This window comes from Chitinophaga filiformis (assembly GCF_900102545.1).
In the GTDB taxonomy this organism is placed as follows: Bacteria; Bacteroidota; Bacteroidia; order Chitinophagales; family Chitinophagaceae; genus Chitinophaga; species Chitinophaga filiformis.
On record NZ_FNBN01000002.1, the window covers coordinates 976321 to 1437693 of the forward strand.

Genomic DNA, 461373 nt, shown 5'->3' on the forward strand with positions numbered 1-461373 from the left:
TAATATTCTATATCCTTTCATATTGCTGTTAGTTTATCTGGTAATGCAAAGACATTGCGGTATTGAATCTGCCATAATAATAGTTGGCAGTGGTGTTCCTCAGGTTCTGCCGGCCATCGGCGGAAATACTCAGGCTCCAGCGTTTGAAAAGCTGTGCCGCTACTTGCTGACGGAGACCGATCTGTGTTACTACATCCTTACTATCCATATAGATGAGTGAACTGCTACAGGATAATTTCCACAGGAGGTACTGATAACCCGCCTCTGTGTTCAACATGTTATTATATACAGCAGCGTTGTTTACATCGCGACTGTATAAGGCGCTGATCATAACCATACCTGGTCCTGCCATCCATGTTTGCATGGATGTAGCATTGATGAACAGGCTCTTCACCGGGGCATCAGGCTGCATATAATTCAGCTGTTGTAATCCCAGGCTGCTGTTATTACTGAAAGATTTACCGGCTATTTTTCCATTCGCCTGGCTGATAAAGGATATCTTCCGGTTCAGGAAAGCAGTATACTTCCCGGCATCAGTGTTCTCTTTCAAGGAATTCTGCAATACGTTCATACTAAGGGTAAAGCGGCGTGTGAACCGGTAACGGGCATCCAAAGCATATTGCAAGCTTTTACGCTTATTGTCTGTGAGTGGTGATACTGCGAGATCACGGATATCCGTCCTTAAGCTGACAGCAGCCTTGTTACGCAACCAGCTGCGTTTCACCAGAAAACCATACTGTAATGTTCCCCTGCTGGCAAATGGTGCACCCGGATTCACATATCCCAGACCTGCGTAGTTGAAGTATACCTTATGGGTCAGCCCTATTTTCTTTACATCTCCATTATATGCCATCCCAATAGAGGCTGTAGCCCATATATCATCCAAAAACTGGCCAGCTGCGGATTTAGAAACAGCTGCTGCGTCCTGACCTCCACTACCAAACTGGCTGGACGACTTAGAAAGTTCAAAATCCAGTGTCCCCAATTCTCCCAGACTCAATTGCTGGGAAACGGAACCTACAAATACATTTCTCCGGATCGCCGCCGTATTGAATCCATACTGCTGTTGTGATTTGGAATTGGCATTTAACACCGAAACATGGCTTTGTTTGTTACCAATATCTCCGCGACCAAGGCGCAAAAACTGCATGCCATAACTACCGTGACCTGTAGCCGATTGTAAACCAACATCCTGCACTCCCAATTCATTACTCTTGCCAGCTGCCAGCATGATAAACTTGTTGCCTTTTAGAAAGGTCCCGGCCGCACCGGTCATAAAGAGATCAGATAAGGAACCTTTACTGGCATTAGCGCCGATACTACCTACCTTCAAATCCTTCATGTTCATCATTAGCCTTTGCAGTGGGCTCATATGCAACAGGTTCCCAGCTATGCGGGAGGTATTCTCAGGCTTTTGCAGCCATCCTTGAATGTTTCCATTTACCCGCTGTTGGCCACCGAGCATCTGGTTCATCTCTTTCACTCCTCCCAGCTGCCTTTTCAGCGCCATCACCTTATTATAATATCCGGCAGAAGTATCCCGGTTCCGGATAAGGACGTTCCTCAACTGGGCGCTGTCCAGGTACATAAGCTGATCTGCAGACAACTTCCCTCCCACACTATCTTTACTACCTTTGATGAGTACCAACTGATCCGCAGCATACTTTTTCATACTGCTTTTCACATCCAGGTCTTCGAGGAAATATTTTTTCAGATCATACTTCTTCTGCAACTGCTGATTGATCTTTTCCAGGTATGCTTCACGATCAAAGGATATCTTCATAAAATGAGCATCCTGTAAGGACGTATTTGTATAGTCATATCCCGACAAAGTGGAATAGTTAAGTTGAAAGGGAATGCTACTGATAGAGAAGACATCCTGTATGGTACCTTCATTCCACCAGCCAGACATCATTGCAGTGGAGTCACTATAAGTTGACGTCCAGGAGATACCTTTCACCTTGTTCTCAGGCTTACCGGGCAATGTAAAATTCCCTGGAAGCTGCTGTTCCCTTAAAGCATAGAATCCACGTAATTTATTGTCGATATATCGTGTCTGTTTCGTGCTATCTTTCATCCCATCGAATAGCCGCTGCATTTTCGCGATAGCCGTAGCCGTATTGCCAGCCTTCATGTACTGCACGAACTGTGCTCTGGCTCCCTGGTGCAAACCGGATAATCCCAGCCTTTCAAAAGGAAGCGCAGGTGGTGTTGTATCCAGCGAATGGAGATCCACTACCTTACTATTAATGGCATTTACGAGCGCCGATTTTAGCACCGGTTGATTGATCAGGTTTCTTGCCGCCAGATCACCGGGTAAAGTATCCTGTAAAACCTGGGGTATTAAGGGGTTAGCAAAAGCGACAGGCCTTAGCCATGCCAGCAGGCACACCATCACAGGCAATGCCCTTTTGTATATTTTATACATAATGATAAAGTTCAAAACAGGTATAGAAAACGCACATAGGTATATGAGAGAATGTCTTCTCTCTTACTTGCTTCCGACTTTGGCTTCCAGCTCAGACAAGCGCCTTTCGCGTTCATTCAGCAATTGCTGCCTTTCTGCTATTCTTTGTTCACGCTCCTTCAGCGCCTTCTCCTGCGCGATCAGGTATAAAGTCATTTCCTCGATCTTCTGCAACAACTTCGCCTGGTTCTCACCCAGTTCCAGATCGTTCTCACTTATCTCTTTTGCGGAAGGAATATCAGGAAGATGTTTATGCATGGCTATATAATGCTCCACCTGTTGCAATGAAGGCAATTGGTAAGAAGGCTCAAACACAAAATCAGACCAGTTATTAGGGGTAACCCGCACTTTTTTTGCCAGCATTTCTCCATTCACAGCCAATCTTGCTTTAGGATCAGCGGTGCCTATACCAACATTACCTGTAGCCTGCCTCACATACAACAATGTCCTACCCGAATCTGAATTATAAAACTCCCAGCCTGCACTTGCCGCAGAAGAAGTACACTCAAAACGTACTACCCCTGGATCAGCCGGAGAACCTTTCAGATAATGCGACTTAAGGGTCCGATTCAATGGATCTGACACAAAGGCAAATCCATTCGGTCCTCTGACCGAAATTTTATTGGTCGTAGTATTACCCTGTGTAGTAACTGCCTCCAGATTGGGTATCTGAGCGTATGCCCCCGACGCTAATCCTACCAAAACAAATATGAAAAGTAACTTGCGATACATAACAAATCTTTCTACCTGGCCTATTTATGATCAATTCTTTTCTCCAGTTCCTTCAGTCGCTCGTCCTGTACAGCGAACATCTCGTCCTGCGCCTTCATCACCTGTTCCTGAGCAGCAACTCTTTTGTTCTGCTCAATCAGGTATAAAGTCATTTCCTCTATCTTCTGCAGCAATTTTGCCTGGTTCTGACCAAGGTCCACTCCCTGCTCACCAACTTCTTTCGCAGAAGGAATGCCCGGAAGATGTTTATGTTCCGCAATAAAAAGCTCCAGATCCTGTAATGAAGGCAGTTCGTAGGCAGATTCGAAGACAAAGTCAGGCCAGTCATCAGGTGTTACCCTCACTTTCTTCGCATAGATATCCCCATTCACTGCGAGCCTTGCTTTAGGATCTGTGGTGCCGATACCCACATAACCGCTGCTTTGCTTAATAAACATAATAGACCTGGCCTGGGCGCCATTGTAGAATTCCCAGCCGCCCGTTGTTGTACTTGAAGTACAATCAAATCGCATGGTTCTTGTTTCGGTTGGTGATGGTCTGAGATAATGCGACTTAGTAGTGTAACCTGTACTCACATCCACACCAATATTCAACCCGTCTTTGTTCCAGATACATATACTTTTGTTAGTCGAATCACCCGCGTTTGTGACTGCCTGAAGATTTGGGGTCTGGGCACGGACAGTCAACGCAAATACTCCGTATATAAAAAAAATAAACGCCGATTTACTATTCATAATCATCACTGTTATAAAATCAAAAGAATTGTCTTATCAAAATATATAGTCCCAATTGTATGTTCTTTATCGTATAAGCAGCTGACATTACCGTGCCCGCAGGACAGGCCAGTACAGGCGATGTCCTTTGCACATTGTACATCAGATTGACAAAGTAAAAAGTTGCGGGAAACGCACATAGGTATATAAGAGAAACATTCTTCCTCTTGATTAGATATAGAGCTTCCCCATTAAATAAATGTAAATCAGCTTATAAGGTTGTAATCCAGGACCTTTAATCCTGTCGCATTTGAAGTACCCGAAAATTTACAAGCATGCACACACTCATACAGATGCCTGGTAGTTAACAACACTTGATAGATACGAACATTATGACTTAACCCATAGGTATATACTGACTAACTTAATTGCAAAGAAATAAAATATTCCTAATATCAGGAAATTTCCAAGCAAATTATCGAGATATTTTTTTCAACATTGGTTTGATTTTCATGATGATGAGTTGTGGTGGATGATAAAGGTAGGTGAAGGGAGCGCATTGAATGTGCGTACTACTGTCATTGCTCACTCTCCTGAGAACTGACCAAAGTAATTTTGCCATTCTTAGTAATTACCCAACTCTTTTTGTAGACTACGTTTGCCTTTTTACCATTACTAAGTAGCTTTCCCTTCCCGTAGAGCATATCTTCTGTTTCGAACGTAGAATCACTTGTAAACCTGTTTTCGACTGTATGATCAGTCAATATCTGATCAGAATCACAAAATGTTGCTATTAATAGTTTATCAATCTCTTTCAATTTGGAACTATCCAATGTAATCAAATATCGTTCACCACATGACGACTTAATAAAATCAATATAGACAAGGAGCAAACTATCGCTATATCGATCTGCTGAAAAACCGTATACATAGTCCTTGGTTGACAGAAATGTAGAATCAAAGTAAAAATGCTTCTCCAGCATTTCATTCGGGATCTCCTTTCTCGCTGTAATTAATGCAATAAGGTCTTTATTCTGGAGATTACTGGAATCATCCGGTGAGTTTGACTCCTTATTGACTATTATTGAATCTTCACTCTTTGATACATCTAAACTTTTAGGATTAGTCTGTTTACAAGAACAAAATATAATAATAGTAAAGATTAGGTATAGACTGTAGTTACAGAGTTCTCTAAGTGATAGCAATTTTGTAATCATGTCACCATTTTTTTGGTTTTAGGGATCGGAACTTTTAATTTATGATAACAAGTACGGCATCCAAAACATATCCCTCAAGATCTTCGGCCAGGTATTCTTCATATTCCCTGCATTTATGAAAGCAAATTGTGCAGGTTTCGCCATCGTATGAAAGAATCACATTAAATCTTCCCTCATTTAATTTCGTCAGCTTTTCTGCTAAATGCTTAGCATATGATATTCCACAATCAAATATTTTGTCTGGATCGTCTTCATCCAAATAGTCTCCTATGTGTATTTTATTATAAAAACATTCATTTCCAGTTGAATTTATGAAATCGCTTGAATATCGAATATCTTTTATCAACGACTCATAGAAATAGCAATTATCAAAAAAAACTATTCGTTGATCTAAAAGGGAGGCTGGCAACTCGCATTCGTTTTCTCGTTCCAGGTGATAGTTTCCGCCAAATTCAGCAAACTTTCTATTAAATCTATACTGCATTTAATTATCGAATTGAGTTCTTTCTCCCGCAAAAAAATATACTGTAATTTTCATAATTGTATTTCAGAATTTATGCAGACAATAGGGCGTTTAACAGCGTCTCATAGATCCGAATATTATAACTTAACCCATAGGTATATACTCACTCTGTCAACACAAAGAAATAAAATATTCCTAATATTAGGAAACCTGCAAACAAATTGTCAGGGCATTCACTTACTTCCATAACGCCATCTGACTCCCCTCCCCTTACTCATTCAAATAACATTTCCTTTACGCAAACTTAATACTCCGCTAAAACTCCCATAATATTCGCTTCCAACCTTTGCAGCTTTACATTCACCCAAATCCATTAAAATGTCAAATTGTCCAAAGCGGATGTTCGTCACCTTTATTCTGTGCTTAGCATCTATTTTCACATTTGCACAAGCCAACCTGGCCGGTATTTCCGGTAAGGTACGCGGAGCTGATGGCACTCCTCTGCCAGGAGCAATGATCCTGGTAAAGAATGAATCCACCGGCTTCCAAACCAGGGCCGTATCAAACGACAAAGGAGAATTCCTTTTGAAAGAGCTGCCCTTAGGTACTCCTTATTCTGTTACTGTGGAAGCCATGGGAATGGTGTCTCAAAAGCAGACAGGCTATTCGTTGAACCAGGGCGATCTCCTGGCAGTATCTTTTAAAATGGAAGAAAAAACAACCGAGCTACAGGCCGTTGTTGTTACTGCAGGTTCCAACAAAAACAAAGTAGAGAACATCGGTGCAGCTACAGCTGTAACGGCAAAGGACATTGCGAAACTGCCGGTGAACGGACGTAACTTTACTTCATTGATGGACCTCTCTCCTTTGAGCAGTGGAACAAACCTTTCCGGCCAGCTGGCTTCTGCTACTAACTTTACCATTGATGGTATGGCAGCAAGAGGTACTATCTCCGGCGGACAACCAACCGGCGCCTATTCCATCTCCATGGAGGCTGTAAGGGAATTCCAGGTAGTGACTAACCAATATGATGTTACCTATGGTAACGCAGGTGGAGGTACTGTGAGCACTGTAACGAAATCGGGTACTAATACCCTGACAGGAAGTGCCTTTACATTCCTCAGAACCGATTGGCTGTCCAGTAAATATGGACTTAACGGACAGAAACGTAACCAGCCTTTCTCAACTTATCAATACGGGTTCTCTATCGGCGGACCAATCATCAAAGACAAAGCCCATTTCTTCCTTGCATGGGATCACCAGGAAGACTCCCGCCCATTGAGTATCGCTTATATTCAGTCGCCCGATGATGAAAAAAGATACAATGTAACACAGGCAACACTGGATCAATTCCTGACTATCGCCAGAAATAAATATGGCGTAGCCAACACTCCGCAGTTCGGTCAGTTTGACAAAAAGAAAAATACACATGCCGTCTTCGGAAGAATAGACTGGCAGCTGAATGCAAAGAACCTGTTGACCATCAGGGATAACTTCATCTATGACATGGATAACCAGTCTGACGGAGACAATACTTCTATCAATATCTATGAAGTATACAGCAGCCGTAAAAGCATCAACAACAGTATTATGGCATCCTTGCGTACTTCTATCAGTCCTCGTGTAACAAACGAATTAAAACTACAGCATTACTGGGAGTACAATAAGCTGTTTGCCAACTCACAGTTGCCGGCTGATAATATCCCGAGAGCGATCGTACAGAATGTGAAATCTTCCACTACTGAAGGTTCTTCACTCACCACTGCAATACAATTGGGCGGACAACGTTATGGCGGCGACTACTTTAATAACCACCAGGTACAACTGATAGATAACCTCTACTGGAACGTTGGAAAATCACACTTTACCTTTGGTGGAGGTGTTACATTTACCAATCAGAATTCCATATATGGTAGCGAGACCAACGGACGTTTTTACTTCACCGGTCTTACTAACTTCGACAACCTGACTCCTTACCGTTATGCGCGGGATGTGTATTTAACCGATGATCACAACATCAAATTCAATATACTTGTTCCTAATGTATACGCACAGGTACAAACAACTGTAGCACCGGGACTCGACATCACCGGCGGTGTACGTGTAGATTATACGGCTTACCTTGACAGAGCGAATTACAATGAAACTGTAGACAGAACACTTGGTCTGAATACTTCTAATAAGCTGAGAACATTACAGGTACAGCCACGCGTTCAGGCAACCTGGGACATCGGACAGAACAAACGCGATATCATCCGCGTCGGCGCAGGTATCCTGGGTTCTGCACTCAACCCGTATTCTATGATCAACAATATGCTGTTCGATGGTTCACATATTGTTGGCGTGGACCTGACAGGAAGCCAGGCACCTACACCTGATTTCGTTTCTTACAGGAAAAACCCAGCTACCGCTCCGGGTATGGACCTGATAAAGGATCCGAATATTCCGAAGCTGGCCACCATTAACATGAATGGAAAGAATGCTAAAGTACCAACTGTTTATAAAGCCAATGCATCTTATTCCCACTTCTTTACAGAGAACTTCAGGGTAAGCATCAACGGCTATCTGACACTGGGACGGAATAACTATACATATGTTGACCGCAACATGGTGGATCAGCCTTATTTCCGCATTGCCCAGGAAGATAATCGTGGTGTATATGTTCCTGCAAATACTATCACTACTTCCAATGGTGCTGCCGACTGGACAAAGAGCCGTAAGACCACAGAGGTAGGACGCGTACTGGAATTACAAAGCACCGGAAAAGTGAATCAGATGGCGTTTGTACTGGATGGTGCATACCGTTACTTCAGAGACGGAGAAATTGCATTCTCTTACACATGGAACAGCACTAAAGACAATACCTCTTACAACGGTAACGTAGCAAATACAGCCACACTGGTACAGTACATAAAAGATGATCCGCGCGACCTGAGTAAGATGTCTTATTCTGATAACCAGTTCAGGAACAAGGTAGTTGTTTACGGTACTGCTCCTACGTTCTGGGGTATCAGCGTAGGTGTTCGTTTCTCTGGTATCGGAGGCACCCGTTATTCACTGACTGTTAATGGTAATGTGAACGGCGACTTCGTTGCGAGCAACGACCTGGCTTATATCTATGATCCTAAAGCAGCGAGCACTCCTCAGTACATAAAAGATGGTATTACTGCTTTGCTGAATAATCCGAAAGTAGAAGAAAGCACCAAGAAATATATCACCAATAGCTTCGGAAAAATAGCTGAAAGGAATGGTGGTGAAAATCCATTCTATGGCGTATTCGACATCAGGGTGAGCAAGAAGGTAAAGACGTTTAAGAAACAGTTCGTAGAAATATCTGCAGATATGTTCAACGTTGCGAATTCATTGAATAAGTCATGGGGTGTGAATCATAACGTAGGTACAACAAGCCTGTACACCATCAACGGTTTTGATCCGAATACCAATACTTACAACTATGCGGTGAATACCAATGCAGGGGTTTCCGCATTAAGCGGCAATCCTTTCCAGGTACAGATCGGGTTAAGGTATGGATTTTGATTTCAAAAAGAATATAGCAATAAAAGACGGCCTTGCTTGAGCGGGCCGTTTTTTATTGCTTGTTTTTGCCGTCTAATTACCGCTTTGATACCGCTCATCTTACGTTGATCTTACGTTCATGAACGTAGGATCAACGTAAGATGAGCGGTATCAAAGCGGTATCAAAGCGGACACTGATCCTGATTTCGTACCAAATACATACTATACAGAAACCCGGAGTGTTGATTCGTATGATCTTCGATACAGATTCGCTCGAGTTAGCCTCATCCTCCCTTAATCTTCCGTTCAGAAAGGGAAGATTAAGGGAGGATGAGGCTAACTCGAGCGAATCTCCACCGAACGTCGAGCTTATATTGCCCCGGAAAAAACCAGATTGTCTTATTGAACGCCTTCGATCTAAAAACACCACAATAATGTGAAAATCAATCATTTAAATAACATCAAGTAAAGGTAAAAATGCGTATTTTCCGCATGACTTTTCTACTTAGCTTTGTGATGTATTCATAATCATTCCTGCCAATCTTCCTGAGTTAGTTTAGCATTATTTCGAATAATCCGCGTTATCAACGCGTCCGGATAAACATTGTATTTCCTTATTGGGTAAGGCGCCTGGCAGCTTCCACATTACTAAGCGCAATGACCGAAGGGAGATCATAATAAATTCAACTGGCTGTTGAATGCAGCACGATAAGCATCTGCAAACAGGAAACGTTCTTTGACATATTGTATCTTGTAAACAATAAAAAACCGCCTCACTTTTCAATGAGACGGTTCTAATTCTTTTTGCATTCAATTGCTTATTTCCGTTGGAACCAGGCATCAGGAACCTGCTGGATCTTACCTCCATTCACCCTGTATTCCAGCTTCAGCGTATAACCGCCACCACCTTCAACAAACAGCAGTTCGAACGGATGCAGGCCTTTCTGCAAAGCTACCTGTCCGCTCTTCTGTACAGGCGCATGCCAGCCGTCATTATCGACGACCTTATCCCCTTCTATATTGAGAATAGCGCCATCATCCGCTGTCAGGAAGAAGCTATAGATAGCTGTTTCAGGAACGTCGATATAACCGGTCAGCTTAGCACCAAAGGCTTTACCGCCTTTACCCATTCCTTCAGGAATGATCGCGTTATTGACGTTTACAATGCTATCTGCTGTTGCCGGCAGTTTAGCTGCACTCTTATAGGAGCCGTTGAAATACTGCAGCTGCAAACCACTCTGTAAGCCGCTTACAGTCACCGGTTGGAAGAATGACTGCTGACGGTAATTCAGCGTATAAATATCGCTCATGCTACCGGAAGGACTGAAAGAAGCTAGCTTGATCGTACCTGGACCCGGAATAATGTAAGCCTCCGGCAATGCAGGAGATTTCATTGTAGGTGCAGTACCATCAGTAGTATATCGGATAGTGATATCCGGAGCTGGTTTCTCCAGTTTCAATACGGTTTTACCTACCAGTACGTTATCGTCAGTAAAACCATCCAGATCAGGCATACGATAATGTACTTTCAGGCGGTCCAGTCGTTTATACTGACTGTTTAATCTTTTCAGGTAGTTGTCGTAATCCTGGCGGTTTGTCCACAGTACTTCAGCAAGCGCTGTCATACGTGGCATGAACATGAAGTCAGCACGTTTCTCAGAAGGGATCCATTCTGTCCAGATGTTTGCCTGTGCACCAATGATCACCTTTGCTTCTTCCGGTGTCAGCCCTTTAGGGATTGGGTTGAAATGATAGACATTGGAGACTGAATTACGGTCAGGGATACCATCGAAGTATAGCGGATTACCCGGTGTCATGATCACGGTATTGCCGTTCTTCGCTGCTTTCACAGGAGCATCAGGTACCCAGCTGCGCCAATACATCAGGACTGCAGTAGGGCTGATACCGCCTTCCAGAATCTCATCCCAGCCAATCAGCTTTTTGCCTTTGGAATTAAAGAACTTCTCCATTCTCTTTACGAAGTAGCTTTGCAGCTCTTCAACGGTAGAGAGATTGTTGGCTTTCATCACCGCTTCACATGCGGGCGATTTTGCCCAGGTGCTTTTTTCTACTTCATCAGCGCCCAGGTGAACATATTCTGAAGGGAAGAGAGCGAAGATCTCTGAGTATACATTCTCTGCAAATTCAAAGGTTGATTCATTACATGGGCAGATCGGTGTGGTAAACAGCGGGCCCCAGGTAGAACCACCTACACAGCTCAGATAGGGATAAGACTTGATAGCTGCCATCATGTGACCAGGCATATCTATCTCAGGAATGACATCTATGTGACGGGCTGCCGCATAGGCAATCACATCTTTCATCTGCGCCTGTGTATAGAAACCCCCATAGAGGGTTTTGCCATTCTTCTGGATGATATGGGATTTATCGATCTCCATATCAGGATTGGTTTTCGCCTTCTGCATACATACGGAGTCCTGGTTGTTGAATTCTCTCCAGGCGCCCTGTTCTGTCAGCAGCGGATATTTCTTGATCTCAATACGCCAGCCCTGATCGTCTGTCAGGTGGATATGAAACTTGTTCATTTTATACAATGCAAGCAGGTCGATGAACTTCTTCAGGTAATCAACGGAGAAGAAGTGCCTGGATACATCCAGGTGCATACCACGCCAGGTATAAGCAGGATGATCGGTGATCTGTACCGCCGGCACAGTGATCTTAGCCAGTTTTCCGGCTTTCACACCTTCAATGATAGACGGCATCAGCTGGCGGACAGTCTGCACAGCACGGAACATGCCGGTCGGCGTCTTTGCAGCAATCACCAGTTGCTGTGGCGTTACGTCCAGGGTATAATCTTCTTCACCTGTCAGCTGATCATTTTGCTTCAGGACGATAGTACCTGTACCTGCTTTAGCGGCAACAGGCAAAGTCTTTCCCAGTCCCTGTTTTACCAGCGCCTGCAATTGCGCAGCTTCATTACTGAAAAACGTCTTGTTGGCTGGTAATACCAGTTTGGTATTCGCAGTGATCACAAATTCACCCTGACGGGGCACCAGTTCCTGCGGATAAGGGACTAAAGCATAACGTGCAGGGTTTGCCTCCTGCGCCCGTGCACCAGATGCACTAAATAGTGCGCAAAGTACCACAACGCCTGTAAGCCTGAATGGTTTGAACATAATAGATTCTTTAAGCATGATAATGGAAGCCAGCAAAATAGCAAGAATCTCAACAGTAAACTGATGCCATATTGCTCATTACTGCGGTAATATTGACGCCTCGGGCTGCCAGTTTTCGATCTTCAACAGGCGGAAAAATTCCGCTTCTTCCATTTCCTTTACGCCTCCCGGTGGCAGATCGCCCAGCTCCAGGTCCTCTATGGATACACGTATGAGGCGGTCGCAGTGGTGCCTGATGGCTGACGTCATCTTACGTACCTGGTGATATTTACCTTCGGTAAGTGTGATCAGCAGCCAGGAATGTGGCAGGAATTCTTTCAGTGGATACTGCTCTCTTGGTTTAATATAAGGTGGTTTTTCCACGATCTCCACCTGACAGGGAGTGGTTACCCAGTCTACACCGCCTTTGATACGGATGGTGACACCCTGCTGTAATTGTTCAACTGTCTCCTGGCTCACAATATTTTTCACCATGACCAGGTAAGTCCTTTTATGCGGCTGCTCACTTTCAAATAACAGGCGGGTTACCTTTTTGTTGGTAGTGAGGATGAGTAATCCTTCGGAATGATTGTCAAGTCGTCCGACGGCATGTGTACCTTCGGGGAAGTCAAAGTCAAGGTCTCCCAGCAGCCTGACCTTGTCGGGGCTGATAAACTGGGAGACCATGTTGTATGGTTTATTGATGATAAAATACCGGTGACCGCTGTTGCTCATTTTTAATTTATTTCAGATAAAATCTGACCAATTCTGATTAATATATTTCCATCATGCTCTGATAACTATCAATAATTTTAGCCATTGCCAAAATCGTCTTCATTGTATGAAATTATTTGCTATCATTTTCGCACCACTGGCTGGTATCAGCATATTGGCACAGGCCCAGTTGAAAAAAGACTATCCCATACAGCCTGTTGCTTTTACCCAGGTGCATGTGACCGATAACTTCTGGGCGCCAAAAATACGTGTTAATGCCGACGTCACAATACCCTATACGTTGGAACAATGTAAGCGCACCGGCAGGATCGATAATTTCAAACGGGCTGCCCACGTCTTACCGGCCGATACAATGACGGAATATACCTTCGACGATACTGACCTCTACAAAGTGATAGAAGGCGCCTCCTACGGTCTGCAAATGAAGAAAAACCCGGAACTGGAACGGTACCTGGATACCCTGATCGCTATCATCGGCGCAGCCCAGGAAAAAGACGGGTACTTATACACCTTCCGCACCATGAATGCGCCGAAACCACACCCGTGGATCGGTACTAAAAGATGGGAAGAAGAGGAAGACCTCAGCCATGAATTATACAACTCCGGTCATCTGTTCGAAGCGGCGGTGGCTCACTATCAGGCCACCGGCAAAAGGAACCTGCTGGACATTGCGATAAAAAATGCAGACCTGCTGGTAAAGACATTCGGCTTCGGAAAAGAGGAACGTTTCCCGGGTCACCAGATAGTGGAAACAGGATTGACAAAAATGTACCGGGTAACCGGCAATAAATCCTACCTGGACCTGGCGAAGTTCTTCCTGGATGTGCGCGGACCAGGCAAAAAATACAGCGGTGAATATAACCAGTCATACAAAAAAGTGGTTGATCAGCATGAAGCTGTAGGCCATGCCGTACGGGCTACTTATATGTACACCGGTATGGCCGATGTAGCGGCATTGACGGGCGATCAACAATACCTGCACGCCATCGACGACATCTGGCATGACGTAGTGGAAAGGAAACTGTACATCACTGGAGGCATTGGGGCTACCGGTAATGGCGAGGCATTTGGCAAACCCTATGAGTTGCCGAACATGTCTGCCTATGCGGAGACCTGCGCTGCCATTGCCAATGTTTACTGGAACAGCAGGATGTTCCTGTTGCACGGCGATGCGAAATATATCGACATCCTGGAGCGTACGTTGTACAATGGACTATTGTCAGGCGTATCCCTGAGTGGGGACCGGTTTTTCTACCCTAATCCCCTGGCCTCTATGGGACAACACCAGCGTAGTGCCTGGTTCGGATGCGCCTGTTGTATCTCCAATATGACACGCTTTCTGCCCTCTATGCCGGGATATATCTATGCACAGAATAAGAATGATCTGTACGTGAACCTGTTCGTGGGAAATACCGCCGACATCCAGTTGCCAGCGGGAAAAGTCAGCATCACGCAGCAGACGAACTATCCCTGGGATGGAAAAGTAAACATCAGCGTTAAACCAGCCCGCACGGAAGCTTTTGCGCTGCATGTGCGCATTCCGGAATGGGCACAAGGGAAACCCGTACCCGGCAATCTTTATTTCGATACAGACAGCACAGCTAAAAAAATGGAGATCCTGCTGAATGGTAAGTCCGTGAAATATGATTTGGTAAAAGGTTATGCTGTTATACAGCGTACCTGGAAAGTGGGCGATAATATCAGCCTGGAATTCCCTATGCAGGTACAGAAAGTGCTTGCGAACAGCGCTGTAAAAAGCGATACCAACCGCTTTGCGCTGGAACGTGGTCCGCTGATGTATTGCCTGGAAGGTCCGGACAATAAAGACGCTACCGTACAGAATATCGTGGTAGACAAAAATGCGGTAGTCAATGCAGTATATAAGCCCAATTTGCTCAACGGTGTAACCGTACTGGAAATGCAGGGTACCTCCACCAGCAGGCAATTAAACTCCGACCAGCTGGTTAGTTCAACGCAGGAAGTCACTGCCATCCCCTATTATTCCTGGGCCAACCGCGGTCCTTCGGAAATGACGGTATGGATACCTTATGAGGCATCTGCAGCACGGCCCAAACCAGCGCCGACCATTGCCTCAAAAAGTAAAGTCAGCGCATCTGTGGCGAATAAACGCATGTTAATTGCCCTGAACGATCAGTATCAGCCATCAGACTCCCACGATAATAATTCTATGTACCTCCACTGGTGGCCTAAACACAATACACTGGAATGGGTACAGTATGATTTTGACCAGGAATATACCGTATCGGAGTCACAGGTATACTGGTACGACGACAGTCCGTTTGGAGATTGCCGTATACCTGCCTCCTGGCGTATACTGTATAAACAGGGTGACCAATGGGTTCCGGTAAAGAACGTCACTCCCTATACGGTTACAAAAGATAAATACGACAGCGTGCGCTTTGAACCGGTGAAAACCACAGCACTAAAGCTCGAAGTACAATTACCTGCAGAAAATGCGTCAGGCATTCATGAATGGATTGTGAAATGACTAAAATTTTTAGCTAATATTGCAGTGCTATGTCACTGCAAATTACGTCACTCAATTCGGGCAGCAACGGAAACTGTTATTATGTCGGGAATGCAAAGGAAGCTGTCCTGATAGATGCAGGTATATCCTGCAGGGAAACGGAAAGACGGATGAAACGCCTGGGATTACGGATGGATAGTGTCAAAGCGATCTTCATTTCACATGAACATTCTGATCATATCCGGGGACTGGAAGTCTTATCAAGGAAATACAGTCTGCCGGTATATATTACGGAAAACACCATGCATCATGGTAACCTGAACCTCGATGCGCTTTATGTACGGAGATTCGACGAATATGCGCCTATCTCCGTAGGTGATCTGAGCGTTACTGCCTTCCCGAAATTTCATGACGCCATAGAGCCTCGTAGTTTCATGATCAGCTGCCAGGATATCCGGATAGGTGTATTTACAGATATCGGCGCTCCCTGCGATCATCTGATCCGACACTTCCAGCAATGCCACGCCGCTTTCCTGGAAGCCAACTACGATGAGCAGATGCTGGAGAAAGGCAGATACCCTTTTTATCTGAAAAAACGTATCCGCGGGGGGAAAGGCCACCTGTCCAATACACAGGCGCTGGAACTGTTCAAAGCTCATAAGCCTCCTTTTATGAGTCACCTCCTGTTATCTCACCTTTCCCGGGATAACAATAACCCTGAGCTGGTACTCGAACTCTTCCGTCCGCATGCAGGACGAACACAGGTCATCGTCGCTTCCCGCGACGTAGAAACAGCTGTTTATCATATCAGCAGCAATTATCAGCCACCAGCTCCTAAAGTAGAATACGTACAGGGCCAACTCGCTTTCTAACATATATCATATCTTCAACTAACGATTGTCATATTTCATTTCCGCTCCCGCGGATAATTTTGTAGTATCAATTAAACATTATACTATGATTAATATGCCATATATCACAGCAGCAGAAGCCGTAAAATGTGTTCAATCCGGTAACCGGGTGTTCATTCATGGTAGCGCCGCTACGCCGGTGCACGTGCTCAGGGCTTTACAGAACAGGCATGCTGAACTGGAAAACGTAGAGATTGTTAGCATTACTACATTAGGAGATGTAGATTTTGATAATCCTTTATACAGGGGAAGCTTTTTCATCAATTCATTGTTTGTTTCTGCTGCCAACCGGTCTGTCGTGAATAGTGACGACGGTGATTACGTGCCTGTCTTCCTCAGCCAGATTCCGCAATTGTTCAAGAGAAATATACTACCGCTGGATGTGGCTATTGTAACGGTATCTCCGCCTGATGATCACGGTTACTGTTCCCTTGGTACTTCTGTTGATATTGCCCGTGCTGCGGTCGATACAGCTAAATATGTGATCGCACAGGTCAATCCGCTGATGCCGCGTACACACGGACAAGGATTTATTCATATGTCTAAATTCCATGCTGCGGTATGGCAGAAGGCAATGCTTCCTGAGATAGATTATTCCGTGCAATCAAGCGCGATTACAGAACAAATAGGCCGCAACATCGCAGAGCTGGTCGAAGATGGCGCTACCTTGCAACTGGGCATTGGCGGTATTCCAGACCAGGTGCTGAAGAATCTTGTGAATCATAAAAACCTTGGTTTACATACGGAAATGCTGTCTGATGGCGTAATACCGCTGATTGAAAAAGGAGTGATCAATAACAGTCTGAAGAAACTGAATATTGGTAAATCAGTAACCTCCTTTATGGTAGGGACCCGCAAGCTGTATGATTTTGTGAACGATAACCCGGCTTTGCGCGTAATGGATATCAGTTATGTGAATGATACTTCCATCATAAGGCAGAATCCTAAAGTTACTGCTATCAACAGTGCGATTGAGATAGATCTGACCGGCCAGGTATGTGCGGACTCTATTGGCACATATCAGTATTCCGGTATCGGCGGACAAATGGACTTTATCCGGGGTGCGTCCCTGTCAGAGGGAGGTAAACCGATCATTGCCCTTCCTTCTGTTACCAATAAAGGCATTTCCCGTATCGTACCTTTTCTGAAAGAAGGCGCAGGCGTGGTAACCACAAGAGGCCACGTGCATTGGGTGATCACCGAGTATGGTACGACCGATCTGTTCGGAAAAAGCCTGAAACAACGTGCGAAGGCGCTGATAGAGATCGCCCATCCAGACCATAGAGAAGAACTGGACCGGGCTTATTTCGAGCGCTTTGTCAAAAAAGTAGTCCCAGCATTGATATAACAGGTTAAAGATGGCTCAGTGCATCCTGTAGGTCTAACTGATTTACGGGATGCATGATCCTTTTACGGTGGGCGCGTCCCCAGTTGGCCATCTCATCGATGATGGTTTCAAGCGTCTTGCCATATGGTGTTAACTCATATTCAACAGTCACCGGTTTGGTATCGTACACCGTCCTTTTCACCAACTCGTTCATTTCCAGCTCCCGCAGCTCCTTCGAGAGCATTTTGGAACCTACACCCTCCACTTCACGCTGTAACTCCATAAAACGCTTTTTGCCAAAACGCAGAGAGCCGATAATGGAGATCTTCCATTTCCCATTCAACACGTCCAAGGTGTCATGGATGGCACGGAGGTGCTCCGTACACACTTCAGATTTTTCTGATGTTCCTGGTTTCTTGTTCATAGTCACTTACTTTCCCCTGAGAAACTACTTTCTTTCGGGACACCACTTTCGAAAGTAAAGTATCTTTCGGAACTTTACAAATCAAAAGAGGACTATTATGAGTAATACTAAGATGAAGGTGGAGATCTGGTCGGATATTATGTGTCCATGGTGTTACATCGGCAAGCGGAGGTTTGAGGCTGCCATGGCCCAATTCCCCGATGCCGGCGCTGTGGAGATAGAGTGGCACAGTTTTCAGCTGGACCCAACTATACAGAACGGTCACGGGGATAACCTGTATACCTACCTGTCTAAAAGGAAGGGTATTCCGTACGAACAGGCAGAACAAATGAATAACCAGGTGACGGCACTGGCCAGTACCCTGGGATTAACCTATAACCTGGACGAGGCTGTGGTGGCCAATTCTTTTGACGCCCACCGCCTGATCCAGCTGGCTAAAAAGCACCAGCTGGGGGATGCCGCTGAAGAACGTCTTTTCAGGGCTTATTTTACCGAAGGAAAGGATTTTAGCGATCCGGTTGTCCTTCAGGCCCTTGGTAAGGAAATAGGTCTGGAAGAAGGCGTTTTACAGGAACTGGTTAGCGGACAGGCATATGCCAACGAAGTGCGTAAGGACATTGCTGAAGCAGAAACCCTGGGTATCAGGGGTGTTCCTTTCTTTGTTTTTGACCGTAAATATGGCGTTTCCGGCGCCCAGGCGTCTGAGACCTTCCTGGAAGTGCTCAATAAGTCTGTGGGGGAATGGAAACAAACGCAGCCTGCCAGACTGGATATCATAGAAGGACAATCTTGTGGTCCTGACGGAAACTGCTGACATACTGTTGTCATCTTCGTATCTTTCCTTTGTACTGTTAACTTAAACAGCACTACGAATGACAGCAAAAATCCTTCTACAGCAAAGACTGGCAAACCAGCAATTGATACGCCCTACCTTTGGTTCCGCACCCGAACTCGTACGCTGGTGCGGAGCCATACAGGCGCAGGACTATGAAATGTCTAAATGGGCAGTGGGCATGCGCCTGCCGGCTGCTACTACTGAACAGATAGAAGCCTCCATCAGTAAGGGAGAACTTGTTCGTACTCACGTTTTACGACCTACCTGGCATCTCGTGCATCCGGAAGATATACGCTGGATGATGACGCTGACAGGACCCGGTATAGAACAGTCTATGGGTACTTATAACCGGAAACTGGAACTCGACAGTACCGTATTCCGGAAAAGTAATAAAGTGTTCGAAAAAGCCCTGCGAGACGGTAAACAACTAACCCGGCCGGAACTGGCAGATATACTGGAGAAAGCAAAGATCCCCACCAATGATCTCCGGATGAACTTCCTGCTCATAAAAGCGGAACTGGATATGGTGATCTGTAACGGGGGTAAACGGGATAAGCAAATCACCTATGCCCTGTTTGAGGAACGCGTACCCGCTTCGAAGCTCTTGACAAAAGAAGAGTCCCTTGCCGCATTGGCGCTTCGCTATTTTAACAGCCATGGCCCTGCTACCCTCAAAGATTTTACGGGCTGGAGCGGCTTGTCGATTACAGCCGCAAGACAGGGACTCAATCTTGTTAAAGATCAATTGAATAAGGAAACTGTTTACGACCTGGAATATTGGGGACCAGCCCATGCCTCAGGCGTTAAAAGTACTGACAACCCCGTGCTGCTGATACCGAATTATGATGAATACCTCGTTGCCTATAAGGACAGGGAGGTTATCTACGATGGGCAACATGACGATCATTTGAGCAGGGAAGGCAATCCGCTGTTTAACAATATCATACTCATCAAGGGGCAGATTGCCGGCGTATGGAGGCGTACTATCAAGAAGAAGGAGGTGGTGATGGATTTACAGACATTTGCCCCGCTCAGTAAAACGGACCAGGCTAAACTGGATAAGGAAGTTGCAAGATATAAGCAATTCATCCACTTACAATAATATGCATTAAATTGGGTACATGTTTACCCGGTTAATCAAACTACTGCCTGCCATTATTTTCATTTGCTGTGCCCATCTTGCATCAGCACAACGTGGTAATTCACTGAAAGCAGATCTGCAGTTGCTGAAAACGAAACTGGAAACGATCCATCCGGCCTTGTATGAGTATACGGCCCAAGCCCGGATGGAGCAATTGTTTGACAGTTGTTATCAGCAATTGAACGATGACACGGACGACAGGCAGTTCTATGGTATCGTCAAAGTATTGCTAAGTGCGGTGAAAGATGGTCATCTGTCAACAGGCGCATCACCACGTTTTTCGCAGACCATTCATACTGAAAACAGCTATCTGCCGCTGATCACTTATTTTAAAAGTGATAGCATCTTTATCGTTAACAGTATCGATAATAAGATACCAGCCGGTAGTCGCCTGATAAGCGTCAACTCACATCCTGCAGATGCTATGCGGCAAAAGATGTACGACTACCTGATGTCAGACGGTTACAGTACAAGTAAGAAAGCACTGATCCTTAACCAGATCTTCTATTTCTATTATTATCTCTCTTATGGCTATTCGGCGGGATTTACCGTGGAGTATATTTCTTCCTCCGGGGAGCCTTCAACTGTCTCGCTGCCTGCTGTGGAAGAAAAAGTCATCAATACACTGAAGATCTCTGAAGAAGAAAAACCTCTGTTATCTGCTACTTTTACGGAAGACAATATCTGTATCCTTAATATCAGGACCTTCGGTGCGGATGATCTTCAGCAGGCGAAGCTGGATTATCCTGCTTTTCTGGAAAAAACTTTCAGGAGAATAAAACAGGACAAGGTACAAAAACTCATTATCGACCTGCGGGACAATGGTGGTGGCAGGGACGCATATGGTGTGATGTTGTATTCCTATCTCACTAAACAGGCATTCCGTTATTATAGCTATCTGGAGAAAGATAAAAAGAAACTGTCAGGCAAACCCGGGCTGGGCATACAACGCCCTGCTGCCTTACCGTACAGCGGTGCTGTCTGGATATTGACAGGTGGCAATACTTTCTCTGCAGCGGCTGAATTCTGTGCGGTTGCGTATAGTAATCACAGGGCTACTTTTATCGGCGAAGAAACCGGCGGAGGGTATGAAGGGAATCACTCCGGACAAATGATACAGGTTGAATTGCCATCCAGTAAAGTAACTGTCTGGATACCTACTATCAAATATGTCATGGATGTGATTCCCGCAAAATATCCTGGTCACGGCATTATTCCGCATCTGCAGGTACAGCCTTCTGCAATGGAATATCTCCAACATGAAGACAGGGTGTTAAAGGAAGCTTTGTCAGAGGCCCGTTCCCGTTGATCGTCACTAATGCTCGTCTTCTTCTCCTGTGTTTTTAAGTTTAGAGAATAATGCAAAGGCGCCTTTTACAACAACATCTGCGCCTTTGATATCAAAGCCAGGTGGCATAATCACTTCTGTATAGCCTAATTCGCTGTTACCCTTTTCTATAGGCAGCATCTCGTAAAGATAATTCCCTTCGGCTCCTGCTTCACGCCCCTTAGCGATAAAGATACAGGGCTTGCCTTCAAACTGAATGATCGCCTCATCCGGCAAAGCATTTACCATGGCATTGCCTATTTCGATCCAGGCAGTGAGGTACATACCGGGCAACAGTTCGCGGTCTTCATTGTCCAGGTGACAGTGTACCTGTACCGTACGTTCATTGCTGATCTCACGACCTATGAGATGTACCCGGGCGCTACGTTGTGTAGTCTCATTCGCCAGGGTGAAACGAACTCGCTGGTCCAGCTTTAGTTTAGGAATATCTTTTTCAAACACGGTGAGTTCCGCATGCAGGTGCTCTGTATTGACGATTTCAAACAGTTTATCAGATGGATTTACATAAGCGCCGATGTTAGTATTCACGACAGTCACGTACCCGGTAATCGGGCTATAAAGCTGAATAGTGCTCTGGATATTTCCTGCGTCCAGAGCTGTCAGATTGATGTTGAGCAGTTTCAGTTTCTCCTGTAATCCTTTGATACGGGCAGCATTGGAGAGATAGTTAGCCTTTGCCTGTTGAAATACTTTCTGCGCATTCACATTCTCTTTGGCCAGTGCTTCCTGTCGCTGGTATTCTGCCAGCAGGTATTCCTGCTGTCCTTTATTCTCCAGGTAATCCTGCTGCAATTGAATCAGATCGGGATGCTGCAAAGAAACTACCACTTCGCCCTTATGGATCAGGGTACCCTGTAATAAGGCTGTGTTCTTTACGAAAGCGCCGAAGGGTGCAGAGATAGTGATCATGCTCTGCGGAGGTACATCCAGTTTACCATTGGCACGGATATTACTACTGATTTGTTTTTGTTCGATCTTACCAGTCTTTATACCAACGGTGGTATACTGTACCGGTGTTAATTCTGCTACCATTCCTTCAGCCGCGGCATGTTGTTCTTCCGGTGCTTCTTTTTCTGTTTTATTGCCACAGGCAGCTAAGGAAATGATCAGGGCACTATATATGAGATACTTCATGATTTTCTGTTGATTATTGTTGTGCGTTCAGCATTTGTAAGGACAATACCGCATTGTTATAGCCACGGATGGTTTGCAGCCAGGCTTCGCGGATGTTGAATACTTCCTGCAGGCTTAAGAGATAGGTAGTATATCCTACATCTCCTTTCTCATATCCCAGCAATGCATGTTTCTCTATGAGCATCGCATTAGGTATGGCAGTTTCCCGGTAATAATCCAGGCTGCTTTTATAACGGGAGTACTCTGCCACTGCTTGTTGCCATCTGCTTTTCAACTCAACATTCATTTGCTGATAGTGAAAGTCTGCCTGTATTCTGCGCTGTTCCGCAGCCTTTACTCTTGCACGGAAGGGGCCTAGCCATAAAGGAATGGAAACGCCGGCATGCCAACCCTGGAAACGGTCGCCGCCTTTGGCGATTGCGGTACCTCCACTGTTGAGTGAAGTGCCTATCAGGGATTGATTAAAATAACCGATTGATAGATCAGGCAATAGTGCATTTGCTTCGAGCTTCTTCTCTTTTTCCTGGATAACTACCTGCTGCTGTTGCCACTGTAATGCAGGATAATGCTGCAGTTGAGCGGAATCGCCAACAATACCGGCAGATAAAGGTTCCAGTGTTTGTTTGGCGATAAGCAGCGGCGTAGTACTGCCTGACAAACCTTGTAATCCCGCCAGCAGTACCTGTTCTTCTGCAAGACTTTGCTTATTGAGATGGCGTATCTCTGCCAGTCGTGTTTCGGCGGAGGTCTTCTCCAATAGTCCTGTTTCGCCTGTTCTGAACTTCAGGTCTGCCGCTTTTACAAAGCGTTGGTAAATACTATCCTGTTGCGCCAGCAGTTGCCTGTATGCATAGAGGTACTGCAGCTGGTACCAGCCTTGCCTGACCTGGAATACCAGTTCATGTTTAGTGACAGCCTGTTGCAGCTTACTGCCCTGCATTTGTGCATCGTACAGAGATGCCTTTGCACCGAATACAGAGGGGAAAGGGATCTTCTGGGTGACAGTGATATTATTATCGTTTTTGACATAGCTATTGTATTGCCCATATTGCAGACCGATGTCTGTTTTGGGTAATTCTCCTGCTGTCCGTTTTAATTGTTTATAGTAGTCTACACCGGCTCCTGCCGCCTGCAGCCCTTTATTCTGCTGCAGTGTAAGCTGTATAAGGCCATCGAGTGTAAGTGGCTGTTGTGCATGTGAGAGCATGGGAGCACCTGTCAGCAGCAACAGGATCATGACTGTTTTATGCATGTTTCCGGCGCTTTTTATTTTTTCAGATAAGATGTACAGACAGGGCAATACAAACAAGGTAAGCAGGGTTGCGGTTATCAGTCCGCCGATAACTACTGTAGCCAGCGGCTTCTGTACTTCTGCTCCACTGCCATGCGACAAAGCCATGGGCAGGAAACCCAATGAAGCAACGGTGGCCGTCATGATCACAGGACGTAAGCGGGTACCTGTACCCCGCATGACAATCTCCCGCAGGTCAGTTATTCCTTCTTTACGCAGGCGGTTAAATTCGGCAATGAGCACAATGCCATTGAGTACGGCCACACCAAAGAGCGCGATAAAACCGACAGCAGCTGAGATACTGAAAGCCATCCCCCGCAACCATAAAGCTACAATACCACCTACGGCGGATAAAGGAATGGCAGTATAAATGAGTAAGCCCTGTTTTACAGAACCAAAAGAGAAATACAGTAAAATGAATATCAGCAGCAATGCTACCGGTACTGCTATCTTGAGTCGCGATCTGGCCTGCTGCAGATTTTCGAAGGAGCCGCCATAGGTGATGTAATAACCGGGAGACATTTTCACTTTCTGACTTATCTTCTGTTGTAACTCCTCCACAATACTTTCCACATCTCTGCCACGTACATTAAATCCTATGGTGATACGCCGTTTGGCATCATCACGCTGTATCTGGTTAGGTCCTACTTTCAGGCTGATATCCGCCACCTGGTTCAAAGGTACCTGGTTACCATTGGGAGCTGTAACGTATAATGCGGATACATCTTCCAGGCCAGCCCGGCTCTCTTTATCCAGTCTGACCACCAGGTCGTACCTCTTCTCTCCTTCATAGATGACACCTGCACGCTGGCCTGCGAAAGCAGTATTGATCACGGTGTTGATGTCTTCTATATTCAGACCGAAGCGGGCAATCTGGTCACGGTGGTATTGTACTACGATCTGCGGCAAACCGGAAGACTGCTCCACGTACAGGTCGGCCGCGCCGCGTATGCCGCTTACCACACTTCCTACTTTATGCGCATAGGCAGCAAGTCTGTCAAGATCTTCGCCATAGATCTTTACCACTACATCCTGCCGGGCGCCGGTCATCAGTTCATTGAAACGCATTTGTATGGGCTGCTGGAAGCCAAAGCTAACACCGGGTATCGCCTCGAGGGCTTCCGTCATTTTATCTGCCAGTTCATCTCTGTTTTTTGCCTTTGTCCATTCAGAACGGTCTTTCAGGGCAATGATCAGGTCACATGCTTCCACCGGCATGGGGTCAGTAGGGATTTCGCTGCTACCGATCTTGCCGACTACCTCCTTTACCTCATCGGGGAACTGCTTCAGCAAGATATCAGCCGCCTTACCGGCAACGTCTATCGTTTCATACAGGCTGCTGCCTGTCAGCAATCTTGTCTCTACGGCGAAGTCGCCTTCATCCAGGGATGGAATAAATTCTGCACCCAGCCGGGTGAATAGTAACAGGCTTGCACCAAACAAGCCGATGGATATTACGATGACAGCACGTTTGAAGCGTAATACAAAGGTTAAAGCCTTAGTATAAACGCGATGCAGATAGTCCATGATCCTGTCAGACAGGGTGCGTTTATGCACTGCCTTTTTACTCAGGAACAATGCACTAGCCATTGGCACATAGGTCAACGAGAGAATAAAGGCCCCTAAGATGGCAAATGAGACTGTCTGCGCCATTGGCCGGAACATCTTTCCTTCTACACCGGAAAGCGCCAGAATAGGCAGATAAACGATTAATATGATGATCTCGCCAAAGGCAGCGGAGGTTCTGATACGGCTGGCGGCAGTGTATACTTCGTCGTCCATTTCCGACTGTGTAAATGCGACGCCTGTTTTCCGTAATCCCAGGTGATGCATGGTCGCTTCTACGATGATGACCGCTCCATCTACGATCAGGCCGAAGTCGATCGCTCCGAGGCTCATCAGGTTACCGGAAACATTGAAGAGCTGCATCATACAGATGGCAAACAGCATAGCGAGGGGAATGACGGATGCTACGATCAGGCCGGCTCTGAGATTGCCCAGCAGGAGTACCAGTACGAAGATGACGATCAGGGCTCCTTCGGCGAGGTTACGTACGACAGTTTCCACGGCATTGTTCACCAGTTTAGTTCTGTCCAGGAAAGGTTCTATCAATATACCTTCCGGCAGGGTCTTTTCTATCTGCCTGATCCTCTCCTTAACATTTTTGATCACGGCAGAAGAGTTGGCGCCTTTCAGCATCAGCACGATGGCCCCTACCCTTTCGCCTTCCACGTTGCGTGTCATGGCGCCATAACGGATAGCGTGGCCGTAACCTACTTTTCCGACGTTGTCTATCAGCACCGGGATGCCACTGCTGTGTGTTTTTACGACTACATTCCCGATATCTTCCAGACTACCTATCAATCCTTCGCTACGGATGAACCAGGCGTTGGGTCTTTTATCAATATAAGCACCGCCGGTGTTCTGGTTGTTCTTAGCCAGGGCATTGAACACATCAGTAATACTGAGGTCCATGCTACGCAGCTTTTCAGGATCAAGCGCGATCTCATATTGTTTGAGAAAACCACCAAAGCTGCTTACATCTGCTACGCCGGGTACGCCCAGCAATTGTCTGCGGATGATCCAGTCCTGTATACTCCGCAGCTCCATGGCATTATATCGCTTTTCATAGCCCGGCTTCGTGTGCACAACATACTGGTATATTTCTCCCAATCCGGTGGTAACGGGCGCCAGTTCCGGACTTCCTACACCGGGAGGGATCTGGTCTTTGACAGTTGTCAGTCTTTCACTGACCTGTTGCCGGGCCCAGTAGACGTCTATATGCTCCTGGAAAACTACGGTTACTACGCTCAGGCCAAAGCGGGAAAACGAGCGGACTTCAGTAATACCGGGGATGGAAGCAACAGATTGTTCCACCGGGAAAGTGACAAGCCGTTCTATGTCCTGTGCAGCCTGTGAAGGCGCAGTTGTGATGATCTGCACCTGATTGTTGGTAATGTCGGGCAATGCGTCTATAGGCAATCTCGTGAGGGCGTAAATACCCCACGCGATCAGCCCGACGATAAAGAGTATAATGATCAGTTTATTCCGTACGGAGAAACCGATGATCTTATCGAGCATGGATTTAGTTTAAATGATGAATAAAGGGATAATATGGACGTATTATGCCCTTGGAGGGTTCCAGCATTTCGCTGTATAACCGGGAAGAGAGATGGCCCGGTATTCTGTATAATGGGTGTAAATAATGTTCGTAACGGGTTCTATCTGTACTGTCTTTTCCAATACTACGGGAACAGAGCAGTTATGGCAATTGAAGAAAGGGGAACATATTCCTTGCGGCACATCATGCCTGTCGCCTTCGCAATTATCAAAATTGCAACAGGGGATGACTGCCATCAGCAGTACATAGACCGATATGATCAATGTAATTACTTTCATAATGCCGGGTCAAATATAGGTCAATCATCAGATTAATTTATAATGAAAGATTGCAACACTGTTGTCAGTCGCCAGAACGGGCATGCAGATGTTCCTGTCTGACAGCCATCTATGGCCTTTCTCGCTATTTTGCCAGTTGTAGTACTGCCCACAAGGCTGCCCCGGAAATGATGACCCATAAAAGCACACCTTGTATCATTGGTTTTATGCCTACTCCTTTCAATACCGCGCCTGATAATCCTGCGCCAATCAGGAACAGGGTAACGGTGAGACCCGTTTTTGCTACCTTGACGATCACTTCACTGGCTGACGGCATAGGGATGTAGGTATGTATGATCATGGCAAGGATAAACAGCCCTATGAAGTACGGTATCTTCATCTTCTGTTTACCTGTTTTGAAACAGAAGGCAGTCAGCAGTACAACAGGGATGATCCAGAGTGCGCGGGCCAGCTTAACGGTGGTTGCTATTTCGAGTGCCTGAGGACCATATTTGCTGGCAGCTCCTACGACAGAGCTGGTGTCATGAATAGCGATAGCGCTCCAGAGGCCAAACTGTGTCTGGGTCATATGCAGGAGATGACCAATAAAGGGAAATAGGAATAGCGCGGCGGAGTTCAGGATGAAAACCGTGCCCAGTGCTACAGACAATTGTTTTTCTTCGGCTCTGATGACTGGTGAAATTGCAGCGATGGCGCTTCCTCCACAGATGGCAGTACCGCAGGAGATCAGGTGGGATGTTTTGGTATCAATCTTTAATAATTTCCCAGCGATGTAGCCAATTACGAGGGTGCCGGTAATAGAGGCTACCGTAAATAAAAAGCCTTCACTACCGGCTTTTACGGCACTATGGATATTCATACCGAAGCCGAGTCCTACAACAGAGACCTGCAACAATACATGTGTGGCTTTGTGATTGAGATAAAGGAAGGGATGACCTATAAACTGTGCGATGATCAAACCTATTACCAGCGCTACGGGAGGAGATACCCAGGGTGTCAGGCAGGCGGTGAGCGCTAATATAAATATCACTTCCCGGGTAGTGATGCTTCTGTCCAGAAAATTCTTCTTCACTATGCCTTCTGTCTTTTCATTATGCGCTATTGTAGTCATATACTGATCTTTTGATGACACAAAGTTGCGCTACATCTACTGTTAAAGGAAATCACGATTGGTAATATTCGATAACCTAAGGTTATTACCTGTATGCCATGTAAGTTATCTATCGACCAAATAGAAAAGATTTATTTGGCAAATAATACCGATTGGTATAATTTTACATCGTCTTAATGAAAGCGATATGAGTAAGGCAGAAAGAACGAAGGAGTTTATAGTAGAGAAAACGGCGCCTATCTTTAATAAGAAGGGATTTGCCGGTACTTCTCTCTCTGATATGACGGAGGCGACTGGTCTTACGAAAGGTAGCATTTACGGCAATTTTGCCAATAAAGATGAAGTGGCACTGGCATCATTTGATTACAATCTCCGCAAGCTGAGAACATATGTCCGCGCAGAGGAGGAAAAAGCGAAAACCATCAAGGAAAAATTGATGGTGCGCACTTTTCTCTTTGAAAAGGAGCGTTTGGTGGCTTATCCGGAAGGTGGTTGTCCACTGATAAATACCGGTCCTGAAGCAGACGATACACATCCGGCTCTGAAGGAAAGGGTGGCAAATGCGATTGAAAGCTGGAAGGAAAGAACCATCAGCATGATAGAAGAAGGGATCAGGAATAAAGAGATCTCTCCGGATGCAAACCCTGAGCAGGCGGCACTGACGCTGATCTCGATGATCCAGGGGGCTATATTCGTAGCCAGGACAACCAGCAAGCCAGAATATGGCAGAAGTGTCATGGAGGTGGCCAGAAAATATATAACATCACTCTGACTATTTTTTTAACTATAAATATACCAATCGGTATTATTTTTCAAAGCGTAAAAAGAACATCATGAAAACGATTAACAACACTGTCCTGATAACCGGCGGCGGAGCAGGTATTGGCTTTCAGACAGCTAAACTGTTATCTGAAAAAGGCAATCATGTCATCATTACCGGCAGAAATGCAGGCACCTTAGAAAAAGCAGCAGTACAGCTGAAAAACGTCACACCAATAGTATCTGACGTATCAAAAGAAGAAGATGTATTGGCACTTGTAGAAAGGTTGAAAAAAGAATTTCCAACCCTGAACGTTGTGATCAACAACGCAGCAGCAGCGGAAGTATACAGACTGGAGGCAGGTGTAAATGCTTACGATAAAGCATCTAAGGAGATCCATACCAATTTCCTCTCCGTGATCAGGCTGAATGAATTGTTACTGCCATTGCTGGAAAAACAACCGGAAGCAGCTATTGTAAACGTGACTTCTATCGTGGCCTTCGCTCCAGGTGTGAGACTCCCGGGTTATGCTGCCAGTAAAGCTGCTTTACACTCCTATACACAGGTACTGAGACATGCATTATCTGCAACCAGTGTGAAAGTATTTGAACTGATGCCGCCATTAGTGAATACGGAATTCTCAAAGGAGATCGGTGGTGAGAACGGTATGCCCCCTGCTGCAGTAGCACAAGCCTTAATAGACGCACTGGCTACAGATCATTATGAAATACATGTAGGCAATACTGCCGATTTCTATAAATTGTTCCTTTCTTCTCCTACAGAGGCTTTCGCAGTACTGAACACCGCAAGATAAATCCTGCTTTTACTTTGACAGTAATTATACCGACTGGTATAATTACTGTCTCTACATAATTCTCTCGCATGAAAAGGACTATACTGCTTATCACCGTTATTGCTGCTGCGGTAATGGAGCTGATAGACACATCCATCGTCAACGTAGCATTATCGCACATGAGCGGCAACCTGGGCGCAACACTGGAAGATACTTCCTGGGTGATCACGGCATATGCTATTGCCAACGTGATCATTATTCCTATCACCAGTTTCCTTTCGAATAAACTCGGCCGGCGAAATTACTATATCGGTTCTATCATCGCTTTTACCTTCTTTTCATTCATGTGTGGCCAGGCATCCAACATCTGGGTGCTGGTTATCTTCCGCTTCTTACAGGGTATGGGTGGAGGCGCGCTGTTATCCGTTTCACAGGTGATTGTATTCGAACTTTTCCCGAAAGAAAAACAGAATGTGGCAAGTGCCTTATTTGGCATCGGCGTATTCGTTGGTCCTACCATTGGCCCTACCCTGGGTGGTTACATTACAGAATTCTACGACTGGCCATGGATATTCTACATTAATGTTCCTATAGGTATTGTTGCAGCCGCTATCTGTTATGCTTTACTGACAGAACCAAAGGTAAAAGAAACAGCGGGTAGTGTCGATTGGGCAGGTATCATCCTGCTGGCTATTGGCATCGGATCTCTGCAAACAGTATTGGAACGGGGGGAGACTGACGACTGGTTTGAGGCAGGATACATTGTTTTCCTCAGTGTTACGGCCTTCTTTGGATTATTATTATTCATATGGTGGGAACTCACCACAAAAACACCCGTGGTCAACCTGCGGGTACTTAAAAGCAGGAACCTGAGCCTGGCGGCTGTGCTCACCTTTGTATCGGGTGTGGGCCTGTTCAGTTCTGTATTTCTGACGCCTGTATTCGCACAGAGACTGCTCAATTTTACACCGACACAAACAGGTTTGCTATTACTGCCCGGCGCTATACTCGCTATAGGAGGATTGGTTGTCTCGGCCAGGTTGCTGCAGAGAGGTGTCTCCCCTCTTGTTATGATCACCACCGGTATGCTGATGTTTGTCGTCTTTAGCTGGCAGATGTCGCGTTATAACCTTGACGCCAGTGCCTTTGGTCTGACCACGACACTGATCTGGCGAGGTGTGGGACTGGCCATCATCACCGTACCATTATCCGTATTAGCAGTGTCGTCACTTCCTCCGGCCGACCTTGCACAGGGAGCTGCTTTGAATAATATGATGCGGCAACTGGGAGGTTCTTTTGGCCTGGCGATGGTAAACACTTACCTGGCCAACCGTAATGCAGTACACAGATCCGACCTTGTATCCAATATCACGGCAGACAATCCGATTGCGGTAAAACGGCTGGCTGACTATACACAATTCTTTATATCAAAGGGCGCAGGTCTGGCGGAGTCTAAGGCCAAGGCATTGCGACTTATAGATGCCGGTATTACCCGGCAGACTTCGATGCTGAGCTTCGATGATGCCTATCTGTTAATAGGGGTGGTATTCCTGTGTTCACTGCCTTTATTACTTATGGCATCAAAAAGGAAGAAAGGCGCGAAAGTACAGGTGGTACTGGCAGATCATTAGCATGTTCTCGCTTTGTCAAGTATACCAGGGCTGGGGAAGCATTTGGCTCCCTGGCCCTTTTCGGCTAATTTGCAGCCCATACCTGCCGGTGAATGAAGAACAACTACGACAATATTGCCAGATACTATGATTTCCTCAGCCGTATCGTATTTCGTACTGCACAGCAGGATGCGCAGACAGCCCTTCTGCCGTATATCGAAATAAACAGCAAAGTGCTGATAGCGGGTGGAGGAACAGGCTGGATACTGGAAGAAATAGCAAAAAGATGCCCGCCCGGTTTACACATTTATTATGTGGAGATCTCTGCGAATATGATCGCACTCGCAAAGGAGCAAAAATATCAGCATGAGGTAACGTTTATCAATATGGCCATAGAAGATTTCAACAGGGATCGTTCTCTTATCTTCGACGTTGTCATGACGCCCTTCTTGTTTGATAACTTCTCCCAGGAAAGGATAAAACCCATTTTCCTTCATCTTCATAGCATGCTCAGGCCAGGAGGGAGATGGCTGTTTACCGATTTTCACTACCAGAAAGTAGCCCCGTTATGGCAGCGGATATTACTACAAAGTATGTACGTGTTCTTCCGGATATTATGTCATGTGGAAGCAAGTGCGCTGGCTGATATTGAGCCTTTATTCAAAACGCATCACTATACAAGTCTTTTCGAGGTATTCTATTTCAAAAAGTTTATCAGGTCGGCCGTTTACTATAAAGAGGGGCTTGTTAATAATTGTTAATTTACCCATACTGCGAAATCGTTTCATGGATGATTCATGAGATTTAGTAAGAATTTCATGCATTCTATCCTGAACAACCACTAATAAAAAAGAGGGATAGGCTTGTGCCTATCTCTCTTTCAAATCTCCAGACTCCCTGCCGATAGACTCACGTTCCTTGCGGGAAGCGCTATGGCTGGAAGCCGTTCTCCCATCTTCTTTCTCTGACGGCTCCATCAGTTTTCGCATGTTGACGGCATTTGTTTCATCACTCAGTAAGTTCGCCATATAGACATGCATCTTTGTTTTACCGCCGGATATTACACGGCTTTCACCACTCATGAGTGCTTCATAACCATCCTGGGCTACTTCTTCCGGTGTTTGTAATGATTCTTCACGATACGTCTTGGTGTATTCCATATTGGCCTTATGGAAAAAGTCAGTATCGGACGCACCGGGCACTAACACCGTAATATTTACACCAGTGCCGACCAGTTCATTACTGATAGCGGCGCTAAATGAGAGCACAAAGGCTTTTGTAGCTGCATATACTGACAATAATGGCATGGGCGCTTTACCCGCCTCAGAACCCAATTGCAGTATATGTCCTTCTCCTCTCGCCACCATATCGGTAACAAAATATTTAGTCAGCGCTACCAGTGAACAGATGTTCAACTGGATAATGTCAAGATTACGCTGCAGGTCAACATCTACGAAGCGGCCCCATTCTCCCTGTCCTGCGTCATTCACCAGATAATTCACTACAATACCTCTGGCCTGTATTTCATCATATATTTCCTTTGCTGCGGCTGGTCGGAAGAGATCACTTGAAATAGGTGTTACCTCGATATTATATTGTTGCTTCAACTCATCTGTCACTTCCTGCAATCTTTCTTTCGATCTTGCTACAAGCACGAGGCTGAAACCATCCTTAGCAAACAATTTTGCCAACTCATATCCGAAGCCGCTGGTGGCGCCGGTAATCAGTGCATACTGATTACGGTTGTTCAGGTTAATTACTGGCATACATTTCAGTTTAAATATCAACGGGAATTTTTAAGACTCTCAGGCGCTTCTTTCAGTTCATCCTTCTGTTTATTTGCTTCCGGAGTTATTTCTTTTGCGCCTTTGTTATCACGTTCCCGTTCTGTCTGCTCAACAGATGATGCAGAAGATTCAGCTGCTTCTGACTGTTCAGCTTTACCAGTAAGGTCTTCTTTTGTCATCTTTGGTTTATCCTGTCCCATAATATAAAAATTTAAGCTTGAAAGAATAATCTATCAGGATCAAACAACAAGCCATGTATGCTATTATATAGGACGAGGCGGAGTCAACCGGCATATTTGTACATATGCTGGTACAGTAGTGTGGAATAAATTACTGGGTAACAAACTACGACTGCAATCTCTTCAATCGGCAGACTGGACAGGCGCTTCTTTTGCTGTTCCGGCAATGAGGCCTTCTTTCCCCATACGGTTTTGCTCTCCGAGCGACAGACCGTCTGTACGTGTGGTTTGCAACCAGCCATTTCTGAAGCGTCTGAATATCTGTATAGCCAAGCCCATATCCCGGTAAAAATCTCTTTCTACTTCTGCTACCGTGCGGTGCTCACTAATATCTATCCAGCCAAAGCTATGGATCAGACGGATCTCCTCAATAGGAGTATCTCCGGGGAGCTTTTTATTGTTTGCAGAGCCTTCTCCCTGGTCATGCGGACAGAGATAGCATTCCAGTTTCAGGTAAGGATATACCTCATGGAATTTATTCTGGATGTTACGTAAAACATCTTCTTCGCTGATATATATTTCCATCGTGTTGCGTTTTAATGAGTTAATGATACACCCGTCATTCTTTCCCATGCATTCCCTTTTTTGTAAAACAAACAGGTGAATTATTAGTTGCAGGAATGACAAGATGTTTCAAAGTTAGCACTCCGGGGAAGGGAGGGCAATGATGGAGGTTATGAGGAAAGCTGTTTATGATCAGGAGCGATCATTCTCCCGGCAACAGGGGGAGAATGCAATCCTGCAGGTAAGAACCTCTCAGCTGGCTATAAAGGATGCCCCGGGTAATACCAGTGGCCGCCCTGGAAACAGCTTGTCCTATATCGGCGGGAATCAGGTATTCCCCGTTCGTCTGCCGCGTCAGTGTTTCTTCAAACATGGGAATACCAAAGCCACATGCCACTGTTGCGCTGGCAAGCGGCAGGGTGTTGCCGGATTGTATCAGGGTTACGGTGGTGAACACGATGACCATTTGTTTGTCAACGTTTGTCTTTTGTTCCTGCTGAACATTGAACTCATAACTCGCCTGTCTTTCCTTGCTGCCGGTTGAAGGTTCTGGTGAAAGAGAAAAGGAAAGCAGTTCGATACCGTGTAAATTAGGGGAGGTTTCCAATTTGTGATGATTATAGTAAAGAAAAAACAACCTGTGTTCAGGCATTAAAAGGGGGACTTGTTAAACCGCCGCTTTGACCGGCTATTTTATACAATGGTCCCTGAATAGCTCCTTTTAAGGATGAAGGGACTACCGGAACCGTAACATTGACGTTCAGCGGTGGCTGGGTAGCAGTCATATCCGCATCCAGCAACCTGATGCCCAATACCCGTTGAATATCTACTAATGTATCCATGGTAAAATTGTGGGTGCCGCTTAACCATTTAGATACCAGGGATGGACTTTTTAAGTGGAGCTCCCTGGCGAGATCAAGGCTTTTCCAGCCTTTGGCTTTGAGGCCTGCATGAATCTTGGCGGCCATTTTCATTTTATGGTCTATCTGGTCTTGCTCAGCGGGGCTGATGTGACTCAGTAAATTGTTTACCAGATCACTGGTGTAGTTGGTGTTGGTTGCTTCGAAGTTTTCCATCATTCTTTTTTTAACGTGTAAGTAATAAATCTCCTTCCAGTTTTAACCGGTTGAGAGATATTCTTAAATTATTATCCTTTAGCTGGGTACGGATAATTTTCGAGTAGTGCATCATTTCATTTACTTCGCGGGTGAGTTTGGGATCATCCTGCCAGGCCCGGACATTTTTGGGCCCTCCCCCGCCTACAATAACCATCTGCTCACTCAAACGTATGCAGTACAAGCGCAGATGCTTATCAGGAATATCATAAAGAGCACATACCTGATCATCCCATTCCAGCCCTTCATCCAGCTTAAAATAAGTACTGACCGCCCCTGTTACGTTCCCGATACTCCTGAGCCGCCCCATAATACTTAGCAGATCCTGAAAGAACTCTTTTTGGTATTCCATTACAAACCGGTCTAAAAAAGCATACTGACTTTCTTCAGTAATGATACTGTAGACCGAGGCCTTTTTACCTGAGAGATTAGTCAGGTAAACTAATTTTGATTTCACCTAAAACTAAACTTTTACGAAGTTAACAATATTAAATCACTTCTAAGTGATTTTTTTACTCTTTTTTTTCACCTAAAAGTAAATTAATACATATTTAGCTAATTTATCGCAACAACGGACAGACTATTTTTCTTTCGCCCCCCTTTTCTTAAGGTAGGTTAATGGATTACTTCTCTTTTCCGGCGTATATTTGTTGCAACATATAAATACACTGATCATGGCAAAAGCAGTATTACATAAGGCAGCAACACGTGGACATGCAGACCACGGATGGTTAAACAGCCATCATACTTTCAGTTTTGCCAACTACTATAATCCGGAAAGGATGCAGTTTGGCGCCCTGCGGGTGTTGAACGATGACATAGTAGCTGGTGGAAGAGGTTTTGATGCTCACCCTCATGATAACATGGAAATCATCAGTATTCCACTGCAAGGCGCCCTTGAGCATAAAGACAACCTTGGAAATACCGTCATCACAAAAGCGGGCGAAATACAGGTAATGAGCACAGGAACCGGCGTTTTCCACAGTGAGTACAATGCCAATACCGATATACCTGCTCATTTCCTGCAGATCTGGTTATTTCCTAACCAGTTGAATGTTGCTCCCAGATATGACCAGGTAACAATAGATACTGAAAGCAAGCCTAACCACCTGCAACAGCTGATCTCCCCTGATCCCAGTGGTGCGGGTACCTGGTTGTACCAGGACGCCTGGTTCCACATGGGCAGGTTTGACAAAAACAGCGAGACCTCCTATGAGGTCAAAAAACAGGGAAACGGCGTGTACTTCTTTGTCATTAAGGGAAAATTCGTCATCAACGGACAGGAACTGGATAACAGTGATGGCTATGGTGTGAAAGACACCAATCACTTCACCATCGTTTCACAGGAAGAAGATGCTCAGTTGCTGGTGATAGATGTACCATTATTCAGTTGATTTAGACAACTCATTGCTGAAAAAGCATCTGTTGTAACATATACCTTTGCTTAACGTAAACATAAAATATAAATTAGAATCATATGTCTCCTATTAAGATTGCCAACACACAGAATGAAGTATTAGAACTGATCAGGAACAGGTGGAGTCCACGCTCTTTTTCGACCAAAGACCTGAATACGGCAACAGTTGAGACCATCCTCGAAGCAGGATCATGGGCGCCCAGCGCGAACAATTCTCAGCCCTGGCGCTTTATATATGCTTTACGTGGTACACCGGGGTTTGACAAACTGCTTTCAACGCTGGCTCCCGGTAATGTACCCTGGGCAAAAAATGCTGCTGCACTGGTGGCTTCTATAGGCATCCGTGAGCTGCCTGATACCCAGCAGAAAAATCATTATTACATGCATGATGTTGGCATGGCTACCTCTTTTATGCTGTTACAGGCACTAAATATGGATGTATACGGACATGTGATGGCAGGATTCAACAAACAACACGCCGCTGAACTACTGGGTCTACCAGCCAATGAGGAACCAGTATCTATGCTGGCACTGGGTTATATAGACAGCGCGGAAAAGCTGGATGAGCCTTACAAAACAAGGGAATTAACTCCCAGAAGCCGCAATCCGATATCTGCGATTGCAGCCCACCTGGACTAAACCATACGATATGGCACCAACGCAACTACATATACTCGCTATAGGGAGAAATGCTGAAATTATGACGGTGATGCAAAGATTACTCAATGCTCCCGACAACTGGACAGGTGTAACTGCTACGACAGACGAAGCTGCCAAAGCAGCCTTTGAAAAAGAAGCGTTTGATATTGTGCTGCTCTGCGCCGGCATCAGTCCTGAAGAAGAGGCAACACTTACTGCCTACTTCAAACAGCATTCGCCGGCCATCATTGTCAAAAGACACTATGGCGGAGGAAGCGGCTTACTGAAAAATGAAATATTATACGCCCTGGAGAACAGATAACACTCCGGTATCATAAAACACCTGGTATGAAAAAAAACATTGCACACATCCTGGCGGGAAGAGCAAAAAATATCACTCCTACCCAGACGGTATTACAACCCTTGCCTCATGCAGACTTCCGCTTCGCCAATCCGTTCATTGTTCTCCATCATGGAGGACCGGATATTGTGCCGGCGGGATCGGATGACAGGATACATCCTCATCCGCACAGGGGTTTTGCTCCCGTTACATTCCAGTTACAGGGACAGGCGCATCATAAAGACACTACCGGTAACGATCAGTTACTGAATCCTGGTGATGCACAATGGATGTTTGCAGGAAAAGCCATTCTCCACAGCGAGGGGCCTTCAGCACAGATGCATAAAGATGGCGGCGTATCAGAAATATTACAGTTATGGGTAAACGTACCTGCAGCACATAAATGGGATGATCCCCGTTACCAGTTTGTACGGAAAGAGGACATGCCTGGAATACTTGAACAGGATGGTGTCAACCTCCGCCTCGTAAGCGGACAATTCGACGGTAAAACAGGACCGGTGAACATTTCCTTTACCCCTGTGATTTCCGCGGTGGGCGAAATTGCAGGTGGTAAGGAAGTGGAGTTCAATGTGACGGAAGACTACTGGACTTTACTGTATGTTGCACACGGCAGGGTAACTATCGACGACATCACACCAGTGCCGGAACATTCCCTGATCGTTTTCAAAAGAGAAGGCACTATGTTCTCTGTAGCTGCCAATGAAGACAGTCAGGTACTTTTCCTCTCAGCAGAAGTCATTGACGAACCGGTAGCAGCCAAAGACAATTTCGTTATGAACACCATGGCGGAAGTAGACCAGGCCATTGAGGATTATAAGAATGGCCGTTTTGGGACGCTAGCTTACTAAACATTAAAAACTATTTTATGGACGATAGAATCTTAGGCCTTCACCACATTACGGCCATTGCAGACAATGCTAAAAGAAACCTTCAGTTTTATACAGAAACCTTAGGTCTTCGCTTCGTGAAGAAGACTGTAAATTTTGACGATCCAGGTACTTATCATTTCTACTTTGGAGATGAGCATGGTACACCGGGCTCCATTCTGACCTTCTTTCCATGGGAAGGCATAGGTCGCGGTCACACCGGAACAGGTATGGCAACAGAGATCGGATATTCCGTACCCGCAGGCAGCCTTGATTTCTGGACAGAACGCTTCAAAGCGCATAATGTAACGCATGGTCCCATAGCCGAAAGATTTGGAGAACAGTATCTTCCTTTCGAAGATCCGGATGGCCTGAAACTGAACCTGATCGTGTCTAAAACTACCGACAACCGCCAGGCATGGGAAACGGCAGAAGTCAAAGCTGCCCACGCTACCAAAGGGTTCCACAACGTTGTGCTGACCCTGAGAAGCATAGGTCCTACTGCCAGCATTCTGACAGATGTATTTGGGTATAAATTCCTGGAACAGGAAGGAAACCGTCACCGCTTTGTGACTGACGCTATTCCTGAAGCGTCTATCGTAGACCTGGTAGAATCAAAGGAACCTGCCGGCAAAGGAGGCGGAGGTACCAACCACCACGTAGCTTTCCGTGTGGCAAACGATGAAGTACTGATGCATTTCAGGGAAAAGGTGGTAAAGAAAGGACTGAATATCACGCAGAAGATCAACCGTGACTACTTCTTCTCCCTTTATTTCAGGGAACCAGGAGGTGTACTGTTTGAAATCGCTACCAACAATCCCGGCTTTACTGTAGATGAACCGCTGGAGCAGCTGGGACAACATCTTAAACTGCCGGTACAGTATGAATCTATGCGTGCCGACATCGAAAAAGTATTACCTGCACTCTAATAACCACCTATACAATGGATGAAGTAGTAATCAGGCTCAATGCCAAAAACCACGGTGCTTTCTACCTGATGCATGAAGGAGAACAAACTGGAGAAATGATCATCAGCATTGCTGATAATGTGCTGACAGTTTATCACACGGAAATAGATCCGAAGTTTGAAGGCAAAGGCCTTGCAAGAGTACTCCTGAATGGCATGGTAGCTTATGCCCGTGAACATCAGCTGAAGGTAAAACCCTTGTGTGCTTATGTGCATGCACAGTTTAAGAGGCATCCGGAGGAGTTTGCCGACATCTGGCTGAAACAGGAGGCGGAGCAATAACCACAAACACAATTTATGCATAGCAAGAAGATAATAACAGCAGGGAAAAAGACGACAGAAGCAAAGAAGGCGCTGATTATGATCCATGGACGCGGAGGGAGTGCGGAAGATATCCTCACCCTCTCCAACTACCTGGAGGTCAGGGATTATGCACTGATAGCCCCGCAGGCTACAGGAGGTACCTGGTACCCTTACTCTTTCCTGATGCCTCCTGCACAGAATGAGCCCTGGCTCTCGTCTGCCCTCTCTGTGCTGAAAGAAATAGTTGCGGATGTAGTAGCAGATGGCATCCCGCATGACAATATCTATTTCCTCGGATTCTCTCAGGGCGCCTGTCTTACCCTGGAATTCGTAACCCGTAATGCGGATCAATACGGCGGAGTAGTTGCCTTTACCGGTGGCCTGATCGGCGATAAGATCTATCCGGAGAACTATACAGGCAATTTTAAAAATACGCCCGTATTCATCGGCTCCAGTAATCCTGATCCGCATGTACCCGTTGAACGTGTAAAGGCGAGCGAAAAGATCCTGCAGGAAATGGGCGCTGATATTAAGGTGAACATTTACAATAATATGGGCCATACCATCAGCCAGGATGAGATTGATCTTGCCAATGAACTGGTATTCCGTAAGTAATATCCAGGAAAGCTATTGACTAATCCACCAACTCCAGGGAGAGGCGTACCTGGCGGTTTGGTGATATAGAAAGGACGGTTTAAGATCCGGTTAGAAGAATCAAGTTCACTTCTAATCCGATACCAAACCGTCCTTTCTTCGTTAATATGAAGTGCTTACGCGCCTAATGCTTTCTGTACATGGTGCTTCTCACCTTGCTCAGGAATTCCGGAGAGACCCCGATATACCTGGCTATATGGTGCTGGGGGATGCGCTGCACGATGGCCGGATACTTCTCGATAAAGGCCAGGTACCTCTCCTCTGCCGTCTGAGAAATAGAGGCATATATTCTTTGCTGCAGCACACCTGCTGTGCGCTGTAGTAAGATACGGAACAGCTTCTCGAACTTTGGCACCTTCTGGTACAGGATATTCTTATCTTCATAAGAGATCGTCAGCAACTCACAGTCCTCCAGTGTCTCTATATTCTGCCGGGAAGGCTGCTGCTCCGTAAAGCTGGATATATCCGCCACCCACCAATCCTCCACTGCAAAGGTCAGGTTTGTTTCCGCTCCCTGCTTGTCGACATAGAAGGTACGCACGCAACCTTTGAGTATATATGCCTCATAATCACATATTTCTCCTTCTTTCAGGAGAAAACTCTTTTTCTTTACTTTCCTGAATTGCAGGAGTGAATGGAAGATCTCCAGTTCCTCCGGGGTAAGCTGTATATATCTTGCAACGAATTGGTCAATTGAGCCGAACATAGTAAATTGATGGGCGGTTGTCTTAAATTTTGCTTAAAAGCTTACTTTCAACCGCAATAATAAGCAAAGCACGTATCTTTTGACAGTAAATTAGATAAGTATTACATAAATCGTCCCGCATGGAATTTTCATCACTAAAAAAGTATTCCCGGCTGAAATGGCTCATCCCTGTCCTCTCAGCAGGCATACTTACAGCATTCTCTCTTGTGCCAGCCGACGACTGGCAGGATAAGATTACAAACGCCCTGGCTCTTTTTAACAAACGTTATCCGCAGGAAAAGGTATACCTGCATTTTGACAAAGACTTCTATGCCTCCGGTGAAACCATCTGGTTCAAGGCATATATCATGATACAGAACCAGCCCTCTCTGACAGCCTCCAACATATATGTAGAGCTACTGGACAAAGATGGCAACGTTGTAATGAAGAAACGCCTGCCTGCAGCCGGTGCTGCCGCAGCCGGGGATTTTGAACTGCCTGAAACATTGAAAACCGGCCAGTACCAGGTAAGGGCTTATACCGCCTGGATGCTTAACTATGACCCGGAATTCCTGTTCTATAAGAATATAGAGATCTTCGACCCGGCTAAAAAGAGTACCCTCCCTTCAAGAGATACTGCCATTGCACGCGACTTTGCCGTGCAGTTTTTCCCTGAGGGCGGCAATATGCTGCAGAATGCCTCCGGTCTGATAGCCTTCAAAGCCATAGATCAGAACGGTTATCCTATCGCTATTGCAGGTACCGTGCAAAACAGTAAGAAACAAACTGTTGCCGAGATCAAGACAGTGCATGATGGTATGGGTTCTTTTGAACTGACACCCGCCGCCGGAGAAAGCTACAAGGCTATTGTAAAAATAGCTACCGGACAGCAGAAGGAAATAGCACTCCCTGCCACACAAACTGAAGGTGCAGCGCTTAAACTCTATAACCGGGGCAGCCGTATCTTCTACCAGGCCAGCCTTGCCAATCCTGATGATTCCGCCTATTATCGCATGATGGTGATTGCCCAGCTGCAGAACCAGCTGATATATAAGGCCGTACTGGATGCCAGCGAAGGCAGGATCAGCGGCTTCATTCCCACACAGTCACTTCCCTCCGGTATCATACAGGTAACCCTGTTCAGCGATAAAGGTCAGCCGCTTTCTGAAAGGCTTGCGTTCGTCAGGAAGAGCGACCAGATTGACATTAGCTTCATGAATGCGGAACTCAGCAAGGACCCGAGAGGCAAAAGCTCTATTGAGCTGTTTGCGCCTGACAGTGTGCAGACCAGCATGTCTATCTCTATTACCGATGCCGACCAGGTACTGAAAGATCCGGATGAGCACAATATTATTTCCAATATGCTGCTCACATCTGACCTGAAAGGATATATCTACAACCCTGCCTGGTATTTCCAGGATACTACCAAAGAAAGGATCCAGGGACTTGACCTTGTGATGCTGACCAATGGATGGAGAAGATTCAGCTGGCAGAAGATCCTCAACAATGACATGCCGAAGATCAGGTTCCCTTATGAACAGGGTATGTCGCTGAAAGGAACTGCAGTGACCAATACCGGCCGTTATCCACTGGTAGGTGGTAAAGTGGATTTCATCTTCAAACAACCCCTGGACAGCAGCACCTCTTTTGCGTCTGTCCCTACCAACGATAAAGGTGAATTTGAAGTACCGAATCTTCAGTTCATGGATACTGTACTGGTATTCTACCAGGGCAACGATAAACAAAAAAGGTGGAAAGATGTACAGGTTACCTTCGAGCCACACTTCTTTGATAAATCGCCCCAGGTTACCTTACCTTACCCTATGCGGGTACCGGAAGGCCTGGACATCGCAGCGATGAGCCGCTTCCTGAACACCGCCAGTGAAAGTAATAAGGTCAACCGGTCTATGAGCAACAAGACGGTTTATCTGAAAGAGGTGAACATCCGCGATAAAAAGGTCACTCCTCAACAAACTACAGAACAACGTTACACTTCCGGTATGTTCTCTTCAGGCGATGGTTACACTTTTGACCTGACGAAAGAAACACCTTACCAGACGAATGTGTTCCAGTACCTGCAGTCTAAAGTTGCAGGTTTGAACATCACTGGGGATCTCAATAATCCAAGCATGTCGTGGCGCGGGGCCAAACCATCCCTGTACCTGAACGAAATGCCGGCTGATGTCAGCATGCTGGCTAATGTGAACGTGAACGATATCGCCCTGGTGAAAGTATTCCGTCCTCCATTCATGGGAGGCTTTGGCGGCGGCGCTGGTGGCGCTATTGCGGTGTATACCAAGAAAGGTGGCGATAATAAAGGAGATGAAACGATCCGTGGCTTTGAGCGTATGAAGAAAGCGGGATACAGTCTTGTGAAGGAATTCTATTCTCCTGATTATGCGGTAAAGAAAGAAGTACATGCTTTGCCTGACAAACGCCTTACACTCTTCTGGAGCCCTTATATCACAGTAGATTCCATCACCCACGCTACTACGATCCGTTTCTATAACAATGACTTCTCCAAACATTTCCGTATTGTGGTAGAGGGCATTGCAGCCGATGGCCGTGTAGGACGGGTAGAACAGGTGTACTAAGCGCTTATTTCAGCTAAACGATATTGCTAAAAATAATTAGGAATTGGGCATAGAATTGGGAAGTACTCTCTTTCTGATTCTTCACACTCAATTCCTAATTATTTTTAGCTTTGTTGTCTTATGAGCACACCCAGATCTGCGCGTATAGCAACAGCAGTATTCTTTTTTATCTCCGGCTTTAGTTTTTCCAGCTGGGCGTCCAGAATTCCGGATATCCAGCGCCGGCTGGCATTAAATAAGGCCGAGCTGGGCTTCTTTCTCCTGGCCTTACCAACAGGACTGGTACTCACTCTTCCTGTTACCGGTTACCTGCTACAGCGGTATAGCAGCCGGAATATTATGATGATAGGGGTATTGGTATTCAACCTGATGCTTGCGCTTATCGGTGTCGTTGATCTCCCCTGGCAACTGGGTCTTGTACTTTTTTGCTTTGGTTCTTCCCGGAACCTGATGAATATTTCCGTAAATGCCCAATCTGTTGCTGTTCAGGCATTGTATAAACGATCAATAATTACTACTTTTCATGGCGTATGGAGCATGGCTGGTTTTGCAGCGGCAGCACTCGGAGCTATTATGGTGGATTTCAGGATGGCGCCTTCCCGGCATTTTCTTTTTGTATCTCTTGCCATGACTATTATGGCGTTCCTTGCCTTTCGCGACAGCCCCCATGAGCCACCATCACCGGATGCCAATACCAAACGCTTTATATGGCCAGACAGGCATCTGATGAAGTACGGGCTGATATCATTTGCTGTAATGGCTTGTGAAGGGACAATGTACGACTGGAGCAATATTTATTTTCAGGAAGCGGTGCATCCACCTGAAAAACTGATCGCGGCAGGATATGTTATCTATATGATCGCTATGACTACAGGACGCTTTACCGGCGATAGTTTAGTAAACAGACTAGGTGTTCCGACGATGATCAGGTACAGCGGTCTGCTGGTGCTTTGCGGATTTATGGTATCTGCCCTGATGCCCTATACAATATCCACCAGTTTTGGTTTTCTGATGATCGGGTTTGGCGTATCCTGCGTAGTGCCACTGGTACTACGTATGGCAACACAGACAACCAGCATGGGTAGCGGACCTGCCATAGCAGCTGTGTCTACCGTAGGGTATATGGGCTTCCTTATAGTACCACCATTAATAGGCTTTATAGCAGAAGCGGCGGGATTACGCTGGGCATTTGCTCTGATGGCCATGTTCGGCTTGCTGATCACCGTTTTGATCCTACAGATAAAGGAAACAGCACAAACAACTACATTAAAAGAAAGCATAAAAGCATAAGTATGAAAAAGCCCGGATGCATCATATTTGACTGTGATGGAGTATTGGTAGACAGTGAAGTGATAGGTGTAAAAGTATTGCTCGATATGGCATCTCAGTATGGCGTTACCATGGACCTTCAGGAAGCTGTGGAGGAATTCAGCGGCATCCGTTTAAAGGAGGGTATCAAGATGCTGCAGCAGAAGGCCAGCAGTCCTTTTCCGGAAGACTTTGAACAGGCCTTCCGTGCCCGCTCCTATGAGATCTTTAAAACAGAGATGCGCGCGGTAAACGGCATTAAAGAAGTCCTCGATAGCCTGGCGATTCCATTTTGTGTAGCGTCCAGCGGACCAATAGAAAAAATGAAACTGAACCTGACCATTACAGGGCTGATATCTTACTTTGAAAAAGGCAACCGGATGTTCAGTGGTTACGAGATCAACAGCTGGAAACCTGACCCCGGTATTTTCCTGCATGCAGCCGAAGTAATGGGCTTTTCTCCTGCTGAATGCGTCGTGATCGAAGACAGCAAAGCGGGAGTTATTGCCGCACATAGAGGAGGCTTCCGGGTATTGGGATATGCAAAACCTTTCAACGGTGACGAGCTCAGAAAGGAAGGCGCCACTGTTTTCTATGCGATGAAAGAACTGCCCTCCCTTCTTTCGCTTAATGATACTGAACATCTTTAACGCTTCATTATCCTTCCTGTTTTTTACCCACCAGCTTACAGGCATATGGATTGATATACTGACCAGAAGATTTCTCTTTTAGTCAAAATGACCGTATGTATAGCTAGAAAACGTCGATGGCGTTTCCGGAAAACCCCGTACTACCCGGCAATCCGTAAAACGCCTGCAGTAACAGACATACCGTTGTGGAATAGTCTTTGGATCTGTTTAACTCAATACAGCAATATGGGAAGATCAGACAGACTGGAGGAAATATCATGGGATGAATTCTTCGCAAAATTTGAAGAGAGCGAACTGGCTTTTCTCTATCAGGATAAAAAAACAGACGGTGAAACCAGTTACTTTAATAAACTTGTAAGCAGGCACGAGAAACAATAATTACAATTTCTGCTGTGTATCGTTGTGGAATGCTCCCGCTCTATTGCGGGAGCTTTTTATGGTTAAAAAAATCGGGGCTGTTATGGATGCACAATCAATACATTTTAACGACTGGCAAAGAATACTCTTTGGGAATGCACCTGCAATTTTCCTTGTTGAAGTATTGATCAGGGCAATATGTACCTATGCCGTATTGCTGATTGTTATCAGATTGCTGGGGAAACGAATGAGTGGTCAGCTTACTATTACTGAAATGGCCGTTATGCTGACACTTGGTGCAATCATCTCTGTACCGATGCAAATGCCTGAACGGGGCATATTACATGGCGTTGTGATGTTGTTCTTTGTACTTGCGTTTCAACGGGGACTCACCTGGTTCATTTTCAAAAGTCAGAAAGTAGAAGCATTAACGCAGGGACATATTATCCTGCTTGTAAAAGATGGCGTTCTTCAATTGCGTGAACTCGGAAAGGTGAATATGTCGAGGGAGCAACTTTTTGCCATACTACGAAGCGAAGGCATTTACCAACTGGGGGAGGTGAAACGTGTATACCAGGAAGCCAATGGCAGCTTTAGTATCTACGTAAACCAACCAGCCCGTCCTGGTTACAGTATTGTTCCGCAGATGGACCATCAGCTGCAGCATGATATCCAACAGCCTGTGGGCGATGATCTGTTTGCATGCAGGAATTGCGGTAATGTGGCGAAAAAGAGTACACAGGAAGCCTGCTCACAATGCGGGCACCTGGATTGGGAAAATGCGGTTCAACAAAAGTAAAAATGGAAAAGTCAGAGATTCACATCAGTGATATAGGTCGTATTCTGGCAGGCGACACACCTGCTGAATTCTTTATTGAGATTATCATCAGGGGGATTATTGTCTATCTTATTCTCATGGGCGCTTTACGGCTGATGGGAAAACGTATGGCAACAAGGCTTAACAGAAATGAGCTGGCTGCGATATCCACGCTGGCTGCTGCAATTGGTATTCCTTTATTTACGCCTGACAGAGGCGTGCTACCCGGGTTTATTATAGGTGGCATTGTTGTACTGGTACAGCGTATGGTTGCTTATCTCGGGAGAAAGAATGAACGCATTGAACGGCTTACGCAGGGCAAGATCAGTACATTGATCCACGACGGTTGCTTACAGATGAAAGAAATGAAGAAAACACGCATTACAAGGGAACAACTGTTCGCACAACTCCGGGTCCAGAAGATCATACATCTGGGAGAAGTAAAGCGCGTTTTCATGGAGGCAAATGGTGCATTTACCATTATCAGGAATCCGAAGAAACAACCCGGTCTGAGTGTGCTTCCTTCATTTGATAATGAATTCCTCGAAGAGCAGGATGCTGCGGGAGAAATCACCCTTTGCAGTTATTGCGGAGATGATGCATCGCCCGGTCAGGCCAGCTGCAGCAACTGCGGACGAAGTGAGACAACCCACGCGGTCAGGTAATTCGTGTACACAAGGAAACACTTCTATGTAAATACTTCCCCCTGACGCACATAAAAATGTCTGAATACACCGGTGCATAAGCTCCTCGTATTCAGACATTTCTTTTTCTCCACGGCTTATCAATCATGCCCTTCCACCTTAACAATTTTGTTGTAGATACCCATCAGCAGGAATGGAGCAGCCCATTGCCCGATAAATAAACTGATATGTTTCTGTCTCAGGCACTGCAAAGCCAGGGAAACTCCCATAGCGCCTACCGCTGCCCATAAATAAGTGTCCGAAGGCAGTTTTGCCGTCTGTTTTTCTATTGCCCTTGCAACTGGTCCTTCTTCATGGCCCTGGTTGAGTATAGAATTCATAACACATGTTTTTAAGTGATACAATATGATTCATTACGTTATTAAGGCTATAAAACTATGCCAGTGGCAGGTGGTACCTTTTTTGTCGCTCAATTAGCATAAATCGTCTCATATGAAAAACATCAGCTTAACATTGATCATATCCGCCATACTCATCTATGGCTGTAAGGATAATAACACGAAAAGCCAGCAGGAAGCCAGCAAAGACAGCGCTAATGCCATGACCGAGAGCATGGATGATATCAGTAATGCCTCTGTCGATTTTGCTACTGCTGCTGCCAGCAGTAACCTGAAAGAGATAGCACTAGGGAAATTAGCGCTTAAAAAAGCCAATTACGGCCGCTTAAAGGAATTTGCGCAGAAGATGATAGATACACATACAAAGGCAAACCAGGACCTCCAAACGGCCTGTTATACAGCGGGCGTTACACTACCCGCCAGTCTTTCAAAATCAGACCAGGAAGAAGTAGATAAAATGGCAGGCAAAGACGAAAAAGCTTTTGACCGGGCCTATATCAAAAAGATGGTTGGCGAACAGCAGAAAGCTATGGAAAGGATGGATAATGCCGCAGCTACTATGAAAGATACTTCCCTGCGGAATTATGCGAAGAAAACACTGCCTGCAATAAAAGCAAACCTCGAGGATGCAAGAACCGTCCTCGAAGATGTGCGTAAACGATACGATCCCACTCAGTGGGATGACGTGGATTCTTACCAATGATCATTTTTCAGGGTATTTCTCCTTCCATTGCGCTAACAGCTGCTCCGCATGATCGGGATCAAGCTTACGGATAATAAAATCGAGTTTTTCCTCTTTCCGGTCATCGCCTTCCTTCGACTGTGGAGATCCGCAGTACCATAGGAATGCGAGGCCAGCCACCTGCCATATCAGTTGCAGGAATTCTGATTGCCAGTTCTCCATAGTATCCCTCATCATTTCCTTTATGTAGTCACTCGTAATAATTGGCTGTCCATGCTGTATTTGTTCCTGTACAAATACCTCCCAGCCAAAATACCAGTGCAGCACTACTGAAATGGTGAAGAATAACAATGTGACCCATACATAGCCTTTTCTTTTGAAAGTCGAATACTTGTTTGTACCTGTAGTCATAACGCACTTTTTTAGGGTTACTGAATATGAGGCAATACCTTCTCACCAAAATCCTTGATAAAAATCTCCTGCTGACGATTGACATTATGGAGAATAATACGGTCAATTCCCATTTGAACATACTGCCTGATCATCGCAATACACTTCTCAGGATCGGCGGTGATCAGCATTTTACCTGCAACGTCTTCCCGTCTCACATAGGCGGCAGCGCTATCAAACTGTGCAGGTCTGCTTAGTTCATTCAGCACTTCAGGAGCAAATAAATTTGTGCGCCACTGGTCGAAAGCTGCATCCGTGGCTTCAGCCTCTGACCTCGCATATGAGAATGCGACCTGTACACAGACCGGCTTTCCTACTCCCCCGCCTTCCCGAAAAACATCAATGATCCGTTGTAACTGCTCTGTTGTTGTAGCCACGGTGATCAATCCATCAGCCCATGCCCCCGCCCACCCTGCTGTTGCTTCGGAAAGAGCAGCAGCCATTATTGACGGTATGGCTGCAGGCAGGGAATATAATTTTGCTTCCTTTACCCTGACAAGGCCATTATGTGTAACGGTTTCACCATGTAAAAGGCGACGTATCACCTCTACACTTTCCCGCAGGCGTGCATTCCTCTCCTCCTTCTGTGGCCAGACATCGCCGGTAATATTCTCGTTAAGTGCCTCACCACTGCCCAGCTCTATGGAGAACCTGCGGGGAAACATCTCGGCGAGGGTTGCCACCGCCTGTGCAACGATCGCAGGATGATATCTTTGCCCAGGTGCACACACCATACTAAAAGGCAAAGTGGTAGCCTGCATAGCAGCGCCTATCCATGAAAAGGAGAAGCCACTCTGTCCCTGCCTTTCACTCCATGGATGAAAATGATCTGAAGAGTGAATGGCTTGAAATCCTGCCTGCTCTGCCGCTATGGCATACCTTAGCAATGCAGAGGGAGGATGTTGTTCGTGCGACGCATGATAGGCGATAACTGACATGTAAAGACTAATACCATCTCCGTACCAAACTCACCCTATACTTCATGTAGCTTTACCTTTCAGCTCCCAATGATCTTTAATGCGGTTACCTTCCCGATCATATTTCAGGGTCCGTGCATAACGTTCTCCCCGCACGTTACCATTATCGGTCCTTTTTCCTATAAACAATAGTATCGGATTCCCTGCCTCATCTGTTTTAAAAGAGAGATCATATCCTTTGAACTCCATATCTACCATTGTGGAAGGGGCATATTGCTGGGATAGTTTTTTTACAAGTGGTTCACTGAGCTTCATACGTTAAACCTTTACATTATTCAGCTCAAAAACTACACCTTTAAAGGATCGCTTTCTTTTGTACCCATCCTACGTACTTACCATGATGACTAATAGAAACAGGGACAGGGGAATAAGTGCAACAATTCACGAGGTAGGGTATGCCATCCTGGTTTTTGATCAGGCTTTTATCTGAAAAGAGATGTACGGGTAAACTGCTTCCTGTATAGATATCAAGATGATCGAGGAAAATGTTGTGAGAGACTGCGACGGTGTGAATACAGCTGTCATTACGATGACTGATAAAGGAATAGGTACGGGCTTCATATGATATACTGCCACAGGCAGCGCCTTCCTTATCACCTGACAATGTACAGCTGAACTTTGCGGGGTTATATATTCTGACGTTCGTAATGCGGTTAACGATTTTGTAAGCAGCTTCTTTACAGCTCCAGAGCAGCCATACCATATCTGATGGTATGGGCGCCTGACAGATCATCTCCTGCTCGGTAGCTGTAAAGATCTTGCTGAGGTATCCTTTTCTCTGCCAGTTACTTTCCCGGCATGCAAGGTGGAGATCTATGATATCGTTGCCGATCATTGCGCGCCTAATTTGGCTTCTATGATCTCTATTGCTGATTTTACATTCAGCATACGCTCCATTGATTCATTGTCGATCACAATATTGAATTGTTCCTCAACGTCCAGAACCACGTCTACAAGGTTGGCGGAGTTGATCTTAAGATCATTGACGAAATCGGTGTTTTCGTTAATGTTCAACAACGCCTCCTCATTCTTCGCATAGGGTTTTACGATCTCTTTTAATTGTGTTATCAGCGTTTCTTTATCCATTGGTTTTATTTATACTTCTTTAATATCACGCAGGCATTTACGTCTCCAAAGCCGAAACTGGCTTTCGCGATCAAATTTAATTCTTTATAAACCAACTGTTGAGGTATTTTTTCAGGATCAATGATGGCTGCTATGTCGGGGTGCAGGTCTTCACAATTGATGTTAGGGAACAGGAATCCTTCGTATAGTTGTAGTACGGCAGCTACCAGTTCTATACTGCCGGAAGCACTGAGGCAGTGCCCGATCATACATTTCAGGGCGTTCATATAGGGAAAGTCCTTTCCTCTTCTTCCCAGTGCTGTGCTCCAGTTCCCGATTTCCAGTGCATCCTTCCCCGTAGCTGTCAGGTGTCCGTTAATAGCGTCTATCTCCTGTGGCTCTACGCCGGCGGCTTTAATAGCCTCGCGGATACAGCGCTGTACGGCTATACTATTGGGTGCAGTCATGGACCCGTCGCCTCTTTGTGCACCGGAGTTGACATGTCCGCCGAGAACCTCCGCATAAATGGGCGCCCCACGTTCCAGTGCACTGTCCAGCGATTCCAGCACCAATGCTCCGGCGCCGCTGCCTGGCACAAAGCCACTGGCGGAAGCGCTCATAGGACGGGAACCCGCTGCAGGATGATCGTTGTGTTTAAAAGTGCAGACCCTTAATGCATCGAAACCACCCCATATATAAGGGCCGGCATCGCTGGTACTACCTGCCAGCATTCGTTTTGCATGGCCGTTACGGATACGTTCATAAGCCATCAGCACACTTTCCGCCCCGGTCGCGCAGGCAGATGAATTGGTGGTCACCTGGTTGGCCAGGGCCAGCTTGCCTCCCAGCCAGGCACTGATACCGCTGGCCATGGTTTGTGGTACTACGGTGCTACCCAGCCGGCGTACCTGCAAATCATCCACTTTATAGATCGCTTCTCTTAATTTATCCAATCCTGAAGACCCAGCACCGAAGATGGTACCGCTATCCCAGTCAGGCTCCAGGTCAGCGCCTACAGGGAGTTGTGCGTCCTTCCATGCATCTATGCCGGCAATCAGTCCGTAAAGGATACCGCTGCTATTAAAATTCCTCAGTTCGAGGGCATCCAGGTATTGTAGCTGCAATATTTCCGATACTTCAGGCTTCCCTGCTATCTGGCAGGAAAACTGCAGTGATGCCAGTTCCGGATCATACCGGATACCGGAGGTACCTGCTTTGATTGCATCTGTAAAAGCGGGAATGCCAACGCCATTTGGAGCGGCTACTCCCAGACCTGTCACAACAACTCTTTTATTCATGTGGTTTGCTAATGATCATTCCGGCAATAGTGCCACTGCACACGTCCTGCTGTGCTTCGTTTTTCAGTGTGACCCTGCACTTTAACTTTCCGAAACGGAAATATACCTTTTCTGCATAGACAGTTACTTTCTCTCCGGGAAAAACCGGGCGTAGAAATTCTATTTCTGTGGATGTCAGCCCGAAGGTCATATTTTCCGCCAACACTTCATCGCCCAGCAGATAGATGCCCAGGCAGACCAGGCCTGTCTGTGCCATTACTTCCGTCAGCAGTACCCCGGGCGTAACAGGATATCCTTTGAAATGGCCCTTGTAACAGTCCATATCTTCCCTGAAGGTAAAGTGTCCCTGTACTTTGTCACTGTCAATGTGGTCCAGTCCATCTACAAAGAGAAAGGGTGGCGCAAAGGGTAATTTCTGCAGAATGTCTTGTGTTGTCATGCCTGACTGATGTGTTCACCTCCATTCACCGGGATCACGGCCCCATTGATCCATGCAGCTTCGTCTTTGCATAAAAGATAAACGACATTAGCTACATCTTCAGGGGTGGTGAGGCGTTGAAAAGGGTTACGCTGTTTTGTATATGTGATAATGTCTTCACTGCCGGGAATCAGTTGCATGGAACGGGTTGCTGTTACACCGGCCTGTATACAGTTAGCCCTGATACCCAGTGGTGCAAATTCCAGGGCTATATGGCGACTAATCGATTCCAGGGCGGCTTTGGCTGCTGCTACGGCGCCATAGTGTTTCCATGCCTTGCTACTGCCTTCGCTGGTAAAAGAGAGCACTCTGGCGTCGGGTGCAAAGAGTTGTTGCTGTACCATGTCCTGTGTCCAGTCGTACAGACTAATGGCCATATTGTCAAGGGTCATGCGGAAGTCGTCGGTACTCAGCCTGGCCTTGTCACTGTTCATTGCTTTGAGGTTACCTTTGGCAATGCTATGTATGAGCGTTCTGACGCGGCCCTTCTCCCCCATGGCTAATTTTAAGGCCGCCAGTACTTCCCCGCGTTTAGCTGCATTGATGGCATCTGCATTGAATGTGAGCACCTGTACACCGGAGGCCCTGATAGCATCAAAATCGTTGTTGATACGCTCGATGTCTACCCGCGTGTCCCTGTGTATGATACAGCTATTCATGCCATGCATTGCAAGCTTACGGGCGGCTGCAAGTCCTAAGCCACTGCTGCCGCCAAGTATCACTGCCCAGTAATGATGTGATGCAAATTCTTTTACCATTGTAACAATATTCGCTGTGCGGAGAAGCCGGGCCCAAAGCTCAGCATCAGTCCCCTCTCACCTGCCGGCACTCCTCTATCCATAAAACGCTCTAATACATACAGCACGGTAGCGCTGGACATATTACCATATAAACGCAGTACTTCTTTCGTATCGTCAATATTCTTTCCCATTGCTCCAAACAGCTCTTCCACGGTCTGGATGATCTTCTTTCCCCCGGGATGGAAGATCAGGTGGTCAATGTCTTCTATACGGTAACCGTATTTGTCCAGGAAAGGGTGTATAATAGCCGGAAAATGGGCTGCAATCGTATTGGGCACCTCTACATCCAGTACCATCTGCAAACCGGTATTAGTGAGCTTAAAACCCATTAAATGTTCGGCTTCATAGAAGTGGTACATCCCGTCGCCCAATATCTGCGGACCGTTATCATCTTCATGGGAAGAGAGGATCGCACAGGCGGCGCCGTCACCGAAAATAGCTGCGCTGACGATATTGGGCATAGAGTAGTCGTCCAGCTGGAAGGTAGCGGTAGGCGATTCGATGGCTATCACCGCCGCCCTTTTACCCGGATTGGCCTCCAGGAACTTCTTGGCGTAGATCATCCCGGAGATCCCTGCTGCACATCCCATCTCTGTTACAGGTAAGCGGACAATATCCTGGCGTAGTTGCAGGAGATTGATCAGGTATGCGTCCAGTGAGGGGATCATAATGCCGGTACAGCTGACGGTAATGATGTAATCCAGGGCATCTGCTTCAAGACCTGCCTTTTCCAATGCGTTCACCAGACATTGGCTACCCAGCTTAATCACTTCTCTTACATAAATGTCGTTCTTTTCTTCAAACGAAGTGTTGGTAAACACTTCTTCAGGGCTCATAATAGAATAGCGTCTGTCAACAGCTGCATTCTCAAAGATCTTTTTAACTTTTCTGGCGAAGCGGTCTTCCTGGCCGGACAACCAGATATCAAGAAAGGGCATGATCTCTTCCGTGCTTCTGGTATAAGGAGGTAAGGCTTTCGATACTGCTGTTATTTTAACGCTCATACATTAGTAATTATCCACTGATAACGGAAAGCCCATTTCCATCTGAGTGTATATTGCTTGAAATTTAGTTTTCGTGACAGTTCCTCGATTTCTTTTCTTTTGAATCCCCGCAGGATGGATACCAGTCCATCTTCCTTTGCCATCTTCCCCATGCCTGCCAACCGGCTGAAAAGCTGGAACAAACGGTATGACAGTGCGCTTCTGTGCAGGTCATTGATAACAATCCCGATTGTGGCATTCCTGCGGAAGAGAGACATCAGTTTTGTGATCTGCCGGTCTTCAAAGTGGTGCAACGTAAGTGTACATAATACGATATCATATTGCATTTCCCTGAACTTTTCGCCCAGAATATCCATACAATAGTAAGTGATTTCCGGATATTGTGCGGATAAAGTAGCCGCATAATTAATCGTATACTGATTGGCATCAATACCAATGAGCTTTAGCCGCCAGCCTCTTTTAACGGCCATTCTGGCTACTGTACGCAGCATGTCGCCATTTCCGCAGCCGATATCTGCTATCGTCACTTCCTTTCCCGGCGGCACGTCTTCCATCAGCATGCTCACTCCTTCCAGCGTGATGCTGTTGCCACCCAGCAACTGGTTAATCTGTGCGATCTGATCCAGCGTACTCCTGAGCGCCTCTCCCTCCATTTGCAGGTCATCCATGATCTCGGGTGCAAGGATTCTCTGACTGGTATTAACGAACATACGTAGTTACATTTTAAAAGGTTTTCCATGTGTCTGCCTGACAATGACAGGCAGCAGCGCCGGAAAGAGCATCAGGCCATTCATAACGCCTGCAGCCAGTTCCTGTTTCCGGAAAACGGCAGACAGTAGCTTACCTGCCTGCATCCGTTTACTAAATTCTCTCTTCCAGGCCCTGGTATAATTCATTTCGAGTTCCTGCCGGGAAGAGAGGTGACCTGCCAGGAAAGCGAGTATGTGTTCTGCGGCAATCTTTCCACTATGAATAGCCATTGCCATGCCGTTTCCACAAAGCGGATGAATAAGGCCGGCTGTATCTCCCGTCATCAGTATATGTCCGTCTACTTTCTGCTTTTCCGCGAAAGATACCTGGCTGATAGTCAGCGGACGCTCAAACAGCGGCCGGCTATGTTCCAGTACTTCTTTCAGATGCGGATTGCGGCAGAGTACTTCCTGCTGATGCACACTTATATTTTTAAAGCGCCTGAAGGTATCATAACTGACGAGATAGCAGATATTGATGATATTATTCTCCACTTTGGATACGCCGCAATATCCCCCCATGAAATTGTGTAATGCTACCAGTCCGTCGGGGAAATCGCCTTCATAATGACTTTTGACCGCCAGCCATGGAGACTTCCCACTGGAAAAATCACGAAGCAACTGCTGATCCAGCGCAGACCGTTTTCCATAAGCCCCAATCACAAAACGGGCAGTCAACTGGCGTCCGAGGGCTGTACTAACGGTAAACTGTTCATTTTCAAAAGAGATGTTGTTCACTGTGTCTTCTTCCAATATGCCTCCGGCTGCCACCATTTGTTCCATCAGGAACTGATCCAGCGCATAACGGCTAATGCCGAAGCCGCCTAAAGGCAGTACTGTCTCTACGCTTTTACCGGAAACTGCCGAGATCTTCACACGGTTGATCCTGGAAGGCTGCAATACTGCAGGATCCGCTCCCAGCCATTGCAGGTAAGGCAATACCTCGTTGGAAATATATTCACCACATACTTTATGTCTTGGATATGGATATTTTTCAATAACAATAACCCGCAGCCCTGCACGTAGCAGGTGCAAGGCGCCGGTTAAACCGGCTAATCCCCCTCCTACAATTATGACATCAGCCTCCGGCATTTATTAACTGATTGATTTTAAGCACCCGAACATTCAAAGTCAAACTATATGTTGCAACAAGTGTACGTTATTTTCCTGACATGAGGAACGGGGCTTAAGAAATATCCGTCTGGGGCTTCCGGATTATCTGGTGTGTTACAAATCCGCTTGGAAGATTGCCTGTACTGGGGTTAATCTTGCTACAGACGATATAATCAGGCTGCGGCTGTTTTACTATCTTTTTCAGTAGTATGAACCGGGATAACAAGAAGGGCCGGCTTTCGCCGACCCCACTTCACCCTTATCTGATAAAACCATTGCCATTGTCTTCGTAAGTACTCCATTGTGCTTCACCCGGTGCGGCTGCTGCATTGATCTCTGTACTTCTTAATTCACTCATACTCTGGTCAAGCTCTTTCACCCCCTCCATCGTCCGCGGAGTACCTTCCGGGTTGATCCCTGAGAGTCCCTGTGTTTCATGTACATAGCCCAGAGGATTCTCAATATATTGCCAATCTTCTCCCAATTGCGTACTTTGACCTTTATTCCAGGGCCCTCTTACAGTATTGGTGTCTGACATATTGAAATACTTGTTACTGTACCTTGGATCTCCCTGCAATACTCCCGGAGGGAAATTAGGTTTGATTGTATCCAGGGCGGCTTCAAACATCTGGAAATGCGCTATCTCCCTGGTCATGAGGAAGGTCAGCGTCTCTTTCACATATGGATCGTCTGTAAACTTCATCAGGTATTCATAAGTGATCTTGGCGCGTGATTCTGCAGCCATATCAGACCGCAGATCGACAGTAAGATCATTATTGGCATTTACATAAGCGCCCGTCCATGGCACGCCCTGGCAATTAGTCAACATAGGGCCACCACCACTATGCACCAGGAACTCCGGATGCATCATCGCATGATGAATGTATTCTTCTTTTCTTGCCGAACCCTGCATCGTCTCCATGAGTTCAGAATTATCTGCAGCGTTCTTTAGTTCGCCATTAATACCCTGCAGTAATAGTTGGATTGTCGCGCCTACGATTTCAAGATGACTGAATTCTTCCGTCGCGATATCCATCAGCATATCGTATTTATCAGGATATGGTCTCCTGGCGCCGAAAGCCTGCACAAAATATTGCATAGCGGCCTTCAGTTCGCCGTTGCCACCTCCAAACTGTTCAAGCAAGAGAGACGCAAAACGGGGATCAGGTTTAGATACACGCACATTGAATTGTAAATCCTTTACATGATGGAACATGGTTAAATCATTTTAATGGTAAACAAATCTCCAGACGAGCGTCTGTTTTCTTTGGGCTATAAACATGCCATACATTGCGTTGCCCGCCGGGGTTGCATGCTCGCAGGGGTTGGATGTTTCCGGGATTGCATCACGCGTTATAAAAACATTCCCGGGCTGTTATTCGGGGCTACAAAACCACGCCGGGTTGTCGCCCAACGATCCCCCGGGGGTTGTCCCCCCGGGCTACAAACACTAAGACTCCTTACGGGGAGTCTATTGACGCGAATAAAATATCTCTATCCCCTTAGCACATTAATTAATTGTTTCTCTTTTTACATACATGTGTAGATAAGCTTTCCCCTCAACCGGAGCTGGCAATATATTCTTTGCCGATAAACGTCATGGCGTAATCTTTGAGCACTTTTAGAAGTACCCTTGATTTATCACTTCACTAAACAGATCCGTATGCAAAGCAATATCAAACAAAGACCAGCTGATGAAAAAGAACCATTGAATGCCAGGCTGGCGGAAGATCAGGAAAAGGATGAAATAAATGATGCAGATCAGGACGCTGATCTGGCCGGCGATGAGGAAGAAGAGTTAGATGATACTCCTGAGCTGGATGAGGAAGACCTGGAAGAAAACGACATTTCAGAAGAAGATGCAGACAAAATTCAATGGGATCCTCAAAAGGGACAGTCATAAGTAGTGTTACAGGGTGGTTCGTAACGCTACGACAAACGGGGGCAATAAGCGAAGAGATCGTTTGTTGCCCTTCTTACTGACATTCACCATACTGAAAAACCATTTCTTATGAACATACCTGGTGTAAGCACGGCTCTGCCTGCTCAGCAACATGTGTTTGTTAAGACGATTTATCCAGTAACCCGACGACGATGCCGACAAGCATTTAAAAGATAAATATTCCACTACAGCAATCATTACAACTTGTGCCGTAAAAGCAGGTATCTCCCGGATGCTGCTTTTCTTTCCCTGAATTGCTGTATAAAAAACATGTTTCTCTCATTCAAAAATGACCCGTCAATGGAGAAGAAAATCACTGTGGTAGTACCCACCTACAAACGTCCGGAATTACTGTCCCGCTGCCTGAAGGCATTGGAGGAACAGGAGTTTGATAAGAGCACTTTTGATGTAATTGTGGTCAGCGATGGTCCGGATAAATATACCCGGCAGCTGGCCTGCAGCTGGAAATATGCGGGCCTGATAGACGTAAAATACCTGCTGATGCCTGTAAAAAAAGGTCCTGCTGCCGCAAGGAATGCAGGATGGCGCGCTTCAGATGCGCCACTGATTGCGTTTACTGATGATGATACTATTCCTGATCCATACTGGCTGCAAAGCATATGGCAGGCATGGAAGGGAGAACCAACAGTAGTTTATACAGGGCGTGTCGTTGTACCTATAAAGGGCCGTCCCACAGATTATGAGTGGAATACAGCCCAACTGGAGAAGGCAGACTTCGTGACGGCCAATTGTGCCTGCACAAGGCTGGCGCTGGAATTAGTAAACGGTTTCGATGAATCATTTGAGACGGCCTGGCGCGAAGACAGTGATCTTGAGTTCAGGCTGTTACAACAAAACATTCCCATTTATCATCTCCATGACGCTATTGTACTACATCCGGCACGGAAAGCCAGTTGGGGAGTAAGTATACGTGAACAGCGGAAGAACATTTTCAATGCATTGTTATATAAAAAATTCCCCAGACTGTACAGAGAAAGGATCCAGCGCACACCTGCATGGAACTATTACCTGATGATCTGTTGTTTCCTGCTGGGCGCCATTTTCGCATTGTATGGAGCATACACTGCATCAGTTGTTTTATTTGGTGCATGGTTATTGATGATTGGTCTCTTTGCAGGTAAGCGGCTGAAACATACTTCGCGTACTGCGTCACATATTCTTGAAATGATCGTTACATCTGCTGCCATTCCGTTTGCGGCTACCTACTGGAGCCTTTACGGGGCATGGCGCTACAAAGTACTTTACCTATAAATGATGCCTGAATCAATTCATAAGATCGCGGTCTTCCGCGCGTTACAATTAGGGGATATGCTGTGTACCGTACCTGCATTGCGGGCTTTGCGTACAGCATTTCCCGAAGCACATATTACCCTGCTGGGATTGCCCTGGGCGGCTTCATTCGTAGAAAGGTTTTCTAAATACCTGGACGCCTTCGTACATTTTCCCGGTTATCCGGGATTACCCGAACAGCCTGTAGTGCCTGAGCAGTTCCCACCATTCCTGACGGCCATGCAGGAACAAAGGTTCGACCTGGTGCTGCAGATGCAGGGTAATGGTTCTATTGTTAACCCTATGATCGCACTGATGGGTGGACGATATACGGCCGGCTACTGGCGGCAGGAAGATGGCTGCCCTGATGCCGGCCTTTTCATGGAGTATCCTGAAGATGTATCAGAAATAGAACGCCACCTGCTGCTGATGGAATACCTTGATATTCCCAGACAGGGCACTTACCTGGAGTTTCCTGTTACGGCGAAGGACATGGAGGACTTTAATCGGCTCGATCTTCCACTGGAAGCACAGGAGTACCTGTGTGTGCATCCAGGATCAAGAGGGAGCTGGCGTCAATGGCCGCCTCATATGTTTGCTTCTATGGCAGATGAATTTGCAGAAAAGGGATGGAAGATAGTACTGACCGGTACAATGGATGAGCGTCCTCTTACTGAGGCTGTGGCAGGGCTGATGAAACATAAATCCATTAATACCGCGGGACTGACCACGCTGGGTAGCCTGGGAGTACTTATCAAAAATGCACGTGCCCTCCTGTCTAATTGTACAGGGGTTTCACACATGGCTGCTGCATTTGAAACACCCAGTGTTATTATCAGCATGGATGGGGAACCCGTGCGTTGGGCGCCGTTGAATAAACAACTGCATTATACGATTGACTGGACAACTGAACCGGATTATGAGATCGTTTTAAGAAAGGGCATGCGGCTCCTCGAAGCTACCTGAGGAAGCGGCAGTAAGCTCTAACATTGCCTGGGTCATTTTCGCAATGTTATCAGGCGTGGCCGATGGCAATTTTTCTGCGCAGAAAGAACGGTATACATATTTCACTACCTCGTTCTTACTCTGCAGCGCCACTGGCACATCGAAGTAAAGTACCTTACTGGTAACACGCCACGGTGTGTGCTGTGGGTTTGTCAAGGCGTATAATACCAATACAGGTGTGCGTACCGCGGCAGCAATATGTATAGTGCCGGTATTGACGGAGAGTAATAGGGGTGCATGTTTTATCAATACGATCAACTCTGGCAGGTCAAACAATCCGGCAGCAGAAAACGCGCGACTGCCTATTCCTGCTGCTATTTCCTGCGCTTCGGCAGTATTGTTCTTTCCTGTGATCAATATCTGGCAACTAGTGGCGGCTCTTATTTTTCTTCCTGCAGCGATCCAGTCCCGCACCGGATACCTGCGCTTCTGCTCTGAGACTTCAGGATGCAGGATCATCCATGGCTTCTGCGGATCAAGTCCCAGTAGTAACAGTTTCTCACATACCACCGGCCATAGTATTTCCCTTGTCCGTATACTCAGGTGTTGCTCTCCTGTAACTGCTCCTACTCTCGCTACCAGATCAAGGTCGCGCACTACCTGGTGCCTGATATGTGTATACGGTTCATCATCTGGTATCCAATGGGTCAGCAACTGGTAGGGATTCTCGCGACAATAAGCCAGTCTGAGAGGGATTTCAGCCAGGTAGGCCAGCATAATAGATGGCATGGGGTTTTGGCTGTATACTGTGAAGATAACAGCGGCATCAAACCTGCCTTCTCTCAGCTGCTTCACCAGTTGATAGAATTGAGCCGGATCAGGTGTGCCTGTGGTCTGTACCCAGGGCACATCAAATATAATCGCTTCATCTATTTCAGGGATTTCCGGCACTGCTGCCGCACCCAGCGATGAAACGAGTACTGTGATGTGGCAGTTAAATGTTTGCTTTAAGGCCCTGATAGCCGGTGTGCTCATCAACAGGTCTCCTATATTATCCGGCCGTATGCATAGTATACGACGACATTTCTTCCATTCATTTTTCATTATCCTTCCGCTACTTTTAGAGCAGGTGTTGTATAAATTCGTTTGATGATAAGCGTGGTAGAACGGTCAGGCACCAGTGGCAGTAATACCACTTCCCCTCCGAACTCCTCTACCGCTGCTGCTTCCGGCAGAGACTCCCTGCTATAATCACCACCTTTGGCAAATACGGATGGTTTAATGATACGGATCAGGGACTCCGGTGTATCATCCTGTTCACTTCCGAATGCAATGACATGGCCCACGGCTCCCAGGCCGGCCAGCACCTGCACACGGTCGTTCAGGTGATTAATAGGTCGTTCCGGTCCCTTTAACCGCTTAATACTCTCGTCTGTATTGACGCCTACGATCAGTATATCTCCCAGTGAAGCCGCCCTTTCCAGGTAGCTGACATGCCCGCTGTGCAGAATATCAAAACATCCATTGGTAAATACGATCTTCTTTCCCTGTGCCTTATACATTTCGCAAAGCGCTTCCAGCTCTTCCACATCACGGATGTATTTATCCTTCATGGAGAAGTAAGCAATCAACTCAGACTGTTTACAATGTGCTGTGTTATTTTTCCGGATTGCCACGCTTGCGGCTGCGCCGGCTATTTCGGCTGCAGTCAACGCACTGGCGCCTGCAAGGCTCGCCAATGTAAAGGCACTGATGTAAGTATCTCCTGCACCTGATACGTTTGGATTGCTGACCGGGCGCGCTGCGGTATGACAAAGCAGTTTATCTTCCAGGAAGATCAATGCACCTTCCTCATCCAGCGTCACTGCTGTAACAGCTGCTCCTGTTGCTGCATATATAGCCTCGCCCATCTCTTCCAGCTGCTGTGCTTTGGAACATGGTTGCTCTGGTAATTCGAGCATCGTCATCATTTCCCGGAAGTTAGGCTTTGCCAATGCGGGTTGCAAACCTTTATACTGTTGCAGTCTTTTGGCATCCACCGCAACAAACTTCGGATACTGCTGATTTAGCCGTTCCAATGCAGCAATGATACCTGGCGTGAGTAATCCCTTATTATAATCAGCAATCACAATGGCATCATGCAATGGAAACTCTCTTTCCAGTACGGCAATGAGCTGTGCTTCACAATCACTGTCCAGGGGTACCTCCGTTCCCTCGTCATAGCGGGTCAGTAGTTGCTGTCCGGCAATCACACGTGTCTTTATCATGGTGGTCCGCGTGTCACAACGGATCACCTCATCCCTGATACCTTCATTTTGCAACAGGTCGCCGGCCAGTTCTGCACCATAGTCGTTTCCTATAAGACTGACGAAAGTGACGGATGCTCCCAGATGGCGTAGGTTTGCTGCCGTATTCGCTCCCCCCCCGAGCACTGATGTATGTGAACTGATATCCACTACAGGCACGGGTGCTTCGGGCGATAAACGCGTGCTGGCGCCTCTGAGGTAAGTATCGATCATCAGATCGCCCAGTACCAGTACAGCAGGCTGCATAAAAGCCCTGATCAACGTTTGATAAATGAGTTCCATGTTTCTAATTTTGCTGTAGAGTGTTTCACAATAAGCCGGGCAGCCTCCAGCATGTTATCTGCTATATGTTCGGGTTTATTATAATCATTCATTTCCCAGACCGTCTCGTTTCCCTTGTTGAGCAGTATTGACCGGCAACCGGCACGATTGCCTGCTTCCACATCATGCAGTATGTCTCCTATCATCCAGGATTCGGGAAGGAAGATATCCATTTCTTCAGCCGCCTGCAATAACATGCCGGGCAATGGTTTCCGGCACATACAGCTGATAGCATACTGCGTTACTTTTCCTGCGGGATGATGAGGGCAGTAATAAAACCCATCCAATACAATTCCGCCTTCACGCAGTAGTTGCCTTACCCTGTCAATTACAGGCAGCATCTCTTCTTCCCTGAAATATCCGTGTGCAATCCCCGCCTGATTAGAAACAACGATCAACGCGTAACCTTTCTCCTGCAGCAGGCGCAGTGCTTCGATGGCGCCGTATTCCAGCACTATCTTATCCGGATCTGCATTGTAGGGCACGTTACTGATCAAAGTACCATCTTTGTCGATAAACACCGCTCTTCTCATAAGGAAATACTTTCTTCGGCTCTAAAGTTCCTTGGGGATGATGTGTCATTGTTCCCGATAATTCCTTCATACACCGCCTGCATATCCCGGGCCACCAGTTCCCAGGTGAACAGTTTATTCACCCTTCTGAGTGCATTATTTCCCATTTCCCTCAACAGGGCCGGAGCCTGTAGCAGCGTCGTGATCTTGTGTGCAAGCGCATCAGGATCTTTTGGCGGCACCAGCGCACCGCTATGTCCGTCTGCTACACTGTATTTAATTCCCCCTACCTTACTGCCGATCACGGGCGTACCACATGCCATGGCCTCCAGCGGCGTGATGCCGAACGGTTCGTACCAGGGCGTTGTGATAAAGAGATCAGCTGCGGTATAATAGTATTTCAGATCTTCCCTCGACTTCTGTCCAAGGAAATATACCTTGTCGCTGACCCTCAATTCGGCTGCCAGTAGTTTCAAACGTGTGAGCTCTTTTGCGGTATCCACATCTCCTCCTACTATAAGTAGTCTCACTTTCGAGTGTTTGCATTTTACCTTTGCCAATGCCATGATCACATTATCCACGCCTTTCCTTGGCACCATACGCCCAAGCTGCAAGAGCACCTTTTCGTCATAAGGCAATCCCAGTAAAGAACGCGCAATTGATTTATTCACCGGATAAAGTTCCTCCACATTCACGCCGCAGGGGATAACAGTGATCTTCTCTGCGGATGCCTTATAATAGGTCATCAGGTCTTCCCTGTCCTGCGGGCATTCAGCAATGATCATACTTGCTTCCTTCACAGCATTCTCCTCAATAGTGATCCGTTCTTTCGGGAACTGGTCATTATCTCCCTGGTGAATGCGACGGATGTGTCCCAGTGCATGGAAAGTAACCACGAAAGGTATCCCAAGTTCTTTCTTTAATTCCATCGCTACCAGTGCAGACATAAAGAAGTTGGCATGTATCAGTTCGTAGGTGATCTGTTCTTCCTTCATGAACCGCAGCATATCTTCCTTAAAAGCAGGCATGTATTGCAACAGCGTCTCTTTGGGTATATCTTCCGCGGGTCCGGCATTCACATGAATGATCCTGATTTTATCACCGAAGGGCACCACCTTCGGCAATTTCTTTTCTTCGCGTCTTGTAAAGATGTCGATCTGGTAATCCATCATGGCCAGTTGCCTTGCCACTTCTCCCACATATACATTCTGGCCTCCGGCATCTGCGCCTCCCAAAGCGGCCAGTGGTGAAGCATGTTCACTAATGAACGCAATTCTCTTTCCCATATGCTAATTTTTAGGTCAGTTATCACTGGTAATAGTGCTGTGATCAGACTCTATTGCCTGCTTTCCGAATAGTTGGTCTGTGTATATAATTTCATTCATGTTTCCACTGCACACTGTATGAAATAGTCGCTCCCAGTCGGCTGTAAAGCGCTCTATGTTGAACCGCTTCATTGCGGTAGCCCTTGCTGCTTCTCCCATCTTGGCTGCCAGTTCCGGCTCGTTCAGCAACAGCTTCATCTTTTTGATCAGGTAATTGATATCTGTATGAATGAATCCGTTCTTACCATTTTCAATCACCGTTACCAGTTCTGTAGTGGCCAGCCCTACAACAGGCATGCCCTGCATCATCGCTTCACAAACTGCCAGTGCCAGGCTGGTATGTCTTACGGGATGAAAATAGAACCGGTATTTACTTCTGAATGATGGCAGCTGCGGATGTAATACTTCTCCGAGGCCATCTTCTCCGTTACCCATGCCTACGAGGTCAACAGGTAATATATTGCGGACATGCTGAAAGATGTCCCAACCCAGTCCTCTGCCGCGCTGGGGCAAATGATTGATCGTAACCAGGCCTTTCGCCAGTTCTCCTGTGTATGCTACATCAGGCGCTGTCACGCCATGTTCAATCACAGTAGCGGGTGTACGGTTATTATCCCACATCAGCCGGTTATAGTGCGTTACATGTACGAGGCAGATACGGCGGTCGTTTACAACATGTCTTGTAGTAACGGGATTCTTGGCGGGCGTGTTATGTTCCAGGTATACCCTTGGTAATCTGCGCTGGGCGGGAGATAAAATATCATATTGATCTACCAGGTAATCTTTTGTGGACTGATAAAGGATGACGTCGAAGTCTAAATCTTTCACCATTCTTACCGGGACCTCATGTACATTATCACCGAATGGAAATGTTTTTCCTTTGCCATAGTACCCGGGGGTACGTTGCTCGTTGACAGGAATATAGATGTCATAGTTGCCTTGCGACAGGTAATACAGGTAGCTTCCATGGATATGCCAAGTAAAAATCTTCAGCCTCGGCTTTTGCTGCGTAGTCGTCATATATGTCATTAAATAGAATTGACTGTGTAACAATATTGCTTATGACCTCCCGATGTGTCTTAATCTTTCACTTTTACTCTACAATGGTTCGAAAAGCAGGATCAATAAACAAACCAAAGATGTGATACCGGAAATAATTGATTTTTAGACAATTATTTTCTCCTATCGTCAATTCTGTGTAAGCGCTGTATGGCAGCGCTTCCCCGGCGAACGCTGCCGAAATCCAAAGAAGAAATTGCTATCGAAACCATGGTGCAACACTTCCATGGTACAATTGACGCAAGAGTTCTACACTTAAGGTAACCTGTTCACGTTTTAAAGAATATGCATATATAGCAGCGGGCCGAAAATAGCCATGGCATGATTTTACACCAATTCTCTTACTACTAAATCTAATTTCATGAAGGCAGCTGTTTTCCATAAAATCGGAGACATTCGTGTTGAGAATGTCGAGGATCCACGCATAGAACAATCCGAAGACATCATTGTGAAAGTCACATCTACCGCCATATGCGGCTCTGACCTGCATATTTATGACGGATTCTTTCCACAATTGAAAGACCAGGTAATGGGACATGAGTTCATGGGGATTGTTGAAGAAACAGGCCCTGGTGTATCAAAGCTGAAACGCGGCGATCGTGTGGTGGTGCCCTTTCCCATTGCCTGCGGACATTGTTATTTCTGCAATCTTGATTTACCTGTTCACTGTGAGCATAGTAACATTGAGCATTATGGTCCGCAGGGGGATATGACTTCCGGCAAAGGCGGTGGCTTGTTTGGCTATACCGATCTGTATGGCGCATATGCTGGCGGACAGGCCGAGTATGCGCGTGTACCGTTTGCTAACTTTGGTCCGCGGGTAGTGCCGGATAGTCTGACAGACGATCAGTCCTTGTTCCTGACTGATATCTTTCCTACTGGCTGGGCTGCTATAGATTGGGCGCAGCTGAGAGGTGGTGAGACGGTTGTTATCTTCGGCTCCGGTCCTGTCGGGTTAATGGCACAGAAGGCTGCGTGGCTGCAGGGTGCGGGCAGAGTCGTAGCGGTCGATCCGCTGGCTTACCGGCTGGATATGGCGAGGAATGTGAATCGTGTAGAGACGATTAATTCGTCTGAAGTTGATGCTGTGCAGACGATCTATGATATGACACATGGCCGTGGCGCAGATGTCTGTGTTGATGCTGTGGGTATGGAAGCTGATCGTAGTTTCTTAGAGAAAGTAAAGGCGACGGTCAACTTAGAGAAAGGGACTTCCAAAGTGATAGAGGATTGTTTTAAGGCGGTGCGCAGAGGCGGGACAGTCACGATTGTTGGAGTGTATGGGAGTATGTATGACAACTTCCCTGTGCATCGCATTTTTGATAAGGGTCTTACGATTAAGACGGGACAGGCGCCGGTGCAGAAGTATATTGATCTGCTTATATCTCTTGTTTCTTCAGGGCGGGTAACTTTGAATGATATTATTACGCATAATCTGCCGCTCTCTGCGGCGAGTGATGCGTATGATATGTTTAAGAAGAAGGAGGATGGGTGTGTGAAGGTCGTGTTGAAGCCATGAGCGCTTTCTTCTTCAGGCATTCTACGCAGAGATAGAAGCGGAGCAGCGGGTTTTCAGATGGGACCTCTGGCTGAGTTCTTTGAAGTTTTCTTGCTATGGGGCGAAAAAGGTCGTATTGGGCTGCTGGATAATTATTAAACCCCTGGTACAACGCGTCAGCTTAACTTCAAAGAACTTAGGCCAGAGGTCTCCATCTGAACCCGCTGCTGCGTTTAAAGAGATCCGATTGTAGCAAGGATTCCTCATATTAAATGCGTAGCGTAACTAGCTAATATCGCCTGCACATCCAGGTGCCAGGCTTATACTTTTGCAAGTAGCGTTGTTAACGTAGCACCACTTTCATTTTCAAGGTTGTGTATTACCCTGATAATTTCACTTTGTAATCGCTGATCAATGATGCCTTCTGACAGGTGACTGAACTTTTTAATGACGTCATCCCAGGTGAGTGGACGTGTGAAGAATCCTTTAAAGTCATCACATTTCTGTTCAAGCTCTTCTCCGTTGTCTAGTTTGATAGTTACCTTCACCGGCATCCTGTCGGGGTATACCGATGTGTAAGGATCAAGATAATCTACTACTTTACGGGGCGTTTTTAGAGGGAAGTTGGTGTGTGTACTTACTTTCCTTAGTAGTTCCTGTACGTCCGGACGACGGATGCGCTCTTTCAGGAACTGGTCCGGTGTTACTTCTCCATCAATTAATGCGACGGCAATTACGTAGGGCATACTGTGGTCTGCCTGTTCTTTGGTTTGTACCAGGTGACGATCTCCGTAGTGGCCTCCACCGACGATGTCGTAGGCCGTTTCGAAGGTGGTGACCTTTATTTCCTTTATCTCTCCCGGTACGAGGTTGTATTGCTGCCTTAACATCAGGGCGGCTTCGATGGCGGATTGTGTGTGGACTTCGGCGTTGTAACTTTTGAGTATACATTTCGGGATTAGTGAGAAGTCGCCTTTTTCCTGCCGGAAGTGAGGCTTCATGCCCGTCAGGTGTTCAAAACCTACTGACCCCTCAAAATAACTTACTGGTCCGGTAATGCCTTCCTTGGCCAGCAGCACGATCTGCATACAGGCGCTGGCTACCAGTGAAGAGGCCAGTCCTTTCCACTCGTAGGTGTACGATTGTCTGCTGCCTACTGCAGGATTAAAACTACAGGCTGCTGTTCCAATGGCATGTGCCGCCTGCTCTTCGTCCAGGGAAAACAATCTGCATAATGTAGCGGTAATAGAACAGGCCAGTAACATCGTGTGATCTATTCCTTTCATCATCACCGGTATCTCGTCTACCAGCTTGCATTGTACCTGGTAAGCAATAGCCATGGCCGTTAGTATATCCCTGCCACTTGCGTTTACCAGCTGTGAGGCGGCCAGGATAGCGCCTATATTGTCGCTCGGATGACAGGTGGCATCCTTGCCTAAGTAGTTGTCCATAAAATCCGGATAGCGGATCAGTTGTGTATACCATTGGGCCGCTCTGTCAACACCGGTAGTGCCCAATAAGGGTACGCTGCAATCTCCACTTTGTTGTAATACCTTTAGTTCTCTCAGACATTTCTGTATTGTGTCCTGCCGGGAGGCGTATATCATGGAGCCTATGGCATCCAATAAATGCCGTTTTAGCTGATCAGTAATATCGGTATCTAACTGACTGAAGGTTGACAGGTTTGCAAACCTGGCCATAGATGTAGTCAATGCCGAAGATGTAGTACCGGGCGCTGCACTGTTTGTTGCTGTAGTCATACTTGTAAGCTTAATTGTCTTATAGGCTTGATTGTAGTCACTCGAACCTGATTGTAATCACTTAATCTTAAGTACAATCACTGATCAGTTGAACAAGTTACGTACCACTTCGCTGTGCCATCTTTATCTCAGGTGTGGCAACAGGCATGTTAATTGATTTATTTACAGCGAACCAAACTGCAATATCATGATACAAAGAGATGGCGCACTCACCAGCTTGTGGCAGGGGAATACTGCTTCTTACATTGTTTCTAACAGGCCTGATAAAAATGTTGTGTACGATGTGATTATCGTGGGGGGCGGTATTACTGGTATCAGTACGGCATTGCTCCTGCAGGAGGCCGGTAAACAATGCCTGGTGCTGGAAGCGGTTGAGATAGGTTATGGTACTACGGGCGGCACAACAGCGCATCTGAATACCTTGCTGGACATCCCTTATTATGTTATTGCACAGAATTTTGGTGAAGAGAATGCAGCACATGTGGCAAGCGCAACTGCTGCAGCTATTGGGCTGATAAGGAATAATGTGCAACGTTTCGGGATAGATTGTGGATTTAAAGAGGCAGATGCTTATCTGTTTGCGCAGGATGCTGACCAGGAGAAAGAACTTGAAAAGATCCGGGAGACGTCTGCAAAAGCAGGACTGGATATTTCCTATGTACAGCAGATACCTGTCAGTATTCCCTTTACAAAAGCGGTAAGGACCAGGGGACAGGCTAAGTTTAGTCCGCTGGAATATGTGCATGGCATTGCAAAAGCATTTGAGGCTGCAGGTGGCGTTATCATGCAGGATTGTAAAGTGATCAATGTTGATAAGGAAAGTACAGTCAAAGTGCACACCAATGCAGGCGTGTTCTCTTCTGTGGATCTTATCTATGCAACACATATTCCTCCGGGTATTAATTTGCTGCATTTACGCTGTGCTCCTTACAGGAGTTATGCGATGGCGGTGACGCTGGAAGATGATGTGTACCCGGAGGATCTGAGTTATGACATGTACGATCCTTATCATTACTACCGTACACAGGCTGTTAAAGGAGAGACATACCTTATTGTCGGAGGCGAAGATCATAAGACGGGGCTCGAAACGAATACTGAAAAGTGTCTGCTGACGCTGGAGAGCCACGTCAGGAAATATTTCAAGGTGAAGGAAGTGGCTTACAAGTGGTCGTCTCAATATTTTGAACCCGCGGATGGCTTACCATATATTGGTTATCTGCCGGGCTCCGAAGATCATATTTATGTGGCTACAGGTTATGGTGGTAATGGAATGACTTATAGTTCTGTTGCGGCCTTACTGCTCAGGCAAATCATCCTTAAAGAGAAACCAGCACTCGAAAAACTGTTTGATCCTAACAGGATAAAACCGGTAGCGGGATTCAGCAACTTCGTCATGCACAACACGGATGTTATCAAGCAATTCTTTGGTAAACTGTTCTCCGCTGAAGAGATCAGTCAGTTGACAGAGCTGGCTCCGGGAGAAGGAAAGCTGGTGGAATATCATGATCGTAAAATTGCTTTATATAAGAGTGAGGAAGGACGGTTGTATGCGCTTAATCCGAACTGCACGCATATGAAGTGTGACGTAAAATGGAATCAGGCGGAGAAGTCGTGGGATTGCCCTTGTCATGGTACACGATACAATTATGATGGTAAAGTGATGACTGGTCCGGCGGATACTGACCTGGAAGGTATTGCGTTGACGTGAGTGTAAAGGAGATCAACGCCTATCGCTAATAGATAGTTTTCAATAACGGTGCTGGTGACATCTAAAGAATATTTGATCTTGACTTTAGTTTAATTTAATAATGAACATAATGCAATGACAAGGTATGATTGATTATGGTTATGATCTTGACACAATAAATAACATTTCTGATATACTGAAGCATAAGGGCGAAACACTGGCAGTAGCGGAAAGTGTGACCGCCGGTCAGTTACAGGTTGCGTTTTCTCTAGCGGAAGGCGCTACGCAGATCTTCCAGGGTGGTATTACGGCTTATAATATCGGACAGAAATCCAGGCATCTGCTGATAGATCCCATTCATGGGGCTAATTGCAATTGTGTATCTGAAAAAGTAGCTGATCAGATGGCGGCGCAGGTTGTATCACTTTTTGCAGCAGACTGGGGCATTGCTATTACCGGCTATGCTTCTCCTGTACCTGAACAGAACATACATGATTTGTTTGCCTATTATACAATTTATTACAGGAATAAATGCATCAAACATGAACGCATTACTGCCCCGCACAATGATATATTGACGGTCAGACTGCATTTTACGAATGCTGTATTGCGGAAATTTTATGATGCCTGCCGCACTATTAACATCTGACCCCGGATGTGGAATAATCTTTGTCGCTTTCTTCTCTAAAAACGCGTCTTATGGAAAGATTGTCCCTTGAGAAAGAAACCGTACATGTTGACTATACCGGGGAAGGTGTTCCCGAGTCAGTAAAAAATTTCCGTCCTAATGTATTCAGAGATGGAGACATGTACCATTGCATCCTGGGCTGTGATCAGGAGACGGCCGTATTTGGAAGTGGTCATTCAGTAGAAGAGGCTTTGCTCGAATGGGATCATGCTTACCAGGATAAAACGAAGAAACCAAACCATGGATGAACATGGGATTAAAAAAGGCCATTCATATAAACAGAATGGCCTTTTTTATCTACTGAAATTATTGAGATTATCAGGGAGTTCCTTCTGTCATATTATCGTTATTATCACTACCCCTGCTGTACGTATTATTCTCCTCGTCTTCTGCGCCAATGTCTTCATTGTCGTCATCCAGTTCTGCACCGGGCACATCGAGATCGGCACCGGATGTTTCTTCTCCAAAGCTGGCTTCATTTAACGGATCACCTTCATCGTCGGTACTATCCAGGGAGGCTCTTCTTAGTCCGTCGGCATCTTCTTCTCCCGGCGTGATATTGGCACTGTCTTCCAGATCCCGTCGTTCCTCATCAGTAACATCAGATTCATTGTCTATGTCATCTTCATCATCCAGGATGCCTTTTCCTTCCTCATCATCGGAAGATATGGTGGTATCAGCCAATTCACCGAGAGGTGGTACATGTATATGTTCCTGTCCGGGGATATCTGATACATCGGGTAGCTCCATGTCTATCTCTTCACGTTGCATCTTCTTTTCGTCCTGCGGACTATCCTGTAGATCCTGTTTTTCTTCAGTGCTTTTTATACGTGTGAATGCTTTTTCCATATTCATTACTTTTTAGTTTTTATTGCCCTGGTCCCTGGTTTTGCGATTGGCCTGCATGACCAGATAAACCACGACGATAATAACAACCACTATCAGCGCAATCAATAATGTCATATATTGTTTACTGAGAAGTAATACAAATAATCTGCCATGCCGGCAGCGCTCAGTTTGCTGTCTGACTGGTTTACTTCATTCTGTTTTTATGATACCGGGGAATACCTGCTTAATGAGGTGATGGCAGCTATATCATCTTTTCCTACCCCGCAAGCGGAGCGGATAAACGTGGATGAAAAGCCTCTTATGGAGAATAGCTGGGAATATTTATGCACAAAGCCGGGGACCCGATATAAGCCGGCAACCTTATGAGTGTTTTGTCTCATAATGGCTGGCATTATGCCTGTCGATATATGGGGCATATGTTTATACCTGGGTAAAAAGCTTTTTCAGCTCTTTTACCAGGTCGTATATGGAGGTTGGCTTCTGTATACAACGGAAGGCACCTTTATTGATAGCTTCCTGTTGAAGGCTGTAATCTATGCAGGTGGAATAAAGGATGATAGGGATGTGCCGTAGCTCTTTCTTCTTTTTGATCTCTTCCAGACAGGCCAGACCATTATATCCTGGCATGTTATAGTCGAGCAGAATAAGATCTGGTTTTGTAACCCGTAATACGCCGTAAGCCATCTCGGCTCCTTCGGCCCAGTTACAGGTACTATCATTTCCTGCCATTTCTACCGCCTCGTTTAAAATCTCTATTTCATCGGCATCGTCATCGATCAGAAGTATGGACCTTACCATATGGAAAATATTAAAGCAGTGAGACAATTGCATTCAAGGGATAATCGCTATCCGTCGTGTGTCAATAGTTATTTTTCGTAAAAGGGTATCAGCGTTCCTGTTGGATGAAAGGAAAAACAATGCAAAAGCATTATCTTTTTTAAGACCTGATAACAAGATCAAACGGTTAATGGCCCAAACCGTTGCGCAATTAAATTTAAGGTATTTTTACTGATACCCCAAAAGAAACATGATGTAGATCATACTTTTATGATGTATGGAGTTCAAAATTTCAAAATGTATAATTCAAAAATCCAATGTACCTTCCTTGCAGACAGAAAACCAGGTAAGCAAATGATGTTGATCCATCGAGGTAAATTCACGTTAAAGCGGGAGAACAGTATACATGCTGCCGCATTCTGTATCCTGCATGCCGCGGCGGAGCAGCTTACCCAACATCTCCACCTCTTACATCCCGAAGAACTATCTTATTACGAAACATTAAAATTTGACAAACGCCGGGAGAGTTATCTTTTAGGCAGGATCTCTGCCAAAAAAGCTATCGGTGCATTATCCCTTTTTGAAGATCTGGGTAAGATTGCCATCGAATCCGGCATCTTTCAGTTCCCGGTAGTAAAGTATGCCATTACCCGCAACCTGCAGGTCAGTATTACCCATTGCGAAGGCTTAGGGATCGCTCTTTCTTACCCGGAAGTACATCCACTGGGTATTGACCTGGAACGGACAGATAAGGCCAATACAGAGGCAATTAAGGAACAGCTGACTCCTGCCGAGCTGGCGCTGACAAGAACATCTCAGCTACCCGAGGACGTAGCCTGCACGATGGTATGGACGATGAAAGAAGCGCTTTCTAAGGTGCTCCGGACCGGATTGACGGTGGATCTGAAACTACTGGAGATCCAGTCGCTGGCGAAGGAAGGGGACGTTTATACCAGTCATTTCCGGCATCTCATTCAATACCGGGCGATTTCCTGTTATGCCGGGGCATATGTCTGTTCAATAGTAGTGCCTGGTAAGACGACACCCGAGCTGGAAGAATTCTGGCGGTTTTTCAGGGAAACGGTGTCGTAATGATTTAAAATCTTTGTGGTGCACCGTACCCGTTCCGGGGTTAAAACCGATCCCGGATTGCATCCAACCCGGGGTTGAAACCGATTCGGGATTGCACCCAACCCGGGGTTGAAAACCCCGGGCTACAAACAATGAGACCCCTACCGGGGTCTATCGCGCGAGTGATTCCGTTATGTAGTACGCTTTAACCATGACGTATACATGCCGTATACCCGACGCATCCATGCCTTTGGGTTGGACCTGGGAGGAGTATTATCAGGCATCCATTGCACCGATAGCGTCCGACTATACTACGATCCTTAACCTATAGGCGCTATAGTCCTACATTAGGCCTGCCGTTCTATAGCGATGGCTATAGAACAGTGCCTATAATGCCATAGTATAGAGCCTATAGGTTATAGGTCGCACCCTTATGGTAAACTTATAGTACGCTAATAGCATACTTATGTACAATATGGTAACCAGCTTACAACAATAAAGTATCTATTCTGTGGGCCTGAACCAGCTGGACCTGTTCTGACCAGGAGAAGACGGTAAAATAACCATCCTGGGAGGCAACCAATGCAAGTGCATCCCGTTGATCATGAACGAATTGTGCTGCGGAAAGGTGGCGGGTACCTCCTATTGCGGACGGATGCATCAGCTCGGGAGTTCCCCCTATTACGGGTTCAATCATCACCACCCTGTCTACGCCCCTTGAAGACCAGGCCGCCCGGGTGATCTTTGCCCCGAAGGTCAGCAGTTCGTGGCGGTCGTTGATGAGGGTAGCGCCGTCTACGGCGGTCAAGCCGGTGATATTGTCTACTTCCCGGCGCATGGCGTTCTGCCAGTATATTTCAGTCACTTTACTTCCGTCCTGGTGGAGGAGGTCCGCTACGCCCGTAAAAGCGGGAGAAACGGGATATGTGAGAGGATGTACGATGGACTCTTTCCATTTATCGCTGTCTGAGGGTACCAGCAGCAGGATGCCGCCCCTTTTATGCGCCCGCATGGAGACAGCGATCTGGATCAGGACGTTTACCGGGTCATTCCATACGGCGGAAGAGGTAAGTCCCAGCAGTGAGGTCAGGATATCAGGACTATCCGGCAGTAATCCGCAGGATTCATCCACGATCTTTACCTGGTCGCCTTTTAGCACCGCTACGTTGGCAAATTTACCCAGTCCGACGCTGCGGCGGTGTTTAACCACGAGCAAGCCGGGTTCGGATACGTCCAGCACAAAGCAGAAATTAGGCAGTTTAAGGGTGGTGCCCCATATATACAGGTGATCTCCTTCATACCAGATACCTACATGTACGCCGGCCCTTTCTACACCGGGAGCCAGTTTAGTGAGCACACGTACGTCAAAAGGTAGCTTTTGTGCAAATTTCAATGGTTTCCCTGCCTGACAGGGGTTCAGGAATGCCAGGGAGATACGGGTAGGGTTACCTTCTTCCCTACGCAGACTGGCCCAGAAGGCCACGTCGAGCATTTTCTCAATAAATTTGGCCTGTGGAACCGTGGCAAGGTCTTCTTCCCCACTCACAGCGGCAATGGCCAGGTGTTTGGAAAAATGAGTTTCTATCTGGTCGGCTACCTTCACGGCAGCCTGATAAGTTGAGTCAAGAGTCAAATCCATAGCTATACAATACAATTAGCGCCAACATCAAAATTAACCTTTTATTCTATGCCCCAAAATATACCACTTATTCCCTTCATATGCCTTCTTATGACATTTCGGCTAAAATGCGCAGGGATTATGATGATCTTAGTGTCTCCTCTTTAAGCCAGGATATGGTTATGGTCATGAGAAGGAATGTCATCCCCAGGCATTCCTTTCTCTTTTTATTTGAAGATCTTAAAGGCTTGCAAAAATTCGTCGATATAACGGCGGCTGAAAAAGAGGGTCTCCCCATCTCTGAAGAAGATCTCGTTATTGATTACGTTGATCTTGGTGACTTCTTTCACGTTCACAATATAATTCCTGTGTACGCGGCAGAACTGGAGAGCAGGCAACTGTATCTGTAGATCCTTGAGCGACTGCTGGATCACGAATTTCTCGGTATGGCAGACCACCTTACTGTACTTTCCGTCCACTTCTATGTACCGGATGTCATCAATGGCGATCCTTTGCAGGAGGTTACCCTTTTTGATGAACAGGGTCTCAGAAGCGGGAGGCAATGCCTGCGCAGGGGGTGCCGCAGCCTCCTGTTTGAACTTTGAGAGGGCCAGTTCTATGGCATATTGCAGTTCCAGCGGGTTATATGGCTTAAGCAGGTAATTGTAGGGCGATGTGAACTTGGCGAGCCGGAAGGTAGTATTATCGTTTGCGCTGGTCAGGAAGATAAAGGGGCGCTTTTGCTCCCGGTGTTCGTTGATAGTTTCGGCAAAGAGGATCCCATCCGGTTTATCACCCAGGTAAATGTCAATCAGGCAGATGTCAGGGAGCTCCTCGTCATAAGCAGCCACCGCATCTTTCAACATGGTGGTGATCCTTATGTCAGTACAGCCCAGTTTACGTAAAAAACTCTCCAGGAAATCCGCTTCGGCCGGACTATCTTCCAGGATGAGTACTTTCAGTTCCTTCATAATGTTCATTGACAGGCAGGCAGACTACAATACGGGTGCCGGCGCCCACGCTGCCGGTAATGCGTAATGTACCACCGTTCTTTTCCGTCATGGCCTTTACCAGCCATAGTCCAAGTCCGGTACTCCTGCTGCCCGCGGTATCTTGTTGTATACGTTTTGTATCCCGTTTGTAAATAGCCTGTATGATCTTTTCGTCCATTCCAATACCCGTATCCTGCACGGTTACTTCACAGCTATTCCCGATGGTTTCTGCGGAGATAGTGATGGTACCGCTGGCATGCGTGTATTTGATCGCGTTATCGATAATATTTCTGAAGATGATCTTGACCGTATTCAGGTCTGCATAAAAGTTCATTCCCTCAGGTACCTCATTGATGATACTGATCCTTTTCAGGGCAGCGCCTGCATTGAAATCGTAGGCTACCTGTGCGATGATCCTGTTGGCATCATGCTGTTCCCTTTGCAGGCTTAGCTGGCCAGTCTGGCCTAATGACCAATACAGCAGGTTGTTTAAGAGTGCATAGGTATTGTCGGAGATCTTTTCAATATTCTCTGACAATGCCGTTGCTTCCCTGATCTTGTTACGGGCAAGGGTATCTTTCAGATAGGACAGGTTGATCTTGAGGTGATTTACGGGAGAACGCAGGTCGTGCGCCACAATAGAGAACAACTGGTCTTTCGTTTCATTGAGCAGCTCCAGCTTATCGTTCTGTTCTGCAATAATGCGGTTTCGTTTACTCGTTTGCCGGTAGGCATAATAGATCAGTCCAGCGCAGGACAGGAAGAATAATGAGAGGATAAAGAAGGTATTCCGCTGCCATCTTCTTCTTGTCAGTTCTGCTTCACGCAGCTTATTTTCCTGCCGCAGTATCTGTAATTTATATTCCTGCTGCTGGATAGCGATCTTCTTTTCCTGTTCTGCCAGTTCCCATATCTTATCGCGGTTGGCGATCTCCGCTTCCAGCTGTTCATATTCCTTTCTGTAGCCCAGTGCGGCCTCAAAATGCCCGGTGCGTTCTTCCACGATGGCTAAGTTAAGGTATACCTTACTGCGGATCTTCGGATCACTGGCCTTTTTAGCCAGGTTAAGCGCCCGTTGCAGGTAGCTCCAGGCCTCCTTCTGACGCACCTGCTGATCGTACAGCAGAGCGGTGTTCAGGAATGAATTCACCAGCGCAGTGGTGTCTTTCAGGTTTTCGGCAACGGCTATACTTTTTTCGAACTGTTCCTGTGCTTCGTCGAAGCGTCTCAGGTGGAGCAGGCATACGCCCGTATTGTTCAGGATCTTCCTGGCCACTACCGGCTCATAGAGATGGAAGTAGCGCTTTTTCACGAGATCGAGATATTCCAGGGACTTGTTGAAGTCCTTCTGTTCAAGGTAGATCTCTCCTACGTTGGGATAGATGTTTGCCTGGATATTGATATCAAGTGCGGGAACGGCTGTCAGTTTCAGGTATTCCGACAGCGCTTCCTTATAGAAGTCCTTATAGTAGAGGATCTTGGCCTTCAGGAACCTTACCGTGAGTGTGCGCGGTGCGAGGGAATTGCTATCGGTGATAGCGGTAATGGTAGACGCGTATTTAAATCCATCGTCCAGGTTACCGCTATCGAGGGCGGCATGGCATTGATGGAAATAGCGGGACACCATACTATCCTGCCCCGGCGGCAGCTGACTACACACATTACATTGCTGTGTGATCAGCTGCCGGATTGCGGCAGGCAGATTAATTTTCTGTGCAGACACCCTGTTGAGGGTACTACAGCATAACAATAAAATAAGCAGCTGGTAACACAGGAATCTTAGCATGCGGATCAGGTCTTCTCAACGCTGGTAACAGTACCATTGGTTGTTTCAGGATCACCAATAACATAACGTACACGGATAGCCGGCATTTCGCGACCTTCCACGCAGTAACGGAATTTGATCTCCCATAATGAATAGGCATAAATTTCAGGATGGCCTGCCGGATTGTCATAGATAATATTGACATCCCTTACTTCGATAGGGCCATTCCAGATCTCGATTACTCCACAGTCAGAAATGTTTTCATCCAGATGTACGTTCCTGGCATGGTCTGGCAGGTACATATGGAGGTTCACATCATAACAATTCTGAAAATCACCGGATTTACGTAGTGAAACCAGTGGTTCCTTAGATGATAATTGTCCCATCAAACCTGATGCAAGTAACCTGATGCTTTGTGTTTTGATCTTTGCTTTAGACGGCTCTGTAGCCTGAAACGTGCCGGTAGCACTTCCGGCAAGTGGTTGTTGTGTGTCCAAGGGATAAGGGTTTAAGTACCAAATATAAATAAATTATTATAATGAGAGATGGCAAAGATTTTGTGCTGTAAGCCACATATACACTATACATATGGCTTTTATAGATTATTACAAGGTACTTGGAGTAGATAAAAAAGCCTCCCAGGACGAGATAAAGAAAGCATACAGGAAGCTTGCCAGGAAACATCATCCCGACATCAACCCAAACGATAAGGAGGCGCAGATTAAGTTTCAGCAGATCAACGAGGCCAACGAGGTATTGAGCGACCCCGAGAAACGTAAAAAATACGATGCTTACGGAGAGCACTGGCAGCATGCAGACCAGTATGAGAAGGCCAGACAGCAACAGGGCAGCAGCGGTTTTGGTGAACAACAGGGTTATGGTGGTTTCGGCGGACAGGACTTCGGAGATTTTTCCGAGGGACAGTTTTCCGACTTTTTCGAATCCCTCTTTGGAAGCCGTACCGGTGGAGGCCGACGTAAGTTCCGTGGCCAAGACTACAATGCAGAGTTACATATCAGCCTGCGGGATGCTTATATTACTCATCAGCATACGCTTAGCGTCAATGATAAACAACTGAGGATCACCATACCGGCAGGTATTGCCAACGGACAGGTAATCAAACTAAAAGGACACGGTGCACCGGGCGGGAACGGAGGACCAAACGGAGATCTCTATATTACTTTCGTGATAGCTGAAGATCCTGTATTCAAAAGAGTAGACAACGATCTCTACATGAATGTGGATCTGGATCTTTATACGGCCATACTGGGAGGAGATGTCACTATCGATACATTGAGTGGAAAAGTGAAACTGAAAGTGAAGCCGGAAACACAGAATGGTACCAAGGCCAGGCTGAAAGGCAAAGGGTTTCCGGTGTATAAACAGGAAAATGTGTTCGGAGACCTGATCATCACTTATTCTATATTGCTTCCGACCAATCTGACAGAGGCGCAGAAAGAACTATTCAGGCAACTGGCCGCATCATCACATTAAACTATCCGTTATGCAAACAGCACTGATAGCCATCACCCAATATTGCAGTATACATGAAATTGAAGCTGACTTTATTAACTCACTGGCAGATGAAGGACTAATAGCCATTACCGTTGTAGAAGGCGACCGTTTCATTTCCGAGGAGCAGCTGCAGGACCTGGAGCTGTATACCCGCTGGTATAGTGAGATGGGGATCAATACGGCCGGCATTGAAGTGATCAAACACCTGCTGGATAAGATCCATCATATGCAGATGGAGATAACGGGACTGAGGGAACGACTGCATTTGTATGAAGCGTTTTGAGATGATTTTAACAGGCATGGGTATGCCTGATTATTATTGATAAATTATCAACCATGAATAAATTTTTCAGAGCAATTATTGCATTTTGGGGCGCGAAGAAATTCGGGGGAGGTTGTTTGGGAAGCATTGTGTTGTTTATTATTATTTATTGGGCGCTGGGGCATTGTAATTGATTTCATAGGGAATTGTGATTATCATCCGTGATGGATTTCATAGAGTTGTTAGGCGTGATGTTTCCCCGAGAGGTGTTACCAATTCGGGGTTATGAACCCAATATGGCGGTGAAAACGATACGCGGGTTATGAATCAACCCGTGGTTGAACATGCGGGGGGTTATGAACCAATATGGTTATCATGCAAACCGGGGGTTGAAAACACACGCGGAGGTACGAAACCGATGGGGATCATGCATACCCGGGGTTATCACCCCGCGCTACAAACACGAGACTCCTACGGAGTCTTATTATGTTTTGTTAATGACGTAATAGTTATTTCCCAATGTTTTCCGGTTTTCGCGCGCCGTAGCTGATCTTCCAGATACGGTTTGTTTTATCGTCTGTGATGAATAATGCGCCGGTACTGGAAACGATGATACCTACAGGTCTGCCACGCACCTCGCCTGCTACGCTGTCTTTCATAAAACCTGTCAGGAAATCTTCAGCCTCTCCGGCAGGCTTACCGTTCTTAAAGGGAACGAATAACACTTTATAGCCTGACAGCGGTTTGCGGTTCCAGGAACCATGCTGGGTAATAAACGCCCCATTTCTGTATTTTTCCGGGAAATTGTCTTTTGTATAAAAAGCCAGTCCTAAAGACGCGGTGTGGGATTTCAGGGGATAGTCTGGTACGACTGTTTTTTCTACCAGCCCTGCAGGAGCGTTGGGTACTCTGGGGTCTATGTGCTGGCCCCAATAGCTGTATGGCCATCCGTAGAAAGCGCCTTCTTTTACGCCTGTCAGGTAATCGGGTACCAGATCGTTACCCAGTTCATCACGTTCATTCACGACTGTCCAGAGGGTATTGGTGCCCGGCGCCCAACCCATACCAACGGGATTTCTTAATCCGGATGCATATACACGCATACCGCTGCCGTCAGGATTCATTTCGAGGATATTCGCCCTTAGTACCTCCTTGTCCATACCTTTTTCACCATGGTCTGTACCACAGCCTACAGCTACATACAACTTTGTTTTATCCTTATTGGCGATGATATTACGCGTCCAGTGCCGGTTGACCTTACCCGCAGTAAAACTCGCTAATTTCTCTCCTTTTGCATTAATACTGGTAGCCCCTTCAGTATATGGAAAACGGAGTAAACCGTCTGTATTAGCTACATAAAATTGATTACCTACCAGCAGCATTCCGAAAGGCTGATGCAGGTCTTTAAGGAATACTGTCCTGGTTTCAGGAATGCCATCATGATCAGCATCTCTGAGCAGGGTAATACGATCAGCGCTATTCTTTGTACTATTGGATTTGCTGGCGCCTATCAGGGCAGCACCTATCTTTTTAAAGAATCCAAAATGAGAGTTCGATTCTGCTACTAACAGATCGCCGTTCGGCAATTCATACAGCCATCGGGGATTCTGAAAACCATCTGCATAAAGGCTTACTACGAAGCCCGGAGGGGCGATGGGTTTAGTACCATCATCCCAACCATCAACATCACTATAGTTCGTGTAGGATTTTGTTGCATGCGGAGGTGGTAATTCCGGTTGCTGCCCATATAACACACATGAATAAGCAAGCAGCAATAACAACGCAGGCATCTTTTTCATAACAGTAGGTTTGTTACGAAAAAGATGTTGCAAAACACATGCCCCCGGAAGTGAAATGATCGATAAAGCCCAGGCGGCTATGATATGAAAGATCCTGTGGCTTCGGTATACTGGCTGAGGCTGGACCTTATTGATGTAACAACAGCGGTCCTACAGCTTTCTTCCAGATGGCGTAACCCTGCGCATTCATATGCAGCATATCTTCCACAAATAGTTCTTTTCTGGGTTGACCGTTTTTATCGAGCATCAGCTGAAATACATCTACAAAAGTGATATTAGACAGTTTAGCGATATAGCTGCGAATGAGGTTATTTGCCTGTTTAGCAACCGGCAGAAATTGTACCCTGCTTGGGCTCGGTTTTATGGAGATATATACGATGGGCGTATTGGGTAGTTTACTTCTGATAGTTGCGTACAGATTTTTAAACCTGTTAAGGATAGTATCTGCTGTTACTCCTTTTTCTGTCAGGTCATTCTCTCCAACATAAAGCACTATCTGGCGCGGATGATAAGGGAAGATGATCTGATTAGCATAGTAGATGATATCGTTCGTTACTGCACCACCTACTCCCCTGTTCATTACCGCATAACTGGCGAAAGTCCTTTCCAGGTCATCCCATTTGCGGATAGAGGAGCTTCCCGTAAACAGTATCGGGTTCGCCGGCGGCGCATACATCTTATCCCATTTCTGGATGGTGTTGATATCGTCCTGGTATCGCTGGGCTTTAACGCAGGAACTACAAACGATCAGGACCAGTACTAAAAAGCTTAACAGTTTTTTCATAAACATGGTATAATGATTATTATTTAATTGCACGAAAAGTAAGACTCATTCTTCCATTGTTCGTATCTGATGCCGGAATTGCATGCAGCCATTCATCCTGTACCTCCTGTGTCATATAGATCAGGGAACCTGCAGGCAAGGGAAAATCAGTCAGTACTGCCGGATCTTTGATGTTTTTGAACCGGAGTGTTCTTGTTTCGCCAACAGAAACAATGGCAATGCCTGTTCCCTGTTCAAGAATGTCTGTCTGATCTGAATGAAAGCCCATCCTGGATTTTCCGTCGAGGTAATAGTTTATGAGGCAGTTATTGGGGGTAAAGCCGAGCGTAGTGCTTATCCGAGCAACGATAGCTTCCAGTTCCGGGGTGAAGGCCTGAAAAGGGTAACTCATCTGCGAATAATTGTAAGCAACGCCGAAACTGGCAGTTTTACGGGCAAGCATGCTTTCATCCCATAAAACATTATCTCTCAATGAACTAAACAAGCGTTCAGGATCGGGCACAAATTCCGGTATAAAAGTGATTCCGTTCATAGTTGCGGCAAAAATAGAAAATCTCTTACGATAATGCCGCTAAGATCGTGTGTGGTAGGGATGATTATATCATGTAAGCCGGATTGACTATATTTACATACCAGATTTACACACCAGGAAATAAGTTTACAATGGAAAGCTCAGAAACAAAAGAACAAGCAATCAGGGTAGTAATCATCGGCGGAGGATTTGCAGGCATTAATCTGGCCCAACGGCTGCAGCACGACAAGCGTTACCAGATCACATTGGTAGATAAAAACAACTATAACTTCTTCCCCCCACTCATCTATCAGCTGGCGACGGGATACCTGGAGACATCAAGCATCTGTTACCCTTTTCGTAAATTATTCCGGGATAGACCCAATCTCCGCTTCCATATGGGAGAGTTCCAACGGGTGGACCCGGCAGCACATATCTGTTACCTGAACGATGGCGAAATAGCGTATGATTACCTTGTTTTTGCCACAGGTACTGAAACCAACTATTTCGGCAACGAAAACATCAGGAAGAATGCTATTCCGATGAAGAATGTGAATGATGCACTGGAGATGCGGAATACACTGTTAAAAAGGCTGGAAATAGCCTGTATCACCAAAGACCCTGCAGAGCGGAAAAAGCTGACCACTATTGTCATTGCAGGTGGTGGCCCCACCGGTGTGGAAGTATCCGGCATGCTGGCGGAATTACGCCAGTTTGTAGTCAGAAAAGACTATCCCGAACTGCATGGACATGGTGGGGAGATCTACCTGGTAAGCGGCGGTGAAAGCTTGCTGGAACCGATGACTAAAAAGTCGCAGCAACACACCTTCAATGCCTTACGCAGGCTGGGTGTAAAGATCAAACTGAAAACAAGGGTAAAAGACTTCGTGGATGACCAGGTGATCCTCAACAATGGCGACGTCATTCATACAAAAACCCTGATCTGGGCTGCCGGTGTAACGGCACGGCTCATGGATGGTATTCCAGTGGCCAGTACCGGAGCAGGCAGGAGAATGATGACGGATGCCTACAACAGGGTGATCGGTGTAGACGATATCTTTGCCATCGGCGATACCTGCATACAGACCACAGATAAGAACTTCCCCGATGGGCATCCCCAGTTGGCACAGGTGGCCTTACAACAAGGCCGGCTCCTGGCGAAGAACTTCTCTGCAATGGCGGATGATAAGCCCTTAACAGCATTCAGCTATGTAGATAAAGGCACGATGGCTATTATCGGGCGTAATAATGCCGTGGCAGACATCCCTAAACCGAAACTGCACTTCAATGGATTTATTGCCTGGGCCATGTGGCTGTTCATTCACGTCATGGCGCTCATCAATTACCGTAATAAGCTGAAGACCATGTACAACTGGACTGTGGCCTACTTCACAAGAGACCAGGCCCTGCGTATGATCATCAAACCGATCCCACCTCAGCCTGAGGTTAAGCAGGCTGAAATGGTGGCAGCGGTTAAATCTTCAGTCTGATCCGTTTCTTTTCCATCCAACCCACCAGGAGAATTACCAAAAAGGCAATCGCGATCGAGCGAAGTATCCCTCCTATCCCTTCACTCAGCACTGTGGGGTACCTGAATCCTATCAGTGTCAGTAAGGCGTAGAGCAGGTAAGGGATCAGGTAACAGGTTAAGGTACTGGTACCTGCCGGACGGATCCATTTGAACCAATCCATTTTCCCTTTTACGTCTACCAGCCAGATCATGGCGGTAAACAGTAATATGCTGATACCGGAACAGATTAACACCCAGGCAGGGGTAGCCCGGATCTTGGAAATACCGGCGGTATAAGGACGTAATACAAAACCAGCCACTATCGCCAGCACACCCAGGCCAATGAATACGGCCCAGAGGGAACTTAATTTCCCTTTTTTATCCAGTAATGTATACAGGGAAGAGATCACGGCTCCTGCCATGATCAGGGATACTGAAGAAGCATTGTTTATCACCGGAATCTCAAAGTGTAATAGTCCGGCGTGGGTAAGTATGTTTATCAGCAGGAAAACGCCTAAAATGGCCGTTATAGCCCCAAAGTTACCTTTCACCAGCAGGTACAGGGTAGCACAGACCAGGTATGCCCACCCAATGATACCCAATATACCCCACCAGGAAGGCATCATCCAGTGTGGCGCATCAGCAGGGCCACCTTTATACAAGGCCGCCATAGCCGCTAGTAAAATAATACCCGCGCCTACCAGTGTGTATCGTTTTCTTTTCTCCATATCAGCAGGATAGTCCAGCCATACCAGGAAAAAGCCAATGGTGATCAGCAGTTCCCATATTGGGTAAGGCAGATATGCCGCCGGACTGTAATTTTCCAGGTTGACATGGAAAAAGCCCATGACGATCAGTGCCAGTGAGCGGATCAGGATATGCATCTCTGTGCTGATGAAGGATTTCTGCTGGCTAATGCGTTTGCCGATGGCAAAGGGAATGGACAGGCCGACGATAAACAGAAAGGCCGGGAAGACCGTATCTGCGAATCCCAGCCCATCTTCCTGGGCTTGTACGTGTTCAATCCAGGCAGGGATATTTTTCACACCGCTGACATCATTTACGAAGATCATGGTCAGCATGGTAAGGGCGCGAAAGGCATCAATAGATAACAGGCGTTGGGATGGTTTAAGCATGCTATAAGGTATCAATATTTTTTACATTATTCAATACCCCTTCCTGTTGCAGGTGTAATATTTTCAGGAGTACTCCGTTTGTCCATCCAAAACCGTCCTGGTTGGGGTATTCTCCTCCCCCTCCCTGCAACGATGTGTCTTTCACGTTATACTTCTCCAATAACTTGCCTGTTTGTTTAAACACCCGGATATTCTGGTGGGCCCAGCGACCGGCTATCTCAGAGGCGAGGGAATCATTCTTATAGGTGAGCAGGCCGGAGATCGTCATCCAGTGCAGGGGCGCCCAGCCATTAGGGGCATCCCATTGTTCTCCGGTTTCTATAGGCGTGGATACCAGTCCGCCGGGATACAGGAACTGCCGCTGTAACACGATGGCCACACTATCAGCCTGTCCCTGACGGGCTATCCCGAAAAATAAAGGGTACATCCCGCCCAGGTGCAGCACGGGCGTTCTGGCTTTCTTTTTAAAGTCATAGTCCCTGAAAAAGCCGGTCTTCGGATCCCAGCAATAGCGCAGGATAGCTTCCCGTCGCGCAGCTGCGGCGGATTCATATTGAAGCGCCTTTGCGGTATTGCCTTTCATGCGGTAAGCATCTCCCAGGGTCATTTCCAGGTTGTATAACAGGCAGTTAAGATCTACAGGAATAATATCTGTGATGTGGATAGAACCCAGTGTTTTCCCATCTGCCAGCCAGCGACTGCTGAAGTCCCAGCCGGATTCCGCGCAGGTACGCAGTTCGCGGTAGACTGTCTCTACCGGCTGCCGCCGGGAATTTTTAGCGGTATTGATATCTTCTGTCCAGGCTTCTTCCCTTGGCCAGTTTCCCCGGTCATAATAGCGATTAAGGACAACGCTATCGGGCAGCACTACCAGGTGTTCGGCGGTCTGGCCATCCATTGGCTTTTTCATCCAGAAATGGTGCTCTTTTTCCAGTGCGTCCAGGTAGGTGGTGAGCAGTTCCTGTTTGCGTTCTTCCTTTGCGGAGATCAGCAATTGCAGCATCAGGGCGAAATAAGGCGGTTGTGAGCGGGTCAGGTAATAAGTGCGGTTGCCGTTAGGGATAAAGCCATAGGTGCGGATGAGGAAGGCGAAGTTCTTTATCATACTCTCGATCAGGTCTGTACGACCGCTTTCCTTCAATCCCAGCATAGTGAAATAGCTGTCCCAGTAATATACCTCACGGAAACGGCCCCCCGGTACAACATATGGCGCCGGCAAACTGATAAGGGAACCCCATGTATTGGCGCTGTCGGGCTCCCGTTTTAAGACCTTCCAGAGCGATTCGATATGTGTAACAACGTCCTGACTGGTATCGCTGATATAATGTGAAGTGGCGGCTGCGGGTACCAGGAAATATTTGTGAATGAAAGCGGCCAGGTTAAAGCCTTCCGCGCCCTGCTCCTTTGCATAATACTGAAGAACCATTGCAGGCGCTGCCAGGGGTCTGCAGTCTGCGAAAGTTTTGCTGTCGGGGAAGATGTGGGCCGATTGGACGGCTTCAAACAATCCTGGGAATTCCTGCCGGGGAGAGCGTTCTTTAACCTGCGGTGGCTGTTGCTGTTTACAGGCAATTCCGCATGCCATGATAATGGCAATGGACAAGCGTTTTCCATTCATACGTTACGTGGTTTCTATATTTTATAAAGGCTATCCCTGCTTACCGGTTAATGCGGTTCAGCAGGATGGCGAAAGATCGCATATTTTCGCGGGTTGCGGTAGCATCATTTTCAGATTGCTCAAATAATTGCCTGAGATCTTCCATCTGGCTCATCAACGAAGGCGATACAAAACTGTATTTTCTCAGGATGTTTATGGCTTCATCTACCTGTGGCTTCGCGTAACTATAAATCCTAAAGGTGTAAGGCGGGTCAAGGAAATAGGATTTGATCTCTGCAAGGCGGATGATATCCGGATTACTTATTTTCATAATTACACTTTTCAGACGAAACAAAGTACAAAGTTACGCTATTAACGGGGGATTAATCACTATCCCTCTTCGGCCGGCAATGGAGCTCAATTTGTCTCAATTCCCCCCTTATTATGGCAATAATGCCCTGCCATTTTCTGGTTAGACAATCGGACATTTGTAGTACACTAAACCTCAAAGACATGAAAGAATATATTGCTGATCAAGCCGCTACACTTGACCACCCGGTAGTGTCCCAGCAGGAATGGACCGAAGCCCGTAAGAAACTGATGCAAAAGGAGAAAGAACTGACTCACCTCAAGGATGAAATGGCCCGCCTGCGTCAGCAGCTGCCCTGGGTAAAAGTGGATAAGGAATACGTTTTTCAGGGCCTGGACCGGGAATACACTTTGTCTGATCTTTTTGATGGCCGCAGCCAGCTGATCGTACAGCATTTCATGCTGGGACCGGACTGGAAAGAAGGATGTCCCGGCTGCTCTTTTATGGCCGACCATGTAGACGGCGCATTGGTCCATCTCCTGCATCACGACGTATCTTATGTGGCTATTTCGCGCGGTACCATGGAAGATATCGAGCCTTTTCGTAGGCGGATGGGATGGGGTTTTAAATGGGTATCTTCCAACAGGAACGACTTCAACTACGATTTCCACGTTTCTGCTACACCTGAAGACATCGCTAACAACGAGATGTACTACAATTATGAAACGATCCCTGTAACAGAAGAAGAATTGCCGGGGCTCAGTGTATTCTATAAAGATCAGAACGGAGATATATTTCATACCTATTCCACCTTTGCCAGAGGCGTGGATTTCATGCTCACCACGTATAATTTACTTGAGATAACACCGAAAGGACGTAACGAAGACGGCGCTATGGATTGGGTAAAACATCATGATAAATATGAAACCAGGGCTCCGGAAGCAAGCAGCTGCTGTAGCCATTAATCAGTTGATATCATGCGTACATTTAATTGTTGCAGGGGACGTGCTGAAAAGACGGTTCCCTGCAATGTTCCTGCACAATCATCTGCTCCGGCAGAAGAAGGAGCGCCGGTAACAAATGTATCTGCCGGTAAGCCTGCCGGCTTTTTCAAACGGGTTATCCGCTTTATTAAACCGGTACTACCGGCCTTTCTACTGGCGCTTGTACCCAAATGTCCTTTCTGTCTGGCAGCTTATGTTGCTTTAGGGACCGGCATTGGCCTGTCTGTGGCAAGCGCGAAGCTGCTCCATATATCTCTGTTGTGCGCAGCCGTGATCCCATTGTCATTGTTTGCGGCAAAACATATCGGGGCGTATTTCTTTCCGGTTACCATTACCGGATGGAGGCCACGACAACAATTGTTTATCGGGATAATGGGAATACTGATCGGGAGTAGTATTTTGTTACTGTTTTGAATTGATACCCCCGAAACCAATGCACGGATATCCGTGTACGTTAACAACAAAATCCTATTATATAAAAAAAGCCTTCCTGCATCAAACAGGAAGGCTTTTCATTTACAGATACGTTTATTATATCTCTCCTTTCTTCAGCTGAGACACCGCATAATCCACTGCCCTGGCAGTTAATGCCATATAAGTCAGGGATGGGTTCTGTGTTGAAGTGGAAGTCATACATGCACCATCTGTCACAAATACGTTATTCACGGCATGCATCTGATTCCATTTATTGAGGATAGATGTTTTAGGATCTTTACCCATACGTGCACCGCCCATTTCATGGATATCCAGACCAGGCGCCTGTTTGGAGTCTTCTGTACGTATGTTGGTGAAACCGGCTTTGGTATACATTTCGGTCATCTGCTCGTAGAAGTCTTTCAACATCTTCTCATCATTATCATCATAACCGATGTTGATATGCACAACAGGTACTCCCCACTCGTCTTTCTTCGTTTTATCGAGTGTGAGCTGGCTGATCTCTTTAGGAATGGTTTCTCCCATCATATGAGATCCTACCCACCAGTTACCCATCTCCTCGTTGAAGAGGTGATCTTTCAGTGTCTGTCCGAAACCATCATGGCTGTTCCAGCTACGTCTGCCGGTGCTGAAACCTGCAGCATAACCACGCAGGAAGTCTGTTTCCTGTTTAGCTACGTTACGGAACCTTGGGATGTACGCGCTGGTAGGGCTACGTCCTTCCGTGGTTTTATCAAGCATACCGTTGTAGTCGGCAGAGATGCGGCCGCGATAGTTATGGAAAGCGAAGTATTTACCCAGTACACCACTGTCATTACCCAAGCCATTCGGGAAACGGTTGGAAGTAGAGTTCAGCAGGATCAGGTTTGTATTGATAGCAGCGGCGTTGACAAAGATGACTTTTGCATAGTATTCTGTCGTTTCTTTGGTCTGCGTGTCTACAACACGTACGCCTGTTGCCTTTCCTTTCTGGTCATCGTAGATGATAGATTCAACCACAGAGAACGGACGCAGGGTCAGGTTACCTGTCTTTTCTGCCCAGGGCAGTGTAGAGGCATTACTACTGAAATAACCGCCAAACGGACATCCACGCTGACAGAGGTTTCTTTTCTGGCATTGTACCCTACCCTGTTGGATATGAATAGGCTGCGGCTCAGTGAGGTGAGCACAACGACCATATATGACGTGGCGATCTTTATAGTTCTTTGCTACAAAACCTTTGAAGTATTCTTCAACGGCAGTCATCTCCAGTGGTGGCAGGAACTCGCCATCGGGGAGGTTAGGAATGCCGTCTTTATTTCCGGAGATACCTACAAATTTCTCTACATAGCTGTACCAGGGAGCGATGTCGGCATACCGGATAGGCCAGTCTACCGCGAAGCCATCCCTTGCAGGACCTTCGAAATCGAAGTCGCTCCAGCGTTGGGTCTGTCTTGCCCAGAGGAGGGATTTACCGCCTACCTGGTATCCACGGATCCAGTCGAAAGGTTTATCCTGTTCATAGGGATGTTCCTTATCCTTTACAAAGAAGTGCATCGCATCTTCTTTAAAAGCATAACAACGGCTTACTACAGGCGCTTCTTCCTGGATAGCCTGCGGAACCTGTCCTCTGTGAGGAAATTCCCAGGGATATTTATTTGTAGTGGGATAATCTTTAAGATGTTTTACGTCGCGTCCCCTTTCCAGCACCAGTGTCTTTAGTCCCTTTTCTGTGAATTCCTTTGCTGCCCATCCTCCACTGATACCTGACCCGATCACAATTGCATCGAATGTGTGGTCCTGAGCCCCCTTATTAATATTCGCCATACTGATTTATAAAATTAAGCAGTCCTTTTGCTGGCTGGTTTAACAGGCACGCTTCCATGGAAACGTCCGGGTACCAGCTCGTACACCTGTACTTTAGTGAGATAATATTCGGAAGTCGTATATCCGTAAATGGTAAGTTCTTTTGCAGTGCGATAAAATGCGGCGGCGGCATCTTTGTTGGCATCGGCAGCTTCCAGTTCTTTGAGGAGCGCTTCTCTTTCGGCGGGGCTGCTCTTCTCAAAAGAATGACCGTTCTTTTTCTGACACAGGTCAGAGAATGCTTTCATACCGGTAAGGAATTTCTGCTGATCCTCTTTCTTCATACAATCGTCCACCATGGTGAGGGCGAATAAATGCGCTTTTACGTCTTTTGCACCTGGTGTGGCCGTAGCAGGGATCAATGTATCTGCCAGCGCTGCCAGCATATTTTCTCCTTCAGCATCTACTGCTATATTTTTCAATGAGATAGAAGCGGGAGACGGTTTCCGCAAACAGGAAGGCAACAATGCCAGACCTGCGGATACTACTAAGACCTGTTTTAACGCGGTACGTCTGTTTACTAGCATGGATAGGTGTTTACTGAAACAAGCCAAAAAGGTATAGGTTATATTTAATATTTCCAAGCCAATTGGCTGATAATTTTCGTTGTAGTAACTTCAGGGCATCTCCTTTATGTCAATACGCATGTTATGAAATTATACTGTTTGTCGCTCATCCTGTTCAGTCAGCTGAACTGGCTGCCGGGCAATGCTCAACTAAAAACCGGTTCAGCCGCCCCTATTGTCAACACTGAAAGTGGCCGTGTACAAGGCACTACCAGTAATCCCGCGGGACTTTCTGTATATAAGGGCATCCCTTATGCGCAGCCGCCGGTAGGACCATTCCGGTGGAAGGCTCCCCAACCTTTGCAAGCCTGGGACACCGTTCTGAAAGCCAATCGTTTCGGTCCCAGGGCTATGCAGGCCAATGTGTTCGGAGACATGAATTTCCGTTCCAATGGTATGAGTGAGGATTGCTTATACCTGAATATCTGGGCGCCTGCCCAGCCGTCCAAATTAAAGCGGCCGGTACTGGTCTATTACTACGGTGGAGGCATGGTAGCGGGAGATGGCTCTGAGGGCCGTTATGACGGCGAGAGTATGGCCCGCAAAGGCATCATATCCGTGACGGTGAATTACCGCCTGGGGGTATTCGGCTTGCTGGCCCATCCGGAGCTGTCGAAAGAAGCGCCTTATCATGCCTCGGGCAACTATACCCTGCTGGACCAACAGGCAGCGCTGGCCTGGGTAAAAAAGAATATTGCCGCCTTTGGCGGAGATCCTGACAGGATCACTATTGCCGGAGAATCAGCGGGCTCTATTTCTGTATCTGCCCTGATGGCATCCCCCCTGTCTAAAGACCTGATCAATGGCGCTATCGGTGAAAGCGGTGCGATGATATTCCCCACTATGCCACCCGCCAGTAAGGAAGATGCTGAAAAGAACGGTGTGGCCTTCGCCACCGCCATTGGCGCCAGCTCCCTGGAGGCACTGAGGGCTATTCCGGCAGAAGAACTGTTGAGAAGAGCTTCCGGTCCCGGCATGCCACCGCTATCAACCAATGTGGATGGTTATGTACTGCCTAAAAAGCCGGCAGAGATCTTCGCAGCAGGAGAACAGGCGCATGTGCCACTGCTGGTAGGCTGGAACTCAGCAGAACTACCCTACAGGGCCTTACTCTGGAAAGATGATCCTACCCCCGAGAACTATGCCAGAAAGATCAAAGAGTTATATCCGCAAGATGCGGAAGAAGTGCTCCGTTTGTATCCGGGTCATACCAAAGAGGAAGTCATTGCTTCTGCTACTGACCTGGCCAGCGACCGGTTCATTGTATACAGCACCTGGAAATGGGCGGCATTGCAGCTCAGCACCAGTCAGCAGCCGGTATACCGTTATATCTTCTCCCGTAGCCGCCCGCCGATGGTGCCCAAAATGGGGAATGCCCAGCCAGGACTGGCGGGAGGTGTGATCAAAACAAGCGCTTCGCAGTCAGCTAAACCTAAGCCGGCTGAAACATTTAAAGGAGCGCCTCATGCGGCAGAGATAGAGTATGCGTTGGGTAACCTGCGTCTCAATGAGGTATACGCCTGGACTAAAGATGATTACGTGGTATCTAATACCATGTTGAATTACTTTGCCAATTTTATCAAAACCGGCAATCCGAATGGTGGTTCTCTCCCCAAATGGGAAGCAGATGCCGTTGGCCGCTCCCGGTATATGAATATTGACCTGCGGTCTTCTCTCCAGCAGGAAAAACATGGAGAAAGATACCAGTTCCTGGACAAGGCATTTAAACAATAAGGCATCTCCGGGTCCCTTCACAGCAATGGCTGGAATGGGACCCGGAGTATCCTTTTTACTATGCCAATGGCCTGGTTATTGTATCCATATTTAAAACAATGTTTTATGATGACCCAGCAAATAACAATTGCGCACAATGACCAGCACCAGATGTACGATGTTTCATTTGAAAGGAAGGAAAATGCTACCATTTACCATATCGCGCCGAATGTAAATTCCAATGCACCCTTTCCCAGACAGTTTGATATCGTAAAAGCTGACGACAGTGATCAACCCCAATACGAAACGAAAGACCTGAACGATGAAGGTAAAGAGATCGCGGATGCTTTATGGAAACAGATCAGTTTATTGCCACCACAATTCAGCGGAGGCAAGGCATAAGCATAAGAGGATCCGGCTAACAGTAGGACATATTCTTTTATAAACTGTTCGAAGGAACCTGATTCCTTTTATCCCTATACTATCATTAATCATCACATCTGGTGTGAGCATCAGTCCCTCTCTGCAAATAATATTTCTTGTCAGCGCAGTACCAATGTGCCGGTAGCACCGGTAAGCATCAAAATTAGCCTCCCCCAATATTCCCGGTTGTAAGAAAACGAAAACCAGCTATTTATCGGATATGCGATCCTGTCAGTCAACAGGAATAAAAAAAATTCATACCCTCAGGCAACCTTTCCAATTTATGTCTCGTATCAAGTAGATGACACAAGTGCTCACAATTTGCTTATTTAAAAATTTCTAACACCATGCATTTATTAAAATCTGCAGTGGCAATGCTATTCGTTGCCTCCGTGATAACATCATGTTCAAAAGATGACAACGATGGCGGCGGTACACCTCCACCCACTCCTAAGAAAACTGTATTAGTAGCCAACAACACAACGTTTGGTAAAGTATTGACAGACAGCACCGGTAAAGCACTGTACTTCTTCTCCAATGATGCACAGGGTACGCCTACCTGTAAAGATGGTTGTGTAGCTGCATGGCCTGTATTCTATGTAGAGGCTGATAAACTGACCATAGATACATCACTGGATAAAGCTGATTTCACTACTGTTACACGTCCTGATGGTACCAAGCAGACTGCTTATAAAGGATGGCCTTTATATTACTATGCCAGCGATGCTGCTGCAGGTGATGTGAAAGGTGATAACGTTGGTAAGATCTGGTTTGTAGCTAAACCTGACTATACTGTGATGGTAGCTAACTTCCAGTTACATGGCAACGATGGTAAAGATTATGTACTCGACGCTACCGGCGCTATTGCCCTGGGTACCGGCGCATCCAAATACCTGGTAGATGACCGCGGTCGCACTTTGTACAAATTCGCTAACGATAAAGCGGGTACGAATAACTTCACCAATACAGATCCTACTCACAACGCGATCTGGCCTATTTATGAAGTATCAGAAGTAAAGAATGTGCCAACAGGATTTGCTAAAACTGATTTTGCGATCATCACTGTACAGGGTAAGAAACAAATTACCTATAAAGGCTGGCCAATGTACTACTTCGGCGCAGATGCACAGGTAATGGGCGCAAGCAAAGGCGTTAGCGTTCCTTCTCCAAATGTATGGCCAGTAGTCTATACTACCACAGCGAGTGCACCTTTGCCTTAACTAAGGAGTTATATCTAATACTGTCGCACTTGTGTTAAGCCCGGCAGTATTACAGATAAGGAGAAATGCCCGACCTGGTGATACCGGGTTGGGCATTCCGTTTTTAAATCATTGACTGAGATTGAACTTGATATAACTTCTTTTTTCCGCTAAGTAGCTTCGGTTATTACGCTAAGTAGCTTCGGTTTCAGTATGGGATGGCGGTCGGCTTATCAGAGGCTTATTCTTATTAAATGAAAGGACGTTGAGATTGCATCAAATTACTTCTGATACAATCTCCTTTTTTTATGCTCATTTTATTTGCGTAACTCAAAAGTTACATATACCTTTGTGTAACTTCAAAGTTACATATATGAAAAGAGACATCAAACTCAAGTGGTTCTATCCACACCCTGTAGAAACGATATGGGAATGCCTGACTAACCCTGATATACTGAAACAGTGGAATCTCGCTTCCAGTGGCTTCAGGGCAGAGGTGGGCTTTAAATGGATGGAAGTAACGAAACCCCGTCCGAAGATGGATTGGGATGGCAAGATGTATTTTGAGGTACTGGAAGTGGTGCCTTTACAGAAACTTTCCTACTCTTTTAAGGGAGGTCCGGGTGAAGGTGTTTATAATCTTGACACAGTAGTGAACTGGATACTGGTGCCTAAAGATGGTGGTACTGAATTACACCTGGAGCAGATAGGGTTTAAGGGAATGAAGAACTATATTAGCAGCTTTATTATGGAGATGGGATGGAAGAACAAAGTGGCCAAACGTTTCCAGCAAGCACTTACAAATTTTACCGATGACAGCGCTACAGTTCGATAGCTTTCAGGCTATCGCAGATCCAAGCCGGCGTGAGATACTGCTTATGCTGGCGGGTGATAAAAAATCCATCAATTCTATTGCGGAGCAGTTTGATATCAGCCGTCCGGCTATTTCAAAACATATCAAGGTCTTACACCAGGCTGGTTTCATCACCTTTGAGGAGAAAGGCAGGGAACGGTACTGTATACTCCGGCAGGAAGGATTTGATGAGTTAAAGGAGTGGATTAACTTCTTTGATAATTTCTGGAAAGAGCGCTTAGGTAAGCTGGAAAAACTGCTGGAGAAGAATCCGGATATCGCTAAAAAGAAGAAATAAACGCATCATTTAACTCATAGTTTGAACCATAGTTAATGAGGCCCCGTTATCAGGTATTGCTACCTGTAACGGGGCCTCAGTTATAAAGTACAATATTACGCAACACCATAGGTAGGCACCAGCATTTCTGCCGCCGTCTTTTCCTTGTCCTTCACATACAGTACTGCTACTGCTGCTATGATCATAAAGGCGCCGCCCAATACCAGGGCGAAGATCGCTTCATTGTCAAACAGGTGTTTTACGATCAGGCCTCCGAAGATGCCGTTCACTATTTGTGGGAAGGTGATGAAGAAATTGAAGATACCCATGTATACGCCTGTCTTGTGCGCAGGTATTACCCCCGACAGAATAGCATATGGCGTAGACAGAATACTTCCCCACGCCATACCTATCCCGATCATGGGCCATATAAGCAGGTTTGGATCCTGGATGAAATAGAATGATATCAGCGATAAACCGCCTGCTGTCAGCGAGATAGCATGTGCAGCCTTGCGGGATGTTTTACGCGCTATAAACGGCAGTATCAGTGCATACACAGCAGACACCGCACTGTAGATACTGAACAGGAATCCTACCTTATTACCTGCATCTGCGAAGAGCGCAGAAGAAGTATCTCCCGGCTGCACTTTGTAGATATGTGTTGCTACTGCAGGTGTAGTGAATACCCACATGGAGAACAATGCAAACCAGGAACAGAACTGCACCAGGCCGAGTTGTTTCATGGCAGCAGGCATGTTGGAGAAATCTTTTAGAATAGTCCTGATCCCTCCTGTATGTGCGTCTGTATGCTCCGGGTTGAATTGCTTAAATTCTTCCGGGGAATATTCTTTCGACGTAAAGATGGACCAGAGAATGGTAGCCAGCAATACAACAGCGCCCACATAAAAGGAATAGATCACGTTATCCGGTACTACGCCCGGAGCGGCTGTTTTTGAGACCCCAGCATACTCTGCCAGCAGATAAGGCAGAGAAGATCCTAACACTGCCCCTGCTCCTATCAGGAAGGTCTGCGCAGAGAATCCCTGACTGCGTTGTTCGTCAGGGAGATTGTCTGCTACCAGTGCCCTGAAAGGTTCCATGGCCACATTGATCGATGCATCCATCAGCGTCAGCATACCCGCCCCTATCAATACCGGCGGCAGTACATAAGCCAGCAAAGATGAATTAGGTAACAGTATCAGGGCCAATGCTGTGGCGATAGCACCTACCAGGAAATATGGACGGCGGCGCCCCAGCCGGTTCCAGGTACGGTCACTGTAGTGACCAATGATCGGTTGTACGATCATTCCTGTGAGTGGTGCTGCCAGCCAGAACAATGACAGGTGTTCTACTTCTGCTCCATAGGTTTGCAGGATGCGGGAAGCATTCCCGTTCTGCAATGCAAAGCCAAACTGGATACCGAAAAAGCCCATGCTCATGTTCCATATGCGCGCAGCGGACAACCGCGGCTTAACCATTCCTTTCATGGGATAAATATTTTAATTGACTAAATTTCCTTGTTTTGTTGTCACTATTTCACCTGCTGGTACATGTACCGGCTCTCCGTAGACCAGCACGGTGATATCTTTCACAGATCCGTTTTCAATCTGCACGCCCTGCTTGCTTACTTTTATCTTCAGCACTCTTCCTCTGAAACGGATATTGAACGCAAAAGATTGCCATTTACCCGGCAGGAATGGTGTGAACTGTAATTGTCCATCCCTCACTCGCATGCCGGCAAAACCTTCCACTACACTCATCCAGGTACCAGCCATGGAGGTAATGTGCAGACCATCTTCCGTATCATTGTTATAGTCATCCAGGTCGAGACGGGAGGTACGCAGGTAGAACTCATGTGCACGTTGCTCATCGCCCAGCTTCGCTGCCAGTATAGCGTGTACACAAGGCGATAAAGAACTTTCATGCACTGTTCTTGGTTCATAGAAATCAAAGTTGCGACGCAGTGTATCTATGTCGTACCTGTCTTCCAGAAAATACAATCCCTGTAGTACGTCGGCCTGCTTGATATAACAGGAACGCAGGATACGGTCCCAGCTCCATTTCTGATTCAATGGCCTTTGCGCAGGGTCCAGGTCTTTTACCAGGATCTGCTCTTTGTCGAGGTAGCCATCCTGTTGCAGGAAAATACCAAGTTGTTCATCTACCGGGTAGTACATGTTGTCGATAATATGCTGCCATTTTTCCGTTTCCTTTCCTGCGTCAAAAGTAGTCTGTTGCAGGATCGCTGCGTATCTGTCCGGAGCAGTGTCCCTCACCTTTTGTAAAGCCTCCGTTGCATATTGCAGGCACCAGGTAGCCATAGTGCTGGTGTACCAGTTGTTATTGACGTTATTCTCGTATTCGTTTGGTCCTGTTACGCCCAGCATCACATACTGCTTGCGGGCATCGCTCCAGTTCACACGCTGTGCCCAGAAGCGCGCAATGCCGATCAGTACTTCCAGTCCGTATTCCGCCAGGTACCCTTCGTCCCCCGTATAGCGAATGTAGTTGAAAATGGCAAAAGCGATAGCGGCATTCCTGTGAATTTCTTCAAAGGTAATCTCCCATTCGTTATGGCATTCCTCTCCGTTCATCGTCACCATAGGGTACAATGCAGCTCCGTTGTTAAAGCCCAGCTTAGCGGCATTCTCAATGGCTTTGCCCAGTTGTTTATGACGATAGATCAGCAGATTACGGCCCACCTGCTGATCGGCAGTAGCGAGATAGAATGGAATACAGTATGCTTCCGTATCCCAATAGGTAGAACCGCCATATTTTTCGCCGGTGAAACCTTTAGGTCCGATGTTCAGACGGGCATCTTCACCGGTATAAGTCTGGTTCAGCTGGAAGATGTTGAAGCGGATGCCCTGTTGTGCAGCAGGATCTCCTTCAATCACGATATCGCTTTCCTTCCACTTGAGTTCCCAGGCAGCCGCCTGTTCCGCCAGCATGATATCGAAACCTTTTGCCGCGGCTTTGTTCACGGTAGCTTCACAATTGTTAGCCAATGCTGCTATTGAATGATTTTCCGAAGAAAGATTGGCAGCGTATTTATAGATAACGGTTTCCTTATTGCGTGGTATGGATACAGTAGTACTGGCTCCTACATATTTTTCCTTCTCCACCGGCGTAAAGTTTAGCGCTAATGGCTGACCATCCTGATGAATGTTGAACTGCATGCCTGTACATACCTGGAAACCGGTCTTTTTTGTTTTCAATACCAGGTAAGCGCTATTGCCTGCTACATTGGCGTCTACCTCATCCCAGAATTTCTCATCGTAGTTGGCATCCTGGTTCTTTACATCTCCATCGATATAGGCAGTCACCTGCAGTGTACCGTCGAAGTTCAGTGGAGTAATGCTATAGCGGATAGCACCAGTTTCATCATCTACAATACTGCAGAAACGGGTAGCTACCACACGCACCTGCTTGCCATCTGCCATGGTAGCGGTAAATGAACGTTGCAGATAACCTTCCTGCATGTTCAGCACACGGCGGAAATCACTGACATGTGCTTTATGCAGATCCAGTACTTCATTGTCGATACGGATATCAATACCGATCCAGTTGGCAGCGTTCAATACTTTAGCGAAATATTCCGGGTAACCATTCTTCCACCAGCCCACGCGGGTTTTGTCAGGATAATATACACCGGCCACATAGTTACCCTGTAATGTCTCGCCTGAATAGGACTCTTCAAAGTTGGCACGTTGCCCCATGCGGCCGTTACCCAGACTGAAAATACTTTCAGAAATCCTGTTATAATGTGGTACAAAACCTTCCTCGATAATGTTCCACCCGTCTACTTTTATATATTGCTTCATGACTCTTACTAATGGCACCGTTTTGCACGCGCAATTGGCATTGTTTATTTTGAGTTGTATAAATTGGTCAGTGTTTGAATATTGATTTCCTGCAGACCGCTGACTACCAGGTCTGCTTCATTTAACACGCTCTTCTCTCCTATGCCCACGACCTTCATTCCTCCGGCCTTACCTGCTTCCACACCGGCAATAGCATCTTCAAATACGATGCACTGTTCCGGTGCTGCCCCCAGTGCTTCAGCGCCTTTGAGGAATACTTCAGGATCGGGTTTGGAGGCTGATACCATATTACCATCTATCACTACGTCAAACAAAGACAGGATGCCTACCTTGTCCAGTATCACACCCGCATTCTTACTGGCAGATCCCAGGGCGGTTTTTATACCGGCAGAGCGCAGGCTTTCCAGCAGTTCCTTTGCACCCGGCAGGATCTCTTCCGGTGTCATATGATTGATCATGTCTACGTACCAATCATTCTTCCGGGTAGCCAGTTCGTGCTGCTCTGCGACCGACTTCTCTATACCGCCCCATTCCAGGATCAGTTCCAGGGAACGGACACGGCTCACGCCTTTCAGCTTTTCATTCTGTGCTTCTGTAAAATTGAATCCCAGTTCGTTGGCCATTCGCTTCCAGGCTTTAAAATGGTAGACAGCTGTATCTACTATTACGCCATCAAGATCAAAAATGCATGCTGCTATTCCTTGCATATATTCAGGTAAATCATTTGTGAATGTTTATCGCTCCAGCTCCATGACCAAAGTGCTCTCTGCCGGGATACGGAGGCTGTCGGACAGGCTGAAACTATTTCCCGAGATCACATCTTTCGCTTTGGAAAAACCAGTGGTCCTTTCTGTGAACCGGCCCGTTGACAATGCCATCTCTTTCTCATTCGGGTTCACGACAATCATCACGGTCTTTTCTGCATTGTAGCGGAAGTAGGTGTAGACATTATCTTGCGGGATGAACTGCATCAGTTTTCCTGTTTGCAGTACCGGACTATTCTTCCGGTAGTTGGCCAGTTTGCTGATATAGTCGTGCAGTTCATTCTCTTCTGCATTGCGACCCGCAGCTGTAAATTTGTTCAGTGTATCGCCGGCCCATCCTCCTTTGAAATCTTCACGCACCAGGCCATCAGGATTACTGAAATTCTTCATGCCTATTTCTGCGCCGTAGTACAGTTGCGGAATGCCACGGGTGGTGAGCAGCCAGGCTAAGGCAGCCTTGTATTTGTTCTTATTGCCATTAACGACAGAATAGAAACGGCTCAGGTCATGATTGTCCAGGAATACCACGTTACGCATAGGGTCCTGGTATTGATAATCCTGTACGAGAGTAGCATAGAGTTTCACGACACCATCATCCCATCCCGGCTTTTCATTAAGCGCGGCAGAGATAGCCCAGAGGCTCTGGAAATCTGTCGTGCCAGGCAGCTGTGTATCGAAGCCCCTGTTTACCGTATTCCCCTGGGTAAAAAAGACCTGTTCAGGACCACTGCGTACCCATACCTCACCGAAGAAGGTAAAGTTCGGATAAGCGGCTTTAATGGCCTTTCCCCATTCAGCCATAAAATCGGCATCGTTATAGGGATAGGTATCCAGGCGGAATCCATCCACCCCGGCATATTCTATCCACCAAATATGACTTTGTGTAAAGTATTTGCGCACATAAGGATTGGATTGGTCCATATCAGGCATGTGTACATCAAACCAGCCCTCAGTCATCAGCTTCCTGTCGGATGCTGCACTGTAAGGGTCCATCAGCGGGGCAGCCCGGAAGTTGGATCGGGTGAATGCCGGCCACTGATGTACCCAATTTCTCATAGGCAGGTCTTTCATAGTCCAGTGCTGACTGCCGATATGATTGTGCACGAGGTCCTGTATAAGCTTCATGCCCCGTTTATGCAGACTGTCGGCCAGTCGTTTGTATAATTCGTTGGAACCAAAGCGCGGGTCTATACGGTAATTCTCTGTAGCAGCATAACCATGATAGGAAGCCGAAGGCTGATCATTCGTAACAAGAGGCGTCATCCACAAGGTGGTCACGCCCATGTCCTGCAGGTATCCCAGGTGATCAATGATACCTTGTATATCGCCGCCATGGCGTTTATACATGGAATCCCTGTTCAGTGAGGTTTCCTGCATACCTTTGATCACATCATTGCTTTTATCGCCGTTCGCAAAACGGTCCGGCATGATCAGGTAGACAAAGTCACTGCTGTTCACTCCCTGCGCTTTGATACTGCTTTCTCTTTTCTTCAGCTCATATTGGTAGACGATATCCTTTTGTCCTTTCTGTCTGAATATAATAGGGAACGTCCCCGGATTGGCGGAAGATGAGATGTTAATATCTACAAACAGGTAATTCGGATTCTCTACCTTATGCACTTCCTGCAGCGTTACACCGGGGTAGCTGAGGGATACTTCACGTGTTGCAATCTTATCTCCATGTACGATCAGTTGTACCATTGGTTCCTGCATACCCGTCCACCAGAAAGCAGGTTCTACCCTCTCCAGTTTCGGTAGCTGTGCCATGGCTGTATACATAGCGGTCAGCACAAGGATGGCGGTCAATAACATTCTTCTCGTCTGTAACATGCGCTTAAAGTCTTCTCTTGTTTTAAATAGTGCAGCCCGGAGCAATGAGCAGCCGGGCTGCATGTATCATGCAATCAATCCTTATTATTGAGCCAGCGTATAAATGTAGTTGCCGGGATTATTGAGATCCATCGTAATGGTATATGTTCCGGCAGTCTCAATGCTGATAGCGCCTGCACTACCTGCTGTCAGCACCCCGTTATTATCATCGTCGCTTAAAGCAATCGTGTTGGCGTTATTCGCTCTGAAGTAAAAGCTACCCGCCTGTAAAGTGGTTGTAATGCTCCATTTCTTAGTAGCTGCACTAAAGGTCATTGCCTTGTCTGCACCGCCGGCAGCGCTACCTGTAATACTCCAGTTTGTTTTGGTAACGGACCAGGTCAATGCATTGAGGTCAGCCTTCATCAGGTAATAACCTGCTTCTGCCGCTTTCATGTTACCTCCACTTGATGACATTGCTCCACCGCCACCATCGCCATAGTTGACATCCCAGCCTTTGGCAGTGGTTACTTTGAACTCAGTATTGGCATCAGGAAAATAGAGATATCCTTCATATTTCTTATCGCTGTTTACAGAAGCCAATGCACCCAGCCGGGCATCATCAAAAGACCATCCTTCGTATGCGCCGGGCACATACACATAAGGATATACTTTCGGTACATAGTACGGTGTAACTGTTAGCAGTACACTGTCAGAATACACCTGATCACCTACTGTATCCACCGCGGCTTTTACACGGATCACCAGCTCATGCTGGCGACCTGCGGCCAGTCCCATATTGTTGATGATCTGGTTCAGTGCTGCAACTGTAAATGTCTTACTCAGGCTGTTATTGGCACTAAAGGCTTCTACAGGCTTTCTGAAGCCATTGCCTTTCTCATCGATCTGTAAGGTATAGTTCACTACGGCCCTGTATCCCCAGTCGCCGGAAGCGGTCCAGGAATAAGTCACCGCATCGTCTCCGGCAGTAGCTTCTGAAAATGAAAACTCAGTAGCGGTAGCAGAGAAGGTAGGCGTAGTACCCGTCTTCACCTGCGTAAAGCTGTCCTGTTTTTCGCAGGAGAGTAATCCCATCACACAAAAACTTCCCACTATTATTTTATTCAACCAGGCATTCATGATGCAAGTATTTTGATATTGTAGTTAAATGCTGTTTGCGATTAGTAATCCCCGTTCTGTGTCAGGTTAGGATTAGCCACCAGTGCACTGGTAGGCAACGGGTATATGGTGCGGTAATCTGCTACGGCAGCACCTGCTGCTACACCGCCCTTGAAAGGCCATACATAAGTACTTCCGGTAAACAGGCCATAACGGATCAGGTCTGTTCTGCGATGTCCTTCCCAGTACAGCTCACGACCTCTTTCTTCCAGGAGGAATTTCAGGTTGAGTTCACCAGCAGTGATATTGCCGGAAGTGTTACCATAGGCTCTTTCACGCAGTGCATTGATATAGCCGAGTGCAGTTGTGCTGCTACCACCGCTACCGCCACGCAATACAGCCTCCGCATAGGTCAGGTACATTTCGGCCAGACGTAATAATGGGAAGTCGGTATCTACGAAAGTAGAGTTGGATCCATCCGCACCTTTGGATGTTTTATTCGACCACTTGGTAATAGCATAACCATCAGTGAATGAGCCCAGATCTGCAATAGCTTTATTCTGGCCTTCGGTATAGAACATCGCACGTTTATCAGTTGCACCGGTAATATCTGTAAACAGATTTACAAAGGCACTGGTAGTACGTAAACCACCCCAGCCACTGTTCACACCAAATGCTGCTGCATTCATACTACCTCCAATGGCGCCATGCACCAGGTAAGTGGTACCACCATAAGTCTGTGTACGTGTACCATCGAAGTTGGCAGTGAGCAGGAATTCAGATTGTGATGTTGCATTGTTATCTGCCTTGAACATATTCGCATAACTGGACGCCAGGGTATATCCTGAATTGATCACTTTACTGCTGTAAGTGATTGCATCTGTATAACGGTCAGTACCGGTATACACTGTAGCATTCAGGTATAACTTCGCCAGCAATGCCCATACGCATGCTTTATCTGCACGGCCATACTCATTGGTATGTGCATCCACCATCTGCTCTTCTATCTCTTTCAGCTCACGCTCCACATAAGCAAACAGGTCTGCACGGGAGATCTGGTTAGGATAATAGTATGCCACCTGGTTGCTGTCTGTTACGAATGGTACACTACCAAATAGGTCTAATGCATGATAGTAGGTGAATGCACGCAGGAAGCGGGCTTCTGCGCGGAAGGTTCTTGCAGTCTCCTGATCTTTCTCTGTAATACCGTTGCTGCTCAGGTTAGCATCAGAAGTCTGCCTGATGAATTCATTACACTGTGCGATCTGGTAGAACAGACGGGAGAACATCGCATTGATGAAGTTATCATCCGGTGTCCAGGTCATCTTGTGAAAGTCCTGCAAGGTACCATCATTCCAGCCGATCACTGCTTCATCAGTCGGTAATTCCTGCATCTGGAAATAACCACGGATGTAGCTGGAAGTACCTTCATCAATACCACTGATATCCGCGTTACCGGTAGGCCCTACCTGTCCGGTTACTGAGAAACCACCATACAACTTGGCAAGGATCGCCTTGTAATTTGTAAAATCTTTATATACGCTGGCAGAAGTCGCCTCTGTGATAGGTGTACGATCCAGGTCTTTGGTACAGGAAGCCAGTCCCCATGCCATAGTTCCGGCCAGTACTATCTGATATATGAATTTCTTGGTCATAACGTTTCCTGTTTGTTAATTAAAAATCAAGGTTAACACCTAAAGAATACACACGTGGACGGGGATAGAACTTATCATCTATACCGCTGAACACTTCCGGATCCTGACCGCTGTATTTAGTGATCACAAATACATTCTGTACGTTGAAGTTCAGGCGTAATCCTACCTTGTCATGCATCAGACGACCGAAGTCATAACCCAGATTGATGTAATCCATGCGGAGGAATGAACCATTTTCCACGTAGTAATCAGACCAGTACTGAGTGGTGGCGAACTTAGTTGCCAACACACTCCTTGACAGATTCGCCAGGTAGTTACTGTTCTGGAAAGTCTTGTAAGATCCGTTATTGGAAGCCTGGTTGTTGTAGATGTAGTTACCGAGGTTGCTGCGCAGGCTGAAACCAAGGTTCCATTTTTTGTAATTGAACTGTGAGTTGAAGCTCAGGTATACCAGCGGATTGGAAGACTTGTAACGGTATTTATCATCAGAAGTGATCGCACCATCACCATTGGTATCTTCATATACACCTTCTATCGGTTTGCCGTTTTTGTCGTACACCTGTTTGTATACATAGAAAGAATTGATCTGGTGTCCTACAGAGTTGATCTGTATCGTGTTGCCCGTACCGCCGCTGATACCGCCGGTAGCAATACCTACAGAAGTATCAGACTTTGCTTTAGACAGGGACAATATTTTGTTCTTGTTGTAAGTGATGTTGAAACCTGCATCCCAGCGGAAGTCTTTGGTTTCTACCGGTGTAGCATTGATGATGAATTCCACACCTCTGTTTTCCAGGCTACCGATGTTGGTGTACAGGGTATTGGTCAGGTTCGTACCAGCAGGTGTAGTTACATCAGCCAGCAGGTCGGTAGTTTTTTTATAGTAGAAGTCTACACTACCGGAGATTCTGTTGTTCAGGAAACCGTAATCCAATGCTACGTTGTAAGTAGCGGTCTGTTCCCATTTAATGTTCTGGTCGTAACCAGCAGCACGTAACGTTTTATAGAAAGCATCCCCCAGTTGGTAAGAAGAGTTTGCATCACCATAAGTATAACGGGACAGCGCTGCATATTCTTTACCAACACCAATGTTCTCCTGACCGGTCACACCGTATCCCAGTCTCAGTTTCAGGTCAGACAGCACTTTGGAATTTTTCAGGAAAGCTTCATCTTTCAGTTTCCATGCAAAAGCTACAGAAGGGAAATTACCCCAGTGGTCACGGAAACGGGAAGTACCATCACGACGCATGGTGAAAGTGAGCAGGTATTTCTCATTGAAGGTATAATTCAAACGGCCGAAGAAAGATACCAGTGTATGCTGTGCTTCGCTGTAGTTACCGGCAGCAGTGGTGGTATCGCCTGCTTCATCCTTTACAGGATAGCCAGGTGTAGCGATGATGAAGTCCTGGTAGGAATAACCCGCCATTACATCCACACGGCTTTTAATTCCCTTCAGGTCTTTGGCATAGTTCAGGTAGAAGTCGAGCAGTTTGTTCTTCATCTCCTGTGAATAATGCTTGTAGGAACCGCCGGTACCATTGTAGTAAGCCAATGCAGCGTATTTAGGAATATTGGTATTACCTTCTCCTTTCTGGTAGTCGTAACCCAGGTTCAGGTTAGCACGCAGTTCAGGCAGGAAGTGGAATTTATAGTCAAACTGGATATTACCGATACTTCTTTTTACTTCGGATTTATCGACCTTCTGTTCCAGCATCGCAAGCGGGTTCTTGGTACCCAGGTCGTAGAGCTTACTGTTGTACAGCCATTCGTAGTAACCACCAAAGTCTTTACCACCGGTGCGTACAGGTTGGGTAGGATCGAAAGCGATAGCCGCATTGATAGCACCCTGGTCAGCGAAACGGTTGTCTGCAAGAGATCCTTTTACGTTCATGTTTATTTTCAGATGATCATCAAATAAACTGGGCGAAAGGTTGATGCTGGCAGATTTTCTTTCCAGGTTGGAAGTTTTCAGGATACCGTCCTGGTTCAGATAGCCTACAGAAATACGGTAAGGCAATTTCTTCCAGGAGCCGCTCAGCGCAAGGTTGTTGTCAGAGCTGAGTGCAGACTGATAGATCTGTTTCTGCCAGTCGGTATTAGCTTTTCCCAGCAGCGCAATCTGTGCAGCCGTACCATTGGCCTTTACCACATCAGTAAACTCACTCGCAGTCAGTACCGGTGAATAGCTGGTTACTTTAGACACTGCGTTGGTAGAGCTGAAGGAAACATGGAATTTATCTCCCAGACGACCTTTCTTCGTGGTGATGATGATCACACCATTGGATGCACGGGAACCATAGATGGCAGTAGCAGAAGCGTCTTTCAGTACGTTGAAGGTCTCAATATCATTCGGATTGATGAGGCTCAGGCCGTTGGACTGTCCGCTCACATTGTTATTATCCAGGGGCACACCATCTACGATGATCAGCGGATCGTTGGTAGCATTCAGTGAAGCACCACCACGTACACGGATGGTACTACCTGCGCCGGGAGCGCCACCATTGGAGGTGATCTGCACACCAGGCACCTTACCGGTGATCAGCTGTTCAGGAGATGATAATGGTCCTTTGTTGAAATCTTTGGTAGAAACAACAGCGATAGCGCCTGTCAGGTCGCTCTTTTTCTGTGTACCATAACCCACCACAACTATCTCGTTCAGGCCTTTGGTATCTGCCTTTAACTGGAAGGTAAGTGGCGCTGTACTGTTGCCTGCATTAACGGGTAGTTCAAAGGTTTCATAACCCATGATACGGGCTACTACGACCATATTGCCGGGAGTAACACCTGTGATGGTGAAGTTACCCTGTGCGTCGGCAGTCGCATTTTTGCTGGTGCCTTTAATGAAGACGGTGGCGCCGGGAATAGGCTGCCCTGTTTCGTCTGTCACTTTTCCGCTAATACTGCCCGATTGTGCATAGGTAAAAAAGGACATCAACACAAAGCACAGCAGAAATACAAAACTGGCAAAGCGTGTTCTTTTCATTGATCGATTGATTAGTTGATAAGAAATTTGTTTCACAATAGTTCGCCGCAGGACCCTTTAAGCAAAAGCTCCCCCCTGTCGAATCCGGCTGGATTCAACGACTATGAATTTTTGTTGTTGCAATGAAACCGGGTACTGAAGTGTCCCTGTTTTCCGTGGCCCGGAAATTATTCCGGAAGTTCAATAGTTACTTTCCGGCGACTTGTCCCTTTTTGTGGAATGACCGGTTACCCTGCCCTCCCTGATGCCGTCGCCCGGACTGTTTAAATGCTGTAATTTTTCTCTACGTAGGATTCATTTGCTTTTGTTTTTCATTTCCGGGAACGTTCCCGGAACGTGGAACACTTTTGCTAAAGTAGAGTATTTCCCGAATAATGTAACATTCCGAAATACTTTTTTTTAAAAAAAAGTTAAAAAATGATAGTGGAAATGCCTGACATGATAAGTCAAACAAAGCTCAATTAATTGAAGTACAGCTAATTAAAAGAAAATCGACATAAAACAAGTGACGAGATACTGCTTTCACTTCCTTTCGATTTTACTCTTCTTCGTTTTCGGGTATTGTTTTTACACCGGTAGAGGATGTTCTGGGGATGAGTTTCGAACTTAAAACGACATGATCATTGACCGGACTATTACCTTCCAGGGCTTTAAAGAGCAGTTGCGCGGCGTTCGTTCCCAGGTCATACGCCGGCTGGGTAATGGTGGATAATGCAGGATTCAGCAAAGAGGCTATTTCCAGGCTGGAGAAGCTGACAATCTTAATATCTTCCGGGATCCGGATACCCAGGTGATGGCATACATAATAGCTGGAGATGGCCAGACGCTCTACAGACGCCAGTAGCCCGTCAGGGCGCCGTTCCGGTAGTACCTTCGACAGGATGGCGAAGTTCTGGTCATAGTCATTGGTGCAATCTATTACCAGCTGTGTGTCGTATTCGATCCCTGCATCTTTCAGGGCATCGCGGTAGCCCTGCATACGAACATTACCGATAGACAGGCTTTTATTGATCACCAGGAATGCTATCTCCTTACAACCCATTTCGATGAGGTGACGGGTAGCGGCAAAACTGCTGTCGTAGTCGTCTGTAGTAACCTTAGGCACATCGATGTCGTCGTATACCCTATCGAAGAACACCAGGGGGATATGTTTGTTATCGAGCCTGTTCAGGTACTGGTGGTCATTTGCCTCCCCGGAAGCCGACATGATAATCCCATCCACACGGCCATTATAGAGCTTATCGATGAACGTTACTTCTTTCTGGTATTCATCATCCGTCACATAGATCAGCGTATGATAGCCCTTTTCCCGCGCCACACGTTCTATGCCGTGGATGGCCTGGGAGAAGAAGTTATTGGCCAGTTCGGGTACGATGATGGCAATTGTCTTGCTCTTCTTTTCCCGCAGGTTACTGGCGTGGTGGTTAGGCTGATAATTGAACTCTTTCGCCATGGAAAGGATCCTGGCCTTTGTTTCAGGATTAATGTCACTGTTGCCCCTGAAGGCCCTGGAAACTGTTGAGGTAGATAAGTTCAGTTTTTCTGCTAACCTTTTGATATCGACGCGGTCCATGCTAAAGTTGTTTAGATAGGCTGAGCGGGCAAATTAGTCAAATTTTGTCGAACGCAGGTGCTGATTTCTGCATCTAAGCAACCTGATACCCGCATTTTCCCATTAAAACATCACAGATTTTCCATCTTTTCCTGACCTGTATCCCTTGTGAGTTCGGTGAAGTTTTTATATCTCCATATCGCTATACCGTCATCTGGATATCACTTTACCGGCATATGTATATCGGTTCGATATAGAAATGACGGTGAAATGATATGGAAATGACGGTATAGCGATATGGAAGTGTAAAAGACGGATGCTATCTACAAGGGTTTCACCCAAAGCAAATACACATGAACATTGTATATATCAGACGGGTTCGTAAGCGCAATAGGATCTTCCGGTGATACCAGGCTGCCCTGTTTTCTAAGTATGCGACCGATAAAGCCACTTACAGTGGTACCACCAGGGCAATAAAAATGTTCACTTTCATAAATCTTGTATTGACGGTGTTAGACTTGATAATGATGTTAGAGATGAGACAAAAAAATCAATCTGCCAGTGATGCTGTTACATTTCTGACAACATGCTGTAACACCTGTTGATTTAAATCTCCGGTGTTATGTTTATATACCAGATTGATGGATATGAGACCATGTACGGTTGCCCACATACCAAAGTATACTGCAGACACCTGTTCCGTGGACTGCTGATCTGCCGGCATGATATGCCTGATCACTTTTACAAACAAGGTGGCAAGCGCTTCCACTTCGGGCATATTACTGTCATCGCAGCATCCCTGGGTACCTATACCAAACATCAGTTGGTACAGTTCCTTTTCTGCGAATGCATAATCCCAGTATGCCGTCCACATGCTTTCCAGCTGCTTCTCCGGCAGATCATGTTCCAGCTGTGCCCTGTGAATATTCCCGGCCAGTTGTGCAAATCCCATTCTGGCGAGGTCCATCAGGATGGCCTCCTTGTTCAGGAAATAGTCATATATCACTGGTGGCGTATGCTCAATCATTTCGGCTATTTTCCGCATGCTTACGGCCTGCCAGCCACGCGCTTTGGCGATGCTCAGTGCAGCTTCCAGAATATTGGTGCGGCTTTCTTCTTTCAGACGAAGCCTTCTTTCTTTAACTCCCATAACAATTATTATTATCGGTTTATTGCCGGCTACCCGGTAAATTTTGTTGTAAAAAGGCATGGGCATCCCTGCTGGTTCCATACGCCTAAGCGTACGGGCCATTCACATGAAGCGCATTCTCATTACTTAAAAACAGACCGTTTAGTCTCTTATGGGAAGAAAAAAAACAGCCATTCTTAAGGCTGTTTACGTTAATAAGGCAAGTTTAGATAAGACTGTACGACGCCAGTTCTTTTTTCATTGCTTTCACTGCTGTCTTCATTGGTAACGGACTACCCGTTACGCGGGACATCATTGTTGCCCCTTCTACTGTTGCAAACATTTTCACCGCCATTTCATCTGCGTTAATAGACGGGGAAAGTTCTCCTGCCTTTACGCCTTCTTTCACAATGCCGGTCAGCATTTTGATGGTCTGGCTGACAACGGATTGCACCTTTTCCCTGATAGCCGGATTCGTATCATCTGCGTCTACGGCAAAGTTCAGGATCGGACATCCGCCATGTATAAAAGAACTATCCAGCGGGTTTGCATTTACTTCTGCAAAAGCAGTCAGCTTTCCTATAGCTGTTTTCTGCTCCTGTATTAAACGGTTTCTGTGAGTTGTCAGTTTGTCGAGCAGGAATTCTGCGCTGGCGTAGGCTAATTCGTCTTTACTCTGAAAATGTCCATAAAGACATCCCTTTGCTACTTTCGATGCCTGCAGGATCTCGTCTATAGAAGTGCCTGCAATCCCTTTCTCGTTAAACAAGTCCGCCGCCTGTTCTATAATGAACTGCTTCGTCCTCTCCGACTTCTTCATTTACGTTAATTTAACCGGCATAAAAATAGACTAAGTAGTCTTATCTGACAAATTTATTTTAAAAAGCCGTCCACCATCAGGTGGACGGCCTTCCCCTTTTTACCACATGGTTATATTATTTGTAACATGACTTATCTTAACGTGGAGTATGCTCAACTGACATACTTGTTTCGAGCGCTGCCTTCAGCTTGTTGTTGGAATCGAGATCAGCATCGATCTTCAACACAAGTTTACCACCGGTGAAGGAGCCTGTAAAGTCTCCGATCTGCAGTTTGGTCATTACAAGGTTCAGGTCAAGTTTCAGTTTACCATCGAAGGTTATACCATCTGTACCGATTGATACATCTTTGCCTGTGGCGGTCAGCTCAACCTTTCCGGTTACCATCACAATAACAGGAATATCAGTTCCGCGCCAGGTGATCCTTCCGTTCATCAGGAAGGCAGGTTTAACTGTATCGCCCTGTACACGTACATACAATTTTACCTGCTGGAAGTTGCCTAAAGGCAACATAATGCTACCCAGTTCAGTGCTGTCGAGGATGTCAATAAACCTGTCACTTTTAACACTCAGGTTAATTTCATCCGGACCATTTTTAGCTTCGAATTTCAGTTCCCTGAATCTTATCTTAATACTATCCCAGGTAAAATCAAATCGAAGCGACGGAAAGGAAGCTACAGACGGATCGTTCATAATTCTGCCGAGACGCTCTTTTCCTGCGGCATCTGCCGCTACTGATCCTGTAGGATTGACTGCCTGGATCTGATAATCAACAGTGGCTTTACCATCTTTCGCTGGTGGTGCCACAGTTTCATCGGAGCTTTGTTTAGAACATGCAGCAAACATTACAGCAACCAGGGTCATAGCTGCGCATAACTGAAAAAAAGATTTTTTCATGAGTTAATTGGTTTAATTGTTTCCAATAAAATAGAGGTAAGAAGGTTTTACAATTCGATATGTTTGCCCCCGGAAATAACAGTAAGTGCTACTGACTCTCTTTGTGACATATGGTTTTAATACGGGTCTTAGCTGGTATTTCAGGTTGGTATCAATCATACAATTTTCGTACCGCAACAACTCATAACAGCATTATTATTAATGCGATAGAAGAGAACTACTCATTTATGGAGCGAGCTATTTATACAGCCAATCTGTTGCGCTGTCACTTTTTACAGACACAGTGTGGAAATATGTCGTTACTTATCACAGTAATAATTTTCCTATCAATGGAAGGGGTTGCCAGTAAGGTCTGATTATTGTGGCAAATCCCGAAAAGGATAACTATGAAGAAATTATCATTCAACTTATTGGTTGACGGAGTTCCATACATGGTGAAAGCGGAACCTTTTTCATTTAATGATGAACAACGTTATAATGTAAGTTTTAATGGCAGCGAGACATACATCTTTGCCTGGGACGAAGACACATTGCGATATGCGCCTATCGGGGACGTAGCAACAGACCTTTCTATGGCGCTGGAACAAGAGATTGCCAGCAGGTTATATGAGGTCACGCCCAGCAGGGAATAAGAACGAATGAAAATAATTCCCTATACCTATTTTTAATAAATTCTTTTTTTTTATCGAACAAAACGAAAACAAGTGCTGTTATCTAACAGTGTAAAAAACTTACTAACTCAAGTAACCGATACTTACATTACCTCCAGACCTCAATTACCAAAACAACTATGAAGAACACCATGCACCACTTAACAATCTATAAAGTATACCATTAAATAACCAGGACATATCCTTACAGATCACTATTGAACCCTGAAGAGGGCGATCTATTCTCATGTCTTTTTATACCTGCTTCCGCCTTCGGCGGATGATCAGTATTTCTTTATCTGATATGTATCACTCATACATATATGTACTTCCATGGCGGATACCGAAAAGCCAGAACAGAGTAGGTAATATATTAAACCATATTTTATGTCAAGCACAGCGCAAGCTCCCAGCCACCCAAAGCAGAGAAAACTGGAAAAGGCCTCTGCATCTACTATCGTCAACGTAATGGTCATCGTTGATAGTGACGCCATTACTGCAGTTTACCCAAAGAACCCTAACGCCAGTAAAGACAATCCCACTGGTCTTAACCATCACGAAGGCATTACCATGTTGTGTAATATCGAGAACTATGTAGGAAATATCGGTAATGACCCTGCTAATCTCGAATTCAAGGCAAATGTGGGCGACTGGGTTTCTTTCCACGCTATGACTGTTTCCGGCAATTCAGAGTCTGCCGTTATTCTCTATGATGTATCATCACTGAATGGTGTCAACGTATTTAATGCTTTCCATGCAACAATGGAAACCAGAACCGGTGCAGTGCTGCCTAATCCTGGAAGTCAGGATGGCCTGCCTCCAACAGTTCAACCGGTGACCTTCTTCTCATACGATAGTAAGGTGGCCAACCAGGGTAAAGAACAACTCAAGATGAAAATTGCCCTGTATACACTGGATGATACAGCAGAAAACCAGGTACTCTACGATTACTTCTGGTGGGATCCACAGATCGATGTACAATAGTCAAGTTTACACCATAGCACATATTGAAAGTTTTATTACAGCAGTCCTGTTTATGCGGGACTGCTTTTTTATATCCGTTGCTGACGGATTTGTTCTATTTTTCCTTCCCCGGGGCATCTAATTTTGATAAAAAAAGATGAAACGGACCATGTACATTATTTTAATCCCACTGCTCCTGTTCCTTATTACTACCGGCTTTAGCACCCGGCATACCGGAGAAGGACAAGCCCTCTATGATCATCACTGTGCCCGCTGCCACGGAGCCGACGGCACAAGGGGAATGTTTGGGGCTAAGAACCTGCAGAAAAGCCTGCTCCCCGATACTGCCATTGCCCTGCAGATCAGAAACGGGAAACGGATTATGCCCCCTTTTAAGAAGAAACTGACACCAGACCAGATCGATGAATTATCTGCTTATATCAAAACCCTTAGAAAACCTGCAATATGACACCTGTAAAAACAACAAACATGCATACCATCTCCCACATTGTATTAATCATTACAGCTACCACCACGGCGCTGATCAGCGGCCTGTTTTATGCATGGTCCTGCTCTGTGGTACCGGGACTGGCCCGGGTATCTGACAGTACCTATCTTGAAGCCATGCAACAGATCAACAGAGCCATTCTGAACCCTGTATTTTTCATGAGCTTCATGGGCACTGCTTTCTTATTACCTTTGAGCACCTGGCTGCATTACGGACCTGAACTGAACGCACGCTTCTGGTTATTACTGCTGGCATCTGTTGTATATCTGGCAGGTACCTTTGGAGTAACTATGTTCGGTAATGTGCCCCTGAATAATGCACTGGATGCCTTTAATCTATCGGCTGCTTCTGTACAGGAGCTGGCGACCCAAAGGGCCCGGTTTGAAGTGCCCTGGAACAATCTGAATATCATCCGCACTGTTGCTGGTGTAATAGCACTTGTGCTGATCGTTCTGGCTTGCCTTAGCCCGGCGGCAGAGACAACACGTCCGCCGGTTGTTTACCGATAGTCTATTAATGCAAAAGGCGCCTCCGTTACAGGAGACGCCTTCGCTATAAATGAATGGGTTAGTCTATTGTCGTAATGCCTCTATCGCGGCAATTGTTTTCGGCAGATCTTTTCCCAGCTTCCTGCTACCATCTGCAGTGATCAGGTAGTTATCTTCTATGCGGATACCTCCGAAATCACGATAAGCAGCCACCGTCTTATAATCTATAAAGTTACTGAGTTTATCTTCAGCTACCCAACGATCTATCAGTTCAGGAATAACATATACACCTGGTTCCACGGTCAGCACAAATCCGGGTTGCAGTTCACGGCCCAGGCGTAGAGACTTCCATCCAAATTCCGTGCTCTTTTTTAACGTATCGGTATAGCCTACATATTGTTCTCCCAGATCTTCCATATCGTGTACGTCCAATCCCATCATATGGCCAAGACCACACTGGAAGAACAAGGTATGTGCACCGGCAGCTACTGCTTCCGCAGGATCACCTTTCATGAGGCCCAGTGCTTTCAACCCTTCTACCAGTTTTATGCTGGCCTGTGTATGTACTTCTTTATATTGTATACCTGGTTTCAGCAGGCCCGCGGCATGATCCAGCGAATCCAATACTACCTGGTATACTTCCCGCTGACGGCTAGTGAACTGTTTACCTACAGGAAAGGTCCTGGTCAGGTCACCTGCATAATGCATCACGTTTTCCGCACCGGCATCACAGAGTATCATATGACCTTCTGCTACCCGGTTGCCATGGAAGTGATTATGCAGGATCTGTCCGTTGATGGTCAGGATAGTAGGATACGATAAACGTCCGCCGGCTGCAAGCGCTGCTTCCTCTACCTTAGCAGCGATCTCATATTCCATCATGCCTGGCTTTGTATACTGTATCGCGGCAAGGTGCATATCAGCGCTGATAGAAACCGCTTTCTCCAGTTCCGCTACTTCGTGTTCATCTTTGATTGCCCGCTGGGAGATGACTGCTTTGATCAGTTCCAGGGAAGCATATTGTTGCAGACCACCAACAGGTTGCTGTAACCATTCTGATAACCTTATCTTGTTCTCAGGACGGTAAGGCGGCAGGATGTGTATACGACGACCGGATGTCTGTGCACTCTTTAATGCATCTGCCAGTTGTGCATAAGGACGTGTTTTTGCTATACTCACTACAGCTGCTAAGTCCTGCAATGAAGGCAATGCGCCTGTCCAGATAATATCGTCTATACCGGCTTCTCTCCCGAAGAGTGTCTCCTCTCCTGTTTCTGTATCCAGTATGACTGCTAATCCCGGAATGTCAATACCAGCATAATAAATAAAGGTGCTGTCCTGGCGGAAAGGATAGGTATTATCCGCATAGTTCATGCTGCTCTCCTCATTCCCCATCAACAGGATGATACCTTTGCCAACCTGCGCTGCGAGCTTTTGTCTGCGCGTACTATAAACGGATTTATCAAACAGATGTAAATGCATAGTCTTATAATCAGCCACGAATTTAGTACTTCGTTGTCTAATTTCGTTTACTCAAAATAAAAAATCAGGCGTTGGCGCTATTGTGCTGCCTTCACTATATTCAGGATCTGCTCATGATAGTAAAAACTCTGTTTAAGATCCATCATATTCCTTGCGATGTTTTCCAGTACAATTAAACTTGTTTTTGAAGCAGGGAAATACACATTCATAGAAATGAAGCCAGGTGCTACACCTGTCATGGCCAGCTCGGGAACAGTGGTCTGCCTTGGAGTAGTAATACCATAACCATAATCTATCGTTCCCAGTGTAAGATGTTCTCTGAAAGCATTTTCCTTCGGAGCGATCATCAGGCGATACGTCTTGTCTGACAACAACTTACCACCATGGAGACTGTTATTCCATCTTACCAGATCATCTCCCGAAGAGATCAATCCGCCTGCGGCGGCAAAAACGTCCAGTATGCTTTCCTCTTTTTGTGGCTGGCCTTCTTTATTGAGTGTATATCCCTGCGCCAGATCTTTGTATTGTTTCGTTCTCGGATGGAAGCTATGCTGCATACCACACTGTTTAAACAATGCCATACAAAGATCAGGGAAAGTCCGGCCGGATGTTTTCTCTACTATTTGTGATAAGAGATCATAACTGATGAAACCATATGCAAACCGGGAACCGGGTGTAAAAGCAAGCGGCTTATCAAGTGCCGTAATACCATGTGTATGTGTTAACAGATGATGGATGGTTACCGTATCAGCCCATTTTTCCGGCAGGTCGGGCAGGTATTTATGAATAGGATCATTCAATTGCAGATGTCCTTTCTCCATCTCCTGTAGTACAATTACAGCTGTGATCTGTTTACTGATGGAACCGATGATAAATTCGGTGTCCCAGTTAACCAGTTGTTTGTTTTCAAAGTTGGCATAACCTGCTGCCTTACTATAGAGCGTTTTCCCTGCCCGGCTGACGACGACCACACCATTAAAAGGAGTTTTAGTACTGGCTGTAAGCAGGGAATCCAGCTTGCGGGAAATGTTTTTCTGTTGTGCAAATAAATTACTGAAAGCACTCAGGAAGGCAATGAGGAAAAGGATGCGCCGGGTCATTGGATTGGATATTTATGCGGTGAGATTTTAATGATATGCAAGTTCGAATTAATTATCAGCATTCGTTCATCTACCGCAAAAAATATTTCTATCAGACGGCATTCGCTTTATATATCACCCGGGTATCCGACCATCTGTCGTACAAACTTCTGCCGTTCCTGTCCAGTAATATACTCAACAGGTACACGAATACAATCACCTGTGGCATTATCAGCAACACCATCACCCATGAAGGGATATTTACGCCCATGCGCTCATAGTAAAATAACCAGTGTAAACCGGCATGCGCTATTTCCCAGGGCAGGAACTTCATCATATTACGGAAGATCACACCAGGAGTACGTTGCAGGGGCTTGTCACAGACCACAATTAAGCCCATGATCCTTTTCCCGGGAGTGGCCTTATAAGGCCCTTTCTCCCAAAGAATAAAACATGTTACAGCGGGTATGGTCAGCGTAAGCACTCCAAGCAATTGTCCTGCAACAGGAGGAAGTACAACATCCGGGAGTCCCACTAACACGGCAATGCCCAATAGCAGCATCGCATATAGTATGATACAGGAATAATCTATGAAAGCGGCCAGGCCGCGGCGGATAATCATTTTCAAAATAAAACGGGTTAAAATGGTGTTGCCTGAAGCTAATAAATTATAGCTAATTTTATGCTGGTAAGATCAAGATTATAACAACATGAAGCGGCATTCCTTTCCAGACAGTCCATTCCAGATACAGCTGAGTTTTTTCCATATTGTTGAAGAACTGGAAAAACAGGCGTCCGGGCCGGAGGGAGAATCATCCATCCGGGCAAAAGCCTTGCTGGCCGAAGTAGCGCAATGCCCTGAACTGGTAGAAGGCCTGACCACCTATGAGCAGATCGAGAAGAACCAGGATCTCATTCATCGCCTGCTGGCCAGTTACTTTCCACAGGAATTGACCATGAATGAAATCAAAGCGATCAATCTTCCTTATACAGATCTTATCTTCAATCATACCGAACGTTTTAAGAATATACTCAAAGCGGCAGGACCCGACTTTTCATTCAACATCAGGGATTTTGATGCACACCAGTTCTATGTACTCAGCTGCTGTCTTATCCTGAATGAATTCTATGGTACAACGCTTGATTTCAGCAGACCATTGTTTTATGACATCCCTACGGCAGATGGCGTCATTAAACACTACCGGATATTATACAATGCCGATTACCTGGATATCGTACCTACCGAAAGGGCGGTTACACTAACTGCTGATGATATAGACCTTTTACTGAACAGCTATGAGGATCTTGCCCTCTGGCAATCAAAATTCCCGAAGGAAAGCTGGATCCTGAAGGGCTTTGCCATTATGACCCTGTATGATGCCACGGTAGAGAATGCTGTGTCCATCTTCAAGGAGAGATTACTGGGTTTGAATGCCGCAGGTTTTGAAGAAAACATGCAATCCATCTTCCGCTCCATTTACCGTATACCTGATATAAAGGTCGGTTTTACACTTTACAACCAGGAGGAAGACCAGTTTACCGCCAGTGATCCTTTCAGCCAGTATATGACCAGTTTCATTGTGCAGGGACAAAGCCATAAGGAGGCCCACATGTTATTGTGCTCCAGCTCCTATAACTGCCTGGTAAAAAAGAAGGAATACTTTGCCATTTCTGATGTGAGCGAATTTGTGGCATCCGATCCGGAGAATATGCTGGGTAATTACTTCCACCAACAGGGGATCAAAAGCTTTATACTGGCGCCCGTGGTTAAAAACGGGCAACTGTTAGGCGTACTGGAACTGCTTTCTCTCCGCACCAAAGAACTGAACAGCATCAATGCGAACAAGCTGGAAGTAGTCATGCCCTTCCTCACAGATACGATGGAAAGGCTGCTGGTAGAACTACAGAACGAGGTGCAGGCCGTCATACAGGAGAAATATACAGCCATTCACAGCAGTGTATACTGGAAGTTCAGGGAAGAGGTGCAACAGCTGATCGCCCACCGGGAGACTGGGAAAGATTATGAACTGCAGGAGATCGTATTTCCGGACGTATACCCGCTGTATGGACAGATCGATATTAAAGGCTCTTCAGAGGTGCGTAATGCCAGTGTACAGCAGGATCTGCAATTACAAATTAAGACACTCTGCTCCTTAATAAAACAGCTAAGTAATCCGGCATATGCAATGGCGGGAGAAGAGGCTTCCGGCAGGACTCAGACAGCAGATGCTCCTTCCCAGCAGACAGATATCTTCCGGGAGGTACAGGAGCAGTTACGGGAATACCTGGTTGAATTGACTTTTCCTTTGAGAGCGGGTACGGAACAATATGTCACCGCTTACCTGAACAATGAAGTGCATCCGCTTTTACAACGTTATGCCACCGATCACCGGGTGCAGGCCTACTTCGCTGAAACTGACAAGGAAAAAGGCAGCTTCCATCTACAACGGCGGAAGTATGAAACAACCATTTCCACTATCAATAATAAGTTGTCTGATGTGATTGACCGGAATCAGACCATTGCCCAGGTATTGTTCCCTCACTACTACGAGCGGTTTAAGACGGACGGTATAGAACATAACCTGTATATAGGGGCCTCCATCTCTCCTAAACTGCAGTTCAGTCTTCAAAAGCTGTACGACCTCCGTTTATGGCAGTTAGAGACGCTTTGCGAAATGGAAATAGCGCATCATCGGCTGAAAGCCGAACTCCCCTATCCCCTGGATGTTACCTCCCTGATCCTCGTGTACAACGCCACGATCGCCATCCGGTTCCGGATGGACGAGAAAAGGTTTGATGTGGACGGGAGTTATAATGCGCGGTTTGAGATCGTGAAGAAACGGATAGACAAGGCCTTTATTAAAGATACTACTGAGCGGATCACCCAGTCGGGGAAGATCACCATCGTTTTTTCCAGCGATATGGAAGCTCAGGAATACCTCCGATATATTAAGACCCTGCAATCACGTATGATACTGGGAGACGATATTGAACAGTTTGATATAGAGGATCTGCAGGGGGTATCGGGATTAAAGGCGATCCGGGTAAACATTGTTCATTAACCGCCCTGAAACGACACTATCCTACAGCAATTGCCATAGGATAGTGCTTGTAATGGAGGAGTAATTAACCAGTATGTATTATAGGGTCACCCAGGAATGTAGTATTAGTAGGTAAACTTCTCCCAGCCCTGGATAGTAGGACGATTGCAGGTCATTGCCTGTACACCGTTTTCGGAAGAAACATAAGCGCCGTTATTACCACGCAGAGAGAAGGTACCATCGCCGTTGTCAATCCAGTCGAATTTCTCCCAATCCTGGATGGTAGTACGATTACAGGTGATTGCCTGAACGCCGTTTTCAGAAGACACGTATTTACCCATGCTCTGAAGCGCTACTTTACCACCACCAGCATCAACGATGGTGAATTGTTCCCAACCCTGAGCAGTAGGACGATTACAGTTCATTGCCTGCGTACCGTTCTCGCCGCTCACGAAAGAACCGTTGTTACCTTTGATAGAGATAGTAGTGCCTATCGGCGCACCGCCACCAGGTGTCTGGGTAATGTTATATACCCTTACATAATCCACCAGCATAGAAGCAGGCAGCGCCGCATCATTGATGTTATTGCCTGGCAGGTTACCACCTACGGCAACGTTCAGGAGGATAAAGAACGGTGCATGGAATTCTTCTGTACCGTTGATGTTATTCTGAATGTTTGCAACGTTGTATTCGGCACCATCTACAAACCAGTGAATAGAGGAAGCATCCCATTCTATTGCATAAACGTGGAAGTCAGTCACAGAGGTCGTGGTACTGCGGCTATAATAAGTATACGCCGTGTTCCACCAGTGGATAGTACCCAGCACAGTGTTGCTGGTGTTTACCTGTTCCATAATGTCGATCTCACCACAAGCCGGCCAGCCAGCGCCGGTGCTGATACTGTTGCCCAGCATCCAGAAAGCAGGCCATAAGCCCTGTACACCTGGCAGTTTGATACGGGCTTCGATACGGCCGTATTGTGTAGAGAATTTACCGTTACTGTTCAGACGGCCGGAGGTATAAGGCTGTCCCTGTACAGTTTCTTTACGGGCAGTGATCACCAGGTTACCGCCGGTAACGGCTACGTTCTGGGTTTGATAGAACTGCTTTTCGTTGTTTACGCCCAGGTTACCATTTTCATACCCCCATTTGTTGGTATTCAGGCTGGTACCGTCAAATTCGTCAGACCATACCAGCTGATAAGACTTAGCTGCTACAGCACCTACGGTCTTGTCATTGGCAGAGAGTTTTGGCGTTTGTCCGGCCTGGTTTTCTTTTGTACAGGATGTTACGGCGGTGGCCAGCAACAGGAGGCTCAGGAGCCCGGAGAAGGTTTGTTTTTTCATAGTTTTAAGAAATTCCGGTTTTCATTGTTCCCGCATACAGCATTCTTGCTACCGGAATGGGTGACAACCCAAGGTCCATCCGTAGACAGGAAAATGTTATAACGCGGAAACAGGTTATTTAAAGGATCAGGGCAAAGATGGACTTAATTTTCATGTCCCCTCATTTCAGGGCTACGTCTAATCTACTACAAGACAAAGACAGACGATTGATTATCAATAAACATTCTTTACGTCAGCACTACTTCAAACCATAATATTCATATTTTTAGTAAAACGTTATGGAAAATGAACAAGCTTATTTTGCTTGTACTGTCTATCCTATGGACAAGTGATAACCTGGCACAACAGATCATTGGTTTACCACCTATTGTCAACTATACCCGGCAGCAATACCCGGGAAGCGGACAAACATGGGACCTGGACATCGACAGAAATGGTATCCTTTATTTCGCCAACAATGAAGGGCTGATGACCTTTAACGGTCATTCCTGGAAACTGCTACCAGTTCCCAATCATACCCGGCTGCGCTCTGTGAAGGTGGATAAAGACGGACGTATCTATGTAGGCGCACAGGACGATTTTGGGTACTACCTGGCAGATGCAGATGGCGTATTACGTTATACCTCCCTCAAACCAGCCGTCAGGGACCGGAAGGATCAGTTTGCGGATATCTGGGACATCGTCTTTTATAATGGCGGCGTCTTTTTCAGGGGTAGCACCAAGATATTTTATTATGACCATCACAATTTGCATATATATCCTGGCACCATGCAATGGCAGATGTTATGCCGCGCCAACAACAGATTATATGCCCAGGATGCGAGTAAGGGGCTGATGCAATTCAAAGACAATACCTGGCAACCAGTCTGTAAGGAAGTTGCTGACCGGCACTTACTGATCAGAGAGATCATAGGAACGGCCAAAGGGAATGACAATGACACCCTGTTGGTGTGCACTTTGAAAAATGGCATTTTCAAATTACACCAGGGACGCCTCTTCCCTTTTACAAGTAATGCCACCCCTATTTTCATCCAAAACCAAATTTATTGCGTACGCCCCTGGGGAGACAAACAGCTGCTGATCGGGACCTCCTACGGCGGCTGTTATATTATACACCGGGAAACAGGAGCGCTGATCCAGCGGTTTACCGTGGCCGAAGGGCTACAACATAACGGTGTGCTCAAGATCTTTACCGACCCCGGAAAGAATATCTGGCTGACACTGGACAATGGCATTGATATGATACGGTATAATACCGCCATCAAACAGATCCTGCCTGATAATAAACGTTATCTCACCACCTACGGAGCTACCGTCTTTGACAAACAATTGTATATCGGTACTTCGGATGGTGTATTCAGTACTCCCCTGGGCGAACAGCGGGACCTCAGCTTCCTGGAGAGCCATTTCCGGCAGATAGACAATACCGCCGGACAGGTATGGAGCATTGCGCAGGTAGAGCATCACCTGCTGATGGGGCACCATGAGGGGGCTTTTGAGATCAGGGGTGGCACCGCCGTTCCTTTGTCCAGACGGACGGGGTGCTGGTTATTCCAACCGCTGTCGTCTTACCTGGTAGCAGGCTGTTATAACGGATTGCAAGTAATGCGTAAGGAAGGAAACGGCCTGTCGGCCGGACGACCGGTAAAGGGATTGTTTGAGTCCTTCCGCTTTCTGACGGTGGAAGACGACAGCATCATCTGGGCGTCCCATCCATACCGGGGCGTATTCCGCATGTACATCGACAAGGATACGATGTTGCGGTATACATTATACACCCAAAAGAACGGCTTACCGGCAGACTACAACAATTTTGTGTTCAGGATCAAGGGCAGGATGATTGTAGCTACACAGGCAGGTGCATATGAATATGACGCAGCCATGGACCGGTTTGTTCCCTCCCACTGGCTGTCGCCCATTCTGAAAGATGCCAGCGTTCAATACCTGTCGGAAGATGCATCAGGGAATATCTGGTTCATTTCTGATAAGATGCCCGGCGTGATAGATTTTCACAAACCTGTACCGGAGCATGCGTATAGCATCGTGCATTTCCCGGAACTAAAAGGACAGATCGTCAATGGCTTTGAGTTCCTGTATCCTTATAATGATGAGAATATTTTTGTAGGGGCAGAAAAGGGCATGTTCCATATTAACTATAAACATTACCGGCAGACAAGAGAGCAACCGCTGGTGCTCATTAGTCAGGTAAGCGCCCATGGAAAGGCGGACAGTCTGCTATTCGGCGGATATCATCCCCTGGGAAAACATTCTTTCAAAACAATGCCCAATGCCTTTTCCGGTTTCCATTTCGAATATGCGTCGCCGGTATATAGTCAGGGTAATACTATTGAATACAGTTATAAGCTGGCTGGTTTTGATCAGCAATGGAGCGAGTGGTCTGTTAAAACAGAAAAGGATTATACCAACCTGCCTTATGGTTACTATACCTTTTCAGTAAGAGCAAAAGACAACCTGGGCAACGTATCCCCGGCTGCTGCGTATTCCTTCCGCATACAGCCGGCCTGGTATCAGACTACACTCGCCAGAAGCGGATATGTACTACTGGGATTAGCTGTATTGTTGGGGGCTTATATTTCACAGAAAAGAAAATTTGTAAGACAGCAACGCCGCTACCAGCAGAAACAGGAGCAGCTGATATTGCGGCATAAGTTTGAAAAAGAACAGCGGGAAAAGGAGCTGATCAGTCTTCAGAATGAGAAACTCACCACAGAGGTCCGCTTTAAGAATAAAGAGCTGGCTACTGCCACGATGTATCTGCTGCACCGGGGCAAAGTGTTATCGAATATTAAAGAGGAATTACTGGTGGCAATAAAAAAGATAGACCCGCCTGACAACCTATTTAAAAAAGTATTAAGGCTCTTTGAGGAAGCAGAAAATAATGACGAAGACTGGGAGCAGTTCTCCCGGCACTTCGACGAGGTGCACAACAATTTCCTGTTTACACTGAAGCGCAAATATCCTGATCTGAGCACAACCGATCTCAAGCTCTGCGCTTATCTGCGCATTAATCTCACTACGAAAGAAATAGCCCAATCGCTGGGTATTTCTGTCAGGGGTGTGGAGACCAGCAGGTACCGGTTGCGGAAGAAACTGGAGCTGCCGGCAGATACCAGTTTATATGATTTCCTGATAGCTGTAACGGGCGCGCCCAACGAATGAGGACGTTTTGTGAAAACCGTTTTGTTCCCCGGGGTTGAACCCCGCGCTACAAACAAGGCCGCTCCTACGGAGCTGATCGTAGCGAATGATATCGTTTTGTTGAATGCTGTGGCCTTGCCCCGGTTTTCAACTTGATACATGAAAACCAATGGGAAACGGTTATATTTGTGTTTTACGCCTTTACCACAATTGTCATTGCCAGAATCTATTGTTCATATACGGATAGCAGAAGAAGAGGAAAGAAATTTACTCGAAAATGTTGCAGCTGGTGACTGGCAGGCCTTTACGCGCCTTTACGAAGCATATTCTCCTCTTATATTGCATTACCTGCAGGTGTACCTGGCAGACAAACATGATGTCGAAGAAATAGGCCAGGAAGTATTCCTGAAGGTCTGGAAGAAAAGGGAACTGCTTGTAACAGTACGTTCTTTTAAGAATTATGTATTCATCATGGCCAGGAATGCGCTCAATGACTTCCTGAAGGCCCAGCAGGCATTAATACAGAAACAGGCAGGATACAGCAAGGATTATGTACAGCCACATTACAGTGCAGACGATAAGCTGATCACTGACCAATACGAATCCATTGCCCGTACAGCCCTGGATACACTCCCCGAAAAGCAACGCCAGATCTTCCTGCTGCGTACAAGAGATGAAATGACCATACAGGAAATTGCAGATATGCTGGGCATGTCTGTAGGCGGAGTACATAAATCACTACAACAGGCTACTACCTACCTCAAAGACTACCTGGCAAAGAACGGCATTAGCTTTACCCTCCTTCTTCTCATACTCTTTTTTCAGCCCTGAGCACTTTTTTTAAAATTTCTTACTGTCCCGGTGAAAATTCGGATTCATCTACCGTCTTTATACGTATATGTCATATATGAATATATCTGAGGCCATAATACACGTTACGAAACTGGCGGAAGGAAAGACAGTTACAGCCGAGGAAACAGCCGAATTCCGGCAATGGTTTCTCGGGGAAGCGAGTGAAGAGGAATTGCAACAACTGGCAAGTGCACATGAAGCGGTACTGATGGAGGTACAGGAGCCCGTCTATGATAATAAAGAGATTGTCAATAATATATATAGCCGGCTGACGGCCTACTACCAGGCAGAAGTAAGTGCCATGGCAGAAAGTAACAGACAGGAAGCTACTATCAGCAGGATCAGGAAACGTAATTACTGGTGGGCCGCGGCGGCTTCCTTACTTGTAATAGGAGGCAGTGCCATATGGTTAATGCGTACACAACAACCTAAACCGGCAGTCATAGCAGAAAGTGCTGTGCTGGAACCGGGTGGTAACAAAGCAATTCTGACACTGGCAAATGGCCGGCAAATTATACTGGATAAGCAGGCAAACGGCAACATTGCCGTGCCGGGTGGTATTACGATCATTAAAGCAGATAGCGGCGCTATCGCTTATATGAGGACAGGGGACAATGTTCAATACCACACACTGTCCACTCCGCGGGGTGGACAGTTCCAACTGACACTACCAGATGGATCAAAGGTTTGGTTGAATTCGGCCTCATCCATACGCTATCCTACGGCATTCACCGGATCTGAGAGAAAGGTGGAAATGACCGGAGAAGGATATTTCGAGGTTGCCCCTGACGCCGCCAAACCCTTTACCGTGAAAGCGGGCAGACTTGATGTACATGTATTGGGCACAGGTTTCAACATCATGGCTTATGCCGACGAAAATGCCATCCGTACAACGTTGGTAAGCGGATCGGTAAAGGTGACGGCAGGCGATGCAACAACAGTACTGACGCCCGGCGTACAGGCCAGTCTTACACCGGAGGGACAGACATTTAAAACATCCAGGCCAGACCTGTCTGAAGTACTGGCATGGAAGAACGGGCAGTTCCGTTTCAACCGGACAGGTATTAAGAACATCATGCGACAGGTGGCCAGATGGTATGATGTAGATATACGTTATGAAGGGAACGTTGACAATATAGAGTTCCAGGGCATCTTATCCCGTAAGGTAACTGCCAAAGCATTGCTGGAAACACTGGAGGCGACAGGAGAAGTGCATTTCAGGATTGAAGGAGATCATATCAGTGTAATACCAGGACCGAAAAAATAATTATAGGGGAACAGAACAATAAAATCAGGTTAAGCATTTCTTGACACCATCAATCAAACATCTAAACATCAACAACCAATCAGCGTATGTAGAAAACAGGAAAACAACCATCAGCATCAGCACAGAACAATGAACAGCTGTAGTAAGTCCTTGGTAAAAAAGGCAGGGCCTCAACTGCAATTGAGGTCCTGCCACAGGACTACTTCATTAATGTCTCTTACGTCATTTAATCAGTAAATCCCTAAATGTACAAGTATGAAAAATATTGTACCTGGCAAAGGTATGCCAATTCCTTTTTCAAAAATTGTCATGATTATGAAATTAGTCATCCCGCTTATCCTTGTGGCGGTGCTTCACGTGAGTGGATCCACCTATGCGCAGAAGGTGACGATAAGCAAAAAAAAGGCGGCGCTGGCAGATATTTTTAAAGCCATCAGTGAACAGACAGGGCGCGAATTCCTCGCCAGCCCTAGCCTCCTGGCTAATACTCATCCGGTGGATATTAACGTAAAAGATCAGGAGATCAGCGAATTCCTGCCATCCTTACTCGCCAAACAAGGGCTTGTTTATTCCATCCTCAATAATGTGATTGTCATTACCAGGGACCCCAAATCATTTCTCCCGGTAGCGCCGGTAACTGTCGCAGTTGCCGATCCTCCCAAGCTGGTGAAGGGATGGGTTGTCGATCTCTCGGGAACAAGACTGCCCGGAGCAACAGTGCTGTTAAAGGGCTCCCGCAGAGGTACAACAACTGATGCCAGCGGGTATTTTGAACTAAAGGTGGACGATGGTATGGAGAATGCAGAACTGACCATCACCTATACAGGATACCTCGTAAAAACGACTACGGTAAGTCTTAAGAATCCGACATTCATCTATCTGAAACCTTCCACCAGTGAACTGGACCAGGTACAGGTGATTGCTTATGGTACGACTACCAAACGTCTCAGTACCGGTAATGTGGCAACTGTTACGGCAGCAGATATTGCTAAAAACCCTGTGAGCAATCCTCTGCTGGCCTTATCAGGAAGGGTATCCGGCCTGGTGATCAACCAGACGACTGGTATGCCGGGAGGCGCTGTGAGTGTGCAATTGCGCGGAACGAATTCAATTGCGAAAGGGAATGACATTCTCTATATTATTGACGGAGTGCCATTCAAAGGAGGTACTGCCGGTTCAGTGAACAGTGCACTGGCACAGGGCAACCTGCTTGACCTGGTGAACCCTGCAGATATTGAAAGTATTGAGGTGTTGAAAGATGCCGACGCTACCTCTATTTATGGCTCCCGTGGTGCAAACGGCGTGATCCTGATCACGACCAAAAAGGGAAAGCCAGGACGTACCCAGGTGAATCTTACCGCCTATACCGGTATTAGTAAGATCACCCGTATGCCGGAATATATGAACCTGCAGCAATACCTGCAGATGCGTCATGAAGCATTCGCGAACGATAATGCAAAACCCGGCTTTCTTGACTATGATGTGAATGGCACCTGGGATACCACCCGGTATACAAACTGGCAGAAACTAATACTGGGAGGCAATGCACATACTTCAGACGTGCAGGGAAGTATAACAGGCGGAACAGACAATATCCAATACCTGGTTGGTGGTGGTTATCACCGCGAAACACCGGTTATGCCAACAGATGGCGCACTGAAAAAAGGGTCTGCTCATTTCAGTATTACCGGCACCAGCAACGACAGAAGATTAAGTATAAACGCGGGTGGGTTGTATGTATCCAATACAAACAATATTACGCCGCTTGATCCTACATTCAACATCAGGAATCTTGCGCCGGATGCGCCTAAAGTGTATAATCCGGATGGAACACTTAACTGGGAAAACGGCACCTTCGATAATCCGTTTGCAGCCCTGCAGCAACCATACCTGGGGCGTGCCAATCATCTGAACGGGAATGTGACGATTGGCTATAAGGTGATCAAAGGAATGAATGTAAAAGTAGCAGCAGGCTATGAGAATGTGGTACAGCGGGAATATGTAGGCAATCCCCTCTCCATTTCCAATCCTTACAGGTCAGCAGGAGCGGTAGCCTCTGCCAGATACAGGAATGGCACTAACAACAGCTGGAACATAGAACCACAGATCACCTATAACTTCGGACTTGGTAAAGGCAATTTTGAGACATTGCTGGGGGCTACCTTCCGGCACGAACGGAACGACAACCTGACTCAGAGAGGAGTAGGCTATGCCAGTGATGCATTGCTGCAAAATCCACAGGCGGCAGCTACCATTACTGTTGAAGATTTTGGCGACAATGAAAATAAATATACGGCCACTTTCGGCAGGGTAAAATACAACTGGGCCAATAAGTACATTCTTACTTTAAACGGACGTTACGATGGTTCCAGCCGTTTTGGCCCTGACAGCAGGTTTCACTTCTTCTGGTCTGCCGGCGGTGCATGGATCTTCACAGAAGAAAAGGCAATAAAAGAGCTGGTACCATTCATGAGCTTTGGTAAATTGAGAGGTAGTTACGGTACCACCGGTAATGATAATGTCGGAGACTATGCCTTCCTGGATCTTTACAAATCTTTAGGTTTCAGCTACCAGGGCGATAAAGGATTACAGCCAACGGCCCTGTTCAACCCGGATCTGGCATGGGAAGCTACCCGTAAAATAGAAGGCGCTATTGACCTTGGTTTCCTGAACGACAGGATATTGGTTACCGCTTCTTACTATAAGAACCGCAGTAATAATCAGTTGCTTCCTTACCAATTGTCGGCCGTAACAGGCTTCGGTTCTATTCAACGTAACCTGCCTGCCTTGGTTCAAAACACAGGATGGGAATTTGAACTGCATACCACCAATATAAAAAGCAAGCACTTCGAATGGAGTAGTTTCCTGAATATATCATTACCACGTAATAAGCTCAATGAATTTCCGGGATTAAGCCCTAATGATCCAAACTTCATGATCGGTAAACCGCTCGGCATTACAAGGGTATACCAGTATGCGGGGGTAGATCCTCAGACAGGCACCTACAGGTTCATCAACAGTGAAGGTAAGAGTGTGCCGACGCCTGACCAGCGGATCGCCTTTATTGATCCGACAGTGAAATATTTTGGAGGTTTCCAGAACTCTCTCCGTTACAAAAACTGGACGCTCGATTTTCTGTTCCAGTTTGAACAGCACGTTGTTAAAAATCCATTGCTGAATGGTTTATACCCTCCTGGTTTTATGGGTAATCAATTGGTAAATGTTGCGCTGGACCGCTGGCAGAAACCAGGAGATATAAAGGACATTCCGAAGTATGGTCAGAACATTTTCAGCTACCTGGGCTGGGGATTATATGCGAGGAACAGTACACTGGCATATTCTGACGCTCCTTTCCTGCGCCTGAAGAATGTTTCCTTCTCTTACCAGCTACCATCAAAATGGCTGCAGAAGATACATCTGCAACAGGTAGCCCTGTTTGCACAGGGTCAGAACCTGCTGACTTTCACGAAAAAGGAATTCCGTGATTTCGATCCGGAATCCGGAGGTCTCAACCTGTCGCCGATGAAGACATTTACCGGTGGTATTAAAGTAAACTTATAAAAAGAGTAACCATGATATTCCAATATAAATCGTTCCGTTACCTGTATACTGGTCTGCTGTTCCTGGCAGTCGGTACGGGCTGTAATAAAGCAGTGGAGATCGATCCGCCGACGTCAAAGATCATAAGTGAACAGGCCTTTGCGGGCAATGCGTCGGCGACTTCTGTCATGACAGGTCTATACAGTTCCATGATCAGCGATAGAGGACTCGTAAGTGGCATCAATAGCATCAGTATGCTGGAAGGAATGGCAGCCGATGAAATCAAAAACTACCTGCCGGCTACCATGGGTAGCACATTACAGGAGTTTTATACCAACACTTACAATGTTAGCGTCAGCTATTTCTGGGATGAATTCTATGAGCGTTTATATACCTGTAACGTTACTATTGAAGGCGTTACTGCGTCCAAAGGACTTTCGGAGCCTGTTAAACAGCAATTACTGGGAGAAGCAAAATTCTTACGTGCGCTTATCTATTTCTATGCAGTGAATACCTATGGCGATGTGCCGTTGGCGCTGACCACCGATTACAGGGTCAATAATACACTATCGCGCACGCCAAAAGAACAGGTATATGCGCAGATCATTGCCGACCTGAAAGATGCGCAATCCCTGATGGGAGAAGCCTATTTCAGAGGTATTACGCCCGGCACCACAGAAAGGGCACGTCCTAACAAACTGGCTGCAACAGCACTATTGGCGCGCGTTTATCTTTACCTGAAAGACTGGGCCAATGCAGAAGCGCAAGCCACTGCCGTGATCAACAATGGCGTTTATCAACTGGAACAGGACCTTAATAAAACGTTCACTTCAACGAGTAAGGAAGCTATCTGGTATCTGCTGACAGTAGATCCGATTAACTATGCGACTTACGATGCGCAGGCATTCATTCCGTTCACAAATCCGCCGGGTGTCACTCCTAATTTGCCCGGGGCACTCACTACATCACTGGTGAACAGTTTTGAACAGGGAGACGCACGTCGCGATAAATGGGTAGGCACGTTTGTCGCCAACGGCAACACTTATTACTATCCTTTCAAGTACCAGAAAAACCCAAGCGGTACACCTGAAGCACTGATCGTGCTACGCCTGTCGGAGCAGTACCTGATACGTGCTGAAGCGAGGGCACAACTGGGAAATATCACAGGGGCAGGCAGTGCACAGGCAGACCTGGATGCCATCCGTGCCAAAGCATTGCTGCCAGGTACCACCGCTACCGATAAAGACGCGATGCTGGCAGCCATTGCGCAGGAACGCAGAATAGAACTGTTCACCGAATGGGGACACCGCTGGTTCGACCTGGTACGTACGGATAAGATAGACGAGTTAATGACTGTACTTGCTCCGCAGAAAGGCAGCGTATGGGTGCCGAGCCATAAGGTGCTGCCCATACCGTTTGGCGAGACGCAGCTTAATCCGAATATCAAACAGAATCCCGGTTATAGCAACTAAGAGACACAACCTTGTCATAACCTTGCCATATCCATATCCAAAAAGGAAAGCCATGCCAACAATTTAAAACACACTATTACCGATGAAATCTGCAACCGCAAGCATCATGCTTGGTATGCTATGCACCGTGGCCATTGCATTACCGGCAGCCGCACAGAAACAACAGAAAGGTAAAGATACGACCGCCATAAAAAAAGACAGTGTGGCTGCCGCTTTGGCCAAATTGGCCTTACCGGCAAAACCGGACGCGCTAAAGCCTTATAAGGAAGTCGTCCCGCCTGGTACCATTACCACCAGCGGACTGTTTAAAGTACATAAGTCAAATGACAAATATCTCTTCGAGATACCCGATTCATTACTGGGCAGAGATATGCTGGTAGTGGGCAGGATCGCCAAGGGTTCCTCCGAGTTCCGTTTCATGCTGGGTACTTACTCCGGCGATCAGATCGGTGAGAAAGTGATCCGTTTTGAGAAAGGCAATGGTAATAAGATCATGCTGAAGACCATCTCATATAAGGAACGCTCCGCGGATAGTTCGGCCAATGGATTGTACCGCTCACTGCTGAACAATAACCTGCAATCTATACAGGCCGTTTTTAGTATCAAAGCCATCAACGATAGTGCAAAGAGTAGTGTGATAGAGGTAACGGATTATGTGAACTCAGACAACTCCATCCTGTTCTTCGACCCGGCGCTCAGGAATTTTATGGGCCTGGCGATGATGGCGCCTGACAGATCTTACATAGAGGACATCCGCTCCTACCCGATGAATGTGGAAGTAAAAACGGTACGTACTTACAATTCCAGGCCTTTCCCTAATGGAGAAACCAGAACGTACAGCTTTGAGCTGAACAGCTCTATTGTACTACTGCCGGCTACACCTATGCAGCCCCGCTTCTTTGATCCACGGGTTGGTTTCTTCGCGGATGAATACATCAACTTCGACGCTAATTCACAGGGTGTAAAAAGTGAAAGTATGATCTGGAAATGGCGGATGGAACCGAAAGAGGAAGACCTTGAAAAATATAAACGGGGTGAGTTGGTAACACCTAAACACCCGATCGTCATTTACATCGATCCACTGACGCCTAAGAAGTGGGTGCCTTACCTGATGGCAGGTATCAACGACTGGCAGACAGCGTTTGAATCAGCAGGGTTTAAGAATGCGATCATGGCTAAAGAAGCTCCTACCGACGACAGTACCTGGAGCATTGAGGATGCCCGTCACTCTGTACTGGTATATAAACCCTCAAATATTGCCAATGCCATGGGCCCCAGTATTAAAGACCCACGCACAGGCGAGATCCTGGAAACGCATATCAGCTGGTATCACAACGTGATGGATGTATTATACAAATGGTATTTCATACAGGCAGGCGCTATTGATAAAAGAGCGCAGGCGCCGCAGCTGCCTGATTCGCTCATGGGTGAGCTGATCCGCTTTGTGTCTTCCCATGAAGTAGGACACACCCTGGGATTACGGCATAACTGGGGCGCATCTTCTACTGTACCCGTGGATAGTCTTCGCAGTAAACAGTGGGTAGAAGCACATGGGCATACGCCTTCCATTATGGACTATGCACGTTTTAACTATGTAGCACAACCTGAAGATAACATCGGCGTAAAAGGCATATTTCCCCGCATTGGTGAATATGATAAGTGGGCGATTGAATGGGGATACAAACTGGTGCCCGACGCTAAAAGTGCAGCAGAGGAAACAGCTGTACTGAACAAAAGAGTGATAGACAAACTAGCATCAGGGAAACAATATTTCTTCGGTATTGAAAGAGTGCCTAATGATGCGAAAACACAATATGATCCAAGGAATCAGCGTGAGGACCTGGGCGATGATGCCATGAAGGCCAGTGCCTATGGTATTGCCAATCTGAAACGAATAGAAAAACACCTGATGGAGTGGACGCGTCAGCCTGATAAAGATTATTCGAAGGCGGGCGAGATGTACATCGAGATCGTGAAACAGTTTGATCTCTATATGGGCCATGTGGCATCGCAGGTAGGTGGTATACTCACCACTCCCAGGACGGTGGAACAGGCAGGCCCTGTGTATGAATTTCCTTCGAAGAGCAAACAACAAAGAGCAGTGGCATTCCTGAATGAACAGCTTTTTGCTACTCCTTCCTGGCTGGATGATAAACAACTGGCCTCTCTGACAGCTACAGATTTTTCTGCCGTGACTACTATTCAGAAAAAAGTATTGATGCAGTTGCTGGCTCCCGACCTGATAGAGCGATTAAATACACAGGAAGCTTTTGATGCATCAAAGGCTTACACCGCAGCACAACTCCTGCATGATCTGAAAGCAGGCATCTTCTCTGAATTAGCAGCGCATAAAGCGACAGATGCTTATCGTCGTGGCCTGCAGCGTGTATATGTGGAGAGTTTGCTGGCGGTACTGTCGCCTACAGCAAGGATCAGCAAAGACAGTGATGTTACGCCACTGATGAGGGCACATGCGAAAGAACTATTGAACGCTATAAAAACCGCCATCCCAACGATGACAGATGTTACAACCCGCAATCATCTGCAAGACCTTTACGAAAGGCTGGACAACGGGTTGTATCCTAAAAAGTAATTATTTCTCAGGGCTAAATATGTGGTAAAGAGCATATGAGCTCTATTAGGTGTAAACATGAAACGTGCGATGTCTATCGCACGTTATTTCTGTAAGTAGTAAGTATCAGTAGCCGGCGCTCATAGGGGCGCCGGTTTTTCAATGTAGCCTGCAGCGCAGTGACTTTCAGGATAAAAATGCCTACCGGTTCTCCCCCGCAATTGTTAAATTGATATTCTATTTGCCACGTTCACGTTAACTTAAATTTCATCGTATGAAGAACCCAAATTACCCAACTACAAAGTTGAAAAAGAGCCCATTACTTGCAGCTGTGCTCTGTCTTTCACTTTTGCCATTTGCGACCCATGCCCAGCGACAACTTGTCTGGGAGGAGAATTTCAACACCGCCACGCTTAATCCGCAGACATGGACCTACGAAACAGGCGATGGCTGTAACAAAGGAAATTGCGGCTGGGGGAATGCCGAGTTGGAATATTACACCAACCGTGCTGAAAACGTAAGAATTGAAAATGGCACGCTCATCATTGAAGCCCGCCGGGAAACCATGGGCGGTAAGCCTTTTACATCCGGGCGTATCAAGACCGCAGGACGTGTATCTTTCCGTTATGGCTCGCTCGAAGCCAGGATTAAGGTGCCTAATGTAGCCAATGGCTTATGGCCTGCTTTCTGGCTGCTGGGTGCTACAGGTGGTACCTGGCCACACAATGGAGAGGTAGACATTCTTGAAATGGGATTTGCCGGCGCCCTTGCTGAGGGCCGGGCCAACAGGACCGTCAGTGCCGCTACACACTGGTGGACAGAAAACCCGGGAGGATATACGGGACATGCTACCTATGCCAAGGATAGTATCCTTCAGAGTACCTCACTGAATGATGCTTATCACCTTTACAAACTGGAATGGGATCCGCAGTTCCTGACTATCTTCCTTGACAACAGTCCTTATTACAGGATCGACATCAGCGGAACAAATGGATTCGATGCCTTCCGTAATCCCTTCTACATCATCCTCAACCTGGCAGTGGGAGGTAACTATCCCGGCATTACATCCGCAGCAGGAGTGACGGCTCCCCTACCCGGCCGCATGGAGGTTGACTACATCAAACTGTACCAGGATATCACACAGGGAGAAGAGCTCATTTTAGGCTCTAATAACGCACCCGAAGGTAATTATGGCATCTTTACCGACAATACTTCAGTAAGCGACAAGGTGACCTTCGGACAGGGCGCTAATCTCTTTCTCTGGAACAACATCACTAACATCACACCGTCACCTGCGCCATTTGAAGGCAGCAATGTATGGGCATTTCATGCCAACGCAGGTACCTGGTACGGCCTGGGCGTAGCCTGCGATATTAAAAACATGAGCAACTATGCAGGCGGTAGTCTGAAGTTCCATATGAAGACGACCTCCACGGCGCCATTTAAGGTAGGTATTGCTTCCGACGGTGCAGAAGGCTGGGTGAATTTTACCGGTACGAACGAACATGGACTGGTAAGAGACGGTCAATGGCATGAAGTGACCATTCCTGTCAGTGAGTTCGGTGCACTGGACCTTATGCAGGTTACACAGCTGTTCATGTTCTCCGGCGACGCACCTGCAGCAGCGGCTGACTTCTACTTTGATAACGTCTATTACACTGGTGGTGTGTCTGACAATCCGGCGCCCAGGGTTACTATCACCAATATTGCCGAAGAAGCTGTATACACTACACCAGCGTCTATCGCTATTCAGACCAATGCGAATGATCCCAATGGCACTATCACTAAAGTAGATTTCTTCAATGGATCTAAGTACCTGGGAACAGTTACCTCCGCGCCATTTAATTATACCTGGCAGACATCTACCCCGGCTATTGCCAAACTGATTGCAAAAGCGACAGATAATCAGAACAAGACCACTACTTCCAAACCTGTTACCGTACTGGTAGCAGCGCCGGGTAATACAGCCCCCCAGATCAGCATCACCTCTCCTACTGCCGGCACGCCATACAGAAGGCCAGCCAAAGTGGTGATCAATACCAATGTATCTGACAATGGCCTGATCTATAAGGTGGAGTTCTTTAATGGCAGCACATTACTGGCTACCCTTACACAGCCGCCTTTTAGTTATACCTGGGAGAATGTACCGCAGGGTACCTATACCATCACTGCCAAAGCTACTGACAATGGCAAATTGAGCACCACTTCTGCCCCTGTGACCATTACCGTGCAGGATAACAAGATCCTGTCCAACAGGTATGGCGTATACAGTGAAAATGCTTCCATTACAGATAAGCTGACCTATGGTCTGGATGCTAATCTCTATGTATGGAATAACCTGACCACTATCAGCGGCGCAGCGCCTTATGAAGGATCGCAGGTAATGGGCTTTACCGCGGCAGCCAATAACTGGTTTGGCTTAGGCGTAGCAAACGATGTGCGCGACCTGTCACATTTCAGCAAAGGGTTCCTCAAGTTCCATTTCAAAACCAGTTACCAGGGTTCCTTCCGATTCAGTGTTATTTCCCAGAACGGGGAACAGGCCATTCAGTTTACCGCGGGTGAACAGAAATTAGGGCTGATCAGGGATGGGCAATGGCATGAAGTGACTATTCCTGTCAGCTCATTGACCAATGTGAATCTCGCTACCATTACCCAGGCCTTCACATTTTCCGGCGATGCTCCTGCAGCTGCTGCGAGCTTCTATATCGACAATGTGTATTATGTTACTCCGGATACCGTCGTAACGCAAACTAACCTGGCGTTGAATAAACCGGCTGTCATTTCTTCTTATGAGAATGCAGTCTTCGGCGGTAATAATGCAGTGGATGGCAACATTAATACCCGCTGGTCCAGCGCCTTCAGCGATCCACAGTGGATAAGGGTAGACCTTGGAGCGGATTACAACATCAACAGGGTGAAGATCACCTGGGAAACAGCAGCAGGGAAAGACTATATCGTGCAGGTATCTAATGACACTGTGAACTGGTCGCCGCTGCGAACAGTGACCAACAACAATGTACTTGTAAATGACTATACCGGTCTGACAGGTCATGGGCGTTATCTCCGGATATATGGTACGGCGAGAACTACGCCGTATGGTTATTCTATTTTTGAACTGGAAGCATATGGTTCATTATACACCGGGGCAGCTTTGTTAGGCAGTTCAAATGCGGCAGAAAAAACGCAGTCTGCATGGAAGGCTAATCTCTATCCGAATCCTGTTGTAAATGACAGGGTACAACTATTCAGTAGTGAAGGCGTGAAACAGATAAGAGTAGTTGATTTAAACGGACGTTCATGGTCTACACAATTATCACAGGAAGGTAAAATCTCTGGTACTTATAATGTTGATGTAAGTCGTTTACCGGCGGGTGTATACTTCATTCAGCTGAGGAACCAGGCGCATAAGACCTTATTACTGAAATTCATTAAACAATAATCTACAATCAGTTAAGCAGTTGATACGTTTACCTAACGGTGATAGGTAAACGTATCAACTATTTTTTGAGATAGTATACTAAGCTGGTCTACTTGTATTAGTACAACTATAAAAGTTCATTTACGGATAATGTAAGTATCAAACTTATGTTGTAAATTTCGTTGTCAAAAAAACAAAATAACCTTATCCTGTATTTTATTTATCACTCCCTAAACCATATTCGAAACCATAACACGTCAATAATCACAATCTAGTTTTCAACAAAAAACCATTTAAACACAATGAAGAAAAACCTGCTGCTTAGGTTTCACAAGCATCTGTTAACGGCATGCTGTGGAATCGGTATGTTCCTGGCGTGCACAAACAGTGCTTACAGCCAGTTGCCAACTGGTTTTACCCAGAAAAGATTAACCGACAACGTTATCAATGAAGCGACCGCACTGGCGCATGCGCCGGATGGCAGAATCTTTATCGCAGAACGCGGAGGTAACGTTAAAGTGTTCCTGAACGGAACCCTCACTACTGTGCACACCGCGCAGACCGTTACCGATGCTGAACAGGGATTACTGGGTATTACTCTGCATCCGCAGTTTGCATCCAATGGTAAGTTTTACATTTTCTACACCAATCCTGAAATGACGCGACATTACCTGGACGTTATTACGATCACTTCTGGCAACCAGGTAACTTCCGTTACCCGTGTAATGGAATTTGATCCGATCATCAACGGTGCTCACAATGGTGGTGCGCTATTGTTCCGCCAGGGGCTGCTGTATGTTGCTGTAGGAGAAAGTAACTCCTCCGTTGAATCTCCCAAACTGGATACTTACCGTGGTAAGATCCTGCGTTTGACAGATGACGGTCAGCCTGCACCAGGCAACCCTTATTATGATGTACCAGGCGCAAGCCGTCAGCAAAGAAGCATCTGGGCTCGTGGTATGAGAAACCCATGGAAAATGGCGCTCGACCCGGTATCTCAGAGAATCTTCGTAATGGACGTCGGCGGCGACTATGAAGAGATCAATGATGTTACCACTCCTGATGCCAGCAAAGGCTATAACTATGGCTGGAGCCAGGATGGTAAAACAGGTAACCAACAGGCTGCAGGTACTATCACAGCAGCATATTACTACGACCATAGCGATGATAAGGGCGGATGCGCCATTACATCCGGTGTGTTCTTTAATCCGCCTGCTACTAACTATCCACCTGAATACCGTAACAAGTTCTTCTTCACCGACTGGTGCAGGGACTGGTACAGATTTGTGGATGTTAACAACCTGACACCGGCATCTCAGTATACGGAGTTTGCGCCAAAAGGTTTCACACGTATTTTAGGTACAAGTGTTGGCCTTGATGGCAACATTTACTATGTAAGTTACGCTACAAGTGGTGCTTTATGGAGAATTGAATACAATAATAATCAGGCTCCGACTATCGTTAACCAGCCGGTAAGCGCAACAGTTACTGCAGGTGATCCTGTACAGTTTTCGGTGAGCGCTTCAGGTGGTATCCCGATGTCATTCCAGTGGCAGAAAAATGGTGTGAATATCCCGGGTGCAACCGAGGCTACTTTCTCTATTGCACAAACCGCGCAGGCCGACTCAGGCCTCTACCGTTGTGTAGTGATCAATCATATTGACACAGCTATCAGTACTGCGGCAAAACTGACTGTACTGCCTTTCAACGCAAGACCAGTTCCACACATCAGCGCACCAACCGGTGACGTTAAATGGAGCGTAGGTACTGTAATCAACTTCTCCGGTACTGCTACTGATACAGAAGATGGTACATTGCCGGCATCTGCGTACCGCTGGGAACTCCGTTTCTTCCATAAGGATACCGAAACCAGCGAGCACTGGCACCCTGGTCCTACCCTGCCTGCCGGCATCAAGTCAGGCTCTTTCACTGCGGATAACCTTGGTGAGTCCTCTCCAAATATCTGGTTCAGACTGCTCCTGACCGTTACAGATTCCAATGGCCGTACAGGTGTCGACTCTGTAGATATCTATCCTAACAAGATACAGGCAACCGTAACTTCCAATGTTCCGGGTCTTCAGGTAGTATTGGGTAAAGAAGCTGCTACTCCATTTACCAAAACGATGGTAGTAAATGCGCTCACTACCCTGCAGGCTATCTCGCCTCAGGTGCTGGGAGATACTACCTATGCATTCGTATCATGGGCGCATGGCGGAGATACTTTACAATCTATCCGTGTTCCGGCAGTTAATACTACCTATTCTGTTACCTATAAGGCAACTGGTTCCCGTCAGAATCCTTTTCCTGCCGGTACTGCGCCACGTGCTATACCTGGCAAGATCGAGATCGAAGACTTCGATTCCGGTGGTGAAGGCATCGCCTATCACGATGAAAGTGCTGCCAACCAGGGTAATCAATACCGTACCAATGAAGGCGTAGACCTGGAAAACTGCTCAGAAGGCGGTTATAACATTGGTTACGTTAACAATGGCGAATGGTTGGAATACTCTGTTAATGTAACGATCGCAGGTAAATACACCTTTGCGGCACGCGTTGCCAATCCAGGTACTGCCAAAACCATGCATGTTGAGCTGGACGGCCAGAACATCACTGGTCCTGTTACCGTACCAACTACCGGTGGCTTCCAGGCATGGCAGACCGTTTCTGCTACGACGACTACAGCATTGCCTGTCGGCAACCACGTGGTACGTATCGTACTGGAAGCAAATGACTTCAACGTAAACTACTTCACTTTTGCGTTGGCTATCGGCAATGCGCCGACTGTAAACATCACCGCTCCTGCCAACGGCGAAGCATTCTTAAGTAACTCCGACATCCTGCTCAAAGCTGACGCAGCTGACACAGATGGTACTGTGAAGAAAGTGGAGTTCTTCCAGGGTGCTACCAAGATCGGTGAAGATACTACCAGCCCATATCAATACCTGTGGACAGGTGTACCTACCGGTGCTTACAGCATCACTGCAAAAGCTACTGACAACAACCAGATGACAACTACTTCTACTCCGGTTGCCATCAATGTAACGGCAGCTCCTGTTCAGAAGAACATCCCTGGCCGTATTGAGGCGGAAGATTTCGACGCGATGGACGGTATCGGTACAGAAGGTTGTGGGGATGTTGGTGGTGGCCAGAATATTGGCTGGGTTGGCACCGGCGACTGGATGGACTACAACGTAAACGTTGCTACCTCCGGCACCTATAACGTAGCCTTCCGCGTGGCCAGCGCTCCTGGTGGTGGTCAGCTGCAACTGATGTCAGGTACCAATGTGCTGACTACCGTTGACGTAGCTGCTACCGGTGGATGGCAGTCATGGGTAACCAGGACCGCTACCGTTACACTCACTGCAGGCAGACAAACGCTCCGCGTTTACGCTTCCCACGCTGACTTTAACCTGAACTGGTTCGAATTCAGCGTACCTGCACAGTCGCTCGCCATCAGCAAACCAGCTACGCAGGAACCAGTAGTGAAAGTGTACCCTAACCCGGTAACTAACCTCCTGACTGTAGGTAATGTGAAGAACGACGGCCTGTTCACCATCACGAATGCTGCGAATGCACAGACGATTACTATTAAAGCTGTGAATGGCATTCTGGATGTAAGTAAACTGGCTCCAGGTGTGTATGTTCTGAAATTTACCAATGCTGGTAAGCCTGTTGTGAAGAAATTTGTGAAGATGTAATCTTGATTTTAGATACTGAAAGCCGTCTCATTTTTTTGAGGCGGCTTTTTTATTTTGGAGTTTAGAATTATTTGTTTAGGTTTGCACCCCGTTAGAATGATTCCGTAGCTCAGTTGGTAGAGCAATACACTTTTAATGTATGGGTCCTGGGTTCGAGTCCCAGCGGGATCACGAAATTTTAAACGCTTCAAGTTCAAGGACTTGGAGCGTTTTTGTTTTTGGAGACTTGACGCAATAAGTTCGTTATCAATCTTTAAACTGTTCGAGTCTCAGGTGGTTGGACGCTAATTACAACTCAATTGGCCTGGCAGCGTTTCTAATTTTGTGACCTGTATTCGATAGGCGTCACCCCTGTGCTTTTCTTGAAAGCCCTTGTAAAATGTGCAGGATATTTAAACCCTAATTCGTAGGCTATCTCATTTATTGTCTTCTTATTATCCAATATTTTCTGTTTAGCCAATGCGATCATTTTTAATTGAATGTATTCTAACGCCGTTTTCCCTGTTTCCTTTCTTATCAAATCACCGAAATAGTTTGTTGAAAGATGGAATTGTAATGCGCAATAATTAACAGATGGTAAACCTATTGTTTGCGGTTTGTCTGATTGATAATAGTCATTCAGCAGCTTTTCAAACTGGACTAAAATATCACTGTTTAAATCATTACGGGTAATAAACTGCCGGTCATAGAAGCGGACACAATAATTTAGAAACAGTTCGATATTATCGACAATTAGCTTTTTGCTATGCTTGTCCACACCATGTTCCAGTTCGTAACTGATTTTATCGAAGCAATCCAATACAATTTTCCGCTCTTTCTCGGATAAGTGCAGCGCTTCATTTGACTGATAAGAAAAGAAGGTGTAATCATCAATATGCCTGCCTAAAGATGTACCTCGTATTAGGTCAGGGTGAAACAATAAAGCATAACCCTGAGGTTTATAATCTGTGTTTATATCCACATTAATAACTTGGCCCGCCGCAACAAATACCAATGTTCTATCCTGGTAATCATAAGTATGACGTCCATATTTCATATCTCCGCATATAACCTCCTTTAGGTATACTATATAAAAACCAAAATTCATTTTGGACGCATAGACTTCCGGTACTCTGCCATCAAAATCCATGATGCTTACCAGTGGATGTAAATTCTCCTTGTGGTAAAAGGCATCGTGTTCACTAACCGTCTCAATTCTTAGAATGTCCTTCATTTTGCTGTATTTAATCAATACAAATTTATCGAATATTTATCCCAAGCCATCCTGGCCGTTGATAATCAGTAAAAATGGTAGCACAATCCGTGGAATGTATAGAGTATATCCTTTATAAGGGCAGACATTTGTATTACAACTTTTAAATGCTATAGATGCACAATGAATAGAGATAATATTTTAATCATTAACACTAAAAACAACATCATGAGACCAATGGAAGGTAGGGTAGTCCTTATTACTGGCGCAGGACAGGGTATTGGATTTGCTGCGGCGAAGGCATTTGCAGAGGCTGGTGCATCAGTAGCATTGGCGGATTTAGGGGAAGATCTGGTAAATAAGGCAGCTGAACAGTTGAAAGTAGCGGGTTATAACACCCTGGCTATTGCTTGCGATGTTTCTGACGAGTCACAAGTGAAGGTAATGGTGGACAGAACTGTAGAAACATTTGGAAGGCTGGATGCAGCTTATAATAATGCTGGAATCCAGAATGTGCTTGCAGATGCAGCCGACCAGACGAGTGAAGATTTCGACAGGGTGATAAATGTAAACCTGCGCGGGGTATGGAACTGTATGAAATACGAACTACAGCAGATGCGTAAACAAGGCAGCGGTGCTATCGTTAACTGCTCGTCCATCGGCGGCATTTTAGGTGGTGCGCAAAGAGGAACGTACCATTCCGCCAAGCACGGTGTAATTGGACTTACGAAAAGTGCAGCATTGGAATATGCCTCAAAAGGAATACGTATTAATTCAATTTGTCCAGGCATCGTTCATACCCCAATGTTGGATGGTATGTTAAATGGAGGTCAGACAGAAGTGATTGATGCAATGTTAAAAGGAGTTCCAATAGGCCGTTTGGGACGCCCTGAAGAAATAGCCAACGCTGTACTTTGGCTTTGTAGTGATGCATCAAGTTTTGTAATCGGACACACTTTTGTTGTGGACGGCGGTTACAGTATTCAATAGATATTGCTGGACCTTGGCATATAAGAAAAGGTTTTATTCGATCAGATTTAACTGGAATATATGGGAAAGAAAAGCAGGCAATCATCGAGAAGAGCATTCATAGGGCAGGCCACTTTGGCCGGAGCAAGTATAGTCCTTGCCTTGCGACTGCCAACCATGGTAACCAATTTTTGTATAGGTTTGAAAAGCCTCTTTTGCATTAAAAATGTCCAGTCAGAAAACTACCGTTGCTAAATCAGTCAAATATTCATCGTTTTCCTCCATGCGTTTGAGCCCTGGCATTTGTACTCCATTATGCGGAAAAATTCTATAAATGCATTATAATTACACTATAAACGAAACATGAAACAGCTATTTATCCGTACGCTATCGATGACAGCTATCCTGTTATTATTGAATAAATCCACTTTGTTGGCACAAATAATACAACAGTTGCCTGGAAAATGGTATACAAACAGTATTATCCGCGAGGAGGGATCAGACACCCTGAGTAAACAACTTATGGAATTTATCGTTGGCAAGAACAGTTTCAAACAGCTTTCCGCTAACCACCGGTTTGTTACGTTTGATAACAATGCTTATAGCTATGGCACCTGGGAATTGAAGGAAAATACCTTGCGACTGATTACCGACCGATCGGGCGGTGTTTTTACCTACAAAGTACAAAAGATTGCGGGGGATGAATTGTTGTTATTAATAGATCATAAATATATTCATTTCGTAAAAGCGAAAGATTCACTGGCAGCTGACCAAAAGCCAATTCCCAATAATACCACGCGGTTCACCGCCTCAAAAAGCCAGCTTGCGAAAAAATGGTATTATTCAAAGACCATAGAGCCCGCTGAAAAACCAGCACCCCCTTCGTTATTGGGGGATCCATTAAAAAACAGTTGGTATGAACTAAGGGAAGATGGCACCTGTACCCGAAAATTTACAAAAGCGGTAGAAGGCAACTGGGAACTAACCGATGGCGGGAAGCGGCTGTTAATAATAGACAGCAACGGTGTTGGACAAGCATGGGACATTGTAAAAGTTTCAGACAGGCAATGCATACTTCAAATGCCCAATAGTAAATCGCAACGCGTTTATAGCACCCTACAAATTAGCCAGGGAAAAAATCAATAGGCAATTGGTAGAGGTCTTTAGCCCTTTTATCTGTTCCTTTTTACCATCAATAACCTCTGATCTTCGGCGTTGAACATAATCATAAGTCAGATAGTTGACTAGGCTTTCGTAGAGATTGAAATCGAAGGAATCAAAGTGCCCCGTTATTTCTGCGACGAGTGAGAATAATGAATTAAGTTTTGTGATTGGTCATTTTCCTTGCTGGTTGGCAAACAAGATCGCATTTTAATGCTAACCAGCAATGAGCAGAGTATTACATTTGTCTAAATTTTCAGAAAGACTACTTTCTGTTATTTTTCTTCGCCGATCGGTCTAAAAGCTTCGAAATGATCAAAAACAATGCTATCGCTGCACCAAAAACAGCACCAGATTTCTCATCAAATTTTACACTCTTATGCGCATATGCTATAACCCCTGAACTTCTTATGAATAAAATAAATGCTAACATTGTTACAATATAGTAATTTTTATCACTATATCATGTCTGGGTAAAAGCCTGCCTCGATTTGTACAGAAAGCGCGATGTCAATGAGAATATTTTCCATACATCAGAGAACGCTTGTTTTCCCCCTTTATCCTGGTCTTGAACAAAGAATTGCGCAAAAGCATATTGCTGCTTATTTAGGTATTACGCCTGTATTTTTAAGCATGCTGCGCAAACGTCTCTGATAAATTAAGTACATCACTATCTGACGCCATCAGGTACCCAAATAAAAAAGTGGGTGTATCGTACTTCTGACACACCCACTCCCGCATTACTGTAAATACTTGCATGTACGTAGGATCAGACTACCTGTTTCAGCCGGAAGCTGGCAACCAGGTGGTGCACTACGTTCGTCTTATCTTTATAGTATGCCTCCAGAGAACCTTCAACATACCCACCTATCATCATATCATATCTTGTGAAGGTGACTTTAAACGTTCTATTATAATCTACCTCATAAAGGACATTATTCACACTGAGTTCGGTAAGGTTCAGGAAGGTACCTGTGCCGCTGCCACTGGTGGAGAAGTCCAGGCCCATTGTTGGATGCGTTTGATCGTCCTGGCAGGAGACATCCGTGGTCCCTTTCCAGTAGTAAGACGCTAAAAAGGAATTACCTGGAGTCGCCGCATCTCCTGTGATATTGTATTCAACATCATCAATGGAGTACTTCAGAAAGAGATTAGTGGCAGACTTACAGGTTGTAAGATGCACAATATTCTCTTCATTGGTGATCAACAGTGCTGCGGTGTCAGGACCAGGCACCGCATCGTTGCTGGCGTTCATCAAAAAAATCGCCCTGACGTCACCTGTTACGTAGGCGCCACCATATTGCCCATTGGTAACAGGCAAATACCAACGGCTGTTGAGGGGCTGGCAAATAGCCGTTACCGTTCCACTTTGTATAGGCCCACCACCGCAGTTGATTGCCGTTCCCTTTACAGACGTAATGTAAGGGGATGACGCAGGCAGGATGATTTCCTCATCCATGCTGGAGTTGAACGGCCCCCGCAGCACAAAAGGAGGAGGTCCGTCACTGAGACTGCGCCAGCCAAGGAGAATATCTGCTGTCAGGTTTTCATGGGCCGGTAAAAAACAGATTGCATTGCCTTCTGCATCTGTACGGGCAGATGCTACTTCGTTATCCCCGCTTTTTACCCGCAGAATGGCATTAACCACCGGAAGACCATTTGAGGTACGTACTTTAAACGTCTTATACATACCGTCCACAAGTTCGCCAAAGCTCCAGATACCTCCCTGATGAATTTCCTTTGTATAGAAATTCCCCGTCTTTTTAGCATACCCTTGCTGCACCCACTGGTTATTTAAATAGAGCCAGGTGGCTATGCTGTCAGGCGCCGTAGAGCGCAGGCCGGCCGCGATCGGATATTGCAATGTGAGCTTCGCCAGGATTTTATAGGGAATATCAAGCAGAAACACACCAAATGACCGGAGGTACCATCTATGCCCATCCACGTCTGCCTTAAAAGACGGATTGGTGATGGAAAAAGCGGTGGCCGTTGGGTCCAGCATTGCATACGCCGGACTTGATGCAACAATTCCGGGCTCTTCAAATGTATTGGCGCCAAAAGTTAACTTCCCGTCTCCTGCCAGTGCCCATTCCCCCGCGTCGGTGGTAAACACCCGGTCAAGGTATGTGCCGCGAACATTGTTTACATCCACGTTGTTCCGGGAAGAGCCAGTGAGAGGAACATTGCGCGCAGTAGCGAGAAGGCCCAGATAAGGATCTGGTGTTAAGTCAATATTGCAATCATATTTTTCAACCGATAGTGCCGTGTTCGTTGAGTAACCGCTAAACGCATAATCAGTAACAGCACCATTTATTTTAACGGACATTGGATCCCCATACTGGCCATTCATTTCCGCATATACCGTAACAATAGCGCTGACAGGAGTCGCAGGAGGTATTGGGTTATGATCAACAGGCGGCTCATCGGGGATATCGTTATTGGGCTTGGGTTTACTACAGGCCATTATTAATAATGAAATAATCGCCAGGGGATAAAGCAATTTCATAGATGGGCTTATTTTACCTTTTAGAGGTAAATATAGTTCTAAATATGTAGAAAACTACTGCTATCGGGGAGGATAAACACAGGGACAAACTACAAACTGGCCTTTATTTCATCCAGCGGCAAAGGCAATACTCAACTTTTATAACGTTTCCATAAAGCATAACGTTGATTGCAAGTTCAACTATGGCCAAATTATTGTGACTTTGACGAAGGTGTTTTAGGCATTTATGAACCTGGGCTGCTTCTAAAAGAAGCTGCTCGGACAATTACTACTGATACCATTACTTCTGTTGATATTCTGTTGACGGTTAGAAGACAACCATGGGATCGATTTTAAAGTTCGTTATTTGCTAATACTAGTTTTTTCGGCTGGTTCAATTTTCGCTAACATTTTTTTATGTTTCTTTCCCCAGTCAGGTGGAACACGCGGAATGAGCCGGGCTATTGTAGAGCGCCTGGCAAAAGTCTTTTAAAATGGATGAGAGAAGGGCTTTTGTTAAAATTGCTACCTTTACAAAATGACTGAATTCAGCTCTATTATACAGAATGTCTCTCGATTCATCACCTTGACAAAAGAGGAAGAGCAGCTTTTTACCTCTTTGTTACGTATTCAAAAAGTCAGGAAAAAACAGTTCATTGTTCAACCTGAGTATGTTTGCCAGTACAGAACCTATATCACCACAGGTGCATTGCGAAGTTATTTTGTTGGTAATGATGGACAGGAATATACCATTGCACTGGCTATAGACGATTGGTGGATTTCGGATTTCACCAGTTATATTAACCAGGAACCTGCCACACTTTTCGTAGAAGCGGTGGAAAACTCAACGCTTATTCAGATCAGTTACCAGAACGAGCAAATGCTTTATGAGAAGGTGCCAAAATTTGAACGATTCTTCCGCATACATTCACAACGAGGTGCGGCCGCTATTCAAAAAAGGATGCTATGGAGCATCAGCAAGACAGCTGAAGAACGGTATGAAGAAATGCAAAAGACATACCCGCAGTTTTTACAGCGTTTCCCTCAGTATGTGATCGCCTCTTACCTGGGAATGACAACTCAGTTCCTCTCCCGGATAAGAAATCAGAAATTAAAAGGATAGGTTTTATTATTCTTTTATTGGCTGTAACCCGCTTCAAAAAAGTTAATCCGGTTTAACCGCTTTTTGTAACCTGCCAGATATTTTAGTATGGAATATTGCCAGAATGTTGTGATTCCAGGTAACTCCTATCATGTATGACGAAACTTTAATACCATTACTTCTTTTTTTTGTCTGTTTACATATTGACAATAAAGCCGGGAGAAATCGGGCGTCGCTATTTACAGCCCCATGCAAAAAAGTTAAACTAGTTTACGCTTATTTCTTCCGATAGTTGATTTTTAAAGGCTCCCGTTTGGAAGAGTTTTGTGTTATCAACTAATCAAAAAGAAAATTAAGATGAAGAAGTTAGAGAACAAAGTAGCAGTGATAACCGGAGCTACCAGCGGATTGGCACTTGCAACAGCACAATTATTTGTTGCTGAAGGCGCATATGTTTTTATCACAGGCCGTAGGAAAAAAGAACTGGACGAAGCCGTTAAAACAATCGGACACAATGTTACCGGTGTTCAGGCCGATTCCGGAAAACTGGAAGACCTCGACAGATTGATTGACACAGTTGAGAAAGAGAAAGGAAGGATCGACGTATTGTATGTTAGTGCAGGGATAGGTGATTTTGGCGTTCCTATTGGTACTGTTACAGAAGAAATATACCAAAAAACTTTCGACGTAAACGTTAAGGGAACCATATTCACGGTTCAAAAAGCGCTTCCCTTGCTGACAGATGGCGGTTCGATCATTATGACGGGTTCGATAGCAGGCATAAAAGCCTTTCCGGGAATGGGCGTTTATAGTGCCAGTAAAGCTGCCATCCGATCGCTGGCAAGAACATGGACTGTAGACCTGCAAGCTCGTAAGATCAGGGTAAATGTCATCGCACCTGGACACACAGACACCAATGTATTCGCCGGTTTTTCCCAGGAAGTATTGGACGGACTTGCGAAATCAGTTCCACTGGAAAGAATGGGTAAGCCCGAAGAAATTGCCAAAGCAGCCTTATTCCTGGCGTCAGACGATTCCAGCTATATCGCCGGTACAGAGCTGTATGTTGACGGCGGTGCAGCGCAGATATAACGTACACCACGGAACAGTTCATAGTATTTCCATTGACAAATTATTCAAACAAAAGACAATGAAAAAATTAGTAGATAAAGTTGCCGTTATTACCGGTGGCAGCAGCGGTATCGGTTTGGCCACAGCCAAAAAATTCGTAGAAGAGGGTGCTTATGTATTTATTACAGGCCGGCGTCAGGCCGAACTGGACAAAGCTGCAAAAGAAATCGGTAGCAATGTGACAACAATACAAGGCGACATCGCCAATCTGGATGACCTTGACCATCTGTATGCCGTGATAAAAAAAGAAAAAGGGCATCTTGATATCGTAGTCGCCAACGCCGCATTTGTAGAAGTAGTTCCTACCGCTGCCGTAACACCGGAACACTTTGACAAGACATTTAACACGAACGCAAGAGGGTCTTTCTTCACAGTGCAAAAGGCGCTCCCTATTCTTAAAGACGGAGGTGCTATTGTAGTGGTTTCATCAGGGGCGCATCAAAAAGGCATCGCCATTTATCCCACTTACTCCGCCACAAAAGCGGCGGAAAGATCTTATGTGAGAACATGGGCGACAGACCTTATGCCACGCAAAATCAGGGTCAACACCGTGAGTCCCGGGCCTATCGAAACACCTATTATTGACCTGCAGTTCGGGACAAAGGAAAATTCTGACGCCATGAGAAAGACGTTTTCAGAAATGACGCCTATGGGCAGGATGGGTGAGGCAGACGAAGTAGCGAATGCGATCCTGTTCCTGGCCTCTTCAGACAGCAGTTTTACAACAGGAGCCGATATTCCAGTTGATGGCGGATTAACGCAGTTATAATGTAAAAACAAAAAGCGGGTGAAGTGGCGATTGCAGCACTTCATCCGCTTTTACAAAGACAATATTCAACCTTGTTATCTGTTCGCCTGCATGCTTTTTCTCTGTAATTGCTTGATTCCATGTCTGCGCAGTATCCGTGACACCCTGAGTAGCAAATTCATTGAATTTTGGAGATTGGAGGCGCTTACCAGGATATATTGGCAGGAAGGAATATGCGATTACCCTGATGTAGATGGGAATCTCCCGAAGATCAACGCATCCCCCGGAAATTCCCATCTACATCAAAAGTAATACGGTAGTCGCGTCTGGCGGTACGTATCATCACATACCACTCCTTTACATGTACCGCTTTGATCTGGCTGAAGTAGACATGTTGCGTACGTTCCACCCCTTCGATTGCTTTTGTCTTCTCCCATGCAATATCATAGACTTTCTTTGCTGTGCTGAACTTTATTTCGTCCAATGGCATTAAAAGCATTTTAAGGGGAAAATGGGGGTTACTGATGATCTTCACCGGCTTTTGTATTTCCCATTCACCATTGCTGTAGGTATAGGTATCTACATTTTCAGGGTTATTCGGATCCTGGAGGTCGACAGATATCATGCCTCCCCGGTAATCATAAAAGTAAAGGCCTGCCAGGAAGAACAGTTTTTTCCCTTTAAGACCAGGCATATTATATAGCGCCTGTTGAATGCTGTCAAGCATTGCACCACTTTCGAAAATGCTGTTGAAGTTCTGCTCAGAACTGGATGAAAATACGCTTGACGATGAAAACGTAATAGACGATGAAGCACTATTACTATCAGTTGGGGCAGTTTTCCTCTGCGCCACCGGATGCAGGGTTTCATCAATACTTTTTCGCAGCTCCTTACATGAGGTCATAAAAATGACACCCAGCAGGATGACAAATGTGCTATAACGTGAGGTCATCATAAAATACAATTTTCTCCGGTTTATCAGGAAGATACATGATCTCTTTAGGTCCATTATCGAGTTTATGAATATCAAGTAGTGAGACTATCTTTTTACAGACTGTTGTACGCCTGTACCCCGTTTGGTCAGTATATTCAATTTCAAATCGTACCTGCGGCTGTTCATTAATGTACATGCCTGTCTGTTGATAGCTCAGGACGGTACCAGTGGTCTTAATACCGTACATGATCATCCGGAGCGGTTTGTCTGTCTCGCCGGACGCCTTACCGATAAAGCCCAAAAACACTAATATCAATGCACCAACGCCGATGTTTATGAGGGGTACAGAAATCCATGGATGTGACAGTCGCAAAAAACGCCAGCCAGTTCCCTGACTTTCCTGCATATATGCAAAAACGGGATAAACAATAGCGGCTGCTAACAGTAGGAGCAGAATGAATGAATACAGTATTACGATGCCCCTGTTCCTCGATACCTGTAGTGCTTTCGGAACAAATACAGCTTCTCCTCCATTCAGACCAGCGCTCATATCAATCATGTTGCCCGCTTCAAAACGTCTTTCGTACGGCCTACTATCGTTCAATTCGTAGGAGATCTCTACAGGAGTCCCTGCCAGGTTCCTGAATGCGAGTCTGAGGTCGAGCGTCACAGCGTCGTGTATCACGCCGACCTGCGTTTTGCGGATAATTTCTGCCGTAATGGTAGTACCTTCTCTGGCTGTTCTCTCCAGACGATACTTATCAGTAAATACCAGTTTAATAAAAAAACGAAGATATAGCCCGATAGCAACCAGCCAGGTGACCACACCAAGGCCCAGGTACAAAAAAGCAATCGTAGCGCTGTCTTGTGGCGGCTCCTCCGCACTCTCGGTATAATACAGGAAAGTCGGCAGTACCACCGTAAAGCCAAGTGTATACAAGGACCAGAAAGAAATACCGAAGGCCGGTTTTATCATAATGATATGTTTGTCTCGTTACCTAATGCCTGCATTCTGCTAACCGGGGGTAAAACGATCAGCTAATAGTATGATAGTTTAATGGTGGCATTATTACTGGCACAAAGGTGAGCAGGTGTTCTTTTAACAGCAAATACCGGTCTCCTACCGAATATCTACTATCTGGCAGAAGTGTGTCTACAAAACGTCTACAAATTTATTCATCTTATTGATATAGAATAAAATACACGTCTCACAAGGCACATTATTGTAGACGGTTTTAACTCCTGTCTGGTCGATTTATAGTAAATTGTAGCATGAAATCCTTATTGTCGCTACTTATCTGTCTGACCTGGTCAGCCAGTTTTGCCCAAACAAGGCTGTCTGATAGTCTGCAATCAGTTATAGACCGCCCAAACTTAAGCGAGCAGGAGAAGCCCATCTTGTTAAACCAGCTGGCCGAGTTCTACCGGGTCAATAAAGAATATAAGAAAGCAATCGAGGCCGCCCGGAAGAGTATTGTAATCGCTTCACGTAATAAGAATTATACTGATGCGACCAAAGCCTATCTGCTGCTATTAAATAGTAAAATCGGCGCACAGGAGCTTGATCAGACCAAACAGTTGACCGATACGCTACTCCTAACAGCAAAGAGGACTGATAACCCTGTTGCAATGGCTTATGCTTACTACGGACAGGCATTATTTTATAAAGCGCTCGAACATCCTGACTCTTCGATGAAGTACTGTCAGATGGCACTGACGATACAGGAGAAGCATCCCGACGCCTATATCGCTGCCAAGATCTATTATCAGTTGTACGCGATTCATTCCAACTGGAACAATGGCGGTAAAGTATACCAATATGCCAGCTTAGCCCTGGAAAATGCTTTAAAAACCACCGATTATACGCTCCTGAGCAATTGTTACAATGCGATGTCAACAGCGCATGAATACAAGTATGAAGAAAATCACGACAAGGCAACACTTGACAGTATCTTATATTATCTTAATAAATCACTTGACCTCTATACACGCTATCCAGGTCAGGTGAACAACTTTGCCTACGCCATCAGCTGTATTAACGCCGCCAGTTATTATCTGAGGTTTGCTGCTCCGGACGACAGCAAAGCACAGACGCAGGGCATTTATTATGCAAATAAAGCCAGGACAGTGTTAAAAGATGCCCCCAATAGCCAGGAAGTGATCGCGAGCAGCCTGGGTATTTTGAGCGAATATGCCAGAAGGGATGCCAGGTATACGGAGGTAGAACGCTATCTGCTGGAAGCCTATGAGGTGATGCTGACCCAACAGCCTCCCTATTACTATACCATGATCAATGTGACAAAAGGCCTGGCCGATTTCTACGAAAGCCGGCAGGACTATAAGAAAGCCTACAAGTTTCAGCAGCTTGTAACTGAATATAGCAACAGGAATTTTGACCAGCAAAAGGCACTGAAGGCACAAAAACTGGAAATAGAATATCAAACAGAAAAGGCCAATAATGAAGTACGCTTTCTGAAAGAGCGCGAGAAAAACCGGCAACAGAAAAACTTTTTGTACACCTGTGTCGCTGTCGTCTTTGCCCTTTTCCTATTGTTTATGTTCCGTTCCTATCATTTCAGATTACGCTACTCATTGCAACGTGAAAAACAATTACAACTGGAGAAGCAGGATTCAGAGTTACAGCTGAAGCTGGAAAAGGAAGAACAGGCACGACTGAAAGCAGAACAGCAACTGCTGGAGATACAGCAACAGCAACTGAAAAAAGAAGTAATGGCGAATGCGCTGCAGCTGGAACATAAAAATCAGGTGCTGCACAACCTGAAAGATAAACTGTCAGGCGGAGATGACGTGAATATAAAGAAGATGCTGAAAGAAGAAATGGTCCTCGATAGTGATTTTGATAAGACCAAATTACAGATCCAGCAGGTACATGCCGACTTCTTCCAGTTATTGAATGAGAAAGCACAGCGAAAGCTTACTTTACTCGATCTTAAACTCTGTGCTTATCTCTATCTTCAGATGGATACAAGGCAGATTGCCCAGTTAATGCATGTGGAAGCCAAAAGTGTCAGGATGAGCCGCTATAGGATCAAGCAGAAATTGGGATTGGAGAAAGATGATGATCTGAATGCGTTTTTGCAGGGGTTAAAGGAAAATGTTCGCAAGCTTGAGTCTTAGTGCGTTGTATTGTAATCAAATTTGTATGACATTTCTGCTTTTAGGCGATTAAAGTAAACCACATCAAACCTTTCAGGCTATAGCGTACTGGGGGGATGATTTTTCAGTCGCTCAACCGGAATAAAATTTCCATTTGGGATAAATTTAATGCGCGCATTAAATTTATTTTCCTTTAATTTGAGTGATAATTGTAACCCTTAAGTACCCTTAAATGTGAACCCACTATGAAACCTATTGTTCGTTACTCATTTTTAATCCTACTGGCGTTAGGAATTTTTCAATCTTCTTTACGGGCACAAAGCATCAGCGGTCCTACTACTGTATGCGGTGGTGTAAAATACCGTTACACGTTCAGCGGCACCAACTGCGGTGTTTCGAAATGGGAGGTTATTGGTGCTACGATAGGAACGTGGGGAAGCACCTTCGTAGACATTACCTTTCCCAAAGGCACTAGCGAAAGGTCGTTTAAAATATTCGCTGATTATACTTGTACTTTAACAGGCTTAGGTACAACCACGCTGGATGTCGTTGCAATAGGTCAGCATGACCCTTTCATCAGGGGAGTAATAGACGTACCCTGCACTTTCCAGGGCGCACGTACCTTTCAGATGCCACAGCCACAGGCCGATCAGAATATTACCTGGGCGAATAACGCTGGCTGGCCGGTTGCCGCAGGCCCCAGTGGTCCTGGAAACTCCAGTATTAGTTACAATATTAATAATGCCAACCCGGGCACAGTGACTGCTTTTACTTATAATAATGCCTGTTCTGCTTATCCTCAGAATACGGATATGTTTAGCGTAACGAGGTCCAATCCTTTAGCAGCACTAACATTTACTGCTACCAGCCCCACAGGCATTTGTAGCACTTCGCCCGCTACGGTAGCGGTAAATCCGATATCGCCAGCTCCTGTTGCCTACCAGTGGTATACCGTACCAGCCAATGTGCTGAAAATAAACGGAGGTTCCTACAGCAGTGCCAGTGCGCCCTTATCAACAACCACACCTTCCGTAACAGTAACGGCATTCTCCAGTACACTGAATGGTGTAGCTGCCACACTTTATGTGAGCGCTATATATGCCAGCGGATGTAATACCCCTGTTGCTTCGAGGGAGTTGAAGGTCGCCAACGCAGCTCCTGCGTCGCCTACGCTTACTTCTACCCTCATTTCCGGTCCCGACGAGCCATCTGAGTACCAGTTTACCGCCACGGCAGTAAGCGATGCCACATATAACTGGTATGTGAGCAGCACATTAACAGAAACCTCCAGCAGTAATACTTACCGTAGGTATTTTCCCTGCAGGACAAGTGCAACAGTCTATTGTACCATTACCAATCAATGTGGCACTTCAGGGCCAAGCAACAGCGTTACAAGAACGGGCGGTTGCAGAGATCGGGAGAGCGTTAGCAATTTCACAATCTCCCCCAATCCGGCAAAAGGAATACTGTCTATATCGGCAGATCAGCCACAGACAAACAAAACATCCAAATTAACAACATCAACACAAGAGATCAGGGAAGTCAGGATAATAGCGCAGAATGGAAATATCATAAAGGTTGCGAAATTTGGAAGCGGTACCCACAAGGCTACGATGGATCTTAGCGGGATCTTACCAGGTAGTTACATCTTACATATCTTTACTGGTAAGCAATGGGAAGCTAAGCAGGTTGTTATACTGGAGTAAAAACAATATGCGGTTATATCCGCTGGTATCTCATGAGAGGAGTTTTAACAGCGTTATTGACTTTGTTAAACAACGGAGCCTGTATCAAGAGTATGATACAGGCTCTTTTCATTCGGGTACCTGATGAAGCCAGGTAGTCATTTAAGCAATTCCCAGGATGCTCATTCATTTTACATCCTCGTAGTCTATCTACGGACCAGATCGATTATTATCAGCATCAATCTGAAAGTTATTCTAAGTCTGCTCACCTAAAACCCCGATCTGCAGCTAAGTGTCGCCTCCGCCTGCACCCTAAATCCAGGTTGAAAACCAATTCCCTTCCCTGCATGTATCACTACATTCTGGTTAGTCATCAACGTTTTCCCTGACACCCGGATCATTCCTTCTGATCTATACAGGTATTCACTTTTGAAATCACTGGCATTATCGAAGGGAATAGTAATGTCGTTTTTGACGTTAAACCCGGTTGGAAGAATGCTGTACAGGTGATTGTCGTTGCCGGTAAACAAACTGCCATTGGGTGCTATGATTAACCGGTTACCAGTGAGGTAACCACTGGCATCGCTAATTGGTATTGCAGGGAAAGTGGTTGCCCCTGGAGCTACCATTGTCAGAGACTGCTTTCCCGCCTCTGTGTTTAACACATAGACATTGTCATTGGCATCCATCACCAGTGCACTGGCCGGATTGAGCCCTGTAATAGCTGCGGTAGATTGTTTGGTACCGTCTGACAAAGCATAGGCTTCTAATCGACCGTTATTAATGATAAAGACCTTATCAGTTCCTATTACAGGTTGTGAAATTATATTATCAATACCTGTTGTAACGCTATCGATGATACGACCATTGTTAGCATTCATGATATAAAATCTGTTCCCCTTTCTCTGGTTATTGGTAACACAAAGTCTGTCATTTTTTACCGAAGGAACGGGGATGTCCGTTGTAAAAGTGCCTCCAATATTTGCATCCCATTTTAGACTACCATCAGCACTGTTCAATGCAACAATCTTTCCATTAGCACCGTCGTAGACATAGACAATCTGTTCTGCTTCATTCAGTGCTGCTGTGCCGAACCTATTTGTGACCAATGTATAGCTCCATTTAAGCTTGCATTCCGGCTGCGGTGTATAGGCATAAAACCCTTTATCCGTTGAGACGTAAATACACCCATCGAACCCGATAACAGGAGGCGCAGTTGCCTGTGCGTTATTTTCGAGTTGCTTTGTGAACATCACCTGCAGGTTATCGGGATTCAGTACATTCAATGTTCCGCCGGTACTTCCACCTATGCAATAAATATTGCTTTTCCTGTCTGCTATCGGTCCATATTTCACCAATCCTATGACGTCCGTCGTAGTTTCTGCCAACAGGTTGCCCTGCTGAGACAATGTACGGAGCCTGGACCAGGTAGACCCTGATGCCTGATAAGCCATTACAAGCTTGTCGTCATTCAGCAAAGGATCGGATTTAATGTAATTGGCATCCACAGGACTAAATACATTGTTTAGTTTAAACCCCGTTGCTATAGCATTGGATTGCCAGCCCAGCATAGCGGTGTGCTGCGCGTCATATTTGTATTGCGGCCAGCTTTTCTTCCTGACCTGACTAAAGGGCATGTGGTAAGAAACAAGCAGTTTCGGTTGCCTGGACATATAGTTAGACCTTTCTGTATAGTAGCGGTATGTCTCTGCCTCTTCTGCTGCAAGCATGCAGTAGAAGTTACCCTTCCGCTCTGATACCCAGGTAGCTGCGTTTGTGATATCAGGTCGCAGGTGTATGGCCTGAGCGGTGTCGGTTTTGGCTACCAGGCTCAGGGCGATACTGGAGGCGTCTGCGATGTTTATCACCTGGTTATTCCTTGCGGCACTGAGCTCATACAGGTTTACTCCCTGTTCAAAAACGGAGGATGTATTCTTTACATTTTTCAGATAGATCAGTAGATCCACTGTGTCAATAATAGCGCCTTCTGGTATGGAAGCCAGACTGAATTGCAGATAAGCGGAGTAGTCATGATTGACTTTCCTGCCTGCAGTAGAAGATGAGATATAGAAGTAATTATCGTCACTGCAAAACGTTTTGGTATCCGTACTGACAGCGCCATCAACTGGCCGCTGTGTTTCTGTTTTGTTTGGAAGGATTACCGCTGTTCTGGTATCGTTATAGTACTGCGCAACTACACCTGATGTAGCCAGTAGTACGATCATCATTATCAGACTGGCCTGCACGCCGGCGGACAAGATACGTCTGAAGTTTATGAAGCTTATTTTCATTTTCAGTTATTTTTGGGGTAGATAAAGCTTTGTCTGTGTCTACAGATTTCTCATGGTTCGGGGCATGAATAGTAAAGTTTGGATACAGCGATATTGCCCTTTGATATATAGGCAAATATGACCGTCCATACACATCCATTGAATCCAATTGTGGCCGTAGCAAAACTACGTACGCTCTCGAATATAGCCGGGAACTCCGGCTTTGTGACGTTAGTGATCGGGGTCCATGTATAGTAATTATTGCCTGTATCAATGCCCTTTATCCATCTGGATGTTAACTTCCTTTCACTCTCGCTGTCACTCTCACTGCCACTGATGTCGCTTGATATGATGTAGCGGTAGGTACCACCGGGGTCGGTATTGCTATTTTTGTTTGTCCTTAAATAACAGATAGAGGCGCCTGCAAGCCAGTCTTCGCCATAAGAAAGATCGGCTGTACCATTACTGTTCCTGACTTTCTTCCAGCCGGACGACGATCTGTATACCCATAGATCATTGAGCGTGCTGCCATTATATCTGGCAGCCCCTCCACCAATCCAGATGCTTTTGTTCTTATCGATGTCAGTTTGCACGGTGACAGCAAACTGGCAACGTTTAGGGAATGTAATATCTGTAGGTACTGCTATCCAATTGATACCATCAAAGCGCCATACATCATTCAGCCCGTTACCATTTTTATCTGCCCCGCCAATCACCCATATGTTGTCGTTACCATTTGCATCAGGATAGACTACACATGCATGCATACAACGTGGCTTCATCGCCGCAGGCAGTAAATCCTCGCGGAATCCCGTGTGGAGATTGATTTTCGAGATCGTATTTTTACACACGCTGATGTCTGCTTTACTGCCACCTACAAAGTACAGTTCTTCGTCTCCGAAATGCAGACAGGGACAATGAGCGAGTTCAGGGGGAATCGTCAGCATCACAGGTACCCTATCACCATTGCTATTTATAACTGTGATAAAATGTGGTCTCCAGCTCATACCATCGCCTGACTTCCAAACGGATGGTGGTGCAGCAGGATCTGTCTTTTTCTGCATAATCGCCCACATATTATCATCAGATTCATTTAACACAAGGTCGAGCAAGGTATACTGCTCCATGACATAGATTACATTGCCGTCTACCTCTGTTCTCACCTCCCAGGTAAAATTATCCAATACGAACCATGCAGGAGTATCGGTTGTAATAACATCAGCCACTGTATTCTCAAGGGCTTCCATTGCGCCATTCCTGGCGTGCAGATAAAAGGGTGGACATGGGGATGATCCCGGACTGCCCAGCCCAAAATTGCTACTGAAGCTGAAGGGCTTTGTTTGATCTGTAACGGTTTGAAAGTGCATAGTTTTTCCCAGGCTGTCTTTCAATTCACAGGTACTGGCATCGATCGTCTCGTATGTAATGGTGATATCATTGCCTGGCCTGATAATAGAAGGATTGATCCTGAAACTGTTAATAACAGGCTTCTTCTCAGACACAAATATGGTTTCGGGAATGTAAGTACCCGCAATCAGCACGTTAAATTTGTTTTTCAATTTAAAGGCGATTTCTGCAGATGGCGGAAACTGCTGATCTTCTTTCTTGTATAGGTCATTGATGCAGAACTCGATCCGGTTATTATAATCTGTAAGGCTGATTGGTACATCAAAGCTAAACCTGATCTGACCGGCAGACAGTCCGCCAATAGGCCCTACGCTGCTGTGAGAGGAGTTCGCGTTCAAAGGCGTCGTAATGGCCGGCTTTACACCACTCCACTCCACAATGTCCGCCAGCATCAGCAGATCCACGTCTATATGCTTAATCAACGCGCTACTGGGTGGATCGTCACACGTAACAGCAAAACTTACATCTGCACTCGTGTTTGAAATCGTATTGTCAATTATGATTAAACTGAATTGGGGCATAATATTATTGGGATTAAATGTTATTGGTTATTGGTTGTGGGCAATAGTGACAGATAGCCTTCCTGTATAACTTGTCCGTTAAGAGAGCCTGTTTGTAATTGCGTTTGATTGTCCATATTTGTTTCCTGCCACCCGCCTGTTGTTGTTTGCTGTTTTAATACCCACTGGCGGTCGGGTTCTGCGCCAAGTGGTATAAAGGGTTCCGTCGATGTACCTAAGAACGGCGCTGTAAGCATGTCCAGTTCCATGTGCTTCAAACCATCCGTGTAACTTGCCGGCAGATCAATGAATTTAGCCGGCAGTATCCCAGCATTTGCCTGCACCCCTCCTCTGGGGTCCATCAGTAGCGTAATACCCTGCCGGTCGCTCGCTGCGGCAAATGATAGCTGTATATCATCACTGGTGAAATACCCGCTGGCAGGTTTAGGCATTCCATAAGGAATATGCATTTCTTCAAAGCCTTTTCCTGTGTCTTTAAAATAGCCTATCAATCCATCTTTGTTGTTACGGCTATCGCCTAAGGCTATGGGAAATTGCAGGTTTGCCAGACCGGGCGGCTGTACTTTGGTATCTTCAGTAATGCTATGCTCATAATGTTGTGGCTGGGCAGGCAGTCCCTGTAATTCCAGTTGTAATCCTGCTCTTACAAGGGCCACTGGTTGTCCCATTAACCCTGCAATACCAGGTGCCTGTTGCCCTCCGGAGGTAGAAAGGAAAAGAGCTGTACGATTGCAAAGCTCAAACAGGGACCGTAATGCGGCACCTCCGGCAGGTTGACCATTATTGTCACGGAAGCCGAGCAGCCCCTTTACAAAGTCCAGCAGGTAGCCGTTGCTGATAGCCGTTTCCGGCGTCTGATCATTGGGAGCGCCTGGTGGATTGCTCCATTGCAATTGTACCCTTCCTTCAATAGTTACCATTTTCAGTGCGCCACATTTTATACCGTTGGTGGTATATATATCCAGCGACTGGTCCAGGTGATCGGGCAGCAGCCAGCCGCAAACAGGGTTTGTAGCAGGATCACTGCTGCTTTCTTCCAATGGTCCGGGCTGCGCTGTACACCACCTGAATAAGAGTCTGGCAGGCTGTATGACCCGGGGCGAGAGCGTTATCTGAACACCATTGTTCAACTGGTTCAGGTGCTCCGCGATGTGCAAACGCCCTTTCTGAATAATATTGCCGCCGCTATCAGTATCAATGATCTTTTTTACCTGTCCGAAAGCGTCGACCATCCACAGCCGCGTAAACCGCAGGTGCCCTGCCCGGAGAGGAAAAAAGTTAGGAACCTGCCCCGATTTTGCATGTACATCGGGAAAAAAGTAGGCTTCTCTGGAGATGTAATTATCCAGACTGTTATCCGGCATAATTACCCAATCTGTATCTGCCGGATTCCGGAGCAGCGGTATATGTATCGTATGGCCCCGCATCAGCAGGGAATCTGAAAATGAAGCAAGTGCCTGCGAGAGATGCGCGCCCGCAGGTACGTTTTCAGGTAGCCTTTGCTGCAATAGATTATTCACCATATCAGTAAGCAATACTTTTCCTGCATACTCGATCGCTTTTGTTGTATCAGGAGCAGCGCCTTTGTATTTGTATTGTTTATTCTCCCATTGCCAGTCCTGTTGCCTGAATTGCCATTGTCCGTTTTCAACAGTGTAAGAGGGGATGAACTTAACATACCAGATCAGGTATAAAGGTGTCCAGGGATGTTGCCAGCGCTGGATGCCCCGTGTTAAGAACAGTTGGGAAAGCGTATCAAGGCTCCAGCTCTGTGGCCTGATGGGTGTGCCTCCACGAAGTACCACCGCTTTAAATTTATCAGTCGCTGCTCCTGCCGTAAGCAACAGCATATTTTTGAGATATGCTGCCAGTGCCTGGATGTTGACGTTATTACCAGGATTATCCTTATAATATTGCTGTGCCCACACCGTCGTCCATGATGGATCAAACAGGATGGCCTCATAGTAAAGCTGGCTGATGAGGCTTATATTGTTTTTTAGCGAACCCAGTTCTTTAAGTCCAAGGGTAATATTAACTGCGGAGATAGTACGCTCACCTGCAGCATTATCGTTCAATATCATGCCTGCAATGATCTCAGGCGCTGTTCGACATGGCAGTTTATCGCCTTTGCCGGGATTTTTATATTTTGATGATGTGGTTACCCCAGGACCAGAAAACAGCAGGGAAGGATCGTTTGGCTGCCAGTAACGCGGCATTTTCTTCTCTACAAGTTCAAACAGTGGCGCCTTGCCTCCTACCCCAATAAAGGCAGGCATCTGGTTAATAATGGCCTGTTGTGCAGTTACAGCAGCTTTGTGTTGCGTGATGGCCGTACTAATTACATCTATATCATTTTTTAAAAGGTCACGGCGGGTAGTCAGACTTGCCAGCAATGCCTGATCACCATCTGTATCAGCCATGATCATTTTATCGGTCAAAGCCCTGAATTCGAGCATCAAAGATGTCTTCTTCTGTATAAGCCTGTCTGCTGCCTGTTGTTCGGTATTGATCTTTTTAAATGCTGCTGAAATACCAGGATTAGCATCAGGTTCAGGGAAGACGGGTATTGATTCTTTTCCTTCTTTATCGCTGGCATCCTTTTCCACATGTTTGATCTCCCATAGCGAACCGCCATCATAAGCAGTGTATGCGTGACTGTCTATCTGGACATCCATTTCTGTAGCATCTACGGTATCTTTAAGGATATCATAGAAATAGCCGCTAAGCAATTTCTCGGCAGCGCCGGTTTGCCTGGACAACTGTGCACTTTTAGCTTCGATGGCAGTCATCCCTACGCCGGTATTCACAACGGCACTGCTGACCGGTAGTCCGTAAGTTTTTGCGGGGTCCCAGTTCACACTGTGTATGAAACCATGACACATGATAGAATCAGGAAAGTTCGCCGTTGCGTTACCAGGTAACGCCCACTTGCTTTTAATGCTGTTGATGATAAGCGCATCGCTGTTCGTGAGGGGCTCAATAGCAGAATCAGAATACCAGCCTGTTACCAGGTAAGAAAATGAAGTTGCGGTGGTATCCATACCAGCTAAGTCATCCCACAAGCCAAACACATTGCGGCAATACTGATAAATACCGGCAAAGCTGGCATTACCCGGCGCCATTGCTGTCAGCGGAGTAGTGCTACGGGGCTGTTCAACCGTCCAGTTCTCAAGTACGGTAGCCTTGCCTATATTATGTGAAGTGGAATAACTACCATCCGGATTTTGTACCGCCCAGGGACTTTTATTTGATATAAAATCCCCGATGTAATCACTTTCCAGCAACCATTTTTTGATGACAGGCTGATTATTTACAAGATGCGTTCTGATCACCAGCCATCTGTTGGGTACAGCGGGAAACAGGGCTTTTCCATCCTTCTGTATACCATTGGTAAGAGCGGCAGGCAGCGCCCAGTGCAGGTGAATGCCTTTTTCACAAAAGCCTCCCTGCCTGAGCTCTTTCAGATCGCCAGGTTCAAGAAAGCTGCCCAGACGGGTATAGAGGCCGTCATAATCTATATAAAAGTTCTTCCAGTTGTAGGCGGTATCTTTAGCTGTGTTTTTGTCTACAATAAGCGCTTCTATTTTTACCGGCACTAATATTTTCTCACTCATGACCAACAAGGTTTAGTCTTTGTTCCAGTTATCAAAAATATCGAGAGTGTATATGATGGGGCTTTCCAGCAGCTGAAAAGCAAGTTCTGCGGAGGTACGAACCTGTGTACCTTTTTCCGTGATGCTGGCAGCTATATTTTTAAGGTTTAATACGCCGTTGTTAACTGACAGCGTAACGGTTGTTTGTCCTACGTTACCCGCTTTATCCCGCAGCGCTTTCTGAAATATGCCATTACCGGCATCAACGCCAAAGTGGATACCTTCCGGTGGCTGTATGAATGACAACTGCTGCACTTTCCCGGAGAACACGCAAAGCTGTATATCGTCCGACAGGCGTTCGATCTTCAGCGGATGCTGCATCCAGCTGCCTGTTTCGTCTTTCGCAAAGATCTTAATGCCTTTCCAGCCTGATACCAGTTGTGAGCGCAGGAAAAAGCCTGTAATATGGCCCTTTATTGTTTTAGGCAATGGTACGGCTTCGCCTTCTGCACCGGGGATAAAGGAGGCATTCGCTTTATTGACCATGATATTCTCGGGTAAAAAGCTGCCGTCCTTCAGCATATTAAGCAGCGCAACAGAATCTTCCGTAGCTACAATACTTAAGGCTCCGCCTAACAGGGCTTCTATCCAGTCATAATCTATATAGAAAGTACCAACAGCTTCCTTAAGGATTGTTCCTCCTTCACGGCTGATGAGATACTGCTCATGTGGTATGAGGTAATTCACAGGCACGCCTTCCAGTAGAAAGAGTTTACCCAGCCAGTCTGTGATGGTCTGCGGTATCTCGTGCATTGCGCCTCCGCTTCCGGCTATGTTGTTCAGCTGTTGCTGAATATCGTTCGGAGCATTAGAGAAGGGCACCGGCGTCTTATTAAACTCGTTTCCCATATTGTACCAGCTGGCGAGGAAACCTTTCATCTTGTCTTCCAGCGTTGCCGTTGCCGGTAATTCATCGCTGAACTCAGCGGGGAATAGGTTGGATATTTGCTGCATGGCGGCTGTTTTAACCACCTTTCTTTTCCCCTGCAGCTTCCACTGATAAAGTGCAGTGTTAAATGTTTTGTCTTTCAAGGCCAGCAAACGTCCGAGTTGCCATGCTGCAGCGTAAGAGATATCTACCAGCCCTGTGAGGTGATCAAAGCGAAGCGCTTCATCCGCCGTTTTATAGACTTTAGTTTTCGGATTGGCAGGCAGGAAGTTCGGATTGAAAGGACCGCGGTACCAGGAGTAGGTCTGTGCACCGTTGCGGGTAACATGCGGCAACAATGTATATCCGTAGTCATACGATTTTTTGACAGCCTCATTGATTCCTGCCGGATAATTCATTTTGAAGGGACTTACATGCAGTCCTTCACATAGCTCCAGAAAGTTCTTACCAGCTGCTACTGTAAAACTCCATGATTGCAGCACGACAAGCCGCACTTTGCTTTTCCCTTTGTTTTCAATGTACTGGTTGACTGTATAATAATTGTGATAGCCTTCCAGTGATACAAGGAACACTGTGTTCCTCACGGCACTGGATTGATCGGCAGCTCTTACCGGGAGCCGGTTGCCCATGAGTGTAGCAAAGTATCCCTCATCCTCTATAGATGCACGTTCCTTGCTTTCATCCACGGTTACCTTTCTCACATGTGCCAGATAGGGCAAATCATCTATGGCAGGCGCTACCTGCTTAAATAGTGGCAGGGGCACATCTATTACATCATACGTTGTGTTGATGTCTTCCCAGGGAGCCAGTTTAGGATTTTGCCCGTTCACAATGTCAGTTGATATCTCCGGTACAAATACGTTTGTTCCGGTATCCTTCAGGCTTTTCTTCTCGGGTATGATAGCATCTGCTGCATTGCCGCGTCCTCTCATCTCATCTTCACTAAATAACAGCAATGCCATCCAGGGTGCATGCCGCACAGGATCATTGAGTTTAAACCTTGTATTGCTGTGCAATTCTCCATCTATGGTACGCTCCCAGGGCAACGTACGACGGTTGAAGACGATTTGCGGCAATGTGGTCTCAAAATGGCCTGTCATATCCCTGGGAGGATACCTGGTATAAACAGTTGCCTCATCAAGCATAAAGCGCGGCGCGCCTACCCATACTTTCTTGACAGCAGTTTCAAAATCGGCGTTGCTGGCCTTGGCTACATTTACTGACAGATCAGCGCTTACAGTATATTCTCCGGCCACGAGTTGTGGCAGGCATTCATGGATGAATGCCAGTTGTTCCGGATCTTGTAATAGTTTTTGCTCAGTTGCCATTGTCCGCTATATTTTCGTTGCCTGTTTCGGTTTTATATTGGGGTAAGCCACCTAGTTGTACGATCACCGGATCGGCGCCCAATATCGCTATCCATCCATGCAGCTTAGATGCTGTTACTGTTGTTTCTTCAGATTCCTGCACCTGCAGGGCTGCCGTGATAATAGCCTGTCGGTTGGCAGTGATGACAGCATCGTCCATTTTGTTATTGATGATAGTTTTTATGGGATCGCTATAAGCGGTATTATCCGGACCAGTCAATGCGGCTATATAATTCCAGCGTAATGATTCATCTACTGCTCTGAACTTTCCATTGAGATCAAATCCGGGAGGATCCACTGGTGCGGGCGCTTCTCTGGCGGTAATAACAACGCCCTTAAGCGCATTTTGTAGCACTTTCACATCTTCCGGTGTGTTATTGTTACCACTCCCCTGCTGATTGCTCCACAATGATCCGGGTACACCGGCAGTATAAGTGGAATAGTGAGGTGCAAAGTCGCCACTAAGCGGCTGACCGTTCATCAGTACCTTCACTGTCAGTGCAGATGCGAGGCTTGTTTCCTGCATGGGACGTATACCAAGGGTGCGGTTACGATCAGCGTATTGCAGTGTTCCACTGTCTGTCTGCATTTTTGAGTCGGCGGATATTTCGTTCACTACTCCTGACAGATCCGGTACTTTTACCGTCGTCACCGGTAAAGGAATATCTACATTTATCCTCAGCTGATGTGGGTTTACAAGCAGGTATTTGATCTCTCCTGCACTTGTACGTACCGTATATTCATTGATAATACCGGAACCGATGATGATCTCCGGCGTAATTCTTTTGTTGGTATTGACAGGTATAAATTGTTGTTTGAATGCCGGCCAATCCAGCTTCTCTGCTTCCTTCTTAGTGGCACTGCCAAAAGGTATGGTGAATGAGAATATACTCCAGTCCACAAAGGCTTCACCCGCAAATGGTGGTCCCCAGATATGCAGCTCAGCACCCATTTCAAGTTTAAAATGTACTGTAAAGAGCCCCATATCTATATTGGCGTCTATCTTTACCCTGATACCCATATCGATGGCGTATTGGAAAGGCGCCCAGGCAATGAGCATGTCTGCCCACAGGGCTATGCTGGCCGTCAGGAAACTTAGACTGAAGGTTACTTCCAATCGGCCACCTGCCATGATGCAGCTTGGTGTCAGGGCATAATACAATCCTCCTTTAATTTGCAGTTCCTTCGATAATTTCCAGTTAAGACCCAACCGGTCCACATCCGGATAATGGGATGGCTTATTGAATTTGGGATGATATCCTCCCAAAGTAATGACAAAATCTCCTGCATGCGGTCCTTTCACCCATGCGTAGAAAGCAAAGCCTCCTGTGAGTTTACAGTTCTTATCCAGCACATATGAATTGGGTGTCAGCATGGCTTCTACCGCAATCACATCGCTATCCGGACCAAAGCTGGCTCTTACGGCCAGTTCTATGTAGGCAATTGCTTTATCCTTTGTTGGCCATGCAAGAATAGACAGGCCCAGAATGGCAAATTCGGTTCGTGTACCAAATTGTGCCATTACAAGTACGAATGATTCTATGAGCTTGAAGGAGGTAAATTTTATACCTACTGCCAGCCAGTAATCGCCGGGAGATGCAGGTATCCATTGCTGGCTTACCAGTTCCGCCAATATATCATTCAGTGTTTTAGCGGGATTGGGGTTAAGCGCCATTGCGACCAGCGGGAAGGTATTGACTTCCCGGATAGCAGGTACTTTCACCCTGCGGTTGTAACCAAAGCCTGCTGCTATGCCAGTTACAAAAAAGAAGGCTGGTCCGCCGATGGCTCCTGCATACATCGCATAGATGAATAAGGATACTGCACCATCAGGTTTAGGCTCTATCAGCTTGCTGTAAGCGCCAATACCGCTGACGCTGAATTTTGCTAATGAAAGTTGTGCAGATCCATAATAAGAATATTGCTCCACACCGGGTAACGGCGTTGCTCTCAGGAACATGCCGCTGATGCGGATAGGATCTTTGGTGTAAGACAATCCGATGCCATCTATATAGAACTCAGGCAGCGCGGGTGGGAATTTCCATTCCAGTTTAAAGCCCAGCCCCAGGCTTATCATCTGCATGCCGATGCCTGCCATCAGCATGGAAGCATCCAGCAGCAGTACTACTCTACCTTCATTGTACATGAAGCCAAGACGCTGTAGTGTTACAGGACCAATTTTCTTGTCTACTTTAGTCCATTTTGCTTTTGAGGCTACTTCTCCCGGAAGCGTGCTTACTACTGCTGTACTACTGTCATTTCCTCCGTTTGGTGGCGAATAAGTTTTATCAGGTCCATCATTCAGTACATAATATTCTTCACGACCATTGATCAGCAGCTGGGCAGAGACGTTAAAACCTTTAGTGATCTCCACTTCAGGCATACCTGTAAAACGCTGCAATTCTGCCTGGGTAAAGGTACCGCTTGCGTACAGGGCCAATACTTCCCGAAAAGCAAAAGCATCGTCTTTGGCAAACAATGATCCAGCCAGTGGCAGGTCTTCGAGATTAAGGTGAAGGCCAGCGCCCAGCCCTACAAGCAAGGCGGTACTTCCATCTTTCGCTTTCCTGTATAATAAAAAGGCTTTAAAATCATTGAGTGTCAGTGTGGCATCCGGAATAGTGTTAGGATTGCTGAAAACGCTGCCGGCTATATCTTTCAGATTGATAGTTGTTATACCTGTATGGATGTAGCCTGCATACATGTACCAGTCATCTGCTACTTTCTGATAACTCAGGAGGAACCGGTGAGTACCAATACGGAGCACACCGCCAAAAGTGAATGCACTATCAGACCCTTCCACTTTTTTATAGGCTGCCTGCAGGGTGGCGTCAATCTCTTTACCGTTAATGGTAAGCCGCGTCTCGAATGAGATACTGAACTCACTTGAACGGGCACCAGTACCATAATTAACAGATAGCGCCCGGATAGCCGGGAGCTGATCCAGAAAACCGGGGATCTCTGTTTTGTCGCCGGGAGCAAAGGCTTTGAGCAGTGCCGCTAAACTGACACCTCCTGGATCCTGGGTCTTTAGCGCGGCATAAACTGATTTATCAGTACCATTTATCCGAAGGCCCATTGAAATGTCAAACTCAACCGCATTGGTATCGCCAATGCGGGTTGAGCCTGATAGATCCAGTAAAAAATTGGATGATGCTGCCATAATTCTTACTACCGGTTAAGGAATAATTTCCCAACAGGTCAATTATTCTGCAGAAGTGGTAACATTAGTGTTCAATCATTGTAAGCGTCGGCGCCTTAGCTTTTAGGAGCTTCCAGGGTTGGATTGGTAGCTATGTTGGTGACTCTGAAGCCTACTTTCTTAATAGTGAAAGCGCCAAACTTGATGGTCTGTCCTTCTTTTGATGTCACCCAGAAATCAAAAGTCTTCTGTGTGATGTTGTAGTAGAAGTCTTTGAACAGGATGATAAAATCTTCCGGTTTCTTGCTTGTACCGTCTTCACCTTTTATATCTGGCAGTTGTGGTGTAGCGGTATCGCCGGTGTTTCTTGTGATCCAGTCAATGAGTACTTTGAGGTTGATCTGGCTTCCTTCTGCTTCATCTGTTTTGTCGCTGAAGTCGATGATCCAATCGCCCTTGGTATTGAGTTTGGTCACCAGGTTGCCCATTCTTACATTCAGGATGGCGGCAGCAGCGTCGTTGCCTTCAGGACCAATGGCAAGCTGTCCGTTTATTCCTACGCTGTATTTTGATGCGTTGGCGAGACCACTGATAGTAACTGTAGTACCGTTCAATGCAAAAGTTCCACCTACTGCACGGTAGACCACTGTGGCGCCATTTGCCCAGGTTACCTGAATGTTGTCATTGGCAGTAGCGAAATTCGTCCATGTAGCTGCTGTTACATTTTCCGCTGTGATCTTTTCAGCAAAAGTGCCATTACTGTCAAATTTGACAAGTTCATTAGCATCTGTGATTGCAGGAATGTTGCTGGAAAGATTCTTAATTTCTGTAATTGTCATTTTGTTTGAGTTTGAGGTTAATATGTATGTGTGGGTAATACTTGTATTGCCGGGTGTTTAGTATTTAATTATATAGTTGAGGGCTATCCATTTAGGACGATTTCTATCATTTGAAGGCGAGGATGGCATTGTATAGGCAGGTAAGTTTACCACATGCCAGTGACCGCCCGCATTTTCTGTAGTTTGCTTTGTAACATCCTGACCACCTGTGTCTATACCAGTGTAACCTCCCTTATCCAGCCCTCGGTTATACCAGGTGCGGGGAAAAAAGTGATTGTGGTCGCCTGCCCATTCAGTACCAAATGATCTTTGAGGCATTGTAACTGAATGACTGTGTTGATCAGGATAACCCGATGTACCCACTGGCTCCCACGGAGTGGCTCCCTGGACAAAGGATGCACTAAGATCAGGCACTTTGAATGTTGCGGTAGTCCCGCCATTGCCATACGTGTAGCCTATAGCAGCAAAGAGATCTTTCTGATCTCCGCTGATCGAATAGGCAGCTCCATTACAGAGTAACCATCCGGGAGGAGCAGTAGTCCCTGCATAAGGGAGAACGGTACCTACAGGCATAACCACGCCTGTTTTGTCTACGAATCTGCCATTGGCTTTTACGTTTCCATCTACTTGTAGTTTTTCTGTGGGCGCTTCGGTGCCAACACCTACATTTCCATTGGGTAGAATTTTTAAAGCGTCAGTTTGTGCGTATAGGTTACTGATCGCTGCAATGCATACGAATGCTGTAATGAATAGAGAATGTTTCATTTTAATTTGGGATTAAGAATAAATATGATGTCCAGCTATTGCCTTCAATGCATTTCCGACAGGAGCTTGCTTTCGGGAACAGGGATACACTCCGGATCTGTAAGAACAGATAGCAGGAACAACAATAGTGTACAATTATGTTGAAGTGTTACTTTGGGGTGTAACATAACGGGGTCAATTAGTTATTTTGTATTTAAAGGGTAACTGTAAAATATGGGTGCAAATGTAAAAACTAAAACATGATACCACAAAAATTTCTTGATAAACGGCAGATATCTCATGACGCCCGGCGTCCTAAAGCTGAAAGACGTAACTATATACACGTCAATGGGGTCCTTGCTGCGCGCAGTAAGAACCCCATTGGACATTTGGCCTTAAGGACTATTTTAACTCAACATCCAGGTAAACAGAATGACGCCCGTATGTTTCATAAAATGGTTTAAAAACCACGCCATCTATCGTGAATTGCAATTGTTCTGGATCGCCTTTAATAGACTTACTTATATCTTCTGCATCCAGGGTTATTTTACGCCAATCCTGTCTTGCTTCAGGTTCCTGGGCAGCCAGCAATATTGGTCCGTAAAACAGGCTGGCGATATTCTGTTGATCCATCACCGGATCGAGGTGAAACTGGAACGGCATTTTCAATTCTATCACATCGCCATCTTTCCATTGACGGCTTATTTTCAGGTAGCTGCCTGGCTTAGCTGGAAGTGCCTGTTCCTTACCGTTGATCTTTACAAAGAAGCCTTTGGTAGCCCAGCCAGGCACACGCACATTGATATCAAACTTTCCACTTCCTTTGATAGTAAGACGCGTATTATCTTCCTTTGGAAAATCTGTTGTCTGTTCTATCGTTACCCCGCGTTCTGTCCATTGTAGTGTTGAGGGTATGTATAGATTGACATACAGCGCCTGGTCATCTTTACTTTTAAAGTAAATTGAATGCTGGAACTTGGTATTACTCTCTAACGCAGTACCGTTACAACACGTAAAGCCTGTCATATCCGGATTGCCAAATTGTTTGATAGACCCTGGTCTGAGCGGTATATGGTAGGTATTGGCAGGAGAATGCTCGGCTACAGAAGCCAGGATATCATTGTACAATGCACGTTCGTAATAGTCCATTAACTCTGCCCGCTGATCGAAGAGAAACAGGTCACTTGTCAATTTTAGCATATTGTATGTGGCACAGGTCTCGTTTTGTCCGCCGGAAGAGAAACCGTTTTCATACAATGTTGCCGGCTGACTGATAAAACATTCCGCATTAGCGGGATTACGTGCTCCTGCTACTCCTCCAATGCTGTACATATAGTCGTTGACAGCCTTATACCAGAAGTTATCGGCCACTTTGTAATATTCCGGATTATTCGAAACGCGGTACATTTCGATACTTCCCACAATCTGCGGTATATGCTGATTGGCATGCAGTCCACGGAAAACATCTACATTTTTCGCCAGCCCATGCGAATGTGCGGTATCACCAAAGAAGACCCTGATGTTATCAAATAACTGTGCTGTTTTCAGGTATTTTGATTCACCGGTAATGCGGTACATACGGGCCATTGCCTCATTCATGCCTCCAAATTCACCTGCTATGTATGTATTCCACATCTTTATGAGCGTATCCTTAGGCAAGCGGCTCAAACGGGCATATACCCAATCACTCATGCCCGCAGCTATATCAAGCGCTTTTTTATTACCACTCACTTCATATACATCCATTAAGCCAGCCAGAATTTTGTGCAATGTGTAATAGGGAGCCCAAATCTGGTTCTTCTGTCCTCCATACTTAGCGCCGTGTTCCAACATGATAAACTGATCCGGAGGATATGCGCTGATGAATCCTTTCCCCCAGTTCCAGTAATCGGTACGAATACCCTCATCACTCAAATCTGAATCATAATTTGATTTTCCGGGACCATGCGGCACTGCTGTCGGATCGGACACATAGGCGCTACCTGCTGTTTTCGGCTTTCCGGATAATTGTGATAACTCATAGAGCGTATTCACCATATACTCCATTTTCTGAGAGAAATTAGCCTGCAATGCCTTGTCATATCCTGTGCTGGCATAAGCCTGTGCAATTGCCGTAAGGTAGTGACCTGTAGCATGGCCTCTTAATTTAGTATCCTTACTGTCCCATACGTCCAGCGGCTTTGCGCCTTCAGGTTGCTGCTGACCAAAAGCATGGCGGAACATATACAGAAAGGAGTTAGGATCAGTGGTAGCTAAGGTTTTTATAAACTTATCCCGGTTTTCGGTAAACTGGGTTTCATGGCCATGGGCATCGGCTTTTAAGGAAACCTTACCTAAATCAAATGCCGCCAGCTTTAAATCGGGCGTAGCTGACTTGTCGGACTTTTTAACCGTAACAAACGCCTTTGGCTGAAAATCTGTTCCGGCAACACGTCCTGTAACGGTATAGCGTCCTGGTTTAAGAACAGCGTTATTGTCTATTGGAAAAGGCCAGAGCACACGTACTTTCGGACCTTTCATACCATTCTTATATGTTCCCTCTATATAACTGGGTAGTCGTGGCAAATTTCCCAAGGCTGTTTCCACTTCTACATCGGCTACATGAACCAAATAAGCATTATAAAGCTGCGCCTGGGTCGGAGAAAAATGAGGGAGGTCATCTTCATGTTTACCTGTGGTATTCACCACGCCTTCATTGATACCTGTCTGGGAATTGTTATAGATCCCTGCAACCTGTCTCCTGCTCAGCGCAATACGATAAATACGAAAATCGTGTATCATTGCATTGAGATAGGGATCGCCTGGTAATAAGGACTTACCGATATAAAGCTGTCTCTTCTCTCCTGCCCGCTGACCAAATACGGCCGTTAATTCAGACGGGATATCTTTCGCCTCACCCACCGGCTTACTGTCAACATAGGTGATCATAGATTTTGAAGGAATATCTATTACTATGGCAAGATGCACCCACTTGTTTAATTCTATAGCCGGAGAAACCGCTCCTTTTTTATTACCCTGTCCCGCTGTTATTAACGCCTGATAGCCTTCCTGCGCATTTGTACCAACAGGAGCTGCAAAGAAATGTTTGGTATCATCTTCTCCGAAATCAAAAAATCGTTGGCCTGATTGCTTCGAACGCAGGTAGATCCATCCTGATATACTGAGCGATTCTATATCTGATAATGCTTCTCCCGGGAGCTTAACAAAAGCATTGTTATTTCCGGGAAGCGACAATACCTTTCCAAAACGTTCGTCGTTAACAAATTTGATTTCATCCCCCTGGGATTTGCCGTGCAGATTATTCCGGGACCAATCTTTGAGATCTCCGTTAAAAACATAACGCGCGATCATTCCCGTTTCACCGATTCCATCTAATATCTGATCCCCATTTTGTGCATGAGCGGTGTTAATACCCTGGATCCAAACAGCAACAAACAGGATGACACGCACGAATACTTGGTACATTTTCATAATTGCATAATTTTCAGCAATACCCTTATACCTTCTGTTATAAAATCTAATTCTTTACAGGATAAACATCTGTAAATCAATACATCCCACAACAGATCAATATTCAGGTAATTAACTATGAAACTATGAAGAATTCCCGCGTTCCTATAAGTATATTTTAGCTGATAGTCAAATGATATTAACTAGTTTCCTTTCCGAAAAACAAGGAATATCTATTCCGCCGGTGTTCGCTCCAGTAGGTAAACATGTTCCGGACCATCTATTTCATCCATCACCTCATCTACTTTAATAAAGCCAAAAGACCGGGCAAGCGCCAAAGAAGGTATATTTTCCGGTGAAATAGAAGCAATGAAACGCTGTATAGAGAATGCCTCCGCTGCCCAGTTAATAAGGGCCAAGATCGCTTCCCGCGCATATCCCTCTCTTCTATAATCTGAGAAGATCCTATATCCAAGTTCTACCGCGTCCTTCATATACGGCTTCTCTGCATCGTGATCCGGACTACCGTGAAAACGAATCAAGCCAATCATCTTCTTTTCACTTTTTAGTATAATCCCCCTGGACGCCCAAGGTTTATATTCCGGGTCTTCGCGTAGCAGGTGATGGTCTCTTTTCAGGACGCCAAGGTCGCTAAAGAACTCCTCCGGGATAGCAGCATGTAGTAGCTGTTGAGCTGCTGCAAGATCGTTATTAAGACAAGCGCTGGTGACTTCATCTCCGAGTAGTCGCAGTATCAGGCGTGGGGTAATGATATCATTTATCGCTTCAGGCATGCAATATAGTTTTCAGTCAAGTTGTATCTCAAGTCTTCTTTTCTTAATGTCGATGTCCAACCAATCAACTTCCTCCGGGTCAGGAATGCATTCTTTAATATCCAGATTCCTTGCGTGCCTGCTAAGCGCCTTGTTCCCCAGCTTCAGCACCAGTTCATATTCTGATTGCCCATCTTTACCAATAAATGCTTTCAAAGTGATCTTCCTGCTATCATGTATAGATTTTTGAGAATAGCTATGGCCGGTCGCAAAGGGTAGAACACCATCACACCAAAAGCCTTTTATTTCTTCATTGTTTGAATGCTGAAACGCCTTGCAGATTTCATATTCTAAAAATTGATAAAAGTCCTGATCTAACATTGATGCTGTATTTATAGGGATATTGTATGCACACACACCAAATCACTCCTGCCGTAGAGTAATCGCTGGATTTGACATTGCAGTACGATAGGTTTGTATACCTATAGTGAGCACACCGACTAATGACAGGCACCCCAGGCAGGCGGCATAGATTGTAATACCTGGCGTGGCCCGATAAGTAAAAATATGCAGAAATAACGAACCCAGGAAACCTCCCAGGGGCAAACCAATGACCGCTGCTATGAGGATCAGTTTTATAAAACTCCAGGATAAAAGGCGCATAATCTGTCCTACTCCCGCTCCCATCACTTTACGTATGCCTACTTCCTTTGCCCGCTTCTCTGTATTATGTGTCACTACGCCCAGCATACCAAGAGCCGCTATCACAAAGACGATAAAGATAATCACGCCAAACAATTTAAGGTCCTCATTTTCCATGTAATGATCATACATCTGTTGCTCATACCAGCTATATATAAAAGGTTCATAGGGATATAATCGCTTCCAGATACCCTGTAGAGAGGCTACCAGCAGTTGTTGTTTAGTACCATCCTGTACTGACAATGAGAGCGTTTTAAAGGCATGGGGATCATATTGCAACACTAAAGGTGTGACTGGCATCTCATACCGCATAAAATTGAAATTTTTCACCACTCCGGCTATGATCATTTCACTGCTATCGAGAACGATGGTCTGTCCGATGCTACTCCGGGCGTCCTTCAGTCCCAACGACTGTACGGCCTTTTCGTTGATCACCACAAAGTGGCCTTTAAGAGTATCAGCATTATTCCCCGGCAGGTTATTGCCAGCTACAAAATTAAGCCGCATGTTACGAATAAAGGCAGCATCTACGGCATATTTATACGCCTGCAACTGCTCCATGCCGGCTTTGATGCGATCATTCTGTGTGATCATTACCCGTTCTGCCCCTTCACTCAAGAGAGCAGAGGCAGCGCCTACACTATTAACGCCCGACAACTTAGAGATCTCATTGCTGAGCAGACGGTAAGTATTATGATCTGTCAGCGGGATATTAAGAATGTTCTTCCTGTTGAAGTTGTCATTGTCCGTAGCCATATAACGGAACTGGCTATACATCACAACGGTAACCACCATAAATACCAGCGAAACGACAAACTGGATCACGATCAATGCCTTACGAAAGCCCATTTTTCGAACCCCCATAGTATCAAGCGCTCCCCTGAGCATAGTAACGGGTTTACCATACGATAAAATCCGCGCGGGCGTTATACCTGCTACCAGGCCAGTGAAAAGCGTAAAACCAATAAATGCCAGCCACAGACCCACAGGATGTTGTACTTCCCAGGTTAGCCAGCGGGCATAGATAAATGATTTCATCACCTGTAAGAGCACGAAGCCCACTATCAGTGCACAAAAAGCCAATAGCACGCTCTCCATCAACAACTGTAGCACCAACTGCCAGCGTGCGGCGCCTGCCACTTTCCGTACACCTATCTCCCTGACCCTGCTCAGGGAACGGGTGAGTGTAAGATTGGTATAATTAAATATCGCCAGCGATATTATTACCAGCATCATGATAATATTTACCAGGACCTTAAACCAGGGCTCTACCCCGGGATTATTCATCAGACCCTGAAAATCCGGTGAGATCCTGCTCACAAGCTGTCTCCGGAAACGTAGCTCTTTAATACCCCTGAAATCCACATTCTTCTTGTTATCCGCCAATACCTGTTCCAGCATACCGTCCAACCTGGTAGATGGAATCCCCTTTTGCAGGAGCACATAAGTGTATGCATTATAACTAAGCCAGTCTTGCTGGTTAACTGTAGGATTAAGCAAGGGATAGGTAGCCATCGACACTACCAGATCTGCATCCAGATGGCTCTGCTTTGCCTTCAGCGGGGCAAATACGCCTGTAACGGTAAAGGCGCCCAGATCTTTATGCTCAAGTACTCTACCGATGGGATCAGCATCCCCAAAGAATCTTTCTGCTGTTTCGTGAGAGAGCACCACCGTATAAGGCTCGATAGCAGGTTTGCCCTTCTCCAAAGGAAAACCGAAGAGCTGAAAATAACCGGGGCTAACGTAAAGCCCCCATGCTGACAATGACTCTATCCGGTTACTGAAGCTACCTCCAAAGCCATAGATCACCTGTGCCATTTGCTCAACACCACTTTGTTCCTGCAATAGTTTAGGACCTAAGGGTAAGGGCGTGGAGGCCAATGGGAACGTTTTGCCTTCTTTGTTGGTGACATCTGTAAGAATGCGGTAAGTGCGGTCAGGATAAGGATGAAAGGAATCTTTCTCAAAACTGGCCTGTATCTGTATGATAATCAGCAGGCACATAGCCATAGCCAGGCCCAGTCCGATGATATTAATCAGCGAAAACAACCGGTGTTTCCATAAATTGCGCCAGGCGATATTAAAATAGTTTCTTAACATAGTTACTTCCTAATTAAAATAGTTTCTTAACATAGTTACTTCCTATTTTCAAACTCCGATGAAGAATTAATAGCAGCTAAGTATTGAATGGACTTATCCACCACAGATAATATCTGGCTATGTGGCAAGCTAAGAAGATGCCTGAATATAAGATAATGATGGTTAATTATTTAATAATTCACACCGCATAAATGTGTCCGGTTTCGGGACAAATGATGTTCAGTGACGAACATTCGGGTCCGACTAAGCCTATATATGTTTTACTACATTGCTAAATAGTCATGGAATGCATGGTCAACTGCTGTTATTATTGATACGCTCATAGTACAGCGCTGGAACAATTCTTGTAACGGTACTCACATCCCCACATTTAAATCACAGTCCCCATGAAACAAACCCGAGACAGTATCAAAGACATATGGGGTGAGCGCACTCCATATTACGGCAACTGGCCCGTTCGTGTAGATGCGAAAGTGGACGTTGAACCTGAGCGTTGGGTGCAATCGGCCTGTGTACTTTGTTCCAACGGTTGTGGTATGGATATCGGTGTAAAGGACGGCCGGATAGTTGGAGTTCGGGGGCGTGCAACTGACCCTGTTAACCATGGCCGCCTGGGTCCGAAAGGATTGCATGGCTGGATGGCGAATAACAGCAGAGACAGGCTTACACAACCAATGATCAGAAAAGGCGATGAACTCGTAGCTGTCAGCTGGGATGAGGCAATGAATTTCATTGTTCAGAAATCAAAAGACCTTATAAAAGAGCATACCGCTCTAAGCATCGGTTTTTATACCTCCGGCCAACTTTTCCTCGAAGAATATTATACGTTGGGGGTCATTGGCAAAGCTGGCCTCGGCACACCGCATATGGATGGCAACACCCGGCTTTGTACAGCCACCGCGGCTGCAGCCCTAAAAGAATCTTTCGGGAGTGATGGGCAACCAGGTTCTTATACCGATCTGGATTACGCAGCAACGATCTTACATTGTGGTCACAACATCGCCTCGCAACAAACAGTATTATGGATGCGCATACTGGACCGGTTAGCGGGACCCAATCCGCCAAAACTCATTGTTATAGATCCCCGTGATACCTTTACCGCACAAAAGGCCACTGTACACCTGGCCCCCCGGATAGGCACCAATATGGCCGTAATGAATGGATTGCTGAACCTGATCATTCAGGCCAATGCCATTAATGAAGCGTACATCAATGCCCATACCATAGGCTTTGAAGAGCTGAAGCATACCGTTTCGACATATACGCCTGAAAAGGTGGAAGCGATCAGCGGCGTTCCCGCTGGTAAATTACAGGAAGCAGCCGATATCCTTTGTAAAACTGATACACTCGTCTCTACCGTTTTACAGGGCTTTTATCAATCAATGCAGGCCACGGCAGCTTCTGTGCAGGTAAATAACATTCACCTGATCAGAGGCCTTATAGGCCGTGACGGCTGCGGTATTTACCAGATGAACGGCCAGCCTACAGCCCAAAACACGCGTGAAACAGGCGCCGATGGAGACCTTCCGGGATTTCGAAACTGGGGCAACGAAGAACATATAAAAGAGCTGGCGCAGTTATGGAACGTAGAACCGGCAGTTATTCCGCATTGGTCGCCGCCCACGCATGCTATGCAGATCTGGCGTTATGCTGAAACCGGCAGTCTGAAAATGTTATGGATCAGTGCTACCAATCCTGCAGTATCGCTTCCGCAACTGGAAAGGATCCGAAAGATACTTGATCAGAAGAACTTGTTTAAAGTGGTGCAGGACGCGTTCATGACCGAAACAGCGCAGTATGCCGATGTAATATTGCCAGCAGCGATCTGGGGTGAAAAAACCGGTACATATACGAACGTCGACCGCACGGTACACATATCGCATAAGGCAGTTGAGCCGCCTGGAGAAGCGCGTGCTGATCTTGACATCTTTCTTGACTATGCACAGCGCATGGATTTTCAGGACAAAGACGGAGCGCCGCTGATCAAATGGAGGACACCCGAAGAAGCGTTTGAAGCATGGAAAAAATGCGCCTCGGGCCGACCCTGTGATTATACAGGATTAAGTTACGCAAAGCTCAGCCTGCACGACGGCATACAATGGCCATGTAATGAACAACACCCTGAAGGCACAAAACATTTGTACAAAGAGGGGATATTTAATACCGGCATTACGTATTGCGAAACATATGGCCATGACCTGGATACAGGCGCGGCCAACACCCAGGATCAATACAAACTGTTTGATCCGAAAGGGAAGGCAATACTAAAAGGTACGGATTACCAGCCCCCACACGAGCAACCCGACGAAGAATATCCGTTTATGTTAACAACGGGTAGGCTGGTGTATCATTTTCATACCCGCACCAAAACCGGTCGCAGCAAAGAGCTCAACGATGCTGCACCCGATGCTTTTGTTCAAATGTCGGAAGCTGATGCATCAAAAAATGGATTTTCTGAAGGGGATATGGTAGAGATCATTTCAAGATGGGGCAAAGCGATTCAACCAGTGAAGATCGGAGGTGTCCTGCCCGGTGAACTTTTCATTCCGTTTCATTATGGTTATTGGGACGATCCGGATCGTGTGCGTGCGGCAAATGAATTAACAATTACCGAATGGGACCCTATAAGCAAACAGCCACACTTTAAGCATACAGCAGTGAAAGTAAGAAAGTATGAACAGGGAATCTTAGACAAGGCAGCAACACTGATTAAAGATGTAAAAGATTCATTTAATAGTTAATTGGTTATGCACATCGGGAATTATATCGATATGGTCCATAGAGGTCAGCAAGACCTCGCCCAGGCCTTTATCAAAGTAAGCGAACATCATGGTCATGAACCAGATATTAAATCAACCTGCATACTGCTTGCGGGTTGGTCACGCCAGCTGATGGAGAAGATAAAACCATTTGCCGAAAAATACGGTGAAGAGAAGAACAAGGAACCAGACAAACTGATGCGTGATCTATTTGAAGGACCAAGAAAAGGCTCAATGGCATTGTTGCGCGACCTACAGGACCTTTGGCTATTGGCCCGGGAAGCACAGGTGGCCAGCATCATCCTGGAGCAGGCTGCTTTTGGATTAAGAGATAAAGAATTAATCACGGTATGCAACGATATCAACGGTTTTTCAAAAAGACAAATATCCTGGCTACTTACGCGAATGAAGGCTATTGCAACGCAAACATTGATCGCAGCCGAATAATGATCAAAACTAAAACTAACCAGGTATTTAAGGCCCCCAGCTAAATTACTATTCCCGCTTCACTAAATGCAATCTTTACTTTAGGAGGGGCGTACCTGGTGGTATTTCACGGTACAAGCCCCGGGGGGCTTAAAATAAAACCAGGTACGTCCCTCCTTCCCCCGACGAGCTAATATCAATTTTATTCCCTATTTTACCCAACGCCATTCCATTATCCAGTCCCGGATATTACCAGGTATGTGAGTAAACAATTTAAAGATGAAACTAAATCTCCTATTATTAATAGTCCCCTGTTGGTTGGCAACAAAAGGGAGAAAATAGGAGTCAGCAATTTTTCGTCTTAAATTTAATATTGAAAGAAATAATTGATTTCAGCGATGGTCTTTCGTTGAAAGTACACGAAACCAATAAAATTTCCTCCGGGAAAAATTAATGTCCCCGTCCTGGACCTTAAATCGTAATTCAGGTATAAAAACATTCAAACATGAAAGACTTCTTACTGATTTACAGAGCAGATTACGGCGTAGTTGCCAATGCCTCACCCGAAGAAATGCAGACTCGTACCCAGAGCTGGATGGACTGGATCGCAGGTCTTGCCGCTCAGAATAAGTTAACTGACCGTGGAAGCAGGCTGATGCCCCAGGGTAAAATCATGAAAAACGAAGAGATTATTTCGGACGGACCATTCGCCGAAATTAAGGAATCTATTATGGGCTATTCGGTCATAAAGGCAGATTCTACGGAAGAAGCAGTCCAACTGTCTAAAGGATGTCCCATTTTCAAGGTAGGCGGCACCGTAGAGCTACGGGAAATTAATGCGATGTAATGGAACTCTTACCACATTTATTCCGGACAGAGTACAGCAAAATTGTTGCTGTACTCTGTCATTCCTATGGCCTTGACCATATTGAGATCGCGGAAGACATTGCCAGTGAGACTTTTCTTAAGGCAGCTGAGGTATGGAGTAGTAAAGGACTGCCTCCCCATCCTACCGCCTGGCTATATACGGTGGCAAAGAATCAAACGAAGGACTATTTTAAGCGTCAGGCCATTTTCAATAATCGGGTCAAAGGAATGCTGGAGACCGAGACTAGTCATCCGGTAGAAGCGATTGAATTCACTGACGCACTGATTGCCGACAGCCAGCTAGCTATGATCTTTTCCGTTTGCCATCCGGGTAATGCTCCGCAGTCGCAGATCTGTCTTGCCCTTCAGATACTCTGCGGTTTTAGTGTGGAAGAAATTGCCGGTACTTTCCTGACCGGCACAGAGACTATTAAGAAACGCTTACATAGAGCAAGGACTACCCTTCGCAATAATCAATTTCAAATCAGGGACCTTACTGAAACAGCCATACAATCGAGGTTAGATACGGTTTTAAAGACTATATACCTGCTCTTTAACGAAGGCTATTTTTCCCGGACAGGCAATCAGGCCATCCGTAAAGACTTGTGTTCAGAAGCTGTACGACTGGCCGTCTTGCTGGCGGAACATCCTATTACCAATACCCCACAGGTGAATGCCTTACTCGCACTTCTTTATTTTCAAAGCTCACGGCTTGATGCCAGGATCAATGATCAGGGCGAAGCGATCCTTTTCAATCAGCAGGACAAAAGCTCCTGGAATCAGGGCTTCATTGATAAAGGAAATCATTTTCTGATATTGGCCTGTCAGGGGAACCAACTTTCAAAATATCACCTCGAAGCCGCGATTGCTTACTGGCATACTACGCCAAACGACACCGATAAATGGCAGCATATTTTCTATCTCTATGACCAGCTGTTGCTGATTGATCAGTCGCCGATGGTGGCGCTTAACCGGGCTTTCGTGGTGTCCAAACTGTGGGGACAAGACAAAGCTATTCAGGAAGTAGAGCAACTTGCCCTGCATGATAATAGTCATTACCATTCCCTCCTTGGCTATTTATACGCCGGAATAAATACGACTGTAGCCATTAGCCACTACAATACGGCGATCGCATTGAGCAAATCCCGTATGGAAAAGCAGACGCTTGCTAAAGCCATAAAGCAACTGCAGGATACACGATAACCTGATTTCCTGAGCATTTTCCATTCGCTCTCCCTATATTATTATATTTTGTAAATTAGTACAGACAAAAAAGCTAATACCCCAATTCTTCACCAATACCCCAAACATTTCGTGGTACCTACGAAATGTTCAATAAATCAAATAAGCTTATGAAACAGCGTTATCTAACATTCATTTCAGCTTTACTCTTCTTTGCCTGCAATAACAGCACTAAGACAAAAGAAAAGCAGTCGTCTGATAAAAAGTCGCAGACTATTTCCTGTTACACTTCCAGCATAACGGACAAAGACTGGTATACATCAGGTACTAAAGCGCCCAGGTTTAGTGGATTGAAAGGAATTGATTTCAAGATTTCAACGACCAATCAGGAAGCACAGGAATATTTCAACCAGGGAATGATGCTGGCTTATGGCTTCAACCATGCAGAAGCGGCGAGGTCGTTTTATGAAGCCACCCGCTTAGATTCTACCTGTGCCATGGCTTATTGGGGCTATGCCTATGTACTGGGACCTAATTACAATGCAGGAATGGAAGAAGATAACTTTCAACGTGCCTACGAAGCCACACTCAAAGCACAATCGCTTTCCCTAAAGAGTACACCAAAAGAAATTGCGTTGATTAAAGCACTCACTTCCCGGTATGCAAAGGTGCCTCCTGCTAATAGAAACCCTTTGGATATTGCCTATGCAGCAGCCATGAAGAAGGTATATGAGCAGTATCCTACCGATCCTGACATCGGAGCGCTTTATGCAGAATCGTTAATGGATATCCATCCCTGGGATTTGTATGACAAGAAAACAAAAAAGCCGCGTGCCTGGACTCCGGAATTGCTCTCCGTACTGGAACACCTCATAAAAATCAATCCTGTGCATCCCGGGGCACATCATTTCTATATACATGCACTTGAGACCTCTGCTACTCCTGAAAAAGCAATGGCCAGTGCACAATTGCTGGACACCTTAGTACCCGCCGCAGGACATCTGTTGCATATGCCTTCACATGTTTATATTAACACCGGCGACTATCACTTAGGTTCTATTTCCAATATTCGCGCTGTGGAGGCTGATAGTGGTTACTCTACCGCATGTCATGCGCAAGGGGCCTATCCGCTGGCCTATTATCCGCATAATTACCATTTCCTGGCTGCGACAGCTACACTTGAAGGCAATTCGGAATTAGCCTGGATGGCGGCAAAGACACTGCAACAGCATACCTCAGAAGATATCATGCGATTGCCTGGATGGGGTACATTGCAGCATTATTATACCATCCCGTATTACATCGCTGTAAAATTTGCTAAGTGGGATACTATTCTTTCCCTCCCCTCTCCGGCAAAAGATCTCGTATATCCACAGGCAATCTGGCATTACGCAAGAGGAATGGCGTTTTTGGGAAAGAACAATATTCCTGAGGCTCAAAAGGAGATGAACAGCCTGGGGGCATTAGCCACCGATACCACACTACAAGACATTACTATCTGGAATATTAATACTACGGCAGACCTTGCACAAATTGCAGCGAAAGTACTCTCAGGAGAAATAGCGGCAAAGCGAAATCAGCTGGATACGGCTGTTTCGTTGCTTAAAGAAGCGGTTGTTATTGAAGATAACCTGAATTATAATGAGCCTCCTGACTGGTTCTTCTCGGTTAGGCATCATTTGGGAGCGGTACTGCTCAAAGCTGGAAAGTATAGTGATGCTGAGAACATTTATCGACAGGATTTACAAACATGGCGGAAAAATGGTTGGGGGTTGATAGGGTTGTATAATTCGTTAATGCTTCAGAAGAAAAGTGATGAGGCAAGAAAGGTTAAATCTGATTTTGATGTAGCGTGGCAATATGCGGATGTGAAGATTGGATCTTCGTCGAGTGTGATAGAGTAGTAAATACTTAGTCTAATAATATAGCTTAATAAAAAAGGTGTTCTCTTTGAGCACCTTTTTTCAATACATGCATGTACAAACACCATTACGTCAACACGAGGATATAAAAAATCTCCCAAACCCTGTACTTAACAGATTTAGCACCATCCATTAAAATAAAAATTGAGTATCCAAAAAATCATTTATTTTCGCGACTGCGGTAGCAGGTCAGTTCTACAGTTCCAACTTTACATTATCAACCTGTTACCTATCCCTGTCATGTAGGCCCACCCGGATAAAGATATTACTGCATCGGAATTATTCACTAAACAGCCGAACAAATCCACGGATTACGGCAGTATACAACACAACATTACCTACCCGTTAAAAAAGCAACCGATGACTTTTACGGAGTATGAAATCAAAATCCTGAACGAGGTATTCGATCAGATATCAGAGAGCGCACCAGCACAGTTAGACACAACGGCCATCATCTCCAAATATCGGCTTTCACCCCGCACATTTGTGCGGGCGTATAAAAAGCTGTTTGGTAAAACGCCCTCACAACATCATCATGAAGTAGCCATGCTTTATGCCAAAGAGCGCATAAAAGAAGGTGTACAAATCAAAACTGTAGCCCGCGAACTTGGTTATCATGACATAGCCAACTTCTCAAGAAAATTTAAAAGGGTAATTGGCTACCCGCCGTCAAAAGTAACACTGTAGAAGGTTTCAAATAAGACGGCGCTGCATAAATGCAGTATTTGTCATAATTTGACAACAGATTTTTGATTGTTAGATCAAAAACTCCGTTTAGCTTTACAATGGAAATAAGAGCTAACCACGATTTACGAAGTAACCCATAGCCACGGAATCAAAATAACTGACTTTCTAAAGGGGGATTTTTGCTTTTTCATAATTATCACTTAAGATCTTTCTTAACCAAGGAAGACGGGGAGACGACTGCTGGGACATTAGAGGGCATTCTTCAGAGGGTCAACGAGGAGGATGCCCGACCAGCAAATTATTAACTTATAGTATTCAGTTTATGAAATTGTTCGCATTTGCATCATGGTTGATGGTGATAACCCTTTTTGCCTGTAAAAGAAATTCAATGGCCGTATTGCCTGACTTTAGCTTTCGACTAGCAGACAGCTCCACGGTTCTGAAAACTAGTGACATACCATCGGGAAAAACCATCGTCGTGATCCTTTTCGAAGCTGATTGCAGCGGTTGTCAGCAGACGACCGACAGCTTACTTCAAAATATCAACAAGTTAAAAGATGTTCAGTTTTACTTCCTCAGTACAGAACAGCTTTCCCAGGTTACATTGTTTCGCGATTACTATAAATTGTCTAAATATTCAAACATTACTGTTGGTCAGGATCACAAGAATTTTTTGCCCACATACTTTAAATCACATGGAACACCACAAATAGCACTGTACAATGCCGAAAAGCAACTTCAAGGTATTATTAACGGAAAACCGAACATCAACTTGCTGATCGAAAAAATCACCAGTATTCACTAATTGAACAAACCATGAAAAAGCGCACAGTTAATATTATCTGTTATACCTTATTCGCCCTATTTGTTTACGCTGCACTAAGCAAACTATTCACGTTTAATACCTATATATACGATCTAAAAAGGTCAGCCTACATCGGAAAATTTTCTTGGTTGTTGTCCTACGCTTTACCGGCTTTGGAACTAACCGTCGCGGTCACTTTGCTAATTGACCGAACAAGAATTCTGGCTTTATATGCGTCTGCAGCGTTGATGTTTCTATTTACGTTGTACGTAGGAATTCTATTAAAGACAGTTGATTACGAACCTTGTACCTGTGGAGCATTGATCAGAGAACTCACCTGGAAACAACATCTGTGGTTTAATACTTTCTTTACGTTATTAGCCTTAGTTGGAATACTACTAGAGCGAAAGATTGTAAATAATACCGGCGATAACTCCAGACAATCATTCAAACCAAGCCTTTAAACTCTTTGCGCAATATTTCACCTTAACATGTAAAGGCACAAACATTTTTTCACTATTAAAACAAAAGAACATGAATCGTTCAAAAATTTTTATCGGTTTGACCATTGCACTTTTTATGGGTGCAGCTGCTTTCGCTAATGACAACAATTCTAAAAGAGCGACAGTCTGGTACTTGAATGGATCAACTTGTACTAGCATAACAGAAACAGTATGTAACGGTGGTACGGTTGACTGTAAGGGAACACAGACTGCTGATAACGGCAAACAGCTGTTTGACGCTGATGACTGTCAGGTTAAATTGAAAAAAAGTTCATAACTAGTTAAACATGGCTAGCTGGAATTGCTGGCTAGCCATATTCACACTATGACTATTATCAATCAGAAAGCCTAATTGACTCAAGTTCCTTTGTACCTGTCACTATCCTTAAACCAAACTTCTCTAACTGTCTTTCAATATCCTTTTCATCAACCATATTGGCTTTCAAATCAATGTTAATATTTACATTCATTCCCGTATTGTTAAAAATTGGTAAATCCAACTTTAGCAAAAAGGAAAGGTGTTTTACAAGTTCATCAATAGGCCTATTGGACAACAACATATTATCATACGTAAAATTAATGCTATCGATGCTGCCCTTTTCCGCGATTAGGTTATCAAACTTTTTTCTATCCCCAATTTCAAGAAGGTATACCGGAACCTCTTGCTTCTTTACTGAAACATTAAATCCAAAGTAATTTTTAAGATCAGATTGCATAACTGCCATCAGATAACTTACTGTCGACCTTTCCTTTGGAACGGTCAGGCTGTATGCGTAAGTTTTCTTGTTTGCGTTAACAAAAGCTGATGAGTCTTTTAGATCCAGAATAAGCTCCCCGCTATATTTAGAATAGATTTCCTCATCCCATATATCCCAATCATCCACTCCGAAATATGCAACCCTATAAAGTGATGTCAGAGTATATCTCAGGCATTCAATTCTACCATTGTCGATTTTTGTAGCCCTTTGACCAAACAATCTTGTTATTCTTCCGTATGGTGTTTCACTATCGCTTACTTTTAATAGGGATCTAAATAAATAACTGGTATCATATCCACCATTGGCCATGTTGCCATTTGTTAGAAAGGGAATATTTCTGTTGTATTTGTTTTTTCTCTCAAACTCTGTTTTTGAATAATATTTCTCAAAAAATGTATCATTGCCCTTAATCAGGGAAATAAGTTGACTGGCTGTTATTGTAGTAGTTACCGCTTTAACTATTCCTTGCGGATCAATGATCAGAATCTGAGGCACAGCATACATATCGTATTTTAAGTATAAGATACTGTCAAATGCTGTTGTTATTTGGAAATGATGTTTCTTATCGAGGTGTGCGTATAAGTCTTTTATTCTTTTCTCATCTGCTTTGTTGGATTTGCCAGCATACGGTTTAGTAGCCCCAACCATAATAATCTTAACATTTTCTTTAAAAGCGCGGTCTAATGAATCCATTTTGGGAAAGCTTGCAATACATGCAGTACAAGAAGTTGTCCAGGTGTCCAATATTAACCATTTACCTCTAAAATCGTAAATCGATGCAGATTTGCCGTTATAGTTCACTATATCCGTAAACATATGGTTTCGTATCGTATCACCGGCTTGGGGGTAATACGCATTCATTTGAGCTGAGCCATTGAAATAGAGTGCACTCATAAATGTGATCAGCAAAATTAGTTTCATTACCATCTCTTAATTATAGCCAGTGTTTTGTGTAAGATTAGGATCGTTCCCAATTTCTGCTTGTGGTATAGGCCACAATTGTTTAGTAGCATTCCATATCGCACCTTTTGAAGGCGCAACGTCTGTCATAACAGCATCTAATGTTTTTGTGCGTTTTAAATCCAGCAAACGATGCCCCCATTCCGCGAATAGTTCTCTTTGCCGTTCCTTTAAAATCGCAATTAAAAGATTGTCCTTACTGATGGTAGGGTTTGTTGAAGCTATCGGGGGAATTCCTGCCCTTTCCCGGATTTTATCTAAATCGGATATTGCACCGTTGAGGTCATTTTGCTGAGCCCTTGCCTCAGCCCTGATTAAGTATTGCTCAGCCAAACGAAGAACAACAGTATATTCGGTCACATCTGCGGAGTTGTCAACCTTATACTTATAAGGGAAGTAATAATCTTTACTAGGAGTCATTGATGCATCTGTGTACGTCCCTATCCAAAGGTCTTTTCTTTTGTCTCCAGCATCAAACGAATTAACAAGTTGGGAACTGACTGTAGTTGACTGCCGAAGATCGAACTGGGGAACACCTGTCAAAATAAAAAAAGATCCTTCATAGGTATTGATATTGCCAGTTGGCGTTGGTTTCGCCAATTGCCAGATTGCCTCCCGACTAGCTATTAAAAAAACCTGATTTAATGGTTCAAGAGAATAAACATCGCTATTTTCAATAAGTAATGTGGCCTGTTCCGCAGCAGCAGTATAATTGCCAACATATAAATAAGTTCTAGCCAGAAGTGCGGTGGCAGTGGCTTTATTAGGTCGGACACGATCATTAACTGTACTTATACTGTTTGCGCCAACATAGTTTTCATTTAAACTTGATTGCGCGATGACCAGGTCTGAAATAATCCGATCATACACCTTAGAAACTGGAGATCTTGAAATTGTTTCATTATGGGAATAATTTGTTGTTGTTACCAATGGAATATCTCCATAAAGGTTAACTAAATAGAAATTCCAAAAGGCTCTGATAAATATTGCCTCAGCCATTACTTGCTTTTTTACCATGCTGTTCAATGATTTCGAAGCCATGCAACCCTCATAAATGGAATTTGCTTGATAAATAAACTTATAGCCAGATGACCAGATTTCATTTGTTACTGCGTCTGATGCACGCAATCCATTTTGGTATACTGGTCTATTTGGAACATACACTGTATTTAATTCATCTCCATAAAGACCCGTATATAAAGCCAGAAGAAAAGGGGGCATATTTTGCTCAACCATCGATGTATACAGACCAGATAAAGCAGCATTCGCTGTTTCATCCCGTTGAAAAACATTTTCCGTAACCAATAATGTAGCCGGTGGATCAAGTTCTACAAACTTCCTGCATCCAATATTAAATAAAAATGCTATAATGCAGACTATAAAAGCTTTAAAGTGTTTCATGACTCGGATTTAAATTAATCTTATCAAAATGTCAATTGAATACCAGCAATAAGTATTCTCAGTGGCGGAAGGACAAAAGAGGACGAAGATGCAACTTCAGGATCTAGTCCTTTATAACTGGTGATGGTAAATAAATTTTGCCCCTGCAAATAAATTTTTGCGCTTTGCATTTTTAGGAGATTCTTATATCTTTCAGGTAGATTCCACGATAAGGAAACATTTTTTAAACGTATAAAAGAGGCATCAACTATAGTTGCATCACTTTGAGTATATAATGTGTATGCTAACGCAGCATCAGTATCATAACTTTGAGTGAATTTTTGATAGCCGGCCGAAACCTTTTCATTTTGTAAGACTGAGTTGAGCTGATTAGGTTGATCACTCAATATCCCAGGTGCGGAACCTGTCAATAATGCATGCCCGACTTGTTTTACAAACTGAACAAAAAACTCCAATTGAAGTCTCTTATAACTAAAACTATTATTCACACCTCCGAAGTAGCGTTGCCCAATAAATACAGGACTCCGATCAGATTCATATGTGATCTGACCATCCTTATCAACATCTTCAAAACTGTAAATATTCGTTATTGGGTCCACACCTGTATAGTGGTACATGAAACTCAACGATAATGGCTGTCCTAATACATAACTTTGAGAATAGCTTGAATTTTTAAGATTGGGATATGATAATAGCTTGTTTCTCGGGATGCTCAAATTAACCGAAGTAGTCCAGCTAAAATCTCTAGCCTGAATGTTATTGGTATTAAGGTCAAACTCAGTTCCTCTGTTTTGAATCACGGCAGGTAAATTAGCCTGAACACTATTGAATCCAGTTACATTAGGTAACCCATACTCTACCAATTGATTGCTTGTGCGGTTTTGATACCAGCTTATATTCAGCAAAATCCTATTATTTACAAAACCGGACTCCAATCCAAGTTCCAATTTCTTAACTGTTTCCCAGCTATAGTCGGGATTAGTCAAAGAGGTAGGTATCACAGCTGCCGTTCCTTGATAAGCAAAACCATTAGACGAATATGTACTTAGAAACCTATAGTCTGATATCTGATCATTTCCAGTTATTCCATAGCTCGCTCGTACTTTACCAAAGGAAATAAATGGTATTCGATCAGCAAATAACCTTTGCTTACTAAAAATCCATCCGACACCTATTGCACCCAGGTCAGCAAATTGCTTGCCGGGTCCAAACCTACTGCTGGCATCCCGTCGTCCCGTCAAATTTATTAAGTATTGCCCCTGATAGTCATATCCGATACGTGCATAAACAGCATTATATCGATAGCGAGTCTCTGTATATGCTAACGTTCTAATTGTTGTAGCCGCAAGTATATTATTAACTAAAGCTGGCGATGAAAATCCAGATGCTGATTGAAAAAGGGAGTTTTGGTCATTTTGCTGTAATGTCCCACCAATCAAGGCCTCTAGTTTACCCTTTCCGAATACCCGAACATAATTTAGAGACGGTTCAATTATCCATGTTTTGACCCTAGTACCACCGAAAGAATTTCTCCGTTGGCTAGGCCTTACTACCACATCGGGATTATAATTTGAAAATGGTGTTATGGTCGATGAATTTGATTTAATGTCTATGTATCCCAGTCTTGCATTAATCGACAAACCATCTAGTATTTCATACCCCAAAATGGCTGCACTATTGAGATTATCGGCAACTGTGGTTGATTTTCGAGAGGTAACCCAAAGGGGATTTTCCCAGGTAGAGTTTTGCCAGTTCAAAGAGCCGTCAGAGTTATATAATTTTGGAGTATTAGGCGATAGATTAATGCCATTGGTAAAATCAGCAGCAGGAAGCTGATTATTATCATTTAAATAACTAATTGATATGTTGGTATGAAATTTTTTGTTGTCGCTCTCATGGTTTACATTCAAGTATCCAGATGCTTTCTGATCACGGTATTCACCGGGAAAAACTGTTGATTCTCTACGATATGTTCCGCCAAATATAAACTGGGTACCCACGTTCCCTCCCGATATATTCAATCGTCCAGTTGTAATGTTTGCTGTATTTCCAATTAAGACTCTTTGCCAATCTGTGTACTGGTTTAGATCGCCCCATTTACCGTTTAGGTCATAGTCAGTTTCAGTCGGTGCACTTATGCCATCATTAAGCAACGCCTGCCTTCTCATAGCAATATATTGAGGTGTCTTCATCAGATCTATCTTATTTGACACCTTTCCAACTCCACTGTTCACATCGATGGTTACTTTACCCCTACCTTGTTGTCCCTTTTTTGTTGTGATCAAAATCACGCCGTTTGCACCGCGAGAACCGTATATTGCTGTCGCATCGGCATCCTTTAAAACCTCAATCCGGTCAATATCATTCAATGAAAGGTATGCAAAAGGACTTAAGTCTCCTGCAGCACCTCCTAATACTGTTTCACCTGTAAAACTAATATGTGGATAAGGGACACCGTTTACGATATAAAGTGGGTTATTAGCATCTAGTCTGAGACTATTTTGCCCTCTTAATTTCACATTCACCTGCGCCCCTGCGACACCAGAACTTTGCGAAATATAAAGCCCTGGCACTTGTCCTTCCAGAGCAATTAGTGGATCACTAACAGGATTTTTTTCGAGATCTTTTGCCTGAATTATACTAACATTTCCGGTATTTAACTCTTTAGTGGTAGTATAATATCCCTTGTTAATCACCACCTCATTAAGATCAGACGTCGAGCTTTCAAGCCCGATAGTCATGAATGTTGATCCTGCCTTAACGGAGAGAGCCCTATAACCGACGTAAGATACTTGAACAGTTGTACCCGCATCAACATCTGCTAATTCAAATTCTCCTTTATCATTAGTGATTGTAACCTTTTCTCCTGCCTTCACAGACGCACCCGCTAAGGGACGGCCGTCCTGATCTACTACTTTCCCACGAATCGTAATACTCTCAATTGCTTCCACCACCTTTTCCGAAAGACTGTGAACTGCTTTACTCTTAACCAATATCGCCCCATCCTGCACCACATAACTAAACGGCTGCCCCTTAAACACCGCCTCCAACGCCTCCTCTAACTCAACATTCTCCACCCTCACACTTACCGGCTTCGCATCCCTCAATATATCAGACGTAAACATAAAATAATGCCCCGTCTGTTTCCTTATCTGCTTCATCACCTCCTGTAAAGAAGCATTCGTCACAGAAAGACTTACCTTCTGTGAATATCCACTAGCTGATACATTCAAACTGATAATTAAAATAGCAATGAACAGTTTCATGACAAGCACGTACTTTAGCAATGTCTGGCGTTTGCGCCTTTTGCCATACGGGTCAGGCAACGGCAAGCCATTGACATGAATCAATAATTTCATAACTTTGATTTGGTTGGTTGTTGATAATGGTTGATACTAACTTTTATAAGGAACGAACCGTTACCGGAAGGTCTCGACCACTTTCCGGTTTTTTGTGCCTTATATCAAAACACAGGTACTTATTTCTTCATAATTCTACCTTCTTCCAGTTTTAATGCTACATCACTTACCGCTTCAATCTGTTGCAGTACTTTAAGCAGGCTTACCCTCCGGGGTATCTCCCCATAAAATTTGATATCAGGGATGGCTGTATAGTCTACCTTCACGTCATACCAGCGGGCTAATTGCCGTAATACGTCTTTCAAATCTGCGTCATTAAACACAAATAAACCATCCTTCCAGGCAATGGCATCCTCAGCGTTAACCTGCTTGATGCTAAAGCGGTCAGACAATGCTGTTGATTGATCCCCCGGCTTTAAAATGGTTTTTTGAGGGAAAGAAACTGACGATATTTCAATCCTACCCTCCGCCAGCGTAGTCACAGTTGGTTCGCCAGTGTAGCTGGCCACATTAAAATGCGTACCCAGTACTTTCACAGACTGGCCATTGGAGCTGACAATAAAGGGCTTATTAGGGTTTTGCTTAATCTCAAAATATCCTTCTCCACGAAGTTCAACCAGGCGTTCGGATCCTTTGAATTGCACCGGAAACTTCAAACTGCTGGCTGCATTCAGAAACACACGACTACCATCAGGCAAATAAATTTCAAACTGTCCCCCATTAGGTGTCGTAATGGTGTTCATCATCCCTACACCCATCTTAGCATTGTTGTCGGAAATAACATACACCAACTGTCCATTCGCATTTTTAGAGATCGCAACACCAGCCTGCTGTGCCAAAACACCCGCCTTCGCCGCGTCTAATGCAATCTGTTGTCCGTTTGCAAGCGTCAGGGTTGCCCTGTTGCTTCCTGCGGGAGCATCCTCCACTTGTTCACTCATCACCCTTTTAGATCTTTCTTTATTTGCGGACAGAAGATATAGAATACCTCCTATTAACAATATGCAGGCTGCCGCCACTGCAGACCAATACCTTAGTCTTTTTACTTTCTGGCTGGCTGGCACATTCTCCGTCACCTTCGTCCACATCAGGTCCTTTACTATTTCATAGTCCGGATCAGTGTCAGGCACAGGCAAGCTACGTTCCAATTCATTATAAGCAGCCTGTAACAATGCCTGTTCTTCAGCGCTACACCGGCCTTCTTTGAACTTTACTAACAATTCTTTTATCTCCTGTTCCGTCATGATATTACCTTTTTTAAACAGCGTATATGACACTGCCTTTATATATCATACGGTTCAGAAAAGCAAAAGGGATACAGCAATGTGAAATAATTATTAAATAATTTTCGGCTTATAATAAAAACGGAGGAATAGATATAAAAGAAGTGCCGGGTTATACAAACAATACTGTCAGTTTAGAGCGTAAGATCTTCAGTGCTCTGGTCATTTGGGTTTTAACAGTTCCTTCCGATACATTAATAGCATCAGCAATCTCCTTTCGGGACATATAGCTCTCACGGCTTAATTCAAACACCTCCCGCATCTTTGGAGGCATATCTGCTACAGCCTGTTCAATGCGATGTTTCATTTCATTAGCCAGCACCATTTCATCGGTATCATAACGGCCACACCTATACACCTTCCCCACCGCATCAATATACTTCTGACGGTTTACGCTTCTGTCAAAGTTATCGATTACGCGGTTCCTTATTGCCCGATACAGATATAAATCCAAAGGGGCATGCACGTTAAGCCTGCCCATGCCGGTAAGTAAAGCGGTAAACAGATCCTGCACAATATCCTGCGCAAGTGCATCATCATGCAACATTTTTCGCGCATGCTGGTATAGTAAACCCCAGTAACGAAGATATATTTCTTCCAGTGCTGCCACCTCACCATTGTCAAGCAGCGTTACGAGTTCATTGTCCGTAAGCGTTCCCAAAGCTCCCATCAGTTCTCTTAATTAGCCAGTTACAATAGGGTGATCAAATCTAACTACAGCTTAACTCAATTGAAAAAGCAATGCCATATCATTGCATAGACACAGGTTGAAATTCAGTAAAATCAAGGGAAAAGCCAATATGAATGTACTAATAATAGCCGTAATTAAGAGTTAATGCCACGTTAACAACAAGGGAGTGTATGATGTCACTAATATCATTGCACTTCAAACAAAAAAAGAAGCGCTGCCATCCTTCGCAAGAATAGCAGCGCCTCTTCAAATTCCACATGAGCACATATTACTCCGGCACTCCGATATACTCGTACTTATATGTCTTAAACACACTACCATTACTCCTGTCAATCCATTTCTGTTCAACCGGATAAGGCGTACCTTCAAATAATTTATATTCAAAAGTAACGCCCTTAGGAAGCCAAAGATTGATGCTTGCATTTTCAATATCAATCTGTAACGGATTGTGTTTAGATAAAGTGAATGCAAATGGATACATCTCCTTATACTGCGTTTCAAGGAATGTTCTTGCTATGAAATAATTATTCTTGATCAAAGGCCACAACGGATTCAAGGTTGTATCGTAGGTGTATTTCTCCTTATAGTGATAGTCCCATTTCATGTATTCATTTTCAAAGAAGTCCTCATTGAAGAATTCCTTTAAATCATTTCCTTCCATCGTATAAATAGAATAATTGAATGTAGAGGAATTATTCTGATTGTAAACGGTATCAGGATCTCCGGTGCGAGTAACCTTATCAGGACGAATAATCATCATTTTAGTCCTGACATTTTTTATGGCAGAAAAGATGCTATCAGCCTGATAGGTAATAATTGCCTCACTTATTACTGACTGGCTTCTGAGACTGAATCTGATTTCTTTACCAACCTGTCCGTCAGTATTATACTCATAATCGAACCTGTATGTAGGATTCACTTTGGCCGTATCAGACATGTCGTATTCATAAATACGACCCACTTTTCCGTCGGTACGATATTCAATCTTCGTGGATATTTTACCATTGATATAGATTGCGCTTAAACCTGGGCCTGGCTGGTAAATTGAATCAGCCGGGGTAACACCATCCCCGGAAGTATTACAGGAGACAAACATTCCAGATAATGCATAAACAAAGAACAATGCAATAGGGATACGAATTAATTTCATCATAGTATAGAATATAGGCAGGCGAAGTTATGATAAAAAACGATAAACTGAATACTCCTCTCCCCTGAGCCATCCAGACAAGTAAATTGAGCCACTAAAGAAAACGCCCATCCCCCACAAAAGCTCAACTTTGCATCATACTCTACAAACTAGCAACGATGACAACAATAGCAAAAATGCCACTAGGCAACAACGGACCACTCGTATCTAAAATCGGATTAGGCTGTATGCGGATGTCCCCTGTCTGGGGAAACCCCGGGACTGATGAAACTGAAAGCATTGCCACCATCCAGGCAGCATTGGACAGCGGTATTAACTTTCTGAATACAGGCGACTTCTATGCCAGCGGCCACAACGAACTGCTTGTGGGCAAAGCGATCAAAGGCAGAAGAGACGATGCCTTCATTAGTGTCAAGTTTGGTGGGATCATATACGGAGGGCAGTTCATTGGCCTGGACTTGCGCCCTATAGCCATCAAAAACTTCATCAATTATTCCCTGATACGCCTGGGCATAGATACCATTGATCTTTATCAGCCCTGCAGACTTGACAACAGTGTTCCGATAGAAGACGTGATTGGCACTATCGCCGACCTGATCAAAGAAGGAAAAGTACGTCATATCGGCGTTTCCGAAATCACTGCAGATCAACTACGCAGGGCAAATAGTGTTCATCCGATAACAGCATTGGAAATAGGTTATTCATTGGCAGATCGCCAGATAGAAAGCGACCTCCTTCCTACGGCTAAAGAACTGGGTATAGGGGTTGTAGCATTTGCCAATACGGCTGAAGGACTGCTCACCGGTGACATGAAAGCTCCTCTGCCGGCAAATGCCTACCAAAATCACTTCCCACGTTTCCAGGGAGAGAATCTGAAAAAGAACCTGGAAAAGGTCGAAGTACTAAAGCAAATGGCAAAGCAGAAAGGATACACACCGACACAACTGGCAATTGCCTGGGTGAATGCACAGGGTGATCATATCATGCCATTGGTAAGCATGAACCGGAGAGCAAGGCTGACAGAAAATGTACAGGCGATGGGGATTGAGTTCACTCCTGACGAACTGAATACACTGAATACGCATTTCTCGCCAGGTGCAATACTTGGAGGTACATATCTACAGAGGTAGTGGGCTTGCAATAAGCCCCTCCTCTTTTTATATCTTTGCACAATGACAAATCCAACTGAAATACTCCCGGGTGTCATCTTCTATTCTTATCTCTCCGCGAAGAGAAAGGAAAAAGTAGCCTTCCTTGAACACAATACTTTGGTATTGCAGGTTTCAGGCCGTTTTACAATGGAAACCGCTAACCAGAAGGTCTCCATGGAGCGCGGCCAGATGTTACTGATACAAAAAAATCTCCTGGGAGAGATTACCAAGACTCCTTTGGAGAATGAGGATTATCAAACCATTGTCATTCGCCTGGAAGAAAACCTGCTCAGGAAGATCGCCCTGGAAGAGCAAATAGAAACAGAACAAAAATATACAGGATCCCCTACCATTCTCATTCCCGGAAACGATTTCCTGCTTGCTTTCTTTCAATCCCTGATGCCCTATGTCCGCCACCCGAACGATAAGGTAACAAAAGCAGTGGGTATGCTGAAAGTAAAAGAGGCGGTGTATCTCCTTCTGAACACCATGCCTGAACTGAAGCATTTCTTATTCGACTTTTCAGAACCTTATAAGATGGATCTGGAAAAATTCATGCTCAGCAATTTCCATTACAACATTCCAGTTGAAAAATTTGCACAACTCACCGGAAGAAGTCTTGCAGGGTTCAAACGTGATTTCCAGAAGATATTCGGCATGGCACCCAGACAGTGGTTACTGGAAAGAAGACTAACAGAAGCCAGGCATCTTATAGAGAAAAAGAACAAAAAGCCCTCTGCAATATATCTTGACCTGGGATTTGAAAGCCTCTCCCATTTCTCACATACTTTTAAGAAGAAATTCGGGAAGGCTCCCACTGAATGGGCTGTTTAGGGCTATCAGGTTCCCTTAGCTATCGCTACCAGCTTTTACAGCGACAGAAGTATACTGCTTCCGGAACTTTGTCAATGCCACTCCCTTCTGCTTTTTGAAATACTTATTCAAATGACTTTCATCCGTAAACCCAAACTCCAGGGCAATTTCATTCACACGCATATCACTGAACTTTAAGCGGTGCTCAATCAGACGCAACTTATACTGCGTGATAAAATGCTGTAGCGTCTCTCCCGAACGCCGCTGGAAGTACTGACCAATATAACTGGCTGAAACACCGAAAGCCTTCCCAATCTCCGCCGCCTTTAATCTGGCAGGATCAAAGATATGCTCCTCGATATAATGAATAATATCAAGCAGCTTCTTATCCGTGTTCTCTGCAGCAGCCGGAGGTCCCGCCTTTTCAATATTACGGGCAGCAATAACGATCAGGGCATTCACGAAGTGCTTTATCACATCCTCCTGGTAGAGATCTGGATGTTCCAGTGTATGCAACAATGACGTAACAATAGATTTAACAAGTACATTGTCGTCCGGTGTTCTCATAATACACCCGGTAAAATGACGGGCATAATACAGAATACATTCCATCTGGTTCATCTTTCCCCACTCGAAAGCCCTGATATAACTACTGCTGAAACGCACCATCAGGAATTCCGTGGGCTGTTCAAGCTCAAAATGATGTACGTCATCCGGGGTAAGCAGTATCACGCTACCCGGTTTGAATGCCGTACGGTGAGAATCAAGTCCCAGGTAACCCTGACCACTCACTACAATGCAGATCTGGAAGAAATTGTTCTGACAATCCACCGGAGCTACTGCTTCCATTTTCTTAAGGACCACCTCAAGCGGTGTATGCATCGTTAACCTTACCATACCGTAAATGTACCTGTTTTTATAAAAGTTGTACTGATTTTTTGACAAGTACCGGTATACTTTAGTGGTCTTAAAAGAATGCTATGACAGCTCAAACGAAAGGACAACTGACGAACAAACGTGCACTGATAGCTATCTGCCTGGCGGCACTTATGTTCGGATTAGAGATCACCAGTGTGCCGGTTATTCTTCCCACACTCGAAAAAGCGCTAGGTAGTAATTTCAGCCAGTTACAGTGGATTATGAATGCCTATACCATTGCCTGTACCATGGTGCTGATGGGTACAGGTACACTTGCAGACCGTTTCGGGCGTAAACGGGTCTTTATTGCTAACGTCATCGGTTTTGGTATCACTTCCATCGTTTGTGGTATTGCCGGCTCTACGGAGCTACTGATAGCAAGCCGTTTCTTCCAGGGCATGACTGGCGGCGCTATGTTCATTTGTACCATTGCCCTGCTTTCCTACCAGTACCCGGAGGGGCCGCAGAGAAGTAAGGCATTTGCCGCCTGGGGAATTATTGCCGGCATCGGATTGGGCTTCGGACCGATCATTGGCAGCATCATCAGCGAAACGATCAACTGGAGATGGGTATTCCTGATCCACGGAGCACTGGCGCTGAGTACCATTCTGCTGATTATACCGTCTATACAGGAATCCAAAGACCCCAATGCCGGCAAGCTGGATGTGACAGGGATGCTGTTACTGTCTGCAGCAGTGTTTGCACTCACCTATTACATCACACAGGGACCGGAAAACGGGTTCACCAGTACCTCTTCCCTGCTTGTGCTTTTGGCAGCCGTGGTACTGATCATCCTGTTTGTATTGGCGGAGGTAGGTCAGCCCTATCCCATGATCGACTTTAAGGTATTCCGCGTACGACAGTTCACCGGGGCCATTATGGGATGCATCGGGATGAACTTCTCCTTCTGGCCCTTAATGGTCTTTCTCCCACTCTATTTCCAGGTAGCCCTGCATTGTGATACACTTACCACCGGCATGTGTCTGCTGGCCTATACACTGCCTACATTGCTATTTCCGCCTATAGGAGAACGTCTTATGTTGCGGTATGGCGCCGGATGGGTTATTCCCGGAGGACTGTTGCTGATCGGAACCGGTTTCTTTGTCATGTATGCAGGCAGCAGTATAGCAGGCACCGGTTGGCTGGCCCTTTTACCAGGTTGTATACTTGCAGGTAGCGGACTTGGTATCGTCAATACGCCTGTCACCAATACCGCCACAGGAGCCGTTCCGGGCGACCGTGCCGGTATGGCTTCCGGTATCGACGTAAGCTGCCGGCTGATTACATTAGCGATCAACATTGCACTGATGGGTTTCCTGTTGGTACAGGGTACTTTCTCTTATCTAAGTGATGCACTTCCACTTGCAGGTACCGACCAACTATTTGCATTATCCAAACAACTTGTTGCCGGAAGTGTGAAGGTTGAACAGGCCCTGAATATTGAAACACTAACGGAGATGCATCAACAGGACTTGTTTGGTAAAGCGCTGCAACAAGGTTTCGGCAGGGTCTTTTTGTATGGAGGGACGGGCGTATCAGTATTAGCGTTGATCAGTTTTCTGATCTTCAATCCGCAGAAAAGAAGGAAACAGTTCGCAGATGCACTGTCAATACAACAGGTGGCAGAATTATCTGGTGATAAATAATGGGGCTATGATATAAATAAACGATGTGTCCAACCGTTTTATACGGTAGATATTTATATCCGAAATAACCAACACCCATACTATACCAATGCGATCTATCACAATTTCAGCCAGTCTATCCCCGATTATAAAGCCAATGGCAACCGCTGGAAGGATAATCAGTGGGCAGACCTTCCTCATGCAGGTAAGTTCCTGTTGCCGGATAATAGTACTTCTGCTTCAGATTACTAACGAAAAACTGTCTGTGTAAAGGATGATATACGTCCTTACAAGGCTGCAAAAGACAAAATACTATAAAGGCTCCTGCGCTGGCAGGGGCCTTTTTTTGTGCTGACAGGCCTGTTTTCTGTACAATAAGGGAAGATGGCGCCTGGTCCAAAATAGACCCTAATCCCACAAAACAGACATGTTTAAAATGACAATATGTATAATATAATATATTATACTACTATAAAAACTACTCTTCCATAAACCAGTACACAATCAAGTATTTAAACAGTCTTTGTAAAGCTTCTACCCTGGTGCATTCGGTGAGATAACCCATATATAACCCATATATAAGCCATATATGACCCATATATAACCCATATTTAAGAGATATGGGTTATATATGGGTTATATATGGCTAGAACATAGTTTAAATATGGAATACAGTAGATAACGAATAGGGATCACAACGGTACCAACGCCCCGTTTATCGGCCATTAATAGCCTTACAATGCAGGAAACCGATGTTGTAGTTGATGAGACTATGGGGTTAAGGGCGCTGTTACTGTCTGGGACTTTTAATTGGGCTCCGGGTAGACAGAAAAAGTAGAGGGGAAAGTAAACACCAGGTCAGGTTGGCGGTGTCAATGGTATAGGTGTGGCATTTTTAAAATAGGCCATCAGCAATAGTATTCCCGATGGCCTGTGCATATAATAAAGTCGCTGGAATCAAGCATCCGGGATCTCAGGCTCTACTAACTTCGCCAGTTTCTCCAATGATTCCTGCCAGCCTAAATAACACATTTCTGCAGGTATAACGGCAGGAATGCCTTCCTGTGTAATCTTTATTTCTGTACCCGCGATAGTTTTCCGGAGTAATACCGTGGTCGTCATTTCTCCCGGCAGATTAGCATTATCAAATTTGTCAGTGTATTTTATAACCTCACCTGGTTTGAGTTCAAGGTATGTGCCACCAAATGAATGACCATTGCCGGTTGAAAAGTTCCGGAATGACATCTTATGAGTGCCACCTACGGTTACATTCATTTCATGGACGGTACAAAGAAATCCATAAGGAGGTAACCAGGAAGCGATGGCAGTGGCGTCAGTAAATGCCCGGTATACTTTTTCGGGAGATGTTTTAAGTACTCTGTGGAGCGAAACAGAATTGTTAGACATAAGATAATGTTTTTGTTCCTACTCATCTGGCTTTTCGGTTCCGCCCGTTTTTTAAGTGGTCGCTGCTCCACTTACGTTTATGCCGCTTGTTTATTATTCATTTCGACATAGCAAAGATGCTAAGAAGATTGAATTGGGATGGAGGCTACATCAGACAAATTATAGGGGTATTTACGACCTGGAAGAAGTTTACGCCCTGCAATTACCAGATGCTGTAATAATTGAGCCTTAAAAGAGCCTGTACGCGACTGGCTGACGATTATCAGTGAAAAGACGCGTGATTTTACGATATACAGTGACGAACACCTGTGCAATAGCTGCGTAACAGGCGCTGTACAACATAGCACAACATCACCTTAATTGATTCAAAACAGTTTACTGTAGCTATTTTCAGGGAAACAACCTATACCCTACCCAATCAACTTTTTACTCAGGCATATGTTTTGACCCGAACGTAGCAGAATATTCTGTGCGGTACTAATGACCCACTTGTTTCGCTGATGATCATCGATAGCACAACAAACAGGCCCTTGAAAGGCTCTAATTTATTAAACTCATTATTATGAAAAAGTTTGTCTTAAGTCTTACAGTGTTACTCACTGCATTCACATTCAGTACCAAAGCGCAACACCAGGATCATGGTAAGGAAGTAACGAAATATCCGCCTAAAGTGCTCTTCACAAAACAGCTCCCTGCCGATCTGAAAAAGGATGAAGCCCAGGTAGTACTCGTGAGATTTGCACCAGGTGAAGTATCTAATGCTCACAGACATCCGATGGCTACTGTTGGATATGTACTGGAAGGCTCAATAGAGTCGACTTTTGAAGGGGAAAAACATGTCTACAAACAAGGGGATGTTTTCTGGGAAGAACCAGGCGGACTTCACAATCAGACAAGGAACCTGAGTACAACCCAGGAAGCTAAACTGGTGGTTTTCTTTGTAGGATCTACAGGAAGTCCTGTTCTCATTCCGGAGAAGGCTAAAAAGTAACACCTTACAGGCAAGGCAGACATGTATAGCGGCTGCCTTGCCTGTATTTTAGCATATTACCCGCTAGTAAAATCTGCCTCGATGGACCCAGGCTTATAGTATGATCGTCTATTTACGCCGGTGTTGAGAAGGTGCCCAAAAGAGATAAGGAGACATTTATGGAATTTCCCATTTCATACATCTCCTTTATATGACAAGCTATTATCTTACCTGCGGCGGAATGTTCATACTGGCCCTTGCCCATCTCAGCAATACGCCGAGAGCTAACCCGGTTGCCAATGCCTGGCTGGGTGGATTTTTCCTTTGCGCCGGAAGTGCCGTACTGGCATTTATAGCGCAACATACAGGGCTGGACATCCATTATCCTTTTCTTGTGCCATTATCGGAATCCATCCGCTTGCTGATGGCACCTACACTGTATCTTGCGGTACTGTATTTTACTGCAGCCCGGCGCAACTGGAAACCGACAGACTACCTGCATTTTCTACCGGCCGTATTATTTCTACCCCTGTTATTCTTGGGAGGTCCGCATTTACCCCGGTTTTTAGGAATGTTTGTCGGCATCAGCGTTAAGTTACAGCTGCTTATTTACTGGCTATTGTCTTTCCATCTATTGCGCAGACACAGCAGTTCCATTCGGGAAGTGAGCGCTGAAGTGCAAAAAATAGATCTGAAATGGTTACAATATATGTTGCTGGGGATCGCTGTACTGATGTTGCTCTGGTATAACCAGGTTTTCAGAATGAGTGCTGATCTGGAGCGCTTTACTGGCATAGGTTATTTATTGGCTGTATATGTGATCGCCTTCTTCTCACTACGACAGAGAGAAATTTTCCCATATGCTGTAGCGGAGAAAGCTGCCATCCAGGAGGTGATAGAAAAGAAAAGCCTTAATCCACGGTTGACAGATGATGATATTCACCATTTTAAGGCCCGTCTGGACCAATTAATGACACAGGAGCAGCTATTTACTGATAGCGATCTTAATCTGCCACAATTGGCCGGCAAAATGAATATTTCCGTTCATGAACTATCCTATCTGCTGAATAAGGGCTACGGACAGAATTTCTATCAATACATCAACCAGTACAGGGTAGCCCGGGTAAAGGAGCTAATGGCTTCTGAAAAGCACCAGCACCTGAGTATGCTGGGTATCGCGTTTGAGGCCGGGTTTAACTCCAAGACTACATTTAACACCACTTTTAAGAAGATAATGGGAATGTCGCCCGGCGAATACCGGGAATTACTGGTACGGATGGATACAACGGGGCAGTAAAACACTCGTCCATGGCTACTATTGCAGAAAACTTAAGTAGCTATGGAACATGTAAGATTTTCCCGGAAATTGCTCGCTTGCCTCTTGGCTGGACTGATCGTCGCCGCTGTTCTTCGACGGATCATGGACCGATATTTTTACACATGGATACCCCCGGTGGCTATCTGGACACTTTCTTTGTCGTGCCTGCTGGTTTGCTTAGTGTACGCCTTCATCTGGCAAGGCCAGGAAAAGAAAGGGGGAAATACCTTCGATAAACTGATTTTCTTTCAATCCCTCATTGCCTATGCCCTGGCACTTGACCTAGCCTCCTTTGGCTGGCAAAAGATCTTCCACCTGCAAATGGTGGTGCCTCTTGGCATACTGGATCTTCCTTTTAACAGCCTTGACGGAGAAACGCTTACATGGGCTTATTTCAGACGGTCCTACCCTTTTACTGTAACCATTGCCATTTCACAGATGCTGAGCGCTTATCTGCTGTTATGGCAACGAACCCGTTTACTGGGGTTGATCTGTATGATTCCGATTTTGCTGAATATCATTCTGATAGATTTCTTCTATCATTTGCCTGTTGGCGTATTACTACATGCCCTCATTCTAATGGCTGGGGTTATATACCTCCTGATGCAGCACCGCGGCTATCTCATGAATTTCTTTTTCAGAACACTGCCTACAGTTACTTTTAATAAGCGCAAGCTATACGTATTACGTGTGGCCATCATATTGCTACCGCTGGTGTTATTGGCAACTTATACCTATCCGGATAAGCATCCACAATTTACCGGCAAGTACAGGGTGAGTCACCTGATGATGAATGGTAGTCCGGTAGCCGCTCATAGTACAAAAGACAGTGTGCTTACTACTGTCTATATGGACTGGCATGACGATTTTGTGCTTGAATTTAATAGTTACAATAACAGGTATATCGGCACATACAATTACAATCCGGCAACAGACAGTCTGCATGTACAGTGGCGTTATCCGGTGGCATTTAACACGTCTTTCTCGGGTAGTTTGAAAAAGACAGATAAAAAGGGAGATTATTCATTCGTAGGAAGGATAGGTACTGATTTACTGGAAATGAGGCTGGAGAAGTTGCCGGAACCTTAAATAGCGACATAAGAGAGAAAAGAAAGCTTCAAGTTCATTGGCTTGAAGCTTTCATAGAATGTTAGAACATCTATTTCTTTGTATTGTACACGAACTCATAGCTCCTGTCAATACATTTATCAAGGCTGTTGCCTACATGACATTTGTATTTAGCGCCGTTCTCTATGATTGCCTTTTGTTCGTCAGTAAAGTGATTATCCATGATTATTTTCACGCCCAGTTTACCCACCTGCGTTTTATCATTCGACATCTCAACAGTGATCTCTGTGCGGGCATTGTTAATTTCCAGTTGTTGCTTACGGGCTTCGGCATCAATGGTTAAGTACTTCAGTAGCGCTGTGTGCCGCATAGCCTTTTACATGTGCCATTGAATAAATATTATGTGTAATAATTGCTACCCCAATATGGGTTAGCTAATGGTATACTGGTTGCCAGCCATTAAGCAACTGCATAAATACTTACATCCGGATTATCTTTCAGATAAGGCTTTAGCGCAACAACAACGTCTTTTGTAAAAAGTTCGCTACCAAGATATGCCTGTGCATCTGCTACTGATTCAAAACCATGTAACACCTGCACATCTTCTGTTCTCACCAGTAACTCTTTGGAAGTAGCTCCTTTAATGTTACTAAGAAATGGCGCTTTGTACTTGTTATAAACGCCTGCTGCATTTGCCCTGTCTGCTTCTTCGATCCTGAGAGTAATTTCTAAATAAGCTTTTGCCATTGTGATTATTTTTACATCACAAAGGTCAGCTACTACCCGATTATAGAAAATGGAAAGGTGTGAAAAGATATGGTACTTTTAGGCAAGCGCTTAATGAGCAGTTATAGACTTACGAAAATCAGATGGAGATGTATTGGTGGCCAGATCATCCAACGTCCTCATCAGAACAATGGTCATTCATTATTGCAGGTATCTTATCTTAATAATAGATTTTATTTCTGTGGCACTGAAACGGCTACAGTACATGCAGGCTATATGGAAGGTGCGGTGATTGCTGCGAGAGAGGTAGCGAGAAAAATCAGTCGTAGCAATCATTAGCAATACCATTCACCGTCTATATAAAGAAAGGGCAAGTTTTTTTATTCAGACTTGCCCTTTGTTAGCGCCGGGAAGACGAGAATAGTTCCGCCGGAGCGGACCGCTTACATTTTCATCTCCATCACCAATGGAGCCATGGGTAAGTCCCATTAACGCATCTGGTTCAATATTATCGCAGGTAGTCAATGCTGATTCCTGTAATCCTTCGGAGAAACACCCGTTTTCCTCTTAAACAGTTTAGTAAAATGAGAAGGGTGTTCAAAGCCAAGATCATATGCTATTTCACTGACGGCCTTTTCAGTGCTCCACAATAACGATTTGGCCTTATCAATCAACCTGAAGTAGATATGCTCCTGCGTTGATTTACCCGTATATTTATTCAGCAGATCCGCAAGATAATTCGTTGACAGGTTAAGCTGTGATGCAAAATACTTCACTTCCGGCAAGCCAGTACCGATAAGGGACTCCTGGTTGAAATAGTCTGTCAATAGCCTGTCGAATCGCTGTACGATATCATTACTTGATTTCTCCCTTGTCAAAAACTGGCGGTCGTAGAAACGGTCACAGTAAGCAAAGAACAACTCAAGATTGCTCAGAATAAGATTAGCAGAATGCTTGTCCAGGTTCAGCCCTATTTCCCGCTGAATGTTCCTGATACAATCTTCGAGGATCACTTTCTCTACTTCTGAGATATGCAATGCCTCATTGGCATCGTATCCAAAAAAAGAGAACTCCGTTATTTTACGCCCCCTGGTGTTTACATTTAATAGATCAGGATGGATATATATGCCCCAACCCTCTATTACCTTTATGTTCGGGTCCGGAGATAAAGCCTGATAAGGGGCACTAAACATCAAAGAACCTTCAGAAAAATCATAGGTAGTACGGCCATACCCGAAAACGCCCTTTATCTTCTTGCAGGAAACGGAATATAAATTCAATCTGTATACATCGCCAGGCACCCTATGGGAGCGTTCTACCTTAGCAAGATCAACGATGCTTATCAAAGGATGCACGGGCTTCCCGTAACGGAAAAACTCATGCAATTCTGAGATGGAGTGAATATCTACATAATTCATCGGATATATTTTAACGTCAGCGACCGGGATTTAATCTTCTTTAAACGAAGCTACAAATAAATCAGGCCAATGCGTCCACTATAGCTCATTACGCCCACTGGCTGCTTATCAGATAAAGATGCCGCCGCCTACTTCAATACGTTGTGCATTCACAAAACGGCTGTCGTCAGAAAGGAGTGACGCCACAAAAAGGCCAACATCATCCGCAACACCAAGGCGACCAAGCGCAATCATATTAGCGAGTTGCTGACGGTGACTCTCATCTCCTTTTCCTCCACCAAACTCGGTATCAATTGCTCCGGGTGCAACGGTATTGACGCGGATCCTCCTATCTGCGTACTCTTTGGCAAAGTATCTTGTCAATGCTTCTATGCCGGCTTTGATGGCACCATAGACAGCTACGCCAGGGTATGCAAACCGGGCAAGGCCAGAAGAGATATTAATGATATGTCCTCCATCCGCCATTAACGGGAGCAGCTTTTGTGTGAGGAAGAATACTCCTTTAAAGTTAACATTCACCAGTTGGTCGAAGATGGCCTCTGTGGTGTCTTTGATCAGCGTTCTCTGGGCTATCCCTGCGTTATTTACCAGGTAGTCGAAGTGGGTCCTGTTCCATTCTTTTTTAAGCACCTGCAGGACCTGATCAGCGAAACTGTCAAATGATGAAACATCAGCAGAGTCCCATTTTAAGGCAACAGCTTTACCGCCATCCGCGTTGATTTCATCAGCCACTGCAATGCCTTTTTCCGGGTTGCTGTTATAGGTAAGGATCACTCCCATTCCACGCTTCGCAGCGTTTATAGCTATACTTTTTCCTATGCCTCTACTTCCACCCGTAACAAGGACGATTTTTGATTTTTGATCCGTTGTAGTCATAAATAATATTTTTATGACACAAAGGTCCGCCTGTTCAGGATGATCGACTTTTACATTAGACGGCAAGATTTATACATTACACTGATTACATCGTATTGGCATTTATCAGCATATTACTATATCAGGGCCCCACATACCGGTATTTTAGACGAAATAGCATGCCTGGCGGCAGGAATGGGATCCAATAGCTATATAGTACACAGATTTGAGCTAAAAAGAACAGTCCCAACGCAGACAATTCTTTACATTCGTTCCATGAAATACGTAAGGGTTCCAACCGAAATGATATCTGCTCCTTACTTCAACAGGGCATTGACGATAAACGGTCTCTCGGTGGTAGAGTCATGTACACATATACAACAAAGCCGGGGAGCAATGTTACTGGAAGAACATATGCTGTTGTATGTATCGCAGGGCCAGAACAGGATAACACATGGAAAGGAATCCTACCTGGTGAAACAGCATGAGATGCTGCTGCTGAGGAAAAATTCGCTGATTCAGTACGATAAAACCCTCAGTTTTGAACACAACGGCATGTATTCCAGCGTACTCTTTTTTTTGAAGGACGAGTTCCTGCAGGATTTTATACGCGTTGCCAACATTAAAGATATCACCACGAAAGAAACGGTAAAAATAGCTGTAAAGCCGGTTAATGAGCGGATGCAGAAATTTTTTGAATCCGTTGTTCCTTATTTCAGCGAACCGGATAATGTAGAAGAAGGCTTACTAAGAATAAAGATGCTGGAATTGCTTTATGACGTCGCAGCTGCTGATAAGAATCTGTTACAGCAGCTATTACAGATGAAGAAACCAGTCAAATCGGATCTTACAGAGATTGTAGAAGAAAACTTCGCTAACCCTATCACCATAGAGCAACTCGCGTATCTATCAGGTCGCAGCCTGGCGAGCTTTAAGCGTGACTTCAATGACCTGTACAACATGCCGCCATCTGACTGGATCCGTATTAAACGACTGAACAAGGCAAAGGAAGCACTTGAAAAGACTGACCTCCCGATACTTGATATCTGTTATATGGTGGGATTTGAAAATCCATCTCACTTCTCCCGGATCTTTAAAGAACATTTTGGCTATTCGCCGAGCGCTGCCAGGCAATCGGATATCGATGAAAGAGCTAAATAGTAATGAAATCTGAGCTACCAGGCAAATTACAATAGAACAGACGGCGCGAACTTCGTGCCGTCTTTTTTTATCGGTAACTGAAAAAAATTAAACGCATGGCAATAGTAAACGCATGGGCGGTAAGCACCGCCGGAGGGAAGTTAGCATCGTTCCAGTATGAGCCCGGACATTTAGGTCCGGAGGAAGTAGATATTGAAGTTGAATACTGTGGTATTTGTCATTCGGACCTTTCGATGTTAGACAATGAATGGGGCATCAGCGCTTATCCTTTAGTACCCGGTCATGAAGCTATTGGAAGGGTGATTGCACTGGGTGATATCGCCAAAGAAAAAGGTCTGAAGATAGGCCAACGCGTAGGTATTGGCTGGAACGCCTATAGCTGTATGCACTGCGAGCAGTGCCTGAAAGGGGAACACGAGCTATGCACTACGGGGCGAGCCACCATTGTGGGGCATCATGGAGCATTTGCCAGTCAGCTGCGTAGTCATTGGGTATGGGCAGTACCGATTCCCGATGGTGTTGATCCAGCATCTGCAGGGCCACTACTTTGTGGAGGTATTACTGTATTCGCTCCCCTACTCGACAACCACATATTACCCACTGATAAAGTAGGTGTATTCGGCATCGGCGGATTAGGCCACATGGCGATAAAATTCCTGAAAGCCTGGGGATGTGAAGTCACTGCATTTACTTCCAGCAGCAGTAAGTATGAAGAAGCCCGTTCTTTCGGAGCTACACATACAGCATCCAGCACTAACACAGAAGAGTTGAAAAAACTGGCAAAGAGCCTGGATTTCATTGTGGTCACTGCGAATGTTTCCCTGGATTGGGATAGCATTATTTCTTTGCTAAAACCAGGGGGTAGACTGCATGTGGTCGGCGCGGTATTAGAGCCTATACCGGTATATGCGCTGTCGCTGATTGTAGGTAAAAAGTCTATTTCCGGTTCACCGGCAGGTAACCGGGTGCAAACAGATCAGATGCTTCAGTTTGCTGCACATCATAAAATCGCTCCTAAAGTGGAGTATTTTCCAATGAGCAAAGTAAATGAGGCGTTGGATCATCTCAGGGCAGGAAAGGCCAGTTACAGGATTGTGCTGGAGGCAGATTTCAAATGAGGATGATTGCTCAGCAGGTCATTGCTATATGGTTACAAACAGGACAAGGCGGATTCTTCCGCTTGTCCTGTTTCTGTTTGGCCGTGCAGCATCCTTCTCTCAATTAAAAGATCTCCTGAATTCTACCGGCGAAAGGCTTGTCTTACTCTTAAACAGCTTGCTGAACGATTGCGGATGTTCAAACCCCAGCTCATAGGCAACTTCACTTACAGATAAGCGGGTAGTGGATAATTTCTCCTTCGCCTTTTCAATCAGCTTCTGATGTATATGCTGCTGCGCATTCTGTCCCGTCAGGGAACGCAACATGTCGCTTAAATAACTGGGAGAAAAGTTTAAGCGTTCTGAAAGGTATTGCACTGTCGGAATTCCTCTACTTAATGAGGTCTGGTCATTAAAATAAGTATCCAGCATCTCTTCCATTCGTTGTAATACATCATTGCTGACCGCTTTACGGGTAATGAACTGACGCTTGTAAAAGCGCTGTGCATAAGTCAGCAGTAACTCCAGCTGCGCAATCATTACATCCTGGCTTAAATCATCTATCCTGCTATTCAACTCCTCCTCCATGATCTTAAAGATTGAAATAATGGCCATCTTTTCCTTATCTGACAAGTGCAATGCTTCATTGGTCGTATATGAAAAGAAACCGTATTGTTTGATCTTCCTGGCGATAGGATAACCCAGGAGGAAATCAGGATGGATGAGTAAAGTATATCCGGAGAGCTCCTGTGTTTCATCATTTTTGCCAATTACCTGGTTAGGAGAAGCGAATAATAATCCGCCTTCATCAAAATCATAATGCCCCTGTCCGTATTTTAATTTCCCGCCAAGACGACTTCTATACGATATCTTATAAAAATTTAAAACATGGGAGTCGGGTAACCTACTGCTCCCGACCTTAGTTTTATCATTATCTATCAAACTTATCAAAGGATGCAATGGCTTAGGCAAGCCTAATGCCCGATGTGCATCGGATATAGAATCCAACTTAAGATGGCTTGTTTCTTCCTTTTTCATACTGAAAAATTACTAAAATTATAACCGGCAAAAAATATTGCCGGTTATAACATTTATTTACCATGGGATATATCCTGTTTCCGGGTTCGCTTCCTCACTTATATATTTTCCTGTTGGCCCGTCTTCTCCCACCAGGACATATTTTGCTATTCGGGTTCCGGCTTCTTCAACACTACCAGTCCCGCGGTGCTGGTTAAAATCTGTAGCTGTAAATCCGGGATCAACAGCATTCACTCTAAATGCCGTATCGCGCAGTTCATATGCCAGCACGATTGTGTACATATTAAGTGCGGCCTTTGATGGCAGATAAATAGCGCCTTTATGATGATAATATTTCCAGCTGGGATCACTGTTCAGGGTAAGCGAACATCCGCCGGATGATACATTCACAATACGCGGCTGCTCTGCCTTTTTCAATAACTCTATAAAGGCCTGTGTAACCCTTACAACGCCGTACAAATTGACGTTAAACACCTCATTCATAACAGCAATATCAGAACCAAGTGCTGTTTGTGGCAGTCCGCCATTGATACCGGCATTGTTGACCAGGGCATCCAGCACCTCCGTTTTTCTGCCTATTTCAGCCCGTGCAGCGTTTACCGATTCCTGACTGCTTACATCCAGTTCTATTACTTCCACGGCGTTTAATCCCTCAGCTTTCAGCTTTTCTACTGCCTGCTGACCGTTCTCTACATCACGACTACCTAAATAAACATAATATCCTTCCCGGAGTAACTGCCGTGCAGTTTCATAACCAATACTTTTATTAGCTCCTGTAATGAGTACCTTCTTCATTTTCGTTTTCATTTTTTTTAGATGATGATTTCTACACAAAGGTCAGGAACTACCTCCCGGCTCTCGTAGCCTAATTGAGGGACTTCGTAGCCAAAATGAGGAAGCACTACCATACTGTACAGTAGAAAATACCAAGTAGTTGGTATTTTTTTCTACAATAGCTGTTTCTAACTTCATATAAGGATCGGACCAGCCGAAAGCGCCAGCATACATGCCAACCTGCTCCACATCTCTTTATAAAAAGATTTAGAAATGGACCCCAACTTTCTGATTGACGATAACCGCAAAGTACCCTGGATAGAAGAGGCACTTAATAAGGACTATCCCTATATTCTGATAGGCATAGCTTTGATAGTACTCGTGTTTGTTTTCAGCAAAAAACTGGAGAGTCAGAAACAGGTTACCCTGGATCTGGAAAAAATGGGATTCCACCTGGAGGCAGACAGGTTTACTTTATTCTATTTACTGGGCTTCTTAGTTATTGGTGTCGGTGTATTTTTCAAATTTAAAGGATATGAAGCAAGACTGCTTAGCCTGGAAGATGATTTGAAAAAGAGCCAGACAGTCAAAGAACAATTAAGCATCCTGAAAGAATATGAGTTTGACATGTTCCTCGACTTTGATGAAACACTCGGTATTAGTCCTAAAGACAAAAGCCTGACATACCGCATCTATAAATTCAGGGATGGGAAAATTAAATCGGAGGTACTCGAACCCGATTTTAAAGGTCCGGGTGTAGTTAAGGTAAGCCTTGAACACATCAAACCTGGAGAGAAGTTCAGAATTGTCGCAGAAAAATCCAATGATGAACAATGGGGAACAGAAGAAATAGAAGTTCCCAAAACACGTATAAAACTAACAAAGATGGAACGATAATCACTCCTAAGTCCTGTGTCATGAAAAAACGTCTATTATATAGCCTCCTGTTATTTTTTTGTATTATTCCAAATGTCTTTGCACAGACGGATATCCGTACCTACAATAACTCAAAGTATCTGGGCGACAGCAGGTGGGAATGGACTATATATATTGGGGCGCCAAAAGCAATCCTCAATCAGATCAAATCAGTTACTTATACCTTGCACAGGACTTTCTCTCCTAATACGATAACAGTAAAAAATATAGGCAGTGCTGATATGCCTTTTGCTTTCACTGCAACTGGCTGGGGCGCCTTTAGCATTCCCGTACGTGTTACCTTCAATAATGGGGATGTAAAATATCTGAAACATGATTTATTATTTCGCAATAAGCAGACGTCGAGAGATGTATCTGCAGCCAGCACCGTTAAAAAACTTGCCGAGGACTGGTGGAGCTGGACGATCTTTGTTCAGGGACCGGAGAATACATTAAGTCAGATCAAATGCGTTGAATATAAATTACATCCGACCTTCAGCAATCCCATTCAACTGGTTTGCAAACGAGGAACCGGCAGTGCTGCTTTTCCAATCACGATAAAAGGCTGGGGCACCTTTACCGTTAGGATGAAAGTAATTTATAACGATGGGGATGTCCAGCAGCTATCGCACGACCTGAGCTATAAATAAATATCAGCATATACTAACGGCCGCATAAATCATACGATTTACGCGGCCGTTAATATTGTTGGAACTATCTCTTACCATGGGCTGATCCCTGTTTCGGGGGCATTGTCATCACTAAAGAACTGACCTGTTGGACCATCCGGACTAAGCGTAGCAGCTTTAACCACTCTGGCAGCAGCATCGGACACAGTTCCGTGGCCGGAGTGATTGTTAAAGTCTGTAGCGGTATAACCAGGATCTACCTGTTTCAGTCCCTCTGACTGCAGCTGACTAACCGCCTGCTGACCTTTTTTTATGTCCCGGCAGCCCAGATATCTCCCACGTTCCGGCCTGCTTTCCATGCGCTGTGTTTTTCAGGAAGACAATTGCCACAGGGCCGATAACCGTTTGCAAGCGCTTCGGCTTCGTTTTGAAAGAACACCCGGTTTTCTGCCTTCATTTTCTTACCGGAAGAACAGCTTAGCAATCCATAGATACGTGCTTTCCTGTAGCCACCGAGGCTTACAATCCCTGAGCGGATTAAGGGGGCAAGATGCTTACTTCTTTCTACTCGATCATTCCCCAGATCAATATGGTTTATCATGATAACTTTTTTTGCTCATTGACAAGTCAAAAGTAGTTTATACGACACCCATTTAAAATCCGATTCTTGCTGTCTTTCAAAGTGGAATGAATGTTTCTGCATACAAATCAAAAAGGCTATAGATCACGCGTCTATAGCCTTTTTTGATACACTTCATAAAAATTATTTCGCAAGCAGCGCCTGTCCTTCGAAAGCTATTCCGGACCAGCCGTGCTTCATAAATTGCCTGATATTCTGGTGATCAGTTGCATCAGGGGTATTTAATACCGCCTGATAATGCTCTGCAAATAAGTACAAGGTATCTTCCTTGCTCAGGTTATTTAGCTGAGCGAACGAAAATACTTTCGCGCTACCCTGGTTTTGAGTGGCTTCATTGTATGCCTCACCGTTTTTAAAAGCTGTTGGCTGATGCTGATACCTGGTTTCTATGAATTCAATCACTTCTTTGAACGCGAGTCCGTTCTCTTTTAATTTCTCAATCAGCGTAATTATTTCCTCTTTCATTCAGAATAACATGTTTTTAATTAATGTGAGGTTGTGCAGGAAGACCTGCAATCCTCATTTAACGGCGCAAAAATAGAAATTTATTTTCGCGATAAAAAAAGGAGCCATTGCTATTTAGACAATGACTCCCTTTTTTATTTCTATATCATGCTCATCTTCTTCACATCCTGCTTACTATAAACCGGTACCCCTCCTACCCAGGTTTCCAGTACTTCAATATTCCGCATGTTCATATAAGGGTCCTTCATGGTAAGCGGATCCTGTTTCAGGATAGCGAAATCAGCGAAATTCCCCACTTTCAGTGAACCAGTCCACTGATCAGCATAACATTGCCACGCAGCATCGTAGGTTACTGCAGTCAATGCCTGCTCAGCTGTAATACGTTCCGGCGCATTCAGGACTTCAGGTTCCGGGGCTGCTTCCATTCTCCGTGTAATGGATTGCTCCATCATTCTCAATGGGCCTAGTGGACTTACCATATGATCACTATGCAGCGTTATCTTCAGTCCTTCCTTCAACGCAGTATGACAAGGATCAAGGATGAGGGTCTTGTCGCCGAAAATGGCTTCCCGGAAAGCATATCCCCAATAACCAACATGGCCAATCAGGAAGCTCGGAGATACCTCCAGTTCTTTCATCGTCTTCAACTGATCTTTGGTTATTAAGGAGCAATGCTCTATCCTGTGCCGTACGCCTTGCTTCGGCTGACGTATATATTCCTGGTACACCTGGATCACAAACTGAATGGCAAGATTACCATTGGCATGGATCATCAGTGGCCAGCCTTTCTTTGCGATGACGGTATCTATCAGGTCTTTAAAATCCTGTGGAGCGTTCAAAGGTCTCTTCTCCTTTCCGAAGTTAAATATGCCATAGTTGTCCTTAGGGTTGCATAGATAGGCCTCTGACTGATACCCGGTCAATCCCTGATTCGAGCCATCTGTAATTACTTTTACATGCCCGATATATACATCCTTATATGAAGCGGGCGGCGCATATTCAGGTAAGGCTTTCGCATCATCCATTGATTGAACTATCTGTGCAGCACCTATCCGCACGGCCCGCTTGTGTACCAGCAAGTAGGCATCCAATAGCTCTTTCTGCTTATTGTTCATCCCCGCATCATACACGAAAGTGGTTCCTCTTTTATTGGCTGTCTGGAAAATTTCCTTCAGGTGGGTAAATGATTCCAGGAACATCGCGGTCATCTGTTGCTTTGGAATTGCTATGAGTGCAGGCTGCATACCTGCGGCTTCCTGCAATTGTCCGTGTGTGGCCTTCCGGTAATCCTTGAATTCAGGATATTCCTTTCGCAATTCCTTGTTCTTATCATAATAGTATACTGCTTTCAGGGCCGGTGTATTCACATAAAGTGTATGCATCGAAGCACTTATTATCATCAAAGGCACTTCTTCCGTGATGGCATCCAGCCGGTCGATATCTATGGTTACTAATTCCTTATTATGATTCTGCAAAGGCATTAAAGCAGGATCAAGGCCGGCGCCTAAAATCCAGTGTCCAGGCTTTACGAAAGGTATCTCCTGCCGGATAATGTCACTAACCATGTTCATGTCATAGCCCTGACGTAAATCCTGCTGATCAAATCCGCCTACATCCAGCCATCCCATCAATATTGCAGTAGGCACAAGATGAACATGTGGCTCAATAAGTCCGGGTAATAGCGTGTGCCCGGGTTGCAACTCCCTGGAAGTAAAACCGGGATGATGATGATGCATAAATTCCTTTACGTGTTGTTCTGTACCGGTAACAACAACATTACCATCCGCAATGCCTATGGCGGGGACCTTTTCAACAGATCCGTCGATCATCGGCCTTATCGTTCCGCCACTGATCATCAGTGCCTGGGGTTTTTCTTCTTTAACTTTAGTCTTTGCCGTGGGAAGTGAGGAAAAGTTATCCGAACTGAAAAGCTCATCTTGCAGTATTGTCAGTATCGGATTGTTACAGGCACAATGCGTGCAGGAATGGTGGTGTACATGTTGGTTTTCCATATTGTTTGAGGTTTTGGTTGCATGACGAAAGTCCCGAATAGACCCGAACATTTCATGATCTGAGACTAAATATCACTTAATACAGCTGATAATATCAAATTGTTCACTTGTTATGGTATATATCTTTCGCCCCCCTTTTCCCTTTCGTCTACACATTTACCGCTCAAATCTACAGTCCCATATTTCCCTGACTGCCCCTTAATAGCTTTGTATTGCATCAAATGTGTATTGACATGAAAGCATCTACGGAAAGAAAAATCATCCGGTGGTTCCATATTCTGCTAAGCATACCTATCCTCGGTTATATCTACGGACCGGTGTCTACCATGCCTGCGGCTGCTAATGCGGTTCGTTTTGTATTCCTTCCTGTCGTGGTATTGAGCGGGTTCTGGATGTGGAAACGGCACTGGTTCAGGAGGAAACCTAAACCACAGGTAAAGGTCCGGTGACAGGAATTATTGCTATTAATGTGCGTACAGCTGTTATTGAAAGTCGTTTTTATAAACAACTTTGCCGTCAGGGCCTGTGAGTTCGATATCATCTATCTCACAAAGACCGTTTGAACTGAATATCATTCCGATAACAAGGCCTGACGATTTTGTATAAGACCTGCTGAATATCTCCTGCTGGTCTATATAAAACCGGGCCATCTTATTCTTTACAACTACTTCAATATTGTGCCACTCACGGATATCACAGCCAAAAGCAGACAGGTCGGTACTTTTCCCGCTCATATAATGCTCTCCCACATTTGCATCGATAGTGCCGGTGCAACCGGGAAGCGTCGTAAAGAAATACAGTGAATTGCTTTGACCACATATTTCCTGCATGATGATGGGACACGTCACATTCTTAAGTATGGTAATTCTCATTCTTGCTTTATACCTGAAGTTATCGCTATCGACATTGAATTCCCTGGGGAAGAAAGTATACATGTAAAAGTTTTCATGCTGCGGATCGATTTTGCTGCTGATAATATCCTCCGGTGTCAGCGCCAGTTTGCCATCTTTAATAGGCGCTGCAGGATGAATATACGTGGGCAGCCCCCTGAACAGTGCAGGTTTACAGGCGCATTCCCTGTCAGGATGTTTTATGTCATTGCCGGGGGCGCTATTGGATTGAAAACCGCCTTAAGTGGAGGACCCTTGATTGTAATATTGGGGATTTTTATTCACTATTTTATCTCCTTTTCATTTGCACTCTCCTTCTTCCTCCTGTACCCTAGAATAAGCAAAGTATCATCAAATAAGTATCTGAACGGGTTATTGTATGCAATATTTGTATGGTTGACCATGACTTTCATTGTTTTACCACTTACCGCACTCCCTTCCAGGCCTTTTGTCATGAATATCCAGCAGATAATAGGCCTTTTAATTCTGGCGGTAGTATTTGGCACACCTATATCAATAATGGCCGATAAATATTATAAATCACGGATAGCTGAGGGTACAACAAGCAACAGCAGGCAGGCAGGATTCATTTAATGGTGAAACGGCATCTGATCTGATGGCGGTTACCCCGGATGAGCGTCTGCCTGCTTATCTTAATATTTTAACGTTCTATTTCTAATACATTTCATATTTTCATATTCTAATAATTACTAACAGAAATGAATGTATTTATCCGCCTTCAGTTTATTCTTTCCCTATTGATTTGTATGACCTGCGCAAAAACTTATGCTTCACAGGGGACAATGCAACGCAGTATGGACACCTCAGCTGCTATAGCTGCTATCAGAGCAGCGTACAAAAACATAAACACTGCTTCCCTCACCACAGAAGTATTTAAATACGAATCTGACGGTTGTGCCTATGATGGACAAGTTAAATATTTCTTTAACCAGAAAAAGGAGATCGTGAAGATCGTAGAATCAGGCAGTATAGGTGATGGCTCCTGGACCCGTGAATTCTATTTCCAGGCAGGCAAATTCATCTTCTGTTACGAGTCGTTAGTCGGTGGCCCTGCTGATGGCCCGGAAACCCGGAGTGAATACCGCACCTATGCAAAAGACAACCAGGTACTGCGCTTCATGGAAGACAAAAACATTGCTCCCGCTGGTGAGAAGTCTGCAGATGCCTTAAAAGTGTCTTATAAGCTCATTAAAGCTTACACTACCAAAAAATTTGCGGAAGCCTTGTGCGAATAAATAAACGCTGCCTTTCAGACGCTTAAGGGCAAAAAAAAGGAGGTGTCTCAAGTACGTTTGGGGCACCTCCTTCTTTTAGTAGAACCGGCCCTCACCCCAACATACACCTTACCTATTTAATATATTTATTATATCTTGCATTCCAAATACACCCAAACCTATGAGCCAGGAAAGACCTACACTGAAAAATCCAATTAAAATTGGTCCGATAATCGGTATCGTCATATTATTAGTCATTGCCAATGGATGTTATTCCAGTCACAGGGAAAGAAAAAACGAAATAAAATATATTCCGTTACTGGAAGCCATGATGAAGGATAATACAGTTGCTGTTGCAAAAGTAGATCCTACTTATAAAGAAGTGACAATAAAGGTAATGGGTCTGCCCATGAAACATTACGAGGTAACATATACCTATGACGTAAATGGTGGCGGTCCATACAAGGGAGAAAGAACTTTGTCCTCCCCTCCCACATCTGCAGAAATGCCTTTATACTATGCCAAATCGGATCCTTCTTACAGCTCCTTTGAACCGCAGGAAGACATAAAAAGGATCACTGAAAGATCGTCATCAAACTCTAATTTATATTGGTGCATTGGCTTGTACGTTGTGGCTGTTCTTGCTTTGTTCGGCTATATCTCTGAAGCGCTGAACTACCTGAAAGCAAAGAAAGCGATAAGGGACGCAGAAAATGCTGCCTATCAGAAAGCGACGAATTATTAATCAAACGAATAGTGTCTCATAATAATTGAGGCATACTATATAGCTCTACCGTATAAAAATGAAGAGGATGTTTCCATACTTATGGGGGCATCCTCTTTCTTATAATGGACATGATATTCCGCAGCAGTACTACTCCTTAACTTAGCAGTGCATACCTGAAAAGACACCCTATTAATAAACCCTAATGTATCCCATCCATCCCAGGACCATATATGCTTTCTCTTTTAAACCCTAAAACACCTCATTATGAGAAAACCGTTATTCTTACTGTTATGGCTGCTGTTTGCATGCCATCTATCCAACGCCCAGGTGAGCCGGGGCGGAAAACCTTATAGCTATTCAGCAAATCTGGCTGAGCAGATCATTACCCAAACTATTCCTTCGTTATCCCAGGCGAATCTCAGAAAAGAAGACGAACAACGCGAAAAACAGGGATTACCACTGCGTGTAGGTATCATATTTCCTACGGATTATTCGTTGAATAATACAGGTACCTGGAGTACATTACCCAACGGCGACCGTGTATGGCGACTGAAGATCGATGTACAGGGAGCTTTGGCTACTTCCCTGTATTATAACAACTTTCATTTGCCCGAGGGCGCCTTATTGTTCGTGTATAACGAAGATCACTCACAGCTGATCGGTAGTTATACAAGCGCCAATAATCAGCAGGGCGGCCTGTTTGCTACTGAAATACTCAAAGGCAATGCCTGTACCATAGAGTATTACGAGCCCGGTTCTGTAAGAGGTAAAGGCCATTTTACGATCAGCGGCGTAAATAACATTTACAGTGAAAGAATCCCCGAGGCGAGAAATAACCAGCAGAAAGACTTCGGAGATGCCGGCAGCTGTAATGTGAATGTGAACTGTCCTGAAGGCGCTAACTGGCAGAACCAGAAACGTGCTGTAGCCAGAATACTACTGAGATTAGGCGGCGCCGCTTACCTGTGTACAGGTGCATTGGTCAATAATGCACGCAGTGATTGCAAGCCTTATTTCCTAACCGCCAACCACTGCGGATCCAATGCTTCTGCTTCAGACTTCAATCAGTGGATATTCTATTTCAACTACGAAGCGCCTTCCTGTGCTAATCCTGCCAATGAGCCGGTGAGCAACACCATCACCGGTTGTGTGCAGCGTGCCAGATCAGGCGATAGCGGAGAAGCTGATGGATCAGACTTTCAGCTGTTGCAATTCAATTCATCTGTTCCTGCTTCCTACAACGTGTACTATGCAGGCTGGAATGCGAATGACGTGGCCAGTCCCAGTGGCGTGACGATTCATCATCCGGCAGGCGATATCAAAAAGATCTCTACTTATACTACTCCGCTTACAAACGACAACTTCAATACAACCGGTCCTCCATATACGCACTGGAAAGCGGTATGGGCACAGACGCAGACTAATTGGAGCGTGACTGAAGGCGGTTCTTCCGGTTCTCCCCTGTTCAACAGTACAGGGCAGATAGTAGGACAGTTATCGGGTGGCCCTTCCAGCTGTACTGCATCTACCGCTAATAAGAATGATGAATATGGTAAGATGTCTTACAACTGGACATCCAACGGTACCGATGTACTGCACCAGTTAAAACCATGGCTGGATCCTGATAATACCGGTATACTATCGCTGGCAGGCACAAACTACCCCTGCGGCGATACCACCAATGTCTCCTGCCCGGATATGTACGAGCCTAATAATACATTGGCGACAGCCTACACTATCGTGACTAATACTGATATCAGGGGAACTATCAACACGCCATCTGATACAGATTACTTCAAGGTAGTACTGACAGATAGCTCCTATCTGGGAGCCTTCCTGGATAACCTGGGCGCTAATTTTGATATCCGTCTGCTGTCTTCTGCTGGTAGCCAGCTGGCTATTTCACAGAACGCAGGCACCACTCCGGATTCTCTCTTTTCTATAGTAGGCCCTGGCACATACTACTTCCAGGTATATGGCTATAATGGCGCTGTATATGATAGCATCTGTTACAGGCTGTATACCAATGCAAGCATTATAGGAGGATGTACTGACCAGCTGGAGAGCAACAATACACTGGCTACAGCGGCAACTATCTTCACAGGAACTACACTGCCTGCATTGATCGCATCCGCCAGTGATTTGGATTATTACCGTATTACCACTACAGGTACCAATACCATCACTGTCAACCTGTCTAACTTACCGGCAGATTATGATGTGAGGTTACTGTCTTCTACAGGCAGTCAGCTGGCTATATCACAGAATGGCGGTACCAGTGCAGAAACGATTACCTATAACAATGCAGCAGCCGGTACTTATTACATTTACGTGTATGGTTACAGCGGTGCGTTCAGTGCCAGCAAATGCTATCATCTGCTGGTGAATGCAACTCCTTCCGTTGCTTGTACTAATACATTCGAACCCAATGGTACACGGGCTACTGCTGCTGCCATCAGCGTAAATACGGAGATCAATTCACAGATTGCATCTTCTACAGATGTTGACTGGTTTAAATTCAGTAACACCAGTGCACAACCGCATATTGAGGTATTACTCAGCAACCTGCCGGGAGATTATGATCTGTATCTGTATGATTCTACAGGCTCATTGTTGGGTAGTTCTGAAAACGGCAGTACTTCCAGCGAGAGAATTGTATACAACAATGGCCCGGTAGGTACCTATTACATAAGGGTAGTCGGCTATAACGGTGCATCCAGCACCAGCATATGCTATAAGCTGACTGCCAATATCAGTAGTACACCGAAAACAGCGGAGATAAGCAAGAACAGGAAGACTATTGACCGCGCGCTGAATGTGTATCCGGTGCCATCTACGGGTAAGGTGTATACAGAACTGAACAGCAGCAGCAATAAACTGCAGTATATTACTGTGACAGATATGACCGGAAAGGTAGTGTTTACTAAACAGTACAGGGTCGTATCAGGATATAACCGTCTTGAAATAATATTGCCATCTTCATTACATAATGGTATCTATATTGTTTCTGATGGTACTAATTCAAGGAAAGTAGTGTTACAGCGATAATTATTAAAGACGGATGGATGGAAAAGGCGGTCCTTTTGCCGGACCGCCTTTTTTATTGCAAAGATGTAAATACCATTTCAGGAGAGAGAGGATTACATACTAACCTGCGAGGGCTACGGATGTAAGCTTAATATGGCCTTTCTTTGTGATTTCGAAAATGTAGATAACGGCGGATTCTCCAACCCACTTTTCTTCTCCTTCCTTGAAGATAGTTTTTGAGATCACATTTAACATCAAAGTGTTGTCAGGTTTGTGCCATGTCGCAATCATCCCATAACTCTTTGATGCAAGGCTGTCTTCGAATGTTGGGGTGGTATACTCACCTGTCTTATACAATTCCTCTGTTTTGATCTTTAACAGACACTTGATGAAGTCTTTTTCGAATATCTTATTGAAATCCTCCTTCTCTGTAGTAGGCAAGTCAACATATACTTTTGCCTTTTTTTTATCTCCCTGATAAACCGCATCCCGGAACTGCCGGAAATTGTAAACCCAATAAGCCGTATCCTTTTGAAGGAACGGGGTATCCGGTATATCCTGCGGTGTCTGTGCAGAAGCTGCCATACAAAATAACAAGGAAAAGAAGAGGAACATAGGTCTGATCAGGGACATTGTATTTGGGTATTTTATGAAGGTTAAGGCCCAAAGCTAACAAATTATTCGAATATTTCACGTCCGCCGTCTCCATCAGCGCTGCGATAGACAGGTTCTGAATGACAGCCAATATCAGACCAGCAAACGAGGTTTCTCTGTCTGATATTGGTCTGTTCACTTAATTTATTTTACTTTGCCTGTAGCTACCGGGAATTACAGTAACCCTGGGCTTGTGCACACTTTATCTTATGCAGGAACAACTCAGAGAACATATAGAAAAGATAATACCTCTCACTGATGATGAGTTCGCGCTCGTGATGACTCATTTCACCTTTAAGAAGTTTAAGAGACATCAGTTCATTATCCAGGAAGGGGATGCTGTAAAATATTCTTATTTCGTAGTAAAGGGCCTTTTAAAGCTTGTGTATACCGATGCTTCGGAAAAGCAGCACATTGTCTCCTTCGCTATGGAAGACTGGTGGGAAAGCGATTTTTATGCCTTTTACACCCAGGCTAAAGCTACTATGTCCTTAGAATGCCTTGAAGATACTGAAGTCTTCTGCCTTTCATTCGAAGATTATCAAAAGCTACGCAATACGCTTCAGAAGATGGAACGTTTCTTCCTTGAAAAGTCGAACTTCGGTTTTCTCGGAGCACAACGTCGCATCATATCCCTGATCACATCTAATGCTAAAGAGCGTTATGAACAGCTCCTTAAACAATCTCCTTCCCTTGTTCAGCGTGTACCCAAAGGTCTTCTTGCTGCCTATCTGGGCGTTTCCCGCGAGACCCTGAGCCGCTTATCTTCCTAATGTGACAAACATCACTTTTTAATCGTGCGGTTTGTCAAAAATCAAGTCCGTGTGTATTCGGAATTTTGAGGTACAATTTTAAACACAGTGCCAGCATTGGCGCAAAACTCAAAAACGAAGAACATGGAAATAAGGAACATTAATCCCTGGAAATGGCAGGATGCACGTAGTTATTCACAGGCAGTTGAAGTAAAAAATGTAGAAGGTACACTCTATTGTTCAGGTCAGGCGGCTATAGATGCTGAAGGAACATCAAGTAATGCAGATATGCAATCCCAGTTAATACAGGCGATACAGAACCTGGAACAAGTGATCGGTGAGGCTGGATACGAGTGCAAAAACATTGTTCGGCTGAATATCTATACGACTTCGACGGCAGAGCTTTGGCCTAACTTCCCCATTTTCCAGGATTGGATAGCCAAGCATGGCATTAAGCAAGCCGTTACCTTATTGGAAGTAAAGAGTCTTTTCGAAACATTAAAAGTAGAACTGGAAGCCACGGTGGTAAAATAGTCAACGCATGTACGAATCCGAGCAGGAACCGTCCAATTTCGGACGGTTTTGCTGTATCATACAACCCATCATTCCTGCCAGCAGGATTTTGCAAGACCGGCATAGTCATTGATGCTTATTGGCGCCCGCGGGGCACTAACACCCCGGTATAAATCCAATGACTATGAAAAAGATGCTTCTTTTACTGTTATGTCTCTGGTCCCTGCATTCGTTTGGACAGGATCAGGCTAAGTTCAATCCTGAAACATGGAAAGCGCCGTATTATTTGCCTGTTGAAGGATGGGATATCGAGCGTTTCCCGATACCAATTGAATTTGCCCCTACTATTCCCTATAAAGGCGTAGAAGATATCCGCTTTACAAAAGGCTGGGGCGAAGCTGGTAGTCAGGAATACTGGTCCTATTCTTTCCTATGGTATTTAGAGGGAGCGCAGAAGATCAGTGCTGAAGTCATCAATAAAAACCTAAATGCGTATTATGATGGCTTGATTGGCCGGAACATTGAAAGCAGGAAAATCCCTGCCAATATGGTCACCAAAACAATTACCCAGGTGAAGAAACTTGCCAAACCACAGGGCAGCGATGAGGCTACCTATTCCGGCACCGTCAGCATGCTGGATTATATGGCTAAGAAACCAATGGTGCTTAATTGTGTGGTACATGTTATTAAATGCCCGGGAATGACTAATACGCTCGTTTTCCATCAGCTTTCACCGCAACCTTTGACCAGTCCTGTCTGGACAAAATTTAAGGAGCTAAGAAGCCAGTTTAACTGTAATATGCGATTATATTAGGCGGATGGTTAGAATTTACTAAAAAGGGGGTGTCTTCAAAATAAAGGAGACACCCCCTTTTGTTTGCCAAAAGGAGTGTCTCCTATGTTTGCTTAAACAGAGGCCTCCTTTACACCGCTTACTTTTTGATCAACCAGCTCTCTACCGCCCTTGAAAATTCAGCTACATCTATAGGATGCCTGCTGGTTATCAGATTCCCGTCTGTTACTACGGGCTGGTCTAATACTGTACCTCCGGCGTTCTTTAAATCCACCTGTATATTCCAGTAACCTGTCAGCTTTCTTCCTTTTAAAATATCTGCCGAAGCTAATACAACCGGTGCGTGACAAATAGCGGCAATCAGTTTCCCAGACTTATTGAAATCCCGAATAAACTTTATTACATCTTTATCGTAACGCAGGTTATCCGGGTTCCATGCTCCACCGGGTATAAAAACAGCATCATAATCGTCTACCTTGATCTTGTCTGCAGTACGATCAAATTCTATCCAGCCAACTGGTTGCAAATACTGAATGGCCATGATATGTGTTTTTGCCGTTTCCGGATACATCAGACCGTACCTCTCTGGCGCAGGATTGTATTTCGGAGCTACAATATCTACCTGCGCGCCGAGTTGTCTGAAATACCATACAGGCCCAAGTAATTCAATTTCCTCGAAACCATCAGCAGCCAATACTGCGATCTTTTTACCCTTTAATGCAGTTGGATCTGTTACAGGCGTAAAGAAGAAAGCTCTCAATGCCTCATTTCCGGGCGCATTCAAAAGCTGGGAAACAGGCATATTCACCACTACTGAGGGAGACGAAAGTTGATTTAACACGGAAAGCTCATGACTGTTCATTTCTGTTGTTTTAACCTGTGCTGTTGCACTCAATACAGTAAAAGCACTTACTATACCCGCCAGCATGGATTGATTAAAAAAATTCATTTCATACATTTTTAATTGTTACAGATACTTGCCCTTACCCGATGGAGCAAATCTTATCAGCGTGTGAAGTCCGCTTTTACATAAATGCTACCCGGCAGCAAATACATTGCGAGCATAAGATTTCTTGTCATTGTAAATTAAATTTATTGTGCAGCTTCTGTCAACAACGCTGAGACGGTATGCGGTTCTGCCAGGAAGGGTGAATGACCTGTGTTCACCATGTACACGGCTTTTATACCCGCCGCTGCTATCATACGATCCTGCAGCGCTGGTGAGATCACGATATCCTTCATTGTCTTTATATATACTTTATCTACAGAACCGAAGCCTTCATTTGTCAGCGTAACCTTGTTTGCAAATGGAATAGCCGGCTCTGCCCGGTAGTTAGCCAATACCAGGTCTTTAACAGCTGGAGAACCATCGTTGATAAAAAGATATGTGAGGCTGTCGTGTTTTACATCAAGTGTCAACTGATCGGCAGAAGGTCTCAGCAATGGTCCTAATTGGGAGCCAGGGTCCGAATAAGCAAGATCTGTAAGTGCCTGTCCCGTTGCAGGCAAAAAAGCCCCTATGTAAACCAGCTTTCTGATCTTATTGGGGATTTTTTCAGCCACACTTGTAATCACCATGCCCCCCATGCTATGTCCTACGAGAATTACACTACTATCGGCTTCAGAAATAGCATTGATCACTTTATCCCTGTATACGTCAAGACTCAGCCGGTATGGGGCCGTTGTATCGGAGCCGTGGCCCGGCAGCTCCACCACAATCACTTTGTTGCCTTTTTTGACAAGATCTGCCTGCACAGAATCCCAAACGTACGGAGCCTGCCATGCACCATGTACCAGTACATAAACCTGGGGAGCAGGATCCTGTCCTTTTTCATGGTTAGTGCATGAAGCTGCTGTTATACTAAACGCTGCAGCAGTCAGCAGCAATAGAATTGATTTTTTCATGTAAGAGCTTATAAGTTTTCGGGTGAGGGCATATCAAATCCGTTTAAAATAATTGCTATGAAGCAGTAGCCTCCGATAAGAAAGAAGAGCTCTGCTACCGCGTTCTGCCCAAGCAGGTGAATTGCCCGCTTGTAAGTTGAATCCGGTACTATATGACCGGCAACCAGCACCTGGGCGATAGTATGAGCAATAGTCTCCTGTTCGTTTAAACCATCAGGACGAGAGCCCGCTGCAAGCGATGCGATTACATCGGGTGAAAGACCAAATGCTTCAGCCATGATCTCGTGCGCATACAGTTCGAAGCGTGCTCCAAAAGATCCTGCAACCGTTAGGATAGCCACCTCGCGCACCCTTTTGTCGAGCGTTGCATGCATGTCGAGCGTTCTGAGAAAACTTAATGCAGGAATGCCGAACTGTGGGTATTGTAACATAGCTGGGAAAGGACCCAATAATGCCCCCTGCGCATCCGTCATCGTTACCTGGCTTTGACTTCGGCCAACAAGATTAGCGATTTCGTTATGTACTGAAAGGGCTTCGGCACCAAGGTTAGCTGGTGGTAGTGGTTGTATACGCATGGTTTAATTTTTCGGAGTTACAATTTCAGGTGTAAACTCCCCGTCGATCAAAACGAAAGCCATACGGCATATCTTACCCGAGCGGTTAGCCCAGGCATGATTGGTCCCGTTTTGAATAATGATATCACCGGCGTGAATAACCGTCTCCTCCTGATCCAGCACCAATGTTATTTCTCCTTCCAGTACAATTCCGTAATCGACCGTTTTTGTGCGGTGCATTAACGGATGAGGGGCTGCTTCGTTTGAGGTAGAGGCTTTTTCATCCCCCATTGATTTGAATTTAGCAGCTGCATCTGCCCCGCTCAGTTTTCGTATTTCTTCACCCTCAGGCGGAAATTCAATGACCCGTAAACGGGTCCCATTTTTAGGAGGTGGTAATATCAGGCCCTTTTCTTCAGGCTCAACTGGCTGCGCGTGAATCAATGCAGGGGTTTCCAGCGTATGCCATACTTCAAAAAAAGTAGGGCCGCCTGGTCCGCCTACAAGTTGCGTATGCGTGGGAGGGGCATCGGTAATAATAACCGCTGTGCCATCCGTGTTATGACCCGTTATAATACGCCTGAATGTTTTTTGTTGCTGGTTCATATGTTGTTTTTAATTGCTCTTTGATTTTTTGAAAACAAATACACCCAGGTAATGGAATATAACACCGATAACCCATGCAACGGTAGACCACAGCGGCCAGGGGTAGCTTCTATCAGTGAAGTACCATACGATCCACATAACAGGGATGGAAAGCAGGAAAACGATCAGATGAATTCTGAAACCCTTTTTAGGGTTGATGGAGGCTTCGCTCCATTGATTTGGATATGACATAAAATTAGGTTTGGTCTATGTTGACCATTTATATGCCATTCTGCTACAAGGATAATATGCGGAGAAAAGTAATTTGCTAATAGATTGAAAGTAAGATCAATATTAACAGCTGACAATACAGAGAGGGCGAAAAAACACTGTATGGCTCTCCGATACTTCGGAGTCCGAACTCCGAAATATCGGAGTTTGCTTAGTCAAAATCCTGCTTTCTTATATTCAACCTGACCATTTTTGACTCAAGGGTGGTAGGTTTCATATTTAATAATTCTGCGGCTCCATTGACTCCCCGTATACGGCCTTTTGTTTTTTGGAGGATGGAAGTAATATACTCTCTTTCTGTTTCCCGCTGAATATGCTTTATTTCATCAAATGTATTAACATCAGTTTTTCCTGTAAGGCTAAAAGCCGGTGATGAAAGGTCCCGCATTAGTTGCAATTTCGTCCTGCCATCATTAACAACAACAGACTGCTCCACAACATTCTCCAGTTCACGAATATTTCCAGGCCAGCTATACGCGCATATTTTCTGGATCATGGCGTCTGAAATTCCGCTAAAGGGTTTACCGAATTCCTTACAAAATCTATTTGCAAAAAACAGGGTTAGTGCTTCTATGTCAGTTTTACGTTCACGCAATGGCGGTAAAGTAATCGGGAAAACATTCAATCGATAATACAGGTCAAGACGGAACCTTCCTTCAGCGACTTCTTTTTCCAGGTTACGGTTTGTAGCAGCAACAACGCGAACACTAACTTTTACAGGTGATTTGCCACCGACATATTCGATCTCCCTCTCCTGTAAAACACGTAATAATTTCGTTTGTACAGCAAGTGGCAGTTCTCCGACTTCGTCCAAGAAAATAGTTCCGCCTTCTGCCTGTTCGAACTTTCCTTTCCTTTTTTCGATAGCGCCTGTAAAAGCGCCCTTTTCGTGACCGAACAACTCAGATTCTACCAATGTTTCAGGAATAGCGGCACAATTAACCTTAATGAATGGTCCCTTTTTCCTGGTTGAAAGTTCATGAATGGATTGAGCTACCCTTTCTTTACCCGTTCCGCTCTCGCCCAATATCAGAACGGATGTATTATAAGGCGCCACCTGCGTTGCAAGATCCAATGCAGCTAATAAAAGATGATGATTTCCAACAATGCTTTTGAATCCGGGATAAAACTCCGCTTTATTCCGTTTTTTATCTGGAGAAACAGGCCAATCCCCTTCTGCAGATGATGATGTATCGTAATAAACGATCTTTTCAGCCAGGTCTGTCAGGCATTGTTTTATCCGGTTTAAGAAGGCAAGATGGGCTTTGCTGTATATACCCGGCTGGCGACTATAGAAAAAATAATGAACCGACAATCCATAGCCCAGCGAAACAGGAAATACCAGATATGACTCCATTCGCAAACAATTTAACAATATTCTTTGCAGCGAATTGTTCGGGGCATTATTCTTTGATACTTCACTGCTATAAATGTTCCCGTTGCTGTCGGCATGGCTATTTTCGATAACTGCATAAAGAGATTTATTGTCTAAACCCGTCATGGTGAGTAACTCCTTTTCACCGATATGCTGGTATTCATCAAAACCAACCCGCAGATAACCTATATCCGTGAACCGTTCCCCATTCAGGGGTCTTACACCGGTTGCCATAAAATCAAACGGGATAAAAGATTGCATAGCCTCAGCCAGTTTTAAAAATTTTAACTGAACATCTGATTCTTCACTACATGTCTCAGTCAGTATTTTTTGTAAACGCTCTTCATTCCGCAATTTTGACTCAAGGCTGTGCGTATGACGATACCATGCAATATCCAGGGTGATCAACAGGTCTTTCTCCCTGAATGGTTTAACTAAAAAACCGTAAGGCTCAGTTGTCTTTGCCTCTTCCAGTACTTTTTGGTTAGAGTTAGCGGAAACATAAATGAATGCGATATTATCCTCTTTCAGCCTCCGGGCCAGCGCAATACCTGAACGTTTCCCGTTTAAGCGTATATCCAAAATCACCAGGTCTGGTGTTTGCTGTTGCAGATACGTTTCAGCCTCTTCAACTGAAGCCGCAATTCCTGTCACGTTATACCCCGCCTTCGTTAATATTATTCGCAGGTCATTGGCTACTACGAATTCATCTTCTACTATAAGTAATTTTTTATTCATCTAAACTAGCTTATTAAGAATTAACAAATGGTTCGTCTGAAGTTGGTTTAGTCATCACTTCAAACCGGATTATTACACTAAGGCCCTTATCACTTACAATACTAACACTACCGTGCAATTGCTTTGCAAGTCCCCGTACGAGGCCAAATCCCAGTGAATTATGCTCCATTACGTCAAAGCCCATCGGCAGGCCGATACCATTATCGGAAATATTAAGTATCACATGATCTTCATTGACAGATTTCAGATTGATACTGACACTCCCGCTGCGATCACCGGGGAATGCATACTTAATAGCATTTACGATACATTCATTGATGATCAATCCGAGCGGAATTGCCTGTGACACATCAAGATCAATGGGCTCAATGGTCTGCTGAAAAACGATCCGGTTGCCGGTATCGAAGCTTTCATACAGGTAACTCAACAGATCTCTGATGTATTCAGGCATAGAAATGGTAGAAATATTTCCGGACAAATAAAGCTTCTGATGTATAAGCGACATGGCCTGCATCCGCCGCAGGCTATCTTTTATTGCCAGTACAGCTGCGTCATTATCGAGATAGGCGGCCTGTGAATTAAGCAGGCTGGTCACCATTTGAAGATTGTTCTTTACCCGGTGATGGATTTCTTTAATGAGCCACTCTTTTTCTTTCAATAATACATGCTGCTTCGTATTCAGCGTTTCTAAAAATATATTTTTCTGGTCTAATTCTTTTTGATGCACCTGCAACTTGTGATTGCTTTTGTGTTTCAGAAGATAACGGTTAAATAATAATCCTACAACGATCACTAATAATACTGCACAGGCCAGGGTGATATTTTTTGTTCTGTTGGCCTGATCAACCCCAATACGCTGTAAGTGGTTCTGGTTGTTCAGGGTTTCAATATCTTTTTCCTTCTTAGCAGTTTCGTACTGAACCCTCAATTCTTCCATTTGCCAGCTTCTGGTTTCATTGAAGATGGAATCGCTCAATAGCTTGTGTCTTAGTAAATGTTTCATGGCTGAAGGATAATTCCCCATGCCGGAATCGGCCCTGAAAAGCAACAGGTGAATATCTTTAGCTTCGGGAAGTGAATTGGTGGTTTCAGCGGTATTCAGGGCCTTTTGCAAATAGAAGGCGGCTTTCCGGTATTGCGTTTTACCGATGAAATATTGACCTAACTCGTAATGAATATCGCTTGTAATTTCATTGTCTTCCTGCAACTGACCGGACAGCTTTATCAATTCAGCATAATATTTTTCAGCCTGCCTTTCCTGTTTCACAGCATGATAACAAAACGCCAATGAACCGAGCAGGCATGCTTCTGCGTGAACACCAAGGGGTTTGTTCTTTGCTTCGATATCAAGCATATATGCCAGTGCTTCCTTTGCCCTTTTTATCTTTATAAGTTCCTTTGCAAAAAAGAACGCATCCCTAAATACATACCCATTGTTATCCCCGTCAAATACCCGGTCCCTGAGCACTTTTGAATACCACTCTACGCTTTTGTCCGGCTGCCCGGATTCCCGGTACATATTTGCAAGGCGACGATAAAAAGTAGTAGCCGAAACTGAATCATGAGTAGCTTCCACGCTTTCTACTGCCTTCGAGCCATAAAAAATACACTTGCTAAAATCACCTTTATAGCGGCTGGTTACCGCCAGCAGATCGTAAATGTAGTGCAGGTCCCGGTATCCGATGGCCTTGTAACGTTCAAGTACATCCAGTAACTCCGTTTCAGCAAGATCCAGCTCCCCGTTCACCAAATGTATATCAGCAATTGTCTTTAACACCCACGCCTGTCGTTCCTGATTACCGCTTTTTTCATAAAGCGAAAACATTTTTTCAAAACAATAAAGTCTAGTTATTCCAGTCTGCTCGCGCAAGGGGATCAGCGTTGCTAATTCATGCCATAGGAGTGCTTCATTTTCTTCATTACCAGGCAGACTTACTTTATCTATTGTTGTTTGGTATAGCTTTCTGCTTTGCTGCAAACCCTCGGCAATAAAGGACTGCATTGCGTTGATATGTATACGTTCATACTGCCATTTTTCAGGTAAATGATTCACTGCAATTTTATTTGCCCTTTCTAAAAAAAACATCGAACTATCCAGATCCTTTTTCGTTCTGTCGGTATGAAAGATATAATGCCGGCCCAATATTATCAATAAACGAAAGCGGGTCGGCTCATTTAGTGTATTCAACAGGGTAAGCGCTGATCTTATTTCATTTTTTCTGATCAATGCATCCCCCTTTATTAAAATCGCCTCATTCTTACCATTTTCGTACTTTAAAGCCTCGCTCAAATGAAGGGCTTCCTCCGCGAAGTAGCAGGCGCTGTCGAATTGCGTTCGCGGATTACCGGTTTTGTACAAATAATACTCCCTCCGTACATAATATTGCCCAAGCTTTAGCAAAAGAGACACACGACCTGTATCCGCTTTACTTTTTTGAAGTTGTATAACCAATTGTGAATGAGCATCGTCTTTTAACTGAGAAAATGACAAAAAGGGGGAAACCACCCAAATAAAAATGGCGGCAGAAATATAGAAGAACGCTTTGCTGCAGTGTCGCATTTAGTAAATAATAACCTATTTAATTGTTCATTAATGCTTATGTGGTTTGCTATGGTATTTTCCCTCCGGGCGTTTCGGGTTAGTTAAGTGGCGATTTCCTGGTTAATTGGATACAATTTCGAAAAATACCAATACTAAATTAACGCAAATACACATCTGACCAGCCACCCCGGCAAAAAATTCAAAGAGGGTTATCTCTTTATCTTTGAACCCCTCCCTTTTTGCTTTATATTTGGTCCCGGCTAATACCGCACCACTATGTCAATGCTCAAATCCTTGTACGTAAGGATCAAAATTCAAAAAGATAACCTCGAACGATTCCTTCAGGACAAACCCGTTGAAGCAACTGTTGATCAGGATTGGACATCATGGTGGGATAGCCGCGACATGTACGGTAAGCAACCACTGTCGAAGATCTATTTTTATCAGACAGGCTCCAACCGGGAGGTCCTGGCAACAACTGCCAATGAGTTCAGAATTGGAAAAGAGGAACAAATGGAGGATGGCGTGGAAGAATGGATCTTCTGCGTGGTATTCTTTAGTGAAAACTACGAGGAAAGTCTGGCCATGTTAACCTGGTTGAGAAGTATTGCTCCTTACATGGATCCTGATGGAGAGGGCGTCGCCCTGATTTATGACTTCTTCTGGGGAAGTGGAGTAGTAATGGCTCACCTGGAGTTCACCGGACAGAAAGTATCTTTCAGGTTAACAAAAGACATTGCAGAACTTGACCCAGCGTTGCTGGCAGCCGCAAATAATTCGATGGAGACTGCCTTTGACGCTGTCTCTGCTTATTATGGAGAGACTGATTAGCAAAAGCCCCATTTACCTATACCGTTATGTATCAACTGAAAAGCATTATACTATCCTTTGTCTTTTTGTGCCTTATCCTACCCGCCTTTGCCCAGCAACAAACTTTCCCTGAGCATGTAGGAGATATTCCTTTTGATAGTCTGCAGGACGATCCGGGGTTCGTAGTCTGTAATCCCAAACAGGTGCTACAGTACTACAATACTGTATCCTACTATAAGGATCATAAAAAGGAGATCATAAAATATCTGCAGGATAATTTCAGTACACAGGATAGTTTCCAGGACCAGAATGGATTTCTGACCATCAGATTCATTATAAATTGTAATGGGAACACTGGCCGTTTCCGCCTTTTTGAAATGGACAATAACTATCAGCCTATTCATTTCAATGAAGCCTTATCTCAGCAGCTACTTAAGCTGGTAAAACAGCTCAGTGGATGGCAACCGGCTGTTTATAAAGAGAAAGTATATGACAGCTATCAATACATCACTTTCCATATCAGGAATGGTAAAATAATAAGTGTCAGCCCATGAAGAAAACATACCTGCTCCTATATCTTTGCTTAATTAGTCTTGCTGTTAGCGGACAGCAGAATTGTGACATCTATACAGACTCTCTCTGTAGTCTTGCCTGCAAGCTACGCAACCTCTCCAGCTCTTTTCCACAGGGCTCCCGCAGGAGCCAGGAATGTTTGGACAGTGCCATCCACTTATGCCCTGAGATGGCAGATGCCTGGCGGGAGATTAGTGTTCCTTATCTGAAACGAGGGGATTTCGTAACCTGGCGCAGGTATATGGATAAAGCAGTAGACCTGCAGCCTACCAGAACCCTCGATGTAAGAGGCTGGTGTAGATTTAAGTTCCTGAGGGATTATGAGGGCGCTCTTGAAGATCTGAAACGATTCGATAGTTTGTCCCACTTTGCGTCTAAGCATACCGGGGATGGTACTTACAGCTTAAATGTCGTTATGGCTTTATGTGAGCGGGAGTTGGGTAATTACTCCAATGCGGCTCTTTATTTCTCCAGGGGTATTGATAGTATTTTTTATACTAAAGGAAAGGATTTTATTGGATTGTTTGACTTTCTGCACAGGGCTGTATTAAAGCTAAGACAGCAGGATTATACTGGTGCTTTATCTGATCTTAATCAGCAGGAGAAAGTGTGCAGGAATTATGTAGAAACGAGCTATTATAAAGGCATTGCCTATCGCGCTCTTGGAAAGCATAAACAGGCAAAACAGCAGTTTCAAAATGCAGCTCGCCTATACAAGGAAGGATTTCACATGTCTGATGTTTATTGTGAAATGCTGGATGCGGTATATCCTTCGGATGTGAAGGAGGCTTTGGAAGAAGGCATCCCGGCTCCGCACTAAGCCGGGACGCTCAGTGCTCAGGATAGTTGCTGTGCCTTGTTAAGCCGCTCGGCAACATTATCCCAGTTAATAATATTGAAAAGAGTGTCTACAAAATCCTGGCGTTTATTCTTGTATTTCAGATAGTATGCGTGTTCCCACACATCAATAACAAGGATGGGTACAGCACCCCATTGTTGCAGCTTTTCATGATTCTCGCACTGCATAATGGTCAGTGAGCGGGAGTATGGCTGATAAGCCAGGATGCCCCAACCATTACCGTCAATATTCTTTGCTGATTCTGCAATGTATCCTTTAAATTTATCGAAAGAGCCAAAGCTTTTTTCAATCATCTTTAACAGCTCTCCTTTAGGATCTGATTTCCTGTTGGTCAGATTAGTCCAGAAGATGGTATGCAGCAAATGACTGCCGAAATGATAGGATAATTTCTTCGTGTAAAAATCCACTGTATCAAGACTATTTTCATCAATGGCTTTCCTGATCATTTTAATATCATTATTAGCGCCCTTAACAGCGCCGCCGTGATGAAACTGGTGATGCAAATGCAAGGTTTCGGCATCCATATTCGGTTCCAGGAAAGATTCTGAATATGGCAGCTGGTTAAGTATAAAATTGCCCTGTTCATCTGTCAGCTTATCCAGGTTGCTTTCCTGGATACTTTGGGCCAGTACTCCATTTGATTTTAAAACACCTGCCCCACCGATGAGTAATCCACTTTTGAGAAATTGCATTCTGTCCATATGTTTGATTTATTGGTGATTTATTACACTTCTTAATAAAATGCCCACCAGTGCTGCTATAAGTATAATGACCGGTTCAGATATCTTTTTAAACCGCCACAATACCAATGCTGTGAGCAGGGCAATACCAACGGTATAAGCATCCGTCAGTGATCTTTTTCCCAGTACGATCACTGCTCCTGAAATGGCCCCTACAGCCGCAGCTGTTACTCCATCCACAAACGCCTTTATACCGGGGTGTTTCCCATACTTTCGGAAATAAGGCGCCGGCAGTACGGTAAACAGATAACTGGGAAAAAAGGTTGCAAAAGCAGCTACACAGGCCCCCGGGAATCCTGCTACCAGGAAACCGATAAAGCCTACCGTAATTACCACCGGACCGGGTGTGATCATGGCCACGGCAACCGCGTCCATAAACTCCTGTTCATTGAGCCAGCCATATTCTTTCACTACACCTCCATACAGGAAGGGTACAATAGCCAGTCCGCTTCCAAATACCAGGGCGCCGGCTTTGGTAAAGTAAAGCAGTATCTGACCGAGGGTTTTACCCGAATGCTGAACGGATGCCGTCAGTAAGAGGGGAAAAGAAAAAGACCGGGCAACATCGCTTGTCTGTTTCTTCGAAAAGGAGATCCGTTGAGGTGGCGCTTTGAGCAGCCAGTAGACGATTCCTGCTCCCAGGAACAACAACACATTCTCTGTTTCTTTCCACACCGTATAAGTGGCTGCGATAAGGTAAATGCTGATCAGGATCTTATCGCTGCCAATCGACTTTTTTGTAAGCTTATAGGAACTCATGGCAATGATACCAATTACAGCAGCGGCTACTCCGTAAAATACTGACTGCATCAGTGGAATGCCCTCCCAGGTGGTGTAGATGAATCCGAGTAGTACTACCAGCAAAAAGGAAGGAAGAATAAATGCAAGCCCTGCCAGGGTCGCTCCCAATACGCTGTAATGTACATATCCCATATAGATCCCGAGCTGTGCAGCCAGCGGTCCCGGAGCCAGCTGGGCCAATGCCAGTCCTTCCCTGTAATCTTCCTCACTGATCCATTTGCGTTTTTCAACCAGATCACGATGCATGTAACCGGTTAGCGCTACGGGTCCTCCGAAACCAAGACTTCCCAGCTTCAAAAAATAAAGGATCAGATCGCGCAGCGAATATGCTGTTGTATTGTCTTTCTTATTCATTTGTAGCCTGCGTATTTAAAGTCCAGGTATGCTTTTCAGATTGCCTGTATTTTGCCCAGCTATACAAAGCGTCATACATCTTTTTGCCAATCTCCAGGAGCTGATGATCATCTGCGTAGTTATACGACAAACCTGCAGATATAGCCCATAAGCCCGCCGCCTGCGGAGCCAGTTCAAAATGATCAGTATCTGCCGCACGTACAATAATTGCCAGCTGCTGAAGGACCGGATCATTTAGGGCATGCTTCTTTAAAAAATAGTCGAACGTGCAAAGATCTCCTTCATGTGTGTATTCAACACCTGCTATATCGAAAGGGATAGCATTGTATTCCTGTGCTTTTTGCAGTACTTCTGCAGCAGGAACGAATATGATCTCCGCGTTGCCATCAATGAACCTTTCTATCAGCCATGGACAGGCAATACGGTCAATTTTGGGATGTTCACGGGTAATCCATTTCATTGCAGTATATTTTAATACTGCAAATTCAGACAATGAAAAACCAAAAAATAGAACGAAAACGAATGTTTAGTCTGAATTTTACTTTTTGGGGGAAATATTTATGGGCCTACAGGCCGGATCTACTTTTTCACTATATGCTTTTTATAGCCGGAAGGGCTTTTACCTGTAAATTTTTTAAACGTCCTCGTAAAATGGCTCTGATCAGAAAAACCGGTGAGATAAGCAATCTCTGTCAGAGAATGATCAGTAGTTGTCAGTAGCTGTATAGCCTTATCAATACGCAGTTTACGGATATACTCGCCAAATGAAAGGTCATCAAAATACCTGGAGAACTCCCGGGATAAGTAGGACGGATGCACCTGCAGCGTTTCCGACAAGCCTTTGAGGCTCAGATTAAGGTTGGTATCAATCTGGTCCTGGATGATCTCTTTCAGCTCTTTCGCCCATTTGGGGACCTTCTTACTATCATGTTCATGCTGAAGGTATTGTTTGAAGATATCCAGCAACTGATTTTCAAAAGGCTGCTGCGTATGTTTGACATGCTGAAGATACTTCGCCCAGCTATACAAAGAATCGTATAACAGCATCCCCTTTTCCAGTAGCTTATAATCGTCAGGCTCATCATGGGCCATCCCGGCGGATATGGCCCAAAGGCCCGACGACTGCGCCGCGAGATCATGCCTGTCAGTATCTGCCCCTCTCACGATAGGCGCCATTGCATGAACGGCCGGGTCTTGAATATTATGTTTCTTTATTATATAGTCGAAGGTGCAATAATCATCGTAGTGGGTATATTCTACTCCGGCAATATCAAACGGGATGGCATCCAGTTCCTGTGCTTTGTTCATCACTTCACTGAATGGCACATAAATGATCTCTGCATCCTGTTCTACAAAGCGTTTAATAAGCCAGGGACAGGCAAGACGGTCAATTTTGGGACGTTCTCTGGTGATCCATTTCATGCTGATGTGATTAGACTCAAAAGTCCGAAAATATAGTGTTAAAGTCAAGGAAGGGGCTTTTCTGGGTGCTATTTACTCAGGGAGTTTGCGATTTTGAAGATCTGCCGAATGAATGATCTTTCCAGAGATATCTTTTAATTGAAAAAAATAATTCGATTTTGTTAACAACAATGGTGTTCAATAAATTTGCTTAAACAATAACATATTGTTTCAAACAGATATCCTGCATTAAACACGACTTATATGACCTTTAAAAAACATGCTCACACTCTGATAACATTATCCCTGATTATTGTCCTACCCTGTTGCTACTCCCCTAAAATATTCCTCTCAGAAGAAGAAAAAGAATTTGCTGATTCTCTGGCTACAGCATATTCCGCTGATATTAGTTTACAGCATGACTATAATGCAGTAAAAGAAAATAAAAAAAATGGACAATTTTGGATAGAAGTAAAAAACCCTCAGCATGAAGACCTCTGTTCAAAAGACAGTACATCATTGAAAGCAATATCAAAAGGTATTGCCACACAAGTTTTTAAAATAATGAAGTACAAACAAAATTACAATTCTATTGAGATTGTATTTGTCGAATCTGAGTTTCCCGACAAGCAAACGGAAAGTGTCATTTGTAGAAAAATCACACAGGTTAGTACAAGTAACTTCAATACTGTGCAAGTAACTTACTGGCACTAATGTAGAACGCGGCCAAAATGAAAGCTCCGTACTGTCAACAGGTACGGAGCTTTAAAGACAGCATATTTTATTATTACTTCCTTCTATAAATTACCCCGTCAGATGTTTCGATCCGCTCAAAATCCTTCGAATTAGCTACATTGTTCAGAAGAGTCTGCAAATCACCTAGTACCTTGGTAGAAACCGTCCCTCCATGAGCATCACCAACATCACCTTTATCATACTGTAATTCCCGATTAACACCCTTCAAATGAGAATACTGAGCTATTCGATCCCTTAAGTTATGAACCTGGATTCCTTTCCCACTACTCGTATGCTCAAACTCATCTGCTTCATCCGGTGATAAATATAACACAGTACCTACTGTATGACCTTTGTATTCGCCCCAGGCATTTTCTGATAAATAGGCAGCTATACCAGCAGCAAAGGCCCCGCCCTCGCTGTGAGAAACCAGGTTGAATTTCTCATCGGGACTCATTTTTGAAATCCACTCTTTATAGTGTGCCGCTGCATATTTCCTCCCCAATTCATATCGGTCAGCTCCGCTTTGATCCGCTCCAAATAAAGAAGAACCATCCGCAAATTGTTCATTTTTATTACTCGTCTCATTGAAGAGGGCCTTAGCCCCGGGAATAAAACCTTTGGAAAAATAATTCCAATAATCCTGCCCGGGCTTGGTTGGACCAAAGTTCCATTCAATAGGCTTAGTTCCGAAGGAACCCTGAAAGAAACTATTATAATACCCATTAACAAATATTACAAGTTTCCCATCCGGATCTATTGCGTTAACAGGATTATTCAAAGTATAAGCATAAGGGCTGACGTTCTCATACTTATTAGCAAAAGGATCGATCATATTCCACCTTCCTATCTGCTGATCATAGGCTCTCGCGCCATAGTCATACCACTCCAATCCGCTTCCATCATTAAATTCCTTATTCTGCAGCTCTTTCCCGTTGTACTTCATCCTATTCTCAGAATACCTGGTCCCTTTCAGCACATTATTGCTGATCCCTGCTATCGTCAATCCAAATGGATAGTAATGTGTTTCTTCCAGCAATGGTCCCTGTGCCAGGCCTAACACAACATTATCAAAGAACACGTCCTGTGCGGTCTCATTGCTTGTGTATACATACAGGAAACCTGATTTCCTTATAGGCATTTTGTCAACCGACAGGGTTTGCAGCTCATCCGGCGTTTCTTTCACCTGTCTGACACCACTATTATCTTCCACCAGGTTAAACTGGTCATCAAACAAAGCAAAGTTCAGGTAAGCCTTTGGCCTGTTCGGCTGATTCTGGCCAGGCTCCTTTTCTTTCAGGCGCTGGTAATCACTGCCGGTGAAATTACCAAAAGGCGTTAAACGCTGGCTTTGAGCAGCACCATGTGCACCACTTTGCGGCCCATCTCCGCCGAATGCCTGCAATAACGCCACCACCATATCTTCGGGAGTAACAGACTTGTTATCCTTTGATCCAATAGATTTATAAAATGCCTTCGCTCCTATCTGCACGGTATCTCCTGCCATTACCCTTAATACAATTGATGGTCCTATTTTCTTACCTCCATCTTTCGCATTTAGTTTAGCTACAAAATCATTCTTCTGCGTGGTCTGATCCTGTGGATAGCCTGCAGGTTTAGCAGTACGGGTGTCGTCCAGGTTACTGAACAGGGCATTCTCTGTTGTTGCCTGTGCTGTTTCCATGCTGGCGCTATAAATGCCCAGATCCGATTCGTCCGTAAGGACTGCTCTTATATTACCCAGGTGGTCCTTCATAAAGTAGTCGTATACATATTTCATGGGGTTACTACCATTAAATACTGTACGCATACGGCCTTCTTCATTATTGATGAACTGCAGGGTATCGCTTTTATATACAAAGCCGCCTATATAGTGTGTAACAGTTGTCCTGTTGGGCGTCACGGTCTGGTCCGTTACTGTTTTCCGGAGCTTGTTCCCCCCTGCATCATACAGGAAACTGACTGTACCCTTTCCGGTAACAGTAATAGTCTGTGGCAGGTTAAGATAGTTATAAGTAATAGATCCGATACTCTTATTCAGATCTTTTGTCAGATTACCGTTCACATCATAAGTATAGTCATCACCACTATTGGTACCATTGATGAAATCACCCAGTTTGGCGGAAGCGGTTACACTTGTATCACCTACTGCCAGTAGTTTATTACTGTTATCCTGATAACGGTATATCAGCTGATCTATAATCCTGCTTGTTGTACCCATCATGCCCTTCTGTGCCATAGTAGCAATATTCCCATTAGCGTCATAGGAAATGCCGCTTACTGTGAAATCATTTGCATCCTTTGTCCAGCTGGTGCTACCGGTATTCTGTTGTGAATAGTCTGCTCCCAGCAGCCGGTTTGCCTTGTCATATGTATATCCATATGCCCTTGCGATACCATTCGACTGGCTCTTCCATTTTCCACCAGCAACATTCCCATTGTATTGACCGGCAGTAAAGCCATAATCGTAATTCAGCTCCTCTCCAAACCAGCTGGCAGTACTATTTACCGTGTTCACAAAGCTCTTATTGATCCCTCTTAACGCACCCCGGATATTATACTCATACCCCAGTGTATCTATCTGGCCTGTTGCAGTGATTCCCAGGCGTTTTCTCTTTAGCTGGCCGGCCTCATTATAACTATTCTCGGCAATTATTTTAGCCGCATCCGTATTTACCTGTTTTGTTGTTGTCAGCAAACGCTCTGTAACATCATAGGTAAATTTCGTCAGCACATCCGTTTGTGGGGTAGTACTGCTTTTGGGATTACTATGGTGTAGAAAAGTGCTTAATACTTTTCCGCTAAAATCATATAAGGTGGTAGTAATATCTTCTCCGCCATTAACGTTGTCTGAACGTGTTTGTACCAATCGCTTGTTCTCGTCATAGAAATATGCGGTGGAGAGCCATTGCGATGTTCCTAATATCAGTTTCTTAGACCCCGTCAAAAGGCCTCGCGACATACCGGCGTTTCTTATGGTATCTGCAAAAGGATTACTGCCTGCCTGCGGCTTCGAGGCATAACTATTATCATATGCCTTGGCATTATTGTAAGCATAATCATCATAATAGTTAATTGTTAACGGCTGGTACCCTGTTAAGCCAGTTGGTACTAGAGTAGCCATCACCTTTTCCGGCGTGCTGGCGTTGGGTATGGTATAGCTCAGTTCTGTACTCAGGTTAAGAGAAACGTTCATAGTAGCCTGTAACTGATCCCTTGTCTGATTGGAGGGATAGATAGCCGTCATCACCGGTCTATCCTGCCCATCATAGAAAGTAAGCAGCCATTCACGTGGCGATCTGGCTCGCTGCACGCTATCCTGTGTCATAACAAGGCGTTCGTTATAATCATACACCATATGCACTTCCCCTTGTCCAGGCATCCTTTTGGCTATCATACGACCACGTCCGTCATACTGATACTGATAACATAATTCTGTTGCGACAGCTGTACTGATAGACCAGGCTCCCTTGATCTTATCCACCGCCAAAGGGGGAATAACAAATCTCAGGTTGTCGAAATCATCATACACATAGTAAGTACACAACCAGCCAATATGCCCGGTTCCCGGAGAAGCAGCCTGCTGCACTTTTCTCAGGAGCAAATGGTCTTTTTTGTCCTTGTATTCAATCACCTGGCTCCCATTTTCGTCGGTAGTTATTCTTTTAAATAAATACCCGGCCATATAGGTCGTTGTACTGGTAGGTATAGGGCTGGTCGACGACATACGCCAATCCCGTACAGAATCTGCTACCGTATTGGAAAGCTCCTGTATAGATACTGGCCTGTTACCACCTTCTTTAGCCCAGCTGTTACCGGGTGAGAAATTTCTTAGTTCACGGTTCAGCGGAGATATTTCATACTCCCGTCGCTGATAATACACTTTCTCTCCGCTATACTGGCTGCCCATAAAGGTAGCCTGTTCTCCAAACGCATTCAGTTTAAACTTACCGGTACCGGTGGTAGAAGTGTAAGGAAGGTATTTAATACTTTCCCGTCCCAGTGAATCATATAAAATAGGCGTCACCATATCCATACCAAGGGGGCTGGCGCTTTTCTCTACTGTCTGAATAACGCGACCCAGGCCATCAAAGTACTGTGTGCTTTGTTTTACTTCCTGTGCCGTTCTGGATGTGGATATAATATCTGCATCCAGGCCGATCCTTTTATTAGCCTTCCATGTGCGTATGTAGTTGATCTTTCCTGTGCTGCCATACGCTGCCGGAACGGTATTAACTGACTGCGACACTGCCGGAGGCGCTGTTTGTGTGTTGGGGGTCTGCGCCGACACACCGCCTATGAAGGCTGCAGTCAGCAGCAGAGTAAATGTACCCGCAAGGTTAAACTTTATAGTGGGTTTCATAATTATTTCGGTTAGGGATTATTGTTGAATGGGCGCCTGGTACTGATAATCGTAACGTTTCAGGATATTACCGTACACGTCTTTCTCAGACTTTAAGCGCTGGAATTCGTCATACTCGTAATAGGTGATATCTCCCCTTTCGTCAGTCCTGGATGTCATACCTACCAGCGGATCATACGTATAAGTTTCCAGTTTTCCGCCTACAGGGAATAAGCGTAACTCATCAATCAGACCGGAACCGGATATAGTTAACAGTCCGCTTGCATTGGATACTTCCTGCTCTACCAGCGTCCACCCGCCAATGGTGCGGATATTCCGGGTGCTGATTGTGCCGCTTATGTTCACCGTTGCTCCGGTTTTCTTGTAATACTGGACAATAAAGTGCAGGGATGGATAACCCTGTCTGGTGATATTGCCGGCTGCCAGGTTATAAACATACCTGCCCGTAGGCGTCCAGCTATCTGTTACCGGAGTCCCGCTATATGTCCAATCGCCTTTATCGGTTTCTTCGAAACTGGTGTAGGCAATGTTACTACCACTTGCATAACCTGGCTGAGAATTATCACCTTTAGCGATCAGGTAATTACCATGATATCCCCATCGATAGCTGGTATATTTGATATCCTTATTATATTCAGTCACATTACCATAGGCATCATAATGTAGAAAAGAGCGCTGCTCTATATTAGGATCGACTTCCTCGATTTCTGATCCATCAATACCTATAATGTTATAATAAGTGTAACTGCTGGCCCCTAATGGTTGCGCCGGTAGTTTCATCAACAGCTCACTCAGGGGTTTCACATAATTACCTGGTCCGCTCATGCGTATCACCGTTGCTTTTTTGACATACTCATAGCTAAAGTCGTCTGAGGTAGTATAGGTCTCTAACACTTCTGTTGGCCTTCCGATAATATTATGCTTTACCATATAAGGAGTGGTAGCAGTCGTGCTGGGGTCTGTTCCGCCATCGTACTTCAATACATCATAAGGATAACGATAGTAGGCAACGTTGTGATAGCCCCTGCTATCTGCGTGATCCTCACTCTTTAACTGGTGGGTTTGTTCATTATATGCAAACGTTTTGAAGGTGGCTATCGGGTTCTGACCATTCTGATCGTATGCTACGTTGCTCTCCTGCAGTGGAAGATAGGAATAAGTATAGAACCTGTAGGCGGTTCCTTCTTCCACATATACGCCCAGGTTTTCCGGACAAACCACAAACCGGTCTGCCTTCAGTGACTTGACGTATTCATTGGTTTTATTAACCGCAATATATTGAATCTGCTTGCTGTTGATCAATACATTTGAACTATTATAGGTTTCCACCTTGGTGGTTTTGCCCCTTTCCTCCTCCAGGGATGTAAAGGGCTCATACGCGGTGCGTGTTGGTTGTAAGGTAGTAGTACTTTCGTCAAGATGCCCATTTTCAAAATTCGTAAAATAATAACGGGTATACCCGCCATTATTGTCCTTCTCTACCACTTCACTGTAACCTATATGGCTTCCCTGTGCATTGTTACAGGCCGGTAATACAGATTGTGACGTGAAGATCTTCTTGGAGTACACCACACCTGAAAGACCGGCTGCATTGACCCTGTAATCATCAAAATAATACTTTGTTTGACCTCCCAGTACACCGCTGGATGGCAAAGTATTTACCGCTATGTTATTTTTATATCCGGTAACATAGAAATACTCCTTCTCTGTTTTTTGCTCCGGTTTTGCAGGATCATAACTTTTGATCTTCGCTATCCTCAGACCACCGGCCACCGTATTGGTGTTAAAGGAAGGATCTATTCCCGCCGAGCGTACAAACTGAAGACGTTTGCCATACACATGTGGTTCGTAGGTGAATTCTGTAACACCTCCTGTAGGGTAGATTATCTTATTAAGTACGCCTGTCCGCAGATAAGTAGCATTAGGTTCTCTCAGGTTGTAGTAAGCCTGATAATCAGCACTGTTGACATTAGCCACCTGGTTGTTATAAAATCCCCAGTGGTCGTTTTTATTGGCCAGGTAAGGAGGCAGCGTCTGTGAATTATCATAAGAGAACTGGTAAGGCGCTTTACTACCCAGATCGCGTCCCTGTTCAGTAAGAGAAAGCAGCGTAAGCCTTTCATTCGCGTTATTGTTGTAAGTAAAGTTATATGCCTTTATCATCGTACCAAACTCATTCTCAATACGTACCTGGTCCAGCTTTTTCCATTGCAGGTTATTCAGGCAGCCTGGGTAGGCACTGTCATCAAAGCGTAGGAAAGTCAGAAAGTAACTGAGCTGATTACCTCCATTCACATAACTGGCGTCGTATGCTGATTGAGGGAATTTCAATTCCGTACTTGTGGACCGGGAAAAAGAAATCTTTCCTATAGAGCTCTGGATGGTTTTCAGATAAACGGGGGCCATCAGTTTACCTGTGTATTGCATTGGACTAATACTGGTGCTGCTGCACTTGGGCAGGAATGCGCCGTTGGAAACAGTACTTGTTCCAAGATCGTTATAAATAGAAGTATACAACTGGTTAATATAGCTGTCACGTTCATAGATAAGATCTACCGAATATCCATCTGCATGGATAACCTTTGTCAGATACCAGGCATTGGCGGTCCACTCATCAGGACCCTGCTCAAAGAAACTTGTACTAAACTCAATGGAATTTGTGCTTCCGCCAAAAACATATTGTGTACCGTCTGTATCCGTGATCGTAAAGCCGGAAAATGCTTTAATATATCCTCCGTTAGGCATTGGGGTCATAGGAATTACCTCGAAAGGAGGTAAGAGGAACTGTCCGTTGAAAGTGACTTTTACCGGACGGTCACATTTCACTTTCCATTCACCATCGGCCCCCATGTAAAACTTTCCATTTCCGCCCGGAAAGCTGAAAGAAAACTCATCCGGTTCAGTATCTTTCAGTACACCATCACCACGGGTGATACTCTGCATGAAAGACACCTGGTCCCAGTTGCTGACGTTCAGGACGCCATGGTTAAAGTAATAGCCGGCATTCACATAATAAGGTGATACGTTCGCCTTATTATATTCATCCTGCAGTTCGTTCACTGTACGGTAGATGGCCCCTCCCGCAGAAAGGTTCCATCCCTGGCCCACCCAACCGGGGTGTGCATCAGGTCTGAACCCTGAAGCATGATAACTTAATGTTACAGGGATCTTAATGCCTTTATCCTGTAAAGTGTATAAGGGTATCTCTATCTGTGGCAGTCCTGTAAAATAGGATACGGGAACCTGACCAAACAGTCCCAGGCTGGCAATATTGGGTGTCTGGGCTGTTGCGGGCGGCAATGGAATCTGTGCGTGTGTAGACGTCACCCAATGGGTCATCAAACAAACAAGCAACAATAGCGTGTTAACTCTGATCATAGATTAGGGCTTATTTAAGCATTTAATGATTGTATACTAAGAAACGAGCCGATACCGCAGTGTATCTGCGCACGTTTTCCTACAGTACAGGTTATGATTACTTCGAACTAATGCAGGCATAACAATCCAGAATATAGCATTCCTGTTACGTGGGCATAACAAAGTATATATGCAATGTAAGCGGGTTCAGCATAATTAGTCAATATGAGAACAAAAAGTTAATATGAAAATAACATCAATATCTGCAAATGAACATTGTCAGTGCCCCTCCTGTTATAAACTTCACACTCGAATTTGGCCGCTTCGGGAATGACTTCGTCTGCATGGCCTGTTTCATCATTGCCAATCGCTGCTGACCGGAATAATTTTACACCCGTATTCCAAAACATCAAAAATAAATCATGAAAAAGGTTAGCATATTTAAACTCGCAATAGCAGGAATTGGCCTGTTGATGCAGAGTACTATCAGCAATGCACAAAACAGTACATCATCTGATAAAACATCAGACAAAAGCATCCGCCCCTTCCAGGTGCATATACCGAAAGAAAAACTGGTAGATCTTAAACATAGGATCCAGGCAACACAGTGGCCTGATAAGGAGATCGTCAACGATGCATCACAGGGCGTGCAGCTGGCAACCATGAAAGCACTTGCACAATACTGGGCAACAGATTATGACTGGCGGAAAGTGGAACAAAGACTGAACGCTTTACCACAGTTTGTAACCAACATTGACGGCGTTGACATACATTTCATTCATGTCCGTTCGAAACATAAAAATGCACTGCCTGTTATCATTACGCATGGCTGGCCAGGCTCTATCATTGAACAGTTAAAAGTCATTGGCCCTCTAACTGACCCTACTGCCTATGGCGGAAAGGCTGAAGATGCCTTTGATGTAGTAATACCTTCTATTCCCGGTTACGGCTTCTCAGGCAAACCAACTACCACCGGCTGGGATCCTGTACATATTGCAAAAGCATGGATAGAACTGATGAACCGTCTTGGCTATAAAAAGTATGTTGCACAAGGTGGCGACTGGGGTAATGCCATTTCCGAAATAATGGCGCTGATGGCTCCTCCGGAATTGCTGGCTATTCATACCAATATGGCGGCCACCGTTCCTGCAGAAATCACAAAGGCATTAGCGTCTGGCGGTCCTACACCAGCTGGACTTTCAGTCGATGAAAAGAGAGCCTACCAGCAGCTGGACTTTTTCTATAAGATATGAACTTATTGCACGTGTCTTCAAAGGACAATCAGAAGGCCTTACAAAAGATGATATTCTCGACAACATCACATTATACTGGGTGACAAATACCGGTATCTCTTCTGCCCGTTTGTATTGGGAAACATTCCAGACCGCAAAGGGCGGCTTCTTTGATCCCCGTCATGTTGCCATTCCGGTAGCCGTAAGCGCTTTCCCGGATGAGATCTATGCTGTTCCTAAAAACTGGGCAGAACAGGCATATCCAAAACTCATTCATTATAACAAGCTGAATGTAGGTGGTCACTTTGCCGCATGGGAACAACCTACACTCTTTACGGAAGAACTACGCGCATCGTTTAAGTCAATTCGCTGATTATAAGGTGCTACAAGCCGCGATAAAAAAGGGATGTGACATACGCGCACATCCCTTTTTCATTACCTGTCATTACCTCAGGCCGTTCTGCTCCCGCAGGACTGACCGTTTATGAACACAAGATTGTAACGAAAACGGACAGATAACGGGATAGAAATTCCCTTATACCAATGATTTACAGTATTTTAGCAAGCTGGCATTTTTATAGTTCCTTTCTATCCAAACCGGGATATCTATGCTTAAGAACTACTTCAGGATCGCATACCGCAACCTCTTTAAAAACAAGGTGCATTCCCTGATCAATATAACCGGCTTATCCCTGGGTATGGCCGCTGCCATTTTGCTGTTGTTGAATATTCAATATGGATTAAGCATAGATCAGTTTCATGAGAAGAAAGCCAATATCTACAAAGCTTATACTAAAGGGATCGTAAATGGTAAGCTGTCATGCTGGGAGTTTACTGCCGGCCCCTTAGGACCGGCCCTGAAAAACTATCCGGATGTCAGGAATATGGCAAGAACAATTGTTACCAATAAATTATTGCGTCATGAGGATAAGCTGATACCTGCAGTTGGTAATATCACAGATGCCGCTTTTTTATCCATGTTCAGCTTTCCCCTCATAGCAGGGAACATGCAGACCGCATTAAAACATCCGAACAATATTGTCATCACGCAGCAACTGGCAGTAAAACTTTTCGGCAGCCAGGACCCGGTCAATAAAATTCTCAATACACCTACCGGCGATATTTTTACCGTAACAGGCGTGCTGAAGGACTTGCCTGCAAATACTCAGTTCAAATTCGACTATTTATTGCCCTGGGAATATTTACATAGTAACGGTGCATGGAACAACCAGAACCTGTTTACATATATTGAATTACAGCCGAACGCAAACATTGACGTGGTCAATCAAAAGATTGCGCATGTAGGCCAACAGAACAGTTCATTAACAGTTTCATCATTACCCGGGCAGACGACATTCCTTTATCCGCTGGCAAAAGTCTATCTGGAAAACAGGTTCGAAAATGGCAGGCCTGCCGGAGGAAATATCGACAACCTGAAAATGTTGGGAGGCCTGATGGCGGTCATCCTGTTGATTGCCTGTATTAACTTCATGAACCTGAGCACTGCCAGAAGTGAGAAAAGAGCAAAGGAAGTAGGGATAAGAAAAGTAGTAGGTGCAGCGCGGCGCTCACTGGTGATCCAATTTATCGGCGAGTCTGTCTTAATGGCCTTCCTGGCAGGAATCATTGCACTGGTACTTGTGCAATTGGTCCTTCCCTACTTTAGCGACCTAACCCGCGCACAGCTTAGTATTCCCTGGAAGTCGCCATTGTTCTGGCTCGCTGCATTGGCGTTTATTCTCCTTACCGGCCTGATGGCCGGCAGTTATCCGGCCCTCTATCTTTCTTCTTACAAACCTGTAAAAGTACTGAAAGGTATTTTGCAAAATGGAAATGCGCTTGTTACTCCCCGCAAAATATTGGTAGTTGTTCAATTTACCTTTTCCATTGTCCTGATCAATTTCACTTTCATCTATCACAAACAGATACAACACCAGCTCAACCGGGAAGTAGGTTTTGCGAAGGAAACGCTCGTTTATCATTCACTCACGGCCGATCTACGCCACAACTATACCGCTCTTAAAAATGAACTGATCGGTACCGGCATCGCTTCATCTGTTTCTGAATCCAACGCCAGGGTTACGCAGATCGCGGCTATAGAATCAGGATTGAAATGGGATGGGATGGACCCTAAAATAAATCCGGGTTTCGTGTTAATAATGGAAAACGGCGGCCTTGTCCAGACCAATGGATTATCGCTGGTAGCCGGCAGAGACATTGATATCGAAAATTATCCCGGCGATACCCTTTCCTGTGTAATTAATGCGGCCAGTGCAAAAGTACTGGGTTTTAAAGACCCTGTGGGACAAATTATCCGCGATGAAGATGTTCCCTGGACGATTGTCGGCGTGGTAAAAGATTTCTTAGTAGGCGATCCTGACCAGGCCTCTCAGCCCGTGCTGATAAAAGGAACTGTCAACCCGGGGAATACCATAAACATTCGCATAAGCGGAGGCCAATCCTTCTTTCAAAACATCCAACGGGCTGAGGCTATTTTGAAGAAATACAATCCCGGGTATTTAACCGAATTGCAGTTTGCAGACAGTGACTATGCCGCCAAATTCCAGCATGCCCGGAATATCGCGATGCTCATCAGCACCTTTACCTTTATAGCGATTTTTATTTCATGTATGGGATTGCTGGGCTTAGCCACTTACATGACGGAAAACAGGGTACGGGAAATCGGCATCCGCAAAGTACTGGGCTCCAGCGTAACCGGCATCGTATCACTATTGACCAGGGACTTTGTTCGATTGATCCTGATTGCCATCCTGCTTGCATCTCCTCTCGCCTGGTTCTTCATGCATTCCTTCCTTGAACGTTTCTCCTACAGGACTTCATTAGATGGCTGGGTACTGGCAGTCACCGGAGCTGCGACGCTTTCAATGGCACTTCTTACTATCAGTTTTCAGGTGATGCGGGCTGCATTAATGAATCCGGTGAAGAATCTGAGGACAGAATAAAGGCTCTACCTGTTTTCCAGCCAATCCAGGAATTCTTTTCCTCTCTGCCTTGATACAATCATCTTCCCCGGAAAGAGTAAAGAGGGTATTACCAGCAACTTCCTGGCAAAATAGCGTTCTACCTCCCTGATGGCATCGAAGTTGATCAGGTATTGCCGGTTTAGCCTGAAAAACTGCCGGTCTGATAAAAGCTGCTGTATCTGCTCCAGGGAATAATTGACTGAATACTCCTTTCCGCATACCGTGACCATAAGAGTCCCCTCGAATTTAACGTAGAAAAAGGCTATCCTTTCAGTGGGAACCGTGATGTATTTATTGTGACTGAGCACCAGGAAACTTCTTTTACCTGTACAAGGCACGCGTTTCGGCGCACTATTCATTTCTTCAGACGGCATTGGACGGTAATCATCTTCATTGAATTCCTCCCTGGTTGTTCTTTCCTGATACTTCATTTCTTCTGTTTTTACTACCCATTAGTTATCTGATATTGATTTTCCACGACCTCCGCCATCGGCAGTCTGAATCATTTTAATAAGATTGTTCTCCAGCATAATCGAATCGGAAAGTATCCTTGTATTATTAAACTGTGCACATAAAGAAGACGGCAGATCATATTCGACCATCACCTTTCCATCAGATGTTTCATAAACCAACAGATGAATAGGCATATAGAGCCCAGTTCCTGCATGGTTTTCCACCATCCTGTACATTATGTGCGGATTCCCGATCTGGTATTGCCTGATCTTTCGCCTGTGCCCCTTTTTCACCAGGTCCTCCTGGAATAGCATTCACATTTGTGAATAAATAAGAACGAGAGTATTAATGCTGGGCTTCTGATCCTGCTTAAGGATTGTGGCGCTATACCAAGGTAGGAAGCAACGTAGTAGTTTGAAAACATCTGAAGGAGATGCGGCTCCTCCTTTACCAACTTATTATATCTTTCTGCGGCGGCCATGGTAAGCAGCGTGAATGCTCTGTCATACATCTGCATAAATGCATTTTCGTTCAGTTTGCGCATCCATCTTTCGTAGATAAGAGATTTTTCTATTAAATACTTTACCTGTGCTTTGGTAAACGTTATTGCATTCACTTCACTAAGCGTCTCTATAGTGACGGAAGATGGCTGATTGTTTAAGAAAGCACGATAGTCGACAGCAAACAGGTTTCTGCTATTGCTTGCCTCATTATTAAAGTGGAAGGACCATGTCACCGTTTTGCCTGAAAAATCAGTATAATAAGATCTTGCTGTGCCGGAAACAATAAAATGGACTTTATCAGACGGGCTACCTTCATGGAGAATAATGTGTTTTGGAGGAACGGTAAGCTCGCCGGAATGGGTTGCTACCAAATCCATTGTATCAGGATTGAGGTCCACATACTTCCGCATGTATCTAAAGAAAGGTTCGCAGGTTGCTGGTGTGTTCATCGGCAGGCTGTTGAGTGAAGATATAACACAATCAATATTGCTATACTTTATCTCAAAAAGGAATATCCAGGGAAAAATAAAACCGGTTGAATAAATAATGAGCAACGCTATCAAAAGCGTAGCTGTTGCCAGCGATGTTCTACTATGTTAACAAAATTTAAAAACAACAATATAAATCCAGCAGAAAATGAAAAAGATTATTAAAGCCGCTGCCGTGCAGATCAGTCCTGTGTTGTACAGCCGCCAGGGTACTGTAGAAAAAGTTGTGAAGAAGATCCGTGAATTGGGTAAAAAAGGGGTACAGTTTGCCACTTTTCCTGAAACCGTCATTCCTTACTACCCCTATTTCTCTTTTGTACAGGCGCCGTTCGCAATGGGAAAAGAACATCAGCGCCTGCTCGATGAGGCCGTCACTGTTCCGTCTGCAGAAACCCAGGCCATCGGAGAAGCCGCCAGAGAAGCTAATATGGTTGTTTCGATTGGTGTCAACGAGCGCGATGGTGGTACCCTTTATAACACACAGCTGCTCTTCGACGCAGATGGCACGTTAATACAACGCCGCCGCAAACTCACCCCTACCTATCATGAACGGATGATCTGGGGACAGGGTGATGGATCCGGCCTGGGCGCTACCGACAGCGCCGTTGGCCGCATAGGGCAGCTTGCCTGCTGGGAACATTATATGCCGCTGGCCCGGTATGCGCTGATTGCTGATGGTGAACAAATCCATTCTGCGATGTATCCCGGCTCCATCTTCGGCCCGCTGTTCTCTGAGCAGACAGAAGCCAACGTTCGCCAGCATGCCCTGGAATCTGCCTGTTTTGTTGTTTGTGCTACAGCATGGCTGGATGCAGATCAACAGGCTCAGATCATGCAGGATACCGGATGTAGTATCGGACCAATTTCCGGTGGATGTTTTACTGCAATCGTAAGCCCCGATGGCCAGCTCATAGGTGAACCTCTCAAAACAGGAGAAGGCGAAGTGATTGCCGATCTTGACTTTTCTCTGATCGATGCCCGTAAACGGCTTATGGATGCCCGCGGTCATTACAGTCGTCCGGAGCTACTCAGTCTGCTGATTGACCGGACACCTACATCGCAAGTTCATGAACGTGCTGTGTATCCTGCGACAAAGAACGCACAAAGTACTGTTAACGTTTCAGATACTGCCGGCGCCTTGCCAGCTATTTAAGTACACTCCCGGCATGTATCCAAAGCAATTGAGGGAATGTAGATGTTGGGGTAGAGATTATTGCCGGGCTCGCGGAGGCCCGGTTTTATTCTCATCTTATTTCCCATCACTTCTCCAGTATCAACAACTCTCTCTTATTATCTATTGTCCACCTGCTAAACTTATTGAGAAAGCTTTTTCCTAACAGAAAATCTTCGACTTCCGGTGAGACACCCAGCATGATATTATCAACAGTAAATTTACCAATCTGGACATTGTTGACCCTATACATTTTACAGATCATCTCTTTACCATTTGCAATATTGTAATTACCAGTTCCGAGGAAGTCTTTTTCACTGAAAAGATGCTGTTCCATCATTTGCGTTGCAAGTGAATCAGAGATCAGGAGGTCTGTTGCGCCGCTATCCAGCAGCCAGATATAAACAAAAGCACCGATCTTCACCTTTACCTTTGTCATGGCGTTAACAGTAATAATGGCTACGGTATCAATATCTGAAGCGCCGCGTACATCTGCCGCCAACGCAGGATTCCATCCTGTTGTTTCCGATACTCTTTTCACAGGTATACCTCCGCAACGATAAGCAATTTCATTATACAGAAAGGAGTTGGGATTGCCCAGGTCATCCATCTTTTTTGCGGGTACCTTTCTCTCTTTCATAATATTTACAGCACAGTTACAATACTCATCCAGCTTCTTCTCATCCAGGGAATCTTTGACGCTTTTTTTCAGGCTTTCCTTCATTGCTTCCTTTGCCGACTTTACCTGTGCATCAGAAAAAAATACGTTTTTCTCCCAGACCGTCTTAAAACATTGCTGGATATCGGCTTTTAATGCAGTATCCAGCTCAATCATGAAATCCAGCCACTCATTGCCGGCTGCCTGCAACGCTTCATGATATTGCTTGTTGGTGAAACGTCCATCCAGTTGCTGTGCATAGCAGGTGCAAATTTGCAGGGACTCCTGGCTGTTTGCCCCACCCTTGATTTTCTCTCTGCATTTCGCAATGAATAACCTTTTGCCGGAGATCGGCAATCCTTCTTTTGTATTGATGAAATCGTCCTTTGGGACTGGCTGACTGTGAGCAGTAAAGGATAGGGATAATAATATTAGCAGTAATATGTTACGCATAGATGCACAAAGGTAGTACATACCTGCTATACCCTTAACAAAATATCATAAAAAAGAACTAACTATGCAATCTTTTCATATATACGTTTGCTTAACTTCCATACAGATCCTTTAAGAATGCGCCAATTAAGTCAATACGCACAAAACTCTAACGAGGTAAAATTATTGTTGGATAGGCTTGTAGACCAGAGCACACAGTCACAGGAATATGCTGACACATTTTATCAACTCGGTGGCGCCCTATCGGACTTTATTCAGAATAGTAAGTTTCTATCTACCAGAACCAGGATTACACTGGCCTGTTCATCTGAAGATGCAGATTGGCTTTCGAAAGGTATTTTAGAGCGTCTGGAAAAGCATGTTGCCAAGATTAATCTGGCGGTGTTCTGGAATGTCCGTGCCAATGCATTTGAAGATAACAGTTTAGCGATAGCCCCAATAATTAAAACCTATATCGAATCACTGGAAAATGTAGACATTCTCATTATCTGCAAGTCTATAATAAACACTTCCTGTGTTGTTAGAACCAATCTGACATACCTGATTGAAAGGATTACCCCCGAAAAGATATTTATAGCATCTCCTGTTCTATTTGAGAAAGCTATTCCTAGTCTTGAAAACGAATTTCCCAAATCTGTCAGTGACAAATTTGAGTTCTTTTACTTTGCAGAAGACAATGAGGTCACCTCATCCGGCGAGGTCGTTCCCGGTATTGGAGGATCTGTGTATCGTCGATTGGGATTAGAAGACGCAATACTAAAGAATAAATATATACCGGTGATAGTAAAAGAAAGGCGGGAAGCTCATCTGCCAGGCTAATGCCCACCGTTTCTCTTATAGTCTTTTTGCATACGCCACTTTTACTTTTGAAGAGACTACGTTAAAGTGACGTGTTCAGGAGTTCATATAAATGCGCTATCTCGTAACCTACATCGTCGGATGCTGCTCCCTCAGCTTCCACTTCTGAATATCACTATTCTTCTTTGCCTGCAATAACACCGGCTCATCAACAGTCCCATTTTCATCTGCAGGAGTCACAAACAATCCCTTCTTCCGCTGCTTGATAAAATAAGTATCATTTCCCGCCGGAATAAATTCATACACCTGTTCTTCCGAACTATTGGCCACAGTCTGTTCTTCCAGGGTCTTTCCATCAGACGATGGTCCCAGTGTCTTTTCGGAGAATAGGCTCTTCAAGCGGTAAGCCCCGTCTTTTGTCTGCTGAAAATCCCAGGTTACACATTTCCAGTTGACAGCGGAATAGGAAACGATCGGGGTGCCGTCCTGGCCATTAGCGTCTTTTATCCTCAACACCTTACCGGTTACAACATTGACAATAGCATAGCTGTTTTCCCTGATCTGCGCGTAAACGGAGGCTGATGCAACCGTCATTACGCCTGCTGCAAGCATTACTTTGTACTTTTTCATGGTGGTTTTTGTTATTTAGTATTCAGACGAGAAACTGATCACAATTATATTGAAAAAAGACGTTTAGCGGAGGCGGCTCTTCCGGTATCTTGATTAGTTCCCCTGGAATAATTTGCTTGCTGATTGTTTCCTGATGAAAATGTGCAGTTAACTCCTCTTTCTGGCTGACTGCCCGCAGCATCTCCGCTGCAGAGCGGCCTTTCTTCGCAATCCTCGGGGCTTTGACCGGTGGCGTATCTTTTGCTGCTGCCACTAATGGCAATACCGGCTCCAGTACTGCTGTTACAAATGCCTGTTCGCTGCTGGCAGTGCCAGCGGTCTGTATACCTGTATTGGTACGCAGAAAGCGCAATTGCAAAAGAACGATCGTAGCGGTAGCCCTGACCGGTGTAGCCGGCAGCAGAAGGCTATGCTGTTTCTCTCCCAGCCGGACGCAGCTCGCTGCCGTTGTGGTGCCAACGCAAATGTTCTGCTCCAGGTCCATGTCCAACGCTACTGCCTGAAGTTGTATATAACGGGATTCTTTGGGTGGCTTCAGCCAGTTTTGCCAGTGAGCAGGCAACTTTACAAGGATACTGCCGTTCTCCTGACGTATGGTGTCTATGCCGCCGATCACCATGACAGCTTTCTTATTATACCGGAAATCAGTCAGGTGCCGGTGTAAGGCTGCCGCAGTGAATACACGTTTCCCACGGGCGTGTTGGATGTCCTCCCTCAGCGCCGCATAAACGGCCTTATTAAGCCTATATACGGTCGTTTCGTCCTGTGCAGGCTGCCAGATGCCATTCAGGGCAACACGGATCGATTTTGCGGCCTTACTGGCTTTTGCAAATTCGCGGCTGCTTTGTTTACTGGCGGCAGACATACTGTCCGGGCCGTATACGGGCATTTTACGGCAGAATTGTTTGCCGTTGCGCTCGTAATAGATCAGGTCTCCGACATGGCCGGAAAGATCTCTGGTTAAGATATTATAGTTCTGGGCCATAACATGCAATAGATTATTATTCAATTTACAGAAAGTCAACGTTTAATAAGCTGATTGTTAGCATCTTGTTAGTAAAATATCGGTATTCTTCGGGACCATTACAGGGGCATTACTATACCCCTTTGGGCTATTGTAATGCCCCTTAATATTAGCTATAAATAAGTCCAATATTTGAACTTGAATAGGGAATGAGTAGGACTTGAGTTGGACTTGATCAAAAGAAAATACTGTTATACCCCTTCTTTCCTATGGTACTTATCCGCGCATTGCAGATTGCCGGGGAATGCTTAAATTAACATAGGATCATTTTCTCTACCCATCAAATATCAGGCATGAAAATGTTATGTATATTATACTGGGTTCTATGCTGCCTATTCCTTACCGGATGTTCCGGCAGCAATAATAAGGTGCCCAAAGAAGCGGCCATCGCCGCTATGAATCTTAAACAGGGCAAAACAATCCTATGTGGTCCCGCCGACAAGCAACTGGGGGCCGTTTCCTTTGAAACATCCTGTTCTGAAAAAGCCAGGGAAGAATTTAACCTGGCCATGGCCCTGCTTCATTCATTCGAATACGACGAAGCAGAAAAAGCTTTTGCAGCCATCATCAGTAAGGAGCCTACCTGCGCCATGGCTTACTGGGGTATCGCTATGAGCAACTTTCACCCACTGTGGGCGCCGCCCAGCAAAGAAGAGTTTGAAAAAGGCAGTAAGGCAGTCGCCATTGCACAGTCGCTTTCCAGGTCGACAAGGGAAGCTGCCTATATTAATGCAATAGCAGAGTTCTATAAAGACCCCGGGAAAACAAATCACCGTAACCGCTGCATCAATTTTGAACAGGCGATGGAAAGGCTTCATATGACCTATCCGGATGATAAAGATGCGGCAGCACTTTATGCACTGGCATTAGACGGCGCCGCCGATCCTGCCGACAAAAATTACACGAAACAGAAAAAAGCCGGTCATATACTGGATTCCCTGTGGGTTAGTCAGCCTAATCATCCGGGTGTGATCCACTATATCATTCACAGCTACGATTATCCCGCCCTGGCAGCAATGGCATTGCCGGCAGCGAAGAAGTACGCTTCAGTTGCGCCGTCATCAGCGCATGCGCAGCATATGCCTTCTCATATTTTTGTGCGACTGGGCCTTTGGGATGAAAGTATACGATCCAACACTGTTGCAGCATCCGCAGCAAAGTGTTACGCGGAAGGCGCGGGCATTAAGGGGCATTGGGATGAGGAACTGCATGCTATGGACTACCTTGTTTACTCCTATCTGCAAAAAGGCGACAACAAACATGCTAAGGAACAATGGGATTATCTTAAAACTATCCGGGCGGTATATCCTGTGAGTCCGAAAGTGATCTATTCTTTTGCCGCTATCCCTGCGCGTTACCTGCTTGAAAACCGGATGTGGCAGGAAGCTATAGCCCTGCAGCCGCAGACAATTTCCGGTGTTGCCTGGGAGAAATATCCATGGGAAAGCGCCATTATTCAATTCACAAGACTACTCAGCGCGATTCATCTCAATCAAATGGATGTTGCACGCGCAGAGCTTCGTATACTGAACCAATTGCATGATACACTTGTCCAGAAGCAAGACGTTTATAAAGCCAACCAGGTATCGGTACAGGTGAAAGCAGCAACAGCCTGGATACTATTTAAAGAGGGGAAAAACGAGGAGGCGCTGAAATCTATGAAGGAAGCTATTGCCATCGAAGAGACTACTCCTAAACCACCGGTCACTCCGGGAGAAGTGGTGCCTGCCAGTGAGTTGCTGGGCGATCTGCTGATGGCCATGAACAAGCCGGCAGAAGCGCTGGATGCTTATGAATTCAACCTGCGGGATCATCCGAAGCGGTTCAATGCCTTATATAGTGCCGGACTTGCCGCTGAAAGATCAGGCAGGATGGCAAAGGCCGGCACCTATTATCAGCAACTGCTCAACTCATGTAATACACCCTGGGCAGACCGGCCGGAGCTGACTGCCGCAGAGGCGTTTCTGAAAAAGAATAATACATTGCCTATCGCGTATGAAAAGGCCGCCGGTACAAATTCCCCGTGACAATACACAGGAGAATTGTACCGGCAGCCGGGATATTTCTTTCAGGTTGCTGGTAACTTTTATTAATTCCCTATCGTACAGGTTAATGTTCCATAACCAAGCTGGTCGAATCCGCCGCTTGTATTGCCATAACTACCGCCACCGCCTTCAGGTCTTACCTTAGCAGCGAAACGTTCTGTATAAGGCGCGGAAAGGCCTTTACGTTTAACGTAGTGATTATATACCAGTTCCCATACCGGCCGGATATTTCCCCTTGAACCATCACCAATCACGGTTTGATTAACGCCCAGACAGTTTGTATATGCGGTATATGGAACATCTTCCATGAGATTGTATTTAGCAACGTACTCCGCTCCTTTCAGGAAACGGTTATCATCATAGCCATACATATCGTCACCCTGATTCCAGGTCATTTCACAGAAGGCGCCCATCAAACCTATTCCTAATACGGTATGTCCCTGGTCACGGCCACTCTCCTGCCATTGTCCTAATCCACCTTCATGAATATAGTAAACAGCATTTTTGATATTTCCATTACCGGCACCATCCCTAAAATACTGTATGCCTTCGTTGTAGATACTACGGTCGTCGCACAGCACACCGATAGCCGTCACTGAACACATATTGCAAAGATCCCAGTTGGCATAAAAATGGGACATACATCTTTCCCTTCTCGTCAGGAATGCATGATTGATAGGATAGAATATATCCAGCATCATGTGCTGGAATCTCGCGAAATCTGAAGCAGACCATCCTTTGTAGCTTCTCATGATCTCACCTGCATTGGCAAACTGATAGCCCTGTAATCCTGCACAAAGCACTGAGTCATTCGTACCACTTATTCTCTTCAGCGTAGATGACCAGGCATTCATAATGGCAATTGATTTCTTTGCATAGGCTTCGTCTCCGGAAACTTTCCAGCGGAGTGCATCTGCATATGCTGCCGCAATATCATTAAACAGGCTTGAATAATTCTCTGCGTTTACGCCGTCGTATCCGCGGTAGACAATCGGCACCGGATTGGCTACATACGTAAGGGAAGCATGAGCATTACTGGTTAATCTGTTCCATCCGGACAACCATGGTTCAGCACTGGCTGCCACTTTTGTCTTCATACGGGTAAAGTCTGCATCCGTGTGTAACAGTCCGGGATGTACGAAGGCAGTGTCGTGGTCTTTCAATTCCAGCGGAGCGGTGTAGGCTACCGATTTGTCTTTTTTACAGCTTGCAGCAAGCAATAGCCCTAGTGTGCCCAGGAGCATCAATACATTGGTTTTCATTGGTTCAACTGTTTATGATATCAATATTTAGCCAGGTAGCGGTTTTTCATTGTACGGTTTACGACATATTAAGTGTGCTAACGACACCACAAATATAGAGAAATAACCTAATGAATCATCATGAAATCATCATGTAAAACTGAAATAATATCAAAAGACATTCACATAAGTAAGTCCATTTCCCAGGCAACATATAAAAGACTGCTACCAGGCAAATGGAACACTACGCTTTTAAGTAATGATACTTATTTGTATAAAAATCAGAACTATCCGCTTATTTCCTTGTTAGGATAGTTACAATAGCTGGCATTCGTCAGGTCCTGCTAAACACAGGTGAAACCCTACTAATAAAAACGAGTAGTATAAAAGCATAGGCCCTACATATATAGACCACAGCAAAAGTGAAGAGGATACCAAAACAAATAACCTTAAAAAACAAAGTGAATTAGCCGCCAAAAGGCCTTCCGGTACAGGTTCCCATATTATTCACACCATAATCATATAACTATGAAAAACGATGAAGTTCGCCAGGGAAGCGCACTTATTGAAAAAACATCCCCTGCTGAGCAACGGCTTGCGGTCGGACTGGATACCACTAACCTTGACATCTGTTATGTATCCGTTACTTATGTTGATGGAGAGACGGTCACTGTAAGTTATGCAGGCCTGCCTGGTAATCAGCCGGCCACTTACAAAAACTTTATCGCTATATGGGAGAATTCTGTGATACCCTGGACTGTTCCTCCGTTGGCATTGGTACCGATCACAACAAACTCCGAACAGGGGTCTGTTACTATTGAAGGCCTCACCATTACAAGGAACGCCTATGTAGTGGGATATGCTGTAGGACCGGATATCACCAATATCTGCTGCAGCAGCCTCATATCTGCCGGCGGTTATCTTGCTGCCCCGACACAGGTCAGCATCAGCCTGAATTATGTAGGTGTGAATTCACTCTCTATCCATTATCAGACGCTCGCAGGATACCTGCCACAACAATATAATAACTGGGTCGGCTTATGGAAAGGATATGCTTCCCCTTACAATGCTTCCACACCGCTGGCAATGGCAACGATCAACAGTGATTCGAGCGAAGGCACTGTAAATATGACGAACGTACCACTGGAAACGAATACAAACTATACCCTTATTTATTTTATGGGAAAAGAGCGGACGATGGCGGCGGCTATACTCAACTTCAACACTTCAGAATTCCTCACAGGGATATAAGACTCACCTTCTTCTTTTAATTAACCAAAACACCTTCTACACATGGAAACACAAAATCTAGCGGCGCAGAAAGTACTTGTAGCCGTTCCAACTGAGAACGCACAAACTACTACACTCACCATTTCCAGCGTATCTGCGGATGAGATTGACGTAGAATATGCCACCATGCCTGGCAATCAGCCGAACACTTATGGCAACTTCCTTGCTATCTGGCAGAATCCTAATTCCGTTCCATGGAATACGGAGCCTCTTCAACCCATCTTCTACATACAGACCAACACTCCTTCCGGTAGTGCAGCTTTTACCGGATTGAATGTAAACAACAACGACTATATCATCGGTTATTCCACAGGCCCTATCCTCACGGCTGGCGGCAACGTTCAGAAGTATGGTAATGTATGCGCTACTGCATATATTCCCAAAGCTGGTGAAGGTGGCCAGGGCAACATCTTTACACCTGCTATCTCCGGTATCAATATTGGCGCTACTTCTGTTTCTTTCCAGTTTGATTTACCGGATGGTATCTTACCACTCACTAATGGCGCCTGGGCCGGATTGTGGAGAGGAGCAAATCCTTCGTTCTATACCGTTGCACCACAATCTTTCATTCCGATCTCACTCGACTACTCTTCCGGCAGAGCTGCATTCAATAATGTAAGCATAGGAAGGGGTCTCACATACACCATCGGTATTTTCATGAGCGGATACAAATCAGGCGGTGGCAGTACACAACGCACACTGGCCTGCTCTGCGAGCTTCACCAATTAATGTCTTACTAATCCCGGACCCGTGCTGCTACGGCGGTGCGGGGCCGGTTTCTGATCATGTCATGTGCCTGAGAGGCAGATAGATTTTTACGGGCCCGGTGCCCGGAGGATATCCCATTACCTGTTATATATCCTTCTTCACATGAAATCCCCCACGTCATGGCTTTCTTCAATAAACAATCTATCGACCAGTTATATATTGCTGAAACGAATACAGGTGATGTTGGCTTCATTGCATTTGTAATACCGGCCGGCATTACGCCCGGCGTTGATACAATTGGATTGAAGGAAGCGCTGGCCAGCACTACCTATTCGGGCACCTTTGTGTTTGCAGCCTTAGCTCCTGTGATTAACAGCACAGATAGCGCCCAGGCATTTGTTAATAGCATATATGCCGTATTGAACAGATCTGGCGCTGCACGCGCTTTCATGTGGCTACAGGATATTACCGATATTAACGCCAACACCGCTCCCCTGATGGGTATCAGCATTGATGGTACTGCTATCAACAGTGGCTTACAGGCGCCGTTAACCACCAGTCTCTCACTTACTGTAGCCAGTGGTATGGCGCTTAGCTGGCAGGATGATACTACGCTGCTGCTCGATGGTTCCTTATACAATTATACCATCGGATTCTCTGGTCCGTCTGCCCCGCAGGCACGCATTCCCAATACCGGCACCATTGCATTCAGCGGATCGCTCAGGGGTACTATCCAATTTTTCATCAGCATACAGCGACTATCCCTATATAACAACTTTCAATGGGGCTTCCAGTCCTTATTTCCCATACAGGAACCCAACCGTACTGCCATCTCTGAATGGCTGCCATTAGCTGATACAACAACGGGAGCGGGAGATTTCATAGGATTTAATACAAGTATTGATCCCTCGGATGTATACAACAAGGCTTACGATCCATGTAATACCGGCACCTGTACCATCAGTGGCAGTTATGCCAGCAGGCGTACCTGGTTCAACTTTTCCGGTACTAATACGGACGATAATACCACTGTACTGGCTTCCTTTTTCAGAACGGTATTCGGCGCCGCAGTCAACCTGCTGCCCGAAGTATCGGGTGCCAATATATTACCAGCCAGACTTGTATTTGCCAGCGGCGAATATACCTCGCCTGCTACCCAAAGATTTTTAGTAACTCCCGAAGGAGACTTTACTATACAGATACCTTCTGCTACCGGAGGGCCACAATACCTGATAGGCGGTTTGCAGGGCACTGAATTCTTCAGCGTTACCCCCAAAACCGACACTACAAACGGCGATAAATTCCGCTTCCTTTCCAATCAGCCTGCTTATGCACCCAAGTTTCCGTTTGAAACAGCATCTCCGGTAAAAACGCCGCAGGACCCTAATGCCCCATTACTGGACAATACCTACTCCTCCGCATGGGCGACACTTGTTGCCGGTCAGGGTAATACTATTTACTATATAGCACAGCCCAAAGGATCTGCGCTGTTTGGTAGCGATGGAATCATTACACCAAAATATATCGACCTGTTTGGTCATACTGTTCCCGGCTTTACCTATGATGCAAATGACGTTGTCACCTTCCCTATTGTGCCATATTACGGCATCACAGCGGGTGATGGCATCAACGCTTTTTCGCAGGAGCAGATCGTCACCTTCGAAGAACAGGTGCTGAGTCCTACGCGAAGAAAAAATGTAGGGCAACGCTCTACCTCCAACTCTTTGTTATCTGCCGCCAGCAGCCTGGAAAACACGACAACGCAAACATCTACGACGCCATCAGGACTGCTGGCTACGATCACTACATCCGACTCCGGACAAATGAAATGGGACGAAGTGCTGCTGGGACAGAATACAGATGAGGGCACACCATATGCACTGAAATTCCTGGATCTGAAAGAGGAACTGATAGAGGCGCTGCAAACAGGCGACCTGATGCTCGTGGTGGCTAATGCAACATATCTCGGACAGCTGAATGGCACTGACCCTAACGAGGCATCGTTCTTAAACAAAATGTCGATCGGCAACTGGGAAATGACGGCTAATGTTGGTCAGCAGAATAAGTACAACGACTACCGGAACGTCATGATCATTAAAGCCAAGAAAGGTAAGTTATACGATCCGGCAGATGCTACCAACAGCCTGCTTGCCAATCCTTCAAAATGGACGCAGAAAGATCTCTTTGCCTCACCAACCAATACCAGTGACGAGGGTACTATATCACCGCCTGATGATGATCAATTAGTGATATTGTCGCAATGGCTACAGAATTATTTTAAACAGGCCATCGCACAGGGCGACAATAAGTACTTTGCGAAGTTCAACACCATTGCACAGGATGAAAACTGGACGGGTATCCTGTTCCTCCGTATGGACATCAGCGACCTTCCGGATAATCTTGCTGGTATCATGGCAGGTGTAACTGATCCTGATGCCTTTAATGCACATCACCTGGCAGTGGAGATAAGTCCTGTGAAGAAAAGTGGCGCTAATGCCGCATTGGATACGCCCAGCACTATCTTTGGCCTTATCTATTATGTAGATCCTGATTTCACAGACGATGGTTCTGATACCGCTATTGCGCCTATTACTGCCACGACCTATGACTTTCGCCTGCTGACGCTGAAAGTATTATTTGAGAACACGGCTGTACAGAGTTTTGAAAGTCTTGCACAGCTTACCATTACAGAATTACTGCAGATGCCTGTGACCGGTATGGGTGTTCCTGATAATGTCTATCACAATATATTGCTGAAAGGTAGTCTGCAGATAACAGACAACCAGACCTTATATAACCTTTCCAGTTCGGGTGATAACACCTTCTACTTTGACAACAATATCATCCATAAAATACAGATCTCAAACGTTCTGCTCAGTACACTCAACACAGACAAGAACGGAAATATACAGTCGTGGTTTGGCATGAGCGGCTTCATTGATTATTACCTGATCGGTGATGAATCGACGCCGCTGTTTGATATTTTCTCCTTTGGCAATAAGCTTGATCCTGACGGCGATGGCAGGGAGCTGCTGGATGAACCTAACAAGGGACTTAAGTTCAGTAATCTCGGCATATCCATGACGTTCCCGGCGTCTGATCCTTCGTCGAAGGTAATGACGCTGGATGCCACACAGATCAGCTTTGATACCAGTCATAGTACACCGAGAGATACCAGCATCTACCTCAACTTTGCCCTGGATCTGCAGGGATTGGTTATCGCAGCACCACTCAGCACTTTATCTGATAAAGGCTATCTGACTGTTATACCAGATCTGGCATTAAATGATGTAAGTGCCGACAGCTGGTATGGTTTGCGTTTCAAACTGAATATGGGTACACCGGGTGAGCTTGCGGGGAAGATAAGCCTCGATTCCTATCTGCTGGTGGCATGGTCGCCCAACAGTCAGGACGATACCTACAAAGCATCCATAGGCCTGTCATTACCGGGTGCAGGTGGTGGAGGAAAGCTTATCAGCCTGCAGAGCGTAATGAAATTATCAATAGGGCAAATACGCCTTACTTATGATACCTCTAAAACATCCTTCCTGCTCATGTTCACAGAAATTGCGTTGCAGTTCCTGGGCATGCTGAAAGTACCACCAAATGGTTCCACACTGTTCTACCTGTTTGGTAACCCCAACGCCGGCGGCAAAGCAAGTGGCCTTGGCTGGTATGCCATGTATAAAAAAGAACAGGCATCAGCAACGGTATAATAGCAGGTAACAAAAACGCTAACTTCTAATAATTAATACAATGCCATCATTCCAGGATTTAGTAGCACTCTTCACACAGGGTACAGCAGTAGTGGACGAGCATTCCCAGGCTTCATATGTAAACATACTGGGTGATATCAGGGAAGAAACGGAACTACGCTTTTATGTGGATGCTACCAGGAACTTCGGGCACCAGGCCACGACGGTCAATATTATGAAGCGTATTATTGATACTACATCGTACGCCGGCAGCATTGTAGTATACTATGCGGGAGGAATCGATACCGCCGATAAACTGGCTATCTTATTGCCTGATCTGGATCCGTTGCATATTGAAATGGCAACAATAAGTTATGGCACCTGTAATAACATTACGTTCAAGGCCTTCCCTGCTACTGTTACGCCAGCGCTCATTAAATTTGGTTTTACAGGCGGGGCAGACAGTACCAGCACTAATTTCGCGGAACAGCTGAACGTTCAATATTTCCTGCGCCTGGAGCCTTACCTCTGGGAAATACTCACGAACGGCGGTGTAACAAGCGCCGTACAAACAATCGGCAGTCCCGACAAATTCAATCTTTCCGGAGCATCTCTTCATTTCAACAGTCTTGCTTATAAATTTACCCGGGAGGCTGTTGCCAGTGTATCCCCAGGGATATGGTCATGGTATATTGAACAACAGACTTTCGATCGCGACCTGGCCATCTGTACAAAAAACGTAAAATCTGTTTACGATGCCTATTCCGTTAATCCTTCAGCCATGAGCCTATGGCCGGTTTACGGGCTGCACCAGTTCAAGGAAGATGCGGGAGAGATGAGCCTTAATCTTACATTATCAGCACTCAATATTATACAGACGGTCGACAAACCACTGGTCATCCTGCATTTCAGCGATCCGAAAAGAGCTGATATCTTCCAGTACCTTGATGCGCTTGCAACCGACATTAACAATGGTATCAAAGAGTTGACCAATCTGAAAAAGGCGATATCCGCCACTTATATTGATAACGATTTATTTAATGGGTACTCTCCTTCCAACCTGACTGCATTAATCAATAAACTCACTCAGTATGTTACGCCGGCTATCGACAACAGGTATACGCTTGCGTTGCTGAAGGGTTATACTGACGGGTATTACGTTGATATATCTGCTGATATCTCCCGCGAACTGGCCAATGCTACCGGTAAACAGATCTTTGTGATCTCTATCGGTGCTGTGCCGATGGATGTATATAATTATTTCTATGGAAACGCTACCCTGCCCGGTATGTTTGAAGGCCAGGGAACATCCAGCCTGGTGATCAGTCTGGGTAAGCCATTTATGCAGGTGCCCAAGAAAGGTGTTAATGATGCTACTAATTATCCCTCTACGCTTGCAGCCAGCAATTATGATACAATTGCACAAAGCTGCAAAAAATGGGTAACGACAATAAGGGATTTGAGCTTCGATGCATACCTCAAAAAGAAGGCGCCGCTGCTTCCTGCCGTCTACCTGGACCAACTTGGTGTTATAACAACTACTACCCTTGCGTCGACCGACTCTTCCCAGGATCTCAATCACTACTTTGCTGCGCTGGGGACCTATTACCAGGAAGATATACACGACAAACTGATGATGGGGTTAGTGGGAACAAACGCAGTGATATCCGGCAGTGATGCAAATAAAGTGTATACCGAACGCCTGGGACTTACTGCTGATGCGGAAGGATCGCTTACATTACGGCGCCGCAGTAAGCGCTTAACTTCATCAGGGAATAATGGAGGAGCATACAGAGAAGGACAGGATATTGCAGAAGGGGAATCAGACACACTCACGTTGCAGCAGGTGTATGATCAGTTAATAGCGGCATGGTCTGATGGTAGTATTAACCTTTTGAAGGCGCTTCCCAAAACTTACTTCACCGACTTCTTTGCCAAGGTAACCGGCAATCTATTTTCTATTGCAGTGCCAAAACAAAATATCGTTGCCGAGAAGAATGGTGACACTATTACTAAAGTGACAGTATCAGGGGCTACTACTCTATCCTTCCTTGATATTAAAATGAACATTACGCTGGTTTATACCGCCGAATCGGGGCCAGTGATAGCCCAGGTTACTGCAGCGGCAGACCAGGTATGGACTATTGACAATATCCCATGGATACTGTTCAAAAATCCGGGCTTTACGATGAAAGTGAATGAGGGCGGTTTCCCGGTGCAGGGAGGCATACTCGGCACCATAGAAAGTTATGATACCAGCCTCGAACTCAAAATCGAATATCCGGTTGCAGAAAGCGCCTGGTTGATCTCCGCAGCGTTTGCGGGCAATTACCCCGGTATTGCCACTATCTACCAGGCAGCGGGAGGCGTCAACCTTGTACAGGTACTGCCAACACCACTCAATCAGCTGGCAGGTTTCGGACTGAAGGAAGTGCAGCTGATGTACAACTCCAGGTCCCTCAGCTTCGACTATATGTCGTTTGAAATGACGACTAACAGCCCATGGACGATCTCCCAGAATCCACTGTTCACCATTGCTCCTACCATTGATGTCAGCATCTATAATGTTGCAGACATCGCCAACCGCACCACTGAATTCCTGGCCACAGGATCATTTACCATTGGTAATGGTACTATCACTATGGTGGGTGGATATCCTGATTTTTCACTGAACGGCGGCCTTACGGATGGTACTATACAACTCAGTGACCTGCTGGCACTGTTTGGCGGAGAGCTGGACCTGGCTACTTCTGTTACGGAGTTCAATTACAATTATGCTCCCAGTCAGAAGTATTACGAGATAGATGCGCTGCTGGAACCTGACAAACCATTGAATGTGGCGGGGATATTCAGTATTGATAATCTCAGCTTTAATGTTAAGAGCAATAATTCCACTAACACTGTGTTCCTGGGCGGCCAGATCACGGTATTGCCCAACTCCGCAAAGATCGTGATGGCGCTTAGTGGTATTTATGCCACCAATAAAGGCTGGACATTTGCCAGCAAACAGACATCCGGCGTGGTGAAGATCGGGGACATGCTTTCGTATTATATTGGTAATAGCTGGACACCTCCTGAACAATATAACTACGGTATCGACGGACTTTCATTCACCATCAATACGGCCACCTCCTATTGGGAATTTGGTGCAAAGACAGCTACTAAATGGAACATCGAATTCCTTGGCCTGCAGGTTGACGGCAAGGCCCAGGTAGGCTATGGTAAGAAAACAGATGACGCGACTGCAGGTAACTATGGCGCTATCTCTGCAGATATTACCTGGAATAAGATCAACATTACTGCTTTCTATAATTTCAATCCCGACTACCAGGCATATGGTATTACCTGGGGCATACTTACCGGCGAGGTAGAAACAAAGGATGTAGATGGAACACCTCACCAAATTGCCACATTAAAATTCAAAGACACTACGACTATAGGAAGCCTGGTTGAAACAATGGTATCCTGGGCTACCGGCTCCGCTTTTGGACTAGCTTCACCCTGGAATGTACTGAATAGCATTCCACTCAACAATCTTTCGCTGATATATGATTTTACTGCCAACAAGGTAAGCTTTGAGGTCGGCATAGGCCCAATCAATCTTGGCTTCGTTACCATCAAAGGCATTAAGGTCTCCTACAACAGTAAGGACCCTAATCCCGACAACAATGGCGTAATTGTTACACTGGATGCAACGGCTGCATGGGGCGGCGATATACCCAGCTGGAATGCCGCCAAACCAGAAACCACGCCAGCACCTCCGGGACAGGGCAACAAGTACCTGGACCTGCGTATGCTGGCGTTAGGTCAGCATGTAACGCTCGACTGCTTTAAAACAGCGGACAATGTGCAGGCCGCGATTGCCTGTATGACTTCATTACCGGAGACCGATCCCGGGAAGATCCCTGATGTACATTTTGATGCCAATAGCTCCTGGCTGACGGGTATGGACTTTGGCCTGTTGCAGCTGGGTGGAGACAAAGCCAATGCAGTAGCACTGGCAGTAGCTACCGCTGAGGCTACACAGTATTTCATTACCATGCAGATCGTGTTTAACGATCCTTACCTCTATGCCTTACGTCTTGCATTGGAAGGCGAGCCTGCCAAGATATTCAAAGGGCTGGACTTCCAGATCATGTATAAAAAGATCAGCGACAGTGTAGGTGTGTATCAGGCAGAGATCGTATTGCCGGATGTGATGCGTAAGATCAATATGGGACAGTTTAATATTACACTGCCTGTATTCGGCATTGCGGTATTTACTAATGGCGACTTCCAGGTAGATATAGGTTTCCCCTGGAAAGAAGATTTTTCGCGTTCCTTTACTTTCCAGACGCTCATCTGGACACCGGTGGGTATCCCCATTCCTGTAATGGGATCTGCCGGCGTTTATTTCGGTAAGTTGTCAAGCGCTACGACCAACAGAGTACCTGCTGCTACGAATGGTACATTTAACCCGGTACTGGTATTCGGTTTTGGTATACAGTTCGGTTTCGGCTATTCTTTCGATGCAGGTATACTCAAGGCCGGCTTCAGTCTTACTGCGGTGGCTATACTCGAAGGGATACTGGCTAAATGGAATCCTTACCAGATCACTGATGGCAGTGGTAACAATACACAACTGGAAACATCTTATTACTTCTGGTTCCGTGGTACGGTAGGTATCATGGGTAAGCTGTATGGCACAGTGGATTTTGCTATTGTGAAAGCAGATGTGGATGTGGCTATCAGCCTGCTGGTGCAGATCACCTTTGCTCCATACGAACCGATAGAACTATCCCTGACTGCATCGGTAAGTGTGTCGCTCCGTATTACCATCAACCTGGGACTTTTCAAAATCAAGGTCAGCTTCAGCTTCTCAGCAAGGATCCAGGAAAGTGTTACTATCAAGGCTATTGGTGGAACAGCGCCTTGGACTACCACAGAACAGCTACAGCTGTTGAATGCCGGTGTCACTGTTTTACAAAGAAGAAGCAGAAGGCTATATTACGACCAAAAAGAACTGATGGCAGTACGCGATGCACTCAACCCGGTTTGGTCTAATTTACAAAAGGCAGCTGTTCCCGCTCCGCTTACTGCATATGCAGGTCTTGGTCTTACCATAGCGGGAGACAATGCCAGCACTGTATCTCAGCAACTGGCATGTTATATCGCCATGCTCTTTATTCAATCTGTGCCACCACCGCAGGACGATAAGGATAATGGTAAGCTCAAGGCATATGGTGCCGGTAACGATACCTCTTTTGAGTTGTTAGGCAAACAGGTATTCCGCTGGGCCATTGCCGCTATACAATCAGGACCAGTTACCAGTGAGCAGGTAGATGCTGCTATTGTAACCGATCTGCAGCTTGCAGCGCTGCTGGATTATCTAAGCGATACTGCCAACCCTACACCGATCACTCCTGATGATGTTAGTGCGTTCATGAGTAATCAGTTTACACTGACGGTAAGCGCACCTGACTCCGGAGAAACAGATGCTACTTATTTCCCTGTTCCACCGCAGATGTTGCTGACACTACCGGATTATGGTACAAACTATAAGGGCATTTCATATGACTTCGGCGCGTATAACAGTACTTCTACTTCTTACACAGAATACCTGAGACAATACTTTAATGAACTGGCGGTGCAGGTAGAAAAAGAAGAAGATGCAGGCAACCTGAAAGCGTTGATCATGGATGATGCCGGAGGGTTGTCTATGGCCAGCTTCATCTATAGTGATTACTTCCTGCTGATCTGCCGGCAAATGCTGCAATCGGCGAGAGAGTCACTCAAGGACTTTAAATATTACCTGCAGGACAATCAGACTGTCAATGATATTGTTAATTGGGTCAATCAAAAAGCAGGCATAGACCTGTATACGGTAGAAGCCTTGTTTACAGACAACGTTTCGGCACCGCTGAATGCAGATAAAAAGCTGCGCATAAGCGGTAGCACTTATATCGTACAGGCAACGGATACATTTGACAGTATCGCCGCGCAATCTATCTTCTACGCAGGCTTTACAGGCAAGGAACTGGCTACTGCCAATCAGGCAACGGCCAATACATTATCTGCCGGTGTGACGATTAATTATCCGGAGAAGGAACCTTATAAAACACTGGCAGGGCAATCGCTGAATGATGTGGCACAAGCCATAGGTGTATCTGTAGGCGATCTGATTAACAACGGTAATATTACCAATCTTGCTGGCTTACTGCTGCCTGTGGCCACATTAACTATTCCTTCATTCAATAGTACAACAGCAGGCGATGACACGCTGAACAAGATCGCCTCCAAATACAATATTACACAGCAACAACTGGCAGCTCCTGCTGAAAATGGTACGATCACGGATCTATTTGATAAGACAGTGACCGGCTATATCAACATAGCTAACCTGCAGCAATTCCAGGTAGGTGAACTGATCAATGAAATACAGGCTACCAATGGTCTGCAGCATTTGTCTGGTATGACTTCCCGCTATTATATGGCGGGGCTGCGACTTCCGACAAATGGTATTACACCAAACTATCCTGGCATGTGGGTAACAGATAACGGAGGCGTATTGACGCTGCCTGCTTATGCAGGGTTATATTCCCTGACAGGACAGCAATTCCAGTTACCGGATCTCGACACTGATAATTTCGATATTCAGCTATCCAAAACAGCGGCATTGAGCTGGCTGACATTCTCCGGTGATAATCCGGATCAACTGGTCTTACCACTTGTTCCCGGCTCTTTCGCCGCGCAGCAGATCAGTGCCGTGAAGGGGTATGCTACCAGCAATATTCTTGATATTGTTCTTTCTTCACTGGGTGCACAGGACGCCTTTGTTACAAAAGCATCTACCTATCCGTTCACATCACAGATCAGCTGGAACAGTGCGTCTGCCTTTACCATGCCTTATGGCGGCAATGCCGGAGGTGTGCCTGCACTGAGCCTGTGGCAATTGCCGGATACACTGTTGCAATTACCCGATCCACAGACACGCGCGGTGAATCCAAGGGTTAAAATGCAGATAGGACGGTATGATGAAGCCAGTCGCACGATGGTCAATACACCTGTTACTTATTTTGGTTATGGATCGCTGGTTTCCTTTACTATTAAGAAAGTGCCGGTAGTTACCGATAGTCCGAATACTTTGACTACGTATGAAATCATGGGGGCTGATGGCAGCAATGTAGAAGTACTGGAGAAGATGGTCAGCGGCGTTGGTAATAACAATTCACTGATCGCAACATTAACTGTTGCTTATGGTGTAGATTCTAATGGCACTACTACACAGGGTATCCAGACCGATGCACTTAACAGTCTGACGATAGGTATTGCACAGGTGAACCTGTCTACCGAAACCCGTCCTGACACCAGCCTTGGTACTATCTCTCTTGTAGCTGAGCAACAGGAAGCAATGGTATTGCTGAATGAGCCATCAGACTTTATCCGTTTGCTCTGGCAGGCGAGCATTACAAGAGGAGGCGGGTACTACCTGTATTACTATAATTCCGGTAGCAGCAGTGGCCTGCCAGACAGGATATTCAACGATAATAATGAGGCTACTATTTCTCTGCTGGTATTGTACACAGCACCTGCTGATGATGCTTTACAGAACAATGTGACCAACTACATGAACGTACTGGCTACTGGTGAAGCGATTGATACATCACATGCGGTATTGTTTGCGGAAGCCAATCCGTATGAGCGTAGCCTGTCTTCAGATAGTACACAAACATTGTCTGACCTGGCCTACAAATATTATGGCAATGTAGCAGACGTTGTTACTGATAATCAAACGCTGACATTAAGAGCTGGTAAAGCGCTGCTGGTAGACGAAGGCGTGTATGAAGTAAGGCCTGAAGGACGTGCTCCGGGTGGTAATCTGAATACAATCGCTACTTATTTCGGTACAACAGCTGATGCCATTAAAGCCGCCAATCCTTTACAGACAAGCTGGCCGGATGTATTGCCACTGTATACAGCGCTTTACCTGCCGGTACTTACAGTGACCGTAGGCAGCAGTAATGGAGGAAATACATTTGAAAGTATTGCTTCCTACTATGGAGAAGAGCTGGCAGCACTGGGAGGCAAGAACCAGGCGATAGCGGGTATCTTTGCAGATGGTCAACAGATCGTTATTAAAGGCGGACCGGATATCCGTACGTCCACTGTAGCACAGGGAGTGGCTGGTATTGCTGCAGAACGTCCGGTACCAGGAGCTATACCTGATAATCCTTCCGACCAGGATTATGGTATGTTGTTCCTGTTGAACACCTACAACATGTTATCTTACCAGGTGGCTGAGAACAATTACTTCGCCGCCAGCAATCTCGGACTTCCAGCTACACCATCCGGAGAGGCGGAAGACCCTGATACGAACGATAAGATGAGTTATCCGAAAGCATTGGCCGAAGGCGATACCTGGAGCTATACGCAATCTATCCCCTACAGCCGTTTCGCCAAGAATACTGTATTGACAGCTGGCGCAATGCCGGATCAGGCCAATAGCCCATATCGTGGACTGGGCGGTCTGCTGCAGATAGACTATGCATGGCAGGACCTGTATGGTAATCGTATTATTACCACACTGTCCCAACCATCCGGCAATAGCCAGCTGAATATGCCGCCAATGCTCACCGGCTATACGGATGCGCTGATAGGATTAAACCAATGGCCATCTGTTGCGGCATCGTGGGAAGTGAATACAGACAATGCACAAAAGCCTCAGCTGCAGTTGAATCTCTCATTCGGCGACAGCTATTATCAAGGTCTCCTATGGGCCAAAGCAGCAGGGACTACCAGCATCACAGGATGGTTCACTGAACCGCTGGATGAAACATCTGCCAATAATCCGGCAAACTATAGTCTGGATCAGGGCATCAACATCAAGAGCATCACTCTGGGCGCAGATAAACAGACGGTGACCATACAGGTGGATAATGTGCCGGAAAATCTGCTGGTGACATTAAGCATCAACAACATCAGTAATGCTGATAAGACAGAGACGTATACAGGCATTGCACAGTTCAGCTATCCGGATGTTCCGCAGGAAGCCACTTCTACGATCATTGAGCAGGCAAAGAAAGACATGGCTGTATATGAGCAGTTGTGGTATCAGTTAACGGATCCTAATGGCATTGCTTATACAGTAGATACAACACTACTGCAGCAAGGCTATACGCTCACTGCCGCTCAGATCTCAGACCTCGTGAATGTCTGGATTTCATCCATCTATCTCTTCCTCGAAAACAGGGCACAGGGACTCACTGATGTACAGGCACCTGATGCTGCACACCTGTTGACCTTCGCTATTGATACTACCAATCTGAATCCGGAGCAGATCTTCCGTCTTGATCTCAGCTTCGCCATTAAGCGCAGCAAAAACGCCGCAGCAGGCGATCTTGAAACTACCGGAGGAATACTGCAGGCAGTAACGGAAGTAGCACCGCTTTCTGATACATCAGGAGGGAATACACATAGTCTCAATACATTTGCAGCACGGTTTGAAGCGGCACTATTGCAGGCTGGTAAGTATGCACTGCGTATTGCAACAGGTACTGACCGCGAAGATGCAGGTAACAATAAAGAGACATGGGCAGTAAGACTGGGACTGGATAAAACGAACCTGACACCGGTAGCCTACACCATCAACGATCCGGCTGATCCGGATATGTTTGCACCGCGTCCGATATCCAATAAACTGGAATCTCGTCAGCAGGTACCTATCTATAATTATAATGAAAAAACAGGCATAGATTTCAATACGCCATCATCTTATGTTGATTTTACTGGCATTGATATGGACCAGTGGGGTGGTCAATTCTTCAGCAGTATTGATAATGTATTGTCGCCCGAGTTTACAGCAGCCATCCAATTAGTGGATAACAAAAAGCAGACAACCTACCTGGAAGATCTGCTGACATCTAAAGAAGCACTGGCTAATATTGTGAAAGAGTGGATGATACCAGTCTTCAAAGATGAAACGGCAAATGCTGATGCGGTAAAAGAAGCGTTTAAGCAGTCGCTGCTCGTGAAACTTGGCAATGCCTATACAACGCAGGCAGCTATCCAGTTCCATGCTACTGTAAGCGCGGATGCTACTGAAGATATAGCCCCACGTCTTTATGGCAGTATCAACCGGAACTTCAAGTATGAAGGCGTGTTGGCAGATACCGTAGACAAGACTATCGTATACCTGATATTCACCAATCCGCCCGATCAGACAGCGGCGAATATCAGCAGTAATTTTACGGCGAGTGATGGATTGACTGTAAACAGTTCCGGCGTAGATCCGCTCAATAACAGGCGAGTGAAACTGCAGCTAAGCGGACAGGCGATTCCAGACAGCACGCAGGTGACAGTAAACGCCGGCTTCAAAGATATGACCGGGAATATTGTTATGCCGCCGCTTACTAACGTCGTGCTGACAGAGATCAATGAAGGTAATAACAGTGATTCCATTACGCTTACTTCAACCAAGCTGTCGCTGCAAACGAGTAACTCGGCCACATTGCCATTCCTGATCTCATCTCCGCAGATTGTGAGAGGTAGTGGTAATGAATTATTACCTTATGTGGATCTCGATCTTAGCTTTGCGGGTAGTTCTATCGAGCACCAGATCAGTACATTGCCGAACATTGAAGGATATGAAGCATCTACCTGGCTGAGCTTCGTTACGCCGCTATCTGTCAATGACAGTCCGCTGACCGGCGACCTTGGTAAGATACAGGTACCGATGCCGATACGCGAATTCCCGGTAGCGCCTTCTATGGTAAATCAGTCGGGAGAATCTTCTGTACCGCCCGATGCCTCCAATATCAATCAGTTACTGAACTGGAACTATAATATTGCATATGCATTACCGATCCATTATCCGCAGGATCAACTGGACTTTACTATCAACTTCAATGTAGCAGACAAGGCTAATACGATGCTCCTGGGTATTGAAGATGCCTTCCCGCAACTGGCAGAATTTATTACAGTATCTCCATCTGTATATACTGTATTGGAGAAACAACTTACACAGGTAACAGCAGGCACCGCGGATGATGATCCGTTACTGAGTACAGTGTCTACCGCGCTTGCTTCCTATACAGCGCTGGTATCGCAGGTGGTTGATGCATCACAGAGCAATATGCTGGCAATGCCGCCAGGTAACATGCGGTATACCAGTACGGATGTATTGCCTTATACTTTCTATATACAAGAGGGATCGGCGACAATAGATGATGTACAGGCGCTTATTGTATCGGTACATGGCCTGCCGCCGGAAGGTATTGGGCAGCCGCTTGTCGATATCAAAGGATACGAGCGTCAGGTATATACAGATGTTTGCACGGGAGATTGGTGTTACTATTATACAAAAGATGGAAAGCCGTTACCTGCTGCTACAGGACAGGTGATACCCGACAGAACAGTAATCATTCCGACGATGAATATTCTCGCCCGGCAGGATGCGGCTACTACAGCATTCATCAGGCGGAATGTAGAACTGGTGCCAGGTAAACAAAGCAGTGAACCGTTCATCTATACAACGGGCACAGTAGAGTTTTCCAATCCTTATCATCCTACTACTGACACTGACACACCGGTAGATATATCGACGATCAATGCACCATCGGGACAGCATAATTACGCTTCGCTTACTACGCAGCTCACGAACCTATTCAATGCATTGCTGGAAGAGAACTCCCAGGATACTGTCAGCTTCCTGATGAGTTGTCAGTATACCTACCAGCTCAATGCCAGTACGGCGAATGTGGGACTGCCGGTGATCATGCAGCCGATACAAAGCATCCAGGTAAAACCTGGCGCTACGACCGGCGATAAAAAGCTGGCGGATATGATTGCGGATTGGGCAGGTAGTATCGGGGTGTGGTATAAGAGCCGGAATCCGGTTACTACTAATGCGGCCTTATGGTTCGACCTTACTATTTTCTCTAATCTTACCCAGCAGCCATTGCCACTTGTAAGGCTGAGATCTTTAAATCTGGGTGTTCAGTATATCACTGAAATGTAGACTCGACTAGTACTAGCTATCCTGGGCCGGCGTGAGATTGATGATCTTGCGCCGGTATTTTTTTGTTTGTATGGTTCAAAAAGCGGGCCTCACCCCCACTTACAAATTACCTTAATGGGCTTAGAGCGGCTGTATATACCAGCGTTGGTTACTGCCGCTCAGCCAGGCCCATTGCTGCATGATAGCGCCATCATTACCGATGGTATTGGCATCTACATCCAGCACTTTTGCGCTGCGCTTGTTATAGATAGCATAGGTACCATTACCCTGTGGCTGCAATACCCATTGCTGGTTATCACCACCCAGCCAGTCCCACTGCTGTACCTTAGCGCCGTTGGCGGCAATGATATTGGCGTCTGCATCCAATACTTTACCACTGGCTAGGCTGGTAATACGGTAGTAACCACCGCCCAGGTAGGTGAAGGACCATTTCTGGTTGGCGCCATCCAGCCAGCTCCATTGCTGTACTTTGGTGCCGTTGTCGTTAATAAAGTTTGCGTCTACGTCTACTACCTTTCCACTGGCTTCGCTTACGATCCTGTAGTTGCCGTCAGGTATCGGGTTGCTGCCAGTGACGTTGCCATAGAGGTAGTTAAGGGCGATCTGGTCGTTGGCATTGAAGGGACGGCTTACACCGGTACCGATACAAGCCAGCATCCAGCTGTTTGGATCGGCTGCGGTAGGCGTACCAGGTATATGATCAGCGCCTACGCCGGCATCACCTTCATTGCCACCGATACCACAGCTATATGCGCGGTTAAAATAGTCAGTGTGACGGAAGCCGATGGTATGACCTATTTCATGTGCGATGATTGTAGCCATCCAACCCTGATTAGGCGTATTGCCGATATAAGCTGCGTTCAGCTTGATAGGACTTGGCGGATTGCCGAAGGCATTCGGGAAGCCGGCTGACTGTCCCAGTACACCATTGCCCAGGGCTGCATTGATGATGTCTATCTCACCTCCACTGGCTACACGCTGGAAGGAAATACGCAGGCCAAGTGCATTGTAGCGGGCAATGGCTTCATCTGCGGCAGCGGTATAGGCAGCGGGCAGATTGGTAACAGATACAGTGATCACGCGATGACCGGAAGTGGCAATGATATTCCAGGTCTGGTATTGTTCTGCTTTAGCGATCACCAGTTTCCTTGGGTTCGCTTTTTCTTTCAGCGATTCGTCTGACAGGAAGATATCGCCTTCCACCACGTAACCGTCGTCCACTCTTCTTATGTCCTGGGTACTGAAGCCCAGCGATTTGATCTGTGCGATCACGTCTTTAGTGATCTCATTGGGGGACTGCTTTTGTACCTGATCTTTCTTACAGGAAAAAAGGATAAAACTGCATACGAGGGTGCATAGGAATGCCTTCAAGAGATGCTTCATTGTGTTGTTCATTTGGGTTTGGGTTAAAGAGACATAGTAACTAAAGGGGAAAGTGAGGCCCGGGGTTACTTTGAGTTTGATTTTGGTTATTTATGTTACAATACAACGCAGCCGAAGATACAAAAAAAGTGAATAGTGAAAATTATTTGTTGACGGATAATAAAAAGCCGTCTCATGATGTTCATGAGACGGCCTTCTTTAAATTTAATCCTTCGGTTTCTTTGAAAAATAAGTCACTCCCGCACTGGCTGTGATGACGCAGGCAACAGATGCCCATTGCAGGATGCTTAGATGTTCTTGCAGGAAAAGCAATCCGGAGAGCGCTGCAAATGCAGGATGCAAACTCATTAAGATACCAAAATGCTGTGTAGACAACTGCTTCAACGCCCTCATTTCAAGGGTGAACGGAATAGCGCTGGTTAATAATGCAACAGCAATGCCCATCAATAAAAGACGCAGGTCCAATGCGGCCAGATCGCCGCTGAAAATGCCAAGGGGCACGATAAACACAGTGCCAAGGCACATTCCTACAGTTACTGCATCGCCGCCTTTCATCAACCTGGAAACCTTTCCACCTAAGACAATATAACTTGCCCACAGCACTCCAGCCAGTATAGCTAACGTCGCCCCGAGGATATCGATGTTGTTATGCTGCCAGGGAGCTATCAATGCAATCCCTATGCAGGCTAAGAGTGCCCAGAGCAGATCAAGCGGTTTGCGCGACCCGAACAGTCCCAGCACCAGGGGGCCGGTAAATTCAAGCGTTACACCAAGACCGAGTGGTATCCGCCTGATGGCGAGATAGAACACCAGGTTCATCACACCGAGACAGGCGCCGTAGGCAAGGCAGTGTAGCCACTGTTTCTTATTCAGCTGACGGAAATCCGGTCTGAAGACTGCCAACAGCATTAGTGCAGAGAAGCCGATCCGCAAAGTGGTAGTACCAATTGCACCTAAGACGGGGAAAAGACATTTGGCGATGGCCGCCCCGCCCTGCAAGCTTATCATGGACAGCAGTACTAATGGTACTGCGGGAATAGTCAATTTATTCCGGGAATATTTAATCATTGAGTTGTTTTAAATGCTAAGAAATCCTTAAATCCAGCAGAAGGATGCATGCAAAACAACCCGGGCTCCGGTACCATGGCTGGTATGGAGAAGACCTGCTTAAGCAGGCTAGCCCTTACTTTGAAGTGAAAGACCCGTTATTTTGCGCGCAAAACAACAGGAGGCGGAGGAGTATTGGAGAATCTAAAGCCCATAGTGAACCATTTCAGATGCAAATATCTGACTTTTATATTAAAAATAGTAGCAGGAAGATTCAGACTTTATTATCTTTATTCAATGCCACATTTCTCCTAATCAATATACCAACTTCTAAATCCCGAACAATGAAAACATACCTGACATTGCTGTTTATCGCCATCTGCCATCTTTCTTTTGCACAGACTAACCAGGAACTATCTGCTACCATTATACGTCAGGATAGTCTCTTCTGGGATGCTTTCAATAAATGTGACACTGTAAAAATGAGCACCTTCTTCACAGAGGATGTAGCATTCTATCATGACAATGGCGGCCCTACCCTTGGCTTGTCTGCGCTGGTGCATACATTCAGTGTAAATCTCTGCAGCAACCCGACTTTCCATCTTAAAAGAGAAGCGGTAGCCGGGACATTCAAGGTGTATCCCTTGAAAAAGGCTGGCGCTATCTATGGCGCCATACTTTCAGGTGAACATGTGTTTTATGTCCTCGAAGCTGGCAAACCGGCACGGGCAGACGGACTGGCGAAGTTTACACACCTCTGGCTATTAAATGATGGGGTATGGAAGATGAAAAATGTATTGAGCTATGATCATGGCCCGGTGCCGGAAAAAACGCACAGGGAATAGTAGTTCCCTGCGCTATATCTGTTTTAATTTTACGTCTATCTTGTCGCCATCAGATTAACAGTAACCTGTAAACAGGTAGATTTGTGCCTTTATTCACTTCTCAGCGATTGCACCGGATTCGTCATCGCTGCTCTTAGCGTCTGGAAACATATAGTCGCCATTGCAATAAATACGGCGATAACTCCCGCCGCCAGGAAGATCCACCAGCTGATGTTAATACGATAGGCAAAGCTCTCCAGCCAGTGATTCATGACAAAGTAGCTTAGCGGTGAAGCGATCAGAAAAGCGATGATGACAAGCTGCAGGAAGTCTTTGGACAGTAGACCTGCAATTCCAGCCATTCCTGCTCCCAATACTTTACGTATGCCTATTTCTTTGGTACGCTGACGGGCGGCTAAATAGGACAGCCCAAACAATCCCAGGCAACAAATGAAAACCGACAGTATGGTAACGTAGGCAATGATCTGTTGCCAATGTTTATCGTCCCGGTATTGGCGGGCGATATCATCATCTATAAAACTGAACTGAAAAGGACTATCAGACAGGTACTTTTTATATATCCTTTCTATAGCGGCCAATGCCTCCGCGCTTCTCCCCTGTTTCGTTTTTACCAGTAATTGTTCATAATCCTTCATCACCAATACCTCCGGACCTATTTTTTGTTTCAGTGAATTATAATGATAGTCTTTCATCACACCTACTACTGTCATATTCATATCCCCCTGCCATTCGCCCAGCAGTTTCACCTGCTGCCCGATAGGATCATTCCATCCTGCCTGCTTCACAAATGTTTCGTTGACGATAACCGACCGGGCAGAATCGGCGCCAAATGCCGGAGAGAAATTCCTTCCCTGTTGCAATTGAATTCCCAGATTGGGCAGATAAAACTCATCTCCTCTGACCTTGTGGCTAATGATGGTTTTGTCATTTACTTTTACTACGTTATTGTCGCCCCATGAATTGAAGCCTGCTACCTGTACTACAGAAGGCAATGCGGTCAATGCTGTACGAAAAAGCGGCACTAACTGGTCAGGACTACGCTGCGGCGGAAGCTTGATATTGATGACACCTGAAGGATTGTAACCGAGTTCCTTTTTCCCGATAAAGCTCATCTGCAGATAATATATCAGTGAGCCGGTAACAAAGACAATAGCCAGTGTAAACTGGAAAACCACCAGGCTTTTACCCAACCATCTTCTACCAGCCCGTGTTTTTTGTTTACCATACAACACTTCTGCCGCATTGAATCCAGACAGGACAAAGGCCGGGTACAATCCTGTCATAATAACGCTTATTGCGAGAATGCCGAGTACCAAGATCCATATTGTTGCATCCTTAATAAGGTGTAATTCAATGTGCCTGCCTGTGAATGAGTTGACTGCCGGCAATAACATTATACTGAATACAATTGCCAGCACAAAAGCGGCAGTACACAATAAGGCTGCTTCTATCAGAAACTGACCGATGATCTGCCACCTGTTGCTGCCGTTCACTTTTCTGATACCAATCTCCTTCGCTCTTTGCAGGGAGTGTGCGATGCTGAGGTTTACAAAATTGATACAAGCCATCAGCAATATAAATGCGGCTATACCGGATAACAGATACAGCGCTGTATACAGGCTTCCATCATATATGCCCGCATCACTTTGCACGGCGCCCTCCTTCAGATGCATACCAGTGAATGGCTCCAGACCAAAAGAGAGTTTCGTAGATATATCTTCCCGTTGACTGGCTTCCTGTATTTCTTTATCTGCCTTAGCCTGGAAAATACCCGCGAACTTTTGCTCCACCTTCTTTGCATCTGCCTGTGGGTGCAGCAATACAAAGGTGCTGAGGTATTGGTTTAACCAGCTGCCATCCTTAAAGAAAGATTCAAGGAATCTAAAGGGCAGTACTACATCAAAACGAATAGAAGAATTTGAAGGTATATCCTTTGCTACTGCCGTTACGGTAAGTGTCTGCATGCCCTGCTCTTCTATTTTCAAGGTCTTACCTACGACGTCCGTTCTTCCGAAATATTTCATTGCCGTCTGCTCTGACAGCACAATAGAATGAGGGTCGGTCAATGCTGAAGCGGCGCTACCATATAATAATGGGAATGAAAATAGCCTGAAGAAGCTGCTGTCTGCAAAAAGCCCTTGTACCTGAAAGGCTTTCTCTTCTCCGATAATATTAAAGCCGCCGACATTCCAGAAACGCACATAATCTATTATCTCAGGGATTGCCTCTTTGAAAGCAGGGCCCTGCACCTGTCCTGACCCATTGCCTGTCGATGTTGCACCATTACTATCTGTTAAGGTAGTAGTGATACTATACAACTGTGGCGCCTTTTTATGGAAAGAGTCGAAACTCAACTCATTCTTCACAAACAGCACTACCAGCAATACACAGGTGAGGCCGATAGCCAAACCTGCTACATTGATAAATGAGAACAAGGGATACTTGCGGAAATTCCGCCAGGCTAATTTAGTATAGTTCTTTATCATAATGGACGGTATTGATAAGTTAATATAACCAAAACGAATGGAACCTCCCCGGCTTTTATTTATCCGGTTGAGCGCATTTTTAATCGCCTTTAAAGAGATTATGTATATCTTGGGATATGGGCGACCATCTTATCCTGATGTGAAAACTCAATTCTTTATGAACGGTAAAGAACTTTCCCGGATAGGAGATGGCATTCGGCCCTTAGACCCATTTTCCACTTATGCAACGGATAACATTCCTGATAGTAGCTAGCTTGCTGGCGCTTTGTTCCCGGGCACAATCCATCGTGACTGATAAGGCATCGAAAGAAGCATTCTCACTTCGGAATGCGGTCATCTGTGTTGACCCGAAAGATGATGAACTGGTGCAACAGTCTGCCATCTGCTTACAACAAGATATTGAAATGGTGACAGGTGTAAAGTTGCCGATATCGGCGAGTGCCTGGTCACAACCTGTCATTGTCATTGGGTCAATAGGAAGGTCATCTCTTATAAAAGTGCTTGCAAAACAGATGAATCTTAGTCCTTTAAAAAACAAGTGGGAAGCTTATATTATCAAGACTTCAGCCCATAGCATTGTTATCGCAGGTAGTGACAGAAGAGGAGCTGCTTATGGCGTATTTGAGTTATCCAGGCAACTGGGAGTATCGCCCTGGTACTGGTGGGCAGATGTACCGGTAAAAAAACAAGCTGACATTTTTATCAGAAAAAATGTTAGTGTCAGTGATGCGCCGAAAGTAAAGTACCGGGGTATTTTCATTAATGACGAGGCGCCTGCTTTGTCTGATTGGAGTAAGGAGAAATTCGGTGGATTTAATCATCACTTTTATGAGAAAGTGTTTGAGCTTATCCTGAGGCTAAAAGGGAACTACCTCTGGCCAGCTATGTGGGGAAATGCTTTCTATGATGATGATTCATTAAACATTAAGATGGCAGATAAATATGGCATCGTGATCGGCACCTCACACCATGAACCATTGATGAGAGCTCATGATGAATGGCGACGATATGGTAGTGGGAAATGGAACTACGATAGTAATGAAGTGAGACTGAAAACATTCTGGCAACAGGGCATACGCAGGGCCTGGAATGAAAAGATCGTAAGTATTGGCATGCGGGGTGATGGTGATGAACCTATGTCAAGAGAAACGGCCACTGCGTTGCTGGAAAGAATTGTTGCAGATCAGCGGAAAATCATTGCAGATGTAACTGGTAAACCAGCAAGCGAGACTCCTCAGCTCTGGGCCTTGTATAAGGAGGTACAGGACTATTATGATAAGGGCATGAGAGTACCGGATGATGTGACTTTATTACTTTGTGACGATAACTGGGGAAACATCAGGAAATTGCCCAAACTAAATGACAAGCCAAGAACGGGTGGCTATGGCATTTATTATCATTTCGACTATGTTGGCGGTCCGCGGAACTATAAATGGCTTAACACCAATCCGCTGCCACGCATATGGGAGCAGATGCATCTGGTCTGGGAATATAATGTAAGGCAAATATGGATTGTAAATGTAGGTGATATCAAACCTATGGAGGTTCCCATTTCCTTCTTCCTGGATTATGCCTGGGACCCGGAGAAGATCAGTGCTACCGACTTACAAGCTTACAGTGAGCAATGGGCAGGTAAGCAGTTTGGTAAAGAACATGCAAGGGAGATCGCGTTCCTGTTAAATCAATATGCTAAATACAACGCCAGGAGAAAACCGGAATTGTTGGATGAGGGTACTTATAGCCTAAGCACTAATGAATGGGCAACGGTTGTCGATGACTATAGCAATCTGCTGAAAAAGGCAACGGCTATCGGGCATAGATTACCCGCAGCATACCAGAATGCTTATTTCCAGCTTGTACTCCATCCGATAAAAGCCTGTGCTAATTTGAATGAGCTGTATTATAATGTGGCATTAAATAAGGATGCCTATACTCATAAATGGATAGAGGCGAATAGCTACGCAGACAAAGCGAAGGTTTGTTATACCAATGATAGCCTGATCACTGAACAATACCACCGTCTTAATGGAGGGAAATGGAATCATATGATGAGCCAGACCCATATCGGTTATACTTACTGGCAACAGCCGGAACGGCAAAAGATGCCTGCCGTACGTTATGTATCTGCTGATTCTGCTGTGGCAAAAAAGGAAGATAAACAAAAGGAACTTACACGGGCTATCATTCCCACAGGTGTAAAGGGTAATGTATTCTATGAAGAAGAGACAAAAGGTGTTTCCATTGCAGCTGACCACTATACCAGCGCAGTCAATACGAATAACATATATTGGCAGATACTGCCCGACCATGGCAGAACCGGTTCGGCAATCACCCCCCTCCCTGTCACCGCTTCAGTTCAAAAGCCGGGAGGCAATGCTCCTCATCTGGAGTATGAGATCTATACTTATAGCGCAGGAACGTTTACGATCAATACTTACCACTCCCCTACGCTCAATTTTCACAATACAGAAGAGGGTCTTCAATATGCTATTTCTGTGGATGATGAAGCACCGCAGATCATCAGCATCAATAAAGAAGATAAAACCAGCAGCAGTGGTATTTGGAATAAATGGGTGGCTGAGAATATTATTATTACATCAAGTAAACATGCCATCGCTAAACCGGGCAGGCATATTGTTAAATACTGGATGGTAAACGGGGGTGTTGTACTACAAAAGCTGGTATTGGATTTTGGCAATACTGCGCAAAGTTATCTCGGCCCCGCTGAGACTATTTATAAGGGTAAATAAGCCAGATGCTTTTGATATGACTAAACAGCATATCAAAAGCATCACTACCTTTCTACAGTATTACTGTTTCACCGTTTGCCGGAATGATCAGTTTATCATCTCCAATATTGTGTTCGCTGGCTTTTTGCCTGAGAGAGGCTCTTGTAGTATGACAATGATCTAAAGCTTCCATGTGTACTGCAATGATCTTAGCGTTACCGCTTTCCTTTATCAATTGCATTGTCTGGGTTTCCTCCATCAGGATGGGCGTGGTTTCATACCCTGGCCATATGGCGCCACCTGAATTGATTACAATATAATCAGGCTTGAATTGCTCAATACTTTGCGCTACCAATGGCATCCAGATGCTATCACCTACAATGTAAATAGTAGGCTGTCCTTCGGCCTTCAATACAAAACCGGAAACAGTACCCATCAGCTTCAGGACTTCACCACTCCCATGTTCTCCTCCTGTTCTGTAAATACTGATCCCATTCCAAACTGTGCTCTCCTCTACGGTTTCTGCATTGATGAATTGTTCGTTTTTGAAGTATGCATCATCAGCAGGCTGGTTGATCAGTTTAACAGACTTATCCAGCGCCTGACTGGCAACAGGGTCAAAATGATCACGATGGGTATGGGTTACCAATACCAGGTCTATGTCTTTAGTGATGTCTTCGACAGACAATGGTAAATCTACCATTGGGTTCCTGGCTGCTCCGGTAAAGGAGTCGTAGGCGTCCTTGGGAGCCAGCATCGGGTCTACCAATATTTTCTTCCCTGCGTAATTGATAATTAATGCGGCGTTTCTTATCAGTTGAATGCTTGTATTCATGGCCATATGTCAATTTTTTAGTGATGTTAACCATGATTTTCCAAAATAAGGAGGAAGCAGGATAACATTTCATATAAGGTTTGAGTAGTTGTAAACGATGTTAATAGACAGACATATTTATTGCCTTCCAAAATACAAAAGTTGTGTAGAATTTGTTACGGTTATCTATTTTTGATCATCTATTATATGAAAAATAAACTGAGGAAAATAAGGATAGAAAGTAATGAATACCTATATGCCATTTCTAATAAATATGAGAATGGTAATAGTACATTGATCATTCGTGTATTCCTGAAAGGTTATAAAGACACTCCATTAATGATCTCCTTTTTCACTCCTGATGATCCAATAACAGGCAATCCACTGAAAACGGGGTTTGATCTTGTCAATCATACCACCGGTTTAACATACAGGGTAAATATTCATGAGCCAAAGTATATTAAGGAATTGATTCTGCAGGGGATCAGAGCAGGATGGAGCGGGAAGAATAAAATTGGCGAACAGAATGGGATTGATTATTTAAAGAACCTGAGGTATGAAACGAAATCATTGTCTCAGTTACTTTAATATTAAAGGACAGGGAACCTGCTTAGATATAGATAGCAAATGTGGGGGAGCTATTTAACTGCACCAGGATCTATTTGTTAATTTTATTTGCCATAATGTAAAGTTTTCTTTACTTTTAGTAAAGTATTAACTACCTACTTATGCTCACATTTACTAAATACCTCGGAATAGCATTTACGCTTGCCGGTATCCCATTGCTGGTCGCCGATTATTTACACGTAGGATCAGAATTGCTATTAATTACCGGATTGTTCCTCATTTTCTTCGGCAAAGAAAAGGTCGAAGATGAAAGGGCACAAAAACTACGTTCAGAAGCATTAATGATAAGTTTCGCCGTTGCATATATCGCAGATGTGGCCATTACTTATCTCTATAATGGCCAGGGATTAATTTTCTCTTCTCACCAACCCCGTTACTTCGTTGTCGTTGTATTGTCGCTCAGCATTATTATTTATTATGTGAAAACCTTCGCTACAGGATATAGTAAGTAAACTTTATGAAGAACAATATCAGAGTGGAAAGGGCAAAACACAATATTACACAGGCAGAATTAGCTGAGAAGATCAATGTATCCAGGCAAACCATTAATGCAATTGAGCTGGGAAAGTTTATACCCTCTACTCTCCTGGCTTTAAAAATAGCACGTGTCTTTAACTCAACAGTCGACGAGATATTTTCACTTGATAATGATGATTAGAAAATATATTCTCCTTATCAACCGATGAAATATCTTTGCCCCCTACAATTCTATCAAATGCCAAAGATCTTCCTGAAAAACACCCTCCTCGCCACAGCCATTTCACTGTCTACGCTGATGGCCAATGCCCAACAAGTACATGAACCCAATCTTAACAAGCCCGAATGGTCTGCGGCATACCAGCCGTTCAGAATAGCCGGGAATCTGTATTACGTAGGAACATATGACCTCTGCAGCTATCTCATTACCACGCCCAAAGGGAATATCCTGATTAATACCGGTCTTGCAGCTTCTGCACCGATGATCAAAGCTAATATTGAAGCATTGGGTTTTAAGCTGTCTGATACTAAGATACTCCTCACCTCCCAGGCCCACTTCGACCATATGGGAGCTATGGCTGCTATTAAAAAGATGACAGGCGCCAAACTAATGGTGGATGCGGGCGATTCGGCTGTAGTAAATGATGGTGGTAGTTCTGATTATGCTATGGGAGGCAGCGATACCATGCTTTTCCAACCAGTGAAGATAGATCGTATCCTACATGATAAGGATGTGATCAAACTGGGTGATATGCAGATTACTATGCTACATCATCCCGGACATACGAAAGGTTCCTGTAGTTTCCTCTTTGACGTGAAGGATGAAAAGCGTTCCTATAAGGTCCTGATTGCAAATATGCCAACCATCATCACAGAGAGGAGCTTCTCTGACATACCGGCTTATCCATCAATAGCCAGCGACTATGCCTATACATTAAAGGCGATGAAGGGCCTCAGTTTTGACCTCTGGGTAGCATCACATGCCAGCCAGTTTGATCTTCACAAAAAACACCAGTCAGGCGATGCCTATAATCCGGCTGCCTTCATGGACAGGAAAGGATATGATGACAACCTGGATGATCTGCAAAAAGAATATGACCAAAAAATGAATACAACAGGCAAATAATCAGTATACAGCCGGAGCTGTACCTGTTACAGCTCCGGTTATAAATCAGCTATCCCAGATTGCCCCGGTGCCCGGTCAAATAATAATTCCCCGGCCATAAGCCAATCAATTGTAAAAATGACATTAATTCTCTGACTGTCCTGTTTTCCGGGAATATTTTGCTGTATATAGGGCTAAAAGTTCAGCGCCCTGGCGAGTGGATATTTGAAATGTAAAACATTTTTACCACATTCGCATTAAACAAACCAGATCAGCCAAAATCAATGAGGGAGGACAATGTCATATGGAATGCTTTCCGTTACGGAGATGAATCTTCCCTGAAAGTAATATTTGACCAGTACTATACTCCCCTTTTTAATTATGGTCACAAGTTTTCACAGGATGACCATCTTATTGAAGATGCATTGCAGGATCTCTTTGTTAAGCTCTGGAAGAACAGGAACAACATCAAGGAAACAGAATCAGTTAAGAATTATTTATATAAGTCTTTCCGCAGGGTATTGCTTCGTAAACTGGATGTTCAACAGCGCAAATACAATTTTACAGTACTGGAACAGGGACTTGACTGGAGCCAGGAACTGGGCTACGACCAAACGCTGATCAGTCGTGAACGGCTGGAGAAAATACGTAAGAACCTTGCATTGGCGCTGGAAAAGATGTCGCCCAGGCAAAGGGAAATCATTCACTTACGTTATTACGAGGAAATGGAATATGAGGAGATAGCCGAATTAATGCAACTCTCCCCTTCCAGTACCTATAAACTTGTCTATAAAGCGATCGATACGCTCAGAAACCACCTCTCCAGAACCGATCTCCTCCTCCTGTCTACTTTATTGTCATTAAAAAAGATCTAATACAGCAATATGATTTTTCGCGTTTTTTAGAAATTATTCAGCATTTATTCATTTTATCAGCTTAAAAATAAAATTATAAACTTTTTGTCCGCCAACCGGGATAAAAAGTCAGTAAGCTGTGTATTTAATTACAGCTATGGAACATCAGCAGGATTATAGTCAATATACCACCACCAACTTCTTCAGCGATGAACAGTTCATTCATCATGTCCTCAATGGAGATGAGGCTTCTGCTGCCTACTGGGATCTCATAGCTAAACAATATCCGGAAAAAGTGACTGTCATGGAAGAAGCGCGCGTCTGGATATTATTGATAAACAAGCAGCCGGCATATCGCCCTGTTGCAGACCAGTCGGCGCTCTGGTCAAAAGTCAGCACAGAAATATCAGCTTACGAATATAATCAGCAGCGGTATTACAGGCCGCTGAAAGTAGCCGCCAAATGGGCCGGATCTATTGCAGCAACGCTTTTATTATTTATAATAATAAGAGAATGGGCGGCGCAGGGAGAAAGATCATACCGGACAGATTTTGGTAAACATGAACAGATCGTATTACCGGATGAATCGGTCATTACCTTAAATGGCAATTCAGGCATTTCCTATTCCCGTACGTGGCGGTCAGACAAGCCAAGGGAGATATGGCTGCACGGTGAGGCATTCTTCGAAGTGAAACATGTAGCTATTAAGAACCGCCTGCGGGAGTCTGATTCATTTCATGTACACGTCAGCGACCTTGAGCTGACTGTACTCGGCACCCGGTTCAATGTAAAGAACCGTCGCAATATGACAGAGATCTCCCTGCTGGAAGGCAGGCTCAGAATAGAAAAGACAGGCAAAGGCGCATTTGTCAGGGTACTTAAACCAGGGGACGCATTCGTATACGACAGCAGTAAACAGCAACTGAAAGATCTGGAGAGAAAGCCGCAGACAAACAAAGCATGGACAAACAATGAAATGGACCTGGATGGGTATACACTCCAGGAGATCCTGAACGTATTGGAAGATACCTATGGATATGAGATCACATTAAAAACGCCACAACTGGCGCAAAGAAGACTGACAGGGACAATACCGGCAACGAATGCCGAAGACATTCTTTTTGTATTAAAAAAGGTGTTTAATCTAAAAATCGATCAAAAAGCGAATCATTTAATTATCAGCCAAAATTAGCCAACATGAACAGGAGAATGTTAGTTGTCATGTGTTTCCTCTGTGTAACACTGGCACAGACCTTATTTGCCCAACAGCAGGTAAAACTGAAAGCTGCGCTTGACGAAGTAAGAGCTGTGTACGGTACAAAATTTTCTTACGAAGAGCATTTACTGGACAATGTATACGTCAATTTCAAACGCCCCCTTACCAAGTCCGCACCGATAGAAAGTGTACTCAAAGAACTACTCTATAACAAAGGATTCCTTTTCCTGTACGTACAGGAAAATTACTATACGATTATTAAAGATAACAGGCGGTCTCAAAGCCAGGATGCACCGGCAGAAGATAATACATTTCATCTGCCGCTACCCGAGTATGTGCAGACAATCACTGGTACGATCACCGATAGTGAAGGACGTCCGCTGACAGGCGTTACTGTCATCCCGGAAGGTCGTGCTGTCAGAACGGGCGTAAGCTCCAGCAGTGACGGCCGCTATACCATCAGGCTGACAGAGAAAACCGATGCACTTGTCTTTAGCTTTATCGGTATGGTGCCAGTGAAGATGAACATTGAAGGTAAAGACGTTATTAATGTACAAATGCAGTCTGACCTACATCAGCTGCATGAAGTGAATGTTGTCTCCACCGGTTATCAAACACTGCCCAAAGAACGTGCTACCGGTTCATTTGGCCAGATCACCCAGAAAGATATAAAGAGCGTCCCTTCTGTCAACCTGATGGAACGTCTGGAAGGCCTCGTACCCGGCGCACGGTTTGATCAGAGAAATAACAAGATCAGTATCCGCGGTACCAATACATTGGGTGCCACCACCGGCAGCACGCCTCTCATCGTAATAGATGGCTTTCCGGCAGTAGAACAGGACCTTACCACCAGACTCAATGCCAATACCACCGGCGGGGCTGTATTAAGCCGTTATAACCCGGAAGATATCGAATCAATTACCATATTAAAAGACGCTGCTGCTACGTCTATATGGGGCGCTAAAGCAGCCAATGGTGTGATTGTTATCACTACCAAGAAAGGCAGGAAGAATTCATCTCAGCTGAATTTCAGCAGCAATCTTAGTACTTCCGCTCCTGCTAACCTGGATAACCTTAACAGGATGACCACTCCGCAGTATATCGAGCTTGAAAAAGAGATGAAAGACCTGGGCTACTTTACTGATCCACTTATCTGGGATAACAGCTGGATGACCTTTAACCAGAACAGGCCAGTTAGTGAAGCACTGGAATGGATGTTTAAAGCAGACCGGGGAACCGCTACCGCACAACAACGCGACTCTGCCCTTTCTGCTTTGGGAAAGCTGGACAATCGCAAACAGATCCGTGATCTGCTCATGCAACACGCTACTTCCCAGCAGTATAACCTGTCTTTCTCCGGCGGCGGACAAAACAGCACCTATTATATCTCTACCAATTATACCAAAGATGTTCCTGTGTTCAGAAGCAATAAAGGCGAGAGCTATTTTGTGACTGCTAACATGAGCAATGAACTCTTTAACAACAGAGTGACCGTCAACACTGGTATCAATTACAGCTATAGCTCCAGCGTGTCTAATACCGCCGCTGTAAATGCTATCGGCAATAGCAGACTGGGACTACGTCCTTATGAAATGCTACAGGACGCTGCCGGCAATCTCATCGCCCGCTCTATCGACTTCCGGGATGAAGTGGCCGCCGACTTCCTGAGCAAAGGATACCTGCCATGGACTTACAGCCCTCTACAGGAACTGAACTATGGTAATACAAATACAAAAGAAAACCACTTCCGCTTTACCGCAGAGGTCAATACTAAGCTCACCAAATGGGCCAGTGCAAGTGTTTCCGGTATCTTACAACGTAACACAGGTGAAGATATCAACCTGCAGGAATTGAACAGCTACGATACCAGGGTGCTTATCAATACAGGTACCACTATCGGCTCTAATGGCCGCCTGGTATATGGTGTTCCCTTTGGCGGCAAAATGGTCAACAGCAATCGTACTGCCTTCAACTACGGATTACGCGGTCAGCTGAACGTAAACAAATCATGGGGTAATAAATACAGCCTCAATGCATTGGCCGGCGCTGAGATCCGTGAAGATCAGGGCAGCCGTTACCAGCAGACACGCTACGGTTTTGACGAAGATACTTATTCATCCTCCTCATGGGACCCCAGTGCTTATTATCAGACGGTATATGGCTGGACTTCTACGCTGGGCTTTTCTGATGGTAGCATCACAAAATCCATCAACCGCTTTTTGTCCTATTATGGTAATGCAGCATTTGCGATGCTGAACAACCGCTATATTGCTTCAGCCAGTGTACGCTTTGATGATTTCTCCCTCGCAGGCGCTTCCCGTGGAAAACGTGCGAGACCTTTATGGTCTGCCGGTCTGAAATGGGACGCTACGGCAGAAGATTTCATGAAAGATGTGACCTGGCTGAACAAATTAAACCTGCGTCTCACATACGGTACCGGCGGTTCAATACCTACCAGCGCTACCAATGCCGCGATATTAAGCCTGAGAGGTCTCGATCCGGTTACACGTGAGCCGTATGGTGAAGTTGGCTCTCCTGCCAATGATAAAGTAAGCTGGGAACTGACAAAAAGCTGGAACCTGGGCATCGATCTCGGATTCTTCCACAACCGCCTCTCAGTAAGTGCAGATGCCTACAGGAAGAAGACCAGCGATATACTGTGGACATTCCCTATCAACAGTACCTATGGATGGACCAGTCTGCAGTATAATGCAGCCAGCATGAAAGGACATGGATATGAACTGGGCATCAGAGGAGAGATCATCCGGAGTAAACACTTTAGCTGGGCTTCTACCTTCAACTTTGCATACAACACCAATGAGGTAACGGACTCCCGTTTCAACCCTCCTACCAGCAGTATGGCGGTGAACAGCAGTACGCCTATTGTAGGCATGCCTACCGACTATATGTACGCTTACCGCTGGGCGGGCCTGGACAACAAGGGCAGATCCCAGGTATACGATAAGGAGGGAAAGATCATTACTGCTGATATGGGAAATAATCAGATAACTGCGAAAGATCTGGTATATATGGGCCGCACTACACCGCCTTACTTTGGCGGCTTCTTTAACGATTTCTCGTATAAATCTTTTACTCTCGGTGTACGTATCAATTATGAAATGGGACACGTATTCCGTCGTCTTTCTATCGAGAATTATCCTGATTATTCCACCAGCAATTATCTGGGCCTTATCGGTACACAACGAGATCTGGCGCTGCGCTGGCGCAAACCAGGCGATGAGGCATTCACGAATGTACCTGGCTTGCCTAACGTAACGACGAATAGCAGTAACCGCTACAAGAGTTCAGATCTGCTTGTACAAAGTGGCAGCCATATACGTCTTCAGCAGATCTCACTGGGCTACCAGGTGCCGTCACAGTTATTGTCAAGGATGGCGGTGAAGTCGCTCGGACTAAGCATGTCGGCCAGAAACCTTGGTATCATCTGGAAGAAAAATAAAGCAGGTGTAGATCCGAGTTACATTAGTAGTACTAACTACAATAACCTGCCTCCCGCTACCAGTTATTTCATGAGTTTGAATGCCTCTTTCTAACACCAGAAAAAATCGACCAAAATGACAATTAAACATCTCTATATAACACTGTTGGTAATCGCCGGGATCACTACATCCTGCCGCAAATATGTTGAGGTGGAGCAACCCAACCAACGTGAATTTAAATACACGTCAGACTTCCAGCGACTACTGAATAACGTCAACCTGTTTGAACAGTCTGCCAGTCTGCCAATGGTGTCAAGTGATGATATTAATCTTGATGCCAATACAAATCTGCAGGGATTACTGCTGAACGGGTTCGACAATGTATATATCTGGGCGGCCGACTACTATACTTCCGATCAGAGCGACGCAGGCTGGGACCAGCTGTATAAACAGATCTACACCTGTAACCAGATCACGGCATATGTAATGGAGAGTGAGAACGGTACGACAGCAGAGAAACAAAAGGTTTATGCGGAGGCACAGGTACAAAGAGCCACGGCCTACCTGACGCTCATCAATCTCTATGGCCGTGTTTATAACGCAGCCAATGCATCTAAAGATCCGGGTGTACCGATGTTATTGATGCCAGATCTTTTTGCCAAACTCACAAGGGTATCCGTTCAACAGGTATATGACCAGATCCTGCTGGACCTGACACAGGCATTGCCTGTATTGCCAGACCAGCCCAGCAACAACCTGCATCCTGCGAAAGCGGCTGCTTATGCTATGCTGGCAAGGACTTACCTCTATATGCAACGTTATGCGGAAGCTGCGGATAATGCAGCCAAAGCGCTAAGCTATCAAAACACCCTGCTGGACCTGAATAAATATACACCAGGTGGTTCTGCCTATCCACGCCGGTTACTGAACCCCGAGATCATCCTGGCTAAGCAGGCATCCAAACCCGGCTACATTAATCTCTCACTTAGCGACGAGCTGGTGAACAAGTTTTCTACGGATGACCTGCGATATACTTTATTTACACGCAATGGCAGCTCTTTCTTCCCTTCTTTCACAGGACGGGGTTCCTACCGTGATATGATCTTCGCAGGCGACAATATAAGCGTAGGTGTAGCGGTTCCTGAAATGATGCTGACACAGGCAGAAGGACTGGCAAGAAACGGGCAGAAAGATGAGGCGATAGCACTGGTAAATGCACTCAGACAAAAGCGGTTTGCGCCTTCTACATATGTAGCACTGTCCGCAGCTACTGCTGATGAAGCCCTGCATATAGTGTTGGATGAAAGAAGAAGAGAACTGTTTGGTACCGGACTGCGTTGGTTTGATCAGCGCAGACTGAGTGTAGAACCGGCTTTAGCGGAAACAGAAACCAGGACATTCAAAGGGAATACTTATACGCTTGTACCGGGCGACCGCTACGTGTATCCTATTCCCCCGAAAAACATAGAACAGAATCCTGAGATCATACAGAACGCACGATAAACATTAACCGTAAAAGATATGAGAAGAATTAGTTTAATTGGCTGCTCCCTTTTGCTTGGCGTTACCTCCGTATTCGCCCAGAAAAACGAGCAATATAAAAATGCTGACCCAAAGGAACTTATCAAAAGAACAGACCTGACGCCACAGGAACTGGAAGGCATTCAACGTTACTATCAGTTTGAGTTGAAGGATGCGAAGCGGGCAACAGAACTGGAACAGCTGTTGATCAGCAAATATCCTAAAGGTGAATTTGCACGCCTGACTGCTTTCCAACAATTTAATAAAGCAAAAAGCAATGCGGAAATAATAGCCATCAGCAATAATTTCTTCAAAGCCTTCCCGTATGATGAATGGCGCACCCATCCTAATAAGCAGGGATTTATTTATTACAGCGTACATCGTATGTTAGGAACAGCTTACTTTGAAACGAAACAGTTTAAGGAACTGATTGCCTTTTGTAAAACCCTGGATTATAAGACAGAAAATGAAATATACCGCTGGAATGTTATGCGGGCGTATACTTTCCGGATGCTTGGCCAGGATACACTGTATCAGGTGTCTACTGCTCTTGTGAAAGAGCTGATCACGAAGGTGAAAGATGGCTCCTATGAGGATGATGGTGTATTTAACAAAGAACAGGCAGCGGCTAATGCTGATGAACAACTGAATAACCAGCTGGGTACACATATTTCTCTGCTGTACGATATGAAGAAATATGCTGAGGCAAAAGAGTATTTCAAGCACCTCTCTGCCAAAGGCGCTTATGGCACTGCTGATCTCAACGAAAAGCATATGGATATTCTGCTGCAAACAGGCGATCAGGCTGCTGTTCAACCGTTCCTCGAAAAATGTGTCAGCGCGAACGCCATGACGCCTAAAATGCTGGATAAACTGAAAGAGAGCTACCGGGTCAAAAACAAGGACGCCGCAGCATATGAAACTTATCTCGCTTCATTGCGCTCCGACAAAGAGCAGGAAGAGCTGAAGGCCCATGTAAAAGAAAATCTCACTAATGTAGAATACGTCCCTTTTGCACTGGAAGATGCTGATGGCAAACTGGTAAGGTCAAGTGATTGGGGTGATAAGATCGTGGTGCTTGATTTCTGGGCTACCTGGTGCAAACCATGTATCGCCGCTTTCCCCGGTATGCAGATGGTGGTTGATAAATATGCCAATGATCCGCAGGTTGAAGTGTATATGGTAGGTACTATGCAAACTGGTGATTATAAGCAGAAATCTACCGGCTATGTTAAACAGCAGGGCTTCCACTTTCATTTACTGCACGATGGTATCAATAAGGAGACAGGCGGACAGGATGCAGTGTTCAAAACATTCGTACCCTTCTTCCAATCGTCTGCCATCCCCAGAAAGGTTATTCTGAAAGATGGTATCATGCGGTATACATCAGAAGGTTACTCTGGTAGTCCTAGTAAACTGGCCGATGAACTGACCTATGCGATTGAACTTTTAAAATCAGAGAAATAATCATGTTGCTGAAAAGATATTCCATCATTACGATGGCATTTATAGGCCTTTCATTCCCGCTTAAAGCACAGGTCAATCCCAAGGAAAAACTCTGGCAGGCGCTTAAAGGCATTCAGGAAAACTATGTAGATTCCTTAACAGACGAACGTCTTGTGAATGCCGCCATTGCCGGAATGCTGCGCGAGCTGGATCCTCACTCACGCTACTACGCCAAAGATGACGCTGTGCAGATGCGCGAATCTATGAAAGGCAACTTTGCAGGGATAGGTATCCAGTTTATTACAGAAAAAGACAGCGTATATATTACGCAGGTAATAAACGACGGTCCGGCAGAGAAAGCAGGCCTGATGGCGGGCGACAGGATACTGTCCATTGACGGCAAACCTGTAGCCGGCGTGACCAGCTATGATATCATGAAAAGTATTCGCGGGCAAAAAGGTACCTCCCTTTCGCTTGTATTGCTCCGTAAATCGACCGGCAACTCTCTAACGAAAGAAATAGTACGCGATGTGGTAGCCGATAAATCGGTAAGCACTGCATACATGGTCAATGATAAAGTTGGCTATATTTCCCTCCGCATCTTTAATGAGACTACCCGGACTGAAATAGATAAAGCAATCAAGATGCTGAAAAGCCAGGGCATGCAAAGCCTTATTCTTGACCTGCAGGGTAATGGTGGTGGATATGTGGAAGCTGCTATTGGTGTGGCCGATGAATTCCTGCAGAAAGATCAGCTGGTATTCTATAGTATGCCCAGAGATAAGGGCAAAGACTATTACTATACCGGTGGCTTCGGTAGTTTCACTGAAGGAAAGCTGGTAGTGCTGATCGACCAATCCACTGCCTCTGCCAGTGAAATACTGACAGGCGCATTGCAGGACTGGGACCGTGCAGTGATCGTAGGCAGAAGAAGCTTCGGAAAGGGATTGATGCAACGCCCTGTTCCCCTGTTTGATGGCTCTATACTGGAACTGACAGGCGCCCGCTATTATACGCCGTCCGGACGATCCATACAAAAGCCCTATCATGGTGATAAATACGATGATAATGCACAGACCCGCCTGGCGAGTGGTGAGCTCCTTGATGCCAACGTGATCCACTTCCCTGACTCACTGAAATATACTACGCTCGTCAACAAACGTACGGTATATGGCGGTGGTGGTATTATGCCCGACCGTTACATCCCGGTAGATACTGTGGAATATAACAGCTGGTTACAGTACATCTCTCAATTCGGGTTGATCACTAAACCAACTTTTGACTACCTGGATAGTAACCGTGCGAAACTAATGGCAAGCTACCAGGACTTTAATGCCTTTAACAAGGAATACACCGTTCCTGCCAATCTTATACAGCAAGTGGTAACAGATGCTGAAAAAGCAGGATTGCCTTTGCATACAGGCAGTAAAGACCGGGCTCTCAGTCTGCTGTCGCTGGAAATGAAAGCGCATATCGCCTCTCAGCTGTTTGCCGGTAACGACTATTACCTGCGGGTGCTGAACAGCAGCAACGCCAGTTTCCGCGAAGCATTACAACTGCTGGAGCAACCTGCACTTTACAACCAACAGTTAAAACCCACAGCTGTTGCAAACAAAAAAGCTAACAAATAGAAACAAGAAAACATGCACATACATAAAATACTGATGCTGGCTGCTCTGGGCGCTCCTTTGTCGTCATTCGCACAGCAGTCTTATACCATAAAAGCTAGTGTAGGTAAATTGAATGCTCCTGCCAAGGCATATCTTACCTACAGGGTGAAAGGCGAACGTATCATGGATTCAGTGATTATCCATAATGGCCAGTTCACTTTCCGCGGAACAGTAGGTGCGCCTAAAGAAGCGCATATCCTGGTTAAGCACAATGATGAACCACTGAACCCTGTTATGCGTCCTAAGGAAGATGTGCTTGCATTCTTCATAGAAGACAAAACTATTACCCTTACTGCAAAAGACTCTATCCACAACGCGGTCATCAAAGGCTCTCCTGCCAATGATGACAATGCGAAAGTGACGGCGATCCTGAAACCGTACTATGATAAATACACCGTACTCAATGAAGAGTATAAAAGTCAGCCGGAAGAAAAGAAGAAGGATTCCTCCTACCTGGCCAGTCTTGATGAAAGAGCAAATGCTGTACAGCGGGAAATCCTAGCGGTGAAGATGAAGTATGTAAAGGCCAATCCTACACGCTATATGGCGCTTGTTGCTTTCAACTCAACCATACCGCCTGAATTTGATGCAGTAGAAGCAGAGAAGAACTTCAAGCAGCTGGATGAAAAGATCCGGAAGTCTGACCTGGGTGAGGAACTACTGGCCAAAATACTGAAAGTAAAGAAAACACAGGAAGGTGCGCTGGCGCCTGATTTCACTCAGATTGACGTAAATGGTAAACCGGTGAAGCTGTCTGATTTCAAAGGGAAATATGTGTTGCTTGATTTCTGGGCGTCCTGGTGTGGGCCATGCAGAAGAGAGAATCCCAATGTAGTAAAGGCTTATAACGCTTATAAAGATAAAGGCTTCACTGTGCTGGGCGTTTCCCTGGATAAAGCAGATGACAGGGAAAAGTGGCTTACTGCTATTGAAAAGGACGGTTTGACATGGACACAGGTGTCAGATCTGAAAGCCTGGGACAATGAAGCGGCAAAATTATATGAAGTGAATGCTATACCTATGAATTTTTTGATTGATCCAAATGGAAAGATCGTTGCAAAGTACCTGAGAGGCGAAGCCCTGGAAGCTACTTTGAAGAAGTTAATACAGTAGATTGTCTTATAAACCAACCATTGAACAGTGAGTGGTCTATTATCCGGTCCGGAATGTACTTCCGGCCGGGTAAGACCATACCTTATTAGTTCCCGGATATTGTTCGCCATTCTTCGGGATCAGTTCAATTACCTATCCTACAACGGGCATTTATTGCCTGAAGAACCCTGTAAATAAGGCTCGCTTTAACGAGCCTTATTTGTTTTTAGAAGTCAACTACCTCTTTAAATGCTTTTTTGGGCTGGAGATTCCGATCAAACAATAAAGGATAATCTTTCCTTCCCTGTACGGGGAAATTATCCAGCCAGCTATGTTTGTCAGATAGATTCCAGAATGTCACACCGGTCAGGGAGTTTTTATATTTACGGAAGATGGTAAAGCATCGGCGGTATTGTTCCGCCTGACTATTTTCCCTTTCCCTGTTATAACTGGTATCCACATCGCCGGCTCTTCGCTCCCTGGCTTCATGTTCTTTGGGATACACGGAAATATCCAGTTCTGTTACCTGTAGTGGCATCTTCAAAGCAGCAAAATCGGCAAAGGTTTTTTCCAGCTGATCTTCAGTTGGCTCATTGAAAGCCCAATGTCCTTGCAGCCCGATTGCCTGAACAGGCACACCCTTCGCCCGCAAGCTTTTCACCATCTGGATGATTTTCGCTCTTTTCACTGCATTAATCTCGTTGTAATCGTTATAGAAAAGCACTGCCTGCGGATCTGCTTCATGTGCCCACAGAAAGGCCTTTTCTATAAATTCCGGGCCACATATACTCAGCCATGCAGAGTTGCGGTAAAACTCTTCTTTTTTATCACTGATGACTTCATTCACTACATCCCAGGCATACACCTTTCCCTTGTATCTGGTTACTACTGTGGTAATATGATCCTTTAAGCGTTGCAATAGTATTTCTTTGGATACTGTATCGCCTTTTTCATCTTTGAAGATCCATGCCGGCACCTGGTTATGCCAGCAAAGTGTATGCCCCCTGATCTTCATCTTATTCCTGAGCGCAAAGGCGACGATGGAGTCAGCTCCCCTGAAATTATATTCGTTTTCCCGCGGGTGAATGACACCCATTTTCATGTCGTTTTCGGGAGTGACGCTGTTAAACTGGCAGGTGATGAGCTGCCCCTCCTCTCCTTTCAAAACACGGGGAGAAACAGAGACGCCTATAGAGAAAAAAGACCGGTAATAGTCTTTCAGTCCCTTATCAGGCATATGTTCCTGCCCCAGGCAGGAAAGTGCTGAAAAAACGCCTAAAACACCTGTTAGCAAAGGCCTTGTAATCTTTTGGGTATTCATTTTTTTGAACTTCATAACGTTTTAATTTTCCAGGTATATAAAACACACGGAGAGTGTGCCCTGGTTTATCTATCAACCATAAATTTGACCATTAATTTTTGAACAGTCAAATTTTTCCGGTAGATAATTTCAGTGGCTGCTTTCCTCCCTTATCTATCCGGGCGGCAATCTCCTTTTATTGTTGTTCATTCCACAAATGATTAACTTCCCGCTTATTTTGGTGCCGACAACAATAACATATGAAATTACGTGACGAACTACTGAAAGAACATAGCAAAGAAAACTGTATGCGGATCGTACGCTGGATCGGTGGTTCTGCGGAACGGTTTGCCCAGCTGGTAGATCTGTTCATCAATGAGGAATATCGCGTGGTGCAAAGGGCGGCATGGCCGTTGAGTTATGTGTTGCAGGACCATCCGGAGCTTGCTAAGAAGCACTTACCGGTCCTACTGGATAACCTGGATAATCCGGCGGTAGGATCAGCAGCGAAAAGAAATACTATCAGGGCCTTACAGACGGTTCCCATTCCTGAAAAATATCATGGCGTGGTCATGAACCATTGCTTCAACTACATCAGTGATCCGACAGAGAAAGCGGCCGTAAAAGCATTCTCGCTGACTGTACTGGAGAATCTTTCGAAGATTTACCCGGATATTCAGGGAGAGCTTAAAATGATTATTGAAGATGCTTTGCCTAATGAGAGCGCGGCATTTATCTCAAGGGCGAAGAAGATACTTGCCAGAATGTCTAAAAAGTAAATGACCCGCTTTCGCGAGCCATTTACTTTTTACGTTGAACTAACTCCTATAGTCAGTCCCTATTAATATTGATCATTCTGCTGGTAGATCTTCGTCGCATCCATAGTAGACTGCGGAATTGGATAGATCCTGCGGAAAGGCTTAGATTCAGGCTTAGCGGAACCAGGATCAGCAGCTTCAAATTTACCAAAGCGGATTGCCTGTTTCCTTCTCTGCATTTCCCAATACGTTTCAAACGCGATCTCATTGTACAGCGTCTGTTCTGTCAGTGCAGTCAATGCAACTCCCGGTGCGTTGTTATACAGTTCCTCACGGGTTCTGGTAGTACGCAATTTGTTGATATCTGCCAGTGCCAGATCTGTCTGACCGTTACGGAAATAAGCTTCTGCACGCAGACAGTACATACCACCCAGACGAACCAGTGGAATATCCACGTTGCTGGTAGAGTTATCCTTTTCAGGATCGAACTCAAATTTGAATACACGCACACCACGGTTGATCTCTGCCTGACTGAACTGAGACTGAGCAGGGTCGCTAAAATTGAGCTCCGGTGTAAAGTCAACTGGTAAGGTCGTGTTCTTTTCGCAGTAGAGCTTTATTACTTTGATACGGTTAGCAGCTGTCATTTCGAAGCTGGTGGTATTTACCAGCTTTGGTCCATATTGCTGACCTACCTGGAAACCGCGGTTGAAGTGGAACCAGGGCAGCCCCCCACTGTTTGCAACTTTGCTGGATGCAGGTACGCTTGTGTCGCTACCATCGTTCATAAACCATGTTCCGTCGCTATACTGATAGTGTCTGGAGAACCTTGGATCTGCATGATTATTATCCCAGGTGTGGTAGAACTGAGGTGTGGTACAAACGGCATTGGTACCTCTGTTATTGGGTGAAGGTTTCTGGTTCCTTTCCATCGGCATGTATGCGAAGTCGTTATCGCTGCCACGCAGGTTATTGATATTCTGAGATACTACGAAAACCAGTTCAGACCTGCCGTTGTTGTCTATGTCAAAGTTTTTGAAATAGTTACTTTCAAGCTGGAACTGTGAATTGTTGATGATCTGTGTAGTGTAATAGATCACCTTATCCATATCAGTGCCATTGTTGTCAACCGCTGCTTCCTTGAAGTTAAAACCACCGGTCGCATAACGGTCTTTGAACACCGCACGGTTCATGTACATGTCAGCCAACAGACCATAAGCTGCCTGCTTGGTGAAACGTCCGTTGTGTGTGGATTGTTCCTTCAGGTTAGCCAGGTCAGGCAGGATGGTTTCCATCTCTTTGATCAGATCATCGATGGCGGTAGCTGCCTTTCTTACCTCCACCTGTGCATTTGCGTTATATGGATCTCTGTATGGCGCCTGTCCGTAAAGATCCAGTGTATGGTAGGTATAAAACGCCAGCAGGGCTCTTGCCTCGGCAAGGAACAGCTTCTTGTTGGTAAAATCGGCTTTGCCGTTGATTGTGCTGATAGCAGTCAGCGATTTGGTAATACCTGCGTTCAGGTTGTTCCATGTGTTAGTCACCAGAGAGTTATCAGGCCCCCAGGTAAACTCGTGAATAGCACGGTAAACACCATTATCCCCCCAGTCGCTACCACGGGTAGGCAGCAGCGCTTCATCGGTTGAATATTCCTGCAATCCGAACACGTTGGTATGATCTACAAAGGTAGCATCACCCATTTGTCCATATGCTGCAGCCAGCGCGTTTTCAGGATTTGAATTGTTGGATCCTAATACCTCGTCGATCACTTGTTCCTTCAGGTCGGTACATCCCACCATGGTTACAGTGAGTGCTATACAAGCTAATTTATGCAGTTGTAATTTCTTTCTCATAATCTCTAAAATTTAACGGTTGCACCTAACAGGAATGTTTTTGCTGCCGGATAGGTGGCATAGTCAACACCCAGGGACTGGTTTCCACCAACTATTTTGGTAGTATTCACCAATGGATCATAACCGGAGTAACCAGTGATGGTCATCAGGTTCTGGGCGCTTACATATATGTTCAATGATCTCAGCCATGCCTCTTTAGCCAGCTTCAATGTATAACCCAGGCGCAGGTTGCTTAAACGGATGAAGTCAGATTTTTCCAGGTATAAGGAAGATAACTGTACCGGGTTGGCAACGTTTGCACCATCTTCGTAATATTTCGCAAGTACATTACGGTCAGATGCAAGGCTGTTGATGTTCAGATCCAGTGCGGTGTTGTTCACCAGGTATCCGCCGGTTTGTCCGATAAAGGAGAAGCCGAGGTCAAATGCCTTGTAACGCAGCTGGCTGTTGATACCAAAGTTGAAGTTAGGAATAGCTCCCTCGAAGATCTGCCTGTCGCTGGAGTTGATCACACCGTCGTGGGTGATATCCTGGAAAATGTCCTTACCATCTTTGTCGTAGCCCAGGTGTTTCAGCATGAAGAAAGATCCTGCTTCATAGCCACTCTTATAGATGTTGGCATTCACACCGGAAAGACCCGGACCGGAGATGCTACCTGAGTACAGTTCAGAAACCGGCAGGTCTTTGATCTTGTTAGACAGTGTAGATCCGTTCACATCCAGTGACCAGCTGAAATCCTTTGTGCGGATCAGCGTGGTTCCCAGCATGAATTCGAAACCTTTGTTCACGATCTGCGCATCTACGTTCTTCCAGATAGTAGTTGTAGGGCTCAGTGGACCGGAAGGAATATTCAGGATAGGATCTTTAGTGGTCTTGTTATAATATTCCAATGAACCGTATAACTTACCTTTCCAGAGATCAAAGTCAACACCGATGTTGTATTGTTCTACCATCTCCCATTTCAGGCCCGGGTTAGCGGTACGGTTTACAAGCACACCATTGACAACTGTATGGTCGTCATACAGGTAATAACCTGCAGATGGCGACAGTGCGTAGCTCGCCTGGGTGATCTTGTTAGTCACTTCCTGGTTACCGGTCTGGCCCCAGCTGGCGCGGAGTTTCAGGTCCTGGATAGCGCTGATGTCTTTCAGGAAGTCTTCACGGGAAAGGGTCCAGCCCAATGCAAATGACGGGAAGTAACCGTATTTGTTATCCTCACCGAAACGAGTGGAACCATCCGCACGTAATGAAGCTGTAACCAGGTATTTGTTGTCATAGTTATAGTTCACACGTCCGAAGAAGGATTGCAGTTCGTTTTCCTGTGCATAACCACTTGGAGTAGTTGGCGTTCCGGAATAGCCCGGGTTGTATTCAGGGTCCACACCTTCGCCCTGTTTGGTGATACCCAGTGTACCAAAGGCAGTTCCTGCAAACTGGAACTTCTGGTAAGAGAAACCACCCATTAATTCAAACTGGTGTTTGTTGAAAGAACGGTTGTATGTCAGATACTGGTCCAGCAGTGTAGTGAGTGATGACAGGTTGTTCTGTACATAAGCACCCTGCGGCGTTCTGTCTGTAACGTTAGGATAGATAGTAGAGTTACGCTCAGAGGTAGACTTGTCGATACCATAGTTAATACGGTAGTTCAGGCCTGGTAAAATTCTAAACGCGGCTTCAACGTTACCCAGTACGCGGAAGGTGTTGGTCTTATCTTTATAGATGCTCAACAGATACGCCGGGTTGTAGTGGGCGTTCATGTTGAAATTGGTGTATTTGCCGGTAGAATCGTACACTGAACGTGTAGGGTTCGCCATTAAAGCATGAATGATCAGCTGACCATCGGAACCTGCGGTATTACCGTTAGGGATACCAGTTTCGTCGATGTTGCTGGCTGTCAGGTTCATCTTAACGGTCAGACGTTTGTCGTCGAAAAATCCTTCTTCCGCATTCAGTCTTGCAGTTGTTCTTTTGAAAGTGCTGGTTTCCACGATACCATCCTGGTCCATGTGAGACACTGATGCGAGGAAGCTACCGGTATTGGAAGTTTTAGCAAAAGACAGGTTGTGGTTCTGTACAAATGCGTTACGGTAGATTACATCCTGCCAGTCTGTGTTACCACCGTGATCGTAGGCAGGATCTTTAATAGCCTTACGGTACTCTGCGGCAGAAAGCACGTCCAGCTTTTTGATAACAGAAGAAGTACCGATATAGGTATCATAAGTTAAGGTAGGAGCACCTTTGCTACCACGTTTGGTGGTGATCAGTACAACACCGTTAGAACCTCTTGCACCATAGATAGCTGCTGCGGAAGCATCTTTCAGGATGGTGATGGTTTCAATATCGCTGGTGTTCAGGAAGTTCAGCGGATTTTTAGGTTCAGAGCTACCCAAACCGAAGTTAGGACCGCCTGCGCTCACGTTATCGTTACTTAACGGAACTCCGTCAACAACGAAGAGCGGCGTACTACCACTACGGATAGAACCGACACCACGGATGAACACATCTACACCGGCGCCGGGCTCACCGCTGGACTGGGCGATGCGCACACCGGATACTTTACCCTGAAGCATGTTATCAACAGAAACGTTGACACCCTGCTTTATGTTATCAGCTTTCAGCTGAGTCAATGCACCTGTAACGTCGGCTTTGGTCTGGCTACCGTAACCTACTACTACAACTTCTCCCAGCTGGCTGCTGCTCGCTGCCAGTGTGATACGCATAAATGAACCGCTGGCTGCCACTTCCTGCTGTGTGAAACCAATAGAGGAAATGACTAATTTTTCGCCTTCGGCTGCCTGCAGGGTGAATTCCCCGCGATCGTTGGTGGTTGTCACCTTTTTAGAGGAAAGGGATTTCACAGAGGCACCTGGTATAGGGGTACCGTCTGCTCCGACTACCACTCCTTTGATGGGCTCCTGGCGGATTACCCGATCATAGTTAAGATGGCTTACCGTATTAGCCACGGAAGGGCTTGCGGCTGAAAGCCATACTGCTACAATTAAAAGAAACTGATTGTTCATTGGCAATCTACTATTATGCTTGAATGTAAAAAGAAGTACCTGCTCATGGCCTGTTGGAGGCCACCCTTTCTGAGTGTTAGTGTGATCCTAGCTAATGGTTATACGCAACGTGGTTCTGTCTATAGGCTATCCATGCAATATAGGGCTTAAAAGCAAAGTCAGCGAAGATAATAATAACAGAACAAAATATATTTGGTTGTGCGTAAATGTCCCCCATAGGCTATAGTGTCTTGAAATCGGCTGCAATGATAAGGCGCTTTCCGGAATTTGTTGTTAACTCCAGGTTATGTTTATTTTAAAAATGTGTTGCCACAGGGATAGGTTTCGGGGCAGCCCCTCCCGTTATGTGGGGCCAAATGGACCACGATACCACGCTTTAAGCATGCCTTTACTATGCCTTTACTATGCCTTTACTATGCCTTTGAGGTGGACCTGTAACCTCCGGCATTGGTTTAAAAAGGGCCACATAACAAGCCCGGTTAAGAACAAAAAGAGCCGGTCAGTTGTCTGCCGGCTCTTCGATTGTTATTTTAGATGATAAGGTTCTTATTTCCAGCCTCCTCCGAGGTTCTTGTAAATATTCACCACTGCGTTCAGCTGTTCCTTCTGGGTTTCTACCAGTTCCAGCTTGGTTTCCAGCGCATCACGCTGCGTCAGTAATACCTCCAGATAGTCAGCCCTGGCAGATTTGAACAGGTCATTGGAGATATCGATCGACTGTGTCAGCGTCTCCACCTGTTTTGATTTCAGCTCGTAGCTTTTCTTCAGGTTGTTGATATTAGACATCTGCGTAGATACTTCCAGGAAAGCATTCAGGATAGTACGCTCATAGTTATACAGGGCCTGCAACTGACGGGCATTGGCACTGTTAAACTCAGCTTTGATCGCATTCTTGTTAATGAGCGGGGCTACCAGATCTGCGGCTGCGGAGTACAGTAAAGACTCTGGAAGCTTGAACAGGTAGGATGGCTTAAAGGCCTGAAACCCTACTCCGGCAGAGATACCCAATGATGGATAAAATTCCGCGCGGGCCACCTTTACATCCAGCTTCGCAGCTGTCAGCTCCAGTTCCGCCTGTTTGATATCAGGACGATTGGCCAGCAACTGTGACGGGATACCGGTGCTGATCATAGCCGGCATGATATTCAGGATATTACCCTTATCCCTGGCTATTTCCTGTGGATAACGGCCTAACAGGAAGTTGATCCTGTTCTCTGTCTCCTTAATGTTCTGCAGGATGTCATACTCCATGCTCTGGGACTTCAGCACTTCCGCTTCGAATTTCTTCACGGCCAGTTCCGTTACCCGGCTGGCTTCTTTCTGTACTTTCACAATCTCCAGTGCGTTCTTCTGCAGATCAATGTTCTGCCGTATAATCGCGAGCTGGTTATCCAAAGCAAGTAATTCGTAGTAAGAATTAGCGATTTCTGCTATCAGGTTAGTCAGTACGAAATTTCTGCCTTCTACTGTAGCCAGGAACCTGGTCACCGCAGCTTTTTTGGAGTTATGCAGTTTATTCCAGATATCCACTTCCCAGTTCGCATAAGCACCGATAGTGAAATCGGCCAGCGGATCGGGCATTTCTTTTCCGGGCTCGATCTCCGTAGTAGCGTCACCTGCCCCCTGGCTGGTATATCTTCCTACTTTTTCCAGACCTGCTCCTGCCCTCACACCTACAGAGGGCAGTAACAGCGCCTGACGTGACCTGATATCATTTCTCGCGATCTCAATTTCCTGTAAAGTGATCGCCAGCTCCTGGTTGTTTTTCAGCGCTGTATCGATCAGGTTTACCAGGTCTTTATCTTTAAAGAATTCACGCCATTGTGTAGCGGATATATTGGTTGTATCCTGGTTATTGTCGTATGTCGCAGGCACCGGCTTTGTATCAGGCGGTGCAACAATCTTCGGGACCTTACAGGCTGCCACTACCAGGCAAGCGCCCAGTGCTCCAACCCATCTGTTCTTCCTCAGTTTATACATATACATTATGATCAATTTCTTCGGTTAAAGGATTCTCTTCTTCGTCTTTAACAAGCATGCGTCTTTCTGCGATCTTGCCGAATATGTAGTACAATCCGGGTATGATCAGCACACCGAAGATGGTTCCGAAAAGCATACCACCGCAGGCGGCAGTACCGATAGTACGGTTACCGATCTTACCTGGTCCTGTAGCCAATACCAGTGGGATCAGACCCGCTACGAATGCGAAGGAGGTCATCAGGATGGGACGGAACCTCACTTTGGAACCTTCCATTGCAGCCGCCAGTACGGATGATCCTGAACGGTGTTTCTGCACCGCAAACTCCACGATCAACACGGCATTCTTACCCAACAAACCGATCAGCATTACCATTGCTACCTGTGCGTAGATGTTATTCTCCAGACCTAATACTTTGAGTAAGAAGAAGGCGCCACAGATACCCGCCGGCAGGGAAAGGATCACCGCCAATGGCAGGATGAAGCTTTCATACTGGGCAGCCAGGATCAGGTACACGAAACCAAGACAGATCAGGAAGATGTAAATAGCCTGATTACCCTGCGATACCTCATCTTTCGAAATACCTGCCCAGTCAATACCAAATCCTCTCGGTAAGGTTTTCTTCGCTACTTCCTCGATCACCTTAATGGCCTCACCACTACTGTAACCGGGAGCAGCAGATCCACTGATCTCTGAAGCGTTGAACATATTATGCCTGGTGATCTCGGACAAACCATACACTTTATCCATTTTCATGAAAGCGGAGAAAGGCACCATTTCATCACGGTCATTCTTCACATATAGTTTCAGGATGTCTTCAGGCAATGCCCTGTATTGCGGAGCTGCCTGGATGATCACCTTATAAGGACGGTCGAATTTGATGAAGCTGATCTCGTAGTTACTTCCTATCAGTGTAGAAAGTGTATTCATTGCGTTGTCGATCGTCACACCTTTCTGCTGCGCAATGTCGTTATCGATCTTCATCATATACTGAGGGAAGCTGGCGCTGTAAAAGCTGAATACAGATGTCAGCTCCTTACGCTTACTTAGTTCTTTTACGAACTCGTTGCTCACCGTTTCCATTTTCTTGTAATCACCGGAACCGGCTTTGTCGAGCAAACGTAACTCGAAACCGCCTGCAGCACCATAACCAGGTACGGCCGGTGGCTGGAAGAATTCAATATTAGCGCCCGCAATGTCTTTGGTCTTCTCTTCAAGTTCTTCAATAATTTCCAGTACAGAGTGCTTCCGCTCTTCCCAGCTTTTCAGGTTGATCAGACATGTACCAGAGTTAGCGCCGGTACCTTCTGTCAGGATCTCATAACCCGCCAGGGCAGAAACAGACTGTACACCGTCGATCTCTTCACAGATCTTCTGCAGTCGCTCTGCTACTTCGTTGGTTCTTTCCAGAGAGGAGCCCGGAGGTGTCTGGATGATCGCATACAGCATCCCCTGGTCTTCATTCGGAATAAAACCTCCGGGTACTGTTCCATTCAGGTACCATGTGCAGGCACAGAAAATGATCAGCATGCCAAAGGTCACCACTCGCCTGTTGATGATAGACTTGAGTATCTTTATGTACCGGCCCTGTAAGCGCTCAAAGCCCCTGTTAAAACCGTCCAGGAATTTGTCCACCAGCGACTTTTTCTTATGCTTTCCATGGTTATTCTTCAGGATCATGGCACAGAGTGCAGGTGTCAGCGTCAACGCCACAACACCGGAAAGCACGATTGCTGTTGCCATAGTGATGGAGAACTGGCGGTAGAAGATACCCACCGGACCAGACATGAACGCCACCGGTATGAATACCGCAGCCATGAGGAAGGTAATGGCGATAATCGCTCCCGCTATCTCATGCATGGCCTTTTTGGTGGCCTTCATCGGCGACAGGTGCTCCTTCTCCATCTTCGCATGGACGGCCTCAATTACCACGATGGCATCATCCACCACCACACCAATGGCCAGTACGAGCGCAAACAGGGTGATCAGGTTCAGCGTAATACCGAAGAACTGCATGAACACGAATGTACCGATCAGGGATACCGGTACCGCCATTGCCGGGATCAGTGTAGAACGCCAGTCGCCCAGGAACAGGAATACCACGATACCCACCAGGATAAAGGCTTCCACCAGCGTGTGTACTACTTTCTCGATAGAAGCGTCCAGGAACTTGGATACGTCATAGCTGATCTCGTAATTCATCCCTTTAGGGAAAGAATTCGCTTTGATCTCCTTCAGCTTTTCCTTTACGTCTTTAATAACCTGGCTCGCATTACTTCCGTATGATTGTTTTAATACAAGCGCCGCGGAAGGCTTACCATTCAGGTTGGAATAGATGTCATACATCGAGCTTCCAAACTCCACATCAGCTACATCTTTCAAACGAAGGATCTCACCATTGGGGCTGGAACGCAGGATAACATTTTCATACTGCGACTTATTATTGAACCTTCCTGAGTATTTAAGTACATATTCAAATGACTGGGACCTTTTACCGGAGCTCTCACCAGTTTTGCCGGGAGAGGCTTCCAGGCTTTGCTCGTCCAGTGCTTTCATCACTTCATCTGCAGAGATCTTGTATGCCAGCATACGGTCAGGCTTCAGCCAGATACGCATCGCATATTCCCTGTTACCAAGGATATCTGCGAATCCGACACCATCCACCCTTTTTAATTCAGGCAGGATATTGATGTCGGCGAAGTTGAAAAGGAATTTCTGGTCAGCATTAGGATCCTCACTGTAAAGGTTTACGTACATGAGCATACTGGATTCCACGCGGGTTACTTTCACACCCTCGCGCACTACCAGTGGCGGCAGTTTATTCACCACAGATGCCACACGGTTCTGTACGTTCAATGACGCCTGGTTTGGGTCGGTTCCCAGGTTAAATACTACCTGCAGGGTAGCCTCACCATCGTTACCCGCATCGGAGGTCATGTATTTCATTCCCGGAACACCGTTGATGGCCCTTTCCAGGGGAATGAGCACTGATTTCACCATCAATTCACCGTTCGCACCGGGATACTCCGCAGTAACGTTCACCTTAGGAGGTGAAATGGATGGGAATTGCGTCACCGGCAACTGGGTGATGGCAATCGCTCCCAGAAATACGATGATAAGTGATATAACTATTGAGAGAACGGGTCTCTGGATAAACTTATTAAACATTGATCTTTCGCTATTAGTATTGAACTACTATTCTGCTTTTAATCGCAGGTGGGAAATAACCTCTTGCGGCGCCAGATATTCATAGTTGATCTTGTCATCATCTTTTACTTTCTGAATACCTTCGAGCAGTATACGGTCGCCTTCAGATACGCCACTTTCTATCACATACAGGTCAGGTATTTCACCTTTTACAGTAATGTTTTTTGACTTCAGCACATTGTTCTTGTCGACTACAAAAACATATTTTTTGTCCTGAATCTCGTAAGTGGCTTTCTGCGGAATAACCAATGCATCTCTGAGCGGCATGCTCATCATCACCTTACCTGTTTCACCGTGTCTTAAAAGCTTATCCGGATTCGGGAATTTGGCCCTGAAGGCGATATTTCCTGTTTCGTTATCGAATTCGCTTTCAATTACCTCCACTTCTCCTTTGTAAGGCAGGGGGCGGTTATTGGCCAGCAGCAGCTTTACCTTGTTATCTCCGCGGCTTTTCGCATTTGTCTGATACTCCAGGTATTCAGGCTCAGATACATTGAAATAAGCGAACATCTCGCTGTTGTCGGAGAGGCTGGTCAACAGTTCCCCTTCGTCGATCAGGCTTCCCAGTTTCTTAGGAATACGGTCGATCGTACCTGCAAACGGCGCCCTGATCTCAGTAAATGACAGATGCAATTTGGCAAGCGCGATTTCAGCTTTTGCCTGATCGAGCTTAGCCTGTGCCATTGCCTGCTCATTTTTGGAGACGATGTTTTTATCCGCCAGGGTTTTGGCATTCTGCAGTTCAATTTCTGCAGCTTTAGCTTCCGCTTCTGCCTTCAGCAATTCTGCCTCATAAATTTTAGGCATGATCCTGAACAGTACCTGTCCGGCTTTAACAAACTGGCCTTCATCAACATAAATATTCTCCAGGTACCCCTTTTCCTGGGCCCTGATCTCAATGTTTCTGATAGAGCGTATCTGGGAAACATATTCCTTGGTGAAAGAAGTATCCATTACTACCGGGCTGGTAACGGTGTATTTGTTAACTTCTTCTTTTTCTTCTTTGTGTGGTTTACAGCTGGTATGCCATAGTAAAGCACACGAAGCCGTGAACATGACGATTTTCTTCATGATATTAGTTAATAAACGATAGGTTGCCTGAAAGCAAAAATTGGGAGAGAGGTAGTTCAGCCGGCGATAGTAATGTCATGCAAATAGAAGCCAGGATAATATACATCCGGTCGGCATGCATAAACACGCCTACGCGTTGGCTGATGTATATTGCCTGATCAGATCCTTAATACTCCTTGCAGAAGATATTTATAAGATGCCTGATCTGATAATATTGTGGGGGATTTTAAATATCTGCGATGGTATTTTAAATCAGATAAAGAAGCGTATGCCAACCGGCCTCTGGCCAGTAATTTATATTTATAAGCAAAATTGTTCGGGTCCTCGTCTTCCACATCCTCACCGACAATGAATTCGTCTTCTGAGACGGGGCGGGTGTCTTTAATGATGGAATAGTTCCAATGGTTACTGCTGGTGAGGAGTTCGCGGTGTTTTTCTTCCGCTTCCTCCGTTGCAAGGGCGTAGCCGACCCCACTATAATACGTGCGCGCCAGGGGGTTTTCGATCCCCTTCATCAGCATCAAGCACAGACATAGAAAAAATACAGCTACTCTCATTTGGGCACCAAAGCTAGGAAAAGTTTAAAAGCGGAAAAAGGAGGAATAGGGGTTTAACACAAATTTTAAGCATATTTTAAAGTCGTCCCCAGTACCATGGCCACATGCAAGAAAAACTATATATAATTGACAGGGTCCGAACACACTACTTAAACAAGTACATTAAACTAATAATACCATAGACTGCCTGACCGGGTCAGGCGTTTATGACTCCTGGGATGCTATGAAAGACGAACTCCTAAAGAGGCAATGTGTTGATGGCCTGGGGATGGTACCAATACTGACTCCGTAGAAGTTGTTTTTAAGCCCGGTGCGTTCTCCGGGCTTAAAAACATCAATACATATCAACGGCTATAGCTTGTTCCGTAAAAATGTGCTTCAGTCTTTCTCCCCACCTTGCCAATTCCAGCTCTCTTTGTGCTGCCGTTTGCCGGACGGGACCATAGACTACTTGTGGACGAAGTACATCAAAGCCTGTAAATTTCAACATACCCCGATGAATGGGTTTAAGCACGCCATACAGATCTCCGTGTAATCCATTTTTCAGATAAGCATCTTCATTAGCCCCAACAGTAATTGACAGGAGGGCCTTTTTACCCTTAAATATGCCTTCTTCGTAAAACCTCCCATTTCCGTAAAACCGTCCCATGGCAAATACACGATCCACCCAACCTTTGAGAATACCCGGTACGGTAAACCACCACAGGGGGAACTGCCAGATCATCAGATCGCACCACTCCACCTTTTGTTGTTCTGTTTCAATGTCGTCTGCAAATCCAGCTGTTTCTACCGCATGCAGTTCTTCCAGCTGTTGTTTAAAATAAGCAGCGTCGTAGGTGGTCTTGAAATTATTCCGTCCAGACACCGGGTTAAACTCTTCTCTGTAGAGATCTGATACTTTTACTTCGTGCCCTTCTTCTTCCAGTGTTTTAATCGCTTGTCTGAACATGGCGCCATTCATGCTCTGCATTTCCGGATGGGCCAACACAATCAGTATTTTCATAATTTTATGTTGCTTTTTCTGTTAACGCAGCAAAGGTAAATTGCAGTTGCTTACCCGGTAACAGGGCGGCCAATTGTATGTCTCACACAAAATTGTAAGTAATGAGCAAACGTAAACCGACATCCACCAATGCGCAGAATCTTAAAAACCTCGTTGACTTTTGCGGGGCTGTTTATGCTATCGATGTGCTGGGAGGCAGGTGGAAACTGGTTATTCTCTATAAACTTGAGAAAAGAACAATGCGTTTCAGTGAACTTAAGGAGCATATCCCTGATATCTCTGACCGCATGCTTACGCTGCACCTGCAGGAACTGGAAAAAAGTGGTCTGATCATCAGAACAGTGTATGCAGAAATACCTCCACGAGTGGAATATACGCTGTCGGAAAGTGCAAGAAAACTGGCGCCTATCTGGCAACAGCTGGAGGAATGGGGGCTACAGCACCGTGCGGTAATGGAAGGTGCTGCAGCCACGCAGGAATAAGTTGCTGACGGCCGCCAGAATTAAATTGATTGACAGCCGCCAGGATGATTATTTCAGTTTTAACGTTAACCTGCCGTCCAATCAGCGCCCGGGAGGATTCCGCAGTGCAATATCTATCCCAGTCACAGCTTAAATTATTACCTGTAACCGGAGTATTCCTAAATGCACTGGCTCTGGGCTTATTATCTTTTGAACTAATAAAATCCACGCCTACACGACAGAAGACGTGGTCTTGATTTGGGATAAATAATTTTTCCATATTTTGGTTACAAACAGTTTTTCATCCAGATAGCTAAATGCTCTTTTACTTCTTTAACGTCAACATTTCCTTTAATACTATCCTCATCTGCATATCTATCACCATAGAACGATGCTTCATGAGGATGTTTCTCATTAAAGTTAATCAGCAATCTTCCCTTTGAAGTTCTCCATTCCAGATCAATAGATCCATCCCGTAAAGGATTGATCTCTGGAAGATCAAAAGAAAAACCATAACGCTGATCAATATATTTGACATATGCCCTCAGAAAAGAAGTAGCAGTTTCCCAGATAGCCTTATTTACAGGCGAGCCATCTTCTCCATCCCAACCCTCTTCAAGGGTCAAAATATACTGGGACTGGTCAATAAGTTCTTCCACTTTATGCTGCATTTTATTACCCTTTAATGCCTGATGAAAAGGGATAAGCACAGGATGGTGCCATAAGCGAGACAATGTAAAATTGGGCCACTGCTTTGCTGGAATTGGGTTAGGCCCCGCTGTAATTTCTGCCATAAAATTAAGTTGTTTTGAATTGGTTAAAAAAAGCATAACAAACAATAACAACCTTATTTAAAGCTTATCTATCGATAACTTTTGCAATACTATTACTTATCTCAATACAAAACAAAAAAATTCAACAAATTCATTTCCACAATTTCACCAATTATCATCCTGCAAATAAAAAACCCGGCTTGACTGCCGGGCTTTTATCATCATCTGAAATCAATAACCATGGTTCTGATAGTAACTTCCCCCCGACTCCAGTGTATTCAGGAAGGCCGTTGGTATCGGCCGCACTTCATGCTGATTATCGGTAAAGAACTGCCCTACATCCGGATTAGTTTCCATCAGATAAATCTTGTTTAGTTTCTTCGTCCGCTTTAAATCATAAAACCTTACATATTCCCCACATAATTCCCGTGCGCGTTCATCCAGCACCGTTTGAACAGTTACAGCTCCTGGTAAAGGAATAGCACCGGCTCTCGTTCTGACCTTATTGATGTACTGTGCCGCATTTCCGCCTCCATTGGCATAAATATCGGCTTCCGCAGCAATCAGGTATACTTCAGACATCCGCATCATAAATGTGGCATTTAAATTACCGTAACGGTTGTTGGAGGCATTATTCGTATAGTAGTTACTGCTGTTATGCTTGGTCAGGGAGGGATAGAAACTGAAGAAAGGATTGGTAGTTAATGTTCCTCCTCCGTCCAATGGCCTGTTCACCCTGTTGTACTGCATCTTCACCGATTTCTTTGCAGCATCATATACATCCGAATAATCCACTACCAGGTATGGCTGAGAGAGTTTATCCGCCACTTTTTCAGCATAATCCGGATCATTGGGATGAACGAAATCAATAGCCGGAGCATCCTGCGCAAGCGTTGTGCTGGTAGTGACGGCTGTTGAACGGTCGAAGATCTTCAGCGCTGCGTCCGTCCATGTATAGGAAGATTTATTGACAGTCCATGAGGTCTGAAATGATTTATGGTACCGGGGATCGAGTGTACCATTATCCTGCACAAATAAGTTGAGCATATAGGCTGTCGGCATGAACTGGCCTCCGGAACGACGCCCCCAGGTAGTATAGTCAGCACCCTGTTGCTGTATTGCGCCAAAATCTGTCACTACGCAATAAAACAGTTCATTATTCATATTCATGTACCAGGCATTATTGCTTACACCTCCCACTACAAAACGATGTGACCATAACGATTCCTTATTGCTGTAATTGTTGGCTTCCAGGAACACATCATCGAATGTCTGATAGAGATAGGTATTATACTTGCTGCCACCACTTTCGCAATCATCAATCAACAGCTTAGCCGTTTCCAGTGCTTTCGCCGCCATAGACTTTGTCTCGTCGTATTCAACAGTCTGCAGACAAGCCCTCGCAAGGAAACCCAATGCCGATTTTTTCGAAGGCTTGGTGATCCCATTATTCACCGGCAACCACTTAACGGCAAATTCCAGGTCGGGAATGATCACATTCTTATAGATATCCAACGGAGCGGATCTTTCAGGATGCAGATTAACAGTGACAGTTGGTGCTGTTGTGACAGTTACTCCCCCGAATTGTTCTACAAGATTATAATAATACATCGCCCGCAGGAAATAGGCTTCGGCTACCATTTCGTTCTTTTTCTCAGGCGTTGTAAACGGCGCAATATCTGCATACTTAATAGCAGTATTACAGGAGCCTATACCATCATAACAGGCATTCCATACTCCATTTCCTGTGGTCAGGCTCATCGTGGCGCCGGCTCCATACTTAAAGAACTGGGAGAACGATACACCATTCTTCTGGTAAGTCCATAGATCTGTACCGCCTTCACAAAGCATCATCCATTGGTTATACCCGTACAGCTGGCGCTCCATACCGAAATAACAGTTATTGACAAGATTTCTGTATCCGTCAACGGAGGAAGCAGCGACCGATTCGATTGTAAATCCGGATGGATTCACTTCTTCCAGTGAGCAGGAAGAAAGACCGGTGAGTATTGATAACAGCAGTAGTAATATTTTATGTTTCATTTTCGTCAGCATTAAAAGGTGATATTCATACCAAATACAAAAGTGGCAAACAGCGGAAAAGAGTCAGATCCTCCTGTTTCAGGATCTGTTCCCTTCAAATCCTTATTCTTAGTATATATCAGCGGATTATAGGCTGTAGCATAAAGACGGCCTTTCGTCACGTGGGTATATTTCATCATCCTTTCCGGGAAAGTATAACCTAATGTAATTGTCTTCAGCTTAATGAAAGAGCCATCCACATACTTAAGCGATTCAATACCTGTTGTGCTGCTGATACCGGGACGGGGGTAACGTGCCGACTGATTCTCAGGCGTCCAGTAATTAATACCGGCAGGCTGCCCGTCGTCGGTAGTAGAATACCATCCCAACAGGCTGCTGTTGATCATTTGGCCCCAGCGTATCATTGTAAATAAACCCAGGTCGAAGTTTCGGTAGGTGAAGTTATTGTTGATACCGAGCAGCCATTTAGGTACTGCAGATCCCAAAACCATACGGTCATTGTCTGAATAAGGATGTACCCCCTTATCCCCTACTCCATTGGCATCAAATTTTTCTTTGGTGGCCACCTTTACAAAGCCAGGTTTGGCCCCGTATAAAGTGGCAGTGGCCTCCTCGTTCGAGGACCAGATACCCAGGTATTTGTAGTCGTAATGGGTATCTATCGGTTCGCCGACAAACAGTTTTTCGGCAATCACATTTCCATCTGGCAGGCTGACAATCTTCTCTTTATTCTTTGTGAAAGAGAAGGCGGTGCTCCACTCAAAGTCACGTTGGACGATGTTACGCGTCCTGAGCGTGATTTCCAGTCCTTTGTTGTTGGTCTCTCCGATGTTCTGCCAGGTAGTCATAGGTGATGCCCATGCCGTCAGTCCGGAGGTAATGGGTAAAGTACGCTTAAAGAGCAGTCCCTTAGTAGTTGTATTATAGGCGTCGATAGCAAGATCTACACGGCCTTTCCATAATGACAGGTCTAATCCGATGTTCAGGTTATAACTTCTCTCCCAACCGATAGTTGGATTAGAATAGGTACCATAATTCTGCACGTTAGGAACCAGTTTGCCATCCAGGGAAACCGCCTGGTACATATACGCCTGCGTTTTGGAAGAATATGCAGACATACCGCCCGAGTTACCGGTTACGCCATATCCTGCGCGCAGCTTCATGTCGCTGAGCCAGTTAGTGGTAGTACTCATGAATGGCTCATCCGAGATACGCCATGCCACAGCAGCAGCGGGGAATGCACTCCATTTGTGCCCTGCCGCGAGATGAGAAACGCCATCCCACCTGTTGGTGAGCGTTAACAGGTATTTGCCCCTGAAGCTGTAGTTAATCCTGCCGGCGAAAGACATCCTTTGTTTCTGCTCATAAGAAGACGCATTGCCGGTTTTCTGGGTACCGTTACCGATATTGTAAAACAGGTAATAATCCAGGTTCTGACCCTGTCCCAGCGAGTTGTTGTAATCTGCACTGTTCTTCGCCCAGGAGGTAATGCCAGTCACCGTCAGTTGATGGTCTGCAGCGAATGTTTTATTGTAAGTCAGGATGTTCTCCCAGGTATAACCATAACTGAATCCATTATAGATAGCGGCCAGCGGCGCGGCATAGCCGGATACCACATTGGACACTGCCTGTTTACCCCAGTATTTCCCGTTGCGGTAGTTGTTGAGCGTAGCGCCCATCACAGAACGGAAAGACAGGTCCTTTAGGGGTTTCAGCTCCACATAACCATTCAGGTTGGCAAAAGTAGTACGCGTGTTATCGGCAAACTGGTCGGGCAGCTGATCACCAAGAGGTGTTGTTTCACCGGTTACATATACAGTGTTGATATTTCCGTGTTCATCGTAGGGATCTCCCAAAGGCAACGCCGACAATGATTTTGTAAAGATGTTCTTTGCACGCAGGTTCTGGATGGTATAGTTCACATTGATGTTCGTACCTATTTTCGCCCATTTTGTGGCATCGTGATCCAGGTTCATCCGCACACCATAGCGGTTCTGATTCTCTTTGCTCAATATGCCTTCCTCTTTAGTATAGGTGAATGAAGTATATATCCTGGTCTTCGCACTACCATCGGTAAATGAAAGATTATACTTCTGCTGTGTAGCTGTATTGTCCGTGATCAGTCCTACCCAATCAATCCACTTATTCTTGTTATAGGCATCGAGTACGGCTTCTGTGGTGAAGATCTGGGACATGTCCTGCGGGTATTCACCGTTTACCGTACGATACAGTTCCCTGCGATATTTCACATACTCATCGCCGGTCATACCATGAAAGAAGTGCGGACTGCCACTCAGTCCGTAAAACACGTCCAGGTTCATAGAAGACTTGTTTGCCTTTCCTTTTTTTGTAGTGATAATAACGACGCCATTGGAACCTGCTGAACCATAAATAGCGGTGGAAGACGCATCTTTCAGGATGTCTATACTCGCAATATCAGAAGGGTTTATCTGGTCGTATGTACTCTGAATACCATCTACTATAAATAGCGGAGAATTATCACCGTAAATGGAGCGGTTGCCACGCAACAGGATATCTACGTTAGTACCTACAGCGCCCGAACTTCTCATGATATCCATACCAGCTACTTTTCCCTGCAGGGCTTCCATTACATTATTTACCGGGGTGGCGGTGATATCTGCTTCTTTGATAGACACCACACTACCTGTCAGGTCCCGTTTTTTAACCGTACCGTAGGCGATGACCACACTTTCTCCCAATTCCTTTACTGTCGGACTTAATATAATGTTCAGATACAGCTGGTCTCCTTCCGTGGCCTGTAAGGCATTCCCTTCAATTTCTTTTACAACAGCCGCTGTATATCTGTTATCAGCATGGTGTACCATAATCTCCATCACATTATATCCTACACTTGATACTACCAGCAAGGTATTTTCGGTAACAGGAGAAAGTGTAAAAGTACCTTCTGTATTAGTAAGCGCTCCTACATTAGAACCCTTTACGCGGACGGAAACGGCGATCAGTGGGTTTCCGTCTTTGTCAGTGATTTTACCCTTAATGGTCACAGGAGGGGCTGTGGGTTTCTTAAAAGGAAGCGGTGGGCCGGCATAGGCGCCAAGGACGCAGATTGCCGTAACAAGCAGCATTGTTAGTTTTTTCATAAACGTTATTTTATTACTAGCATGATAAATCAGCATGGGTTATCGCATGCGTATGGCATGGCTGGTTGGGCTATTTCCGTGGAATTACTGCAATAGGTTTTCTGACTCCCAATATAGGTACGCACTTATAACATAGAATTTCTACACGGCACGTAGGTTTTCAAACGGCCCTTCTGGCAATAAAAGTAATAAATTGGGTGTAAATATGACACTATTTGAAAATAATTTTTCGCAGTGGATAACTTACAACTGTTTTAACCAGTCCAGGAATTGAGACATTTTTTCTTTACTGATAGTGATGGTTTCCTGTGTAGGAATAGATAAGGTAACTGACAGCTTACGGGAGAGATAGCCGGACGCATCCAGTACCGCCTTTCTATTCACGAGGAACTGGCGGTTTGCCCTGAAGAATAGTGGCTCTGTTAATTTGCCCAGTTCTTCCATATTCTTATTGATGAGATAAACCTGTTTGTCGAAAGTAGTCAGGTTTACAACGCCGTTCTTCAGGTAAAAAAAGGCAATATTGTTGATAGCTATTGGCAGGATCTTATCTTTCTGGTATACCAGCACAGCGCCGGAATCGACTGCCTTCTTCGATACAAAAAGCTGTTCCAGCGTTTTATATGACAGGGCATTCCCCGCCGTTCTCCCTGTAAAGGCCAGGTATTTGTTAATAGCAGCAGCCACCGCTTCTGTGGTAAAAGGCTTCAGAATGTAATCAATTCCATTGGCCTTAAATGCCCGCAGAGCATATTCATCAAAAGCAGTACAAAATATGACAGGTACATCTATTTCCAGCCTGGAGAATATTTCAAAGCTTAGCCCATCTCCCAGCTGAATATCTGAGAAGATAAGATCTGCATAACATCCTTCATTGAAATAACTGATGCTTTCCTTCACCGTGGTTAATATTTTCTCAATCTGCGCTTCGGGAAACAATTGCTCAATTGTCTGGGCAAGGTCCCTCGCAGTTACTTTTTCATCTTCTATGATCACCAGCTTCATTACTTAGCACTTTAATACTTACGGAAAATTTTTTATTATCCTGACGAATGATCACTTCTTCATCGGACAATATCCTATATCTTTCAATCAGGTTAATCAGCCCTTTACCACTTGGTCCGTCGATATGTGTTCTCAGCTGTAGATTATTCTCTATGATAATCCGGTCATCTTTATAAAACACGCTGATCATCAGCGGTGAACATTCGGTCACCTCGTTATGTTTGATAGCATTTTCTATTAATGACTGTATAGAAAATGGCGGTACGGCGCCCCTCAGCAGCACGTGATCCGGGATATCGATCGTGCAAAGCAATGCATCTTCAAAGCGGATCTTTTGCATTTCAAGATAGTCATTACAGAGTTTAATTTCTTCCTGCAGGAGTGAAATCTGGGATTGCTGCTCTACCAGCGATGCCCGAAAAAAATTGACAAGATGGGAAAGGTAGGCCTCTCCTGCACGTACGTCTGTCTTGTACAGGCTTTTCAACATACTTAATGCATTGAAAAGAAAGTGGGGATGTATCTGTTGTTTCAGCAGGAGGTTCGCCGATTCAAGATTGGCTACCCGCAGGCGGGAGTTTTCAAGATCTGTATTTGTCTTTTCGTAACGGAGGATGACAATATTCTGTACAATGATGACCAGGCTGTTATTGATAAATCCCTGTACAAGAATAGATTCAATGCGTTCCAGGGGATTCAGTGAAATACTGACCGGCAGTGATAAATATAATTCCAGAGGGGCGGTACAAAAACAAAGGACCATCGAGAAAAGATATCCTGCAGTATAGCGGACAAACCTCTTCCCTTTTAAAGTTGCGGAAGACATGTGCTTATCCACCAGTATTATTATCCAGACATTGACGAAACCGATCAGAGAAAAGCGAAGACCTGTAAAAATAGCATAAAAAAGAGGTGCGCTACTCGCACCTTTAGAAATATTGAGAATCATGAAGGCGGAGGCAGCGGCGATCAGCCCCGCTATCCAGGTGTACCTGATCATATCCCTCTTTAATGGATTGACGTTCATGTTATAAAGATAGCATATTTGTCAGTCCGGGCGGTGATGGAGAAGCCATGAAACGGACAAAACAGGCTTTTAAACACCCTATTTTCGATTGAAGCGATTCCGGCCTGTTATTACAGCCAAAATCCCCCCGATGGAATATAGCCTTGTTTACCTGCCTCGTGAGGCATTTTGTCCGCTTCGTTCACTTTCCGCTCTCCGCCGGCTTCCAAAACTACCACCTTTGACCCGGCTAATACTTAAACCACCCTCCGGGGGATCATTAATGTCGAAAACCAGAAAAAGAAATCATGAAAAAGTTACTCTTCATTTGCCTGGTGCTGCTATCAACAAAGGGCTTCAGTCAAAGTTTTTTAAACCGCTTCGAATTCGGATTGAAGGCGGGCGCCAACTACAGTAATTTCACCAACACCGATTTTGCAACAGATCCATTAGTTGGATTCCATGCCGGCGCTACCGTTGCTTTTAAAATCACAGACAATTTCCTGGTACAGGAAGAATTCCTATTCTCTTCCCAGGGAGCAAAGATCAAAGGCGATGCAAATGTGTTTGGCAACAATGATATCAAGCTTTACTACATTTCCGTCCCTTTCCTGGCTAAATACCGGACAAACTTTGGTCTTTATATTGAAGCAGGGCCACAGGTAGGCATGAAAGCCAAAGAGGAAGTGAAGGGACTTACTTTCGGTGAATTTGCAAAGAAACTGGACCTCGCTGCGGCAGGTGGTATTGGCTACCAGTCTCCAATAGGACTTGGTATCGGCGTAAGGTACATTTATGGAATATCTAAGGTGGGGGACTTTGATATTGCCAATATAAAGACAGATTTCAGGTCTAACGTGGCGCAGGCAAGTATCTTCTATGTCTTCTAAGGTATGACAGGTATCAACGGGACAGAAAGAGGCGTCTTCATTGTCAAATGAGGCGCCTTTTTTCATTGAATATCAGTCGCTGCGAACACACTCATATCAGATAGTATAAAAAGACTATGCAAATGCCATCAGCTTTAGTCTTAGGGGTCGCGTGCTGCAGTAATATTACAGCAACAATTAGTAACTTACATGGCATATGCGCTCAGGTTAACCTATAAAACATTCAACCCGACACGCTCATTTTACATAAATTTCAAACCATTATTTTATGAAAAAACTTTTACTCAGTTTGTTAGCCATTGTATTTGCATGCACGTCCATACGGGCGGCAGCTAATATGACAGATACTACATTGCCCTGTATATCTGCCTATGAGCCCAACAACACGGATGAAACAGCCGCACTGATACCGACGAATACCGACATTCAGGGCGCGATATTTCCTTCGGGCGATAATGATGCTTATCAAATCAATGCCCCGGCCAATTCGCAGATACACATCACCATGCATAATCCAGCCGCCAACACGTATTTTGGGATTTACAACAACGACACAGGAGAATATGACTGGGCGCTTGATCCAGGCGTTGACGTCGTTCTCAATTTCAACACCCTCGGAGGAAAATGCTATATCTATGTAGGCCAATACGGGGAATCATCTGAAAGCTGTTATACATTGAATGTTGGACTGGCAACTCCCCCACTCTGCCCGGATACTTTTGAGTACAACGATGTATTGGATTCTGCAAAGACTATTGCTATCGGACAAACAGTCGCAGGCAGGATCTCAGATTACGCGGACAGGGATTACTTCAAATTTACGATCGACACGCCGTCTACCATCAGCGCATATATGACTAATGTTGTTTCAGAATATTTACAGTTTGACCTCAAAGATGCTAATGGTATACGTCTCCGTTCAGGTGTATATGATGCAACCAACAAAACTAAACATCTTTTCCAGTACGGAGCACCTGCAGGTACTTACTACCTGGAAACCAGTAGTCAGAGACTTGCCATCAGTCCCGAATGCTATCAGCTAACGGTGAGCACCCAGCCATCACAGGAATGTGCGGATTGGTATGAACCTAATCAGAACGACATCGAAGCTCCGGAAATATCAGTGAATACTGACTATATTTCAAAGCTACAGGATGAGGACTATTATCTGTTCTTCGTTCCTTCAGGAACATATTACTTTGAAGTAAGAGTAGATGGTCTCTGGCAAAATTGCAGGGTACACCTGATGGAATACATTACCCTTGCCGGCGTTGGTTTCGATCACGTAGAATACAATGAAGACTATGGCTCCGTAGAAGTGTTCGATAGAGGAGGCGAGTATTATATCGTAGAGGTAGATCCTTACACAGGTGGAACATCATCCGATAAGTGCTATAAACTGAGAATAAATGTACCCGGAGCTGCCGCCCGGACAGCTGCTCCCGTAACCAGAAATGAAGCGATCACACCTGTTAAGTTATATCCGGTACCAGCGACAGGTAAAGTCTTTATGGAGATTAATACCAAAGGTGAAAAAGAAAAATATATCACTGTATCTGATCTCAGCGGCCGTGTTATCTCAAGGCAGAAATATGGCGTAGCAGATGGTCTTAACAAGCTGGAAATCACACTGCCTTCAACGCTGGCCAATGGTGTCTATGTGATCTCTGACGGCAAACAATCAAAGAAGATCCTGGTGAGGCGCTGATACGCTGACAAAACAGCAACGATGCGAAATATGGCAATGCGACCTGCTATTGAAATTGGAATTTTGCAGTGAATAGTCAAAATATTGAGCCATCTGATGTATTTCAGATGGCTCAATATTTAGATTAACGCTTTCTTCTTTCAGGACTTCAATTTCACACACTGACATAACTGTACATCTTGGTTTAATATTGGACGAATACAATTTAGTAGCTCAGCCAATAAGTATAAATGATTTATTATTTTTAGCCCATCGTTATTACGACCATCAGCAGATGGAAGCTGTAAATCAACAGATTCAAAAGAACGCTTAAATAATTGGAACAATGATTGACAAAAGCAACTTAAAAGTTATCGCTTACAAAGATTTAAAAACAATGCTACCTGCCGGCAATAAGCTGGCAGCGCTGTATGAAAAATCAAAAAACAAAACTCAGTTTGACGAGAATCTTTTCGCGGTTCACGAAGGAGATATAACAACTGAAGTCCTCAACCTTCACGATAACATCTATTGGGACACTTATTATAAATATGTGAATGAAATGGAGGATATGGTTCTCTTCCAACCAGTAGTATTGGGCAATGTGCATTGTAAAGTATTGAGTTTTTCCGAGGGATTGATTGCAGGAAATGTTGAAACCCAAAACATGTGGGCACGCTATCCTGATCGCACAGATAACCTTGCTCAGATCACCGGCAGTTTAAATGTAAAAGAAGTGTTTTTTATGGAAGGCAAGAGTATGAAAAAAAGTACCTGTCTTGTTGTACTGGGAGCTGCGACAGTTCATACGCTGATAAACGTGTCTGCCGGCGAAATAAAAAGTACCAAGCTGTCAATACAAAAAGAATTTTCGTTTCCAGTCATTTACGCATCAGAAGACAGAGGCAAACACGCGCTTAAGGCGATGGACTGGAGCAACTATACACTGGAAGAGCTTACAACTCACTTCAATAAAGAACTACTGGACATGGAATCTTACCAGCAGTTCAATGTAGACCACTTTTTCAGCGTAGGTACTAAACTGTCGAAAGAATACCATAATTATCTTGCTGGGAAATAATAAGCAGGAGGGATTCATTACGCTATCTACCCCCGGGTAATAATCCCTCCCATAATAGAATATTCCCTGACCGAAAAGGGAGAGAAATCAACGCCGATACTAATTAACCTTACAAATAGGGACACAAATTTCTTGTAAATAGCAAGAAGAGAGATGCAACCAACTGATAAAAACGTGTTAAGATATAGCTACTACGCGTTAAAATAATGGCTGACAGATATATCCTTATTTCCTTAATTTCACACCAATCAAGTGTTAATATGACATTTAATTAATACTGACCTGTAGCTACCTCCGCCTGGATATGTAACGAACAATGGAATCTTTATCACTACCTGGAACTACCGACTGGCTCCCTGTAAAACCTGGGAGACCGGACTGTATTTTCACTATTCTACAAAATATATAACCCTTATCAATCCGATGTTTATGAAAATTAACCTTGTTTCTGTCAACCGAAGAGGACTCAGTTTCCTCTGCAACAATTTGTTAGTTGTACTATCCTGCCTTGTTCTACTTTTTGCTTCATGTAAAAAAGAATCTCCGGGCAAAGAAGAGGTCAAGGCACCTAAGAAGTCGGAGCTGCTGGCGCTGTCCATTTACAAGCCGAACGAATTTGGCAATATGGATTACAATGACAGCACAAGCACCTGGAGTTACAAACGTAGCCGGCAATCAACTCATTTTATTGTCTTCTGGGATAAAAAATACCAGCATTATGACCCGGGCTCTCAGAGTATCCCCGCTGCATATCGTGTAAATATTGATGATCTTCTGGCCAAAGCCGAGTCGTTTTATGAACATAATGTGACAGAGCTTAAGTTTGCAGAGGTAGGCGTGGCAAAGTCGAATCTGGACAAGTATAAACTAATGATCTTCCTGTACTACCAGGACCAATGGCTGGCTACCGGCTCAGGTTATGACGATGTCATCGGGGCGCTTTGGGTAAGTCCGAATACATGTCAGCCTGTAGGATCTACCATCGGTCATGAGATAGGGCACAGCTTCCAGTACCAGGTATTCTGCGATTTAAAAAACGGCGCCGGTTTCCGCTATGGCTTTGGGGGAAATGGCGGCAACGGATTCTGGGAACAAACAGCACAATGGCAATCTTTCCAGAGTTACCCCAAAGAAGCATTTACATCCTATTATTTCGGGGAGTATGTAAAAAATTATCACCGTCACATCATTCATGAATTGCCCCGTTATGCCAACTATTTCATACACTATTACTGGACTTATAAACATGGTATCGACATGATCGGTAAGCTCTGGCGTGGAGCGAGACAACCGGAAGACCCTGTCCAGGCATATATGCGGCTGAATGGCATAACAACTGAACAGTTCAATGATGAGATCTATGATGCCGCTACCCGTCTGACAACTTTTGACATGGACGCCCTCCGGCAGAATGGAAAAGATTATATCGGCAAGCATACCTATAAGATGAATCAGCTGGCAGACGGCAGTTTCCAGGTTGCTTATGACCATTGCCCCGGAACAACCGGCTATAATGTTATTCCGCTAAATGTTCCGGCCGGAGGCACAGTAATATCGGCTGCTTTTACAGGATTGCCCAATGCTGCCGGCTACAATCAGGTAGATGCCGCACGCGCCGGATGGCGTTATGGTTATGTGGCTTTGCTTGAAAATGGTACAAGAGTATATAGCAATATGTCCAAAGGAACGGCTGGCACTGCATCGTTTACCGTACCGGCAAACTGCAGTAAATTATGGTTTATCGTAACCGGCGCTCCCACAATCTATTCCCCTCATGCATGGGATGATAATGAGAGCAATGATGAACAATGGCCATATAAGGTGAAATTCAACCATACCAATCTATTAGGTTACATTAATGTAGATGAAAATGCAATACCTAAGGATACCAGTTTTATCTATGATGTCAGCTTCCCCCTGGATATGACTGCTTACTCAGGAAAATCAGTATCTATTGATCTGACAAAATTAGCTACCGCTTTTGCACTGCAACCTGCAAAAATCACTCAGCTGATGGGCAGTTCAATTAAATTTTATGCTGTTGAAAGTAATGGTTCACTCAATGCCACTACGACGGCAAATGGTTATGGCCATTGGTTTAATGCACAGGGGAATGTCATAAACTGGGGAACCGATGCCCGTTTATTCTCTGAATACGATGCATCCACCTTTGTTTTCTCAATAGGTCAGTATCCCGGCCACAATGCTGTTGGAGACAAATACACCATCCGGCAAGCGTTGGTCTATGAATATGAAGCAGGGAAGAAAGTTCAGGCTACTTTCACGTTTAATGTCAAAATAGAATAGTTCGAAGCTATAGCTAATATTAATATCGCTTATCCTGGGTTCATGTTATATTCCTGAACACAGGATAAGCGATGATATTGGGATCGCAACAGTATGTTACCGATAGAATAACAGAATCATTATAAGGGAAGCCCCGTGCTACTGTTCCATATTCCCTGACTAACAAGGGAGAAAATTGATCGCCAGGCTTACAACGATGGCAGCACGAATGAAAATGTTGCTCCTTTACCCGGTTCGCTGACAACCTGTATGGAAGCATGATGAAGCTCCAGTATCTTCTTTACAATAGCCAATCCTATACCCATGCCTTTCTTAGGCAGCTTGTCGTTATTAATTTGTTTGTAACGTTCAAAAATATACGCCTGGTCTTCAGAAGCTATGCCGATGCCTGTGTCGGCCACCTGTACCAGTACTCCTGTGTCGCGCTGTTTCAGCTGGACGGTAATGCTGCCGTTGTCTGGTGTAAACTTAAATGCGTTATCGATCAGATTCTGTAAGACCCTTTCGGTAAGTGCGATGTCTGCAAATACTGGTGGCAGGCCCGCAGCAGCATCCAGGCTTAGTTTTATATTTCTTTCCGTGGCCTTCAACTGATACGCCATCAGGATATCTGACGCCAGCTCGTTAAGCAGGAAAGGCTCTTTTTCCGGATTCACCTGATTGGCTTCCAGCTTCGCGTATTGAAATAACTGCTCCACCAATACAGATAACTTTTTAGTACTCTCGAGTACTACCGACAAATATTTGTTCCGTTCTGTTTCTGCAAGGCTATCCTTTTTGATCATCATGGTTTCCACATATCCCTGCATAATAGATAAAGGGGTCCGCAGGTCATGAGATATATTTGCAATAAGCTCCTGCCGGAACTTGTCTGTAGCGCTGATCTTGTCAAAATTATCTACGATCACATCGGCCATTTCGTTAAAAGTAGAAGTAAGCATGCCCAGGTTACCTTTCGCATGTCCTTCTATGCGGGCAGTATAATCGCCTTCCTTGAACCTTCGTACTACTATTGCGATCCTGTTGATACTATCTGTAATCAGGAAAAAGGTAATGACGCCTACTATAAACGCGATCAGCAAAGCACAAAGAAAAAGGTATATACCCAGATGGTAAGACAGGTCGCTGTTAAGCGTGCTCAATATGGCTCTCTGTTTCTCGCTGGACAACACTGCATATACATAACCGGTTAAGCGGCCGTTTTCATAGATCGGTGCAGCGGAAAAAATGCTTGCCTCAGAAGGGTCCTTGGGATTATTGCCCAAAGGACGCCTACCGTTTCCGGCCACCAGCCATTGTTTTACCGTAGCAATGTCTACATGGTGTTGCCGCACTGACTTGTCGGGCACTACGTAGTCGGTGATTTTCCCTGTAGTATCCAGCAGATAAACTTCCACACTGGGATTGGCTACCATAATGGAATGAATAATGTCATGTGTTACGGCCGTATCAGGTTGCCCATTTTTCAGGGGATGTGTAAAACTGGCCAGGTGCGAAGCAACATTACCATACAGTTCCTGGTGCGCCATCATATAATAGGACCGTGACAGCTTCGAGGCGATCAGCACATATGCAATTCCCAGTATGATCAGCAACGAGCAAAACACGGCAGCGATCTTCCAGAACAGCAGGTTCCCTCGTATTGTTTTTACAGACATATTCGTTACTTTATAATTCTTCATTAAAACGATACCCTACTCCCCATGTGGTCAGTATAAACTTAGGATTGGAAATATCTTCCTCGATCTTCCCTCGTAGCCGGTTGATATGTGAATTGACGGTATGCTCGTATCCCTCAAAATCATAGCCCCATACAAGGTTCAGCAGGTGCTTGCGACTATAGCTCTTGCCGGGGTGAGAAGCCAGCAAAGTGATCAGGTCAAATTCTTTCGGAGACAGATCAACCCTGGTATCATTAAGAGTAACCTTTCTCTTGTCCGTATCAATCACCAGTCCGGCGAACCGGATGATAGAAGACATTGCAGCAGCATCCTGTGCAGGCACATAGTCTTCCTTCCTCCGGAAAATCACTTTCACCCTGGCAATAAATTCCCGTATGCTGAAAGGCTTGGTGAGATAATCATCCGCGCCTGTTTCCAGTCCGACTACCTTATCAATCTCTTCCGATTTGGCAGAGAGAATGAGTATAGGCGTATGCCGGTCGGTCTGCCTGATCCTGCGGCACACTTCCATGCCATTCATTCCCGGCAACATGAGGTCCAGGATGATCAGATCGAATGATTGCTCCATCGCCATTGAAAGGCCGTTCTGCCCGTTCATTGCAGGCACCACTTCACAGCCCAGATCATTCAGATGAATGGTCAGCAGCTCCACGATATTTATATCGTCTTCCAATAGCAAGACCCTGTACATAGATTCCTTATTGATGTGTGAAATTTCGCCAAAAATCGTAAAAAATATCATGCTGACAGCGCTGTGATACTTTTGTTATACTTCTGCAACCGGTTTGGGATACCGCCGCTGTTTCTTTGCCCTATAAAAAACAGAAAAATGAAACATTACATCCTGAAAACATTACCTGTATTATTCGCCGGCGCATTCCTGGCTTCCTGCAAAAAAGACAACAACAACATGCCCACACAACCCAATACCATTACGATCGAAAATGTGCTGGACAGTAAACCACTGGTAGAATCGGGAACGTTTAAAGGAACCGGAACGCCTCCTGTCATCCTTCCTGGCCAGTCGGTATCTTTTACCTTCTCTGCTGCGAAAAACCAGCGACTCACTTTCGCCACCATGTACGGCTGGAGCAATGATCTGTTTTTCGCTCCTGCCAACCCGGGCATCCAGTTGTACAATGAGGAAGGTACGCCGATCTCCGGAGATGTTTCCGACCAGATTAAGTTATGGGATAATGGCACCCGCGTCAACCAGGCGCCGGGTAAGAATGTGATGCACCCGGGCGTTGCCGAGGCCTCATCCAAAAATATCAAGGAAGTGACTGGTACGGATGATTACGGCAACACTTACCTGGCGGCTTCTAAACTCATGAAAGTCACTCTCACCTATAATGGCAATTCCATGTTTACCGCAACCATCATGAACAATTCCGGTGGTACTGTCAATGAAACGCCTTTCAGCCCCGGCGTCTGGGCAATATCCTATGTGGCTGGCGGTAAACAGCTGCTACCACAGCCTGTTTATTCAGCCGATATGCCCACAGCAAACGGGCTGACTGATATTGCGGAAAAAGGTGACAACACTACCATGAGTACCTATCTTTCGGGCATTACCGGCATCTTTACACCGCTATCGCCTGTATTGGTAGTTGTATATAACGGTGCAGAAAACCCATTCTATAAAACCGGGGAAAATGACCGCGGCGAAGGCCTGAAAGACCTGGCTCAGAAAGGCAATGCCGACATCCTGGCCGCAGCCCTGAAAAGCAAGGCAGGCGTTAAAAGTGTATATGTATTGAAAGATGCGACCAACACTGTATTGCTCCCTAAGATCAACGGCGCCAATGGAGGCAAGGTATCGCAGCTGCTTAACGTAGCTCCGGGCGACAGGATCGCTATCGCTACGATGTATGGCTTCTCCAACGACTGGTTCTTCGCTACTACGGGCAACGATATCGAGGCTACCAAAAAGGGAGACGTTTCCTCTTCCATCGCGTTATATGATGACGGTACTGCGATCAATCAGTTCCCAGGCGCAGGCATTACTCAGTTCAACCTGGCCGGAACACCACTGGAGGAAAGCAAACCTATCCAGCTGGTACCAAATCCAAATGCTTTTACTACCCTGCCAGCCATCAACAATATCATCAAGGTGACTTTGCAATAATAAACTGACAGACAAGCAGCCTGTTTGTTTGATACAAGCAGGCTGCTTCCTCGTTCTTTCATTCTAAAAACCAGTATATATGTCTTTTACAATAAACCGCACAAACAAGCTGCTCCTTTTGCTGATGCTTTTCTTCTCTGCCCTACCGGCCTGGGCACAGGAAATGCACACGATGGCTAAGAAAGGGATGTCATCATCCCCTGCATTCGATACTGCTACTTTTGCAGGCGGCTGTTTCTGGTGTATGGAAGCACAGTTCAAAGAGCTGAAAGGAGTCGTACAGGTAGTATCCGGCTTTACAGGCGGGACCGTTGCCAATCCGACCTATGAGCAGGTATGCACCAGCGCCACAGGCCATGCAGAAGCGATCAACATTGTATACGATCCTGGAAAAATAAGCTATGACGAGCTACTCGCAGCTTTCTTTACTGCACATGATCCTACAGAGCTTAACCGCCAGGGCAACGACGTGGGTACACAATATCGCTCCGCTATATTTTATCACAATAGCAATCAGGAGAAGCTGGCCCGTTACTATATCCGCAAGCTGGATGCATCCAAAGCCTACCGGGCAAAAATCGTAACGGAAGTGAGTCCTTTCGGTGCTTTCTATACTGCAGAAAAATACCACCAGGATTACTATAGCAACAACCAGCAAAAACCCTATTGCCAATACGTGATCAAACCGAAGCTGGATAAATTCCGCATGGTATTTAAAAACAAGCTAAAAAGTTAAAACAACATTGTCAAAGAACATAAAATTAATAGTCATGAATCTCATCAGGTCTCTGTGCACGAACCGTATCAATCTTACTAAGCTGCTTTTGCTTACCGGCGTACTGTTAACCGGACTAGCAAGCTGCATTCACGCGGGAGACAAGCACCCTCCACGCCTGCAGACAATAACAAGCAGGAGTGAGAACGGCATTGCCTTTATCGAAGATAATTGGGACGCTGCACAGAAGAAGGCAAAGACAGATAAAAGACTGATTTTCGTAGATGCTTATGCCACCTGGTGCGGCCCCTGCAAGCTACTGAAGACGACTACCTTTAAGGATGAAGCGACTGCCGCTTTCTTTAACGATCACTTCGTCAATCTCTCCCTGAATGTGGAAAAGGGCAAAGGTCCTGATCTGGCAACATCATGGAAAATACAAGGGTTGCCTACTCTCCTTGTATTGGATGCCAGCGGAAAGATCCTTGACCAATCAGTAGGATACCTGAAGGCAGAAGACCTGCTGGCATGGGGAAAACAAGTCCTGGCACAAAGCAGCAATATGCCCTGATTTGATTCCCCTATATCAAACAACAAAAAGTTCATTTTCCAAAACAGTAATTATGAAAACGATACTCGTTGCTGTGCTCATTTCTTTTGCATATCTGACGGCCTGCAGTCAACAGCCTACATCGCAACAGGCAATGCACAATCCTTACTATTCCCGCACCGATACCCAAAAGCTGCATGTCGACAACGCCGCCTGGAAAAAAATACTGCCAGACCAGTTGTACGCCGTATCCCGTGAAAATGCTACGGAGCGTGCTTTTACGGGTAAGTACTGGAAAACCGACGAGCCAGGAACATATTATTGTGCCGTATGCGGCAATCCGCTGTTTCGCTCCGGCGCTAAATTTGCCAGTTCCTGTGGCTGGCCCAGCTTTTTCAAAACAATACGTCCGAATAGCGTGCTTTATCTTGCCGACAATTCCTATGGAATGGAACGTACTGAAGTACGCTGTGGTCGTTGTAATTCTCACCTCGGACACATCTTTGACGACGGCCCGCCACCAACGCATAAACGCTATTGCATGAACTCTGTTTCACTGGATTTTGAGGCAGACAGCATGAAGCGGTAGCAGTATTATACAAAGCTAAGTAGAAAACGTATGCGGGAAATACGCATTTTCACCTCCCCTCAACACCTCACAATTAGTTGATTTACATTTATTTGAGCACAATTTTAATTAAAGGCACTAAATAAGGACAATCTATCTTTTCTTTGGCCCATACAAGCTTGACCTTCGGTAGAGATATAGTCGAGGTAGCCTCATCCTCCCTTAATCTTCCGTTCCGGAAGGGAAGATTATGGGAGGATGAGGCTACCTCGAGCGAACCTCCCCTATACCTCTACCGAATAAACCCCTGTTTTTTGGGGGTAAAGCAGCAAATGTCTTAGTACTCTCATACAGACCGAAACCAGGGTATTGATTCATTAACAATCCAGTACGACAAGTGTGCGACTAGTTTTAACTTATGTTCAACTTACGTTCAAAGACGTAAGTTGAACATAAGTTAAAACTATTGGTAAGCCGTTGGTACCGAATACGAAGCGAACTTAAAGCATAAAGAGTGCCGCTGTTGCAGCTTCTTCCTGATCAAAACTACATACGAAGATACAGGAGTTAATAAAGCGTTTACCGATGAATACAATGCAATTAATGCATAGCTCGTACTATCTGACGAGATAATAAAATACAGCAAGACAGGACTTGCAATCATTAGCAATTTTGAGGAAGAACAACTAATTTCAACCCTTAAATTTAAACGCATTTATGTTTGACGGATCTGCAACAGAAAAGCTACAGCAAGAATGGAACAAAAAAGGAACAGCATATGCCAAAGCTGTAAATGAAATGGTCAGTTTTGGCGAGCAACATGGCTGGGAAAATTGGAAAGGGAAGGAACCCGAGGACAAAAGAGCGCACCTGGGAGATCAGGTTATCCAGTTGTTAAGAGACGCTAACAATAAAGGAGCGGTAAAAGAATTCAGAGCAGCATTCTCTCCGGCCCTTGTTCCTCTTGCCCATCACCTGAAGAAACAAAGTCAAAGCATTAGCGATATACACTTTATTGAAGACGGAAAGATCGTCTTTCTCACAGGGGCGCCCTACGAGGAAAGACAAGCCTATATGCTGGACAACGACAACCTGACCAAGCTGGATGAGGCGATATATACAATAGGAAAGTCGAAGCAGGGGAATATTTTTGCCGTTGAAAGGGATAACACCATCGTGACTACACGAGGCTGGCAGGGTGATCTCATTTGTGAATTTACGCTTCATGAAACGGCAGATGTAACTATTACTGAGTTGATCCCCTTCAATGATGGCAGAAAGCTGTTGCTGGTAAGCAGCGAAGGTATTTTTATCATAAATGAGAAGGGCGAAGAACGGGTACATCCTGTAAATGAGGGGAATGAAAAGGACTGGACACCTGGCATAGCTATGGAAAATGCAGCCTTGTCCCATAATAACGATTTCGTTGTGGTGGGAGATCAGGGTAGCGATCACAGAGTGCTAAATAATGAAGGCAGGGAAATAGGGATGGTGGGACCACAGTCATCTTATCCGCATTTCTGCCTATTTTCAAAAGATGACGAACAGCTGATCACCAACTCCTGCCATTTTTATAATGGCATTACCATCGGTGTAAAATCGGATTTACTGAATGGATTGAAGATCGAAGCATATACGAAGAGTGATAAGTTTGTAGTAATTGACCAGGAAATGCGTGTATACGCCGGCCTATCAACTGCCGATCATTATATTCTGGGGGATGCTTATGGGTATATAAGGGCAATGGATAAACAAGGCAATAAGTTATGGCGGCACTATGTAGGTTCTACTATTACCGGAATGGCAATATCGGATGATGAAACAACATTATGGGTGGGAGCCGCTTCCGGCATCTTACATAAACTGAAACTGCAGGCAGGACAGGATGAGCATACCATCGGAAATGGGAATCACCGGGAAGAATTCCGGCTGTTCCTTTGGAAAGACGAACCCAAGCCGCTGTTTTGGTAGTTGATACTGGTTTTATCAGAGACACTGGCACGACCGGAGATATTATTTTGTCCGATTTACCCCTCTTTTTGTCTTTTTTGCCCCATCTAAAATCTGATTAAGGTGATAACTTTACCATCAAAATTTACCACCAATTACTCATGTATGAAAAAGATAGTTTTTTTCGCAGTCATCCTTGCTGCATTTGCCTTTACAACCCCGAATAGTCCACTTACCAAAAAGGAAAGAAAGGAGGCCGTTAGCTTATTGAAGAGCACTGAGAGTGACCTGTTGCAGGAAGTAAAAGGGCTTAGTGAAGCACAATTGAAATATAAACCAGCACCTGACCGCTGGAGTGTGGAAGAATGCGTGATACATATTGCCACCACCGAACAAATGTTATGGCAGGCAACTGATGCCAGTATCAAGCAAGCTGCCAATCCGGAGAAACGCTCTGAAATAAAAATGACTGATGAGCAGATTGTAAAGGGTGTAGAAGACCGTTCAACGAAAAGACAAACATCCGACAATCTGAAACCGGAGAATTCACCTTTCAAATCCATGAGTGAAGCACTGGCAAGTTTGAAAAGCAGCCGCGAAAAACTCACTGACTATGTTAAGTCAACTCCGGATGATTTGCGCAGCCATGTGCTCACTATGCCATTTGGCAGCCTGGATTCTTATCAGATGATATTGTTCATAGCAGCGCATAATGCGAGGCATACGTTGCAGATAAAGGAAGTGAAAGCTGATCCGGGCTTTCCGAAAAGTTAGTGCCCGGACGCAGGGAATCTGTATTTGAAATCATATATTATTTGTTTTGCTAAAGCCTGTACTACATTCGTGAATGTAGTACAGGCTTTAGCAAAACAAACCTTAAGGAGAATATTCACGGTCTGCTAAAGACAAGCATTATCCAGGCTATTCATTGGGGCACCGGACTGAATGGCTTCACAGTCTTTCAATCACCCAAAAATATCTGTCATGCTAATTAGTCCAACACGACCTCCCAAATCCATGTCGGCGTGCCATAGGTAACTCCGTCTGAACGCAGGGTGATATTTTCAAATCGTTCGCTTCGTTAATACGTTGCAGTTCCAGGGCCGAAAATTGTTTGTTATCCATGCTATTTACTTTCTTAATTTTATGAAAATCTGCGTTGCTGTTTCCAGATCCAGGGCTTCCATATCCACAAGTTTTAATGATCTGACCATATGGAGTGTAGTTGTTTTGTACTTTAGAAAGTGCTCGGTTTTCAAATGAGACTGATATGCTTCCTGATCGCTATACATTTCTAATATCCTCACTTGTGTTGGATTCTCCTTCCGGAACATGGGAAAGATGGCAATGACTCCTTTTTCAAGCCTTACAGATGCCTCTGCTTCATGCTTTAGTATTAGTTTATATTCTTCCAGATGTTGTGGCTGTATTTCGATTTCTGAAATGCGTACCATCGTTTCCTGTTGTTGTGCATAAGCTATGTTATTCATATAAAAAAGTATTGTCATACACTGTACAGCCCGCAAGCAATGTTTAATGAAAATACGGTATTGATAATCGTACTTAGACATATCGGTACTTGTTGTTTTTTTACTTTTTCATTTTCGAGAAAACGGCTCTTGATATTTCAGCTTGTTCGCGGCTTACCAACTCTTCAATAATGTCGAACACTGATTTCACCTGTTCTGCTGAAATTCCAGTATTCATACCCATCCCGATATGTGCCTGCAATTGTCCCTCCGTTCCCCGCATAGCTGCCAACGCAGCAATTGTTACCAGTTCCCTTTGTGTGTAATCCAGCACATCGCTGTCAAAGATGTCGGCAAAGAGGTGTTCTTTCAGGAAAGCATCAATGCGTGGCGCAAACTCACCGAAACCTGGTGCTGGTTTCAACTGCGATACCTGAGTCAGGGTTTCAAGCGTTTTTCTTCCACGCTCATAAGTGTCCGAACTGTCTTTTAAAGGTGTCGCTTCCCTACCTGTCACATCTGTAATACCTTTCTTTTTCCTTTCTTCCAACACCTGCATGAAACAACTGATGCCATTAAGGCTTCTCGGGAAACCACAATAGGCATATAACTGCACCAATGCTTCCTTTATCTCGTTTACAGTGAGCCCCGCGTCCAGTCCGGAGCCAAGCTGTACTTTCAGGCTTTCCATATTTCCGGTTGCCGTCAATGCTGAAATAGCGGCAAGGTTATGTTGACGCTGATTCAAAGGCTGTGCTTTGCTTTCCTGCTGTGCGCTCATATCTATTGTATTTAAGACTAAAACAAATGAAAAAATCCAAACCTTCATGCTACAAAATTATCCCATATTCGGTAGTCCTTTTTTATACAAAACACAGATTTATTTACCACTTTCACTGAATCTGCTTCGCTAGCTCCAACACATGTCAAGGTTTGCTAAATTTGTACGAATTGCAATACAGATATGGAACAGGTGGAAAGAATAGATACCGTTAAACAATATAACCAGACACTGGGAGTTGATACACTACATCCTCTTGTCAGCGTTGTAGATTTTGATGAAATGCCCACCTATCATTATTTCAGAAGATACATGGGTATTTATGCCATTTTCCTGAAGTACATCAAATGCGGTGACATGAAATATGGCTGTCAATCCTATGACTATGAAGATGGAACCCTGGTGTTTATATCGCCGGGGCAGATTTATGGAATTGACAGCAAGGGTAAGGCAATAAAGCCATCTGGCAAGGCGCTGGTATTTCATCCTGACCTGATAGCAGGCACTGAGCTTGGAAGAAAAATAAAGAATTATACCTTTTTTTCGTATGAGGTAAATGAGGCGCTTCACTTATCAAAAAAGGAAAGGGCCATTATTAATGATTGTTTTGGAAAGATTGCTTATGAAATAAATCAGAACATAGATAAGCATAGTAGAATACTGATTGTATCGAACATCGAATTGTTACTGAATTATTGTATGCGCTTTTACGACCGTCAGTTTATCACTCGCAGCCATGTCAACAAAGATATTCTGATGCGGTTTGAAAACCTTCTTAATGACTATTTTCAGTCCGATAAATGTCAGACTTTAGGTGTACCAACCGTGACCTGGTGTGCGGAGCAGTTGCATCTGTCGACCAATTATTTCGGCGACCTTATAAAAAAGGAAACAGGCAATACAGCGTTAGACTATATCCAATCCAGAGTGATTGACGCAGCAAAGCTCATGATATTTGACAGCAACAAATCTATTAGTGATATAGCTTTTCAATTGGGTTTTAAATACCAACAGCATTTTACGCGGTTGTTTAAACAAAAAACAGGGAAAACACCTGTTGAATATAGGGGGATAAAATAGAAAATAAATTTCTCTTATAGGTTAAAAACCAACCAATTACAATCTTGTCCAAAATAACTCAGAAATAAACCGGGATATTTCTTAAATTTCGGTTGTAATTCTCTATTTGCTTATGTCCCAATCTTATCATACCCTCCAGAGAGAACAAGCAACCCGCCGTTCTGCTGCAGAAAACACCTCTTCAAAAGGTCTACAATTCAAAGCCGTAAAGCCTTTTCAAAAGAAAAGCAGTGACGCTCCTGTACAGGCGCAGGAAGATGAATTGCTGCAGGGTCGTTTTGTAACGCAACTGCAGGGAGATTTGGAAGAAGAAATGCCCGCACAGTTTGTGCTGCAGAAAGCAACTTTACCGGAAGAAGAACTACCGGTAATGGGAAAATTCACCGCACAGCTGAAACAGAATGATACCGGCATGCCGGATCAGTTAAAATCAGGTGTAGAGCAACTTTCCGGCATGAGCATGAATGATGTGAAGGTACATTACAACTCTTCCCAGCCGGCACAATTGAATGCGCTGGCATATGCACAGGGAACGGATATCCATATAGCACCCGGACAGGAACAACATCTGCCCCATGAAGCGTGGCACGTAGCCCAGCAGAAACAGGGACGTGTGCAGGCTACTACACAGATGAAAACCGGTACTCCGGTGAATGATGACCCGGGACTGGAACATGAAGCCGATGTAATGGGAGCACAAGCGATGCAAGTTGGTGCGCAGAGCGTGACAGAATAAATCACTTTACAAGAAATAAAAGCGAATGCCATCCTAAGATTACGGGATGGCATTCGCTTTTATTTCCTTAATCAAGATAACGCCGAAGAGCTATAACATGCCCATGCTCAAAAGTGACTGTCATTTGCCTTCCGGGCAGCTGTTTTTCAGATGGTTTTCTATCAGCTCACTTTTCCCTACCCCCACTATACGTAAAATAATCTTTCCCTCCGGATCGATCAGGATCTGCGTTGGAAATGCCTCTACTTTGAACCTGTTTATAATAGAAGAATTGCTCTTGTCCTTGTTGTCTTCAAACAGATGTGTCCATTTCATTCCGTTTTCCTTAATGAGTTTATCAAGTACAGGAAGGTTCTTCTTCTCATCGTAAGCAATACTGACAATGGAAAGGATATGCTTGTATTTCTGATTAAGACTGGCCAGATCAGATATAGCGCTTATACAGGGCTTACACCAGGAACCCCAGAAATCAAGTAACACATATTTGCCACGCAGTGCGTTGAGTGCAAACGGTTGCCCATCAATAGCAGGACAACTAATGAGATAGGCAAGTTGGCCAGCCTCGCTTCCCACAACGGTACTTCCCTTACCTGTATATTTTAACACTATCTGACTCCCGACAGGATCAATAGCAGCAATATTGTATTTCGCATCCTGCACAAGCAACGTATCTCCCAGGTTGTAAGCAATTGCGGCAGCACTGTCTGAACGCTTGCGGACAAAGATCTTCGTATTGAGTGAATCATAGAAAAATGGGGGGTGGTAGGCCGTCATACATGTAATAGCATATTCTTTCCCTCCGACCTTTGCCATGCCTTCCCTGTACTCGTTCACAAAAGCGACCATGTAATGTTGTTGTTCCTCTGGATTACTATATCCGAATGCAGTTTGATAGGGAGATATTTGAAGGTTTATCTTCCGGCTATATACTTTTCCCTTGTATGCAAACTGGTAGTCAACATCCTGTCCCGGCACAAGCGCCTCTGCGTCTTTTGTATTCATACCTGGTGCAGCTGTGTCATAGATCAGCTGTCTGTCATCGCTAAAATCAAGGTTATTATTTGCATCCGTTATAAGTATCCGTTTGCCGTCAGCTGTAATGCCCGAAAGAATGTGTACCGTATGCTTTATCGGCATACCACTCAGGAACGAGGTGTCTGTATGCTGCCGGTTTAACTCCTTTACAAGCATATCCGGCGGCATTTTTCCACCCAGGCGTTTGTATAATTCATACATTCCCTGCAGAGGTTGAAGGTCCAATTCTTTGATCATTGTCTGGGTTAAACCGGAGGGTATCCCCTTGAATGTCTTTGTGGAGTCGAAATTAAAGCTTCCTGGCCCGTAAAGATTTGTCGGATTCAGACTTGGCGTCCAGGGTCCTTTCCCAATCACCGTCTTTAAAGAAACCCTGATCTCTGATTGAGCGTGGGCATTCCCCATCAACGATCCGGCAAAGGCGAGTAATGCGATAAATGGTCCTTTTCTCATACGTGTCTGGTTAACTTAACTGTGATTGAATATAAGCCTTACATTACTTATATCAAAATATTCAACGTCCGATGTCCATATAATACCTGTTCAATAATGATTGTATTGAAACGGGAAAGGCTAATTTCCTGTCATGATCCCTTGTGGGATGAGTTTGAAAACTTTGCAGCTTAGCCGCAAAAGACAAGTTGAATGGGTTTTAACCAGGGCAAAATATGAGCTCACGTAGTCGTAGTCTTTGCTTTTTTCAACTCTGCACGGTGGTTCTCTCCCCACTTGATCATTTCATCGACCATTGGTTTGAGGCTTTTGCAATATGGCGTCACAGTATAGGTAACGGTGACTGGCAGTGAGTCATACACGGTGCGTATCAACAACCGGTTCTCTTCCAGATCTTTAAGTTCTTTGGAAAGCACACGGGTAGTAATATTGGGCACAGCACGTTGGATGTCACGAAAGCGGCTATTGCCATTATTGACGGCCATCATGATGGGCAATTTCCACTTGCCGCTGATCACAAACAGGGTGTCCTGTACGTACTTGATTTTCTGCTCAATATTTAATTCCTTCTTAGCCATGTTGGTATCCTTTAAGTAACTGGCATCAAAAGTATACCATTATGCCGGTAGCTTTGTAAAAAAATTAGAATGGCAAAAACGGTATTAATCACTGGTGCTACCAGTGGCATTGGCAAGGCGGCTGCGTTGCAGCTGGCAAAGCAGGGCTACCAGGTAATCATTCATGGAAGAAATGCGAAAAAAACGGAGGCTGCAAGGCAAGAGATCATTACTGCCAGCGGGCACGAGCATGTCAGTGCGACAACGGCCGACCTTTACAGTCTGAGCGATGTGCGCAGGATGTGTGCTGAAATACAAGCACAAGTTTCCGGTCTTGATATACTGATCAACAATGCGGGCGGGTTGATGGGTAAAGAAAGGGAGATCACACAGGAAGGATTTGAAAAGACTTTTGCAGTCAATGTGCTGGCGCCTTTCCTGATCACGCAATTATTAATGGGCTTGCTGATAAAATCTGATGACGCCCGCATTATCAACGTCGCATCAAATTCTCACCAGTTAAATGCTAAACCAGCCTTCGATGATGTACAACTGAAAAAGCAGTATAACCCATTACGTTCATATGGTAACGCGAAGTTATTTCTGATTTGGAATACCCAGCACCTGGCTGCACTGTTGGAAAAGGACGGCATTACAAATGTACGGGCATACACCATGCATCCGGGAGCGGTGGCTACCAGCTTCGGTGTTGGTAGTGATCTTGGACCGGTACTGAATTTTGTCAGTAAGCTGGCTCGTTTTTTCTTCCGGAGTCCTGAGGCTGGTGCAGATACCATTGTATACCTGGCTACAGAGAAAAATGTGCCGGGTAAGTCAGGCGACTATTTCGTAGACAGGAAACCGGCTAAGAAAAGTACCAGGTATTTTACACCGCAGCGCGAGCAGCTTATCTGGAACTATTGCCTGGGGCAAATAGATACCATCGGTTCACATAGACAGTCTTTTTTATAAAACTACTTTAATTTTAATCTTATCCTAATCCTGTTACTTTGCTACATACATAGAGGAACGCAGGCGGGCCCCCTGTGTTCCTTAATTCACCATCAATAGTAGTAAAGACATGAAAACAACTGAGATCAACAAATCAGCATTACAGACGACAGGCACATTGGCACCGGATGGACCAGTATATATGCTAAATCTGCTGCGTTATAAGGAATATGCAGATTATAACAATGCTGCAGGTACTTCACCCTGCTCCGGCCGCGAGGTCTACATGCAGCGATATGTCAGGGAATTCAGGCGGCTGGCCGACGAACACGGCGTCAGATTATTATTCCTCGGCAATGTAGGCATAAACCTTGTGGCGCCGGATACAGAGCAGTGGGATGATGTTGCACTAGTTGAATATCCTGATTTCTCCACATTCCGCAATATTGTAGCCAGCAATGCGTATCTTGAAAATGCCGAGCCTCACAGGCTGGCTGCATTGGAAGACTGGCGGCTGATCGCTACCAATAAAGTACCCCTGTGATCATTCCCTCCCGGGAGGTTCACAACCAGTGCAGGTATCTTTTTTAATAAACAGCTGAAAATGAACGAATCAATTCTGAAGAATTTCGAAAGACACATTTCCCTGGATGCCTCAGAAATTGAATATGTTCAGTCTCTGCTACTGTCTAAAAAGGTGAAGAAAAACTCGGTGCTTCTGAAAACCGGAGACATCAGCAGATACATTTATTTTGTTGTGAAAGGATGCCTGCGCATGTACAATACCGATGACAAAGGTGTGCAGCATATCGTCACCTTTGCCCCGGAAGGCTGGTGGTCGGTCGACCTATCCAGCTTTTATACCGGCGGACCGGCTTTTTATACAATAGATGCATTAGAAGATACAGAAGTGCTCTTTCTTAGTAACGAAAGCGTGGAATTGCTGTATGAGAAAGTGCCAAAATTTGAACGCTTCTTCCGTATTTTCTTTGCGAATGGATTAGTATTGTACCAACGCCGGATGACAGCCCTCATTTCCCAATCCGCTGAGGAGCGGTACTTTCAGTTTCAAAAGCGCTATCCAGGTCTTGAGCAAAGAATTGCACAAAAGCATATTGCTTCTTATTTAGGTATTACGCCCGTCTTCTTAAGTATGCTGCGTAAACGTCTCTGATAGAACAGTACAAAAAAACGAAGGCCGTCTCAGATGAGACGGACCTTCTTGCTGGGTTAACAAATGCGCTTGTTGCGCAGGTATTTCAGGTAAGGGATAACAGGAGCTGACCCGTTATTACGTTATAAACCAGCCTTTATTTCATCTAATGTATCAGCGAAGGCTTTTTCACGCCGTACATCCTTTTGCCAGGCCAGACCTCTTTCCAGAAGATCTATTTCCTGCTTAACAGTAGCTCCCGGCTGCCCTTCCTCTTTTCCGAGGATGAATACAGTATCGGAAATAGCTACACTTGTTTCAATATCGTGCGAAACGATTATGAGGGTTTTCAATTCATCGGAGACCGACACCTGCAACAACATATCAACTACTTTATCCAATACGCAGATATCCAGGCCAGAAAAGGGTTCATCAAACAGGAGAAAGGCCGATCCTTTTAGCAACTGTTGCATAATACTGGCGCGCTGACGCTGACCGCCCGACAACTGCTGCGGGTATTTGTGGAGACTATCTGTTATCTCAAATGCATTGGCCCATTTTTCAATGGCTTCCTTTTCATTTCCCTTCAGGGCAGGATTCTGCCTGACTGCCATCTGCAATGACTGATAGATTGTCTTCCATTCAAACAGGTAATAGTGCTGGAATACAACGCCCATATCACCTGCTTCCACCTTCTTGTTACCAAATATGGTGATGCTTCCTGAAGTTGGTTGCTGTAAGCCAGCCATGAGGCGGAACAACTGTGTTTTACCAATCCCACTCCTTCCCAGTAAAGACACGACCTGTCCCTGACTCATGCCGGGGCGTACGATATTCCGGACCGCAAAATTGATGTCCCTCAAGATGGGACGTTCGCCGTAAGTAAGGTTAATATGCTCTGCCTGTAAGAGCACTTCCTCTTTCGTATACTGCATCATGATGTTTTCTGTGATCTGGTGTAAGGAAATAGCCAGCTACGAATGGTTGCCAGCAGATAGTCGAAGAACAATCCCAGCAGGAATATCAACAGCTGCAATGCCAGTACGTTGGTCAGATCGTTATACTTATTGTATTTGATCAGCAATGCCCCTATCCCACCCTCGCTCATGCTCAGACCTTCCACCATCGTGATCATCAGCCACGAGATGGCAAAGTTGTGCTGAAGGATTTCGAGGACTTTGTCTGCCTTGCCTATGATGATCACCTCGTATAAGATGCGCCAGCGGTTATAACCGAGCGTCTTACACAGGTCATATTCCTGTTGGGGAATATGGATGATCACAGACAGGAAGGATGTGACAAAGAAGGGTACAATACCACATATCAGCAACCATAGCTTAAGTGCACTACCATTCTGCGTCAGCAGGGTAAATACGAAAATCAGTCCTGCCAGGGTGAGGTACCGGCATTTTACAATAAACAACGCGATACCTTTAAAGAAGGGCAATACCGACAGATAAGCTATGATCAACGTAATAACAATAGCGTACAACATGGCCTGTACTGTCAGTGCAAGGCTTGTCAGCACATTATCTATCAGTACTTTGGTAGTAGATAGATGCGCCAGGGCTGCCAGCACTTTACCGGGTTGCGGCATTAGCCCATCGGATGAGATATGCCACAGCAGCAGGGCCAGGATAACCTGCGACACTACCATGATCAGGAATGTCTGTTTACTGATAATGGCAAAGGGTTGAAATAATTTCTTCATGCGGATAATGTTTTATAAAAAGAAGAAAGAAGATAGCCGCCGTTCCTGCCGACGGCTATCCGGGCTAATTGTTACTGACCTAAGACGATTTCCACCCTTCTGTTTTGTCTTCTGCCAGCCTCTGTGTCGTTATCAGCTACAGGTTTGGATGCACCAAAACCTTTCGCCTCTACACGATTCACAGAAAGCCCTTTCTTCACCAGGTAATCTTTAACGGCAGCTGCACGTTTCTCTGACAACGGCACGTTGATATCATCAGCACCAACGTTGTCGGTATGTCCGTATACACCTACCTTCAATCCTTCTGCTACCACTGCAGATTCAAAAATCTCGTTCAGCATTTTGAGTGAGGAAGGTTTGATCGTAGCAGAACCGGTTTCAAACTCTATGCTGTAGGATTTTGAGGATACTTCCGAAGTGATCTCTGAAGCATACTTCGTCTCAATTGCCTTACCTTCCAGCAGTTCCGGGTGGTTGGATAATACGGAGAACAGGAATGATTTGTCTACCGCTTTCTCATAAGGCATAAATGAAGGCATCAGAGTTGGATACATTTTCACCATCAGGTTACCGAAAGTGTTGTACACGGCTTTATACCTGTCTATTTTGTCCTCACCCAATCCGAAGGTGTTGGCCATATCCTGCAGGTTAAATACCGCAGATCCACCCAATGATACCTTCAGTCCCTGGATATCCTTTTCCTCCACGCCATTGTAATATTTCAACCAGTAGTTAGCATCCTGTTCGTTATATACTTCAGCACTTACTTTAGCAGCAAAGGCCTTCGCATCGTTGAAAGAACGTACCTGGTCGCCCGCCTGTGCCAGGGCGATGATCATATTCTCGATATCGGTCCTGTGATCGTATGCCCATTTCTTGATGGCGATAGTCTGGTTAGGCATCTGGGAAGCATACTGCCTTGTATTGGCAATAGTTACCAGACCACCTTTCTTCACTGATACGTTTACGTCGCCCGGTGTCCAGGTGGCCACAGCATCCACACCTACAGTGGTATCTTTACCGGTAGTTTTACCATTCACCACTACCTTGCGGCTTTCGGTATAACCGGTGATATACTTATTCGGTGCGTCGAGGAAGTCGTTCGCAGCAATAATGTTGATCGCCGTAGCATCGTAGGTGGTTTCATCGGGGTTTACCTTTAGACCATTGTCGCCAGCCCATTTCAACAGGATATTGATGTCGCCATCGCGCAGTACACCTGCCACACATTTACCAATAGCGTTTTTAGGATCTGCCTTCCATAGCTGAGGACCCATTACCTGGTCTTCACCATATGACTTACCGTGTGTAACAGGTATGATCACAGGCTGATATTCAGGTCCCAGTGGTTCCAGCTCTTTTGATAATGAAGTCATAAACGCAGGCATACCGTCTCCCATGAAGGTGATGAGCACACCCGGTGTATTCGGGTCCTTTTTATATTCCTGGGCAAATTTCACGAGGTCGGCCATCTGCTTGTTACAGTCGTCCTGCCTTACATAGGTGATGTCCAGTTTTGCATTATCAAACAGGGATCCTTTGGTAGTACGTACACCACCGTTAGCATACATGGCTGAGAACTGGCTGTTCCATGCCATACGTAACCAGGTGATCTGTGTACCTCCGTTGCCTGCAGGTTCATTACCGGGCAAAGGCGCCTGTACAGCGTTACCGCTTAAAGATGCGTCTGGCGCGTCAGGTAGTACTACCTTACCTACCTCCAGTGATTCGCCCACTTGTTTCGGGCGGCCCTGGTACCATCTTACGCCTACGATACCGGCTGCTACTACGGCAGCAATAATGAAAAGTTTTCCTGCGGGTTTTAATTTGATTGCCATTTTATACTGTGTTTAGTTTGTGTTCTTAAAAATTGCGTTGTGATAAATATTAGTCCAGTAAGCCTCTGTGCCTGTCTGGCGCCTGCACTCCCTTCAATCTTCCGCTGTCGCTGTTTTTGTTCAGCGCAGATTGCGTATAGTTGAAATCGGAATGCACATCGAAACTGTTGATCAATTCTATTGCCTGTGCTGACTTGGCCTTATCCTCCAGGACTTTATCATCCATAAAGCGGGAGGTAACGTCGATGGCCGATTTGATGTGGCCGATCTTCTCCCCGATACGTACTTTCAGTATAGCCAGCGCCTTTTCAGCATCCTGGTTCAGACCATCGTCGCCCTTGAAGGCTTTCATAGCACTGCTCACGGCGGATAACCCGGTAGTGACAGAGTAATACAGGTCTTTCTTTGCTTCCAGGTCAAGCTTAGCGTCTTCCAGCATGATGCCGCTTTCTTCATATGCAGCATCAGCGAAAGAAACCAGCTTGTTCAGGTCTCCCACGATGGGCGTTACATTGTCTATGTATTCCCTGCAGCGGATCACATTGTTGGCATACAGATCTATCTGCCTGTTGTTTTTATTTTCGTTCTGCAGGATCTTTACCTTCTGTATGTTCAGCTGTAATTCCTTTTCCTTTTCTTTCAGCTTGTCCAGCAATTCGCTCTGCTTACCTTTCAGTTTGGCGCTTTGTTTGAACAGCGTGTTCCTGTCCTCATAACCCTGATCGATCTTTGCCTGCAGAATCGCAAATGGATTCAGTTCTATGGCCAGACCAACCGTGTAGTTAGCAATGAACTCCGAAAAGTATTTCAGCGCCCGCCAGAACTTTTTGTTGGTGAACAGCATCAGCAGGAAACCGAGTATGACACCACCGATCACCAGGTTGACGAGGTTCCAGGTTACTGTCACCAGCCATGGTAATACATAGGTGGCAAATGCATAGCCCAGGCCCGCAAAGAGGGAGATACCCACTACTGTGGTGGCTACATTTTTAGGCTCGGAAAACCAGTTTGTTTTTACGGCCCTATTCATTACTTCATTCATGTTGTATGTTTTAAAGTATGTGTTGCTTTATTTTTTCGATGTCCTGCAGCAGCTTGTTCCTGTTGCCTGTCATGGCAGCTTCGTAACCGCTGGTATTGTTTTCGATCTTCGCTTCGTTCTCTGCGATCTCCTGTGTGAGCACACCGATCTGTTGCTGCAGGTTTTGTATTTCCTGCGACAGCTTTTGTATGCGCGCCTGCACCTCGTCTACTTCCTTTTTCTTGTTCTGGACTTTATCCAGCAAGGCCTGGTCTACCGTGTTATGAAAGGCTGCAGCATCTGCATCCAGTATCTTCAGGTATTCCTGGGCCGAGGACAGGAGCTTTTGTTTGTCCAGTCCCTGTGCCTGCAAACCGGCGAAGGCAGCAGTGAAGCGGGCGCCTTCGTCTTTGATGACATGCATCGCTTCCGTCATTTTCGCGAACTCATAGTAGTCCGGACCGGGAAGGTTTGCGTCAGCAAACAACTTGTTGAAGTAGTCGCTGAACTTGTGATCCGTATCTCCGGAAGTACGTATTTCCGTATTACGCGGAGGCGGCGGAGATGCTTGCGCAGACGGTGTTGCAGCATCCGCTTCTTTTTTTTCCTTATCCTCCATTTCTATGAAGGCGGATAAGATTTTTTTACCTAGTGAAGGCATAACATTTGATTTTATAAGGGTGAATGAATCACTGAGTAATGGGCATAGCTCCGCCAGCACGACCTTTCATCGCGTTTTTTTCCTAAAGCCTTATCGGGGGAAAAGGAGGCAGACACTGCCTGACATGCGGGGGCAGATAGCTATGGCGCCAGTATTACTGACACGTAGCCTGCCGTTGGTGATGACGTATAAGAATGCCTGCAATGGCAATCTGTATAGCCAACGACTGGAAGTTTTACATTGTAGTTTGGAAATTTGTACGAATGAATAAAACCCAGGTTTTGTACCTGCTGAGCCGCTTCGCAACTCCGTTAAATTCTGTACTGTAGATTTTCTTTACAGGGTGGGAATTTCCGGTGGTTATAGCTCTTCAATGAAGGCGAGCTATCATCTTACCCGAAATGTTGTTTGTCATGTTCTTTGGAGATTGACTCCGCTTTGTTTGATGACGTAAAGATATGACGGTGTTAACACTTCCTTCACAAATACCAATACAAGCGGTTATTTTTGTTGTAGAATGGTTGCCGGATTTGATGATCGGCAATATAAAGGTATAAGTGCAAATATAGGAGGTTGAACGGCACATTCCTGATTTGAACGGAGGCCCAATAATGACCTTACAATCAAATAATTGCAAGGGTAAGCCAGATGCAGAAATCCCCGGGAAACTTATCAAGTGACCGAAAAGAAAATACTGCAAAATCCCCTCTTCCAACCACCCACAATATACTGATAACCATCTACTTCTACATAAAAAAACCCCTCGTTAAATTATCCCGGCAGTTTCCCTATCTTTAAAACATGAATAGCCGGGAATTATTAAAACAGCACATTTTTAAAACCATAACGCTGACTGACGAGCAGTTTGACTACTTCTTTTCACATTTTACCCCCCTGTCCTTCAAAAAGGGCCAGACGATCATTAGTGAGGGTGATGAGGTAGACTGCGAATACTTTGTCGTTTCCGGCTGTTTAAAGGCATTTTTTATCAATGATGACATTAAGATGTACATCCTGCAGTTTGCCATGCCTACGTGGTGGACATCTGATTACAATGCGCTTTACAGTCATTCCCGCGCTACTATTAATGTTGATTGTATTACGGATGCTGAAGTTCTTTGCCTGAAGAGTGCAGACCGCGAAAAGCTCTGTGCTGAAATACATCCGATAGAACATTTCTTTCGCTGGCGAACAAACAGGGGTTATGTAGCTTCCCAGAAAAGGCTCCTTTCTTTTATGAATAATGACGCCAAAAAACGGTACGAAGAGTTGTTGGCCCTCTACCCCGAATTATATAACCTGGTACCGAAACACCTGATAGCCGCTTACCTGGGTATTACCAGGGAAACATTGAGCAGGCTTTATAACAACCGTTAACCTTCCCTTCGATGTGATGTATGTCACATAATTACTGAATGTGATGTACGTCACGTAACCGCCTTGAAATTCCGTCCTTTCTTTGTGTTGTCAAATCAAACGTAAACAATTAAACATACACAAAATGGAAACGAGAAAATTTCAAATCGTAAACGCACAAAGTAATATAGACTGGACCGGCCGTAAAGTAACCGGCGCACACAATGGTACGATAGGCATCAAGGATGGTACATTGATCCTTACTGATGGTAAATTATCTGGTGGTAATTTCGTCATAGATACCACTTCCATCAAAATCCTGGACGTAACAGATCCTGCAACAAATGCACAATTTGCCGGACACCTGGCTTCAGATGATTTCTTTTCTATCGACAAATATCCTGAAGCTACCCTACAGATCACAGGCGTATCAGGTAATCATGTACAAGGCGATCTTACTATTAAAGGGATCACTCATCCCGTTGCTTTTGATGTCACCATCAATTCCAGCAATGGCGACACCGTGACTGCCACCGGTAAGCTGGTTATTGACCGTACCAAATATGGCATTAGGTTCCGTTCCGGCAATTTCTTCAAAGACCTTGGAGATACACTGATCTACAACGATTTCGATCTGGATGTAACTATCACAGCTAAAGCTGCCTGATATTAATACTTCACCCCTAAAAATTTAAGAACATGCCTTACGTAAAGATTGAACTCACCCGCGAAGGAGTCACCCGTGAGCAGAAACAACAACTGATCAAGGGCGTAACAGACCTGATCACCGATGTACTCAATAAAGATCCCCAGCTAACACATGTTGTCATACAGGAAGTGAACCTGGACGACTGGGGATTCGCAGGCGAACAGGTATCTGTTCTCCGCGAAAAAGGGATTACAGCAGATAAAAAATAAGCACAATGAAAACGCAAACAGTAATAGTGACCGGTGCATCATCCGGTATTGGTAAAGAAGTAGCAAGATACTTTCTTCAAAGAGGAGATAATGTAGTCATCAATTCCAGCACAGCAGATAAACTGGAAACAGCTTTTAAAGAACTCGGCGGAGGTAGCCATCTCGCGATGGTGGCTGGTAATATAAGCGACAAAAAGACTGGTGAAAAACTGGTAGCTACCGCAGTTGAAAAATTCGGCTCCGCAGATGTACTGGTCAACAACGCCGGTATATTTGAAACGAAACCATTCCTTGAAGTGGATGAAGCTTACCTGGACCGCTTTCTGAACACTAACCTGAAAGGTACTTATTTCACCACTCAGGCCGTTATTCCTCAGATGCTGAAACAGCACAGTGGCGTAGTCATCAACATAGGTACTCCCCTCGTTCATCATGCCCTGGCTGGCGTACCTATCACCGCGCCTATGTCCAGCAAAGGGGCCATCCACTCACTGACGCTTCAACTGGCAGCTGAATTCGGTAAAGATAATATCCGGGTAAATACCATTGCACCAGGTACAATTCGTACACCGATGCATGGCGATGATGCTGATAATACCGCCGGCCTTCACTTGCTGAACCGCATCGGCGAAGTGGAAGACGTTGCAGAAATGGTGTATACGGTTGCAAAGAGTAACTTCATCACTGGCGCTATCATCAATGTAGACGGTGGTGCAGGCGCCGGGCATAATATCAGTTGATATGAAAAAATTATTGTCAATACTCGCTTTTATGGCCTGCATTCCGCTGGCCATAAAAGCTCAAAAGGCAAATCACATGGACACACAAAAAGCTGATGTAGCAGCTATTTCCGAAATACTGGAAAGCTATTACTTCAAAGGTATTTATGAGGGCAACCTCGATCTTCTGAAACCTGTATATCATCCCGGCACTTTACTTTTCGGAGATGTAAAAGGACAACCTTACGCCAAAACCCTGGAGCAATATCTGGATGGTGTTGCGCACCGCCAGAGTCCCAAAGATTCAGGTAAACCATTTAAGGGAGATATTATATCTGTCAAAGTGGTGAACTCTATCGCAATAGCGGAGGTGAAGGTAAAAATGTATGACTTTAATTATCACGAGTTTTTATCTTTCCATAAGATAGATGGCAAATGGCTTATCGTCAATAAAATGATCAGCGACGTTCAGAAATAATTTTCAATCATGTGGTATAATACAAAAGTAACGGAGATGCTAGGTATTGAATACCCGATCTTTCAGGGTCCTTTCGGAGGCCGTCTGTCTTCAGCAGAGCTGGTGGCTGCGGTATCGAATGCCGGAGGACTGGGCGGCTACGGCGCTTATACACTGACGCCGCAGGAGATCATCGCTATAGATGAGGAGATCAAAGCTGCTACCGGTAACCCTTACAATATTAACCTCTGGGTTTCAGATACTGATGCCATCAATGGCACAGCTACGGATGACATGTATGAAGCCGTAAAAGTACTTTTCAGGCCCTACTTTGACGAAGCGAATGTTCCATTACCGGAGAAGCCTGCCCCCTTTAAAAGCAGGTATGAGAACCAGGTGGACGTTATCCTGGATATCCGTCCAAAAGTTTTCAGCTTCGTGTTTGGCATACCATCAGCAGATATACTGGAACAGTGCCGTAAACGGGGCATCATCACCGCAGGTGCAGCTACTACATTGGATGAGGCCATCGCACTTGAAAATGCCGGCGTAGACCTGATCATCGCATCCGGTTTCGAGGCAGGAGGTCACCGTCCCTCCTTCCTGGGTTCAGCAACGGCCTCCTTCATGGGTACTTTTGTATTGCTTCAATTGATCAGGGAAAAGGTGAAAACACCCGTCATCGCTGCCGGCGGCATTGCTAATGGCAAGGGTATTGCTGCAGCATTGACACTTGGCGCCAGCGGGGCACAAGTAGGGACAGCCTTTCTGGCCTGCGACGAGTCCAACGCCCTGCCCATTCATAAACAGCTATTATTCTCTGACGCTGCGAAATATACAACACTATCAAGGGCTTTCACCGGCAGACTTGGCCGGGGACTTGCTAACAGGATCACCAAAGAAACCGGACACGAAAGCCCTGTTCTTCCCTTTCCCCTGCAGTCTGCATTTGTCTCGTCGCTGAGAAGTGCTGCAGTTGAACAACAGAAATGGGATATGGTTTATTTCTGGAGCGGACAAATTGCACCCATACTGAAGCATACAAAGGCCACGGCATTGATGCAATCGTTAATAGAAGAAACTTCTGCCTGTTTCATTGATCTGAAGGTTTAAAGGCAGATGGTCAACCAGATGTAAGCAAAAAGACTACTTCATGTAGTCTTTTTGTCGTTTATGGCTCATTGGAGGAAGCTCCTATCTTTTCGATCGCCTGCGTCAGCCGCGTATTGAACTCCGAAGGATTTTCATTCATAGGATAATGTCCCGTTCCATGAATGGGTAACAACATATATGCAATGCCTTTCTTCGTCAATGCAGCCGTATCAGTAGGCGTATAATCACTGTTAATAAGGTAGATTGTCTTTTTCAAAGACGCCAGTTTATCACTTCCCGGATAACTGTCTCCCCTCTCGAGGCAGTCAATGGCAATAAGGGTATCAGCATTGGCTATATCATTTAATACCTTCGCCTTTACCAAAGTATCTGTTGTAGATGAGAATAAGTACTGACTGGAATACGGCAACACTACTGCCTTATAATTTTGCCTTGCACCCTTGTAAAAATTGGCAGCAGCAGTATCAGGTTGCGTCGGATCCCATCCGGCATTCTTGAAATTATCTACACCCACTAAACCGATCACCCGGTCTTTATTTTGCAGCGCAGCCTCGACAATGATATTCCCACTCATGGAGTGCCCCACAAGGATAACATTCTTTAAATCCAGCTGTTGCATAACAGCGGAGAGGTCCTCACCATATGCCTCCACCGTCCATTTTTCCCTGTTTTTCCCGGAAGTGCCGAAACCCGGAAGATCGACAGCCACCACCCGGTATTTTGATTGGAAGAAGTCAAACTGGTCTTTCCAATAGCCCTTATTGATGCACCAGCCATGTACAAAAAGCAGGGTGGTATCTCCTTTTTTACTGTCATCGTAATTAATATTCACTCCCTGATTATTTATCTTTACCGCTTCACTGGCGGGCGTTTCCTTTTCAGGAGCTGCCTGGTGGCAGGCAAACAGGGTGGCTGACAATACTGCCATCAAGGTTACAGGTGAATAGCGCTTCATAAACATGCTTTCTGATAATTACCGACAAATTAAGAAAAATCTGGTCAGATCACCAGCTTTATGCAACCTTCAGAGGCCCCTTACGACTTTATTATAGGGCTGATGTTGCCTGTATTCAACTTGTCATCATAAATAATTCAGGGTCACACTAAAAATGATAAAAAACATTCAGCGGGATACATGGATAGATTATCTGCGGGCTGCAATCACGGTACTGGTAGTTGCTCATCATTCCTCCCTTGCCTATACCACCTTCGCACATTTTGACAAAGCAGCGTATATCAACTCCACTCATCCTATCGTGGATAACAGGAGATGGATAGGACTGGATATTTTTGAGAATTTCAACGACATATTTTTCATGTCGCTGATGTTTTTCATCGGAGGACTGTTCCTTACCAAAAGCATCGCTAAAAAAGGTACAATGGCTTTTATCAGGGATAGATGCCTGCGATTGTTCATCCCTTTTATTTTCATCGGAACACTGTCAAATCTGATCGCTCATTTCCCGTCTTTCTATATAGCTCACAATGATGGCAATATCAAAGCATATATAGTTGACTTCTTTACTGTTGAAAAATGGCCTGTAGGTCCACCCTGGTTCATATGGGTACTGTTTGCCTTTAACCTGCTGTTTGCGCTGATATATGCGCTTGCTAAAAATATCTTCAATAATACAGGCAGCCGGATCAGCCGCCTTGCTAATCGTCCTGTGCTTTGTTTCTTCCTGTTAGCTATACTGACATGGATACTATATGTACCGGCAGCCTATAACATCGGAGCCGGTACATGGACTGGCTGGGGGCCGTTCGACTTCCAGCTAAGCCGTATCCTGTTATACTTCGGTTATTTTATAACAGGCGCTATTATCGGGAATTCAGATTTTCATAATGGCATCTTTGCCAGGGATTCTATGCTGGTTAACAGATGGAAAATATGGGTAGTACTGGCGCTGGTCGTCTATTGCATCCTGACAGTAAGCGGGGAAAATAATGTGCTTAAGAATCTTGTTGTGAATCGAGTATTACCTGAGTTCACAGCATGGATGATCTACTATACTGTTTATGTATTTTCCTGTGTCCTGAGCTGTATCGCTTTCCTGACCACCTTCAGGGTTATCGCCAACACGCCGAAAGCATGGATGGATTCATTGGCTGCCAACGCGTACCTGATATACCTGATTCACTACATCTTCGTGCTCTGGACACAGCTGTTCATGCTGGATCTCGCTACGCCGGTATTTGCGAAATTCCTGATCGTATTTTTAAATGCGCTGGCTCTCAGCTGGATGATCAGCATCTTTTTAAGAAGATTTCATTTTGCAAAGAAGTATCTGTAAAACAGTTTGTCATCACAAAACAAAGCGACCGCCCACCAATTGGCGGACGGTCGCTTTAAAAAGGATTTCTTCGTTATACTTATTCTACCACCACTTTCTTACGGCTGTTACCTATTGAAATGATATAAATTCCTTTAGGCCAGTTGGCAATGTCTACCTGCACCTGGTTAACGTTACCATTAACCCTGGTCTGGTAAACTTCTTTACCGCTGATGTTGTAAACTTTCAGCAGAGATGGCTGAGTAGCACCTTTCAGCTGTACATTCATGATGTTTGTAGCAGGGTTTGGAGATACATTCACAGAGAATGTATTTTCTATGCTTTTCACAGGAGCAGCCATTGCAAGCTTTCCTGCTGCAAGTGCATCTGCATACACTTCAAATTCCCAGATAGAGAAGCCATATGGAGTAGATCTCTTCAGGCCATGTACTCTTACATAACGGGCACTAACAGCAGCGAAAGTCTGCTCTTCTGTACCTCCGGCACCAGTTGTTACAGTCTTCTGTACGTTCCAGTTGATCGTGTCATTGGATGTTTCGATGGTGTATGATGTTGCAAACGCAGTTTCCCATTTCAGTACTACTCTTGAAACGTTCTGTGCTGAACCCAGGTCTACTGCTAACCATTCGTTGTCAGTATAACCAGAAGACCAGCGTGTTGTGGTAGCATTACCATCAACGGCGAGAGCAGCAGGGAAATCAGCTGTTTCAATTGAAGAAGCCCATACCCTTTTACTGAGTGCCAGGTTATTGGATGCCGCCTGCTGCGTAAAGTTGATCCAGTTGAAGTTAAATTCGTTTGAATCAAATACTACGCGCAGTACTTTCTGGCCCGCAGTCAGTGCTGGTGTAGTTACACTCACTGTAGCCCATGTCTGCCAGCCACCGGTGTTTGGAACGGTGATTGTACCGGAGATGTTCTGTCCGTTCAGCTCTACATGGAATGTTTTTCCGGCAGCAGTAGCAGCTACCCTTGCCTGCAGCGTATATGTACCTGCCTGTGCGATGTTCACTGTATATTCCAGCCATTCGCCGGCCTGGATGGCGCCTACATCATATCCATTTTCAGTAGCAGTTTCGATATCCACGCCTTCTGTAGTACGGTACTGACCTTGTGTATTAGTAGCTGTCAGGTCATGATAAGCTACGCCTTCACCACCATCATCATAGTTTTCCGCTTCGATCCTTCCGGGAATTGCCCATGCAGTTCCTCCATGAGGAGCCTGTGCAGCAGCGCCATATACTTCCAGTTCGAAGATAGAATAACCGTAAGTAGTTGCTCTTGACAGACCATGGATCCTTACGTAACGACCATTGCCTGTTAAACCTGTCAGGTCATTTACCAAAGTAGTATTACCGCTAACTGATTTTACTTTTACCCAGTTGCCGGTGGTGGTTGATATTTCTACATCATAAGCAGTTGCATAAGCAGCTTCCCATGTAATTTTCACCCTGTTGATATCATAGTTGGCGCCCAGGTCAACATACAGCCATTCGTCGTCGGTGAATCCGGAAGACCAGCGTGTAGCATAGTTACCGTCAGTAGCATTGGATGCCAGCAGGTTCTGTGTTGTATTTACTTCTGTTGAAGATACAGTTACCTGTTTGCCGGAAGCCAGGTTCTGCGGAACAGGCGTACCGCCATTACAAACATTTCCCAATGTGCTGTAGATAGCATTGATATCACCATATTCAGTAGCGATATCCCAGATCATGATACCACCTGCGGTTGATTTCGCCAGGTTGGATTTCCTGATATGTTCAGCGGTATTATTATCTCCGCTGTAAAATGGTACACCGAGCATTCTTTTGCTCTGTGGTACACCACGGGCAGTCCAGTAAGCGATAGAGCTGCTGGCTACGGCATCGTTACCATAACACATAATATTCACAAGGTCCAGCATAGATACGTTGTCGTAATGGTCGCCGTTGTTGTTGGCATCTTCTGATACTGCCGCTGTAAATAACTTACCCATGCTATGGAACTTGTTTCCGAGCACAGTAGCCACGTTATTCCATTTGGTCTTTGTAGTCGGATATTCCCAATCCAGGTCAATACCATCCAGGTTATACTTAGTGATCAGGTTAGCACAGGCATTTGCCAGGTTGTTGATAGATGTGCTGTTGTTCGCGATAGTTTCAAACGGCGTGTTGTTCGGTGAAGAAGTAAGCCAGCCACCGATGGACAGTAACACCTTTACGTTAGCAGCATGTGCTCTGTTTACGAGATCAGTCAATACAGCCCCGTTGTCTACGCTGCCAATGTTACCATCATTACCAGGAATGGCAAACGCATAGCAAATATGAGTGTACTTACTATAATCAACCTTTGACGGGTTGTTAATATAAGCACTTCCTCCCGCCACCCAAGACGGATAATACCCTACTATATTATAGCATGATACCTGGGCATAACTGGCTCCGGAAAGCATCAGGAGCCCCGCAAGAAATAATTGTTTAATTCTCTGCATAATTGGATTTTTAATGATTATATGAAGGATAAAATCTTCAATGAGGGAGCGATGCCATTGGCAAAACACTTGTAGTCATAATAAATTACATATCCGGACGGCACCGTGAAAAGATCAGGTGCTGTCAACAGCTAGACGTGATTAAATGGCATCAGCTTAAATGTCCTGAGCTGCAAGCTACAGGCCTGTTGTAATGGAAATAATTATTTGCAAATTGTAATGGATTTTTAATTGGTTATTCTGATAGGTTTTTTGCCGGCCGATGAATATGTCTTTTAATAATATAAAGATATGTCGAATTCATATGTTCGCCAATAAGACAGCTATCTTTTTTTCAGGAACAGGCTTGTAAATCTATGCTCATGGCCACATTAGATTGATAATTAATCTCATAGGGCTATACGTCTTTAATACACCACATTGTTTTCCTTTTTTATTCTATCTTTCCGCTACCTATATCACCTCATTTAAAAACAACAACATGAAGAAAATTTTTGCTTTACTGATATGCCTGACCATTATTAACAATGCATTTTCCCAGACAACGCCCAAGGAAAAGAAAATAAAGGAAATGCTGGAACTGGTTGGCTCCGGTAAATTAGGCGTACAGGTGGCACAGCAAATGCTCAACAATTTCCAGGAGCGGTTCACCACTGTGCCGGCAGAATTCTGGGAAAAAATGAAAGCAAGCATTAACGCGGATGATCTGATCAACCTCACCATACCTGTTTATGCGAAGTATTATACAGAAGAAGACCTGGACCAGATTGTCGCTTTCTACAAAACACCAGCTGGTCGTAAAGTGATAGCGGTAACGCCACAGATCGTACAGGAGTCCATGAGCCTGGGCCGTGAGTGGGGACAAAAACTGGGCGAGAAGATCTTAAGTGAGATGAAGGCCAGCGGTTATGATCCAGAGAAAATAGAGAAGTAATAAAAAAACAGTCCGCCGAAAAGCGGGCTGTTTTTTTATCTCCGGATAATACTGTTAAAAATTAGGATCGAAATTGAAGAAGATCGGGTTAGACAGGCCCACCATATTTCCACTCAGCTTCATAGACTCCGGCACCTGCGGATAAGGCGTACCGGGGCCTTCCACCGTTACACGGTAATAAGTTCTGCCCAGGGTAGCCGGTGTATCGGTAAACTCGGCAACCGGGTTTTTACCTGTTACTTTTAAGGTATCGAATTTATTACCATTCTTCACGACATTGATCGTATAGGTCTCTCCCGGAACGGTATTTCCAGTCAGCTGTACACGGAATTTAACAGGCTTACCGGACGGTTTTGTATTATCTCCCATCATCATATCCATTTTACCATCCTGGTCAAGGTCTGCATAGAATTCAACGCGGGGAGCATACGGATTTGCGCTCACAGATACCCTGCCGTTTGTCAATGCATCCACAACCGCCTGGGGTGTTCTCGCAGTAGCATATACCCAGGTGGTAGGTGTACCTACATAGTTGGCCGTTGCCTGCACGCTGTTCTTTGTTGCTTTATCGGGTGTATCAGGCGTACCATGGTGGGCATCACTTCCTCCCCTGCCGGTCAGTTTACGGCCGGAAGAAAGCATATCATCCCATATCATCATAGCGTTGTCATTTTTAGACCAGACTGCGGAGTTCCATACTTCTATAGACTCGATCATATCATAGGAATATCCGAAATGATCTTTACCACTGGGATGATTGGCTGACAGGTGAATGCCTAATTCCTTCTTTACGGCGCCTATTACGATGTCGCGCTGGTCACGGACGTCATACAGGCGCTGATGATCGTATGGTTTAGCTGAGAATACGTTGCCATGTCCGCGAGTGGTGGTCCACTCTGCACCATACAGCAGCAATACTGAATCTGATTTGAATTCAGGATCTGCCCATGTATTATGTGCAACGTCTCCATCCACGTGATTATCGTGGTCTGTTATACAGATATAATCAACACCAGCCGCTTTAGAAAAGGCGATGATCTTTGCAATAGGATTATTGGAAGATTCCTTACTATGCCGGGAATGCAGGTGCAGATCCCCTTTTAACCACACACCACCTTTGAGGCTGGCTACAGGCGGTATGTTATTAAGCTCCATGGGCGCCCATGGACTGGTATGCGTTGACTGCGCCAGCGCAGCATTAGTGAAACCACTGGCCATTGCCACCAGCAACCCGGTACAGGCAACGTGCTTCAGCAACATTCCTTTTCTGTCAATCGTGAACATCATATTAAAATTATTATGGTATGCATTCAAAGCTTAGTCGCATATAGGAAGAAGAACTGACAATCGCGCCGCAAAGGTATATATCCGCGAAAGCCGCGGGTGTTAAATTTAAATCAAGAGATCATTAAATATGATGGCCGGTTTGGTGATTTAACGGCGCATTAGAGGCGTTAACAGTAAATAACAGTCCAGCAAAAGGGTCTGGCATAGTTTTGTCATTATTATAGCTGAAAAGAAGTTTAAACGGACTGCAGACGCTTAACTCAACATTCATCACGCTAATAAACTTCACAACATGAAAGCTTTGAAATATTTCGCTATCACAGCCATACTTATTTCCGGATTAAGCAGCTGCCTGGTTGTCCGCGACAGACCGGGATACTATCATCCCCGTCCTCACTACCATCATCATGGATACGGACATTACAGATATTAACAAAAAGCCCCTCGGTCAGAGGGGCTTTTTGTTAATATCTGTATGATGTCAGGAAACAGAGAGTCCGCCGTCAACAGGTAATATCACTCCTGTCACCCACGTAGAATCAGCTGTTATCAGCATAGCAACATGTGCGACGATATCTGCCACATCGCCTCTTCTCTGTAAAGGAATGGAGGTCCTTTCACTTTCGTGAATGGCCTGAATGATTTCCAGTGGTAGTCCTGCGTTAGCCAGCACTGGTGTATTTGTAGGACCCGGCGCCACTGCATTTACACGGATCCCCAGTGGAGCCAGCTCCAGAGCCCAGGTTTTTGTCAGCATATTAATACCTGCTTTCGCTGCCGCATAAGCGCTGATCTCCGGATATACCTTAATACCATGACTGCTGCTGATATTGATAACATGCCCTTTGGTAGCAGCCAGGAAATCAATACAAGCGGAAGTGAGCAGTGTGGGTGCAATCACATGCGTCCGGTACATCGCCGTCATCGACCCGCTATTTATATCTTTCAGCGGCGTCAGTTCCACATGACCCGCATTATTGATAAGGGCGTCCAGTTTTCCGGCCCAGTTCAGGCGGATAAACTGCACCAGTTTCTGTTCATCACCTTCTACCTGCGTATCATATTCCAATGCAGTCAGTCCCGGCAGCTCATTTGCTAAAGCAGCCAGTTTCTCTTTATTTCGTCCCGTTACTAAAACCTGCCATCCTAAGGAATAAAAATGCCGCGCTATTCCTTCTCCAATACCGGAAGTTCCCCCGGTAATCAAAATGTTCCTATTCATAAACTCACTAATTTTGCGCAAAGGAACGTATCAATCCCGTTTCTATAAAGAGCTTACATCAGGGTAAGTGAGTGGGATCAGGGTTGGTTTTGCCTGCTTACAGGCTTTTTTAAAAACCGATTTTATGGCTTATAACAGAAAAATGACATTAGACTGTAGCACAAACCCCAATGCGGATTGTGCACTGGAAGCTGCATTGTCTATAATAGGCGGAAAATGGAAGCTGAAGATCTACAAGGCGCTAAGGAATGGTGGCAATATCAGGTTCTCAATTATACACAAATCATTGCAGGATATATCTGAAAAAACACTGGCTGCACAACTGCGGGAACTGGAAAACGATGGTATCGTTACCAGGACCAGTTATCCCGAGATACCGCCCCGTGTAGAGTATACACTGACGGAACTGGGTACACAGCTTGAGCCGGTATTCGAATCATTGAATAACTGGGGAAAAGCATATGTGGGCAAGCGTTTTGCCGTGGAGGCAAATGAAGGATTTGAGTAAGGAGAATACCAGCAGATCACTCGTGGTACCGCTGATGTAACTGTCTGAATAGTTCCTCCATCTTTTCATTATTCCTGGCGCTGGCAGGATGAGCTTTGATATCCTGTTGTACATAGCGGATACGGTTATCAGTCAGCGGGTGCGTACTGATAAACTCCGGGACCTTCATCAGGTGGTCCAGTTTCTTTAATTCCTGCATCAGCTTCACCATACCCTGCTGATCTATCTGGTTACGGCGCATCGTTTCAAGACCAGTGATATCTGCCTGTTCCTCATACTTACGGGAATAGGTAAGGCTGTAAACAGCGCTTGCGTTCGAATATAAAGCACCGGCTATACCGCCTACGTCGCTGATCAGTACTGATACCAGCAGACTTGTGCTCATATCACGGCATAATTTACGAACAGAGTGACGGCGGGTAACATGCGCTACTTCATGGGATAACAATGCCGCCAGCTCCTCCTTCGTATGTAGCTTCTTCAATAAGCCGGTATATACCATCACATATCCTCCGGGAAGCGCATAGGCATTCTCTATCCCACTGGGCACTACTGTAAATACAAGAGAATCGGGCGTATCCCACTTCATTTGTGCGGCAAACTTTGTCAGCAGTGCACTACCTGCCGTGTCGATCTTCTCCTGCATACTATTGCGGGCAGCAATACCAATCTCTTTATCGAAAGAGCGGGGTAGCTGATCCACCACCTTGTCGGCCACCCAGGGCAGAATAAAGAAATGAACCGAAAGCAGGATACCGATGAGTATGAGTAGGGCAATAACGCCTACTCTGTAACCACCACGCAGTGCCAGCTCTTGTAAACCGGCACCGCGCGTGTGTTTATAATTTTTAAGGAACGCTTTTACAAAAACCGGGTCATTTACCTCCAGGGTACCAGCCTGTTCACCTGTATAGTTAATACGGATAAAATTGCGGTCGCTTACCTGTATGGAGATCTCGCTAAAGAGCCATTGCAGCTTCTGGGGAGGCATGCCCTCCCGGGTATAATCCAGTAACAGACTTTCGGAGAAAACCTGTACACTGACAGGAATGGCCTTTGCTACCTGGTGATTGTAATACTGTCCCTTATACATATTTCCAATTAGATAATACTCAGATCAAACATATCCACGAGATCCTCGCCTGTTGCATTTCTGTATTCTTCTTCTGTCTGAGCGAGTTCTGACAGCTCGATATCTCCTACTATTTCAACATTTGATAACAGGAATTCTATTGTACGTGTCTGCACCCATGCAAAAGCGATACCGAATGTAAACATAAGGAGGATAAAATTCACAATCATCAGTCCGGCGAAATTACTACCGGAAGCGGTAGAGCGGAAGGTGAAAGTTTTGTCATCCTGAACCAGACGCAGGTTATCAACATAATAACGGAAGATGTCAGCCTGCCACCAGAAAGAATAGATTCCCAATGTAACAAGAGACAGGAAATACCCTTTCAGGTTCATGATGAAGAAGTCGCCGCCATTACCATTATAACGGAATTCGCCACTGCCAAAGCGGATATTACTCAGCAGGTAATTACGGATGTTGATAGCTGCCCAGGCACCGTAAAGCCCCAGGGTAACGATCGTCAGGCCTATCTCCTTCAGGAACAGCTTCATAAATGTCTTTCTGTCACCACGGTAACCGAAACGGATACCTCTCCAGGATGTTCTGGACCAGTGGTAACGGTTTGCACCGTGGATAGCTGCCGGCACGACGAAGGCCAGGAATGCCAGGTAAAACAGGATTCCCACGAAAGGCACTTTAAAGTAGGCAGAGACTTTCACGAGAATGATCACTGCAACGAAAAGCCCCATAGCTTTCAGAAATCCTTTGAACATTTCTTTACCCGTACCATTCCAGGCAAGACGGGAGCCATCCAGCTCAGTGGATGAGTAGAGATATTGCAATTTCTTCGCTTTTGCCCAGGGATAATACAGGCCGAGTGTGATAGTTGTCAGCAGCCAGTTTAAAATCAGAATGCCAAAATAAGTACCTCCGTCACCGTGAAATGTCAATGCGGGGTTTTTAATTACAGAGCCCGATGGGCTGTACTGTTGTTCCATGTTTAGGGGATTTAGGTATATAGGTTTATAATTAATAACAACAAATATATTAAATACTTTTATATTAATCTTAACATAGTGCCCAAAACAACAAAACACCTTTTCGGTTGTTTTTGAAGCAGTTATGACAAAATCTATTAACTTCATTACATGAAACCATCCTTGTTAATACTCCATGGCGCCATTGGCGCATCCCGTCAGTTAAGAGCAATCGCAACGCAACTGTCAACACGGTACGAAGTACATCTCTTTGATTTTCCTGGTCATGGCGGGAAGGAACTGCCTGCAGGGCCATTTTCCATTAAACTCTTTGCAGAAGCTGCACTGGAGTATATACAGGCGCATCGCCTTCAGCAGCCGACCATCTTTGGCTATAGTATGGGAGGTTATGTGGCCATGTACCTGGCGAAACATCATCCCCAACTGATAGCCAGGATCATAACCCTGGGCACCAAATTTCACTGGGATGAGGCTACAGCCGCCAGAGAGATCAAAATGCTGGACACAGCTGCAATAAGTGCAAAAGTACCCGATTTTGCGGCTATACTGGCCGATATGCATGCCCCGAACGACTGGAAAGAGGTACTGCAACGTACTGCAGATATGCTAACGGAAATGGGTAAGGACAATCCGCTGAAACCTGATGATTATAAAAACATACAGACTTCCTCTCTTATTATGCTGGGCGACAGGGATAAAATGGTCTCCTTCGAAGAAACGCTCGCTACCTATAAAGCCCTGCCCGATGCGAAGATGGCTGTATTGCCTGGTACCCCGCACCCGGTGGATAAAGTAGCGCCCTCATTACTGGCCTTTTTCCTCAGTTAAACCACTATTTTACTTTTCTATCCCGATTGTGAAAGTATCTTCCGGCGAAGCAATAACATCAACGCCCGATGTATTATTATGAGACACCGGATAATAGTTACCAGTCAGGGTCAAACCCTTATCTGTCTTCTCCAGCGTGATCTTCAGGAAACCATGCTTGTCATCGCAATAACTTTGCAGCTCCACATTATCAAACAGCGGGTTTTCGTTGGTAAAGCGATTGTCATCCAACGACGCTATTGCATGCAGTTCATCATATCCTCCACCACCGGCAACGATAAAACATACAGGTCTGCCTTCAGGATAGTTTCTTTTAAAACGTTGATAATTGTGCACATGACCACTGAAAACAATGTCCGGCCTCACTCCCGTTTCCGCAAACACAGACTCCAGCAGTGTGATCATAGGGATACTGGATCCATGGTTCACATCTGAAGAATAAGGTGCATGATGTATACATAGTATCAATGCCTTCTCCGGCCGTTCCTGGTCAGCTGCTTTCAGCTCTTCTTTCAGCCAGTTCATTTGTTCTTCAGTAACGATCCCGAATTTGGGCACATTACTGTGCATACCGATGATATTGGCCAGTGGGGTATTCAACGTCCAGTATACATTGGGCTGCACCATACTTTTCCTTTCTGATCCTCCGCTGAAAGCAACAGTATGAGGGGCCGTATCGCAAAATACGGTCATGAAGGCATCGAGACTGTTATAAGGAGCCGCATCGGGATTGATATCACTGTCATGATTGCCTGCTATGGCAAAGATGGGCGCGGGATAATTTTTATAAGGATCAAAGAATTGGCGCTGGTACTGCGACGCTTCTCCGTGGTTGTATACTACATCTCCGAGATGATAAAGAAAGTGTGGCTGGTCGCCGGTGTGCTGATACTGCCTCACCATCTGTCCCACTACTTTTTCCTGGAAATCCGGGCTACGCAGGCTGCCCGTATCTCCTACCATGTGAAATGTTATTTTATCATTACTGATGTCTGGAATGACACGCTGTATAGGTAAACGGTAAGGATAAGTACCACTTGGTATCGGTAGTGCTCTGAATTTGTAGGAATCGTCCGGCTGGTCTTTCTTTAGCACAGGTGTTTTATATCTCATGACAATAGCAATAGTACGGAGTAAAGATAAGTGTTAAAACGACTACTAGGTAGTGCTATGATTTAAAGCCCGGTACAGCAACAAATGGTGCAATAATTCACAGAAGCGGTCATTAAGCTGTCTATTACCTGCTACAAAGGCACTGTCAGCCACAGATGGGCCTTCTTTTCCGGCGTGGTACACTACTTGTTACTCCAGTATCGGGCAACAATTCATGTAGGTTCTGATCTTTTAAACAATACATACAGCATGACGGGATTATCACCATGGGCGGCAACTTCTATGAAGGAACTTGCAGGGAGTAATGGTTCCTTATTTTCAAAAAATATCGGACAATATTGCTTTTATGGTCATTCCGGAGAAGATTCGCTTTGGATAACCGCTGCATTTAATGAGAAAATCAAAATTGCGTTCCGGACGGCATACTCACCTGATGGCCCTGTCATCAATAATATTACCAGGGAAGACAATCGTATTTTTTGTTCGCTGACCTCCCAGACGGGTCACTTTGAAGTGGAAATACAATTCCCAGATAATGAAAAGCCTGTGTTGCGCTATACAGTTCGTTTTCAGGCAGCTGCAGCCATGGCGGTGCCCTTCTGGCCAAGGGATATTCTCATCATCAGTGAAGACGGCAGCCAGGAGCATGAAGGAGAAATTTACATCCCCCAGGTCGGGATGCGCAGTGGTTTAATATACGCGGGAATAACAAAGCCGGAAAGTGGTTCTTTTCTATATCTTCAAAACTTTTCTGCGCTGAACGATTACTTCAGCACCACCATGACCAGTCCGGCAGACACTGTTGGCGGTACCTGGCCGGAACTGGGCTTTTCTTTGCCACCTACGAAAGATAAACTGCTGCCGCCTGACAGGATGATCACAATTGCTGATGCTTTTATTGCTTTTGATCCTGTTCTTCCCGACAACCAGTTTACTATTGCCAGACAGTTCATTGACCGGCTGGCAGATCTGTATATTCATCTGCCACGGCCAGCTGTGGCTTATCACGATTACCGGGATGTCCTCAACAGGTCTCTGAAAGACATTGAAACCACCCCTGGCTGCTGGTGCTATCACGGCGGTAAATCCTATCTCAACGCTTATGTGAGTGATTATAAGAATCCACCTGAGGTAATGGTACAACTGGCTGTCTTACTGCCATTACTGGACTATGCAGCCTGGCTGGGAAAAGATCTTCCCTTAATGGGACAATTAAAAGATGTGCTCTGGGAATTTTATGATAAGGATAAAGGTTTTTTGCGCCGTTGGCTCCCCCTCGTCGATTCCATGCTGGATGGCTCAGAGCCTCATAAGGTGCCTGATGTAATGGATTCCTGGTATCTCTATCATCCCTTGCTCAATCTGTCCCGGATGGCATTAGCAGGCGATGATACAGCTAAGGATTTATTCCTCAAGTCACTGGAGTTCTCAATAAAAGTGGCTCGTCACTTCAATTACCGCTGGCCGGTCTTTTACAATGTGAACACATTGGAAGTGATCAAGGAAGAAACCGCTCCTGGCGAAGGTGGAGAAAAAGACGTGGCTGGCATCTATGCGCATGTAATGCTGCAAGCCTGGGAACTGACCGGCGATAAACGTTATTTTGAGGAGGCAGAAAAGGCGGCTCAGAGCCTTACGGCTTACGGGTTTAAAATAATGTACCAGTCGAACAACACTGCCTTTTCTACCGGCGCTATGTTGCGCTTATACAACGAAACAAAAAATGAACTGTATCTTAACCTGAGCTATCTCTTCTTTGCCAACCTCTTTGCAAACGTAGCCTTATGGCAATGCGACTATGGCAACCTCAAACATTTTCCGCTGTTCTTTGCGCTTTTCCCGTTAACGAACGCCCCTTACATTGCAGTCTATGAAGAACAGGAATGTTTCGCCGCGTTTCATAATTTTCTCGCCCTTGCCAACGACACGCCATTACTGCGTTCAGCAGCACTATTGATAGCTGAGTTTATCAGGCATTTTGTTTCCCGCGCTGTACATTATTGCCCTCCGGTATTACCAAAGGAAATGCTTTCAGAAGAAGCCAAAACAGGGGAAATAGCCCCTCATCTATGGGTTGCCCTGGAAGACATTCATGACGGGTGGGAAAAATCGGGCGTGGTAGGACAGGAAGTATATGGCGCAGGGCTTGCTTTCGGAATAGTGCCGCGACATTATTTTAAGTCGCAGGAGGGAGACTTTATGATATTCGTTGATTATCCAACGGCAGACCGCAGCATGGGAAATCCGATAAAATTGAAAGTACTTGGTGATAAAACGCTACAATGCCGCCTCCGCATATTAAGTTTAAACGGGCAACCGCTCACAGGCTTTACCGTTAGAGCAGGAACAGATCAACAGCTTATCAGCAGTGAAATGACAAGCGAAGGGCATCTGGAATATATTATTTACGGAGATCAGGTTATTGAAATAAACAAGCAAAAATGATGATTATGACACAACAGACATATGCAGATTACCTCACGAAAAATATCAGCAACAAATCCATCCTGGTTACAGGGGGTACCGCCGGCATTGGCCGCGCAACAAGTCTGATGCTGGCCTCCGCAGGAGCGAATGTCCTGCTTACCGGACAGGATCAGGCACACCTGGAAGACACCCTGAAAGATGCGGGAAAAATGGGTGTTGGAGACAGGATCAAGGGTATCATTACCGATATATCCACTGCTCAGGGCATCACAAAGATCTTTAGCGAAGTGGATAGCCGTTTTGGCAATCTGGACGTGTTGATCAACAACGCAGCACTGGCATATCAAAGTATATCAGAAGGTAATTATGAAGAATGGGAACATATCATTAAAACCAACCTCTTAGGTTATCTGGCCTGCAGCAACCAGGCTATACAAAGAATGAAACCGCGGAAAGCTGGTCATATCATCAATATTGGCTCTATGAGTGCTGATGTCAGGGAGAAAAACAGCTCAGTATATGTGGCCACTAAATCGGGTATACAAGGCTTTTCGGCAAGTCTTCGAAAGGAAGTCAATGAATCGGGTATAAAAGTTTCGTTGATAGAACCTGGAGCAGTGGGAACTGATATGCAGCCGTCCACACCGGAAGAACAACGGGAGAAAGAAAAAAAACTTGAAATGTTACAGGCAGAAGATATTGCCTATGCTGTATTGTATTGCCTGGCCCAACCTCTTCGCTGCGATATCGTAGAGTTGAAAATACGTCCGCATCTACAGCTGATATGAGTATAAGTTATAGTAACAGGAAACCCACGAATAGCTTTGTATGAGTGGTTTCCTGTTACTTTTTTTTTAATAGTGTCCTCTTATCTTACTATGGATCTGTTCATCGTACAACTTCCTCAGTTGTGTATGAACAGCAGCAGATAATGGTTGCAGGCCTGAAGCTGCTACATTACCATTCACCTGGCTGATCTTTGAAGCACCTGGAATAACAGTCGTTACTTCCGGATGATCCAATATCCAGCGGATGGCCCACTCCGCCATACGCTCGTCAGGTAATAATGTCCTGATGCTGTTTGCCAGCCCCACTCCTTCCCTGAATTCAAGGCCGGAAAAAGTCTCTCCTGTATTAAAAGCCTCTCCGTTCGCATTATAATTGCGATGATCTTTATCTCCGAAAACCGTATCCTCCTTAAACTTCCCGCTCAGCAGGCCACTTGCAAGCGGTACACGTATGATCAGGGCTACTCCCCTCTCTTTTGCTTTCGCAAAAACCTCTTCTGCCACATGCTGTCTGAACAGGTTAAAAATGATCTGTAATGAGGCCAGACCTTCCTGTTCCAGGCAGATCAACGCTTCTTCTGAGGTCTCTACACTGGCGCCGAAATAACGGATCAGTCCTTCCTGCTGCAATTTCCGCAGATGATCAAATACTTTCCCTGAGCGCATTTCAGCTGTCGGGATACAATGCAGCTGTTCGAGAAACAGCTGGGAAAGTCCCAGGTGTTGCAGCGACTCCTCTGCATGACGCTTCATGGCATCATAGGTAAAGTTCTGCGGCCAGCCATTACCAGCATCCCCTCTGCGTCCCAATTTAGTAGCAACGAAGAATTCCTTTTTTGATGATTGCAGGAATTTACCAATGATGCTTTCACTTACACCCATCCCATATACATCCGCAGTATCTATAAAATTGCCGCCGGCATCCGCATATGCCTGTAGTATGCTGATCGCTTCTTCCTCATTAATATTTCCCCAGTCGGCACTTCCCAATTGCCAGGTGCCAAGCCCTACTTCTGCAACCTGTACGTCTTTAAATGGTCTGTAGTTCATAACTTATAAACGATTTGTAAATGATCTTTGCAAATTAATCTATGAAACCTTCCTGCTGTAATTTATTCATAATGGCGATCACACCAGGCGCCTGTGCCTCCTGCCCGGAATAATCGGCTACGGAGAAGAACCGTACCTCTCCAATTTCTGCCGCAGGTTCAGGTACGATATCGCGGTGCAGCCAGTAACAGTCCTGCTCCATAATGATGCCTTCTTTTTCTCCAAAAGCCGGCGCCGTAATATGTGTGTAGTACACGAGCTCCTGTTCTGTCATGCTGACATTCAGCTCCTCCGCTATTTCTCTGCATAAGGCCTGGGTTTCAGACTCTCCTGCATCTACTTTGCCGCCGGGTAAATAAAAACATTGTTTATTCCTGCTGTAAGCCAGTAAAAGTTTCCGTTGCTGAACTGATAAAAGCCCAACTGTTTTAAGCACCGCCATTTGTATGAATAATAATCAGGTTCCCTGCCCGTTCAGCAATTGCTTCACCACATGTTTATAGTTCTTTCCCAGTGGTAACTGCTTGCCATTCTTCAGGCTAATGATATTTCCCTCAATATAGCGCACAAATTTCTTATTGAGGATATAAGATTTATGAATGCGGATGAAGGTATCTGCAGGCAACTGGCTTTCAAAGCTGCTCAATGTTCTTTGTGTAAGCAGGAAGCGTTGTTCATCCCATACTTTCACATAGTTGCCCAGGCTTTCCAGGTAGTATACATCATCAAGGTTAAGCAGGATCTGTTTCTTGTCAGATTTAATATAGATCGTTTCGGGGGTAGCAGGTGTAACCGGAGGTGTTAGCGGCGCCGTTGTAGCAGCCTGTTGTCTCAAAGTGTAGTCGGCCAATGCCCGGTTGACCGCCTTCAGGAAGCGTTCAAAGCGGAAGGGCTTCAGCAGGTAGTCGCATACATCCAGATCAAAGCTTTCCAGGGCATGCTCTTCATAAGCAGAGGTGATGATAACAAGTGGGCGTTGCTGTAATGTTCTCAGGAAGTCCAGTCCATTCAGCTTAGGCATGCGTACATCCAGGAAGATAAGATCAATGGCCTGCCTGTTCAGGAAGTCAGGTACTTCAGTAGCCCGGTAACATTGACCGCAGTTCTCCAGGAAGGGAACATCCTCCATATAGCGCAGAATGATATCATGTGCCAGTGGCTCATCATCCACTATTAAACATCGTAAGCTCATGAGAGGTCCAGTTGCATTTCAGCCTTAAATGTATGATTTTTTACAGCGGTTTTCAGCACATGCCGGTCCGGGTATAACAGCGCCAGCCGCTTCTGCAGGTTATCCAGTCCTATGCCTGTGTTGCCTGTAGTGCCGGGTTCGAAAGAATTCTCACAGCTGAAATACAGTTGCCGGTCAGTACAGGTCAGCTGCACGTGCAGGAACGCCGGACCATCTGCCGGCTCTATGCCATGCTTAAAGGCATTCTCTATAAAAACGATCAGCAGCATAGGCGCTACGGGTTGTGCTTCATTGCCGATATTTCGGGTGAACTGCAGGTCCAGCTGCATTTTCAAACGGATCTGCTGTAGCTGCATATAGTCGTTGATATACTTTATTTCCTCCCGGATAGGAACTGTGGCTTCATTGCCTTTGTAGATCACATAACGCATCAGCTCTGACAACTGCAGGATGCTTTCCGGGGTTTGTTTGGACTGTTGCAGGCTTAGTGCATACAGGTTATTCAGGGTATTAAAGAAGAAATGAGGGTCCAGTTGCTGTTTTAAAAGATCCAGCTCTGCACGGGTCTTTTCTTTTTCCAGTGATACGATACGGTTGTTTTGCTTCGCCCATTGCAGGGCCAGTACAACAGGCAGGGTGAGGAATATAACTGCTAATCCGCCAAAGGCATTCTCCAATAAAAACGGATTCCCTGAAAAGATCCCGCCCAACAGTTTATTGATGGGTAATAAAGCTAATAATTGTCCCAGCATCGGATAAAGAAAAGCCATCGCTGCGAACACGCTCATTACATAGAATACAATACCCTTTTGCTTCAGCACCTTCCCCACCAGGAAACGGCTATTGATATAATACAACAGGTAGCCACAGAGATACATAAACATGAACTGGGCAATAAAACTAAAAAAGGTACCTGGCCTTGTAATTATCTTATACAAGTCAAACTCATAGCCGATCAATAGTTGCTCCTTTGTATGATAGCGCGGATTATCCATGCTGGACACTGCCATAGCTGACAAAGTAACTGCAATAAGCAACAGACTGACCAGCACAGCCTTATCGAGACTGATCTTATTTACCCATCCCACATGGCGCCCCCTTTGCTGATAGTAGATACGCGCTGACAATACCAATTCCAGTGAGATACAACAGATAGCGCCCGTCACAAAAGAACCCACCGGACGCTCACCCGGCCTTAAAACAATACACAAAGCGGTAACAAGCGGCAAACAAACACCGTAGCAGAGTAACCAGTACAAAAGATACTGTTTACTTGTCAGCTGCTGCAGCCATCGCATTCTATTCCAGGAAAATACAAGTGCAGGTATTTGTATGATGGCCGATATACCGACGTGCATAAAGAACTCCTTCCAGTTTACCGGCTGCACTTCCAGGATGCTGATCCAAATCAGCATGCCACCAAACAACCAGACATCCAGACGGTTGACCAGCCAACCTTGTCTTTTAGTTAATTCATTCATAGTACTAAAACAAATAAAAGAACGCTTATTCACTCACCTGCACAAATATTAATGACGAAAGCAGTGTTTTTCGTGATGTACGTCGCCCATAACCGATATAAGCAGATAACAGTCGTTTGTCATCTCCCCTAGTGCTTTCCTCATCTATAGTTGATCAGGCTATAGTTGCGAGCTAGTTTGCATGCATATTCACTATCTATGCACAGACTACAAATAAAACATCTCACTAAAAGTTACGGCAATAATATCAAAGCGCTGGACGACATCTCACTGGATATCTCCAATGGTATGTTTGGATTACTTGGTCCCAATGGCGCAGGCAAATCCTCCTTGATGCGCACACTGGCTACCTTGCAGCTACCTGACAGCGGACAGGTATTATTCGACGACAGAGATATCCATCAATATCCACAGGAACTACGAAGCCAGCTGGGATATCTGCCCCAGGACTTCGGCGTTTATCCTAAAATATCAGCAATGGCCTTACTGGATCATTTTGCCGTGCTGAAAGGATTGTTAAACAAGGCAGAAAGAAAAGAGCAGGTACTGGCCCTTTTACATCAGACCAATCTCTATACAGTCAGAAAGCAGGCGGTCGGTACCTTCTCAGGTGGAATGCGGCAAAGGTTTGGTATTGCACAGGCATTACTGGGGGCGCCTCAGCTAATCATTGTAGATGAACCTACCGCCGGTCTGGATCCACAGGAGCGTAACCGCTTCCATGACCTGCTCAGTGAGATCGGAGAACAGGTGGTTGTATTGCTCTCCACGCATATTGTGGAAGATGTACATGACCTTTGTCCTGAGATGGCCGTATTGGCCCATGGAAAGGTTATTTTAAAGGGAAAGCCAGCAAGACTGACTGATGATCTTGAAGGACAGATCTGGCGGAAAACGGTCTCTAAAGACGCCCTGCGGCATTACCAGGCACACTTCAATATTATTTCCACCCGCAGGATAGCGGGCAGCATACAATTGCATGTACTTGCCGGTGAATGTCCCGATCAGGGATTCGAGCCATTCCATCCTGGTCTGGAAGACGTTTATTTCTCTGCATTATTTGGAGCCCAACGCTCCGGAAAGGAGGGTGCTGTATGTTAAGTGCCTTGTTTGGATTTGAAATACGCTACCATTTCCGGCAGCTTACCTTTCGAATAGCTGTCCTGCTGTTCCTTGGACTGGGATTATTGGGTGTGCATGGCAACTTTGGCGGCAGTGAAGTACACGCCAATGCCCCTTATGTCATTACCTATATTATCAGCATCCTTTCCCTTTTCTCTATTTTTGTCAGCACCTTATTCTGTGCGAATGTGGTCTTAAGAGATACTACCTACGGGATGGATGCTGTATTATTTACAACAGCGGTAAGGCGACTTCCTTATTTCAGCGTACGTTTCCTGGGATTGGTACTGGCTGTATTGCTGATACTCTGCGCTTCCATCGTTGGGATGCTGGTGGGTGCTTTATTTGCGGATAGTTCCCAACTTGGCGCCTTCGGTCCCGTTTACTTTATTCAGCCACTGCTTGTTTTTGGATTACCGAATATCCTGTTCGTTTGCAGTATCATCTTCTGCACAGCGGTATTAACCAGAGACGTTCGCGCTACTTATGCTGCTGGTGTGCTGCTATACAATTTGTATATGGCCAGCGCCATTCTTGGCAACTCTCCATTTTTCGCCACTTCAGCACTGAAGACAAGTACGCCCGGCCTCCTACCGCTATTAAGTGATCCATTCGGATTGTCTATCTTCTTCGGAGACACCCGTTCATGGTCAGTAGTACAGCGAAATCAGCAGGTATTTCCTTTTGGCGGAGCCTTACTGCTGAACCGCCTGCTGTGGACTGCATGCTCATGTTTGTTGCTGGTTATTAGCTACAGATATTTTGCATTCCGTTTACAAGTCGCCAGGAAGACCACGCGCCCCGGAATAGAAGAGGAAAAGGATCCTGCGATGCATTACAGTCAGCGACAAGTGTATCCTGAGGGTTTCTCCTACGCCTGGAACAGCTTTTGCTCGCAACTCAGACTGGAAACAACATCGGTGTTCAAACACATCCCTTTCCTGCTGATGGTAGCAATGTGGATCTTTATTTTCTCTGTCGAAACGAAAGATTCACTGTTGAACGGCGTATATGGTATTCAACTCTATCCAGCCACTAATATCATTGTCGAATCACTGCTGCCGGTACGTCCTGCCATGTTGCTGATCATCTTTTATGCGGCTGAACTGTCAACCCGTGAACGCAGTACCAATACACAGTCATTGTTGTATAGCACACCTGTTTCCGGTACCATGATCTGGGCTGCAAAATGTAGTACACTGGCACTATTGATTGCAATACTGATCACCGCCAATATTGCTATAGGATTGGTGATGCAGATCAGTAAAGGTTACTGGCATATTGACCTGCCCCTGTATATTTCATTATATTATTACAGCGGATTTCCCTTGTTACTGTTTGCCGTCTTCACACTCTTCATTCATACATTAACACCTAACAAATACCTGGGCATGCTGCTGAACTTATTCGTAGCAGCTATTATCATATTCGGCCGCCAGTTTGGAATAGAGCATTACCTCTTACGTTACGCCCAGACACCCCGTATGAGCTGTTCTGCTATGAGTGGTTTCGGATATTATGCCCATGCATTCAACTGGTACATGTTGTACTGGTCGGCGTTCGCGGCTCTGCTTTCATTGCTGACTGTCGGCCTTTGGCAACGAAGCCGGTATATCACCGGCAGATGGCGGCAGCTGAGAGTCAAACCGGTATGGCTGGTACCGTTGACTGTTTTCCTGGCCACAGGCGCTTTCATTTATTACAAAACCAATATTGAAGGAGGATATAAAAACAGTAAGGTCCGGCTGAACTGGCAGGCACGTTATGAACAACAATACAGACCATTGGCCAATCTTCCGCAGCCGGTTATTACTGCCGTAAAAACAAATGTAGACCTGTATCCCGAAGCGGGAAAATATGCGGTAAAAGGTACCTTCAAACTCAGCAATGCGTCTCCTGTTCCCATTTCAAAGATCTGGGTAAGCACGGATCCGGAGGTGACATCCTGTAGTATTTATTTACCGGGAGTAGCCCATGCAACACACGACAAAACATTCAATCAACACCTGTATGAGTTAACAACACCCTTATTGCCTGGCGCAACAACCACCATGCAATTTTCAATAGAAGTGGTCCGCTCAGGCTTTACCCCGTTCAATAGCGAACACACCGTTACCAGCAACGGTACTTATATTGAGCTGGAAAAATATCTTCCCTTACTGGGGTATAACGACGGGTTTGAGATCAATGATCGAGCCATCCGCAAGGCAAACGGACTCCCGGAGCAAACGCGGCCCCTACCTGTAGACAGTACTTATCATCTCATCGGTTTCGAAACTACGGTTTCCACTACCCGCGGACAGTATGTTGTGACTACGGGCGTCCTCCAAAAGTCCTGGTCAGCCAATAATCGTCAATACTTCCACTATAAAACAAGCAGCCCTGTCAACTACATGTTTGCCCTCAGCAGTGCCAGGTATGAGATAAAGAAAGAAACCTATAAAGGTGTGGAGTTCAGCATTCTCTTTCACCCCGGACAAACAGCCAATCTCCCTGTTATCATGCAGGCTATGAAAGATGCAATAGACTATTGCTCACAACACTTCGGCCCTTACCCCCATAAGCAGCTGGTACTCGCCGAGCTACCGCAATACAAAGGAGCTGCTACAGCTTACCCGGGAGTAGTCTTCGGCGCTGAAAACATCTGTTTCCAAAGCGATTTTAGCGATAGCAATAAGGTCAACCAGGCCTATGGTATCATTGCTCACGAAGTGGCGCATCAATGGTGGGCGAACAAACTCTCACCGGTATTTCAACCCGGCGCTGCACTGCTGACTGAGACGCTTGCACAATACACAGAAGCGATGCTGATTGAGCATGCTTTCGGTAAGACGTTCATGCGCGATTACCTGCGTACCGAAAACCAACTGTACTTCTCCCTCAGCGGTACTGACGAGCGGGAACTACCTTTGGTCAGTACAAACGGACAGCCATTCGTGCATTATCAGAAAGGTAGTCTGGCGATGTATGCACTGAAAGAAGCATTAGGAGAAGAGCAAATGAATAAGGCTCTTCACCGGCTGCTGGACAAACATGCTTATCCGGGTGTAAAAGCTACTGCCAATGATCTGATGAATGAGTTATGCCAGGATGCGTCTGAAAGTGAAATAAGGCTCATTAAAGATTGGATGGAACGGGTGGTCGTCTACTCATTGAAAGTCGAGGTATTGTCCTGTAAACGACTGCCAAACGGGCAATACAAGTTGCAATTAAATGTGCATATAAATAAAACAGACCGGAACAATAACCACTCACTCCCTCCGGATGAAAACATAGACATTGCCGTCTTTGATATCCCCTCCGGAGCGCTCGATGGTCACAGTACTCCCATATACCTGCAAAAGCATCATTTTTCCGGAAACCTGACCAGTCTAAGCCTTACAGTAAATAAATTGCCTGAAACGGTCGCTATTGATCCTTATTGTTATATGCCAGATGCGAATCAATCAGACAATCTGGTAACGGTAAAATAAAATACAAAACCGGCCATCTCATATGTTTGTAAACACAGGAGATGGCCGGCTCATATCTGCATATTATCTTATCAGGGTAAATGCCCCTTTCTGCATCAGTGCTGCCTGCTCCTGACCATAGAAACTATAGGTAACAATATAAACATACGCTCCTGCCGGTTGTAACTGGCCCTTAAACTTGCCATCCCAATGCACAGACACATTATTGGATGCAAACACCTGTTGCCCCCAGCGGTTAAAGATCTGGATATTGTATACTGCCACACCTCTCGACTTTACGACAAACCGGTCATTCACACCATCTCCATTCGGTGTAAAAGCAGTAGGAACATACAGTGAATTGTTAAAGGTGACAAACACCGTTACCATATCTGTTTTACTACAATTTTTATCTGTCGTTGTTACGGTATAAGTCGTAGTCTGTCGCGGCGTCGCTATAGGATCAGCACAACTAACGCAACTCAGGTCAGTTGCCGGCGTCCAGGTATAATCAATCGCATTGACAGCATGCAGTTGTACCGACTGACCGATATTAATGGTCGTATCACTATTGATGATATTTACCGGTGGAAGTATAATATTATCAAGTATAACGGTAGATTGCTGTGCGCAATTGCGCTGATCAGTTACTGACAGCCCATATGCGCCTGCCTGTAAACCGGTGATATCAGCACTGGTTCCAACATTATCCCAGTAGTAAGTATAAGGCGGTGTTCCACCTATTGCAACCGCAATGACCTCCCCGTTTCGCTCGCCGCAATATTCATCTGCTTTGTTATACGTCAGTTTTAGTTCAGCTGGTCCGGTCAGATTAACCGGCACATCCACATTACAGGAGGTATTGCGTACACTCACCACATAACTGCCGGCAGATAAACCGCTGAAATCAGGGCTTGGCTGATAACCTCCTCTCTGTAATGCATATTCAAAAGGGCCGGTGCCATTGTTCACCTGTATAGTAATTCCGCCATCTGCATCTCCATAACAGGTAGGCGGTGTTGTTGTTGCACTTACATCCAATGTTATTGTGAGATCATTCTTCACTTCCGCAAGACGGGACAAGCGGCAACCGCCATTATCCTCCACTAGTATAGTATACGATCCGATATCCAGGTTATCAAATACGTTGTTATTTCCATTATTGGTACTACCGATATAGTATGTATAAGGGGCAGCGCCACCGGTCGCAGTTACGTCAATTTTACCCTTCGCATTTATACAGGAAACGTCCGTCACTGTCGCAGCCATGTTCAATACCGGAGCGGGATTGACCCTTACATCGCTAGTTACCGTACAACCTGTATTATCCCTCGCCTGTATACTATACAGTCCGGCATCCAGGTTATCAAATACGTTATTGTTTCCATTGTCGGTACTGCCATTATAATATGTATAGGGAGCGGTTCCGCCAGTCACGGTTACTTCAATTTTACCCTTCGGATCTGCACAGGTAACATCCGTCACTGTCGCTGTCATATTCAATACCGGGGCTGCATTGATCCTTACATTATTAGTTACCGCACAACCTGCATCGTCTCTCACCTGTATACTATACAGTCCGGCATCCAGGTTATCAAATACATTGTTGTTTCCATTGTCGGTACTGCCATTGTAGTATGTATAAGGAGCAATTCCACCGGTCGCTGTTACTTCTATTTTACCCTTCGGATTCGTACAGGTAATATCAGTCGCCGTTACCGTCATATTCAGCATCGTGCCAATATTGACTGTTACATCGTCAGTTGCGGTACAACCTCCGTTGCTTACTTCCACCGTGTAAGTGCCGGCGCCGCTTACAGTGATCTGTTGGGTCGTCTCACCTGTACTCCACTTATAGCTACTGAAACCGCTACCTGCATCTAATACCGCTGTGCCACCCACACACAGGCTCCGATCAGGTCCCAGATTTACCACCGGTGGATCAAGTACGACAATAGTCCTGCAATAAGTGGCTTGTGTAGTCAGCGATTCATCCATCAAAAGATTCATCGTATACGTTCCTGGCGTGTTATAACTAACATCCGGCGGATCTTTTAACGTAGAGGAAGCGATACTGGAGCTGTTGCAGCTATTAAATACAAACCGTGATAAGGTATTACTGGTAGCGTTGGTGATGAAAGCATACAGGTCGTTGCCTTCTCTGAAGATCGGGGAAATAGAATGCGGGAAACTGAAGTTACCACCAGCGTTCAACGCTGTAGCTGTGAAATTGCTGGTAATCCCCCCTGTAAAATCTATACGGGTCAGGTCGGAAGAGCCGGCAGATACCACCAGACCAAAGATCTTTCCACAATCATGGATGATGGAAATATCCCTCGGCCCGTTAATAATACCACCTCCATCGCCCAGGTTCACACCTGTAGGTGTGTTGGCAAGAGAGCTACCAAAGTCAAGCCGGGTGATTGTATTACTTCCCTGATTCGTTACAAACACATACCAGTTGCCGTTATCCTGTGTGGCAAAAATTCCTGTTGGACTATTCAGGTTGCCCAGGTTCCCCAGGTTAACTGCTGTAGGCATATTACCCACAGAATTACCAAAATCAAATCGTGTAATGGTATGATTCAGAATATTTACGGCAAAACCATACCAGTTACTACCCTCCTGTGTAATGTACAGGTCATGCGGATAATCCATATTGCCCATACTCCCCCAGTTGGTCGGCACAGGCGGATTAGCCAGAGATGAACCAAAATCCACCTTCACAATGCGGGGCGATATCTCAGAAGTTCCTCCCACCACAATCACATGCCAGCCATTGATATCCTGGATCACCTGTACCCCCTCTGTATGATTGGGGATAACGCCTCCCAGGTTACCAAAGTTGTCTGAAGAGGGCGCATTCAGGAAACTGTTGCCGAAGTTATACCGGATCAGCTGACCTGTATTATTGGTAATAAAGGCGTAATAATTATTCCCGTCCTTCGCCATAGACAGATAAGTAGGCACATTCAGGTTGCCGTTGACGTTGCCCAGGTTAGACACAACAGGCGTGCTGAACAGGTTACCCGAACAGAAGTTCCAGAAATAAGTGCTTCCTCCGGTAGAGGTGTTCTGAATTTTGATAGGAGTGTTCACACAGACAGTATCCGGGATATTAAAACTTGCCATCGGAGGTGGAGGGATTACGATCATATTCACCTCTACAGGACGCGACAGCCAGCAACCAGCATTGTCTGCCACCAGTATAGTATATCCGCCTACATCCAGGTTATCAAATACATTGTTTCCATGACTGTTACCGTCGATATAGTATGCATAAGGAGCCGCCCCGCCAGTCACCGTTACTTCAATTTTGCCCTTGGGATTCAAACTGGTGGCATCCGTCACGGTGGTTGTCATAGCCAGTACCTGGTTAGTACTGATCGTTATATCGTCGGTTGCCGTACAACCTCCATTGCTCACTTCCACCTGGTAAGTACCGGCAGCGTTTACAGTGATCTGTTGGGTAGTCTCACCTGTACTCCATTTGTAGCTGCTGAAACCACTACCTGCATCCAATACAGTCTTACCACCTTCGCAAATGCTCCGGTCAGGTCCCAGATTCACCACCGGTGGATTCAGTACTACAATGCTCCGGCAGTAAGTGGTCTGTGTAGCCAATGCCTCATCCATCAGCAGATTAATGGTATAGGTCCCTGGTGTGTTATAAGCAACATCCGGCGGATCTTTTACCGTGGATGATGCGATGCTGGAACTGTTACAACTATTAAATACGAACCTTGACAGAGTATTACTGTAAACATTGGTAATGAAAGCATACAGGTCATTTCCCTCCCGGAAGATAGGAGAAATAGAGCTCGGAAAGTTGAAGTTACTTCCTGCGTTCAATGCAGTAGCTGTAAAATTGCTGGTAATCCCCCCTGTAAAATCTATGCGTGTCAGGTCAGAAGAGCCGGCGGATACCACCAGGCCAAAGATCTTTCCACAATCATGGATGATAGAAATATCCCTCGGTCCGTTAACAATACCGCCTCCACTTCCCAGGTTCGTACCTGTAGGCGTGTTCGCAAGGGAATTACCAAAGTCAAGGCGGGTGATCGTGTTACTACCCTCATTCGTTACAAACACATACCAGTTACCGTTATCTTGTGTAGCAAAGATACCTGTAGGTCTATTCAGGGAACCCAGATTACCCAGGTTAACTGCCGTAGGCATATTGCCCACTGAATTACCAAAATCAAATCGTGTAACCGTATGATTCAGAATACTGACTGTAAATCCGTACCAGTTACTGCCCTCTTGCGTAATATACAGGTCATGCGGATAATCCATCCCGCCCATATTACCCCAGTTGGTAGCCACAGGTGCATTGGCAAGAGATGAACCAAAATCCACCTTCACAATGCGGGGTGATATCTCTGATGTTCCTCCCACCACTATTACATGCCAGCCATTGATATCCTGGATCACCTGTACCCCCTCCGTATGGTTGGGAATAACTCCTCCTAGATTGCCCAGATTGGACACGACCGGCGTATTCAGGAAACTGTTGCCAAAGCTATAGCGTACCAGCTGTCCTATGTTGTTGGTAATAAAGGCGTAATAATTACTCCCGTCCTTTGTCATAGACAGAAAACTAGGTAAATTCAATGCACCGCTAACGTTGCCCAGATTGGACACAACAGGAGTGCTGAACAGGCTACCAGAACAGAAATTCCAGAAATAAGTGCTTCCCCCGGTAGACGTATTCTGAATTTTTACAGGAGTATTTACACAGACAGTATCGGGGATGTTGAAATTTGCCACCTGGGCGGATACAGGCAGGCAAACAATGGTAAACAGTACCATCATAGGTAATAATCGGGATGCCATGGGTCTATCGGGTCTATTGCTGAATATCTTTGAAAATCAGACAAAAATACAAAAAAATACTCATTCGTTCTTACAGCTACCATCAATTCTGCTACAGACTATCATAAGTGTCTGTTTGACGCTATAGGTATACCGGAATATGCCGTGAAAAATGCTGTCTGGAAAAAGTGATACATTTACAGCAGTATAAAGTACATTATTATGCCAAAGGATTATTTCCTGGAGATGATTGAAGAATTAGGCAGGGTTTTAAGGGCTGTTATAAGCGCCAAGAAAAGTGAGCCGGCGAGAGCCCTGCAGGAAATTAATACCGTATTTACCGCCACTAAATTCAGGACGAAGGACTTCTTCGACAGTCTGAGCACAGAAGAACTGGAAGCCTTTATCGTTGATAAAGATGTCCATTATACCACACTTGATGCATTAACGGACCTCTTATTTGAAGAAGCAGATATCAGGCTGGATATGGGCGATTATGCGACCGTAGAACAACTGCTAAATAAACTTGACTTCCTCATTTCCTATATTTCAAAGAAAGAAATAGAAACGAAAGTACTTTCCTTAAAGCGTGGGCCGCAAAAGGAACGCCTGCAATTCCTCCGCATAAGCATTCATAAGTAACACTAATAACAAGCCCATAAATCACGGACCATATATAAAAGTAATGCGGAGAGCGAAAGTAGCACCCAACGACCGACATCCATTCTGAAACCGGTGCTACTTAGCGTAGTTTATCTGACGACGGCACCAGCTTCGCCGACAGATCAGGTTCCTTCATATTCTTATCCAGCGGGAACATAGGACGCTCAATTCTCTTATAAGGCAGCCGCTCCAGATCCTGATCCACTCCACCCGGCGTTAATGCCAGTATCCAATCAGCCCTCATATTATACAACTCCGGTTCCAGATACCCGATCTTCACCACCACAATATCTGATTTCCGGGGATTTAACCCTAATCGTGTAAAGTCGCGCTCTTTATGATAAGGCTTACGTTTCTGCGTAACGATCACATGCACACTACCTACTTTCACCACCACTTCCACTTCAGCATCTTTATCGCCTTTTTCAATAGATTCCACGGTACCTGCCAGTCGCACAGGCGGCGCATAACGCGCATCTACAGCAGCACCTGCATAAGCATCCACATGACCACCAACACCTACTTCCATCGCTTTTTTCACCAACTCAGGACCAGGAATAGAAGCATAGATCAGTGAAGGACCTTTCGCCGACTGGAATTCCTTACGCTTCAGGATCTCTGTCAAAGTCCAGGTCACGTCACCAGCACCTCCCGCGGTAGGATTATCGCCGGAATCGCTGATAAAGAAAGGATGTTTGGTACTTGCTATAGCCTTGTTCAGACTTCCTTCCAGATTATCGGTAGGCGCCACGAAGGCATAACCCAAACGCGCATCCCAGAAGCTTTTGGCCAGCTGCTCCGCGGTACGGCTTACTTTTTCTTTGTCATCGCCGGTCACCATCACCACCGCATGATTACGCGGTTCATCTGCCCAGGCGTATCCCACCCAGATAGCAGCGTCAATGATGCCCGGTTGTGCCGCCGCTGGGGCTACGGCCTTATAAACAGTCTTTGCAGGCTCAATACGGGTACTTGTCTTTTCTCCCGGCAGAAGGACAGGAATAGGTATCCAGGCTTTAAATGCAGGCTTGCCTTTGCCACTTTCTATCCGTGTAAGCAGATTCTGTACCGCCCGCTGTTTGGTTTCCATGGCGTCTTCATGCGGCGCCATCCTGTAACAGGTGATCAGGTCAGTATTTTCTGCCAGTCGCCAGGACACATTTCCATGCAGGTCCATAGAGGTGGAGATAATCGTTTTATTGCCGATCACCTTGCGGATACGGGTAATGAAGTCGCCTTCCGGATCATCCAGTCCTACCACACTCATAGCCCCGTGAATATCGAAGAACAGACCATCATAGGGCGCATTCTTCTTCAACAAATCCAGCGTCTGTTTCACCAATGATTCATATGCTTCACGCGTAACCGCTCCTCCCGGCAAAGATTTACCAATCAAAGCAGGCACCCATGTTGCCCTGTGACGTAATGGGGAATCCACGCCAAAGAAGGGATACGCATTGAATACATCCGCTCCATACCGCGCATGGAAGGCTTCCTCTTTTGTCAATGCAGGAGAAAAGGTACTGGACTCTATCGCCAGTCCGGCAATAGCAATACGGGGAAGAGGTTTCGTTTGTGCATATACAGCAGCACCCGTCAGTGAATAACACAATACCATTAGCAAAAGGAAACGCTTCATATATAAGATTTTAGCTGATACATCCCGGGAATAAGAGCAGTCAATTTAGTCAAAAACTCTCTCATTTTGTAATGAAGGTTTGACTGGTTTTGACGCTATTTAAGCACTCCCGGATTCATGCATCTAATTACTTATAGATCTTGCCTTCCTTGTTAAACTCCCTCACCAATCCTTCCTCCAGGTCAACAGCCGACACCGGCGAAATGCTTCCATCCGGCTGCATATTCTTCAGGAAACAATACTGCGCCACGTTGATGATAGAAGCACCGGAGATCTCATGCGTAGCAGATACCTTCTCCAGTATTCCTTCTTTCTCCATCATACTGTCTGGCAGGATCATCTTCCAGAGTTGCAGTCGCTCTGCCTGGTTCGGCATCGGGAATTGTATAATAGACTGGAAACGCCTTGAGAAGGCAGGGTCGATATTATTCTTAAAGTTGGATGCCAGTATGACCAACCCGTTGTAGTTTTCTATACGTTGCAGCAGGTAGGCAATCTCCTGGTTAGCATATTTATCGTGTGCGTCCCTGATGTTGGTACGCTTTCCGAATAAGGCATCTGCCTCATCAAAGAAGAGTATCCAGTTCTTATGTTCTGCCTTATCAAATAAGTGCGACAGGTTTTTCTCTGTCTCTCCAATGAACTTGGATACCACCAGCGACAGGTCAATACGGAATACATCAAAATCTTCCTGCGTATTATCCGGATCTTCCGCTGGATCGCGTTTGCCCAGCAGGCAGGCAGATAGCGTCTTACCTGTTCCCGGCGGACCATAAAACAAGGCGCGGTAACCGGGTTTCAGACGTTTATTTGTAGCGCGTAGTTTATCTTTCAGGCGTAGCCATTTCTTCAGTTCATGCAGCTGTTCCATGGTTTGTGCATTCAGCACCAGGTCGGGCCAGTCCAGAGGTGTGGTGATGCTCTCCGCCGGGAAGTCATTCCCAAAGCGGGGTTTAGCGTAGGAACCTGTCAGGAACAGATCAATGTACTCCTGCGACATCACAAGCTTTCCACTCATCGCCGGTTCTCCTTCTTCCGGCTTCTCCACCCACAATACCTGCCGTTTGGCAAAGATGTGAGTTTCACTCAACAATTGCATCTTACTGATACGTGCAGAGAGGTCCGTTCCTGCCAGCAGGAACAGGAGCGTATCGCCGGTAGGTAATAATCCACGGAACTGTGTTCCCTTCACACAACCGATGAGGGGAAAATCGCCCTTATCTACCAGGTGTTCATGAATTAGCTCTTCAAAGAACACCGCATTGATATGAGGGGCTAGAGCCATTACGAGCAATAATTGCGCATCCTGTCCCAGCTCATTGTCATGAATGAATTTTGCCAGGGGTGCATCAGGCCAGGAATTGCCGGGCTGAATACTTTCATCGGGGATCATAGGTGTAGTGCCGGTCTCGGCGCCAAAATACTGGGTTAAGCGCTTCCGCATCTCGGTTTGCAGCCATGAAAGGTACTCCTGTAAGGCTGCTGCATTCTTGGTATTGTCAATCATATGAATGTAACTATTTCAACTGCTTATCTGGTCCGCCTTCTCCCACCATGATCGCCGGCAGGCCAATAGTAATCTGTTGAACAAAAAACGGCGTTTCCGCCCTATGGGTAACAGTTTATGAATATTATCAGGGGGTTGCCGGGACAACGGGATCGGTTACATCATCCGTAGCCGTTTTACTGGTGCTGTGCATATCATCAACATACGCCTTAAACTCGTCTTTCCATTGCTTTTTCAACTCCTTGAACTCTTTCATGGTAACAGGCGTGTCGATCACTATCTCAGGAAATGGATGCGACTGTACATAGTTTATAAAATCAGTTCCATGACTTCCTTCATGAAAGCCAAGTGATTTATGTCCGGCGTCTTTATCCGCTTTAATATGCCCTCTGCCGTATGCAGAGTCATCAGAAGAAGTAGCCTTTTTTCCATAGATAGTCTGAATAGTCAGCTTCTTGGAAATAGTAACGCTTTCTATCATTTTCTTTTTATCATATTTCAGGGAGAAACCGGTGTTAATATAACCGTTTGTCTTTGCCTGATCGGCAGGTACCTTATCTGCTTTGGTAGCCTTCCTGTCCGGTTTTACCACTACCGTAAAATCGCCAATAGGGAATTTCGCAATCTTTGATTTCTTGTTTGGCTCTACTCCTTCCGGCAATGGCGTAGAGATTTCACGCTGTACGCCCGGCGCGCTATGTGCTGCCGGAGCAGTAGCTTTCCTGCTTTCAACAGCAGGCGCAGCTCCCTGTTGTACTACGTGTGTCAGTTCATGTGCCAGGAGATGTTTACCTGCGGACGAATCTGTATCATATTTACCACTGTTGAAATAAACATCATTACCATGTGTGAACGCCTGCGCGCCTATTTCACTACTCAATGCGGCTGCTTTCTCACCAGTATGGATGCGCACATTACTAAAGTCTGCGCCAATGGAATTACTCATCTCATTAAGCATCTCACGAGAGAGTGGTGCGCCATCTCCACGCTGGTCTTTCAACTGTTGCGCCAGCTGATCGCTTCCTTCACGTGCGCCGCTGGAATTGTTTTCCTTTGCCATTAGGGAAGGCCCTCCGCCTTTCTTTTCCTCTTCCTTTTCTTCTTTCAACACTTCATCAGCAGCAGGCTTCTTCTCAGGCTCTTCCTTTTTTTGCAGCTTCTCCTCCTCCTTACCCATGTCGCCCTTTTTCTGCACAGGTTTCTCCTCTTCTTTTTTATCAGGCGCTGACTTCTTCTGCAGTTTCTCTTCTTCTTTACCTTTATCGTCTTTCTTTTGTACTGCCTTCTCTTCTTCTTTTTTATCGGGTGCTGACTTCTTCTGCAATTTCTCTTCTTCTTTACCCTTATCATCCTTCTTCTGTACAGGTTTCTCTTCTTCCTTCTTATCATTCATACCTTTCTTCTGCACTGGTTTCTCCTCTTCTTTCTTTTCAGGCATGGCCTGTACGGCGGATATTTCCTTCCGCTGTACGGCTGTGCTGCGGGCCGGTTGTTTATTCACCACCTTATCTGCTACGGCGTCCGCTTCCTTCTCATACTGATCGCCCGGCTCGCCGACAGTCAGTTTAGGTTGAAAGAAAGCATCTTCTTTTGTTTGTATGGCTTTCGAGGTCGGGCTGAAGAAAGGCCCTTCCTGCTGATCTGTTTTTTCGGGGTTACGGTGTCTCCGATAGCGACGACTGCTCGTTTTCATATCTATCGATTTAAATGATTGGGGCTATTGCTCAGCCATTGTTAAAAGGCGTTCTGTTATTTCTGTAGCCAGGGCACGATAATCTTTCGCGCCATTGGCAGTATTGTCAAATGTAAATATGTCCTTAGCCTGCTCCTGTGCTTTGGCAAGCGATATATTACTACGGATGCCCGTCTCCAGTACCTTTCCGGGGTACATCTGCTGCAGTTGTGCACGGATCTCTTTATGCATGCTTTTATGCTCGTCAAATTTTGTCAGGACAAGGCCCAGTATTTCCAGTTTTTTATTGAGTTGCTTTTTTATCAGCTGCACATTCTTCATGAAACGTTGTACGCCTTTAAAAGGCAGGAATTCCGCCTGCAGGGGCATCAGTACATATTCGCTGGCAGTAAGGGCATTGACGGTTAACATGCCTACTGCCGGAGGACAATCGATCACTACAATATCATACTGGTCGCCTAGCTGACCTAATACCTGGCTCAGTAACTGTTCCCTGCCATAAATGCTTACCAGTTCCAGTTCAGCGCTGGCTAATTCCAGGTTAGCGGGTATCAGTGGTAAAACACCGGTATGTACAATGGCCTGCTGCGTATCCACCAGTTCTCCACTGGCGGCCTGTTTAAGCAACTCATAGATACTTAGTTCAATGTCGTCGGCTATACCCATAGATTGGGTGAGATTTGCCTGAGGGTCCAGATCGATCAGCAACACTTCCTTACCCATCCGTTGCAGCGCTGCGGCAAGGTTCAGGGCAGTAGTCGTTTTACCAGACCCTCCTTTTTGTATGGCGATAGAGATCGTTAGCATCGTACCAATAATTAGGTTAGATATTCTGTGATATCTGTCAGGATAACCTTTCCATCTGCGCCTCCGGATATCAGCAGTTTACCATCGGCACTGAACCGGATTGCCATTACCTCATCGTCATGTACATCCTTTTCCATCACAAAATCACCAGTTTCAATACTTCTGAGAAATACTTTACCTCCTGCTCCTCCGATAGCAAAAAAACGGGCAGATGGATGGAAGCTGAAGGAAGAAGAACCATCAAAGTCCTCATTCAGATATTCCGGCAGTACCCTTTTCATATCCGGCAACTCCCACATCAGGTCAGCATATGGCAATCGTCCAATCAAAAACAGGTACTTCTCTGATTGATCTATTTCCATATAGCCAGCCTGCAGTACGCCGCCGGGATATTGCTCCTTGCGCTTACCGGACTTAATATCGTATACGGAAAACTTATTATCATTGTTACCCGTTATGATAACACAACTGTCCTTTTTAAAGAATGCCGCTCCAGCAGGCAGGTTGCCGTAAGAAGCCTTTTCTGCCCAATCCGGCATCTTGTAATAATCCTTAAACAGTTCGGGAGGCAAACCTTCAGTATGCTTATAAGCCTTATATTTTTTATAATTAAAGACCTCCTCATAATCCTTATTGAATACAGATACTTCCTCTCCTACCACCAGCAGAAGGTCCTCATGTGTGGCATAAAGTACCGTGCGGGGTTTCTCGAAAGGAAACTCCTTCTGCAGATACATATCTTTCACATTAAAGAACCTGATATAATCTCCTGATATCAGATATGCCAGCATATTACTATGCCTGTTGAAAGAAAGGCTCGTTATACTTGACACATTTCCCCCTTCTTCTTCTGCAACACATTTCCAGGTTGTTGTATCCCAGATAGTCATACTCGGATTACGATCTTCATCAACGATCTGACCAACTGCCAGCCATTTACCATCCGGGCTGATAGCCAGGCTCAGTACAGATTCTTTATTCTTTAGCTTAAGTTCCATAGCAAACTTTTAATTCTACAGGAATGGTTCTTCCACACCATTTTTGCCTTTGATTGTCTTTGCACCTGGCGTATTATCTTCTGCTCTTTCACTCGTGAAATTCGGGCCAACAGACATTTCATATCGCTTACCACTCTTTCTCCTGTTATGTTCTCCTGTTATCACACGCAGATTATTATCGCCTACTACATGGTCCCTTCTCACGCTATCACTGGCGTCACGTCCTATTGTGGTCCATAACATACCAAGATCATTGATATGATCCACGTTGTAGTCAACTGTATCCGGATCATACGTGTTATAATCCGTATTCTCGTTAATTATCATAATACCTTCCGAAGGGTTCTTCGGCTGATGTTTTGACAACTGCTTCCATTCAGTATCCTTACCGGTAGCGATCGCCCTGGCTTTAGCCGCCCGCACTTTAGCTTTTACAGCATCGATACCCCTCGTTGTATGCTTCTGTATCTCTTCCCGTTTGTCATCCCATTTATGGATACTTTCATACAACCATGGCCGCACACTATCAACACCACTTGGCCAGCTTGCAGGGAATTTCCTCACGGCAGGAACCGGATCTTTATATTCGGTGATGGATCCTTTCTTAAGTGCTATACTGATCATAAAGACCTTTTCACCTTCAATCTTCTTCTTTTTCTTATTCGATATGAGATACTTCACATCTACCATATGCACTCTGTCCTGATCCAGTTTTATTTCACTGATCCTGTATATCTCACCATCAAATTTGAAGTATGCTCCCACTTTAAATTCCGGTGGAAGCTTCGTAGCATCGATACCACTTCCCGGCACTTCAGCCGTCTTCTTCGCCCGCTGAATATACAGATAATTCCAGTGATCTTTCTTATCCAGAACAGTAATCGACTGGAATATTTTATTGTGTGATTTCGCTACATCTGCAGCTACCTTCTCAGCTTCCGGTTTAGTCAGCTGTTTATCGCCCGCAGCTGTCTCCTTATCTTTAGCAATCAATGCCTTCACGCCTTCTGCCAGTTGTTTTTCGGTTTCTTTATTCTGTCCTCCCTCCTCTTTTTCATCTCCCGGTTTCATAGCGGCCTTCACCTTTACAGATTGCTTATTCGGCATGCCCTGCATAGTACCGGTTACCATCCAGATATCAGTGCCCTGTGCTGCAAAACTGATACCTGTAACATTGAACTGCTTCTTAATACCGTCTAATGTGGCCATCAGCTCAGTACGTGTCATTGGCTTATGACCTTCCAGCTCCTTCACCTTCTTCATAGCAGCTGCGAAGTTCTTCACTGCTTCAGGATCCACTTTACCTTTATCCTTCTCCTTGTCCTTACCTTTTCCGCCACCTGCTCCCGCTGCACCACCCGCAGGGGCTGCACCAGCACCAGGTTTACCCGGCGCTGCAGCCGGAGGAGGAGCACCTGCAGCAGGGCCAGCCTGCGCAGCACCACCATCCACAAACTTGCCTTGCTTTTCTTTATCGCCTGCACCGCTCTTCGGTGGTACATGATCATCCACAAGATCGGTCATGAACTTGCCACCATCGAATTTCGCCTCGCTGAATGTCACTTCAGGTACTTTACCGGAACCTAACACATATTCCATATCCGCGCCTATACCAAACTCGCCCGGTAACGGATATTCAAGAGCGCCTATCGGCCAGGTCCATTTCTTATCTGGCAACGGCGACCACCACGGACTATCCAGTTCTACGAACAGATCACCGCTCAAGCCAAGGAATGGCTGCGCCGCTATCTCCATATGCCCCTTGAAGAAGAACTCTCCCGGATCACGATAACCAATAGTCGGCCTTGCATCTACATATCCTTTCACACCCGCATCTGCGTTGACACCCACCCCTACTTTCAGATCATGTCCTGCCAGTTCAAGACCAGCACCACCTTCTGCACGCAGACGCAGACCAGCATAGGCAGACATATTCAGGGAACCGGAGAGGGAGATATTCTTCGCTACATCAGGATTGTTGGAATATGTACCCGCAACCTCAATATTATAGATCTTCGCCGGCCCCACCTTCGCCATCGCGATCAGGGCCATATTAGCGAATACAAATACGTTACCTATTACCGGTATACCGTAAGCCGCACGAGCTTCCAGCTTGAATAATTCTTTACTATAGTCTCTCTGCTGGAAGAGAATGATCTCTTTCGGCGGAGCGATCTTACCGATCACGGTCACAAAACCTTTACCATCCACAATCACATTCACGCTACCTGCAAACCATTCCGTCATGTTGAAGGTCAGCGTCCCCATACCAGCCATACCACGCGGCCCTTTACCTTCTGCAGCCGGTACTTCCGCCGGTGGTGCAGCTTCTTCCGCCGGAGCGCCACCCAGTTGCGTTACCGCAAAATTGTCCGCAGTTTTCTTGTCTGTCATGACCAGCATCAGCGACCCGCTCAACCGGTCGCCCGAATAGGCTACCATGCCCTTCACGTCCAGCACGCCTTCCTGGAACTTCGCTGCTATCTCTCCGGAGAAGCCCTTGAAGCTCACACCAAATGCGCCTTCTCCCGACATTTTATCGTCCATCAATGTGATATCGAGGTTGCCTTTAGCCACACCATGGATATCCAGATCTGCTGTCACATGCGCCGACGGCTTCATATTCGCAAAGCCCAGGTCCATGGTCGCCTCTGCAAAACCGCCTACCTTCACTTTCACACCATTCAGTGTAAAGGTGAAATTGCCGTTTTCGAATGTATTGGTAGATTTTGACAATACATTTTCTACATCTATACCCGTCAGCCAGCCGATGGCTTTACCATTCTTACGCAGCCATTGCGGAATAGCTTCCGGGGCATTACTTTGGCCGATGGTAGCAAAACCGCTTATCTCTCCGTTGGCCAGTCTCACCGCCAACGTTGGGTTTGCAGCACTGAACATCGGCATGTTCAATGGCAGATAGGCATTCTTCAAACTCTCCATCACGCCATCCTTCTCTCTCACTTTGATCACACCAGCACCGGCTACTTTACCAGCATTGATGTTTATATCCAGTCCTTTGCGACCTGCCCCTTTGATCGCTTCAGCAAGACTGGCAGAAGGATTGAACCTGCCGGAAGAGATATTCACCACCTCACCCGGAACGCCGGCAGGCGCTGCTCCTGCTGCAGGTTTACCACCTGGCGCACGTTGTATAGTATCTATAGCCTTAGGTTGTACATCAGGCGTTACTTCTTCTTTTTCTGCGGATGCACTGGCAGCAGGGCTATCTTCCTTTTTCTGCACAGCAGGCGCTTCTTCCGGCATAAGTGCAGGATCAGCTTTCTTCTGCACAGCAGCTCCCTGCTGTACCGTATGTGTCAGCTCATGCGCCAGCAGGTGCCTGCCGGTACTGCTGGTCGAATCAAATTTATTATCGTTGAAATAAATATCGTTTCCATGTGTGAACGCCTGCGCCTGCAGGTCGTTACTCAGCGCTGCCGCTTCAGAGCCTGTATGTATACGTACATTACTGAAGTCAGCGCCTATAGACGATTCCATCGCCGTCTTTGTATCTGAAGGCAATGGCGTACCACTACCTTTCGTTTTCTGCAAACGGTCTTCCAATCCGCTACCTGCTGTATCTGTTGCATCATTGCCGTTTCCTTTTTTCTGGATATCATCCGGTGGATCGGCCATGCTATCGAAGATAGGCTTACGTTGCAGTTTCTTTTCTCCTTCGGATATCTCTTCCTCTTTCCCTTCCTGCTCTTTCATTTGCAGGGCATCAGATTGCGCAGCAGATGAAGGCGTATGCCCCGTAGGGACTGTAGTGACAGGAGCCGGTGCAACTGCTTTAGCCTGTACAGCAGCAGGTTCGCTCGTACGCTGCACTACTTTATCTGCTACCTGGTCCGCCTGTTTTTCATAATGGTCGTCTGGTTTTCCAATGGTCAGTTTCCGTTGAACGAAAAAGGGTTCCTTCGCTGTTTCCTTCTCTCCGAAAAAAGCACTACCTCCCTCCTCCTTTCCAAAGAAAGAATTACCGGCAGGTTGCTTTGCCTTGCTACTCGTGCTTTTATTATCGGTTGCTTTTATCATGTCAGGTCCAGACAGTTTTTATCAGCCATGGCATCCACGATAATCCTACTACACTAAATCCCCATGGTAATTGGTTTAACAACATATCATACGCCTGCTGCGTTACATACAGCTGCCACTCTTCCTCTTTCCATTCCAGCTTCCCTTCCCTCAACAGGAAGTTACCGCGTAAACCATCAGGCGATGTATTACCTAATGCATTCCAGTGAGAGATCACAGCAGCCAGCAACTCATTGGCTTCCGTCTTCTCCGTATCAGTAAGCGGTATAAAACGTCTCACCGGTTCTGCAGGCTGGATGCCGCATAATATTTTAGGTAATACCAGGTCCCACTCCGGAATATCTTCTTCTCCATAAGCCAGGTATCCCAGCAACTGTACCGCCCTGTGCTTTGCAGCTTCATCTTTGAACTGCTGTTCCTCCCTGAGTTCCAGCGCGTCAAAAAAGAATGACAGGTAAAGATGCAGTAAGATCAGACCAGCATTATTGATGTAATAAACAGATCCTTCTGCTGGTGGTTCCGGCGATGCAGTATCCTCATCTGCAGATGATAAAGCAGTCTTCTTAAGATCTGCTTCTTTATCTACAGCACGTTGCTCCGCTGTTCCTTCTTCTCTTTCCTCCCTTGCTTTCTGCTCTTTTTCTTCAGCTGCTGCTTTCTCTTCTTCTTGTATGGATGATGCTTTATCACTCTTTATCTCTTCCGCTGTCTTTTTACGGCGGGCTTGCTCATCATTTCGCTCTTGCTCACGATGCTTCCTCGCCGAAGCCTGTTCCTGTTGTTCAGGTCCGTCCTTTGTAGTATCATGCTGCCGCCGTTGTGCACTATCTTCCCTATCCCGCTTTTCTCCCTGTTTATGCCGTTCGTTCTCTTGCTGTGCTATAAACAGGCTTTTTTGCAGCGCGGTGATCTCAGGTAAATATTGCATAGCAAGTGTTGCTGCCGTCTGTTGCAATAAGACCGGCGCTTTCACTGCTGCTGTTGTTGTCTTCTGCAGCACGAATAACAAACGGGGTACTATGGCTTCTTTTGCTTTACTCATCAATGGCTGCATCAGTTGCTGCAGCAATGCAGTATTGTCCACTGTTCGCCCCGGCACTATTATCTCCCTGATCAGCCAGATAAAGATATCATCATGATAGCTTGTCCTGGCAGGTAATACCGGAATGAGTTGCTGCTGTGCCGGCGCCAATGCACCTGCTGCCTCCCGCAGCTGCGGATGATAGATAAACGTTTCCCATTCATCGATCAACTGTAACACCTGCCGGTAGGCATCCGCACTATATGCCAGTATCCAGTTCCGGACAAAAGCAGGTGAGAATTGCAATACCAGTCTCCTGATCGCATACGGGTGTTCCATAAACAACACCTTACATTGCTGCAAAGCATATGTCTCAGAAGATAATGCCGCCAGTATACCGGCCTCCCACTCAGGTTGCTGCCATTTCACAGCGGAAGACGGCAGAATGCCTCTTTCCAGGAAATACAACCAGCTTTCATAGTATCCCTGTATCAGGGGGATTCTTTGCATACCGGCTTCCAGCGTTAACTCCGACTGCATGCTGGAATAATGCTTCCGGAGATGACTGATGATCATCTCCGGAAGTGAGTCTCGTAATGACGCCAGGTTGCAGGAACCCAGGTCTATTTCCAGTTTATCTATCTGTAATAAAGTATCCGGATCGGCCCAGCTGTCCAATAGTGCCGACAGCATTGGCTCCAGCTCCATTGTAACACCCGTGCTCAATGCTCCCTGCAATGCAAAGGCTTCCTCCCTGGAAGGCAATTGCACCTCCAGCAAAAGTTTTCCGATGGCATGTTGCTGTTTCATTAAGCGACTATTCCTTTATACGTGTTTACTGTTTTTTCATTTTCTGCCGTCACAATACCAGTGGTATTCCATACCTGCTGCCATTGCGCCAGACCATCCTTTTGTGCGGTAATGGAATCAGCAGCTGCCTTTACCAGTTTCCGGGCTATTGCAGGTACTTTTTCAGGCGATTCCACTATCAGTCTGTCGATATAATAAGCAGTAGCATAAACAAGCAGTTTGATCACCTGCACCTTTTGCGCTGCTTTCAGCTTGGTGAAACCTGTCTGTAATGTTGCCTGCAGTTTTTCATAACCTGCATGCAATACTTCAGGTGCACCGCTGGCCAGCAGGAAGGATTTGGTATCTGTCCAGCGACTGTCTTCCGACAGCGTCTCGTCTTCCTTCGCCATCTTGTTGACATCACTCCTGTATCCCAGTATGCGCTTATTGAATACGGCATCGCTGTTTACAATCGACCTTGCATTCGCATTCGGGTCTGCCGTCGTACCTGTATCTGGGGCAGATTCTTTAGATGCCGGTACGAAAGCACTGATGGTAAGCCTTGCGAATGATTCCTTACAATCCTGGACGTCTTCAAATGTGTAGTCCAGAAAGTAAATGCCCACCTGCGGATCTTCCAGCTTCAGCGTTGCATGCTTTTTATCTTCTTTCCAGGTGACGTCAAAATTCAAAGGATCAATAGGTTCCTGGTTGTCATTCTGCTGTAGAATGAGGCTGAAGGCGCCACCGTAAGGAGTGGCTTCTATGCCGATTTCATCTGTGCGGGAGATATCCCAGTCCACAGTAACCTTGCCATTGCTGGTCAACTTCACATCTTTCAGCGGACAGATAGTGATCTCTTTCGAGAACTGGCTTTCCATACCTTCACGGGAAGCTGTTAACACAACCGTGAACACCACACCGCGCTTCCGCTCTAACTCAAATTCCACCACATCATTGAGACTGGTTGTATCCTTGTCAGTGATGAACACGCCCTTATAGTCATACAGTTCCCAATGATAAGCATCTGCCCTCAGCGACTGGTTCCTCAGCGATATTGCCACACCCTGGCCTTCAGGCATCTCTTCCTGTTTAATAATACTAAAGCGTGCTACCGGTGGTGATTCCCGGAGTATCAGGTTGATGGCTGGCTTGCTGGAGCAACAGATATAAGGCAGGCAGAAATCCGCCACCACTTCATATCCTTCCAGTTCTTTTGCCAGGCTCATAGCAGCCGCTTTCTCTTCTTCCTTACTGCTAAGCATCAGGTTCACCAGCTTCGACTTCTCTGCTTCTGAAAGGGAAGCCACATTGGTTTTTGCACATACCAATACCAGTGTACCACCCTTAGGTACCCCTCCATTATGTTCAAGTCCCGGATGCTCTTCTGCAAATCGGTGAAATAAGAGGCTGCTGGTCAGTTCTCCTTTACGGCGAACATATTCTTCACATACTGCATAAAGAGACGTTAAATGCGCCCGGCAGCATGTTTTATCATCATCATTACAGGTTCCTTCCTTACTGCAGATTTCAGCAATCTTCTTTTCGAGGTCTACCGGCGGCTTGCCAAACAGGGTTACCAATGCTTCAAACATATCCCCGATAGCATTCCGGTCGAATTCACGTCCGAAGATGACCTCCTCAAAATTATCAGAACAGGTGCGTGCACAACGGATATCATTCACGATCTTCTCCAGTATGACGGTCAGATCACTGAACTCTGCTGATCTTTCACGGATCAGCTGGTCCATATCCTCGTCATCACCCAGGTATACCACCTTGATATCAAAAGGCAGGTGCAGGTCTCTGCGCAGGTCAGCAATGGCGTCCTGTGTTATCTGTACCGTTTCACCCGTATGTCCTTTGATACGGAAAAAGTCATAGCCATCCATATTGGCCAGTAGGAACTTCCTGTCCTTATCATCCGTAATACCAGGGATGTTGAAGGTCCGGCGGTTACGCGTCGCTGCCGCATTCCAGTATGCTGACAGCTCTGACGGATTCTTATAATAGAAAGGAATGGCCCTTTCTGACAACAGTTTATTGATACCCGCATCCGGTGTAAAACGTACCCCGAAAGAAGGGAAATTCTGATCATCAAAACGTGTGTGCGATACATCCGCCAGGTATTTCAGCCGCTGTATCAGCAAACGGGGTCTATCCAGTGCATCAATACCCAGGTCCGCAAAAGGAGGCCTGTAAAGCCCCATACGATAGTTTATTTTCTCTTGTCCTGACAGAGACATCGTACGGATACTATGCAGGGCGATATACCCTCTGAAACGGCTCTTCTTTGGCATCAGGGACAGGTAGCTGAACAGGTCTGTGGCAACAAGCTCCTGGTAAGTGGCTACCAGGTCCCGGTAATAATCATACAACCAGGGATATTGTCTGCCGCCTCTTGCGCCAACACCCTCACGCAACTTCTGCAGATTTTCTGTCAGGCTATCGAATGGATTAACCGGGTCCAGTCCCAGCTTTTCTTTCACCAGTTCATACACCGATTTAAAGGCTGTTCCGATCAATGGTTCTGCAGCTTTACAAACATCATCAAAGCCGGTACTAACAGCCGCCCAGCTGGTAAACGGCTCAAAAGAGATATGCGGGCCGCCTTCGCTTGCAGTGTAACCAAAGCGGTTGATAACTGGATCCTTATCTCCTGCCTCGGTAGCATCATTGATAAACCAGGCATCCAGCTCCGCCTGTGTAAAAAAGCTTTTGGGTATCAGCGCTGCCTCAACTTCCAGTGTCTTCTTACTCTCACTGTTCTCATAACCATACAGACAACTGTCTTCAGTAGATTCGTCACTGCGCACAATAAGGATAACCAGGTATGGGGTGGTATCCGGCTCCCGCTCCGGGTTGCCGGGATCATTGCCGGATAAGCGATAGATCAGCTCATTATGGTTCTCATTCGTATTGCTGAGCACCATAACAGTAGCAGTACGATCCAGCAGTGGTACATCAAAATCTTTCCCTTCGCTTGTCTTGCCGATACCGTTATAAATGATCTCATCTTCCAATGAAAAGAGCTGACCATCTGAAGTCACAGCAGTACCAGGCCTCAGTCTGACAGTACCGGCTGCTTCATCCACCACTACATCAAGACCATAAAAGATACCTGATCCTTCCAGGTACGTACGGGTATCCTGGTCTTCCTGCCCTGCAAAAGTGACAATACCAGTCAGGCTGCTGCTCTTCAACTGCTGCCCCTTTTTAAAAACCGGGTAAGGGGTAGAAATATTTATTATCATTTCTGAAGAATTTATTTATTAGATATTATCCAAGCATTGCCTCATCAAGTATGATCAATGGCTTATCATCTCCACCCTCATCATCATACAGGTATGCAGCCGGATATACATTTTTTAGTTCTCTTAATATTTGATTCAAAGCCTGCAGGCTATCGTCATAATCACAGCTCTCTTCCCTGGATAATGCGCCCAGCCATTTTTTCCAGGCCTTTTCAAACTGCAGCATCTGCTGCGGGCTTATCCAGACGATGTTTAACCGTATATGCGATGGCGCTTCCCTACGCAATGTGTCTTCGAAGAACTGCCTGAAGCGGGCCAGTCGGAAACGCTGTGGCCATGCCGGCAATACAACGGTAGACCAGAAAGAGTAAGGATCTGCCAGGAATGTACGATCACAGAAAGCAGCATTTTCCTCATCTATTTCCTCCTCATCATCACAACAGAGACACACATCATTGCATACAGGCAGGATCGCATCTTCTGTTTTGCATACGATCGGGATCACTACAGTGCTGACATTTTCGGCTACCACATTCTCCAGCAGCGACTTCATTTCATTACGTACAAATGTCAGATCGCTCAGCAGCTTGATCACCTCTTCTGTTGCCTCCAGTGAAGCAGCAGCGATCTTCTCATCGTTCCTGTACCAGGAAATGGTCATGGTGGAAACCTGTTTATCAACAAACACCTTATCCTCTTTGGCAGCTTTCTTCAGGGCTTCGATATAAGCAGCAGCATTGGCAAATACAGACTCACTGATAATACGCAACACAATCGGAAGCTCCCGCTGGTAATACCAGTTCAGCTGCAGCTGTAAAGCTTCGTAAGACTGCTGTTGTCCGCGGGGCCGCATCAGGATATGTTCCAGCAGATGCAGACCCTCAGCGCTGATAACCGTCTGCACATACTCCATAGCGGCATTACGTGCAGAGATGCTTGTATAGGACAGCGGATGTTCCGCCTGTATTCCCTCAGGATTCACCAGTGTGATACCAAAAGGACCACAGGCATCTTCATCACCACGTTGATAGTTACGCAGGTCTACCAGTAGACCATTGGCATCTCCGAGCGCCGATTTGGCTTCTTCCGGTGTATCATAGACATGTATGGACTCCCAGATAGTGGTATAGTCATAACTGATCTTACCGCCCACCAGCAACTGTTCGATATTATTGATCTCAAATGCATAGCCTTTACCGCTTTCCACAATTGGGAACATCATGGCATTAAAGATGCGGGTAGCACGGTCGTTCTCTATATCTTCTCCACAGATCACCTCAGGCGCCGTCGCAATGATCTTACCATCCATATCTTTCAGGTAAAGGGTATAAGCGTTATCACAACCCGGCATCTGCTCGTAATAATAAGAGGCTTCAGATCTTGCCATTTCCAGCAGGTAGACATAGAAATACTGTTCTGCCTTTTCTGCCAGTGCAGGAGAACTATAACGGGTCACCGTCTGCCACATCACCTGGTCATTCTTACCAAACAACTGGTAGTAATACAGTTTAACAGGAGACGTCTGCTCATCGCCTTCTCCGCCTTCCGATGCCGATTTCCAGAGTTGTGTAAACGAAGGGATTTCATTATAGCTCATCCACAATTGGGAGAAATTGATCTTTCCAGGTTGATCGAAGTACCAGCCCAGGATACGCGGGTCTGTATTTCCATTTTTTGTATCCGGATTCACAAACCAGCCATAGAGCCTTCTCTTACAGTAAATATCTGCCTGCAGGTCCAGACGCGCTTCTTCTCTTCTTTCCATACCCTGATACCATCCGGCATGTTGTGCCACACGGTATACATTATCGTCCACCATACGGAAGGCATAACGACAGCCAGCGGCATAGTCAGTATAAGGGAAGAAGTTCTTGTTATCAGGATCAAGATTATCGAGGAATGTCTGTAGCCTGTCCCATGCATCCTGTTCACTCACTTCATCATTTTCACCCACGCATTTTTTTGTTACATGCTGAATATCCAGCAGTACTTTGCCCAGGTTGATGGAATAATAACAACCTACCGTTTCATCATCCAGGCAGTAGTTACCGCGGAACAGCAGCAACTGCAGGAACTCCAGCAGGTCTGCCATAGCAGCATCCGGATCAGGATAAGTGTGAATGCTCTCCCACTCGTACGTATTTGTTTTTGTATTGTAGATATGGAATGCAAAAGTTCCATCTTCATTACGGTATATACCATGCCTGCGCGCAAATTGCCGCCTTGCCTGGATAGCAGCCATATAGGCATCATAACTGCCCGGCGTGATCTTAGCCACCGCCAATGGCTGGCCTTTATCATCATTCAGATAAAGATCTTCTGTTGTTGCCGTCCATGCGCTGTAATTTTCAACAGCCTGTGAACGCAGTAACAGGTTCCAGCACTCCACCTGAAATGCAGCAGCCGCGGCATCTGGAGTTGCATACGCTGTCACACTCTGCCAGAGCAGGAAATCATTGCGGCGTAACTGGAAGTAATAGCGGCCATTCCCTCCGGTTACTACAGATGCGCCTTTTTCCAGTACAGTATATCCCGGCAGTTTACGATGATAACGCTGCAGCAATGCGATAACCGCCTGCTCTCTTTCTGCGGCAGATTCAAACTGCGGCAGATAACGTGCTATACGATAGTCGCGGTCCCACAGGCGATAGCCGATCACGGCATTTTTATCACCGCTCTGATACAGGTCCGTACGCACATCTCTTTCTTTCGCGTATACATTCGGCTTTAACAGGTCCAGTTTAAAGCCGGCCCATTCAGCAAGCCTCTTAATGGCCTCTTCGCCCTCACGCTCACTGTCATACAGGTGAGGATGCACCGCTATCCTGTTCTCTCCTTCCATGAGATAAACCCGATAGCCGCCTTCTTCCTTCACCACCTTGTAGTTGCCTACAGTAGGCGCCAGTTTATCAAGTATATATTTTAATGCTTCTTCTGCATCTGCCTTCTCCGGCTTTTCATCCAGACCTTCAAGGGCAGTTTCAGGATACCAGCAACAACAGGACAGCCATTGCCAGCTATAACGCCAGGCACCTGTAAGTTTCACCTGGGTCACTGTCTGACCATGATCCTGGAGGAAGCGGATTGTACGCTCTATCGCTGCATCCCTGGCTTCCGTAGTGGTATATTCAAACGGATGTACCGCCAGTACATTTTTGTCGTCGCCAATGATCTTAAAACTATAAGTACAGGATTCGAGGCATGTCTTTATATAATATTGCCGCTGCTTACCAAACTTCACCGTATTATAAAAAGCAGTGCGCACCTCGTCATAACTATTGTAGAATTGAGGTTCCTGTAACAACAGCCCTTCGCTATCGCTGATCTTGAAATAGTAACGATACAGGGTAGCAACAGACCATCCGGCGCTTTCCTGTAAAACAGTTACCTGCTTACGCAGCATTAGCAGTACAGCATCTCTCTCTTCTGCGGAAGCATACCATTTACCCTGCTTTGCAAATGGTGTTCCCTCTTTCGTAAAGGCGAGATAACCATATCCGCTTGCAGGCTGCTGATCTGCCTGTATGTCTTCTGCTGTTGCCGTCAATATCCAACTCAGGAAGGCGGTTACTGCAGCTTCACGGCTTTCCCATACAGAAATGCTCTGTAACAACGGTGTACTGCTGGCTTCATCCTCCCAAAGGAATCCGTACGCGCTTACCGATTCGCCCTTCTCCACCCAGAGCGCATCCTGCCCTGCCCTTAACAGTATTCTCTCCAGCAGCTTTGTTGCTGCAGTATGATCGTTTGTTTCATGGCTTTCTGCGAGTAATTGTCCGGCATCATCGTTCACCTGTACAACATAGCGGCAATTATCCAGCGTATAAATAGATACACGCTGTGGATCAGCAGCATGACGAATCACATTCCGCGTTGCCTGTGCCACACCTGCTCCATCAGGAATCGGGCGAACTGTAGTCAGCAGGATTTCAGACTCCCCTGGCTTACATTCCAGGTCCTTGAAATGATAAATAGCAGCAGGTACAGTGGTCACTACACCGCTTATTGTCAGCCAGAGATTATTGAACAGGCTCACATATTTGTCACGCGCCAGCCGCGCTGCATCTCCTGTCGGGAAATCAGACAGATGTACAGACATAACGGTATATCCCTGTGTACCTTCCTCTTCACCAGTCTCCTTACGGATCACCTGCAGGTCAAAGCGGCCACCACCTCTGTGTACTACAAGGTAGTTATCTACATGAGCTGCCAGCTCTACGAACTGAACGAAAGCCACCGGCAGTTGCGCTTTATCCTTAAAAGGGATCATACCCTGCCATACCGCTTGTCCTTCATGGGTCATCTGCCAGTTGTACAATTCAGATGCTTCACGCTGATATACCAGGTAATGCTTGCGGAAGTATTCCTGCAACTCCTTCATTTTCTGTTGTGCTGCTTCCTCCGTACCATATGCCTGCGGATGATAAGCGATCTGTACATTGTTCTGTACAATGATGATCCTGAAATTACCGGCAGCTACATCTGGTTCTACTTCCCAGGCACTAGCGTCCTGCAGTATTTCCAGGATATCATATCCCTTTGACAGGGCTATCTCCTGCGTTTCAAAACCATGTTTGCTTTTCAGCAGTGTCTTTCCGTAATCGTCAGGCAACAGGAAATAATATCCTTCCTGCGTCTGCGGATACAGTTTATATTGTCCGTTGCCTTTGAAGAACTCTACAAACCAATCCATCACCACATCCCTTTCTTCTTCGGTCGTATATTCAAAAGAATACTTTGCAGCGATCCATTCATCCGCAGTCAGCGGAGATTGTATATAGAATCCAAACACGCCTTCTCCCGGGCATCCGTAAGGCCTGTAATTAGCCTTCTCTTTACCAAGTGCCAGGAATTGCCTGAAGACGCTTTCAATATTTTCTTTGCTATGCAGGCTATCGCTAACAAACAATGGTGTATTCTGACCAGGCAGCGAGCAAACGAAACCTGTCTGCTTTTCAGCCTTAACAAGATCAAAGTTATTCAGTGAGGCAGAAGGCGCCTGTCGTATACCCATCAATCCAGCTACTCTCTTTTCCAGGCCACATACCGGGAAACCCGCAGCAGGATGCTTGTAATCAAATGCCAGTGCACGATTGGCGCTGGTTTCGGGGTAAGCAGACAGGAATGCTGCCTTATCTGCAATATTACGTGCAGGGTCATTCTTCTTACCACTCAGATTATACATCATCAGCGCATAATCAGTGAAGTCTTCAGAGAACCTTGCCAGCAGGTGGTTCAGGAACCTTTCTTTTCTTTCGAAATATTGGCCTGAAGTTTCATACAATGCAGTGAGCATCTCTGTATCCCCTGCATCACTGTACACCAGGTCGAAACTGTAAATATCATCCCGGCGGTTATTATTACGGCTGTAACTGCCGGATAAGGTAGCGAGGAATACAACGTCCAATGCCGCCTGCTCTGCAGCTATCTTTGTACTGAAGAAAACAGCGCTTTCCAGCAATACATTATTCGCAGTATCTGTCAGCTGAAAGTACCAGTTACCATCGTCTTCCCTCTGCTGTATAACACGTACCACATTATTGTTGGTACACTCGCTCATAATACGGCGGATCGTTTCATCCCGCAGATACATAGAGCTGTATACCTTACGTCCTGTAACTGTAGTATCCGGCTCAAACGCCAGCTGCATACCGTTATAGGAAGTATTTTGCGTATTCTGTGGCAACTGTTTCTTATAGCGTAGCAGCGATGGCAGTTGCGGAATGCCGCTGATATCAGCAGGGAAGTAAGTATGTTCTTCACCTTCCATGGCAGAACGCATGGAGAACAGCTTCCGGATGCTGGACAACTGAGAGAAATAGTCGGCCAGCAGCCTGTCGAAGAACAAGAGGTAAGCCTGCAACTGTAACGCCTGCGCCTTTCTGGCCGCAGTCGCATCACCAGGTACCTCATTCTTACCTACCAGGTACACCTTCGGAAACTCGTACTGAACAGAAGTATATTGCGCAAGGTCCAGCTGACGGCCTTTAGGCACAACAGTGTCCAGCGCTTCCCTTTGCTTGGGGAATTTATTGTAGTCGGAAATACCTTTCTTATATCGTTGGTTGACAACTTCCGTATTCGCATTAAACGGCAGTTTATTGCGGAAGAAGATCACATTGGAAGTTTCAGGAGATAATACAGGACGATGGTCCTTCTTCAGGTGCAGGCACCATTCCTCCCCTTCCTGTTTAATAGAATTACCAGCTGCATCCGTCATCGTGTATCCGTCTTCATCGGAGCTGCTCATCAACAGGCGGGTTACACCTGCCACGCCGGGCACATTCATGATAATGCGGTAGAGATCTGAAGCACGCAGCTCCGTCATCATCTCCAGGCTTTCTAATTCCTGCACGTCGATGAAACCATTCTGTTGCAAAGGTTCATCTTTCATAAAATCATAAGGACGTCCTTCGAAGATCTCTTCCATGCTTCTGCCCTTATCCAGCAACTGTTGCAGGTTGTAGAAGACAGGGGCGGGCGACAGGAAGTCCTGGATACTACTGTAAATATTCAACAGCACATCATCGGGATCATAATTCGCCGCCAGTTCAATATGCAGGCAAAGGCTGATAGGCTCTTTCTCCAACACGATGATATCAGGGAAGTCTTCGCAGAGATTACGATGTGCATGCAGGCGTGTATCAATCTCTGACAATACCGTCTCCATAGGGAATACGTCATTGCCGCAGGCATCCTTTTCATAAGCAGCAGCATACACATCATCGGGTTCAATGTATACACGGTACAGCCCTCTCAGGGGTATGGATGAAAGCCCCTCCGACATGCGCGTGTTGTCAAGGTTGCCACTGTCACAGTCATAGGTCAGGGAATAAGCCTCTTCTGTTTCATTCTCGTTGATGGGCGACAGCCAGGCATTGCGCACACCTTTGATATCGATGAGCATGCGGCGGATGTCTGCAATGGTCAGGGGATTATTCCCAAGGATCTGTGCAGCAGTATAAAAGTTATCCTCCCCGGCACCTGCAGGAGCAGCAACAAGATCTTTAAAAGAAAGTTTGGTACGATAGTCCAGGTCCGTCAACACGTAACACAGGGCCTCCAGCATCGTGATGCCGGGATCGTGCAGGTTGTGGTCTGTCCATATCTTGCCTGAAAGCTCCGCAACATGCTGAATGCCCAGTTTGCGCAGCGTGGCAAAGTCCAGGTATTCCGGGAACCCGCTGTCTTTATCTGTAGTTATATATTTGAGATCAGGCATTTTGAGATTGTGCTTGGTATAATGTATCGGTGATCAGGAACCTGTTTATTTACCCTCCAGGGCATCCAGGCGTTTCTGCAATGCAGCAATCGTTTCCTGCTGTTCCTGTATAGCCTTGGTCAATACCGCCACCATATTGGCATATGCCAGCGTCTGTGTGCCATCGCCATCTGTATTCACCAGCTCAGGAAAGAACTCTTCCACCTGGTGCGGCAGGAATCCGATCTGCGCTTCTGTCGGAGGACAATTCGCCTTCTGGTTGAAAGTGAAAGTAACAGGGTTCAGTTTCTTCACCTTGTCGATCACGTTGCCCAGCTTCACAGGATTGCTCACCTTACGTACATCTGTATCGAGATAGAGACCGAAAGCGCGTGCCTTGCCTTTTACATTCAGGTCAAAGCCTGTAGGTATCAGTCCGCCGATGATGGTCTTACCTTCTGCGGAAATCGTCACAAGATCATCGCCCTGGTTTATTTCCAGCTCATTGCCGTTACCATACTCGCCGCCTTTCTTAAACACAAAGCCTTTTGAAGCATCTGTGAGGAATGCACCCCAGTCATTGTCTGCTCCCAGCAGCATGTAGTTGCGCTTTTCATTATTAGGGCGGTTGTTGATGATACTGAAACCAGGGTTGGTATTATCAAGGCACATCAGGAAAGCACCTGCACTGTTAGCTTTGGTGATCTCCACATTCGTTACAGGTGTTTCTGTACCGATACCTACACGGCCATCCTGTTTGATGGATACCAGTGTTTCTGATGTTGGCTGGCCAATATTCTTCAGATAGTTTTTGGTATCCTCCAATCCCCTGCGGAAATAGAAACCTTCCGGTGCATTGGTGGTGAAAGTAGAAGCATTACCATCCAGTGCAGTGTTCAGGTAGCTCTGCTGACCATATTCACCTTTGTGTATCCATACCGCCTGTGGTATCACAGACTGCACAGGATTCAGTAAGAGACGGGCAGAAGCCTGGTTCTGGATATCAACAGCCGCTTCGGGAGCAGTCGTACCAATACCCACAGCAGCGCCGGCATCTGGCGTAGTGATGAACACCGGCTTTACATTGATCGCTTCCTTAGGTGCGTTCTCTTCTCCTTCCAAAGGCACCGGTGGTGGTGTAGTAGTCGTGAAGAGGAAACCTTCAGTATTAGTGGTGAAGACTGCTTTATCATCGGCCAGTTTTTCTGACAATGATTGTGTGCTGTCACCACCTGTCTGCTGGATTACGAATTCAGGCGACTGTGCATTATCAGGACTAAAGAGGAAGTCCCCTTTCAGTTCATCCACATGAATATGCACACGTGCTTTAGGATCTTCTGTTCCCATACCTATCTTACCAAACACTTTGGCATACATGATAATGGGTACTTTATCTTCATTGCGGATGATCTCCCAATCTTCATCGGAAGCATCGATATCCAGCATTTTCCAGTTGGTACAATCTATTTCCGGATTATCTGTGGAACAGTGGCCCTTGCTCTTATCAGCTTTTCCCGTGTTATCCGATCCATCACAACCACAAGGCTTATCGCCTGCGGGTGTACAGGTATACAATGCGTTGTTATAGATCACTACATCGCCTTCGTAATAGCAGATCCCAGCCGCCCACTTGCCGAAAAAAGCATCATCCCTTCTTACCAGCGTAGAGTCTATCAGGTTAAAGAAATCCTGCGAGGTAGGTATAGCGCCGGTCTTAAATTGTGCTTTCAGCGCTGCTCTGGTTGTTATAGACATGGGAGTAATCTTTTAATTTTTTATGAATGATTTATTTGATCCTGAATACGGGTTGCTGACTGGCACCGCTGCAGGTATCGTTAGTAATGATTGTATAAGTTTGTTCGCCACCTATCAGTACAGACCATGGCGTATCGGCTGTAACAGCCTTTACCGGTGGACCATCTATGCCGCCGCTTCTCACGAACATCGTGAAGTCGGTAACATAGTCTACGTACTCACGATTTTCGATGAACTGTAATACAGACGACATCATCAGTGTACCACCGAATACGATGTTCTGTGCGCCACTGTTGATCCACGGCGACAGATAAGCCAATACCTCGCTGTTCAGTTTCTTCTGATAGAAATTCGCATCTCTTCCGGCTCTCAGGCGGATGTTACCCTTGAAGCTGATAGGCTGGTATACAGGATTGATGACCTGCACCTTTGCAAATACCGATGTACGTGTACGCAGGTATTCGCTAACCCTTTCCAGGATGATACGGCTTACCTTAGGACTGAACCGCTCATCTGCAGGATAGTTATCTATCTGCGGGATCACGGCCAGTGTTACCCAACCGGGCGACTGCAACTGTGTGATATTACCCTGTGCATCGCGGCACATCTTACTGTGCGGAATACATTTGATCTTGGAGATCTCAGGGAATGCATCCAGGATAATGCGCTCATAGTCGAACACATTGATGGCCCTTCCTTTGTGGCGTAAACGTTCACTGACGCGGGTATAGAACTCGTCAGCCGCTTCTTCTTTTCTGCCTCCAAAAGAGGGATAAGGCTGACTGATCTTCGAGATCATTGCATCAGGCACTACCAAACCACTGATGGCTGATGCCGCTAATGCTGTATTCACTCTGGCAGGATCATTCTCCTGGCTGCGGAATACCGCCACCGCAGCCTGTGCCATCACAGCAATGCCTTCGCATACTGCTGCAGAATACTGATGTGTGGTGATGCGCAACCAGTGCAAACCAGATGGCAATACCGTATGAGTCGTATCTGCATCCCATGGCAATGCAATGGTAACGATACCTGACACCAGCATCTCTTTCGTTGTATCACTGATGATCTGCGTATTCTTCTCCAGAGGCAACCATTCGTTACCTGACATATAATGCCATTGTATGTCTGCCCTGCGGATATCAGGATTCGCAGTGAACTCTGCCAGCTGGAATAACAATGCTACGTTGGTGCCCGGCACAGCCTGTTCCAGTCCTATATAAAGCGTACCTTCATCATCATACACAGGCATGAAGCTCGCGGTAGCGCCGGAAGACAAAGTTTTATAATTGCCTTCTTCATAAGGATACTGATGCAGCAGGGTAACATCAGCACCAGTAGCTGTTGCATCATACTCCAGGGAAAAGCCTTTAATAGTAGGCGTATATGGCGGCAGCGGGAGTGCTATTAAGGAACCAACATTATTACCTACAAAGGTGTTCATATCATTGGCAAGACTTTCAGTACCACCAGCGCTGGTATTTGCAGTACCAGCAGCACCTCTCAGGTTACTAAAATCCGTATCTGAAGAATCTTTTGTAATGAGGTTTGCCTTGCCCAGCGTGAGGCCCGTCTGTACATGCGTACCAACAGCCGAAGTTAAAAGAGTGCCCGCCTTCGCCTTTATATCATCCAGTCGCAGGTTACCTACTTTCAGCAACTGTGAGCCCAGGATACCCGGATACTCATCGTGCTTGAAATTATTCACCAGTTTCAGGCGCAGGAATCCATACAGCGCAGCATTGCTATAAGGTAGCAAGGGAGCAGACTGTGTCAGCAGTGGTATCTTTTCCGTCTCCGGAATATCAATATCTCTCTTCCGCTGAAGATGATGACCACCATCCTCGTCGAACAGCAGTGTTCCAGCGCCTCCGCCAATACCTTCCCAGATGCCGTTATTCAAACGTTCCAGGTCTGCCTTAAAATAAGCATTGTTGATCCCCGGCAGGTTATAAGCGGCATAATGTTTTTCAAAGTCATCAGGATATCCCTCCCACTCCATATGCACTTTCAGATCCGTTAACCGTTTTCTGAACACTTCATCACTACCAATGTAGAAGTTGCTGCCTACTTTAGGAATACTGGTAAAAGGAAGGAACTTCCCATTAGGATCCAATGGCCCTTCATCATTACCGATCAGCAGGTTCTTTACATTAGTCACATGTACATTGACAGTCGTATTCTGAATAACCAGGTTGCTTAATATATCATACCATGGCTCCGCTGTCTCTGCGAGGTAATAATGCAGACTGTGATTGAAGAGAATGCGCAACAGCGGATCACTTACAGGATAAGTCGCTTTTACAACATCAGGCGCCGGAGCAATCAATGCAGGCGCATCAGCAGCCAGTACAAAGTTCAGGGTCAGCTTGTTGTTGTCCACCAGTGACGTAGTGATCGCCGGGGCAGGATACCAGCCTTCTTCAGTCGTACAATCTACCTGCAACAATCTCCTGCGTGCAATATCTTTCGCGTCCTGCAATTGCTGCGGACCAATACCCGTATAGGTAGCAAAATCACGTTCGGCTATTCCATCTTCCAGCCATATCTCCGTAATACCCGCACTCTTCATTTTGGTGCGGATAGCAGCCAGACTACCTTTATCGATGGCCTTCTTTTGCATGGCCTTCAATACGTCCTCATTCAGCAGGTAGAAAGGCTTATTCAGCAAGGCTGCCAGCTGCGCAGCTTTATCACCCAATGATGACAGCTCAATAATAACCGTCACATTACGGGTACCTTCTTTCAACAACAATACCGGCGAAGCGAGCAATAATCCGGTGGTAGCAAAAGGGAAATGCGTAACCCCTGCCTGCGGATTATTCTTGCTTACATACTCAGCTGCACCTAACAGCGGCCAGCTATTGTAAGCAGGGTTACGGAAACCTTCTCCCAATCCATCAGCACTGGCAGCAACAGGCGCCACATACACGTTTGCTTTATCATCTTTGAAAAGCGTACGCAGTTGGTTCACCTTCGCTTTATTCAGTACCACATCTTCCTCCGTAAAGAAGCTGACATCTTTACCTGTAGCATCTTTACCGGCCTTTAATGCCGTGTCTTCCTTCAGCAGGTAATCAGGCAGCTGTTTAGCCAGTTCGGCTACAATGTGCACATGATCTGGCGTAAGCGGTTTCTTTTTCAGTCGCAGTACCTCTTCATAGAAGAAGTTCAGGTGCTGACGACCGATGGTGTTCATCTGCGTTTTCACCTGTGCGAAGAGCTCCAGGAAAGCATACAGTAAGCCAACATGTGGTTGATGTTTCTGCTGCCCCTTCAGCACCGCATCAAAATCTTTCACGGCAAAATCCTGTACCTGCAGGATGCCTTTATAGAAGATGACAAACAGCTCATCCAGCTGTGTCAGTACTTTTTCTCTTTTACGGCGGGGATAGCTGCTCAGTCTTACCAGGTAAGCATCTTTCGCAATCAGCTTATCCATTGTGAGCGCCCAGCCACTGTTCTGCCGCAGGATGGCGATATTGTTCACCGCTTCTTCGGGCAGTGGATTTTCCGCGTCTACCATGGTATTCGCAATAGCAATAAGGCGGTATAAAGCCTTACTGAAATCCGACGTTACCAATGCGCCCAGCATACCACTGAGTCCTGTAGAGCTATCCAGTTGTGTATGCCAGCTATTCAGCTGCATCACCATATCCAGGATACGGAAGAACATGGACCAGAACTGGTCTGCCGGCAATTGCTGCGACAGGTCTGTCCTTGCCTTCTGATATGCTGCATCAAAACCGGCAGTATCAAACTGCTGGATAGCGGCATACTGGAAAGGCGGATTACTGCGGAAGAAATCCTGCCAGTCCCCGCGGGACGTCAGCGTAGTGTCGGCCCTGCGGAACGGCTGATCGGTATCATCATAGTAAAGTACATACCTGGCGTAGCGGTACAGGAACCCCAGTAACTGGGCTGTACTACGTTCGTCTATCTGCACTTTATCCGTTGACAGCGCTTCCATTTTGCGCTGCAACTGGCTTACACCATCGCGTACCAGGTTATTCGATATGTTTTCTGAAGCATTCATTATCTTATTGCTATGGCTGCATTTATTCCTTCTGAACGACCTTCCTGTATATAGAAGTCATATACATAGTTGTACCGGGAATTAGTGGCCCTGATGGTATAATCAATATTGATCCGTAAACATCCCTGTATAGCGTCCCACGAGTCAGACTGCGATACAGTGATCTTATCGGTTTTTATTCTTGCTTCGTAGTATAGGATGGCATTTGTTACCAGGTCTGTAATGAAACCGATCAGTGTATTGCTCATGGATTCAAACTGATAATCTGCCAGGTTACAACCAAACTGGGGCAGCATCACCCGCTCGCCCAGGCTGGTCGACAAAAGAATATGAAGGCTTTGTTCTATATCCTCCCGCCCTACGGCCATTAAGGCGTAACAATCTTTGTCGTCATTGTCTTTGCGGAAGGTGGGGGGAAAAGACCAACCGCAGCCCAGAAAATCTTTTGCGTCGAGCATATACAAATCTTTTTAGCATCTATGTTAACCTCCTATCATCACTGTGGGACATCCTAATACGATAGAACCGCCGTGCGCTGTCGTATCGCCCATACGGGCTGCAGGCTTACCTCCTATCAGCACTGTGGCGGAACCTTTTACTATCACATCCGGCGGACCGGTACACACCAGCATGTCTCCTACCGTTGCTGCAGGCATTCCGCCTATCAGCACCGTAGGCACGCCCGGTCCGGAAACAGGACCGCCTACATGCGGTACTACTCCTGTTACCATGGGACAAACATGCATATCTGATATTCTTGCTGCCGGGGGCATTATCTGTATTCTTTAATCTTTTAGTTAATCTTCACCATTCCACCTGTCAGTTCCAGCATGGCTGAAGACGCGACCTTTGCTTTGGCCTGCCCGTTCAGTTCCAATGTGGTACTTGCTTTTCCGGAAATAGTGGCACCTTCAATTTTGATGTCTGTAGCAGCCTTCAGGGTGAAAGCAGCGCCAGCTTCCATCTTAATATCCTTCGGACTCTTAATGGTAATACCACCTGATTCCATTTTGATCATGTTACCATGCTGATCCTGGATGGTGATCGCTTTATCTTTCTCACTCAGCTCAATGAAATTGCCTGCCGGCGTTTCCATCTTCATCACCTTGTTCTCATCATCAAACATGGTTTTCATCTTGCTGCGGGTCACAAGGCCTTTGATATGATTTGTATCCTGTGCCTGCACCGGCGCCGGTTTGTTGCTGCTATGCAGCATGCCAAGCACCACCGCAAAACGGGGATCGCCATTAACGAAACCAACGATCACTTCATCGCCTATTTCAGGACGGAAGAAGTAGCCCCGTTCCTTGCCTGCATCCAGTGATGCCACGCGGGCCCAGGTACCTTTATCGTTGTTATCTGTCAGCGGCATCTTCACCAGGATGCGGTCTTCTCCGTCAGGATCGCTCTCCAGCTGCACCACCACACCTATCTGCAAACCATGTACAGCAGGCAGCATGCCTGCGGCAGGAGTTTCAATCAGTTCAGGTTTATGATGGAACCATTCAGGAGAGATACCGAACTGCAAATGCGTTTGCCAGATGCCATCCACGTATTCATGACGTACGCCACTCACGTATACCTGGCCGTCAAAGCGCTTTCCCAGCCCTTTCAGCTCAATGGTATCGCCGGGTTTCGTAGCAGGTGAGCCCTTTATTTTGGCACGCCCGCGGATCTTGGACATCCTGCTTTTCAGCATCACAGATTCAGTCCAGGCTTTCAGTTCAGGTTCGCTTACCAGGCCGCTGTGCCGCAGTTCCAGCTTGGCTGGTGACACTGCTTTTGCCAGTGAGCTGCCCGAAAGATTGCCCGCCTCCTTGAAAGACACACTCGATGTGGAGTTTTCCTTCACCGCCTGGTCCTTGTAACTCCAGGAACTGGCGCTTACTTCCTGCCATTGGGTACGGGCGTCTATTTCAGCATCGAATTCCTCGATGGTAGCGCCATACACCAGTGTCAGGGTGGGAGAACCAAGTGCCGGTTTCACCATATTCACCTTACCGTCCTGCACCAGCAGGATACAGCTGTTCATTTCCGCACGACTCAGGGCAAAGTCCCAGTCGGTGCAATAGAACTGAACCAGCTCCTTATGCGTTACGGAAGTGGATGCCAGTGTACCTGACTTACTGCCCAGCACTTTCTGCAGGGCATCGCTGTCGGTCATGTCCCTGAAGTATTTATTCTTCCTGCCCAGCGTGAGTGATACAGCTTCATCCCTGCAATCGAGGTACAGACAGGCATTACCGTTCTCGCTGGCCTTGATGCCATGCTTCACGATGATACCCTTGAAAACACTGACGTTCTTTCCGTCCCGTCCTACCTGTATCTCGACTTTATTGCCGGGAATAAAATCAGCCGCTTCACTCACGGCAAATTTTTCCTGTGATGTATCACCGTCCAGGTACTGGATCCTGGCGTATGGGATCTGGTTCGCTTCCTTCACAACAGATACTGAACGCAGATTATAGGAAGGCTCACTCACCCTATTACCATTGATCAGCACCTCTATACTGGTGTAATCGTAGGTATCCGGGGTAGCGGGTATATTCCGTTCGTCTGTGACTATGTTTTCTTCGTTCGCCATGTTCAGGAAGTTTTTTGAGTCCCGGAGTTTTTCACCGGCGGGAAACCCAGTTCATCATCCGTACGCAGTTTCCGTACGCTGACCAGTTCATTGTAATAAGCTACCTGCATGTACAGGGCAGGGTCTCCGTAGCTTTTGTAACAGAGCAGCGGCAAAGTATCGCCGTCGGCCACCCTTACACTACGGAAAAGGTCCGGTGAGTGTTTATCCTCTTTTGCGACCCGTTTTTTGGGCTCAACATACTGAGTGAACGAAGCACTCACCTTCGCCCTTAAAGGCTCCCCATTGGGCTTAAAAAGCACATAATTGATATCCAGGGTAGCAAGGATACAGTCAAAGGTGAACAGCCCCCACTGGATCTTCAGGATGGCTGGCTTGTGCGCCTCGCCCTGCATCCTGTACACGACATTCAGCAGTTTATCCACCTGGTCCTTTATTTCGGTGCCATTCAGGATATTTCCTTCAATGGTACCGGTATTGTCCAGGGTGAAATCCAGTTTAAGCTGTTCCGGTGCGGTGAACTTGTATTCCGGAGCGCTCCCCTGATTACCGCCGGTAGATTTGTCTTTAGCCTCTATTTTATAGGACTGGGCATAACTTTCCGGGTTAATGGGGATGGTAAAATCGGCGCCGGCTGATTTGTCCTGTTTCGGATTGAGGAAGGGCCGGATGACGATCTTCTCTACATTCGCGGTTTCTTTATTTGCCATCAGCGTTCTCTTTGATCTTTCAGGATTTCCAGCACTTTTTCCACACAGGCTTTTATGATGGCATCAGGAGATCCCTCCTGCTGTCCATTGCTGCCGCCTGCATTACCTTTGTTACCGGCAGCTTCATCGACGGCTACCTTGATGACCATTTCTCTTATCTCTACTGGCATGGGGCCTGGTTTTTAAGTTGCTATTCCACGTTGAAATAGTTGTAATTCAGTTCAAATGTTTCAATGACCACTTCACCTTTGTCGGCATTGAAGTCTGCCACCTTCCAGTTCTTGGGCCAGGCGCGGTGTACCTTCCAGGTCATGAGCGGTTGATGCTGCTCATTCAGAAGGGTGACAATGAGATCAATGGGCGAAAAGCTGAAGTTTCTGAAAGCATCGAGACACCACTGCGAAACGGTGGATTCTGCCGGTTTGAAGATACCGCGGCGCAGTACAAGGTCTGTACACTTGTTGCGCACCGGTATCACATGTTCAAAGCGGTTCTCCCCGCCCTCCCGCAGCGAATCTGTCTGCATCTGAAAGTTGAGTCCTGATACGGACTGGAAAAAGATGTCGTTCTCCACCTTTTTGTCGAACAGGAACTCTACTTTAAAATGAAACCCTACAGGAGGATAATTAGCGGTTGCCATCATTATTTATTTTCGATCACCAGACCTTCATGCACCAGCTCCACGCTTTCAACTGCGATCTCGTTGGCGTCAGCTTTCAGATCTGCAGACTGTACCTTAATAGGCCATGCATTCTTCACCTTCCATACGATGATAGGTTTATGCGTTTCATCCAGCAGGCTGATAGTGATGTTCCTGCGGTATTTACCGTTCTGCTCCTGGAAGAACACAGTCTCTTCCCACCAGTCGAAGTATTCGTTGTCTGACTGGAAAGTGCCGCGTTTCAGCGTGATATTGCTGTATTTCTTCAGACCAGGTTGTTTGGTCTTATGGTATTCGGGACTGGCACCATGGCGGTATTCAATCGCTTCTGTTTCAACAGTGAGACCGGTTACTTCAGTGAAACCGATATTTTTACCACCCCATTCTACCTGGAAGTGAAACTTGGGTAATGGATAATTTGCCATTGTAATTTTTTTGTACTGTTATGATTGAATGTTGAAATCTTGATTATTTTTTGGCTGCAGGAGCAGTTTCACATGCCTTCGCTGCCAGCGCTGCGGCATATGCTTTGTCCAGTGCAGTCTTGCGGGCCTGTGCAAATTCACGTTTGCAGGAAACCACTTCAACTTCTTTCTGCAGATCCTTCAGTTCGTCGAGGGTCGATTCGTACTGATGTTTCGTTTTGGTATAGAAGTCGCAAGCCTCGTCGTCCATTGGGAACAGCGGTGTTTTCTGAGGATGGCAGGAAGCGCAATCTTCCAGATCAGGCTTTTTACCATCAGTCATTAATTTGTAGGAACCCACTACCTGGAACAGCAAACCTTTTTCGCCGGCCAGCAGTCCCCATAGGTCTTCTTCCTCATGATAGGTAGCCAGCAATGCCTTGATAGCATCTTTAATAGCTGTCAGTGCATCCTCTGTAGCGGTTTTCAACGCATTCAGATTGGCCATGATGGAATTGGCGCCTTTATCAGGGATCTTGTTGTCGATGCGGTCAGTCAGTACCTTGATCTGTCCTTTCAGTACTTCAGTACAATCCAGCAGTTTCTTTGCTTCGCAGATCAGGATCTTGATAGCATCGATACACAGGCGTGCATTCTTGCCGGATTTCTCATTGTACTTGCGGGTCCTTTCCAGGGTACCCAGGTAGATCATACCGAGACGGTTTGTTTCGGTAATAGTTGCCAGCAGATCTCTGAGCACATCAGCCCAGCGGCTCTTTTTTTCGAGGGCGCTCTTTTTGGAAGCCTCCTGCGCGAGCGCGTTTACGAGTTCCTGGTCTGCCTCGGTGACCTCTTTTTTCAGGCGGTCCAGGTATTGTTGTACGGTATCTTTATTTGAAGCCATGATGATTAAATTGTGTACGGTGTTTTAATAATGTGAAACGGGCTGTTATTATGCTTCGTTTTCCTGTGGTTCGCCAGGTGTTCCGCAGTTGGGGTTCTCATATGCACCTTCTGCTTCTTCTGAAATATCATCCAGCTTCTGACAGCCACCGCCGTTACAGTTTTTATCTTCCACAAACTTGCTGGTTGCAACGTCAGCATCTTTCAGTACCCATGCTTTATTCTTGGAAGTACTTGCTGTGCTGAGCGCTTTGAGTGCATCGCCCAGTGGTTTGCGGGAATCATCATATTTCTTCTGGGAATTCTTAACGTTGTTCTCTACGTCAGTGATCAGCTTACCGCCATCAGTTTTAGCAGTAGCGATCAGCGCAGCCAGGTTATCGATATTAACGAAGGCATTGATACCAGCTACCTTTACAGCCGCCTGTGCCACGTCGTCTGCCTGGTTTACGATCTTCTCAGCGTATTGTACAAACTCCTGTACGCTATCTTCGATCGTCTTTTTATTAGGACCTCCTTTTGAAAGGTTCTCGCGGATCAGTTTCAGCTCTTCAGAGTTGCATGAATCGGCCACCGCATCTTTCAGTTTACCTGCCAGTGTATTCACCAGTCCTACCTTCGACTTTGCAGTCTTGATAGCGGAAACGGCAGCATCAAAGGAAGTTTTAACAGAAGTATATTTTGTCTGTGCCTGTGCTACAGTGCCAGTAAGGCCTTCGAGGTCCTGTCCTGTGTATACGGTCACACAGTTGCTGAGGAAATTATATTCCTTCACAGCGCGGGCCAGTTTTTCGTTAACTCTGCGTTCAACGCATACCACCTGGCTGGCAGTATTGGTGAGGATCACTTCTGCTTCGAGGTTAGCAGAACGTTGCTGCAGTTCATCTTTCAGGGTAACTCCGTATTCCTGCATCAGCAGATCAAACTGAGATGGGGATGGTGGTACACATTGTACTACCGGCTGTTGTTCTACCGGAGGTTTAAAGTCGCTCATATATGGTCTATTTTCTGGGATTTACAGTTATTAAAATGGGGCATCAATCAGATTAAGATTCCTGCATTTTGTGACTGAACTTCAGGATGATGAATTCAGCCGGACGTACTACCGCCAGACCGATTTCAACGATCATTCTTCCTTCCAGGATATCAAAAGCAGTCATGGTTTCATTGATACCGATCTTCACGTAGAAGGCATGTTCAGGTTTAGCGCCTGCCAGTGCACCGGAGCGCCACTGATTGATGAGGAAGTTCTCGATCATCGCTTTTACCTTCACCCAGGTATTGGCATCATTCGGTTCGAATACGAAACCTTCAGAAGCTTTCTTGGTAGATTCTTCCACCATGTTGAAATAGCGACGTACAGATACATAGCGCCATTCATTAGAGTTACCATCCAGTGTGCGTGCACCCCAGATCTTAATACCTCTGCCAGGGAAGAAACGGATAGCGTTCACAGATTTACCTGCGTTCACATCCACGTTCAGGTTACGCTGGATCTGGTCGCTGATCTCACAGGTTACACCTGATACTGCCAGCAAACCTTCATTAGCCGGTGCCTTCCATACACCACGTGCATTGTCAACACGGGCGTAAACACCGGCAACAGATGCGGATGGAGGTAGTATGATAGAAAAGTTAGAGATCGCCAGCTTAACGTTTGCCTTATCCAGGTTATTCAGTCCGGCGAAATTAGGAGCACTGCCACCTACGATCGTCACTGTATTTTCATCATACGCATAGTCGAATGTAGAGCGGATGTTAGGGAAATATACAGCGCCATAGCTGGTGTAAGGTGCGCTCAGGGAGATAGCATCGCGGAATGCATTTGCAGCCGCCAGGATCTCTCCTTCAGTTTTCAATGTGAGACCACTATCAAACAGGTCCATGATCACAAAACGGTCCTTGAGGTCAAAGCACTGTGTCAGCGCAGCTTCCAGCAGTGTTTTGTAAGTATCCTGTGGCAGATTCTGTCCTTCTGGGAACACGATGAGCGTAGGTTCATCCTGTTTTCTCAGCTCGGTCAGTGCATCCAGGAATGGCTCCGAATCCGTGATGGGGGTACCTAAATCCAGGTAAGGTCCTACAGAGATGATGTAGCATGGGCCACCACCATTTGCATAGAACTGTTGCAGGGAATAGTACATGATGTGTTTGGACAGACCTTTGCCATCTGCATCATCATAGCTTACAGTATAACGTGTGCCTGACGTATCACTGGTAGTGATCGTAACGATCAGGTTCACTTCTTTCTGCGGGCCGCCGAAGATATTTTCATACTCCAGCAGTGAGCTGATACGTACGGGTGTACCCACTACAGATTTACCATCTACAATAGCCTGCTCTGTAAAGCCGATAAACGCAGGAATAGCTGTTTCCACCGCGGTGATGGATGGGGGGAACTTGGAGATCTCTTCAATATACACGCCTGGTGTATAGTATGTGTTTGCCATAATCGATCAATTTATAATTTCATTTTAGGAAGTAAGATTTCGGAACATATCAGGTCACCCTGGCGGCTGATCAGCTCTCCGTCAGGATTTGGAAGACTGACGGCAGCGTAGCTCACCCTACGGTATGCCTGCATCAGTGGATACGGCTGTTTGCTGATGATCACTTTTTTAATACCTGGCGGAGCGGGAAGAACTTCTTCCCAGTTAACATCAGCTCCCGGCGGATCTGCTTTCTGCAGGTAGTATTTCCAATAAGTGGCCCTGTTGGCGAAGCGCAGTTCAAAGACAGGTGCGGATGGCGTTCTGAGCGCACCATCTGCATCCACCAGCTGAAATGCAGCATCATTTGTATGCATTACCAGGTCGAGCACACCCCAGGCATCTTGCTGGTAAAGCGTTGAATGCAGGTATACCGTGTAACTTCTTTCATAACTGTTACTACCGGAGATCTTCAATGTGTAGATCCCGTCCGGCGTACCTGTAAAATCGAGAGCCGCATTCTGTAAACCATCTGCATGCTGAAAGGGCAATGTCTTGATTTCATCTGCTCCTTTCAGCAGCACGAAGTTGGCCTGCGTGATCCCCTGCTTGTCGAACGTATAACTAAACTTTAGCGGCAACAGGATGCGGTCATACTCATTAATGAGATGAAAATCATCTGTTGTTACCCAGCCGGTAGCGGCACTGTCCGTGCGGGCAATGGCCTGCGACATATTACCGTTGACAATCGCCATCTCTCCCATCTCATATAACCGACCGTCCGTGAACTCCTTTACGGAAGTGGAAAGTGAAGGAAAAGATTTACCGGTAGTAGTGTCGTCGTTCGTGAAATAGTAACATGCAGGAAATACCGGGTTGATACGCAGGTTACTACGGGATAACAATGCAGCATTCTTCAGGCGGATCACAAACTGTAACCGCAACTGACCGCTGACAGGCACCGCTGTAATGAGCGCCCCGTTCGGGCCCGGTGCAGAAGCGATACCTAATACAAGTCCGGTGGATGTTTGACGATACACGATCCGCTGCCCCTTCAGCAATTTTTCGGTAGCAGGAGTCGGTGTGATCGTCACGTTATCCATCAGGTTGTACCGGTTATCCATAAGGAGATCGGCCAATCTGAATTCCTGGTCTTCCTGGGACAGGCTATAGTAGGTGCTTCCCTCTTTATCGAGGTAGAAGCTGTGCAACATATTCACCACTGCCAGGCGCCTGTATGTAATCTGAAAAGCCATTATTATGATTTGGGAAAAGCAATACTGTCTTTTGATTGGATCTGTTCCACAATAGTACCGAGTCCTGTAATCCTGTTCTCTGTGATCTTAACCAGTCTTACTTTGTATAGTGCGCTGGGCATTTGTTTGCCACCAAGAGCGCCCCACAGATGATTCAGTTGTTCAAAGGATAGGGAAAACAATTCTAAGTGTAATTGCAGATCATCGGGCGCCTGACCACTGTTGATCAACGCCTCGTTTGGGGAATTCTTCAGGTTAAAACTTGTTTTACTCTGAAAGAACTGGATAGCCTGGGAAAGCCTTGACAACGCATCTTCATAGTTCTTGTAATGTGCTGACACAAGCATGTACAGGTTCAGGTATATGGGAGGATTGTGATAAGCAACACCCTGCGCATTCCGGTAAAAATGTGTGCTGTTTTTCAGGGTTGCTTCTTCCTCTATGTTCACCAGACTAAGGATAAGCCGTTCTTCTGCGCCCGGAGGCCTGTCTGGCGTTTCCAGGGTAGCTACATTGTCCAGGACCACATGACCTTCAGGGTCGTTTCCCATAGGATTAAAGGACTGAATATAACTATCCAACTGGTCTTTTAATAATTTAAAAGCAGTGAAAATCATGGTATGATTTTATTTACTATCAGGACGCGAAAGCCAAGCCGGTGGCTAGTACCAGCAGCGGCATTACTCGATATGATAAATGATATATTATTTCACGATACAGTTGATGAGGAAAACGTGGCTAGTTTTCAGATACAGTTGTGGCGGCATTCTGCTTACGGATTTCAAGAGGGTGTATGGCCATAATGCACATGTTGCTACTACTGCAGCACATCAAAGAATTTCACGGATCTAATGTTTTCTGATTTTTTTTCGGGGTATTTAATTAAAAAATTTGTCTTCTTTTTGAGTTAAGTTTTGAGTTAAAATTGGAGTTCTTCAAACGCTTTACACACGATTACCATAGAGACGTAAAACTAGGTAATAATTCGGAAATAAAAAACTTTTGAACGGGTGTAAAATATAAATTGCGTAGAAGTACGCAAAGTAATTTTTACTAATGAAAATTAACTTTTCGTATACAATATTTTCTACTCATATGATGAAAATGTTGCCCCACAGTTCATCAATTGCAATTACTCAAAATTGCAATTGAATTCCTTCTGAAACCGTACAATCTTCGATATGATGCCGTTCTAACAATGGTTCTCCTATGGGTATCTTACGTTCATCCTACGTTCAAAGACGTAGGATGAACGTAAGATACCCATAGGAGAACCATTGTTAATACCTGATTTGTACCTGATCATATCCTGATTACATAACAGAACATATTGACAACACGGAATCATTCACGACAATAAGCCCCCTATCGGGGTCTATTGCCGCGAATGATTGTGTTATGCAGCGACGACCTATCACCGCGAATGCTCATTACGGAATATCCTCAATCTGATCAAATTTAAGATTACTCCAGCCCTCTCCTTTACCTGCCTGTTTATACCTCCCCGTCCACAGGAACGTCTTCCCATTCAACCACCTCGTACGTTGAAAAGAACGGCTTACAATCACTCCCGCTCTCGGTATCTCCTCCTCATTGATAAAATAAGGCGCAGGCTGTTCTTTCAGCAACACCCCATAAGCAGGTTTTGCTCCCGGCATACGCCCACGCTGGAACCTGATTTCCGTATCGCTGTTGTTAACATGCACAGGTATAAATGGTGTCCAGTTACCCGGCACTGTCGTACCCAATACATACCGGATAACAGCATTACCAACCGGTACAAAATCAGGCGCCGGTGCATCAACCATTGCCATTTCATATCCCCTCATACCTTTCCCTGTATGAGACGGTACGATATTCTCGACCGCCCACACCATATTCGCCATTTCATCACGAAGGAAATTCACTTCTTCCAGCGGCGGACATTCCAGCGCTTTGGTGATAGCCGGTGTGAGATAGAAGAAGTTGGTGCTATTGGAAGTTGCGGTCTTCGATGAATGATGGAACATCGCCCAGCGATGCCAGTTAGTTTCCAGTCCTTTACCCGCAGGTCTTATTAAAATTTCCTGTCCGAATACATCTGTCACAACGATCCCTTTTATTTCACAGAGCGTATTGACGGCAAGCGGATACGGCAGCATAAACCAGTCGTTCGAATAGATCAGTCCAAATTCCGCCAGCATGAGGTGCAGCTGTCCGGTAACAGACGTATCGATCTTACCGAAATCGGTCTGATTCTCTTCCATCTGCCAGAACCGCGGATGCGGCATCCCCTTAAAGGCAATCGGAGATGGAAGGAATGAAACAAAGTTCTCCACAGGTCCAGCCTGTTCCCCTTCCTGTCCCGGCAATGGCACCTGTTTACGCGCATCCATATCAAAGGAATACCAATCCAGATGCCCTTCGTAATATTGATCTGCCACCAGCGTTACCTGCTGATTTTGCGGAGAGGATATACTAAACTGATATTCCAGTTGAGAAGGCAACCAGGCAGTATCAGTTGCATTTTCCGGCTGACTATAATTCCGCGTATGCCATGCGGTGAATAAAGGCGCGAGGCTCTTAAACGTAGCCGCATCTGCCGGAAAAGCTGCATCCACCCAGGTATCATAAGCAGCAGATCCTGCCATATCCAGGTACAACGCAAAACCGTCAAACATTTTATTCTTCACGGTACTATACAACACCACCGCATCCTTATCATGCGGATCTATAACATAATTGAGCGGATATCTTGTCATAAAATCAGACAACTTCCCCTCCAGGGAATGTTTCTTCATCAGCTTCAGGAAATACCTCCCCATCTGAACAGACACCGACAAGTCAGGACGAATCACTTCTCTTTCCACATGTGTTTCCAGCGGAATATCCTGTTTAAACGGAAACGGATCTCCCTTCGGAAAACTAATCCTGTCCATACCCGTATGCATCCCCAGGATCTGTGCGGTAACCGGAGAAGCGGCATCTTCTCCCTCAAACTCTCCAAACTGCCACTGACGTGTCAGCATCCATAAAGGATCCCGTACTTCTGCTTTCAGACTCCTGTCAAAGTTGGCAGTACGCGGAGAGGTCTCCAGCCTGTTATAAGCCGTGATAGAAGGTATCCGGTATGATATCAGTAATAGCTCCGTATATGATCTTACTGCTGCAGGCATAAATCATTTTTTGAAATGGTAAAACCTATTTTGAAAGGGATGCTACAGACGTTATTGGTAGTGCTTCAGCCAGCAGTACCAGGTTTAACCTGTAGTCCAGGGATACGTTCAGGTCGTATTGCGTAAAATCAGCCACAATAGCCGGCCGTAATACGCTGACGGCAGGATGTGTCACCTCATCCAGTAATCGTGGCTCTACGGCCCTTAATTTGGCCCTTTTTAAGGTATCGTTCAGGATGCCGATCAGGTCATCCCATGTCCAGTGACCTTTCACCTGCGGCGTAACTGCCAGTAAAAGCGCCTGTGGTGGCATGGCATTAGGCTGGTTGTAGTTGAATGATATGCCGGTAGTTTCTTCCGCCGTCGGAATGGCTTCCGTCCAGTCATCTATAAGGAGACCGGATTGCCGGCCGACAGGTGTAAATGCGTCTCCATGCACCACGATGGACAAGGTATCATGCACAATATTGAAAGGCTGATTAGTAACAGGATCTTTCTCCGGAAATTCTACCGCCAGCCAGGAATCCTTCGCCCTGTAAGGCAGCTGAACAGCCTCCAGCGGCAGGTCTTCTCCCGTATGATCCAGTTCATAGAGTGAACGCACCTGCTCCCAGCGCTGTATCTGTGGCCGCACATGCGCTACCTGCTGCATCCACTCTTCCACGATATAGTCTGTATTCAGTTTGGTAGCAGCATAGCTCAGTAACTGGGCACTGTCACCATGCGACAACAGGACATCCGCTTCATTGTTATAACTGAACAGCGGCAGGATATTGAATGCTTCCTGCAGCAACAATTTACCGGCCCTCCTGTATTCTTTTACCTTCTCCGCTATCACCGTCAGACTGGCGGCAGCCGTAAGCACATCCCCCGAAGCTTTATAAGAGACCAGCATTTTCCGTTGAATACTCCTTGCCTGCTCCAGCAGTATTGCCTTGCTGGCAGTGGTCAGTACCCAGGCAGGTTTAGGGAAAGCATCGGGAACGCCAAACTGCGATACCGCTATCAGTATTTCCTGCAACTTTTCCGCGGCTACGTTACCGAGGGTAAAGGTGATATCCTCAAATGTCAGTTTTGCCTTGTCAAGGGCATTAAAAGCAGTTTCCAGTGTATTATATACCGTCAGCAGGTTGTTTGCATCCGGGTCAGGGATCTCTGCATGAATAGAAAGGGCATTTATAGCCCCGATATTGACCTGAAAAGCTGTCCGGGCTGTCTGTATCCTTGCCAGCAGTTCAGCGTGATCCAGGGCCCCTGGATTCAATTTATCTGCCAGGCTTTTCTTTGAGTCAGGATTGAAGTCCGCTGCGTCCAGGTAACGGGAGTCTGTCATAACAGCCCGCAGGTTACCCAGTAAAGGCAGCAGACTGGCAAGCGTTTGTGTGCCCGCCACATGCTCAGGCTGCGTAAAAGCAATGCTGATGGCAGTACTGTCTTCCAGACCGTGCGCTTTCCTGTAAAGCCAGGCAATGCGGCTTTCCAGCTCGGAAACGGAGGTTTTATCCGCCGATCCTGTATTCAGCTCACCACCGGTGATATAAAGCAGATCAACCGGCTGAATACCCAGTTTCTCCAGTGTCCAGGTTTCCAGTCCCAGTGGCAGGTTCAGTGCATCGAGATAAGCTACGTTGTATATAATCTTTGCAGGATCGCCGATCACCTTTCCCAGCCACTTATTCAAACCGGCTTCCATCTTCGCTCTCACCGTCATATCAATAGCGGGCCATGGATTACTGGCAGGGTCCGCAGCGTCTACACTGCCAAACTGGATCGTCACCCTATTGGTGAAGGTAAACTGGCTGCCCCTCGGCGTTTCAATAACATCCAGGTCATTGGGGATAACGGCATCTTTTACCGCATTGAGCATCGCCGCACAACGTTCAAAATTACCCTGCACCAGCTGATACACACTTTCTGCCGATAAGAGGTCCTTTACAGCATCCAGGGTATCTGCCAGTTTATCCTTCTCTGCTATGATAGCGCCCCTCTCCGCTACCGATGCTGATACAACAGCGCCTGTTGCACCAAAAGGAAACCCGCCGGTCTTTTCTGCCAGTGTCACACCATTCACCACATTATTGGCGGGAATACTTTCCTGCACGGTTCCTGTTCCTGTCTGCTGCACCACATGCTGCAGCAGCGGGAAAGCTGCACGATAATCGTAAATATAGGCGTTCAGTTTCTTCAGATCATCATCTGCAGAACCACGGTCATGCAGTCCTCTTTCAAACTGGTATCCCAGCAGTGCTTCCAGGGTCTGGCCATTACGCATACCATCCAGTATGAACATGGCCCTGCGTACCCTTTCTGAAGAAAGATTGACGGCCATGATATCCGGATTCTCAGGTGTCGCATGACTCATATAAGCACTGCGCAACACCGCTGCAGCCGAAGCGTGATTCAGGGAAGGCGCATGTACAAAACCGCCGTTATCCGTATACTCATACAAAGGCCGGTTAGCAGGTTTCAGTTTCTCCGGTACGGGATCAGTCACCACCTTCCGCTTACCGGAAGGACGCACATGTTCTACCCATCCATACGATCCGAGATAAATACCTTTCTGACGCTCTGCCGTCTGCAATCTCCGCTGTTGTGATAACCGTACATTGAACATACCCGTTTGCCAGGCATCCAGCCGGTAATTACAGGTATCCAGGTGCTCTATAAAACAACGTTCCAGTCTTGCAGTAGGCAGGCCAGCCAGCGACTCAATAGACTTTCTCATGGCAGTCAGGAAGGCTGCTTCGTCTTCATCCCTGCCAAGGCCCAATAAATAGGCGCCGATAGTGCTGTTCCGCTGCGGATGCTCAGGCGCCACTTTAGATACAGGCGCCCGCATCATCTCCCATTTACTCAGATCTCCGCCGGGACGGATATTATGGAAATTGGCAGGCTGCAACATGAAATCAAGCGGGAAATCATTTTTCTTAAACCATAGTATAGATGCTTTGTGCAGCTGCAATGACAGGCTTCGCCGCAATTGCATATACAACAGTGCAGCGGGGATAGGCTTGCCTGCTCCGAAGTCCTGTTTCTCCAGCACGTCCAGGTCTGTTACTTCCGACAGCCAGTGCAGGTAATTTTTCTTAGCTGCTTCATTGTAGTAGGTGATACCATCCTTCTCTGACAGCGGAACATTATCAACAAGATTAGCGGCATCCAGCGTAGTATGATAGTGCTGGTAGACCAACCGCAGCAGCTGCGGTACTTTTAACACACCGCCTTCGTCAGCCGTATAACCTAACTGCTGGAGGAAGCTCAGTGCATTCGTTTTGGATATCATGCTTTGCTGCAGGTCCTTATAGTATTTGCCGCCATGTTTAAAGCTGTCCAGGTTCCGCAGGTAATCCGTGGAATACCCGATACGCTGAAAGATGGACGCACTGTTAGGCTGCAGACCAATAATATCCATCAATGCAGCAGAGGGATCCAACCCAGGTTTCCCTACATAAGAAAGTTTGCCGAGAATATCTTTCCATATCTCCGAATAAGCCTTCAACACCGCGTACAATCCATTCAGGAACCTGTTGTCCGGCAGGGCAATACCCGGCACAGGTAATGTGCTGGTCCACTTCCATTCTTCGAAATTGCTCGTCAGCAGAATGCCATATGGCTGGTTGCCCACACGGATAGCAGGTAAAGGCCCGCGACCTGTTACATGACGCACAAAAAAGCTTCTCAACTTATCCTGCTGCGCTTCACTCAACACAGGACTCAACATCGTATCGAAGTAATAACCCAGTGTGGAAGGAAAGAGCGCTGTATTCATCGCTATTGCTTCCTCCAGGTCCTTGCCATTGCTATGTGCGACATTCTGTAATGGGGTATACTCAATACCCAGAGCATTGGCGAGGTTCTTTCCATCACAATCATCTGCTTCAGTGAATAATGGCGCCTGCGCTTCCACTACATAACTGGCATTGCTGAAATCATCATTCTTTGTATAACCCGAGCCATTATCATCCATATTGTTGGTGGCGCTGCCCTGTGGTATCAGACTGAATCCCTTGGGAGAATAATGATGATTATCTATCAGTTCCTCCACCATCTGCTGTGCGGCCGATTCACTGGCGGAAAGATTTACACCCAATACCAGTATCTTATCAAATCCCTTGGTCGCCTGTGTTGCATTCAGCGGGATCCTGAAGCCCATCCCATTCAGGATAGCCTTGTCAAAGTCAGATGTCCAGTCATAACTTTCACCGAAAACCAGCTTGTCATCTTTCGTAGTAAAACCACCATCCGCATCCATCGGGTCAGGCCCTACGAACAATTCATCCGGTATAATATTCCCCACTACTTCCTTTGTCACTACATCGCCCTCGTATAAGGTCACTACAAACCTGTCAGGCAATACATTCACCCTGGGCGCACGGCTCCAGGTATCAGGCTTCGTCAGTTCAGGAGAAGGGAACACCAGCCCATCAACGCTTTCTATATTCGGAAGATTATTCCAGTTAGTAGGTTTTGTCTGCAAGGCTACCCATGCAGCACGCTGCGGACCGAAGGTCGTAGCCAGCACATTCCAGGCGGCCTTCTTCTTGTCTTCTTTTTCCGCACCACCATTCTTCTCTGCATCGAACAATGCTTTCCAGTAAGTGATGCCATCTTTCAACTCCTGGCTGGTCAGCAGTTTTTCATGCGTATGTACAGCGATATCATCCGGGTAGATCCTTAACCACAACTCTGTAAGATTGCCGGAAGTAATAAACCGGGTCTCTATCCTTACCGGCATGAACAGGAAAGGAATATTATCATTCAGCTGTTGTACGCCGTTACGGGGATGCGGATCAACATATATCTGTGCAATAGCATCAGACAGCGCAATATCGTTTTTATAATGCTGCTGCTTCGCCTGTACATATGCCGCCTGTTGTTGCTTCAACGTCTGCAACACCTGATCCATATTCTCCCCATTACCCTGCTGCAGCAATCCTGCCAGATCTGCTTCCAGACTGGCCAGCTTAATCTGCAGGTCTTTTTTTGAAACCAACAACTGTTGCTGCTGATCCAACGCCTGCTGCTGTTGCTTTTTCAACTGCGTCAGTTCATTCTGCGCGGTAGCGATGTTCTGATCCAGCTCAGGCAATAGTTTCTCCAGCTGCGCGATCTCCTCTACAAGTCCTGCAATGATCTTTTTATCAGGTGTTTCACTGCTTTCTTCCTCCTGCAACCGCTGCTGATCTTCCTGTATACGGGCAGTGGTCACCTCCTTTTTCTTTTGCAGGAAATCAATGTACTGCTCCTGTTGTTTCACCTTCACAGTATAACTATCCCCTTCACTCAAAGCGGCATTGATAGTCCTGATATCTGCCTGCAGTTTTGCAATCTGTTCCCGCAGGGCAGCTATCTGCTGCACGTCAGGAGGCAGAGACGTCTCTTTTTTACTTACCCGTCCCAGCAGGCCACTGGTAGCATGCAGGTTGATCTGCGCCCTGTATAAATCACCGGAACTCTGTTCGCGTTGCTGGCGCAAAGCTTCAATCAGTTCCTGTTGCTCTTTCAATGTGGGCATAATGCTTTATTATTTGGTGATAATGGTATTTTTTATGCGTCAACTTTCTCCAGCATTTCCTTTGCGTGTACGGCCACCATACTTGGTTTCTGGAACAGGATAAAGGCCATATTCGCAGCATCCGTCCCCCATTTGTTATATTCTGGCGCCGGAAGCGGAATAGTGGGTTTTGTACCTGCGGTGATGAACTTCATACCAGGATCAAAGTTCGTCCAGGCCAGGTCATCCCATGATAAACCGTCACTTCCCTGGTTAAAGGAAATGTCCATACCGAACCTCGGCATTCCAGGTATTTCCTGCAGTATGAAGAACCATCCCAGGTGATCAGTGAAACCAGGCGTAAGCTCAGTGCCTCTCGCCTGTTCTATGGTAAGATCGAAGCCGAAGAACTTAATATCAGGTGCTATCTCCGCTTTATACAAAGGGAACTTCAGTTGTGTTTCAAACTCCGTATCAGAAAGGTCAAGATCAATTACAGGATCATCGTCAGGCGTTGCTCCGGCAATAGCCTTCTGCGCAAATATCAGGGTGTTGGGATAACGCTTTAACAATTCACCTCGTATCACCAGCACTAACTGTTCTGCATCTCCTTCTGCATCCCGGTTGTTATGGCGCCCCAGCGTACTGCTTACAGGCCATGTATGAATAGGTTTGATATCCTTGTATTCCTCCGTCAGTTCTGCCTCAGATTTTCCTGTCTTCGGACGAATAACACCCTTTACATCCCAGAACTGCCGGAAACTACTGGGGCGTTCATCTGTAGGATATTCCCGCCATAACAGTTCACGCCCCATCTCATGGTTCAATCCTACCATATAGGATTCTATAAATGGCTGGTTCGTTTTCAGCAATGAAATAGTATTCTCCGGTATTAGCTTCAGATTAGGTAACAGCAGTTCATTCGAAATGTCAGTTAACCCTTTATACATCGGGTCTTCAAAATCAGGATAAGCCATGGCCGGGAAGATCTTCTCCGGCACATCCAGCTGTATATAAGACGGGAATTTCACCAACCTGTTGAGCCTTTGTGGATATGCCCTGTAAGGATTAATGGCATCACGCAGTTTCGTGTTTGCATTACCCAGATCTACCGAAGCACGCACAGGATCAGGCGCCTGTAACACCATCCTGTCGAGGAAGTCCTTCATAGCCACCCTGAAGTTTTGTGCCTCTACACTGTCAGCGCCCGGTGTGGTGGGTGTCGGCGCCGGAGTAACCGTTTCATCACTTAATACCAGTGTGAAATCAGGCTTTGCTGGTATATCCTTCAACTCATCCGCTGCTTTGAAAGGATCATCCAATGCCTCCGCTGCCGCCTCGTCGTCCCTTCTGCTTTTCAGGAAACGGCTCAAAGCAATATATGCTGCTACAGCCGCTACTATCAATACCGCAAAGACGGCGTATGCGCCGGTAATAAACATTAACAACAGCAACAGCACTACAAGTATAATAACCGCCAGCAGACTATTCTTCAGCAACCATAACATCAGATGGCTCAGCTGGTAAGGAAAGATCTTTCCGGAGAAATCTTTTGTATTAGGCAGGCCTGCCGGCAGCTTTTTTGGCGGGGCAGCAGTTAAAGTGCCATCGTTGATTTTTGTAACAAGATCATTGTATACCAGCGGACCGTTTGCTTCCAGTCGCTTTACCAGTTTACCATTGGGCCGTACCAGTCTTCTGAATGCTCCTGAGAATACAGTAGTTGGTAATATACTGTCATTGATCTGTTGATAGATAGTAGTAGGGCTCCCCATTACACGTGAATGCACTGGTTTGGTCAGCGCCACCAGCACATTATCCGGTAGCTTTGAGAATGTTTGCTGCGTATATTTGAAACTAACATACATGAAGAACTGGCTGGCCTTTATTTCCCGGTTTGCCTCAATGATCCTTTCCACCTGGAGCCATGCTTTCTGCATATAGGTCTCCTGGTTCTTCTGGATCACTGCCGTCCCGAAGCCCGCAGGCACACGTGTACGCGGGTCCCTGTTCAACTCATTTACCCAGGTCTTCTTGCTGACATCCAGCAACACTACATCTGTTGCTGATTTCTTTGCATGTTTGCCGCCATACAGCGGTACAGACACAACAGGATCCTGTGTGAGATCAGCCGCCTGTATGGCTGGCAGATTCACTATTTTCTGCAGCTCCGCCTGGAACTCACTGGCCGGCGGATTGGGAAAAACAGTTGACACCGTAGTGGGCGATTTCAAGGCGCCTTCCAGTCCCAGAATAGGAGGCTGTGTACCGGGTATTTCCTTTGTATTATCATCTGCCCTTACAAAACCAGGCCTGGATGCATCCATATCGCGGATACCTACTCTTGGGTCCATCGCCCTTGGCTCCAGTAGCTTTACGAGCGATTCGAAATCAGCGTTCGTTCCTGTCTGGAAAAACCATTCGTAGTAAACAGGCATCTCACCCTTTGCGCCGTTATCGTCCCAGGAAGGCAGCTGAGCTACTACATTGGCTGTAGGTAGCTCAAGTCCTGCCAGTCTTCCTGTTTCAAACGCAGGCACCAGGAATGCAAAATATTTTGTGTTCGCTTCCAGCTTCCGCGGACTCATCAACCTGCAGAATAACTGGTCCGGATCACTATTCACCGTCTTATTCAGCGATAAGAGGAATTCCTCATAATCAGACAGCTCACTGTCAGGTATATCAGCATCGCTGTGTACATGCGCCCACAGCCAGGTATCTTTGAACGACGGGAACGCCTCCTTTGAATTGATATTAACAGAAGGCAGCGGCAGTTTTCTTTTCGTTCTTTCAAACTCAGTCTCCTTCACGACCAGCAGGAACAGCCAGGGCCTGAGCCGGTTGCCCGAGGGAGAAGCTGGTGTATAACGCCAGGCAAAATCCTCATCATAAAACTCTATGAACGCAAGGTAATTAGGCTCGAAATTGGTGATCCAGTTCAGCGGTTCTGTACGAACGATCATCTCATCCTTAATACCGATAATATCGCCCGGCCCTATCAGGGAAAAGTTCTTCGGAACAGCTGTCGTATTGAGTGTGACTGAAATGGGAATTTCTGCACGTTCCTTTACAGCAGCTGCTCCTGAGCCAAGATCATCATGTTCGATAATATTGGCGGAAATACCTCTTCTTGACCATGCATGGAACTGGTATCTGGCGATTTCTACACTCATGGTTAATTGTTGTTTATTTCATACTGAGATAAGATCTGCACTTTGTTCTTCAGCGAAGGTTTTTTTGCAGTTAACGTATTATACATTTCAACTGCTTCTGCATAACTGTTGGCCACCATGCCCGCACTATGCATCTTCATATCACTGACATTGGCCACCACATATTGATCCTTTTGCACGGTCACAGCATCCGGTGCATTCACCGACTGGCGATTCGTAGCATAAGACATCTTTGATTTAGCCACTGCATTACCTTTCAGGTTACTTCTGAAGAGCGACTTCGAATATTTATAGATGCCCGCGAAGAACAACGCGAACCGTTTCTTCCGGAGATAGCTCATCTCATAGTCAACACTCTTGTTAACCGCAGGAGCAATACTCAGATCAGCCGTAGCAGTCACCTTACAACCGCTTACATTTGTTTCAAAAGAACGGCGGGAAAGCTTTTCATTATCCTTGAGGTTGAAGAAATTAGCCGGCGCAAACCTTTCCTTGGCTGCATCATAAGACAAAGTGGTGGTACCGCTCTTCACCCCATTGATCTTAAACAGGTCAACATCTTTTGGTACCCTGGTACCGAATTTCTGTATGGTCACTTCCATGGGCAATACCCTTTCACTAAAGGTGAGTACGCCTAATGGGTGAATAACGATATTAGGAGAAGGATTCTCTTCCGGTTGTATCAGTTTCAGATCTTTTACGCTTACATGCAGCTTATTATTATCAGGGATCACAGCCTGCCAGTTCTGGTTGTTATTGATCTCATCAATCATCAGCTTTTGCAGGTCTTCTGTAATTTTGGCCACTGCATCCGGATCATCACCCCAGGTAACATGGAACCCGATAGTGATATCGAAGAAGAGAATACTGAAGCTGGCCTCTCCTTTCACATCCCATGGCTTCGGACCACTCAGTTCGCCGGATACGGTAATGCCCTTAATAACCGATGTACCACGTCTGAGTGCCAGCCCTGCATACAGCTTCGCAATAAAATGAAAAGGTTCGAACTGGAACAGTACATCAAACCCCAGATAACCATATACATTAAAGCCCGCGGCCTCTGCATACAGTTCAGCTTTCGCCCCGAATTGCACCGTGTTTGAAGTAACCGCAAAATAACACTGGATAGTGATACGAGGGTTCTCTCCAGACAGCAGGCTGATACCCAGTCTGTCGAGATTCTTAAACCCATTAGGCAACTGTGGAATAGTAGGGATATCGTGGAAGTCAGGATGGAAACCTCCCACACTCAATGCAAAGGTGGCATTGTCTCCCCAGGCTACCAGCAATGCCAGACTACCCGTCAATGTAAATGCAAGCAATCTTGAATCATACAGATCTGCACGGAAGAAAATAAAGCTGTTCGGAATGTCAATAATGCCGATGAAATTGATCTGCAATTTCAATACAGCTGCATCTTCTTTTGGCAGGGCTGCTTTGAGCACCCCCAGTATCACCACTCTCGGATCAGGGAAGTCAACGATCACGCCCAGGTCCAGCGATACCAGCGTCGGAGTACCCCACCCGATCTTCGCCATCAATCCTACTACAAAATGATCCTGCTGTATCGGGAAGACCTGTTTGAGATCACTGATAATACGATTGATATTGGCCACCACATCTTCCGGGAAAAGAATGCTCTTCAGGGTATTGGTCTTTAAACCATCTACCAGCACATCTACTTTGATAGTACGATGCAATCCCAGCAAACCTCCCAATCCATTCAATGTAAATCCAAATCCCAGCTGGAAGCTGAAACCGGAAGCCGTTACTATTATCAGCAAAGAATATCCATCACTGCCATCCGGCATTTTGGTATTGATGATACCAATCGCTTTGAAGGTGAACAGGTTCTTGAACGACAATTCCAGTGCACCAAAATATTCTCCTGCCTTGGCATCAAAATAGAGAAAGCCTCCACCTGTCACCACACCGGCATCCACCGCTACACCGATACCATTTGGCGGCTTGAAAGAGAAGTCAATATCATGACCCGCAATAGCGCCTTCGCCATTAGGGTTCTTTTTCAATACCGCCAGCACCCCGGTGCGGGACACCGTAGCAGCAATCACGCTACCGATCTTCAGCTTGAAGCTGATCGATACCTCTATCTGTTTATCTTTGGTAGCCTCATCGGAGGAGTAAGCCAGTGTGATCACATCAAAGCTGACCGGTCCCAATGTAGCATATACCGGCAGCGCTATTGTAAATCCATTCGCGCCACCATCGAGGAAGAACCCTTTCTTCTGACTGATCCCGATCGCTATATCAATCTTCTGGTCCAGCCCTTTCTTAGGGATCAGTGTAAACGGAAAACTTGTCTTTGTACCTCTGCCAAACTCAAAGGCGATCGTTGGCTTGAACTTCCATTCAATATCATCTTTAGAAAACCTGATACTTGTCTTTACTCTTCCATAGCCAAATTTCATCACAGGATTAGCGAAGAGCGTACCCTTCGTCACCTCATCCGTGTTATTCTCCAGTATCATTTCCACAAAAGGGTTGGTGGCAAGAGACGCATCAGCTCCTTCACCTACGCGGAATATGATACCCAATCCACCAGTATCAAAAGTGAATTTCCAGTGATTGCCAAGATCCAGATCAACCTTTACCTCTCCCGTAATATCCATTACAGCGGCCTTCCCCTGCTGCTCAAGCGGTACCAGTACCAATGTATTGGTCAGCTTACTTTCAACGGTATCCGCTTCATGTTTGATAGAGAAACTGAGCGTCCGTTGGGAAAGCATGTCTGCATTCGGGCTTGTAGAGGCGGGATAAGTATCGTAGCCGTAAGCAGCGTCTACGCTTAAAGGAATACTGAAATGGAAGAATAACTTGTTCAGTAATGTAAGCCCTACACCACCTACAAACAGCATGGTATCTGACAGGTTGCGGGCATGATCTTCATTCTCGAGTTTAAAGCCTTCTCCCACATTCTCGAAGAACTTACCAATCGCACCAAAAAGGTTAAGGATACCACCCGATCTTACAGACTGCTGATCCACATTTTCAATGATGGACATCACCTTAAAAAATACAGGAGCCCTTAAACGGAGATAGTTCAGGGTCAGCAGGTTCATATACGACGTAGTAAGCTCGCTGGCAGTCAGATTAGGATTGCCTGCGGAAGCCGCCTCGAAGAACTCTTTGATCACTGCCGATATCTTTATCAGATCTTCCAGCACGGCAAAGAAGGCGATTTCATCTACCTCATCCGCCGACTTCTCCACATACTGGTTGATACTATTCAGGCTTGCCGTTGGAACAGCAGGAGATGAATTGGCAAAGGAAGGGTCCAGACCGAGAGAGGCCAGTCCTTCTTTCCTGTCTTCCAGTGTACCGCCGAGCATTTCCACAAAAGGATTCAGTATGTCCCGGGCAATCTTCACATATTGTTGCAACAGGTTTTTATTGTCAGCCATGGTTAGCTAAGTTGTGGGGGTGTATCTGAAGTGGGTTCCAGCGAAGTAGTATGTTGCGTATAACAGTTAGGCTCCTCATACAGATCATCATCCGGCAAACGGTACCAGAACTGGTGCTCCACCGACAACTTGCCGGCATCCTTCTTAATTCTCACCATGCCTATATTGGACGACCATACCACTCTCCTGGCGATATTATTTTCAAAAGCCTCCTGGTGCCTTGATACTACTTTTTCATAACCGGCTTTAACAGAAGGAGCAGAAGCGAGATTAATATCCGGATCTATCGTATCAATACGGATCCTTTCCGGTCTGGCCCCTACTGTATCCGTATCGGGTCTTTCATCTCTCAGGATGTTCAGTCGCCACGACCAGTCAGCCGCCGGCGTAACAGTCGCTCCGGGAAACCAGCCCTGCGGCGAAAGCACTACCGGATTCTTATGCCGGCGCATTTCATTCCTGGGAGAGATATTTCCATTCACGTTTACCACCTTGTTCATCCACCCCAGTCTTTCGGAAGGGAAGTAAGCAGCCGACTGCAACTGCTGCAATCTTCCGCTGATCAGAATATGCTGGTTGCCCAGCTTATCCGATTCATTTTTCAGCGCGCTGGAAACCAGCTGTACGATCCTTGTCTTATCCGCACCCTTGAAATAATCCATCACGGTACTCAATCCGAAATGCACATCCCCGGAAAGGATCACTACCTTTTTTAGTTTCTGTATGGTGGCAAGGAAGCTTTCAAACACAGCATAATTCAATGCCCAGGCTTCCGTATCAGCATATACATTACTTTTAATGGAACTCATGAGCGGCTGTATCAGCTCTTCAAATACGGCCAGTCCCAGTACCGGTGCAGGCGATACAATGAACACTACTTCCGCCCCCACCGGCGGCGGTACAGTGGGCAGTTGTTCCAGCAAAGCTTCCGGCGACATTAACCCCGGACTGCCATGTCGTGTTTCATACACCCTCCTGGTGCGTGTGTCAAGCACATAGGTGGTAGTGGGTCCGGTAGGTACATTAAAGTGCAGTTTTAATTTGGGCACATTACCATCAAAGCCCAACAAGGCATCAATGGCATTGGCTACACTCAGCGAAGGGCCTTCCGTATTGCCCGGAGCAGCTACCTGTTTAATTTGCGTCAGTAACGTAGCCTTATCGCCCGATTCAAAGCTCTTCGGATCATTACCCCAGCCCTGAAACAGCGTATACGCCATTAACCCGTTCCTGATAATATTCACGCCCATAGGATGACTCAATACCTGATCACGCCAGTCGCGGGTCATGTACCAGTCGTCGGTAATCTCATGATCATCCAGTATCATATACACCGGTACATTCGCCAGTATCCTGGATATACGGGGCAGATTATCCCTAAACTCTATCACGGCCTTCAATTCCTTTTTGAACATCCGCTTCATCTGTTTCTCCCACTTATCCCGCTTTTCATTGGAGGTGTTATTGAACATCTCCTTTTCTTCAGCATTCATCAGGAAATCACGCATATCAGCCGCACTATCATCTATCATGCTCATAAGATCATTAAAGATGGTATCCATCGCCGCTTCGCTGATATCTTCCTTTATATTGGTCAGCTCCGTCGGCCAGAGGTGGTTACTGAAAGAGAAAAGGTACATGGCCACGAACTCATGAAAAGCAATGAGGTGACTGTCGTCATCATCACTGGTGAACTTTGCCGATTCCTTCATGATAGTACGACGCAGATTGGGAGGAAAATTAGTCAGTGTAGCGCTGGCAGTTTTTGTATTACTGACAGTGATCTTCTCATCAAAGTTATCCCCGAACAATGCCTTTCCCTGCCTGGATAACCAGGGCAATACCATCATCGGCACATCATCCGCATAGATCTGATCGCCTGTTAAAAAGAGCTGGTGAGGACGCTTGTTCGGCTCATTGATATAACTCCCGATGAGAAAATCCATTGCCGCCAGGCCATCTTTCCCGATGCCATGCATCTTTCTGCAGGAGCCATGCATGATGATCAGATCTTCCAGGTTAGTGGGGGGTAGCGAGAAGGAAGGCAGTTGTCCTTCCTTAAACCCAATGGCCATATTAGAGAAGTGCGAGGTGACAGGGTTGTTCTGATCCGCAAACAAGCCTTCCGACTTCAGGTCGCGCAGCGTACTTGAATTGGTATCTGTAAAGCGCACATTGTAGCAATACACCTGGTTAGGCACCAGTGGCAACTTGGGCGCTTCAATATTCAATGTAATAAAGGCAATGTGAAAGTGGGTACCTATACGTTGCGTGTCAGTCGTAGCCGTATAATCCGGTGGGATCTCGGGTTCATATACAGTACTCGTCTTCTGCGTCTTGATGATTTCAGACCATAAGTGCAATTCGATATGCTGTGGCTCGGAAAACGCCATCCAAATAGTAACCAAACGAGGTTCTACTCTTCGCAGGATGGGGCCTGCCAGTATTTGGGGTAATGCAGCCATACATTAAATTTATTAGACAATTAATGCAGCCTCACTGGTTCAGTAAATATTGATTGCGATTGATTTTTGGGGTCAAACGCGGAAATGTATCGATTGGGGGTTTTAGTATTTTAACACAGTAACACTAGGTTCACAGTATAAATCTATATAGAATTTTGAATAAATGGTAATTTTGGGGGATTTTTTAATATCGATTGAAAGATTTCCCTATAAACGAACAGGATGCCCCATTACCTAAGACATCCTGCTTCTTTATCAAATTAAACAATCTCTACTTCCCTTCCTGCAACGGTACGCTGAACATATTGCTCACTCTACCTCCCGGCGTCACAATGATATAATTCAATACCATCGGTTTCTCACCTGGCACCGCCAAAGTAATAGGCCCGTTATACAGATTCCCTGTCTGATCAGGCTTATGACCATCCAGCGTATAATACACCTGGCTGTTCGCTACAAAAGGCGTGATTTCGGCAGTTCTTCTACCAGCAGCATTGGTGCCGAATGTAATTTTCGCTTCAGGAATACGGAAGAAATACTTCATCTCTTCCAGCTCCTGCAAACGTGCCGGCAGTCTTCTGGTAGAGAATTCATCATAGTTCTGTTTATCCCTTGCCGTCCATGCTATTTCAGATAAAGCCAGTATGCGTGGGAACAGCATGTATTCCAGTTTATTGTTGGTACCGATATATTCCGTCCACAGGTTAGCCTGTACACCTAATACAAGTTTCTGCTGCTCAGGTGTCAGTGAATCAGGACGCGGATGATAGCTATACACTCTTTCCAGTGGCAGGAAACCACCGATTGCGGTAGGCTCTGTTGTTTTGTCTTTCGCCTGATAGTGGTCGATATACAGGTGGCTGTTAGGTGTCATGATCACATCATGTCCCATTCTTGCAGCAGCGATACCGCCCTTTTCTCCTCTCCAGCTCATCACTGTAGCGTTAGGCGCTAAACCACCTTCCAGGATCTCATCCCAGCCTACAAGACGTCTGCCGTTCTTGTTCAGGAATTTTTCAATGCGGGAAATGAAATAGCTCTGCAGCTCGTGTTCATCTTTCAGTTTCTGTTTGCTGATCACACCCTGTGCAAACTTGGACTGCTGCCAGTGTTCTTTCGGCACTTCATCTCCACCGATATGAATATATTGGCTGGGGAAGATGGCCATTACTTCTGTCAGCACATCCTCCAGGAATTTAAAGGTCTCTTCTTTGGGACACAAGATGGCATAATGTACGCCCCAGTAACCGGGCACGTGGTAAGTAGTATCTTTACAACCAAACTGCGGATAAGCTGCCAATACAGCCTCACTATGACCAGGCAGTTCTATTTCCGGCAGGATAGTGATCTTGCGGTCAGCAGCATACTTTACCAGTTCACGGGCTTCATCCTGGCTATAATAGCCCCCGTGTTTTTCACCATCGTATACAAAAGGCTTGAAATCGCCGTATTGTCCCAGGATGGTAGAATCCCTCCATGCGGATATCTGTGTGAGTTTCGGATATTTTTTAATCTCCAGGCGCCATCCCTGATCGTCGGTCAGGTGCCAGTGTAACCTGTTAAATTTAAAATAGGCCATTATATCTACGATCTTCTTCATTTCATCCAGGGAGAAGAAATGCCTGCTCACATCGACCATTACACCGCGGTAGCCGAACTCAGGTTTATCAGCAATAACTACTGCCGGTACCCCCAGACTGCCATTCTGCACGTTGATCAGCTGCAACAGCGACTGCAAGCCATAAAAGCAGCCGATACTGCCCCCTTTGATGGTTACCTTGTCATTTCCTGCAGTCAGGCTGTATGCCTCTGTAGTGTCGTTCTGTTCTTCCAGTACAATTGCCTTTCCTTTGGCATCATGAGCTACGGTAAGGCGGATACCATAGCGGTTCCACAGGAACTCATTGAACAGTTCTGCGTTTTTCCTGGCGGCATCACTTTGTGCTACCAGAACGGTCTGCGGACCAAGATCGAACCAGCCATTGGCCGGCTGCATAGACGTGGGCTTGGGTATTAAGGAATAGTTTCCCTGCTGCGCATAGGCGCCGCTAACCCCTAACGTGAGAAGTAAGATAGAAGCGATTCTTTTTAACATCATCCTGTTTTATTGGTTTACTAGATCAAATTGCACATGAAAAGTTTAGTACCTGTAACGTGGAATACATCCTCCTAATAGCATAATATTACCCAAACACTGATAGTATTTACACCTATTTTCCGTAACTGGCTGAGTTATCGGACAATATAGTAAGAATTTAATGGTAATCAAAGCCGTTCATCCCATAAATATGCTCATTAACAAACCACAATGGGACCCCCTGACGGGGTCCCATTGTTGTAGCCCGGGGTTGAAAACCCCGGGAATATAAAAGCGTTCATGTCCACCTATGCGTCGTATATACGCCCTGTATACGTCGTGTATAAAGCGTATTCTGCTTATAGCACATTATACAGGAAACGCATACGTCTCCGCCACCCACTCATATCCATCCCCCTTCTTCCGGACATGTCCAATACCCGGCCATGGCAGATGATAGGAAAACACCGTCGTTCGGTCAACTGCCAATGCTTCCATTACCTTCCTTCTGGTAACCGCTGCCATGTCGAAATCAGTATCTCCGTCAAAACCCCATTCAGGATGAGGGAACAGGAGCACATCAGAATGCAGCAGGTCGGCAATATGTACGATCTCCTCTTTCCCCGAGAAGATCCTGACAAGCGTATGTCCCGGTGTATGTCCAGCGGCCAGCTGCAGCCGTATGCAGCCAAACAGCTCTTCTGTATGATCAAATAAATGCAGGCGGTCCTTCAATGCAGCCAACGTATGCTTTGTAGATACCAGGATCTTTGCCAACAGCTCCTTATCACTGAACTTACTTCGGGCGAAGTCAGACTGATCAGCAGACATCCAGAACTGAAGCTCTATTGCGGCCATGTATACCTGTGCATTAGGGAAGACGAGCTTGTTATCGCGGGTGAATAGTCCACCGATATGATCGGGGTGCGCATGTGTAATAACGATCTGTGTAACATCATTTACATGGATACCTGCATCTTTCAGCGAAGCAGGCAACCATCCGGAATCAGGCCCAAAGCCATAACCGGCACCCGTATCGATCAGGATAATATCTTTTCCTTTTTTCACGATCAATATATTCATGCCCAGGTCAACCGCCTTTGTTGACCGGAAATTGTCTTCCAGCAGTTTATTCACTTCAGCTGCCGGCGCATCCTGAGCGAAATGCTGCTGCACAGGGCTCATCACAATATGCCCGTCCGTTACCACCATCAGCTCCAGGTCGCCGAGCCGGAACCGGTGATAAGGACGTTCTGCACCGGAAAAGGATTTTCCGGCAAATAGCGTATGTAGCGGCAAAGCAGATCCAAGGCCGATAACGGCCATCTTCTTTAATAAAGCTCTTCTTTCCATCTTTCAATATTTACATCAAATTTATCCGGGTCGTATCTTTGAAACAAGTATGTACTTTTAAGTATCCTGGATACTAAAAAGTATCTATAGTTGATTATCAATGATAAAAAAATAAAGGAATGGCTAAGAAAAGTATTGACACACCCATTTGCGCAGTAGATTTTGCTTTCCGGAGGATCGGGGGAAAATATAAAGGCCGCATCCTTTGGTATCTGCATATACATAAGGTATTACGCTATGGGGAACTGCGCAGAAGCATTATTGACATTACCACAAAGATGTTGACCCAAACGTTGCGGGAGCTGGAAGAGGACGGATTGGTGCATAGAGAGGTCTATCATACAATGCCTCCCCGCGTAGAATATACGCTGACGCCCTCTAGTCAGGAACTGATACCCTTTATAAATCACCTGCGGCAATGGGGCGACAGGCAGATGGCGAAAGAAAATATTCCGGTAATCGGCAGCTCAGCTGATTGTGTGATAAAGGACTAATATTAACAGACTGAAACCGGAGCTACTTAGCGTAAATGAAAAGAGGTTACAGCGCGCCGGCATTGAGTTTATCGATATGAGCCGGTACTTCATCAGCAGATATTATGTATGTCTTTTCCGTCTTCCTGCCCAGCTCATGGTCCAGTGTACGGCGGAAGTTGACAATCTCTTTTGATCTCAGCGTAACAATAAAATCATTATCTGTTTCCAATACCTTTTCATTGTCTTTTTCCCGCCAGAAACGCTCAATCAGACCAATGATATTCTGAGCAGTCAGCAGCGTTGTTGGGATATCAAGAATATGCAAGGGCGCCTGCTCATCCGCCCGCGGTAAAACATAGATACCTATATTCCTTCCGTCATCTGCTATAAAGCTTGTTTTATAACACCCCTGCTGCGATGTTAAAAAAGCATCCGCATCCTGTCTCCCCATGATCACCTCAGGCATAACAACGGTGACGGTAATACCATTCTCAGGACGCCATAATAAAGTCTTACCATTGATCTGCAATTCCTGCGGCTGTTTCACCTTCCACAAAGACAACAGGAAATTATTCAGATAAGCATGCGCCAATCCCTGTGCAGGCAATTCCGAGTGAAAGGAATCGAAGGTAATACTGTTCAGGACTTCCCTGATCCCCTCTGCCGCACCTGCAGTAGCATCCATCCTTTCCTGATCTGTATAGGTCTCCTGGTTATGATAGGTAAATACAAGCGGTTTTACATCATCAAAGTAAGTAGGCAGTTTCACCTGCGGTTCATCAGGCAATAATATAATAGTCTTCTGTGGTCCCAGTTTGGCCATAGTAGCACCCAGTTCAAAGATCACGTTATCTTTGGGACCATTGATTGTTGTGCCTTCCTTAGTAATATATGATACCATGTTATCGTTCGACAATACAATGATCGCATAGTCATAATGAAACAGCTTCTTGAAGAATGTCCACAAAGGCGTTGTATGATTATCCCCGAAAAAGTCTCCCTTCCAGAGATGAATGGTAAACTCAGATGCAAGATGGGTATGAATGCCTTCTGCCACAGGAAGGCTGCCGGATGAGGAAAAGATAACTATATATGGTTTCATATACCGTCGTTTATAAGATGTTATTTTGTGCCAGTACATGTATGAAATAAGGAATACCATTTATCTGTGAACGGTCCTTACTTTTCTCTACATCAGATAGTTTATCATAAGGCACCAGGTCAATATGCAGTTTCTGGGACTGGTAAAGCGCCTTATACCCACGTTCATTATTCCACCGTACTATGCGTGTTTCCACATCTTCCTTACCCGGATCATAGTCCTGTAAAGGAAGAAATCCATTGAGTAATTTTTCAGCACACCAGCGGTGCTGTTCCGTCTTCGAAAGCAATTCAAACAACACCCGGCATGCCGGGTTAGCTTCCATGCTGAAATATTCGAACAGCATCGCGGAGGTATCGTTAGCTGTTAAGGCCTGTTTTATTTTCTGCAAAGAATATGAGGTGTATCGCAGCTTCACCCATATATGGTCCGCCGCCCGGCGATTACTTTCCTTGTATGTATAGGACAAGGTCTCCCATTCCTGCCTTGCCAGCCGCATAATGTCGACAGGATTTTCCTTCCAGTAAGTTTTGTCTTTCATATTGGCATACCACAGGTTGATCAATGCAGGGAGATCATCAATAGAAGCATTTCCTTTCGCCAATGCCCTGCATTCATCCACCAGTTGTCCGAAGAGGATCACGGGCGTATACGGCAGTTGCCTGTTCAGCATATGGGAGATATTCTCAAACTCACTTTCATCAGCCAGGTTACAGTAAGAAAAGATCTGCAGATTAAAATACCGCGCAGCTATCTTACCCAGAAAACCATGGAGGTAAGCAGCGCCTTTCAAAGCATCTTCCAGGCAGAAGTATGCTGTAATAAGGTTCTCTTCCTTCAATGCCCTTAGCATTACTTCGTCGTTGTAATAGCCGGCATCTGACACAGGTAGTTCTTTAAAAGTAATCCTGCCTTTGGGAAAGATCTCCTTCCGGATCTCACGGGTATAAGGCGCTTCATATAACAGGTTTTCATGCGGATTATACCACAGGCAGGGATACTGCTGGTAAAATTCCGCTTCCGCTGCTACGGCGCCCTGTGCAAACACGGTGATATTGACATGATGATTACTATTCAGCTGGATAGTATGCAGTAATGTGACCAGCAGCTGTTTGCCCATATCGCCGAAGCCAAATAAAAGTATTTCTGTAGGCTTCCAGGCATCGCGGCTGTCCCTGTAAATAGGATAACGGATCAGTAATTTCCGGCTGATGATTTCATGGAAGTTCAGTCGCCGTACCACCACACGGCCCGATAAAGGATTCAGCTTTCCTACAAATTCAGCCGCCCGGTCATCTTTCAGGTGAATATAACAGTGCTTTCTCCTGGATTGCTTTGCCCACATGAGATCCAGTTCCTGTAAGGTCCGGATATTATCTGCATCAGATTCTTCCAGCAGGTATACCGTATGTGCATTGACAGTCCGGTTCCTTCTTAAAAAAGTGGATGACTGAGGACTTCCCTCTACCACCCTGATGCCCCGTTTCGCTGCTTCTGTTTTCAGGTTGGGATCAGGTGCTTTATCAATGATCATCACCTTCTGATGTTCCCTTTTTAGCGTGATGGCCAACAGGTAGGTAATGCTGTTTAACCCGGTGATCATACAGATCCTGTCCTTTGAAAACCACTTCCATACAAAGAAGTAGAGCAGGCTTTTATTATTGCTGCCGATGGCCAGGAAAAAAGCAATAAGGAAGGCATTAACGAAGAAAGCCAGACCACTGAAACGGGCAATGTCCAATATGACAACTGCTTCCCTGGGCTCGTTACCAACAGAAGAGTTAAACGTCAGCAGGTTGACAGCACTGAAAAAAGCGTCGCGGTATTCCGGGTAATTATCAGGCTTTTTTGATAAAATAAAACCCCAGGTACCGAAAGAGACCGTCAGCAGTACCCAAAAAAGCGGTAACACAAAACGCCGGAAATTCTCATTGTAGATCACATTTTTCTTCCACCAGGGTATACGGCTTTTATAGGTGAATTGCGGGAAACAGACTTCCGCCCATTCGAGTTTGTCAGGAGGCGGGAAATAACGTTCCCGCTGCAGTGCAGCACCACATAAGGGCGCATCATTTTCTGCACGGGAAACGATCAGCTGGTACAGTCTGCCGGATTTACAGCGTTTGCCCTCTGCTTCCATGGCCATATTTACCACATCGGAGGTACCGCCCTCTTTCCCGGTATCCACACCATCCCATAACACGATCAGGTATTCCGCAATATTGACAAGGCATCCTGCCAGCACTTTATAGGGAATATTATCACCTCCGGCTATCTTCTGCATGCCGCTACCAGCAGCACGCCTGTTTCTTTCCTCTGTTATGTACGGACTGAGAGAGCGTGTGGAGATCAATGTCGTCCCGAATTTGCCTGTTAATGTTTTTACTCTTTCCTCATCCCCGTCTTCCGGTAACAACAGTAAAAGCACTTTAAGGCCCATTTCCAGGGCTTTTGTCACTACAAGACTATCAGCGCCATCAGCGATCCCTGAAACCAGAATAAAGTCCTTATAATTGCCCTGTGTTATTTCCAGCAATTTGTCCCATACCGCATGCTGAATGTGTTGCAGTTCACTATCCACCAGATGACGGTGACCACTATGGGCGATGACCTTCCTGCCCCTTGGAATAAAACGGGAAAGCAGGGGAAAATCCTTCAGACGTTTCCGGCAAAAAACATAGGGGAATGCGCTCCGGGTCATGACGATTGGGATTAGTTTTGGGGCCTACTGCAAAGTAACGGTTAATGCAGTTTTATAACACGTAAGGCGAAATATATTCGTTTCTATACTTTATGGATTATAAGTATATCATAACAAAACTATTCTCCATGACATACGATAAACGACTTGCAAACAGGATCAGGGAGGGGTTTGAAAACAGGAAAGCTCCGGCTGTCTGACCGGAGCTTTGCGCTGATAATTTTGATACACTATGTTGTTACTTCATCTCCACGCCTACTGATACCCTTGTCTCATCATAGAAAAGGCTCAATGACTTAGGTTTGGTACCAGCTGGTAATTTGAATTTATTGTCTGTGGACGATTTGGTAGACTCCGCATCCACATTCACTGAATTGTAGTTGTCATGGGTAATGTTGTTGCCATTATCCAGCTGCAGGCGGAAATCGCCCGGGTTCACGAAAACACCACGACCTCCCACCTGGTTTTTGTTAGTCACCTCTAACTCATAAGTAATTTCAGTCCCTGTTACTTTTCCATCGGCATCTGCTAACTCAACTGCTTTTGCATTTCTTATGCGAACAAACGCCTCTTTGTTTTTACCGAGGTAAACAGAGTCGGGGGAGAATGCCACTGTATACGTTTTGGGTTCGTTAGCAGGCGCTGTGGCGGCAGGGGTACTTTCTGCAGGTTGCTCAGCTGTGGTTGTCTGCTGATCTGCATTTTCAGTCTTATTTTTCCCTTTACATGCAGCAAGAGTTACCATCAAGCCTACAGAGAATACAAGAATGATTCTTTTCATTGTTATTATTATTGGGTTTAAGATTTAAAGATGGACGGTCATAAAAAAACAATAATATAACTAAAGTACTCATTTTTTTCATTCCCGGAAGGGCATGGTAATCATTTGCGTACAAGTACGTACACATATAAGGGTTAGTATCTGAAACCGCGTAGAAATACGCACCCCGTACAGGTTAATATTCAGCAAACTGTTTGTCAGGATAACACCAGAGCCAACGTTCACCCGGTTCTGCCGAAGCCACTACAGGATGGTGTGCCTCGTTATAGTGACGGGTCATATGCTTTGCGGGCGACTGATCACAACAAAGCGTCACGCCGCAGGTCTGGCAGGTACGAAGATGTACCCATTCTCCGTTATTCTTAACGCATTCTTCACATACATAATCTTCTCCTATTTTCACTTCGGTGATAGCAAGCAGATGCTGGCAGGTGTTCTGATCTTCCATTTGTAACAATATTTTGATTCTACCATTGGGTTATCTGTGGTAATATAAAACTTTCTGTTGATTAATTACTGACAGCAGCAATCACATCATTACTGCTGTGATCACTGCTGCTGTCATCAGCTGTTTTTTCGTAAAGAATGTCCGGCAATAAACTGTTGTACAATGGCTGCCGGAATCACCAGGCTACTGGTTCGGGAAAACCTTGCGATATTGATCCCACAAAACTGTCCAGATGCATCAAACACGGGCCCTCCGCATTGCTCCGGCCTGAGAATAGCATCATGAGAAAAAACACTTTTAAAGCCATCCCTTCTGCTGCTCTTTCCTCCGCTGAACATTTCTGCGGGATGACTGGCCACTTGCTGAGGGCGGGTCCCCAATACGATCTCTTTAGTATGTATCGTTCCATTACGCTGACTTTCAAAAACGACCTTGTCTCCCGGCCAGTACCGCGATAATTCCCGGCCATAGTCTTCCGCCTTTTTAATAGGAGCGCCATTTATGCTTAGCACCAGGTCACCTGCCTGCAAACCGCTTTCCGCAGCAGGCGAGCCGGGTTGTACAATCGTCAGCACCAGCGGTCCGTCTGTAGGCGCTATCGCAGCTCCCAGAAATGCAAAGCTGGTCATTCGTGGCAAAGAGAATTCCCTGCCTGCCAATACGCTTGCAATGCATATCGTATCAGGGAGAGGAGACAGCAGGAATTCACCCGGACTATCCACCGCTTGTATATTTATCGGGAAAGCTATGCCCTTCTTCAGCTGCGAGGCTATTTCCAGCCATACCAGGTCATTATCCCTGTCCCGGAACATAACCCTCGCTTTCAGCTGTTTATTCTTAACGGTAACAAGAGGTGCTGTTCCTACTGCAGAACTCTTACTGATGATAACAGACTTTCCCCGCACCGAGAATAAGGCGCCAAGTATAGTTTGCTGTTCTCCATTCACCTTGCTGATGATCTTCAGACTTAAACCATCGTATCTGGCCGTTTGCAAGGCTGCATTCATATCTTCCAGCGCGGGAACAGTCATCAGTCCTGCTGCAAGCGGATCCTGGGCAATAGTATCTTCTGTTGCCGGATATTGGGTATAATGCACGGCCTTATTCAGGGCGGTCCAGTATTTCCTGTAAAGATCAACCGGTACTTCGTAATTGATGCTTTCACTCATCTCCACCGCACTATGTAGTCCTATAACACGCCCCATGTAGTCGAACAGCGGCCCTCCGGAATCTCCTGGTTCCATGATACAGGATGACTGCACAAAACCTTTATCGTTCCTTACCTGTGTGATACGGCCAAAACGCACTGACGGTAAAGGTTGGTTCAGGCTTTCAGGGTAGGCAATACTGATACAGGGCTCATTGATCTTGAGATCAGACGACCTGCCCATGGTTGCAAATGGCCACTCTCCTTCACTGATGATCTTCATCATAGCCACATCAGGCAGGATGGGTGTTTCCGGAAAATTGATCTTTCCCAGGGCCAGGGCAATCGCAGCTTTCCCATCAGGGAAAGTCACTTTATACGTCTTACCCGGAATAGTAGTATGCGCTACCGTCAGGATATGCCCATCCGGAGTGACCACCACTCCGCTGAACTGGGCACTCATTTGCTGGTTGGACACCGTGTCATATCCCCAGATCCTGACACTGGCAGGATAAGCTTTTTCAATGGCAGCATGAATAACAGGAGGTAAAGTTTCGGCAATACGTTGGCTGAAGCTATCTCCTGCAAATAATAGCAGGAGCATAACAAATAGTTGGTTTCTTCTCATTTTAACGGACCCGGTCTTTAAAACCGGCGGGTAAAGATAATTTTCCCGCGGATAAATCTACATATAACGGCTCAGGATACCCCAGCTTACTTACAATGAAATTATTAAATATATAGAAAATCGTTATCTTGCATTATTAATCCCGTATCCCCGGGGTCTCAACCAGATATGAAACCTATACCTAAATGTTTTCCACTGTTACTACTGTTGTTGACAGTTGTCAGTCAAGTTTCCAGAAGTCAGACCAATAATCTGTACAGCTACCAGGAGCTTTCACACCTTTTCTACCAGAAGCAAAAAGACTCCCTGAAAAAGGAATGGACCTGCCCTGTCAGATATAAAGAAAAGGCGACCCAGAAAAAGTATAAGGAAATCTGGGACGAGAGGACCGATTTCTTCCTGAATGCCATCACTGACGATGACTATGTGTATGATAAGGAGATCAGTGATTACCTGGGCGGCATTTTCAACGAAATTGCAAAGGCCAACAAGACTTACATGCCCGTGCAGCCAATGCTGTTTTTAGACAGAAGCCCTTCCGTCAACGCATATGCCATTGGTAATAACGTGATAGCCATTAACCTTGGCCTGGTCGTTTTCGCCAGATCCCGGGAAGAAATAGCCCTCACCGTAGCACATGAAATGTCGCACAACATCCTGGAACACGCCGAAACCTCCATGAGGAAACGAGCAGAATGGCTGACATCCGATGAGTATAAACAGTCAATGGAAGACGTGCTTGACTCCAGGTACCAGCGACTGACACGCCTGAAGAAGATATTTGAGAACTACTCCTTTGACAGAAGCAGGCACCAGCGCTATCGTGAAAGCGATGCAGACTCGCTGGCCATCATCCTGCTGAAAAATGCGCACATGGGCTTTGATCCTGCCTTCTTCCTGCGCCTGGACAGTGCTGATATGGTATACAGGCAGCCTTTAAAACAACCGGTTAAAAACTACTTTTCACCCTATAACATCACTATTGATGAAGCCTGGTTGAAAAAGCGCTCTAAGGGCCTCTCCACCAGGAGCTATAACTTCCAGGAGGCGGTTGCCCTGCAGGATTCCATGAAAACACACCCGGATTGTATAGAACGTTATAATAACACGAAAGCTGCCGGCACCGTTGACCAGAAGATGACACCTGTTCCCGCACGTATCAAAGAAAAAGCAGGCAAAATGATGATCTGGAACATGTACTGCAACATGAACCTGGCCCCCTGCCTCTACCGCGTACTGATGGAAAAGGACAATGGCAATACTGATCCCTGGTACGACTTTATGCTGCATAATATCATGCTGGAGCTATTCCATGCAGACAGGGAACTGCACCGCTTCAGTGCTATCGGCGTAACCCAGAAGGAGTATATCTCAAAAGATTACTATGAGTTACAGACCATGCTTGAACAAATACCACGTGAAGAACTGGAGAAATGTTGCCAGCAACTGCAAAAAGCAGCATTCTGGGCCAACATGCCCAAACCGGAACAGGGTATGAAAAATCTCCTGAATGTACTTACCACCGGAACAGACAATACAGACGAAGCTGGCGTAAAAGCTGCGAAAGAGTTTGTCAGCAGCAATGACACCAGTCTGTATTGTGAGTTTGCCAATGACATTAAAAAGAAATAATTGAACCCATAATTATCCCTATACCATGAAAAAACTATACCTGGCGATATTGTTAGCCATCATCGCCGTACAACACATCCATGCCCAGACCAAGGTGTTCCAGGAAGTCAGTGAAGGTATCTCTACCGAACTGAAAACCATCATGCAGGACGGTACCCTGGTAGGATATCTTTCCTTTACAGAGCTTGAAAGAGCAGATAAAGACTCTTTCAACTACAAGATCACTATCATGGACGAGAATCTCAATGACCTGGGCGTAGTAAATTTCAAAGAATTGAAACTGGATCTGCAAAGGGTATCATTTGAGAAAGATACACTGTGCCTCGCCTACCTGAAAAGTAATGTGGTAGGTTACGACTTTAAGAAAAGGAGCGAGCGTAATGCGTCTCTGAAGGATGGTTACATGTCTGTATTTGCCCAATTCATCAGCCTTGACGGAAAGATCGCGCATACTTTTGAGAAGAAGTTAAACATCAATATCCGTTTTGCGTACGACAACCGGCTGGACCACCGCATCGGCGACGGTACACTGAAAGTGCCGGTACAGATGAAGAATCTCAAAGACATAGGGTTTTCTTTCTACTTCGGAGATAACGAACACAACTACCTGCTGGTATACAACACCCAGGGACAGCCTGTCTGGGAGAAATACATCACCGAAAAGGCGGATCACTACTTTATGCTCACTTCCGAACATGATGTATTCCTGTTAATGAAAAGCGACGGAAAGATACAGCTGGGTGGATATTCCGTTATCTCCTATAATGTGGACAGCAAAGCTGGTATTCTGAAATACCCCTTGGAAGACAAGAAAAAGAATCCATTACAGGTAATGTCATTCGACAATGACCCTGTTACCGGAAAACCATGTCTAAGCGGTTACATTCTCAATGGAAAAGCGTCCAACGTTTATGTATCAGTCAAAGGCATGACTAAACGTATATACAAGGGTATATTCACCATTAAGCTGGATGGTCATGAGAAGTCGGAGGTTAAGCAGTTATTTACTTACTGGGATGATAATTCCACGCCTAATGTTACCCGCAAGGGTTACATGCCCGCCACGCAGGGATATATGTGGCCAGGAACTACCTTCCGGGACTACAACGGCAACACGTATTTCGCAGGCTCAACCCTGACCAGGAAAGTAAGATGGGGATGTATTGCCAGCTCTGTTATCACCGCACCACTGATCGTACCACCTTTATACATATTGGGTACTGCAGGTTCTTCAAAGTTCAGGATTACCAACGGCGTACTGATAAAACAGGATGTAAACGGGAAATTATCTGAAGTGAATGCTATTGAGGCTACCAGAGGAAAGGCCCTGAATGGAAGAGCGCCTATTTATATGGCTAGTCCGCATAACTTTTATACCGTATCTGCATCTGATACAAAGTCAACTTTCCTGATCATGAATGACTATAAGAAATCGACTATTTACAATGTGGATCAGCATAAGATAGTAAGGACGATTCCTTATAAGGATGGTAATGTGAGGACGTCTATTTATCCGGCAAAGGAAGGGCACGTAATTGTGTCGGAGTATAATAGTAAGGAGAAGTATACGAAGTTTTCGATAGAGGCTATTTAAGAAGGTATTTGTATAAAGCTGCGGCGTCTCATTGGTAATGGGACGCCGTTTTTGTTTTATGGGAATTTGCCGGGATGCAAAACTACAGAAGAGGCAGTCCGACCCATAAGATGACAATAAAATTATTGCCATCTTTTTTTTGACAATAAATTTATTGTCATCTACCGGTCCAGGGGAACAGCCTTTATCAGCGCGATACGGAAATAGAAAAGGTGAGCCTCTCCTCTCCTACTAATTACTTCAATACCGAGACCCATTGGGTTACTACTTTATTTCTAATCATAGGGAACAAAGTATCCTGGGAATACTTCCATTTACCGATAAAAAAAGAATTCTTTACATCTATAACAATCAGGACTTTCCTAGCATTGTAGCTAATTGGATACACATAATCTAAGTGGTCGTATGAAAATAAGACTTCCCGACCACCTGGCTTATCTGCAATGCGATAGTCAATATTTGTTTTCCGGTAATCACCTGCCTCGTTCGAAACTTCGAAGCGAATCACCGGACTTTCTACCTTCCTTCGCCGGCTTTTCTGAATAATAACGGTGTCCCGAATACGTGCTAAATTCGTAAGGCTGAAAGTCGAATCACTATCGACATTCAGTCTGCAATTAAACCTGAAGAAAACCGTTGTCTCATATCTATAGTACAAGACAGCATTACCATCCGGTTGAATTGTCAAACTAAAGCCATTGGATTTCCCTATGTAACTTCCGCTCTTCAATTGAGCATATAGCCTGCTGGGGCAGGCTATATGCAAAAAGAGTATTATTAAAACAAACTTAACGCTGAACTGGATCCGGTACATTTTACTTCACAATCTTAAACTCCGTTCTCCTATTCACCTTATGCTCTTCCTCACTACACTGTACCCCATTACTACACTTATTCAACAACTTCGTCTCACCATATCCTTTCGCCTTCACCCTCGCTTTCTCCACACCCTTCGTCACAAGATAGTTCGTCACCGACACTGCCCTTCTCTGTGACAACTGCAAGTTAAACTGATCACTACCACGACTATCCGTATGTGAGCCAACTTCCACAATACTACCCGGACTATCTGCCAGCAGTTTAACCACTCTATCCAATACCGGCTGTGCATCAGCACGAATATCCGCTTTGTTAAAGTCGAAATAAATATTAGGCAGGTCTGCAGCAGGAGATGATACGCTGTCTTTCGGCTTTTCAGGTACCGTCACTACAGCCACCGTATTCGGATCTATGCCAACAGGAGGAACAGTAGAGCTGTCAACTTCAGTAGTAGGAATTTGCCTGATCGTATCATTCTTCGCTACTACCGGCACATTTTCATCCGGCAATGCCGCTATTGCATAAATATCATCACTACCAACACCTCCTTCCCTGTTGGACGACAGATAAGCAATACCCGCTTCCGTCAGGCCGAAAGCAAAATCATCCTGCGGAGAGTTGAACGGATATCCCATATTCCGGACAATCCCCGTTGTCTTACCGGTATTATCAAGCGCTACACGGAAGATATCCAATCCTCCCATACCAATACGGCCATCACTGGCGAAGTATAGGATATTGTTTTTGGTCAGCGCCGGACTACGTTCATTACCGGCAGTATTAATTGATTTCAGGTTCAGCGGAGGTCCCCATTCACCAGCGGCAGTTCTGTAACATACATATAAGTCTGTGCCACCAACTCCTCCGGGCATGTTGGAGGAAAAGTAAAGCGCCATACCATCTTCTGTAATGAATGGATCTCCCACAGAATAGGCAGTTACATTATTATGTGTGAATGCCAGTGGAGCAGACCAGTTACCGGATGCATCCTGGCGGCTGCTGTAAATTTCGATGTTGACGGTCAGTGCTTTCCCTTTTGCACCGCTGCTCTTACCGGGAATACGTGTCAGGGTAAAATACACCTCTTTGCCATCCTTTGTAAAGCTGGCTGATCCCACATGGTAATTTGTACCTGTCTTTAAAGGAAAAAGCTGTACACTGTCTTCGCTGGCAGGTTTGATGAACAGATGCAGGTAGTCATTACCTGTCCAGCCGTTCAGCAAAGGATCGGGTGTGTTGCGGGTATCGAAGTGTAAAAAGGCACTGCGTTTTTTAGGCTGATGTGTTTTATCGGTAAAACGATCAGAAGTAAAGACCAGGCCACCCTGATAAGGCACCGCACTCCAGTCAGACTTTGCAGAGTTCAGCTGTTTATAGTTATCGATCTTTAAAGGTACAGGCGACTTCATCCAGGTGATAGCGGAATCGCAGGAAGCGATCCACACATCTTTCTGTTCTTTCGCTATCGTCTTATCAGCTGCTGCGAATTTCTGGTATTGTGTTTTAGCCTCAGCATATTTGGAATTATTCTGCAATGCTTTGGCATAGAACAGCAGGTTTTCTGGTTTACTGCCCGGCATACCGGTAGCAATAGCATACCAATGCTCTGCCTCCGTATAATTATTATTCAGGCGATAGCAATCTCCCAGGCGTTCTGCCGCATGTAAAGTAGCTTTCTTATTATAAGCCTGTTCGTAAAGGCCGATCGCTTCCGCGTATTTAAAAACCTCATATTGCTTATCAGCCTCCTTCATGACATACTGCGCCATTGAATTAACTGACGAAAACAATAAACACAGACTGAGCGCGTAATGTATTTTTTTCATGTTCAGTATAGGATGCTTTTAGAATACCCTTGGCGTAGCCATTCTGATATTTTGTTTATTGAATGTAAACCCGACAGATATTTCGTGTGAACCACCGCTATAACTCTGCAACGGGCCTACTGAAAAATCATAAGCGTATCCCACACGCAGGTTAGGCACGGGGAATACTTCCACTGCCGCTACAGCTGCGTTACGGTACATCAGGTTCTTCTGAAGATAACTCTTGTCGTACATCTTTACACCTGTGCGATAAGAACCGCCCACCCACACAATGTCTTTAAAGAGGAGAAAGGCATTCAGGTCCAGACTGGTAGGTCCTCCGCGATCATCCTTCAGGAGGAAGGAAGGCTTCAGCTGGATGTCCTCGTTGACCGGCAACAGCATACCTGCAGTTAAGTAGTAATGCAGTTTGGTCTGCGGCAGCCAGGTGAAACGACCATTGTTCTTAAAGGCCTGTACCACCAGGTTATCTACCGAGAAGCCGGCAAAATACTTGTCATTGGCGAAGAAGATACCCGCCCTGGCATCAGGCGTGAGCCTGTGCAGACCGGCTGGCATATCCGTTTCAGGATCATTGGGATTGAGATTAGCCCCATTGATACCTGATTGCAGGATACCGGCACTTAAGCCTATTGCAAGCCTGGAACTACCGTCTGCATTCATGCGGATACGGTAGGCATAGCTGGCGTAAGCGGATAAGTTATCCTGCGCACCTAGTTTGTCGCTTGACACCTGCAACGCCAATCCTACATTGCCATCATTGGCAATAGCATCTACTGCCAGTGAAAAACTTTTTGGAGCACCTGCAATACCTGTCCACTGATTGCGGTAAAAGGCGTGCAGGTTGAGTGCTTCCTTATAACCGGCATAAGCGGGATTGATATAGATGCCGTTGAACATATACTGGCTATACTGCGCGTCCTGCTGAGCATTGACGGTAAGTCCCAGTGATGTTAATAATCCGGCTATCAGCAATATTCTTTTCATAGTATAGAGCGCTTATTCCTTTACTTTTTAAAAGACCTGATCAATGTAATATACCCTTTCACCACTTCCCACTCTGCATCGGCATTGCGCCTCATACGCAACAGGTAATAGTAAGTACCCTCATTCAGCCCCTCGCCTTTCCAGGTATTCTGATAACCTTTCTGACGATACACCTCATTACCCCAACGGTTGACGATGATCAACTCATTCTCGTAATACTGGTTCAGGCCCCTTATTTCGAAGTTGTCATTTTTACCATCACCGTTCGGCGTGAACAGGTTCGGTACATTGATAGTAGATAAAGTGATCGTGATACGTACAGTCGCCGTATTAGAGAACTGACCGTTTGTATTCGCTACATGATAAGTGAAGACATCCTCACCGGTATAACCTGGATCAGGCGTGTACACAATTGTTCCGTCTTCGTTCACTTTTACTGTACCATGT

At 45.6% G+C, this 461373-nt stretch carries 356 protein-coding genes, 1 tRNA gene and 1 pseudogene (2 of these 358 cut by a window edge); 156 read left to right on the forward strand and 202 right to left on the reverse strand.

Going from position 1 to position 461373, the window contains the following annotated elements; translation table 11 throughout:
- From BLR32_RS10380 to BLR32_RS10405, 6 genes are all read right to left on the reverse strand, one after another.
- Nucleotides 1-21, reverse strand: partial view of a hypothetical protein gene (locus BLR32_RS10380; protein WP_089831315.1) — the beginning only. It extends 1077 nt beyond the left edge of the window; only the first 21 of its 1098 coding nucleotides appear in the window; the start codon lies at nt 19-21; its stop codon lies beyond the left edge, outside the window.
- Nucleotides 22-28: 7 nt separating this feature from the next.
- Nucleotides 29-2428, reverse strand: coding sequence for a hypothetical protein (locus BLR32_RS10385; protein ID WP_089831317.1), 2400 nt, complete (start codon nt 2426-2428; stop codon nt 29-31).
- 63 nt (nt 2429-2491) lie between these two features.
- A complete protein-coding gene (locus BLR32_RS10390; protein ID WP_089831319.1) occupies nt 2492-3199 on the reverse strand; it encodes a hypothetical protein in 708 nt (235 codons plus the stop codon).
- 20 nt (nt 3200-3219) lie between these two features.
- Nucleotides 3220-3933: a hypothetical protein gene (locus BLR32_RS10395; RefSeq protein ID WP_143011428.1), complete on the reverse strand. Its 714-nt coding sequence runs from the start codon at nt 3931-3933 to the stop codon at nt 3220-3222.
- A 557-nt stretch (nt 3934-4490) separates the two neighbouring features.
- Nucleotides 4491-5129, reverse strand: a complete 639-nt coding sequence (locus BLR32_RS10400; RefSeq protein WP_089831323.1) for a hypothetical protein — start codon at nt 5127-5129, stop codon at nt 4491-4493.
- A gap of 34 nt (nt 5130-5163) precedes the next feature.
- A complete protein-coding gene (locus BLR32_RS10405; RefSeq protein WP_089831325.1) occupies nt 5164-5613 on the reverse strand; it encodes a hypothetical protein in 450 nt (149 codons plus the stop codon).
- A 357-nt stretch (nt 5614-5970) separates the two neighbouring features.
- Between BLR32_RS10405 and BLR32_RS10410 the strand changes: the two genes are divergently transcribed.
- The gene (locus BLR32_RS10410) at nt 5971-9129 is read left to right on the forward strand and encodes a TonB-dependent receptor (protein ID WP_089831327.1); all 3159 of its coding nucleotides are present in this window, start codon (nt 5971-5973) and stop codon (nt 9127-9129) included.
- A 797-nt stretch (nt 9130-9926) separates the two neighbouring features.
- Here BLR32_RS10410 and BLR32_RS10415 read toward each other — a convergent pair.
- A complete protein-coding gene (locus tag BLR32_RS10415) occupies nt 9927-12245 on the reverse strand; it encodes a family 20 glycosylhydrolase (protein WP_089832133.1) in 2319 nt (772 codons plus the stop codon).
- A gap of 78 nt (nt 12246-12323) precedes the next feature.
- Entirely contained in the window at nt 12324-12959 is a 636-nt protein-coding gene (locus tag BLR32_RS10420; protein ID WP_089831329.1) for a pseudouridine synthase, read from the reverse strand.
- A 106-nt stretch (nt 12960-13065) separates the two neighbouring features.
- On the opposite strand from BLR32_RS10420, the gene BLR32_RS10425 reads away from it, so the two are divergent.
- From BLR32_RS10425 to BLR32_RS10435, 3 genes are all read left to right on the forward strand, one after another.
- Nucleotides 13066-15468, forward strand: coding sequence for a glycoside hydrolase family 127 protein (locus BLR32_RS10425; RefSeq protein ID WP_089831331.1), 2403 nt, complete (start codon nt 13066-13068; stop codon nt 15466-15468).
- 29 nt (nt 15469-15497) lie between these two features.
- A complete protein-coding gene (locus BLR32_RS10430) occupies nt 15498-16319 on the forward strand; it encodes an MBL fold metallo-hydrolase (protein ID WP_089831333.1) in 822 nt (273 codons plus the stop codon).
- 85 nt (nt 16320-16404) lie between these two features.
- Nucleotides 16405-17706, forward strand: a complete 1302-nt coding sequence (locus BLR32_RS10435; RefSeq protein ID WP_089831335.1) for an acetyl-CoA hydrolase/transferase family protein — start codon at nt 16405-16407, stop codon at nt 17704-17706.
- A 4-nt stretch (nt 17707-17710) separates the two neighbouring features.
- On the opposite strand, the gene BLR32_RS10440 is transcribed toward BLR32_RS10435, so the two are convergent.
- On the reverse strand, nt 17711-18109 hold the full coding sequence (locus BLR32_RS10440; protein ID WP_089831337.1) for a winged helix-turn-helix transcriptional regulator: 399 nt from the start codon (nt 18107-18109) through the stop codon (nt 17711-17713).
- A gap of 97 nt (nt 18110-18206) precedes the next feature.
- On the opposite strand from BLR32_RS10440, the gene BLR32_RS10445 reads away from it, so the two are divergent.
- From BLR32_RS10445 to BLR32_RS10455, 3 genes are read left to right on the forward strand one after another with little or no spacing between them, the layout of a single operon-like run.
- On the forward strand, nt 18207-18923 hold the full coding sequence (locus BLR32_RS10445; RefSeq protein ID WP_245705396.1) for a DsbA family oxidoreductase: 717 nt from the start codon (nt 18207-18209) through the stop codon (nt 18921-18923).
- 58 nt (nt 18924-18981) lie between these two features.
- Nucleotides 18982-20046, forward strand: a complete 1065-nt coding sequence (locus BLR32_RS10450) for a winged helix DNA-binding domain-containing protein (RefSeq protein WP_089831339.1) — start codon at nt 18982-18984, stop codon at nt 20044-20046.
- A 19-nt stretch (nt 20047-20065) separates the two neighbouring features.
- Entirely contained in the window at nt 20066-21394 is a 1329-nt protein-coding gene (locus BLR32_RS10455; RefSeq protein ID WP_089831341.1) for a S41 family peptidase, read from the forward strand.
- A gap of 6 nt (nt 21395-21400) precedes the next feature.
- On the opposite strand, the gene BLR32_RS10460 is transcribed toward BLR32_RS10455, so the two are convergent.
- From BLR32_RS10460 to BLR32_RS10470, 4 genes are all read right to left on the reverse strand, one after another.
- The gene (locus BLR32_RS10460; protein WP_089831343.1) at nt 21401-22567 is read right to left on the reverse strand and encodes an efflux RND transporter periplasmic adaptor subunit; all 1167 of its coding nucleotides are present in this window, start codon (nt 22565-22567) and stop codon (nt 21401-21403) included.
- A gap of 13 nt (nt 22568-22580) precedes the next feature.
- Nucleotides 22581-26939 carry a CusA/CzcA family heavy metal efflux RND transporter gene (locus BLR32_RS10465; protein ID WP_089831345.1) on the reverse strand — a complete coding sequence of 1453 codons (4359 nt, stop codon included), beginning with the start codon at nt 26937-26939 and terminating at the stop codon, nt 22581-22583.
- A gap of 42 nt (nt 26940-26981) precedes the next feature.
- Nucleotides 26982-27257, reverse strand: coding sequence for a hypothetical protein (locus BLR32_RS33750; protein ID WP_143011429.1), 276 nt, complete (start codon nt 27255-27257; stop codon nt 26982-26984).
- Between the two features lie 124 nt (nt 27258-27381).
- Nucleotides 27382-28368, reverse strand: coding sequence for a YeiH family protein (locus BLR32_RS10470; protein WP_089831347.1), 987 nt, complete (start codon nt 28366-28368; stop codon nt 27382-27384).
- 187 nt (nt 28369-28555) lie between these two features.
- Between BLR32_RS10470 and BLR32_RS10475 the strand changes: the two genes are divergently transcribed.
- From BLR32_RS10475 to BLR32_RS10490, 4 genes are all read left to right on the forward strand, one after another.
- Nucleotides 28556-29140, forward strand: a complete 585-nt coding sequence (locus BLR32_RS10475) for a TetR/AcrR family transcriptional regulator (RefSeq protein ID WP_089831350.1) — start codon at nt 28556-28558, stop codon at nt 29138-29140.
- 61 nt (nt 29141-29201) lie between these two features.
- Nucleotides 29202-29942 (forward strand): SDR family oxidoreductase, encoded by a 741-nt coding sequence (locus tag BLR32_RS10480; RefSeq protein ID WP_089831352.1) that lies wholly within the window; start codon nt 29202-29204, stop codon nt 29940-29942.
- Between the two features lie 68 nt (nt 29943-30010).
- Nucleotides 30011-31552, forward strand: coding sequence for a DHA2 family efflux MFS transporter permease subunit (locus BLR32_RS10485; RefSeq protein WP_089831354.1), 1542 nt, complete (start codon nt 30011-30013; stop codon nt 31550-31552).
- A 92-nt stretch (nt 31553-31644) separates the two neighbouring features.
- Nucleotides 31645-32292: a class I SAM-dependent methyltransferase gene (locus BLR32_RS10490; RefSeq protein ID WP_089831356.1), complete on the forward strand. Its 648-nt coding sequence runs from the start codon at nt 31645-31647 to the stop codon at nt 32290-32292.
- 108 nt (nt 32293-32400) lie between these two features.
- Here BLR32_RS10490 and BLR32_RS10495 read toward each other — a convergent pair whose 3' ends face one another.
- From BLR32_RS10495 to BLR32_RS10520, 6 genes are all read right to left on the reverse strand, one after another.
- Nucleotides 32401-33297: an SDR family NAD(P)-dependent oxidoreductase gene (locus BLR32_RS10495; RefSeq protein WP_089831358.1), complete on the reverse strand. Its 897-nt coding sequence runs from the start codon at nt 33295-33297 to the stop codon at nt 32401-32403.
- 17 nt (nt 33298-33314) lie between these two features.
- Nucleotides 33315-33518 carry a hypothetical protein gene (locus BLR32_RS10500; protein WP_089831360.1) on the reverse strand — a complete coding sequence of 68 codons (204 nt, stop codon included), beginning with the start codon at nt 33516-33518 and terminating at the stop codon, nt 33315-33317.
- 162 nt (nt 33519-33680) lie between these two features.
- A complete protein-coding gene (locus BLR32_RS10505; protein WP_089831362.1) occupies nt 33681-34130 on the reverse strand; it encodes a hypothetical protein in 450 nt (149 codons plus the stop codon).
- A gap of 133 nt (nt 34131-34263) precedes the next feature.
- Nucleotides 34264-34668, reverse strand: a complete 405-nt coding sequence (locus BLR32_RS10510; RefSeq protein WP_143011430.1) for a hypothetical protein — start codon at nt 34666-34668, stop codon at nt 34264-34266.
- Between the two features lie 37 nt (nt 34669-34705).
- Nucleotides 34706-35137, reverse strand: coding sequence for a helix-turn-helix domain-containing protein (locus tag BLR32_RS10515; protein ID WP_176842228.1), 432 nt, complete (start codon nt 35135-35137; stop codon nt 34706-34708).
- Nucleotides 35138-35147: 10 nt separating this feature from the next.
- The gene (locus BLR32_RS10520; RefSeq protein WP_089831368.1) at nt 35148-35633 is read right to left on the reverse strand and encodes a hypothetical protein; all 486 of its coding nucleotides are present in this window, start codon (nt 35631-35633) and stop codon (nt 35148-35150) included.
- Nucleotides 35634-35850: 217 nt separating this feature from the next.
- Here BLR32_RS10520 and BLR32_RS10525 point away from each other — a divergent pair, with 217 nt between their 5' ends.
- The 7 genes from BLR32_RS10525 to BLR32_RS10555 all read left to right on the forward strand — a co-directional run bounded on the left by BLR32_RS10525 (nt 35851) and on the right by BLR32_RS10555 (nt 40344).
- On the forward strand, nt 35851-36570 hold the full coding sequence (locus tag BLR32_RS10525) for a pirin family protein (protein WP_089831371.1): 720 nt from the start codon (nt 35851-35853) through the stop codon (nt 36568-36570).
- Nucleotides 36571-36653: 83 nt separating this feature from the next.
- Nucleotides 36654-37232 (forward strand): nitroreductase family protein, encoded by a 579-nt coding sequence (locus tag BLR32_RS10530; protein WP_089831373.1) that lies wholly within the window; start codon nt 36654-36656, stop codon nt 37230-37232.
- 10 nt (nt 37233-37242) lie between these two features.
- Entirely contained in the window at nt 37243-37554 is a 312-nt protein-coding gene (locus tag BLR32_RS10535; RefSeq protein ID WP_089831375.1) for a hypothetical protein, read from the forward strand.
- A gap of 26 nt (nt 37555-37580) precedes the next feature.
- Nucleotides 37581-38441 carry a pirin family protein gene (locus BLR32_RS10540; protein ID WP_089831377.1) on the forward strand — a complete coding sequence of 287 codons (861 nt, stop codon included), beginning with the start codon at nt 37581-37583 and terminating at the stop codon, nt 38439-38441.
- Between the two features lie 17 nt (nt 38442-38458).
- Nucleotides 38459-39388 carry a ring-cleaving dioxygenase gene (locus BLR32_RS10545; protein WP_089831379.1) on the forward strand — a complete coding sequence of 310 codons (930 nt, stop codon included), beginning with the start codon at nt 38459-38461 and terminating at the stop codon, nt 39386-39388.
- 14 nt (nt 39389-39402) lie between these two features.
- Nucleotides 39403-39708, forward strand: coding sequence for a GNAT family N-acetyltransferase (locus tag BLR32_RS10550; protein WP_089831381.1), 306 nt, complete (start codon nt 39403-39405; stop codon nt 39706-39708).
- Between the two features lie 15 nt (nt 39709-39723).
- Nucleotides 39724-40344, forward strand: coding sequence for an alpha/beta hydrolase (locus BLR32_RS10555; protein ID WP_089831383.1), 621 nt, complete (start codon nt 39724-39726; stop codon nt 40342-40344).
- A 163-nt stretch (nt 40345-40507) separates the two neighbouring features.
- Here the strand turns inward: BLR32_RS10555 and BLR32_RS10560 are convergent, their stop codons facing one another.
- Nucleotides 40508-41089, reverse strand: coding sequence for a Crp/Fnr family transcriptional regulator (locus BLR32_RS10560; RefSeq protein WP_089831385.1), 582 nt, complete (start codon nt 41087-41089; stop codon nt 40508-40510).
- 119 nt (nt 41090-41208) lie between these two features.
- On the opposite strand from BLR32_RS10560, the gene BLR32_RS10565 reads away from it, so the two are divergent.
- From BLR32_RS10565 to BLR32_RS10590, 6 genes are all read left to right on the forward strand, one after another.
- Complete coding sequence (locus BLR32_RS10565; RefSeq protein ID WP_089831387.1) at nt 41209-43662, forward strand: MG2 domain-containing protein; 2454 nt, start codon at nt 41209-41211, stop codon at nt 43660-43662.
- Between the two features lie 120 nt (nt 43663-43782).
- Complete coding sequence (locus tag BLR32_RS10570) at nt 43783-44952, forward strand: MFS transporter (protein WP_089831389.1); 1170 nt, start codon at nt 43783-43785, stop codon at nt 44950-44952.
- 2 nt (nt 44953-44954) lie between these two features.
- A complete protein-coding gene (locus BLR32_RS10575; RefSeq protein ID WP_089831391.1) occupies nt 44955-45620 on the forward strand; it encodes an HAD-IA family hydrolase in 666 nt (221 codons plus the stop codon).
- Between the two features lie 225 nt (nt 45621-45845).
- On the forward strand, nt 45846-45998 hold the full coding sequence (locus BLR32_RS34010; RefSeq protein WP_176842193.1) for a hypothetical protein: 153 nt from the start codon (nt 45846-45848) through the stop codon (nt 45996-45998).
- An 82-nt stretch (nt 45999-46080) separates the two neighbouring features.
- Nucleotides 46081-46776 carry a DUF421 domain-containing protein gene (locus tag BLR32_RS10585; protein WP_089832137.1) on the forward strand — a complete coding sequence of 232 codons (696 nt, stop codon included), beginning with the start codon at nt 46081-46083 and terminating at the stop codon, nt 46774-46776.
- 2 nt (nt 46777-46778) lie between these two features.
- Complete coding sequence (locus tag BLR32_RS10590) at nt 46779-47459, forward strand: DUF421 domain-containing protein (RefSeq protein ID WP_176842229.1); 681 nt, start codon at nt 46779-46781, stop codon at nt 47457-47459.
- Between the two features lie 119 nt (nt 47460-47578).
- On the opposite strand, the gene BLR32_RS10595 is transcribed toward BLR32_RS10590, so the two are convergent.
- On the reverse strand, nt 47579-47818 hold the full coding sequence (locus BLR32_RS10595; RefSeq protein WP_089831395.1) for a hypothetical protein: 240 nt from the start codon (nt 47816-47818) through the stop codon (nt 47579-47581).
- A gap of 112 nt (nt 47819-47930) precedes the next feature.
- Here BLR32_RS10595 and BLR32_RS10600 point away from each other — a divergent pair, with 112 nt between their 5' ends.
- On the forward strand, nt 47931-48539 hold the full coding sequence (locus BLR32_RS10600) for a DUF4142 domain-containing protein (RefSeq protein ID WP_089831398.1): 609 nt from the start codon (nt 47931-47933) through the stop codon (nt 48537-48539).
- Here the strand turns inward: BLR32_RS10600 and BLR32_RS10605 are convergent, their stop codons facing one another.
- The 12 genes from BLR32_RS10605 to BLR32_RS10660 form a co-directional block, all read right to left on the reverse strand.
- Complete coding sequence (locus tag BLR32_RS10605) at nt 48540-48929, reverse strand: DUF6766 family protein (protein ID WP_089831400.1); 390 nt, start codon at nt 48927-48929, stop codon at nt 48540-48542.
- Between the two features lie 17 nt (nt 48930-48946).
- Entirely contained in the window at nt 48947-49906 is a 960-nt protein-coding gene (locus BLR32_RS10610; protein WP_089831402.1) for a TIGR03885 family FMN-dependent LLM class oxidoreductase, read from the reverse strand.
- 42 nt (nt 49907-49948) lie between these two features.
- The gene (locus BLR32_RS10615; protein WP_089831404.1) at nt 49949-50200 is read right to left on the reverse strand and encodes a hypothetical protein; all 252 of its coding nucleotides are present in this window, start codon (nt 50198-50200) and stop codon (nt 49949-49951) included.
- Nucleotides 50201-50240: 40 nt separating this feature from the next.
- Nucleotides 50241-50780 (reverse strand): 4'-phosphopantetheinyl transferase family protein, encoded by a 540-nt coding sequence (locus BLR32_RS10620; protein ID WP_089831406.1) that lies wholly within the window; start codon nt 50778-50780, stop codon nt 50241-50243.
- Nucleotides 50777-51031 carry an acyl carrier protein gene (locus BLR32_RS10625; protein WP_089831408.1) on the reverse strand — a complete coding sequence of 85 codons (255 nt, stop codon included), beginning with the start codon at nt 51029-51031 and terminating at the stop codon, nt 50777-50779. The genes BLR32_RS10620 and BLR32_RS10625 overlap by 4 nt, the downstream gene beginning before the upstream one ends.
- A 5-nt stretch (nt 51032-51036) precedes the next feature.
- Complete coding sequence (locus tag BLR32_RS10630; protein ID WP_089831410.1) at nt 51037-52308, reverse strand: beta-ketoacyl-[acyl-carrier-protein] synthase family protein; 1272 nt, start codon at nt 52306-52308, stop codon at nt 51037-51039.
- Nucleotides 52301-52747 (reverse strand): 3-hydroxyacyl-ACP dehydratase FabZ family protein, encoded by a 447-nt coding sequence (locus BLR32_RS10635; RefSeq protein WP_089831411.1) that lies wholly within the window; start codon nt 52745-52747, stop codon nt 52301-52303. The genes BLR32_RS10630 and BLR32_RS10635 overlap by 8 nt, the downstream gene beginning before the upstream one ends.
- Entirely contained in the window at nt 52744-53544 is an 801-nt protein-coding gene (locus BLR32_RS10640; RefSeq protein WP_089831413.1) for an SDR family oxidoreductase, read from the reverse strand. Before BLR32_RS10640 ends, BLR32_RS10635 begins: the two co-directional genes overlap by 4 nt.
- The gene (locus tag BLR32_RS10645) at nt 53538-54590 is read right to left on the reverse strand and encodes a type III polyketide synthase (RefSeq protein WP_089831415.1); all 1053 of its coding nucleotides are present in this window, start codon (nt 54588-54590) and stop codon (nt 53538-53540) included. Before BLR32_RS10645 ends, BLR32_RS10640 begins: the two co-directional genes overlap by 7 nt.
- Entirely contained in the window at nt 54587-55300 is a 714-nt protein-coding gene (locus tag BLR32_RS10650; protein ID WP_089831418.1) for a methyltransferase domain-containing protein, read from the reverse strand. Before BLR32_RS10650 ends, BLR32_RS10645 begins: the two co-directional genes overlap by 4 nt.
- 6 nt (nt 55301-55306) lie before the next feature.
- Nucleotides 55307-56431: an NAD(P)/FAD-dependent oxidoreductase gene (locus tag BLR32_RS10655; protein ID WP_089831420.1), complete on the reverse strand. Its 1125-nt coding sequence runs from the start codon at nt 56429-56431 to the stop codon at nt 55307-55309.
- 280 nt (nt 56432-56711) lie between these two features.
- A complete protein-coding gene (locus BLR32_RS10660) occupies nt 56712-57668 on the reverse strand; it encodes a manganese catalase family protein (protein ID WP_089831422.1) in 957 nt (318 codons plus the stop codon).
- A 447-nt stretch (nt 57669-58115) separates the two neighbouring features.
- On the opposite strand from BLR32_RS10660, the gene BLR32_RS10665 reads away from it, so the two are divergent.
- The 3 genes from BLR32_RS10665 to BLR32_RS10675 all read left to right on the forward strand — a co-directional run bounded on the left by BLR32_RS10665 (nt 58116) and on the right by BLR32_RS10675 (nt 60650).
- Nucleotides 58116-58355, forward strand: a complete 240-nt coding sequence (locus BLR32_RS10665) for a hypothetical protein (RefSeq protein ID WP_089831424.1) — start codon at nt 58116-58118, stop codon at nt 58353-58355.
- A 339-nt stretch (nt 58356-58694) separates the two neighbouring features.
- Nucleotides 58695-59666, forward strand: coding sequence for a glycosyltransferase family 2 protein (locus tag BLR32_RS10670; RefSeq protein ID WP_089832139.1), 972 nt, complete (start codon nt 58695-58697; stop codon nt 59664-59666).
- Between the two features lie 3 nt (nt 59667-59669).
- On the forward strand, nt 59670-60650 hold the full coding sequence (locus tag BLR32_RS10675) for a glycosyltransferase family 9 protein (protein WP_089832141.1): 981 nt from the start codon (nt 59670-59672) through the stop codon (nt 60648-60650).
- On the opposite strand, the gene BLR32_RS10680 is transcribed toward BLR32_RS10675, so the two are convergent.
- From BLR32_RS10680 to BLR32_RS10700, 5 genes are read right to left on the reverse strand one after another with little or no spacing between them, the layout of a single operon-like run.
- Nucleotides 60615-61733 (reverse strand): glycosyltransferase family 9 protein, encoded by a 1119-nt coding sequence (locus BLR32_RS10680; protein ID WP_089831426.1) that lies wholly within the window; start codon nt 61731-61733, stop codon nt 60615-60617. The two genes, BLR32_RS10675 and BLR32_RS10680, sit on opposite strands and share 36 nt — an antisense overlap.
- Nucleotides 61733-63217, reverse strand: coding sequence for a D-glycero-beta-D-manno-heptose 1-phosphate adenylyltransferase (rfaE2, locus tag BLR32_RS10685; RefSeq protein ID WP_089831428.1), 1485 nt, complete (start codon nt 63215-63217; stop codon nt 61733-61735). The genes BLR32_RS10680 and rfaE2 overlap by 1 nt, the downstream gene beginning before the upstream one ends.
- Nucleotides 63193-63789: a D-glycero-alpha-D-manno-heptose-1,7-bisphosphate 7-phosphatase gene (locus tag BLR32_RS10690; protein ID WP_089831430.1), complete on the reverse strand. Its 597-nt coding sequence runs from the start codon at nt 63787-63789 to the stop codon at nt 63193-63195. The genes rfaE2 and BLR32_RS10690 overlap by 25 nt, the downstream gene beginning before the upstream one ends.
- A complete protein-coding gene (locus BLR32_RS10695; protein ID WP_089831432.1) occupies nt 63786-65054 on the reverse strand; it encodes a glycosyltransferase family 4 protein in 1269 nt (422 codons plus the stop codon). The genes BLR32_RS10690 and BLR32_RS10695 overlap by 4 nt, the downstream gene beginning before the upstream one ends.
- A 15-nt stretch (nt 65055-65069) precedes the next feature.
- Nucleotides 65070-66113: a glycosyltransferase gene (locus BLR32_RS10700; protein WP_089832144.1), complete on the reverse strand. Its 1044-nt coding sequence runs from the start codon at nt 66111-66113 to the stop codon at nt 65070-65072.
- Nucleotides 66114-66513: 400 nt separating this feature from the next.
- Between BLR32_RS10700 and BLR32_RS10705 the strand changes: the two genes are divergently transcribed.
- The gene (locus BLR32_RS10705; protein ID WP_089831434.1) at nt 66514-67671 is read left to right on the forward strand and encodes a zinc-dependent alcohol dehydrogenase; all 1158 of its coding nucleotides are present in this window, start codon (nt 66514-66516) and stop codon (nt 67669-67671) included.
- Between the two features lie 299 nt (nt 67672-67970).
- Here the strand turns inward: BLR32_RS10705 and BLR32_RS10710 are convergent, their stop codons facing one another.
- Nucleotides 67971-69410 carry an MmgE/PrpD family protein gene (locus BLR32_RS10710; protein WP_089831436.1) on the reverse strand — a complete coding sequence of 480 codons (1440 nt, stop codon included), beginning with the start codon at nt 69408-69410 and terminating at the stop codon, nt 67971-67973.
- Between the two features lie 187 nt (nt 69411-69597).
- Between BLR32_RS10710 and BLR32_RS10715 the strand changes: the two genes are divergently transcribed.
- From BLR32_RS10715 to BLR32_RS10725, 3 genes are all read left to right on the forward strand, one after another.
- A complete protein-coding gene (locus BLR32_RS10715; RefSeq protein WP_089831438.1) occupies nt 69598-71118 on the forward strand; it encodes an FAD-dependent oxidoreductase in 1521 nt (506 codons plus the stop codon).
- Nucleotides 71119-71242: 124 nt separating this feature from the next.
- Complete coding sequence (locus BLR32_RS10720; protein WP_089831440.1) at nt 71243-71746, forward strand: CinA family protein; 504 nt, start codon at nt 71243-71245, stop codon at nt 71744-71746.
- A 50-nt stretch (nt 71747-71796) separates the two neighbouring features.
- The gene (locus tag BLR32_RS10725; protein WP_089831442.1) at nt 71797-72033 is read left to right on the forward strand and encodes a hypothetical protein; all 237 of its coding nucleotides are present in this window, start codon (nt 71797-71799) and stop codon (nt 72031-72033) included.
- 70 nt (nt 72034-72103) lie between these two features.
- Here BLR32_RS10725 and BLR32_RS10730 read toward each other — a convergent pair whose 3' ends face one another.
- Nucleotides 72104-72634: a hypothetical protein gene (locus tag BLR32_RS10730; RefSeq protein ID WP_143011432.1), complete on the reverse strand. Its 531-nt coding sequence runs from the start codon at nt 72632-72634 to the stop codon at nt 72104-72106.
- Nucleotides 72635-73054: 420 nt separating this feature from the next.
- A complete protein-coding gene (locus tag BLR32_RS10740) occupies nt 73055-73432 on the reverse strand; it encodes a response regulator (protein WP_176842230.1) in 378 nt (125 codons plus the stop codon).
- Between the two features lie 276 nt (nt 73433-73708).
- Between BLR32_RS10740 and BLR32_RS10745 the strand changes: the two genes are divergently transcribed.
- Nucleotides 73709-74503 (forward strand): 4'-phosphopantetheinyl transferase superfamily protein, encoded by a 795-nt coding sequence (locus BLR32_RS10745; RefSeq protein WP_176842231.1) that lies wholly within the window; start codon nt 73709-73711, stop codon nt 74501-74503.
- A gap of 466 nt (nt 74504-74969) precedes the next feature.
- Here BLR32_RS10745 and BLR32_RS10750 read toward each other — a convergent pair whose 3' ends face one another.
- The 4 genes from BLR32_RS10750 to BLR32_RS10765 form a co-directional block, all read right to left on the reverse strand.
- Nucleotides 74970-76121: a putative sensor domain DACNV-containing protein gene (locus BLR32_RS10750; RefSeq protein ID WP_176842232.1), complete on the reverse strand. Its 1152-nt coding sequence runs from the start codon at nt 76119-76121 to the stop codon at nt 74970-74972.
- A gap of 206 nt (nt 76122-76327) precedes the next feature.
- Nucleotides 76328-77071 carry a LytR/AlgR family response regulator transcription factor gene (locus tag BLR32_RS10755; protein WP_176842233.1) on the reverse strand — a complete coding sequence of 248 codons (744 nt, stop codon included), beginning with the start codon at nt 77069-77071 and terminating at the stop codon, nt 76328-76330.
- Nucleotides 77037-78878: a sensor histidine kinase gene (locus tag BLR32_RS10760; protein WP_089831454.1), complete on the reverse strand. Its 1842-nt coding sequence runs from the start codon at nt 78876-78878 to the stop codon at nt 77037-77039. The genes BLR32_RS10755 and BLR32_RS10760 overlap by 35 nt, the downstream gene beginning before the upstream one ends.
- Before the next feature lie 5 nt (nt 78879-78883).
- Complete coding sequence (locus tag BLR32_RS10765; protein ID WP_089831456.1) at nt 78884-79354, reverse strand: hypothetical protein; 471 nt, start codon at nt 79352-79354, stop codon at nt 78884-78886.
- A 91-nt stretch (nt 79355-79445) separates the two neighbouring features.
- On the opposite strand from BLR32_RS10765, the gene BLR32_RS10770 reads away from it, so the two are divergent.
- Nucleotides 79446-80351: a DnaJ C-terminal domain-containing protein gene (locus tag BLR32_RS10770; RefSeq protein WP_089831458.1), complete on the forward strand. Its 906-nt coding sequence runs from the start codon at nt 79446-79448 to the stop codon at nt 80349-80351.
- Nucleotides 80352-80361: 10 nt separating this feature from the next.
- Nucleotides 80362-80655, forward strand: coding sequence for a chaperone modulator CbpM (locus BLR32_RS10775; RefSeq protein ID WP_089831460.1), 294 nt, complete (start codon nt 80362-80364; stop codon nt 80653-80655).
- A gap of 488 nt (nt 80656-81143) precedes the next feature.
- On the opposite strand, the gene BLR32_RS10780 is transcribed toward BLR32_RS10775, so the two are convergent.
- The 3 genes from BLR32_RS10780 to BLR32_RS10790 all read right to left on the reverse strand — a co-directional run bounded on the left by BLR32_RS10780 (nt 81144) and on the right by BLR32_RS10790 (nt 83749).
- Nucleotides 81144-82433 (reverse strand): PQQ-dependent sugar dehydrogenase, encoded by a 1290-nt coding sequence (locus BLR32_RS10780; RefSeq protein WP_089831462.1) that lies wholly within the window; start codon nt 82431-82433, stop codon nt 81144-81146.
- 127 nt (nt 82434-82560) lie between these two features.
- A complete protein-coding gene (locus BLR32_RS10785; RefSeq protein WP_089832148.1) occupies nt 82561-83217 on the reverse strand; it encodes a GDSL-type esterase/lipase family protein in 657 nt (218 codons plus the stop codon).
- A 19-nt stretch (nt 83218-83236) separates the two neighbouring features.
- Nucleotides 83237-83749, reverse strand: a complete 513-nt coding sequence (locus tag BLR32_RS10790; protein ID WP_089831464.1) for an alpha-ketoglutarate-dependent dioxygenase AlkB — start codon at nt 83747-83749, stop codon at nt 83237-83239.
- Between the two features lie 131 nt (nt 83750-83880).
- Between BLR32_RS10790 and BLR32_RS10795 the strand changes: the two genes are divergently transcribed.
- Complete coding sequence (locus BLR32_RS10795) at nt 83881-85218, forward strand: NAD(P)/FAD-dependent oxidoreductase (RefSeq protein WP_218124170.1); 1338 nt, start codon at nt 83881-83883, stop codon at nt 85216-85218.
- Here BLR32_RS10795 and BLR32_RS10800 read toward each other — a convergent pair.
- From BLR32_RS10800 to BLR32_RS10810, 3 genes are read right to left on the reverse strand one after another with little or no spacing between them, the layout of a single operon-like run.
- A complete protein-coding gene (locus tag BLR32_RS10800; RefSeq protein ID WP_089831467.1) occupies nt 85202-86374 on the reverse strand; it encodes a DUF5009 domain-containing protein in 1173 nt (390 codons plus the stop codon). The two genes, BLR32_RS10795 and BLR32_RS10800, sit on opposite strands and share 17 nt — an antisense overlap.
- A gap of 1 nt (nt 86375) precedes the next feature.
- Nucleotides 86376-87992 carry an alpha,alpha-trehalase TreF gene (gene treF, locus BLR32_RS10805; RefSeq protein ID WP_089831469.1) on the reverse strand — a complete coding sequence of 539 codons (1617 nt, stop codon included), beginning with the start codon at nt 87990-87992 and terminating at the stop codon, nt 86376-86378.
- 40 nt (nt 87993-88032) lie between these two features.
- Nucleotides 88033-88302, reverse strand: a complete 270-nt coding sequence (locus BLR32_RS10810) for a hypothetical protein (protein WP_089831471.1) — start codon at nt 88300-88302, stop codon at nt 88033-88035.
- 182 nt (nt 88303-88484) lie between these two features.
- On the opposite strand from BLR32_RS10810, the gene BLR32_RS10815 reads away from it, so the two are divergent.
- Together BLR32_RS10815 and BLR32_RS10820 are read left to right on the forward strand one after the other, a co-directional pair.
- On the forward strand, nt 88485-89246 hold the full coding sequence (locus tag BLR32_RS10815) for a DUF899 domain-containing protein (protein ID WP_089831473.1): 762 nt from the start codon (nt 88485-88487) through the stop codon (nt 89244-89246).
- A 12-nt stretch (nt 89247-89258) separates the two neighbouring features.
- On the forward strand, nt 89259-89699 hold the full coding sequence (locus BLR32_RS10820; protein ID WP_089831475.1) for a hypothetical protein: 441 nt from the start codon (nt 89259-89261) through the stop codon (nt 89697-89699).
- A gap of 117 nt (nt 89700-89816) precedes the next feature.
- Here the strand turns inward: BLR32_RS10820 and BLR32_RS10825 are convergent, their stop codons facing one another.
- Together BLR32_RS10825 and BLR32_RS10830 are read right to left on the reverse strand one after the other, a co-directional pair.
- On the reverse strand, nt 89817-91526 hold the full coding sequence (locus BLR32_RS10825) for a GMC oxidoreductase (protein ID WP_089831477.1): 1710 nt from the start codon (nt 91524-91526) through the stop codon (nt 89817-89819).
- A 14-nt stretch (nt 91527-91540) separates the two neighbouring features.
- The gene (locus BLR32_RS10830) at nt 91541-92092 is read right to left on the reverse strand and encodes a gluconate 2-dehydrogenase subunit 3 family protein (protein WP_089831479.1); all 552 of its coding nucleotides are present in this window, start codon (nt 92090-92092) and stop codon (nt 91541-91543) included.
- Nucleotides 92093-92215: 123 nt separating this feature from the next.
- On the opposite strand from BLR32_RS10830, the gene BLR32_RS10835 reads away from it, so the two are divergent.
- The 5 genes from BLR32_RS10835 to BLR32_RS10855 all read left to right on the forward strand — a co-directional run bounded on the left by BLR32_RS10835 (nt 92216) and on the right by BLR32_RS10855 (nt 96617).
- A complete protein-coding gene (locus BLR32_RS10835) occupies nt 92216-93865 on the forward strand; it encodes a carboxylesterase/lipase family protein (RefSeq protein ID WP_089831480.1) in 1650 nt (549 codons plus the stop codon).
- Nucleotides 93866-93970: 105 nt separating this feature from the next.
- A complete protein-coding gene (locus tag BLR32_RS10840; protein WP_089831482.1) occupies nt 93971-94246 on the forward strand; it encodes a hypothetical protein in 276 nt (91 codons plus the stop codon).
- Between the two features lie 368 nt (nt 94247-94614).
- Complete coding sequence (locus BLR32_RS10845) at nt 94615-95487, forward strand: hypothetical protein (protein WP_089831484.1); 873 nt, start codon at nt 94615-94617, stop codon at nt 95485-95487.
- Between the two features lie 352 nt (nt 95488-95839).
- Complete coding sequence (locus BLR32_RS10850) at nt 95840-96301, forward strand: SRPBCC family protein (protein WP_089831486.1); 462 nt, start codon at nt 95840-95842, stop codon at nt 96299-96301.
- Complete coding sequence (locus BLR32_RS10855; RefSeq protein WP_089831487.1) at nt 96279-96617, forward strand: ArsR/SmtB family transcription factor; 339 nt, start codon at nt 96279-96281, stop codon at nt 96615-96617. Before BLR32_RS10850 ends, BLR32_RS10855 begins: the two co-directional genes overlap by 23 nt.
- Before the next feature lie 95 nt (nt 96618-96712).
- Here the strand turns inward: BLR32_RS10855 and BLR32_RS10860 are convergent, their stop codons facing one another.
- The 11 genes from BLR32_RS10860 to BLR32_RS10910 form a co-directional block, all read right to left on the reverse strand.
- On the reverse strand, nt 96713-98083 hold the full coding sequence (locus tag BLR32_RS10860) for an MFS transporter (protein ID WP_089831489.1): 1371 nt from the start codon (nt 98081-98083) through the stop codon (nt 96713-96715).
- Nucleotides 98084-98095: 12 nt separating this feature from the next.
- Nucleotides 98096-100420: a glycoside hydrolase family 65 protein gene (locus BLR32_RS10865; protein WP_089831490.1), complete on the reverse strand. Its 2325-nt coding sequence runs from the start codon at nt 100418-100420 to the stop codon at nt 98096-98098.
- A gap of 44 nt (nt 100421-100464) precedes the next feature.
- Complete coding sequence (gene pgmB, locus BLR32_RS10870; protein ID WP_089831492.1) at nt 100465-101127, reverse strand: beta-phosphoglucomutase; 663 nt, start codon at nt 101125-101127, stop codon at nt 100465-100467.
- 27 nt (nt 101128-101154) lie between these two features.
- Complete coding sequence (locus tag BLR32_RS10875; RefSeq protein ID WP_089831494.1) at nt 101155-103014, reverse strand: glycoside hydrolase family 13 protein; 1860 nt, start codon at nt 103012-103014, stop codon at nt 101155-101157.
- An 84-nt stretch (nt 103015-103098) separates the two neighbouring features.
- Nucleotides 103099-104133 carry a SusE domain-containing protein gene (locus BLR32_RS10880; protein WP_089831496.1) on the reverse strand — a complete coding sequence of 345 codons (1035 nt, stop codon included), beginning with the start codon at nt 104131-104133 and terminating at the stop codon, nt 103099-103101.
- A gap of 41 nt (nt 104134-104174) precedes the next feature.
- Entirely contained in the window at nt 104175-105767 is a 1593-nt protein-coding gene (locus tag BLR32_RS10885) for a RagB/SusD family nutrient uptake outer membrane protein (protein WP_089831498.1), read from the reverse strand.
- Between the two features lie 19 nt (nt 105768-105786).
- Nucleotides 105787-108750, reverse strand: coding sequence for a SusC/RagA family TonB-linked outer membrane protein (locus BLR32_RS10890; RefSeq protein WP_089831500.1), 2964 nt, complete (start codon nt 108748-108750; stop codon nt 105787-105789).
- Nucleotides 108751-109288: 538 nt separating this feature from the next.
- Nucleotides 109289-110323 (reverse strand): LacI family DNA-binding transcriptional regulator, encoded by a 1035-nt coding sequence (locus tag BLR32_RS10895; protein WP_089831502.1) that lies wholly within the window; start codon nt 110321-110323, stop codon nt 109289-109291.
- A gap of 529 nt (nt 110324-110852) precedes the next feature.
- Nucleotides 110853-111452 (reverse strand): TetR/AcrR family transcriptional regulator, encoded by a 600-nt coding sequence (locus BLR32_RS10900; RefSeq protein ID WP_089832152.1) that lies wholly within the window; start codon nt 111450-111452, stop codon nt 110853-110855.
- A 205-nt stretch (nt 111453-111657) separates the two neighbouring features.
- Nucleotides 111658-112251: a TetR/AcrR family transcriptional regulator gene (locus BLR32_RS10905; protein WP_089831504.1), complete on the reverse strand. Its 594-nt coding sequence runs from the start codon at nt 112249-112251 to the stop codon at nt 111658-111660.
- A 136-nt stretch (nt 112252-112387) separates the two neighbouring features.
- Complete coding sequence (locus tag BLR32_RS10910) at nt 112388-113146, reverse strand: translocation/assembly module TamB domain-containing protein (protein WP_089831506.1); 759 nt, start codon at nt 113144-113146, stop codon at nt 112388-112390.
- 386 nt (nt 113147-113532) lie between these two features.
- Here BLR32_RS10910 and BLR32_RS10915 point away from each other — a divergent pair, with 386 nt between their 5' ends.
- The 4 genes from BLR32_RS10915 to BLR32_RS10930 all read left to right on the forward strand — a co-directional run bounded on the left by BLR32_RS10915 (nt 113533) and on the right by BLR32_RS10930 (nt 115776).
- Nucleotides 113533-113778: a hypothetical protein gene (locus tag BLR32_RS10915; protein WP_089831508.1), complete on the forward strand. Its 246-nt coding sequence runs from the start codon at nt 113533-113535 to the stop codon at nt 113776-113778.
- 405 nt (nt 113779-114183) lie between these two features.
- Nucleotides 114184-114780: an inclusion body family protein gene (locus BLR32_RS10920; RefSeq protein ID WP_089831510.1), complete on the forward strand. Its 597-nt coding sequence runs from the start codon at nt 114184-114186 to the stop codon at nt 114778-114780.
- A gap of 148 nt (nt 114781-114928) precedes the next feature.
- Nucleotides 114929-115228: a c-type cytochrome gene (locus BLR32_RS10925; protein WP_176842234.1), complete on the forward strand. Its 300-nt coding sequence runs from the start codon at nt 114929-114931 to the stop codon at nt 115226-115228.
- Between the two features lie 20 nt (nt 115229-115248).
- The gene (locus tag BLR32_RS10930) at nt 115249-115776 is read left to right on the forward strand and encodes an anthrone oxygenase family protein (RefSeq protein WP_089832154.1); all 528 of its coding nucleotides are present in this window, start codon (nt 115249-115251) and stop codon (nt 115774-115776) included.
- 63 nt (nt 115777-115839) lie between these two features.
- On the opposite strand, the gene BLR32_RS10935 is transcribed toward BLR32_RS10930, so the two are convergent.
- From BLR32_RS10935 to BLR32_RS10945, 3 genes are all read right to left on the reverse strand, one after another.
- The gene (locus BLR32_RS10935; RefSeq protein ID WP_089832156.1) at nt 115840-117237 is read right to left on the reverse strand and encodes an aminopeptidase P family protein; all 1398 of its coding nucleotides are present in this window, start codon (nt 117235-117237) and stop codon (nt 115840-115842) included.
- 77 nt (nt 117238-117314) lie between these two features.
- Nucleotides 117315-118337 (reverse strand): serine hydrolase domain-containing protein, encoded by a 1023-nt coding sequence (locus BLR32_RS10940; protein ID WP_089831514.1) that lies wholly within the window; start codon nt 118335-118337, stop codon nt 117315-117317.
- 91 nt (nt 118338-118428) lie between these two features.
- Nucleotides 118429-118938 (reverse strand): RDD family protein, encoded by a 510-nt coding sequence (locus BLR32_RS10945; RefSeq protein ID WP_089831516.1) that lies wholly within the window; start codon nt 118936-118938, stop codon nt 118429-118431.
- Between the two features lie 88 nt (nt 118939-119026).
- Between BLR32_RS10945 and BLR32_RS10950 the strand changes: the two genes are divergently transcribed.
- On the forward strand, nt 119027-121378 hold the full coding sequence (locus tag BLR32_RS10950; RefSeq protein ID WP_089831518.1) for a GAF domain-containing protein: 2352 nt from the start codon (nt 119027-119029) through the stop codon (nt 121376-121378).
- A gap of 104 nt (nt 121379-121482) precedes the next feature.
- On the opposite strand, the gene BLR32_RS10955 is transcribed toward BLR32_RS10950, so the two are convergent.
- Nucleotides 121483-122703, reverse strand: a complete 1221-nt coding sequence (locus BLR32_RS10955) for a family 16 glycosylhydrolase (protein ID WP_089831520.1) — start codon at nt 122701-122703, stop codon at nt 121483-121485.
- A gap of 285 nt (nt 122704-122988) precedes the next feature.
- Here BLR32_RS10955 and BLR32_RS10960 point away from each other — a divergent pair, with 285 nt between their 5' ends.
- From BLR32_RS10960 to BLR32_RS11000, 9 genes are all read left to right on the forward strand, one after another.
- Nucleotides 122989-125883 (forward strand): triple tyrosine motif-containing protein, encoded by a 2895-nt coding sequence (locus tag BLR32_RS10960; protein WP_089831522.1) that lies wholly within the window; start codon nt 122989-122991, stop codon nt 125881-125883.
- A gap of 138 nt (nt 125884-126021) precedes the next feature.
- Nucleotides 126022-126693: an RNA polymerase sigma factor gene (locus tag BLR32_RS10965; protein ID WP_089831524.1), complete on the forward strand. Its 672-nt coding sequence runs from the start codon at nt 126022-126024 to the stop codon at nt 126691-126693.
- Between the two features lie 76 nt (nt 126694-126769).
- Nucleotides 126770-127981 (forward strand): FecR family protein, encoded by a 1212-nt coding sequence (locus BLR32_RS10970; RefSeq protein WP_176842235.1) that lies wholly within the window; start codon nt 126770-126772, stop codon nt 127979-127981.
- 315 nt (nt 127982-128296) lie between these two features.
- Complete coding sequence (locus tag BLR32_RS10975; RefSeq protein WP_176842236.1) at nt 128297-131542, forward strand: SusC/RagA family TonB-linked outer membrane protein; 3246 nt, start codon at nt 128297-128299, stop codon at nt 131540-131542.
- Between the two features lie 11 nt (nt 131543-131553).
- Nucleotides 131554-132993 carry a RagB/SusD family nutrient uptake outer membrane protein gene (locus BLR32_RS10980; protein ID WP_089831530.1) on the forward strand — a complete coding sequence of 480 codons (1440 nt, stop codon included), beginning with the start codon at nt 131554-131556 and terminating at the stop codon, nt 132991-132993.
- 82 nt (nt 132994-133075) lie between these two features.
- Nucleotides 133076-135586 carry a zinc-dependent metalloprotease gene (locus BLR32_RS10985; RefSeq protein WP_089831532.1) on the forward strand — a complete coding sequence of 837 codons (2511 nt, stop codon included), beginning with the start codon at nt 133076-133078 and terminating at the stop codon, nt 135584-135586.
- A 253-nt stretch (nt 135587-135839) separates the two neighbouring features.
- The gene (locus BLR32_RS10990) at nt 135840-139007 is read left to right on the forward strand and encodes an Ig-like domain-containing protein (protein WP_089831533.1); all 3168 of its coding nucleotides are present in this window, start codon (nt 135840-135842) and stop codon (nt 139005-139007) included.
- 281 nt (nt 139008-139288) lie between these two features.
- The gene (locus BLR32_RS10995; RefSeq protein WP_089831535.1) at nt 139289-142684 is read left to right on the forward strand and encodes a carbohydrate-binding protein; all 3396 of its coding nucleotides are present in this window, start codon (nt 139289-139291) and stop codon (nt 142682-142684) included.
- Nucleotides 142685-142782: 98 nt separating this feature from the next.
- Nucleotides 142783-142855: transfer RNA gene (locus tag BLR32_RS11000), tRNA-Lys, on the forward strand.
- A 145-nt stretch (nt 142856-143000) separates the two neighbouring features.
- Here BLR32_RS11000 and BLR32_RS11005 read toward each other — a convergent pair.
- Nucleotides 143001-143897 carry a helix-turn-helix domain-containing protein gene (locus BLR32_RS11005; protein WP_089831537.1) on the reverse strand — a complete coding sequence of 299 codons (897 nt, stop codon included), beginning with the start codon at nt 143895-143897 and terminating at the stop codon, nt 143001-143003.
- A gap of 162 nt (nt 143898-144059) precedes the next feature.
- Here BLR32_RS11005 and BLR32_RS11010 point away from each other — a divergent pair, with 162 nt between their 5' ends.
- The 3 genes from BLR32_RS11010 (at nt 144060) to BLR32_RS11020 (ending at nt 145991) form a co-directional block, all read left to right on the forward strand.
- Complete coding sequence (locus tag BLR32_RS11010; protein WP_245705397.1) at nt 144060-144866, forward strand: SDR family NAD(P)-dependent oxidoreductase; 807 nt, start codon at nt 144060-144062, stop codon at nt 144864-144866.
- 60 nt (nt 144867-144926) lie between these two features.
- Nucleotides 144927-145100, forward strand: coding sequence for a twin-arginine translocation signal domain-containing protein (locus BLR32_RS34595; RefSeq protein ID WP_089831539.1), 174 nt, complete (start codon nt 144927-144929; stop codon nt 145098-145100).
- Between the two features lie 108 nt (nt 145101-145208).
- Complete coding sequence (locus BLR32_RS11020) at nt 145209-145991, forward strand: hypothetical protein (protein ID WP_089831541.1); 783 nt, start codon at nt 145209-145211, stop codon at nt 145989-145991.
- A 784-nt stretch (nt 145992-146775) separates the two neighbouring features.
- On the opposite strand, the gene BLR32_RS11025 is transcribed toward BLR32_RS11020, so the two are convergent.
- Nucleotides 146776-148512: a hypothetical protein gene (locus tag BLR32_RS11025; protein WP_143011434.1), complete on the reverse strand. Its 1737-nt coding sequence runs from the start codon at nt 148510-148512 to the stop codon at nt 146776-146778.
- A gap of 517 nt (nt 148513-149029) precedes the next feature.
- On the opposite strand from BLR32_RS11025, the gene BLR32_RS11030 reads away from it, so the two are divergent.
- The 3 genes from BLR32_RS11030 (at nt 149030) to BLR32_RS11040 (ending at nt 151493) form a co-directional block, all read left to right on the forward strand.
- Nucleotides 149030-149614, forward strand: coding sequence for a Crp/Fnr family transcriptional regulator (locus tag BLR32_RS11030; protein WP_089831546.1), 585 nt, complete (start codon nt 149030-149032; stop codon nt 149612-149614).
- A 336-nt stretch (nt 149615-149950) separates the two neighbouring features.
- Nucleotides 149951-150685 (forward strand): SDR family NAD(P)-dependent oxidoreductase, encoded by a 735-nt coding sequence (locus BLR32_RS11035; RefSeq protein ID WP_089831547.1) that lies wholly within the window; start codon nt 149951-149953, stop codon nt 150683-150685.
- A gap of 58 nt (nt 150686-150743) precedes the next feature.
- Nucleotides 150744-151493 (forward strand): SDR family NAD(P)-dependent oxidoreductase, encoded by a 750-nt coding sequence (locus BLR32_RS11040; RefSeq protein WP_089831549.1) that lies wholly within the window; start codon nt 150744-150746, stop codon nt 151491-151493.
- Nucleotides 151494-151743: 250 nt separating this feature from the next.
- Here the strand turns inward: BLR32_RS11040 and BLR32_RS11050 are convergent, their stop codons facing one another.
- Nucleotides 151744-152427: a hypothetical protein gene (locus BLR32_RS11050; protein WP_143011435.1), complete on the reverse strand. Its 684-nt coding sequence runs from the start codon at nt 152425-152427 to the stop codon at nt 151744-151746.
- Nucleotides 152408-153382, reverse strand: a complete 975-nt coding sequence (locus BLR32_RS11055) for a hypothetical protein (protein WP_089831554.1) — start codon at nt 153380-153382, stop codon at nt 152408-152410. Before BLR32_RS11055 ends, BLR32_RS11050 begins: the two co-directional genes overlap by 20 nt.
- A 296-nt stretch (nt 153383-153678) precedes the next feature.
- Between BLR32_RS11055 and BLR32_RS11060 the strand changes: the two genes are divergently transcribed.
- Together BLR32_RS11060 and BLR32_RS11065 are read left to right on the forward strand one after the other, a co-directional pair.
- Nucleotides 153679-155544: a helix-turn-helix transcriptional regulator gene (locus BLR32_RS11060; RefSeq protein ID WP_089831557.1), complete on the forward strand. Its 1866-nt coding sequence runs from the start codon at nt 153679-153681 to the stop codon at nt 155542-155544.
- Nucleotides 155545-155768: 224 nt separating this feature from the next.
- Entirely contained in the window at nt 155769-157229 is a 1461-nt protein-coding gene (locus BLR32_RS11065; protein WP_089831559.1) for a T9SS type A sorting domain-containing protein, read from the forward strand.
- Between the two features lie 248 nt (nt 157230-157477).
- Here BLR32_RS11065 and BLR32_RS11070 read toward each other — a convergent pair whose 3' ends face one another.
- The 11 genes from BLR32_RS11070 to BLR32_RS11120 form a co-directional block, all read right to left on the reverse strand.
- The gene (locus tag BLR32_RS11070) at nt 157478-159499 is read right to left on the reverse strand and encodes an outer membrane protein assembly factor BamB family protein (protein ID WP_089831561.1); all 2022 of its coding nucleotides are present in this window, start codon (nt 159497-159499) and stop codon (nt 157478-157480) included.
- Between the two features lie 50 nt (nt 159500-159549).
- The gene (locus tag BLR32_RS11075; protein ID WP_089831563.1) at nt 159550-161406 is read right to left on the reverse strand and encodes a Kelch repeat-containing protein; all 1857 of its coding nucleotides are present in this window, start codon (nt 161404-161406) and stop codon (nt 159550-159552) included.
- A 20-nt stretch (nt 161407-161426) separates the two neighbouring features.
- Nucleotides 161427-165020: a hypothetical protein gene (locus tag BLR32_RS11080; RefSeq protein ID WP_089831565.1), complete on the reverse strand. Its 3594-nt coding sequence runs from the start codon at nt 165018-165020 to the stop codon at nt 161427-161429.
- A gap of 12 nt (nt 165021-165032) precedes the next feature.
- Nucleotides 165033-167276: a hypothetical protein gene (locus BLR32_RS11085; RefSeq protein WP_089831567.1), complete on the reverse strand. Its 2244-nt coding sequence runs from the start codon at nt 167274-167276 to the stop codon at nt 165033-165035.
- Entirely contained in the window at nt 167266-170478 is a 3213-nt protein-coding gene (locus BLR32_RS11090) for a DUF6603 domain-containing protein (protein ID WP_089831569.1), read from the reverse strand. Before BLR32_RS11090 ends, BLR32_RS11085 begins: the two co-directional genes overlap by 11 nt.
- A gap of 95 nt (nt 170479-170573) precedes the next feature.
- Nucleotides 170574-171296 (reverse strand): hypothetical protein, encoded by a 723-nt coding sequence (locus tag BLR32_RS11095; RefSeq protein ID WP_089831571.1) that lies wholly within the window; start codon nt 171294-171296, stop codon nt 170574-170576.
- A gap of 57 nt (nt 171297-171353) precedes the next feature.
- A complete protein-coding gene (locus tag BLR32_RS11100; protein ID WP_089831572.1) occupies nt 171354-172061 on the reverse strand; it encodes a phage tail protein in 708 nt (235 codons plus the stop codon).
- Nucleotides 172062-172442: 381 nt separating this feature from the next.
- Nucleotides 172443-175511 (reverse strand): beta-L-arabinofuranosidase domain-containing protein, encoded by a 3069-nt coding sequence (locus BLR32_RS11105; protein WP_089831574.1) that lies wholly within the window; start codon nt 175509-175511, stop codon nt 172443-172445.
- 212 nt (nt 175512-175723) lie between these two features.
- The gene (locus BLR32_RS11110; RefSeq protein WP_089831576.1) at nt 175724-176284 is read right to left on the reverse strand and encodes a GNAT family N-acetyltransferase; all 561 of its coding nucleotides are present in this window, start codon (nt 176282-176284) and stop codon (nt 175724-175726) included.
- Between the two features lie 12 nt (nt 176285-176296).
- Complete coding sequence (locus tag BLR32_RS11115) at nt 176297-176644, reverse strand: hypothetical protein (protein ID WP_089831578.1); 348 nt, start codon at nt 176642-176644, stop codon at nt 176297-176299.
- A gap of 42 nt (nt 176645-176686) precedes the next feature.
- Entirely contained in the window at nt 176687-179068 is a 2382-nt protein-coding gene (locus BLR32_RS11120) for an ABC transporter permease (RefSeq protein ID WP_089831580.1), read from the reverse strand.
- Between the two features lie 386 nt (nt 179069-179454).
- Here BLR32_RS11120 and BLR32_RS11125 point away from each other — a divergent pair, with 386 nt between their 5' ends.
- From BLR32_RS11125 to BLR32_RS11165, 9 genes are all read left to right on the forward strand, one after another.
- On the forward strand, nt 179455-181809 hold the full coding sequence (locus BLR32_RS11125) for a molybdopterin oxidoreductase family protein (protein ID WP_089831582.1): 2355 nt from the start codon (nt 179455-179457) through the stop codon (nt 181807-181809).
- Nucleotides 181810-181815: 6 nt separating this feature from the next.
- Nucleotides 181816-182274 (forward strand): molybdopterin oxidoreductase, encoded by a 459-nt coding sequence (locus BLR32_RS11130; protein WP_089831584.1) that lies wholly within the window; start codon nt 181816-181818, stop codon nt 182272-182274.
- Nucleotides 182275-182758: 484 nt separating this feature from the next.
- The gene (locus BLR32_RS11135; protein WP_089831586.1) at nt 182759-183100 is read left to right on the forward strand and encodes a YciI family protein; all 342 of its coding nucleotides are present in this window, start codon (nt 182759-182761) and stop codon (nt 183098-183100) included.
- The gene (locus tag BLR32_RS11140; RefSeq protein ID WP_089831588.1) at nt 183100-184323 is read left to right on the forward strand and encodes an RNA polymerase sigma factor; all 1224 of its coding nucleotides are present in this window, start codon (nt 183100-183102) and stop codon (nt 184321-184323) included. Before BLR32_RS11135 ends, BLR32_RS11140 begins: the two co-directional genes overlap by 1 nt.
- Nucleotides 184324-184472: 149 nt before the next feature.
- Complete coding sequence (locus BLR32_RS11145) at nt 184473-186206, forward strand: tetratricopeptide repeat protein (RefSeq protein ID WP_218124171.1); 1734 nt, start codon at nt 184473-184475, stop codon at nt 186204-186206.
- Between the two features lie 378 nt (nt 186207-186584).
- The gene (locus tag BLR32_RS11150) at nt 186585-186911 is read left to right on the forward strand and encodes a helix-turn-helix domain-containing protein (RefSeq protein ID WP_089831592.1); all 327 of its coding nucleotides are present in this window, start codon (nt 186585-186587) and stop codon (nt 186909-186911) included.
- Between the two features lie 322 nt (nt 186912-187233).
- A complete protein-coding gene (locus BLR32_RS11155) occupies nt 187234-187716 on the forward strand; it encodes a TlpA family protein disulfide reductase (protein ID WP_089831594.1) in 483 nt (160 codons plus the stop codon).
- Between the two features lie 11 nt (nt 187717-187727).
- Nucleotides 187728-188180 (forward strand): MauE/DoxX family redox-associated membrane protein, encoded by a 453-nt coding sequence (locus BLR32_RS34600; protein WP_089831596.1) that lies wholly within the window; start codon nt 187728-187730, stop codon nt 188178-188180.
- Between the two features lie 70 nt (nt 188181-188250).
- A complete protein-coding gene (locus BLR32_RS11165) occupies nt 188251-188496 on the forward strand; it encodes a DUF6520 family protein (protein ID WP_089831598.1) in 246 nt (81 codons plus the stop codon).
- 58 nt (nt 188497-188554) lie between these two features.
- Here BLR32_RS11165 and BLR32_RS11170 read toward each other — a convergent pair whose 3' ends face one another.
- The 6 genes from BLR32_RS11170 to BLR32_RS11195 form a co-directional block, all read right to left on the reverse strand.
- Nucleotides 188555-189898 carry a TlpA family protein disulfide reductase gene (locus BLR32_RS11170; protein WP_176842237.1) on the reverse strand — a complete coding sequence of 448 codons (1344 nt, stop codon included), beginning with the start codon at nt 189896-189898 and terminating at the stop codon, nt 188555-188557.
- Between the two features lie 9 nt (nt 189899-189907).
- Entirely contained in the window at nt 189908-191338 is a 1431-nt protein-coding gene (locus BLR32_RS11175; protein WP_089831602.1) for a RagB/SusD family nutrient uptake outer membrane protein, read from the reverse strand.
- 23 nt (nt 191339-191361) lie between these two features.
- Nucleotides 191362-194697 carry a SusC/RagA family TonB-linked outer membrane protein gene (locus BLR32_RS11180; RefSeq protein WP_089831604.1) on the reverse strand — a complete coding sequence of 1112 codons (3336 nt, stop codon included), beginning with the start codon at nt 194695-194697 and terminating at the stop codon, nt 191362-191364.
- A 119-nt stretch (nt 194698-194816) separates the two neighbouring features.
- Nucleotides 194817-195941, reverse strand: coding sequence for a FecR family protein (locus BLR32_RS11185; protein ID WP_143011436.1), 1125 nt, complete (start codon nt 195939-195941; stop codon nt 194817-194819).
- 151 nt (nt 195942-196092) lie between these two features.
- Nucleotides 196093-196650, reverse strand: a complete 558-nt coding sequence (locus tag BLR32_RS11190) for an RNA polymerase sigma factor (protein WP_089831607.1) — start codon at nt 196648-196650, stop codon at nt 196093-196095.
- 289 nt (nt 196651-196939) lie between these two features.
- Complete coding sequence (locus BLR32_RS11195; protein WP_089831608.1) at nt 196940-197824, reverse strand: hypothetical protein; 885 nt, start codon at nt 197822-197824, stop codon at nt 196940-196942.
- Between the two features lie 155 nt (nt 197825-197979).
- On the opposite strand from BLR32_RS11195, the gene BLR32_RS11200 reads away from it, so the two are divergent.
- Both BLR32_RS11200 and BLR32_RS11205 read left to right on the forward strand, forming a co-directional pair.
- A complete protein-coding gene (locus BLR32_RS11200; protein ID WP_089831610.1) occupies nt 197980-198951 on the forward strand; it encodes an aldo/keto reductase in 972 nt (323 codons plus the stop codon).
- 42 nt (nt 198952-198993) lie between these two features.
- Nucleotides 198994-199806: a helix-turn-helix domain-containing protein gene (locus BLR32_RS11205; protein WP_089831612.1), complete on the forward strand. Its 813-nt coding sequence runs from the start codon at nt 198994-198996 to the stop codon at nt 199804-199806.
- A 15-nt stretch (nt 199807-199821) separates the two neighbouring features.
- On the opposite strand, the gene BLR32_RS11210 is transcribed toward BLR32_RS11205, so the two are convergent.
- The gene (locus BLR32_RS11210) at nt 199822-200682 is read right to left on the reverse strand and encodes a helix-turn-helix domain-containing protein (protein ID WP_089831614.1); all 861 of its coding nucleotides are present in this window, start codon (nt 200680-200682) and stop codon (nt 199822-199824) included.
- 83 nt (nt 200683-200765) lie between these two features.
- Between BLR32_RS11210 and BLR32_RS11215 the strand changes: the two genes are divergently transcribed.
- Nucleotides 200766-202349 (forward strand): MFS transporter, encoded by a 1584-nt coding sequence (locus BLR32_RS11215; RefSeq protein WP_089831615.1) that lies wholly within the window; start codon nt 200766-200768, stop codon nt 202347-202349.
- Between the two features lie 936 nt (nt 202350-203285).
- On the opposite strand, the gene BLR32_RS11225 is transcribed toward BLR32_RS11215, so the two are convergent.
- Entirely contained in the window at nt 203286-203735 is a 450-nt protein-coding gene (locus tag BLR32_RS11225; protein ID WP_089831619.1) for an SRPBCC family protein, read from the reverse strand.
- A gap of 562 nt (nt 203736-204297) precedes the next feature.
- Here BLR32_RS11225 and BLR32_RS11230 point away from each other — a divergent pair.
- The 3 genes from BLR32_RS11230 to BLR32_RS11240 all read left to right on the forward strand — a co-directional run bounded on the left by BLR32_RS11230 (nt 204298) and on the right by BLR32_RS11240 (nt 207112).
- Nucleotides 204298-204726: a cupin domain-containing protein gene (locus BLR32_RS11230; protein WP_089831621.1), complete on the forward strand. Its 429-nt coding sequence runs from the start codon at nt 204298-204300 to the stop codon at nt 204724-204726.
- A gap of 190 nt (nt 204727-204916) precedes the next feature.
- Nucleotides 204917-206002, forward strand: coding sequence for a helix-turn-helix domain-containing protein (locus BLR32_RS11235; RefSeq protein WP_089831623.1), 1086 nt, complete (start codon nt 204917-204919; stop codon nt 206000-206002).
- Between the two features lie 42 nt (nt 206003-206044).
- The gene (locus BLR32_RS11240) at nt 206045-207112 is read left to right on the forward strand and encodes a hypothetical protein (protein ID WP_143011437.1); all 1068 of its coding nucleotides are present in this window, start codon (nt 206045-206047) and stop codon (nt 207110-207112) included.
- A gap of 70 nt (nt 207113-207182) precedes the next feature.
- Here the strand turns inward: BLR32_RS11240 and BLR32_RS11245 are convergent, their stop codons facing one another.
- Nucleotides 207183-207461, reverse strand: a complete 279-nt coding sequence (locus BLR32_RS11245; protein WP_089831627.1) for an OsmC family protein — start codon at nt 207459-207461, stop codon at nt 207183-207185.
- An 89-nt stretch (nt 207462-207550) separates the two neighbouring features.
- Entirely contained in the window at nt 207551-207838 is a 288-nt protein-coding gene (locus BLR32_RS11250; protein ID WP_089831629.1) for a hypothetical protein, read from the reverse strand.
- 93 nt (nt 207839-207931) lie between these two features.
- On the opposite strand from BLR32_RS11250, the gene BLR32_RS33760 reads away from it, so the two are divergent.
- On the forward strand, nt 207932-208156 hold the full coding sequence (locus tag BLR32_RS33760; protein WP_245705398.1) for an FAD-dependent oxidoreductase: 225 nt from the start codon (nt 207932-207934) through the stop codon (nt 208154-208156).
- Nucleotides 208157-208338: 182 nt separating this feature from the next.
- Here the strand turns inward: BLR32_RS33760 and BLR32_RS11255 are convergent, their stop codons facing one another.
- Both BLR32_RS11255 and BLR32_RS11260 read right to left on the reverse strand, forming a co-directional pair.
- Nucleotides 208339-209235, reverse strand: coding sequence for a helix-turn-helix domain-containing protein (locus BLR32_RS11255; RefSeq protein ID WP_089831632.1), 897 nt, complete (start codon nt 209233-209235; stop codon nt 208339-208341).
- A 108-nt stretch (nt 209236-209343) separates the two neighbouring features.
- A complete protein-coding gene (locus BLR32_RS11260) occupies nt 209344-210111 on the reverse strand; it encodes an SDR family NAD(P)-dependent oxidoreductase (RefSeq protein WP_089831634.1) in 768 nt (255 codons plus the stop codon).
- 255 nt (nt 210112-210366) lie between these two features.
- Here BLR32_RS11260 and BLR32_RS11265 point away from each other — a divergent pair, with 255 nt between their 5' ends.
- Together BLR32_RS11265 and ahr are read left to right on the forward strand one after the other, a co-directional pair.
- Nucleotides 210367-211251, forward strand: coding sequence for a helix-turn-helix domain-containing protein (locus tag BLR32_RS11265; protein ID WP_245705399.1), 885 nt, complete (start codon nt 210367-210369; stop codon nt 211249-211251).
- A gap of 95 nt (nt 211252-211346) precedes the next feature.
- Nucleotides 211347-212369, forward strand: coding sequence for an NADPH-dependent aldehyde reductase Ahr (gene ahr, locus BLR32_RS11270; protein ID WP_089831636.1), 1023 nt, complete (start codon nt 211347-211349; stop codon nt 212367-212369).
- 99 nt (nt 212370-212468) lie between these two features.
- Here ahr and BLR32_RS11275 read toward each other — a convergent pair whose 3' ends face one another.
- Together BLR32_RS11275 and BLR32_RS11280 are read right to left on the reverse strand one after the other, a co-directional pair.
- The gene (locus BLR32_RS11275; protein ID WP_089831638.1) at nt 212469-213386 is read right to left on the reverse strand and encodes a helix-turn-helix domain-containing protein; all 918 of its coding nucleotides are present in this window, start codon (nt 213384-213386) and stop codon (nt 212469-212471) included.
- Nucleotides 213387-213443: 57 nt separating this feature from the next.
- On the reverse strand, nt 213444-214181 hold the full coding sequence (locus tag BLR32_RS11280; protein ID WP_089832161.1) for an SDR family oxidoreductase: 738 nt from the start codon (nt 214179-214181) through the stop codon (nt 213444-213446).
- Between the two features lie 252 nt (nt 214182-214433).
- On the opposite strand from BLR32_RS11280, the gene BLR32_RS33765 reads away from it, so the two are divergent.
- Both BLR32_RS33765 and BLR32_RS11290 read left to right on the forward strand, forming a co-directional pair.
- A complete protein-coding gene (locus BLR32_RS33765) occupies nt 214434-215057 on the forward strand; it encodes a hypothetical protein (RefSeq protein ID WP_143011439.1) in 624 nt (207 codons plus the stop codon).
- A 20-nt stretch (nt 215058-215077) separates the two neighbouring features.
- A complete protein-coding gene (locus tag BLR32_RS11290; RefSeq protein ID WP_176842238.1) occupies nt 215078-215725 on the forward strand; it encodes a pYEATS domain-containing protein in 648 nt (215 codons plus the stop codon).
- 71 nt (nt 215726-215796) lie between these two features.
- Here BLR32_RS11290 and BLR32_RS34235 read toward each other — a convergent pair whose 3' ends face one another.
- From BLR32_RS34235 to BLR32_RS11310, 4 genes are all read right to left on the reverse strand, one after another.
- A complete protein-coding gene (locus BLR32_RS34235) occupies nt 215797-216063 on the reverse strand; it encodes a Rossmann-fold NAD(P)-binding domain-containing protein (RefSeq protein WP_218124172.1) in 267 nt (88 codons plus the stop codon).
- Entirely contained in the window at nt 216015-216305 is a 291-nt protein-coding gene (locus tag BLR32_RS11300) for an Ada metal-binding domain-containing protein (RefSeq protein ID WP_089831644.1), read from the reverse strand. The genes BLR32_RS34235 and BLR32_RS11300 overlap by 49 nt, the downstream gene beginning before the upstream one ends.
- Before the next feature lie 162 nt (nt 216306-216467).
- Nucleotides 216468-216809, reverse strand: a complete 342-nt coding sequence (locus BLR32_RS11305) for a HopJ type III effector protein (RefSeq protein WP_089831647.1) — start codon at nt 216807-216809, stop codon at nt 216468-216470.
- A gap of 140 nt (nt 216810-216949) precedes the next feature.
- On the reverse strand, nt 216950-218821 hold the full coding sequence (locus tag BLR32_RS11310; RefSeq protein WP_176842239.1) for an amidohydrolase: 1872 nt from the start codon (nt 218819-218821) through the stop codon (nt 216950-216952).
- 233 nt (nt 218822-219054) lie between these two features.
- Between BLR32_RS11310 and BLR32_RS11315 the strand changes: the two genes are divergently transcribed.
- Nucleotides 219055-219270: a hypothetical protein gene (locus BLR32_RS11315; RefSeq protein WP_089831651.1), complete on the forward strand. Its 216-nt coding sequence runs from the start codon at nt 219055-219057 to the stop codon at nt 219268-219270.
- 33 nt (nt 219271-219303) lie between these two features.
- Here the strand turns inward: BLR32_RS11315 and BLR32_RS11320 are convergent, their stop codons facing one another.
- Nucleotides 219304-219756, reverse strand: a complete 453-nt coding sequence (locus tag BLR32_RS11320; RefSeq protein WP_089831653.1) for a hypothetical protein — start codon at nt 219754-219756, stop codon at nt 219304-219306.
- Between the two features lie 150 nt (nt 219757-219906).
- Between BLR32_RS11320 and BLR32_RS11325 the strand changes: the two genes are divergently transcribed.
- The 4 genes from BLR32_RS11325 to BLR32_RS11340 all read left to right on the forward strand — a co-directional run bounded on the left by BLR32_RS11325 (nt 219907) and on the right by BLR32_RS11340 (nt 224721).
- Nucleotides 219907-220305: a hypothetical protein gene (locus tag BLR32_RS11325; protein ID WP_143011440.1), complete on the forward strand. Its 399-nt coding sequence runs from the start codon at nt 219907-219909 to the stop codon at nt 220303-220305.
- A gap of 173 nt (nt 220306-220478) precedes the next feature.
- Nucleotides 220479-220967 carry a hypothetical protein gene (locus BLR32_RS11330; protein WP_089831657.1) on the forward strand — a complete coding sequence of 163 codons (489 nt, stop codon included), beginning with the start codon at nt 220479-220481 and terminating at the stop codon, nt 220965-220967.
- 160 nt (nt 220968-221127) lie between these two features.
- A complete protein-coding gene (locus tag BLR32_RS11335) occupies nt 221128-221691 on the forward strand; it encodes a hypothetical protein (RefSeq protein ID WP_089831660.1) in 564 nt (187 codons plus the stop codon).
- Nucleotides 221692-221937: 246 nt separating this feature from the next.
- Complete coding sequence (locus BLR32_RS11340) at nt 221938-224721, forward strand: pre-peptidase C-terminal domain-containing protein (protein WP_089831661.1); 2784 nt, start codon at nt 221938-221940, stop codon at nt 224719-224721.
- 99 nt (nt 224722-224820) lie between these two features.
- Here BLR32_RS11340 and BLR32_RS11345 read toward each other — a convergent pair whose 3' ends face one another.
- Complete coding sequence (locus BLR32_RS11345) at nt 224821-225333, reverse strand: hypothetical protein (protein WP_143011442.1); 513 nt, start codon at nt 225331-225333, stop codon at nt 224821-224823.
- A 230-nt stretch (nt 225334-225563) separates the two neighbouring features.
- On the opposite strand from BLR32_RS11345, the gene BLR32_RS11350 reads away from it, so the two are divergent.
- The 3 genes from BLR32_RS11350 (at nt 225564) to BLR32_RS11360 (ending at nt 227433) form a co-directional block, all read left to right on the forward strand.
- Nucleotides 225564-226127 (forward strand): Crp/Fnr family transcriptional regulator, encoded by a 564-nt coding sequence (locus BLR32_RS11350; RefSeq protein ID WP_089831665.1) that lies wholly within the window; start codon nt 225564-225566, stop codon nt 226125-226127.
- 123 nt (nt 226128-226250) lie between these two features.
- Nucleotides 226251-226640: a RidA family protein gene (locus BLR32_RS11355; protein WP_089831667.1), complete on the forward strand. Its 390-nt coding sequence runs from the start codon at nt 226251-226253 to the stop codon at nt 226638-226640.
- A gap of 163 nt (nt 226641-226803) precedes the next feature.
- Nucleotides 226804-227433, forward strand: coding sequence for a hypothetical protein (locus BLR32_RS11360; RefSeq protein WP_143011443.1), 630 nt, complete (start codon nt 226804-226806; stop codon nt 227431-227433).
- A gap of 118 nt (nt 227434-227551) precedes the next feature.
- Here BLR32_RS11360 and BLR32_RS11365 read toward each other — a convergent pair whose 3' ends face one another.
- The 8 genes and pseudogenes from BLR32_RS11365 to BLR32_RS11395 all read right to left on the reverse strand — a co-directional run bounded on the left by BLR32_RS11365 (nt 227552) and on the right by BLR32_RS11395 (nt 234913).
- The gene (locus BLR32_RS11365; RefSeq protein ID WP_218124173.1) at nt 227552-228361 is read right to left on the reverse strand and encodes a DJ-1/PfpI/YhbO family deglycase/protease; all 810 of its coding nucleotides are present in this window, start codon (nt 228359-228361) and stop codon (nt 227552-227554) included.
- 143 nt (nt 228362-228504) lie between these two features.
- On the reverse strand, nt 228505-229317 hold the full coding sequence (locus BLR32_RS11370) for an alpha/beta fold hydrolase (RefSeq protein ID WP_089831671.1): 813 nt from the start codon (nt 229315-229317) through the stop codon (nt 228505-228507).
- Nucleotides 229318-229325: 8 nt separating this feature from the next.
- Complete coding sequence (locus BLR32_RS11375) at nt 229326-229892, reverse strand: carboxymuconolactone decarboxylase family protein (RefSeq protein WP_089831673.1); 567 nt, start codon at nt 229890-229892, stop codon at nt 229326-229328.
- A gap of 3 nt (nt 229893-229895) precedes the next feature.
- On the reverse strand, nt 229896-230477 hold the full coding sequence (locus BLR32_RS11380) for a cupin domain-containing protein (protein WP_089831675.1): 582 nt from the start codon (nt 230475-230477) through the stop codon (nt 229896-229898).
- A 9-nt stretch (nt 230478-230486) separates the two neighbouring features.
- Entirely contained in the window at nt 230487-230708 is a 222-nt protein-coding gene (locus BLR32_RS11385; RefSeq protein WP_089831677.1) for a 2TM domain-containing protein, read from the reverse strand.
- 190 nt (nt 230709-230898) lie between these two features.
- Nucleotides 230899-232530: a sigma-54 interaction domain-containing protein gene (locus tag BLR32_RS11390; RefSeq protein ID WP_449384799.1), complete on the reverse strand. Its 1632-nt coding sequence runs from the start codon at nt 232528-232530 to the stop codon at nt 230899-230901.
- 6 nt (nt 232531-232536) lie between these two features.
- A pseudogene (locus BLR32_RS34715) lies at nt 232537-232860 on the reverse strand (response regulator); the annotation flags it as partial.
- A 13-nt stretch (nt 232861-232873) separates the two neighbouring features.
- Nucleotides 232874-234913 (reverse strand): tetratricopeptide repeat-containing sensor histidine kinase, encoded by a 2040-nt coding sequence (locus tag BLR32_RS11395; RefSeq protein ID WP_176842240.1) that lies wholly within the window; start codon nt 234911-234913, stop codon nt 232874-232876.
- Between the two features lie 765 nt (nt 234914-235678).
- Here BLR32_RS11395 and BLR32_RS11400 point away from each other — a divergent pair.
- Genes BLR32_RS11400 through BLR32_RS11410 form a run of 3 tightly spaced genes read left to right on the forward strand, consistent with a single transcriptional unit; the run spans nt 235679 to nt 237605 of the window.
- Entirely contained in the window at nt 235679-236233 is a 555-nt protein-coding gene (locus tag BLR32_RS11400; protein ID WP_143011444.1) for a hypothetical protein, read from the forward strand.
- A 26-nt stretch (nt 236234-236259) separates the two neighbouring features.
- Entirely contained in the window at nt 236260-236766 is a 507-nt protein-coding gene (locus BLR32_RS11405) for a hypothetical protein (RefSeq protein ID WP_089831684.1), read from the forward strand.
- A complete protein-coding gene (locus BLR32_RS11410; RefSeq protein ID WP_143011445.1) occupies nt 236763-237605 on the forward strand; it encodes a tetratricopeptide repeat protein in 843 nt (280 codons plus the stop codon). Before BLR32_RS11405 ends, BLR32_RS11410 begins: the two co-directional genes overlap by 4 nt.
- Nucleotides 237606-237622: 17 nt before the next feature.
- On the opposite strand, the gene BLR32_RS11415 is transcribed toward BLR32_RS11410, so the two are convergent.
- The 4 genes from BLR32_RS11415 to BLR32_RS11430 form a co-directional block, all read right to left on the reverse strand.
- Nucleotides 237623-238336 carry a superoxide dismutase gene (locus BLR32_RS11415; RefSeq protein ID WP_218124174.1) on the reverse strand — a complete coding sequence of 238 codons (714 nt, stop codon included), beginning with the start codon at nt 238334-238336 and terminating at the stop codon, nt 237623-237625.
- Nucleotides 238337-238354: 18 nt separating this feature from the next.
- Nucleotides 238355-239539, reverse strand: coding sequence for a chromate transporter (locus BLR32_RS11420; RefSeq protein WP_089831690.1), 1185 nt, complete (start codon nt 239537-239539; stop codon nt 238355-238357).
- Complete coding sequence (locus BLR32_RS11425) at nt 239532-239999, reverse strand: chromate resistance protein ChrB domain-containing protein (RefSeq protein ID WP_089831692.1); 468 nt, start codon at nt 239997-239999, stop codon at nt 239532-239534. The genes BLR32_RS11420 and BLR32_RS11425 overlap by 8 nt, the downstream gene beginning before the upstream one ends.
- A 119-nt stretch (nt 240000-240118) precedes the next feature.
- A complete protein-coding gene (locus tag BLR32_RS11430) occupies nt 240119-240961 on the reverse strand; it encodes a chromate resistance protein ChrB domain-containing protein (RefSeq protein ID WP_089831694.1) in 843 nt (280 codons plus the stop codon).
- A gap of 243 nt (nt 240962-241204) precedes the next feature.
- Between BLR32_RS11430 and BLR32_RS11435 the strand changes: the two genes are divergently transcribed.
- Nucleotides 241205-241654 carry a hypothetical protein gene (locus tag BLR32_RS11435; RefSeq protein ID WP_089831696.1) on the forward strand — a complete coding sequence of 150 codons (450 nt, stop codon included), beginning with the start codon at nt 241205-241207 and terminating at the stop codon, nt 241652-241654.
- A gap of 73 nt (nt 241655-241727) precedes the next feature.
- On the opposite strand, the gene BLR32_RS11440 is transcribed toward BLR32_RS11435, so the two are convergent.
- Together BLR32_RS11440 and BLR32_RS11445 are read right to left on the reverse strand one after the other, a co-directional pair.
- Entirely contained in the window at nt 241728-246038 is a 4311-nt protein-coding gene (locus BLR32_RS11440; RefSeq protein WP_089831698.1) for a DUF6443 domain-containing protein, read from the reverse strand.
- An 18-nt stretch (nt 246039-246056) separates the two neighbouring features.
- On the reverse strand, nt 246057-249416 hold the full coding sequence (locus BLR32_RS11445) for an RHS repeat domain-containing protein (RefSeq protein ID WP_143011446.1): 3360 nt from the start codon (nt 249414-249416) through the stop codon (nt 246057-246059).
- Between the two features lie 401 nt (nt 249417-249817).
- Between BLR32_RS11445 and BLR32_RS11450 the strand changes: the two genes are divergently transcribed.
- The 3 genes from BLR32_RS11450 to BLR32_RS11455 all read left to right on the forward strand — a co-directional run bounded on the left by BLR32_RS11450 (nt 249818) and on the right by BLR32_RS11455 (nt 253590).
- Complete coding sequence (locus BLR32_RS11450; RefSeq protein ID WP_245705400.1) at nt 249818-250648, forward strand: epoxide hydrolase family protein; 831 nt, start codon at nt 249818-249820, stop codon at nt 250646-250648.
- Nucleotides 250602-251000, forward strand: coding sequence for a hypothetical protein (locus tag BLR32_RS34345; RefSeq protein WP_245705401.1), 399 nt, complete (start codon nt 250602-250604; stop codon nt 250998-251000). The genes BLR32_RS11450 and BLR32_RS34345 overlap by 47 nt, the downstream gene beginning before the upstream one ends.
- Before the next feature lie 235 nt (nt 251001-251235).
- The gene (locus BLR32_RS11455) at nt 251236-253590 is read left to right on the forward strand and encodes an ABC transporter permease (RefSeq protein ID WP_089831702.1); all 2355 of its coding nucleotides are present in this window, start codon (nt 251236-251238) and stop codon (nt 253588-253590) included.
- A gap of 5 nt (nt 253591-253595) precedes the next feature.
- Here BLR32_RS11455 and BLR32_RS11460 read toward each other — a convergent pair whose 3' ends face one another.
- Genes BLR32_RS11460 through BLR32_RS11470 form a run of 3 tightly spaced genes read right to left on the reverse strand, consistent with a single transcriptional unit; the run spans nt 253596 to nt 255016 of the window.
- On the reverse strand, nt 253596-254042 hold the full coding sequence (locus tag BLR32_RS11460) for a LytR/AlgR family response regulator transcription factor (protein WP_089831704.1): 447 nt from the start codon (nt 254040-254042) through the stop codon (nt 253596-253598).
- 21 nt (nt 254043-254063) lie between these two features.
- Entirely contained in the window at nt 254064-254378 is a 315-nt protein-coding gene (locus BLR32_RS11465; protein WP_089831706.1) for a DUF302 domain-containing protein, read from the reverse strand.
- Complete coding sequence (locus BLR32_RS11470) at nt 254354-255016, reverse strand: Crp/Fnr family transcriptional regulator (RefSeq protein ID WP_089831708.1); 663 nt, start codon at nt 255014-255016, stop codon at nt 254354-254356. Before BLR32_RS11470 ends, BLR32_RS11465 begins: the two co-directional genes overlap by 25 nt.
- A 187-nt stretch (nt 255017-255203) precedes the next feature.
- Here BLR32_RS11470 and BLR32_RS11475 point away from each other — a divergent pair, with 187 nt between their 5' ends.
- The gene (locus BLR32_RS11475; protein WP_089831710.1) at nt 255204-256208 is read left to right on the forward strand and encodes a nitrilase-related carbon-nitrogen hydrolase; all 1005 of its coding nucleotides are present in this window, start codon (nt 255204-255206) and stop codon (nt 256206-256208) included.
- 106 nt (nt 256209-256314) lie between these two features.
- On the opposite strand, the gene BLR32_RS11480 is transcribed toward BLR32_RS11475, so the two are convergent.
- Nucleotides 256315-257337, reverse strand: a complete 1023-nt coding sequence (locus BLR32_RS11480; protein ID WP_176842241.1) for a retropepsin-like aspartic protease — start codon at nt 257335-257337, stop codon at nt 256315-256317.
- 117 nt (nt 257338-257454) lie between these two features.
- Between BLR32_RS11480 and BLR32_RS11485 the strand changes: the two genes are divergently transcribed.
- Nucleotides 257455-258156, forward strand: coding sequence for a hypothetical protein (locus tag BLR32_RS11485; protein WP_089831714.1), 702 nt, complete (start codon nt 257455-257457; stop codon nt 258154-258156).
- 108 nt (nt 258157-258264) lie between these two features.
- On the opposite strand, the gene BLR32_RS11490 is transcribed toward BLR32_RS11485, so the two are convergent.
- Both BLR32_RS11490 and BLR32_RS11495 read right to left on the reverse strand, forming a co-directional pair.
- Nucleotides 258265-258765 (reverse strand): RICIN domain-containing protein, encoded by a 501-nt coding sequence (locus BLR32_RS11490; RefSeq protein WP_089831716.1) that lies wholly within the window; start codon nt 258763-258765, stop codon nt 258265-258267.
- A 22-nt stretch (nt 258766-258787) separates the two neighbouring features.
- A complete protein-coding gene (locus BLR32_RS11495; protein ID WP_089831718.1) occupies nt 258788-259750 on the reverse strand; it encodes a hypothetical protein in 963 nt (320 codons plus the stop codon).
- Between the two features lie 332 nt (nt 259751-260082).
- On the opposite strand from BLR32_RS11495, the gene BLR32_RS11500 reads away from it, so the two are divergent.
- On the forward strand, nt 260083-261816 hold the full coding sequence (locus tag BLR32_RS11500; RefSeq protein ID WP_089831720.1) for a tetratricopeptide repeat protein: 1734 nt from the start codon (nt 260083-260085) through the stop codon (nt 261814-261816).
- A gap of 62 nt (nt 261817-261878) precedes the next feature.
- Here BLR32_RS11500 and BLR32_RS11505 read toward each other — a convergent pair whose 3' ends face one another.
- On the reverse strand, nt 261879-263096 hold the full coding sequence (locus BLR32_RS11505) for an alginate lyase family protein (protein WP_089831722.1): 1218 nt from the start codon (nt 263094-263096) through the stop codon (nt 261879-261881).
- Between the two features lie 507 nt (nt 263097-263603).
- Between BLR32_RS11505 and BLR32_RS11510 the strand changes: the two genes are divergently transcribed.
- From BLR32_RS11510 to BLR32_RS11525, 4 genes are all read left to right on the forward strand, one after another.
- Nucleotides 263604-264326 carry a hypothetical protein gene (locus BLR32_RS11510; protein WP_089831724.1) on the forward strand — a complete coding sequence of 241 codons (723 nt, stop codon included), beginning with the start codon at nt 263604-263606 and terminating at the stop codon, nt 264324-264326.
- A 42-nt stretch (nt 264327-264368) separates the two neighbouring features.
- Nucleotides 264369-265094 carry a hypothetical protein gene (locus BLR32_RS11515; RefSeq protein WP_089831726.1) on the forward strand — a complete coding sequence of 242 codons (726 nt, stop codon included), beginning with the start codon at nt 264369-264371 and terminating at the stop codon, nt 265092-265094.
- A gap of 158 nt (nt 265095-265252) precedes the next feature.
- Nucleotides 265253-268789 carry a hypothetical protein gene (locus tag BLR32_RS11520; protein WP_089831728.1) on the forward strand — a complete coding sequence of 1179 codons (3537 nt, stop codon included), beginning with the start codon at nt 265253-265255 and terminating at the stop codon, nt 268787-268789.
- A 40-nt stretch (nt 268790-268829) separates the two neighbouring features.
- Nucleotides 268830-280763, forward strand: a complete 11934-nt coding sequence (locus tag BLR32_RS11525; protein ID WP_089831731.1) for a LysM peptidoglycan-binding domain-containing protein — start codon at nt 268830-268832, stop codon at nt 280761-280763.
- 120 nt (nt 280764-280883) lie between these two features.
- Here the strand turns inward: BLR32_RS11525 and BLR32_RS11530 are convergent, their stop codons facing one another.
- Together BLR32_RS11530 and BLR32_RS11535 are read right to left on the reverse strand one after the other, a co-directional pair.
- Nucleotides 280884-282146, reverse strand: a complete 1263-nt coding sequence (locus BLR32_RS11530) for a M57 family metalloprotease (protein WP_089831734.1) — start codon at nt 282144-282146, stop codon at nt 280884-280886.
- Between the two features lie 204 nt (nt 282147-282350).
- The gene (locus tag BLR32_RS11535; protein WP_089831736.1) at nt 282351-283214 is read right to left on the reverse strand and encodes an EamA family transporter; all 864 of its coding nucleotides are present in this window, start codon (nt 283212-283214) and stop codon (nt 282351-282353) included.
- A gap of 323 nt (nt 283215-283537) precedes the next feature.
- On the opposite strand from BLR32_RS11535, the gene BLR32_RS34015 reads away from it, so the two are divergent.
- On the forward strand, nt 283538-284038 hold the full coding sequence (locus tag BLR32_RS34015) for a nuclear transport factor 2 family protein (protein WP_176842242.1): 501 nt from the start codon (nt 283538-283540) through the stop codon (nt 284036-284038).
- Nucleotides 284039-284127: 89 nt separating this feature from the next.
- On the opposite strand, the gene BLR32_RS11545 is transcribed toward BLR32_RS34015, so the two are convergent.
- The gene (locus tag BLR32_RS11545; protein WP_089831740.1) at nt 284128-286524 is read right to left on the reverse strand and encodes an ABC transporter permease; all 2397 of its coding nucleotides are present in this window, start codon (nt 286522-286524) and stop codon (nt 284128-284130) included.
- Nucleotides 286525-286745: 221 nt separating this feature from the next.
- On the opposite strand from BLR32_RS11545, the gene BLR32_RS11550 reads away from it, so the two are divergent.
- Nucleotides 286746-289274: a glycosyl hydrolase 115 family protein gene (locus BLR32_RS11550; RefSeq protein WP_089831742.1), complete on the forward strand. Its 2529-nt coding sequence runs from the start codon at nt 286746-286748 to the stop codon at nt 289272-289274.
- Nucleotides 289275-289326: 52 nt separating this feature from the next.
- Here BLR32_RS11550 and BLR32_RS11555 read toward each other — a convergent pair whose 3' ends face one another.
- Complete coding sequence (locus BLR32_RS11555) at nt 289327-290094, reverse strand: MBL fold metallo-hydrolase (RefSeq protein WP_089831744.1); 768 nt, start codon at nt 290092-290094, stop codon at nt 289327-289329.
- A 180-nt stretch (nt 290095-290274) separates the two neighbouring features.
- Between BLR32_RS11555 and BLR32_RS11560 the strand changes: the two genes are divergently transcribed.
- The 11 genes from BLR32_RS11560 to BLR32_RS11610 all read left to right on the forward strand — a co-directional run bounded on the left by BLR32_RS11560 (nt 290275) and on the right by BLR32_RS11610 (nt 303536).
- Nucleotides 290275-290655 (forward strand): hypothetical protein, encoded by a 381-nt coding sequence (locus BLR32_RS11560; RefSeq protein ID WP_089831746.1) that lies wholly within the window; start codon nt 290275-290277, stop codon nt 290653-290655.
- Between the two features lie 140 nt (nt 290656-290795).
- A complete protein-coding gene (locus BLR32_RS11565) occupies nt 290796-291146 on the forward strand; it encodes a hypothetical protein (protein ID WP_089831748.1) in 351 nt (116 codons plus the stop codon).
- Nucleotides 291147-291151: 5 nt separating this feature from the next.
- On the forward strand, nt 291152-291352 hold the full coding sequence (locus BLR32_RS11570; protein ID WP_089831750.1) for a helix-turn-helix transcriptional regulator: 201 nt from the start codon (nt 291152-291154) through the stop codon (nt 291350-291352).
- Nucleotides 291353-291409: 57 nt separating this feature from the next.
- Nucleotides 291410-292297 carry a subclass B3 metallo-beta-lactamase gene (bla, locus tag BLR32_RS11575; RefSeq protein ID WP_218124175.1) on the forward strand — a complete coding sequence of 296 codons (888 nt, stop codon included), beginning with the start codon at nt 291410-291412 and terminating at the stop codon, nt 292295-292297.
- A 263-nt stretch (nt 292298-292560) separates the two neighbouring features.
- Nucleotides 292561-293151, forward strand: coding sequence for an RNA polymerase sigma factor (locus BLR32_RS11580; protein ID WP_089831751.1), 591 nt, complete (start codon nt 292561-292563; stop codon nt 293149-293151).
- Nucleotides 293152-293287: 136 nt separating this feature from the next.
- A complete protein-coding gene (locus BLR32_RS11585; protein WP_089831753.1) occupies nt 293288-294322 on the forward strand; it encodes a FecR family protein in 1035 nt (344 codons plus the stop codon).
- 5 nt (nt 294323-294327) lie between these two features.
- The gene (locus BLR32_RS11590; RefSeq protein ID WP_089831755.1) at nt 294328-297900 is read left to right on the forward strand and encodes a SusC/RagA family TonB-linked outer membrane protein; all 3573 of its coding nucleotides are present in this window, start codon (nt 294328-294330) and stop codon (nt 297898-297900) included.
- Between the two features lie 21 nt (nt 297901-297921).
- Nucleotides 297922-299289, forward strand: coding sequence for a RagB/SusD family nutrient uptake outer membrane protein (locus BLR32_RS11595; RefSeq protein ID WP_089831756.1), 1368 nt, complete (start codon nt 297922-297924; stop codon nt 299287-299289).
- Nucleotides 299290-299307: 18 nt separating this feature from the next.
- The gene (locus BLR32_RS11600; RefSeq protein WP_089831758.1) at nt 299308-300774 is read left to right on the forward strand and encodes a TlpA disulfide reductase family protein; all 1467 of its coding nucleotides are present in this window, start codon (nt 299308-299310) and stop codon (nt 300772-300774) included.
- Between the two features lie 2 nt (nt 300775-300776).
- Entirely contained in the window at nt 300777-302384 is a 1608-nt protein-coding gene (locus BLR32_RS11605) for a S41 family peptidase (RefSeq protein ID WP_089831760.1), read from the forward strand.
- Between the two features lie 12 nt (nt 302385-302396).
- Nucleotides 302397-303536, forward strand: coding sequence for a TlpA disulfide reductase family protein (locus BLR32_RS11610; protein ID WP_245705402.1), 1140 nt, complete (start codon nt 302397-302399; stop codon nt 303534-303536).
- Between the two features lie 205 nt (nt 303537-303741).
- Here BLR32_RS11610 and BLR32_RS11615 read toward each other — a convergent pair whose 3' ends face one another.
- The gene (locus BLR32_RS11615) at nt 303742-304851 is read right to left on the reverse strand and encodes an endo-1,4-beta-xylanase (protein WP_245705403.1); all 1110 of its coding nucleotides are present in this window, start codon (nt 304849-304851) and stop codon (nt 303742-303744) included.
- Between the two features lie 224 nt (nt 304852-305075).
- On the opposite strand from BLR32_RS11615, the gene BLR32_RS11620 reads away from it, so the two are divergent.
- A complete protein-coding gene (locus BLR32_RS11620) occupies nt 305076-305594 on the forward strand; it encodes a hypothetical protein (RefSeq protein ID WP_089831763.1) in 519 nt (172 codons plus the stop codon).
- Between the two features lie 62 nt (nt 305595-305656).
- Here the strand turns inward: BLR32_RS11620 and BLR32_RS11625 are convergent, their stop codons facing one another.
- From BLR32_RS11625 to BLR32_RS11655, 7 genes are all read right to left on the reverse strand, one after another.
- Complete coding sequence (locus tag BLR32_RS11625; RefSeq protein WP_089831765.1) at nt 305657-307426, reverse strand: RagB/SusD family nutrient uptake outer membrane protein; 1770 nt, start codon at nt 307424-307426, stop codon at nt 305657-305659.
- Nucleotides 307427-307431: 5 nt separating this feature from the next.
- The gene (locus BLR32_RS11630) at nt 307432-310446 is read right to left on the reverse strand and encodes a SusC/RagA family TonB-linked outer membrane protein (RefSeq protein WP_089831768.1); all 3015 of its coding nucleotides are present in this window, start codon (nt 310444-310446) and stop codon (nt 307432-307434) included.
- Nucleotides 310447-310992: 546 nt separating this feature from the next.
- Entirely contained in the window at nt 310993-312426 is a 1434-nt protein-coding gene (locus BLR32_RS11635; protein ID WP_089832172.1) for a TolC family protein, read from the reverse strand.
- Nucleotides 312419-315592, reverse strand: coding sequence for an efflux RND transporter permease subunit (locus tag BLR32_RS11640; protein WP_089831770.1), 3174 nt, complete (start codon nt 315590-315592; stop codon nt 312419-312421). The genes BLR32_RS11635 and BLR32_RS11640 overlap by 8 nt, the downstream gene beginning before the upstream one ends.
- A gap of 27 nt (nt 315593-315619) precedes the next feature.
- Entirely contained in the window at nt 315620-316702 is a 1083-nt protein-coding gene (locus tag BLR32_RS11645; RefSeq protein WP_089831772.1) for an efflux RND transporter periplasmic adaptor subunit, read from the reverse strand.
- 158 nt (nt 316703-316860) lie between these two features.
- Entirely contained in the window at nt 316861-317259 is a 399-nt protein-coding gene (locus BLR32_RS11650) for a hypothetical protein (protein ID WP_143011447.1), read from the reverse strand.
- Between the two features lie 334 nt (nt 317260-317593).
- A complete protein-coding gene (locus BLR32_RS11655; RefSeq protein ID WP_089831777.1) occupies nt 317594-318262 on the reverse strand; it encodes an NAD(P)H-dependent oxidoreductase in 669 nt (222 codons plus the stop codon).
- Between the two features lie 101 nt (nt 318263-318363).
- Here BLR32_RS11655 and BLR32_RS11660 point away from each other — a divergent pair, with 101 nt between their 5' ends.
- Entirely contained in the window at nt 318364-318744 is a 381-nt protein-coding gene (locus tag BLR32_RS11660) for a winged helix-turn-helix transcriptional regulator (protein WP_089831779.1), read from the forward strand.
- Between the two features lie 266 nt (nt 318745-319010).
- Here BLR32_RS11660 and BLR32_RS11665 read toward each other — a convergent pair whose 3' ends face one another.
- The 5 genes from BLR32_RS11665 to BLR32_RS11685 all read right to left on the reverse strand — a co-directional run bounded on the left by BLR32_RS11665 (nt 319011) and on the right by BLR32_RS11685 (nt 326693).
- A complete protein-coding gene (locus tag BLR32_RS11665; RefSeq protein WP_089831781.1) occupies nt 319011-319517 on the reverse strand; it encodes a hypothetical protein in 507 nt (168 codons plus the stop codon).
- 210 nt (nt 319518-319727) lie between these two features.
- Nucleotides 319728-321539 (reverse strand): RagB/SusD family nutrient uptake outer membrane protein, encoded by a 1812-nt coding sequence (locus BLR32_RS11670; protein WP_218124176.1) that lies wholly within the window; start codon nt 321537-321539, stop codon nt 319728-319730.
- Nucleotides 321540-321550: 11 nt separating this feature from the next.
- Nucleotides 321551-324661 carry a SusC/RagA family TonB-linked outer membrane protein gene (locus tag BLR32_RS11675; RefSeq protein ID WP_089831787.1) on the reverse strand — a complete coding sequence of 1037 codons (3111 nt, stop codon included), beginning with the start codon at nt 324659-324661 and terminating at the stop codon, nt 321551-321553.
- A 243-nt stretch (nt 324662-324904) separates the two neighbouring features.
- Nucleotides 324905-325666 (reverse strand): LytR/AlgR family response regulator transcription factor, encoded by a 762-nt coding sequence (locus BLR32_RS11680; protein WP_089831789.1) that lies wholly within the window; start codon nt 325664-325666, stop codon nt 324905-324907.
- Entirely contained in the window at nt 325641-326693 is a 1053-nt protein-coding gene (locus tag BLR32_RS11685) for a sensor histidine kinase (RefSeq protein ID WP_089831791.1), read from the reverse strand. The genes BLR32_RS11680 and BLR32_RS11685 overlap by 26 nt, the downstream gene beginning before the upstream one ends.
- 287 nt (nt 326694-326980) lie before the next feature.
- Here BLR32_RS11685 and BLR32_RS11690 point away from each other — a divergent pair, with 287 nt between their 5' ends.
- From BLR32_RS11690 to BLR32_RS11705, 4 genes are all read left to right on the forward strand, one after another.
- Entirely contained in the window at nt 326981-327562 is a 582-nt protein-coding gene (locus tag BLR32_RS11690; RefSeq protein ID WP_089831793.1) for a porin family protein, read from the forward strand.
- A 268-nt stretch (nt 327563-327830) separates the two neighbouring features.
- On the forward strand, nt 327831-329270 hold the full coding sequence (locus BLR32_RS11695) for a T9SS type A sorting domain-containing protein (RefSeq protein WP_089831795.1): 1440 nt from the start codon (nt 327831-327833) through the stop codon (nt 329268-329270).
- Between the two features lie 325 nt (nt 329271-329595).
- Complete coding sequence (locus BLR32_RS11700; protein WP_089831797.1) at nt 329596-330330, forward strand: hypothetical protein; 735 nt, start codon at nt 329596-329598, stop codon at nt 330328-330330.
- Nucleotides 330331-330759: 429 nt separating this feature from the next.
- Entirely contained in the window at nt 330760-332637 is a 1878-nt protein-coding gene (locus tag BLR32_RS11705; protein WP_089832174.1) for a DUF4859 domain-containing protein, read from the forward strand.
- 188 nt (nt 332638-332825) lie between these two features.
- Here the strand turns inward: BLR32_RS11705 and BLR32_RS11710 are convergent, their stop codons facing one another.
- Both BLR32_RS11710 and BLR32_RS11715 read right to left on the reverse strand, forming a co-directional pair.
- A complete protein-coding gene (locus BLR32_RS11710; protein WP_089832176.1) occupies nt 332826-334295 on the reverse strand; it encodes a HAMP domain-containing sensor histidine kinase in 1470 nt (489 codons plus the stop codon).
- A 10-nt stretch (nt 334296-334305) separates the two neighbouring features.
- Nucleotides 334306-335010, reverse strand: a complete 705-nt coding sequence (locus BLR32_RS11715; protein ID WP_089831799.1) for a response regulator transcription factor — start codon at nt 335008-335010, stop codon at nt 334306-334308.
- A gap of 138 nt (nt 335011-335148) precedes the next feature.
- Between BLR32_RS11715 and BLR32_RS11720 the strand changes: the two genes are divergently transcribed.
- The 6 genes from BLR32_RS11720 to BLR32_RS11745 all read left to right on the forward strand — a co-directional run bounded on the left by BLR32_RS11720 (nt 335149) and on the right by BLR32_RS11745 (nt 341004).
- Nucleotides 335149-336447 carry a spondin domain-containing protein gene (locus tag BLR32_RS11720; protein ID WP_089831801.1) on the forward strand — a complete coding sequence of 433 codons (1299 nt, stop codon included), beginning with the start codon at nt 335149-335151 and terminating at the stop codon, nt 336445-336447.
- Between the two features lie 79 nt (nt 336448-336526).
- Nucleotides 336527-337183 (forward strand): peptide-methionine (S)-S-oxide reductase MsrA, encoded by a 657-nt coding sequence (gene msrA, locus BLR32_RS11725; RefSeq protein ID WP_089831803.1) that lies wholly within the window; start codon nt 336527-336529, stop codon nt 337181-337183.
- 34 nt (nt 337184-337217) lie between these two features.
- Nucleotides 337218-337733: a thioredoxin family protein gene (locus BLR32_RS11730; protein ID WP_089831805.1), complete on the forward strand. Its 516-nt coding sequence runs from the start codon at nt 337218-337220 to the stop codon at nt 337731-337733.
- A 52-nt stretch (nt 337734-337785) separates the two neighbouring features.
- Complete coding sequence (gene msrB, locus BLR32_RS11735) at nt 337786-338301, forward strand: peptide-methionine (R)-S-oxide reductase MsrB (RefSeq protein WP_089831807.1); 516 nt, start codon at nt 337786-337788, stop codon at nt 338299-338301.
- Between the two features lie 696 nt (nt 338302-338997).
- Nucleotides 338998-340251 carry a hypothetical protein gene (locus BLR32_RS11740; protein ID WP_089831808.1) on the forward strand — a complete coding sequence of 418 codons (1254 nt, stop codon included), beginning with the start codon at nt 338998-339000 and terminating at the stop codon, nt 340249-340251.
- 144 nt (nt 340252-340395) lie between these two features.
- On the forward strand, nt 340396-341004 hold the full coding sequence (locus tag BLR32_RS11745; RefSeq protein WP_089831810.1) for a DinB family protein: 609 nt from the start codon (nt 340396-340398) through the stop codon (nt 341002-341004).
- Nucleotides 341005-341360: 356 nt separating this feature from the next.
- On the opposite strand, the gene BLR32_RS11750 is transcribed toward BLR32_RS11745, so the two are convergent.
- The gene (locus BLR32_RS11750) at nt 341361-341720 is read right to left on the reverse strand and encodes a putative quinol monooxygenase (protein ID WP_089832178.1); all 360 of its coding nucleotides are present in this window, start codon (nt 341718-341720) and stop codon (nt 341361-341363) included.
- 100 nt (nt 341721-341820) lie between these two features.
- Complete coding sequence (locus tag BLR32_RS11755; RefSeq protein WP_089831812.1) at nt 341821-342480, reverse strand: carboxymuconolactone decarboxylase family protein; 660 nt, start codon at nt 342478-342480, stop codon at nt 341821-341823.
- Between the two features lie 183 nt (nt 342481-342663).
- Between BLR32_RS11755 and BLR32_RS11760 the strand changes: the two genes are divergently transcribed.
- Nucleotides 342664-343560 (forward strand): helix-turn-helix domain-containing protein, encoded by an 897-nt coding sequence (locus tag BLR32_RS11760; RefSeq protein WP_089831814.1) that lies wholly within the window; start codon nt 342664-342666, stop codon nt 343558-343560.
- Between the two features lie 112 nt (nt 343561-343672).
- On the forward strand, nt 343673-344296 hold the full coding sequence (locus BLR32_RS11765) for an eCIS core domain-containing protein (protein ID WP_089831816.1): 624 nt from the start codon (nt 343673-343675) through the stop codon (nt 344294-344296).
- A 120-nt stretch (nt 344297-344416) separates the two neighbouring features.
- On the opposite strand, the gene BLR32_RS11770 is transcribed toward BLR32_RS11765, so the two are convergent.
- Nucleotides 344417-345784, reverse strand: coding sequence for a TlpA family protein disulfide reductase (locus tag BLR32_RS11770; RefSeq protein WP_089831818.1), 1368 nt, complete (start codon nt 345782-345784; stop codon nt 344417-344419).
- A gap of 221 nt (nt 345785-346005) precedes the next feature.
- On the reverse strand, nt 346006-346362 hold the full coding sequence (locus tag BLR32_RS11775) for a winged helix-turn-helix transcriptional regulator (RefSeq protein WP_089831821.1): 357 nt from the start codon (nt 346360-346362) through the stop codon (nt 346006-346008).
- Nucleotides 346363-346431: 69 nt separating this feature from the next.
- Between BLR32_RS11775 and BLR32_RS11780 the strand changes: the two genes are divergently transcribed.
- The 3 genes from BLR32_RS11780 to BLR32_RS11790 all read left to right on the forward strand — a co-directional run bounded on the left by BLR32_RS11780 (nt 346432) and on the right by BLR32_RS11790 (nt 348466).
- Entirely contained in the window at nt 346432-347313 is an 882-nt protein-coding gene (locus BLR32_RS11780) for an SDR family NAD(P)-dependent oxidoreductase (protein ID WP_089831823.1), read from the forward strand.
- Nucleotides 347314-347422: 109 nt separating this feature from the next.
- Nucleotides 347423-347836 (forward strand): DUF1330 domain-containing protein, encoded by a 414-nt coding sequence (locus BLR32_RS11785; RefSeq protein ID WP_089831826.1) that lies wholly within the window; start codon nt 347423-347425, stop codon nt 347834-347836.
- 60 nt (nt 347837-347896) lie between these two features.
- A complete protein-coding gene (locus BLR32_RS11790) occupies nt 347897-348466 on the forward strand; it encodes a Crp/Fnr family transcriptional regulator (protein WP_089831829.1) in 570 nt (189 codons plus the stop codon).
- A gap of 122 nt (nt 348467-348588) precedes the next feature.
- Here the strand turns inward: BLR32_RS11790 and BLR32_RS11795 are convergent, their stop codons facing one another.
- From BLR32_RS11795 to BLR32_RS11815, 5 genes are all read right to left on the reverse strand, one after another.
- Nucleotides 348589-349383: an ATP-binding cassette domain-containing protein gene (locus tag BLR32_RS11795; RefSeq protein ID WP_089831831.1), complete on the reverse strand. Its 795-nt coding sequence runs from the start codon at nt 349381-349383 to the stop codon at nt 348589-348591.
- The gene (locus tag BLR32_RS11800) at nt 349380-350156 is read right to left on the reverse strand and encodes an ABC transporter permease (protein ID WP_089831833.1); all 777 of its coding nucleotides are present in this window, start codon (nt 350154-350156) and stop codon (nt 349380-349382) included. Before BLR32_RS11800 ends, BLR32_RS11795 begins: the two co-directional genes overlap by 4 nt.
- Nucleotides 350157-350227: 71 nt before the next feature.
- On the reverse strand, nt 350228-351994 hold the full coding sequence (locus BLR32_RS11805; RefSeq protein ID WP_089831835.1) for an OmpA family protein: 1767 nt from the start codon (nt 351992-351994) through the stop codon (nt 350228-350230).
- A 49-nt stretch (nt 351995-352043) separates the two neighbouring features.
- Nucleotides 352044-353036 carry a hypothetical protein gene (locus tag BLR32_RS11810; RefSeq protein WP_089831837.1) on the reverse strand — a complete coding sequence of 331 codons (993 nt, stop codon included), beginning with the start codon at nt 353034-353036 and terminating at the stop codon, nt 352044-352046.
- A gap of 10 nt (nt 353037-353046) precedes the next feature.
- Nucleotides 353047-353676, reverse strand: coding sequence for a hypothetical protein (locus tag BLR32_RS11815; RefSeq protein WP_089831838.1), 630 nt, complete (start codon nt 353674-353676; stop codon nt 353047-353049).
- An 801-nt stretch (nt 353677-354477) separates the two neighbouring features.
- Here BLR32_RS11815 and BLR32_RS11820 point away from each other — a divergent pair.
- From BLR32_RS11820 to BLR32_RS11845, 6 genes are all read left to right on the forward strand, one after another.
- On the forward strand, nt 354478-355053 hold the full coding sequence (locus BLR32_RS11820; protein WP_089831840.1) for a Crp/Fnr family transcriptional regulator: 576 nt from the start codon (nt 354478-354480) through the stop codon (nt 355051-355053).
- 124 nt (nt 355054-355177) lie between these two features.
- On the forward strand, nt 355178-355699 hold the full coding sequence (locus tag BLR32_RS11825) for a YceI family protein (protein ID WP_089831842.1): 522 nt from the start codon (nt 355178-355180) through the stop codon (nt 355697-355699).
- Nucleotides 355700-355731: 32 nt separating this feature from the next.
- Nucleotides 355732-355950 carry a tautomerase family protein gene (locus tag BLR32_RS11830; RefSeq protein WP_089831844.1) on the forward strand — a complete coding sequence of 73 codons (219 nt, stop codon included), beginning with the start codon at nt 355732-355734 and terminating at the stop codon, nt 355948-355950.
- A 5-nt stretch (nt 355951-355955) separates the two neighbouring features.
- Nucleotides 355956-356690, forward strand: coding sequence for an SDR family NAD(P)-dependent oxidoreductase (locus tag BLR32_RS11835; RefSeq protein WP_089831846.1), 735 nt, complete (start codon nt 355956-355958; stop codon nt 356688-356690).
- Between the two features lies 1 nt (nt 356691).
- Nucleotides 356692-357147, forward strand: a complete 456-nt coding sequence (locus tag BLR32_RS11840) for a nuclear transport factor 2 family protein (RefSeq protein ID WP_089831848.1) — start codon at nt 356692-356694, stop codon at nt 357145-357147.
- A 9-nt stretch (nt 357148-357156) separates the two neighbouring features.
- Nucleotides 357157-358239: an NAD(P)H-dependent flavin oxidoreductase gene (locus BLR32_RS11845; RefSeq protein ID WP_089831850.1), complete on the forward strand. Its 1083-nt coding sequence runs from the start codon at nt 357157-357159 to the stop codon at nt 358237-358239.
- A 58-nt stretch (nt 358240-358297) separates the two neighbouring features.
- Here BLR32_RS11845 and BLR32_RS11850 read toward each other — a convergent pair whose 3' ends face one another.
- Nucleotides 358298-359194: an alpha/beta fold hydrolase gene (locus tag BLR32_RS11850; protein ID WP_176842243.1), complete on the reverse strand. Its 897-nt coding sequence runs from the start codon at nt 359192-359194 to the stop codon at nt 358298-358300.
- A 154-nt stretch (nt 359195-359348) separates the two neighbouring features.
- Between BLR32_RS11850 and BLR32_RS11855 the strand changes: the two genes are divergently transcribed.
- Entirely contained in the window at nt 359349-360533 is a 1185-nt protein-coding gene (locus BLR32_RS11855; RefSeq protein ID WP_089831854.1) for an acyltransferase family protein, read from the forward strand.
- A gap of 79 nt (nt 360534-360612) precedes the next feature.
- Here BLR32_RS11855 and BLR32_RS11860 read toward each other — a convergent pair whose 3' ends face one another.
- Entirely contained in the window at nt 360613-363003 is a 2391-nt protein-coding gene (locus BLR32_RS11860; protein WP_089831856.1) for a discoidin domain-containing protein, read from the reverse strand.
- A gap of 481 nt (nt 363004-363484) precedes the next feature.
- On the opposite strand from BLR32_RS11860, the gene BLR32_RS11865 reads away from it, so the two are divergent.
- Nucleotides 363485-363937 (forward strand): DUF2059 domain-containing protein, encoded by a 453-nt coding sequence (locus BLR32_RS11865; RefSeq protein ID WP_089831858.1) that lies wholly within the window; start codon nt 363485-363487, stop codon nt 363935-363937.
- A 54-nt stretch (nt 363938-363991) separates the two neighbouring features.
- Here the strand turns inward: BLR32_RS11865 and BLR32_RS11870 are convergent, their stop codons facing one another.
- Entirely contained in the window at nt 363992-365224 is a 1233-nt protein-coding gene (locus tag BLR32_RS11870) for a CehA/McbA family metallohydrolase (RefSeq protein WP_089831860.1), read from the reverse strand.
- A 292-nt stretch (nt 365225-365516) separates the two neighbouring features.
- On the opposite strand from BLR32_RS11870, the gene BLR32_RS34020 reads away from it, so the two are divergent.
- A complete protein-coding gene (locus tag BLR32_RS34020) occupies nt 365517-365657 on the forward strand; it encodes a hypothetical protein (RefSeq protein WP_176842244.1) in 141 nt (46 codons plus the stop codon).
- Between the two features lie 48 nt (nt 365658-365705).
- On the opposite strand, the gene BLR32_RS11875 is transcribed toward BLR32_RS34020, so the two are convergent.
- Nucleotides 365706-366446: an SDR family NAD(P)-dependent oxidoreductase gene (locus BLR32_RS11875; protein WP_089831862.1), complete on the reverse strand. Its 741-nt coding sequence runs from the start codon at nt 366444-366446 to the stop codon at nt 365706-365708.
- A 124-nt stretch (nt 366447-366570) separates the two neighbouring features.
- On the opposite strand from BLR32_RS11875, the gene BLR32_RS11880 reads away from it, so the two are divergent.
- Entirely contained in the window at nt 366571-366954 is a 384-nt protein-coding gene (locus BLR32_RS11880) for a winged helix-turn-helix transcriptional regulator (protein WP_089831863.1), read from the forward strand.
- A 16-nt stretch (nt 366955-366970) separates the two neighbouring features.
- Here BLR32_RS11880 and BLR32_RS11885 read toward each other — a convergent pair whose 3' ends face one another.
- Nucleotides 366971-368047, reverse strand: coding sequence for a M48 family metallopeptidase (locus BLR32_RS11885; protein WP_089831865.1), 1077 nt, complete (start codon nt 368045-368047; stop codon nt 366971-366973).
- Between the two features lie 8 nt (nt 368048-368055).
- The gene (locus BLR32_RS11890; protein ID WP_089831868.1) at nt 368056-369024 is read right to left on the reverse strand and encodes a YjgN family protein; all 969 of its coding nucleotides are present in this window, start codon (nt 369022-369024) and stop codon (nt 368056-368058) included.
- 150 nt (nt 369025-369174) lie between these two features.
- Here BLR32_RS11890 and BLR32_RS11895 point away from each other — a divergent pair, with 150 nt between their 5' ends.
- Nucleotides 369175-369852 carry an alpha/beta fold hydrolase gene (locus BLR32_RS11895; RefSeq protein ID WP_089831870.1) on the forward strand — a complete coding sequence of 226 codons (678 nt, stop codon included), beginning with the start codon at nt 369175-369177 and terminating at the stop codon, nt 369850-369852.
- Between the two features lie 9 nt (nt 369853-369861).
- Here the strand turns inward: BLR32_RS11895 and BLR32_RS11900 are convergent, their stop codons facing one another.
- Nucleotides 369862-370965 carry a metallophosphoesterase family protein gene (locus BLR32_RS11900; protein WP_089831872.1) on the reverse strand — a complete coding sequence of 368 codons (1104 nt, stop codon included), beginning with the start codon at nt 370963-370965 and terminating at the stop codon, nt 369862-369864.
- 249 nt (nt 370966-371214) lie between these two features.
- Here BLR32_RS11900 and BLR32_RS11905 point away from each other — a divergent pair, with 249 nt between their 5' ends.
- Nucleotides 371215-373410: a hypothetical protein gene (locus tag BLR32_RS11905; RefSeq protein ID WP_143011448.1), complete on the forward strand. Its 2196-nt coding sequence runs from the start codon at nt 371215-371217 to the stop codon at nt 373408-373410.
- 5 nt (nt 373411-373415) lie between these two features.
- Complete coding sequence (locus BLR32_RS11910; protein WP_245705404.1) at nt 373416-374180, forward strand: SDR family oxidoreductase; 765 nt, start codon at nt 373416-373418, stop codon at nt 374178-374180.
- A gap of 66 nt (nt 374181-374246) precedes the next feature.
- Here the strand turns inward: BLR32_RS11910 and BLR32_RS11915 are convergent, their stop codons facing one another.
- From BLR32_RS11915 to BLR32_RS11930, 4 genes are read right to left on the reverse strand one after another with little or no spacing between them, the layout of a single operon-like run.
- On the reverse strand, nt 374247-375230 hold the full coding sequence (locus BLR32_RS11915; RefSeq protein ID WP_089831876.1) for an aldo/keto reductase: 984 nt from the start codon (nt 375228-375230) through the stop codon (nt 374247-374249).
- A 34-nt stretch (nt 375231-375264) separates the two neighbouring features.
- Nucleotides 375265-375672, reverse strand: a complete 408-nt coding sequence (locus BLR32_RS11920; RefSeq protein ID WP_089831878.1) for an NUDIX hydrolase — start codon at nt 375670-375672, stop codon at nt 375265-375267.
- Between the two features lie 15 nt (nt 375673-375687).
- Nucleotides 375688-376422, reverse strand: a complete 735-nt coding sequence (locus BLR32_RS11925; protein WP_089831880.1) for a LytR/AlgR family response regulator transcription factor — start codon at nt 376420-376422, stop codon at nt 375688-375690.
- Complete coding sequence (locus BLR32_RS11930; RefSeq protein WP_089831882.1) at nt 376419-377903, reverse strand: sensor histidine kinase; 1485 nt, start codon at nt 377901-377903, stop codon at nt 376419-376421. The genes BLR32_RS11925 and BLR32_RS11930 overlap by 4 nt, the downstream gene beginning before the upstream one ends.
- A 198-nt stretch (nt 377904-378101) precedes the next feature.
- On the opposite strand from BLR32_RS11930, the gene BLR32_RS11935 reads away from it, so the two are divergent.
- Entirely contained in the window at nt 378102-379004 is a 903-nt protein-coding gene (locus tag BLR32_RS11935; RefSeq protein ID WP_089831884.1) for an ABC transporter ATP-binding protein, read from the forward strand.
- A complete protein-coding gene (locus BLR32_RS11940; protein ID WP_176842245.1) occupies nt 378998-382498 on the forward strand; it encodes a M1 family aminopeptidase in 3501 nt (1166 codons plus the stop codon). Before BLR32_RS11935 ends, BLR32_RS11940 begins: the two co-directional genes overlap by 7 nt.
- Before the next feature lie 63 nt (nt 382499-382561).
- Here BLR32_RS11940 and BLR32_RS11945 read toward each other — a convergent pair whose 3' ends face one another.
- Nucleotides 382562-387313 (reverse strand): T9SS type B sorting domain-containing protein, encoded by a 4752-nt coding sequence (locus BLR32_RS11945; protein WP_089831888.1) that lies wholly within the window; start codon nt 387311-387313, stop codon nt 382562-382564.
- Nucleotides 387314-387514: 201 nt separating this feature from the next.
- On the opposite strand from BLR32_RS11945, the gene BLR32_RS11950 reads away from it, so the two are divergent.
- Nucleotides 387515-387934 (forward strand): hypothetical protein, encoded by a 420-nt coding sequence (locus tag BLR32_RS11950; protein ID WP_089831890.1) that lies wholly within the window; start codon nt 387515-387517, stop codon nt 387932-387934.
- 100 nt (nt 387935-388034) lie between these two features.
- Here BLR32_RS11950 and BLR32_RS11955 read toward each other — a convergent pair whose 3' ends face one another.
- From BLR32_RS11955 to BLR32_RS12100, 30 genes are all read right to left on the reverse strand, one after another.
- A complete protein-coding gene (locus BLR32_RS11955) occupies nt 388035-389594 on the reverse strand; it encodes a M81 family metallopeptidase (RefSeq protein WP_089831892.1) in 1560 nt (519 codons plus the stop codon).
- A gap of 127 nt (nt 389595-389721) precedes the next feature.
- A complete protein-coding gene (locus tag BLR32_RS11960) occupies nt 389722-391101 on the reverse strand; it encodes an ATP-binding protein (protein WP_089831894.1) in 1380 nt (459 codons plus the stop codon).
- Nucleotides 391102-391228: 127 nt separating this feature from the next.
- On the reverse strand, nt 391229-392794 hold the full coding sequence (locus tag BLR32_RS11965; RefSeq protein WP_089831896.1) for an eCIS core domain-containing protein: 1566 nt from the start codon (nt 392792-392794) through the stop codon (nt 391229-391231).
- Between the two features lie 24 nt (nt 392795-392818).
- On the reverse strand, nt 392819-393601 hold the full coding sequence (locus BLR32_RS11970) for a ParA family protein (protein ID WP_089831897.1): 783 nt from the start codon (nt 393599-393601) through the stop codon (nt 392819-392821).
- Between the two features lie 11 nt (nt 393602-393612).
- Nucleotides 393613-394599: a WD40 repeat domain-containing protein gene (locus BLR32_RS11975; protein ID WP_089831900.1), complete on the reverse strand. Its 987-nt coding sequence runs from the start codon at nt 394597-394599 to the stop codon at nt 393613-393615.
- A gap of 15 nt (nt 394600-394614) precedes the next feature.
- Nucleotides 394615-398640: an eCIS core domain-containing protein gene (locus tag BLR32_RS11980; protein ID WP_089831902.1), complete on the reverse strand. Its 4026-nt coding sequence runs from the start codon at nt 398638-398640 to the stop codon at nt 394615-394617.
- Between the two features lies 1 nt (nt 398641).
- A complete protein-coding gene (locus tag BLR32_RS11985) occupies nt 398642-400471 on the reverse strand; it encodes a contractile injection system tape measure protein (RefSeq protein ID WP_089831904.1) in 1830 nt (609 codons plus the stop codon).
- Nucleotides 400471-403707, reverse strand: coding sequence for a hypothetical protein (locus BLR32_RS11990; RefSeq protein WP_089831906.1), 3237 nt, complete (start codon nt 403705-403707; stop codon nt 400471-400473). The genes BLR32_RS11985 and BLR32_RS11990 overlap by 1 nt, the downstream gene beginning before the upstream one ends.
- Before the next feature lie 25 nt (nt 403708-403732).
- The gene (locus BLR32_RS11995; protein WP_089831908.1) at nt 403733-410929 is read right to left on the reverse strand and encodes a hypothetical protein; all 7197 of its coding nucleotides are present in this window, start codon (nt 410927-410929) and stop codon (nt 403733-403735) included.
- Between the two features lie 45 nt (nt 410930-410974).
- Nucleotides 410975-412663 (reverse strand): tail fiber domain-containing protein, encoded by a 1689-nt coding sequence (locus BLR32_RS12000; protein WP_089831910.1) that lies wholly within the window; start codon nt 412661-412663, stop codon nt 410975-410977.
- Nucleotides 412664-412694: 31 nt separating this feature from the next.
- Nucleotides 412695-416699, reverse strand: a complete 4005-nt coding sequence (locus tag BLR32_RS12005; protein WP_089831912.1) for a baseplate J/gp47 family protein — start codon at nt 416697-416699, stop codon at nt 412695-412697.
- Nucleotides 416699-417157 carry a GPW/gp25 family protein gene (locus BLR32_RS12010; RefSeq protein WP_089831914.1) on the reverse strand — a complete coding sequence of 153 codons (459 nt, stop codon included), beginning with the start codon at nt 417155-417157 and terminating at the stop codon, nt 416699-416701. Before BLR32_RS12010 ends, BLR32_RS12005 begins: the two co-directional genes overlap by 1 nt.
- A gap of 24 nt (nt 417158-417181) precedes the next feature.
- Nucleotides 417182-417445 carry a PAAR domain-containing protein gene (locus BLR32_RS12015; RefSeq protein ID WP_245705405.1) on the reverse strand — a complete coding sequence of 88 codons (264 nt, stop codon included), beginning with the start codon at nt 417443-417445 and terminating at the stop codon, nt 417182-417184.
- A gap of 47 nt (nt 417446-417492) precedes the next feature.
- Nucleotides 417493-419283, reverse strand: coding sequence for a type VI secretion system tip protein VgrG (vgrG, locus tag BLR32_RS12020; protein WP_089831918.1), 1791 nt, complete (start codon nt 419281-419283; stop codon nt 417493-417495).
- Nucleotides 419284-419285: 2 nt separating this feature from the next.
- Nucleotides 419286-419993, reverse strand: a complete 708-nt coding sequence (locus BLR32_RS12025; RefSeq protein ID WP_089831920.1) for a CIS tube protein — start codon at nt 419991-419993, stop codon at nt 419286-419288.
- Nucleotides 419993-420163 (reverse strand): DUF5908 family protein, encoded by a 171-nt coding sequence (locus BLR32_RS34025; RefSeq protein ID WP_176842246.1) that lies wholly within the window; start codon nt 420161-420163, stop codon nt 419993-419995. Before BLR32_RS34025 ends, BLR32_RS12025 begins: the two co-directional genes overlap by 1 nt.
- A gap of 20 nt (nt 420164-420183) precedes the next feature.
- Nucleotides 420184-420633, reverse strand: a complete 450-nt coding sequence (locus BLR32_RS12030) for a phage tail protein (RefSeq protein WP_089831922.1) — start codon at nt 420631-420633, stop codon at nt 420184-420186.
- Nucleotides 420634-420635: 2 nt separating this feature from the next.
- A complete protein-coding gene (locus BLR32_RS12035) occupies nt 420636-421079 on the reverse strand; it encodes a phage tail protein (RefSeq protein ID WP_089831925.1) in 444 nt (147 codons plus the stop codon).
- A gap of 43 nt (nt 421080-421122) precedes the next feature.
- Entirely contained in the window at nt 421123-421962 is an 840-nt protein-coding gene (locus BLR32_RS12040) for a hypothetical protein (protein ID WP_089831928.1), read from the reverse strand.
- 48 nt (nt 421963-422010) lie between these two features.
- On the reverse strand, nt 422011-422955 hold the full coding sequence (locus tag BLR32_RS12045) for a hypothetical protein (protein ID WP_089831930.1): 945 nt from the start codon (nt 422953-422955) through the stop codon (nt 422011-422013).
- Between the two features lie 52 nt (nt 422956-423007).
- Nucleotides 423008-424411 (reverse strand): phage tail sheath family protein, encoded by a 1404-nt coding sequence (locus BLR32_RS12050; protein ID WP_089831931.1) that lies wholly within the window; start codon nt 424409-424411, stop codon nt 423008-423010.
- 11 nt (nt 424412-424422) lie between these two features.
- On the reverse strand, nt 424423-425646 hold the full coding sequence (locus BLR32_RS12055; protein WP_089831933.1) for a hypothetical protein: 1224 nt from the start codon (nt 425644-425646) through the stop codon (nt 424423-424425).
- Between the two features lie 2 nt (nt 425647-425648).
- Nucleotides 425649-426263, reverse strand: coding sequence for a Pvc16 family protein (locus BLR32_RS12060; RefSeq protein ID WP_089831935.1), 615 nt, complete (start codon nt 426261-426263; stop codon nt 425649-425651).
- Nucleotides 426264-427076: 813 nt separating this feature from the next.
- Entirely contained in the window at nt 427077-428801 is a 1725-nt protein-coding gene (locus tag BLR32_RS12070) for a hypothetical protein (RefSeq protein WP_089831939.1), read from the reverse strand.
- Nucleotides 428802-428826: 25 nt separating this feature from the next.
- The gene (locus BLR32_RS12075) at nt 428827-434316 is read right to left on the reverse strand and encodes a coiled-coil domain-containing protein (protein WP_089831941.1); all 5490 of its coding nucleotides are present in this window, start codon (nt 434314-434316) and stop codon (nt 428827-428829) included.
- Between the two features lie 32 nt (nt 434317-434348).
- The gene (locus BLR32_RS12080; RefSeq protein WP_089831943.1) at nt 434349-437468 is read right to left on the reverse strand and encodes a hypothetical protein; all 3120 of its coding nucleotides are present in this window, start codon (nt 437466-437468) and stop codon (nt 434349-434351) included.
- 2 nt (nt 437469-437470) lie between these two features.
- Nucleotides 437471-440890, reverse strand: a complete 3420-nt coding sequence (locus BLR32_RS12085) for a DUF6603 domain-containing protein (RefSeq protein WP_089831945.1) — start codon at nt 440888-440890, stop codon at nt 437471-437473.
- A gap of 2 nt (nt 440891-440892) precedes the next feature.
- Complete coding sequence (locus BLR32_RS12090) at nt 440893-443355, reverse strand: metallophosphoesterase family protein (RefSeq protein ID WP_089831947.1); 2463 nt, start codon at nt 443353-443355, stop codon at nt 440893-440895.
- A 271-nt stretch (nt 443356-443626) separates the two neighbouring features.
- Nucleotides 443627-445453, reverse strand: coding sequence for a beta-N-acetylhexosaminidase (locus tag BLR32_RS12095; RefSeq protein WP_245705406.1), 1827 nt, complete (start codon nt 445451-445453; stop codon nt 443627-443629).
- Between the two features lie 348 nt (nt 445454-445801).
- Nucleotides 445802-446785 (reverse strand): MBL fold metallo-hydrolase, encoded by a 984-nt coding sequence (locus BLR32_RS12100; RefSeq protein ID WP_089831949.1) that lies wholly within the window; start codon nt 446783-446785, stop codon nt 445802-445804.
- Nucleotides 446786-446904: 119 nt separating this feature from the next.
- Here BLR32_RS12100 and BLR32_RS12105 point away from each other — a divergent pair, with 119 nt between their 5' ends.
- Nucleotides 446905-447279: a winged helix-turn-helix transcriptional regulator gene (locus BLR32_RS12105; RefSeq protein WP_089831951.1), complete on the forward strand. Its 375-nt coding sequence runs from the start codon at nt 446905-446907 to the stop codon at nt 447277-447279.
- A 46-nt stretch (nt 447280-447325) separates the two neighbouring features.
- Here BLR32_RS12105 and BLR32_RS12110 read toward each other — a convergent pair whose 3' ends face one another.
- The 5 genes from BLR32_RS12110 to BLR32_RS12130 form a co-directional block, all read right to left on the reverse strand.
- A complete protein-coding gene (locus BLR32_RS12110; RefSeq protein ID WP_176842247.1) occupies nt 447326-448363 on the reverse strand; it encodes a TIR domain-containing protein in 1038 nt (345 codons plus the stop codon).
- Between the two features lie 10 nt (nt 448364-448373).
- Nucleotides 448374-451064: an NAD-binding protein gene (locus BLR32_RS12115; RefSeq protein WP_089831955.1), complete on the reverse strand. Its 2691-nt coding sequence runs from the start codon at nt 451062-451064 to the stop codon at nt 448374-448376.
- A gap of 238 nt (nt 451065-451302) precedes the next feature.
- Nucleotides 451303-451845 carry a hypothetical protein gene (locus BLR32_RS12120; RefSeq protein ID WP_089831957.1) on the reverse strand — a complete coding sequence of 181 codons (543 nt, stop codon included), beginning with the start codon at nt 451843-451845 and terminating at the stop codon, nt 451303-451305.
- Nucleotides 451846-452020: 175 nt separating this feature from the next.
- Complete coding sequence (locus BLR32_RS12125; protein WP_089831959.1) at nt 452021-452293, reverse strand: UBP-type zinc finger domain-containing protein; 273 nt, start codon at nt 452291-452293, stop codon at nt 452021-452023.
- 116 nt (nt 452294-452409) lie between these two features.
- Nucleotides 452410-454044, reverse strand: coding sequence for a S1C family serine protease (locus BLR32_RS12130; protein WP_176842248.1), 1635 nt, complete (start codon nt 454042-454044; stop codon nt 452410-452412).
- Between the two features lie 192 nt (nt 454045-454236).
- On the opposite strand from BLR32_RS12130, the gene BLR32_RS12135 reads away from it, so the two are divergent.
- Both BLR32_RS12135 and BLR32_RS12140 read left to right on the forward strand, forming a co-directional pair.
- The gene (locus BLR32_RS12135; protein ID WP_089831963.1) at nt 454237-455700 is read left to right on the forward strand and encodes a M48 family metalloprotease; all 1464 of its coding nucleotides are present in this window, start codon (nt 454237-454239) and stop codon (nt 455698-455700) included.
- Nucleotides 455701-455725: 25 nt separating this feature from the next.
- Entirely contained in the window at nt 455726-457294 is a 1569-nt protein-coding gene (locus BLR32_RS12140; RefSeq protein ID WP_089831964.1) for a DUF6770 family protein, read from the forward strand.
- Between the two features lie 815 nt (nt 457295-458109).
- Here BLR32_RS12140 and BLR32_RS12150 read toward each other — a convergent pair.
- From BLR32_RS12150 to BLR32_RS12160, 3 genes are all read right to left on the reverse strand, one after another.
- On the reverse strand, nt 458110-459882 hold the full coding sequence (locus BLR32_RS12150; protein ID WP_218124177.1) for an OmpA family protein: 1773 nt from the start codon (nt 459880-459882) through the stop codon (nt 458110-458112).
- Between the two features lie 75 nt (nt 459883-459957).
- Complete coding sequence (locus tag BLR32_RS12155) at nt 459958-460926, reverse strand: PorP/SprF family type IX secretion system membrane protein (protein ID WP_089831970.1); 969 nt, start codon at nt 460924-460926, stop codon at nt 459958-459960.
- Between the two features lie 20 nt (nt 460927-460946).
- Nucleotides 460947-461373 carry the end of an Ig-like domain-containing protein gene (locus BLR32_RS12160; protein ID WP_176842249.1) on the reverse strand. Its footprint extends 7214 nt past the window's final position, so the window shows 427 of its 7641 coding nt (coding positions 7215-7641); the start codon falls outside the window, past its right edge; it ends in the stop codon at nt 460947-460949.

What these genes read in the sequence shown, in the direction of transcription:
- BLR32_RS10385 (WP_089831317.1), bottom strand. Translation starts at nt 2,428, where the DNA reads ATGTATAAAATATACAAAAGGGCATTGCCTGTGATGGTGTGCCTGCTG.
- BLR32_RS10390 (WP_089831319.1), bottom strand. Translation starts at nt 3,199, where the DNA reads ATGTATCGCAAGTTACTTTTCATATTTGTTTTGGTAGGATTAGCGTCG.
- BLR32_RS10395 (WP_143011428.1), bottom strand. Translation starts at nt 3,933, where the DNA reads ATGAATAGTAAATCGGCGTTTATTTTTTTTATATACGGAGTATTTGCG.
- BLR32_RS10400 (WP_089831323.1), bottom strand. Translation starts at nt 5,129, where the DNA reads ATGATTACAAAATTGCTATCACTTAGAGAACTCTGTAACTACAGTCTA.
- BLR32_RS10405 (WP_089831325.1), bottom strand. Translation starts at nt 5,613, where the DNA reads ATGCAGTATAGATTTAATAGAAAGTTTGCTGAATTTGGCGGAAACTAT.
- BLR32_RS10410 (WP_089831327.1), top strand. Translation starts at nt 5,971, where the DNA reads ATGTCAAATTGTCCAAAGCGGATGTTCGTCACCTTTATTCTGTGCTTA.
- BLR32_RS10415 (WP_089832133.1), bottom strand. Translation starts at nt 12,245, where the DNA reads ATGTTCAAACCATTCAGGCTTACAGGCGTTGTGGTACTTTGCGCACTA.
- BLR32_RS10420 (WP_089831329.1), bottom strand. Translation starts at nt 12,959, where the DNA reads ATGAGCAACAGCGGTCACCGGTATTTTATCATCAATAAACCATACAAC.
- BLR32_RS10425 (WP_089831331.1), top strand. Translation starts at nt 13,066, where the DNA reads ATGAAATTATTTGCTATCATTTTCGCACCACTGGCTGGTATCAGCATA.
- BLR32_RS10430 (WP_089831333.1), top strand. Translation starts at nt 15,498, where the DNA reads ATGTCACTGCAAATTACGTCACTCAATTCGGGCAGCAACGGAAACTGT.
- BLR32_RS10435 (WP_089831335.1), top strand. Translation starts at nt 16,405, where the DNA reads ATGATTAATATGCCATATATCACAGCAGCAGAAGCCGTAAAATGTGTT.
- BLR32_RS10440 (WP_089831337.1), bottom strand. Translation starts at nt 18,109, where the DNA reads ATGAACAAGAAACCAGGAACATCAGAAAAATCTGAAGTGTGTACGGAG.
- BLR32_RS10445 (WP_245705396.1), top strand. Translation starts at nt 18,207, where the DNA reads ATGAGTAATACTAAGATGAAGGTGGAGATCTGGTCGGATATTATGTGT.
- BLR32_RS10450 (WP_089831339.1), top strand. Translation starts at nt 18,982, where the DNA reads ATGACAGCAAAAATCCTTCTACAGCAAAGACTGGCAAACCAGCAATTG.
- BLR32_RS10455 (WP_089831341.1), top strand. Translation starts at nt 20,066, where the DNA reads ATGTTTACCCGGTTAATCAAACTACTGCCTGCCATTATTTTCATTTGC.
- BLR32_RS10460 (WP_089831343.1), bottom strand. Translation starts at nt 22,567, where the DNA reads ATGAAGTATCTCATATATAGTGCCCTGATCATTTCCTTAGCTGCCTGT.
- BLR32_RS10465 (WP_089831345.1), bottom strand. Translation starts at nt 26,939, where the DNA reads ATGCTCGATAAGATCATCGGTTTCTCCGTACGGAATAAACTGATCATT.
- BLR32_RS33750 (WP_143011429.1), bottom strand. Translation starts at nt 27,257, where the DNA reads ATGAAAGTAATTACATTGATCATATCGGTCTATGTACTGCTGATGGCA.
- BLR32_RS10470 (WP_089831347.1), bottom strand. Translation starts at nt 28,368, where the DNA reads ATGACTACAATAGCGCATAATGAAAAGACAGAAGGCATAGTGAAGAAG.
- BLR32_RS10475 (WP_089831350.1), top strand. Translation starts at nt 28,556, where the DNA reads ATGAGTAAGGCAGAAAGAACGAAGGAGTTTATAGTAGAGAAAACGGCG.
- BLR32_RS10480 (WP_089831352.1), top strand. Translation starts at nt 29,202, where the DNA reads ATGAAAACGATTAACAACACTGTCCTGATAACCGGCGGCGGAGCAGGT.
- BLR32_RS10485 (WP_089831354.1), top strand. Translation starts at nt 30,011, where the DNA reads ATGAAAAGGACTATACTGCTTATCACCGTTATTGCTGCTGCGGTAATG.
- BLR32_RS10490 (WP_089831356.1), top strand. Translation starts at nt 31,645, where the DNA reads ATGAAGAACAACTACGACAATATTGCCAGATACTATGATTTCCTCAGC.
- BLR32_RS10495 (WP_089831358.1), bottom strand. Translation starts at nt 33,297, where the DNA reads ATGCCAGTAATTAACCTGAACAACCGTAATCAGTATGCACTGATTACC.
- BLR32_RS10500 (WP_089831360.1), bottom strand. Translation starts at nt 33,518, where the DNA reads ATGGGACAGGATAAACCAAAGATGACAAAAGAAGACCTTACTGGTAAA.
- BLR32_RS10505 (WP_089831362.1), bottom strand. Translation starts at nt 34,130, where the DNA reads ATGGGAAAGAATGACGGGTGTATCATTAACTCATTAAAACGCAACACG.
- BLR32_RS10515 (WP_176842228.1), bottom strand. Translation starts at nt 35,137, where the DNA reads ATGGAAAACTTCGAAGCAACCAACACCAACTACACCAGTGATCTGGTA.
- BLR32_RS10525 (WP_089831371.1), top strand. Translation starts at nt 35,851, where the DNA reads ATGGCAAAAGCAGTATTACATAAGGCAGCAACACGTGGACATGCAGAC.
- BLR32_RS10530 (WP_089831373.1), top strand. Translation starts at nt 36,654, where the DNA reads ATGTCTCCTATTAAGATTGCCAACACACAGAATGAAGTATTAGAACTG.
- BLR32_RS10535 (WP_089831375.1), top strand. Translation starts at nt 37,243, where the DNA reads ATGGCACCAACGCAACTACATATACTCGCTATAGGGAGAAATGCTGAA.
- BLR32_RS10540 (WP_089831377.1), top strand. Translation starts at nt 37,581, where the DNA reads ATGAAAAAAAACATTGCACACATCCTGGCGGGAAGAGCAAAAAATATC.
- BLR32_RS10545 (WP_089831379.1), top strand. Translation starts at nt 38,459, where the DNA reads ATGGACGATAGAATCTTAGGCCTTCACCACATTACGGCCATTGCAGAC.
- BLR32_RS10550 (WP_089831381.1), top strand. Translation starts at nt 39,403, where the DNA reads ATGGATGAAGTAGTAATCAGGCTCAATGCCAAAAACCACGGTGCTTTC.
- BLR32_RS10555 (WP_089831383.1), top strand. Translation starts at nt 39,724, where the DNA reads ATGCATAGCAAGAAGATAATAACAGCAGGGAAAAAGACGACAGAAGCA.
- BLR32_RS10560 (WP_089831385.1), bottom strand. Translation starts at nt 41,089, where the DNA reads ATGTTCGGCTCAATTGACCAATTCGTTGCAAGATATATACAGCTTACC.
- BLR32_RS10565 (WP_089831387.1), top strand. Translation starts at nt 41,209, where the DNA reads ATGGAATTTTCATCACTAAAAAAGTATTCCCGGCTGAAATGGCTCATC.
- BLR32_RS10570 (WP_089831389.1), top strand. Translation starts at nt 43,783, where the DNA reads ATGAGCACACCCAGATCTGCGCGTATAGCAACAGCAGTATTCTTTTTT.
- BLR32_RS10575 (WP_089831391.1), top strand. Translation starts at nt 44,955, where the DNA reads ATGAAAAAGCCCGGATGCATCATATTTGACTGTGATGGAGTATTGGTA.
- BLR32_RS34010 (WP_176842193.1), top strand. Translation starts at nt 45,846, where the DNA reads ATGGGAAGATCAGACAGACTGGAGGAAATATCATGGGATGAATTCTTC.
- BLR32_RS10585 (WP_089832137.1), top strand. Translation starts at nt 46,081, where the DNA reads ATGGATGCACAATCAATACATTTTAACGACTGGCAAAGAATACTCTTT.
- BLR32_RS10590 (WP_176842229.1), top strand. Translation starts at nt 46,779, where the DNA reads ATGGAAAAGTCAGAGATTCACATCAGTGATATAGGTCGTATTCTGGCA.
- BLR32_RS10595 (WP_089831395.1), bottom strand. Translation starts at nt 47,818, where the DNA reads ATGAATTCTATACTCAACCAGGGCCATGAAGAAGGACCAGTTGCAAGG.
- BLR32_RS10600 (WP_089831398.1), top strand. Translation starts at nt 47,931, where the DNA reads ATGAAAAACATCAGCTTAACATTGATCATATCCGCCATACTCATCTAT.
- BLR32_RS10605 (WP_089831400.1), bottom strand. Translation starts at nt 48,929, where the DNA reads ATGACTACAGGTACAAACAAGTATTCGACTTTCAAAAGAAAAGGCTAT.
- BLR32_RS10610 (WP_089831402.1), bottom strand. Translation starts at nt 49,906, where the DNA reads ATGTCAGTTATCGCCTATCATGCGTCGCACGAACAACATCCTCCCTCT.
- BLR32_RS10615 (WP_089831404.1), bottom strand. Translation starts at nt 50,200, where the DNA reads ATGAAGCTCAGTGAACCACTTGTAAAAAAACTATCCCAGCAATATGCC.
- BLR32_RS10620 (WP_089831406.1), bottom strand. Translation starts at nt 50,780, where the DNA reads ATGATCGGCAACGATATCATAGATCTCCACCTTGCATGCCGGGAAAGT.
- BLR32_RS10625 (WP_089831408.1), bottom strand. Translation starts at nt 51,031, where the DNA reads ATGGATAAAGAAACGCTGATAACACAATTAAAAGAGATCGTAAAACCC.
- BLR32_RS10630 (WP_089831410.1), bottom strand. Translation starts at nt 52,308, where the DNA reads ATGAATAAAAGAGTTGTTGTGACAGGTCTGGGAGTAGCCGCTCCAAAT.
- BLR32_RS10635 (WP_089831411.1), bottom strand. Translation starts at nt 52,747, where the DNA reads ATGACAACACAAGACATTCTGCAGAAATTACCCTTTGCGCCACCCTTT.
- BLR32_RS10640 (WP_089831413.1), bottom strand. Translation starts at nt 53,544, where the DNA reads ATGGTAAAAGAATTTGCATCACATCATTACTGGGCAGTGATACTTGGC.
- BLR32_RS10645 (WP_089831415.1), bottom strand. Translation starts at nt 54,590, where the DNA reads ATGAGCGTTAAAATAACAGCAGTATCGAAAGCCTTACCTCCTTATACC.
- BLR32_RS10650 (WP_089831418.1), bottom strand. Translation starts at nt 55,300, where the DNA reads ATGTTCGTTAATACCAGTCAGAGAATCCTTGCACCCGAGATCATGGAT.
- BLR32_RS10655 (WP_089831420.1), bottom strand. Translation starts at nt 56,431, where the DNA reads ATGCCGGAGGCTGATGTCATAATTGTAGGAGGGGGATTAGCCGGTTTA.
- BLR32_RS10660 (WP_089831422.1), bottom strand. Translation starts at nt 57,668, where the DNA reads ATGTTCCATCATGTAAAGGATTTACAATTCAATGTGCGTGTATCTAAA.
- BLR32_RS10665 (WP_089831424.1), top strand. Translation starts at nt 58,116, where the DNA reads ATGCAAAGCAATATCAAACAAAGACCAGCTGATGAAAAAGAACCATTG.
- BLR32_RS10670 (WP_089832139.1), top strand. Translation starts at nt 58,695, where the DNA reads ATGGAGAAGAAAATCACTGTGGTAGTACCCACCTACAAACGTCCGGAA.
- BLR32_RS10675 (WP_089832141.1), top strand. Translation starts at nt 59,670, where the DNA reads ATGCCTGAATCAATTCATAAGATCGCGGTCTTCCGCGCGTTACAATTA.
- BLR32_RS10680 (WP_089831426.1), bottom strand. Translation starts at nt 61,733, where the DNA reads ATGAAAAATGAATGGAAGAAATGTCGTCGTATACTATGCATACGGCCG.
- rfaE2 (WP_089831428.1), bottom strand. Translation starts at nt 63,217, where the DNA reads ATGGAACTCATTTATCAAACGTTGATCAGGGCTTTTATGCAGCCTGCT.
- BLR32_RS10690 (WP_089831430.1), bottom strand. Translation starts at nt 63,789, where the DNA reads ATGAGAAGAGCGGTGTTTATCGACAAAGATGGTACTTTGATCAGTAAC.
- BLR32_RS10695 (WP_089831432.1), bottom strand. Translation starts at nt 65,054, where the DNA reads ATGGGAAAGAGAATTGCGTTCATTAGTGAACATGCTTCACCACTGGCC.
- BLR32_RS10700 (WP_089832144.1), bottom strand. Translation starts at nt 66,113, where the DNA reads ATGACGACTACGCAGCAAAAGCCGAGGCTGAAGATTTTTACTTGGCAT.
- BLR32_RS10705 (WP_089831434.1), top strand. Translation starts at nt 66,514, where the DNA reads ATGAAGGCAGCTGTTTTCCATAAAATCGGAGACATTCGTGTTGAGAAT.
- BLR32_RS10710 (WP_089831436.1), bottom strand. Translation starts at nt 69,410, where the DNA reads ATGACTACAGCAACAAACAGTGCAGCGCCCGGTACTACATCTTCGGCA.
- BLR32_RS10715 (WP_089831438.1), top strand. Translation starts at nt 69,598, where the DNA reads ATGATACAAAGAGATGGCGCACTCACCAGCTTGTGGCAGGGGAATACT.
- BLR32_RS10720 (WP_089831440.1), top strand. Translation starts at nt 71,243, where the DNA reads ATGATTGATTATGGTTATGATCTTGACACAATAAATAACATTTCTGAT.
- BLR32_RS10725 (WP_089831442.1), top strand. Translation starts at nt 71,797, where the DNA reads ATGGAAAGATTGTCCCTTGAGAAAGAAACCGTACATGTTGACTATACC.
- BLR32_RS10730 (WP_143011432.1), bottom strand. Translation starts at nt 72,634, where the DNA reads ATGGAAAAAGCATTCACACGTATAAAAAGCACTGAAGAAAAACAGGAT.
- BLR32_RS10740 (WP_176842230.1), bottom strand. Translation starts at nt 73,432, where the DNA reads ATGGTAAGGTCCATACTTCTGATCGATGACGATGCCGATGAAATAGAG.
- BLR32_RS10745 (WP_176842231.1), top strand. Translation starts at nt 73,709, where the DNA reads ATGTATAATTCAAAAATCCAATGTACCTTCCTTGCAGACAGAAAACCA.
- BLR32_RS10750 (WP_176842232.1), bottom strand. Translation starts at nt 76,121, where the DNA reads ATGGATTTGACTCTTGACTCAACTTATCAGGCTGCCGTGAAGGTAGCC.
- BLR32_RS10755 (WP_176842233.1), bottom strand. Translation starts at nt 77,071, where the DNA reads ATGAAGGAACTGAAAGTACTCATCCTGGAAGATAGTCCGGCCGAAGCG.
- BLR32_RS10760 (WP_089831454.1), bottom strand. Translation starts at nt 78,878, where the DNA reads ATGCTAAGATTCCTGTGTTACCAGCTGCTTATTTTATTGTTATGCTGT.
- BLR32_RS10770 (WP_089831458.1), top strand. Translation starts at nt 79,446, where the DNA reads ATGGCTTTTATAGATTATTACAAGGTACTTGGAGTAGATAAAAAAGCC.
- BLR32_RS10775 (WP_089831460.1), top strand. Translation starts at nt 80,362, where the DNA reads ATGCAAACAGCACTGATAGCCATCACCCAATATTGCAGTATACATGAA.
- BLR32_RS10780 (WP_089831462.1), bottom strand. Translation starts at nt 82,433, where the DNA reads ATGAAAAAGATGCCTGCGTTGTTATTGCTGCTTGCTTATTCATGTGTG.
- BLR32_RS10785 (WP_089832148.1), bottom strand. Translation starts at nt 83,217, where the DNA reads ATGAAAAAACTGTTAAGCTTTTTAGTACTGGTCCTGATCGTTTGTAGT.
- BLR32_RS10790 (WP_089831464.1), bottom strand. Translation starts at nt 83,749, where the DNA reads ATGAACGGAATCACTTTTATACCGGAATTTGTGCCCGATCCTGAACGC.
- BLR32_RS10795 (WP_218124170.1), top strand. Translation starts at nt 83,881, where the DNA reads ATGGAAAGCTCAGAAACAAAAGAACAAGCAATCAGGGTAGTAATCATC.
- BLR32_RS10800 (WP_089831467.1), bottom strand. Translation starts at nt 86,374, where the DNA reads ATGCTTAAACCATCCCAACGCCTGTTATCTATTGATGCCTTTCGCGCC.
- treF (WP_089831469.1), bottom strand. Translation starts at nt 87,992, where the DNA reads ATGAATGGAAAACGCTTGTCCATTGCCATTATCATGGCATGCGGAATT.
- BLR32_RS10810 (WP_089831471.1), bottom strand. Translation starts at nt 88,302, where the DNA reads ATGAAAATAAGTAATCCGGATATCATCCGCCTTGCAGAGATCAAATCC.
- BLR32_RS10815 (WP_089831473.1), top strand. Translation starts at nt 88,485, where the DNA reads ATGAAAGAATATATTGCTGATCAAGCCGCTACACTTGACCACCCGGTA.
- BLR32_RS10820 (WP_089831475.1), top strand. Translation starts at nt 89,259, where the DNA reads ATGCGTACATTTAATTGTTGCAGGGGACGTGCTGAAAAGACGGTTCCC.
- BLR32_RS10825 (WP_089831477.1), bottom strand. Translation starts at nt 91,526, where the DNA reads ATGGCGAATATTAATAAGGGGGCTCAGGACCACACATTCGATGCAATT.
- BLR32_RS10830 (WP_089831479.1), bottom strand. Translation starts at nt 92,092, where the DNA reads ATGCTAGTAAACAGACGTACCGCGTTAAAACAGGTCTTAGTAGTATCC.
- BLR32_RS10835 (WP_089831480.1), top strand. Translation starts at nt 92,216, where the DNA reads ATGAAATTATACTGTTTGTCGCTCATCCTGTTCAGTCAGCTGAACTGG.
- BLR32_RS10840 (WP_089831482.1), top strand. Translation starts at nt 93,971, where the DNA reads ATGATGACCCAGCAAATAACAATTGCGCACAATGACCAGCACCAGATG.
- BLR32_RS10845 (WP_089831484.1), top strand. Translation starts at nt 94,615, where the DNA reads ATGCATTTATTAAAATCTGCAGTGGCAATGCTATTCGTTGCCTCCGTG.
- BLR32_RS10850 (WP_089831486.1), top strand. Translation starts at nt 95,840, where the DNA reads ATGAAAAGAGACATCAAACTCAAGTGGTTCTATCCACACCCTGTAGAA.
- BLR32_RS10855 (WP_089831487.1), top strand. Translation starts at nt 96,279, where the DNA reads ATGACAGCGCTACAGTTCGATAGCTTTCAGGCTATCGCAGATCCAAGC.
- BLR32_RS10860 (WP_089831489.1), bottom strand. Translation starts at nt 98,083, where the DNA reads ATGAAAGGAATGGTTAAGCCGCGGTTGTCCGCTGCGCGCATATGGAAC.
- BLR32_RS10865 (WP_089831490.1), bottom strand. Translation starts at nt 100,420, where the DNA reads ATGAAGCAATATATAAAAGTAGACGGGTGGAACATTATCGAGGAAGGT.
- pgmB (WP_089831492.1), bottom strand. Translation starts at nt 101,127, where the DNA reads ATGCAAGGAATAGCAGCATGCATTTTTGATCTTGATGGCGTAATAGTA.
- BLR32_RS10875 (WP_089831494.1), bottom strand. Translation starts at nt 103,014, where the DNA reads ATGTTACAGACGAGAAGAATGTTATTGACCGCCATCCTTGTGCTGACC.
- BLR32_RS10880 (WP_089831496.1), bottom strand. Translation starts at nt 104,133, where the DNA reads ATGAATGCCTGGTTGAATAAAATAATAGTGGGAAGTTTTTGTGTGATG.
- BLR32_RS10885 (WP_089831498.1), bottom strand. Translation starts at nt 105,767, where the DNA reads ATGACCAAGAAATTCATATATCAGATAGTACTGGCCGGAACTATGGCA.
- BLR32_RS10890 (WP_089831500.1), bottom strand. Translation starts at nt 108,750, where the DNA reads ATGAAAAGAACACGCTTTGCCAGTTTTGTATTTCTGCTGTGCTTTGTG.
- BLR32_RS10895 (WP_089831502.1), bottom strand. Translation starts at nt 110,323, where the DNA reads ATGGACCGCGTCGATATCAAAAGGTTAGCAGAAAAACTGAACTTATCT.
- BLR32_RS10900 (WP_089832152.1), bottom strand. Translation starts at nt 111,452, where the DNA reads ATGGGAGTTAAAGAAAGAAGGCTTCGTCTGAAAGAAGAAAGCCGCACC.
- BLR32_RS10905 (WP_089831504.1), bottom strand. Translation starts at nt 112,251, where the DNA reads ATGAAGAAGTCGGAGAGGACGAAGCAGTTCATTATAGAACAGGCGGCG.
- BLR32_RS10910 (WP_089831506.1), bottom strand. Translation starts at nt 113,146, where the DNA reads ATGAAAAAATCTTTTTTTCAGTTATGCGCAGCTATGACCCTGGTTGCT.
- BLR32_RS10915 (WP_089831508.1), top strand. Translation starts at nt 113,533, where the DNA reads ATGAAGAAATTATCATTCAACTTATTGGTTGACGGAGTTCCATACATG.
- BLR32_RS10920 (WP_089831510.1), top strand. Translation starts at nt 114,184, where the DNA reads ATGTCAAGCACAGCGCAAGCTCCCAGCCACCCAAAGCAGAGAAAACTG.
- BLR32_RS10925 (WP_176842234.1), top strand. Translation starts at nt 114,929, where the DNA reads ATGTACATTATTTTAATCCCACTGCTCCTGTTCCTTATTACTACCGGC.
- BLR32_RS10930 (WP_089832154.1), top strand. Translation starts at nt 115,249, where the DNA reads ATGCATACCATCTCCCACATTGTATTAATCATTACAGCTACCACCACG.
- BLR32_RS10935 (WP_089832156.1), bottom strand. Translation starts at nt 117,237, where the DNA reads ATGCATTTACATCTGTTTGATAAATCCGTTTATAGTACGCGCAGACAA.
- BLR32_RS10940 (WP_089831514.1), bottom strand. Translation starts at nt 118,337, where the DNA reads ATGACCCGGCGCATCCTTTTCCTCATTGCCTTCCTGAGTGCTTTCAGT.
- BLR32_RS10945 (WP_089831516.1), bottom strand. Translation starts at nt 118,938, where the DNA reads ATGATTATCCGCCGCGGCCTGGCCGCTTTCATAGATTATTCCTGTATC.
- BLR32_RS10950 (WP_089831518.1), top strand. Translation starts at nt 119,027, where the DNA reads ATGAAGCGGCATTCCTTTCCAGACAGTCCATTCCAGATACAGCTGAGT.
- BLR32_RS10955 (WP_089831520.1), bottom strand. Translation starts at nt 122,703, where the DNA reads ATGAAAAAACAAACCTTCTCCGGGCTCCTGAGCCTCCTGTTGCTGGCC.
- BLR32_RS10960 (WP_089831522.1), top strand. Translation starts at nt 122,989, where the DNA reads ATGAACAAGCTTATTTTGCTTGTACTGTCTATCCTATGGACAAGTGAT.
- BLR32_RS10965 (WP_089831524.1), top strand. Translation starts at nt 126,022, where the DNA reads ATGAAAACCAATGGGAAACGGTTATATTTGTGTTTTACGCCTTTACCA.
- BLR32_RS10970 (WP_176842235.1), top strand. Translation starts at nt 126,770, where the DNA reads ATGAATATATCTGAGGCCATAATACACGTTACGAAACTGGCGGAAGGA.
- BLR32_RS10975 (WP_176842236.1), top strand. Translation starts at nt 128,297, where the DNA reads ATGAAATTAGTCATCCCGCTTATCCTTGTGGCGGTGCTTCACGTGAGT.
- BLR32_RS10980 (WP_089831530.1), top strand. Translation starts at nt 131,554, where the DNA reads ATGATATTCCAATATAAATCGTTCCGTTACCTGTATACTGGTCTGCTG.
- BLR32_RS10985 (WP_089831532.1), top strand. Translation starts at nt 133,076, where the DNA reads ATGAAATCTGCAACCGCAAGCATCATGCTTGGTATGCTATGCACCGTG.
- BLR32_RS10990 (WP_089831533.1), top strand. Translation starts at nt 135,840, where the DNA reads ATGAAGAACCCAAATTACCCAACTACAAAGTTGAAAAAGAGCCCATTA.
- BLR32_RS10995 (WP_089831535.1), top strand. Translation starts at nt 139,289, where the DNA reads ATGAAGAAAAACCTGCTGCTTAGGTTTCACAAGCATCTGTTAACGGCA.
- BLR32_RS11005 (WP_089831537.1), bottom strand. Translation starts at nt 143,897, where the DNA reads ATGAAGGACATTCTAAGAATTGAGACGGTTAGTGAACACGATGCCTTT.
- BLR32_RS11010 (WP_245705397.1), top strand. Translation starts at nt 144,060, where the DNA reads ATGAATAGAGATAATATTTTAATCATTAACACTAAAAACAACATCATG.
- BLR32_RS34595 (WP_089831539.1), top strand. Translation starts at nt 144,927, where the DNA reads ATGGGAAAGAAAAGCAGGCAATCATCGAGAAGAGCATTCATAGGGCAG.
- BLR32_RS11020 (WP_089831541.1), top strand. Translation starts at nt 145,209, where the DNA reads ATGAAACAGCTATTTATCCGTACGCTATCGATGACAGCTATCCTGTTA.
- BLR32_RS11025 (WP_143011434.1), bottom strand. Translation starts at nt 148,512, where the DNA reads ATGAAATTGCTTTATCCCCTGGCGATTATTTCATTATTAATAATGGCC.
- BLR32_RS11030 (WP_089831546.1), top strand. Translation starts at nt 149,030, where the DNA reads ATGACTGAATTCAGCTCTATTATACAGAATGTCTCTCGATTCATCACC.
- BLR32_RS11035 (WP_089831547.1), top strand. Translation starts at nt 149,951, where the DNA reads ATGAAGAAGTTAGAGAACAAAGTAGCAGTGATAACCGGAGCTACCAGC.
- BLR32_RS11040 (WP_089831549.1), top strand. Translation starts at nt 150,744, where the DNA reads ATGAAAAAATTAGTAGATAAAGTTGCCGTTATTACCGGTGGCAGCAGC.
- BLR32_RS11050 (WP_143011435.1), bottom strand. Translation starts at nt 152,427, where the DNA reads ATGATGACCTCACGTTATAGCACATTTGTCATCCTGCTGGGTGTCATT.
- BLR32_RS11055 (WP_089831554.1), bottom strand. Translation starts at nt 153,382, where the DNA reads ATGATAAAACCGGCCTTCGGTATTTCTTTCTGGTCCTTGTATACACTT.
- BLR32_RS11060 (WP_089831557.1), top strand. Translation starts at nt 153,679, where the DNA reads ATGAAATCCTTATTGTCGCTACTTATCTGTCTGACCTGGTCAGCCAGT.
- BLR32_RS11065 (WP_089831559.1), top strand. Translation starts at nt 155,769, where the DNA reads ATGAAACCTATTGTTCGTTACTCATTTTTAATCCTACTGGCGTTAGGA.
- BLR32_RS11070 (WP_089831561.1), bottom strand. Translation starts at nt 159,499, where the DNA reads ATGAAAATAAGCTTCATAAACTTCAGACGTATCTTGTCCGCCGGCGTG.
- BLR32_RS11075 (WP_089831563.1), bottom strand. Translation starts at nt 161,406, where the DNA reads ATGCCCCAATTCAGTTTAATCATAATTGACAATACGATTTCAAACACG.
- BLR32_RS11080 (WP_089831565.1), bottom strand. Translation starts at nt 165,020, where the DNA reads ATGAGTGAGAAAATATTAGTGCCGGTAAAAATAGAAGCGCTTATTGTA.
- BLR32_RS11085 (WP_089831567.1), bottom strand. Translation starts at nt 167,276, where the DNA reads ATGGCAACTGAGCAAAAACTATTACAAGATCCGGAACAACTGGCATTC.
- BLR32_RS11090 (WP_089831569.1), bottom strand. Translation starts at nt 170,478, where the DNA reads ATGGCAGCATCATCCAATTTTTTACTGGATCTATCAGGCTCAACCCGC.
- BLR32_RS11095 (WP_089831571.1), bottom strand. Translation starts at nt 171,296, where the DNA reads ATGACAATTACAGAAATTAAGAATCTTTCCAGCAACATTCCTGCAATC.
- BLR32_RS11100 (WP_089831572.1), bottom strand. Translation starts at nt 172,061, where the DNA reads ATGAAACATTCTCTATTCATTACAGCATTCGTATGCATTGCAGCGATC.
- BLR32_RS11105 (WP_089831574.1), bottom strand. Translation starts at nt 175,511, where the DNA reads ATGAAAATGTACCAAGTATTCGTGCGTGTCATCCTGTTTGTTGCTGTT.
- BLR32_RS11110 (WP_089831576.1), bottom strand. Translation starts at nt 176,284, where the DNA reads ATGCCTGAAGCGATAAATGATATCATTACCCCACGCCTGATACTGCGA.
- BLR32_RS11115 (WP_089831578.1), bottom strand. Translation starts at nt 176,644, where the DNA reads ATGTTAGATCAGGACTTTTATCAATTTTTAGAATATGAAATCTGCAAG.
- BLR32_RS11120 (WP_089831580.1), bottom strand. Translation starts at nt 179,068, where the DNA reads ATGTTAAGAAACTATTTTAATATCGCCTGGCGCAATTTATGGAAACAC.
- BLR32_RS11125 (WP_089831582.1), top strand. Translation starts at nt 179,455, where the DNA reads ATGAAACAAACCCGAGACAGTATCAAAGACATATGGGGTGAGCGCACT.
- BLR32_RS11130 (WP_089831584.1), top strand. Translation starts at nt 181,816, where the DNA reads ATGCACATCGGGAATTATATCGATATGGTCCATAGAGGTCAGCAAGAC.
- BLR32_RS11135 (WP_089831586.1), top strand. Translation starts at nt 182,759, where the DNA reads ATGAAAGACTTCTTACTGATTTACAGAGCAGATTACGGCGTAGTTGCC.
- BLR32_RS11140 (WP_089831588.1), top strand. Translation starts at nt 183,100, where the DNA reads ATGGAACTCTTACCACATTTATTCCGGACAGAGTACAGCAAAATTGTT.
- BLR32_RS11145 (WP_218124171.1), top strand. Translation starts at nt 184,473, where the DNA reads ATGAAACAGCGTTATCTAACATTCATTTCAGCTTTACTCTTCTTTGCC.
- BLR32_RS11150 (WP_089831592.1), top strand. Translation starts at nt 186,585, where the DNA reads ATGACTTTTACGGAGTATGAAATCAAAATCCTGAACGAGGTATTCGAT.
- BLR32_RS11155 (WP_089831594.1), top strand. Translation starts at nt 187,234, where the DNA reads ATGAAATTGTTCGCATTTGCATCATGGTTGATGGTGATAACCCTTTTT.
- BLR32_RS34600 (WP_089831596.1), top strand. Translation starts at nt 187,728, where the DNA reads ATGAAAAAGCGCACAGTTAATATTATCTGTTATACCTTATTCGCCCTA.
- BLR32_RS11165 (WP_089831598.1), top strand. Translation starts at nt 188,251, where the DNA reads ATGAATCGTTCAAAAATTTTTATCGGTTTGACCATTGCACTTTTTATG.
- BLR32_RS11170 (WP_176842237.1), bottom strand. Translation starts at nt 189,898, where the DNA reads ATGAAACTAATTTTGCTGATCACATTTATGAGTGCACTCTATTTCAAT.
- BLR32_RS11175 (WP_089831602.1), bottom strand. Translation starts at nt 191,338, where the DNA reads ATGAAACACTTTAAAGCTTTTATAGTCTGCATTATAGCATTTTTATTT.
- BLR32_RS11180 (WP_089831604.1), bottom strand. Translation starts at nt 194,697, where the DNA reads ATGAAATTATTGATTCATGTCAATGGCTTGCCGTTGCCTGACCCGTAT.
- BLR32_RS11185 (WP_143011436.1), bottom strand. Translation starts at nt 195,941, where the DNA reads ATGACGGAACAGGAGATAAAAGAATTGTTAGTAAAGTTCAAAGAAGGC.
- BLR32_RS11190 (WP_089831607.1), bottom strand. Translation starts at nt 196,650, where the DNA reads ATGGGAGCTTTGGGAACGCTTACGGACAATGAACTCGTAACGCTGCTT.
- BLR32_RS11195 (WP_089831608.1), bottom strand. Translation starts at nt 197,824, where the DNA reads ATGATGAAATTAATTCGTATCCCTATTGCATTGTTCTTTGTTTATGCA.
- BLR32_RS11200 (WP_089831610.1), top strand. Translation starts at nt 197,980, where the DNA reads ATGACAACAATAGCAAAAATGCCACTAGGCAACAACGGACCACTCGTA.
- BLR32_RS11205 (WP_089831612.1), top strand. Translation starts at nt 198,994, where the DNA reads ATGACAAATCCAACTGAAATACTCCCGGGTGTCATCTTCTATTCTTAT.
- BLR32_RS11210 (WP_089831614.1), bottom strand. Translation starts at nt 200,682, where the DNA reads ATGGTAAGGTTAACGATGCATACACCGCTTGAGGTGGTCCTTAAGAAA.
- BLR32_RS11215 (WP_089831615.1), top strand. Translation starts at nt 200,766, where the DNA reads ATGACAGCTCAAACGAAAGGACAACTGACGAACAAACGTGCACTGATA.
- BLR32_RS11225 (WP_089831619.1), bottom strand. Translation starts at nt 203,735, where the DNA reads ATGTCTAACAATTCTGTTTCGCTCCACAGAGTACTTAAAACATCTCCC.
- BLR32_RS11230 (WP_089831621.1), top strand. Translation starts at nt 204,298, where the DNA reads ATGAAAAAGTTTGTCTTAAGTCTTACAGTGTTACTCACTGCATTCACA.
- BLR32_RS11235 (WP_089831623.1), top strand. Translation starts at nt 204,917, where the DNA reads ATGACAAGCTATTATCTTACCTGCGGCGGAATGTTCATACTGGCCCTT.
- BLR32_RS11240 (WP_143011437.1), top strand. Translation starts at nt 206,045, where the DNA reads ATGGAACATGTAAGATTTTCCCGGAAATTGCTCGCTTGCCTCTTGGCT.
- BLR32_RS11245 (WP_089831627.1), bottom strand. Translation starts at nt 207,461, where the DNA reads ATGCGGCACACAGCGCTACTGAAGTACTTAACCATTGATGCCGAAGCC.
- BLR32_RS11250 (WP_089831629.1), bottom strand. Translation starts at nt 207,838, where the DNA reads ATGGCAAAAGCTTATTTAGAAATTACTCTCAGGATCGAAGAAGCAGAC.
- BLR32_RS33760 (WP_245705398.1), top strand. Translation starts at nt 207,932, where the DNA reads ATGAGCAGTTATAGACTTACGAAAATCAGATGGAGATGTATTGGTGGC.
- BLR32_RS11255 (WP_089831632.1), bottom strand. Translation starts at nt 209,235, where the DNA reads ATGAATTATGTAGATATTCACTCCATCTCAGAATTGCATGAGTTTTTC.
- BLR32_RS11260 (WP_089831634.1), bottom strand. Translation starts at nt 210,111, where the DNA reads ATGACTACAACGGATCAAAAATCAAAAATCGTCCTTGTTACGGGTGGA.
- BLR32_RS11265 (WP_245705399.1), top strand. Translation starts at nt 210,367, where the DNA reads ATGAAATACGTAAGGGTTCCAACCGAAATGATATCTGCTCCTTACTTC.
- ahr (WP_089831636.1), top strand. Translation starts at nt 211,347, where the DNA reads ATGGCAATAGTAAACGCATGGGCGGTAAGCACCGCCGGAGGGAAGTTA.
- BLR32_RS11275 (WP_089831638.1), bottom strand. Translation starts at nt 213,386, where the DNA reads ATGAAAAAGGAAGAAACAAGCCATCTTAAGTTGGATTCTATATCCGAT.
- BLR32_RS11280 (WP_089832161.1), bottom strand. Translation starts at nt 214,181, where the DNA reads ATGAAGAAGGTACTCATTACAGGAGCTAATAAAAGTATTGGTTATGAA.
- BLR32_RS33765 (WP_143011439.1), top strand. Translation starts at nt 214,434, where the DNA reads ATGGACCCCAACTTTCTGATTGACGATAACCGCAAAGTACCCTGGATA.
- BLR32_RS11290 (WP_176842238.1), top strand. Translation starts at nt 215,078, where the DNA reads ATGAAAAAACGTCTATTATATAGCCTCCTGTTATTTTTTTGTATTATT.
- BLR32_RS34235 (WP_218124172.1), bottom strand. Translation starts at nt 216,063, where the DNA reads ATGGAAAGCAGGCCGGAACGTGGGAGATATCTGGGCTGCCGGGACATA.
- BLR32_RS11300 (WP_089831644.1), bottom strand. Translation starts at nt 216,305, where the DNA reads ATGATAAACCATATTGATCTGGGGAATGATCGAGTAGAAAGAAGTAAG.
- BLR32_RS11305 (WP_089831647.1), bottom strand. Translation starts at nt 216,809, where the DNA reads ATGAAAGAGGAAATAATTACGCTGATTGAGAAATTAAAAGAGAACGGA.
- BLR32_RS11310 (WP_176842239.1), bottom strand. Translation starts at nt 218,821, where the DNA reads ATGGAAAACCAACATGTACACCACCATTCCTGCACGCATTGTGCCTGT.
- BLR32_RS11315 (WP_089831651.1), top strand. Translation starts at nt 219,055, where the DNA reads ATGAAAGCATCTACGGAAAGAAAAATCATCCGGTGGTTCCATATTCTG.
- BLR32_RS11320 (WP_089831653.1), bottom strand. Translation starts at nt 219,756, where the DNA reads ATGTATACTTTCTTCCCCAGGGAATTCAATGTCGATAGCGATAACTTC.
- BLR32_RS11325 (WP_143011440.1), top strand. Translation starts at nt 219,907, where the DNA reads ATGTTTTATGTCATTGCCGGGGGCGCTATTGGATTGAAAACCGCCTTA.
- BLR32_RS11330 (WP_089831657.1), top strand. Translation starts at nt 220,479, where the DNA reads ATGACCTGCGCAAAAACTTATGCTTCACAGGGGACAATGCAACGCAGT.
- BLR32_RS11335 (WP_089831660.1), top strand. Translation starts at nt 221,128, where the DNA reads ATGAGCCAGGAAAGACCTACACTGAAAAATCCAATTAAAATTGGTCCG.
- BLR32_RS11340 (WP_089831661.1), top strand. Translation starts at nt 221,938, where the DNA reads ATGAGAAAACCGTTATTCTTACTGTTATGGCTGCTGTTTGCATGCCAT.
- BLR32_RS11345 (WP_143011442.1), bottom strand. Translation starts at nt 225,333, where the DNA reads ATGTCCCTGATCAGACCTATGTTCCTCTTCTTTTCCTTGTTATTTTGT.
- BLR32_RS11350 (WP_089831665.1), top strand. Translation starts at nt 225,564, where the DNA reads ATGCAGGAACAACTCAGAGAACATATAGAAAAGATAATACCTCTCACT.
- BLR32_RS11355 (WP_089831667.1), top strand. Translation starts at nt 226,251, where the DNA reads ATGGAAATAAGGAACATTAATCCCTGGAAATGGCAGGATGCACGTAGT.
- BLR32_RS11360 (WP_143011443.1), top strand. Translation starts at nt 226,804, where the DNA reads ATGAAAAAGATGCTTCTTTTACTGTTATGTCTCTGGTCCCTGCATTCG.
- BLR32_RS11365 (WP_218124173.1), bottom strand. Translation starts at nt 228,361, where the DNA reads ATGAATTTTTTTAATCAATCCATGCTGGCGGGTATAGTAAGTGCTTTT.
- BLR32_RS11370 (WP_089831671.1), bottom strand. Translation starts at nt 229,317, where the DNA reads ATGAAAAAATCAATTCTATTGCTGCTGACTGCTGCAGCGTTTAGTATA.
- BLR32_RS11375 (WP_089831673.1), bottom strand. Translation starts at nt 229,892, where the DNA reads ATGCGTATACAACCACTACCACCAGCTAACCTTGGTGCCGAAGCCCTT.
- BLR32_RS11380 (WP_089831675.1), bottom strand. Translation starts at nt 230,477, where the DNA reads ATGAACCAGCAACAAAAAACATTCAGGCGTATTATAACGGGTCATAAC.
- BLR32_RS11385 (WP_089831677.1), bottom strand. Translation starts at nt 230,708, where the DNA reads ATGTCATATCCAAATCAATGGAGCGAAGCCTCCATCAACCCTAAAAAG.
- BLR32_RS11400 (WP_143011444.1), top strand. Translation starts at nt 235,679, where the DNA reads ATGTCAATGCTCAAATCCTTGTACGTAAGGATCAAAATTCAAAAAGAT.
- BLR32_RS11405 (WP_089831684.1), top strand. Translation starts at nt 236,260, where the DNA reads ATGTATCAACTGAAAAGCATTATACTATCCTTTGTCTTTTTGTGCCTT.
- BLR32_RS11410 (WP_143011445.1), top strand. Translation starts at nt 236,763, where the DNA reads ATGAAGAAAACATACCTGCTCCTATATCTTTGCTTAATTAGTCTTGCT.
- BLR32_RS11415 (WP_218124174.1), bottom strand. Translation starts at nt 238,336, where the DNA reads ATGCAATTTCTCAAAAGTGGATTACTCATCGGTGGGGCAGGTGTTTTA.
- BLR32_RS11420 (WP_089831690.1), bottom strand. Translation starts at nt 239,539, where the DNA reads ATGAATAAGAAAGACAATACAACAGCATATTCGCTGCGCGATCTGATC.
- BLR32_RS11425 (WP_089831692.1), bottom strand. Translation starts at nt 239,999, where the DNA reads ATGAAATGGATTACCCGTGAACATCCCAAAATTGACCGTATTGCCTGT.
- BLR32_RS11430 (WP_089831694.1), bottom strand. Translation starts at nt 240,961, where the DNA reads ATGAAATGGATCACCAGAGAACGTCCCAAAATTGACCGTCTTGCCTGT.
- BLR32_RS11435 (WP_089831696.1), top strand. Translation starts at nt 241,205, where the DNA reads ATGACCTTTAAAAAACATGCTCACACTCTGATAACATTATCCCTGATT.
- BLR32_RS11440 (WP_089831698.1), bottom strand. Translation starts at nt 246,038, where the DNA reads ATGAAACCCACTATAAAGTTTAACCTTGCGGGTACATTTACTCTGCTG.
- BLR32_RS11445 (WP_143011446.1), bottom strand. Translation starts at nt 249,416, where the DNA reads ATGATCAGAGTTAACACGCTATTGTTGCTTGTTTGTTTGATGACCCAT.
- BLR32_RS11450 (WP_245705400.1), top strand. Translation starts at nt 249,818, where the DNA reads ATGAAAAAGGTTAGCATATTTAAACTCGCAATAGCAGGAATTGGCCTG.
- BLR32_RS34345 (WP_245705401.1), top strand. Translation starts at nt 250,602, where the DNA reads ATGAAAAGAGAGCCTACCAGCAGCTGGACTTTTTCTATAAGATATGAA.
- BLR32_RS11455 (WP_089831702.1), top strand. Translation starts at nt 251,236, where the DNA reads ATGCTTAAGAACTACTTCAGGATCGCATACCGCAACCTCTTTAAAAAC.
- BLR32_RS11460 (WP_089831704.1), bottom strand. Translation starts at nt 254,042, where the DNA reads ATGAAGTATCAGGAAAGAACAACCAGGGAGGAATTCAATGAAGATGAT.
- BLR32_RS11465 (WP_089831706.1), bottom strand. Translation starts at nt 254,378, where the DNA reads ATGCTATTCCAGGAGGACCTGGTGAAAAAGGGGCACAGGCGAAAGATC.
- BLR32_RS11470 (WP_089831708.1), bottom strand. Translation starts at nt 255,016, where the DNA reads ATGAACACACCAGCAACCTGCGAACCTTTCTTTAGATACATGCGGAAG.
- BLR32_RS11475 (WP_089831710.1), top strand. Translation starts at nt 255,204, where the DNA reads ATGAAAAAGATTATTAAAGCCGCTGCCGTGCAGATCAGTCCTGTGTTG.
- BLR32_RS11480 (WP_176842241.1), bottom strand. Translation starts at nt 257,337, where the DNA reads ATGCGTAACATATTACTGCTAATATTATTATCCCTATCCTTTACTGCT.
- BLR32_RS11485 (WP_089831714.1), top strand. Translation starts at nt 257,455, where the DNA reads ATGCGCCAATTAAGTCAATACGCACAAAACTCTAACGAGGTAAAATTA.
- BLR32_RS11490 (WP_089831716.1), bottom strand. Translation starts at nt 258,765, where the DNA reads ATGAAAAAGTACAAAGTAATGCTTGCAGCAGGCGTAATGACGGTTGCA.
- BLR32_RS11495 (WP_089831718.1), bottom strand. Translation starts at nt 259,750, where the DNA reads ATGGCCCAGAACTATAATATCTTAACCAGAGATCTTTCCGGCCATGTC.
- BLR32_RS11500 (WP_089831720.1), top strand. Translation starts at nt 260,083, where the DNA reads ATGAAAATGTTATGTATATTATACTGGGTTCTATGCTGCCTATTCCTT.
- BLR32_RS11505 (WP_089831722.1), bottom strand. Translation starts at nt 263,096, where the DNA reads ATGAAAACCAATGTATTGATGCTCCTGGGCACACTAGGGCTATTGCTT.
- BLR32_RS11510 (WP_089831724.1), top strand. Translation starts at nt 263,604, where the DNA reads ATGAAAAACGATGAAGTTCGCCAGGGAAGCGCACTTATTGAAAAAACA.
- BLR32_RS11515 (WP_089831726.1), top strand. Translation starts at nt 264,369, where the DNA reads ATGGAAACACAAAATCTAGCGGCGCAGAAAGTACTTGTAGCCGTTCCA.
- BLR32_RS11520 (WP_089831728.1), top strand. Translation starts at nt 265,253, where the DNA reads ATGGCTTTCTTCAATAAACAATCTATCGACCAGTTATATATTGCTGAA.
- BLR32_RS11525 (WP_089831731.1), top strand. Translation starts at nt 268,830, where the DNA reads ATGCCATCATTCCAGGATTTAGTAGCACTCTTCACACAGGGTACAGCA.
- BLR32_RS11530 (WP_089831734.1), bottom strand. Translation starts at nt 282,146, where the DNA reads ATGAAGCATCTCTTGAAGGCATTCCTATGCACCCTCGTATGCAGTTTT.
- BLR32_RS11535 (WP_089831736.1), bottom strand. Translation starts at nt 283,214, where the DNA reads ATGATTAAATATTCCCGGAATAAATTGACTATTCCCGCAGTACCATTA.
- BLR32_RS34015 (WP_176842242.1), top strand. Translation starts at nt 283,538, where the DNA reads ATGAAAACATACCTGACATTGCTGTTTATCGCCATCTGCCATCTTTCT.
- BLR32_RS11545 (WP_089831740.1), bottom strand. Translation starts at nt 286,524, where the DNA reads ATGATAAAGAACTATACTAAATTAGCCTGGCGGAATTTCCGCAAGTAT.
- BLR32_RS11550 (WP_089831742.1), top strand. Translation starts at nt 286,746, where the DNA reads ATGCAACGGATAACATTCCTGATAGTAGCTAGCTTGCTGGCGCTTTGT.
- BLR32_RS11555 (WP_089831744.1), bottom strand. Translation starts at nt 290,094, where the DNA reads ATGGCCATGAATACAAGCATTCAACTGATAAGAAACGCCGCATTAATT.
- BLR32_RS11560 (WP_089831746.1), top strand. Translation starts at nt 290,275, where the DNA reads ATGAAAAATAAACTGAGGAAAATAAGGATAGAAAGTAATGAATACCTA.
- BLR32_RS11565 (WP_089831748.1), top strand. Translation starts at nt 290,796, where the DNA reads ATGCTCACATTTACTAAATACCTCGGAATAGCATTTACGCTTGCCGGT.
- BLR32_RS11570 (WP_089831750.1), top strand. Translation starts at nt 291,152, where the DNA reads ATGAAGAACAATATCAGAGTGGAAAGGGCAAAACACAATATTACACAG.
- bla (WP_218124175.1), top strand. Translation starts at nt 291,410, where the DNA reads ATGCCAAAGATCTTCCTGAAAAACACCCTCCTCGCCACAGCCATTTCA.
- BLR32_RS11580 (WP_089831751.1), top strand. Translation starts at nt 292,561, where the DNA reads ATGAGGGAGGACAATGTCATATGGAATGCTTTCCGTTACGGAGATGAA.
- BLR32_RS11585 (WP_089831753.1), top strand. Translation starts at nt 293,288, where the DNA reads ATGGAACATCAGCAGGATTATAGTCAATATACCACCACCAACTTCTTC.
- BLR32_RS11590 (WP_089831755.1), top strand. Translation starts at nt 294,328, where the DNA reads ATGAACAGGAGAATGTTAGTTGTCATGTGTTTCCTCTGTGTAACACTG.
- BLR32_RS11595 (WP_089831756.1), top strand. Translation starts at nt 297,922, where the DNA reads ATGACAATTAAACATCTCTATATAACACTGTTGGTAATCGCCGGGATC.
- BLR32_RS11600 (WP_089831758.1), top strand. Translation starts at nt 299,308, where the DNA reads ATGAGAAGAATTAGTTTAATTGGCTGCTCCCTTTTGCTTGGCGTTACC.
- BLR32_RS11605 (WP_089831760.1), top strand. Translation starts at nt 300,777, where the DNA reads ATGTTGCTGAAAAGATATTCCATCATTACGATGGCATTTATAGGCCTT.
- BLR32_RS11610 (WP_245705402.1), top strand. Translation starts at nt 302,397, where the DNA reads ATGCACATACATAAAATACTGATGCTGGCTGCTCTGGGCGCTCCTTTG.
- BLR32_RS11615 (WP_245705403.1), bottom strand. Translation starts at nt 304,851, where the DNA reads ATGAAGTTCAAAAAAATGAATACCCAAAAGATTACAAGGCCTTTGCTA.
- BLR32_RS11620 (WP_089831763.1), top strand. Translation starts at nt 305,076, where the DNA reads ATGAAATTACGTGACGAACTACTGAAAGAACATAGCAAAGAAAACTGT.
- BLR32_RS11625 (WP_089831765.1), bottom strand. Translation starts at nt 307,426, where the DNA reads ATGAGAAAGAAATTACAACTGCATAAATTAGCTTGTATAGCACTCACT.
- BLR32_RS11630 (WP_089831768.1), bottom strand. Translation starts at nt 310,446, where the DNA reads ATGAACAATCAGTTTCTTTTAATTGTAGCAGTATGGCTTTCAGCCGCA.
- BLR32_RS11635 (WP_089832172.1), bottom strand. Translation starts at nt 312,426, where the DNA reads ATGTATAAACTGAGGAAGAACAGATGGGTTGGAGCACTGGGCGCTTGC.
- BLR32_RS11640 (WP_089831770.1), bottom strand. Translation starts at nt 315,592, where the DNA reads ATGTTTAATAAGTTTATCCAGAGACCCGTTCTCTCAATAGTTATATCA.
- BLR32_RS11645 (WP_089831772.1), bottom strand. Translation starts at nt 316,702, where the DNA reads ATGAAGAAAATCGTCATGTTCACGGCTTCGTGTGCTTTACTATGGCAT.
- BLR32_RS11650 (WP_143011447.1), bottom strand. Translation starts at nt 317,259, where the DNA reads ATGAGAGTAGCTGTATTTTTTCTATGTCTGTGCTTGATGCTGATGAAG.
- BLR32_RS11655 (WP_089831777.1), bottom strand. Translation starts at nt 318,262, where the DNA reads ATGAAAATACTGATTGTGTTGGCCCATCCGGAAATGCAGAGCATGAAT.
- BLR32_RS11660 (WP_089831779.1), top strand. Translation starts at nt 318,364, where the DNA reads ATGAGCAAACGTAAACCGACATCCACCAATGCGCAGAATCTTAAAAAC.
- BLR32_RS11665 (WP_089831781.1), bottom strand. Translation starts at nt 319,517, where the DNA reads ATGGCAGAAATTACAGCGGGGCCTAACCCAATTCCAGCAAAGCAGTGG.
- BLR32_RS11670 (WP_218124176.1), bottom strand. Translation starts at nt 321,539, where the DNA reads ATGAAACATAAAATATTACTACTGCTGTTATCAATACTCACCGGTCTT.
- BLR32_RS11675 (WP_089831787.1), bottom strand. Translation starts at nt 324,661, where the DNA reads ATGAAAAAACTAACAATGCTGCTTGTTACGGCAATCTGCGTCCTTGGC.
- BLR32_RS11680 (WP_089831789.1), bottom strand. Translation starts at nt 325,666, where the DNA reads ATGAAGCTGGTGATCATAGAAGATGAAAAAGTAACTGCGAGGGACCTT.
- BLR32_RS11685 (WP_089831791.1), bottom strand. Translation starts at nt 326,693, where the DNA reads ATGAACGTCAATCCATTAAAGAGGGATATGATCAGGTACACCTGGATA.
- BLR32_RS11690 (WP_089831793.1), top strand. Translation starts at nt 326,981, where the DNA reads ATGAAAAAGTTACTCTTCATTTGCCTGGTGCTGCTATCAACAAAGGGC.
- BLR32_RS11695 (WP_089831795.1), top strand. Translation starts at nt 327,831, where the DNA reads ATGAAAAAACTTTTACTCAGTTTGTTAGCCATTGTATTTGCATGCACG.
- BLR32_RS11700 (WP_089831797.1), top strand. Translation starts at nt 329,596, where the DNA reads ATGATTGACAAAAGCAACTTAAAAGTTATCGCTTACAAAGATTTAAAA.
- BLR32_RS11705 (WP_089832174.1), top strand. Translation starts at nt 330,760, where the DNA reads ATGAAAATTAACCTTGTTTCTGTCAACCGAAGAGGACTCAGTTTCCTC.
- BLR32_RS11710 (WP_089832176.1), bottom strand. Translation starts at nt 334,295, where the DNA reads ATGTCTGTAAAAACAATACGAGGGAACCTGCTGTTCTGGAAGATCGCT.
- BLR32_RS11715 (WP_089831799.1), bottom strand. Translation starts at nt 335,010, where the DNA reads ATGTACAGGGTCTTGCTATTGGAAGACGATATAAATATCGTGGAGCTG.
- BLR32_RS11720 (WP_089831801.1), top strand. Translation starts at nt 335,149, where the DNA reads ATGAAACATTACATCCTGAAAACATTACCTGTATTATTCGCCGGCGCA.
- msrA (WP_089831803.1), top strand. Translation starts at nt 336,527, where the DNA reads ATGTCTTTTACAATAAACCGCACAAACAAGCTGCTCCTTTTGCTGATG.
- BLR32_RS11730 (WP_089831805.1), top strand. Translation starts at nt 337,218, where the DNA reads ATGAATCTCATCAGGTCTCTGTGCACGAACCGTATCAATCTTACTAAG.
- msrB (WP_089831807.1), top strand. Translation starts at nt 337,786, where the DNA reads ATGAAAACGATACTCGTTGCTGTGCTCATTTCTTTTGCATATCTGACG.
- BLR32_RS11740 (WP_089831808.1), top strand. Translation starts at nt 338,998, where the DNA reads ATGTTTGACGGATCTGCAACAGAAAAGCTACAGCAAGAATGGAACAAA.
- BLR32_RS11745 (WP_089831810.1), top strand. Translation starts at nt 340,396, where the DNA reads ATGAAAAAGATAGTTTTTTTCGCAGTCATCCTTGCTGCATTTGCCTTT.
- BLR32_RS11750 (WP_089832178.1), bottom strand. Translation starts at nt 341,720, where the DNA reads ATGAATAACATAGCTTATGCACAACAACAGGAAACGATGGTACGCATT.
- BLR32_RS11755 (WP_089831812.1), bottom strand. Translation starts at nt 342,480, where the DNA reads ATGAGCGCACAGCAGGAAAGCAAAGCACAGCCTTTGAATCAGCGTCAA.
- BLR32_RS11760 (WP_089831814.1), top strand. Translation starts at nt 342,664, where the DNA reads ATGGAACAGGTGGAAAGAATAGATACCGTTAAACAATATAACCAGACA.
- BLR32_RS11765 (WP_089831816.1), top strand. Translation starts at nt 343,673, where the DNA reads ATGTCCCAATCTTATCATACCCTCCAGAGAGAACAAGCAACCCGCCGT.
- BLR32_RS11770 (WP_089831818.1), bottom strand. Translation starts at nt 345,784, where the DNA reads ATGAGAAAAGGACCATTTATCGCATTACTCGCCTTTGCCGGATCGTTG.
- BLR32_RS11775 (WP_089831821.1), bottom strand. Translation starts at nt 346,362, where the DNA reads ATGGCTAAGAAGGAATTAAATATTGAGCAGAAAATCAAGTACGTACAG.
- BLR32_RS11780 (WP_089831823.1), top strand. Translation starts at nt 346,432, where the DNA reads ATGGCAAAAACGGTATTAATCACTGGTGCTACCAGTGGCATTGGCAAG.
- BLR32_RS11785 (WP_089831826.1), top strand. Translation starts at nt 347,423, where the DNA reads ATGAAAACAACTGAGATCAACAAATCAGCATTACAGACGACAGGCACA.
- BLR32_RS11790 (WP_089831829.1), top strand. Translation starts at nt 347,897, where the DNA reads ATGAACGAATCAATTCTGAAGAATTTCGAAAGACACATTTCCCTGGAT.
- BLR32_RS11795 (WP_089831831.1), bottom strand. Translation starts at nt 349,383, where the DNA reads ATGATGCAGTATACGAAAGAGGAAGTGCTCTTACAGGCAGAGCATATT.
- BLR32_RS11800 (WP_089831833.1), bottom strand. Translation starts at nt 350,156, where the DNA reads ATGAAGAAATTATTTCAACCCTTTGCCATTATCAGTAAACAGACATTC.
- BLR32_RS11805 (WP_089831835.1), bottom strand. Translation starts at nt 351,994, where the DNA reads ATGGCAATCAAATTAAAACCCGCAGGAAAACTTTTCATTATTGCTGCC.
- BLR32_RS11810 (WP_089831837.1), bottom strand. Translation starts at nt 353,036, where the DNA reads ATGAATGAAGTAATGAATAGGGCCGTAAAAACAAACTGGTTTTCCGAG.
- BLR32_RS11815 (WP_089831838.1), bottom strand. Translation starts at nt 353,676, where the DNA reads ATGCCTTCACTAGGTAAAAAAATCTTATCCGCCTTCATAGAAATGGAG.
- BLR32_RS11820 (WP_089831840.1), top strand. Translation starts at nt 354,478, where the DNA reads ATGAATAGCCGGGAATTATTAAAACAGCACATTTTTAAAACCATAACG.
- BLR32_RS11825 (WP_089831842.1), top strand. Translation starts at nt 355,178, where the DNA reads ATGGAAACGAGAAAATTTCAAATCGTAAACGCACAAAGTAATATAGAC.
- BLR32_RS11830 (WP_089831844.1), top strand. Translation starts at nt 355,732, where the DNA reads ATGCCTTACGTAAAGATTGAACTCACCCGCGAAGGAGTCACCCGTGAG.
- BLR32_RS11835 (WP_089831846.1), top strand. Translation starts at nt 355,956, where the DNA reads ATGAAAACGCAAACAGTAATAGTGACCGGTGCATCATCCGGTATTGGT.
- BLR32_RS11840 (WP_089831848.1), top strand. Translation starts at nt 356,692, where the DNA reads ATGAAAAAATTATTGTCAATACTCGCTTTTATGGCCTGCATTCCGCTG.
- BLR32_RS11845 (WP_089831850.1), top strand. Translation starts at nt 357,157, where the DNA reads ATGTGGTATAATACAAAAGTAACGGAGATGCTAGGTATTGAATACCCG.
- BLR32_RS11850 (WP_176842243.1), bottom strand. Translation starts at nt 359,194, where the DNA reads ATGAAGCGCTATTCACCTGTAACCTTGATGGCAGTATTGTCAGCCACC.
- BLR32_RS11855 (WP_089831854.1), top strand. Translation starts at nt 359,349, where the DNA reads ATGATAAAAAACATTCAGCGGGATACATGGATAGATTATCTGCGGGCT.
- BLR32_RS11860 (WP_089831856.1), bottom strand. Translation starts at nt 363,003, where the DNA reads ATGCAGAGAATTAAACAATTATTTCTTGCGGGGCTCCTGATGCTTTCC.
- BLR32_RS11865 (WP_089831858.1), top strand. Translation starts at nt 363,485, where the DNA reads ATGAAGAAAATTTTTGCTTTACTGATATGCCTGACCATTATTAACAAT.
- BLR32_RS11870 (WP_089831860.1), bottom strand. Translation starts at nt 365,224, where the DNA reads ATGATGTTCACGATTGACAGAAAAGGAATGTTGCTGAAGCACGTTGCC.
- BLR32_RS34020 (WP_176842244.1), top strand. Translation starts at nt 365,517, where the DNA reads ATGAAAGCTTTGAAATATTTCGCTATCACAGCCATACTTATTTCCGGA.
- BLR32_RS11875 (WP_089831862.1), bottom strand. Translation starts at nt 366,446, where the DNA reads ATGAATAGGAACATTTTGATTACCGGGGGAACTTCCGGTATTGGAGAA.
- BLR32_RS11880 (WP_089831863.1), top strand. Translation starts at nt 366,571, where the DNA reads ATGGCTTATAACAGAAAAATGACATTAGACTGTAGCACAAACCCCAAT.
- BLR32_RS11885 (WP_089831865.1), bottom strand. Translation starts at nt 368,047, where the DNA reads ATGTATAAGGGACAGTATTACAATCACCAGGTAGCAAAGGCCATTCCT.
- BLR32_RS11890 (WP_089831868.1), bottom strand. Translation starts at nt 369,024, where the DNA reads ATGGAACAACAGTACAGCCCATCGGGCTCTGTAATTAAAAACCCCGCA.
- BLR32_RS11895 (WP_089831870.1), top strand. Translation starts at nt 369,175, where the DNA reads ATGAAACCATCCTTGTTAATACTCCATGGCGCCATTGGCGCATCCCGT.
- BLR32_RS11900 (WP_089831872.1), bottom strand. Translation starts at nt 370,965, where the DNA reads ATGAGATATAAAACACCTGTGCTAAAGAAAGACCAGCCGGACGATTCC.
- BLR32_RS11905 (WP_143011448.1), top strand. Translation starts at nt 371,215, where the DNA reads ATGACGGGATTATCACCATGGGCGGCAACTTCTATGAAGGAACTTGCA.
- BLR32_RS11910 (WP_245705404.1), top strand. Translation starts at nt 373,416, where the DNA reads ATGACACAACAGACATATGCAGATTACCTCACGAAAAATATCAGCAAC.
- BLR32_RS11915 (WP_089831876.1), bottom strand. Translation starts at nt 375,230, where the DNA reads ATGAACTACAGACCATTTAAAGACGTACAGGTTGCAGAAGTAGGGCTT.
- BLR32_RS11920 (WP_089831878.1), bottom strand. Translation starts at nt 375,672, where the DNA reads ATGGCGGTGCTTAAAACAGTTGGGCTTTTATCAGTTCAGCAACGGAAA.
- BLR32_RS11925 (WP_089831880.1), bottom strand. Translation starts at nt 376,422, where the DNA reads ATGAGCTTACGATGTTTAATAGTGGATGATGAGCCACTGGCACATGAT.
- BLR32_RS11930 (WP_089831882.1), bottom strand. Translation starts at nt 377,903, where the DNA reads ATGAATGAATTAACTAAAAGACAAGGTTGGCTGGTCAACCGTCTGGAT.
- BLR32_RS11935 (WP_089831884.1), top strand. Translation starts at nt 378,102, where the DNA reads ATGCACAGACTACAAATAAAACATCTCACTAAAAGTTACGGCAATAAT.
- BLR32_RS11940 (WP_176842245.1), top strand. Translation starts at nt 378,998, where the DNA reads ATGTTAAGTGCCTTGTTTGGATTTGAAATACGCTACCATTTCCGGCAG.
- BLR32_RS11945 (WP_089831888.1), bottom strand. Translation starts at nt 387,313, where the DNA reads ATGGCATCCCGATTATTACCTATGATGGTACTGTTTACCATTGTTTGC.
- BLR32_RS11950 (WP_089831890.1), top strand. Translation starts at nt 387,515, where the DNA reads ATGCCAAAGGATTATTTCCTGGAGATGATTGAAGAATTAGGCAGGGTT.
- BLR32_RS11955 (WP_089831892.1), bottom strand. Translation starts at nt 389,594, where the DNA reads ATGAAGCGTTTCCTTTTGCTAATGGTATTGTGTTATTCACTGACGGGT.
- BLR32_RS11960 (WP_089831894.1), bottom strand. Translation starts at nt 391,101, where the DNA reads ATGATTGACAATACCAAGAATGCAGCAGCCTTACAGGAGTACCTTTCA.
- BLR32_RS11965 (WP_089831896.1), bottom strand. Translation starts at nt 392,794, where the DNA reads ATGAAAACGAGCAGTCGTCGCTATCGGAGACACCGTAACCCCGAAAAA.
- BLR32_RS11970 (WP_089831897.1), bottom strand. Translation starts at nt 393,601, where the DNA reads ATGCTAACGATCTCTATCGCCATACAAAAAGGAGGGTCTGGTAAAACG.
- BLR32_RS11975 (WP_089831900.1), bottom strand. Translation starts at nt 394,599, where the DNA reads ATGGAACTTAAGCTAAAGAATAAAGAATCTGTACTGAGCCTGGCTATC.
- BLR32_RS11980 (WP_089831902.1), bottom strand. Translation starts at nt 398,640, where the DNA reads ATGATAAAAGCAACCGATAATAAAAGCACGAGTAGCAAGGCAAAGCAA.
- BLR32_RS11985 (WP_089831904.1), bottom strand. Translation starts at nt 400,471, where the DNA reads ATGAAACAGCAACATGCCATCGGAAAACTTTTGCTGGAGGTGCAATTG.
- BLR32_RS11990 (WP_089831906.1), bottom strand. Translation starts at nt 403,707, where the DNA reads ATGATAATAAATATTTCTACCCCTTACCCGGTTTTTAAAAAGGGGCAG.
- BLR32_RS11995 (WP_089831908.1), bottom strand. Translation starts at nt 410,929, where the DNA reads ATGCCTGATCTCAAATATATAACTACAGATAAAGACAGCGGGTTCCCG.
- BLR32_RS12000 (WP_089831910.1), bottom strand. Translation starts at nt 412,663, where the DNA reads ATGTCTATAACAACCAGAGCAGCGCTGAAAGCACAATTTAAGACCGGC.
- BLR32_RS12005 (WP_089831912.1), bottom strand. Translation starts at nt 416,699, where the DNA reads ATGAATGCTTCAGAAAACATATCGAATAACCTGGTACGCGATGGTGTA.
- BLR32_RS12010 (WP_089831914.1), bottom strand. Translation starts at nt 417,157, where the DNA reads ATGCTCGACGCAAAAGATTTTCTGGGCTGCGGTTGGTCTTTTCCCCCC.
- BLR32_RS12015 (WP_245705405.1), bottom strand. Translation starts at nt 417,445, where the DNA reads ATGCATGTTTGTCCCATGGTAACAGGAGTAGTACCGCATGTAGGCGGT.
- vgrG (WP_089831918.1), bottom strand. Translation starts at nt 419,283, where the DNA reads ATGGCGAACGAAGAAAACATAGTCACAGACGAACGGAATATACCCGCT.
- BLR32_RS12025 (WP_089831920.1), bottom strand. Translation starts at nt 419,993, where the DNA reads ATGGCAAATAAAGAAACCGCGAATGTAGAGAAGATCGTCATCCGGCCC.
- BLR32_RS34025 (WP_176842246.1), bottom strand. Translation starts at nt 420,163, where the DNA reads ATGCCAGTAGAGATAAGAGAAATGGTCATCAAGGTAGCCGTCGATGAA.
- BLR32_RS12030 (WP_089831922.1), bottom strand. Translation starts at nt 420,633, where the DNA reads ATGGCAACCGCTAATTATCCTCCTGTAGGGTTTCATTTTAAAGTAGAG.
- BLR32_RS12035 (WP_089831925.1), bottom strand. Translation starts at nt 421,079, where the DNA reads ATGGCAAATTATCCATTACCCAAGTTTCACTTCCAGGTAGAATGGGGT.
- BLR32_RS12040 (WP_089831928.1), bottom strand. Translation starts at nt 421,962, where the DNA reads ATGGCTTCAAATAAAGATACCGTACAACAATACCTGGACCGCCTGAAA.
- BLR32_RS12045 (WP_089831930.1), bottom strand. Translation starts at nt 422,955, where the DNA reads ATGAGCGACTTTAAACCTCCGGTAGAACAACAGCCGGTAGTACAATGT.
- BLR32_RS12050 (WP_089831931.1), bottom strand. Translation starts at nt 424,411, where the DNA reads ATGGCAAACACATACTATACACCAGGCGTGTATATTGAAGAGATCTCC.
- BLR32_RS12055 (WP_089831933.1), bottom strand. Translation starts at nt 425,646, where the DNA reads ATGGCTTTTCAGATTACATACAGGCGCCTGGCAGTGGTGAATATGTTG.
- BLR32_RS12060 (WP_089831935.1), bottom strand. Translation starts at nt 426,263, where the DNA reads ATGATTTTCACTGCTTTTAAATTATTAAAAGACCAGTTGGATAGTTAT.
- BLR32_RS12070 (WP_089831939.1), bottom strand. Translation starts at nt 428,801, where the DNA reads ATGCCTGCAGCAGTAAGATCATATACGGAGCTATTACTGATATCATAC.
- BLR32_RS12075 (WP_089831941.1), bottom strand. Translation starts at nt 434,316, where the DNA reads ATGCCCACATTGAAAGAGCAACAGGAACTGATTGAAGCTTTGCGCCAG.
- BLR32_RS12080 (WP_089831943.1), bottom strand. Translation starts at nt 437,468, where the DNA reads ATGAGTGTAGAAATCGCCAGATACCAGTTCCATGCATGGTCAAGAAGA.
- BLR32_RS12085 (WP_089831945.1), bottom strand. Translation starts at nt 440,890, where the DNA reads ATGGCTGACAATAAAAACCTGTTGCAACAATATGTGAAGATTGCCCGG.
- BLR32_RS12090 (WP_089831947.1), bottom strand. Translation starts at nt 443,355, where the DNA reads ATGGCTGCATTACCCCAAATACTGGCAGGCCCCATCCTGCGAAGAGTA.
- BLR32_RS12095 (WP_245705406.1), bottom strand. Translation starts at nt 445,453, where the DNA reads ATGATGTTAAAAAGAATCGCTTCTATCTTACTTCTCACGTTAGGGGTT.
- BLR32_RS12100 (WP_089831949.1), bottom strand. Translation starts at nt 446,785, where the DNA reads ATGGAAAGAAGAGCTTTATTAAAGAAGATGGCCGTTATCGGCCTTGGA.
- BLR32_RS12105 (WP_089831951.1), top strand. Translation starts at nt 446,905, where the DNA reads ATGGCTAAGAAAAGTATTGACACACCCATTTGCGCAGTAGATTTTGCT.
- BLR32_RS12110 (WP_176842247.1), bottom strand. Translation starts at nt 448,363, where the DNA reads ATGAAACCATATATAGTTATCTTTTCCTCATCCGGCAGCCTTCCTGTG.
- BLR32_RS12115 (WP_089831955.1), bottom strand. Translation starts at nt 451,064, where the DNA reads ATGACCCGGAGCGCATTCCCCTATGTTTTTTGCCGGAAACGTCTGAAG.
- BLR32_RS12120 (WP_089831957.1), bottom strand. Translation starts at nt 451,845, where the DNA reads ATGAAAAGAATCATTCTTGTATTCTCTGTAGGCTTGATGGTAACTCTT.
- BLR32_RS12125 (WP_089831959.1), bottom strand. Translation starts at nt 452,293, where the DNA reads ATGGAAGATCAGAACACCTGCCAGCATCTGCTTGCTATCACCGAAGTG.
- BLR32_RS12130 (WP_176842248.1), bottom strand. Translation starts at nt 454,044, where the DNA reads ATGCTCCTGCTATTATTTGCAGGAGATAGCTTCAGCCAACGTATTGCC.
- BLR32_RS12135 (WP_089831963.1), top strand. Translation starts at nt 454,237, where the DNA reads ATGAAACCTATACCTAAATGTTTTCCACTGTTACTACTGTTGTTGACA.
- BLR32_RS12140 (WP_089831964.1), top strand. Translation starts at nt 455,726, where the DNA reads ATGAAAAAACTATACCTGGCGATATTGTTAGCCATCATCGCCGTACAA.
- BLR32_RS12150 (WP_218124177.1), bottom strand. Translation starts at nt 459,882, where the DNA reads ATGGCGCAGTATGTCATGAAGGAGGCTGATAAGCAATATGAGGTTTTT.
- BLR32_RS12155 (WP_089831970.1), bottom strand. Translation starts at nt 460,926, where the DNA reads ATGAAAAGAATATTGCTGATAGCCGGATTATTAACATCACTGGGACTT.